At 62.3% G+C, this 461,373-nt stretch carries 344 protein-coding genes, 1 tRNA gene, 81 pseudogenes and 1 other annotated feature (2 of these 427 cut by a window edge); of the genes and pseudogenes, 250 read left to right on the plus strand and 176 right to left on the minus strand.

All coding sequences use genetic code 11. The features are described 5' to 3' along the window. On the minus strand, positions 1-137 hold the 5' portion of the coding sequence (locus tag BRAD285_RS04750; protein ID WP_006614954.1) for a hypothetical protein. It extends 166 nt beyond the left edge of the window; the window shows 137 of its 303 coding nt (coding positions 1-137); its start codon is at positions 135-137; its stop codon lies beyond the left edge, outside the window. A gap of 593 nt (positions 138-730) precedes the next feature. Here BRAD285_RS04750 and BRAD285_RS04755 point away from each other — a divergent pair. The 4 genes from BRAD285_RS04755 to BRAD285_RS04770 all read left to right on the plus strand — a co-directional run bounded on the left by BRAD285_RS04755 (position 731) and on the right by BRAD285_RS04770 (position 4,964). Next, complete coding sequence (locus BRAD285_RS04755) at positions 731-2,725, plus strand: multicopper oxidase domain-containing protein (protein WP_006614955.1); 1,995 nt, start codon at positions 731-733, stop codon at positions 2,723-2,725. A gap of 401 nt (positions 2,726-3,126) precedes the next feature. Further along, positions 3,127-3,585, plus strand: coding sequence for an FMN-binding protein (locus tag BRAD285_RS04760; RefSeq protein ID WP_006614956.1), 459 nt, complete (start codon positions 3,127-3,129; stop codon positions 3,583-3,585). Continuing rightward, positions 3,566-4,444: an FAD:protein FMN transferase gene (locus tag BRAD285_RS04765; RefSeq protein ID WP_006614957.1), complete on the plus strand. Its 879-nt coding sequence runs from the start codon at positions 3,566-3,568 to the stop codon at positions 4,442-4,444. Before BRAD285_RS04760 ends, BRAD285_RS04765 begins: the two co-directional genes overlap by 20 nt. Continuing rightward, positions 4,434-4,964 (plus strand): hypothetical protein, encoded by a 531-nt coding sequence (locus BRAD285_RS04770; RefSeq protein WP_006614958.1) that lies wholly within the window; start codon positions 4,434-4,436, stop codon positions 4,962-4,964. The genes BRAD285_RS04765 and BRAD285_RS04770 overlap by 11 nt, the downstream gene beginning before the upstream one ends. Before the next feature lie 106 nt (positions 4,965-5,070). On the opposite strand, the gene BRAD285_RS04775 is transcribed toward BRAD285_RS04770, so the two are convergent. From BRAD285_RS04775 to gspD, 4 genes are all read right to left on the minus strand, one after another. Further along, positions 5,071-6,186, minus strand: coding sequence for a hypothetical protein (locus BRAD285_RS04775; RefSeq protein ID WP_006614959.1), 1,116 nt, complete (start codon positions 6,184-6,186; stop codon positions 5,071-5,073). Between the two features lie 222 nt (positions 6,187-6,408). After that, the gene (locus BRAD285_RS04780) at positions 6,409-8,283 is read right to left on the minus strand and encodes an alkaline phosphatase family protein (protein WP_006614960.1); all 1,875 of its coding nucleotides are present in this window, start codon (positions 8,281-8,283) and stop codon (positions 6,409-6,411) included. 260 nt (positions 8,284-8,543) lie between these two features. Beyond that, positions 8,544-9,089, minus strand: a complete 546-nt coding sequence (locus BRAD285_RS04785) for a tetratricopeptide repeat protein (RefSeq protein WP_006614961.1) — start codon at positions 9,087-9,089, stop codon at positions 8,544-8,546. After that, on the minus strand, positions 9,061-11,370 hold the full coding sequence (gene gspD / locus BRAD285_RS04790; protein WP_006614962.1) for a type II secretion system secretin GspD: 2,310 nt from the start codon (positions 11,368-11,370) through the stop codon (positions 9,061-9,063). Before gspD ends, BRAD285_RS04785 begins: the two co-directional genes overlap by 29 nt. Positions 11,371-11,625: 255 nt before the next feature. On the opposite strand from gspD, the gene BRAD285_RS04795 reads away from it, so the two are divergent. The 10 genes from BRAD285_RS04795 to BRAD285_RS04840 are packed head-to-tail and all read left to right on the plus strand — an operon-like array spanning position 11,626 to position 19,746. Then, entirely contained in the window at positions 11,626-13,278 is a 1,653-nt protein-coding gene (locus tag BRAD285_RS04795) for a GspE/PulE family protein (RefSeq protein WP_006614963.1), read from the plus strand. A gap of 8 nt (positions 13,279-13,286) precedes the next feature. Next, the gene (locus BRAD285_RS04800) at positions 13,287-14,498 is read left to right on the plus strand and encodes a type II secretion system F family protein (RefSeq protein WP_006614964.1); all 1,212 of its coding nucleotides are present in this window, start codon (positions 13,287-13,289) and stop codon (positions 14,496-14,498) included. Between the two features lie 22 nt (positions 14,499-14,520). After that, a complete protein-coding gene (gspG, locus tag BRAD285_RS04805; RefSeq protein ID WP_006614965.1) occupies positions 14,521-14,997 on the plus strand; it encodes a type II secretion system major pseudopilin GspG in 477 nt (158 codons plus the stop codon). Further along, on the plus strand, positions 14,990-15,451 hold the full coding sequence (locus tag BRAD285_RS04810; RefSeq protein WP_006614966.1) for a prepilin-type N-terminal cleavage/methylation domain-containing protein: 462 nt from the start codon (positions 14,990-14,992) through the stop codon (positions 15,449-15,451). Before gspG ends, BRAD285_RS04810 begins: the two co-directional genes overlap by 8 nt. Continuing rightward, positions 15,444-15,851, plus strand: a complete 408-nt coding sequence (locus BRAD285_RS04815; protein WP_006614967.1) for a prepilin-type N-terminal cleavage/methylation domain-containing protein — start codon at positions 15,444-15,446, stop codon at positions 15,849-15,851. The genes BRAD285_RS04810 and BRAD285_RS04815 overlap by 8 nt, the downstream gene beginning before the upstream one ends. Continuing rightward, positions 15,848-16,570 carry a type II secretion system protein gene (locus tag BRAD285_RS04820; RefSeq protein WP_006614968.1) on the plus strand — a complete coding sequence of 241 codons (723 nt, stop codon included), beginning with the start codon at positions 15,848-15,850 and terminating at the stop codon, positions 16,568-16,570. Before BRAD285_RS04815 ends, BRAD285_RS04820 begins: the two co-directional genes overlap by 4 nt. Further along, on the plus strand, positions 16,570-17,514 hold the full coding sequence (locus BRAD285_RS04825) for a type II secretion system protein GspK (RefSeq protein WP_006614969.1): 945 nt from the start codon (positions 16,570-16,572) through the stop codon (positions 17,512-17,514). Before BRAD285_RS04820 ends, BRAD285_RS04825 begins: the two co-directional genes overlap by 1 nt. Then, positions 17,511-18,581, plus strand: coding sequence for a PilN domain-containing protein (locus tag BRAD285_RS04830; protein ID WP_006614970.1), 1,071 nt, complete (start codon positions 17,511-17,513; stop codon positions 18,579-18,581). Before BRAD285_RS04825 ends, BRAD285_RS04830 begins: the two co-directional genes overlap by 4 nt. Next, complete coding sequence (gspM, locus tag BRAD285_RS04835; RefSeq protein ID WP_006614971.1) at positions 18,578-19,135, plus strand: type II secretion system protein GspM; 558 nt, start codon at positions 18,578-18,580, stop codon at positions 19,133-19,135. The genes BRAD285_RS04830 and gspM overlap by 4 nt, the downstream gene beginning before the upstream one ends. Then, complete coding sequence (locus BRAD285_RS04840) at positions 19,135-19,746, plus strand: hypothetical protein (RefSeq protein ID WP_006614972.1); 612 nt, start codon at positions 19,135-19,137, stop codon at positions 19,744-19,746. The genes gspM and BRAD285_RS04840 overlap by 1 nt, the downstream gene beginning before the upstream one ends. A 14-nt stretch (positions 19,747-19,760) precedes the next feature. On the opposite strand, the gene BRAD285_RS04845 is transcribed toward BRAD285_RS04840, so the two are convergent. The 5 genes from BRAD285_RS04845 to BRAD285_RS04865 are packed head-to-tail and all read right to left on the minus strand — an operon-like array spanning position 19,761 to position 23,424. Then, positions 19,761-20,252, minus strand: coding sequence for an A24 family peptidase (locus tag BRAD285_RS04845; protein WP_006614973.1), 492 nt, complete (start codon positions 20,250-20,252; stop codon positions 19,761-19,763). 46 nt (positions 20,253-20,298) lie between these two features. Further along, positions 20,299-20,919, minus strand: coding sequence for a HupE/UreJ family protein (locus BRAD285_RS04850; RefSeq protein ID WP_006614974.1), 621 nt, complete (start codon positions 20,917-20,919; stop codon positions 20,299-20,301). Further along, entirely contained in the window at positions 20,916-21,527 is a 612-nt protein-coding gene (locus tag BRAD285_RS04855; RefSeq protein ID WP_006614975.1) for a HupE/UreJ family protein, read from the minus strand. The genes BRAD285_RS04850 and BRAD285_RS04855 overlap by 4 nt, the downstream gene beginning before the upstream one ends. Before the next feature lie 17 nt (positions 21,528-21,544). Beyond that, on the minus strand, positions 21,545-22,522 hold the full coding sequence (locus tag BRAD285_RS04860; RefSeq protein WP_006614976.1) for a HupE/UreJ family protein: 978 nt from the start codon (positions 22,520-22,522) through the stop codon (positions 21,545-21,547). Then, positions 22,519-23,424 (minus strand): peptidyl-prolyl cis-trans isomerase, encoded by a 906-nt coding sequence (locus BRAD285_RS04865; RefSeq protein ID WP_244422382.1) that lies wholly within the window; start codon positions 23,422-23,424, stop codon positions 22,519-22,521. The genes BRAD285_RS04860 and BRAD285_RS04865 overlap by 4 nt, the downstream gene beginning before the upstream one ends. A gap of 272 nt (positions 23,425-23,696) precedes the next feature. Between BRAD285_RS04865 and BRAD285_RS04870 the strand changes: the two genes are divergently transcribed. The 3 genes from BRAD285_RS04870 (at position 23,697) to BRAD285_RS04880 (ending at position 26,858) form a co-directional block, all read left to right on the plus strand. Further along, a complete protein-coding gene (locus BRAD285_RS04870) occupies positions 23,697-25,721 on the plus strand; it encodes a hypothetical protein (RefSeq protein ID WP_006614978.1) in 2,025 nt (674 codons plus the stop codon). Between the two features lie 107 nt (positions 25,722-25,828). Then, positions 25,829-26,158, plus strand: a complete 330-nt coding sequence (locus BRAD285_RS04875) for a hypothetical protein (protein WP_006614979.1) — start codon at positions 25,829-25,831, stop codon at positions 26,156-26,158. 76 nt (positions 26,159-26,234) lie between these two features. Beyond that, a complete protein-coding gene (locus tag BRAD285_RS04880; protein WP_035648570.1) occupies positions 26,235-26,858 on the plus strand; it encodes a 2OG-Fe(II) oxygenase family protein in 624 nt (207 codons plus the stop codon). Positions 26,859-26,866: 8 nt separating this feature from the next. Here the strand turns inward: BRAD285_RS04880 and BRAD285_RS04885 are convergent, their stop codons facing one another. Next, positions 26,867-29,380, minus strand: coding sequence for a spermidine synthase (locus BRAD285_RS04885; RefSeq protein ID WP_371507687.1), 2,514 nt, complete (start codon positions 29,378-29,380; stop codon positions 26,867-26,869). Positions 29,381-29,901: 521 nt separating this feature from the next. On the opposite strand from BRAD285_RS04885, the gene BRAD285_RS04890 reads away from it, so the two are divergent. From BRAD285_RS04890 to BRAD285_RS36065, 9 genes and pseudogenes are all read left to right on the plus strand, one after another. Further along, positions 29,902-32,487, plus strand: coding sequence for an ATP-binding protein (locus BRAD285_RS04890; protein WP_006614982.1), 2,586 nt, complete (start codon positions 29,902-29,904; stop codon positions 32,485-32,487). A 178-nt stretch (positions 32,488-32,665) separates the two neighbouring features. Further along, positions 32,666-34,024, plus strand: coding sequence for an NAD(P)H-dependent oxidoreductase (locus tag BRAD285_RS04895; protein ID WP_006614983.1), 1,359 nt, complete (start codon positions 32,666-32,668; stop codon positions 34,022-34,024). A gap of 207 nt (positions 34,025-34,231) precedes the next feature. Then, positions 34,232-35,692 (plus strand): aldehyde dehydrogenase family protein, encoded by a 1,461-nt coding sequence (locus BRAD285_RS04900; protein WP_006614984.1) that lies wholly within the window; start codon positions 34,232-34,234, stop codon positions 35,690-35,692. A 118-nt stretch (positions 35,693-35,810) separates the two neighbouring features. Beyond that, positions 35,811-36,215: a carboxymuconolactone decarboxylase family protein gene (locus BRAD285_RS04905; protein WP_006614985.1), complete on the plus strand. Its 405-nt coding sequence runs from the start codon at positions 35,811-35,813 to the stop codon at positions 36,213-36,215. After that, positions 36,212-37,129, plus strand: coding sequence for an NAD(P)-dependent oxidoreductase (locus BRAD285_RS04910; protein WP_006614986.1), 918 nt, complete (start codon positions 36,212-36,214; stop codon positions 37,127-37,129). The genes BRAD285_RS04905 and BRAD285_RS04910 overlap by 4 nt, the downstream gene beginning before the upstream one ends. 899 nt (positions 37,130-38,028) lie before the next feature. Next, entirely contained in the window at positions 38,029-39,720 is a 1,692-nt protein-coding gene (locus BRAD285_RS04915; RefSeq protein WP_035648556.1) for an amidohydrolase, read from the plus strand. Further along, positions 39,704-41,509 (plus strand): amidohydrolase, encoded by a 1,806-nt coding sequence (locus BRAD285_RS04920; protein WP_006614988.1) that lies wholly within the window; start codon positions 39,704-39,706, stop codon positions 41,507-41,509. The genes BRAD285_RS04915 and BRAD285_RS04920 overlap by 17 nt, the downstream gene beginning before the upstream one ends. A gap of 41 nt (positions 41,510-41,550) precedes the next feature. Continuing rightward, the gene (locus BRAD285_RS04925) at positions 41,551-43,053 is read left to right on the plus strand and encodes an MFS transporter (protein WP_006614989.1); all 1,503 of its coding nucleotides are present in this window, start codon (positions 41,551-41,553) and stop codon (positions 43,051-43,053) included. Positions 43,054-43,549: 496 nt separating this feature from the next. Continuing rightward, positions 43,550-43,943 (plus strand): annotated as a pseudogene (locus BRAD285_RS36065) (transposase); the annotation flags it as partial. Here the strand turns inward: BRAD285_RS36065 and BRAD285_RS36070 are convergent. Then, a pseudogene (locus BRAD285_RS36070) lies at positions 43,943-44,155 on the minus strand (integrase core domain-containing protein); the annotation flags it as partial. The pseudogenes BRAD285_RS36065 and BRAD285_RS36070 overlap by 1 nt on opposite strands. A gap of 6 nt (positions 44,156-44,161) precedes the next feature. Between BRAD285_RS36070 and BRAD285_RS36075 the strand changes: the two are divergent. Both BRAD285_RS36075 and BRAD285_RS04945 read left to right on the plus strand, forming a co-directional pair. Then, positions 44,162-44,314 (plus strand): annotated as a pseudogene (locus BRAD285_RS36075) (transposase); the annotation flags it as partial. Between the two features lie 479 nt (positions 44,315-44,793). Continuing rightward, entirely contained in the window at positions 44,794-48,555 is a 3,762-nt protein-coding gene (locus BRAD285_RS04945) for a Ulp1 family isopeptidase (RefSeq protein WP_244563579.1), read from the plus strand. A gap of 587 nt (positions 48,556-49,142) precedes the next feature. Here the strand turns inward: BRAD285_RS04945 and BRAD285_RS36080 are convergent. After that, positions 49,143-49,411 (minus strand): annotated as a pseudogene (locus BRAD285_RS36080) (IS701 family transposase); the annotation flags it as partial. Positions 49,412-49,462: 51 nt separating this feature from the next. Here BRAD285_RS36080 and BRAD285_RS04950 point away from each other — a divergent pair. The 5 genes and pseudogenes from BRAD285_RS04950 to BRAD285_RS35160 form a co-directional block, all read left to right on the plus strand. Continuing rightward, a pseudogene (locus BRAD285_RS04950) lies at positions 49,463-50,363 on the plus strand (IS3 family transposase); the annotation flags it as partial. Between the two features lie 92 nt (positions 50,364-50,455). Further along, the gene (locus BRAD285_RS04955) at positions 50,456-50,845 is read left to right on the plus strand and encodes a transposase (RefSeq protein WP_157681650.1); all 390 of its coding nucleotides are present in this window, start codon (positions 50,456-50,458) and stop codon (positions 50,843-50,845) included. After that, on the plus strand, positions 50,842-51,159 hold the full coding sequence (gene tnpB, locus BRAD285_RS04960) for an IS66 family insertion sequence element accessory protein TnpB (protein WP_087877579.1): 318 nt from the start codon (positions 50,842-50,844) through the stop codon (positions 51,157-51,159). The genes BRAD285_RS04955 and tnpB (BRAD285_RS04960) overlap by 4 nt, the downstream gene beginning before the upstream one ends. A 99-nt stretch (positions 51,160-51,258) precedes the next feature. After that, positions 51,259-52,910, plus strand: a protein-coding gene (locus BRAD285_RS04965) for an IS66 family transposase (RefSeq protein ID WP_157681657.1) whose coding sequence is annotated in 2 segments (ribosomal slippage) — positions 51,259-51,475 and positions 51,475-52,910 — 1,653 coding nt in all. Because the reading frame shifts where the segments join, the coding sequence is not laid out codon by codon here. Between the two features lie 140 nt (positions 52,911-53,050). Next, positions 53,051-53,152 (plus strand): annotated as a pseudogene (locus BRAD285_RS35160) (integrase core domain-containing protein); the annotation flags it as partial. A 26-nt stretch (positions 53,153-53,178) separates the two neighbouring features. Here BRAD285_RS35160 and BRAD285_RS36595 read toward each other — a convergent pair. After that, a pseudogene (locus tag BRAD285_RS36595) lies at positions 53,179-53,328 on the minus strand (IS701 family transposase); the annotation flags it as partial. A 1,560-nt stretch (positions 53,329-54,888) separates the two neighbouring features. On the opposite strand from BRAD285_RS36595, the gene BRAD285_RS04975 reads away from it, so the two are divergent. Continuing rightward, positions 54,889-56,694: a trehalose-6-phosphate synthase gene (locus BRAD285_RS04975; RefSeq protein ID WP_006612587.1), complete on the plus strand. Its 1,806-nt coding sequence runs from the start codon at positions 54,889-54,891 to the stop codon at positions 56,692-56,694. A 268-nt stretch (positions 56,695-56,962) separates the two neighbouring features. Further along, positions 56,963-58,292: pseudogene (gene istA, locus BRAD285_RS04980) on the plus strand (IS21 family transposase); the annotation flags it as partial. A gap of 19 nt (positions 58,293-58,311) precedes the next feature. Here the strand turns inward: istA (BRAD285_RS04980) and BRAD285_RS04985 are convergent. Continuing rightward, positions 58,312-59,494: pseudogene (locus BRAD285_RS04985) on the minus strand (IS3 family transposase); the annotation flags it as partial. 138 nt (positions 59,495-59,632) lie between these two features. On the opposite strand from BRAD285_RS04985, the pseudogene BRAD285_RS36085 reads away from it, so the two are divergent. Next, positions 59,633-60,042: pseudogene (locus BRAD285_RS36085) on the plus strand (IS3 family transposase); the annotation flags it as partial. A gap of 296 nt (positions 60,043-60,338) precedes the next feature. Here BRAD285_RS36085 and sctV read toward each other — a convergent pair. The 7 genes from sctV to BRAD285_RS05020 all read right to left on the minus strand — a co-directional run bounded on the left by sctV (position 60,339) and on the right by BRAD285_RS05020 (position 67,273). Continuing rightward, positions 60,339-62,438, minus strand: a complete 2,100-nt coding sequence (gene sctV / locus BRAD285_RS04990; RefSeq protein ID WP_006615054.1) for a type III secretion system export apparatus subunit SctV — start codon at positions 62,436-62,438, stop codon at positions 60,339-60,341. 15 nt (positions 62,439-62,453) lie between these two features. Continuing rightward, positions 62,454-62,876 carry a M48 family metallopeptidase gene (locus BRAD285_RS04995; RefSeq protein WP_035648614.1) on the minus strand — a complete coding sequence of 141 codons (423 nt, stop codon included), beginning with the start codon at positions 62,874-62,876 and terminating at the stop codon, positions 62,454-62,456. A gap of 2 nt (positions 62,877-62,878) precedes the next feature. Continuing rightward, positions 62,879-63,409: a hypothetical protein gene (locus BRAD285_RS05000; protein WP_006615056.1), complete on the minus strand. Its 531-nt coding sequence runs from the start codon at positions 63,407-63,409 to the stop codon at positions 62,879-62,881. A gap of 33 nt (positions 63,410-63,442) precedes the next feature. Then, positions 63,443-64,336: a hypothetical protein gene (locus BRAD285_RS05005; protein WP_035648617.1), complete on the minus strand. Its 894-nt coding sequence runs from the start codon at positions 64,334-64,336 to the stop codon at positions 63,443-63,445. Between the two features lie 116 nt (positions 64,337-64,452). After that, positions 64,453-64,644, minus strand: coding sequence for a hypothetical protein (locus tag BRAD285_RS05010; protein WP_006615058.1), 192 nt, complete (start codon positions 64,642-64,644; stop codon positions 64,453-64,455). A gap of 38 nt (positions 64,645-64,682) precedes the next feature. After that, complete coding sequence (locus BRAD285_RS05015; protein WP_006615059.1) at positions 64,683-64,991, minus strand: hypothetical protein; 309 nt, start codon at positions 64,989-64,991, stop codon at positions 64,683-64,685. Between the two features lie 1,082 nt (positions 64,992-66,073). Then, positions 66,074-67,273 carry an IS256 family transposase gene (locus tag BRAD285_RS05020; RefSeq protein WP_087877580.1) on the minus strand — a complete coding sequence of 400 codons (1,200 nt, stop codon included), beginning with the start codon at positions 67,271-67,273 and terminating at the stop codon, positions 66,074-66,076. 253 nt (positions 67,274-67,526) lie between these two features. Between BRAD285_RS05020 and BRAD285_RS36090 the strand changes: the two are divergent. From BRAD285_RS36090 to BRAD285_RS36095, 4 genes and pseudogenes are all read left to right on the plus strand, one after another. Further along, positions 67,527-67,878: pseudogene (locus BRAD285_RS36090) on the plus strand (IS5/IS1182 family transposase); the annotation flags it as partial. A 227-nt stretch (positions 67,879-68,105) separates the two neighbouring features. Next, positions 68,106-69,608 carry an IS21 family transposase gene (gene istA, locus BRAD285_RS05030; RefSeq protein ID WP_244563594.1) on the plus strand — a complete coding sequence of 501 codons (1,503 nt, stop codon included), beginning with the start codon at positions 68,106-68,108 and terminating at the stop codon, positions 69,606-69,608. After that, on the plus strand, positions 69,605-70,429 hold the full coding sequence (gene istB / locus BRAD285_RS05035; RefSeq protein ID WP_006611535.1) for an IS21-like element helper ATPase IstB: 825 nt from the start codon (positions 69,605-69,607) through the stop codon (positions 70,427-70,429). The genes istA (BRAD285_RS05030) and istB (BRAD285_RS05035) overlap by 4 nt, the downstream gene beginning before the upstream one ends. A gap of 153 nt (positions 70,430-70,582) precedes the next feature. Beyond that, positions 70,583-70,790, plus strand: a pseudogene (locus tag BRAD285_RS36095) (IS5/IS1182 family transposase); the annotation flags it as partial. Positions 70,791-71,016: 226 nt separating this feature from the next. Here the strand turns inward: BRAD285_RS36095 and BRAD285_RS36600 are convergent. The 9 genes and pseudogenes from BRAD285_RS36600 to BRAD285_RS36105 form a co-directional block, all read right to left on the minus strand. After that, positions 71,017-71,403: a transposase gene (locus tag BRAD285_RS36600; protein WP_006611429.1), complete on the minus strand. Its 387-nt coding sequence runs from the start codon at positions 71,401-71,403 to the stop codon at positions 71,017-71,019. 227 nt (positions 71,404-71,630) lie between these two features. After that, positions 71,631-71,951 (minus strand): hypothetical protein, encoded by a 321-nt coding sequence (locus tag BRAD285_RS05050; RefSeq protein WP_035646313.1) that lies wholly within the window; start codon positions 71,949-71,951, stop codon positions 71,631-71,633. An 850-nt stretch (positions 71,952-72,801) separates the two neighbouring features. Further along, positions 72,802-73,140, minus strand: a pseudogene (locus BRAD285_RS05060) (transposase); the annotation flags it as partial. Positions 73,141-73,202: 62 nt separating this feature from the next. Next, complete coding sequence (locus tag BRAD285_RS05065) at positions 73,203-73,424, minus strand: hypothetical protein (protein WP_087877584.1); 222 nt, start codon at positions 73,422-73,424, stop codon at positions 73,203-73,205. Further along, positions 73,421-75,072 (minus strand): IS66 family transposase gene (locus BRAD285_RS05070; RefSeq protein ID WP_157681658.1). Its coding sequence is split into 2 segments (ribosomal slippage): positions 73,421-74,856 and positions 74,856-75,072, totalling 1,653 coding nucleotides; the frame shifts between segments, so codons are not numbered across the junction. The genes BRAD285_RS05065 and BRAD285_RS05070 overlap by 4 nt, the downstream gene beginning before the upstream one ends. A 69-nt stretch (positions 75,073-75,141) precedes the next feature. Then, entirely contained in the window at positions 75,142-75,489 is a 348-nt protein-coding gene (tnpB, locus tag BRAD285_RS05075; protein WP_087877585.1) for an IS66 family insertion sequence element accessory protein TnpB, read from the minus strand. Beyond that, positions 75,486-75,875, minus strand: coding sequence for a transposase (locus BRAD285_RS05080; protein WP_157681659.1), 390 nt, complete (start codon positions 75,873-75,875; stop codon positions 75,486-75,488). Before BRAD285_RS05080 ends, tnpB (BRAD285_RS05075) begins: the two co-directional genes overlap by 4 nt. Positions 75,876-76,579: 704 nt before the next feature. Beyond that, the gene (locus BRAD285_RS05085) at positions 76,580-78,028 is read right to left on the minus strand and encodes a DUF1521 domain-containing protein (protein WP_006614046.1); all 1,449 of its coding nucleotides are present in this window, start codon (positions 78,026-78,028) and stop codon (positions 76,580-76,582) included. A gap of 435 nt (positions 78,029-78,463) precedes the next feature. Next, positions 78,464-79,205, minus strand: a pseudogene (locus BRAD285_RS36105) (IS5/IS1182 family transposase); the annotation flags it as partial. Between the two features lie 86 nt (positions 79,206-79,291). On the opposite strand from BRAD285_RS36105, the gene BRAD285_RS35170 reads away from it, so the two are divergent. Beyond that, positions 79,292-80,234 (plus strand): IS630 family transposase gene (locus tag BRAD285_RS35170; protein ID WP_087877595.1). Its coding sequence is split into 2 segments (ribosomal slippage): positions 79,292-79,627 and positions 79,629-80,234, totalling 942 coding nucleotides; the frame shifts between segments, so codons are not numbered across the junction. Here BRAD285_RS35170 and BRAD285_RS35175 read toward each other — a convergent pair. After that, positions 80,214-80,600, minus strand: coding sequence for a TIR domain-containing protein (locus tag BRAD285_RS35175; protein WP_157681660.1), 387 nt, complete (start codon positions 80,598-80,600; stop codon positions 80,214-80,216). The two genes, BRAD285_RS35170 and BRAD285_RS35175, sit on opposite strands and share 21 nt — an antisense overlap. Before the next feature lie 1,177 nt (positions 80,601-81,777). On the opposite strand from BRAD285_RS35175, the gene BRAD285_RS35985 reads away from it, so the two are divergent. Together BRAD285_RS35985 and BRAD285_RS35180 are read left to right on the plus strand one after the other, a co-directional pair. Then, on the plus strand, positions 81,778-82,152 hold the full coding sequence (locus BRAD285_RS35985; RefSeq protein ID WP_197696971.1) for a hypothetical protein: 375 nt from the start codon (positions 81,778-81,780) through the stop codon (positions 82,150-82,152). A 93-nt stretch (positions 82,153-82,245) separates the two neighbouring features. After that, a complete protein-coding gene (locus BRAD285_RS35180) occupies positions 82,246-82,428 on the plus strand; it encodes a hypothetical protein (RefSeq protein ID WP_157681661.1) in 183 nt (60 codons plus the stop codon). Positions 82,429-82,452: 24 nt separating this feature from the next. Here BRAD285_RS35180 and BRAD285_RS05125 read toward each other — a convergent pair whose 3' ends face one another. The 3 genes and pseudogenes from BRAD285_RS05125 to BRAD285_RS05130 form a co-directional block, all read right to left on the minus strand. Beyond that, positions 82,453-83,454 (minus strand): IS3 family transposase, encoded by a 1,002-nt coding sequence (locus tag BRAD285_RS05125; RefSeq protein WP_244563580.1) that lies wholly within the window; start codon positions 83,452-83,454, stop codon positions 82,453-82,455. Next, positions 83,421-83,510: pseudogene (locus tag BRAD285_RS36110) on the minus strand (transposase); the annotation flags it as partial. The pseudogene BRAD285_RS36110 and the gene BRAD285_RS05125, both read right to left, overlap by 34 nt. Before the next feature lie 105 nt (positions 83,511-83,615). Then, entirely contained in the window at positions 83,616-84,059 is a 444-nt protein-coding gene (locus BRAD285_RS05130; protein WP_087877591.1) for a helix-turn-helix domain-containing protein, read from the minus strand. 814 nt (positions 84,060-84,873) lie between these two features. On the opposite strand from BRAD285_RS05130, the gene BRAD285_RS05135 reads away from it, so the two are divergent. Next, positions 84,874-85,077: a hypothetical protein gene (locus tag BRAD285_RS05135; protein ID WP_035646282.1), complete on the plus strand. Its 204-nt coding sequence runs from the start codon at positions 84,874-84,876 to the stop codon at positions 85,075-85,077. Between the two features lie 169 nt (positions 85,078-85,246). On the opposite strand, the pseudogene BRAD285_RS05140 reads toward BRAD285_RS05135, so the two are convergent. Continuing rightward, positions 85,247-85,714 (minus strand): annotated as a pseudogene (locus BRAD285_RS05140) (integrase core domain-containing protein); the annotation flags it as partial. Positions 85,715-85,874: 160 nt separating this feature from the next. Here BRAD285_RS05140 and BRAD285_RS05145 point away from each other — a divergent pair. Further along, positions 85,875-87,074, plus strand: coding sequence for an IS256 family transposase (locus BRAD285_RS05145; RefSeq protein WP_087877558.1), 1,200 nt, complete (start codon positions 85,875-85,877; stop codon positions 87,072-87,074). A gap of 61 nt (positions 87,075-87,135) precedes the next feature. Here BRAD285_RS05145 and BRAD285_RS05150 read toward each other — a convergent pair. The 3 genes and pseudogenes from BRAD285_RS05150 to BRAD285_RS05160 all read right to left on the minus strand — a co-directional run. Next, positions 87,136-87,784 (minus strand): annotated as a pseudogene (locus tag BRAD285_RS05150) (transposase); the annotation flags it as partial. Between the two features lie 43 nt (positions 87,785-87,827). Next, positions 87,828-88,061, minus strand: coding sequence for a TolC family protein (locus BRAD285_RS36115; protein WP_244563581.1), 234 nt, complete (start codon positions 88,059-88,061; stop codon positions 87,828-87,830). Positions 88,062-88,663: 602 nt separating this feature from the next. Beyond that, a complete protein-coding gene (locus BRAD285_RS05160; protein WP_087877593.1) occupies positions 88,664-90,442 on the minus strand; it encodes an EAL domain-containing protein in 1,779 nt (592 codons plus the stop codon). Positions 90,443-90,721: 279 nt separating this feature from the next. Here BRAD285_RS05160 and BRAD285_RS05165 point away from each other — a divergent pair. Next, positions 90,722-91,204: pseudogene (locus BRAD285_RS05165) on the plus strand (DDE-type integrase/transposase/recombinase); the annotation flags it as partial. 107 nt (positions 91,205-91,311) lie between these two features. On the opposite strand, the pseudogene BRAD285_RS05170 reads toward BRAD285_RS05165, so the two are convergent. Further along, positions 91,312-92,212, minus strand: a pseudogene (locus BRAD285_RS05170) (integrase core domain-containing protein). A gap of 1,129 nt (positions 92,213-93,341) precedes the next feature. Here BRAD285_RS05170 and BRAD285_RS05185 point away from each other — a divergent pair. From BRAD285_RS05185 to BRAD285_RS05195, 4 genes and pseudogenes are all read left to right on the plus strand, one after another. Further along, the gene (locus tag BRAD285_RS05185; RefSeq protein WP_035647011.1) at positions 93,342-95,039 is read left to right on the plus strand and encodes a methyl-accepting chemotaxis protein; all 1,698 of its coding nucleotides are present in this window, start codon (positions 93,342-93,344) and stop codon (positions 95,037-95,039) included. A gap of 84 nt (positions 95,040-95,123) precedes the next feature. Then, entirely contained in the window at positions 95,124-95,444 is a 321-nt protein-coding gene (locus tag BRAD285_RS35190) for a hypothetical protein (protein ID WP_006612810.1), read from the plus strand. A gap of 366 nt (positions 95,445-95,810) precedes the next feature. Next, positions 95,811-97,009, plus strand: a protein-coding gene (locus tag BRAD285_RS05190) for an IS3 family transposase (RefSeq protein ID WP_371507534.1) whose coding sequence is annotated in 2 segments (ribosomal slippage) — positions 95,811-96,219 and positions 96,219-97,009 — 1,200 coding nt in all. Because the reading frame shifts where the segments join, the coding sequence is not laid out codon by codon here. Positions 97,010-97,052: 43 nt separating this feature from the next. Beyond that, positions 97,053-97,456, plus strand: a pseudogene (locus BRAD285_RS05195) (transposase); the annotation flags it as partial. 3 nt (positions 97,457-97,459) lie between these two features. On the opposite strand, the pseudogene BRAD285_RS36120 reads toward BRAD285_RS05195, so the two are convergent. Next, positions 97,460-97,597: pseudogene (locus BRAD285_RS36120) on the minus strand (IS21 family transposase); the annotation flags it as partial. 501 nt (positions 97,598-98,098) lie between these two features. Here BRAD285_RS36120 and BRAD285_RS05200 point away from each other — a divergent pair. Further along, on the plus strand, positions 98,099-98,974 hold the full coding sequence (locus BRAD285_RS05200; protein ID WP_172889740.1) for a DDE-type integrase/transposase/recombinase: 876 nt from the start codon (positions 98,099-98,101) through the stop codon (positions 98,972-98,974). 122 nt (positions 98,975-99,096) lie between these two features. Beyond that, positions 99,097-99,417: a hypothetical protein gene (locus BRAD285_RS05205; RefSeq protein ID WP_035646313.1), complete on the plus strand. Its 321-nt coding sequence runs from the start codon at positions 99,097-99,099 to the stop codon at positions 99,415-99,417. A 133-nt stretch (positions 99,418-99,550) separates the two neighbouring features. Here the strand turns inward: BRAD285_RS05205 and BRAD285_RS05210 are convergent, their stop codons facing one another. After that, the gene (locus tag BRAD285_RS05210; protein WP_006610111.1) at positions 99,551-100,006 is read right to left on the minus strand and encodes a hypothetical protein; all 456 of its coding nucleotides are present in this window, start codon (positions 100,004-100,006) and stop codon (positions 99,551-99,553) included. 370 nt (positions 100,007-100,376) lie between these two features. Here BRAD285_RS05210 and BRAD285_RS05215 point away from each other — a divergent pair, with 370 nt between their 5' ends. The 7 genes from BRAD285_RS05215 (at position 100,377) to BRAD285_RS05245 (ending at position 106,383) form a co-directional block, all read left to right on the plus strand. Continuing rightward, positions 100,377-101,162, plus strand: coding sequence for a DUF6875 domain-containing protein (locus BRAD285_RS05215; RefSeq protein WP_006610112.1), 786 nt, complete (start codon positions 100,377-100,379; stop codon positions 101,160-101,162). 12 nt (positions 101,163-101,174) lie between these two features. Further along, a complete protein-coding gene (locus BRAD285_RS05220) occupies positions 101,175-101,681 on the plus strand; it encodes an aminoacyl-tRNA deacylase (protein WP_006610113.1) in 507 nt (168 codons plus the stop codon). A 923-nt stretch (positions 101,682-102,604) separates the two neighbouring features. Next, the gene (locus tag BRAD285_RS05225; RefSeq protein WP_157681650.1) at positions 102,605-102,994 is read left to right on the plus strand and encodes a transposase; all 390 of its coding nucleotides are present in this window, start codon (positions 102,605-102,607) and stop codon (positions 102,992-102,994) included. Continuing rightward, positions 102,991-103,338, plus strand: coding sequence for an IS66 family insertion sequence element accessory protein TnpB (gene tnpB, locus BRAD285_RS05230; RefSeq protein WP_006613318.1), 348 nt, complete (start codon positions 102,991-102,993; stop codon positions 103,336-103,338). The genes BRAD285_RS05225 and tnpB (BRAD285_RS05230) overlap by 4 nt, the downstream gene beginning before the upstream one ends. 70 nt (positions 103,339-103,408) lie before the next feature. Beyond that, on the plus strand, positions 103,409-105,061 hold the full coding sequence (locus BRAD285_RS05235; RefSeq protein ID WP_157681662.1) for an IS66 family transposase: 1,653 nt from the start codon (positions 103,409-103,411) through the stop codon (positions 105,059-105,061). Beyond that, positions 105,058-105,279: a hypothetical protein gene (locus tag BRAD285_RS05240; protein ID WP_087877564.1), complete on the plus strand. Its 222-nt coding sequence runs from the start codon at positions 105,058-105,060 to the stop codon at positions 105,277-105,279. The genes BRAD285_RS05235 and BRAD285_RS05240 overlap by 4 nt, the downstream gene beginning before the upstream one ends. 162 nt (positions 105,280-105,441) lie before the next feature. Beyond that, positions 105,442-106,383: an IS630 family transposase gene (locus BRAD285_RS05245; RefSeq protein ID WP_087877595.1), complete on the plus strand. Its 942-nt coding sequence runs from the start codon at positions 105,442-105,444 to the stop codon at positions 106,381-106,383. A 71-nt stretch (positions 106,384-106,454) separates the two neighbouring features. On the opposite strand, the gene BRAD285_RS36125 is transcribed toward BRAD285_RS05245, so the two are convergent. The 6 genes and pseudogenes from BRAD285_RS36125 to BRAD285_RS36130 form a co-directional block, all read right to left on the minus strand. Beyond that, entirely contained in the window at positions 106,455-107,912 is a 1,458-nt protein-coding gene (locus BRAD285_RS36125) for a Ulp1 family isopeptidase (protein WP_244563582.1), read from the minus strand. A gap of 327 nt (positions 107,913-108,239) precedes the next feature. After that, positions 108,240-109,439, minus strand: coding sequence for an IS256 family transposase (locus tag BRAD285_RS05255; protein WP_087877558.1), 1,200 nt, complete (start codon positions 109,437-109,439; stop codon positions 108,240-108,242). Between the two features lie 83 nt (positions 109,440-109,522). After that, positions 109,523-111,283 (minus strand): hypothetical protein, encoded by a 1,761-nt coding sequence (locus tag BRAD285_RS05260; RefSeq protein ID WP_087877597.1) that lies wholly within the window; start codon positions 111,281-111,283, stop codon positions 109,523-109,525. 865 nt (positions 111,284-112,148) lie between these two features. Beyond that, positions 112,149-112,715, minus strand: a pseudogene (locus BRAD285_RS05265) (integrase core domain-containing protein); the annotation flags it as partial. A 43-nt stretch (positions 112,716-112,758) separates the two neighbouring features. Beyond that, positions 112,759-113,742, minus strand: coding sequence for an IS3 family transposase (locus tag BRAD285_RS05270; protein ID WP_244563583.1), 984 nt, complete (start codon positions 113,740-113,742; stop codon positions 112,759-112,761). Next, positions 113,709-113,798 (minus strand): annotated as a pseudogene (locus tag BRAD285_RS36130) (transposase); the annotation flags it as partial. The pseudogene BRAD285_RS36130 and the gene BRAD285_RS05270, both read right to left, overlap by 34 nt. 241 nt (positions 113,799-114,039) lie before the next feature. On the opposite strand from BRAD285_RS36130, the pseudogene BRAD285_RS05275 reads away from it, so the two are divergent. Further along, positions 114,040-115,195, plus strand: a pseudogene (locus BRAD285_RS05275) (IS256 family transposase). A 342-nt stretch (positions 115,196-115,537) separates the two neighbouring features. On the opposite strand, the pseudogene BRAD285_RS36135 reads toward BRAD285_RS05275, so the two are convergent. Further along, a pseudogene (locus tag BRAD285_RS36135) lies at positions 115,538-115,970 on the minus strand (transposase); the annotation flags it as partial. A 28-nt stretch (positions 115,971-115,998) separates the two neighbouring features. On the opposite strand from BRAD285_RS36135, the pseudogene BRAD285_RS05280 reads away from it, so the two are divergent. Together BRAD285_RS05280 and BRAD285_RS05285 are read left to right on the plus strand one after the other, a co-directional pair. Beyond that, positions 115,999-116,709, plus strand: a pseudogene (locus BRAD285_RS05280) (IS256 family transposase); the annotation flags it as partial. 57 nt (positions 116,710-116,766) lie between these two features. Next, a pseudogene (locus BRAD285_RS05285) lies at positions 116,767-117,330 on the plus strand (IS66 family transposase zinc-finger binding domain-containing protein); the annotation flags it as partial. Between the two features lie 139 nt (positions 117,331-117,469). Here the strand turns inward: BRAD285_RS05285 and istB (BRAD285_RS05290) are convergent. Further along, the gene (gene istB, locus BRAD285_RS05290) at positions 117,470-118,294 is read right to left on the minus strand and encodes an IS21-like element helper ATPase IstB (protein WP_006611535.1); all 825 of its coding nucleotides are present in this window, start codon (positions 118,292-118,294) and stop codon (positions 117,470-117,472) included. After that, a complete protein-coding gene (istA, locus tag BRAD285_RS05295; protein WP_244563594.1) occupies positions 118,291-119,793 on the minus strand; it encodes an IS21 family transposase in 1,503 nt (500 codons plus the stop codon). The genes istB (BRAD285_RS05290) and istA (BRAD285_RS05295) overlap by 4 nt, the downstream gene beginning before the upstream one ends. Positions 119,794-120,011: 218 nt before the next feature. On the opposite strand from istA (BRAD285_RS05295), the pseudogene BRAD285_RS05300 reads away from it, so the two are divergent. Continuing rightward, positions 120,012-121,022: pseudogene (locus tag BRAD285_RS05300) on the plus strand (IS66 family transposase); the annotation flags it as partial. 2 nt (positions 121,023-121,024) lie between these two features. Next, positions 121,025-121,268 (plus strand): annotated as a pseudogene (locus BRAD285_RS05305) (hypothetical protein). A gap of 29 nt (positions 121,269-121,297) precedes the next feature. On the opposite strand, the pseudogene BRAD285_RS36480 reads toward BRAD285_RS05305, so the two are convergent. Continuing rightward, positions 121,298-122,091 (minus strand): annotated as a pseudogene (locus BRAD285_RS36480) (transposase); the annotation flags it as partial. Positions 122,092-122,327: 236 nt separating this feature from the next. Here BRAD285_RS36480 and BRAD285_RS05315 point away from each other — a divergent pair. The 6 genes from BRAD285_RS05315 (at position 122,328) to BRAD285_RS05340 (ending at position 131,226) form a co-directional block, all read left to right on the plus strand. Further along, the gene (locus tag BRAD285_RS05315; RefSeq protein ID WP_006613087.1) at positions 122,328-124,421 is read left to right on the plus strand and encodes a methyl-accepting chemotaxis protein; all 2,094 of its coding nucleotides are present in this window, start codon (positions 122,328-122,330) and stop codon (positions 124,419-124,421) included. A gap of 422 nt (positions 124,422-124,843) precedes the next feature. Then, complete coding sequence (locus BRAD285_RS05320) at positions 124,844-126,622, plus strand: ATP-binding protein (protein ID WP_244563584.1); 1,779 nt, start codon at positions 124,844-124,846, stop codon at positions 126,620-126,622. Between the two features lie 2 nt (positions 126,623-126,624). After that, positions 126,625-127,986: a sigma-54 dependent transcriptional regulator gene (locus BRAD285_RS05325; protein ID WP_006613090.1), complete on the plus strand. Its 1,362-nt coding sequence runs from the start codon at positions 126,625-126,627 to the stop codon at positions 127,984-127,986. 943 nt (positions 127,987-128,929) lie between these two features. Continuing rightward, on the plus strand, positions 128,930-129,847 hold the full coding sequence (locus tag BRAD285_RS05330; protein ID WP_006613091.1) for a LysR family transcriptional regulator: 918 nt from the start codon (positions 128,930-128,932) through the stop codon (positions 129,845-129,847). A 357-nt stretch (positions 129,848-130,204) separates the two neighbouring features. After that, a complete protein-coding gene (locus BRAD285_RS05335) occupies positions 130,205-130,591 on the plus strand; it encodes a transposase (RefSeq protein ID WP_006611429.1) in 387 nt (128 codons plus the stop codon). 383 nt (positions 130,592-130,974) lie between these two features. Further along, on the plus strand, positions 130,975-131,226 hold the full coding sequence (locus BRAD285_RS05340; protein WP_006612545.1) for a hypothetical protein: 252 nt from the start codon (positions 130,975-130,977) through the stop codon (positions 131,224-131,226). A 36-nt stretch (positions 131,227-131,262) separates the two neighbouring features. On the opposite strand, the pseudogene BRAD285_RS05345 reads toward BRAD285_RS05340, so the two are convergent. Together BRAD285_RS05345 and BRAD285_RS05350 are read right to left on the minus strand one after the other, a co-directional pair. Next, positions 131,263-131,361, minus strand: a pseudogene (locus tag BRAD285_RS05345) (transposase); the annotation flags it as partial. Between the two features lie 190 nt (positions 131,362-131,551). Beyond that, entirely contained in the window at positions 131,552-133,051 is a 1,500-nt protein-coding gene (locus tag BRAD285_RS05350; RefSeq protein ID WP_157681663.1) for a hypothetical protein, read from the minus strand. 1,800 nt (positions 133,052-134,851) lie between these two features. Between BRAD285_RS05350 and BRAD285_RS05360 the strand changes: the two genes are divergently transcribed. The 5 genes and pseudogenes from BRAD285_RS05360 to istB (BRAD285_RS05370) form a co-directional block, all read left to right on the plus strand. Continuing rightward, complete coding sequence (locus BRAD285_RS05360; protein ID WP_244563585.1) at positions 134,852-138,550, plus strand: Ulp1 family isopeptidase; 3,699 nt, start codon at positions 134,852-134,854, stop codon at positions 138,548-138,550. Between the two features lie 428 nt (positions 138,551-138,978). After that, positions 138,979-139,299: a helix-turn-helix domain-containing protein gene (locus BRAD285_RS36605; protein ID WP_006610921.1), complete on the plus strand. Its 321-nt coding sequence runs from the start codon at positions 138,979-138,981 to the stop codon at positions 139,297-139,299. A gap of 68 nt (positions 139,300-139,367) precedes the next feature. Then, positions 139,368-139,961, plus strand: a complete 594-nt coding sequence (locus BRAD285_RS36610) for a transposase (protein ID WP_006610922.1) — start codon at positions 139,368-139,370, stop codon at positions 139,959-139,961. A gap of 8 nt (positions 139,962-139,969) precedes the next feature. Then, complete coding sequence (locus BRAD285_RS36615; RefSeq protein WP_371507538.1) at positions 139,970-140,290, plus strand: hypothetical protein; 321 nt, start codon at positions 139,970-139,972, stop codon at positions 140,288-140,290. 17 nt (positions 140,291-140,307) lie between these two features. Then, positions 140,308-141,072, plus strand: a pseudogene (istB, locus tag BRAD285_RS05370) (IS21-like element helper ATPase IstB); the annotation flags it as partial. A 307-nt stretch (positions 141,073-141,379) separates the two neighbouring features. Here the strand turns inward: istB (BRAD285_RS05370) and BRAD285_RS05375 are convergent. The 6 genes and pseudogenes from BRAD285_RS05375 to BRAD285_RS36620 form a co-directional block, all read right to left on the minus strand. Continuing rightward, positions 141,380-141,577, minus strand: coding sequence for a DUF4102 domain-containing protein (locus BRAD285_RS05375; protein WP_006610927.1), 198 nt, complete (start codon positions 141,575-141,577; stop codon positions 141,380-141,382). 629 nt (positions 141,578-142,206) lie between these two features. Next, positions 142,207-142,434, minus strand: coding sequence for a hypothetical protein (locus BRAD285_RS05380; RefSeq protein WP_006610928.1), 228 nt, complete (start codon positions 142,432-142,434; stop codon positions 142,207-142,209). A 901-nt stretch (positions 142,435-143,335) separates the two neighbouring features. After that, positions 143,336-143,579, minus strand: a pseudogene (locus BRAD285_RS36145) (hypothetical protein). 2 nt (positions 143,580-143,581) lie between these two features. Continuing rightward, positions 143,582-145,273, minus strand: a pseudogene (locus BRAD285_RS05390) (IS66 family transposase). Positions 145,274-145,342: 69 nt separating this feature from the next. After that, the gene (gene tnpB, locus BRAD285_RS05395; RefSeq protein WP_371507540.1) at positions 145,343-145,663 is read right to left on the minus strand and encodes an IS66 family insertion sequence element accessory protein TnpB; all 321 of its coding nucleotides are present in this window, start codon (positions 145,661-145,663) and stop codon (positions 145,343-145,345) included. Positions 145,664-145,686: 23 nt separating this feature from the next. Beyond that, complete coding sequence (locus tag BRAD285_RS36620) at positions 145,687-146,076, minus strand: transposase (RefSeq protein ID WP_087877602.1); 390 nt, start codon at positions 146,074-146,076, stop codon at positions 145,687-145,689. Between the two features lie 52 nt (positions 146,077-146,128). Here BRAD285_RS36620 and BRAD285_RS05405 point away from each other — a divergent pair. Continuing rightward, positions 146,129-146,475: pseudogene (locus BRAD285_RS05405) on the plus strand (transposase); the annotation flags it as partial. A 139-nt stretch (positions 146,476-146,614) separates the two neighbouring features. Here the strand turns inward: BRAD285_RS05405 and istB (BRAD285_RS05410) are convergent. Then, on the minus strand, positions 146,615-147,439 hold the full coding sequence (istB, locus tag BRAD285_RS05410; RefSeq protein ID WP_006611535.1) for an IS21-like element helper ATPase IstB: 825 nt from the start codon (positions 147,437-147,439) through the stop codon (positions 146,615-146,617). After that, a complete protein-coding gene (gene istA, locus BRAD285_RS05415) occupies positions 147,436-148,938 on the minus strand; it encodes an IS21 family transposase (RefSeq protein WP_244563594.1) in 1,503 nt (500 codons plus the stop codon). Before istA (BRAD285_RS05415) ends, istB (BRAD285_RS05410) begins: the two co-directional genes overlap by 4 nt. Positions 148,939-149,159: 221 nt before the next feature. Here istA (BRAD285_RS05415) and BRAD285_RS05420 point away from each other — a divergent pair. The 3 genes and pseudogenes from BRAD285_RS05420 to BRAD285_RS05430 all read left to right on the plus strand — a co-directional run. Beyond that, positions 149,160-149,868: pseudogene (locus tag BRAD285_RS05420) on the plus strand (IS3 family transposase); the annotation flags it as partial. Positions 149,869-150,171: 303 nt separating this feature from the next. Further along, on the plus strand, positions 150,172-153,594 hold the full coding sequence (locus tag BRAD285_RS05425) for a Ulp1 family isopeptidase (protein ID WP_087877603.1): 3,423 nt from the start codon (positions 150,172-150,174) through the stop codon (positions 153,592-153,594). 867 nt (positions 153,595-154,461) lie between these two features. Next, the gene (locus BRAD285_RS05430) at positions 154,462-157,743 is read left to right on the plus strand and encodes a Ulp1 family isopeptidase (protein ID WP_087877604.1); all 3,282 of its coding nucleotides are present in this window, start codon (positions 154,462-154,464) and stop codon (positions 157,741-157,743) included. A gap of 71 nt (positions 157,744-157,814) precedes the next feature. On the opposite strand, the gene BRAD285_RS35215 is transcribed toward BRAD285_RS05430, so the two are convergent. From BRAD285_RS35215 to BRAD285_RS05450, 3 genes are all read right to left on the minus strand, one after another. Next, positions 157,815-158,757, minus strand: a protein-coding gene (locus BRAD285_RS35215) for an IS630 family transposase (RefSeq protein ID WP_087877595.1) whose coding sequence is annotated in 2 segments (ribosomal slippage) — positions 157,815-158,420 and positions 158,422-158,757 — 942 coding nt in all. Because the reading frame shifts where the segments join, the coding sequence is not laid out codon by codon here. A gap of 227 nt (positions 158,758-158,984) precedes the next feature. Next, positions 158,985-159,305 (minus strand): hypothetical protein, encoded by a 321-nt coding sequence (locus BRAD285_RS05445; RefSeq protein WP_035646313.1) that lies wholly within the window; start codon positions 159,303-159,305, stop codon positions 158,985-158,987. Positions 159,306-159,427: 122 nt separating this feature from the next. Beyond that, positions 159,428-160,303 carry a DDE-type integrase/transposase/recombinase gene (locus BRAD285_RS05450; RefSeq protein WP_172889740.1) on the minus strand — a complete coding sequence of 292 codons (876 nt, stop codon included), beginning with the start codon at positions 160,301-160,303 and terminating at the stop codon, positions 159,428-159,430. A 504-nt stretch (positions 160,304-160,807) separates the two neighbouring features. On the opposite strand from BRAD285_RS05450, the pseudogene BRAD285_RS36155 reads away from it, so the two are divergent. Then, positions 160,808-160,945 (plus strand): annotated as a pseudogene (locus tag BRAD285_RS36155) (IS21 family transposase); the annotation flags it as partial. A 79-nt stretch (positions 160,946-161,024) separates the two neighbouring features. On the opposite strand, the pseudogene BRAD285_RS05455 reads toward BRAD285_RS36155, so the two are convergent. After that, positions 161,025-161,521, minus strand: a pseudogene (locus BRAD285_RS05455) (transposase); the annotation flags it as partial. Between the two features lie 770 nt (positions 161,522-162,291). On the opposite strand from BRAD285_RS05455, the gene BRAD285_RS36625 reads away from it, so the two are divergent. From BRAD285_RS36625 to BRAD285_RS05545, 17 genes are all read left to right on the plus strand, one after another. Then, a complete protein-coding gene (locus tag BRAD285_RS36625) occupies positions 162,292-162,429 on the plus strand; it encodes a hypothetical protein (protein ID WP_371507544.1) in 138 nt (45 codons plus the stop codon). A 560-nt stretch (positions 162,430-162,989) separates the two neighbouring features. Continuing rightward, entirely contained in the window at positions 162,990-163,379 is a 390-nt protein-coding gene (locus BRAD285_RS05465) for a transposase (protein ID WP_157681665.1), read from the plus strand. Then, positions 163,376-163,723: an IS66 family insertion sequence element accessory protein TnpB gene (gene tnpB, locus BRAD285_RS05470; protein ID WP_006613318.1), complete on the plus strand. Its 348-nt coding sequence runs from the start codon at positions 163,376-163,378 to the stop codon at positions 163,721-163,723. The genes BRAD285_RS05465 and tnpB (BRAD285_RS05470) overlap by 4 nt, the downstream gene beginning before the upstream one ends. Before the next feature lie 70 nt (positions 163,724-163,793). Continuing rightward, on the plus strand, positions 163,794-165,446 hold the full coding sequence (locus tag BRAD285_RS05475; protein WP_157681666.1) for an IS66 family transposase: 1,653 nt from the start codon (positions 163,794-163,796) through the stop codon (positions 165,444-165,446). Then, complete coding sequence (locus tag BRAD285_RS05480) at positions 165,443-165,640, plus strand: hypothetical protein (protein WP_087877606.1); 198 nt, start codon at positions 165,443-165,445, stop codon at positions 165,638-165,640. The genes BRAD285_RS05475 and BRAD285_RS05480 overlap by 4 nt, the downstream gene beginning before the upstream one ends. A 796-nt stretch (positions 165,641-166,436) precedes the next feature. Further along, on the plus strand, positions 166,437-166,937 hold the full coding sequence (locus BRAD285_RS35675; protein ID WP_172889742.1) for a nodulation protein NolB: 501 nt from the start codon (positions 166,437-166,439) through the stop codon (positions 166,935-166,937). Positions 166,938-166,953: 16 nt separating this feature from the next. Next, on the plus strand, positions 166,954-167,796 hold the full coding sequence (gene sctJ, locus BRAD285_RS05495) for a type III secretion system inner membrane ring lipoprotein SctJ (RefSeq protein ID WP_035646799.1): 843 nt from the start codon (positions 166,954-166,956) through the stop codon (positions 167,794-167,796). A gap of 16 nt (positions 167,797-167,812) precedes the next feature. After that, positions 167,813-168,433: a nodulation protein NolU gene (locus tag BRAD285_RS05500; protein WP_244422233.1), complete on the plus strand. Its 621-nt coding sequence runs from the start codon at positions 167,813-167,815 to the stop codon at positions 168,431-168,433. After that, entirely contained in the window at positions 168,430-169,050 is a 621-nt protein-coding gene (sctL, locus tag BRAD285_RS05505; RefSeq protein WP_006612528.1) for a type III secretion system stator protein SctL, read from the plus strand. The genes BRAD285_RS05500 and sctL overlap by 4 nt, the downstream gene beginning before the upstream one ends. Continuing rightward, a complete protein-coding gene (sctN, locus tag BRAD285_RS05510) occupies positions 169,047-170,402 on the plus strand; it encodes a type III secretion system ATPase SctN (RefSeq protein WP_006612529.1) in 1,356 nt (451 codons plus the stop codon). The genes sctL and sctN overlap by 4 nt, the downstream gene beginning before the upstream one ends. Then, positions 170,378-170,914, plus strand: a complete 537-nt coding sequence (locus BRAD285_RS05515) for a hypothetical protein (RefSeq protein WP_006612530.1) — start codon at positions 170,378-170,380, stop codon at positions 170,912-170,914. The genes sctN and BRAD285_RS05515 overlap by 25 nt, the downstream gene beginning before the upstream one ends. Continuing rightward, positions 170,911-171,999 carry a type III secretion system cytoplasmic ring protein SctQ gene (sctQ, locus tag BRAD285_RS05520; protein ID WP_006612531.1) on the plus strand — a complete coding sequence of 363 codons (1,089 nt, stop codon included), beginning with the start codon at positions 170,911-170,913 and terminating at the stop codon, positions 171,997-171,999. Before BRAD285_RS05515 ends, sctQ begins: the two co-directional genes overlap by 4 nt. Then, on the plus strand, positions 171,992-172,657 hold the full coding sequence (gene sctR / locus BRAD285_RS05525; RefSeq protein WP_006612532.1) for a type III secretion system export apparatus subunit SctR: 666 nt from the start codon (positions 171,992-171,994) through the stop codon (positions 172,655-172,657). Before sctQ ends, sctR begins: the two co-directional genes overlap by 8 nt. A gap of 3 nt (positions 172,658-172,660) precedes the next feature. Further along, entirely contained in the window at positions 172,661-172,936 is a 276-nt protein-coding gene (locus BRAD285_RS05530) for a flagellar biosynthetic protein FliQ (RefSeq protein WP_006612533.1), read from the plus strand. Between the two features lie 11 nt (positions 172,937-172,947). Beyond that, positions 172,948-173,769: a type III secretion system export apparatus subunit SctT gene (gene sctT / locus BRAD285_RS05535; RefSeq protein ID WP_006612534.1), complete on the plus strand. Its 822-nt coding sequence runs from the start codon at positions 172,948-172,950 to the stop codon at positions 173,767-173,769. Then, positions 173,766-174,803: an EscU/YscU/HrcU family type III secretion system export apparatus switch protein gene (locus BRAD285_RS05540; protein WP_006612535.1), complete on the plus strand. Its 1,038-nt coding sequence runs from the start codon at positions 173,766-173,768 to the stop codon at positions 174,801-174,803. The genes sctT and BRAD285_RS05540 overlap by 4 nt, the downstream gene beginning before the upstream one ends. A gap of 1,053 nt (positions 174,804-175,856) precedes the next feature. Further along, positions 175,857-176,297: a VirK family protein gene (locus tag BRAD285_RS05545; protein WP_006612536.1), complete on the plus strand. Its 441-nt coding sequence runs from the start codon at positions 175,857-175,859 to the stop codon at positions 176,295-176,297. Positions 176,298-176,522: 225 nt separating this feature from the next. Here BRAD285_RS05545 and BRAD285_RS35225 read toward each other — a convergent pair. Next, positions 176,523-176,691, minus strand: a pseudogene (locus tag BRAD285_RS35225) (integrase core domain-containing protein); the annotation flags it as partial. Here BRAD285_RS35225 and BRAD285_RS05555 point away from each other — a divergent pair. The 5 genes and pseudogenes from BRAD285_RS05555 (at position 176,682) to BRAD285_RS35230 (ending at position 183,408) form a co-directional block, all read left to right on the plus strand. After that, a pseudogene (locus tag BRAD285_RS05555) lies at positions 176,682-177,898 on the plus strand (IS3 family transposase). The pseudogenes BRAD285_RS35225 and BRAD285_RS05555 sit on opposite strands and share 10 nt — an antisense overlap. Positions 177,899-179,241: 1,343 nt before the next feature. Continuing rightward, a complete protein-coding gene (locus tag BRAD285_RS05560; RefSeq protein ID WP_244422034.1) occupies positions 179,242-180,582 on the plus strand; it encodes a type II and III secretion system protein family protein in 1,341 nt (446 codons plus the stop codon). A 10-nt stretch (positions 180,583-180,592) separates the two neighbouring features. Next, a complete protein-coding gene (locus BRAD285_RS05565) occupies positions 180,593-181,258 on the plus strand; it encodes a CpaD family pilus assembly lipoprotein (RefSeq protein ID WP_006609585.1) in 666 nt (221 codons plus the stop codon). A 167-nt stretch (positions 181,259-181,425) separates the two neighbouring features. After that, positions 181,426-182,625, plus strand: a complete 1,200-nt coding sequence (locus tag BRAD285_RS05570; RefSeq protein WP_087877558.1) for an IS256 family transposase — start codon at positions 181,426-181,428, stop codon at positions 182,623-182,625. A 438-nt stretch (positions 182,626-183,063) separates the two neighbouring features. Further along, positions 183,064-183,408, plus strand: coding sequence for a hypothetical protein (locus tag BRAD285_RS35230; protein ID WP_157681667.1), 345 nt, complete (start codon positions 183,064-183,066; stop codon positions 183,406-183,408). 29 nt (positions 183,409-183,437) lie between these two features. Here the strand turns inward: BRAD285_RS35230 and BRAD285_RS05580 are convergent, their stop codons facing one another. Beyond that, positions 183,438-184,313, minus strand: coding sequence for a DDE-type integrase/transposase/recombinase (locus BRAD285_RS05580; RefSeq protein WP_172889740.1), 876 nt, complete (start codon positions 184,311-184,313; stop codon positions 183,438-183,440). A gap of 504 nt (positions 184,314-184,817) precedes the next feature. Here BRAD285_RS05580 and BRAD285_RS36165 point away from each other — a divergent pair. Then, positions 184,818-184,955 (plus strand): annotated as a pseudogene (locus tag BRAD285_RS36165) (IS21 family transposase); the annotation flags it as partial. A 3-nt stretch (positions 184,956-184,958) separates the two neighbouring features. Here BRAD285_RS36165 and BRAD285_RS35240 read toward each other — a convergent pair. Then, positions 184,959-185,293, minus strand: a pseudogene (locus tag BRAD285_RS35240) (transposase); the annotation flags it as partial. Between the two features lie 223 nt (positions 185,294-185,516). Here BRAD285_RS35240 and istA (BRAD285_RS05590) point away from each other — a divergent pair. Together istA (BRAD285_RS05590) and istB (BRAD285_RS05595) are read left to right on the plus strand one after the other, a co-directional pair. Continuing rightward, positions 185,517-187,019, plus strand: a complete 1,503-nt coding sequence (gene istA / locus BRAD285_RS05590; protein WP_244563594.1) for an IS21 family transposase — start codon at positions 185,517-185,519, stop codon at positions 187,017-187,019. Then, positions 187,016-187,840 (plus strand): IS21-like element helper ATPase IstB, encoded by an 825-nt coding sequence (gene istB, locus BRAD285_RS05595; RefSeq protein WP_006611535.1) that lies wholly within the window; start codon positions 187,016-187,018, stop codon positions 187,838-187,840. The genes istA (BRAD285_RS05590) and istB (BRAD285_RS05595) overlap by 4 nt, the downstream gene beginning before the upstream one ends. A gap of 292 nt (positions 187,841-188,132) precedes the next feature. Here istB (BRAD285_RS05595) and BRAD285_RS05600 read toward each other — a convergent pair. Further along, positions 188,133-188,456: pseudogene (locus BRAD285_RS05600) on the minus strand (IS3 family transposase); the annotation flags it as partial. Between BRAD285_RS05600 and BRAD285_RS05605 the strand changes: the two are divergent. Then, positions 188,452-189,160: pseudogene (locus tag BRAD285_RS05605) on the plus strand (integrase core domain-containing protein); the annotation flags it as partial. The pseudogenes BRAD285_RS05600 and BRAD285_RS05605 sit on opposite strands and share 5 nt — an antisense overlap. A 128-nt stretch (positions 189,161-189,288) precedes the next feature. Here BRAD285_RS05605 and BRAD285_RS05610 read toward each other — a convergent pair. Together BRAD285_RS05610 and BRAD285_RS05615 are read right to left on the minus strand one after the other, a co-directional pair. Further along, on the minus strand, positions 189,289-191,727 hold the full coding sequence (locus BRAD285_RS05610; protein WP_006615064.1) for an NEL-type E3 ubiquitin ligase domain-containing protein: 2,439 nt from the start codon (positions 191,725-191,727) through the stop codon (positions 189,289-189,291). A 169-nt stretch (positions 191,728-191,896) separates the two neighbouring features. Continuing rightward, a pseudogene (locus tag BRAD285_RS05615) lies at positions 191,897-193,034 on the minus strand (IS3 family transposase); the annotation flags it as partial. A 63-nt stretch (positions 193,035-193,097) separates the two neighbouring features. Between BRAD285_RS05615 and BRAD285_RS35250 the strand changes: the two are divergent. From BRAD285_RS35250 to BRAD285_RS05630, 4 genes and pseudogenes are all read left to right on the plus strand, one after another. Beyond that, positions 193,098-193,358 (plus strand): hypothetical protein, encoded by a 261-nt coding sequence (locus tag BRAD285_RS35250; protein ID WP_006615138.1) that lies wholly within the window; start codon positions 193,098-193,100, stop codon positions 193,356-193,358. Between the two features lie 2,489 nt (positions 193,359-195,847). Then, on the plus strand, positions 195,848-196,213 hold the full coding sequence (locus BRAD285_RS05620) for a transposase (RefSeq protein WP_087877610.1): 366 nt from the start codon (positions 195,848-195,850) through the stop codon (positions 196,211-196,213). A gap of 53 nt (positions 196,214-196,266) precedes the next feature. After that, the gene (tnpB, locus tag BRAD285_RS05625; RefSeq protein WP_087877611.1) at positions 196,267-196,560 is read left to right on the plus strand and encodes an IS66 family insertion sequence element accessory protein TnpB; all 294 of its coding nucleotides are present in this window, start codon (positions 196,267-196,269) and stop codon (positions 196,558-196,560) included. Between the two features lie 59 nt (positions 196,561-196,619). Further along, positions 196,620-198,226 (plus strand): annotated as a pseudogene (locus tag BRAD285_RS05630) (IS66 family transposase). A gap of 1,426 nt (positions 198,227-199,652) precedes the next feature. Here BRAD285_RS05630 and BRAD285_RS05640 read toward each other — a convergent pair. Continuing rightward, entirely contained in the window at positions 199,653-200,852 is a 1,200-nt protein-coding gene (locus BRAD285_RS05640; protein ID WP_087877580.1) for an IS256 family transposase, read from the minus strand. A 201-nt stretch (positions 200,853-201,053) separates the two neighbouring features. On the opposite strand from BRAD285_RS05640, the pseudogene BRAD285_RS05645 reads away from it, so the two are divergent. From BRAD285_RS05645 to BRAD285_RS36170, 3 genes and pseudogenes are all read left to right on the plus strand, one after another. Next, positions 201,054-201,730, plus strand: a pseudogene (locus BRAD285_RS05645) (IS110 family transposase); the annotation flags it as partial. Positions 201,731-202,265: 535 nt separating this feature from the next. Further along, entirely contained in the window at positions 202,266-202,871 is a 606-nt protein-coding gene (locus BRAD285_RS05650; protein ID WP_006612316.1) for a transposase, read from the plus strand. A gap of 13 nt (positions 202,872-202,884) precedes the next feature. After that, positions 202,885-203,025, plus strand: a complete 141-nt coding sequence (locus BRAD285_RS36170) for a transposase (protein WP_244422214.1) — start codon at positions 202,885-202,887, stop codon at positions 203,023-203,025. On the opposite strand, the gene BRAD285_RS36175 is transcribed toward BRAD285_RS36170, so the two are convergent. The 4 genes from BRAD285_RS36175 to BRAD285_RS05665 all read right to left on the minus strand — a co-directional run bounded on the left by BRAD285_RS36175 (position 202,988) and on the right by BRAD285_RS05665 (position 205,644). After that, a complete protein-coding gene (locus BRAD285_RS36175) occupies positions 202,988-203,191 on the minus strand; it encodes a hypothetical protein (RefSeq protein WP_244563586.1) in 204 nt (67 codons plus the stop codon). The genes BRAD285_RS36170 and BRAD285_RS36175 overlap by 38 nt on opposite strands. Then, entirely contained in the window at positions 203,188-204,840 is a 1,653-nt protein-coding gene (locus BRAD285_RS05655; protein ID WP_157681655.1) for an IS66 family transposase, read from the minus strand. Before BRAD285_RS05655 ends, BRAD285_RS36175 begins: the two co-directional genes overlap by 4 nt. A 70-nt stretch (positions 204,841-204,910) precedes the next feature. Then, positions 204,911-205,258: an IS66 family insertion sequence element accessory protein TnpB gene (gene tnpB, locus BRAD285_RS05660; protein ID WP_006613318.1), complete on the minus strand. Its 348-nt coding sequence runs from the start codon at positions 205,256-205,258 to the stop codon at positions 204,911-204,913. Then, on the minus strand, positions 205,255-205,644 hold the full coding sequence (locus tag BRAD285_RS05665; protein WP_157681650.1) for a transposase: 390 nt from the start codon (positions 205,642-205,644) through the stop codon (positions 205,255-205,257). The genes tnpB (BRAD285_RS05660) and BRAD285_RS05665 overlap by 4 nt, the downstream gene beginning before the upstream one ends. A 114-nt stretch (positions 205,645-205,758) precedes the next feature. Between BRAD285_RS05665 and BRAD285_RS05670 the strand changes: the two are divergent. Together BRAD285_RS05670 and BRAD285_RS05675 are read left to right on the plus strand one after the other, a co-directional pair. Beyond that, positions 205,759-206,053: pseudogene (locus BRAD285_RS05670) on the plus strand (IS110 family transposase); the annotation flags it as partial. Positions 206,054-206,524: 471 nt separating this feature from the next. Next, a pseudogene (locus BRAD285_RS05675) lies at positions 206,525-207,601 on the plus strand (IS110 family transposase). A gap of 320 nt (positions 207,602-207,921) precedes the next feature. Here the strand turns inward: BRAD285_RS05675 and BRAD285_RS05680 are convergent. From BRAD285_RS05680 to BRAD285_RS35255, 4 genes and pseudogenes are all read right to left on the minus strand, one after another. Next, positions 207,922-209,447: pseudogene (locus tag BRAD285_RS05680) on the minus strand (IS66 family transposase). A gap of 69 nt (positions 209,448-209,516) precedes the next feature. After that, positions 209,517-209,870 (minus strand): IS66 family insertion sequence element accessory protein TnpB, encoded by a 354-nt coding sequence (gene tnpB / locus BRAD285_RS05685; protein ID WP_006615047.1) that lies wholly within the window; start codon positions 209,868-209,870, stop codon positions 209,517-209,519. Next, positions 209,867-210,760 (minus strand): transposase, encoded by an 894-nt coding sequence (locus BRAD285_RS05690; protein WP_006615046.1) that lies wholly within the window; start codon positions 210,758-210,760, stop codon positions 209,867-209,869. The genes tnpB (BRAD285_RS05685) and BRAD285_RS05690 overlap by 4 nt, the downstream gene beginning before the upstream one ends. Before the next feature lie 378 nt (positions 210,761-211,138). Beyond that, positions 211,139-212,081, minus strand: a protein-coding gene (locus BRAD285_RS35255; RefSeq protein WP_087877595.1) for an IS630 family transposase whose coding sequence is annotated in 2 segments (ribosomal slippage) — positions 211,139-211,744 and positions 211,746-212,081 — 942 coding nt in all. Because the reading frame shifts where the segments join, the coding sequence is not laid out codon by codon here. Positions 212,082-212,166: 85 nt separating this feature from the next. Here BRAD285_RS35255 and BRAD285_RS36180 point away from each other — a divergent pair. Next, positions 212,167-212,581, plus strand: a pseudogene (locus BRAD285_RS36180) (type VI secretion protein); the annotation flags it as partial. A gap of 136 nt (positions 212,582-212,717) precedes the next feature. Here BRAD285_RS36180 and istB (BRAD285_RS05710) read toward each other — a convergent pair. After that, a complete protein-coding gene (gene istB / locus BRAD285_RS05710; protein WP_006611535.1) occupies positions 212,718-213,542 on the minus strand; it encodes an IS21-like element helper ATPase IstB in 825 nt (274 codons plus the stop codon). Then, positions 213,539-215,041 (minus strand): IS21 family transposase, encoded by a 1,503-nt coding sequence (gene istA / locus BRAD285_RS05715; RefSeq protein WP_244563594.1) that lies wholly within the window; start codon positions 215,039-215,041, stop codon positions 213,539-213,541. The genes istB (BRAD285_RS05710) and istA (BRAD285_RS05715) overlap by 4 nt, the downstream gene beginning before the upstream one ends. A gap of 224 nt (positions 215,042-215,265) precedes the next feature. On the opposite strand from istA (BRAD285_RS05715), the pseudogene BRAD285_RS36630 reads away from it, so the two are divergent. Beyond that, positions 215,266-215,470, plus strand: a pseudogene (locus tag BRAD285_RS36630) (type VI secretion protein); the annotation flags it as partial. On the opposite strand, the pseudogene BRAD285_RS05725 reads toward BRAD285_RS36630, so the two are convergent. The 5 genes and pseudogenes from BRAD285_RS05725 to BRAD285_RS36195 form a co-directional block, all read right to left on the minus strand. Continuing rightward, positions 215,466-216,809 (minus strand): annotated as a pseudogene (locus BRAD285_RS05725) (IS66 family transposase); the annotation flags it as partial. The pseudogenes BRAD285_RS36630 and BRAD285_RS05725 sit on opposite strands and share 5 nt — an antisense overlap. Before the next feature lie 69 nt (positions 216,810-216,878). Further along, complete coding sequence (tnpB, locus tag BRAD285_RS05730; protein WP_371507540.1) at positions 216,879-217,199, minus strand: IS66 family insertion sequence element accessory protein TnpB; 321 nt, start codon at positions 217,197-217,199, stop codon at positions 216,879-216,881. A 23-nt stretch (positions 217,200-217,222) separates the two neighbouring features. Further along, positions 217,223-217,624, minus strand: coding sequence for a transposase (locus BRAD285_RS36635; RefSeq protein WP_087877612.1), 402 nt, complete (start codon positions 217,622-217,624; stop codon positions 217,223-217,225). 236 nt (positions 217,625-217,860) lie between these two features. Continuing rightward, complete coding sequence (locus BRAD285_RS05740; protein WP_006615130.1) at positions 217,861-218,787, minus strand: LysR family transcriptional regulator; 927 nt, start codon at positions 218,785-218,787, stop codon at positions 217,861-217,863. Between the two features lie 1,322 nt (positions 218,788-220,109). Then, positions 220,110-220,333: pseudogene (locus BRAD285_RS36195) on the minus strand (IS66 family transposase); the annotation flags it as partial. A 722-nt stretch (positions 220,334-221,055) separates the two neighbouring features. Here BRAD285_RS36195 and dctA point away from each other — a divergent pair. The 4 genes and pseudogenes from dctA (at position 221,056) to BRAD285_RS05760 (ending at position 227,485) form a co-directional block, all read left to right on the plus strand. Continuing rightward, entirely contained in the window at positions 221,056-222,360 is a 1,305-nt protein-coding gene (dctA, locus tag BRAD285_RS05745; RefSeq protein WP_035648664.1) for a C4-dicarboxylate transporter DctA, read from the plus strand. Positions 222,361-222,607: 247 nt separating this feature from the next. Continuing rightward, positions 222,608-223,345: a MerR family transcriptional regulator gene (locus tag BRAD285_RS05750; protein ID WP_139020718.1), complete on the plus strand. Its 738-nt coding sequence runs from the start codon at positions 222,608-222,610 to the stop codon at positions 223,343-223,345. Positions 223,346-224,268: 923 nt separating this feature from the next. Continuing rightward, a pseudogene (locus BRAD285_RS05755) lies at positions 224,269-225,423 on the plus strand (IS256 family transposase). Between the two features lie 1,372 nt (positions 225,424-226,795). After that, a complete protein-coding gene (locus BRAD285_RS05760) occupies positions 226,796-227,485 on the plus strand; it encodes a response regulator transcription factor (RefSeq protein WP_006610675.1) in 690 nt (229 codons plus the stop codon). 694 nt (positions 227,486-228,179) lie between these two features. Here BRAD285_RS05760 and BRAD285_RS05765 read toward each other — a convergent pair. The 21 genes and pseudogenes from BRAD285_RS05765 to BRAD285_RS35275 form a co-directional block, all read right to left on the minus strand. Next, positions 228,180-229,333, minus strand: a pseudogene (locus BRAD285_RS05765) (IS256 family transposase). A 1,520-nt stretch (positions 229,334-230,853) separates the two neighbouring features. Then, positions 230,854-231,297: an outer membrane protein gene (locus BRAD285_RS05770; RefSeq protein WP_006615135.1), complete on the minus strand. Its 444-nt coding sequence runs from the start codon at positions 231,295-231,297 to the stop codon at positions 230,854-230,856. A gap of 16 nt (positions 231,298-231,313) precedes the next feature. Continuing rightward, a complete protein-coding gene (locus BRAD285_RS35265) occupies positions 231,314-231,490 on the minus strand; it encodes a hypothetical protein (protein ID WP_157681669.1) in 177 nt (58 codons plus the stop codon). Between the two features lie 123 nt (positions 231,491-231,613). Beyond that, positions 231,614-231,756: pseudogene (locus tag BRAD285_RS36200) on the minus strand (IS3 family transposase); the annotation flags it as partial. An 87-nt stretch (positions 231,757-231,843) separates the two neighbouring features. After that, positions 231,844-231,960: a sequence feature (AL1L pseudoknot), on the minus strand. Beyond that, positions 231,881-233,389: an IS66 family transposase gene (locus BRAD285_RS05775; RefSeq protein WP_006615133.1), complete on the minus strand. Its 1,509-nt coding sequence runs from the start codon at positions 233,387-233,389 to the stop codon at positions 231,881-231,883. It overlaps the preceding feature by 80 nt. A gap of 59 nt (positions 233,390-233,448) precedes the next feature. After that, positions 233,449-233,799, minus strand: a complete 351-nt coding sequence (tnpB, locus tag BRAD285_RS05780; RefSeq protein WP_087877613.1) for an IS66 family insertion sequence element accessory protein TnpB — start codon at positions 233,797-233,799, stop codon at positions 233,449-233,451. Next, positions 233,796-234,167, minus strand: coding sequence for a transposase (locus tag BRAD285_RS05785; RefSeq protein WP_172889744.1), 372 nt, complete (start codon positions 234,165-234,167; stop codon positions 233,796-233,798). The genes tnpB (BRAD285_RS05780) and BRAD285_RS05785 overlap by 4 nt, the downstream gene beginning before the upstream one ends. Positions 234,168-234,171: 4 nt before the next feature. Then, positions 234,172-234,822, minus strand: a pseudogene (locus BRAD285_RS05790) (IS5 family transposase). Positions 234,823-235,164: 342 nt separating this feature from the next. After that, complete coding sequence (locus BRAD285_RS05795) at positions 235,165-236,142, minus strand: nodulation protein NodZ (RefSeq protein WP_006613267.1); 978 nt, start codon at positions 236,140-236,142, stop codon at positions 235,165-235,167. Positions 236,143-236,995: 853 nt separating this feature from the next. Continuing rightward, positions 236,996-237,388, minus strand: coding sequence for a hypothetical protein (locus BRAD285_RS05800; RefSeq protein WP_371507548.1), 393 nt, complete (start codon positions 237,386-237,388; stop codon positions 236,996-236,998). A gap of 53 nt (positions 237,389-237,441) precedes the next feature. Then, complete coding sequence (gene tnpB / locus BRAD285_RS36640) at positions 237,442-237,633, minus strand: IS66 family insertion sequence element accessory protein TnpB (RefSeq protein ID WP_349509741.1); 192 nt, start codon at positions 237,631-237,633, stop codon at positions 237,442-237,444. After that, entirely contained in the window at positions 237,630-238,148 is a 519-nt protein-coding gene (locus BRAD285_RS36645) for a hypothetical protein (protein ID WP_006613270.1), read from the minus strand. The genes tnpB (BRAD285_RS36640) and BRAD285_RS36645 overlap by 4 nt, the downstream gene beginning before the upstream one ends. 78 nt (positions 238,149-238,226) lie before the next feature. Next, positions 238,227-239,167: pseudogene (locus tag BRAD285_RS05810) on the minus strand (transposase); the annotation flags it as partial. A 111-nt stretch (positions 239,168-239,278) separates the two neighbouring features. Beyond that, positions 239,279-239,565 (minus strand): annotated as a pseudogene (locus tag BRAD285_RS05815) (transposase); the annotation flags it as partial. A 1,022-nt stretch (positions 239,566-240,587) separates the two neighbouring features. Continuing rightward, positions 240,588-241,334, minus strand: a complete 747-nt coding sequence (locus BRAD285_RS05820) for a response regulator transcription factor (protein ID WP_006613273.1) — start codon at positions 241,332-241,334, stop codon at positions 240,588-240,590. A 480-nt stretch (positions 241,335-241,814) separates the two neighbouring features. Further along, a pseudogene (locus BRAD285_RS36210) lies at positions 241,815-242,201 on the minus strand (hypothetical protein); the annotation flags it as partial. 488 nt (positions 242,202-242,689) lie between these two features. Next, a complete protein-coding gene (locus BRAD285_RS05830; protein ID WP_087877614.1) occupies positions 242,690-242,911 on the minus strand; it encodes a hypothetical protein in 222 nt (73 codons plus the stop codon). Continuing rightward, on the minus strand, positions 242,908-244,560 hold the full coding sequence (locus tag BRAD285_RS05835) for an IS66 family transposase (RefSeq protein ID WP_157681670.1): 1,653 nt from the start codon (positions 244,558-244,560) through the stop codon (positions 242,908-242,910). Before BRAD285_RS05835 ends, BRAD285_RS05830 begins: the two co-directional genes overlap by 4 nt. Positions 244,561-244,630: 70 nt before the next feature. After that, on the minus strand, positions 244,631-244,978 hold the full coding sequence (gene tnpB, locus BRAD285_RS05840; RefSeq protein ID WP_006613318.1) for an IS66 family insertion sequence element accessory protein TnpB: 348 nt from the start codon (positions 244,976-244,978) through the stop codon (positions 244,631-244,633). Next, positions 244,975-245,364, minus strand: a complete 390-nt coding sequence (locus tag BRAD285_RS05845; RefSeq protein WP_157681650.1) for a transposase — start codon at positions 245,362-245,364, stop codon at positions 244,975-244,977. The genes tnpB (BRAD285_RS05840) and BRAD285_RS05845 overlap by 4 nt, the downstream gene beginning before the upstream one ends. A 471-nt stretch (positions 245,365-245,835) precedes the next feature. Further along, positions 245,836-246,029: pseudogene (locus BRAD285_RS35275) on the minus strand (ISAs1 family transposase); the annotation flags it as partial. Positions 246,030-246,118: 89 nt separating this feature from the next. Between BRAD285_RS35275 and BRAD285_RS05850 the strand changes: the two are divergent. Both BRAD285_RS05850 and BRAD285_RS05855 read left to right on the plus strand, forming a co-directional pair. Then, positions 246,119-246,525, plus strand: a pseudogene (locus BRAD285_RS05850) (transposase); the annotation flags it as partial. Positions 246,526-246,598: 73 nt separating this feature from the next. Next, positions 246,599-247,701 (plus strand): IS3 family transposase gene (locus BRAD285_RS05855; protein ID WP_087877615.1). Its coding sequence is split into 2 segments (ribosomal slippage): positions 246,599-246,860 and positions 246,860-247,701, totalling 1,104 coding nucleotides; the frame shifts between segments, so codons are not numbered across the junction. A 471-nt stretch (positions 247,702-248,172) separates the two neighbouring features. Here BRAD285_RS05855 and BRAD285_RS05860 read toward each other — a convergent pair. Beyond that, a pseudogene (locus BRAD285_RS05860) lies at positions 248,173-249,123 on the minus strand (GDP-L-fucose synthase family protein). Then, positions 249,104-250,189, minus strand: a complete 1,086-nt coding sequence (gmd, locus tag BRAD285_RS05865; protein WP_085962747.1) for a GDP-mannose 4,6-dehydratase — start codon at positions 250,187-250,189, stop codon at positions 249,104-249,106. Before gmd ends, BRAD285_RS05860 begins: the two are co-directional and overlap by 20 nt. 462 nt (positions 250,190-250,651) lie before the next feature. On the opposite strand from gmd, the pseudogene BRAD285_RS05875 reads away from it, so the two are divergent. From BRAD285_RS05875 to BRAD285_RS36650, 4 genes and pseudogenes are all read left to right on the plus strand, one after another. Further along, a pseudogene (locus BRAD285_RS05875) lies at positions 250,652-251,770 on the plus strand (IS630 family transposase). 697 nt (positions 251,771-252,467) lie between these two features. Further along, complete coding sequence (locus BRAD285_RS05880) at positions 252,468-253,223, plus strand: outer membrane protein (protein WP_006609529.1); 756 nt, start codon at positions 252,468-252,470, stop codon at positions 253,221-253,223. Between the two features lie 1,661 nt (positions 253,224-254,884). Continuing rightward, positions 254,885-256,081: a hypothetical protein gene (locus BRAD285_RS05890; RefSeq protein ID WP_006609524.1), complete on the plus strand. Its 1,197-nt coding sequence runs from the start codon at positions 254,885-254,887 to the stop codon at positions 256,079-256,081. A 344-nt stretch (positions 256,082-256,425) separates the two neighbouring features. After that, on the plus strand, positions 256,426-256,524 hold the full coding sequence (locus BRAD285_RS36650; protein WP_371507549.1) for an integrase core domain-containing protein: 99 nt from the start codon (positions 256,426-256,428) through the stop codon (positions 256,522-256,524). A gap of 139 nt (positions 256,525-256,663) precedes the next feature. On the opposite strand, the pseudogene BRAD285_RS05895 reads toward BRAD285_RS36650, so the two are convergent. Next, positions 256,664-257,804, minus strand: a pseudogene (locus BRAD285_RS05895) (IS3 family transposase). Between the two features lie 1,046 nt (positions 257,805-258,850). On the opposite strand from BRAD285_RS05895, the pseudogene BRAD285_RS05900 reads away from it, so the two are divergent. Then, a pseudogene (locus BRAD285_RS05900) lies at positions 258,851-259,150 on the plus strand (transposase); the annotation flags it as partial. Between the two features lie 34 nt (positions 259,151-259,184). On the opposite strand, the pseudogene BRAD285_RS36655 reads toward BRAD285_RS05900, so the two are convergent. From BRAD285_RS36655 to BRAD285_RS05910, 3 genes and pseudogenes are all read right to left on the minus strand, one after another. Continuing rightward, positions 259,185-259,467, minus strand: a pseudogene (locus BRAD285_RS36655) (IS3 family transposase); the annotation flags it as partial. A gap of 121 nt (positions 259,468-259,588) precedes the next feature. Further along, a complete protein-coding gene (locus tag BRAD285_RS05905; RefSeq protein ID WP_087877617.1) occupies positions 259,589-261,658 on the minus strand; it encodes an NEL-type E3 ubiquitin ligase domain-containing protein in 2,070 nt (689 codons plus the stop codon). A gap of 376 nt (positions 261,659-262,034) precedes the next feature. Continuing rightward, positions 262,035-262,235 (minus strand): hypothetical protein, encoded by a 201-nt coding sequence (locus tag BRAD285_RS05910; protein ID WP_087877618.1) that lies wholly within the window; start codon positions 262,233-262,235, stop codon positions 262,035-262,037. Between the two features lie 277 nt (positions 262,236-262,512). Between BRAD285_RS05910 and BRAD285_RS05915 the strand changes: the two are divergent. From BRAD285_RS05915 to BRAD285_RS05935, 5 genes and pseudogenes are all read left to right on the plus strand, one after another. After that, positions 262,513-262,814 (plus strand): annotated as a pseudogene (locus tag BRAD285_RS05915) (transposase); the annotation flags it as partial. Between the two features lie 78 nt (positions 262,815-262,892). After that, positions 262,893-263,264 (plus strand): transposase, encoded by a 372-nt coding sequence (locus BRAD285_RS05920; RefSeq protein WP_157681671.1) that lies wholly within the window; start codon positions 262,893-262,895, stop codon positions 263,262-263,264. Next, positions 263,261-263,569 (plus strand): IS66 family insertion sequence element accessory protein TnpB, encoded by a 309-nt coding sequence (gene tnpB / locus BRAD285_RS05925; RefSeq protein WP_087877619.1) that lies wholly within the window; start codon positions 263,261-263,263, stop codon positions 263,567-263,569. The genes BRAD285_RS05920 and tnpB (BRAD285_RS05925) overlap by 4 nt, the downstream gene beginning before the upstream one ends. 25 nt (positions 263,570-263,594) lie before the next feature. Next, positions 263,595-263,960, plus strand: coding sequence for a hypothetical protein (locus BRAD285_RS05930; protein ID WP_006615129.1), 366 nt, complete (start codon positions 263,595-263,597; stop codon positions 263,958-263,960). A 3-nt stretch (positions 263,961-263,963) separates the two neighbouring features. After that, positions 263,964-265,697 (plus strand): recombinase family protein, encoded by a 1,734-nt coding sequence (locus BRAD285_RS05935; protein ID WP_006615128.1) that lies wholly within the window; start codon positions 263,964-263,966, stop codon positions 265,695-265,697. Positions 265,698-265,714: 17 nt separating this feature from the next. Here the strand turns inward: BRAD285_RS05935 and BRAD285_RS36230 are convergent, their stop codons facing one another. After that, positions 265,715-266,164 carry a hypothetical protein gene (locus BRAD285_RS36230; RefSeq protein WP_087877620.1) on the minus strand — a complete coding sequence of 150 codons (450 nt, stop codon included), beginning with the start codon at positions 266,162-266,164 and terminating at the stop codon, positions 265,715-265,717. A gap of 8 nt (positions 266,165-266,172) precedes the next feature. On the opposite strand from BRAD285_RS36230, the pseudogene BRAD285_RS05945 reads away from it, so the two are divergent. From BRAD285_RS05945 to BRAD285_RS05975, 7 genes and pseudogenes are all read left to right on the plus strand, one after another. Continuing rightward, positions 266,173-267,779: pseudogene (locus BRAD285_RS05945) on the plus strand (IS66 family transposase). Positions 267,780-267,783: 4 nt separating this feature from the next. Then, entirely contained in the window at positions 267,784-268,155 is a 372-nt protein-coding gene (locus BRAD285_RS05950) for an Imm1 family immunity protein (protein WP_006613285.1), read from the plus strand. A gap of 162 nt (positions 268,156-268,317) precedes the next feature. Then, positions 268,318-268,719 carry a transposase gene (locus BRAD285_RS36660; RefSeq protein WP_087877621.1) on the plus strand — a complete coding sequence of 134 codons (402 nt, stop codon included), beginning with the start codon at positions 268,318-268,320 and terminating at the stop codon, positions 268,717-268,719. Positions 268,720-268,742: 23 nt separating this feature from the next. Further along, the gene (tnpB, locus tag BRAD285_RS05960; protein ID WP_371507540.1) at positions 268,743-269,063 is read left to right on the plus strand and encodes an IS66 family insertion sequence element accessory protein TnpB; all 321 of its coding nucleotides are present in this window, start codon (positions 268,743-268,745) and stop codon (positions 269,061-269,063) included. 69 nt (positions 269,064-269,132) lie between these two features. Continuing rightward, positions 269,133-270,782: pseudogene (locus tag BRAD285_RS05965) on the plus strand (IS66 family transposase). Further along, the gene (locus BRAD285_RS05970; protein ID WP_087877624.1) at positions 270,779-270,970 is read left to right on the plus strand and encodes a hypothetical protein; all 192 of its coding nucleotides are present in this window, start codon (positions 270,779-270,781) and stop codon (positions 270,968-270,970) included. Before BRAD285_RS05965 ends, BRAD285_RS05970 begins: the two are co-directional and overlap by 4 nt. Next, a pseudogene (locus BRAD285_RS05975) lies at positions 270,912-271,539 on the plus strand (integrase core domain-containing protein); the annotation flags it as partial. The gene BRAD285_RS05970 and the pseudogene BRAD285_RS05975, both read left to right, overlap by 59 nt. Before the next feature lie 243 nt (positions 271,540-271,782). Here the strand turns inward: BRAD285_RS05975 and nolL are convergent. Further along, a complete protein-coding gene (gene nolL, locus BRAD285_RS05980; protein ID WP_006609590.1) occupies positions 271,783-272,913 on the minus strand; it encodes a nodulation factor fucose acetyltransferase NolL in 1,131 nt (376 codons plus the stop codon). Positions 272,914-273,234: 321 nt separating this feature from the next. On the opposite strand from nolL, the pseudogene BRAD285_RS05985 reads away from it, so the two are divergent. From BRAD285_RS05985 to BRAD285_RS06020, 8 genes and pseudogenes are all read left to right on the plus strand, one after another. Next, positions 273,235-274,374 (plus strand): annotated as a pseudogene (locus tag BRAD285_RS05985) (IS3 family transposase). Positions 274,375-275,058: 684 nt separating this feature from the next. Then, complete coding sequence (locus BRAD285_RS05990) at positions 275,059-275,652, plus strand: NodA family N-acyltransferase (RefSeq protein ID WP_006613025.1); 594 nt, start codon at positions 275,059-275,061, stop codon at positions 275,650-275,652. Then, positions 275,649-276,308, plus strand: coding sequence for a chitooligosaccharide deacetylase NodB (nodB, locus tag BRAD285_RS05995; RefSeq protein ID WP_006613024.1), 660 nt, complete (start codon positions 275,649-275,651; stop codon positions 276,306-276,308). Before BRAD285_RS05990 ends, nodB begins: the two co-directional genes overlap by 4 nt. Positions 276,309-276,320: 12 nt before the next feature. Continuing rightward, a complete protein-coding gene (gene nodC, locus BRAD285_RS06000) occupies positions 276,321-277,574 on the plus strand; it encodes a chitooligosaccharide synthase NodC (protein WP_006613023.1) in 1,254 nt (417 codons plus the stop codon). A gap of 101 nt (positions 277,575-277,675) precedes the next feature. Beyond that, positions 277,676-278,284, plus strand: coding sequence for an SAM-dependent methyltransferase (locus tag BRAD285_RS06005; RefSeq protein WP_006613022.1), 609 nt, complete (start codon positions 277,676-277,678; stop codon positions 278,282-278,284). A 27-nt stretch (positions 278,285-278,311) separates the two neighbouring features. Beyond that, entirely contained in the window at positions 278,312-280,042 is a 1,731-nt protein-coding gene (locus tag BRAD285_RS06010) for a carbamoyltransferase N-terminal domain-containing protein (RefSeq protein ID WP_083846421.1), read from the plus strand. Next, complete coding sequence (gene nodI, locus BRAD285_RS06015) at positions 280,030-280,944, plus strand: nodulation factor ABC transporter ATP-binding protein NodI (protein WP_006613020.1); 915 nt, start codon at positions 280,030-280,032, stop codon at positions 280,942-280,944. The genes BRAD285_RS06010 and nodI overlap by 13 nt, the downstream gene beginning before the upstream one ends. A gap of 3 nt (positions 280,945-280,947) precedes the next feature. Next, positions 280,948-281,733, plus strand: a complete 786-nt coding sequence (locus BRAD285_RS06020) for an ABC transporter permease (protein ID WP_006613019.1) — start codon at positions 280,948-280,950, stop codon at positions 281,731-281,733. Between the two features lie 223 nt (positions 281,734-281,956). Here BRAD285_RS06020 and BRAD285_RS06025 read toward each other — a convergent pair whose 3' ends face one another. Beyond that, on the minus strand, positions 281,957-282,256 hold the full coding sequence (locus BRAD285_RS06025; protein ID WP_006613018.1) for a LexA family transcriptional regulator: 300 nt from the start codon (positions 282,254-282,256) through the stop codon (positions 281,957-281,959). A 78-nt stretch (positions 282,257-282,334) separates the two neighbouring features. Between BRAD285_RS06025 and BRAD285_RS06030 the strand changes: the two are divergent. From BRAD285_RS06030 to BRAD285_RS36665, 12 genes and pseudogenes are all read left to right on the plus strand, one after another. Next, a pseudogene (locus tag BRAD285_RS06030) lies at positions 282,335-282,867 on the plus strand (transposase); the annotation flags it as partial. A gap of 59 nt (positions 282,868-282,926) precedes the next feature. Next, on the plus strand, positions 282,927-283,316 hold the full coding sequence (locus BRAD285_RS06035; RefSeq protein WP_087877727.1) for a transposase: 390 nt from the start codon (positions 282,927-282,929) through the stop codon (positions 283,314-283,316). A gap of 23 nt (positions 283,317-283,339) precedes the next feature. Beyond that, positions 283,340-283,615, plus strand: coding sequence for an IS66 family insertion sequence element accessory protein TnpB (gene tnpB, locus BRAD285_RS06040; RefSeq protein WP_244563587.1), 276 nt, complete (start codon positions 283,340-283,342; stop codon positions 283,613-283,615). A gap of 25 nt (positions 283,616-283,640) precedes the next feature. After that, a complete protein-coding gene (locus tag BRAD285_RS06045; protein ID WP_006615129.1) occupies positions 283,641-284,006 on the plus strand; it encodes a hypothetical protein in 366 nt (121 codons plus the stop codon). Positions 284,007-284,009: 3 nt separating this feature from the next. After that, positions 284,010-285,743 carry a recombinase family protein gene (locus tag BRAD285_RS06050; protein WP_006615128.1) on the plus strand — a complete coding sequence of 578 codons (1,734 nt, stop codon included), beginning with the start codon at positions 284,010-284,012 and terminating at the stop codon, positions 285,741-285,743. 485 nt (positions 285,744-286,228) lie between these two features. Then, positions 286,229-287,581: pseudogene (locus BRAD285_RS36485) on the plus strand (IS66 family transposase); the annotation flags it as partial. A gap of 212 nt (positions 287,582-287,793) precedes the next feature. Beyond that, a complete protein-coding gene (locus tag BRAD285_RS06065; RefSeq protein ID WP_087877558.1) occupies positions 287,794-288,993 on the plus strand; it encodes an IS256 family transposase in 1,200 nt (399 codons plus the stop codon). A 75-nt stretch (positions 288,994-289,068) separates the two neighbouring features. Then, a pseudogene (locus BRAD285_RS06070) lies at positions 289,069-289,359 on the plus strand (transposase domain-containing protein); the annotation flags it as partial. Then, positions 289,356-289,577 (plus strand): hypothetical protein, encoded by a 222-nt coding sequence (locus BRAD285_RS06075; RefSeq protein WP_087877584.1) that lies wholly within the window; start codon positions 289,356-289,358, stop codon positions 289,575-289,577. The pseudogene BRAD285_RS06070 and the gene BRAD285_RS06075, both read left to right, overlap by 4 nt. 232 nt (positions 289,578-289,809) lie before the next feature. Beyond that, positions 289,810-290,288, plus strand: a pseudogene (locus BRAD285_RS06080) (IS3 family transposase); the annotation flags it as partial. A 385-nt stretch (positions 290,289-290,673) separates the two neighbouring features. Further along, complete coding sequence (locus BRAD285_RS06085; protein ID WP_006613026.1) at positions 290,674-291,321, plus strand: FkbM family methyltransferase; 648 nt, start codon at positions 290,674-290,676, stop codon at positions 291,319-291,321. Between the two features lie 25 nt (positions 291,322-291,346). After that, positions 291,347-291,442, plus strand: a pseudogene (locus BRAD285_RS36665) (transposase); the annotation flags it as partial. 34 nt (positions 291,443-291,476) lie between these two features. Here BRAD285_RS36665 and BRAD285_RS06090 read toward each other — a convergent pair. The 9 genes and pseudogenes from BRAD285_RS06090 to istA (BRAD285_RS06130) form a co-directional block, all read right to left on the minus strand. Continuing rightward, a pseudogene (locus BRAD285_RS06090) lies at positions 291,477-291,720 on the minus strand (hypothetical protein). A 2-nt stretch (positions 291,721-291,722) separates the two neighbouring features. Continuing rightward, on the minus strand, positions 291,723-293,372 hold the full coding sequence (locus tag BRAD285_RS06095) for an IS66 family transposase (protein ID WP_157681673.1): 1,650 nt from the start codon (positions 293,370-293,372) through the stop codon (positions 291,723-291,725). Between the two features lie 69 nt (positions 293,373-293,441). Further along, entirely contained in the window at positions 293,442-293,789 is a 348-nt protein-coding gene (gene tnpB, locus BRAD285_RS06100; RefSeq protein WP_087877585.1) for an IS66 family insertion sequence element accessory protein TnpB, read from the minus strand. After that, positions 293,786-294,175 carry a transposase gene (locus BRAD285_RS06105; RefSeq protein ID WP_157681659.1) on the minus strand — a complete coding sequence of 130 codons (390 nt, stop codon included), beginning with the start codon at positions 294,173-294,175 and terminating at the stop codon, positions 293,786-293,788. Before BRAD285_RS06105 ends, tnpB (BRAD285_RS06100) begins: the two co-directional genes overlap by 4 nt. A gap of 56 nt (positions 294,176-294,231) precedes the next feature. Further along, positions 294,232-295,113, minus strand: coding sequence for an IS30 family transposase (locus BRAD285_RS06110; RefSeq protein WP_197696973.1), 882 nt, complete (start codon positions 295,111-295,113; stop codon positions 294,232-294,234). Between the two features lie 44 nt (positions 295,114-295,157). After that, positions 295,158-295,286: pseudogene (locus BRAD285_RS06115) on the minus strand (IS3 family transposase); the annotation flags it as partial. Positions 295,287-295,557: 271 nt separating this feature from the next. Continuing rightward, complete coding sequence (locus tag BRAD285_RS06120; RefSeq protein WP_172889748.1) at positions 295,558-297,627, minus strand: NEL-type E3 ubiquitin ligase domain-containing protein; 2,070 nt, start codon at positions 297,625-297,627, stop codon at positions 295,558-295,560. Positions 297,628-298,694: 1,067 nt separating this feature from the next. Further along, a complete protein-coding gene (gene istB / locus BRAD285_RS06125; RefSeq protein WP_006611535.1) occupies positions 298,695-299,519 on the minus strand; it encodes an IS21-like element helper ATPase IstB in 825 nt (274 codons plus the stop codon). Then, positions 299,516-301,018, minus strand: coding sequence for an IS21 family transposase (gene istA / locus BRAD285_RS06130; protein ID WP_244563594.1), 1,503 nt, complete (start codon positions 301,016-301,018; stop codon positions 299,516-299,518). The genes istB (BRAD285_RS06125) and istA (BRAD285_RS06130) overlap by 4 nt, the downstream gene beginning before the upstream one ends. A gap of 553 nt (positions 301,019-301,571) precedes the next feature. Here istA (BRAD285_RS06130) and BRAD285_RS06135 point away from each other — a divergent pair. The 3 genes and pseudogenes from BRAD285_RS06135 to BRAD285_RS06145 all read left to right on the plus strand — a co-directional run bounded on the left by BRAD285_RS06135 (position 301,572) and on the right by BRAD285_RS06145 (position 305,913). Continuing rightward, the gene (locus tag BRAD285_RS06135) at positions 301,572-302,771 is read left to right on the plus strand and encodes an IS256 family transposase (protein WP_035648604.1); all 1,200 of its coding nucleotides are present in this window, start codon (positions 301,572-301,574) and stop codon (positions 302,769-302,771) included. 184 nt (positions 302,772-302,955) lie between these two features. Next, positions 302,956-304,085, plus strand: a pseudogene (locus BRAD285_RS06140) (IS3 family transposase). Between the two features lie 607 nt (positions 304,086-304,692). Then, positions 304,693-305,913 carry a site-specific integrase gene (locus tag BRAD285_RS06145; protein WP_006614042.1) on the plus strand — a complete coding sequence of 407 codons (1,221 nt, stop codon included), beginning with the start codon at positions 304,693-304,695 and terminating at the stop codon, positions 305,911-305,913. 14 nt (positions 305,914-305,927) lie between these two features. Here the strand turns inward: BRAD285_RS06145 and BRAD285_RS06150 are convergent. The 5 genes from BRAD285_RS06150 to mobA all read right to left on the minus strand — a co-directional run bounded on the left by BRAD285_RS06150 (position 305,928) and on the right by mobA (position 309,852). Further along, positions 305,928-306,003: transfer RNA gene (locus tag BRAD285_RS06150), tRNA-Ile, on the minus strand. Between the two features lie 195 nt (positions 306,004-306,198). After that, complete coding sequence (locus tag BRAD285_RS06155; protein ID WP_006614041.1) at positions 306,199-307,164, minus strand: tripartite tricarboxylate transporter substrate binding protein; 966 nt, start codon at positions 307,162-307,164, stop codon at positions 306,199-306,201. A 70-nt stretch (positions 307,165-307,234) separates the two neighbouring features. Next, on the minus strand, positions 307,235-308,446 hold the full coding sequence (locus BRAD285_RS06160) for an ABC transporter substrate-binding protein (RefSeq protein WP_006614040.1): 1,212 nt from the start codon (positions 308,444-308,446) through the stop codon (positions 307,235-307,237). Between the two features lie 182 nt (positions 308,447-308,628). Then, on the minus strand, positions 308,629-309,219 hold the full coding sequence (locus tag BRAD285_RS06165) for a cation transporter (protein WP_006614039.1): 591 nt from the start codon (positions 309,217-309,219) through the stop codon (positions 308,629-308,631). A 9-nt stretch (positions 309,220-309,228) separates the two neighbouring features. After that, entirely contained in the window at positions 309,229-309,852 is a 624-nt protein-coding gene (gene mobA / locus BRAD285_RS06170; protein ID WP_035647980.1) for a molybdenum cofactor guanylyltransferase MobA, read from the minus strand. A gap of 196 nt (positions 309,853-310,048) precedes the next feature. Between mobA and mobB the strand changes: the two genes are divergently transcribed. The 3 genes from mobB to BRAD285_RS06185 all read left to right on the plus strand — a co-directional run bounded on the left by mobB (position 310,049) and on the right by BRAD285_RS06185 (position 313,328). Further along, on the plus strand, positions 310,049-310,594 hold the full coding sequence (mobB, locus tag BRAD285_RS06175) for a molybdopterin-guanine dinucleotide biosynthesis protein B (RefSeq protein WP_006614037.1): 546 nt from the start codon (positions 310,049-310,051) through the stop codon (positions 310,592-310,594). A gap of 112 nt (positions 310,595-310,706) precedes the next feature. Beyond that, on the plus strand, positions 310,707-310,946 hold the full coding sequence (locus tag BRAD285_RS06180; RefSeq protein ID WP_006614036.1) for a sulfurtransferase TusA family protein: 240 nt from the start codon (positions 310,707-310,709) through the stop codon (positions 310,944-310,946). A 726-nt stretch (positions 310,947-311,672) separates the two neighbouring features. Beyond that, a complete protein-coding gene (locus BRAD285_RS06185) occupies positions 311,673-313,328 on the plus strand; it encodes an OFA family MFS transporter (protein WP_006614035.1) in 1,656 nt (551 codons plus the stop codon). Positions 313,329-313,430: 102 nt separating this feature from the next. Here the strand turns inward: BRAD285_RS06185 and BRAD285_RS06190 are convergent, their stop codons facing one another. Continuing rightward, entirely contained in the window at positions 313,431-313,874 is a 444-nt protein-coding gene (locus BRAD285_RS06190) for a hypothetical protein (protein ID WP_006614034.1), read from the minus strand. A gap of 438 nt (positions 313,875-314,312) precedes the next feature. On the opposite strand from BRAD285_RS06190, the gene BRAD285_RS06195 reads away from it, so the two are divergent. The 7 genes from BRAD285_RS06195 (at position 314,313) to BRAD285_RS06225 (ending at position 323,018) form a co-directional block, all read left to right on the plus strand. After that, the gene (locus BRAD285_RS06195) at positions 314,313-314,402 is read left to right on the plus strand and encodes a K(+)-transporting ATPase subunit F (protein ID WP_006614032.1); all 90 of its coding nucleotides are present in this window, start codon (positions 314,313-314,315) and stop codon (positions 314,400-314,402) included. A 34-nt stretch (positions 314,403-314,436) separates the two neighbouring features. Next, positions 314,437-316,140 (plus strand): potassium-transporting ATPase subunit KdpA, encoded by a 1,704-nt coding sequence (gene kdpA, locus BRAD285_RS06200; RefSeq protein WP_006614031.1) that lies wholly within the window; start codon positions 314,437-314,439, stop codon positions 316,138-316,140. Positions 316,141-316,156: 16 nt separating this feature from the next. After that, positions 316,157-318,274 carry a potassium-transporting ATPase subunit KdpB gene (kdpB, locus tag BRAD285_RS06205; protein ID WP_006614030.1) on the plus strand — a complete coding sequence of 706 codons (2,118 nt, stop codon included), beginning with the start codon at positions 316,157-316,159 and terminating at the stop codon, positions 318,272-318,274. Positions 318,275-318,389: 115 nt separating this feature from the next. Continuing rightward, the gene (locus BRAD285_RS06210) at positions 318,390-318,998 is read left to right on the plus strand and encodes a K(+)-transporting ATPase subunit C (protein ID WP_006614029.1); all 609 of its coding nucleotides are present in this window, start codon (positions 318,390-318,392) and stop codon (positions 318,996-318,998) included. 77 nt (positions 318,999-319,075) lie between these two features. Next, positions 319,076-321,793: a sensor histidine kinase KdpD gene (locus BRAD285_RS06215; RefSeq protein WP_006614028.1), complete on the plus strand. Its 2,718-nt coding sequence runs from the start codon at positions 319,076-319,078 to the stop codon at positions 321,791-321,793. After that, entirely contained in the window at positions 321,790-322,479 is a 690-nt protein-coding gene (locus BRAD285_RS06220; RefSeq protein WP_006614027.1) for a response regulator, read from the plus strand. The genes BRAD285_RS06215 and BRAD285_RS06220 overlap by 4 nt, the downstream gene beginning before the upstream one ends. Positions 322,480-322,727: 248 nt before the next feature. Then, complete coding sequence (locus BRAD285_RS06225; protein ID WP_006614026.1) at positions 322,728-323,018, plus strand: DUF6496 domain-containing protein; 291 nt, start codon at positions 322,728-322,730, stop codon at positions 323,016-323,018. Positions 323,019-323,325: 307 nt separating this feature from the next. On the opposite strand, the gene BRAD285_RS06230 is transcribed toward BRAD285_RS06225, so the two are convergent. After that, complete coding sequence (locus BRAD285_RS06230) at positions 323,326-324,204, minus strand: Ku protein (protein ID WP_006614025.1); 879 nt, start codon at positions 324,202-324,204, stop codon at positions 323,326-323,328. Between the two features lie 821 nt (positions 324,205-325,025). Here BRAD285_RS06230 and ligD point away from each other — a divergent pair. After that, positions 325,026-327,749 (plus strand): DNA ligase D, encoded by a 2,724-nt coding sequence (gene ligD, locus BRAD285_RS06240; RefSeq protein WP_006614023.1) that lies wholly within the window; start codon positions 325,026-325,028, stop codon positions 327,747-327,749. Positions 327,750-327,817: 68 nt separating this feature from the next. Here the strand turns inward: ligD and BRAD285_RS06245 are convergent, their stop codons facing one another. Beyond that, complete coding sequence (locus BRAD285_RS06245) at positions 327,818-327,982, minus strand: DUF3309 family protein (RefSeq protein ID WP_006614022.1); 165 nt, start codon at positions 327,980-327,982, stop codon at positions 327,818-327,820. Positions 327,983-328,153: 171 nt separating this feature from the next. Here BRAD285_RS06245 and BRAD285_RS06250 point away from each other — a divergent pair, with 171 nt between their 5' ends. After that, complete coding sequence (locus BRAD285_RS06250; RefSeq protein WP_006614021.1) at positions 328,154-328,465, plus strand: polyhydroxyalkanoic acid system family protein; 312 nt, start codon at positions 328,154-328,156, stop codon at positions 328,463-328,465. On the opposite strand, the gene treY is transcribed toward BRAD285_RS06250, so the two are convergent. From treY to treS, 5 genes are read right to left on the minus strand one after another with little or no spacing between them, the layout of a single operon-like run. Then, entirely contained in the window at positions 328,466-331,270 is a 2,805-nt protein-coding gene (treY, locus tag BRAD285_RS06255; RefSeq protein WP_006614020.1) for a malto-oligosyltrehalose synthase, read from the minus strand. 2 nt (positions 331,271-331,272) lie between these two features. Further along, positions 331,273-333,039 carry a malto-oligosyltrehalose trehalohydrolase gene (treZ, locus tag BRAD285_RS06260; protein ID WP_006614019.1) on the minus strand — a complete coding sequence of 589 codons (1,767 nt, stop codon included), beginning with the start codon at positions 333,037-333,039 and terminating at the stop codon, positions 331,273-331,275. After that, on the minus strand, positions 333,036-335,111 hold the full coding sequence (gene glgX / locus BRAD285_RS06265; RefSeq protein ID WP_006614018.1) for a glycogen debranching protein GlgX: 2,076 nt from the start codon (positions 335,109-335,111) through the stop codon (positions 333,036-333,038). Before glgX ends, treZ begins: the two co-directional genes overlap by 4 nt. A gap of 4 nt (positions 335,112-335,115) precedes the next feature. Further along, positions 335,116-337,254, minus strand: a complete 2,139-nt coding sequence (gene glgB / locus BRAD285_RS06270) for a 1,4-alpha-glucan branching protein GlgB (protein WP_006614017.1) — start codon at positions 337,252-337,254, stop codon at positions 335,116-335,118. After that, entirely contained in the window at positions 337,251-340,556 is a 3,306-nt protein-coding gene (treS, locus tag BRAD285_RS06275) for a maltose alpha-D-glucosyltransferase (protein ID WP_006614016.1), read from the minus strand. Before treS ends, glgB begins: the two co-directional genes overlap by 4 nt. A gap of 343 nt (positions 340,557-340,899) precedes the next feature. Between treS and malQ the strand changes: the two genes are divergently transcribed. After that, the gene (gene malQ, locus BRAD285_RS06285; RefSeq protein ID WP_006614014.1) at positions 340,900-342,852 is read left to right on the plus strand and encodes a 4-alpha-glucanotransferase; all 1,953 of its coding nucleotides are present in this window, start codon (positions 340,900-340,902) and stop codon (positions 342,850-342,852) included. Between the two features lie 42 nt (positions 342,853-342,894). Beyond that, the gene (locus BRAD285_RS06290) at positions 342,895-344,706 is read left to right on the plus strand and encodes a glycoside hydrolase family 15 protein (protein WP_006614013.1); all 1,812 of its coding nucleotides are present in this window, start codon (positions 342,895-342,897) and stop codon (positions 344,704-344,706) included. Positions 344,707-344,951: 245 nt separating this feature from the next. Here BRAD285_RS06290 and BRAD285_RS06295 read toward each other — a convergent pair whose 3' ends face one another. The 7 genes from BRAD285_RS06295 to BRAD285_RS06325 form a co-directional block, all read right to left on the minus strand. Next, entirely contained in the window at positions 344,952-345,764 is an 813-nt protein-coding gene (locus tag BRAD285_RS06295) for a Cof-type HAD-IIB family hydrolase (RefSeq protein ID WP_006614012.1), read from the minus strand. Positions 345,765-345,782: 18 nt separating this feature from the next. Continuing rightward, positions 345,783-347,036, minus strand: a complete 1,254-nt coding sequence (gene pgl, locus BRAD285_RS06300; protein ID WP_006614011.1) for a 6-phosphogluconolactonase — start codon at positions 347,034-347,036, stop codon at positions 345,783-345,785. A 4-nt stretch (positions 347,037-347,040) separates the two neighbouring features. Beyond that, complete coding sequence (gene zwf / locus BRAD285_RS06305) at positions 347,041-348,561, minus strand: glucose-6-phosphate dehydrogenase (RefSeq protein ID WP_006614010.1); 1,521 nt, start codon at positions 348,559-348,561, stop codon at positions 347,041-347,043. Continuing rightward, positions 348,558-349,607, minus strand: a complete 1,050-nt coding sequence (gene gnd / locus BRAD285_RS06310; RefSeq protein ID WP_006614009.1) for a phosphogluconate dehydrogenase (NAD(+)-dependent, decarboxylating) — start codon at positions 349,605-349,607, stop codon at positions 348,558-348,560. Before gnd ends, zwf begins: the two co-directional genes overlap by 4 nt. Before the next feature lie 14 nt (positions 349,608-349,621). Continuing rightward, on the minus strand, positions 349,622-352,468 hold the full coding sequence (locus BRAD285_RS06315) for a bifunctional transaldolase/phosoglucose isomerase (protein ID WP_006614008.1): 2,847 nt from the start codon (positions 352,466-352,468) through the stop codon (positions 349,622-349,624). A gap of 175 nt (positions 352,469-352,643) precedes the next feature. Next, on the minus strand, positions 352,644-353,090 hold the full coding sequence (locus tag BRAD285_RS06320) for a DsrE family protein (protein ID WP_035647976.1): 447 nt from the start codon (positions 353,088-353,090) through the stop codon (positions 352,644-352,646). A gap of 52 nt (positions 353,091-353,142) precedes the next feature. Then, positions 353,143-353,748, minus strand: coding sequence for a hypothetical protein (locus BRAD285_RS06325; protein WP_035647973.1), 606 nt, complete (start codon positions 353,746-353,748; stop codon positions 353,143-353,145). Positions 353,749-354,195: 447 nt separating this feature from the next. Between BRAD285_RS06325 and BRAD285_RS06330 the strand changes: the two genes are divergently transcribed. The 4 genes from BRAD285_RS06330 to BRAD285_RS06345 all read left to right on the plus strand — a co-directional run bounded on the left by BRAD285_RS06330 (position 354,196) and on the right by BRAD285_RS06345 (position 360,923). Next, positions 354,196-356,139: a PrkA family serine protein kinase gene (locus BRAD285_RS06330; RefSeq protein ID WP_006614005.1), complete on the plus strand. Its 1,944-nt coding sequence runs from the start codon at positions 354,196-354,198 to the stop codon at positions 356,137-356,139. A 221-nt stretch (positions 356,140-356,360) separates the two neighbouring features. Further along, positions 356,361-357,638, plus strand: coding sequence for a YeaH/YhbH family protein (locus tag BRAD285_RS06335; protein ID WP_035647966.1), 1,278 nt, complete (start codon positions 356,361-356,363; stop codon positions 357,636-357,638). Then, on the plus strand, positions 357,635-359,173 hold the full coding sequence (locus BRAD285_RS06340; protein WP_006614003.1) for a SpoVR family protein: 1,539 nt from the start codon (positions 357,635-357,637) through the stop codon (positions 359,171-359,173). The genes BRAD285_RS06335 and BRAD285_RS06340 overlap by 4 nt, the downstream gene beginning before the upstream one ends. A 484-nt stretch (positions 359,174-359,657) precedes the next feature. Beyond that, on the plus strand, positions 359,658-360,923 hold the full coding sequence (locus BRAD285_RS06345) for a TMEM143 family protein (protein WP_006612264.1): 1,266 nt from the start codon (positions 359,658-359,660) through the stop codon (positions 360,921-360,923). 398 nt (positions 360,924-361,321) lie between these two features. Here BRAD285_RS06345 and BRAD285_RS06350 read toward each other — a convergent pair whose 3' ends face one another. The 10 genes from BRAD285_RS06350 to pqqA form a co-directional block, all read right to left on the minus strand. Continuing rightward, positions 361,322-362,377 (minus strand): 2-oxoacid:ferredoxin oxidoreductase subunit beta, encoded by a 1,056-nt coding sequence (locus BRAD285_RS06350; RefSeq protein WP_006612265.1) that lies wholly within the window; start codon positions 362,375-362,377, stop codon positions 361,322-361,324. A gap of 130 nt (positions 362,378-362,507) precedes the next feature. Continuing rightward, entirely contained in the window at positions 362,508-364,358 is a 1,851-nt protein-coding gene (locus tag BRAD285_RS06355) for a 2-oxoacid:acceptor oxidoreductase subunit alpha (protein WP_006612266.1), read from the minus strand. Then, positions 364,328-366,127, minus strand: coding sequence for an FAD-dependent oxidoreductase (locus BRAD285_RS06360; protein ID WP_006612267.1), 1,800 nt, complete (start codon positions 366,125-366,127; stop codon positions 364,328-364,330). The genes BRAD285_RS06355 and BRAD285_RS06360 overlap by 31 nt, the downstream gene beginning before the upstream one ends. Before the next feature lie 459 nt (positions 366,128-366,586). Then, complete coding sequence (locus BRAD285_RS06365) at positions 366,587-367,258, minus strand: DUF4286 family protein (RefSeq protein WP_006612268.1); 672 nt, start codon at positions 367,256-367,258, stop codon at positions 366,587-366,589. Between the two features lie 151 nt (positions 367,259-367,409). Then, positions 367,410-368,399 carry a prolyl aminopeptidase gene (pip, locus tag BRAD285_RS06370; protein ID WP_006612269.1) on the minus strand — a complete coding sequence of 330 codons (990 nt, stop codon included), beginning with the start codon at positions 368,397-368,399 and terminating at the stop codon, positions 367,410-367,412. After that, the gene (pqqE, locus tag BRAD285_RS06375) at positions 368,392-369,585 is read right to left on the minus strand and encodes a pyrroloquinoline quinone biosynthesis protein PqqE (RefSeq protein ID WP_006612270.1); all 1,194 of its coding nucleotides are present in this window, start codon (positions 369,583-369,585) and stop codon (positions 368,392-368,394) included. The genes pip and pqqE overlap by 8 nt, the downstream gene beginning before the upstream one ends. Then, complete coding sequence (pqqD, locus tag BRAD285_RS06380; protein ID WP_006612271.1) at positions 369,582-369,890, minus strand: pyrroloquinoline quinone biosynthesis peptide chaperone PqqD; 309 nt, start codon at positions 369,888-369,890, stop codon at positions 369,582-369,584. The genes pqqE and pqqD overlap by 4 nt, the downstream gene beginning before the upstream one ends. 227 nt (positions 369,891-370,117) lie before the next feature. Beyond that, positions 370,118-370,873 (minus strand): pyrroloquinoline-quinone synthase PqqC, encoded by a 756-nt coding sequence (gene pqqC, locus BRAD285_RS06385; RefSeq protein ID WP_371507690.1) that lies wholly within the window; start codon positions 370,871-370,873, stop codon positions 370,118-370,120. Positions 370,874-370,893: 20 nt separating this feature from the next. Next, positions 370,894-371,823 carry a pyrroloquinoline quinone biosynthesis protein PqqB gene (gene pqqB / locus BRAD285_RS06390; RefSeq protein ID WP_006614241.1) on the minus strand — a complete coding sequence of 310 codons (930 nt, stop codon included), beginning with the start codon at positions 371,821-371,823 and terminating at the stop codon, positions 370,894-370,896. Positions 371,824-372,043: 220 nt separating this feature from the next. Further along, positions 372,044-372,124 carry a pyrroloquinoline quinone precursor peptide PqqA gene (pqqA, locus tag BRAD285_RS06395; RefSeq protein ID WP_012029362.1) on the minus strand — a complete coding sequence of 27 codons (81 nt, stop codon included), beginning with the start codon at positions 372,122-372,124 and terminating at the stop codon, positions 372,044-372,046. A 305-nt stretch (positions 372,125-372,429) separates the two neighbouring features. Here pqqA and BRAD285_RS06400 point away from each other — a divergent pair, with 305 nt between their 5' ends. After that, the gene (locus BRAD285_RS06400; protein ID WP_006614239.1) at positions 372,430-372,687 is read left to right on the plus strand and encodes a hypothetical protein; all 258 of its coding nucleotides are present in this window, start codon (positions 372,430-372,432) and stop codon (positions 372,685-372,687) included. A 39-nt stretch (positions 372,688-372,726) separates the two neighbouring features. On the opposite strand, the gene BRAD285_RS06405 is transcribed toward BRAD285_RS06400, so the two are convergent. Further along, complete coding sequence (locus BRAD285_RS06405) at positions 372,727-373,161, minus strand: group III truncated hemoglobin (protein ID WP_006614238.1); 435 nt, start codon at positions 373,159-373,161, stop codon at positions 372,727-372,729. Between the two features lie 225 nt (positions 373,162-373,386). Beyond that, positions 373,387-374,490: a lactonase family protein gene (locus BRAD285_RS06410; protein ID WP_006614237.1), complete on the minus strand. Its 1,104-nt coding sequence runs from the start codon at positions 374,488-374,490 to the stop codon at positions 373,387-373,389. 393 nt (positions 374,491-374,883) lie between these two features. Between BRAD285_RS06410 and BRAD285_RS06415 the strand changes: the two genes are divergently transcribed. The 7 genes from BRAD285_RS06415 to BRAD285_RS06445 all read left to right on the plus strand — a co-directional run bounded on the left by BRAD285_RS06415 (position 374,884) and on the right by BRAD285_RS06445 (position 380,346). Further along, a complete protein-coding gene (locus BRAD285_RS06415; RefSeq protein WP_006614236.1) occupies positions 374,884-376,278 on the plus strand; it encodes an amidase family protein in 1,395 nt (464 codons plus the stop codon). After that, positions 376,278-376,754 (plus strand): glutathione peroxidase, encoded by a 477-nt coding sequence (locus tag BRAD285_RS06420; protein WP_006614235.1) that lies wholly within the window; start codon positions 376,278-376,280, stop codon positions 376,752-376,754. The genes BRAD285_RS06415 and BRAD285_RS06420 overlap by 1 nt, the downstream gene beginning before the upstream one ends. After that, entirely contained in the window at positions 376,751-376,999 is a 249-nt protein-coding gene (locus BRAD285_RS06425) for a DUF3297 family protein (RefSeq protein WP_006614234.1), read from the plus strand. Before BRAD285_RS06420 ends, BRAD285_RS06425 begins: the two co-directional genes overlap by 4 nt. 524 nt (positions 377,000-377,523) lie before the next feature. Next, positions 377,524-378,579: a hypothetical protein gene (locus tag BRAD285_RS06430; RefSeq protein WP_006614233.1), complete on the plus strand. Its 1,056-nt coding sequence runs from the start codon at positions 377,524-377,526 to the stop codon at positions 378,577-378,579. A gap of 165 nt (positions 378,580-378,744) precedes the next feature. Continuing rightward, positions 378,745-379,233 (plus strand): hypothetical protein, encoded by a 489-nt coding sequence (locus BRAD285_RS06435; RefSeq protein ID WP_006614232.1) that lies wholly within the window; start codon positions 378,745-378,747, stop codon positions 379,231-379,233. 219 nt (positions 379,234-379,452) lie between these two features. Then, positions 379,453-379,722: a DUF6678 family protein gene (locus BRAD285_RS36670; RefSeq protein ID WP_371507691.1), complete on the plus strand. Its 270-nt coding sequence runs from the start codon at positions 379,453-379,455 to the stop codon at positions 379,720-379,722. Between the two features lie 213 nt (positions 379,723-379,935). Then, entirely contained in the window at positions 379,936-380,346 is a 411-nt protein-coding gene (locus tag BRAD285_RS06445) for an SRPBCC family protein (RefSeq protein ID WP_006614230.1), read from the plus strand. Between the two features lie 975 nt (positions 380,347-381,321). On the opposite strand, the gene BRAD285_RS06450 is transcribed toward BRAD285_RS06445, so the two are convergent. After that, entirely contained in the window at positions 381,322-382,671 is a 1,350-nt protein-coding gene (locus tag BRAD285_RS06450) for a malonyl-CoA decarboxylase (RefSeq protein WP_006614229.1), read from the minus strand. A gap of 128 nt (positions 382,672-382,799) precedes the next feature. Beyond that, positions 382,800-383,603, minus strand: a complete 804-nt coding sequence (locus tag BRAD285_RS06455) for a helix-turn-helix domain-containing protein (RefSeq protein WP_006614228.1) — start codon at positions 383,601-383,603, stop codon at positions 382,800-382,802. A 62-nt stretch (positions 383,604-383,665) separates the two neighbouring features. Between BRAD285_RS06455 and BRAD285_RS06460 the strand changes: the two genes are divergently transcribed. From BRAD285_RS06460 to BRAD285_RS06475, 4 genes are all read left to right on the plus strand, one after another. Then, entirely contained in the window at positions 383,666-384,859 is a 1,194-nt protein-coding gene (locus BRAD285_RS06460; RefSeq protein ID WP_006614227.1) for an MFS transporter, read from the plus strand. A gap of 223 nt (positions 384,860-385,082) precedes the next feature. Next, a complete protein-coding gene (locus BRAD285_RS06465; protein ID WP_006614226.1) occupies positions 385,083-386,006 on the plus strand; it encodes a hypothetical protein in 924 nt (307 codons plus the stop codon). A 138-nt stretch (positions 386,007-386,144) separates the two neighbouring features. Then, a complete protein-coding gene (locus tag BRAD285_RS06470) occupies positions 386,145-386,384 on the plus strand; it encodes a hypothetical protein (protein ID WP_006614225.1) in 240 nt (79 codons plus the stop codon). A gap of 164 nt (positions 386,385-386,548) precedes the next feature. Further along, complete coding sequence (locus BRAD285_RS06475) at positions 386,549-387,346, plus strand: transporter substrate-binding domain-containing protein (RefSeq protein ID WP_006614224.1); 798 nt, start codon at positions 386,549-386,551, stop codon at positions 387,344-387,346. Positions 387,347-387,439: 93 nt separating this feature from the next. Here BRAD285_RS06475 and BRAD285_RS06480 read toward each other — a convergent pair whose 3' ends face one another. The 3 genes from BRAD285_RS06480 to BRAD285_RS06490 all read right to left on the minus strand — a co-directional run bounded on the left by BRAD285_RS06480 (position 387,440) and on the right by BRAD285_RS06490 (position 390,639). Then, a complete protein-coding gene (locus BRAD285_RS06480) occupies positions 387,440-388,234 on the minus strand; it encodes a substrate-binding domain-containing protein (RefSeq protein WP_006614223.1) in 795 nt (264 codons plus the stop codon). 195 nt (positions 388,235-388,429) lie between these two features. Next, positions 388,430-389,917 (minus strand): NAD(P)/FAD-dependent oxidoreductase, encoded by a 1,488-nt coding sequence (locus BRAD285_RS06485; protein ID WP_006614222.1) that lies wholly within the window; start codon positions 389,915-389,917, stop codon positions 388,430-388,432. A gap of 272 nt (positions 389,918-390,189) precedes the next feature. Next, the gene (locus BRAD285_RS06490) at positions 390,190-390,639 is read right to left on the minus strand and encodes a cupin domain-containing protein (protein WP_006614221.1); all 450 of its coding nucleotides are present in this window, start codon (positions 390,637-390,639) and stop codon (positions 390,190-390,192) included. Positions 390,640-390,772: 133 nt separating this feature from the next. Here BRAD285_RS06490 and BRAD285_RS06495 point away from each other — a divergent pair, with 133 nt between their 5' ends. Next, positions 390,773-391,816 carry an AraC family transcriptional regulator gene (locus BRAD285_RS06495; protein ID WP_006614220.1) on the plus strand — a complete coding sequence of 348 codons (1,044 nt, stop codon included), beginning with the start codon at positions 390,773-390,775 and terminating at the stop codon, positions 391,814-391,816. Here BRAD285_RS06495 and BRAD285_RS06500 read toward each other — a convergent pair. Continuing rightward, entirely contained in the window at positions 391,806-393,026 is a 1,221-nt protein-coding gene (locus tag BRAD285_RS06500) for a polyhydroxyalkanoate depolymerase (protein WP_006614219.1), read from the minus strand. The genes BRAD285_RS06495 and BRAD285_RS06500 overlap by 11 nt on opposite strands. A gap of 194 nt (positions 393,027-393,220) precedes the next feature. Between BRAD285_RS06500 and BRAD285_RS06505 the strand changes: the two genes are divergently transcribed. From BRAD285_RS06505 to BRAD285_RS06515, 3 genes are all read left to right on the plus strand, one after another. Then, positions 393,221-393,877: a glutathione S-transferase family protein gene (locus BRAD285_RS06505; protein ID WP_006614218.1), complete on the plus strand. Its 657-nt coding sequence runs from the start codon at positions 393,221-393,223 to the stop codon at positions 393,875-393,877. A 354-nt stretch (positions 393,878-394,231) separates the two neighbouring features. Next, positions 394,232-394,666, plus strand: a complete 435-nt coding sequence (locus BRAD285_RS06510) for a cupin domain-containing protein (protein WP_006614217.1) — start codon at positions 394,232-394,234, stop codon at positions 394,664-394,666. Positions 394,667-394,995: 329 nt separating this feature from the next. Next, entirely contained in the window at positions 394,996-395,472 is a 477-nt protein-coding gene (locus BRAD285_RS06515) for an HXXEE domain-containing protein (protein WP_006614216.1), read from the plus strand. 23 nt (positions 395,473-395,495) lie between these two features. Here the strand turns inward: BRAD285_RS06515 and BRAD285_RS06520 are convergent, their stop codons facing one another. Continuing rightward, the gene (locus tag BRAD285_RS06520; RefSeq protein ID WP_006614215.1) at positions 395,496-395,768 is read right to left on the minus strand and encodes a hypothetical protein; all 273 of its coding nucleotides are present in this window, start codon (positions 395,766-395,768) and stop codon (positions 395,496-395,498) included. Positions 395,769-395,903: 135 nt separating this feature from the next. Between BRAD285_RS06520 and BRAD285_RS06525 the strand changes: the two genes are divergently transcribed. From BRAD285_RS06525 to BRAD285_RS06540, 4 genes are all read left to right on the plus strand, one after another. Continuing rightward, on the plus strand, positions 395,904-396,263 hold the full coding sequence (locus tag BRAD285_RS06525) for a hypothetical protein (protein ID WP_085962859.1): 360 nt from the start codon (positions 395,904-395,906) through the stop codon (positions 396,261-396,263). Positions 396,264-396,466: 203 nt separating this feature from the next. Then, positions 396,467-397,393, plus strand: a complete 927-nt coding sequence (locus tag BRAD285_RS06530) for an SMP-30/gluconolactonase/LRE family protein (RefSeq protein WP_006614213.1) — start codon at positions 396,467-396,469, stop codon at positions 397,391-397,393. Between the two features lie 185 nt (positions 397,394-397,578). After that, positions 397,579-398,172 carry a GNAT family N-acetyltransferase gene (locus tag BRAD285_RS06535; RefSeq protein WP_006614212.1) on the plus strand — a complete coding sequence of 198 codons (594 nt, stop codon included), beginning with the start codon at positions 397,579-397,581 and terminating at the stop codon, positions 398,170-398,172. 63 nt (positions 398,173-398,235) lie between these two features. Then, a complete protein-coding gene (locus tag BRAD285_RS06540) occupies positions 398,236-399,870 on the plus strand; it encodes a GMC family oxidoreductase (RefSeq protein ID WP_006614211.1) in 1,635 nt (544 codons plus the stop codon). A 323-nt stretch (positions 399,871-400,193) separates the two neighbouring features. On the opposite strand, the gene BRAD285_RS06545 is transcribed toward BRAD285_RS06540, so the two are convergent. Beyond that, on the minus strand, positions 400,194-402,695 hold the full coding sequence (locus BRAD285_RS06545; RefSeq protein WP_050886939.1) for an LPS-assembly protein LptD: 2,502 nt from the start codon (positions 402,693-402,695) through the stop codon (positions 400,194-400,196). A 192-nt stretch (positions 402,696-402,887) separates the two neighbouring features. On the opposite strand from BRAD285_RS06545, the gene BRAD285_RS06550 reads away from it, so the two are divergent. The 30 genes from BRAD285_RS06550 to BRAD285_RS06700 all read left to right on the plus strand — a co-directional run bounded on the left by BRAD285_RS06550 (position 402,888) and on the right by BRAD285_RS06700 (position 432,430). Next, positions 402,888-403,481, plus strand: a complete 594-nt coding sequence (locus BRAD285_RS06550) for a DUF2975 domain-containing protein (RefSeq protein WP_035648075.1) — start codon at positions 402,888-402,890, stop codon at positions 403,479-403,481. 16 nt (positions 403,482-403,497) lie between these two features. After that, complete coding sequence (locus tag BRAD285_RS06555; RefSeq protein WP_006614171.1) at positions 403,498-403,734, plus strand: helix-turn-helix transcriptional regulator; 237 nt, start codon at positions 403,498-403,500, stop codon at positions 403,732-403,734. Between the two features lie 1,287 nt (positions 403,735-405,021). Then, positions 405,022-406,032, plus strand: a complete 1,011-nt coding sequence (gene pstS, locus BRAD285_RS06565; RefSeq protein WP_006614173.1) for a phosphate ABC transporter substrate-binding protein PstS — start codon at positions 405,022-405,024, stop codon at positions 406,030-406,032. A 91-nt stretch (positions 406,033-406,123) separates the two neighbouring features. Next, positions 406,124-407,122: a phosphate ABC transporter permease subunit PstC gene (gene pstC / locus BRAD285_RS06570; protein ID WP_035648080.1), complete on the plus strand. Its 999-nt coding sequence runs from the start codon at positions 406,124-406,126 to the stop codon at positions 407,120-407,122. 18 nt (positions 407,123-407,140) lie between these two features. Then, positions 407,141-408,031, plus strand: coding sequence for a phosphate ABC transporter permease PstA (gene pstA / locus BRAD285_RS06575; protein ID WP_006614175.1), 891 nt, complete (start codon positions 407,141-407,143; stop codon positions 408,029-408,031). Beyond that, on the plus strand, positions 408,028-408,849 hold the full coding sequence (gene pstB, locus BRAD285_RS06580) for a phosphate ABC transporter ATP-binding protein PstB (RefSeq protein WP_006614176.1): 822 nt from the start codon (positions 408,028-408,030) through the stop codon (positions 408,847-408,849). Before pstA ends, pstB begins: the two co-directional genes overlap by 4 nt. A gap of 28 nt (positions 408,850-408,877) precedes the next feature. After that, positions 408,878-409,594 carry a phosphate signaling complex protein PhoU gene (gene phoU / locus BRAD285_RS06585; protein ID WP_006614177.1) on the plus strand — a complete coding sequence of 239 codons (717 nt, stop codon included), beginning with the start codon at positions 408,878-408,880 and terminating at the stop codon, positions 409,592-409,594. A 16-nt stretch (positions 409,595-409,610) separates the two neighbouring features. After that, positions 409,611-410,318 (plus strand): phosphate regulon transcriptional regulator PhoB, encoded by a 708-nt coding sequence (phoB, locus tag BRAD285_RS06590; RefSeq protein ID WP_006614178.1) that lies wholly within the window; start codon positions 409,611-409,613, stop codon positions 410,316-410,318. 141 nt (positions 410,319-410,459) lie between these two features. Then, a complete protein-coding gene (locus BRAD285_RS06595) occupies positions 410,460-411,776 on the plus strand; it encodes a trypsin-like serine protease (protein ID WP_006614179.1) in 1,317 nt (438 codons plus the stop codon). 183 nt (positions 411,777-411,959) lie between these two features. Then, a complete protein-coding gene (locus tag BRAD285_RS06600; RefSeq protein WP_006614180.1) occupies positions 411,960-413,060 on the plus strand; it encodes a HoxN/HupN/NixA family nickel/cobalt transporter in 1,101 nt (366 codons plus the stop codon). 26 nt (positions 413,061-413,086) lie between these two features. Next, positions 413,087-414,103: an uptake hydrogenase accessory protein HupU gene (locus BRAD285_RS06605; RefSeq protein ID WP_006614181.1), complete on the plus strand. Its 1,017-nt coding sequence runs from the start codon at positions 413,087-413,089 to the stop codon at positions 414,101-414,103. After that, on the plus strand, positions 414,100-415,539 hold the full coding sequence (locus tag BRAD285_RS06610; protein ID WP_006614182.1) for a nickel-dependent hydrogenase large subunit: 1,440 nt from the start codon (positions 414,100-414,102) through the stop codon (positions 415,537-415,539). Before BRAD285_RS06605 ends, BRAD285_RS06610 begins: the two co-directional genes overlap by 4 nt. A 225-nt stretch (positions 415,540-415,764) precedes the next feature. After that, entirely contained in the window at positions 415,765-416,856 is a 1,092-nt protein-coding gene (locus BRAD285_RS06615) for a hydrogenase small subunit (RefSeq protein ID WP_006614183.1), read from the plus strand. Positions 416,857-416,877: 21 nt separating this feature from the next. Then, positions 416,878-418,668, plus strand: coding sequence for a nickel-dependent hydrogenase large subunit (locus BRAD285_RS06620; protein WP_006614184.1), 1,791 nt, complete (start codon positions 416,878-416,880; stop codon positions 418,666-418,668). A gap of 14 nt (positions 418,669-418,682) precedes the next feature. Next, positions 418,683-419,426 carry a Ni/Fe-hydrogenase, b-type cytochrome subunit gene (gene cybH, locus BRAD285_RS06625; protein ID WP_035648083.1) on the plus strand — a complete coding sequence of 248 codons (744 nt, stop codon included), beginning with the start codon at positions 418,683-418,685 and terminating at the stop codon, positions 419,424-419,426. Positions 419,427-419,436: 10 nt separating this feature from the next. Then, positions 419,437-420,021 (plus strand): HyaD/HybD family hydrogenase maturation endopeptidase, encoded by a 585-nt coding sequence (locus BRAD285_RS06630; RefSeq protein ID WP_006614186.1) that lies wholly within the window; start codon positions 419,437-419,439, stop codon positions 420,019-420,021. A 24-nt stretch (positions 420,022-420,045) separates the two neighbouring features. After that, positions 420,046-420,336 (plus strand): HypC/HybG/HupF family hydrogenase formation chaperone, encoded by a 291-nt coding sequence (locus tag BRAD285_RS06635; RefSeq protein ID WP_006614187.1) that lies wholly within the window; start codon positions 420,046-420,048, stop codon positions 420,334-420,336. 233 nt (positions 420,337-420,569) lie between these two features. Continuing rightward, on the plus strand, positions 420,570-421,016 hold the full coding sequence (locus tag BRAD285_RS06640; protein ID WP_006614188.1) for a hydrogenase accessory protein: 447 nt from the start codon (positions 420,570-420,572) through the stop codon (positions 421,014-421,016). Then, positions 421,013-421,876, plus strand: a complete 864-nt coding sequence (locus tag BRAD285_RS06645; RefSeq protein ID WP_006614189.1) for a hydrogenase expression/formation protein — start codon at positions 421,013-421,015, stop codon at positions 421,874-421,876. The genes BRAD285_RS06640 and BRAD285_RS06645 overlap by 4 nt, the downstream gene beginning before the upstream one ends. Next, positions 421,873-422,085 (plus strand): rubredoxin, encoded by a 213-nt coding sequence (locus BRAD285_RS06650; protein WP_006614190.1) that lies wholly within the window; start codon positions 421,873-421,875, stop codon positions 422,083-422,085. Before BRAD285_RS06645 ends, BRAD285_RS06650 begins: the two co-directional genes overlap by 4 nt. Further along, positions 422,082-422,582, plus strand: coding sequence for a [NiFe]-hydrogenase assembly chaperone HybE (gene hybE / locus BRAD285_RS06655; RefSeq protein WP_006614191.1), 501 nt, complete (start codon positions 422,082-422,084; stop codon positions 422,580-422,582). Before BRAD285_RS06650 ends, hybE begins: the two co-directional genes overlap by 4 nt. Further along, positions 422,579-423,676 (plus strand): nickel-dependent hydrogenase large subunit, encoded by a 1,098-nt coding sequence (locus tag BRAD285_RS06660; RefSeq protein ID WP_006614192.1) that lies wholly within the window; start codon positions 422,579-422,581, stop codon positions 423,674-423,676. Before hybE ends, BRAD285_RS06660 begins: the two co-directional genes overlap by 4 nt. Continuing rightward, positions 423,669-424,010 carry a hydrogenase maturation nickel metallochaperone HypA gene (gene hypA, locus BRAD285_RS06665; RefSeq protein ID WP_035648087.1) on the plus strand — a complete coding sequence of 114 codons (342 nt, stop codon included), beginning with the start codon at positions 423,669-423,671 and terminating at the stop codon, positions 424,008-424,010. Before BRAD285_RS06660 ends, hypA begins: the two co-directional genes overlap by 8 nt. Beyond that, complete coding sequence (gene hypB / locus BRAD285_RS06670; protein ID WP_035648090.1) at positions 424,010-424,978, plus strand: hydrogenase nickel incorporation protein HypB; 969 nt, start codon at positions 424,010-424,012, stop codon at positions 424,976-424,978. The genes hypA and hypB overlap by 1 nt, the downstream gene beginning before the upstream one ends. Then, positions 424,975-427,233 (plus strand): carbamoyltransferase HypF, encoded by a 2,259-nt coding sequence (hypF, locus tag BRAD285_RS06675; RefSeq protein WP_006614195.1) that lies wholly within the window; start codon positions 424,975-424,977, stop codon positions 427,231-427,233. The genes hypB and hypF overlap by 4 nt, the downstream gene beginning before the upstream one ends. Beyond that, positions 427,233-427,469: a HypC/HybG/HupF family hydrogenase formation chaperone gene (locus tag BRAD285_RS06680; protein WP_035648093.1), complete on the plus strand. Its 237-nt coding sequence runs from the start codon at positions 427,233-427,235 to the stop codon at positions 427,467-427,469. The genes hypF and BRAD285_RS06680 overlap by 1 nt, the downstream gene beginning before the upstream one ends. After that, entirely contained in the window at positions 427,466-428,593 is a 1,128-nt protein-coding gene (gene hypD, locus BRAD285_RS06685; protein ID WP_006614197.1) for a hydrogenase formation protein HypD, read from the plus strand. The genes BRAD285_RS06680 and hypD overlap by 4 nt, the downstream gene beginning before the upstream one ends. Continuing rightward, a complete protein-coding gene (gene hypE, locus BRAD285_RS06690) occupies positions 428,590-429,630 on the plus strand; it encodes a hydrogenase expression/formation protein HypE (protein ID WP_006614198.1) in 1,041 nt (346 codons plus the stop codon). The genes hypD and hypE overlap by 4 nt, the downstream gene beginning before the upstream one ends. A gap of 3 nt (positions 429,631-429,633) precedes the next feature. Beyond that, complete coding sequence (locus tag BRAD285_RS06695) at positions 429,634-431,091, plus strand: sigma-54 dependent transcriptional regulator (protein ID WP_006614199.1); 1,458 nt, start codon at positions 429,634-429,636, stop codon at positions 431,089-431,091. Beyond that, entirely contained in the window at positions 431,066-432,430 is a 1,365-nt protein-coding gene (locus BRAD285_RS06700; RefSeq protein ID WP_006614200.1) for a sensor histidine kinase, read from the plus strand. Before BRAD285_RS06695 ends, BRAD285_RS06700 begins: the two co-directional genes overlap by 26 nt. Before the next feature lie 18 nt (positions 432,431-432,448). On the opposite strand, the gene BRAD285_RS06705 is transcribed toward BRAD285_RS06700, so the two are convergent. The 3 genes from BRAD285_RS06705 to BRAD285_RS06715 all read right to left on the minus strand — a co-directional run bounded on the left by BRAD285_RS06705 (position 432,449) and on the right by BRAD285_RS06715 (position 434,884). Continuing rightward, positions 432,449-433,309 carry a formate/nitrite transporter family protein gene (locus BRAD285_RS06705; RefSeq protein ID WP_006614201.1) on the minus strand — a complete coding sequence of 287 codons (861 nt, stop codon included), beginning with the start codon at positions 433,307-433,309 and terminating at the stop codon, positions 432,449-432,451. Positions 433,310-433,440: 131 nt separating this feature from the next. Next, positions 433,441-434,127, minus strand: a complete 687-nt coding sequence (locus tag BRAD285_RS06710) for a GntR family transcriptional regulator (RefSeq protein WP_006614202.1) — start codon at positions 434,125-434,127, stop codon at positions 433,441-433,443. A gap of 43 nt (positions 434,128-434,170) precedes the next feature. Further along, complete coding sequence (locus BRAD285_RS06715; protein WP_006614203.1) at positions 434,171-434,884, minus strand: GntR family transcriptional regulator; 714 nt, start codon at positions 434,882-434,884, stop codon at positions 434,171-434,173. Positions 434,885-435,091: 207 nt separating this feature from the next. Here BRAD285_RS06715 and BRAD285_RS06720 point away from each other — a divergent pair, with 207 nt between their 5' ends. From BRAD285_RS06720 to BRAD285_RS06750, 7 genes are all read left to right on the plus strand, one after another. Continuing rightward, a complete protein-coding gene (locus BRAD285_RS06720) occupies positions 435,092-435,541 on the plus strand; it encodes a copper chaperone PCu(A)C (protein ID WP_035648098.1) in 450 nt (149 codons plus the stop codon). A gap of 83 nt (positions 435,542-435,624) precedes the next feature. Further along, a complete protein-coding gene (locus BRAD285_RS06725) occupies positions 435,625-437,403 on the plus strand; it encodes a PQQ-dependent dehydrogenase, methanol/ethanol family (RefSeq protein WP_006614205.1) in 1,779 nt (592 codons plus the stop codon). A gap of 98 nt (positions 437,404-437,501) precedes the next feature. Then, positions 437,502-437,999 carry a c-type cytochrome gene (locus BRAD285_RS06730; protein ID WP_006614206.1) on the plus strand — a complete coding sequence of 166 codons (498 nt, stop codon included), beginning with the start codon at positions 437,502-437,504 and terminating at the stop codon, positions 437,997-437,999. After that, positions 437,996-438,628: a hypothetical protein gene (locus tag BRAD285_RS06735; RefSeq protein ID WP_006614207.1), complete on the plus strand. Its 633-nt coding sequence runs from the start codon at positions 437,996-437,998 to the stop codon at positions 438,626-438,628. Before BRAD285_RS06730 ends, BRAD285_RS06735 begins: the two co-directional genes overlap by 4 nt. 93 nt (positions 438,629-438,721) lie before the next feature. Continuing rightward, positions 438,722-440,272, plus strand: coding sequence for an AMP-binding protein (locus BRAD285_RS06740; protein ID WP_006614208.1), 1,551 nt, complete (start codon positions 438,722-438,724; stop codon positions 440,270-440,272). Between the two features lie 42 nt (positions 440,273-440,314). After that, entirely contained in the window at positions 440,315-441,253 is a 939-nt protein-coding gene (locus BRAD285_RS06745) for an AEC family transporter (protein ID WP_006614209.1), read from the plus strand. Between the two features lie 28 nt (positions 441,254-441,281). Then, positions 441,282-442,994 carry a thiamine pyrophosphate-binding protein gene (locus tag BRAD285_RS06750; RefSeq protein WP_006614210.1) on the plus strand — a complete coding sequence of 571 codons (1,713 nt, stop codon included), beginning with the start codon at positions 441,282-441,284 and terminating at the stop codon, positions 442,992-442,994. A 237-nt stretch (positions 442,995-443,231) separates the two neighbouring features. On the opposite strand, the gene BRAD285_RS06755 is transcribed toward BRAD285_RS06750, so the two are convergent. Next, on the minus strand, positions 443,232-444,539 hold the full coding sequence (locus BRAD285_RS06755; RefSeq protein WP_006611373.1) for an MFS transporter: 1,308 nt from the start codon (positions 444,537-444,539) through the stop codon (positions 443,232-443,234). Positions 444,540-444,690: 151 nt separating this feature from the next. Here BRAD285_RS06755 and cyoA point away from each other — a divergent pair, with 151 nt between their 5' ends. The 7 genes from cyoA to BRAD285_RS06790 are packed head-to-tail and all read left to right on the plus strand — an operon-like array spanning position 444,691 to position 451,644. Continuing rightward, positions 444,691-445,866, plus strand: a complete 1,176-nt coding sequence (cyoA, locus tag BRAD285_RS06760) for a ubiquinol oxidase subunit II (protein ID WP_006611374.1) — start codon at positions 444,691-444,693, stop codon at positions 445,864-445,866. A gap of 25 nt (positions 445,867-445,891) precedes the next feature. Beyond that, entirely contained in the window at positions 445,892-447,901 is a 2,010-nt protein-coding gene (gene cyoB, locus BRAD285_RS06765; protein ID WP_006611375.1) for a cytochrome o ubiquinol oxidase subunit I, read from the plus strand. Continuing rightward, complete coding sequence (cyoC, locus tag BRAD285_RS06770; protein WP_006611376.1) at positions 447,898-448,527, plus strand: cytochrome o ubiquinol oxidase subunit III; 630 nt, start codon at positions 447,898-447,900, stop codon at positions 448,525-448,527. The genes cyoB and cyoC overlap by 4 nt, the downstream gene beginning before the upstream one ends. Then, complete coding sequence (gene cyoD, locus BRAD285_RS06775; protein WP_006611377.1) at positions 448,524-448,895, plus strand: cytochrome o ubiquinol oxidase subunit IV; 372 nt, start codon at positions 448,524-448,526, stop codon at positions 448,893-448,895. The genes cyoC and cyoD overlap by 4 nt, the downstream gene beginning before the upstream one ends. Next, positions 448,895-449,725 carry an SURF1 family protein gene (locus BRAD285_RS06780; RefSeq protein WP_006611378.1) on the plus strand — a complete coding sequence of 277 codons (831 nt, stop codon included), beginning with the start codon at positions 448,895-448,897 and terminating at the stop codon, positions 449,723-449,725. Before cyoD ends, BRAD285_RS06780 begins: the two co-directional genes overlap by 1 nt. A gap of 46 nt (positions 449,726-449,771) precedes the next feature. Then, on the plus strand, positions 449,772-451,121 hold the full coding sequence (locus BRAD285_RS06785) for an ATP-binding protein (RefSeq protein WP_006611379.1): 1,350 nt from the start codon (positions 449,772-449,774) through the stop codon (positions 451,119-451,121). Next, the gene (locus tag BRAD285_RS06790; RefSeq protein WP_006611380.1) at positions 451,111-451,644 is read left to right on the plus strand and encodes a response regulator transcription factor; all 534 of its coding nucleotides are present in this window, start codon (positions 451,111-451,113) and stop codon (positions 451,642-451,644) included. The genes BRAD285_RS06785 and BRAD285_RS06790 overlap by 11 nt, the downstream gene beginning before the upstream one ends. Positions 451,645-451,698: 54 nt before the next feature. Here the strand turns inward: BRAD285_RS06790 and BRAD285_RS06795 are convergent, their stop codons facing one another. The 4 genes from BRAD285_RS06795 to BRAD285_RS06810 form a co-directional block, all read right to left on the minus strand. Continuing rightward, positions 451,699-451,974, minus strand: a complete 276-nt coding sequence (locus tag BRAD285_RS06795; protein WP_006611381.1) for a GCG_CRPN prefix-to-repeats domain-containing protein — start codon at positions 451,972-451,974, stop codon at positions 451,699-451,701. 252 nt (positions 451,975-452,226) lie between these two features. Beyond that, positions 452,227-452,457, minus strand: coding sequence for a hypothetical protein (locus BRAD285_RS06800; RefSeq protein ID WP_006611382.1), 231 nt, complete (start codon positions 452,455-452,457; stop codon positions 452,227-452,229). A 135-nt stretch (positions 452,458-452,592) separates the two neighbouring features. Further along, positions 452,593-454,275 (minus strand): SulP family inorganic anion transporter, encoded by a 1,683-nt coding sequence (locus BRAD285_RS06805; RefSeq protein ID WP_006611383.1) that lies wholly within the window; start codon positions 454,273-454,275, stop codon positions 452,593-452,595. Positions 454,276-454,308: 33 nt separating this feature from the next. After that, the gene (locus tag BRAD285_RS06810) at positions 454,309-455,226 is read right to left on the minus strand and encodes a LysR family transcriptional regulator (protein ID WP_006611384.1); all 918 of its coding nucleotides are present in this window, start codon (positions 455,224-455,226) and stop codon (positions 454,309-454,311) included. A gap of 100 nt (positions 455,227-455,326) precedes the next feature. Here BRAD285_RS06810 and BRAD285_RS06815 point away from each other — a divergent pair, with 100 nt between their 5' ends. Both BRAD285_RS06815 and BRAD285_RS06820 read left to right on the plus strand, forming a co-directional pair. Then, positions 455,327-455,761 (plus strand): DoxX family protein, encoded by a 435-nt coding sequence (locus tag BRAD285_RS06815; RefSeq protein ID WP_035645910.1) that lies wholly within the window; start codon positions 455,327-455,329, stop codon positions 455,759-455,761. 284 nt (positions 455,762-456,045) lie between these two features. Then, positions 456,046-456,858, plus strand: a complete 813-nt coding sequence (locus tag BRAD285_RS06820; RefSeq protein ID WP_006611386.1) for a class III extradiol ring-cleavage dioxygenase — start codon at positions 456,046-456,048, stop codon at positions 456,856-456,858. Between the two features lie 63 nt (positions 456,859-456,921). Here the strand turns inward: BRAD285_RS06820 and BRAD285_RS06825 are convergent, their stop codons facing one another. After that, the gene (locus tag BRAD285_RS06825) at positions 456,922-457,542 is read right to left on the minus strand and encodes a hypothetical protein (protein WP_244422161.1); all 621 of its coding nucleotides are present in this window, start codon (positions 457,540-457,542) and stop codon (positions 456,922-456,924) included. A gap of 919 nt (positions 457,543-458,461) precedes the next feature. Between BRAD285_RS06825 and BRAD285_RS06835 the strand changes: the two genes are divergently transcribed. From BRAD285_RS06835 to BRAD285_RS06845, 3 genes are all read left to right on the plus strand, one after another. After that, positions 458,462-459,766, plus strand: coding sequence for an MFS transporter (locus BRAD285_RS06835; protein WP_006611388.1), 1,305 nt, complete (start codon positions 458,462-458,464; stop codon positions 459,764-459,766). Between the two features lie 67 nt (positions 459,767-459,833). After that, positions 459,834-461,066, plus strand: coding sequence for a cytochrome P450 (locus tag BRAD285_RS06840; RefSeq protein ID WP_006611389.1), 1,233 nt, complete (start codon positions 459,834-459,836; stop codon positions 461,064-461,066). A 174-nt stretch (positions 461,067-461,240) separates the two neighbouring features. Then, positions 461,241-461,373, plus strand: partial view of an AsmA-like C-terminal region-containing protein gene (locus BRAD285_RS06845; RefSeq protein ID WP_087877629.1) — the 5' portion only. The gene runs 3,647 nt beyond the window's last position; 133 of the gene's 3,780 nt are visible here — the first part of the coding sequence; the start codon lies at positions 461,241-461,243; its stop codon lies off the right edge, out of view.

The raw sequence follows: 461,373 nt of genomic DNA on the forward strand, positions 1-461,373 counted from the left end.
TTGAGGCCCTTGTCGTGCCGTACACCCGATGCCGGTGCTTCCTGCTCATAGGCTTTCTGAATGATCTCGGTGGTCGGTGCGCCGCAGGCCATGCCGGTTACATTGCAGGTCCATGCGAGAACAACAGCAAGCAGCATTCCCAGGTCTCCTTGAGGCGGATCATCGGCGGAGCGTCGATCGACGATCCCCGAGACGACACGCCATCCGCGATGGTCTGAAGGTCGTAGCTGACGAACTAAGCAGGCTGGTTGTCGTTTTTGTGTCGCGCGGTGTGCGGCGTGCGCACACAGCGGTTGTTTGTTCGTCTGATTAGATCGATTCTTGAACAGCGTGCCCAGAGTCTCACAAAGCGAAAGAAACGGTCACAAAGGAGACATCCGAGATCCATAGCCAAAAAGGGGAGGGTGCGAGGGCGCATTGCTGACGATTGGAGTCAGCGCTCGTGGAAGGCTGCGCCGAAGAAGCGGCAACGCTTCGCACCGATCTTAGTCTCGAAGCCAAATGGGGATCAGGCATGTTAGTCGGGTGTCTGCGGAAGCCAACGAAGAAAACATTGATATCAGCGGCCGCGCTACTGGCGGGCTTGTCCTTGGCAGGCGGCGCTGCGCGAGCCCATGACCTGGCCGAGCCGACGGTGTTCAGGAGCTGGCACGGAGTCCTGGACCTCCTGATGATCGCCAAGGCGAAGCCGATCTCGACGATCACCTATGCTCCGCCGGGCGGCTCGCCCATGAACCCGACCGGCTGGGTCTATGAGATCTGCCGGAGGCCCGCATCGGGTAACACCTGTCCCGCCGGCGCCGCGGTGGCGGAGTATGGCGGCGTACGCCTCGCGCTGCAAAAGGGCGACACGCTGAAGATCAGGCTGGTGAACCAGCTGCCGCAGCTCGACCCGGCTAAGGTCAATCACAACACCGACCCCGGTCAGGCCAATCTGTTTCGCAATCCCACGAACCTGCATACGCACGGGCTGATCGTGGAGCCGCGTGCGCCGACGCTGAACGATCCGACGTTCGGCGACTACGTGTTCGTCCAGATCTTCAACTCCGCCAACGGCATGCCGGTGCCGCAGACCACGCATCAGCACGGCTCGAACAAGATGGACTATGCGGATTTCCGCATCAACATCCCGCGGAATCATCCGTCCGGACAGTTCTGGTTTCACCCTCACATCCATGGCATCTCGCTCAATCAGGTCTCGCAAGGCTTGGCGGGGATCATCTCGGTCGGCGAAGTCTCGGACTATGCACATGGCGACGCGAGGGATACGCCGTTTCCTGAAGCGAGCGTGCGCCATCTGATCCTGAAGGATCTTCAGGTCGCTCCCGGCGGCGCCGTCAACTTCGACAGCGGCGCGGTCAACGTCCAACCGGGCGAAGTGATCAATCAGCAGGATCCGGGCTTCTGCGCCCAGTTCCCGGCGGACAGCTCCGAAGTGCGTGAAGGATCGTGCCCCGGGGTCGATGCGTCGGCCGATGGCGGCACGAATTTCAGCGGCGGCAAATGGTACTTCACGGTCAACGGCAGGACCTTCCCGAAGATCAAGGTGACCGATCCGGACGGTGAGGTCTGGCGGCTGACCAATGCCTCAGGAAGCCTGTCCTACAATCTCCAGCTGACCGACGACGAGACCCAGAAGCCGATGATCATGCAGCTCATCTCGGTCGACGGCGTCAGCGTGAACCTGCCGCAGGACACGACGATGGACACGATGGTCCATCTGGGGGGCGCCCGCTTCCGCGTGGTGGCTTGTCCGCCGTTGCCGACCTCGCGCTTCCACTCCAAGCCGGTCTGCGTCACCCAGATGGTGATGATGCCGAGCTCGCGCACCGAGGTCTTCGTCACCTATCGTGATCCTCAAACTGGAGCGATCGCGAGCTCTGGGCGTGGCGGGTCGGCGACGTTCAAGATGGCCGGATTGACCATGGGCAGCGGTGACCAATGGCCGGCCGTCGATCTCGCCAAGGTTCGCTTCCATCAGCATGGCTGGCGCAACCACATTGCCTATGCGATGGACATCAGAGGCGATGCATTGGCCACGATGCAGCCCTCCGGCATCCTCGATGCGAAGGTCCCGTATGCGAATGCCGCGCCGCTGCGCGACGGCTGTCGCCCGCTGCCCCCTGGACATCGGCGCCGGATCTTCTTCGGTCTGGCTGATCTCAACGACGACGGCACGTTCGGCCTCGGCTATGAGGAGGTCGATCAGAACGGCAACCCCGTGCCCGGAACGCAGCTTCCGGTGAGTCAGTTCGATCCTGCGCAGAACATCGTCTGCCTGCCGCTCGCCGCCGGACAGCGCCCGGTTCACGAGACCTGGGAGCTGGTGCAGCTCTCGACGGAGAACCACAACTTCCACATCCACCAGACGCGGTTCAGGACCATCAACAGCAAGGCCGGGGAGAACACGCCGCTTGCGGTCTCGTTCAACAAGAACATCGGCGGCGGCATGCTGCAGGACAACGTCCCGCTCGGGGTGGCGACTCCCAACGTGCCGGAGGTGATGGACGCTCAGAATGGCGTCTGCACCATCGAGCAGTGGCGCAACGGGCAATGCACCTCCAAGCCCGTGGTGGTGGATATCCCGTTCTCGCAGGTCGGCGAGTTCGTCTACCACTGCCACATCCTCGAACATGAGGACGGGGGCATGATGGCGAAGATCAAGGTGGTCCCGTCGCCCTATGGCGCCTCGCCATGGGAAGCGATGAACCAGATGCCCTGGTAGGCGCAGTCGCGCGGACCCCAGCTAAAGATGTCGGCGCCGCACTGGCGGCGCCGACGAGACTGACGACGATAGGACGCAGGCCTCTATTTGGCTCGGACGGACGCGTGCCGTACACCGCGGCGCTTGTGCGGTGAAAGCACGGTCAGCAACATCGTTATTCCTCAGCCGCTCCGGCAAATCGCCAATTTCGACGCGGCAATTCGCCGCAATCGGACCACTTACTAAGCCGGCACTGACAATCGGAATGGTTTGCAAGCGGCCGCGTGCTGCGTGGCGGCAAGCTGAAATAGACGGTCGCCGACAGCCGTCTTTTCGAAGCGAGAGTGGTCATTCGCTGTCGAAGAGACAGGCGCCGGTTGCAAGGGAGGATGTGACATGAAAACGGATTTGAGGGGGGCACGATGAGCAGCTGGTTGAAATGGACGGTGCCCGCGGCAGCCATCATGTCGGTCGCTTCGCCGGGCTACGCCATGCAGTATATGAGCGTCGAGGAGGCGCAGAAGGCTGCGTTTCCCGGCGCGAGCTTTACCGAGGTTCAAGCCGGTCGGGTCTGGAAGGCGAGCAATGGCGGCTACTTCTATTACGACCATGTCGTCGGCAAGCACCTTCTGATCGACTACACGGTAGCGATCGGACCGGACGGGCGCGTGCGCAAGGTCGAAATCCTGAACTACCGCGAATCCTATGGCGGCGAGGTGCATGATGCCAGCTGGCTCGGGCAATTCGTCGGAAAGAGCAGCCAGAACGAGGTTCGGATTAATTCCGATATTCGAAACATCTCGGGTGCGACGCTGTCATCGACCCATCTGACCGAGGGCGTGAAGAAGGTCCTGACCTATCATGCCAGCCACTTCCGCTAATCTGCGGCGCGCCAGGCCTCTGCTGGGAACATTCGTCGAGATCAGTCTCGACGAGGCGCCCGCGCACGACGTCGATGAGGTGATCGAGGCCGCGTTCTCTGCCGTCGCCGATGTGCATCGGCTGATGAGCTTCTTTGATCCGGACAGTGACGTCTCGCGTCTCAACCGCGACGCGTTCACACGCCCGGTGATGGTGCATCCCTGGACTTACGCCGTGCTGAAGACGGCCGTGGAGATGGCGCGTCTTTCGGACGGCGCTTTCGATATCGGTGTGGCCGGCCTGCCGCAACCCTCCGATGGCTCGCCTCCGAAGGCCGGCTCCGCCGTCGAGTTGCTGGCGGACCACCACGTCCGCTTTAACCACGCCGGGCTCAAGATCGATCTCGGCGGCATCGCCAAGGGGTTTGCGGTGGACTGTGCCGTGGAGGCGCTCCAGAGATGTGGGGTCCGCTCGGCCCTGGTGAATGCAGGCGGCGATCTCGCCGCCTTCGGTTCCCGTGTGCAAATCATCGATATCCGCGATCCGCGCGCGCCCGACAGGATCCTGTGTCAGCGGGCCGTGCGCAACACGGCCATGGCGTCATCGGCGCGCCGCTTCGATCCATTCAGCTCAGTGGATACGACTGAGACCGCGGTGGTCGATCCGGCGACGGGCCTGCCGGCCCGTGACATCCATGGCGCAACCGTCTGCGCGCCAACCTGCATCGTCGCCGATGCGCTGACAAAGATCGTCATGATCACGGGCGAGCGAGCTGACGGGCTGCTCGCACAATGTCAGGCAAGCGCCATGCTCGTTGCGGCGGACGGCGACATCCTCACGACACCGGACTGGCAAGGAGATCTGCAGCATGCGGCTTAAAGGTGCGTTTCGCTTCGCCCTCTATGCGATTTTCGGGCTTCTCTTCGTCAGCGGAGCATTATGGATCTATGCCGATCAGATGAAGACCCGCTCGGAGATGGATAGCGAGGTCTGGCAACAGGCCGCCGCGTTCCTGCTGAGCACACATGGCGGGGCCGCGATGGTGACGCTCCTGCTGCTCGGTGCGCTCGGTCCCATGCATGTCCAGCGCGCCTGGCGCGCCCGCAAGAACCGGGCGACGGGCGTTCTCAGCCTCGCGCTCTATGGTCTGCTGATCGCGACTGCGTTCGGGCTTTACTATGTAGGGTCGGAAGCACTGCGGCCCTGGATCAGCACCGTCCATATCGCCTTCGGTCTCGGCGTTCCCGTCGTCATCTCGGCCCATATCGTTGCTGGCCGTTGGAGCGTGACTGCGGCGCCGCAGCCCTTGCGCACGCAGCACGCGGCTGCCGCCACCTTGGTGCCCTCGGAGACGCCGGCTGATCCCGCACTGGTCAGTGTCATGAGCAAGGTGGGGTGACGCCGCGCGGCTGCTGGCAAACCGAGCCACTCTCGACAGCCCGCGACCAGCGCCAGTCGCGTCGGATCGTCCAGCAGGCTGGACGATCCGATTTGCGATAAGATCATCAGTTGCTGGTCGGAGCCGGAACGGCGGTGCGGTTCGCAGGCACGGTGACCGGCTGGTAGGAGAACACGTCGCGGCTGCGCGGATCGACCGTCACCTTCAGCCAGCGGACGTCGTTGTTGCCATTGGCCTGGTTGTCGCCGAACGTCTCGACCCGGACGAAGTTCTCCAGCCGCTGGCCAGCGCTGTTCAGGAAGGGCTGGTCGATGCGGAAGTAGTGCGAGTCGCCGTGAACGTAGGCGACCGGCTTGCGGAATGCCTCGACCTCGGTCCGCAGCGCCGTCAGGAAGCTGGCGAAGCCGTCAGGCTGCCCATCGGTTTCGGCGAGCGTCTTGGGATCGCGCTGCGGGGCCCGCGTGGGATCGGCGAGGTCCCAGCCCGGATTGCCCTGGCTGATGAAAATCACCGCCGCCGAGCGGCGCTTCTTGGCCTCTGCGAAGGTCTGCTGCATCCAGAGAATGACAGCGGCGTTGCGCGCGTTGTATTCGTCGGGATCGGGATTGGTGTCGCACAGATTGTTGCAGGAGCCCTGGACGTTCAGCGTTGCATAGGTGACACGACCGACGGTCCAGCGGCGGTTCTCGACGCAGCCGACCTTGGTTCCGTTGGCGCCGAGACACAGAGCGTCGGTCTGCACCTCCTGGCGCAGCTTGTGCTGTCCAAGCGAGAACGGCGTGGAGAAGAACACCTTGCGCTCATAGTCGAGCCGTTCACGCGAATTGTAGCCTCCGTTCGAGGGGCGGTCGCAGTCGACCCAGTCATTGTCGCCCGGCGTGAACATCGCCGGCGCCTCGAGGCTATTGAAGTAGGCGAGCGCCTGAGCGTAGAGGCCGGCATCGCAGGCCGAGTTCGAGCCCTGCTTCAGGTCGCCGTCATGGACGGTGAACTTCAGCCGGTGCGCATTCATGTCGGCGATCAGGTTCGGGACGCCGACCGTGGCCTGGAGCGTGGAGTACGGCAGGTCGCCCCACAGGCCGATGGTGTAGCTGTCGTCATCGTCGCGGTCGTGGTCATGCGCGAAGCTTGGCGCCGCGGCGGCGAATGAGAGCAGCGAGACCGTCACCGACAATGTGAGCAGCTCGCGACAGGCAGAATTGAGTGATGATCGGAATGACATTCGACAAGATCCCCCAAGACCTCGGTTACATCGTCCGCTTGAACGCAAGCGGTCATGCAACGATGCGGAGCGTCGATAACGGGGACGTGACGGTCGGCTGACAATCAGCTGACGCATCTGCGATGGTGGAGATCGATACCGTTCTGCTCGGTGATGATGCGAAAAGCCCGCCGCGTCGCGCGGCGGGCTCTCGCATCCGATGAACGTGCTCTCGCCTGGTCGTCAGCGATCGCGATCGTATCCGTCATCATCGTGGTCGTGGTGGTGCCATCCGCCGTGGTCGTGATCGCCGTCCTCGTCGGCGAACACGAACAGGTTCATCAGGTCGCCGATCGCCGGACGGTTCTTGGGCACGTAGCGGTTCTCGTCGCGATCGTGGATCGGATTCGGCAGCCGGTCACGGCTGACCGCGGAGATCGCCGGCAGCCGCCAGTTGCGCTCGATGAACTTCAGCAGCGAGACGTGGTCGTAATAGGTGTGGTCGACATGCCCCTTCTTGGCCAGCGGCGAGACCAGGATGAAGGGAATGCGGGTGCCGTCGCCGAGGAAGTCCACCGGCTGGACATAGCCGGAGTCGTAGTAGCCGCCGCCTTCGTCGGTGGTGATGAAGATCGCGGTCTTGGCCCAGAGTTGCGGGTTGGCCTTGACGCGGTTGATCAGCGCCTCGAGGAACTTCTCATACAGATCCGTGGTCGAGTCAGCGGGATGGCCGGCCAGCGCCTCGAACGGACGGACGAACGATACGGCGGGCAGCGTATTGTTCTGCACGTCCTTCACGAACGCGCCGTAGTTCTGCAGCTTGGCCTCTTCCGTCGGGTTCGACATCACCTTGATGAAGCCGGTCAGCGGATCGCAGATGCCGCAATAGGAGTGGAACAGCAGCGGCACGCCGTCCACGCTGGTCGCGAAGGTGGTGGCGTCGTCGCCGCGGTCAGCGCTGTAATATTTCCACGACACGCCCTTGGCCGTCATCACGTCGGCAATGGTGGGCGCGCTCTGCGGCGGCAGCACGAACTTGTCGGAGCCGAGCGCATTCGGCTTCGCGCTGCTCTGATTCCAGAACATGCTGTAATTGTTGACGAGATAATAGTGGTTCGGCGCGCAATTGTTGCGGAAGACGCCGTTCTTGAACAGCTGCTCGTTGATGGCGGCGACGCCGGGCGCGCTCGGATCCGAGCAATTGACGTAAGAGCCGCCGCTATAGCCGTCCTGCTTGTAGTAATTGTTGGTGCCGGGGACGGGATCGGGATTCTCGATCTGGTTGGCATAGGGCACGGCGGGCGCGCCGTTCAGCGTCTCGGGATTGGTGAAGAACGCCGCATGGCCGGTGACGAGCGACTGGAAGTTGGCGCCCGTGCCGCCCATGATCGCCTGGTGATAGTTGTCGCTGATGGCGTAGTCGTCGGCGAGCTGCTTGAAGAACGGCGCATCGCCCGGCTGCGCCTTGCCCGAGGCGTCGGTGAACGGATTCATGTTGTAGAAGCCCATCGAGATTGCGCCTTCCATCGGATTGAACCCGCCGGCGGGATAGGGCTTGCCGTTGGAGCCGGTGCCGATGGTCTGCTCGACCCACACGAACTTGTCGTGCTTGCCGCCGTCGATGTCCTGCCACATCTGGAAGAAGCGATGCACGGGGTCGCCGGTATAGGCGGCGTAGGTCACGTATTTGGAGATCTGATACGGCCCGTTCGGCAGATTCGCCGGGAAGCGGGTGTCGAGCACGTTCTGCGGCAGCCCGATGCCGTAGGTGGTGTAGGGCTGGGGCAGCGTCGCGTAGGCGCCGGTGGAGGCGGTCTCCGCCGTGTAGCGCACCTCGTCGCGCCCGATGCGCTGCTCGGCCTTCTTGAAATGCGGGCCCGGCGAGCCGTCCTCGTTGACGATGCCCTTGCTGAGCAGGTTGTCGATGCTCTGGCCGGCCTTCGGCTTGTAGGTGCCGAACAGATTGTCGAAGGTGTGGTTCTCGCCGACGATGATGATGACGTGCTCGATCGGCGTGCTGGTTGCCGGTTGGGCGAAGGCGGGGGCGATGCTAGTCGCCGTAAAGACGGCGGTGGTCGCAAGGGCAAGCGCCTTGGACCGGCTGACTGTTCTGGTCATGACGTCTCCGAACGGAAGGAGGGCTGGCGCGCGCTCGAGCCGAGGCAACGCCTGCGACAAAACATCGCAGCAACAAATTGCAATGCGGTGTCGGTCTTGCTTCGGATTTGTGAAATGCGCCTAAGCCGCCGGTCTCATCAGCAGCGACAAGCCGTGCGCACGCGTGCATCCGGTCTTGCAGGTGTCATGGCGCGCTCGACCTGCGATCAGTGCGTTGGAATGGCGTGTTACGGACGCTATCTGCCCAGCGACTATGCCGCTTACAGCTGACCCGGCATCCAGCTCAGCGCCAACGCCTGTCCCTGCGCGATCTGATCGGATGACATCTTCGAGGCAACGGCGTTGCGCAGGCGCAGGTAATAGCTGCGCTGCGCCGGCGAGGCATGGCCAGCGGCGAGGTTCAGCCATTTGTAGGCGAGCACCACGTCCTGGGGAACGCCGTGGCCCTTGTCGTACATCAGGCCGAGCATGGCTTGGCCGAACGGATTGCCGGCGGCGGCGGCCTGGCAGTAGAGATCGCTGGCGACGACATAGGCTTGCGGCGTGCCGAAGCCGTTTTCATACATGAAGCCGAGCATCGCCTGGGCCCGGGCGTCGCCACGCAACGCCAAAGGCATCAGCACGCGAACGGCGCGGACGAAATCGCCGCGCGCATAGGCGCTGCGTGCGGCCGCTACCGAATCGGCATGGCTTGGCGATGCGGCGGCGAGCAGCAGGCTTGCCGTGGCGATCGTCATCGCCATGCGGCGCATCAACGGGCGCACGACGCGTTTGATATCAGCGGGTGGTGCGGACACGCAGGTCATCCGTGATGCTGGCCCCGACCGATCCGCGGAGCTTGGAGCGGAGTTCCTCGGCCACCTGATGCGCATCGCTGCCGTCGCGAATGATCTGCGGCCGGATGAAGATGATCAGCTCGGTCCGCGTGCCCTTCTTGTCCTGATGCGAGAACGCGTCGCCGAGCACCGGGATCTCGTCGAAGCCGGGAATGCCGTTGCGGTTGCCGTTCTGCTGCTCGCTGATCAGGCCGGCCAGCAGCACGGTTTGACCATTGGCCACGGAAATGGCGCTCTTCACCTTGCGCTGTGACACCGTCGGCGTGAGGCTCGCGGCCGATTGCGCGGCGACGTTGCTGATCTCCTGCTCGACCTCGAGCCGCACGTTGCCGTTGGCGGCGATGCGCGGCACGACGCGCAAAATGATGCCGGTGTTGCGATAGTCGATGGTGTTGACGACCGTGTTGCTCGACGACAGCACGGTGGCGCTGCCGGTCGACACCGGAACGACGTCGCCGACCTGAAGCGTGGCGGTCTGGTTGTTGATCACGACCAGAGAGGGGTTCGACAGCACCTTCACGCTCGTCACGGTGTGGAGCGCATCGAGGATCATGTTGGGCGACGCCTCGCTTCCGATCAGGAAGTTGAAGCCGGGAAGCGCGCGGTTGATCAGGGCCGTGGTTGCCGCCGAGGTCGCCGCCGTCGCGACCGACGTGGCCTGGGTGCTGCTGATCGATCCCTTGTCGGCACCAAGGCCGAGGAACTTGCTCGAGAGATACGACTGCACGCCGTAGGACAGCTCGTTGGTCAGCGTGACCTCGGCGATCGTTGCGTCGATGCCGACCTGCAGCACCGGCTGGTCGAGCTGCTGCAGCGTGCTGGAGATGATGCGGTAGTTCTCGCGATCGGCGTAGATGAGCAGCGAGTTGTTCACGGTATCCGGCGTGATGCGTACATTCGGCATCAGGGACTGGCCACCGCCGCCACCGGCGGCGCGAGGTTCGAGCCCCGTCGAGGTGGAGGAGCTGCTCGATGAGGATGTGCTGGAGCCTTGCATGCCGGACAGACCCGCAGCGCCTTGCGCCCGGCCTGACGGATTGGCGCCGGAGCCCGATGATCCCGCCGCATTGGTGTTGAACGACAGCCGGTCGGCCACCGACGTCGTCGTGCCGTCCGAGCCCGGCGCGGTCTGGCCGTCGGTGCTATCGGTCGAGGACGACGAGCCGGCACCGCCGAACATGTCGGTCAGGACCTTCGCCAATTGGCGGGCATCGCCATAGCGGATCCGGTAGACGTGAACGCTGGTGCGGCCGGAGTCCGACTGATCGAGCCGTCGGATCCAGGTCGCCGCGACCTGCAGCAGCGCCGGCTTGCGCGTCACCACCATGATGGCGTTGAGCCGGTTGACCACCTGCAGCTTGACGAGGTTCTGGCTCATGCCGTTCTCGCCGCTGTCCATGATCTTTTCGAGCTCGGCGATGACAGGCTCGGGCGCGGAGTTGCTGACCGGGAAGATGCCGACCGACTGGCCGCGCATCCAGTCGACATCGAAGCTCAACGCGGTTTCGATCGCGGAGCGGCGCTCGGCACCGGTGCCCTGGATGAGGAGCAGGTTGCGTGTCGGATCGGCGCGCACGCTGCCGGCGCGCGTCGCAAAGCTGTCCATCAGCTTCAGGATCGTCTGCGCGCCGACATATTGCAGCGGCACCACCGAGACGCCGTAGCCGGGCTCCGCGCGGGCAGCCTCGGCATCGACCCGACCGCCGCCGATGGCGTCGCCGAGCGGCGTCAGCTTGTAGCCTCCGCCTTCGCGCAGCAGCACGACGCCCGACAGGCGAAGCGCGCTCTCGAGCACGAAGAGAATGTCCGATTTCGGCACCGGGCGCGCCGACACCAGGCTGACGCTGCCCTGCACCCGCGGATCAATGGAATAGCCGGCTCCGAGGATGTCGCCGATGACGACCTTCGCGACCGACGCAATCGGCGTGTTCTCGAAGTTGAGATCGTAGCCTTTGCCATCCGCGGCCGGGAGCGGCCTGGCCTCGGCAACCTCCTGGACCATCGTCCCCTGATAGGTCCGCGCGGTCGCTCGCTCGACCTCGGGACGTCCCTGGATCGAGGCGACCGGCGTATTGTCACGCGGCAGGATATCGATCGAGCGCACCTTGTCGATCACGTCGACATCCGCCGGCGCGCTGGCCTGGGAGTTGAGAGTGGCCATGTTGCACGACGCGAGCAGCACTGCGATCGCGAGCAACGAGACCTGACGGACAACCGCAGCGGACTGGCTTCGATTGCCGATACGAAACATGAACTTGCCGATCTACTCGTGTTGACCGGTCGAGTTGGGAGCGCGTCCCCTCTGGACCTTGGCGCCTGCATAGCGGTCCAATGTGACACTTATGTATATCCGCCCGAAGCTGCGCACCTTTGAATGAACTGTGTGTCGGAAATGTCGGCATCGCCCGCCTTCGTACAGCTGTCATGATCGCGATCGATAACGGCGGCAGCCAGTAGCGGGGTGCCGAGACGACGGGCCGGCGCGGGCGCTACCCCGGATCACGCCATGAGCGGTACGCTGTCGACCCAGTTCCAGGATTACTTGCGGCAGCGCCATCCTCAGGCGGGTGAGCGCGATGCTGCAGGCGAAGCCCAGGTCGCGCTTTGGGATCGGTTTGGGCTGAGCGCCGAGGTCTTTGCCGAGGAGGCCGCGCGCTTCACCGGTCTCGAACGCGTGTCGTTGCGCGAGCTGCTCGCGGCCGCGCCCGCCACCGCGCAATTCTCCGATCGCTTCCTGCGCGAGGTGCTCGGCTATCCCTATCAGGCGGCCGAAGGCATCGCCGTGTTTGCCGTCGCGGATCCGACCGATCAGGCCGTGCGCAGGGCGGCCGAGCTCGTGCTTGGACCGGCGACCGTCTTCAAGGTGGCGTCTCACGAAGATATTGCCGTCGTTCTCGGCCAGCGCCTTGGCGGGACCGAGGACGTCGAGGTCTCGGCGACGCAGGAGCTGCGCGACGACGACATCGAGAGTCTGCGCGATCTCGCCAGCGGTGCGCCGGTCGTGCGCGCCGTCAATGATCTGATCGAGAAGGCGGTGGAGATGCGCGCAAGCGATATCCACATCGAGCCGTTCTCGACCGGGCTCGTGGTCAGGCTGCGCGTCGACGGGCTGCTGCGTCCGATCGCGGCACCCACTGGCGTGCTGCCGCAGGCCGTGATCTCGCGCATCAAGATCGTCGCTGGCCTCAACATCGCGGAGCGGCGCTTGCCGCAGGATGGCGCGGCGCGGATTCGCGCGGGGCGCGCCGAGATCGACGTCCGCGTCGCGATCATGCCGACGCAGGCCGGCGAGTCCGCCGTCTTGCGCATCCTGCCCAAGGACCGCTCGCAGCTGGTGGCGAACCGCCTTGGCCTGTCCGCGCGCGACGATGCGGCGCTGCGGCGGCTGATGACGCTGCCGCATGGCATGATCGTGATCACCGGACCGACCGGCAGCGGCAAGACGACGACGCTCGCGACGATCCTGTCGATGCTCAACACGCCCGAACGCAAGATCCTCACCGTCGAGGATCCGGTCGAGTATGAGATCCCCGGCATCAACCAGTCGCAGATCAAGCCGGCGATCGGTCTGACCTTTGCCAGCGCGCTGCGCTCCTTCGTGCGTCAGGACCCCGACGTGATCATGGTCGGCGAAATCCGTGACAGCGAGACCGCGCATGTCGCCGTCCATGCCGCGCTGACCGGCCATCTCGTGCTGACCACGCTCCACACCGAGACGGCAGCGGCAGCGGTGCCGCGACTGCTGGATCTCGGAGTCGAAGGTTACCTGTTGCGATCGACCCTGCGCGCGGTGATCGCTCAGCGCCTCGCGCGTCAACTGTGCGAGCATTGCAAGACGGCCAGGCCGCTCGATGACGAAGCCTGTCGCAATGACCCGCGCCTTGGCCATCTCGGCCTCGTGCCCGGCGACGTCATCTGGCATCCGACCGGTTGCGAGCGATGCGGCCATAGCGGCTACCGCGGTCGCGTCGGTGTGTTCGAGCTGCTCGAGCTCACCAGCAGCCTCCGCGAGCTGATCGCCGACAGCGCCGACGGTCTCGCCATCGACCAGCGCGCCGTGCAGGAGGGGATGACGACGATGATGGACGACGGCGTCGCCAAGTGCCGCGCCGGCGTCACGTCGGCGTCCGAGCTGCTCCGTGTCCTCGTCGCGCGCTGAGGTGGACCGTGCCGAGCTATCGCTACCGCGCGCTGACGCAATCCGGTGAGGTCGTTGTCGGGTCCCTCGTCGCGCCGTCGCGCGGCGAGGTCGAGCGCCGCGTCTCCTATCTCCAGTTGCTGCTCATCGAAGCCGTCGAGGACAAGCGGGCGGGCGCGTCATCAGTGGCAGGACTCTCGTTCGGCGGTCCGTCCGCAGCCGAGGTCACCACGTTCACCCGCGATCTGGCGCTGCTGCTGAAGGCCGGCGCGCGGCTCGACGACGCGCTCGACCTGTTGTCGAGCGATTCCGACATCGGCCGGCTGCGTCCGGTCGTGGCGCGCCTGCGCGCGGCCATCATGGCCGGCGAGAGCTTCGCCGATGCCGCGGCCGCGCAACCGTCGCTGTTCTCGCCGATGTATGTCTCGCTGATGCGCGTGGGCGAGGCGTCAGGAACGCTCGATCACGTCCTGACGGCGCTCGCCGGCGAACGTGAGCGGTCCGAGGCGACCCGCCGCAAGCTCGCCGATGCGATGCAGTATCCCGCCTTCGTGTTCCTGGCGGCGATCGGCGTGATGCTGTTCTTCCTCGTTGCGGTGCTCCCGAACTTCTCCGCCGTGCTGCGCGATTTCGGCGGTGGAGCCGATACGACGCTGGGCTTCTTCATGTCCTTGTCGGACGTCGTGCGCGGCAATGCTGCGGCGATCTCGCTGGGTTGCGCCGCGCTGATCGCCGGCGGGTGGTGGTTGCTGCGCCAGGCCGCGGTGCGTGCCGCGCTGACCAGCGTGATCGCGGTGACGCCGGGGATCGGCGGCATTCTGATGTTCTATCGAACCAGCCTGTTCTGCCGCAATCTCGGCCTGCTGCTGGGGTGCGGCGTGACGCTGAGCGCGGCCCTGCGCATCCTCGTTGAGGTGATGGCGGTGACCTCGCAGCGCGCGCCGTGGTCGGCCGCTGCGGATCGTGTGCGTCACGGCGGCAAGCTGTCCCAGGCGCTGTCGGCCGACAACATGCTGCCGCCGATGGCGCTGCGCATGCTCAGACTCGGCGAGGAGACGGGACAGCTGCCGACGCTCTCGACCCGGATCGCCGAGTTCTACGAAGCCAAGTTGCAGCGTTCGCTCGACCGCATCGTCGGCATCGTCGGCCCCGCCGCGATCCTGCTGATCAGCGTCGTGGTCGGCGGCCTGATCGTCTCGATCATGACGGCGCTGCTGTCCGTCACGCAACTCGTCGGCTGAATTTGAGACCATGGAGACGGACATGACTTCGAGCACGAAAGCCAACCCCGCGAGCCGGGCGCGACGCGAGAATGAGCGCGGCTTCACGCTGGTCGAGATGCTGGTCGTGATCACCATCATCGGCCTGATCATGGGGCTGATCGGCCCGCGCGTCCTGAACTATCTCAGCGAGTCCAAGACCAAGGCGGCGCGAATCCAGCTGCAGAGCTTCTCGAGCGCGCTCGATCTGTTCTATCTCGACGTCGGCCGCTATCCCTCGACCTCCGAAGGGCTTGCGGCGCTGGCGCAGCGGCCGGCCGGGTTGAACGCGTGGAACGGTCCCTATCTGAAGGGCGGGGCGGTGCCGAAGGATCCGTGGAACACGGCCTATGTCTACCGCGCGCCGGGAGATCGCGGCCCCTACGACATCATGTCCTACGGCGCCGACGGCCAGGAGGGCGGCAGCGGCACGGCGGCCGATATCGTGCTGGGAACGCAGACGAGCGCGCGCGGTGAGTAACGAGCGGCAGCGCGGCTTCACTCTGCTCGAGATGGTCTGCGTGCTCGCGATCATCGCGCTGCTGACGTCGGTCGCGCTGCCTTATCTCCCACGCCAGACCTCGCGGCCGCGATTGCAGGCCTATGCCCTCCAGGCAGCCACGTTGCTGAAGACCGATCGCGCCGCGTCGATGCGCCAGGGGATGCGGGTCGATACTCAAATCGATACGTCGCAACGCGTGATCCGCGCCGGCACGGGTGCGGCGCTGAAACTGCCCGACGATGTCTCGTTTCAGGCGATGCTGCCGCGCAGCTGTCAGCAGCGGCCGGTGCTGGCGACGATCAGCTTCTTTCCCGACGGCCTGTCCTGCGGCGGCGCGATCACCCTGTCGCGTGCCGATCTCAGCCTGGAGATACGGGTGAACTGGTTGACCGGACGGATCGACATCGTCTCGCGCGGAGCAGCTCATGGTTGACCGCGGGAAGGCCTTCTGCAGCGAGGCGGGTTTTACGCTGATCGAGGTGCTCGTCGCGCTCGCTGTGGTCAGCGTGTCCCTCGTTGCGATCGGAGCGGTGGTTGCGCGCAATGCGAACGGCGTGCGCAAGCTCGAGCAGCACGTGACTCTGGTGGCCGATGCGCGGCTCGCGCTGGCGACGATGCTGTCGGAGCGCAGCCGCCTGCAGCCCGGCCGCAGCGATCAGCGTTCCGGCTCCGGCTCGGTGGCGGTGCAGATCAGTCCGCTCGGCGGTGATTGGAGCCAGCCGGCGGGGCAGCAGGGCTGGATTCCGGAAATGATCACGCTGCAGGTGAAAACCGGCTCCGGCGCGCTCGCCAACGTGCCGACGGTTCGTCTGGTGCAAGGACCACGCGAATGAGCGCTCGCGGGCCGAGATTCCAGGAGGCCGGCTTCGCGCTGATCGAGGCGCTCGGCGCGCTCGCCATCGCCGGCGTCGTGTTGTCGGCGCTGCTCGCCGTCACCTCGCAATGGCTGCCGGCCTGGAAGCGCGGACTCGATCGGGTGCAGCGGGCGGAAATGGTGGCGGCGGCCCTGCGCAGGGCCGGCGATGATTTCGCTGCCGCGCAGTTCGTCTCCCCCAATCGGGAGCAGAAAGGGCCGTTGTTCGTGGGCCAAGAGTTCTCGGCGATGTTCGTGCGCAGCGAGCTCGGACCGAATGCCGGACATGGTCTCGACGTCGTTCGCATCGGCGAGCAGGGGACTCGAAACGAGCGTGCCGTGCTGCGCTCGCGCGCGGCGTTCGCGCCGGTGCCGGTCGGCCAATCCGTGGCAGACCAGTTCCGGTTCAGCGATCCCGCGGTGCTGCTGTCGGCGCCGTTCCGAATGTCGTTCGCCTATGCCGATCGGTCCATGGTCTGGACGACGGAGTGGCGCGATGCCACCAAGCTGCCGTTTGCCGTGCGCATGACGATCTACGACGAGAGCAGGGGGCGAGAGCCCGTGCTCGTCAGCGCCGTCAGGATCGAGGTCGATTCGCCCGGTGGCGCCTCCGTCGATGGGATCGCCGCAGGCAATGCGAGCCGGCCCTCGGCGCCGGCTCAGCCATCGCAACCGTTTCAGAGTCAGCCGATCGACTGATGACGCCGCGTTGTCCAAGCCACGCCTCGGCTCAGGGGCGCTCGACGCAGGATGGCTTCATCCTGATCGCAGCCTTGTGGATGCTGGCGGCGCTGGCGGCCCTCGTCGTGATCGTCTCGCAGCAACTGGGCAGCTCGGCGCGGCTGCTTCGGCTCGAGGATGAGGCCGTCGAAGCCGAGGCGCTGATCTCGGCCGCGACGGAATTGTCCGCCTATCGCCTGCTGCTGTCGAAGGAGGAGGATCGGCCGAAGCAGGGAGCCTTCCGCCTCACCCTGGCCGGCAACGACATCGCAGTCAGCTATGTCAGCGAGGCGGCGCGGATCGATCTCAACGCCGCGTCGAAGGAGATGCTGGAAAATCTCTTCGTCGCCGTCGGCGCCGAACGGGATGCGGCGAAAGAGCATGCCGAGCGGGTCGTCGCCTGGCGCTCCAAGCCGGCAGACGCTGCGAAGGCGCAGGCGGAGGAAGCCCGCTATGCCTCGGCCGGGCTCCAGCGGATGCCGCGGCTCGCCCCGTTCGCCCATGTCGGCGAGCTCGCGCTCGTGCTTGACCTGCCGGCGGCGTTGATCGACCGCGTGCTCCCGCTGGTCACCATCTTCAACGGGTCGCCCGGGATCGACCCCTCGATCGCGCCGACGGAGGTCGTGGCGGCGTTGCCGGGCATGACGCCGCTGATCCTGAAGGACTTCGTCAACTCGCGCGGCTCGTCGTCACAGGATGCGGATAGCCTGGCCAAGATGTTGGGTCCGGCTGCGAAGGATGCGGCCAAGGGCAAGAGCAAGGCGGTGCGTCTGCACATCGTGGTGGGACCTGCGGGCGGACTGCATCATGCTGCGACTGTGGTCATCATCCCCGGTGAAGGCGAGCAGCCCTATCGGCTGCTGGCACGGCAGGACGAAGGACCGCAACCTAGGAGCGCGCGGCAGGCGCGATCGACGCGATGAAGGTGACGGAGAGCATCGAGCACGGACTGACGGCGTGGACGGCCAGCGTGGCTGCTGCGATCGAAGCCGTCGCGGATCGGCAGCTCAGGCGCCCGCAGGTTCGTGTCACCTATCAGGGGCCCGACAATGTGGCCCTGTGGGTGCAGGCGCCTACTGGGAAATCCGAGGTCCAGCGGATCGTCGTCAATCTGGCCAAGGGCGAGGCCCGGGCTGCGCTCTCGCCGGAATGGTCGCGGATCTTGCGCGGCTCGGCGATGGAAATCCATCTGTCCAGCACCAACGTGCTGGTGCGCCCGCTCGATTTTCCGAAGCAGGCCGAGCCGTTCCTCGACGGCATGATCCGGACGCAGATCGGCCGTTTCACGCCATGGACGCTCGATCAGGCGCTCTATGGCTTCAGCGCGCCGCGCACGGCCGACAATGAGCGGATCACGCTGACGCTCGCGGCCACGCCGCGCGCCCTCGTCCAACCGCTGCTCGCCTTTGCTGATGCTGCCGGTGCGGCGAAGATCGTCGTCTTTGCGGAAGACGTTTTGAACGGCGGTGCTCCCATCCAGATCTTCAAGGCCTCGCTGCGCTCGTCGCTGGCGGGCGGCCAAGATCTCGGGCGCCTGCTCAAACTTGGCTGGCTGGCGGTTGCCGCGGCGACTGCGGTGCTGCTGGTGGCGACGACGCTGATCGGCGGATATCTCGACGGGGAGCGCGATGATGCGCAGGCGCAGGTCGCGCGGCTGCGGGCCGCGCTGCGACCCGCGATCGGCGCCTCGGCCGCGGACGGGCTTCTCGCCAAACGCAAACAGTCCAGCCCCGCCAGCGTGATCGTGCTGGAGACGCTGTCGAAGATCCTGCCGGACGGCACTTACGTCATGGAGATGCATGTGGAGAACGATCGCCTGCAGATCTCCGGCCTCACGCAGGACGCGCCGGCGCTGATCCGGCTGATCGAGCAGTCGCCGCAATTCAGCTGCGCCACCTTCTACGCGCCGACGACGCGCACCGCCGGCGAAGCGGGCGAGCGCTTTCATATCGAGGCACGCATCAACGCCTACTTCGGAGACCGGGCATGAGCTGGCTGGCACCGCTGCGTCGCATCCTGCTCGGCTCGCCGGCGATTGCCGCGGCGCTCTACGTCGCGACATTGATTGCGCTGATCTGGGCGGGGGCTACAGCCCTGGCCGACATCATCGACAAGCGCGAGCAGCTCAATGACGCCAACGCGCAACTGGCGCAGTTCGCGGGGCGTAAACGGCCGGGCGTAACGGCTACGAGCGCAGCGACACCGGGCGGTTCGGTGTTCGTCGAGGGGCGGACGGTGACCATCGCTGGCGCCGCCCTGGTGCAGCGCCTGACGGACGCCGTGGCCAAGGTCGGCGGCAACGTGCTGTCGACGCAGGTCGAGCTGCCGGCCGCGAGCGCCAATGCCAGCATGATCAGCGTGGTTGCTAATTGTGAGCTGGAGCAGCCGGCGCTGCAGCAGCTGCTCTACGACATTGAGGCCGGATGGCCGTTCCTGTTCGTCGACCAGCTTCATGTCCAGCAATCGGTCGCCGAAGCGGCCGGTGGCGCCGGGCGCCTGCGGGTGCTGCTCACCATCTCCGGGCAGTGGCAAGGACAGACGTGATGCGCTCGTTCGTCAGCCGCCGCGCAATCGCGCCGGTCATCGCTTGCATGATCGTTAGCCTTCTCGATCCGGCCTGGGGCGAGGAGGCGGATGACCCGGTCGCGTCGCTCCAGCCTGCCAGGCCCGATCTCCCGCCGCCGTCGATCAGCGCGAAACCTCCCGCCGCCATGACACCAGCGGCCACCAGCGCCAATCCGCTGTGGGACGTTCCGATCACCGCGCTGTCGGCGACGCGTGATCGTCCGATCTTCTCGCCGTCGCGGCGCCCGCCACCGCCGGTCGCGGCCCCCGTCATGGTGATGCGCGCGCCGCCCCCGCCACCGCCGAAAGAGCCGGAGCGGCCGAACCTGCAGCTCGTCGGCACGGTGATTGGCGGCGAGGACAGTTTCGGCATCTTTCTCGATCCGTCGTCGCAGACCTCGTTGCGTGTGCGCCTGGGGTCATCGCATGACGGCTGGCTGCTGCGCTCCGTCGAGTCGCGCCAGGTGACGCTGGCGAAGGATGCCGACACCGTCACCTTGCCGATGCCGATGTTAGGCCAAGCCGGAGACGATACGGTTCAGGCGCCCCCGCCGGTGCCGCGCGAGCGGATGGCGCGGCGTTCGCGCTGAGCAGCTCCAGCCGCTTACGGCAGCATGATCCAATCAGCTCCCGCGCTCTGCAACGTGAACACCGCGAGCAGGCCGATGACGAGGAACGGCCCGAACGGCAACGCCGTCGCTCCGCTCATGCGCCGCCCCGCGATGTACAGGCCCGCCACCGCCAGCAGTGCCGTGGTCGTGGCCATGAGCAGCAGGATCGGCAGGCCGGACAAACCGGTCCAGAGCGTCGCCGCCATCAGGAATTTGACGTCACCCAGGCCCAGTCCCTGACGGCCGCGGGCCATCACATAGAGGCGGCGCAGCAGCAGCAGCGCGATGCCGACGGTTGCGGCCGCAGCCCCATCCCACAAGGCCTGCGCGACGTCGAAGAGTGCTACAGTCCGAGTAAAGCCGCTGATGGCCAACAGCGCATTCATCCAGTCCGGCAGCAGGCCGCTGCGCAGGTCCGACCAGACGAGGCCGGCGCAGGTCAGGATCAGGACGATGGCGCAGATGATGTTGATGCTGTCGGTCACGCAGTCCCGATAGTCGCAGCCGCCGAGGACTGCAACATCGGCATGCTCATGCCGCGAGCGATAGTCCCGCCATCATCAGGCCGATCGCAGCGACCCAGCCGCCGACCGCGCGCACCGCGATGCCGCGCCAGGTCGAGATCGGCGCCGTCTCGGGACGCCGGAAGGTCAGGGTCAGCGCCATCACCAGCGTGATCACCACATAACCGGCAGCGGCGAGACCGGCGGCGTAGAGCACATGGTCCGTCTGCGGCGTCAGCTCGCCGGCATTGACGACGCCGCGCATCAGCCCGATGGCCAGCGCGATGACGCACATCAGCATGACGGGAATGCGCAGGGCGGACGCCAGCAGCAGCCCGAGCACGAGGATGCTCAAGGCGTCGACGAGCGGTGACATCGGCGCGAGGCCTGTCCTCGCCGCGAGCGCAAGACCGATGCAGAGGCCGAGGGGAAACACCAGGACCAGCCATCGGCCGCTGGCCGCGCCGAGCGAGCCGGCGAGCAGGCCGAGCGCCGCCCAGGTGAGCACGTCCTGCAACGTGAGCAGGGGATGCAGGGCACCGGCATAGAAATCGCCGAGGCGCGCGGAGACGATGTGTGCGTCGGCGGTCCCGCTCTGCGCCAGCAGCAGCACAGCAGCCAGCAGCGTCCGTCTCAGGCGCGCGCTCATGCTGCGACTCCGAGGCTTGCGACCAGGAAGTAGCCGCCGAGCGCGGCGATCGCGGCGCCGACACCCTGGATGATGCGCTCCCCGCCCGGCCAGCGCGCGAGCGCGCCGATCGTGATGCCGCAGGCATGAAGCAGCCCGGTGGCAACGACGAAGCCGCAGCCATAGGCCAGGGGATTGGCCGAGGTCGGAAGCTCGGCGCCATGCGCATGGCCGTGGAAGATGGCGAAGACGGCGACGATCGCCGCCGCAGCAGCGAACGGCACGCGAAGGCGCAAGGCGACGGCGAGACCGAGGACGAGCGCCGACAGCGCGATCACCAGTTCCGGGACAGGCAGCCCGATCTTGAGAATGCCAAGCACCGCGCCGAACGCCATCACCAGCGGAAACACGACCGGCAGCACCCAGATCGCCACGCCGCCGAGTTGCGCGCCCCAGATGCCGACCGCGACCATCGCCACGAGATGATCGAGCCCGGTCAGCGGATGCAGCAGTCCGCTGGCCAGACCGCCGCCGACGCCCGCCTGCTCGTGCGCAAGCAAGGGACTCGCATTGAGAGCCGACAGCAGCGCGGCGCTCGCGACAATCTGCAGGATCTTGCGCCCGATCATGATCGCTCCCTTACTCGTCATGCAGCAACCAGGACGCGGGCGAGGCGGCCCAGGAACCAGAACATCGAGACCGAGCCGATCGCGTAGGCCGGCAGCTCCACGCCCCAGCGCGGCATGACGGCGCCGAGCCGGCGATGCGCCCAGATCAATGCGAGCACCAGCGCCACGAACAGGATCTGTCCGATCTCGACGCCGACATTGAAGAACAGCAGGGCCGCCGGCAGGATCCGCCGCTCCAGCCCGAGACCCGCCAGCGCGCTAGCGAAGCCGATGCCGTGAACGAGGCCGAAGCTGAAGGCGACCGCCCAGGGATAGCGGGCGGTGAGGCCGATCTCGCCGCGCTGCTGCTTGATGATCTCGACGCCTACGAACACGATGCTGAGCGCGATGCAGGCGTTGAGCGGCCCTTCGGGAACGCCGATCAGCCCGAACGCCGTGGCGGCGAGCGAAAAGCTGTGCCCGATCGTGAACGCCGTGATCGTCTTGAACAGCCGCCAGCCGCCCTGCACGATCCAGATCAGGCCGAGCACGAACAGCAGATGATCGGCGCCGAGCAGGATGTGGTCGATTCCGAGATTGACGTAGGTCTTGCCGAGCTCGAGCCAGGTATCCAGCGTCGGCGCACCGGTGCCGAGCACGGTGACGACCGGATTGGCGGCCGAGATCGTGTAGCTGTTGGTCTTGCCGTCGAGCGAGGTGACGCGGATGATCGCTGCCGACATGTCCTCGCCGAGATTGGCGATTGTCATCTGCCCGACCAGGCCCTTGTCGCCGCAATTGAGCTCCGGCAGGCGCAGGAAGCAATGCGCGGGCATCCTGAGCTCGATGCGATTCTCGCCGTCCTTCGGCAAGGTCGTCCACCGCCCGATATAGGCGCCCGGGCGCATCTCGCGGAATTCAAGCACGGCGAGCGTCGCCTGATGCGCCGCCACGGGGCGCGGGAGCAGCGGCGCTGCGAGCGCGAGCAGAACGATGAGCAGCGCGCGCAGGCTCACGGCTCGTACCTGATCGTGTAGTTGGCCTTGAGCCTGCTCACCGCCTCCCAGGCCTGCTTGCGCGTCTCATCGGTGTGCCAGATCTTGGCCGCCTCGGCGCGGATGTCCTCGAATTTTGCCGGCGCGCCGGGCTTGCGCGCGTCGAGCCGGACCACGTGCCAGCCGTCCTTCGATTGCAGCAGCGTCCATTCCTGCAGCGGCATCTTGAGGAGATTGTCGCGGAAGCTCTGACCGAAGCCGTCGGCAAGGCTCGGGACGGGGCGATCGAGAATGGCGCGGGTCTGGTCGCGCAACTCCTCGGATTCGCGTTGCGCCTGGATGTCGTCCAGATTGCGTCGCGCGGTCGCCTCGTCGCTCGGCGGCGTCATGAAGAAGCTGACGCGCTCGGGCTCGTCGAAGCGCTGATGGTTCTCGGCGAACCAGGCTTGCAGTTGCTCGTCGGTCGGCTGCGGCACCCGGACCTGATCGAAGATCAGATATTGCAGCTTGAAGGCGACGCGGTCGCGGATCATCTCGTCGCCCCGGTCGACCCCGAGCAGCTTGCCTTCTCTATAAAGAATCTCGCTGGCCACCCAGGCCTCGGTCATCTTCTGCAGTTCGGCCTCGCTCGGCACGCGCTGCTTGTCCTCGTCGAACGTGTCGATGAAGGATTGGCGCAGCGCCTTGGTCACGGTGATGACCTTCTCGTCCTTGGCCGGCGGATGCAGAATCGCGTCGGCTGCAAAAATGAGACCGCCGAGAACGAGGAAGTGCAGCAGCGGCTCCCTGAGGAGGCCGCGCAGAACGCCGGGGGGAGGCGGAGCATCGCTCCGGCCGTGCAGCTCGCGATGGCCATCTTGCGGGGGTGCGCTTGCGGAGGCGCTCTCGAAGGTCGCCGCGTTCGACATGACAGGAGCTGACATCAATTCTTTACAATCGGACCGCGCTCGTCGGCGCGGCGGGGTTATGCAACGCCGCCCTTGCCGTTGTCACCGGGCAATCCGCGCTGTCACAAAAATTTCGCAAGCGCCCCAGTGCGCTTCATCTCGCGAAGGTCGTGGAGCAACGTCCAGAAAAATAAATCCTTCAACAAACTGTCTCCGAGTTTTGGTTTGGTCGCCGCGCGACAAGACGGCGCATCACTCGCGTTGTCATCACGGTTTTGAACTCGACGAATTCCTTTAGGGGCGACGACATGGTTCCATCTGCCAAGAAAATCCTGCTGACAGCGGCGTCGGTGACGCTCGCCTTGTCGCAAAATGCCGGCGCGGACGAGCGTTGGGGCGAGACGAGGAAGAGCAATCCGTATGTCGCCGGCGACATGCACAACCACAACACCTGCACCGACGGCTCGGTCGCAGCCGGCTATTCGATCGATCGCTCTGTCGGCAAGGGCACGGCGGCTGCCGGCGGCAACAATTTCGATCTCGACTGGTTCACGCTGGGCAACCACGGCGGCTCCGGCAATCGCGACTGCCGCTTCAGCGATGCGAGCGCCAACATCCCGGGCGACAACACCACGACCTATTGGAGCCAGACGCTCGGCAAGACCATCGACGGCATCACCGTCACGAGCCTGAAGGGTACCCCGAACGGCACCGGCACGAGCGCTACGATGTGGCGCTGGCAGTCGATCCAGGAGATCGAGTATCCGACCATCGTCGCGCGCACGGCGACCTACAACAAGGTGCTGGTCGAAGGTCTGGAATGGATCGTTCCGGGGCACGAACACACCGACGTTGCGGTCATCGCCGGCCAGAATCCTCGCGGCACCGGCAATGCCGACAAGATGGCTGAGTTCGAATACCGCTACGATCGGGCCGACACCGACGCGATCGGTCCGGTCGATAGCAGCAACAACCCGATCTGGAGCGGCAAGGACAACGTCAACAACTCCGGTTCCGCCGGTCATGGCAAGGCGCTCGCCGGCATCACCTGGCTGCAGGCGAAGTATCCGCTGCAGTCCTACGCGATCCCGACCCACACCGAGCGTCAGGGGCCGTTCAATCCGAGCGGCACCGCCGGCTACAACATCGAGCACTTCCGCGACTTCAACAATGCCGGCCCGACCGTGGCGTTCGGCATCGAGGCTCCCGGCCACATGGCCGAAGGCGGCCTGACCGGCGGCTCCGGCTCGTACAAGTCGAACGCGGTCGGCGGCGGCACCTACGGCATGCATGGCATCTACACCGCCAAGGTCGGCGGTCTGTGGGACGGCCTGCTCGGCGAAGGCCGCAACTTCTTCGTGTTCCAGAGCTCCGACTGGCACAGCCGCGGCGTCTACGGTGCGCGCGATGCCAGCACGACGGCGGACTTCATTCCCGGCGAGTACACCCGCCTCTACGTTCCGAACGAGCGTCGTTTCGACCAGCAGTCGATCATCGACGGCATGCGCTCGGGCAACTCCTACTCCGTGAACGCCCAGATCATCGGCCCCGACATGGTGTTCCGTGCCAAGGGCGAGTGGGATGACGACTGGAAGACGATGGGCGAGACGCTGGTCGTGCGTCGCGGCGAGAAGATCGTGCTCGAGATGGAGGTGACCGTCCCGGCCTCCAACAACAGCCCGTACAGCTTCAACAACCCGCTGCTGCTGCCGGTCGGCATCAAGCAGCCGCTCAACAAGCCCTCTCTCGACCACGTCGATCTGATCACCGGTGACATCACCGGCCCGATCGCGCCGGGAGCTCCGGGCTATGCGGTCGCCAATGCCGGCGGTACCGCCGGTGCTGATATCGTCTACAATCCGTCGGCGAAGATCGCGAAGCAGATCCAGGCAACCAAGATGCAGAGCTACAAACTGCGCGATGGTTCGACCCGCCTCAGCTTCCGGACCACCTTCACCGCCGGCAGCACGCCGTTCTACATCCGCGCCCGCGGCACCAACATTCCGCCGGCGACCCCGAACGTGTCCGACAGCGCCGGCAACCCGCTGCTCGACCTCAACAACGTCAATGTCAGTTGCACCGACGCGGCGTGCCCGTCGCATCTCGGCGTGGTCAACGGCGTGAAGAAGGTCACCAACGACGTGCAGGCGTGGTCGAACACCTGGTTCTATGCGAACCCGATCTTCGTCCGTACCCATGGCACGCCCGAGCTGCTGGTGGAGAAGAACAAGGAGCTGGCGCGCAAGCTCGCTCATGAGCATCACCACTGGCACGATTGGGACCACTGGGGTCATTGGGGCCACTGGGGTCGCTGGGCCTTCAACCGCGACTGATTGATCTCCATCGATCCGGCGGGCGTCGTCCCGCCGGATCTGCCATCGGCGCCGGTTCGCGAACCGGCGCCTCGTCTTTGAGATAATGCCGTGTTCGGATGCTTTCGATGTTTCGCCTGCTCAGCCTGATCATCACTGCTCTTGCGCTGTCGATTGGCAGCGCGTCGGCGCATGACGAGGAGCCGACCAAGGAGAGCTGTGACGCCGCGGTGGCCGAAGCGCGTGCGCTCGCAGCAGGCCTGCCGGCTGACGACGTCGCGCGTTATTTCGCAGAGAGGCACATCCAGCAGGCGCTGGTCGAAGCCGGCAATGGGGAGTTCGACGATTGTGTCGAGAAGGCCGAGCAGGCGGTGTTCGAGGTACGCGAGCGGCCGCATAGCCTCAAGCCTGGCGAGCGTCTGAACATTCTGCGCGCCGACGAGATCCCGTCGCGCTGAGACCTTGCGTCATCGGTCTGTCATGCATTTCGGCACATTGTCCGCGCCGTTCCGACGCGTGCAAGGCAGTCAAGGCATGGACCAGATCGAAGCTCTCTTCCCGATACCGCTGATGCGTTCGCCGGCGCTGCTGAGCGCCGAGTTGAAAGATGCAGCCGTGGCGGCGATCCGCAGCGCGAAGATCGAGACCAATCTGCGCTCCGGGCAGTTGTTTCACACCGAGGTCGCCGACCCCCGCGCCAACAATCTGTTCCAGACCATCGCCGACCTCGCCGTGCCCAAGCTGGTCGATTTCGGCGAGTTGCTGTTCGGCGAGAAGCTGAACTGGACGGTCAAGGAAATGTGGACCAACATGCTGGAGACCGGCGGCAATCAGACCCTGCACGCCCACGCCAACAGCTTCATCTCCGGCATCTTCTATTTGACGCCGTCACATCCCGGCAGCCGCACGGTGTTCGTGCGTCCGCCCGGCGGTAGCGACTTCTCGTTCCGGCACCACACGCGCAGCGCGGCCGTGGGTCCGTTCAATGCGGGCAAATATGTGCTGCCGGAAGCCGAGCCGGGCGATCTCGTGCTATTTCCAAGCTATCTCTATCACGAGGTGCCGCGCAATCAGGGCGACCAGCGCATCACCATCGCGTTCAACGCGATTCCCGATCACCTGGATTGCTGGGGCTACCGCGTCAGCTTCGGCAGCTGATTACGCAGCTATCTTCCGAACTCCTTCGACAGCAGCTCGTGTGCCTCGCGGCGCGACGGCGCTGCCGCGTCCATCGCCTGCAGCAGATGTTCTGCCGCCGCGCGATCCGTTGCGAACAGTGATCGCGCCATGTTGATCAGCGGCGCGTAGGCCGGCTCGAACTCGGGGCTGAGACGGATGGCCTCGATCAGGCCAGGCGCGGCGGCCGCGATCAGCGCTGGTCCGCGCGGATCGCCGGTCAGCGCTGCGCCGGCTTGCAGAAAGCGGTTGCGGGCCTGCCAATAGGCCAGGAGGCGTTGATCCCATGCCGCGTGCATCGAGGGATCGATCAAGTCGGTCGCGTCGGTCTTCACCTGCGCCATGACGGTCAACAGCAGCTCCCAGGGCGGCGCGGTGAGTGCCGTGACATTGCGCCGGGCATCGAAGGTGACGAACGGAAAATCGTCGGTGTTGTCGGGTCCGGCACCGGCGAACCGCGCCAGCGAGTGCGCGCCGGCCACGTACTGGCCGAGCAGATCGAGCGGCTGGACGAAGCCGAGCGGGAGAAGAACAGGACGAAGCTGCGGAGCCGAGAGCCGGGCAGCGATCCGATCGGGATCGAGGGCATGCGGCCGGCGCGATCCGACCAGAGCCAGCATCGGTGTGCGTACGCTGTAATGGTTCAGCCAGGCGGCGCCGTCGGGGAAGACCGCGAGGAAGCTTCGGATGATGGCACGCAGCGACGGTGCATCCAGCTGATAGAGCGGCAGCCATTGGCAGAACACGCCGTCGTCGCTCAGACGGCTGCGGACCGCGCCGAAATGCTCGCGCGTATACAGCGCGCCGCTGCCGTCCAGCGCGGGATGGAACAGGTCGGCGACGATCACGTCGTAGCGTTTGTCGTCGGCGACGATGAAGCGTCGCGCATCGGCGACGGTGACGGGCGGCATCGCTGGCTTGGCCGCGCCCGTGTCGAACCAGGGCAGCAGCGCCACGACCTCCGCCGACAGCTCGACCGCGCGGACATCGAGGTCCGGCATCTGCGCACCGCCCAGCACCGTCGCTCCGGTCCCGACGCCGAGGAACAGCGCGTTGCGGGGCGACGGATGCAAGAGCAGCGGCAGCATCGCCTGACGGAAATCGGAGCGCACCGAGCTGGTGCCGCCCATGCGGAAGTGGCCGTTCACCTGGAGATAGCGCGCGCCCGATGCGTCATCGACGACGCTCGCCGTCGCCATCGGTCCCTCGCGCAACGCCAGCAGCTTGCCGCCGGGCGGCATCTTCACCATGCTCGGTGCGGGCATCCACAGCAGACCGAGCCCGAGCAGGCCAGGGACGAACGCCCAACGCAGAGCTGCGCGGCGAAGCGGTAGCAGCAGCAGGTAGCTAAGCGCAATCAGCACCAGCGCGGTCCAGCTGCCGAAGGCAGGAATCAACAGCTGCGCCGCCAGCAGCGGCGCGATGGCGGCGCCGAGGCTGTTGATGCCGACCGCCCAGCCGACCGATCCGCTGATGTCGCGCACCTCCTGGATCAGCTGGCCGAACAATGCGCCCATCGCCATCGACGGCAGCAGGAACAGGATCAACGCGAGGCCAAGCTCGCCGGCAACACCGAAGCCTGCGGCCTGATCTGCAATTCCGGCGATGAGAGGTGCCGAGGCGGCCGTGCCAAGACAGGCGAAGGCGGTGATCGCCAGCAGTCCGGTCTTGCCGAAGCTCGCCGCTGAGCCGATACGTTGCCAAAGCAGGCCGCCGGCCGCGGTCCCCAGCAGGTAGGCGGTTAACAGGCAGGCGAAGCTGTAGACGGTGTCCTGCATCATCTGCGCGGCGAGCCGGACGACCAGAACTTCGAAGGCGATGCCGATGAGACCGGTCAAGAACAGCGTGGCACTCACGCGCAGGCCGATGGCGCCTGTGGCCGTGCGCGGCTCGCGCGCGGGCCGTTCGGATCCCAGTGACGAACCCAGTCGGACGGCCGCGAGTGCGCAGGCCGCGTTGACGCCGGCCAGACAAAGAAGCGTCCTCGCCAATCCGAGCGTCGGGATCAGCACGAAGGTCGACAGCAGGGTGCCGGCGACCGCGCCGGCGGTGTTCGCGCCATACACTCCGGCACTGACGGTGCCGCTGCGGCGCGCGGCCGACATCATGCGCTCGAGCGCGGTGAGCGTGCCGCCCATCGCCACGGTGGCGGGAAACAGCACGAGGGTCGGCAGCAGAAAGCTCGCACTCCACAGCAGGACGGGTGATGGGGTGGTGCCGAGCAGCGGAGCAAGCGCGCGTGCGCTCGCCGGCAGCAGCCAGATCGCACACAGGCCCCAGGTGCCGATCACCAGCTCCAGACCGGCATAGACCAGGTGCGGCCTGGCGCTCCGGCGGATTCGTCCATCCAGGACGAAGGCCCCGAGCGCGAGGCCAGCGAAGAAGCCGGCGATGGCGCCGAGCACAGCCATCATCTCGGTGCCGAGCGCCAGCGCCAGCTGGCGCGTCCAGACGATTTCGTAACCGAGACCAGCCAGACCGGAGGCTGCGGTGAGCAGCTTCATGGCCAGCAGCGGATTCGCGCCGAAGTCGTCGAGGGCCGTGATGCCAGGAGATCCGACGGACTGCTTCTCAGCGCCGACATTCGCTTCGCGCGCATCTGCATCAAGGATTTCAGTCAAGGGTCGCAAACCTGGTTCTCAAGAATCGGTCTTCGCGCGATGCGGCGCAGGGATAGGCCCGTGCGCGCTACCGAGCTCCATTGCACCCCCGACGGCCTTGTTCTGTTTGCGTTTCGTGACGGTGGTTTGACAGCCGTCTGCATCCGAGCGGCCGCCCAGTTGATGTCGCGCCGGTCGCTCGCCGGCGAGGACGGCATGGCGGGCCGGCGTGCAGCGCCAGGGGATACCGTCGGCCATGACATTCCGCGCCGAGACGTGCTATTGGGGCATCATGATCGTTCGCGAGGCGTTGGCCCCGAGATGACGTGTTCTGCGAGGCTCCCGAAGCAGGGCTGACGGGAAATCGGCTGAATTCCCGCGGCGATCGATGGACCTGCTCGATCACCTCCTGACGTTCCGGCGGCATGTTGGACAACACCCAAACGACAACGGTCGATCCGCACGGTTCGCGGCAGCGAGGCATGCTCGGCGCACTGATCGGCACAGACCCGGGGTCCGGAATGGACCGGCGCTGGACGCCTCGGATCATCGTCCTCAGCGGGCTGATCCTGGCGCTGCTGTGCGATGCCTTCGTGGCGCACATGCTGTTCGTGAACTATCGGGAGACCTACCGGACGACCGAAGCCGCCAATGGCGATCTCGCCCGCGCCCTCGAAGAATACATGCTGCGCAACATCCAGGGCGTCGACGTGCTGCTGAGCACGACGATCGGCAATCTCATCCAGAATCCGTCTCTGCTCACGCCCGGCAATCCGGCCCTGATCGACGAGCTGAAGCATCGTATCGTGCCATATCCGATCGCGAGCGGCATCGTCGTGCTCGATGCGGCGGGAAATCTGCTGGCGGATAGCGCGGGCAACGGCGGGCCCGGGCGGGAAAACAACTTCTCCGACCGGGCCTATTTCAAGGTCCAGCGGGAGAATCCCGACCGGGGTCTCTTCATCGACGTGCCCTTGGCCGCGCGGGTTCACACCGGTCTCTTCATCGCAGTCAGCCGCGCGTTCAAGACGCCCGACGGACGTTTCGCCGGCGTGGTGTTGGTGCCGGTCGACTACGAAAATCTCCGCCAGTTCTTTCTGTCGCTGAACGTCGGCCAGCGCGGCACCGTCACCTTGTACCGTGACGACGGCACGATCCTGCTGCGGACGCCGAATGCGGACGAACTCGCCGGCCGCAACGTTCGATCGAATCGTCTGTTCAGCGTCTTTCTTCCGCAAGCACCGCATGGCAGCTTCGAAGGCAGTGGAATAACTGACGGGGTCTCGCGGAGCGTCAGCTATCGACGGGTCGCGGGCTTGCCGCTGGTGGTCACCGTGGCCCGCCATCCGGTCGAGTATCTGGCCGGCTGGAAGAACAATGCATTGTACTACAGCCTCATCGCCGCCGGGCTCAATCTGCTGATCGTGGGATTCGGCTTCAGCCTGGCCCGGCAATGGCAGCTGCGCGCGACCTCCGAGCAGGCGCTGCGCGACAATCTCGAGCAGCATCAGCTGGTCACCGAAAACGTGCCTGCGCTCATCGTTCATGTCGGCGCCGATGGCCACATCCGCTACGCCAACCGTGTCGCCCGCGAATGGTATGCCGAGCCGTCCACCGAGGCGATTCGCAATCGTAAGATCGACGAGTTCATCGATCCCCTGCCAATCGAGGAGGCGAGGCCAAAGATTCAGGCCGTACTGTCCGGCAGCACGGTCGCGAGCGAAGAGAAGGCAACCTTTCCCGATGGGTGCGAACGTTGGTGCGAGACCATCCGCGTGCCGGATTCCGGTCAAGACGGGACAGTGCGCGGCTATTTCGTGCTGTCGGTCGACATCACCGAGCGCAAGCGCATCGAGGACGAGCTGCGTCAGGCGCAGAAGATGGATGCGATCGGGCAATTGGCCGGAGGCATCGCGCACGATTCCAACAACATGCTCGCAGCAACGCTCGGCAATCTCGACCTGCTGCTCGATGAATTGCCGTCCACCGACGTCTCCTGCCGCGGCATCGTCGAACGCGCCATCGAGGCGGCGGAGCGGGTCGCCGATCTCAACCGGCGCCTGCTCGCCTTCGCCCGCAAGCAGACGCTGCAGCCGCAGATCACCGATGTGAACCAGCTCGTCAGCGGCATGACGACGATCCTGCAGCGGACGCTCGGCGAGACGATCGAGATCGAGCTGGCGCAGGATCCGCAGCTCTGGCACTGCCTGATCGATCCGACTCAATTGCAAAATGCGCTGCTCAACCTCGCGCTCAACGCACGGGATGCCATGCCCGGCGGCGGGTGCCTGACGATCACGACGGCGAACGCGGTGCTCGACGAGCCGCTCGATGATGGCGACGAGCGCATCGCGCTCGGTGACTACGTCACCATCGCGGTGTCGGACAGGGGAGACGGCATGTCGCCCGACGTCGCCCGTCGTGCCTTCGAGCCATTCTTCACGACCAAGGAGTTCGGCAAAGGCAGCGGGCTCGGCCTCAGCATGGTCTATGGCTTTGCGCGGCAGTCGGGCGGCACGGTGGTGATCTCGAGCCGCGTCGCCGAGGGGACGCGCGTCACGCTCTATCTGCCGAGCGCAGGACCTGGGCTCACCGATCCGCCACGCACCGGCATCGACAAATTGTCGCGGCCGGAGACCGGCGAGCGCATTCTGGTGGTGGAGGACAATGCGCTGGTCGGCGCGATGGCGTCGACCACGCTGTCTTCGTTGGGCTACAGTCCGGTCGTGGTCATCAATGCCGGCCTCGCAATCGCCGAGCTGGAGCGGTCGAACCCGGTATCGCTGCTGCTGACCGACATCATGCTGCCGGGCGGAATGACCGGCATCGACCTTGCACGGCAGGTGCGCCGCAGGTGGCCGGACCTGCCCATTCTCTTCATGTCCGGCTTCGCAGATCCCTCGCTGGTGCCGGAAGACTTCCGCGCTACCACGCAACTTCTCACCAAGCCGTTTCGCCTGGGTCAATTGTCGGAAGCGATCGCGTGCGCCCTCGGTGGCCGCAAGAACTGAACAGAAGAGCTGAAGCGAGGCAGGCAGCGATCATAGGCCGATCATGCGCCCGTGCAGCTCATCGCCGCGTGGCGCGACAAGCCTCATCGACGATGGCGCCTTGAAGTTCTCACGAACCACGCGCAAACAACCTGGAGGGAACTTCAGATTCGTTCTGCCACCTCAGGAGATGCCGCCCGTGAATCTCTACGCCAAGCTCCTGGAGCGTAACGCCGCGCGCAGGCCCATCAAGGTCGGCCTGATCGGCGCGGGCAAATTCGGCGCGATGTATCTGCATCAGGTGCTGCGCACGCCGGGCATCCATCTCGTGGGCATCGCCGATCTCTCCCCGGCGCGTGCGGTCGAGAACCTGAAGCGCGTCGGCTGGGACGAGCAGCGTTACGCCGCATCATCCCTGGACGACGCGCTGAAGCATGGCACGACGTTCGTCTCCGATGACTGGCAGGCACTGGTCGGATGCGATGCGATCGACGTCATCGCTGAATGCACCGGCAATCCGATCGCTGCGGTCGACCATTGTCTGGCGGCGTTCGCCGCCGGCAAGCCGATCATCAATGTCACCGTGGAGGCCGATGCGTTCTGCGGGCCGATCCTCGCGCACAAGGCCAAGCAGGCCGGTGTCATCTATAGTCTCGCCTATGGCGATCAGCCGGCGCTCGCCTGTGATCTCGTCGATTGGGCGCGCACCTGCGGCTTTCCGGTGGTTGCCGCCGGACGCGGCCATAAATGGCTGCCGCACTACCGGGAGTCCACGCCGGAGACGGTGTGGGACCATTGGGGCCTGACCGCGGAGCAGGCCGCGCGCGGCGGCATGAATCCCAAGATGTTCAACGCCTTTCTCGACGGCTCCAAGCCGGCGATCGAATCCGCTGCCTTCGCCAATGCGACCGGTCTCGAAGCGCCGTCGCAGGGGCTTGCATTCCCCCCGGGCTCGGTCGACGAGATTCCGACCTTGATGCGGCCGCGTGCGGAAGGCGGCGTGCTCGAGGCGAAAGGGCAGGTGGAGGTCGTGTCCTGCCTCACGGCGGATGGCCAGCCGATCGCCAACGACATTCGCAAGGGCGTCTGGGTCTGTTTCGAGGGCGACAGCGACTACGTCCGCAACTGCTTCGAGGAATACAAGGTCGTCACCGATCCGAGCGGCCGCTACATGTCGTCCTACAAGAAGTGGCATCTGATCGGCCTCGAGCTCGGCATCTCCGTCGCATCGGTTATCTTGCGCGGAGAGTCGACGGGCGCCGCGATCTGCTTCAATGCCGACGTCGCGGCGACGGCGAAACGGGATCTCAAGCCCGGCGATATGCTCGACGGCGAAGGCGGCTATACCGTCTATGGCAAGCTTGCGCCGGCCGAGGCCTCGTTGGCACAAGGCTATCTTCCGCTCGGGCTCGCTCATCAGGTGCGGCTGGTCCGGCCGGTCGCCAAGGACGCCTGCATCACCTGGTCCGACGTGGCCATGGACGAGACCTTGCCTGCCGTCCGTCTGCGCCGCGAGCAGGAGGCGCTTTATGCGCCGACCATGAGCCGGCATGCGTGACGGTGCCGCCGAGCGGGCGCGGTTGTCCGGCGGTGCCTGCAAATGCCGGTGATTGGCCGGGCCATGATGTGCAATCCGCGGCGTCTGATGCTAGAGCAGCCCTGGTCTATTTGAACGATCCAACGACCCGACCGCCACGGATGGAGGTCTCAGCGGCTGGCTGCGCCGGCCCGGGAGCGACGGAACGGAAGACGTGGGAGAGCTGCCATGAACGCCAATGTCAAACTGCCTGCCGCAAAGGGTGTCTTCATCGACAACAAGTGGCAGCCGGCGCAATCGGGCCGGACCATTGCAATGCTGGCGCCTGCGACCGGGCAGGTGATCGCCTCGATCGCGGCCGGCGACAAGGCCGACATCGATCTCGCGGTGGCCGCGGCGCGCCGCGCGCTCGAAGGTCCGTGGGGCTGCCTCGCGGCCGTGGAGCGCGGCCGCCTGTTGTCAAAGCTCGGCCGTCTCGTCGAGGACAATGCCGAGGAGCTGGCGAAGCTCGAGGCGGCCGATACCGGCAAGCCGATGAAGCAGGCCAGGGCCGACGTCGTCGCGGTCGCACGCTACTTCGAATATTACGGCGGCGCCGCCGACAAGGTGCATGGCGACACCATTCCGTTCCTCGACGGCTTCTTCGTCACGACCGTCTACGAGCCGCTCGGCGTCACCGCTCATATCATTCCCTGGAACTACCCTGGCCAGATGTTCGGGCGCACCGTTGCGCCGGCCCTCGCCATGGGCAATGCGACGGTGATCAAGCCGGCCGAGGAGGCCTGCCTGGTGCCGCTGCGCCTTGCGGAGCTTGCGGCGGAGGCCGGCTTCCCGGCGGGCGCGATCAACGTCGTGCCGGGTCTCGGCGAAGAGGCAGGCGCGGCGTTGTCCGCCCATGACGGCATCGACTTCCTCTCCTTCACCGGCAGCCCCGAAGTCGGAACGTTGGTGCAGACCGCGGCGGCGAAGAACCACATCGGATGCACGCTCGAGCTCGGCGGCAAGTCGCCGCAGATCGTGTTCGCCGATGCCGATCTCGACGCGGCGCTGACCTCGGTGGCGGCGGCGATCGTGCAGAATGCCGGGCAGACCTGCTCGGCCGGCTCGCGCGTGCTCGTCGAGCGCACGATGTGGGATCGCTTCCTGTCAGAGCTCAAGCTGCGCTTCGAGAAGATCACCGCAGGCACGCCGGAGATGGATCTCGATCTCGGCCCGGTCATCAGCGCGGTTCAGAAGAAGCGCATCGAGGGCATGCTGGCGCGCGCCGAGAGCGGCGGTGCCACGCGCGTCGCTACGGGCAAGATCGCCGAGGGCGTGCCGAGTGAAGGCTTCTATGTCGCGCCGGCGCTGTATCACCACGTCGACCGCAATTCCGAGTTGGCGCGCGAAGAGGTGTTCGGTCCGGTGCTGGCCGCGATGCCGTTCGATGACGAGGCTGACGCGATCAGGCTCGCCAACGGCACGGATTTCGGCCTGGTCGCCGGCGTGTGGTCGGGCGACGGCTCGCGGGCGATGCGCGTCGCGCGCAAGGTCAAGGTCGGCCAAATGTTCGTCAACGGCTACGGCGCGGGCGGCGGCATCGAGCTGCCGTTCGGCGGCATGAAGAAGTCCGGGCATGGCCGCGGGAAGGGCTTTGAGGCGCTATATGAGTTCGGGGCGATGAAGACCCTGATCGTCAAGCACGGCTAGACCGGCTGCGGCGAAGCTCCGATCGATTCCGCTGCGCGGGTGTCACCGGCAATGCCGCGCGTTGAAGCGCCAAGATGAGGCGCGACTAACAACGTTCAAGGGTGAAGGAGACGCTGGGATGAGCGACGAGAACGAACTGTTCGAGAAGGGCCTGAAGGTGCGCCGCGAGGTGCTCGGTGCCGGCTATGTCGATGGCAGCCTGGCCAAGGCCGACGACTTCATGATGGCGTTCCAGCACATCACCACCGAGATGTGCTGGGGCTATGCCTGGACGCGTCCAGGGCTCGATCGCCGCACCCGCAGCATCGTCAATCTCGCGATGCTGACCGCCTTGAGCAAGCCGAGCGAGCTCAAGCTTCACGTCAAGGGCGCGCTCACCAACGGCGTCACGGTGGATGAGATCAAGGAGATTCTGCTGCACGCCACCGTCTATTGCGGCATTCCCGCCGGCCTTGAGGCGTTCAAGGCCGCCCATGAGGTGCTCGTCGCGGAAGGCGCCATTCCGAAGAAGGACGGCGCATGAGCGCGCCGCAGAACGTTCTATTCGTCGGCATCGGCAACATGGGCTGGCCGATGGCCGCGCGTCTGCTCGGCGCCGGCTTTGCGGTCGCGGTCAATGATGCCGTGCCGGGCCGCGCGGCCGATTTCGTGCGCCAGGTCGGTGGTGCCGAGGCGGCGGATCTCGCGACGGCCGCACCGCAGGCGAATGTCGTCATCACCATGCTGCCGACCAGCAAGCATGTCGGCGAGGCCGTCGCCGCATTGCGCGCCGGCTTGAAGCAGGGTCAGATCCTGATCGACATGAGCTCCGGCGCGCCGGCGGCGACGCAGGCGATCGCGGCCGATCTCGCTCCGCTTGGCGTGACCATGCTCGACGCGCCGGTTTCCGGCGGCGTGCCGCGCGCGAAAACCGGCGAGCTCGCGATCATGGCCGGCGGCGATGCGGCCGCGCTCGACCGCGTCGAGCCGCTGCTGCGCGCGATGGGCACCACCATCCATCGCATCGGTGGCCTCGGCTCGGGGCAGGCGATGAAGGCGCTCAACAATCTGGTCTCGGCGGGCGGCTTCCTGATCGGCATCGAGGCCCTGCTGATCGGCCAGCAGTTCGGCATCGATCCCGCGTTGATGACCGACGTGCTCAACGCCTCCACCGGCATGAACAACTCGACGCAGAAGAAGTTCAAGCAGTTCGTTTTGTCGCGCCAGTTCAACAGCGGCTTCGGCCTCGACCTGATGGTGAAGGACCTCTCGATCGCACTCGAGATCGCACGCGCAGCCGGCGTCGCCGCGCCGTTCTCCAATCTCTGTCGCGAGCTGAGCGCGAGCGCGCAGGGCCTGCTCGGCCCAGGTCAGGATCACACCGCGCTCGCGAAGCTGAGCGAGGCGCTCGCGGGTGTCGAACTCGGCGGTGAACCAAGCTCACATTCGCAGAGCTGAGATCAGCCGATCGTAGCTCCTGGAGATCGGATGGAATTGGCGGCGAGCGATCGAAATCGCTGCTGGGTCGCGGGAAACCGGACGTCAGGCTGATGACCTGCAGGTCATAAATTTAAATCCTATCCCCGCAACCAACGAACGCCCGCAGCTTCGGTCGCGGGCGTTCTTGTTGGTGCGTGCTCGGGCGGGCGCCCGGCTAAGCCGTCAACTTCTGCCCACCGCACACGATCGCGCAGCGCGGCCCCCGGTCGCTCTGCGTCAGCGGCAGCCGACGCGATCCCGCGTAATAGTTCAAGCGCTTGTCTCCGCTGAACCTCGGCGTCATCGATCAATGAGTGGCGTGTATCGGCGCCAGTCGTTTGCAGTCGCGATATCGGCCGTAGTTGTACGGAGGTAAAAACACACGTTATGCGCAGGATATGTTTCGGTTCGACGGTAGTATTCGCGCGACGTGTCCCGCGGTCTGTTCTGCTGCCGGAAGCTCCGTCGAACTTGGGCCAGAAAGATCTTTAGCAGGTTTTAAGTCCAATTGATGGAGTGCGTCGCTTTCATTCGCGATGCGAATCCGACGGGGGAGAATGATCTTAGTGACATCGAAACCTGCGGGCAGCTGTGATGGTCCGTCCTAGGCCGTCGTCTGCTGACGTCGCGGCATTTGGAAAAGGAAGAACTGATCCATGTGTGTCGTATGCGAATGGGCGAGAGTGCTGGAGGATCCGAAAGCGTTTCCGCTCTCCCGCCGCAGGGTGATCGGAAACGCTGCCAAATTCGCGGCGGTCGCCGTTGCAGCGCCGATCGCTGCTGGAACGGACACTGCCTCTGCAACAGATGCTTGGACCTCATCGCGCGCGCCGCCGTCTGCAGCTGACGGAAAGGCGGACTGGCTATTTCAAAATGGAATGATCTACACGGTCAATTCCGCGCAGCCGACCGCGGAGGCCGTGGCAGTCCGCGCCAAGGAGATCGTCTATGTCGGGGACAAGGCCGGTGCTGCGGCATGGCGCGGACCGCACACGAGAGTGGTCGACCTTGCGGGGCGGATGTTGTTGCCCGGCTTCATCGACGGCCACAACCATCTCATCGCCTTGGCGGTCACCAAGCTGGGCGTGAACCTCCGCGACATCACCGGCAAGGACAAGGTCCTCGACGCCATCCGTCAGTACATCGCTACGCTGCCGCCCGGCGCGCCGCTGCGCGGCTACGGCTGGACGGGAGGCGTCTCGTTCGGCTCCGACCATTTTCCGCGACGCGAATGGCTCGACGAACTCACTGGCGATCGGCCGATGTTGATCTGGAACGCCGACATCCACGAGTCCTGGTTCAACACGGCGGCGATGAAGCTGGCGGGAATCGACAAGAACACCCCTGATCCTGAACCGGGCAAGCAGTATTTCAAGCGCGATCCCCAGGGCACGCCGACCGGCGTCGCGATCGAAGGTGCGACCATCCCTCTTGCGATCGCGACCGGCGTGTTTTCGCGGCAGACGATCCGGGAGTCGCAGCGCCTGACCATCGATCGGGCGCCGTCATGGGGTTTGACGGCCTACATGGATGCAGGCGTGTTGGCCGGCCGTTCTAGCGGCGGCAGCGAAGCCTTGTGGCGCGATATCATCGACCGGGACAATCGCGGTGAATTGCCGATCCGCATCGTCGGCACTGTCTGGACCCGCGCCGAGAACGACGATCCGCAAGCCATCGCTGCCGAACTCGTCGGGTGGAACAAGAAGCTGCGTTCGCCCCACGTGCAGATCTCGATCTGCAAGATGTGGACGGATGGCACCGCGATGGCCGGCACTGCGCTGCTGCTGGATCCCTTCGAAAACCAGCCCGGCAACAGAGGATCGGGCCTTCTGTCGCCGGCCCATATCAAGGCGCAGGTCGAGGCCGTGCACCGCGCCGGATTCGACATGCATATTCATGCCGATGCGGATGGGTCGGTTCGGGTCGTGATCGACGCCATCGAGGATGTGCAGAAGCGGCTCGGCCAGCAGGGGCGGCGCCACACCGTCTGTCACCTGTCGCTCGCGCATCCCGACGACGTCAAGCGCTTCAAACCCCTTGGTATCATCGCCAATGGCACCCCGGCCTGGGCTACCAATTACGATGGCGTCTATGTCGAGGAGTACAAGAAGCTGTTCGGCGAGAAGCGCGTCGAGGAGCGCGTGTACGCCTATGGCGATCTCGTGCGGTCCGGGGCGACCGTCACCTTCGGCGCCGACCTGGGCGGCGTTGATATCGACGAATGTCCGCCGCTCTATCAGCTCGAGGCGACCATCACGCGACAGCGCCCCGGTTTCCGCGACGATCCTCCGATGGTGCCGCGCCAGCGGATCAGCGTCGAGGAGGCGATCCGCTGTTTCACGCTCAACGGCGCCTATCAAATCCGACTCGAGCACCAGATCGGCTCGATCGAGGTCGGCAAGAAGGCGGATCTCGTCGTGCTCGGGGCAAATCTTCTCGAGATCGATCCGCACGACATCCACAAGGTCCCGGTGCTGCTGACCTTGATGGACGGCGAGGCTCGTCACGACAGGCTGCAGCCTGAGCGAGCTCGCAAGACGCGAGGGGGAAACCATGTGCATCGCTTGTAATTGGGGCCGATTCCGCGGCTTGCTCGAGCTCGACGGCCGGGCCGCATCCGAGTTCGATCCGTCGCGACGTCAGTTGCTGCAGGCAGGTGCGACGTTTGCTGCGACCGGCGTCGCAGCGGCCATGCCGATGCGGGCGGAGGCGGCTGCAGGCGGCAAGGCCGACATCGTGTTCCGCAACGGTCCCGTCTATACCGTCAACGGCGGCAGAGAATGGGCCCGGGCGGTTGCCGTTGCGCAAAAGCGGATCGTCTATGTCGGCGATGACACGCAGGTCAGCCGCTTCATCGGTCCCAAGACACGGGTCGTCGATCTCGCGGGCAGGATGCTGCTGCCGGGATTCATCGAAGGACACATTCACCCGATCTCAGGCGCCGCGATCACCAGCGGTATCGATCTTCAGTACGACACGCGTGACGACATGATCGGCGCGCTGACGGCGTATCGTGACAAGCTCGGCAAGGTCGAGGTCGTGCGCGGCTTCGGCTGGCGCTATCATGCATTCCCGTTCACCGGTCCGCGCAAGGAGGATCTCGACCAGATCTGGCCGGACACGCCCGTCTTCCTTGCGGCGATCGACGGCCATTGTGCCTGGATCAACTCCAAGGCGCTGGCGATGGCGAAGATCACCAAGGCCACAAAGGATCCGCTGCCCGGCTTCAGCTATTTTCAGCGTGATAAGGCGACCGGTGAGCCAACCGGCTACGTCGTCGAGGTGCCGGCGATGATGGTCGCGCTCAACGCCGCCGCGCCGTTCACCAGCAAATTCATCACGGAATCGCTCGAAGCGTGGCTGCCGAAGGCGTCCGCGGCGGGCATCACCACTGTCTTCGATGCAGGAATGCAGATCCTTCCGGAAGCCGCGGGCTTTCAGCTCTACCAGGACCTCGAAGGGCGCGGGAAGCTGTCCTTCCGCGTGATCGGGTCGACCTATCACAACAACCCCGCGGTCGATCCCGTCCCCATCATCAAGGCGTTGCGAAAGCAGTTTCATTCCGAACTGGTGCAGGCTTCCGTGCTCAAGCTGAACATCGACGGCGGCGAGGCGCAGCGCACGTCAGCGATGCTGGCCCCTTACGACGACGATCCCAAGACCAGCGGCGAGACGCTGCTGCCTCCGGACCTGTTCAAGGACATTATCCTTCGCGCCGACAGAGACGGATTCAACATCCACATCCATTGCTGCGGCGACCGCGGCGCCCGGCTGTGCCTCGATGCTTTCGAGGCGGCAATGAAGGCGAACCCGCCACGCGATCGCCGTCATACGGTCTGCCATCTGGTGGTCGTTGCCCCCGAGGATCTGCCGCGCTTTGCCGCGCTCGGCGTCACCGCGGAATTCTCGGCGCAATGGGCGGTGCCGGATCCATCCTGGCGCGACGTGGTGCGCACACGGCTCGGCGCGCGGGCCGATACGGTGTATCGCATCGGTTCGATCCTGCGCGATGGAGGCAACATCTCGTTCGGCACCGACTGGCCGGCGGCCGGCCACTACAGCACTTTCCGGCCGCTGGAGGCGATCGAGATCGCAACGACGCGGCGCGAGCTCAACCGGCCCGATCAGCCGCCGCTGGTGCCGCTCGCCGAGCGCATCAGCCTCGACCAGGCCTTGCGCGCCGCGACCATGGGCCCGGCCTATCAGCTCGGCCTGGACCGCAAGATCGGTTCGATCGAGGTCGGCAAGCTCGCCGATCTGGTTGTGCTGGAGAAGAACCTGTTCGAGGTCGCTCCGCACGACATTCACAAGACGAAGGTCGTCATGACGGTGATGAACGGCCAGATCCGGCACGAATGATCGGGCGGGGCGTCGAAGCGCATGCGAGGTTGTGAGCAGGAATGTCCAAACATGATCGCTGGCTGATCCTGTTGATCGTCTCCAGCGCGCTCGCGCTGATCGTCATCGACATGACGGTGCTGTACACGGCGCTACCGAGTCTCACCCATGAACTCGGCGCGACGGCGTCAGAGAAGCTGTGGATCGTGATGGCCTACGGACTCGTCGTGGCCGGACTGCTGCCCGGCTGCGGCGCACTCGGCGATCGGTTCGGCCATAAATCGACGTTCGTCAGCGGCCTCGTCGTGTTCGGAACGGCATCCCTCATCGCCGCCTATGCGCCAACGCCTGCCGTTCTGATCGGAGGACGGGTCGTGCTCGCCGTCGGCGCCGCGCTGATGATGCCGGCGACGCTGTCGATCATCCGGGTCACCTTTTCCGACCACCATGAGCGCGCGCTCGCCATCGGCATCTGGGGCGCCGTCGCATCCAGCGGCGCCGCGGTCGGCCCTCTCGTCGGCGGCGTGCTGCTGGAGTACTTCTGGTGGGGCTCGGTCTTTCTGATCAACGTGCCCCTGGTCGCGGTCGTGCTCCTCGTCGCGCTGCTGCTGATCCCTGGAGACGGCGAGCGCAACGGCCGGATGCTCGATGTGCTCGGCTCGGTGCAGGTCATGGCCGGACTCATCGGTTTTGCCTATATCGTCGAGGAGTGTGGCAGTCCACACCCTCACTACGGCATTTTGGCAGCCGTGGCGGTCGGCACGGTGATCATGCTGACCCTCTTCGTGCGCCGTCAGCTTCGGCTCGATCATGCGTTGATCGACTTCACGCTGTTCCGCGAGGCCGAGTTCGCGCTCGGTGTGGCGACTGCGATCGTCGCCGCGCTCGCGATCGCCGGCACCGAGCTTGCGATCAGCCAGCGTCTGCAACTCGTGCTCGGCTATTCGCCGTTGCAGGCGGCGCTGTATATCCTGCCGGCGCCGCTGGCGGCGTTCATCGGCGGGCCGCTGACGAGCCTGGCGCTTCGTCACATCGGACCAGCCAATGCCATGCGTGCTGCGCTCCTGCTCGCCGGTCTAGGGGCCGCGGGCTATCTCTTCTTCTTCACCGCGAGCCTTCCGCTGCAACTGACCTGTATCGCCGTCAATGGTTTCGGACTGGGCGTCGCCATGGCGGCCGCGTCCAATGCCATCATGAATCAGGCTCCGGTTGGCCGCGAAGGCATGGCGGCCTCGATCGAGGAGGTCTCCTTCGAGCTCGGCGGCGCGGTCGGGATCAGCATCTTCGGCAGCATCCTGTCCGGCGTCTACACCGCGGCGATGGTCGTGCCGGATAAGTCGGAAATTCCGCCGAGCGCGCGGGACAGCATCGATTCAGCCCTGATGATCGCGGAGCGACTACCCGCCGAGATCGCGGGCCTCGTCATCTCGCAAGCCCATCAGGCGTTCGACCGGGCGTTCATCTCGGTCGCTCTCGTCGCGACGATGCTGCTGCTGGGCGCCGCTCTTCTTTTCCGCGTGCGGAGAGGGCGGTACGCCGCCGAGGCGAGGCGACATGCTCATTGAGGCAGCCGAGAGGGGGCTCGAGATGAGAGTCGGGCGCGGACTTCGGTGGGAACGCGCAACGGGCGGGCTGGGTTGTTCCGGCCGACGCGTCTGGCTGCGTTGCGTGAAATCAGGGAGCAAACCTGAAACGATTGGTGGGCCCGGCAGGACTCGAACCTGCAACCAGACCGTTATGAGCGGCCAGATCGCTGGGGGGGGGCGGAGATTATTGATTTAGTTCGGGTCGCTATCTGACAAGCTTCACGTTTGTTCACGGTATATTGGTGGTCAATTGGTGGTTGGCGCCTTCAGGCCATCTAACCGATCATAACAATGATAGCTGGGTCGTGTCCCTGGGCGTGGTGCAGCACGGTAGAGCAAAGCCGTGCGCCCGCGCGCTCCCCCCATAATAGCGCCGTAGTGGGTGGACGGCTTTGTGGTGGTCACCGGCGATTGCCCGGTAGGGTTGGGTTGCTGACACCAACCTGATTCGAGGATACACCGATGAACCGACGAGATGGTCAAGTTTCGCGCGCTCGTGGAGAAGGCCCGGACGCCGATCTTCTGCGTGAGATGATCGGCTTTGCAGTCCAGCGGTCGATGGAGATGGAAGGTCGCCGGGCTGCGCAGAGCATCCTATGGCGAGAAGATCTCCGAGCGTCTGGCGCAGCGCAAAGGCTACTGTGAGCGGACCTAGGAGACTCGCGCCGGGGCGGTCGAGCTGCGCATCCCGAAGCTGCGCAAGGGAAGCGACTTGCCGGGCTTCCTGGAGCCGCGCCGGATGGCCGATAAGGCGCTGACGGCCGTCATTCAGGAGGCCGACGTCCTCGGTATCTCGACCCGATCGGTCGACGAACCTCGTGCAGGCGATGGAGATGAGCGGCATCTTGAAGAGCCAGGTGAGCCGGCTCTAGCTGTGGAGCCTCAAGAGGTTGTCCTCTGACAGACCGAGTCTGCTGATTGGCGTTTGAGACTTTATCCCGCCACGCGGGCGATGCCAGTTGTATCTGTGCAGTCAATGGGGGAGCTCCTCAGCGCGTCGGTCCGAGGTGGAGTAGGCCTGAGCATAGGCCCGCTCCCTGAGTGCCGTCTGTATGAAGCGTTCGGCCTTACCATTAATTTTTCCCATCCCATCGAGAGGGAGAATGGCGAGATCAAGCGCCGCACAGAGGTCGTCGGCATCTTCCCAAACGAAGACGCCATCGTCCGTCTCGTCCGCGCCATCCTGCTCGAACAGAACCACGAGTGGGCCGTCCAGCGCGCATGCTACATGACGCTGTAAACCATCGCGCCGTTGAGCGATGATCCCATCGTCGGCCTGCCCGCTGTGGCAGGCTGATCAGCTCGGCCCACACCGGAATCGCCCGGTGACCCACCATGCCAGCTACACCGCTCTGGGACACGATCCCTACTAGAGATGTCCACTCATTCGGAGGATGTTCGGGACGAACACTCGGGCAGCTGTCGCAGCTCAAGACGTCTGCGCGGCAAAATGAAGCTTGAATCCTACGTAACGTGAGGTTGTAAAGTCCGAGTCGTACCGCGTCACGCCTCGCGATCGGAAGTGGGGCTTCAATGTCCTTAAGGTCTCAGGTGAGTCGGGGGCGGCGACCACGGGCAGGTCGAAGTGACTGTGAGGATTTTAAACTGAATTCGAAGCGGCTGATTCCGAAAGTGACTTTCGGATTCTTGAATTCAAAGTTTCTTGGCGCTCCACCGGACGGTGGAGCTAGGAAAAGTTATCTCATCTAAGGAGGGGGCATGGAACCCGGCTATAACGACCCGAACTATTGGATGCGCTGGTACGCAGAGCAGCAGGAGCTGCTGCGTGCGCGGCAGGAGGCCGATCTCGAGCCGGTTGATCAGGCTGGCTTTGAGCAGCAGCTGGGCGAACTGCAGCTTCGATCCTCCAAGGAGAGTTCGCCTGAAGCCAGTTCGCCTGAGGCCAGTTCGCCTGACACTCCAGTCGCGCGGTGGGGCGACAATATGCAGCGCACGAACAATGGTGGTTCGATGCGAATGCCGCAAGGATATAATTTGCGGGACAGTTCGTTCAGCAGTGCGCGTTACAGCGTCGATGTTCCGCGCGCTCTTCTTGGATCGGGCGCAGACGGCTTGGGTGACGTCTCATCCAGCAGCATGCGTTACGCAGGGCCTTTGGAAGCGCAATCTACAGTTCGGACGAAAGAATACCGCAAGCCACGCGGATTTCTGTCCCGGGTCAAATCAGGACTAGGTAAAGTCTTGGGAGGAAGTCGCCGTGAGAAGTCGTCTGGCGACCCGGAGTATGTTGTTCTCCACTCCGAGCTTCGTGTCGACCGTGCAAAGCGCAGTCGCCCATCCGATGTAGACCACGAGCTGATCAAAGAGTTCGAGACGGCGTTGAGCGCTACGAACTATAACACCGCCACTATCAAGGACTACACTACAGCGCTTCGGTGGTTCAGTGAGCTCCTCCAGTCAAAAGGCCTCATTCTGAAGGACGTGCTTGGCGATCCTGACCTTCTGACGACTCTTAAAGATGAATTCAACAAGGACGTGAGCGTCGCTTACAGAAATAAGAAGTCTTTGAGTGGAGCTCTCCGTGTGCTTCAGGAATTTCAGGCTGGAAAGATTATTCAAGCTCCTAGTCGGGCCACACGCGTCGCACCCATGCGCCCTTCTGACGAGCAGATGATTAACCAGTTTGAGAAAGGAATCAGAGACTACAAAATTGAGACTGATGGTACCAGAGGCCGCGGGACTGGGATCGTTCCCTCCGCAACCATTCTCTCACATGTGAAAAGTCTGAGGCAGTTCGCGCGTTGGCTCCAAGCGAACGATAAGAGTTCATTGACTAGGTTGTACACGGAGCCAACGTCGTTGGCCGACGATGTGGACGAGTACCTCCAAGCTGTTGGCGACGATCAGGGCCGCCTCAGCGTAGCGCTGTCCCACTTGCGTAGATTTGGGACTGATGGGCAGCTCATAGGTATCGGCGCCGGCCCTCGCCTAATGGGACGCCAAACATTTGCTCCTTATCCGGAGGACGCCGTCGCTATCGACCGTGACATGATCAATGCGCTGTCCATGGGCGAGGAAAGAAGCGCCGTTGCATCGCAAGCCTCGCGACTGCGCGGTTTCAGTGACTGGCTTCAGAGGGAGGGCAGACCTGCCATTGTGGACCGGATTAACAGATCTTTTGAGCCGTTGGACTCTTTGAGGGCTGATCTCGCGGCGTATCGTAAAACTGGAAAGCAGGTGCCCCCGCTTGATCAAATTCGAGCATTCTTGGGCCTCGAAAGATTGCGCCGTTACGACATTGATAAGCAGCTCGTGGGTATCGGTGCCGGCCCCAGCCTGATGGGACGCCAAACATTTGCTCCTTATCGGGTGGACGCCCTCGCCATCGACAGTGGCGTGACCAATGCGCTGTCCTTGGGCGAGGAAAGAAGCGCCGCTTCGTCGCAAGCCTCGCGACTGCGCGGTTTCAGTGATTGGCTTCAGAGGGAGGGCAGACCTGCCATTGTGGACCGGATTGACGGAACTGTTGAACAGCTGGACTCGTTGAGGACTGATCACGCGGCGTACCGTAAAACGGGAAGGCAGGTGCCACCGCTTGATCAAATTCGAGCATTCTTTGGCCTCGAAAGATTGCGCCTTTACGACGAGGACGCCAGCCTCATCGAGGGCCTTGCTAACGAGGAGTTGAACAAGCCTAATCTTACTTCAAAGAAAAGCGCAGCAGCTCTAAGAACTGTTTCAGCACAGCGCGAGTTCGGCGCGTGGCTCCGAACAACCGGTAGAACGAGCATCGCAAGCCGCATCAATGGCAATGACGAGCAGCGAAGCTCGCTGGATCGAGACTACGAGGCTTTCCAGGAAGTTGGGGGGGACATCCCCGTGGCTTTGAGGAAGCTCAGGCAGTATGCACAGGTCGTCGATGCAAATAAGGCGCTCGGTCTGAACCTCCCGCAGCAGAGCGGCGAGCCGGACGCAAGCTCGACCTGGAGACGAACTTTGCCGCAGCCGCCGTCAGAAGCTGAGTGGACCCGGTCGCAGCCCGACCGGTTTGGGCAGGCGGGGTTGCAGACTTCGGCCGACTCAAGCTCGACCTCAACCTGGCTTCAAGACTTGCAATTGCCGGCCTTCTTCGACTTTCCCACGCCGGAGGGCGCGCCCGCTCACTCCTCAGAGATTTACCAAGGCCTTTCTTCGTTCGCGGACCTGCCGTCTACACCGCAGGCCGTGCGTGACGACGCCCAGTCGGCCTACTTCAATGTCTTTCCGGAAGACGCGCCAGTCCCATCCTCAGAGATTTACCAAGGTCTTTCTTCGTTCGCGGACCTGCCGTCCACACCGCAGGCCGTGCGTGACGACGCCCGGTCGGCCTATTTCAGTGTTTTTCCGGAAGATGCGCCAGTTCCGTCCTCAGAGATTTACCAAGGTCTTTCTTCGTTCACGGACCTGCCGTACACACCGCAGGCCTTGCGCGACGACGCCCAGTCGTCCTACTTCAATGCCTTGCCGGAGGGCGCGCCCGCCCGCTCCTCAGAGATTTACCAAGGTCTTTCTTCGTTCACGGATCTGCCGTCTATACCGCAGGACATGGGTGACGACGCCCAGTCAAGGCCGGCGCTCAGCCCAGCCGGCGCTCCGCCGTTCTTCATCGGCTCCTCAGGCGTTCTGCAGGAGCTCGAAGACATCGGACATCTCGTCGGTGAGGATTGGCGGCATGGCTCACAACCGGTGCCGGATTATCTGATCGATGTGCTGGACAACAAAATGCTGTTGCCGAGTTCGCGAATGGCTCCCCAGCCGGTGGCCATCAACGGAGAGACCTATTCCGTCACAATGGGACCGCGAGGTCGCCGTGACTCCCAATTCGTCCATCATCCCCGTCACCTCGCCGCCTGGGATGCCCAGGCCGGCACATCGGGTACCGCTGCTTCTTCCGGCGACCGCAGCGGACGTGTGCTGGGCTCCATGCAGTGGCTGGGTGACGAGCACATCCAACGAGACTACGAGCTTCTGTCGGAGGAGTTGCAGCAAAGCAATCCAGATCTCGCCGCTCGGACCCGGTTCGTGGATCCCCTAATGGCCTTTCAGCTGGCCCATAGCACAGGTGCCGATGCCCTAAGGGCGTTCCATATAATCGTGTCCGATCGGAATGAAAACGACACAGCCGACTTCCTGTTCCTGCCGGTGAACAATGCCAGTATCTCGGGCCTCTCTGCGCGAGGCACTCATTGGTCGTTGCTGCTGGTCGACCGTCGCAACCGCGACAGGCCAGTTGCCTACCACTACGACTCCGCTCAACAGTACGGCAATGCCGGACCAGCGGCAAGACTCGCAGCAGCAGTAGGGGCCAATCCGCAACATGCCCCAATAGCTCAGCAGAGCAACAGCTACGATTGCGGCGTCTTTGTCGTCGACGGTACGAGGGAGCTGGCACGAAGGCTTGCAGGAGGGCGCCAGGTAGATCTCAACCTCAGCAACCTCATCGTCGATCGGCAGGCACTTCAGAACCGGCTGAAGAGCTGATGTCGGCTTCAATAGCGTGCCTGATTGAAGCACAGCGTCTCGCCCATTGAGGGTCTAGGATCGGCGTGTCTGTAGAGCATGACGTGTAGCCGGCGTCAGGGCTGCTTTGCAAAATTGCAAGGCAGCCCCAACCGGCGCGATGTGGAATGAACGAACCAGAAGTGCGATCAGCAAGGTATTCCGAAACTTTCGAACTGGGGCTCCGACAAAACGCGCGGCCAAAGGCGCAGGCTCCTGCCTCGCCATCCAGTAGCTTTTAGACTCCTGGTGTGTTTACGCGAAGCAGCGCGGGTGGACGGATTTGCGTTGGTCACCGGCGCTTGCCTGGCAGGGTCGGGTTGATGACACCGACCTGATTCGAGAGATCACTAGCCGGTCGGCCAAGGGCCATTGCTCGAGATGAAGACGGCCTGTGGCGACGATTGAACGGGGTTTTGGCTTGCCAGGCGCGAGTCTATGTCGCCGAGAAAAACGAGATCTGCAGCATCCGGCGGCTCTTCCACTTCCGCAACCGCACCCAGTTCTGTTCGCTAGTCTCTTCGATGATTCGTTAGGAAGCTTGACCGAAGTCAATCGATCCGGAATAACATTGCCGCCTGCTCGGCGATGAGGAAGCCGTAAGTTGCGATGCACAGCGTGGCGTGGTGATGGAAGCCGCGGCAGCCCCTTCCTCATAGTGGCTGAGCCCGATCTGCTGCTTCAGCTCTTCATAGTCGCGCTCGACCGTCCGGCGCAGCTTGGTGAAGTCGACAAGCTTCCGGAATGGGGTTGTCGCAGGCAGCATCGAGAGCTAGTATCTGGTCAGCTCTTTTTCCTCTTTGGGCCATTGGATCGGCAGCCTCTCTGACCTTGCCCTAGGGCTTAATCCAGTTTGAAGTTCGTTCTGGCCCCTAGAGAGGATCAGAGCATGAAGCGCAGCCGCTTTGCGGAAGAGCAGATCACCGGGATTTTGAAGGAGCACGAGGCTGGCGTTGCGGTCGCCGATCTGTGCCGCAAGCATGGCGTGAGCGACGCCAGCATTTACAAGCGGAAGACCAAGTTCGGCGGAATGGACGTCTCGGAGGCCAAGCGGCTGAAGACGCTGGAGGACGAGAACACGCGGCTGAAGCGGCTGCTGGCGGACACCATGCTGGACAATGCCGCCCTGAAGGATCTCCTGGGAAAGAAGTGGTGACGCCCGCGGCGAAGCGGCAGGCTGTCGCACATCTCGTGGGCGTTCACGGGACGAGCGAACGGCGGGCGTGTAAAGCCATCGGCTGTTGCCGCATGACGGTCAGATACCAGACGAGCCGGGCCGATGATGCCGGGCTGCGGCAGCGCATGAGGGCGATAGCCCATGAGCGCCGCCGCTTCGGCTATCGTCGCCTGCACGTCCTGCTCAGGCGAGAGGGCTGCCTGGTCAATCACAAGAAGCTGTTCCGGCTGTACCGGGAGGAACGGCTCACGGTGCGCCGCAGAGGTGGCCGCAAGCGGGCCCTCGGCACACGTGCGCCGATGACGGTGCCGCTGCTCCCGAATGATCGCTGATCGCTCGACTTTGTGTCGGATCAGATGACCGACGGCCGGCGCTTTCGCATCCTGACCGTGGTCGACGACTGCGCCCGCGGGTGCCTGGCGCTGGTGGCCGACACCTCACTCTCGGGCGCCCGGGTCGCTCGGAGCTAGACCGGCTGGTCGCCGAGCGCGGCAAGCCCAGGATGGTGGTGAGCGACAACGGCAGCCAGCTCACCAGCAATGCCATCCTGACATGGGCTGATCAGAGCCGTGTCGCCTGGCACTACATCGCGCCGGGCAAACCCATGCAGAACGTATCGCTCCGGCGTAGGCCGCCTTGTTCGGCGTCACCGGCCGCCTAAGGATATGGCCTTAAGTCCAGCCTTGAGGTCATGCGGCGATGCAGATGGAAGTTTTGGGCGCCGAACGGCGGCGTCGATGGAGTTATGAGGATAAGGTTCGTCTGATCGAGGAGACGATGCAGTCCGGGCAGACCGTCTGCGGAGTTGCCCGGCGGCATGGGGTGGCTCAGAGCCTGCTGTTCACCTGGCGCCGGCAGGCGCGGCAGGGCCGGCTGGGTGCCGAGGCTGTGCCGGCTATCGTTCCTGTCGCCATCGTGTCGTCGCAGGCTGACGACTTGACGAGGGTGCCATCACCACCGTCGCCATCGCGTGCCGCACCGAGCATGCGGGCCGGAACGATCGAGATCGAACTGGACGACTGCTGCGTGCGCGTCGACCGCGACGTGGACACCGAGGCACTTCGGCGCATTCTCGACCTTTTGAGGCGGCGATGATTCCGATCCCGAGCGACGTCAAGGTCTGGATTGCGACCGGCCACACGGACATGCGCCGTGGTATGCAGAGCCTGGCCCTGATGGTCCAGGAGATTTTGAAGCGAGATCCCCACGCCGGCGATCTCTACATCTTCCGCGGCCGTCGCGGGGATCTGGTCAAGATCCTGTGGCATGACGGAATCGGCTTGTCGCTCTACGCCAAGCGCCTCGACCGAGGAAAGTTCATCTGGCCTTCGGTGTCCAATGGCGCGGTGTCGATCTCGGCCGCGCAGATGGCCTACATGCTTGAGGCGATCGATTGGAGGAATCCGTAGCTGACATGGCGGCCACAAAGCGCAGGCTGAGCAGAGATAGTTGCGGATTCCGGTATTTAGGGAGTTCCAACCGGCCTGATCTGTGATTCACTACGTCGCATGAAAGCTGATTGCGATGCTGGACCGGATGACGTCGTCGCCCTGAAACAGGCGCTGGGGGCCGAGCGCGCGAAGGGATTGGAGGTCGCTGCCGAGCTTGCGGCTGCCCGAGCCAAGGCATCGGAAGACGAAGCCCTGATCGCGTCCCAGAAGCTGCAGATCGCCAAGCTGAGGCATCAGATCTACGGGCAGCGGTCGGAGCGTTCATCACGCCTGCTCAACAACTGGCGCTGACGTTCGAAGAGCAGGAAGCTGGCGCCACCGAGGACGAGCTTGCGGCGGAACGCGCCGCGGTGAAGACCAGCACGGTCCGCGCCTTCACGCGCAAGCGCACCGAGCGACAAACCTTCCCCGAACATCTGCCCCGCGAGCGGGTGGTGATCGAGCCGCCGGCGGCTTGCGAATGCTGCGGCAGCCAGCGGCTGCGCAAGCTCGGCGAGGACGTGACGCGGACGCTGGAGGTGGTGCCGCGCCAATGGAAGGTGATCGAGACGGTGCGGGAGAAGTTCTCCTGCCGGGACTGCGAGAAGATCAGCCAGGCGCCGGCGCCGTTCCATGCCGTGGCGCGGGGATGGGCCGGGCCGAGCCTGCTGGCGATGATCATGTTCGAGAAGTTCGGTCAGCATCAGCCCTTGAACCGCCAGGCCGAGCGCTACGCGCTGGAGGGCGTGCCGATAGCGCTCTCGACCATGGCGGATGCCGTGGGGTCGGTCTGTGCGTCGCTGGACCCGCTGCTGCGCCTGGTTGAAGCGCATGTCATGACGGCCGAGCGCCTTCATGCCGACGATACGACCGTGCCGGTGCTGGCCAAGGGAAAGACTGACACGGGGCGGTGCTGGATCTATGTCCGGGACGACCGGCCGTTCGGTGGTGCGGACCCGCCGGCAGCGATGTTCTACTACTCGCGTGATCGCAAGGGCGAGCATCCGCAGGCGCATCTGGCGCGGTATACCGGCATCCTGCAGGCCGACGCCTATGACGGCTATAACCAGCTCTATCTGGCTGGACGCGGCCCTGGACCGATCCACGAGGCGTCGTGCTGGGCGCATGCGCCGCGCCCGTTCTTTGCCATGGCCGATCTGGAGGAGAATGCGCGCCGCAAGGCTGCGGGCAAGAAGGAGATCCCGCTTTCTCCGATCGCAATCGAGGTCGTGCGCCGGATCGATGCGTTGTTCGAGATCGAGCGTTCCATCAATGGCAAAAGCGCGCAGGAGCGTCTCGAAGCACGGCAGACGCTCAGTCGGCCTTTGACCGAAGACCTGCGGCTCTACATGCAAGAGCAACTCGCCAAGCTCGCCCGGGGGCACGACCTTGCCAAGGCATTCAACTACGTGCTGAAGCGATGGCCGAGCTTCACGCTGTTCCTCGATGACGGTCGTGTGTGCCTCTCCAACAATGCCGCCGAGCGCGGTCTGCGAGGCATCGCCCTTGGTCGAAAATCCTGGCTCTTCTGCGGGTCCGATCGCGGCGGCCGGCGCGCAGCTGCGATGTACAGCCTGATCGTCACCGCCAAAATGAACGGGATCGATCCGCAAGCCTGGCTGACCGATGTCATTGACCGGATTGCCGCTCACCCGTCCCAACGGCTCGACGAACTGCTGCCCTGGAACTGGACGCCTCAGGCCGCAGCGCTCTCCACCCGAGCAGCATGACCACGCACGTCAACAAAGTTCACCACGTCACCACCATCGCCAAGGTTGCCAAGGACCTCGGCGAAGATGAGGAATGGTTGCACGACGTCGCCAGCGAATTGGACATCGAGGATGGCGTCATCTGGGTCTATGGCGGATGCTTACTGCAGAACGCCTTCATCGAGAGCTTCAACGGCCGCCTGCGGGATGAGCTGCTGAATGAGACGCTGTTCACCTCGCTCGCCCAGGCCCGTGTCGCTCTCCGATGATTCTTGGTCGCCGCGCGCGCCGGCGCCGTCCTGGCCGCCATTGGCTCTATGCTCTTACACTGCCCGGGAAGAATCAGGCCTGTACAATGATCGTGAAGCGGTTTTACTCTGCCCGCGCTGCCCGATCTCGCTCGCGAGACCCTCGACCTAGGCTGAAGATCGACGCGCACTGTCTTCCTCAAGCTTGAGATCCATTCGACCCTCCCGCGCGTGAAAGTCTGAATCTCTACAAATACTCGAGTCTTACTTGGGGTATATCGTCGATTTTTAAGTCAGTAGTACTAAACAGCGTAGCGACCACTTGCAGGTCTGACATGACCGAACGGTCCGGATAGATATAAAGACTGTGGAACCGAAGTATGGACCGCTTCAAGCCGTGTGTAAACTCCAATCAATTTTAGAATTAGACGGACAAAATTCTCTAAGTCATTGAGGCGTCCCCGCGGCAACCCTGACAGCGCAGAGCAAAGTGGAAAGCCCATGGTTCAAACACGCCCGAACCTCCATCGTTGCCGCTCAATAACACAAGCACGCCAAGTGTCGGACACGACGTGGTCCGTTCGCCAGCCGCGCGAACGGCTGGACGGTCGGTCACCAGACCTTCAATACCGATACCGCAAACGATGCCCGCAAAACCAGCCCCGACGAAATGCCACCCCGGAAAACATGCATTCGGGCGGCAATGAGCAACCGGGTGCGACGTTGGAAATAGGACGGCGAACGATGCGACAGTTACGCGGCTATGTACCATCGGCGCAATTGCGGTCGCTGAGAGGACACCGTGGCAAGGCGCGTCACCGTCATCGCGAATTCGGGCCCATGATCACCCGTCCCCCGTTCTGTCAACCATCGCTCGTGCGAACGAAACGGCGAGGCGGCATGTCCGCAGCGTCACGGGCTCAGGTCTTTCGGGCGGATTGCCGAGTTTGGCGCAGCGGCTCGCCGGTGAGATCGAGCCGATGAGCGTTGTGGGCGAGGCGATCGAGCGTGGCGTCAGCATCGTTTGGATATCTATTGGGCACATGCCTCTGGTCCAGGAACTGTTGGGGACGATGATGGGAAGGTGACTGCAGGGATCTTCGGAAAAGTTGCAGGAGAGCTGACGGGCGCCGGCATCGGGCGGTTCCAGCCCCCAATCATGGAGGATCAGCAGATCGACACGGCGGGGTGCCGCGGAATAACGTATGGCGGCCGTCGCCGTGCGCGAGAGCTAGGTCATCGAACAGCGGCGGAACATGTTGATAAGAGCACTGATCGATTGTCACGGCGGACTTGTGGCCGAGCGTCGAGGCCAGCCAGCCAGCCAGCCAGCCAGCCAGCTCTTGCCGACGCCGAGCGGGCCCCAGATCAGCAGGTTGGCCTGGTCGTCTATCGAGCCTCCCGACAAGCTTGGTAACCAGTAGGCAGTCGAGGCCGCGCGGGATGCCGTCGTCAATGTCCTCGACGCACGCCTACTGGCGTAGCTTAGCCAGGTGAGTGGCAAGCCGTGCTTCATGCTGGCGTCGATGGTAGCGACCTCCAAGCTAAACAATGTTAGCACGGTGACCTACACCGCTCAACCGCCTGAGCCGATCATCGAGGGCCAGCCCCGAGCCAGGATCAACGATCTCATGCCTTGGCCACTCGTCAGTATCCCGTAAGATAGGTTTGCCATCCTAGTACTGTAGGATATCTCTCGATGCTAGTCCGCGACTTAATCGAACGCAAACATCGTCAAACGGAGTTTTGAGATGGCTCGAATTCACGACACGCTCGACACAGCAGCGTTGGCTTACGGCAGTACATCAGCTTCAGCTCCGCAAGATGAAGCTGCCTTTGACCGGCATCTCGACGAGAGACCGCAGGGGCAGAACGATCAAGACGATGCGGGTAATTCCGATCCTATTTTCTTGGCGGACGTAGATCGCGGCGATGCAGTCAACCAGCAGCCTGATTTGAGGCTTGTCGTCATTTCGAACCGCGTTGCGCCGTTTGACCCCAGCAAACCTCAGACGGGCGGGCTTGCCGCGGCGCTCGAGCCGGTTGTCCAACGTTCCGGCGCCATTTGGATTGGATCCTCTGAACACCGCGGCGACGGGAGCGAGCGTCCACTGCCACTGGTGCAGACCGGTGCAGGCGAGGTGGCCAGGCTCGATCTGCCAGCTAAGGATTATCCTGGCTATTATCGCGGCTTTTCCAATTCGACGCTGTGGCCGGCATTGCACTCCCTGTCTGGCCAGATGTCGGGCTCGGACGAGGATTATGAAGGCTATCGAAACATCAATGACTTTATTGCACGCGCGGCCTTGGGGGTCCGCGATCGTGACGCTTTCTGGGTGCATGATTATCATTTGCTCCCGCTTGGAGCCGCATTGCATGACTTTGGCATAGAGCGGCCAACCGGATTTTTTCTCCACACGCCGTGGCCTGCACCCGAAATGATCGAGCGCGTACCCCATCATCGCGAATTAATGAATTCAATGCTAAAATACGATTTGCTCGGCTTTCAGACGAACCGAGATCTGGAAAATTTCGTAGCCGGCTTGCGGGCGGTTTTTGGGCTCGAGAGCAAGGACGGTGTCGTGACCACAGAGCGCGGCCAGACGCGGCTTCAAAAATTTCCAATCGGTATCGATCCCAAGCAGTTCGCGGAGTATCTTGCAGCAGATCTTTCTCCGGCGGAGCAAGAAAAAGTGTCATCACTCCTTCAAAAATTCGAGGGTACCAAATTCGCGATCGGCGTAGACCGGCTCGATTACACGAAGGGTATCGACAAACGGGTCGAAGCGCTCAATCAGCATCTCAAGGCGGAGCCGCACAGTATCTCATTGTTGCAAATCGCGCCTTCCTCTCGCGCCGACGTCGAAGAATACCAGAAATACAAAGATTCCGTGGAGAACGCGATCAATCACGTCAACAACGAGCATGGCACGAACGAGTGGAGGCCGATCCACTACACGAATGACTCGTTCAGCCAGGCTGCACTCGCGCGTCTTTACCGCGCGGCCAAGATAGGAGTGGTGACGCCGTTGCGCGACGGTATGAACCTAGTAGCTAAAGAATATGTTGCTGCACAAGATCCGCAGGATCCCGGCGTGCTGATTCTATCCAAGTTTGCCGGTGCGGCTGAAGATTTCAGCGAGAATGAGGCGCTGTTGGTGGATCCGAATTACCCTGAAGAGATTGCAGCCGCTATTTCGAAGGCAGCCAACATGCCGCTTGATGAACGTGTCGCGCGTTGGCGGCCGATGATGAACAAAATCGAATCTTTTACAATCCACGATTGGGCGGCGGACAACGTTCGAGAGATCAACAAAAGCCGGATCACCGTTCCGGCCGATCAATTCCACCGTGTCGGTCTCGGCTGGACTAACGAGTTTCAACTGCCGCAGTTCGAAAGGCATGTTGAGGCACTGAAAGCCTATAACACGATCGACTCCGCGGATGTCGACAAAAAGGAAAGGGCCCATAAAGAGGTGGAAGAGACTCGTGAGGCGTTTAGGGCGACACTGGAACATACACAGGACCGACTGTGGGACCTGCCAGGGAAGTTGTAGCCGATGGAGGCCAGAGCGAGCGTTGGCAGCTTCTTCCTATCGAAGCCAGAGAAAGTCGTGCCCCATGCGGTGCTCGATCTTGAGATGCCGATGTCGGTCCTCCGGCAATCTTCGAGCTTAATCGTAAGCGTCACAGCTCTATTCTGTCCGAAGTGTTATCCGGCTTGCGAATTGTTCCCCCTAAGCTGGGGGACCGGCGTCCAAAGATGCCCCCCGATTGTTGGCCGTAGCAGGCCTCCGACTTCGGGTTGAGCGGGTGGTCAGGGGGATGCTGGTTGCAGAGACGGTTGCGCGGATCAGGCGCGAGCGCATCGTCAAGGGCAAGACGATCAAGGAGATTGCGCGAGACCTCAAGGTCTCGCGGAAGACCGTCCGCAAGGTGCTGCGGTCGGACGAGACATCATTCGAGTACGAGCGGGTGGTGCAGCCCCGGCGGAAGCTTGGGCAATGGACAAACGAGCTTGAGCGATTGTTGTCGGCCAACGCGCAGAAGGCGTCACGCGAACGGCTGGCGTTGATCCGGATCTTTGAGGAGCTGCGCAGCCAAGGCTATGACGGCAGCCATGATGCGGTGCGGCGCTACGCCAGGCGTTGGGGCAGGGAACACGGCGAGGCCACGGCGGCGGCCTATGTGCCGTTGAGCTTTGCGCCGGGTGACGCCTACCAGTTCGACTGTAGCGACGAGATCGTTTTGTTGAACGGGGTGACGGTGACCGCGAAGGTCGCCCAGGGTCGGCTCTGTCACAGCCGGATGCTGTTCGTCCGCGCCTATCCGCGCGAGTCGCAGGAGATGGTGTTCGACGCTTACGACCGGGCGTTCGCCTTGTTTAAGGGCGCCTGCCGTTGCGGCATCTACAACAACATGAAGACCGCGGTCGAGACGATCTTCGTCGGCAAGGACCGACAATACAATCGCCGCTTCCTGCAGAATTACAGCCATCATCTGGTCGAGCCGGTCGCCTGTACGCCCGCCTCGGGCTGGGAGGAAGGCCAGGTCGAGAACCAGGTCGGCCTAGTCCGCGAGCGCTTCTCCACGCATCGGCTGCGGTTCAGGAGTTACGAGGAGTTGAACGCCTGGCTGCTCGACAAGTGCATCGCCTACGCCAAGGCGCATCGCCATCTCGAACTGGCGGAGCAGACGATCTGGAGGTGTTCGAGGCCGAACGCCCCAAGCTCGTCCCCTATGCCGGCGGCTCGACGGCTTCCATGCGGTGCCGGCCTCGGTCTCGAAGACATGTCTGGTCCGCTTCTACAACAACAAGTACTCGGTGGCGGCGAACGCCGCTGGCCGCCCGGTCGAGGCCCATGCCTATGCGGACCGCATCATCATCCGCCAGGACGGTAGGATCGTCGCTGAGCACAAAGCGCGCGTTCGGCCGAGGCGAGACACTCTACGACCCCTGGCACTACGTGCCGGTGCGCGTCCGCAAGCCCGCGGCCCGGGGCACCGGCGCGCCCTTTAGGACTGGGGGCTGCCGGCCGCGATGGAGCGCGTGCGACGCAGGCTCGCCGGTGTCGACGATGGCGGCCGGCAGATGGTCGATATCCTCACCGCGGCGGAGTGGACGCCCTCGGCGATCGCCTGTGTACAGGCGGTGACCTTGCCCCCAAGCTTTATCCAGGTCTGAGTTCGTTCGGCGGTTGTATATGCCAATACGGGCGGTGGTAGCGGCGGGAGCTGGCGCGGAGCCTTCACAGCGCAGCGCCAGATCCCGACGCGGATGGCAGGTTGCGGCAAACTCGGATGGTGTCTTCCATCCGAGCTGGGAGTGCGGCCGAGCGTCATTATAGTCGGCCCGCCAGCATCGGAGAGCGACGCAGGCCTGGGCGAGCGAGGTGAACAGCGTCTCATTCAGCAGTTCATCCCGCAGGGGGGCGTTGAAGCTCTCGATGAAGGCGTTCTGCATGGGGTTGCCCCGTGCGATGTAGTGCCAGGCGACACGGCTCTGATCGGCCCATGTCAGGATGGCATTGCTGGTGAGCTGGCTGCCGTTGTCGCTCACCACCATCCTGGGCTTGCCGCGCTCGGCGACCAGCCGGTCTAGCTCCCGAGCGACCCGGGCGCCCGAGAGTGAGGTGTCGGCCACCAGCGCCAGGCACCCGCGGGCGCAGTCGTCGACCACGGTCAGGATGCGAAAGCGCCGGCCGTCGGTCATCTGATCCGACACAAAGTCGAGCGACCAGCGATCATTCGGGAGCAGCGGCACCGTCATCGGCGCACGTGTGCCGAGGGCCCGCTTGCGGCCACCTCTGCGGCGCACCGTGAGCCGTTCCTCCCGGTACAGCCGGAACAGCTTCTTGTGATTGACCAGGTAGCCCTGTCGCCTGAGCAGGACGTGCAGGCTTCGATAGCCGAAGCGGCGGCGCTCATGTGCTATCGCCCTCATGCGCTGCCGCAGCCCGGCATCATCGGCCCGGCTCGTCTGGTATCTGACCGTCATGCGGCAACAGCCGATGGCTTTACACGCCCGCCGTTCGCTCATCCCGTGAACGCCCACGAGATGTGCGACAGCCTTCCGCTTCGCCGCGGGCGTCACCACTTCTTTCCCAGGAGATCCTTCAGGGCGGCATTGTCCAGGATGGCGTCCGCCAGCAGCCGCTTGAGCCGCGTGTTCTCGTCCTCCAGCGTCTTCAGCCGCTTGGCCTCCGAGACGTCCATTCCGCCGAATTTGGCCTTCCACTTGTAAATGCTGGCGTCGCTCACGCCATGCTTGCGGCACAGATCGGCGACCGCAACGCCAGCCTCGTGCTCCTTCAAAATCCCGATGATCTGCTCTGCCGTAAAGCGGCTGCGCTCCATGCTCTGGTCCTCTCTAGGGGCCAGAACGAACTTCAAACTGGATTATGCCCGAGGGGCAAGGTCATAGCGATAGTCCATATCGTGATATAGGTGCAGTCGGAGTGCCAAAGCATGTTCGGTCGTGCCCTTGAACTTGCGGTTGACGCCCATGTCAGCAGGATAGCGGGCGCGTCCTCCACGGCGTAGGCGGGCTTCGTGCTGGATGCGCTGGAGCAGGCACTGCATTGATCGACAGCCGGTCCATCGCGGCGGACTCGTGCACTACAGCGAAGAGGCAGTCAATGCGTATTCATTGAGTACACCAACCGCGTGGCTGATGCTCGCGTCGAGCCGTCTGTCGGCAGTGTCAGAGAGTCTTACGACTATGCTCTCGCCAAAACCATTAACTGTCTTGACGAGGCCGAGTTAATCCATCGGCCGTGAACCACGGCGCAGCTTCGAAGCCGCCGAGCTCGCTTCCTTGGAATGGAAGGACTGGTTTGGTCAAACTCAGACTCCTGGAATCTATCGGAATAGTGCCGCCGGCGAAAGCCGATCAACGCTACTACGGCCGTGCCGGACCACTCGGTTATAGCCGTATAACTCAAACCATTTTGCCTCCGGCAAACCCGGGGCAGTTCATTATTCGCGGCGCGCCGATATGCGACGCAGCGCTTGAGGAGTAAAGTCGACCTGGAATTAGGCGAAAGGCTGTATTCACCAGAGAGCGCGTAGCCTGCGAGCAGCGCACAATAGCCAGCATCCCATGGAGAGCTCCCACAGTCTTATGTCGGTACAGCAAGAGTCTTGCCAGTACTTGTCTTCCGTCGAGTTTTTAGGCGTCACCAGAAATGACCACGGGTTCTTAGCTTGCAGCCGTTATGAGTCCGCTCGAAGAACGTGCCTTGGGAAGCTTAACAGATCCGATCGGTTGGACTGTGAAGTCCGCGGCTAGGTCTTGGTAAGACAGGACAGGCAGGTCGAGCCCGTTTCGCGTGAGAAAGCCGCGTACGAAGCGCCGGATGTCCATGGAACCGAGAACGACGGGCTGGCTCTTACTTTGCGCGATGGTCGTATGTATCTGACGAAATTGTGCGAGCAGCTTTTCACTCTGCCAATCATCTAAGACAAGGTAAGGGCCGACGGCTGTTTCTCTCACTGCTCCGCGGATGATTTCCTCGCTCTCGCGCTCAATGATAAACGCAACCACAACTCGATGCGCGTTAGCATACCTAAAGCAGATTTGCCGCTTTAGAGTTGCACGAACATATTCGGTGAGCAGTACAGCATTTTGCTCTCGCTCGCTCCATTCTGCTAGTGCCTCCAGAAGCAAGCGAGTATTCCGGATTGGAATGCCCTCGTCGAGCAAGCGCCGCAGAACCTCCGCTATCCGAGGGACGGTAGCCGTACGGAGCACCTCCTTCACCAGATCGGGATATTCCTGCTCCATTCGTGCGAGCAATTGCCGGGTTTCCTGGATGCCGACGAAGCGCTGTGCATAGCGAGTCAATGTAGAATGGAGACGCAAGGCAAGAACTTCGCTAGGTCGGAGAAAGCCGATTCCTGCGGTCTTGAGAGCCGTAGCATGCTTTTCTTCGATCCAAACGCGATTAGTCTCCGAGTCTTGCCGAAAGGGGATTCCGCTCAATTCGATGTTCGCCACATCATCGTTAAGCGCTAGGTGTCCTGGATTGATCACATCGCGCTCAACTGGCACACTGTCGACATCCAACCTGAATTGCGACGCGGACAAACTCTCACCGGTCTGGGCCGGAATGCGCGGAATTGTGATGCCAAGATCCGCAGACACCAGCGTTGAAATTCGTGCAATGCTCTCTTCCAGCTCGCCTCGGTCGATTGATTCCGTCAGGTTCGGTGCAAGAAACAAAGCTATGGGGAGCGCTTCCGCATGTACGGTCTGCTTCTGATTTGCTGAGGGAGCGGGCGCTGAATCGGCGGTCCGGGTTAGTGATTTGGCCTCAGCCTTGTCTCCCTTGTCGCCGATCTTGACGTAGCTTGCCGAGGCGAACAGCCCAGCCAGGACGACAAACGGTGCTAGTGGAAACCCGGGAATAAGACCCATGAACACCAAAACGCAGGCAGCTAGCCTGAGCGCCTGCGTACTTGCGGTAAGTTGGTGAACGATATCTGCGCCGAGCTTAAGCTTCGATGGCCCGTTGACGCGCGTGACAATCGTGGCGGCGGTAATGGAGAGCAGGAGTGCCGGAATCTGTGAAATGAGCGCATCACCGATTGTCAATAGCGTATAATGATGCATCGCTTCATCTAGCGACATGCCTTTGGAAAGTAGTCCGATGCTGATGCCACCCATCATGTTAATGCAGATGACGATCAGACCGGCGATTGCATCTCCCTTGACAAACTTCATAGCGCCATCCATCGCGCCATGCAGTTGACTCTCTTGCTCCAGCGCGGCACGCCGACGACGTGCTTCGTGTTGATCAATGTGGCTGTTGCGCAGTTCCGCGTCTATTGCCATCTGCTTGCCCGGCAGAGCGTCAAGCGTGAAGCGCGCCGACACCTCTGCGACACGTTCGGCCCCCTTGGCAAGAACCATGAACTGGACCATGGTCACGATCAAAAAGATTACGATCCCGACCGCGATGTTTCCGGAAATGACGAAGTCGCCAAAAGTGTGAATGATGCTGCCGGCGTCGCCCTCAGCAAGAATCAACCGCGTCGTCGCGATCGTTAGCGCTAGGCGAAACACTGTAGAGATCAGGATAACACCCGGCAAAGACGAAAAATCGAGCGGTGTGCTGAGATAGAGGGCGACCATCAGCAGCAATATTGCGAAGCCGAGATTAAAGCCGATCAGCATGTCGATGACGATAATCGGGATCGGCATGATCATCATGCCAATCGCCAGAAGCAGCATCAACGCAACCATGAAGTCTGGATGGGCCGGAGCGCGCGAGATGAAGTCACGCAAGATGTTCGCCATAATGAATTCCTGTTTTTACTTGATGACGACCGTGCTCGCGCGCAGCGAGATGTAGGTCTGGAAGACCTCGCGAGCCTCGGACATGCGCCCAGCTCGCCGTAGCGCGTGGCTACGCAGCAGCGTCATCGGAACGCGCGAAGAGGGGTGCGTATCAAGAGCCTCTAGGCGATCAAGTACATCAAGCGCTTCATCGCCAAGGTGCTCTGATATTAGTGTGTAGGCGAGAATTCGCAGCAAACCGATGTCGTCGGAGTGCTCGCGAGCTGCAATTCGCAACAGAGCCAGACTAGGAGCGCTCTGCCCGCACGCGAGGTAGACATAGGAAAGGGCGCAAAGCAGGTCGCGCTCCGGCCCGGAGATCGACCAAACCTCGCCGGACTTGGGGGCCTCTGAGCCAGCAGGAGGGGCGACCCGATGTAATCCATCGCGATTATTCATGGCTAGCCTTTGATCAAGTTGTTTTGGTTCTGTCGGAGCATGATAAATCGCTGTAGATCGTGTTGCAGAATATCCAAACACTCTCGCGCCGTCTCGTCGTCCGGCGTTACCTCTAGGGTACGAGTGAGACGTTCCAGAAGAACCGCGTGCTTCTCGGCGCGCAGGACGTCGGGGTGACGGAGGCGTGGAATGACAAAGGAGAGTAGACCGCGCGCCAGACTAGGACCATACAGCGAAGCCAAAATCGTGCGTGGATCGACGTCATTTGCTCCGGCCTCGCCTTCAAACAGAGCAATGCGCGAGATGGCGCCGATGTAACTAACCTCAATCGTAGGTTCAGGAGCTTCATCTATTGTGTAGTCATGCGAGGCGTTGTCCCGCCAGGACGCGCGCTTCGTGCCGCTATTCGCCTGGATGCCTCCGACCTCCAATCTCTGCGGAGAGGGTGAGGCAATGATCGGTGTGAGCTGGTCCGCGTCTAATCCCTGCGATGAAGTGGCGGGCCCTACGGGGTGCTGGGGCAGCCTAGCCATCGCATTTTCCTTTGTCCTTGCGGGGGAGAGATACTAGTAGGGTAATGTAGCAGATCGGCCGTTGCGTTTAAGTAAAACGCGACTCTCGTCAATTTTATCAATGGTCCATCCATTACTTAAGAGGGCGCCGACAAAGTACTTTTGGCCCGCAATAAGTAGATAAGGGTCGCGGCCGCGCCAAACGGCCTGAACGGCAATTGAGGAGGGTGTTTTTTCCTCTTTCACTATGACCGCATTGACAAGAACGGGAGTGCCGTTGGTCTGAAGATCGAACCATTTCTGGAGTTCCTTCCACTTCGCGACGAGGTTCGGGGGGATGGTGCCTTCCGCGGTTACTACACCGGTATCATGCCGAATGTGTAGTCCAGTAAGACCTGCTAAATCGACTTGTTTTCGTAGCGAGGCGGCGATCTCGTCAGCAATAACTGTTGCATCGAAATGATCGGCGGTTGACTTAGCTGCAGTCTCGATATGTGAGGCCTCAGCATTTGACGCTGTCGGCTGATCGTTGAGGGGCAGGTTAAACTGAACCAGGCCGCCAATAGTTGAGCTGAGCAACAGCAGGCAGAACGCCACAATTGATGCGCGAGAACGCGTGCTGGAAGCAGCCGTCTGGTTGCCCTCGGTTGACCAGCGCATCGACATCGCCCCGGCTTGAACCACCGAAGGCAGAGGAACACTCAAGCGCTCGCCTGCGATAATGCTTCTGCGTCCTTCCACGCTGACGGGGGCAGAGAGTGCCTCGATTTCGATTGAATCGCTTTTCTGAATGATACGAAAGTGATGGGGGGCGAGCTCTTGTTCAACGAATATAATATCGGCATCGAGGCCGCTGCCCACGATGCTGTTGAGGCCCGTCGCCTTGCCTCTGAGGCCAGCGTAGAGCCCGGAAAGCACCTCGAACTCCAATGAAATGGATTCGTCCACGGAAAATCTCCTGAACAACGAGATAAGCCGTACGGCAATGCCGCACGGCTCGTCGACAGTTCGTCATTCACAGCGAGGCGACAGCCATAGCGCGGTGAGTCAGCCGTCGTGGAAAATCACTGGACGCGCTCGTCTGCGACCTTCTTCTCAGAAGAGAGCTCTGTCGTAATCCTCCGCATCGAGACAGCCTGCGACTGAACCTTCTGGCTAACGCGCTCGAATTCAGCCATCTGGCTCTGGAAGCCAGAGTCTCCAGTCTGCTCGGCGCCCGCGGCGCCGCCATTGCCGCCAACATTATCGATTGCCATGTCTATCCACCTTTGTTCAGTACGTTGGGTACGGTTAGTTACGAGATGCGCGCCTGCGAAACGAACGCGGGAACACAAAGGAACATCGGCGCGCCACCGAGGGTGCTTTGGCCGATGTTGAGGTCCATGCTTTTGCAGGGGGTGTCAGGCTTAAGTTGTGCCTCGATCTTTTCGCCGAGGTCGCTATGGCCGGCTGCACTGCCATCGCCCTCGAGCTCGGGCACCAGGGCGTGGATCGCCTTGTCAAATACCTTGTCCACGGTTCCGCCCAGTACCGAACCAATTGCCGCTCCGGCTGGGCCGCCAAGGTATCCGCCGGCGGCGCCTCCGATCATTTCTCCGATCATCGCATTCTCCTGTCTTTGTTTCGCTCAATATCCGACTGCTCGCCGAGATTGAGTGAACTTAATGTATGGGCGGCAGCTTTCTAAAAGCTGACAAGTCTTACGTTAGGAAGAGGTGGTTGATCTTTGTGGTGGCATTAAATCGCGTAAGCTCGGGGCTGCGGCGCGCCTTGCGCCGGGAGCTGATGCGTGGTGAAGCCATAGGACTCGGTACTGTAGCCAGGTCTGTGGGCCAGACGTAAGTGGAAGTGATCCCGTCAAAGCTGCGGCGGTCTCATTGGTCGCGGGCGGCCAATGAGCGAGTCGTCGCTGTGGTGCTGCAGCCGGGCGCGACGATCCTGGGTGTGGCGCTTTCGGGGGGGGCATCCAGCCACTTGTTCGGCTGGTGCCAGCGGCCTTGCGGAAGGAGGCGACGCCGCTCGGCTTCGCCGCGGTGACGATCGCTGCCGATCTGCATGTGGCATTAGCCTGCATGCGTGGACTGATCGAAGTCCAGATTGGGGCAAAGTCCGGATCTGAGGCGCGGTGCATCCCTCGACGGTAACGGCGGGAGCGCGGCACTTCGGACGGGCTCGCGATCACGGTTCCGATCCGCTTCAACACCAAGGCCTGGCTCGCCGAGGTCTTTGTCAGGGTGCCCGATCATCCGGCCAGTAAGGTCGCCGATCTGGTTTCCTGGATCTGGCGGGCCACCCAGACCGCAGCCATTGGCTGATCAACAGCTGGGACCGTCCAGAGCAGTCGCTAGCCTGTGGTCTTCACCGGAAGCATGCGCGTCTTCGTGCAGGAGTCAACTTTTCTGGCGAAGGCTCTGCAGTGCGTTCGAGCGGTTGTGCAGCAATCGAAGACCCGCGCCGCTCAATAGTAAAAAGGTCGATCTTGTTGCGGTTAGCAGGCGTTCGGTGCGTCGTGGTCGCCAATCTGTGGGATCAGCGGGTGAGGTAACTATGAAAATGATTAGCGGACAAGCGGGAATGGTCGCATGAATCGGGACGTGGCCGTAAGAGTGAGTGTCGATCGTGTCCCATAGAGTGGTGTAGCTGGCATGGTGGATCACCGGGCGATTCCGGTGCGGGCCGAGCTCGTCAGCCTGCCACGGCGGGCAGGCCGGCAATGGGATCATCGCTCAAAGGCGCGATGGTTTCCAGCGTCATGTAGCGGGCGCGCTGGACGGCCCACTCGTCGTTCTGCTCGAGCAGGATCGCACCGACGAGACGGACGATTGCTTCCTCGTTTGGGAAGATGCCGACGACCTCGGTGCGGCGCTTGATCTCGCCATTGACCCTCTCGATTGGATTGGTCGAGTGCAGCTTGGCGCGGTGCTGTGCCGGGAAGCTCATATAGGCGAGCACGTCAGGCTCGGCCTCATCCATGAGGGCGGCGAGCTTGGGCACGTTGGGACGGATCTGGTCGGCGACCTTGCGCCATTGCGCCTTGGCTGCCTCGGCGTCGTCCTGGGCAAAGGCCGTGGCGATGAAGGCGGAGACCACGCGGCGCCCGCTCTTACCGGCATGAGCGAGAGCGTTGCGCATGAAGTGAACGCGACAACGCTGCCAGGTGGCATTGAGCACCTTGGCGACGGTGGCCTTGATGCCCTCGTGAGCATCCGAGATCACGAGCTTCACGCCACGCAGTCCACGGCGTGTGAGCTTGCGCAGGAACGCGGTCCAGAACGTCTCGGCCTCGGACGGGCCGACGTCCATGCCCAGCACCTCGCGCCTTCCGTCGCTGTTGACGCCGATCGCGACGATCACCGCGACCGAGACGATGCGCCCATTCTGGCGCACCTTCACGTAGGTGGCGTCGATCCACAGATACGGCCAGTCGCCTTCGATCGGACGGGCGAGAAAGGCCTTTACCTTGTCGTCGATCTCGCCACAGAGCCGGCTCACCTGGCTCTTGGAGATGCCGCTCATCCCCATCGCCTGCACGAGGTCGTCGACCGAACGGGTCGAGACGCCCTGCACGTAGGCTTCCTGGATCACGGCGGTCAGCGCCTTCTCGGCCATCCGGCGCGGCTCCAGGAAGCCCGGGAAGTAGCTTCCCTTGCGCAGCTTGGGAATGCGCAACTCGACCGCGCCGGCACGCGTTTCCCAGATCCGGTCACGGTAGCCGTTGCGCTGCGCCAGACGCTCGGAGCTCTTCTCGCCATAGGCCGCTCCGGTCAGCCCGGCGACTTCCATCTCCATCAACCGCTGGGCTGCAAAGCCGATCATCTCGCGCAGAAGATCCGCGTCCGGGGCCTTCTCCACGAGCGCGCGAAGGTTCATCATCTCGTCGGTCATCGGTGGTTCCTCGAATCAGGTTGGTGTCAGCAACCCGACCCTACCGGGCAATCGCCGGTGACCACCGCAAAGCCGTCCACCCACTACAGCGCTATGGGGGAGCGCGCGGGCGGACGGCTTTGCTCTACCGAGCTACACCACGCCCGGGGACACGACCAGAGTGGTGTCTGGCTCCTGAGAAGGCCTGAATCGTTCCAATAGAGGGAGTTGCCGGGTGGGTACCCGGTGTGATTCGCTGTCATCAGTAGCAGTGGTGCAGGCGAGGGCTGACGAGCATTTGTTCGAGAACTTGCCTGAGCAGGGTAAGTCGCAGCCCGGAGGGGGCATTTCGGTTCGACTGCGGGTGCCGGACCGTACCAGATCGTCATGCAGATAGCGGCACTGGATGAGCCGATTGCGGAGGATCATCCGGTGCGTCCGGTCTGGGCGTTCGTCGAGGCGCTGGACCTATCGCCTTTGTACGACCTTGTTAAAGCGACGGAAATCGCTGCGGACATCTTCCGGCGGCGCCGGAGTTGTTGGTTGCGCTTTGGCTGTGGGCGGCGGTTGAAGGTGTGGGCAGTGCCCGCCAGTTGGACCGGCTGTGCCGCGAACATCTGCACTACCTACCTGCGCGGCGACAATCAAGGTGAGAACCCAGCGACAATCAGGATGAGAGAGCGCCGGCGGGAGCGGGACTAAGGGAGGGCGTAGCCCGACCGGAGGACCGCTCCCGCCGGCGGCGCGCCTTATCAGGCCGTCTGGCGGCCGGGTGGGGTTGGCGCAAGCTGTTGATTCGTCTCGACAAGAGGGGATCGACGGCTTGCCTGGCCTCCACATCACCGACCACCAGATGAGGCTATACATGAGTTACCGACTGACGTTATCGGCGGAGGCCGCGGCGGCCAAAGCCGGGTTTTCGACGGCGAGCGCCTACCGGATCGAGGCCGATCCGCGGCTGCCCTCGCAGAAGCAGGCGCCACGTGGCCGGCGCCGGCCTGATCCCCTGGCGGCCTATTGGGACGCGGAGATCGAGCCGATCCTGAAGGCCGCGCCCGGGATCCGAGCGGTTGGCGTGCTGGAGGAACTGCGCCGGCGCCATCCCGACCTCAATCCCAACATCCGGCGCACGCTGGAGCGGCGCATCACGGCTTGGCGCGCGTTCAATGGCCCCGAGCGGGACGTCATCTTCCGCCAGGAGCATGAGCCCGGGCGGCTCGGCCTGTCGGACTTCACCGACGCCGGCGTGCTGGGCATCACCATCGCAGGCGCGTCCCTCGACCACCGGCTCTATCACTTCCGGTTGGCGTTCTCCGGCTTCGCGCACGCTCATGTCGTGCTCGGCGGCGAGAGCTTCGTCGCATTGGCCGAGGGCCTGCAGAACGCGCTGTGGGCGCTCGGCGGCGTCCCCAGAGAACATCGCAGCGACAGCCTGTCGGCGGCGTTCCGCAACCTCGCCATCGATGCGCGCGAGGACATCACGCAACGCTACGAGCAACTGATGCAGCATTACGGCATGGTGGCGACCCGCAACAATGCCGGCATCGCGCATGAGAACGGTTCGATCGAGAGCGCGCATGGCCATCTCAAGCAGGCACTGGAGGACGCGCTGCTGCTGCGGGGCACGCGCGACTTCGCCGATCTCGACGCCTACCGTGCCTTCGTCGACATGGTCGTCGGCCGGCGCAACGCCCATGTCGTCAAGCGGATCGCGATCGAGAAGGAGATGCTGGCACCGCTGCCGCGAGGTCGCACCAGCGACTTCGAGGAGAAGGTGATCCGCGTGACGTCGTCGGGCGGCTTCATCCTGCGCCGCGTTTTCTACACGATGCCCTCGAAGCTGATCGGCCATCGTCTGCGCGTGCGCATCTTCGATGATCGCCTCGAATGCTTCCTCGGCACCACGCAGGTCGCGATGCTCAGGCGAGGCCAGCCTGTGTCGGAAAGCCGGGGCGGACACGTCGTCGATTATCGTCACGTCATCCATGCCCTGCGCCGCAAGCCGATGGCACTTGCCAATCTCGTCTACCGCGATCAGCTGTTCCCGCGGGCAGCCTACCGACGCGCGTTCGAGACGCTGCAGGACAGATATGACGAGCGTCATGCCTGCAAGGTCACGGTCGAGCCCCTTGCTCTCGCTCACGAGCGGGCCTGCGAGGCCGAGCTCGCCGAGGCCATTGCCGCCGATCTCGATGCGGGACGGCTGCCGGATCTCGCCACGCTCCGCATCCGCTTCCGCCCCGAACAGGCATCAGTCCCCGACGTCGCCGTCGAGCTTGCTCCGCTCGCCGCCTACGACGAACTGGCGTCCCTGGGCTTTGCGCCGATGACCTCGAACACGGGAGATGCAGCATGACCAGCACGACGACACCCATTGATGCCGCGCGCGTCGAGTTGCTGCTCACCGAGCTGCGCCTGCCGAGCGTCAAGGCGATCTGGCCAAAGCTCGCCGCGCAATCTGACAAGGAGGGCTGGCCCGCCGCGCGCTTCCTCGCAGCACTCGCCGAGCACGAGGTCGCCGATCGTGGTCGCCGCCGGATCGAACGGCACATGCTCGAAGCGCGCCTGCCTGCCGGCAAAACGCTCGCGAGCTTCGACTTCGACAGCGTGCCGACGCTGTCCAAGGCGCAGGTGATGGCGCTCGCCGCGGGCGACGTCTGGCTCGAGTCTGGCGCCAACCTGCTGCTGTTCGGTCCGCCCGGCGGCGGCAAGAGCCATCTCAGCGCGGCCATTGGCCTGGCCCTCGTCGAGAACGGCTGGCGCGTGTTGTTCACGCGCACGACCGATCTCGTGCAGCGGCTGCAGACGGCGCGGCGAGAGCTGGCGCTGGAAGCGGCCATCGCCAAGCTCGACCGCTACGATCTGCTGATCCTCGACGACATCACCTACGTGTCGAAAGATCAGGCCGAGACCAGCGTGCTGTTCGAACTGATAGCCACCCGCTACGAGCGGCGCTCGCTGCTCATCACGGCCAATCAGCCGTTCGGCGAGTGGGGCCGCATCTTCCCCGATCAGGCCATGACGCTCGCCGCCGTCGACCGTCTCGTCCACCACGCCACGATCATCGAGATGAACGTCGAGAGCTACCGCCGCAAGGCCGCCCTCGGCCGCAAGCGCGGCGCCGGCCGACCGCCGGTTCACGCCACACCGAAGGAGGTCGAAAGCACGGCTGATTGACGCTGCGGCAATGCTGATTGTCGCCCAGCGTCAATCAGCCCTTGCCAAGCCGGGAGCCAGCGACAATGATCCGGCCACCCGGCTCCAATCTTCTCATCCAGATTGACGCCAAGTTCTCATCCTGATCGTCGCGCTATACCTACCGCTGGTTCTGGCGGCGTCTCGATGAACTATCACACCCTGTCGAGCTTCCGGATAGCACACCTAAAGGTTCTGGAGCGGCTTCTGGCGTAGGGCGTCGTCAGGATGGGGTCAGGCAAGTACTGGTGTCGCGCGACACTTTGGCTCAGGATAGCTTGCGTGTTCCTGGGGGGGGGCGAGTGCCGAATCGTTCCGGCGGCGTGAGCGGCTCTATAAGCTAGCTAATGGGACCGTCAATGACCCACGGCGCCGTGATCCGATCATGGCGCAGGGCCGCGATGAAGGTCATGGTCTTCCAGTGGCCGAAGGGAACGGACGCGTCCAGACGTTGTCCGCGTGGCCCCCAGCCGCGGAGCGGCGCCATGTTGGTCTTGATCCAAGTTTCGTCGATAAAGACCAGGCGGGAGACGTCAATCTTGTCCTGGTGAGCTTTCCAGCGCGTCCGCTTACGAGCGACGTCTGGGCGATCCTGTTCGGCTGCGCGGATCGTTTTTTTTATAGCTCAGCCCTTCAGCATGTACGAAGGTCCACACCGCGCGAACATCTGTTTTTATCCCGCGGGCCGCCAGCTCCTTTGTCAGTTGACGCAGCGTGAAAGGCCCCGAGCGGATGCGTTGACGCAACCAATCGGCGTTGTCTCCAGATAGAACTGGCTTCTTGTGACCGCCGATCTTGCCAGGTGTGATATTGCCGGTCTCCTGCCTCAGCTTCTTCCATTTCGGGATGCAGGACGGGCTGATCTGGAGACAGCTTGCAATCGAGCGCACGCTCTCGCCGGCATCTGCCCGCGCCAGAGCAACCTCACGGATATCTTCCGAATACGGTCGCGTCATCCATGCTGGCCTCCGCACCCCAGCATGAAGCTTGAATCAGAGATTGCCTCCCTTGGGAATCCGATTCTGAAGAAAAACAACGCGCTCTAGGATCGGCGTGTCTGTAGAGCATGACGTGTAGCCGGCGTCAGGGCTGCTTTGCAAAATTGCAAGGCCCCAACTGTCGACCGGCGTTCAAAAATGCCCCCGCGTATTGCCTCAGCGAGGAATGTTACCCGGACGAAGGTCTACGAACCGGCCCAGACCGGTCTCTGGCCGCGGCCAACTCGGTTTGGAGGGGGTGTGGGCGGGGCGGAGTGCTCATCACACGCAGCGCCGTCCACAGCCCCGGGCCGTATTTCGTCGACGGGCATGGATACGATGGCTGTCTCCGCCACTTTCCGCCGGAGGGACCGAAGCAAGCGCTGGACGATGGAATCCTGCTTGTCGCTGAACGTCAGGGGATCAATGGTGGTGAGCCGGCCCACGATGGTCAGTGCAGTGAGCTGCGGCTCGACGGCGAGCCAGCTCTCGATCGTCGCGAGATGGGGATCGAGCTTGGACGGCATGCGAACGCGCTTTTTGTATCGCCGTTTCGGCAGGCGGTGCGTAGCCCGCACCTCGGTGGTCTTTGCCGAGTTGCCAAGCGACCGGGCGAATGAGCGCGGGTCGACCGAAGATACCTTGGCAGCTATCGCAGACCGCGCTTGCCGATCCGTTCGCCGAGCTCTTCTTGTGCCGAACGGATCGTAGCAAGCAATTGCACGGGGGCGAGAGTCCGATATGTCTCGCGCAGACGGCGCTTGATCGCCGAGGGAAGTTTCGGGTGTTCGAGTGCACGTTCGTACGGTGTAGTGGGCGGATGATAGCGTTTGATGATCCTGGCACCCTCGCGTCGCTTCTCTTTAAGCTTGAATGACGGCTGGAAGAAGTTCACCAGCAGGCGTGCCGCCGCGGAGAGACGTGCCATCACCCGGGCCGTCTCGACCCCGTCGAAGCGTCCGTATCCGACAAGCCGCCTGACCACCGCGCCGTTCTTCTGCTCCACGAAAGCCTGATCGTTCTTCTTGTAGGCACGTGACCGCGTGACCTCGATCTTCTGTGCTCGGCACCATGGAACGACGACGTCGTTCATGAACGCGCTGTCGTTGTCGAAGTCGGCGCAACAGATTACCCAAGGGAACAGGCCCTGTGCTCGCGTCATCGCTTCCACGACGAGGCTGCCATCGCGTGTCACCAGAGGCAAGCATTCCGTCCATCCCGTTGCGATGTCGACCATGGTCAATGTCTGGATAAACGAGCCGGCGACGCTGGTTCCACCGTGCGCAACCATGTCGATCTCGCAAAAGCCCGGCGGCGGGTTTGCCCAGTCATTGAACCTGCGGATCGGCACCTCGCGTCGAAGCGCCGAGTAGAATCCGACCTGACAGATCTCCCTGATCCGTTGTTCGAGGGCGGCCTGGTCGGAGCGACGGGATCTGTAGTGGTAGGTCGACCTGTCGAACTCCAGGGCGCCGCAGGCCCTGCGGATCGACACCTGCCACTTGCCGCAGACCGCGTCGACGAGCTTGCGCTTCCGACCAGGCTTCACAGCTTTCGGCGGATCATGTCCTGCAGCATCTCCTTGTCGAGCGACAGATCGGCCACCAGCTTCCTCAGCTTGCCGTTCTCGTCCTCGAGTTGCTTCAGCCGCCGCATCTCGGTCGGCAGCAGCCCGTCGTACTTCTTCTTCCAACTGAAATAGGTCGCTGGGCTGATCTGTAAGCATCCGCCGTAGGCCGCAGGGGGTGCCGGTTTGCGGCGTCATCTGGAAAGAGATTTCAGAGCTGCCGACGCGCTTTGACAAGCTCGATCAGGTTGTCGATCCCGAAGTCGGTCAAGGCCATGACGCCATCGTCACCAGCGCCGTAGACCCAGATGACGCCATCCTCGATGTCCAATTCGCTGGCGACGTCGTGCAACCATTCCTCATCTTCGCCGAGGTCCTGGGCAACCTTGGCGATGGTGGTGACATGGTGAACTTTGTTGACGTGCGTGGTCATGCTGCTCGGGTGGAGAGCGCTGCGGCCTGAGGCGTCCAGTTCCAGGGCAGCAGTTCGTCGAGCTGTTGGGACGGGTGAGCGGCAATCCGGTCAATGACATCGGTCAGCCAGGCTTGCGGATCGATCCCGTTCATTTTGGCGGTGACGATCAGGCTGTACATCGCAGCTGCGCGCCGGCCGCCGCGATCGGACCCGCAGAAGAGCCAGGATTTTCGACCAAGGGCGATGCCTCGCAGACCGCGCTCGGCGGCATTGTTGGAGAGGCACACACGACCGTCATCGAGGAACAGCGTGAAGCTCGGCCATCGCTTCAGCACGTAGTTGAATGCCTTGGCAAGGTCGTGCCCCCGGGCGAGCTTGGCGAGTTGCTCTTGCATGTAGAGCCGCAGGTCTTCGGTCAAAGGCCGACTGAGCGTCTGCCGTGCTTCGAGACGCTCCTGCGCGCTTTTGCCATTGATGGAACGCTCGATCTCGAACAACGCATCGATCCGGCGCACGACCTCGATTGCGATCGGAGAAAGCGGGATCTCCTTCTTGCCCGCAGCCTTGCGGCGCGCATTCTCCTCCAGATCGGCCATGGCAAAGAACGGGCGCGGCGCATGCGCCCAGCACGACGCCTCGTGGATCGGTCCAGGGCCGCGTCCAGCCAGATAGAGCTGGTTATAGCCGTCATAGGCGTCGGCCTGCAGGATGCCGGTATACCGCGCCAGATGCGCCTGCGGATGCTCGCCCTTGCGATCACGCGAGTAGTAGAACATCGCTGCCGGCGGGTCCGCACCACCGAACGGCCGGTCGTCCCGGACATAGATCCAGCACCGCCCCGTGTCAGTCTTTCCCTTGGCCAGCACCGGCACGGTCGTATCGTCGGCATGAAGGCGCTCGGCCGTCATGACATGCGCTTCAACCAGGCGCAGCAGCGGGTCCAGCGACGCACAGACCGACCCCACGGCATCCGCCATGGTCGAGAGCGCTATCGGCACGCCCTCCAGCGCGTAGCGCTCGGCCTGGCGGTTCAAGGGCTGATGCTGACCGAACTTCTCGAACATGATCATCGCCAGCAGGCTCGGCCCGGCCCATCCCCGCGCCACGGCATGGAACGGCGCCGGCGCCTGGCTGATCTTCTCGCAGTCCCGGCAGGAGAACTTCTCCCGCACCGTCTCGATCACCTTCCATTGGCGCGGCACCACCTCCAGCGTCCGCGTCACGTCCTCGCCGAGCTTGCGCAGCCGCTGGCTGCCGCAGCATTCGCAAGCCGCCGGCGGCTCGATCACCACCCGCTCGCGGGGCAGATGTTCGGGGAAGGTTTGTCGCTCGGTGCGCTTGCGCGTGAAGGCGCGGACCGTGCTGGTCTTCACCGCGGCGCGTTCCGCCGCAAGCTCGTCCTCGGTGGCGCCAGCTTCCTGCTCTTCGAACGTCAGCGCCAGTTGTTGAGCAGGCGTGATGAACGCTCCGACCGCTGCCCGTAGATCTGATGCCTCAGCTTGGCGATCTGCAGCTTCTGGGACGCGATCAGGGCTTCGTCTTCCGATGCCTTGGCTCGGGCAGCCGCAAGCTCGGCAGCGACCTCCAATCCCTTCGCGCGCTCGGCCCCCAACGCCTGTTTCAGGGCGACGACGTCATCCGGTCCAGCATCGCAATCAGCTTTCATGCGACGTAGTGAATCACAGATCAGGCCGGTTGGAACTCCCTAAATACCGGAATCCGCAACTATCTCTGCTCAGCCTGCGCTTTGTGGCCGCCATGTCAGCTGCGGATTCCTCCAATCGATCGCCTCAAGCATGTAGGCCATCTGCGCGGCCGAGATCGACACCGCGCCATTGGACACCGAAGGCCAGATGAACTTTCCTCGGTCGAGGCGCTTGGCGTAGAGCGACAAGCCGATCCCGTCATGCCACAGGATCTTGACCAGATCCCCGCGACGGCCGCGGAAGATGTAGAGATCGCCGGCGTGGGGATCTCGCTTCAAAATCTCCTGGACCATCAGGGCCAGGCTCTGCATGCCACGGCGCATGTCCGTGTGGCCGGTCGCAATCCAGACCTTGACGCCGCTCGGGATCGGAATCATCGCGGCCTCAAAAGGTCGAGAATGCGCCGAAGTGCCTCGGTGTCTACGTCGCGGTCGACGCGCACGCAGCAGTCGTCCAGTTCGATCTCGATCTTTCCGGCCCGCATGCTCGGTGCGGCACGCGATGGCGACGGTGGTGATGGCACCCTCGTCAAGTCGTCAGCCTGCGACGACACGATGGCGACAGGAACGATAGCCGGCACAGCCTCGGCACCCAGCCGGCCCTGCCGCGCCTGCCGGCGCCAGGTGAACAGCAGGCTCTGAGCCACCCCATGCCGCCGGGCAACTCCGCAGACGGTCTGCCCGGACTGCATCGTCTCCTCGATCAGACGAACCTTATCCTTATAACTCCATCGACGCCGCCGTTCGGCGCCCAAAACTTCCATCTGCATCGCCGCATGACCTCAAGGCTGGACTTAAGGCCATATCCGTAGGGTGCCGGTCACGCCGAACAAGGCGGCCTACGCCGGAGCGATACGCTGATCTCGGCCTTGCGGCAGATGTCCGTGACCGGCACGCCGTCGTTGCCCTGCTTCAGATGAACGCCTTCTGGGCGTACGAAAACTTCGAGGCCTTCATCGTCTTCCGCTCTTCCCAGCCGGGGAATCGGCAGCGCAAGACTCTAGCCAAAAATGGTCCAGTTTCCCGGCCTCAGATCAGTTGCGTCGCCACGAGATCTACCATCACCTTTGCCGGAAGGAAGCCCAGTCCCGACCCGGCTTCACTCCGTTCAGCGTGGAACAGACGCAGCCACTTGAGAAGCAAAGAACGAGAGATGCCGTACCGCCGGGCTGTCGCCGAAACCTGCCGATTTCCCTACAGGCTCTCCATCACGATCCTGGGCTTCTCATCCTCAGACCAGCGCCGCCGCCCCATCTCGCCCGCTTCAAGCCGCCCGATCCGGGCTCTGTTCTTATCTCTGTCCATAAGGACAGTTCTCAGCAACCACGCCAAATTACCAAGGCGGTCTCACTAAGATTTTCGACTCATCTGCATGGGCACAAAATGAGAAGCGGGCGCTAGCGCCCGCTTCTCCCTTTACCAAACTAGGCAGAACCTCGTCCCTTAGCAGATTACGTTGCTGCCTCCGTCAATCATCCCATGATGAACCGGTGTTCTCGTTCCTGTCGATAATCGCCTGGTTGACACGACGTCCAGATCGATCCACCCAACCAGCGTCCGGCTGCTCATAAATTGTCTGCGCCCCGTCGGATGTGAGCTGGTCAAGTGTACGGCCTGCGTTTGACTGCTGAACCTTCAGATTGTTCTTGCCATCGAATCCGTCTGCAAGACCTTCTACGACAATCGCGTTGTCGCCATTCGTGATGGTTAGTTTCGACGCCATAGTCTTTCCATTTCCGATATCGACGGTGTCAATCGTGATCTTGGTGCCATCCTCGAGCTGAAAGGTCATGTCTTTCTTAAAGTCAAAATCGGCCTTGCCGTCACCATCGGTATCAACATGCGGGTCACCTTTTATCGTTGTGACTTTACCCGTCTCGTTGTTGCGAATTCGGACGGTTCCGTCCCTTTCGTTGACGGAAAGCGAATACTTGTCACCCAGCTTAATCTCAGCCCTTCCACCCCTGACCTCATGCGACCACACGGGAGTCGGCTGAGCAGCCGGCGCAGCCACATGGACAGCTGCAACGGGTAGCATTGCAAGCGATGGCGGCGGAGGCGGCACAAAGAAGACAGGGAGAGAAGGGGCCGCATTCGCATACTGATAGTTGCCCGGTCCGCGCCCCTGCTCGCCGGCCGTAATACTCTCCTGATTTACCGAGCGGCCCATTCCATCGACCCAGCCCTGCCCGCTTTCATGGATGGTTTGGGAGCCATCAGAAGTTAGCTCATCGAGACTCAGGCCTGCATTGGACTGCGTCACTCTCAGATTGTTTTTGCCATCCCTATCGTCGCCGAGCCCCTCGACAACGATCGAATTGTGGCCATTTGTAATGGTTAGCCTCGAGGAGATCGCCTGGCCATTACCATAGTCAACATTATTGACGGTAATCTTTGTACCGTCATCAAGCTGAAATGTCATATCTTTCTTGAAGTCAAAGTCATCACGACCGTCCCCATCGGCATCAACATGGGGATCACCATGAATGACGGTAACGTGACCAGTCTCGTTGTTTCGAACGGTCCAAGTACCATCCTTCTCATTGGCCGTAATAGTATACCTGTCGCCGAGACGGATCGTAGCCTCGCCATCCTTGACGTCATGCGTCCAGACAGGATCAACTGAAGACTCAGAATTCTGATTGAGCTGACTTGTCAGCATGATCGGCGGCGGAGGAGCCATCATGTATGCTTGCGCACCAACAACCGCCGGCGCCACCGCCACAGGAGCAACCCCCACAACACCAGAGCCAATCAGCCCCGGCGAAGCCACAGGAAGATATGGGTAGCTCGTCGGCGAATACTGCCCCAACAAAGCATTAAAGGAGGGAGCGACAAAAACGCCCTCCGGAACCACTCCACTCATCGAGTCGGACGATACCACCACAGGCGCACCGGCCACCGGAAGATACGGCATTAGTTAACTCCTATTTCGCACGAACGGCAAGACTGCAAGAACACACGTTCAATCGCTAAACACACCCGCTTCACCCGAAGGAGAAAGTGTCACCAACCTATCCGGCGAATAACGAGACCTTCGGTAAGGAGCGCGGCCCATCGCCACCCCCCCCTCCTATCGCCCACACTTGGGAACGACACGAGCACATCACACGAACCTAACTCTCGACCTATGTAACCCAACGACCTGTCGAAAAGCTGACGGTGATGAGAAGGAAACGCCGACACTCCTCCTTGCACCTCAAAGAGTGAGAATATTCGTCGTTTCCGACAAATCTTGCTGTCGATGGGTTGGGCTCGAGAAGCTGTCGCTCGAGTAAATGGGTAAGGAGCTTGCTTTGTGGCACGATGCGGTGAGATGCTTGGTCGGGGCGTTGGGCAACAGGCTTCGCCGTCATGCCCTGGCTTCAGCGCTCAACGCGAAGAGGCGAATCATGTTGCGGGCAAGCGCAAGCCCCCGCAGCTATATCCGAGCCTTGACCCGGCACACGGAGCGACAGCTGCCGCAGACCCATGTGGCGGGCCGGGGCGTTGTACAATCGTGTTGAGCACGCAGCCGGTAGAGCGCCTCGTCTGTCTTCCCTTGCTCGGTCTTCATACGTTCCCGCCAGTCAGCGACGCCGACACCACCACCCTTCTTTTGAGCATAAAGGGAGCCTCCGTGCTTGGTCTGCCCCGGCGGGCGCCACATCTTGATTCGTTGGCCTGGGCACACTCGATGCCATCGATCTTGCTGAAGCCCCCATCGACCAGGAAATTGCGGGAATTGTAACCCTTGGCCTGCACGGCCTCGATCCCGATCTGAACCGGTGGCATCGATGTCGAAGGCGATGACCACCCTATACGCGGGCGCCGATATGATTTCTATGTTGTAGGAAGGTGCGCCAGCCGCCATCTTGATGACCCGCGTCTCGGAGTCGGTGGTGGAAGCGCGAGGCTTCCTTCCGCTTGGCCAGTTCCTTCTTGTCGGTCTTTTCCCGCCGCTCCCGTTCGGCTTCCAGCTGCTTCATTCGTTGTTTGGCTGCTTTGATCTCCGCCTCGCGTTCGCGAGCACCTCGCTCCTTGGCTGCGCGCTGACGTCGATCGCCGGCAGCTGCACGCAGGCGTTCTACCCGCCTCTGTGCCACGGCGATTAGAGCGCGTTGTTTTTCTTCAGAATCGGATTCCCAAGGGAGGCAATCTCTGATTCAAGCTTCATGCTGGGGTGCGGAGGCCAGCATGGATGACGCGACCGTATTCGGAAGATATCCGTGAGGTTGCTCTGGCGCGGGCAGATGCCGGCGAGAGCGTGCGCTCGATTGCAAGCTGTCTCCAGATCAGCCCGTCCTGCATCCCGAAATGGAAGAAGCTGAGGCAGGAGACCGGCAATATCACACCTGGCAAGATCGGCGGTCACAAGAAGCCAGTTCTATCTGGAGACAACGCCGATTGGTTGCGTCAACGCATCCGCTCGGGGCCTTTCACGCTGCGTCAACTGACAAAGGAGCTGGCGGCCCGCGGGATAAAAACAGATGTTCGCGCGGTGTGGACCTTCGTACATGCTGAAGGGCTGAGCTATAAAAAAAACGATCCGCGCAGCCGAACAGGATCGCCCAGACGTCGCTCGTAAGCGGACGCGCTGGAAAGCTCACCAGGACAAGATTGACGTCTCCCGCCTGGTCTTTATCGACGAAACTTGGATCAAGACCAACATGGCGCCGCTCCGCGGCTGGGGGCCACGCGGACAACGTCTGGACGCGTCCGTTCCCTTCGGCCACTGGAAGACCATGACCTTCATCGCGGCCCTGCGCCATGATCGGATCACGGCGCCGTGGGTCATTGACGGTCCCATTAATGGCGAACTCTTCACACTCCATGTTGAGAATGAATTGGCTCCGACCTTAACCAAGGGAGACATCGTGATCCTCGACAATCTCGGAAGTCACAAAGGAAAGCGAGCTCGCGAAATCATCCGCGCCAGAGGAGCGCATTTGCTCTTCCTGCCGCCCTATAGCCCCGACCTCAATCCGATCGAGCAGGTCTTCGCCAAGCTCAAGCACCTCATGCGAGCTGCAGAACCGCGCACTATCGAGGAAACTTGGCGAAAGGCCGGAAGGCTCCTCGACCTCTTCTCCGCGGAGGAGTGTGCGAACTATCTCAAAAACTCAGGATATGTTTCCGTATAAAAACATCATGCTCTCTAGACCATGGTCATCGGCCGTCAGGCGCTGATGATGCCGCAGCCCGTTGATATGGACGGCCAGCAGGCCCTTTTTATAGATGACCGATCGCGCGATTTCATACCTGACCCAAGGTCGGTACCAGGTCTCGGTGCCGACAAGGACGCAGACGGTGGAAGCGTGAACCATGCCGGTTCGAATGAGATTCTTGAGCCCTTCGGGATTCTTGCGCTGTACCGATTCCCACAGACTGCGGTCGAAGAACTGGCGCTTGTCTTCGCGGCCGGGAGCGTGGATCTTCCAGGCGTTGCGAACGTTGTTGACGCGGATGATGTCGGCATAGTGGAAGGAGAAGAATCCTTTCCGCTTCACCGTGGCGGGAGCGTAGACCGGCGGCGGTTTGGTGGGCGGGGCGGGGCGGGCGAGGCGTTGAGGGCTGTCCGATGAGGCCGAACAATCCTGCCAAAGTATCTTGTGGCGCAGTTGCGGGGGCGGGTGGAGTCGCGAACAGGGAGCCCAATGCCCAGCCGAACTGTGATTCGGCTTTGGGCGGAGTCGAGTTGCCGAGCAACGCATTCGCCAGCGCATCTTTGTCATAAGAGCTTGTCATAGACCTGCCTTGCGATGACTACCGCCGTGATCGCTACGATCGCGAGCGGTACGTAAAATCCGGCGACCAGCTGAAGAACGCAGACCAGTATGACGAACCAGGGTCGGTCTTTTTGGCCATGTTGAAGCTCGGAGACCTATCCCAGCCTTCGGCAGCGACCGTATCGAAACTCTGCGGGAAGCGGCGCTCCAGCTGGAGATAGCGCGCATCAAGGAAAGTGAAGGCCGTGATCGGCACCAGGGTCAACAGCGCTACGACGGGACGCGAAGGGTAATGGCGAAGCCGGCGATGGCAACCGAGATGGTGACGCAGTAGTTTTTCAGGGTGGCGCATTAAGACGACATGCGACTCACCACCGCCTGGATCATTTCCAGGTGTTTCACCCTCAGATCCGCAACCTTTTCGGGAGACAGCTGCATAGTGTCAGGCTAGCCCGTACAGGGAACGCCGACAACGCGATTCCTGGAACAATCCCAGGTTTTCAATAGAAAAGGGCCCGGGAGCAAGCGCTCAACCGGAGCCTTGAAAGACTTGCCCCGAAGGTATGCAAGAGCACAGACCATGCGGGGCCTATAGTGATATATTAGGGCATAAGATCGATAAATTCAAGGGTTTTGAGAGGGCTATGCCAACTTTTACAGAGGCGATTTCAGCCGACCGATTCAGTACCTACCGGCTTTGGGCCGGCCAGGATGAAGACCTCGCCAAGCGCCTATGCACCTTTAACGTCCAGCCTTCCGAGTCTCTGTATGGGCCTTTACATATGCTTGAGGTGGCGCCGCGCGTTGCCGACCGCAAGCTGACCGCAAGCTGACCGCTGTCTACGGCGTGGATTGGTTGGACGACCCCCAAGCTCTCCGGCACCATTACCGGCCGTATTGCGTAACCAAGGCCCGCGACCAACTGACGCGCGATCGAGAGGCGGGAACCCACGGAGAGATGGTAGCCGAACTGAATTTCGGTTTCTGGAGTTCGCTTTTCGGCAGGCACAGCAATCACCTTTGGCAGCATCTGCGGCCGATCTTCCAGACCAGCGGCATTCAGCGGAAAGACATTGCCGTCCAGCTCGAAAATTTGCGGGCTTTGAGAAATCGCGTCGCGCACTATGAGCCGATACTGGCGCTTCCATTGGCGCAACGCTATGCGGACATCACCACCCTCACAGGCTGGTTGTCCCCCAGCGCCGCGGCTTGGACAAACGTGGCCTCCAAGTGGACTGGTCTATATCCTGGGGTTCCCATCCTTATCGTCGATCCGGCGACGAATTCGACACAGGTCTCCAACGGCGTTCTGCAGTTCCTGCCGGTGATATGATCCCTCATGTTTGGAGCGATCAGGCGATCCGAAAGGAAGCTAAACTTCTCATTTGTTTCATGAACCGTCGATCCTCCGCACAGAGGTTTGCCCGTGATTAAGTTCTCAATGGATGGCAAGGCGCTCGATCCCCGCAACCTTAAGGATGCCGTCATGGCATCGGCTTTAGAAAGCGTTGGCAAACAGATCCGCGAGAAGCTTGGGAATGTTCGCGATCCTGACCTGCCACCGAAGTTTCATCCAGCAGAATTTAGAGTCCGAGTGGGTTTGCAGTGAGGCCGAGCTTTGGACCACCCAGAACTAGAGTTTTGCGCTCTGATACGGTGGCGGGCTGGTTGCGCCATCGTGGTTTTGCAGCAGAATCGGCGGTTTGTTGCCGATCGCGCCGTGCGGCCGTTCTTCGTTGTAGGACCTGCGCCAAGTCTCCACTTTTTCCTCGGCATCCGCAAGCGTCAGGAACCAATGGGCATTGAGACATTCCTCCCGGAAGCGTCCGTTGAACGCCTCGATGAAAGCATTGTCCGTCGGCTTGCCGGCCCTGGAGAAGTCCAGCGTGACGCCGCGCTGATACGCCCAGACGTCGAGATCGCGCGACACGAACTCGGTGCCTTGATCGACACGGATCGTTGCCGGGAATTCCACTTCATTGCAGACTCCTTCCAGTATCTCCACGACATCGGTGCCGCGGAAAGTGAACCGAGGTGTCAGCGCTGGCGAGAATCGGGAGAAGATGTCGACGATCGTGAGCACCCGTAGCTTACGTCCGGTTGCCAACTGATAGTGGACGAAGTCCATCGCCCAGGTCTCGTTCGATCGCGTCGCCGGCCTGCGATCATCCCGCAACTTGGCCCTGACTCGACGCTTCGGCGCCTTGTTGCGTAATTGCAGGCCCAATTCGCGATAGACCCGCCGCGTCTTGTTCTGCCCGTGGCGCCATCCTTCGCGACGAAGCACGACGTGAATGCGGCGATAACCGTAGCGGACGCGAACCTGACAGATCTCCCTGATCCGTTGTTCGAGGGCGGCCTGGTCGGAGCGACGGGATCTGTAGTGGTAGGTCGACCTGTCGAACTCCAGGGCCTCGCAGGCCCTGCGGATCGACACCTGCCACTTGCCGCAGATCTCGTCGACGAGCTTGCGCTTCCGACTAGGCTTCACAGCTTTCGGCGGATCATGTCCTGCAGCATCTCCTTGTCGAGCGACAGATCGGCCACCAGCTTCCTCAGCTTGCCGTTCTCGTCCTCGAGCTGCTTCAGCCGCCGCATCTCGGTCGGCAGCAGCCCGTCGTACTTCTTCTTCCAACTGAAATAGGTCGCTGGGCTGATCTCGGCCTTGCGGCAGATGTCCGTGACCGGCACGCCGTCGTTGCCCTGCTTCAGATGAACGCCTTCTGGGCGTACGAAAACTTCGAGGCCTTCATCGTCTTCCGCTCTTCCCAGCCGGGGAATCGGCAGCGCAAGACTCTAGCCAAAAATGGTCCAGTTTCCCGGCCTCAGATCATGCGTGGCGTAGTTATCCATGACCAAGCGAACGTCGAGCTCAGACGTCACTCTCGCTTCAATCTCGTCGAGGAGCTTGTGGAACTCGGCTGCGCGCAGGCGCCCCTGGCATTTGCGAATCACTCGTGGTGAGACGTTGAGGCCTACGACATCGCGCACCCTGACCACGAAGTTCGGATCGGTCGAGAGCTTGAACGTCGCCATCCGGTGCGGCTGGAGGCCGAAGGCCCGCCAGATGCGTCGTACCGTCGATACGGATAGGCCGCTCGCCTTCGCCATGTCCCGAGGGCTGCAATGAGTGGCGTTCTCAGAGCAATTCTCCAGCGTTCTCACGATCACGGCTTCGATGCGGGCCTCGTCAATCGTGCGAGGCGCGCCGAAGCGCGGCTCATCATGCAGCCCGGCCACGCGCTGCTCCAAAACCCCCTCGCCACTTGCCTACTGTGTCCCGCTCCACGCTTAGCTTCGCCGCCCCATCCTTGTTCTGACCGCCTTCCGCGCCGGTCAGCACGATCGGGCTCTCAAAGCCAGCACCTGCGCCGTCTTCCGCCGCTTCGTCAGCGACGTCAGTTCGGCGCGATCGTCATCGCTCAATATCAGGAGGGGGCAAGGTGCTGAACCGCCACTGCAGCCTCCGTCGCTGTTTGCCTCAATTCTGGCACAGCGACGCAACTCCACTGCAAATCCATGAATGCAAACTTGTGACTCGTGACACCAAGGTTGTTCCATCAGGACATTTAATGAGCACACCACGAAATGTCACCGATGAGCAGAATTCAAGGCAAAGATCGACGGCCAAATGCGAACCGCGCGAATCTTCGTTATGGAAGCAGCAACGCAAGGCGAAGAACGACGCAGCCGTTGACGACAACTCTGACGTGCCCGGCGAGCCCAAAAGTGCGAGATGCTAAAATGTTTCGGAGATTTGTATGAAGGCGAGCCGGCAACCTCAAAAATCATAAACGGTAGCTATGCACGGAGCCACTTGCCACTTTCTCTTGAGCATTTAATCTCCTTCTGTCCATTTATAGCCGCTTATTGCTCTTTTCACCCGACGACCCTTCTCAGACGTCGATACGGTGCGCACCATCGCATGGCCGGCTTTTGCGGAACCACCCGCATTAGTCCGACATCATTATTCGTCAGCTTCTTGCAAGCTCCCCCTGTTAGCAGGACAGAAACACGTTGTCGCACAACGCCGCCGCTATATGGATTTAAGGGCATGGATGCAGGCCTAAACAATACCGCAGCAAAGCCGCCGGAAGCTGACGCAAATACTGATAGCGCTCTAGACGGTCACGAAAAATCGTCTACAATGTTATTGCAGCGGGCATTCGAGAAAGCCCTGGTATCAGCCGCCACCCAAGTGATAACCGATTGCCAGTCAGATATGGATGATGGCATGAGCGAGCTCGATGATGGGTGAACGCGAAACCTCCTGCTTCAGTGAGAAGGCTCGGCCTGTAAGCTGAGCATGGGTACTCGCTTCATTCTAACCTGCCACCGAAGTTTCATCCAGCAGAATTTAGAGTCCGAGTGGGTTTTGCAGTGAGGCCGAATTTTGGACCACCCAGAACTAGAGTTTTGCGCCCTGATCACGGTGGCGGACTGGTTGCGCCATCGTGGTTTTGCAGCAGAATCGGCGGTTTGTTGCCGATCGCGCCGTGCGGCCGTTCTTCGTTGTAGTACCTGCGCCAAGTCTCCACTTTTTCCTCGGCATCCGCAAGCGTCAGGAACCAATGGGCATTGAGACATTCCTCCCGGAAGCGTCCGTTGAACGCCTCGATGAAAGCATTGTCCGTCGGCTTGCCGGCCCTGGAGAAGTCCAGCGTGACGCCGCGCTGATACGCCCAGACGTCGAGATCGCGCGACACGAACTCGGTGCCTTGATCGACACGGATCGTTGCCGGGAATTCCACTTCATTGCAGACTCCTTCCAGTATCTCCACGACATCGGTGCCGCGGAAAGTGAACCGAGGTGTCAGCGCTGGCGAGAATCGGGAGAAGATGTCGACGATCGTGAGCACCCGTAGCTTACGTCCGGTTGCCAACTGATAGTGGACGAGGGTCGTGTCCCCGGGCGTGGTGTAACTCGGTAGAGCAAAGCCGTCCGCCCGCGCGCTCCCCCATAGCGCTGTAGCGGGTGGACGGCTTTGCGGTGGTCACCGGCGATTGCCCGGTAGGGTCGGGTTGCTGACACCAACCTGATTCGAGGAACCACCGATGACCGACGAGATGATGAACCTTCGCGCACTCGTGGAGAAGGCCCCGGACGCGGATCTTCTGCGCGAGATGATCGGCTTTGCAGCGCAGCGGTTGATGGAGATGGAAGTCGCCGGGCTGACCGGGGCGGCCTATGGCGAGAAGAGCTCCGAGCGTCTGGCGCAGCGCAACGGCTACCGTGACCGGACCTGGGAGACGCGGGCCGGTTCGGTCGAGCTGCGCGTTCCCAAGCTGCGCAAGGGAAGCTACTTCCCGGGCTTCCTGGAGCCGCGCCGGATGGCCGAGAAGGCGCTGACCGCCGTGATCCAGGAAGCCTACGTCCAGGGCGTCTCGACCCGTTCGGTCGACGACCTCGTGCAGGCGATGGGGATGAGCGGCATCTCCAAGAGCCAGGTGAGCCGGCTCTGTGGCGAGATCGACGACAAGGTGAAGGCCTTTCTCGCCCGTCCGATCGAAGGCGACTGGCCGTATCTGTGGATCGACGCCACCTACGTGAAGGTGCGCCAGAACGGGCGCATCGTCTCGGTCGCGGTTATCGTCGCGATCGGCGTCAACAGCGACGGCCGACGCGAGGTGCTGGGCATGGACGTCGGCCCGTCCGAGGCCGAGACGTTCTGGACCGCGTTCCTGCGCAAGCTCACACGCCGTGGACTGCGTGGCGTGCAGCTCGTGATCTCGGATGCTCACGAGGGCATCAAGGCCACCGTCGCCAAGGTGCTCAATGCCACCTGGCAGCGTTGTCGCGTTCACTTCATGCGCAACGCTCTCGCTCATGCCGGTAAGAGCGGGCGCCGCGTGGTCTCCGCCTTCATCGCCACGGCCTTTGCCCAGGACGACGCCGAGGCAGCCAAGGCGCAATGGCGCAAGGTCGCCGACCAGATCCGTCCCAACGTGCCCAAGCTCGCCGCCCTCATGGATGAGGCCGAGCCTGACGTGCTCGCCTATATGAGCTTCCCGGCACAGCACCGCGCCAAGCTGCACTCGACCAATCCAATCGAGAGGGTCAATGGCGAGATCAAGCGCCGCACCGAGGTCGTCGGCATCTTCCCAAACGAGGAAGCAATCGTCCGTCTCGTCGGTGCGATCCTGCTCGAGCAGAACGACGAGTGGGCCGTCCAGCGCGCCCGCTACATGACTCTGGAAACCATCGCGCCTTTGAGCGATGATCCCATTGCTGGCCTGCCCGCCGTGGCAGGCTGACCAGCTCGGCCCGCACCGGAATCGCCCGGTGATCCACCATGCCAGCTACACCACTCTATGGGACACGATCGTGGACGAAGTCCATCGCCCAGGTCTCGTTCGATCGCGTCGCCGGCCTGCGATCATCCCGCAACTTGGCCCTGACTCGACGCTTCGGCGCCTTGTTGCGTAATTGCAGGCCCAATTCGCGATAGACCCGCCGCGTCTTGTTCTGCCCGTGGCGCCATCCTTCGCGACGAAGCACGACGTGAATGCGGCGATAACCGTAGCGGACGCGAACCTGACAGATCTCCCTGATCCGTTGTTCGAGGGCGGCCTGGTCGGAGCGACGGGATCTGTAGTGGTAGGTCGACCTGTCGAACTCCAGGGCGTCGCAGGCCCTGCGGATCGACACCTGCCACTTGCCGCAGACCTCGTCGAAGAGCTTGCGCTTCCGACTAGGCTTCACAGCTTTCGGCGGATCATGTCCTGCAGCATCTCCTTGTCGAGCGACAGATCGGCCACCAGCTTCCTCAGCTTGCCGTTCTCGTCCTCGAGCTGCTTCAGCCGCCGCATCTCGGTCGGCAGCAGCCCGTCGTACTTCTTCTTCCAACTGAAATAGGTCGCTGGGCTGATCTCGGCCTTGCGGCAGATGTCCGTGACCGGCACGCCGTCGTTGCCCTGCTTCAGATGAACGCCTTCTGGGCGTACGAAAACTTCGAGGCCTTCATCGTCTTCCGCTCTTCCCAGCCGGGGAATCGGCAGCGCAAGACTCTAGCCAAAAATGGTCCAGTTTCCCGGCCTCAGATCACCAGCGGAGTTCGTCGACGTCGTGCTGAGCAGATCAGACGGCGACGCGCCGAACGATTGTGTCGTTCCGCCAGCGCCGATCTGCGGCAATCCGTCCGCACGCGCGATGGTGACATTTTGACGCGCGATCAGAAGACAGTCGACGGCCTTCTCGATATCGAGATTGTTGGATAGACCGCGATCGATCAGGTTCCGCAATTCCTTGTTGTCGACTTGACGCCACCAAGCCACGAACCGGGTGGGTACAGGTGTTGTCGATCCGGTCGTGAAACGATCCGGGAGGCCGATCGCTGGCGGAGGATGCCCTGTGGTCGTTTGGCAACCAACTAATGCGCACGCCGTCGCTAAGCAGAGCTTCTTAATAAGGCAGTTACAGACTGAACGCCACATTTGAGACTTCGTTAGCAAAGGTTGCAGGCCCGATCAGCATTTGCTTTTGGTGGTTAATATGAAGTTTCGAGACAAGCAGGATTTGTCCGGGCTCGATTCAGGACTCTGAGAAATACTGACTTTCAGCCACGCTGCAGCGAAGTTTCGCCAATTTGATGTGCCCCTGTCCGGGGTCGTACGGGGTTCTTGCTATGCATACTTAAGTGCAGAACCAGGGGGGATACAACGCCCTCGGAGGTGAGATGATATCGCCGATAGATCAAGATACGGCATTGACTATCAATCGTCCAGATAGCGAGGCCAAGCCTGGATCCGCGGCGCCTACCGCAATCGATCAGCTCTCAAAAGCTATAGGCCCAACCAACTCTGTCACAGCACGAAGGCCGCCCTATCATTCTGAAGCCGGATCATTATGAAGCAATTCGATGTGAAATCCCCTTGGGAGTGGATAGCCATCGCTCGAACTCCGCCGGCCCCATAGGCTTCGCGAATAGGTAGCCTTGTGCTTCATCACATCCAAGCTCACGTAGTAGCTCCGCGACATCAGCGGTCTCGACTCCTTCACCAACCACCCGATAACCGAGTTCATGCGACAGCGTGATCATGGAGTTAACCAACGACTTTGGTTTTCTGCCTGTCCCAAGCTCTTTGATAAAAGACCGGTCGATCTTCACGACATCAATGGGGAGCCGTTGAAGGTAGGACAAACTGCTATGTCCCGTCCCAAAATCGTCGATGGCGAGCCGTATGCCGGTGGAACGTAGAGCGCTCAGCTGCCACATGGCGCGCTCACCGTCTCGCATAACCGCGCTCTCGGTAAGCTCCAATTCGAGGAACTGCGGGCGAACGCGGTGCTTCAGCAACAGCAGCTGAACGCGCTGAACGAGATCTGACTCCTCGAGATTCGTCGCAGAAAGATTGACTGAAAGTGTCAGCTGTCGGCCGCTAGCGTGCCAATATCCGAGTTGCCGTATCGCGCTTTTGAGCACCCAATCGCTGGTTTCTCGGGCCAGCGTCGTCTGCTCAACGATCGGGATGAACTCACTCGGCGGGACCGGGCCCAATTGGGGATGGCTCCACCGCATGAGAGCCTCAGCGCCGGAACAGTCTCCGGTGTTCATGTCAATGCGGGGTTGAAACAAGAGGTGAAACTGATTCCCGCCCTCGTGCAGAGCCACCCCGAAGTCTTTCAAAATCGCGAAGCGTCGTACATGGACTTGATCTTCTTCAGGCGAATACTTCCTCACCGCATTCAGCGATCTGCGTGCCTCCAGCGCAGCGCTGTGCGCCATCCTCAGGATAGCCAAAGGCTCGGTCTCCCTCGGGCGGAATGGCGCAAGGCCGATAGAGGCCGTCTTCAGAAAGCTGCCAGTCGATCCTTTGGCTATTCTGTCGAGAAAGTCCTGTAAACGTGTCTGATACTCGGATGGGTCCACATCAGGAGGCGCGAGGAAGGCGAATTGCGTTGCACCGACGTGATAGGCTGTCCGACTTGAACCAAGCGCTTCGCGGACCAGTCGAGCAGCGACGCGAACAATATCATCTATGTAGCCAGCGCCCATGACGCGCGTGCCGCTACTGATTTGCTCATCCCTCGCCAGATCGACGAGAACAGCGATGTGTTGCGTATTGTTGTGGTCCCGTGCGAGATCCATCAGATCTTCGAAAAACTGGAGGCGGTTCGGGAGGCCGCTGACTGGGTCGATCCGGCCAAAGGCGTGTTGCAGCTCGATCTGTGCCATCACCATCTCGGCCATGTCTTTCAATGCCGTAAGCTCAGATTTTAATACTGCTCTAGGCTTTACACCGAGAACGCACAGGGCGCCCAGTCCATGGCCATCACGCGTGATAAGAGGCGCACCAGCGTAAAACCGGATTCCCTGTTCGGCCAATGGGCTTGTTGAATAGCGCGGGTGTTCCATCAGGTCGGGAACGACGACCACGCTAGCGGTCTCGGCAACTTCCGCGCAAGGCGCTTTGTCGCGCGGGATCGAGTCGTGTTGAACTCCGATTCGTGACTTGAACCACTGCCTATCGCTATCGGTCAGGGATACGGCGGCAATCGGGAGTTCGAAGAGCTTGCTGGCTGTACGCGTTATTCGATCGAACGTTTCGCTTGGTGGCGTATCGAGCAACCGGAGCCGCGTGAGAGCGTCGAGTCGTTGTGCTTCGTTATATTGCGCGGTCATAGTCGCTCCAGACGATGGTGTCCGGGCGAAATACGTACGCCAAATGTGAAAGGTCCAATGAAAATCGCGCGAAGCGTGCAACGGTGCCTCGCATCTATCGAATAGACCTAGTGATTGGTTAAGCAGCCGGACAGCCGCGATGGTGCTATGGCACGCTGAGTCTTGTCGGCGTGATGGTTTTTTGCCGTTTGCCAGTCTTCTGGCTAGATACTGCTCCATCTGGTCAACCGCCTTTACCAACGCAAGTCGGGGATGGTCGCCATAAAACTGTCGGTCGGCGAAAGCTACCTGGTCAATCACAAGAAGCTGTTCCGGCTGTACCGGGAGGAACGGCTCACGGTGCGCCGCAGAGGTGGCCGCAAGCGGGCCCTCGGCACACGTGCGCCGATGACGGTGCCGCTGCTCCCGAATGATCGCTGGTCGCTCGACTTTGTGTCGGATCAGATGACCGACGGCCGGCGCTTCCGTATCCTGACCGTGGTCGACGACTGCGCCCGCGAGTGCCTGGCGCTGGTGGCCGACACCTCACTCTCGGGCGCCCGGGTCGTTCGGGAGCTGGACCGGCTGGTCGCCGAGCTCGGCAAGCCCAGGATGGTGGTGAGCGACAACGGCAGCGAGCTCACCAGCAATGCCATCCTGACATAGGCCGATCAGAGCTGTGTCGCCTGGCACTACATCGAGCCGGGCAAACCCATGCAGAACGCCTTCATCGAGAGCTTCAACGACCGCCTGCGGGATGAACTTCTGAATGAGACGCTGTTCACCTTGACCTGCCCCTAAGAACTTCCTCCAGAAGGATTTAGAGTCCGCCCTGACGATGCAGTGAGGCCGAATTTTAGACCACCCAGAACTAGAGTTTTGCGCCCTGATCACGGTGGCGGGCCGGTTGCGCCATCGTGGTTTTGCAGCAGAATCGGCGGTTTGTTGCCGATCGCGCCGTGCGGCCGTTCTTCGTTGTAGTACCTGCGCCAAGTCTCCACTTTTTCCTCGGCATCCGCAAGCGTCAGGAACCAATGGGCATTGAGACATTCCTCCCGGAAGCGTCCGTTGAACGCCTTGATGAAAGCATTGTCCGTCGGCTTGCCGGCCCTGGAGAAGTCCAGCGTGACGCCGCGCTGATACGCCCAGACGTCGAGATCGCGCGACACGAACTCGGTGCCTTGATCGACACGGATCGTTGCCGGGAATCCCACTTCATCGCGGACCCCTTCCAGTATCTCCACGACATCGGTGCCGCGGAAAGTGAACCGCGGTGTCAGCGCTGGCGAGAATCGGGAGAAGATGTCGACGATCGTGAGCACCCGTAGCTTACGTCCGGTTGCCAGCTGATCGTGGACGAAGTCCATCGCCCAGGTCTCGTTTGTTTCGAGGGCTGCCTGGTCGGAGCGACGGGATCTGTAGTGGTAGGTCGACCTGTCGAACTCCAGGGCGTCGCAGGCCCTGCGGATCGACACCTGCCACTTGCCGCAGACCTCGTCGACGAGCTTGCGCTTCCGACCAGGCTTCACAGCTTTCGGCGGATCATGTCCTGCAGCATCTCCTTGTCGAGCGACAGATCGGCCACCAGCTTCCTCAGCTTGCCGTTCTCGTCCTCGAGCTGCTTCAGCCGCCGCATCTCGGTCGGCAGCAGCCCGTCGTACTTCTTCTTCCAACTGAAATAGGTCGCTGGGCTGATCTCGGCCTTGCGGCAGATGTCCGTGACCGGCACTCCGTCGTTGCCCTGCTTCAGATGAACGCCTTCTGGGCGTACGAAAACTTCGAGGCCTTCATCGTCTTCCGCTCTTCCCAGCCGGGGAATCGGCAGCGCAAGACTCTAGCCAAAAATGGTCCAGTTTCCCGGCCTCAGATCACCCCATCCCTAGTCGGCGTCGACACCAACGAATAAATAGACAAGATTGGCGAGCTATTGATCGTTTAACTTATCAACGACGACCTTAAGCTTTGTCGCGCTTTCAATTGCATCCTTCATAGCCCCAGGCTTTGTGCGAGGCGGGACCAGCAATAGTGCCCAGATGACTTCCGCCTCCATTGACCGAAGCGGCGCTCCGCGCCAAGGAAGCTCAGGGCGAAATTGATGACTACGCACAACTCCTCAAGGCGCGTCCTAGTGCTGCTTGCGTTCTCGCTCCTAGCGACTTCCCTGGCAGCTTGCCAGAGGACGGCGAGCGTTAGGCCATCGCCGAGCTTCACCATGTCGCACGAGTCGGCACTCGTGCTCGACGAAGTGCCCGCTCCAAGGATCAAGCCCTGCGACAACGCTCGCGTGGCTTGGCGTTGGCAGCTGGCCGCCCGGATCGAGGCCAATCATCGGCTTCGTGTCTCCCGCTCAAACGTGCGCGACGAGGGCCTCAAAGCATCGGCTATAGCCAAATGATCCCGATCCCTGAATGGCTCATTGGCATTCTTGGCACCGCGTAGGGGAAGGTCATCGGCCTTCTGATCTGCAGCGCGGTGTCGCTCACGAATAACGAGGCGTCGGCGAAGGCCGGACAGGCGATTGCCAACGAGGCAAAGGCGGCTGCCGCCGAAGCTCAACGGCTTGCCGCCGCGACCGATCGGGACCTTGCGCAATTCGCGAGAAGGTCGCGCAGGAATACGCCACGGCACAACTGATCGATCGGCTCGAAGAGCGGCTGGCGCGATCCTTAGATTGTATCAGCGAGCCGTTCGACAAATTCCTCGCGTAGATTGCTAGTCTGTGAACGCCCTGGACGGGTATAAGCATCTTAGGCCGCCTATGAAATTTCGGACACTCGCGGACGCGAGACAAATGTGCCTAAACTATAAGCTGTAATCCGCAGTTATACGGTTCCGCGTTTTGGGGCATCGTTAAGAGAAAGTTGTTTTACTCATTGAGAGTTGGGGTGAGATCTCGTCGAATTTGTGTGGAGCACAGGTAGTGAAGCTGTTAGAAAATATCAAGATCGTCTGGAAGGTGAGTCTTATTGTTGCTGTTCTCGGCGCCGCGCTTGTGGGCATCGTGATATACAGCACTGTGCAGCTAGGGCGGACGGTCGAGGACTTTTCTGGATTGATATCAGATCTGTCGGCAAATCTTGGCCTCGTCCGCGCTCAGCGTCGCGTCGAAACGTACCATGGGGCCCTTTACGCGTTGCTAACTGAAGTCACAGATGAAGCAAACGCTCGGCGCATGAAAATTGCGGTTGAGGCGCGCGACGGCACCGCTGGTTTGTTGGAAATGGCGGCAAAAGACAGTGCAGTTCAAGCGAGTGAGATCCGAAACTTTGCCTCGCGTTTTAAGGTGGTATTTGCTGCGTGTGATCCAAGCTTGGTCGCCGCGTCAAAGTCGACGACCGCTGAAGAGAATGCCAAAGTTGGAGACCGTGTTCGCAAAGATTGCGACCCCGTCGTTGACAACTTGCTCAATGATATTCGTGCATTTTCACTTGTGATGATCAATCGAGTAAACAAGCAACGTGAGGCTGCCAGGGGCGAGGTCGCTGCGACTATGCGCAACGTGATCATGGTCGGCGGACTAGCCCTTCTGCTCGGTGTTGTGGCTGCGTTGTTCATTGGCCTGAAGTCGATGTCGGGTCCGATCGTGCGGCTTAAGGCCGCGATGGAGCGGCTGGCCAACAATGATCTTACAACGGTCGTGCCGGATACGGCTCGCCGTGACGAGATCGGTGACATGGCTAAAACCGTAGAGGTGTTTAAGACTAACGGACTCGAAGTGGCCCGTCTGAAGCAGGCTCAAGAACAGGCCGAGCGGGCCGGGGTCGAACAGCGCCGCCGCGATATGCTCGAGCTCGCAAACCGGTTTGAGCAGGCCGTGGAAGGCATCGTCAATACCGTCTCATCGGCGTCGTCGCAGCTTGAGGCATCCGCTGGTAGTCTCAGCACGACGGCGGAGCGGTCTCGGGAGCTGTCGACCACGGTTTCCGCGGCTACCGAAGAAGCGTCGACCAACGTCCAGTCGGTGGCGTCCGCCACCGAGGAACTGTCGTCCTCCGTGACGGAGATTAGCCGCCAGGTTCAGGAGTCGGCCCGGATGGCAAACGACGCGGTCGGGCAGGCCCGCAAGACCAACGAGCAGGTGGCGGAGTTGTCGAAAGCAGCGGGCCGCATCGGTGATGTGGTCGAGCTCATCAACACGATCGCTGGGCAGACCAATCTACTTGCGCTGAACGCCACGATTGAGGCAGCGCGTGCCGGCGAGGCCGGCCGTGGTTTTGCCGTGGTTGCAACCGAGGTAAAGGCGCTGGCTGAGCAAACGGCGAAGGCGACCGGAGAGATCGGTCAGCAGATCGGCAGCATCCAGGCGGCTACCCATGAATCGGTCGATGCAATCAAGGCGATATCGACTACGATCGAGAAGCTCTCCGAGATCGCCTCGGCGATCGCTGCCGCCGTGGAACAACAGGGGGCTGCGACGCAGGAAATTTCCCGTAACGTCCAGCAGGCCGCTGCTGGTACGCATCAGGTTTCGGTGAACGTAAGTCAAGTGCAGCGCGGAGCTTCTGAGACCGGTTCCGCTTCCGGCCAGGTGCTGTCGGCGGCAAAATCATTGGCGCGGGACAGTGAAAGGCTGAAGGCCGAAATTGGAAGGTTCCTCTCGACCATCCGAGCAGCCTAAAACGACCCAAATGGGCGGGAGCCGAGGGTGGCCGGCTCCAGCGCGGCAGAACCTGCTCCGTCTTTGGAGCCGAGGTAACATAAGATGTACAATGTAGTGCGAGTTCCTATAAATCGTGCGAATGAACTCAAAAAGTACAAACTCCTCAATGAGTTGTCTTCGCTCTTGGCCGGCCGGGCATCGACGGCGCTTGGCGACCAATTCGATCAACTAGAGGCCCAGGTCGCCATATGTCGAATGGCGATCGAAAAGCTCGAACATCAGGTCGCAAAGGACCATAGTCAGCCGGCTGACCAATGGGCGAGGAGCTTCAGTTGCCTGAGCGACGAGCTAAAAATAGCAGAAGCGTTGATGTCGATCGCCCGCGAGCATCTTAGCAACGCTCGGTTGACCAGAGCGGCGTGATCGTACTCGACGGTTGACTACATTGGCCCGCGTTTTTCTCGCGCTCTTGTTCTGGTGCTCGCAAAAGGAGTTTGAACCACTCCTGCGACCGCATCGTGCTCTCGCTAGTGGCTTTCGTAGGTTGGAACAAATCGGTGTCACTCGTCTTTGAGAGATCGACTCTGGCCTCTCAGTAGAGTACGTTTTTAACAACATCCCGCTATTCCCCCTTCTTTGGCGTTCTTTGGCGGCATTAATGACCTTGCCCCTAGGGCTTAATCCAGTTTGAAGTTTGTTCTGGCCCCTTGAGAGGACCAGAGCATGTGACCTGCCCCTAAAAATTTCCTCCAGAAGGATTTAGAGTCCGCCCTGACGAAGGACGGACAGATGAAGCGGAAGCGGTTCACGGAAGAGCAGATCATCGCGGTTTTGAAAGAGCCCGAGGCCGGTGCGAAGACGGCCGATCTGGCTCGCAAGCACGGGATCTCGGAGGCGACGCTCTACAATTGGAAGGCCAAGTTCGGGGGCATGGACGTCTCCGAGGCCAAGCGGCTCAAGGCGCTCGAGGACGAGAATGCCAAGCTGAAGAAGCTGCTGGCCGAGCAGATGCTCGATGCGGCGGCGCTGCGGGAGCTGTTTTCAAAAAGAATGGTAGGGCCTGCCGCCAAGCGCGCCGCAGCGGCGCACCTGCAGGCCAAGCTCGGCCTGTCGGAACGGCGGGCCTGCTCGATCGTCGGGGCGGATCGGACGATGGTGCTCTACCAGTCTCGTCGCTCCTCGGACGCCGAGCTTCGTGCAGACTGCGCGAGCTTGCCAACGAACGGCGGCGGTTCGGCTATCGTCGGCTGTTCATCCTGCTGCGACGGGAGGGCGAACGATCCGGCATCAAGCGTATCCATCGGCTGTACCGCGATGAAGGGCTTACGGTGCGCAAGCGACGCGCTCGTCGAAAGGCGATCGGGATGCGGGCTCCGATCCCGGTGGAAGCGAGACCGAATGCGCGCTGGTCGCTGGACTTTGTCTCCGACCAGTTCGCCAACGGTCGGCGCTTCCGGATCCTCAACATCGTCGATGATGTCACCAAGGAGTGTCTGGGCGCGATCCCGGACACCTCGATCTCGGGCCGGCGGGTGGCACGAGAACTGACGGCCATCGTCGCTTGGCGCGGCAAACCGGGATCAATTGTGTCCGACAACGGCACCGACTTCACCTGCAATGCGATGCTGGCTTGGTGCCAGGACAACAGCATCGCCTGGCACTTCATCGCACCGGGCAAGCCGATCCAGAACGCCTTCGTCGAAAGCTTCAACGGCAGGATGCGCGACGAGCTGCTGAACGAGACGCTGTTCTTCGGCATCGCCGAGGCACGGAGCAAAATTGCTGCATGGGTCGCCGGCCACAATGGCGAGCGGCCTCACTCCTCGCTGCAATACCAGACCCCGGCGGCCTACGCTGCCACATTCACCGCAACGGGCGATCGATCGGCTGCGCAACCCCGACCAGCTCCGCCGCTCGCCCATTGCTCCACCCGCGCCAATCGGCGTAAAACTGATCTGAGGCCGGGAAACTGGACCATTTTTGGGTAGAGTCTTGCGCTGCGGATTCCCCGGCTGGGAGGAGCGGAAGACGATGAAGGCCTCGAAGTTTTCGGACGCCCAGAAGGCGTTCATTCTGAAGCAGGGCAACGACGGCGTGCCGGTCACGGACATCTGCCGCAAGGCCGGGATCAGCCCAGCGACCTATTTTAGTTGGAAGAAGAAGTACGACGGGCTGCTGCCGACCGAGATGCGGCGGCTGAAGCAGCTCGAGGACGAGAACGGCAAGCTGAGGAAGCTGGTGGCCGATCTGTCGCTCGACAAGGAGATGCTGCAGGACATGATCCGCCGAAAGCTGTGAAGCCTGGTCGGAAGCGCAAGCTGGTCGACGAGATCTGCGGCAAGTGGCAGGTGTCGATCCGCAGGGCCTGCGAGGCCCTGGAGTTCGACAGGTCGACCTACCACTACAGATCCCGTCGCTCCGACCAGGCCGCCCTCCTCGAATGATGTCTCGCCCGACCGCAGCACCTTGCGGACGGTGTTCCACGAGACCTTGAGGTCCCGGGCAATCTCCTTGATCGTCTTGCCCTTGACGAAGTGCTCGCGCCTGATCCGCGCAATCGTCTCCACAACCAGCATCCCCCTGACCCCCCGCTTCAACCCGAAGCGGGCAGCCTGCTACGGCCAACAATCGGGGGGTCAATTTTGGACGCCGATCCCCCGGCTTAGGGGGGCAAATTTGCACGCCGGATAACACGAAAATGTTACCGGACAATTCCGCCGATGACTGGGGCGGCGTTACCGAATCAGGTCGGTGGCGCCAATGGCGAGCGGGATCAGCATGGGCGCAAGGCGCGAGATGTTGGCCGCGGTGGCGGAGCGCTACCGTGCGGCTGGACGGGTTGAGAAGGGTAGGATCTTTGACGAGTTGACAGCAACGACGGTTTGGCACCGCAAGCACGCGGTGCGGGCACTGTCGGCTGGAAGCGACAGGCCCAGACCATCACTCGACGAAGGGACAACGGGCCGATCCGAACCAGCGACAAGTCGGCGGCGCAAATACGCCAGCGTGCGCGACGCTCTGGTCGCGCTGTGGGAGGCCTCCGATCGTGTCTGCGGTAACTTGTATCGATGATCCCAGTGCTGTTGCCCGCGCTGGAGCGGCATGGCCGGCTGAAGCCGACGAGCGCCGAGCGAGTGCTGCTGACAACTCTGAGCGCGGCAACGATTGATCGGATGTTGATCGACGTCAAAGTTGCGGCCGCTGGGGGACGCCGGCGGCGTGTCGGATTCTACTCGGCGCTTCGACGCGAGGTGCCGATCCGCAGGTTCAATGACTGGGCAAACCCGCCGCCGGGCTTTTGCGAGATCGACATGGTTGCGCACGGTGGAACCAGCGTCGCCGGCTCGTTTATCCAGACATTGACCATGGTCGACATCGCAACGGGATGGACGGAATGCTTGCCTCTGGTGACACGCGATGGCAGCCTCGTCGTGGAAGCGATGACGCGAGCACAGGGCCTGTTCCCTTGGGTAATCTGTTGCGCCGACTTCGACAACGACAGCGCGTTCATGAACGACGTCGTCGTTCCATGGTGCCGAGCACAGAAGATCGAGGTCACGCGGTCACGTGCCTACAAGAAGAACGATCAGGCTTTCGTGGAGCAGAAGAACGGCGCGGTGGTCAGGCGGCTTGTCGGATACGGACGCTTCGACGGGGTCGAGACGGCCCGGGTGATGGCACGTCTCTCCGCGGCGGCACGCCTGCTGGTGAACTTCTTCCAGCCGTCATTCAAGCTTAAAGAGAAGCGACGCGAGGGTGCCAGGATCATCAAACGCTATCATCCGCCCACTACACCGTACGAACGTGCACTCGAACACCCGAAACTTCCCTCGGCGATCAAGCGCCGTCTGCGCGAGACATATCGGACTCTCGCCCCCGTGCAATTGCTTGCTACGATCCGTTCGGCACAAGAAGAGCTCGGCGAACGGATCGGCAAGCGCGGTCTGCGATAGCTGCCAAGGTATCTTCGGTCGACCCGCGCTCATTCGCCCGGTCGCTTGGCAACTCGGCAAAGACCACCGAGGTGCGGGCTACGCACCGCCTGCCGAAACGGCGATACAAAAAGCGCGTTCGCATGCCGTCCAAGCTCGATCCCCATCTCGCGACGATCGAGAGCTGGCTCGCCGTCGAGCCGCAGCTCACTGCACTGACCATCGTGGGCCGGCTCACCACCATTGATCCCCTGACGTTCAGCGACAAGCAGGATTCCATCGTCCAGCGCTTGCTTCGGTCCCTCCGGCGGAAAGTGGCGGAGACAGCCATCGTATCCATGCCCGTCGACGAAATACGGCCCGGGGCTGTGGACGGCGCTGCGTGTGATGAGCACTCCGCCCCGCCCACACCCCCTCCAAACCGAGTTGGCCGCGGCCAGAGACCGGTCTGGGCCGGTTCGTAGACCTTCGTCCGGGTAACATTCCTCGCTGAGGCAATACGCGGGGGCATTTTTGAACGCCGGTCGACAGCCATGGTCTCCAATTGGGCACAGAAGCTCAAATGCGGCTATCGGTCGGCCGAATTGTACTTTCGTCTCACTTCGGATAAGCGGCGAGGGCCAGGTTGTCTCTTGGAAGCGGCTTAGCTTCGGCTACGCGCCCAATCAATTCGCGCGCCTCGTCGATCTGCCTTTCGACCTTTGCCCGTACGTAGGAGATCAAATCATCTGTAGGTACAACATTTAGACGCCGTGAATCTTTTTCGTCGGGAACGAATCTTATGAAGCCGCGCTTAGCGGCCTCCTCAACATACTTTTTGCACGTATTGGTGTGCCCGATCGGAATCAAGCGGTAAGCTTGCGTCTTGTTGATGTGCTTGCCGCGAAGATGGTGCTCGTAAATGACTACCAGCAGGTTGTCGATGTAGAAGTGAAACATCATGTCTCCCCGATGATCGGCGAGAACCTCGTGCATGAAGTCCGAGAACGCATTGCGGTGATTCGCAAGCGCGGCGGCAATATGTTCGTCGGCGTATTTGCTCGTTGCAGACATCGAGGCCCCTAATGATCACAGCTCGCGGAGGCAACGACGTAATCGCGTGCGTTCGCAAATCAGGTAACGTGCCCCCAGCCATTTGCCACAACGATCTTACTATTTTTTCTCACGAAATGGTGACTGATCTGCAACAATCTGGGGGTATTTTCTGGCCACCTCATTGTTCTATCAATGGAAAATAATGTACCACTATCTATAACTGATCTGGTACAGAGATTGGTGCAATATGCTAAAAAGGGCCTGGGCGTCGTAAGCGTCCAGACCCGACTTTCAGGTTAAACGTCATCAGGAAAATCGACGATTTTCTTGCAAGATGAAGGGCTTGTCAATACGGCGAGTTCTCGGGTCCTCACGTCAGGAGACCTCGATGTGGAGCGAAGTTGAACTGCCCGGCGAATGGCGAAGCTTCCAAAAGCCTTTCCGGATCTTCGGTCCTCTCATCCGCATTGACGAAATCGTTGCTGAGAGCCGCGAGGCGGGGTTCAGCTGGTACTCGGAAGCGTCTCAAACGGCCTTGAAGCAGGTCGCTGGGTACGTCTACGACTTCCTCGCCCAGCCGCATCCGAACTTGGGCCGTGATGGCAATGTTTGCCCCTTCGTGCCTCATGCACTGCAGCGAGGACTTTTCCGCGCGACTATCGTGGGAACGTCCGACCTTGAAAGCGTGGACGCCGCGATGCGGGAAATCATTCCCGTTTTCCAGGCAATGGCACCCGCCAGCCCGCCGAAAGGGCGCAACGCTGAAGGCGACCAAATCCTGAAGTCCATTATTGCGGTGTTTCCCCACGTCGGCGCCGATGCCGCGCCCGAGGTCATCGATGCGCTGCAACGCCGCCTCAAATCGGCGTACATTCGCGCCGGGATGATGGTCGGGCAATTCCACCCCGGTTGCCCCGAGCCGGGTTTGCATAACCCCGCGTTCCGGCCGCTTCAGGCGCCGCTGGCGTGCTTGGCGATCCGCCACATCACCAAATACGACGCGCCCTTCATGGATACCGACGAGTACCTCGACGGCTATCTCCACCTGTTCGGCCTAGAAGGTATGCGCCGCATCGATGCGATGCGCGTCAAAGGCGGCCAACCAAACCTGTCTGGTTCACTAACAACAACCCCGGGGCCGGCGCTACGCAGCGGTGTCGGCCCGGCACCATGAAGGAGTGTAAAGATGAATGTTCATCCGAAGATCGAAGCAGCCCTGGCAGAACAGAGGCCGATTCGGGTGGTTGCGCATGCCAGCCTCGCGCAGCCGATCCGATCGCCAGCCGATTTTGCGAAGGCTCTGGGTTATCCCATAGTTCGCATCGTCAAGACCGTCCTGCTGGCGAACGCCGGCGTGACATCTGATCAGCGCTCGCTATCACATGCGGGGCAATACGCGGCGGTGTCCGTACCCAGCAGCAGTCGGATCAACCTCGCGCGCGTGTCCGAACTTATGGGATGGCCGCGCGCCGAACTCTCGAGCAAAGGCGAGTTGCAGCGCCTGCTGGATTACCCCCCGGGGGGCGTCTCGCCGTTCGGTCTTGGTAATATCCCTCTGATCTTTGACGAAAGTCTGCTCGGATTTGACAGCATCCTCGTTGGTGCCGGTGTTGTTGGTGCAGAACTCGAGGTGCGGCCTCGGGCGCTGCTGGACGTGGCGCAAGGCCAGGTGGCGCAGATCGTGCTGACCTAGTGTCCAATCATGCGGCCCGGGACTTCGCATTCTGGGTAATGTACGGGTCAGTACGCTCGACCAGAAGACCGATCGGCAACTCGTCGGCATTGACCTGCACCGCACCTTAACTGACCACGCCTCCGGATGCTCACGGGGAAGGGGGGCGTGTTCAGTTCGTCAAGGAAAGCCTCGCGTTTACTGGGGAGGCCTCGCCATGTTCCAACTCCTTCTGAACGTCATGGGCGAGGCGTTCGTTGACGGTCGATCAGGTCGGGCAGCTGCTCGTCCCCGTCAGGGAAGGGGCTCTACTCGCTTCGCTCCCCAAGCCGCTTTGCGTCTCGGCCATACGGTGACGATCCTGCGCGCAAGGCATATGGAGCCCGTCGTCCCGGGCGCTCGGTACCGTTTCCCGCCTGGCGGCGGCGCCACCGCTATGCTGGCGCTCCTGCGGGTGCGTTTTCTCTTAGAGGGGAAGGGGGCGGATAGGCCGCCCCGGTACGGTGCGAACTGATACGTATCTATCTTGCGGCCAGGCGGACACGAAGTGGGTAGAGAAGCTCAGCGGCCTGCCCGCAATGCCGCATTGTCGATCCACGCGCCAATGTTCTTGTGGCCCTCCTGGGCAACATAGTCATAAACGGCAGTGACATCGGAAAGCGGCACAACAAAGCCAACCTGCGGTGGGTTCGACTGCATATATCTTGGCAGCGGTACGGGTGTGCTGTGCTTGCTGTATTTCTCCCAGATCCACTTCCATGTCAGCTGACCATCTTGCAGGACTTGCTGCCGGACGAGCTCGTATAAGTAATAACGCCCCCGCTCCGGCGAGCCACGGCCATGAAGTCGAGGGTATCGCTCCGGCGTAGGCCGCCTTGTTCGGCGTCACCGGCCGCCTAAGGATATGGCCTTAAGTCCAGCCTTGAGGTCATGCGGCGATGCAGATGGAAGTTTTGGGCGCCGAACGGCGGCGTCGATGGAGTTATGAGGATAAGGTTCGTCTGATCGAGGAGACGATGCAGTCCGGGCAGACCGTCTGCGGAGTTGCCCGGCGGCATGGGGTGGCTCAGAGCCTGCTGTTCACCTGGCGCCGGCAGGCGCGGCAGGGCCGGCTGGGTGCCGAGGCTGTGCCGGCTATCGTTCCTGTCGCCATCGTGTCGTCGCAGGCTGACGACTTGACGAGGGTGCCATCACCACCGTCGCCATCGCGTGCCGCACCGAGCATGCGGGCCGGAACGATCGAGATCGAACTGGACGACTGCTGCGTGCGCGTCGACCGCGACGTGGACACCGAGGCACTTCGGCGCATTCTCGACCTTTTGAGGCGGCGATGATTCCGATCCCGAGCGACGTCAAGGTCTGGATTGCGACCGGCCACACGGACATGCGCCGTGGTATGCAGAGCCTGGCCCTGATGGTCCAGGAGATTTTGAAGCGAGATCCCCACGCCGGCGATCTCTACATCTTCCGCGGCCGTCGCGGGGATCTGGTCAAGATCCTGTGGCATGACGGAATCGGCTTGTCGCTCTACGCCAAGCGCCTCGACCGAGGAAAGTTCATCTGGCCTTCGGTGTCCAATGGCGCGGTGTCGATCTCGGCCGCGCAGATGGCCTACATGCTTGAGGCGATCGATTGGAGGAATCCGCAGCTGACATGGCGGCCACAGAGCGCAGGCTGAGCAGAGATAGTTGCGGCTTTCCGGTATTTAGGGAGTTCCAACCGGCCTGATCTGTGATTCACTGCGTCGCATGAACGCCGATTGCGATGCTGGACCGGATGACGTCGTCGCCCTGAAACAGGCGTTGGGGGCCGAGCGCGCGAAGGGATTGGAGGTCGCTGCCGAGCTTGCGGCTGCCCGAGCCAAGGCATCGGAAGACGAAGCCCTGATCGCGTCCCAGAAGCTGCAGATCGCCAAGCTGAGGCATCAGATCTACGGGCAGCGGTCGGAGCGTTCATCACGCCTGCTCGAACAACTGGCGCTGACGTTCGAAGAGCAGGAAGCTGGCGCCACCGAGGACGAGCTTGCGGCGGAACGCGCCGCGGTGAAGACCAGCACGGTCCGCGCCTTCACGCGCAAGCGCACCGAGCGACAAACCTTCCCCGAACATCTGCCCCGCGAGTGGGTGGTGATCGAGCCGCCGGCGGCTTGCGAATGCTGCGGCAGCCAGCGGCTGCGCAAGCTCGGCGAGGACGTGACGCGGACGCTGGAGGTGGTGCCGCGCCAATGGAAGGTGATCGAGACGGTGCGGGAGAAGTTCTCCTGCCGGGACTGCGAGAAGATCAGCCAGGCGCCGGCGCCGTTCCATGCCGTGGCGCGGGGATGGGCCGGGCCGAGCCTGCTGGCGATGATCATGTTCGAGAAGTTCGGTCAGCATCAGCCCTTGAACCGCCAGGCCGAGCGCTACGCGCTGGAGGGCGTGCCGATAGCGCTCTCGACCATGGCGGATGCCGTGGGGTCGGTCTGTGCGTCGCTGGACCCGCTGCTGCGCCTGGTTGAAGCGCATGTCATGACGGCCGAGCGCCTTCATGCCGACGATACGACCGTGCCGGTGCTGGCCAAGGGAAAGACTGACACGGGGCGGTGCTGGATCTATGTCCGGGACGACCGGCCGTTCGGTGGTGCGGACCCGCCGGCAGCGATGTTCTACTACTCGCGTGATCGCAAGGGCGAGCATCCGCAGGCGCATCTGGCGCGGTATACCGGCATCCTGCAGGCCGACGCCTATGACGGCTATAACCAGCTCTATCTGGCTGGACGCGGCCCTGGACCGATCCGCGAGGCGTCGTGCTGGGCGCATGCGCGGCGCCCGTTCTTTGCCATGGCCGATCTGGAGGAGAATGCGCGCCGCAAGGCTGCGGGCAAGAAGGAGATCCCGCTTTCTCCGATCGCAATCGAGGTCGTGCGCCGGATCGACGCGTTGTTCGAGATCGAGCGTTCCATCAATGGCAAAAGCGCGCAGGAGCGTCTCGAAGCACGGCAGACGCTCAGTCGGCCTTTGACCGAAGACCTGCGGCTCTACATGCAAGAGCAACTCGCCAAGCTCGCCCGGGGGCACGACCTTGCCAAGGCATTCAATTACGTGCTGAAACGATGGCCGAGCTTCACGCTGTTCCTCGATGACGGTCGTGTGTGCCTCTCCAACAATGCCGCCGAGCGCGGTCTGCGAGGCATCGCCCTAGGTCGAAAATCCTGGCTCTTCTGCGGGTCTGATCGCGGCGGCCGGCGCGCAGCTGCGATGTACAGCCTGATCGTCACCGCCAAAATGAACGGGATCGATCCGCAAGCCTGGCTGACCGATGTCATTGACCGGATTGCCGCTCACCCGTCCCAACGGCTCGACGAACTGCTGCCCTGGAACTGGACGCCTCAGGCCGCAGCGCTCTCCACCCGAGCAGCATGACCACGCACGTCAACAAAGTTCACCACGTCACCACCATCGCCAAGGTTGCCAAGGACCTCGGCGAAGATGAGGAATGGTTGCACGACGTCGCCAGCGAATTGGACATCGAGGATGGCGTCATCTGGGTCTATGGCGCTGGTGACGATGGCGTCATGGCCTTGACCGACTTCGGGATCGACAACCTGATCGAACTCGTCAAAACACGTCGGCAGCTCTGAAATCTCTTCCCAGATGACGCCGCAAACCGGCTCCCCCCGCGGCCTACGGCGGATGCTTACGTCGAGGGGTTTTAGAGCGCGTTGATTTTTCTTCAGAATCGGATTCCCAAGGGAGGCAATCTCTGATTCAAGCTTCATGCTGGGGTGCGGAGGCCAGCATGGATGACGCGACCGTATTCGGAAGATATCCGTGAGGTTGCTCTGGCGCGGGCAGATGCCGGCGAGAGCGTGCGCTCGATTGCAAGCTGTCTCCAGATCAGCCCGTCCTGCATCCCGAAATGGAAGAAGCTGAGGCAGGAGACCGGCAATATCACACCTGGCAAGATCGGCGGTCACAAGAAGCCAGTTCTATCTGGAGACAACGCCGATTGGTTGCGTCAACGCATCCGCTCGGGGCCTTTCACGCTGCGTCAACTGACAAAGGAGCTGGCGGCCCGCGGGATAAAAACAGATGTTCGCGCGGTGTGGACCTTCGTACATGCTGAAGGGCTGAGCTATAAAAAAACGATCCGCGCAGCCGAACAGGATCGCCCAGACGTCGCTCGTAAGCGGACGCGCTGGAAAGCTCACCAGGACAAGATTGACGTCTCCCGCCTGGTCTTTATCGACGAAACTTGGATCAAGACCAACATGGCGCCGCTCCGCGGCTGGGGGCCACGCGGACAACGTCTGGACGCGTCCGTTCCCTTCGGCCACTGGAAGACCATGACCTTCATCGCGGCCCTGCGCCATGATCGGATCACGGCGCCGTGGGTCATTGACGGTCCCATTAATGGCGAACTCTTCACACTCCATGTTGAGAATGAATTGGCTCCGACCTTAACCAAGGGAGACATCGTGATCCTCGACAATCTCGGAAGTCACAAAGGAAAGCGAGCTCGCGAAATCATCCGCGCCAGAGGAGCGCATTTGCTCTTCCTGCCGCCCTATAGCCCCGACCTCAATCCGATCGAGCAGGTCTTCGCCAAGCTCAAGCACCTCATGCGAGCTGCAGAACCGCGCACTATCGAGGAAACTTGGCGAAAGGCCGGAAGGCTCCTCGACCTCTTCTCCGCGGAGGAGTGTGCGAACTATCTCAAAAACTCAGGATATGTTTCCGTATAAAAACATCATGCTCTAGACCCTCCAATGGGCGAGACGCTGTGCTTCAATCAGGCACGCTATTGAAGCCGACATCAGCTCTTCAGCCGGTTCTGAAGTGCCTGCCGATCGACGATGAGGTTGCTGAGGTTGAGATCTACCTGGCGCCCTCCTGCAAGCCTTCGTGCCAGCTCCCTCGTACCGTCGACGACAAAGACGCCGCAATCGTAGCTGTTGCTCTGCTGAGCTATTGGGGCATGTTGCGGATTGGCCCCTACTGCTGCTGCGAGTCTTGCCGCTGGTCCGGCATTGCCGTACTGTTGAGCGGAGTCGTAGTGGTAGGCAACTGGCCTGTCGCGGTTGCGACGGTCGACCAGCAGCAACGACCAATGAGTGCCTCGCGCAGAGAGGCCCGAGATACTGGCATTGTTCACCGGCAGGAACAGGAAGTCGGCTGTGTCGTTTTCATTCCGATCGGACACGATTATATGGAACGCCCTTAGGGCATCGGCACCTGTGCTATGGGCCAGCTGAAAGGCCATTAGGGGATCCACGAACCGGGTCCGAGCGGCGAGATCTGGATTGCTTTGCTGCAACTCCTCCGACAGAAGCTCGTAGTCTCGTTGGATGTGCTCGTCACCCAGCCACTGCATGGAGCCCAGCACACGTCCGCTGCGGTCGCCGGAAGAAGCAGCGGTACCCGATGTGCCGGCCTGGGCATCCCAGGCGGCGAGGTGACGGGGATGATGGACGAATTGGGAGTCACGGCGACCTCGCGGTCCCATTGTGACGGAATAGGTCTCTCCGTTGATGGCCACCGGCTGGGGAGCCATTCGCGAACTCGGCAACAGCATTTTGTTGTCCAGCACATCGATCAGATAATCCGGCACCGGTTGTGAGCCATGCCGCCAATCCTCACCGACGAGATGTCCGATGTCTTCGAGCTCCTGCAGAACGCCTGAGGAGCCGATGAAGAACGGCGGAGCGCCGGCTGGGCTGAGCGCCGGCCTTGACTGGGCGTCGTCACCCATGTCCTGCGGTATAGACGGCAGATCCGTGAACGAAGAAAGACCTTGGTAAATCTCTGAGGAGCGGGCGGGCGCGCCCTCCGGCAAGGCATTGAAGTAGGACGACTGGGCGTCGTCGCGCAAGGCCTGCGGTGTGTACGGCAGGTCCGTGAACGAAGAAAGACCTTGGTAAATCTCTGAGGACGGAACTGGCGCATCTTCCGGAAAAACACTGAAATAGGCCGACCGGGCGTCGTCACGCACGGCCTGCGGTGTGGACGGCAGGTCCGCGAACGAAGAAAGACCTTGGTAAATCTCTGAGGATGGGACTGGCGCGTCTTCCGGAAAGACATTGAAGTAGGCCGACTGGGCGTCGTCACGCACGGCCTGCGGTGTAGACGGCAGGTCCGCGAACGAAGAAAGGCCTTGGTAAATCTCTGAGGAGTGAGCGGGCGCGCCCTCCGGCGTGGGAAAGTCGAAGAAGGCCGGCAATTGCAAGTCTTGAAGCCAGGTTGAGGTCGAGCTTGAGTCGGCCGAAGTCTGCAACCCCGCCTGCCCAAACCGGTCGGGCTGCGACCGGGTCCACTCAGCTTCTGACGGCGGCTGCGGCAAAGTTCGTCTCCAGGCCGAGCTTGCGTCCGGCTCGCCTCTCTGCTGCGGGAGGTCCAGGCCGAGCGCCCTATTTGCATCGACGACCTGTGCGTACTGCCTCAGTTTCCTCAGAGACACCAGAACGTCCCCCCTTGCGTCATTGAAAGCCTCGCAGTCTTGATCCAGCGAGCTTCGCTGCTCGTCATTGCCATGATCGTGTCCCATAGAGTGGTGTAGCTGGCATGGTGGATCACCGGGCGATTCCGGTGCGGGCCGAGCTGGTCAGCCTGCCACGGCGGGCAGGCCAGCAATGGGATCATCGCTCAAAGGCGCGATGGTTTCCAGAGTCATGTAGCGGGCGCGCTGGACGGCCCACTCGTCGTTCTGCTCGAGCAGGATCGCACCGACGAGACGGACGATTGCTTCCTCGTTTGGGAAGATGCCGACGACCTCGGTGCGGCGCTTGATCTCGCCATTGACCCTCTCGATTGGATTGGTCGAGTGCAGCTTGGCGCGGTGCTGTGCCGGGAAGCTCATATAGGCGAGCACGTCAGGCTCGGCCTCATCCATGAGGGCGGCGAGCTTGGGCACGTTGGGACGGATCTGGTCGGCGACCTTGCGCCATTGCGCCTTGGCTGCCTCGGCGTCGTCCTGGGCAAAGGCCGTGGCGATGAAGGCGGAGACCACGCGGCGCCCGCTCTTACCGGCATGAGCGAGAGCGTTGCGCATGAAGTGAACGCGACAACGCTGCCAGGTGGCATTGAGCACCTTGGCGACGGTGGCCTTGATGCCCTCGTGAGCATCCGAGATCACGAGCTGCACGCCACGCAGTCCACGGCGTGTGAGCTTGCGCAGGAACGCGGTCCAGAACGTCTCGGCCTCGGACGGGCCGACGTCCATGCCCAGCACCTCGCGTCGGCCGTCGCTGTTGACGCCGATCGCGACGATAACCGCGACCGAGACGATGCGCCCGTTCTGGCGCACCTTCACGTAGGTGGCGTCGATCCACAGATACGGCCAGTCGCCTTCGATCGGACGGGCGAGAAAGGCCTTCACCTTGTCGTCGATCTCGCCACAGAGCCGGCTCACCTGGCTCTTGGAGATGCCGCTCATCCCCATCGCCTGCACGAGGTCGTCGACCGAACGGGTCGAGACGCCCTGGACGTAGGCTTCCTGGATCACGGCGGTCAGCGCCTTCTCGGCCATCCGGCGCGGCTCCAGGAAGCCCGGGAAGTAGCTTCCCTTGCGCAGCTTGGGAACGCGCAGCTCGACCGAACCGGCCCGCGTCTCCCAGGTCCGGTCACGGTAGCCGTTGCGCTGCGCCAGACGCTCGGAGCTCTTCTCGCCATAGGCCGCCCCGGTCAGCCCGGCGACTTCCATCTCCATCAACCGCTGCGCTGCAAAGCCGATCATCTCGCGCAGAAGATCCGCGTCCGGGGCCTTCTCCACGAGTGCGCGAAGGTTCATCATCTCGTCGGTCATCGGTGGTTCCTCGAATCAGGTTGGTGTCAGCAACCCGACCCTACCGGGCAATCGCCGGTGACCACCGCAAAGCCGTCCACCCGCTACAGCGCTATGGGGGAGCGCGCGGGCGGACGGCTTTGCTCTACCGAGTTACACCACGCCCGGGGACACGACCCATTGCCATTAATCCGGCTAGCGATGCCCCTTCTACCGGTGGCTCGGAGCCAATCGCCGAACTCGCGCTGCGATGAAGCAGTTCTTCGAACTGCTGCTCTCTTCTGACGGGAAAGAGGATTGGGCCTGTTCAACTCCTCGTTGGCGAGGCCCTCGATGAGGCCGGCATCCTCCTCGTAAGGCCGAATTCCTTCGAAACCTAAGAATTCTCGAACTTGATCAAGCGGGGGCACCTGCCTTCCGGTTTTCCGGTACGCCGCGCAATCAGCCCTCAACGACTCCAGCTGCTGATCAGTTCCGTCAATCCGGCTCACAATGCTAAGCTTGCCCTCGCTCTGAAGCCAATCACCGAAACTGCGCAGTCGCGAGGCTTGCGTCGCAACGGCGCTCCTTTCCTGGCCCATGGACAGCGCATTAGTCTTGCCATGGTCGATGGCAAGGGCGTCCTCCCGATAAGGAGCAAATAATTGGCGTCCCATCAGGCGGGGGCCGGCACCGATACCTACGAGCTGCCCATCAGGCCCTAGTCTACGCAGATAAGACAGCGCCATGCGAAGGCGGCCTTTATCGCCGCCAATATCTTCGAAGTACTTGTCCACGTCGTCGGCCAATGACGTTGGCTCAGTGTACAACCTGGCCAATGGATCCTTCTTGTGCGCTAGAAGCCAACGCGCAAACTGCCTGAGAATCCCCACATGCATGCGAATGGTTCCTGAGGGAACCGCACCAGTCCCGTGGCCTCTGGTACCATCAGGCTCAATTTTATACCCTCTGACAGCCTTATCAAATTGAGAGATCAACTGCTCGTCGGAAGGATGCATGGGGTGGCCGTGCGTATATACCCGCTTAGGGGCTTTAAGAGTCTTTCCAGCCTGAAAATCCTGAAGCGTACGGAGAGCTCCACTTAAAGACTTCCTGCCCGTGCTATGGGCGCTGGCCGCCTTTACAAACTCATCTTTATAAGCTGTCAGTAGATCAGGATCGCCAAGCACGTCCTTCAGAACGAGGCCTTTAGATTGGAGGAACCCACTGAACTGCCGAAGCGCCAACGCGTAGTCATTAACAGTAAAGGGGTTGAAGTTCGCGACCCTCAACACTTTCTTGAACTTGTCGATCAGCTCCTGGTCTGTATCGGACGGGCGAGGGCGCTTTGCACGGTCGATCTGAAGCGCGGAGTGGAGCACAACATACTCCAGGTCGCCAGACGACTTCTCACAACGGCGTCCTCTCAATACTTTACCTAGTCCTGATTTTACCCGGGAGAGCAGTCCAGGTGGCTTGCTGTATTCTTTCGTCCGGACTGTAAATTGCGCCTCCAGAGGCGCTTCGTATCGCATGCTGCTGGATGATGCCGAACCCAAGCCGTCTGCGCTCGATCCGGGGGAAGCGCGCGGAATATCGACACTGTTGAACAAACTGTCACGCAAGTCGTGCCCTTGTGGCATAAGCATGGAACCAGCATGGTTCGTGTGCTGAATATTGTCGCCCGACCGCCCGACTGGAGTGTCAGGCAAACTGGCCTCAGTCAAGCCATCCTTGGAGGATCGAGGCTCCAATTCGCCCAGCTGCTGCTCAAAGCCAGCCTGATCAACTGGCTCGAGATCGGCCTGCTGCCGCGCACGCAGCAGTTCCTGCTGCTCTGCGTACCAGCGGATCCAATGGTTCGGGTCGTTATAGCCGGGTTCCATGTTCCCCTCTTTGGATGTAATAGCTCTTCATAGCTGCACCGGAACAACAGCCCGGTGGAGCGCCCAGAACTTTGAAGTCAGAAGCCGAAAGTGGATTTCGGATTCAGCCGCTTCGAATTCAATTCGATGGTTTCACATCCCTTCGCCCGACCCGTGGCGACCGATTCCGACTCACCTGAGGCCTTGAGGAGATTACGGCTCCACTTCCTATCGTGGGACTTGACGCGGTACGTGATTCGGACCGTACGACCTGACGCTACGTAGGCTTCAAGCTTCATTTTACCAAGCACGGGGCATGTTGACTCACGACATCGTCTAGTGTTCGTCGCGATCGTTTTCCGAATGAGTGGACATCTGTAGCAGGCCCGAAAAGCATAAAGGTGCCGTTTGTTATTGCCTGCGATTGCGAAATGCTGTCACCCGGGCCTGAGCGAGCTCCGAAATCTGAGTATCCTGATAAGTAGAATGTTTGTCCGATGGCGAACAAGACTGACCGGAAAATCGGCAGTGGCGATGAGCAGATGAGCTCGCCGCAACCACACACCAGCCTTCAAAGTGAAGGCTGCTGCTTGCCGCCGCAGGGCGACCAAACGCTTGCTTAAATGTTGGAGAAGTTCGACGTCTGCTCAAATTAGATCGCGTCGCGGAAAGCGCAGCATGAAGTAGTTGCGACTATGAGTCTTGTCCGGGCGCCGAGCCGTTCGGTTGTCGATGGGCGCTTAGCATAGAGGGGTATGCATTGGGTGCGTTTTGACTGCGTGGAGAGCGGCGCGGCTGAGCTTGCGCGCAGTTGCCAACGATCCCGCCTCAGCGCGACTGGGCGGCTGCATCAGGGCGTATTTTCAAATGACCTTGCCCCCAAGTTTTATCCAGGTCTGAGTTCGTTCGGGCGGTTGGATATGCCCATACGGGCGGTGGTAGCGGCGGGAGCTGGCGCGGAGCCTTCACAGCGCAGCGCCAGATCCCGACGCGGATGGCAGGTTGCGGCAAACTCGGATGGTGTCTTTCATCCGAGCTGGGAGTGCGGCCGAGCGTCGTTATAGTCGGCCCGCCAGCATCGGAGAGCGACGCGGGCCTGGGCGAGCGAGGTGAACAGCGTCTCATTCAGCAGTTCATCCCGCCGGGGGGCGTTGAAGCTCTCGATGAAGGCGTTCTGCATGGGTTTGCCCGGCGCGATGTAGTGCCAGGCGACACGGCTCTGATCGGCCCATGTCAGGATGGCATTGCTGGTGAGCTGGCTGCCGTTGTCGCTCACCACCATCCTGGGCTTGCCGCGCTCGGCGACCAGCCGGTCTAGCTCCCGAGCGACCCGGGCGCCCGAGAGTGAGGTGTCGGCCACCAGCGCCAGGCACCCGCGGGCGCAGTCGTCGACCACGGTGAGGATCCGAAAGCGCCGGCCGTCGGTCATCTGATCCGACACAAAGTGCAGTGAGGCCGAATTTTGGACCACCCAGAACTAGAGTTTTGCGCCCTGATCACGGTGGCGGGCCGGTTGCGCCATCGTGGTTTTGCAGCAGAATCGGCGGTTTGTTGCCGATCGCGCCGTGCGGCCGTTCTTCGTTGTAGGACCTGCGCCAAGTCTCCACTTTTTCCTCGGCATCCGCAAGCGTCAGGAACCAATGGGCATTGAGACATTCCTCCCGGAAGCGTCCGTTGAACGCCTTGATGAAAGCATTGTCCGTCGGCTTGCCGGCCCTGGAGAAGTCCAGCGTGACGCCGCGCTGATACGCCCAGACGTCGAGATCGCGCGACACGAACTCGGTGCCTTGATCGACACGGATCGTTGCCGGGAATCCCACTTCATTGCAGACTCCTTCCAGTATCTCCACGACATCGGTGCCGCGGAAAGTGAACCGCGGTGTCAGCGCTGGCGAGAATCGGGAGAAGATGTCGACGATCGTGAGCACCCGTAGCTTACGTCCGGTTGCCAGCTGATCGTGGACGAAGTCCATCGCCCAGGTCTCGTTCGATCGCGTCGCCGGCCTGCGATCATCCCGCAACTTGGCCCTGACTCGACGCTTCGGCGCCTTGTTGCGTAATTGCAGGCCCAATTCGCGATAGACCCGCCGCGTCTTGTTCTGCCCGTGGCGCCATCCTTCGCGACGAAGCACGACGTGAATGCGGCGATAACCGTAGCGGACGCGAACCTGACAGATCTCCCTGATCCGTTGTTCGAGGGCGGCCTGGTCGGAGCGACGGGATCTGTAGTGGTAGGTCGACCTGTCGAACTCCAGGGCGTCGCAGGCCCTGCGGATCGACACCTGCCACTTGCCGCAGATCTCGTCGACGAGCTTGCGCTTCCGACCAGGCTTCACAGCTTTCGGCGGATCATGTCCTGCAGCATCTCCTTGTCGAGCGACAGATCGGCCACCAGCTTCCTCAGCTTGCCGTTCTCGTCCTCGAGCTGCTTCAGCCGCCGCATCTCGGTCGGCAGCAGCCCGTCGTACTTCTTCTTCCAACTGAAATAGGTCGCTGGGCTGATCTCGGCCTTGCGGCAGATGTCCGTGACCGGCACGCCGTCGTTGCCCTGCTTCAGATGAACGCCTTCTGGGCGTCCGAAAACTTCGAGGCCTTCATCGTCTTCCGCTCTTCCCAGCCGGGGAATCGGCAGCGCAAGACTCTAGCCAAAAATGGTCCAGTTTCCCGGCCTCAGATCACCCCATAGCGCTGTAGCGGGTGGACTACTTTGCGGTGGTCACCGGCGATTGCCCGGTAGGGTCGGGTTGTTGACACCAACTTGAATCGAGGAACCATCGATGACCGACGAGATGATGAACCTTCGCGCGCTCCTGCAGAAGGCTCCGGACGCGGATCGTCTGCGCGAGACGATCGGCTTTGCAGGCCCAGCGGTTGATGGAGATGGAAGTCGCCGGCTGAGCTGAGCATCCTATGGCGAGAAGAGCTCCGAGTGTCTGGCGCAGCGCAACGGTTACAGTGAGCGGACCAGGGAGACGCGCCGGCACGGTCGAGCTGCGCATCCCCAAGCTGCGCAAAAAGGGCCACTTCCCGGGCTCCTGGAGCCGCGCCGGATGGTTGAGAAGGCGCTGACAGGAGGCCTACGTCCAGGGCGTCTCGACCCGCCCGGTCGACGACCTCGTGCAGGCGATGGGGATGAGCGGCATCTCCAAGAGCCTGGTGAGCCGGCTCTGCGGCGAGATCGCCAACAAGAGCCTGCCCCCCCCCCGCGAAGGCTGGGGTGAAGGCCTTCCTCACTCGTCCGATCGAAGGCGACTGGCCGTATCCGTGGATCGACGCCACCTACGTGAAGGTGCGGCAGAACGGGCGCATTGTCTCGATCGCGGTGATCGTCCCGATTGGCGTCAACAGCGACGGCCGGCGCGAGGCGCTCGGCATGGACCTCGGCCCATCCGAGGCCGAGACGTTCTGGACCGCATCCCTGCGCAAGCTCGCCGCCGCGGTTTACGTGGCGCGAAGCACGTGATCTCGGATGCTCACCAGGGCATTAAGGCCACCGTCGCCTAGGTGCTCAATGCCATCTGGCAGCGTTGTCGCGTTCACTTCATGCGCAACGCTCTCGCTCATGCCGGTAAGAGCGGGCGCCGCGTGGTTTCCGCCGTCATCGCCACGGCTTTCGCCCCGGACGACGCCGAGGCAGCCAAGGCGCAATGGCGCAAGATCGCCGACCAGATCCGTCCCGACGTGCCCAAGCTCGCAGCCCTCATGGATGAGGTCGAGCCTGACGTGCTCGCCTATATGAGCTTCCCGGCACAGCCACGCGCCAAGCTGCACTCGACCAATCCAATCGAGAGGGGCAATAGCGAGATCAAGCGCCGCACCGAGGTCGTCGGCATCTTCCCAAACGAGAATGCAATCGTCCGTCTCGTCTGCGCCATCCTGCTCGAACAGAACGACGAGTGGGCCGTCCAGCGCGCCCGCTACATGACGCCGTAAACCATCGCGCCTTTGAGCGATGATCCCATTGCTGGTCTGCCCGCTATGGCAGGCTGACCAGCTCGGCCCGCACCGGACGCGTTCGGTGATCCACTATGCCAGCTACACCACTCCCTACGAGATGATCTCCCGCTGAAGCAAGATGCACGCCCGCCGACAGCAGAAGCCGCTCACTGGCGAGCTCACGCAAGTGCCCTCGAAGCTCGGTCAGATGGTCGCTGAGGTCGACTCTAAACCGTCTTGGGGAGAAGAGTAGAAATATAACGAGGGCCGGCCGCCCCTAAGTGTCCTGAAGCAGAAGTTCGCAACATCGGGCCTTGTTTTTCCCGGGGCATTATAACGACAGAAGCGCTCGATGGAAGCAAGGATGTCGTCGGCGGATTTGGTCGATCGGAACGGTTTCGGATCGGCGTTGTGTCGTTCGATGAATTAGGCGATGTCTGCCCTGAGGGCCGCCGCGCTGCGATAGACCCCGCGCCTGATCTTCTTATCGGTGAGGAGCGAGAAGAAGCGCTCCACCTGGTTGAGCCACGACGAACTGGTCGGGTCAGGTGGACTTGCCAGCGCGGCCGTTTTACCAGCCATCTTCAGATCAAGGGCGTTTTGAGCTTGGCGTAGTTATCCATGACCAAGTGAACGTCGAGCTCAGACGGCACTCTCGCTTCAATCTCGTCGAGGAACTTGTGGAACTCGGCTGTGCGATGGCGCCCGTGGCATTGCCAATCACTCGTCCGGCTGCGATATCGAGGGTCGTGTCCCCGGGCGTGGTGTAACTCGGTAGAGCAAAGCCGTCCGCCCGCGCCTACGTGAAGGTGCGCCAGAACGGGCGCATCGTCTCGGTCGCGGTTATCGTCGCGATCGGCGTCAACAGCGACGGCCGACGCGAGGTGCTGGGCATGGACGTCGGCCCGTCCGAGGCCGAGACGTTCTGGACCGCGTTCCTGCGCAAGCTCACACGCCGTGGACTGCGTGGCGTGCAGCTCGTGATCTCGGATGCTCACGAGGGCATCAAGGCCACCGTCGCCAAGGTGCTCAATGCCACCTGGCAGCGTTGTCGCGTTCACTTCATGCGCAACGCTCTCGCTCATGCCGGTAAGAGCGGGCGCCGCGTGGTCTCCGCCTTCATCGCCACGGCCTTTGCCCAGGACGACGCCGAGGCAGCCAAGGCGCAATGGCGCAAGGTCGCCGACCAGATCCGTCCCAACGTGCCCAAGCTCGCCGCCCTCATGGATGAGGCCGAGCCTGACGTGCTCGCCTATATGAGCTTCCCGGCACAGCACCGCGCCAAGCTGCACTCGACCAATCCAATCGAGAGGGTCAATGGCGAGATCAAGCGCCGCACCGAGGTCGTCGGCATCTTCCCAAACGAGGAAGCAATCGTCCGTCTCGTCGGTGCGATCCTGCTCGAGCAGAACGACGAGTGGGCCGTCCAGCGCGCCCGCTACATGACTCTGGAAACCATCGCGCCTTTGAGCGATGATCCCATTGCTGGCCTGCCCGCCGTGGCAGGCTGACCAGCTCGGCCCGCACCGGAATCGCCCGGTGATCCACCATGCCAGCTACACCACTCTATGGGACACGATCTGGCTGTCGCCCGCGCGAAAGCCTCGGAAGACAGCGCGCTGATCGCCCAGCAGAAGCTGCAGATCGCCAAGCTGCGGCATCAGATCTACGGACAACAGTCGGAGCGCTCGTCGCGGCTGATCGAGCAGTTGGCGCTGACCTTCGAGGAGCTGGCGGCCGACGCCACCGAGGACGAGCTGTCGGCAGAGCAAGCCGCGGCCAGGACGACGACCGTCCGCGGATTTACGCGCAAGCGTGCGGAGCGCCAGACCTTCCCGGAGCATCTGCCGCGCGAGCGGGTTGTGATAGATCCGCCGCCCGCGTGCGAGTGCTGCGGCGGCCATCGCCTGCGCAAGATCGGAGAGGACGTGACGCGGACGCTGGAGGCAGTGCCGCGGCAGTGGAAGGTGGTCGAGACGGTGCGGGAGAAGTTCTCCTGCCGCGACTGCGAGAAGATCAGCCAGGCGCCAACGCCGTTCCATGCCGTGGCGCGGGGATGGGCCGGTCCGAGCTTGTTGGCCATGATCATGTTCGAGAAGTTCGGCCAGCATCAGCCATTGAACCGCCAGGCCGTATAGCGCGACGATCAGGATGAGAACTTGGCGTCAATCTGGATGAGAAGATTGGAGCCGGGTGGCCGGATCATTGTCGCTGGCTCCCGGCTTGGCAAGGGCTGATTGACGCTGGGCGACAATCAGCATTGCCGCAGCGTCAATCAGCCGTGCTTTCGACCTCCTTCGGTGTGGCGTGAACCGGCGGTCGGCCGGCGCCGCGCTTGCGGCCGAGGGCGGCCTTGCGGCGGTAGCTCTCGACGTTCATCTCGATGATCGTGGCGTGGTGGACGAGACGGTCGACGGCGGCGAGCGTCATGGCCTGATCGGGGAAGATGCGGCCCCACTCGCCGAACGGCTGATTGGCCGTGATGAGCAGCGAGCGCCGCTCGTAGCGGGTGGCTATCAGTTCGAACAGCACGCTGGTCTCGGCCTGATCTTTCGACACGTAGGTGATGTCGTCGAGGATCAGCAGATCGTAGCGGTCGAGCTTGGCGATGGCCGCTTCCAGCGCCAGCTCTCGCCGCGCCGTCTGCAGCCGCTGCACGAGATCGGTCGTGCGCGTGAACAACACGCGCCAGCCGTTCTCGACGAGGGCCAGGCCAATGGCCGCGCTGAGATGGCTCTTGCCGCCGCCGGGCGGACCGAACAGCAGCAGGTTGGCGCCAGACTCGAGCCAGACGTCGCCCGCGGCGAGCGCCATCACCTGCGCCTTGGACAGCGTCGGCACGCTGTCGAAGTCGAAGCTCGCGAGCGTTTTGCCGGCAGGCAGGCGCGCTTCGAGCATGTGCCGTTCGATCCGGCGGCGACCACGATCGGCGACCTCGTGCTCGGCGAGTGCTGCGAGGAAGCGCGCGGCGGGCCAGCCCTCCTTGTCAGATTGCGCGGCGAGCTTTGGCCAGATCGCCTTGACGCTCGGCAGGCGCAGCTCGGTGAGCAGCAACTCGACGCGCGCGGCATCAATGGGTGTCGTCGTGCTGGTCATGCTGCATCTCCCGTGTTCGAGGTCATCGGCGCAAAGCCCAGGGACGCCAGTTCGTCGTAGGCGGCGAGCGGAGCAAGCTCGACGGCGACGTCGGGGACTGATGCCTGTTCGGGGCGGAAGCGGATGCGGAGCGTGGCGAGATCCGGCAGCCGTCCCGCATCGAGATCGGCGGCAATGGCCTCGGCGAGCTCGGCCTCGCAGGCCCGCTCGTGAGCGAGAGCAAGGGGCTCGACCGTGACCTTGCAGGCATGACGCTCGTCATATCTGTCCTGCAGCGTCTCGAACGCGCGTCGGTAGGCTGCCCGCGGGAACAGCTGATCGCGGTAGACGAGATTGGCAAGTGCCATCGGCTTGCGGCGCAGGGCATGGATGACGTGACGATAATCGACGACGTGTCCGCCCCGGCTTTCCGACACAGGCTGGCCTCGCCTGAGCATCGCGACCTGCGTGGTGCCGAGGAAGCATTCGAGGCGATCATCGAAGATGCGCACGCGCAGACGATGGCCGATCAGCTTCGAGGGCATCGTGTAGAAAACGCGGCGCAGGATGAAGCCGCCCGACGACGTCACGCGGATCACCTTCTCCTCGAAGTCGCTGGTGCGACCTCGCGGCAGCGGTGCCAGCATCTCCTTCTCGATCGCGATCCGCTTGACGACATGGGCGTTGCGCCGGCCGACGACCATGTCGACGAAGGCACGGTAGGCGTCGAGATCGGCGAAGTCGCGCGTGCCCCGCAGCAGCAGCGCGTCCTCCAGTGCCTGCTTGAGATGGCCATGCGCGCTCTCGATCGAACCGTTCTCATGCGCGATGCCGGCATTGTTGCGGGTCGCCACCATGCCGTAATGCTGCATCAGTTGCTCGTAGCGTTGCGTGATGTCCTCGCGCGCATCGATGGCGAGGTTGCGGAACGCCGCCGACAGGCTGTCGCTGCGATGTTCTCTGGGGACGCCGCCGAGCGCCCACAGCGCGTTCTGCAGGCCCTCGGCCAATGCGACGAAGCTCTCGCCGCCGAGCACGACATGAGCGTGCGCGAAGCCGGAGAACGCCAACCGGAAGTGATAGAGCCGGTGGTCGAGGGACGCGCCTGCGATGGTGATGCCCAGCACGCCGGCGTCGGTGAAGTCCGACAGGCCGAGCCGCCCGGGCTCATGCTCCTGGCGGAAGATGACGTCCCGCTCGGGGCCATTGAACGCGCGCCAAGCCGTGATGCGCCGCTCCAGCGTGCGCCGGATGTTGGGATTGAGGTCGGGATGGCGCCGGCGCAGTTCCTCCAGCACGCCAACCGCTCGGATCCCGGGCGCGGCCTTCAGGATCGGCTCGATCTCCGCGTCCCAATAGGCCGCCAGGGGATCAGGCCGGCGCCGGCCACGTGGCGCCTGCTTCTGCGAGGGCAGCCGCGGATCGGCCTCGATCCGGTAGGCGCTCGCCGTCGAAAACCCGGCTTTGGCCGCCGCGGCCTCCGCCGATAACGTCAGTCGGTAACTCATGTATAGCCTCATCTGGTGGTCGGTGATGTGGAGGCCAGGCAAGCCGTCGATCCCCTCTTGTCGAGACGAATCAACAGCTTGCGCCAACCCCACCCGGCCGCCAGACGGCCTGATAAGGCGCGCCGCCGGCGGGAGCGGTCCTCCGGTCGGGCTACGCCCTCCCTTAGTCCCGCTCCCGCCGGCGCTCTCTCATCCTGATTGTCGCTGGGTTCTCACCTTGATTGTCGCCGCGCAAGGCCGAGCGTTACGCCTTGGAAGGCGTGCCGATCGCGCTCTCGACCATGGCGGATGCCGTTGGATCGGTCTGTGCGTCGCTGGAACCTCTGCTACGCCTAGTCGAATCCCACGTTCTGGCGGCCGAGCGCCTTCATGCTGATGACACGACCGTGCCGGTGCTGGCCAAGGGCAAGACCGATACGGGGAGATGCTGGATCTACGTCCGGGACGATCGGCCGTTTGGCGGCGCCGACCCGCCGGCAGCGATGTTCTACTACTCCCGCGACCGCAGGGGCGAGCACCCGCAGAAGCATCTGGCAGGCTATGCCGGCATCCTGCAGGCCGATGCCTATGACGGGTATAACCAGCTCTATCTGGCGGAGCGCCAACCTGGAGCGATCCGCGAAGCGGCGTGTTGGGTACATGCCCGGCGCCCGTTCTTCGTCATGGCCGACATCGACGAGAACGCGCGACGCAAGGCTTCCGGCAAGAAGGACATTCCGCTGTCGCCGATCGCGGTCGAGATGGTGCGACGGATCGATGCATTGTTCGAGATCGAACGCTCCGTCAATGGTAGGAGCGCCGAGGAGCGCGTTCGGGTGCGGCAGGCGCTGAGCCAGCCTCTGGTCGAGGACCTGGAGGTCTATATGCGTGAGCAACTCGCCAAACTGTCCCGTGGCCACGACCTCGCCAAGGCGTTCAACTACATCCTCAAGCGCTGGCCGAGCTTCACCGCGTTCCTCGATGACGGGCGGATCTGCCTCTCGAACAATGCCGCCGAGCGCGGGCTGAGAGGCATCGCTCTCGGTCGAAAGTCCTGGCTGTTCTGCGGCTCCGATCGCGGAGGTCGGCGCGCGGCGGCCATGTACAGCCTGATCGTCACGGCCAAAATGAATGGTATCGATCCGCAGGCCTGGCTCGCCGATGTCCTCGCGCGCATCGCCTCTCACCCGGCTCACCGGCTGGACGAATTGCTGCCCTGGAAATGGACACCGGCATCAGCGCTCTCCGCTCGAGCGGCATAGCCATGCACGTCAACAAGGTTCATCACGTCACCACCCTCACCCAGGTCGCGAAACCTCGGGGAAGATGAAGGCTGGCTGATCGACGTGGCCAACGAGATGGAGATCGAGGACGGCGTGGTCTGGGTCTATGGCGTCGGAGAAGATGGCGTCCAGGCCTTCACCAACGCGGGCGTCGAAAATCTGATCGAACAAGTTCGAATGCACAAGGAGAACCAAGGATTGCTCAAACGCCGGCAATCCAGATAATATAGTCAGACTGCGGCCCGGATGCTTACGCTCTTACCGGCATGAGCGAGAGCGTTGCGCATGAAGTGAACGCGACAACGCTGCCAGGTGGCATGAGCACCTAGGCGACGGTGGCCTTAATGCCCTGGTGAGCATCCGAGATCACGTGCTTCGCGCCACGTAAACCGCGGCGGCGAGCTTGCGGAGGGATGCGGTCCAGAACGTCTCGGCCTCGGATGGGCCGAGGTCCATGCCGAGCGCCTCGCGCCGGCCGTCGCTGTTGACGCCAATCGGGACGATCACCGCGATCGAGACAATGCGCCCGTTCTGCCGCACCTTCACGTAGGTGGCGTCGATCCACGGATACGGCCAGTCGCCTTCGATCGGACGAGTGAGGAAGGCCTTCACCCCAGCCTTCGCGGGGGGGCAGGCTCTTGTTGGCGATCTCGCCGCAGAGCCGGCTCACCAGGCTCTTGGAGATGCCGCTCATCCCCATCGCCTGCACGAGGTCGTCGACCGGGCGGGTCGAGACGCCCTGGACGTAGGCCTCCTGTCAGCGCCTTCTCAACCATCCGGCGCGGCTCCAGGCGCCCGGGAAGTGGCCCTTTTTGCGCAGCTTGGGGATGCGCAGCTCGACCGTGCCGGCGCGTCTCCCTGGTCCGCTCACTGTAACCGTCGCGCTGCGCCAGACCCTCGGAGCTCTTCTCGCCATAGATGCTCAGCTCAGCCCGGCGACTTCCATCTCCATCAACCGCTGGGCTGCGAAGCCGATCATCTCGCGCAGACGATCCGCGTCCGGAGCCTTCTGCAAGAGCGCGCGAAGGTTCATCATCTCGTCGGTCATCGATGGTTCCTCGATTCAGGTTGGTGTCAACAACCCGACCCTACCGGGCAATCGCCGGTGACCACCGCAAGCCGTCCACCCGCTACGGCGCTATCCTTCAGCGGTCCGCTTTTTGATCGACATTGCTCGTGCATAGCGACAGCCGAATTATGGATTAACCCCGTAAATACGCGGGGGGCGAACATTACAAAGCGTTCATTTTTCTAAATTAATGCTAGGAAGACAGGAGAACAAACATGTTGAACCGTTTTACTATTTCGCAGTTGCTTACGGCCGGAATTGTAATGGCTGCTTTCGCGTTTCTGGCAGTTGTATCAGTGAGCGCCTGGGGCGCTTGGACAGTCTTGCAGACCGCCCATATCCTGACCACTACAGCGGACGCGTCATCCGAAATGTTCAAGGTTATGACGAGTGCGCGTGCAGACCGCGTAGGCTCCGCAAGATCGTTACAGAGCGAAGTACCCCTCGAAGCGGAGACAGAAAAATATTTGAAAGGCATCCGAGGAGCACTAGTCCCCGCAGCCGATAGGGCTATGAATTTGCTAGCCTCCAACAGCACTTTGTCGAAGCCGGCCAGCGTGGAGGACTTCCGGCGCCTGATGGAAGCGCTGAAGGTCCAGCAGCGCGAATTCTGGATCGAAATAGAGAAGCCGAAAGCGGTTAGGCGTGCTGCTTTAAGTAGCGAATATGTTGAGACAGAAAGCGCGCTCCTCGCAGTTGCGGAGGCAATATCTGACGATTTGAGGGCAAGAGTTCGACAGCAAAACTCGATACTGGATCAATTGCTAGCAATCAATCAATTTGCGTGGTTGCTACGCAAGACAGCGGGCGAGGCATCAGCGAAAGTAGGCGAAATGATGTTGGTTTCGGAGGTGAATCCGGCGGCTCGTTTAGTGTACGACAGACTAGTCGGCGGTACCGAGGTCGCTTGGAGCGCGCTGAAGCTTACGATGTCTGGTATGAGCATGTCACCAGCGCTAAGCGCTGCAATCAGCGAGACTGATGATGCCTATTTTGGCGACGCGTACTTGAGTGTTCGCGAAAAATTGGTGAATGCTGCGCTCAGAAATGAAAAAACAGAAATGAATGCAAGCCAATGGAGCGTGTATTCTGTCAATCGCTTAGCAGCTGCAACGAAGATCGCGGAGGCGGCGCTCGAAGATGCTAAAGAGTTCACTGGTAATGAAGAGAGAGGGGCGCTGAAGTCGCTGGTGGTACAGAGTGCGATGGTGGTGATTACGTTGCTTGTCGGCTGCGCTGCGATGATAATTTTGTCGAGGCGTGTGATTGGGCCACTGCACGAAATGCGTGACGCGATGCTCAAAGTGGCGTCGGGGGATCTCAGGGTGGAGAATGGCTTCAATGGTCGTCGAGATGAGATTGGAGCGTTAGCTTCAGCGCTCGAGACATTCAAGCGTCATGCGCTGGAAAAGATCGATATTGAAGCCCAAGAGCGGAAACGTAGCCTTGCAGCAGTGCGCCGACAAAAAGAGGTGGAAAGTCTAGTCGCGAGTTTTGAAGGTGTCGTGAGAAACTCGCTCAGTCAGCTGCGTAGTGCGTCAGAAGACATGCGAACAACTTCGCTTGATCTTACGAGCGTGTCGAATTTGAGCAATGATAGAGCGCGCAAAGCGGAGCGGGCGTCGAGTGATGCGTCCCTCAGCGTGCAAACAGTTGCGTCTGCGGCTGAACAATTAAATGCATCCATTACTGATATTAGCAGGCAGGCGGCTTTGGCTGCGGGTATCGCTAGTCGGGCAGTTGATCAGGCTCTCACGACAGATAGTACAGTACAAGGTCTCGCGAGCTCCGCCGGGCGGATTGGAGAGGTAGTAGTGCTGATAAACAACATCGCGTCGCAGACCAATCTTTTGGCGCTGAACGCGACCATCGAAGCGGCTCGGGCTGGAGAAGCTGGTCGCGGATTTGCCGTCGTGGCTTCAGAGGTCAAAATGCTTGCGAGTCAGACAGCTGGAGCAACTGAGGAGATATCGGAGCAGGTGTCCGGTATCCAGAAAGTCGCTGCTGACGCAGTTGAGGCGATTCAGCGTATAGGTGGTATTATCGCGCAGGTGAATGAGGTGGCAACCGCGATCGCTGCTGCAGTGCACCAGCAGGGCGCTGCGACCAAAGAGATATCACGAAGTACACAAATCGCGGCCGATGGAACGAGGCACGTGGCAAGTAGTATCTCGGGCGTTAAGTCCGATGCAGATACCTCCGCGGCTGCCGCCGATAACGTTAAGCGTACCTCGGAGGTTCTTGACGGGCAGTGTCGAAGTCTAAATGAACAAGTGACTGCGTTCTTGCGCAGCATTCAGGCTGCCTAGGAGCGAGAGTGCCGGGATGTCGGCAGACCTTGTCAACAAGGCGGGTGGGGTGTTGAGTCTGGCTTTGCGCGATTCCGGGCGATAGTATGCAAGATAGTGATTGTGGTGTTCTTGCGGATAGCAGGCGAAGACAGGCAAGGTCGTATCCCTTAAGTCAGCTGAGCCCTCTGGGAGAACGCGGCAGGATGGCTTCATCGCCATGCTGATCGTCCCGATCCCGAGCGGTGACGGAACCGGGAGTCTAGATGCTGGCACCTATTAGAGTGGCGCTTGAAAGCGTAGGGCCCATGGGACGTGCTATGTCCGACGCATTGGCCAGTAAAAAGTCTAAGCAGTCATTTCATATCCAAAAATTTGATGGTTTGTGGGCCGGCCAATATAGTCAAGCATTATCGGGTAAGTAGCTGAATCCCGGAGTGGAAATGCGTGCTATTCGTCTGCCTCTGCCTTCGACGCAGGTCGTTATGTTTGTGATCACCATAGTTGGGGCGGTATGGTGGCTAATATATACCCTGGCATGGAATGTCGGGCTGGTGCAGGTGGAGCGAGAGGCCAATGACCGACTCGCGCTCGTCGCTAGTACGTTTGATGCGACGGTCGCTCGTTATCGCTATTTACCGGCAGTGCTTTCCCTCGCAGATCCCATTCGCGATCTCTATCGAAAACCCGGAGATTCGGAGGTCGTTGCGGCCGCTAATCGGTATTTAAAATCGTTGAATGAAAGCGCTCGCTCGGCCGAGCTCTACGTCCTCGACAGCACAGGCCATGGTTTGGCGGCGAGCAATTTCGACAAGGAACCAAGCTTCGTCGGCGAGGAATATTCCTTTCGGACATATTTTAAAGACGCGATCAATGAAGGGGCAGGGGCCGACTACGCTGTCGGAACTACCACTGGGCTGCCTGGTTATTTCCTTTCACATCGAATTGTGGACGGCGGCAGTATCCTTGGGGTGGCGGTTGTCAAGATCGACCTTACGACGCTGGAGTCCAGCTGGAGCCGCGCAGGAGAGATGGTTGCCGTCCAGGACGAAGACGGAGTACTATTTCTTTCGAGCCGTCAAGATTGGAAGTATCGTCCCCTCCAGGCCATCTCCGCTCAGCAGATTAATGATCTGAACGTTAAACGCAAATTCGGTCAACCAATAAGCGCGACACCTGTGTTCTTGCGGGAGTCCCTCAGCCAAGGAGGTCAAATAGGTACCGCGCGCGGCCGCGACGGCTCTCAACGAGATCGGTTTCTTCTTAAGGCGCGTCCCCTCGAGCAGCGTTGGACCCTGCTTCTATTCTCGTCCGTTGAGGATGCGCGGTGGGAAGCTGCATTGATAGCGACGGTGTGCGGCTTCGGTCTGGTCGCGTCGTCGCTGGTCGTTCTGGTGGCTTACCAGCGCCGGCAGGCCATCAAAGCGAAACTTAGTTCGCATAACATTCTAGAGCAACGTGTCGCCGAACGGACCGACGAGCTAAGACGTACTCTTGATAGCCTTGCACAAAGTGCGAAGCTCGCGAGCCTCGGGCAGGCTCTTGCCGGGGTCGCTCACGAGATCAATCAGCCGCTCGCCGCAATGATAACCTATCTGGCGAGCAGTCGAGTGCTACTCCGTCGTAATCAGGTCGATCGTGCGACGGCCAATCTCGACATGATGTCGACGATAGCTGAACGCATGATGGCTCTGATCAATCACCTGCAGATGTTTGCACGCAATGAGCCGGGGGTGCGCGACATTGTTGACCTGCAGGAAGTGATTGAACACGCGCTTCGGCTGCTTCGGTATCGATTAACAAGTGAAGACGTCGAAATAAGGTACTCCGAACCTGTCACGTCGGTGCGCGTGCTTGCCAATCCTATCCGTATGGAGCAAGTGGTCGTCAATTTGATCTCAAATGCGTTGGATGCAATGCGAGAGAGCCGTCGCAGAGTACTCCAAGTCACGCTGTCACAGGTAGGAGATAGTGCCGTAGTCACCGTGAGCGATAACGGTGTTGGAATAGCTGAGGAGCATCTCGGAATGATTTTCGATCCATTTTTCACAACAAAGGGTGTTGGAGAGGGGCTTGGGCTCGGGCTCTCGATATCGTACGGGATTGTTCGTGAGTGTGGAGGAGAGATTTTGGTAAGCAGCACGCCGGGGCGGGGGGCGACATTCAAGGTAACGGTTCCTATCGCTCTGAGCGCGCCGCCGCAGCTTCTACGCGAGCTTTAGGTATGATCGGGTCAATACTTGTTGTTGACGACGAGGAAATCGTTCGCAATTCACTTCGCCAATGGCTTGAGCTTGGCGGCTTTGAGGTTTGGGTTGCAGGGGGGGCGCCAGAAGCTATCGAGGCGGTGCGTAAAGCCGCGCCAGACGTTGTGCTGACGGATTATCGTATGGCGCAGCGCTCGGGGCTTGACTTGATGCGTGATGTTTATCGCATTGACCCCGATATTCCGGTAGTGATGCTCACTGCGCATGGCGACGTGCCGTTAGCAGTTGCCGCAATGCGCGAGGGCGCGTACGATTTTCTTCAGAAGCCATATGATCCCGAGCTACTTTCGGCGGTAATGTCCCGGGCGACCGAGCGACGAAAATTAAAGCGGCAGTTGCGTCAACTCGCAAACCGGGTAGCAGCTCCGGACTCGATCAATGTGAGATTGATCGGTCTTTCAAAGAGTGTGGCGGCAATCCGCGCTAGCGTTTTGGAGTTGGCCGCTCATGACCGTAGTGTGATTATCTCGGGTGAGACTGGAACCGGTAAGGAGGTAGTGGCGCGGGCGCTGCATGACTACGGATCACGATCGAGCGCGCCATTTGTGGCGGTAAACTGTGCGGCAATTCCGGCAGAATTGTTCGAGAGTGAATTATTTGGTCATGAAGCGGGGGCGTTCACGAGCGCACGTGGCATCCGTATTGGAAAGTTCGAGCACGCCAGCAGCGGTACATTGTTGCTCGATGAGATCGAGAGCATGCCGCTTTCGTTTCAGGCCAAGATCCTGCGGGCCCTCCAGGAACGGGTTATCGAGCGAATAGGATCAAACAAGCTGATCCCCATCGATGTTCGCGTTATCGCCGCAGCGAAAGGGGATCTTGCTGCAGAAAGCCGTCATGGGCGTTTTCGGTCGGATCTGTATTTTCGACTTGCGGCGGCGGAAATTCATCTGCCTCCACTCCGTGAACGTGGCAACGATGTTTTGCTGCTGTTCGAGCACTTTGCAGATGCTGCCGCAAAGGCAGTCGGTCGTCCCCTGTCGCCGCTTCGAACGGATGATCTCGATGCGTTGCTTGCTCACGAATGGCCGGGCAACGTGCGAGAGCTGAAGAACGTTGCGGAAAGGTATGCGCTCGGAATAGCGGCTACGGGACGAACCGTAGGCGAAATCCTAAGACGTGGAGATAATGGGGACGTTGCGCATCGTTCCCTCGCAGATCGCGTGTCGGTCTATGAGCGGACTCTCATCGAAACTGCTCTACGCGACAGCGACTGGTCGATTACTGCCGTGACCGAGCAACTCAGGTTGCCGCGTCGAACCTTAAACGAGAAGATGGCAAAATATGGGCTGTCGCGATCGAGGCGGGAGGATCTTTAGGGGTGTGCGAAGTGCGGAATTTTGCCGATTGCGACCTTGGCGTCAGCGAGATTTCGCGTGTCACGGCGGAGAATGGGAGAGCGACGAGCGTGAATTGATGAGTTGCGTCGGTTTTCCCGCTGTTCTGGAGCAGTTAGGGTGGTTGGCATGGCTGTTGCTAGTGTGTTGCCAAGGCGTCCTATCGTTCAACGTGGAATCGAAGCGATGGTCATTCGAATTGGTCAATTCGTTAACGGACAATAGAGCTGAGTGGTTCTCAATGAGTCTATGGAATGAGTTTATCGAGAGTGACGCTGGACCGAGTTTAGCGGTATCGGGCGCAGTTGTGGCTGCCTCAATGCGCGGATCGCTCTAGTCTGCGTCTATAGGGTGCGGCTTGAGTTGCATCGTCAATGGCTTGATCAACAAGCTGGTTGGTCCTCGTACACGTCGAGTTGGAGTGGCGGGTTTACGGGAAATTGTAATTGAAGCGGAGTTGGCAGGTCCTTGTTTGCACTTGACTAAGATCTCAGGTGCGCGGACCAAGACGTTGTTGCTCTGCTCGTTCAGAGTTGAAGCTGGTGCGGAGTCGCTTTGTGGTCTGCTGATACGTTTACTTGGACGGAAGCGGCTTGGCGGCAGTCGAGGATTCAGTATGCGAGGAAGTGGGCCATCGGCGATCGGCGCTGTGTATTCTCTTAGCCCTTGGGGAAGTACGGCGATCTCTTGGTCGAGGGGCCGCTGGTCAGCTAGGAGGCGGAGGGGGGAGCGCGGAGGCGTTGAACGGTGCATTAGGTTGGCTCCTGCTGGCGCAGAGCGTAAGTGCGGCGGTTTGTAACCGTCATAACGTGTAGCGAAATTGACCCAATCGCGAATCGGGTATCCGGGCTGACGCAGAATGTCGTGCTGGTCGCATAAGGGCGATCGGGACTGAAGCTATAATATAGATAACGGATGATACGATATGCGTTTCAAGGGGCTTGATCTAAATCTACTTGTGGCGCTGGACGCGCTCATGAGTGAGGGTAGCCTCACTGCTGCGGCGCGCAAGATTCATCTTAGTCAGCCTGCTATGAGTGCTGCTTTGGGTAGACTGAGAGCGTACTTCAATGATGAGTTGTTTATCATGAAGGGGCGTGGGCTGCTTCCCACGCCTCTTGCGAGAGATCTGGCTGCGCCTACGCGAGAGGCGCTGCTGCACATACATCTCTCGATAGCGTCACGTAAGACCTTCGATCCGGCAAAGTCCGAGCGTTGCTTTCGTGTTGTTCTGTCGGATTTTGCAACATTGGTATTCTTCAGAAGCGTTCTTGCCCGGGTGGCGCGCGAGGCTCCGGGCATAAGAGTTGACCTGATTCAGTTTGATGATCAGCCTGATGAGCTGCTTCGTCGCGGCGAAGTGGATTTTCTCATATTTCCAGAAATGTATATGTCGACGGACAATCCAAGTGAACGATTGTTCGATGAAAGGCTGGTGTGCGTTGGATGTCAGTCAAATGAAAGGCTATCGAAGGAGTTAAGTATTGAGCAATTTTCCGAAATGAGGCATGTCGTAGTAAGATTTGGACGATCAAATAAGCCTGCAATCGATGAAGGGTTGTTGATGGAGTGCGGTCAGAAGCGTCGGATTGATATTGTTGCGTCGAGCTTCAGTATTATTCCGCCACTGTTGCTGGGGACTGACCGAATAGCCACCATGCATTCAAGGCTAGCGATGCACTTCGCGTCTTTCATGAGTTTGCGGATTGTGGAGTTGCCGTTGCCGCTTCCTGAGTTCACGGAGGCAGTTCAATGGCCAGAGCTTCAGGACAGTGATCCAGCCAGCATTTGGATGCGCCAGATAATGTTCGAAGAGGCGGAGCGTATGAGGTCATTATCGTAGGGCGGAGGCCGTTACGCTTGGGGGAGTGCGTCTGTGAAGGAGGCTCTGTATTCATCAGAATGGCTATACAACGCTGCCGTTGAATTGTGTTAAGCGGCTGGACGGTCGAGCGCGCCGGGCGGTGCGTCGTAAAAAGGGGCGCAGTGGACGGTCGATGCTGAGCTCTCACTAAAGCGCCATCGAGTATCGAAGGAAGTCTGCGTCGGTTTCACGTGGAGTGGCGCTCGCGAAGCAACGGCAATTCGTGGGGCTTCTCGGCGCGGGCTAGGGGAGCGCGTTGTTTTTCTTCAGAATCGGATTCCCAAGGGAGGCAATCTCTGATTCAAGCTTCATGCTGGGGTGCGGAGGCCAGCATGGATGACGCGACCGTATTCGGAAGATATCCGTGAGGTTGCTCTGGCGCGGGCAGATGCCGGCGAGAGCGTGCGCTCGATTGCAAGCTGTCTCCAGATCAGCCCGTCCTGCATCCCGAAATGGAAGAAGCTGAGGCAGGAGACCGGCAATATCACACCTGGCAAGATCGGCGGTCACAAGAAGCCAGTTCTATCTGGAGACAACGCCGATTGGTTGCGTCAACGCATCCGCTCGGGGCCTTTCACGCTGCGTCAACTGACAAAGGAGCTGGCGGCCCGCGGGATAAAAACAGATGTTCGCGCGGTGTGGACCTTCGTACATGCTGAAGGGCTGAGCTATAAAAAAAACGATCCGCGCAGCCGAACAGGATCGCCCAGACGTCGCTCGTAAGCGGACGCGCTGGAAAGCTCACCAGGACAAGATTGACGTCTCCCGCCTGGTCTTTATCGACGAAACTGGTCGTGTCCCCGGGCGTGGTGTAACTCGGTAGAGTAAGGCCGTCCGCCCGCGCGCTCCTCCCCATTGCGCCGTAGCGTTGGACAGCTTTGCGGTGGTCACCGGCGACTGATCGGTGGGGTAGGGTTGGGTTGCTGACATCAACCTTATTTGAGGAACCACCGATAACCGACGAGATGATGAACCTTCGCGCGCTCGTGGAGAAGGCCGCGGACGCGCATCTTCTGCGCGAGATGATCGGCTTTGCAGTCCAGCGGTTGATGGAGATGGAGTCGCCGGGCTGAGCTGATGACCTTGCCGCTCGGGCTTAATCCAGTTTGAAGTTCGTTCTGGCCCCTAGACTAGAGAGGACCACCCTCACCCAGGTCGCGAAAGACTTCGGGGAAGATGAAGGCTGGCTGATCGACGTGGCCAACGAGATGGAGATCCAGGACGGCGTGGTCTGGGTCTATGGCGTCGGAGAAGATGGCGTCCAGGCCTTCACCAACGCGGGCGTCGAAAATCTGATCGAACAAGTTCGAATGCACAAGGAGAACTCAGGATTGCTCAAACGCCGGCAATCCAGATAATATAGTCAGCCTGCGGCCTACGCCGGATGCTTACCTCACGCAATGCTTGCGGCACAGATCGGCGACCGGAACACCAGTCTCGTGCTCCTTCAAAATCCCGATGATCTGCTCTGCCGTAAAGCGGCTGCGCTTCATGCTCTGGTCCTCGTTGCGGGCCAGAACGAACTTCAAGCTGGATGAGGCTTGAGGGGCAAGGCACTCGGTTCGCGACCTCGGATCATCGCCGTCACCGCCGCTTCCTGCGCGACGCAGAGCCGCGCAGGGGGCTCTGCGTCGCGCAGGAAGCGGCGGTGACAACCCACCAATGATCGAATAGTGTCAGGGATCAGCTCGGTCGGTCCCGAAGCCCCGCTGAGTTGTGGAGTGGTAGCAAGGGCATAAGCTGATCGTCCAGTATCCGCCAGAGCTCATCCTGGTCGAAGCTTAACTCCGGCGATGTAACGGCTGGACCTGGCTGACTCACTCTGTCCGATGGATGACCGACACGTGAGCTGTCCGACACCAGCAGCGTCGCCGTGTTCAAAGTTTCAGCCCGCAACCAATCTAGCTCATTCGAGTTATCCGGAAGCCCCGCTGAGTTGTGGAGTGGTAGCAAGGGCATAGGCTGATCATCCAGTACCCGCCAGAGCTCATCCTGGTCGAAGCTTAACTCCGGCGATGTAACGGCTGGACCTGGCTGACTCACTCTGTCCGATGGATGACCGGCACGTGAGCTGTCCGACACCAGCAGCGTCGCCGTGTTCAAAGTTTCAGCCCGCAACCAATCTAGCTCATTCGAGTTATCCGGAAGCCCCGCTGAGTTGTGGAGTGGTAGCAAGGGCATAGGCTGATCCTCCAGTATCCGCCAGAGCTCATCCTGGTCGAAGCTTAACTCCGGCGATGTAACGGCTGGACCTGGCTGACTCACTCTGTCCGATGGATGACCGGCACGTGAGCTGTCCGACGCCAGCAGCGTTGCCGTGTTCAAAGTTTCAGCCCGCAACCAATCTAGCTCATTCGAGTTATCCGGAAGCCCCGCTGAGTTGTGGAGTGGTAGCAAGGGCATAGGCTGATCCTCCAGTATCCGCCAGAGCTCATCCTGGTCGAAGCTTAACTCCGGCGATGTATCGGTTGGACCTGGCTGACTCACTCTGTCCGACGGATGACCGACACGTGAGCTGTCCGACACCAGCAGCGGCGCCGTGTTCATAGTTTCAGCCCGCAGCCGATCCGGCTCATTCGAGGCATCCTCAAGCCCCACTGAGCTGTGGAGTGGTAGCGAGGGAACAGCTCGATCTTCCAGTATCCGCCAAAGCTCATTCGCGTCGAAACTTAACTCCGGCGACGCGACGGCCAGATCATCCCCCGCAGGCCAAGGCGCGCCGCTGCCGGAAGCGCTCTCCGCGTTACGATAATCGCGAATCATGCCCAGGCCGGCAATAATGCTCTTATTGCCGGGAAACAGCCCCTTTGCGAGTTTAACCAGCTCCGGATACTCAAAGTTGGTCATTCGTTGACCATTTGCGTTAAGCGTCCCAGCGAACCTAAGAAGATTTTTTACGTAAACGCCTACGGCCTTCTTAGAGCGCCCGCTCGCACCTGCAGCAGCCTCAATCAGTCGTTTGTCTTCGACAGCGGGAGGATGATCTTCACGAACTCGACGTGCAGGTCGGGTGTCATGCTCACGGTGCTCGCGAAGCACCATCAACGCGTCGTCCATTTCATTGTCACTGCCGAATGTCCTTTTCACGTGACCGACGAGCGAGTTGTGATCGAGCGCGGCGATCGTTTGTTTCTGAGACTCGAGAGACTTCGCTATTCTACGAAGAATACGGTCATATTTCATGACTGTGCTCGGTAACCATCCACGGCGTGCCGCAGCTGCTTGAATTGCTCCATCGATCAGACTCTTGTCTTCCGAAGGGGGAACATAATGTCTAGGTGCATCAGCCACCCTAGAGTCACGATGCTTACGAAGCGCCCCTACGGCGTGGCGCATTTGCTGGTCGGCAGGAAAGTAAAGCCACGCATGATCAAGCAGGGACGCGTGGTCGAGTCCGGAGATAGTCTTGCCTCGCGAGACAAGATGATTCCCAAGTTTTCGTAGAGAACAGGCATAGTTCCGAGCCGTTTGCTCTTGCACATTCCTCCGCACAGCGCTCGTTTTAACCGCCTCTATGAGGTTTTCATCTTCGCTAGACAGATGAGGATAGGCCGGGCGCGGGGTATCGCTAGCAATGCTGGCTTCAGCCGCCGCCTCACCTAGTCGCTGCTCAAAATCCGTTCGTGCACCTTCGTTCGCTCGCGCCGCCTGAGCTGCCTGTTGTCGCCCCAACAGATGAATGGAACCTCTGGATTCCGGGGGCAATCGATCGCAGGTGCTAGGGTCCATGGCAGCCTCGTACACGCTAGGGAACTCAAAAAGCAGAGATTACCTTCTATCCGTGACTGCTGATCAAAAGCTGACGGCCTGAAGTGTCTGACAACTTGCCCTTCTGCGGCGCTAGATAGTGCAACGGGCAATGTCATCGGCAAATGCAATTCCCGTCACCCGTGCGGCAAAGTTCCGTAAATTCGTCGATGACATCGAAGCCGCGGTCTCGATGTCCACTCTTCGTGGACAACTATGCCGCACACATGGCCTCCTAATGATCCGCAACCTGCTAGCCAAGCGGCCAGGTTCGCATATTCATCTCACGCCGACAAGTTTGTCCCGACGCACTCATGTGAGCGGTTCTTCGCTGTCACCCGACCAGAAGATCCGGGGGCGCATCTATCGCAGCGTCCAGTCCCTGCGCGCGGATATTCTGGACTTCATCTGTCATCAGAATGACGATTCAAGCCATTCGAGTTGATCAAGTCCGCAGATGACATCCCCACGTCCATCGAACGCTTCTGCCGATACGATACTCAAGCCAAGGTATCGCAATTGCAAATCTCTCGTTCAGGACCCTAGCATTCTGCTGTAGTATAGGCCTCCGTCGGCGGATTTCGTTGGTATCACGCTCCGGACGAGGTTTCGTTGTGGCGCAATGACCCCCCGTGCTTTGGTCTTGCATGGGCCCGGACACGGTTCAGAACCGTGACGAACGAAGAGACTGGCGTCGATCGAGTCTAGCGCCGTTGCGTTGCCCCACCCCCCGCGGTCAAATCAGCCAAAAACCCCACTTATTAGGGCCTACTCACAACATTCGGATCTAGCTCAAGCCCGGACTACATCATTCCGCAATGGCGGGCGATATCGACTGGAACCAACAGCCGACACCTGTATACTTGTCGGGTCTGCTACGTGTGTCCACTCATTCGGAGGCCGTTCGGAATGGACAGTCGATCGGGTGTCCGCAGCTCAATATGGCCGGCGCTTGTTAAAATCAGCTTGAAGCGTACGTAGCGTCAGATCGTACGGTCCGAATCGTACAGCGTCAAGTCCTACGGCCGGAAGTGAAGCCTCAATCACCTCAATGCCTCAGGTGAGTGGGGATCAGTCACCGCGGGTCGGTTGAGGTGAATGTGAGGCCATTGAACTAAGTTCGATCCGGCTGAATCCGAAAGTGACTTTCGGCTTCCGAATTCAGAATTCTTGATGCTCCACTAGGCTGTTGTTCCAGTGCAGCCATGACGAGCCATTTCATCCACGGAGAGGAATATGGAACCCGGCTATAGTGACCCAAACTATTGGATGCGCTGGTACGCAGAGCAGCAAGAGCTGCTGCGTGCGCGGCAGGAGGCAGATCTCGAGCCGGTTGATCAGGCTGGCTTTGATCAGCAGCTGAGCGAACTGCAGCTTCGATCCTCCGAGGAAAGTTCGCCTGAGGCCAGTTCGCCTGACACTCCAGTCGTGCGGTCGGACGGCAATATTCAGCGCGCGAGCAATGGTGGTTTAGTGCTTGTGCCACAAGGACAGGACTTGCGTGACAGTTTGTTCAACGGCGCGCATTACAGCGTAGATGTTCAGCGCGCTCATCCCGGATCGGGCGCTGGCGGCTTGGGTTTGCTGTCATCCGGGAGCCTGCGCTACGAAGCGCCGTTAGAGGCGCAATCTACAGTTCGGACGAAAGAATACAGCAAGCCACGTGGATTCTTTTCCCGGATGAAGTCAGGACTAGGTAAGGTCTTGGGAGGACGCCGTAGTGAGAAGTCGTCTGGCGATCCGGAATATGTTGTGCTGCACTCCGAGCTTCGTATCGACTGTGCAAAGCGCCATCGCCCGTCCGATGCAGATCAGGAACTGATTGAAGGCTTCAAGACAGCGTTAGTTACCGCGAACCGCAATCCAGAAACGATCAAGAATTACACGCTGGCCCTAGAGCAGTTTAGCGAGTTTCTCCAATCCAAAAGCCTCGTTCTGAAGGATGTGCTCGACAGTCCTGATCTGTTGGCAGCCAATAAAGATGAATTTATGCAAGGAGCGAGCGCCCATAGCAGGGGCCGGAGAAGTTTGAACGCAGCTCTCAATGCGCTTAATAGTTCTCTGGCTGGAGAATCGCCTGCAGCCCCTAGTCGGGGCTCGTCCGACCTGATCGAAGACTTCAGGACAGCGTTGAGAGCCGCGAACTTTCACCCCCGAACTGTTAGTGACTACGGGGTAGCACTTCGGCAGTTCAGTGAGCTCCTCCAATCCAAGGGCCTCACTCTGAAGGACGTGCTTGGCGATCCTGATCTGCTGACAGCTTCTAAAGATGAATTTATGAAGGGCGCGAGCGCCCATAGTACGGGCAGGAAGTCTTTGGGTGGAGCTCTACGTGTGCTTCAGGATTTTCAGGCCGGCAAGACTATCGAAGCCCATAGTCGAGTATATACGCATGGCCACCCCATGCATCCGTCTGACGAGCTGTTGATCTCTCAATTTGAGAAAGCTGTCAGAGAGTATAAAATTGAGCCTGATGGTACCAGAGGCCGCGGGACTGGAACGGTTCCCTCCGAGACCATTCTCAAGTCTGTGAGAGCGCTTACGGCGTTTGCGCGTTGGCTTCTAGCGCACAATAAGGATCCATTAGCCAGGTTGTACACGGAGCCAACGTCGTTGGCCGACGACGTGGACGAGTACCTGCTCGAAGGCGGCGGCGGCGATAGGGGCCGCCTCAGCGTGGCGCTGTCTCATCTCAGGAGATTAAGCTCTGACGGGCAGCTCGCAGCCATCGGTGCCGGCCCTCGCCTGATGGGACGCCAAACATTCGCTCCTCATCCGGAGGACGCCGTCGCTATCGACCGTGGCATGACCAATGCGCTGTCCATGGGCGAGGAAAGAAGCGCCGCTGGGGCGCAAGCCTCGCTACTGCGCGGTTTCAGTGATTGGCTTCAGAGGGAGGGCAGGCCGACCATTGTGGACCGGATTGACGGAACTGTTGACCAGCAGGCCTCGTTGAGGGCTGATCACGTGGCGTACCGTAAAACCGGAAAGCATGTGCCCGGGTTTGATCAAATTCGAGCGTTCTTGGGTCTCGGACCAGGATTTCGCCCTTACCACGAGGATGCCGGCCTCATCGAGGGCCTCGCCAACGAGGAGTTGAGCAAGCCCAATCCTCCTTCTCGACAGAAGAGAGCAGCAATTCGAGATACTACTTCAGCACAGCGCGAGTTCAGCGATTGGCTCCGCACGACCGGTAGAACGAGCATCGCGAGCCGAATCAATGGCAATGACGAGCAGCGCTGCTCGCTGGATCGAGACTACGAGGCATTCAAGGAAGTTAGGGGTAAGGCCCCCGTGGCTCTGAAGAAGCTGAGGCAGTACGCACAGGTCGTCGATGCAAATAGGGCGCTCGGCCTGGACCTCCCGCAACAGAGAGGCGAGCCGGACGCAAGCTCGGCCTGGAGACGAACTTTGCCGCAGCCGCCGTCCGAAGCTGAGTGGACCCGGTCGCAGCCCGACCGGTTTGGGCAGGCGGGGTTGCAGACTTCGGCCGACTCAAGCTCGACCTCAACCTGGCTTCAAGACTTGCAATTGCCGGCCTTCTTCGACTTTCCCACGCCGGAGGGCGCGCCCGCTCACTCATCAGAGATTTACCAGGGCCTTTCTTCGTTCGCGGACCTGCCGTCTACACCGCAGGCCGTGCGTGACGACGCCCAGTCGGCCTACTTCAATGTCTTTCCGGAAGACGCGCCAGTCCCATCCTCAGAGATTTACCAAGGCCTTTCTTCGTTCGCGGACCTGCCGTCTACACCGCAGGCCGTGCGTGACGACGCCCAGTCGGCCTACTTCAATGTCTTTCCGGAAGACGCGCCAGTCCCATCCTCAGAGATTTACCAAGGCCTTTCTTCGTTCACGGACCTGCCGTACACACCGCAGGCCGTGCGCGACGACGCCCAGTCGTCCTACTTCAATGCCTTGCCGGAGGGCGCGCCCGTCCGCTCCTCAGAGATTTACCAAGGTCTTTCTTCGTTCACGGATCTGCCGTCTACACCGCAGGACATGCGTGACGACGCCCAGTCAAGGCCGGCGCTCAGCCCAGCCGGCGCTCCGCCGTTCTTCATCGGCCCCTCAGGCGTTCTGCAGGAGCTCGAAGACATCGGACATCTCGTCGGTGAGGATTGGCGGCATGGCTCACAACCGGTGCCGGATTATCTGATCGATGTGCTGGACAACAAAATGCTGTTGCCGAGTTCGCGAATGGCTCCCCAGCCGGTGGCCATCAACGGAGAGACCTATTCCGTCACAATGGGACCGCGAGGTCGCCGTGACTCCCAATTCGTCCATCATCCCCGTCACCTCGCCGCCTGGGATGCCCAGGCCGGCACATCGGGTACCGCTGCTTCTTCCGGCGACCGCAGCGGACGTGTGCTGGGCTCCATGCAGTGGCTGGGTGACGAGCACATCCAACGAGACTACGAGCTTCTGTCGGAGGAGTTGCAGCAAAGCAATCCAGATCTCGCCGCTCGGACCCGGTTCGTGGATCCCCTAATGGCCTTTCAGCTGGCCCATAGCACAGGTGCCGATGCCCTAAGGGCGTTCCATATAATCGTGTCCGATCGGAATGAAAACGACACAGCCGACTTCCTGTTCCTGCCGGTGAACAATGCCAGTATCTCGGGCCTCTCTGCGCGAGGCACTCATTGGTCGTTGCTGCTGGTCGACCGTCGCAACCGCGACAGGCCAGTTGCCTACCACTACGACTCCGCTCAACAGTACGGCAATGCCGGACCAGCGGCAAGACTCGCAGCAGCAGTAGGGGCCAATCCGCAACATGCCCCAATAGCTCAGCAGAGCAACAGCTACGATTGCGGCGTCTTTGTCGTCGACGGTACGAGGGAGCTGGCACGAAGGCTTGCAGGAGGGCGCCAGGTAGATCTCAACCTCAGCAACCTCATCGTCGATCGGCAGGCACTTCAGAACCGGCTGAAGAGCTGATGTCGGCTTCAATAGCGTGCCTGATTGAAGCACAGCGTCTCGCCCATTGAGGGTCTAGGATCGGCGTGTCTGTAGAGCATGACGTGTAGCCGGCGTCATGGGCTGCTTTGCAAAATTGCAAGGCAGCCCCAACCGGCGCGATGTGGAATGAACGAACCAGAAGTGCGATCAGCAAGGTATTCCGAAACTTTCGAACTGGGGCTGCGACAAAACCCGCGGCCCAGCAACCTTTATGTTGAGGCGCAGGCTCCTGACCTGCCATCAAGTAGTTTTCACAATCCTATTGGTGTCTTACGCGAAGCAGCGCGGGTGGAGCAAAAAGCGATTGACGAAGCTGGTCGGCTTGCGCAGCCTGTCAGGCGTCATGGAAAATTGCCCCCTGGGCGTCACGAGGAATTGTTCCCTCCTGAGAGGCTAGCAGAGAGCGAATGAGCGAGGAGCGAATCACGGAAACCGGCTTGTGGAGTAATCCACGGGGGCAGGAGGTGAAGACGCCGGACGACGTGGCGGAGATGTTGCGGTTGAAGGCGTGCGGTTGGGGAGTGAAGCGGATCGCCCGGCAGCTGGGGCGCAGCCACCACGCGGTGAACGCCTATGTGGCGGCGCAGGGTGTGAAGCCGTTCAGGTCGCCGGGGCGACGCAGGCTGCTGGATAGTCACGAGGCGTGGTCGCGCGAGCGGTTTCTTCGCCATCCCGGCAATGCGGATGTGGTGCGACAGGATCTGGTGGCCGAGCTGGCTTGGCGGTGAGCGCGCGGACGCTGCAGCGGGCGGTGGCGCCGTATCGCTAGACGCTGAAGGCCGAGGCGCTGGCGACGGTGCGGTATGAGACGCCGCCTGGGCGGCAGCTGCAGATCGACTTCGGCGAGCGGCTGGTCGAGGTCGGCGGTGCCAAGCTGAAGGCCTTCGTGTCCATGGCGACGCTCGGGCATTCGCGGCGGCTGAATGTGCGGGCGTTCCGGGGCGAGGCGCAGGAGCACTGGTTCGCCGGGCTCGAGAGCGCGTTCACAAGCTTCGGCGGCGTGCCGGAGGAGGTCCTGATGAGCAATCCGCGAGCGCTCGTGGTGCGCCATGATGCGGTGAGCCGTCAGGTCTGGTTCAACGACAAGCTGATCGCGTTCGCCAAGTATTGGGGCTTCCCTCCGCGCGCCTGCGCGCCGTACCGGGCGCGTACGAAAGGCAAGGCCGAGAGCGGCGTCGGCTGTGTGAAGAAGAACGCGATCGCGGGGCACAGCATTGCGAGCTGGGAGGCGTTGGAGGCACATCTTGGCCCGCTGGGAGCGCGAGGTGGCGAACGCCCGCATCCACGGCACGACCGGCGAGGCGCCGAGCGTCCGGTTCGATCGCGACGTGGCGCACCGGCTGCAGCCGCTCCGCGACCGGCCGGCCGTTCGGAATGCTGCGCCAGCTGATGCGGATCGTGCGGAATGATTCCGCGGTCGAGGTCGACACCGACGGCTCCTCGGTGCCGGGGCGGCTGATCGCGGAGCGGGTGGCGGTGACGATCGCGGCCGGCGAGGATCGCATCCGGAATGGCGCGCAGGAGATCGCCATCTACAAGCAGGTCGAGGGCCGCCGTATGCGGATCGTCGGTTCCGTGCATTTCGATGGCGTCGCGGGCCGCAATGGCGCCGTCCGCCGCACGGAGGTCGTGACGCCCACGGAGGCTGTGAGGTTATCACCGCCATCGTTGTTGCGTCCGCCTGCCGACTACAAAGCCGCGATCGGAGGAAGCTTCTGATGGCCCACGCATAACGAATGCCCGAAGCATCGGCCGATCCGCTCGACGACATGCTGACGCGCTTGCAACTGACCGGGATCCGCGACCAGCTCGACAGCCTGCTCGACGAGGCGCCGCGTGCCAACCTGTCGGCGCGCGAGACGCTGCTAATGCTGTGCGAGCGGAAGATCGCGCGCAAGGATCATCGCCGCATCGAGATGGGGCTGAAGCTCGCGCACTTCCCCGCAGTGAAGGAGCTCGCCGGCTTCGACTTCGAGGCGCAGCCCTTTCTCGGTCCGAAGCAGCTCCGCAACCTCGCAGCCTCGCGCTGGATTGCCAATGGCGAGAACATGCTTCTGCACGGGCCGCCCGGCGTCGGCAAGACCCATCTGTCCACTGCGCTCGGGCGCGAGGCGATCCTGGCCGGCTACACGGTGCAGTTCACCACAGCGACGACGCTGGCCGCAGGGCTCGCCAAGGCGCACAGCGAGCGGCGCCTGGACGAGAAGCTGGCGCTGTCCAAGCCGAAGCTGCTCATCGTCGGCGAGCTCGGCTACCTGCCGCTTGAGCCGGATGCGGCGCGTCTGTTCTTCCAGCTGGTCAGTAGGCAATACGAGAGCGGCGCCATGCTGATCACCTCCAATCGCAGCGTCGCCGAATGGGGCGCCGTGTTCGCCGATCCGGTGGTCGCCACCGCGATTCTCGATCGCCTGCTCCACTAATGCCAGGTTCTGACCATCCGCGGCGACAGCTACCGCCTCCGCACCAAGCGCAAGACCGGCCCGATCCGTGCGCCCGCGTCTCTTTCGGCGCGCGATAGCCGTCCAGCACATTGTGCTCGACATAGCCTTCGCCGACGCACCGTTAAAGAGGTGTGCACGTGCTTACGGAAGTCCCTCGCGGCCTCACCCTTCCGGTCTGGGCGATCTTGTCTAAAGCCGCCATGATGTTTCGGCGCGCGAGATCCGTGGCACTACCCTCGACATGATCCTTTAGCCCATGTCTCAGTGCGGCCATGAACGGCCTCCAACTGACGACCTGCCGACCGGTCAACGATGCCTCTTAGGGCCCGTCTTGACCATCAGGTTTGCCAGAGTGATCCGCGGGTTCTCAGCAGCCTGCAGTTGCCCCTCGCTTGTCCTCGTTCGGGGCGACGCCGCGGATGACTTCGCCGGCGGCGATCGTCGACGCCTCGCGCGCGGCCTTCTTGTTGAACTTGGGCCACGCACCGAGCGTCTTGCGCTGCGTTCCGATCCCACTCGACTTGGTGAAGAGATACAACCAGGTTCGCGCGCCGGTGTCGCGCATGCGCAGGGCGCGGCAGGGGAGCTTTCTTTGTGAAGATAATGCTGAGCCCTGCCCGGCAACGAGGCGGTGCGAATTACAAAATCAGTGAGTGTCAGCTGGCCTGCTGCTTTGGCCATCAACCCTGTCCATTCCATGTCCCGCGTGTGCCCCGCGACGAGGCCGAAACAGCCCCAGAACAAACCGGGTCTGACACTCTCGCTCTTTTGTGTGCCTCCGGGCAAATCCGCCGGGGGCACATCAGGAGTACAAAATGCAGCAAGCGCGTTATCGCCTGCCGTAGTCAGAATTGACCAAAGCCATTGCTAATACGTACATTTTCCAGATTTCGACTGTAACAGGAATAGGCTGGCCGTTGACTAGGGATTGTGGTTCACACGTGAGAAATCGAAGGTTCGATCTCTTATGTGCCCACCTTTAGGTCGACGATTAGCTTCGCTTCTTCCATCCGGTCAGCGGTTGTAACGCATCGTGCGCCTTCGCCAAGGTCTTAAGCCACGCCGCAATGCGGTGAGGGACGTCTGCTTGATCAGATGCCACCGACGAATGAGTCGATCATCGCATTCGAGGATGGCGGCTAGGCCGCGGCGTCCGACGCAGCGAAGCCGGACATTCGGTCAGCCGTGCTCCGCTCATGGCGCGAGCAATTTCGCGAAGGCCGCGCCAGCACCGAACAAGGCGGCTCCGGCGGTCATCGCCGTGACGACCAGTTCCACGGCACGAGCGAAGCAACGCGCGTAAGCTTGCGGGGCCTCCACAGCGAGCCTGTTCTGCTCGGTGACGATCGTGCGCGTCCCTTTTTCAGCGCGTGCGAGGCTTGCGATCTGCTCTTGCTGATCCATTGTGACGGTTTCGATCATTCGAGGCTAACCTCTCCTTGGGCCGCGAATCGTCGCCCAGCCATATCCCCACTATGCGGACATAAGTATTATGTATCAGTACCAGAACCACCGCCGGCCCGCACGAGCTTGTCGGATACCGCCTCAATGTTACGTAACAATCTGCGTATGACAGAACAGATCGAACCGTTCCCATCTTTTGCCCTGACGTCGGCAATGTTGCTCCATCAGTTATTGCTCAATTCCGACCACGAAGGAGCTGACGGCGGCATGTCGCGGAAATTGTACTTCACAGAACGGTCAGAGCCGATCTCTCAAAATCTCGTCAAACCACGAAAACCACTTAACATGTGCACGATAGGCATCGGAGAATGGATTGCGGCTTCTCTTACGAGCACCAGAACAAGAGTAAAAGCAATGAGGCGACTGATTGATTCGCACGCGCCGTGCGATCACACTCTTCTGGTCGACCGAGCGTTCTAAGATGCGCGCAGGCGACCAACATCAATGCTTCGGCTTTTTTATTACGTCGATCAGGCAAATAAAGCACTTGGCCCATTGGCCAGTCGGCTGACTATGATTCTTCCTGACCTGATGCTCGAGTTTTTCGATCGCCATTCGACACATAGAGAGATTTGGTCCTCCAACTGAATCAATTGGTTACCAAGAGCCGACGATACCCGATCGGGTAAGATCAATTAAATCTCATTAAACAGTTTGTAATTATTGGGTTCGTTCATACGAACTGAAACAGAAGTCGCACAACATTATTCATCGGGTGTTACCTTGTCATAAAAGATGGAGCACGTTCTGTCGCGCCGGAACCGAGCCGCGCTAGGCTCTAGCCTATCTGCGTCACTTTAGGCAGCTCGGACGGTTGAGAGGAGCGTAAGCATCCGGCGTAGGCCGCAGTCTGACTATATTATCTGGATTGCCGGCGTTTGAGCAATCCTTGGTTCTCCTTGTGCATTCGAACTTGTTCGATCAGATTTTCGACGCCTTGGTCAGTGAAGGCCTGGACGCCATCTTCTCCGACGCCATAGACCCAGACCACGCCGTCCTCGATCTCCATCTCGTTGGCGACGTCGATCAGCCAGCCTTCATCTTCCCCGAGGTTTCGCGACCTGGGTGAGGGTGGTGACGTGATGAACCTTGTTGACGTGCATGGCTATGCCGCTCGAGCGGAGAGCGCTGATGCCGATGTCATTTCCAGGGCAGCAATTCGTCCAGCCGGTGAGCCGGATGAGCTGCGATGCGCGCGAGGACATCGGCGAGCCAGGCCTGCGGATCGATACCATTCATTTTGGCCGTGACGATCAGGCTGTACCCGGCCGCCGCGCGCCGACCTCCGCGATCGGAGCCGCAGAACAGCCAGGACTTTCGACCGAGAGCGATGCCTCTCAGCCCGCGCTCGGCGGCATTGTTCGAGAGGCAGATCCGCCCGTCATCGAGGAACGCGGTGAAGCGGAGCTTGTTGCGCTCGAGCTCGGTCCGAAGCCGGAGCGCGAGATCCGCAGCGCTTGAGGATGTAGTTGAACGCCTTGGCGAGGTCGTGGCCACGGGACAGTTTGGCGAGTTGCTCGCGCATATAGACCTGCAGGTCCTCGATCAGAGGCCGGCTCAGTGCCTGCCGCACCCGAACGCGCTCCTCGGCGCTCCTACCATTGACGGAGCGTTCGATCTCGAACAATGCATCGATCCGTCGCACCATCTCGACCGCGATCGGCGACAGCGGAATGTCCTTCTTGCCGGAAGCCTTGCGTCGCGCGTTCTCGTCGATGTCGGCCATGACGAAGAACGGGCGCCGGGCATGTACCCAACACGCCGCTTCGCGGATCGCTCCAGGTTGGCGCTCCGCCAGATAGAGCTGGTTATACCCGTCATAGGCATCGGCCTGCAGGATGCCGGCATAGCCTGCCAGATGCTTCTGCGGGTGCTCGCCCCTGCGGTCGCGGGAGTAGTAGAACATCGCTGCCGGCGGGTCGGCGCCGCCAAACGGCCGATCGTCCCGGACGTAGATCCAGCATCTCCCCGTATCGGTCTTGCCCTTGGCCAGCACCGGCACGGTCGTGTCATCAGCATGAAGGCGCTCGGCCGCCAGAACGTGGGATTCGACTAGGCGTAGCAGAGGTTCCAGCGACGCACAGACCGATCCAACGGCATCCGCCATGGTCGAGAGCGCGATCGGCACGCCTTCCAAGGCGTAACGCTCGGCCTGGCGGTTCAATGGCTGATGCTGGCCGAACTTCTCGAACATGATCATGGCCAACAAGCTCGGACCGGCCCATCCCCGCGCCACGGCATGGAACGGCGCTGGCGCCTGGCTGATCTTCTCGCAGTCGCGGCAGGAGAACTTCTCCCGCACCGTCTCGACCACCTTCCACTGCCGCGGCACTGCCTCCAGAGTCCGCGTCACGTCCTCTCCGATCTTGCGCAGGCGATTGCCGCCGCAGCACTCGCACGCGGGCGGCGGATCTATCACAACCCGCTCGCGCGGCAGATGCTCCGGGAAGGTCTGGCGCTCCGCACGCTTGCGCGTAAATCCGCGCACGGTCGTGGTCCTGGCCGCCGCCTGCTCGGCGGACAGTTCGTCCTCGGTGGCGTCGACTTCCAGTTCCTCGAAGGTCAGCGCCAACTGCTCGATCAGCCGCGACGAGCGCTCCGACTGTTGTCCGTAGATCTGATGCCGCAGCTTGGCGATCTGCAGCTTCTGCTGGGCGATCAGCGCGCTGTCTTCCGAGGCTTTCGCGCGGGCGACAGCCAGCTCCGCCGCAATTTCCAAACCCCTGGCGCGCTCGGCTGCCAGCGCCTCTTTCAAGGCCGCTATGTCATCGGGACCGGCGTCGCGCTCAGCATTCATACAGCGCAGTGAATCACAGATCGAAGGTATTGTGACTCCCCAAACGCCCAAAGCCGAAGGATTATTGGCTCAACCCGCGCTTTGCGGTCGCCAGCTTGCCTGCGGATGTCTCCAGTCGATGCCCTCGAGCATGTAAGCCATCTGCGCGGCCGAGATCGACACCGCGCCGTCCGACGCCGAAGGCCAGATGAACCTGCCGCGATCCAGGCGCTTGGCGTACAGCGACATACCCAACCCGTCATGCCAGAGAATCTTGACCAGATCGCCGCGACGGCCGCGGAAGATGTAGAGATCGCCGGCATGCGGGTCGCGCTTCAGGCTCTCCTGGACTCCAAGCGCCAGGCTCTGCATGCCACGGCGCATGTCGGTGTGGCCGGTCGCGATCCACACGCGTACCCCTGACGGAATTGGGATCATCGCGTTCGCCCGTCCGTCAACGCCGCGACGGCAGCCTTCAGCGTCGCCTCATCGACGACGCCGGTGATCCGCATTCTGGCTCCGGCTGCAAGCTCGATCTCAATCGCGCCGCCGCCGGTCGGCACGGCCGGCTCTGCGATCACAGTCGCCGGAACGAAGTCCAGTCGCGGCCCAGCTTCATTCTGTTCCGCGCGGAACAGCCGCCGCCACTTGAGAAGCAATGAACGTGAGATGCCGTACCGCCGGGCTGTTGCCGAAACCTGCCGGCTCCCCTGCAGGCTCTCCATCACGATCCTGAGCTTCTCGTCCTCAGACCAGCGTCGCCGCCGACCTGTCTCGACCACTTCAAGCCGCCCGATCCGGGCACTGTCCTTATCTCTGTCCATAAGGACAGTTCTCAGCACCTACGCCAGATTGCCAAGGCGGCCCTCGGCGGAGCGTTACGGCGTGAGCGACGCCAGCATTTACAAGTGGAAGGCCAAATTCGGCGGAATGGACGGCTCGGAGGTCAAGCGGCTGAAGACGCTGGAGGACGAGAACGCGGCTCAAGCGGCTGCTGGCGGATGCCATGCTGGACAATGCCGCCCTGAAGGATCTCCTGGGAAAGAAGTGGTGACGCCCGCGGCGAAGCGGAAGGCTGTCGTACATCTCGTGGCGTTCACGGGATGAGCGAACGGCGGGCGTGTAAAGCCGTCGGCTGTTGCCGCATGACGGTCAGATATCAGACGAGCCGGGCCAATGATGCCGGGCTGCGGCAGCGCATGAGGGCGATCGCCTACGAGCGCCTATAGCGCGACGATCAGGATGAGAACTTGGCGTCAATCTGGATGAGAAGATTGGAGCCGGGTGGCCGGATCATTGTCGCTGGCTCCCGGCTTGGCAAGGGCTGATTGACGCTGGGCGACAATCAGCATTGCCGCAGCGTCAATCAGCCGTGCTTTCGACCTCCTTCGGTGTGGCGTGAACCGGCGGTCGGCCGGCGCCGCGCTTGCGGCCGAGGGCGGCCTTGCGGCGGTAGCTCTCGACGTTCATCTCGATGATCGTGGCGTGGTGGACGAGACGGTCGACGGCGGCGAGCGTCATGGCCTGATCGGGGAAGATGCGGCCCCACTCGCCGAACGGCTGATTGGCCGTGATGAGCAGCGAGCGCCGCTCGTAGCGGGTGGCTATCAGTTCGAACAGCACGCTGGTCTCGGCCTGATCTTTCGACACGTAGGTGATGTCGTCGAGGATCAGCAGATCGTAGCGGTCGAGCTTGGCGATGGCCGCTTCCAGCGCCAGCTCTCGCCGCGCCGTCTGCAGCCGCTGCACGAGATCGGTCGTGCGCGTGAACAACACGCGCCAGCCGTTCTCGACGAGGGCCAGGCCAATGGCCGCGCTGAGATGGCTCTTGCCGCCGCCGGGCGGACCGAACAGCAGCAGGTTGGCGCCAGACTCGAGCCAGACGTCGCCCGCGGCGAGCGCCATCACCTGCGCCTTGGACAGCGTCGGCACGCTGTCGAAGTCGAAGCTCGCGAGCGTTTTGCCGGCAGGCAGGCGCGCTTCGAGCATGTGCCGTTCGATCCGGCGGCGACCACGATCGGCGACCTCGTGCTCGGCGAGTGCTGCGAGGAAGCGCGCGGCGGGCCAGCCCTCCTTGTCAGATTGCGCGGCGAGCTTTGGCCAGATCGCCTTGACGCTCGGCAGGCGCAGCTCGGTGAGCAGCAACTCGACGCGCGCGGCATCAATGGGTGTCGTCGTGCTGGTCATGCTGCATCTCCCGTGTTCGAGGTCATCGGCGCAAAGCCCAGGGACGCCAGTTCGTCGTAGGCGGCGAGCGGAGCAAGCTCGACGGCGACGTCGGGGACTGATGCCTGTTCGGGGCGGAAGCGGATGCGGAGCGTGGCGAGATCCGGCAGCCGTCCCGCATCGAGATCGGCGGCAATGGCCTCGGCGAGCTCGGCCTCGCAGGCCCGCTCGTGAGCGAGAGCAAGGGGCTCGACCGTGACCTTGCAGGCATGACGCTCGTCATATCTGTCCTGCAGCGTCTCGAACGCGCGTCGGTAGGCTGCCCGCGGGAACAGCTGATCGCGGTAGACGAGATTGGCAAGTGCCATCGGCTTGCGGCGCAGGGCATGGATGACGTGACGATAATCGACGACGTGTCCGCCCCGGCTTTCCGACACAGGCTGGCCTCGCCTGAGCATCGCGACCTGCGTGGTGCCGAGGAAGCATTCGAGGCGATCATCGAAGATGCGCACGCGCAGACGATGGCCGATCAGCTTCGAGGGCATCGTGTAGAAAACGCGGCGCAGGATGAAGCCGCCCGACGACGTCACGCGGATCACCTTCTCCTCGAAGTCGCTGGTGCGACCTCGCGGCAGCGGTGCCAGCATCTCCTTCTCGATCGCGATCCGCTTGACGACATGGGCGTTGCGCCGGCCGACGACCATGTCGACGAAGGCACGGTAGGCGTCGAGATCGGCGAAGTCGCGCGTGCCCCGCAGCAGCAGCGCGTCCTCCAGTGCCTGCTTGAGATGGCCATGCGCGCTCTCGATCGAACCGTTCTCATGCGCGATGCCGGCATTGTTGCGGGTCGCCACCATGCCGTAATGCTGCATCAGTTGCTCGTAGCGTTGCGTGATGTCCTCGCGCGCATCGATGGCGAGGTTGCGGAACGCCGCCGACAGGCTGTCGCTGCGATGTTCTCTGGGGACGCCGCCGAGCGCCCACAGCGCGTTCTGCAGGCCCTCGGCCAATGCGACGAAGCTCTCGCCGCCGAGCACGACATGAGCGTGCGCGAAGCCGGAGAACGCCAACCGGAAGTGATAGAGCCGGTGGTCGAGGGACGCGCCTGCGATGGTGATGCCCAGCACGCCGGCGTCGGTGAAGTCCGACAGGCCGAGCCGCCCGGGCTCATGCTCCTGGCGGAAGATGACGTCCCGCTCGGGGCCATTGAACGCGCGCCAAGCCGTGATGCGCCGCTCCAGCGTGCGCCGGATGTTGGGATTGAGGTCGGGATGGCGCCGGCGCAGTTCCTCCAGCACGCCAACCGCTCGGATCCCGGGCGCGGCCTTCAGGATCGGCTCGATCTCCGCGTCCCAATAGGCCGCCAGGGGATCAGGCCGGCGCCGGCCACGTGGCGCCTGCTTCTGCGAGGGCAGCCGCGGATCGGCCTCGATCCGGTAGGCGCTCGCCGTCGAAAACCCGGCTTTGGCCGCCGCGGCCTCCGCCGATAACGTCAGTCGGTAACTCATGTATAGCCTCATCTGGTGGTCGGTGATGTGGAGGCCAGGCAAGCCGTCGATCCCCTCTTGTCGAGACGAATCAACAGCTTGCGCCAACCCCACCCGGCCGCCAGACGGCCTGATAAGGCGCGCCGCCGGCGGGAGCGGTCCTCCGGTCGGGCTACGCCCTCCCTTAGTCCCGCTCCCGCCGGCGCTCTCTCATCCTGATTGTCGCTGGGTTCTCACCTTGATTGTCGCCGCGCAAGCGCCGCCGCTTCGGCTATCGTCGCCTGCACGTCCTGCTCAAGCGGGAGGCCTACTTGGTCAATCCCAAGAAGCGGTTCCGGCTGTACCGGGAGGAACGGCTCACGGTGCGCCGCAGAGGTTAGCGAATGATCGCTGGTCGCTCGACTTCATGTCGGATCAGATGACCGATGGCCGGCGCTTCCGCATCCTGACCGTGGTCGACGACTGCACCCGCGAGTGCCTGGCGCTGGTGGCCGACACTTCACTCTCGGGCACCCGGGTCGCTCGGTAGCAGGACCGGCTGGTCGCCGAGCGCGGCAAGCCCAGGATGGTGGTGAGCGACAATGGTAGCGAGCTCACCAGCAATACCATTCTGAGATGGACCGATCAGAGCCGTGTCGCCTAGCACTACATCGCGCCGGGCAAACCCATGCGGAACGCCTTCTTCGAGAGCTTCAACGGCCGCCTGCGGGATGAACTGCTGAACGAGACCCTTGTCACCTCGTTCGCCAGGTGCGCGTCGCGCTCCGATGCTGGCGGGCCGACTATAACGACGCTCGGCCGCACTCGCAGCTCGGGTGGAAGACGCCATCCGAGTTCGCTGCCACCTGCCATCCGCGTCGGGATCTGGCGCTGCGCTATGTCGAGAGCTCCGCTCCAGCTCCCGCCGCTACCACCGCCCATATGGGCACATCCAACCGTCCGAACGAACTCAGACCTGGATAAAACTTGGGGCAAGGTCAAGACGTCTGCGCGGCAAAATGAAGCTTGAATCCTACGTAACGTCAGGTCGTAAAGTCCGAGTCGTACCGGTCCCGCCTCGCGATCGGAAGTGGGGCTTCAATGTCCTTAAGGTCTCAGGTGAGTCGGGGGCGGCGACCACGGGCAGGTCGAAGTGACTGTGAGGATTTTAAACTGAATTCGAAGCGGCTGATTCCGAAAGTGACTTTCGGCTTCTTGAATTCAATGTTTCTTGGCGCTCCACCGGACGGTGGAGCTAGGAAAAGTTATCTCATCTAAGGAGGCGGCATGGAACCCGGCTATAACGACCCGAACTATTGGATGCGCTGGTACGCAGAGCAGCAGGAGCTGCTGCGTGCGCGGCAGGAGGCCGATCTCGAGCCGGTTGATCAGGCTGGCTTTGAGCAGCAGCTGGGCGAACTGCAGCTTCGATCCTCCAAGGAAAGTTCGCCTGAAGCCAGTTCGCCTGAAGCCAGTTCGCCTGAGGCCGGTTCGCCTGACACTCCAGTCGCGCGGTGGGGCGACAATATGCAGCGCACGAACAATGGTGGTTCGATGCGAATGCCGCAAGGATATAATTTGCGGGACAGTTCGTTCAGCAGTGCGCGTTACAGCGTCGATGTTCCGCGCGCTCTTCTTGGATCGGGCGCAGACGGCTTGGGTGAGGTGTCATCCAGCAGCATGCGTTACGCAGGGCCTTTGGAAGCGCAATCTACAGTTCGGACGAAAGAATACAGCAAGCCACGCGGATTTCTGTCCCGGGTCAAATCAGGACTAGGTAAAGTCTTGGGAGGAAGTCGCCGTGAGAAGTCGTCTGGCGACCCGGAGTATGTTGTGCTCCACTCCGAGCTTCGTATTGACTACGCAAAGCGTAGTCGCCCCTCCGATGCAGACAAAGAGCTGATCGACAAATTCAAGACAGCGTTGATGGCTTCGAACTTCAGCCCCTTTACTGTTAAGGACTACGCGTCGGCGCTTCGGCGGTTCAGTGAGTTCCTCCAATCCAAAGGCCTCATTCTGACGGACGTACTTGGCGATCCTGATCAGCTGGCAGCTTATAGAGATGAATTTGCCAAAGGAGCGAGCGCGCACAGCAAGGGCAGGAGGTGTCTGACCGGAGCTCTCCACGCGCTTCAGGAATTTCAGGATGGAGGATCTATGCCAGTCCCTATTCGGGGTTCGCGTGTAGGCCCCATGCATCCTTCCGACGAGCAGATGATTAACCAGTTTGAGAGGGCGGTCAGAGACTACAAAATTGAGCCTGATGGTACCAGAGGCCGCGGGACTGGCATGGTCCCCTCCGCAACCATTCACAAGCAGGTGAGTGCTCTCAAGCAGTTTGCTCGTTGGCTCCGAGAGCACGATAAGGGTTCATTGACTAGGTTGTACACGGAGCCACCGTCGTTGGCCGACGACGTGGACGAGTACCTCCAAGCTGGTGGCGACGATAAGGGCCGCCTCAGCGTGGCGCTGTCTCATTTGCGTAGATTTGGGACTGATGGGCAGCTCGTAGGTATCGGCGCCGGCCCTCGCCTGATGGGACGCCAAACATTGGGTGCTCATCCGGAGGACGCCGTCGCTATCGACAATGGCGTAACCATGTCCATGGGCGAGGAAAGAAGCGCCGCTGTGGCGCAAGCCTCGCGACTGCGCGGTTTCAGTGATTGGCTTCAGAGGGAGGGCAGGCCGAGCATCGTGGGCCGTGTTAACGGGACTGTTGACCAGCTGGCCTCGTTGAGGGCTGATCACGCGGCGTACCGTAAAACCGGAAAGCAGGTGCCCCCGCTTGATCAAATTCGAGCATTCTTTGGCCTCGAAAAGTTGCGCCTTTACGACGAGGACGCCAGCCTCATCGAGAGCCTTACTAACGAGGAGTTGAACAAGCCCAATCTTACTTCCAAACAAAGCGCCGCAGCTGTAAGAATTGCTTCAGCACAGCGCGAGTTCGGCGAGTGGCTCCGCACAACCGGTAGAACGAGCATCGCGAGCCGAATCAATGGCAATGACGAGCAGCGCCGCTCGCTGGATCGAGACTACGAGGATTTCAAGGAAATTAGGGGTAACGCCCCCGTAGCTCTGAGGAAGCTGAGGCAGTACGCACAGGTCGTCGATGCAAATAGGGCGCTCGGCCTGGACCTCCCGCAACAGAGAGGCGAGCCGGACGCAAGCTCGGCCTGGAGACGAACTTTGCCGCAGCCGCCGTCCGAAGCTGAGTGGACCCGGTCGCAGCCCGACCGGTTTGGGCAGGCGGGGTTGCAGACTTCGGCCGACTCAAGCTCGACCTCAACCTGGCTTCAAGACTTGCAATTGCCGGCCTTCTTCGACTTTCCCACGCCGGAGGGCGCGCCCGCTCACTCATCAGAGATTTACCAGGGCCTTTCTTCGTTCGCGGACCTGCCGTCTACACCGCAGGCCGTGCGTGACGACGCCCAGTCGGCCTACTTCAATGTCTTTCCGGAAGACGCGCCAGTCCCATCCTCAGAGATTTACCAAGGCCTTTCTTCGTTCGCGGACCTGCCGTCTACACCGCAGGCCGTGCGTGACGACGCCCAGTCGGCCTACTTCAATGTCTTTCCGGAAGACGCGCCAGTCCCATCCTCAGAGATTTACCAAGGCCTTTCTTCGTTCACGGACCTGCCGTACACACCGCAGGCCGTGCGCGACGACGCCCAGTCGTCCTACTTCAATGCCTTGCCGGAGGGCGCGCCCGTCCGCTCCTCAGAGATTTACCAAGGTCTTTCTTCGTTCACGGATCTGCCGTCTACACCGCAGGACATGCGTGACGACGCCCAGTCAAGGCCGGCGCTCAGCCCAGCCGGCGCTCCGCCGTTCTTCATCGGCCCCTCAGGCGTTCTGCAGGAGCTCGAAGACATCGGACATCTCGTCGGTGAGGATTGGCGGCATGGCTCACAACCGGTGCCGGATTATCTGATCGATGTGCTGGACAACAAAATGCTGTTGCCGAGTTCGCGAATGGCTCCCCAGCCGGTGGCCATCAACGGAGAGACCTATTCCGTCACAATGGGACCGCGAGGTCGCCGTGACTCCCAATTCGTCCATCATCCCCGTCACCTCGCCGCCTGGGATGCCCAGGCCGGCACATCGGGTACCGCTGCTTCTTCCGGCGACCGCAGCGGACGTGTGCTGGGCTCCATGCAGTGGCTGGGTGACGAGCACATCCAACGAGACTACGAGCTTCTGTCGGAGGAGTTGCAGCAAAGCAATCCAGATCTCGCCGCTCGGACCCGGTTCGTGGATCCGCTAATGGCCTTTCAGCTGGCCCATAGCACAGGTGCCGATGCCCTAAGGGCGTTCCATATAATCGTGTCCGATCGGAATGAAAACGACACAGCCGACTTCCTGTTCCTGCCGGTGAACAATGCCAGTATCTCGGGCCTCTCTGCGCGAGGCACTCATTGGTCGTTGCTGCTGGTCGACCGTCGCAACCGCGACAGGCCAGTTGCCTACCACTACGACTCCGCTCAACAGTACGGCAATGCCGGACCAGCGGCAAGACTCGCAGCAGCAGTAGGGGCCAATCCGCAACATGCCCCAATAGCTCAGCAGAGCAACAGCTACGATTGCGGCGTCTTTGTCGTCGACGGTACGAGGGAGCTGGCACGAAGGCTTGCAGGAGGGCGCCAGGTAGATCTCAACCTCAGCAACCTCATCGTCGATCGGCAGGCACTTCAGAACCGGCTGAAGAGCTGATGTCGGCTTCAATAGCGTGCCTGATTGAAGCACAGCGTCTCGCCCATTGAGGGTCTAGGATCGGCGTGTCTGTAGAGCATGACGTGTAGCCGGCGTCATGGGCTGCTTTGCAAAATTGCAAGGCAGCCCCAACCGGCGCGATGTGGAATGAACGAACCAGAAGTGCGATCAGCAAGGTATTCCGAAACTTTCGAACTGGGGCTGCGACAAAACCCGCGGCCCAGCAACCTTTATGTTGAGGCGCAGGCTCCTGACCTGCCATCAAGTAGTTTTCACAATCCTATTGGTGTCTTACGCGAAGCAGCGCGGGTGGACATGCGATCGTAGCGTAGCTCCCTTCGACCACATCAAGCCAGCACGAGCCAGGGTGCTTCGCAGCCACCCAGAGTACCATCGGAAGCAACCGAACAGAAAAGTGCGTTTGGATCGCAATCAGGCCTAGGGAAATGCGCCTTGCTTCAGCATTGAGTGAAATCAGCAGCCAACACCTCTAAGTCTCTTCGAGCCTACGACAGGTAACTACTCATTCCGAGAATGGTCGAGAACAACACTCGGTCGGCTGTCCCGGCTCAATAAGTCTGCGCTGCAAAATAGAGCTTGAATCCTACGTAACGTCAGGTCGTAAAGTCCGAGTCGTACAGTGTAAAGCCTTGCGATCGAAAGTGGGGCTCAGTTGTCCTGAAGGTCTTAGGTGAGTCGGGATCCGCGACCGCGGGTCGGTCGAAGTGAATGTGAGGATATTTAACTGAGTCGAAGCGGTAGCCTCCGAGGGTGACTCTCGGCCTCTTGACTTAAGAGTTCCTTATTCCTCCCTCGGGGCGCGGTTCCGGTGCAGCTATGAAGAATTATATCAGCTAGGGAGGGGACATGGAACCCAGCTATAACGACCCTAAAGGTTGGATGCACGGGCGCGCAGAGCAGCAGGATCTCCAGCGTGCGCGGCAGGAGGCCGATCACGAGCCAATTGATCTGGCTGGCTTTGAGCAGAAGCTGGGCGAACTTCAGACTCGATCTTCTAAGGAAAGCTTGCCGGAGGGCAGCTTGCCTGACACTCCAGTTGAGCGGTCGGACGACAATATGCAGCGCACGAACGTTGGGGGGGCGATGCGAATGCCGCAATTTGATAATTTGCGGGACAGTTCGTTCAGCAGTGCGCGCCAGAGCGTCGACATTCCGCACGCTCATCTTGGATCGGGCGCAGACGGCTTGGGTGAGGTGTCGTCCAGCAGCATGCGCTACGCAGCGCCTCTGGAGGCGCAATCTTCAGTTCGGACGAAAGAATACAGCAAGCCATGCGGATTTCTGTCCCGGGTCAAATCAGGACTAGGTAAAGTGCTTGGAGGAAGTCGCCATGAGAAGTCGTCTGGCGACCCGGAATATGTTGTGCTCCACTCCGAGCTTCGTGTCGGCCGTGCAAAGCGCAGTCGCCCGTGCGAGGCAGACCAGGAACTGATCGAAGGATTAAAGATAGCCTTGAGGGCCGCAAACTTTACGTCCACGACTGTTAATGACTACGTGTCGGCGCTTCGGCAGTTTAGTGAATTCCTTCAATCCAAAGGCCTCATTCTGACGGACGTGCCTGGCGAGTCTGATCTGCTGGCAGATTGTCGTGATGAATTCATCAGGGGAACGAGTTCTTTTAGCACAGGCAGGAGGTCTTTGAGTGGGGCCCTCTATACGCTTCAGGAATTTCGGGCTGGAAAGTCTATTCAAGCTCCTAATCGGGGTGTGCGTGGTCAACCCATGCGTCCTTCCGACGAGCAGATGATAAACCAGTTTGAGAAGGAGGTCAGAGAGTACAAAATTGAGCCTGATGGTACCAGGGGCCGCGGGACCGGAATGGTGCCCTCAGGAACCATTCGCATGCATGTGGGGGTTCTCAAAAAGTTTGCGCGTTGGCTCCTAGCGCACGACAAGGGGGCATTAGCTCGGGCGTTCACTGAGCCAACGTCGTTGGCTGATGACGTAAGCGAGTACCTCGAAGCTGGTGGCGACGATAGGGGCCGCCTCAGCGTAGCGCTGTCTCACCTGCGTAGGCTCGGGACTGATGGGCAGCTCATAGCTGTCGGCGCCGGCCCTCGCCTGATGGGGCAGCAAATATTGGCTCCTCATCCGGAGGACGCCGTCGCTATCGACCGTGGCATGACCAGTGCGCTGTCAATGGGCAAAGAAAAAACCGCCGTTGCGATGCTAGCCTGGCGACTACGCAGTTTCAGTGATTGGCTTCAGAGAGAGGACAAGCTTAGCATTCTGGACCGGATTGATGGGAGTTTTGAGCAGCAAGCCTCGTTGAGGGCTGATATCGCGGAGTTCCGGAAAGCTGGAAGGCAGGTGCCCGGGTTTGATCAAATTCGTGCATACCTGGGTGTCGAAGGAATTCGCCCTTACGACGAGGATGCCTACCTTGTAGAGGGCCTCGCCAGGGAGGAGTTGAACAAGACCAATTCTCCTTCCCAACAGAAGAGATCAGCAGTTCGAATAACTGCTTCATCGCAGCGCGAGTTCAGCGATTGGCTACGAACAACCGGTAGATTGAGCATCGCTAGCCGTATCAATAGCGATAGAGAGCAGCGACGCTCGCTGGATCGAGACTGCAAGGCTTTCAAGGAAGTTAGGGGGGACGTTCCAGTGTCTCTGAGGAAGCTGAGGCAGTACGCACAGGTCGTCGATGCAAATAGGGCGCTCGGCCTGGACCTCCCGCAACAGAGAGGCGAGCCGGACGCAAGCTCGGCCTGGAGACGAACTTTGCCGCAGCCGCCGTCCGAAGCTGAGTGGACCCGGTCGCAGCCCGACCGGTTTGGGCAGGCGGGGTTGCAGACTTCGGCCGACTCAAGCTCGACCTCAACCTGGCTTCAAGACTTGCAATTGCCGGCCTTCTTCGACTTTCCCACGCCGGAGGGCGCGCCCGCTCACTCATCAGAGATTTACCAAGGTCTTTCTTCGTTCGCGGACCTGCCGTCTACACCGCAGGCCGTGCGTGACGACGCCCAGTCGGCCTACTTCAATGTCTTTCCGGAAGACGCGCCAGTCCCATCCTCAGAGATTTACCAAGGCCTTTCTTCGTTCGCGGACCTGCCGTCTACACCGCAGGCCTTGCGTGACGACGCCCGGTCGTCCTACTTCAATGCCTTGCCGGAGGGCGCGCCCGTCCGCTCCTCAGAGATTTACCAAGGTCTTTCTTCGTTCACGGATCTGCCGTCTACACCGCAGGACATGCGTGATGACGCCCAGTCAAGGCCGGCGCTCAGCCCAGCCGGCGCTCCGCCGTTCTTCATCGGCATCTCAGGCGTTCTGCAGGAGCTCGAAGACATCGGACATCTCGTCGGTGAGGATTGGCGGCATGGCTCACAACCGGTGCCGGATTATCTGATCGATGTGCTGGACAACAAAATGCTGTTGCCGAGTTCGCGAATGGCTCCCCAGCCGGTGGCCATCAACGGAGAGACCTATTCCGTCACAATGGGACCGCGAGGTCGCCGTGACTCCCAATTCGTCCATCATCCCCGTCACCTCGCCGCCTGGGATGCCCAGGCCGGCACATCGGGTACCGCTGCTTCTTCCGGCGACCGCAGCGGACGTGTGCTGGGCTCCATGCAGTGGCTGGGTGACGAGCACATCCAACGAGACTACGAGCTTCTGTCGGAGGAGTTGCAGCAAAGCAATCCAGATCTCGCCGCTCGGACCCGGTTCGTGGATCCGCTAATGGCCTTTCAGCTGGCCCATAGCACAGGTGCCGATGCCCTAAGGGCGTTCCATATAATCGTGTCCGATCGGAATGAAAACGACACAGCCGACTTCCTGTTCCTGCCGGTGAACAATGCCAGTATCTCGGGCCTCTCTGCGCGAGGCACTCATTGGTCGTTGCTGCTGGTCGACCGTCGCAACCGCGACAGGCCAGTTGCCTACCACTACGACTCCGCTCAACAGTACGGCAATGCCGGACCAGCGGCAAGACTCGCAGCAGCAGTAGGGGCCAATCCGCAACATGCCCCAATAGCTCAGCAGAGCAACAGCTACGATTGCGGCGTCTTTGTCGTCGACGGTACGAGGGAGCTGGCACGAAGGCTTGCAGGAGGGCGCCAGGTAGATCTCAACCTCAGCAACCTCATCGTCGATCGGCAGGCACTTCAGAACCGGCTGAAGAGCTGATGTCGGCTTCAATAGCGTGCCTGATTGAAGCACAGCGTCTCGCCCATTGGAGGGTCTAGAGCATGATGTTTTTATACGGAAACATATCCTGAGTTTTTGAGATAGTTCGCACACTCCTCCGCGGAGAAGAGGTCGAGGAGCCTTCCGGCCTTTCGCCAAGTTTCCTCGATAGTGCGCGGTTCTGCAGCTCGCATGAGGTGCTTGAGCTTGGCGAAGACCTGCTCGATCGGATTGAGGTCGGGGCTATAGGGCGGCAGGAAGAGCAAATGCGCTCCTCTGGCGCGGATGATTTCGCGAGCTCGCTTTCCTTTGTGACTTCCGAGATTGTCGAGGATCACGATGTCTCCCTTGGTTAAGGTCGGAGCCAATTCATTCTCAACATGGAGTGTGAAGAGTTCGCCATTAATGGGACCGTCAATGACCCACGGCGCCGTGATCCGATCATGGCGCAGGGCCGCGATGAAGGTCATGGTCTTCCAGTGGCCGAAGGGAACGGACGCGTCCAGACGTTGTCCGCGTGGCCCCCAGCCGCGGAGCGGCGCCATGTTGGTCTTGATCCAAGTTTCGTCGATAAAGACCAGGCGGGAGACGTCAATCTTGTCCTGGTGAGCTTTCCAGCGCGTCCGCTTACGAGCGACGTCTGGGCGATCCTGTTCGGCTGCGCGGATCGTTTTTTTTATAGCTCAGCCCTTCAGCATGTACGAAGGTCCACACCGCGCGAACATCTGTTTTTATCCCGCGGGCCGCCAGCTCCTTTGTCAGTTGACGCAGCGTGAAAGGCCCCGAGCGGATGCGTTGACGCAACCAATCGGCGTTGTCTCCAGATAGAACTGGCTTCTTGTGACCGCCGATCTTGCCAGGTGTGATATTGCCGGTCTCCTGCCTCAGCTTCTTCCATTTCGGGATGCAGGACGGGCTGATCTGGAGACAGCTTGCAATCGAGCGCACGCTCTCGCCGGCATCTGCCCGCGCCAGAGCAACCTCACGGATATCTTCCGAATACGGTCGCGTCATCCATGCTGGCCTCCGCACCCCAGCATGAAGCTTGAATCAGAGATTGCCTCCCTTGGGAATCCGATTCTGAAGAAAAACAACGCGCTCTAGGATCGGCGTGTCTGTAGAGCATGACGTGTAGCCGGCGTCAGGGCTGCTTTGCAAAATTGCAAGGCCCCAACTGTCGACCGGCGTTCAAAAATGCCCCCGCGTATTGCCTCAGCGAGGAATGTTACCCGGACGAAGGTCTACGAACCGGCCCAGACCGGTCTCTGGCCGCGGCCAACTCGGTTTGGAGGGGGTGTGGGCGGGGCGGAGTGCTCATCACACGCAGCGCCGTCCACAGCCCCGGGCCGTATTTCGTCGACGGGCATGGATACGATGGCTGTCTCCGCCACTTTCCGCCGGAGGGACCGAAGCAAGCGCTGGACGATGGAATCCTGCTTGTCGCTGAACGTCAGGGGATCAATGGTGGTGAGCCGGCCCACGATGGTCAGTGCAGTGAGCTGCGGCTCGACGGCGAGCCAGCTCTCGATCGTCGCGAGATGGGGATCGAGCTTGGACGGCATGCGAACGCGCTTTTTGTATCGCCGTTTCGGCAGGCGGTGCGTAGCCCGCACCTCGGTGGTCTTTGCCGAGTTGCCAAGCGACCGGGCGAATGAGCGCGGGTCGACCGAAGATACCTTGGCAGCTATCGCAGACCGCGCTTGCCGATCCGTTCGCCGAGCTCTTCTTGTGCCGAACGGATCGTAGCAAGCAATTGCACGGGGGCGAGAGTCCGATATGTCTCGCGCAGACGGCGCTTGATCGCCGAGGGAAGTTTCGGGTGTTCGAGTGCACGTTCGTACGGTGTAGTGGGCGGATGATAGCGTTTGATGATCCTGGCACCCTCGCGTCGCTTCTCTTTAAGCTTGAATGACGGCTGGAAGAAGTTCACCAGCAGGCGTGCCGCCGCGGAGAGACGTGCCATCACCCGGGCCGTCTCGACCCCGTCGAAGCGTCCGTATCCGACAAGCCGCCTGACCACCGCGCCGTTCTTCTGCTCCACGAAAGCCTGATCGTTCTTCTTGTAGGCACGTGACCGCGTGACCTCGATCTTCTGTGCTCGGCACCATGGAACGACGACGTCGTTCATGAACGCGCTGTCGTTGTCGAAGTCGGCGCAACAGATTACCCAAGGGAACAGGCCCTGTGCTCGCGTCATCGCTTCCACGACGAGGCTGCCATCGCGTGTCACCAGAGGCAAGCATTCCGTCCATCCCGTTGCGATGTCGACCATGGTCAATGTCTGGATAAACGAGCCGGCGACGCTGGTTCCACCGTGCGCAACCATGTCGATCTCGCAAAAGCCCGGCGGCGGGTTTGCCCAGTCATTGAACCTGCGGATCGGCACCTCGCGTCGAAGCGCCGAGTAGAATCCGACACGCCGCCGGCGTCCCCCAGCGGCCGCAACTTTGACGTCGATCAACATCCGATCAATCGTTGCCGCGCTCAGAGTTGTCAGCAGCACTCGCTCGGCGCTCGTCGGCTTCAGCCGGCCATGCCGCTCCAGCGCGGGCAACAGCACTGGGATCATCGATACAAGTTACCGCAGACACGATCGGAGGCCTCCCACAGCGCGACCAGAGCGTCGCGCACGCTGGCGTATTTGCGCCGCCGACTTGTCGCTGGTTCGGATCGGCCCGTTGTCCCTTCGTCGAGTGATGGTCTGGGCCTGTCGCTTCCAGCAACCGACAGTGCCCGCACCGCGTGCTTGCGGTGCCAACCCGTCGTTGCTGTCAACTCGTCAAAGATCCTACCCTTCTCAACCCGTCCAGCCGCACGGTAGCGCTCCGCCACCGCGGCCAACATCTCGCGCCTTGCGCCCATGCTGATCCCGCTCGCCATTGGCGCCACCGACCTGATTCGGTAACGCCGCCCCAGTCATCGGCGGAATTGTCCGGTAACATTTTCGTGTTATCCGGCGTGCAAATTTGCCCCCCTAAGCCGGGGGATCGGCGTCCAAAATTGACCCCCCGATTGTTGGCCGTAGCAGGCTGCCCGCTTCGGGTTGAAGCGGGGGGTCAGGGGGATGCTGGTTGTGGAGACGATTGCGCGGATCAGGCGCGAGCACTTCGTCAAGGGCAAGACGATCAAGGAGATTGCCCGGGACCTCAAGGTCTCGTGGAACACCGTCCGCAAGGTGCTGCGGTCGGGCGAGACATCATTCGAGGAGGGCGGCCTAGATCGTGTCCCACAGAGTGGTGTAGCTGGCATGGTGGATCACCGGGGTCATTCCGGTGCCGGCTGCGCCCGTTCTGCCGCATCTTCACGTAGGTGGCGTCGATCCACAGATACGGCCAGTCGCCTTCGATCGGACGGGCGAGAAAGGCCTTCACCTTGTCGTCGATCTCGCCACAGAGCCGGCTCACCTGGCTCTTGGAGATGCCGCTCATCCCCATAGCCTGCACGAGGTCGTCGACTGAACGGGGCGGGACGCCCTGGACGTAGCTTCCTGGATCACGGCGGTCAGCGCCTTCTCGGCCATCCGGCGCGGCTCCAGGAGGCCCGGGAAGTAGCTTCGCTTGCGCAGCTTGGGGATGCGCAGCTCGACCGCGCCGGCGCGCGTCTCCCAGGCCCGCTCACGGTAACCGTTGCGCTGCGCCCGACGCTCGGAGCTCTTCTCGCCATGGATGCTCCGGTCAGCCCGGCGACCGCTGGACTGCAAAGCCGATCATCTCGCGCAGAAGATCGGCGTCCGTGCCTTCTCCACGAGCGCGCGAAGCTTGATCATCTCGTCGGTCATAGGTTGCCCCTCGAATCAGGTTGGTGTCAGCAACCCCGGCCCAGTCGGGCAATCACCGGTGACCACAACAAAGCCGTCCACCCGCTACGGCGCTATGGGGGAGTGCGCGGGCGGACGACCTTGCTCTACCGAGTTACCCCACGCCCGGGGACACGATCTGTTGCTGCCCCAAGTACGCGGTCGCGGCCCCGGTGCTTTGTCTTGTGCATCGTTCCGTGCTGCTTACCCCAGCCAAAGATACAACTCGATCATGGCTCGGCGCGTTTGGGGCATCCCATAGCCTGCGCGCGCCCGGGTCATGCGTCAATCGATGCACTCTGACGCTCGTTGGAATAGGTGCTGCTGTACTGGGCGAGGTAAGGGCAATCGTCGCCACAGCTTGGTGACGTGCTCGGCTGTCTTATAGGCGTGCACCAGCCGCGCTGAGCTTATCAGCAAGCTTTGTCCCGCGCAAGCTGGCCCGGCGTCCCGCAAAGTCGACTTCGAAAAAGGGATTTTGTTCCGCTTGATTGTCGATGCAGGTGATGGTCGCGGTGGCGCGGTCGATTACGGCGAGACGATCACGCGGGCCAGGAATTCTATCTAATAGCGGTTGCGAAGGCAAGTGTCTGGTTGTGACACGACGGCTTAACGGTTGCCCCTCGATATCCTCGCTGAGGACCCGCCCGTCGCGCCTCATTCGGATGCGCACCTCATCTTTGAGAGTACGCACCTGCGCATTAGTCCTGGCAACTGGCAGGACAAAGGTCTTCGGCATATGCGATCTCGACATGGACGGCCCCGAGCTGAGCAATGTCAGCTTGGTCGAACACGGCTCGCTGCCAGGCCCCGACGACCTCCAGACGAGCGCAATCTGTACTTCACGTCCGGCAAAACGCCTCAGGTCTTTGCCGACGAAGCGCGGCTGACCGGCAGCCCCGAAAGCCGCGCTGCGCGACGATCTGCTCTATAGTGTGCCTTCAAAAAGAAATTAGTTCCGTGCTTAAATTCTACGTGGCGCGGTAACAGAATCGAACATCTTCCTCCTTCCCGCTGATAAAGCGGTCAGCGCTCCGCAAAGCCGCCGCCTGCGGTCGGGCGAAAGTAAACTGTTGTAGGTTCATGTTGTTCTCTCGAGTGCTCCGCGCTCCAAGCAACGATGGCACTGTCCATGTGGTTGTCCTTGAGGGCCCGGTGTCTGATCCATCTACCGCAGCCGTATCTAACGAGCTGAAATGCAAAGCTCGCAGGCTCGTATTGGTAGCCGCCGGAGCTTTTGTAGATCTGACGATCGGGGAATATATCTTACGCTAAATAGGGCGACTTTACTCGGCGCAGTTTTGTACCTTCGAGGATCACCGTTGGCCTCGATTGTCCTTGGGCAGTGCGCTCTCATGGTATCGCTCCGGCGTAGGCCGCCTTGTTCGGCGTCACCGGCCGCCTAAGGATATGGCCTTAAGTCCAGCCTTGAGGTCATGCGGCGATGCAGATGGAAGTTTTGGGCGCCGAACGGCGGCGTCGATGGAGTTATAAGGATAAGGTTCGTCTGATCGAGGAGACGATGCAGTCCGGGCAGACCGTCTGCGGAGTTGCCCGGCGGCATGGGGTGGCTCAGAGCCTGCTGTTCACCTGGCGCCGGCAGGCGCGGCAGGGCCGGCTGGGTGCCGAGGCTGTGCCGGCTATCGTTCCTGTCGCCATCGTGTCGTCGCAGGCTGACGACTTGACGAGGGTGCCATCACCACCGTCGCCATCGCGTGCCGCACCGAGCATGCGGGCCGGAACGATCGAGATCGAACTGGACGACTGCTGCGTGCGCGTCGACCGCGACGTGGACACCGAGGCACTTCGGCGCATTCTCGACCTTTTGAGGCGGCGATGATTCCGATCCCGAGCGACGTCAAGGTCTGGATTGCGACCGGCCACACGGACATGCGCCGTGGTATGCAGAGCCTGGCCCTGATGGTCCAGGAGATTTTGAAGCGAGATCCCCACGCCGGCGATCTCTACATCTTCCGCGGCCGTCGCGGGGATCTGGTCAAGATCCTGTGGCATGACGGAATCGGCTTGTCGCTCTACGCCAAGCGCCTCGACCGAGGAAAGTTCATCTGGCCCTCGGTGTCCAATGGCGCGGTGTCGATCTCGGCCGCGCAGATGGCCTACATGCTTGAGGCGATCGATTGGAGGAATCCGCAGCTGACATGGCGGCCACAGAGCGCAGGCTGAGCAGAGATAGTTGCGGCTTTCCGGTATTTAGGGAGTTCCAACCGGCCTGATCTGTGATTCACTGCGTCGCATGAACGCCGATTGCGATGCTGGACCGGATGACGTCGTCGCCCTGAAACAGGCGTTGGGGGCCGAGCGCGCGAAGGGATTGGAGGTCGCTGCCGAGCTTGCGGCTGCCCGAGCCAAGGCATCGGAAGACGAAGCCCTGATCGCGTCCCAGAAGCTGCAGATCGCCAAGCTGAGGCATCAGATCTACGGGCAGCGGTCGGAGCGTTCATCACGCCTGCTCGAACAACTGGCGCTGACGTTCGAAGAGCAGGAAGCTGGCGCCACCGAGGACGAGCTTGCGGCGGAACGCGCCGCGGCGAAGACCAGCACGGTCCGCGCCTTCACGCGCAAGCGCACCGAGCGACAAACCTTCCCCGAACATCTGCCCCGCGAGCGGGTGGTGATCGAGCCGCCGACGGCTTGCGAATGCTGCGGCAGCAATCGCCTGCGCAAGCTCGGCGAGGACGTGACGCGGACGCTGGAGGTGGTGCCGCGCCAATGGAAGGTGATCGAGACGGGGCGGGAGAAGTTCTCCTGCCGGGACTGCGAGAAGATCAGCCAGGTGCCGGCGCCGTTCCATGCCGTGGCGCGAGGATGGGCCGGGCCGAGCCTGCTGGCGATGATCATGTTCGAGAAGTTCGGTCAGCATCAGCCCTTGAACCGCCAGGCCGAGCGCTATGCGCTGGAGGGCGTGCCGATAGCGCTCTCGACCATGGCGGATGCCGTGGGGTCGGTCTGTGCGTCGCTGGACCCGCTGCTGCGCCTGGTTGAAGCGCATGTCATGACGGCCGAGCGCCTTCATGCCGACGATACGACCGTGCCGGTGCTGGCCAAGGGAAAGACTGACACGGGGCGGTGCTGGATCTATGTCCGGGACGACCGGCCGTTCGGTGGTGCGGACCCGCCGGCAGCGATGTTCTACTACTCGCGCGATCGCAAGGGCGAGCATCCGCAGGCGCATCTGGCGCGGTATGCCGGCATCCTGCAGGCCGACGCCTATGACGGCTATAACCAGCTCTATCTGGCTGGACGCGGCCCTGGACCGATCCGCGAGGCGTCGTGCTGGGCGCATGCGCGGCGCCCGTTCTTTGCCATGGCCGATCTGGAGGAGAATGCGCGCCGCAAGGCTGCGGGCAAGAAGGAGATCCCGCTTTCTCCGATCGCAATCGAGGTCGTGCGCCGGATCGACGCGTTGTTCGAGATCGAGCGTTCCATCAATGGCAAAAGCGCGCAGGAGCGTCTCGAAGCACGGCAGACGCTCAGTCGGCCTTTGACCGAAGACCTGCGGCTCTACATGCAAGAGCAACTCGCCAAGCTCGCCCGGGGGCACGACCTTGCCAAGGCATTCAATTACGTGCTGAAGCGATGGCCGAGCTTCACGCTGTTCCTCGATGACGGTCGTGTGTGCCTCTCCAACAATGCCGCCGAGCGCGGTCTGCGAGGCATCGCCCTAGGTCGAAAATCCTGGCTCTTCTGCGGGTCTGATCGCGGCGGCCGGCGCGCAGCTGCGATGTACAGCCTGATCGTCACCGCCAAAATGAACGGGATCGATCCGCAAGCCTGGCTGACCGATGTCATTGACCGGATTGCCGCTCACCCGTCCCAACGGCTCGACGAACTGCTGCCCTGGAACTGGACGCCTCAGGCCGCAGCGCTCTCCACCCGAGCAGCATGACCACGCACGTCAACAAAGTTCACCACGTCACCACCATCGCCAAGGTTGCCAAGGACCTCGGCGAAGATGAGGAATGGTTGCACGACGTCGCCAGCGAATTGGACATCGAGGATGGCGTCATCTGGGTCTACGGCGGATGCTTACCTCTCATGGTGCGGCGTTTCAGGAGAACCTTCCAGCTGGCCATCCCGTAAAACCGTGCTTGATGAGCCGCGAAACAACATCAAAACCGACTCGCCTTGTATTCTTTCGGCCGAGACGGGACTACGCCGCACCTGCGCTGCTGCCACAAGGCCCTTGAGCGTCTGATCAACCAGCGCGACGAACCGGGGCGGCCCGGAAGCAAGGACGAGGCCATCTCCCGGTGCCGGCTTCACTATATAGCGCTGATCAGAGATGTTGAGCGCGTCAAGCGCTGACTTGAGCGCATCGAAGCCGATGGGGCCCAATGCGAGGAGCCGACTTTGCGTCTCGTGAGCAGCGGAAACGTAGAGGACAAGTCCGTCATAATACCAATGGAGATTGTATAAGGCAGTTAGGCGATCGAGAAAGTCTTGTGGGGGAAGGTCCGGCAGTCGACCTCGAACTCGCCCCTTGACCTCCGCACTAACGCTGATCCTGACATTGAGATTGTTCCCAAACTCCTGGAGTGTGGCGGAGAGATCTTGATCTAGAACGGTGTAGCTATAAGGGCCCGACGGCAGGGAGAGAGAGGCCCCGGACGAGCGTGTTACTCCGATACAGAAAAAAACGCTGAAGCAAATAAGTCTCATCGAACTGAATGCAATCGTGGATCGTGCGAGCATCTCAGGCGCCTTCCGCTCATCATGGAGTTGCAGTGTGGTCTAAGCTTGAACGTCAAACGTGATCTTAAGATGACGCGAGTGGCCCGATGTCGGTCAGGTTTTCGTCAGCTCGCCCGCGTATTGACTTTGGCTGTTCCTTCGTCACGCGCCTAGGGCTTATCAAGCGAGCACAATGATGCATCCCATGTTGTTGGCCGCCGCGCCGATCTCCCACAATTTAGCCGAATGTCTTCCTGTTGATTGCCTATCGGGGGCTGTCGGCGATCAGTCGCGCTTTGGGGCGTGCTTGGCTCGGGTGGCTTCAGGTTCAGGAGAGGCTTTTCCGCCTGCGGGCAAGATCGTCGCTTCTCCAGAAGTGTTGGAGGTTGAGCGTGCGAATGTTCTAGCCGATCCGCCTGGTGTTCGAGTCCTGCAGGCTCTTTCGAGTATGTACCGCGGTGTCGCTATTCCATCAGTGGCTGTGTCCGCTTCCGTGGCTGGTGTGCAGCCTGGGCCTGCTGCGCAACCAATCGTGTCGGCGGGGCGCGTTGATGAACGTGCGGGTGTCGAGTCTGGGGGCGAGGGGTTTGATGTGATGATGGCGAACTTGCGAGATGTTTACAGGGATGTCATTCAGGTTTCGCTGGTCTCAAAAACGACCAGTGCCGTCAGCTCATCGCTGAACAAGCTGCTATCGGCCGGCTGAGGGGCGGGGCTGCGTGATGAATGGGGGTGGGCGTGGTGACCGTAGATCGCTGCGACTAATTTTTGTGTGTCTTGCGCTTCCTGTTTTGCTGTCGCTGGTTGGCTGTAAGGCTGATCTCTACACCAAAATTCAGGAGCGTGAAGCTAATGAAATTTTGTCGCTTCTCCTTGGCAGGGGGGTTGATGCCACTCGTATTGTTGCCAAAGACGGATCCAGTACAATTCAGGTCGAGGAGAGGCAGCTCGCCTATTCTATTGATCTGCTCAATGTTGAAGGGCTGCCGAGGCAGAGCTTCAAGAATCTTGGCGATGTATTCAGGGGGGGTGGTCTCGTTGCCTCTCCAGTTGAAGAGCGGGCGCGTTACGTCTATGCTCTAAGCGAGGAATTGTCGCGCACGATCAGCGATATTGATGGTGTCCTTTCAGCGCGGGTCCATGTCGTGCTGCCGAAGAATGACCTGTTGAGGCAGGATGCGACCCCGTCATCAGCTTCGGTCTTCATTCGTCATGGCTCTAGCGCGAAGCTCTCGGCGTTGTTACCGCAGATCAAGATGCTTGTCGCAAACAGCATTGAGGGACTGTCCTACGACAAGGTTGCGGTTGTTTTTGTCCCGGTCGAGCGTGCTGCAATCGGGCAACTGGCTCCCCCGACGGTACAGGCAACAGGGGGCCCTTCGGCGCCGCTCCTCGCGCTTGCTGTGATTGGTGTCGGAGCAGTGTTCGGCATCCTAGCCTGGCTGTTGCTACGCTCTCGCTTACATCAGTTTCGTCGGTCATCGCGCAAGTTGAGCATGAGCGGAAAGGGCTTGCGTCTATCTGCTGAGCAAGGGGACGAAAAAGTGATTGATGATGCGACATAGTGTGGGGCCGATTTCAATGTCATCCACCAAACCAAGTTATTCGTCCATCCTCGACGACGACCGGCTCCACGAGCTTGTGGCGTCCGCAGACCTCAGTCGTTTGGCTAAGCATCTTGATCCGCGGCTTTCCAACTCTTTACTGGCTCGGCTACAGCAAAGTGCTAGGCTGCAGCCTAGGCTGGCTGCATTGCTGCTTGGGGAAGAAGTGGCGATAGGCGATACCGATTGGAGCGAGGATCTTCTTCTCGGCCATGATCCGCGCCGGGTTGCTCTGCTTGCGGGTAGCATATGGCATGCACGCTCCATTCTGAAAATGGTTGCGAGGCGCGATCTGTCTATTTTAGTGGAGTTGATTGGTTCCGACGCACATGCTTTCGCTATGCGACACTCATCCAAGGCAGTCGTGAAGGGGCCGATCGACGATCCACGGCAATTGTCAACACAGATAGAATATGACGGGCACGCTTGTCTCGGTGCTTGGCTCGAACAGGCGTCATGGCTTGATCGTATGCGCGTGTTTGTTCGTTTGCCGGTTGGAACGGCCGCGGACAATCCGTTGGCTGAACACCGAAGCGCCGCAGGCCCTCTGCTTTCTCAAGTCATTGCGTATTTGCGCGCGGAGGCTGATGGGGTATGACAGCCGACGCTCCAACAACACCCTTGGCGCCGCAAATTCGGCCTCTTGGACCGCTTATCCCTGCTGCGCAGCTTGATCTGTGGGCGGACGCTGTGCGCGCGCAGGCCGCTGCCGATCGATATCTGCAGCGAGTTCGCGGGTGGGCACGACAGGCCTATGAGCGGGAATGGGCGCGAGGCCGTGATGAAGGTTTGAGAGCCGGCTCGGAAGAAATGGCGAGACTAATCGCGCAAGCGACTTGTGAAGAAGCTCAGCGCAAGGCGGTTCTGGAGCGGGAATTGCCTCAACTCGTGTTCGAGATTGTTCGCGATCTGCTTGGAACGTTTGATCCGGGCGAGATACTGGTTAAGGGTGTCCGTCATGCTATCGAGCAAAGCTATAAAAATACAGAACTTTGCCTTCATGTGGCGCCAAGCCGAGTCGACCTACTGGCTGGTGAGTTCAGCGACTATGATGGTCTAGAGGGGCGGCCGAAGGTGAAAATTGAGGTCGATCCGGCGCTGAGTGCAGACCAATGTGTCCTGTGGAGCGAGTTTGGCAATGTCGACCTTGGACTTGCGGCGCAGCTCCGCGCTCTGCGTGTCGGGTTTGGCCTATCGCAGGAAACCGAAAAATGAGCATGAAACACGTCACACATAATGGCGAGGCGGTAGATAGGACTTTAAAGGTGGTCCTCTCGTCGTTGCGATCTTCAGCCAGAGACATTGATACCCGTGCCGTCCGCGGCCGAATCACCCGCGCGGTAGGTACGCTGCTGCATGCCGTCCTGCCAGAGGCTCGCGTCGGAGAACTTTGCCTACTGCAGGATCCTCGCAACGGCTGGTCGCTTGAGGCTGAGGTTATCGGTCTTTTGCCGGATGGAGTCTTACTCACTCCCAAAGGGGACATGGTAGGGCTCTCCAATCGTGCCGAGGTGGTTATGACAGGGCGAGTGCAGGAGGTGGCTGTAGGCCCCGATTTGCTTGGCCGCGTCATCGACAGCTTTGGTCGTCCGCTTGATGATAAAGGCCCGATAAGGCTAGAGTCGACCCGACCGCTGCGCGGCAAGGCGCCCAACCCTATGAAGAGGCGTGGGATTGAGAAGCCATTTCCGCTCGGTATCCGTGTCTTGGACGGCCTTCTCACATGTGGAGAAGGTCAGCGGATTGGAATTTATGGCGATGCCGGTTGCGGCAAGTCGACGCTAATGTCGCAGATAGTAAGAGGAGCGGCGGCCGACGTTACAATTGTTGCGCTAATCGGTGAGCGCGGCCGAGAGGTTCGGGAATTCATCGAGCGTCATCTCGGCGAGTCCCTTAGCCGCTCGGTTGTTGTGGTGGAGACCTCCGACCGCTCGGCCATGGAGCGAGCTCAATGTGCCCACATGGCAACGGCAATAGCCGAGTATTTTCGTGATGAGGGTCTCCGCGTGGTTCTAATGATGGACTCTTTGACACGATTTAGCCGAGCCATGCGTGAAATCGGGCTCGCTGCGGGAGAACCGCCGACCCGACGCGGCTTTCCACCATCCGTGTTCGCGTTGCTGCCCGGCCTGTTGGAGCGCGCCGGCATGGGCGAGCACGGCTCCATTACGGCATTCTATACGGTGCTTGTTGAAGGCGATGGCAACGGTGATCCAATAGCGGAAGAGTCCCGCGGGATTCTTGATGGTCACATCATTCTCTCTAGAGCGTTGGCATCGCGAGAGCACTTTCCGGCTATTGACGTGCTATCGAGCCGTAGCCGCGTTATGGATGCGATTGTGTCCGCGCCGCATAGAAGTGCTGCATCGGTATTTCGTGATCTGCTATCTCGCTTTGAGGAGGCCGAGTTCTTGGTCAAAGTTGGTGAATACAAGAAAGGCTCTGATCCCCTGACAGATCGGGCGATAACTTCGATCGAGAAGCTACGGGCGTTTTTACGGCAGGGCCAGGGCGAAGCATGCAGCTTTGAGGAGACAGTCGCATGGATGTCGCGCTTGGCCGCCTAAACCCTGGTCACGCCTCAAAGCTGCGTCTCGTAAAAGACAAGCAAGAACGAAGCGCCATTCGTGAATTATCCGCCATGGAAGCCAAGCACCACCTCGCAATGCGAGCGACCCAAGAAGCTTTTGAGCATCTGGCATACGCCCATGATCAACGTGCGAAAGTTGAGTTCGAACTATATCGGGAAATGCTAGCCGCCGATGCAATATCGGCGTGCGAGCTTCAGCGACGCCATCATCTCATAATCGGTCGGCTTACAGACAAGATCGAAGCGGCACAGCGCGGCGTTGAAGAGGCTCGCGCTGCTCAAGAGCAAGCGGAGGCCGCGGTTCGTGGGGCGCGCATCGTTTGGACAAGGTGTTCCGCAGCGAGCCAGAAATGGAGTGAGATCGACCGCGACGTTCAGACAAGGGCGAATGCCTATTTCGAGGCCGCCGCTGAAAAAGAATCCGATGATGAAATCTTGCCTCTCTACCGGCGAGGCACATCAGGTCATACCGGCGGCGACGCAGCATGATGACAATTCCTCCGGAAATCGTCTCATCTGGGGAGGCGGGGCCCGCTGCCTTCAAGCCGATACCGATGCTCTCGCACACCGTGGCTTCATGGCTCAACGAGATCGCGGAATTGCGTGCCTCAACACAGCACTTCTTAGGTGAGAAGCCCATATCCGCGCGCTTAAGCCGAATCGTCTTGCAGGGTGACTTGGCGGAGCTGCCGATGATCGATTGCGTCTTTGATGTCGAAGGTGAGATCTTAGTCCTGTCTTTCCCCCATATCCTTGCCGAAGCGCTGATTGGGACCGTGCAAGAAGGCCTTGCTCTGCCTTCCGAGCCGATACGTTCGCTCCTCCTTGAACTCGCACTCGAACCCTTGCTTTCTCCGCTGGAGAAAATAGTGAAGCGAAATCTGCAGCTTGTTCGCACCCAGGAGGCGTCCGCCACAATTCCCCATCTTGAATTTGATATTATCTATGGTGAGATGGCGAGCAAGGCCCGACTGCTTTTATTCACCCCCTTGGACGGTCCTGTTCCATCGCTGTTCCGAGTTGTCGGCGAGCTACTTTGTCGATTACCCCGGCAGCCGCCAAGGTTGCTCTCTGATCTACCGATCATAGTCGCTGGCCAGATCGCTTCGCTACGAGTGAGTATCGACATTCTCCGGCAGGCCAAACGTGGTGACGCGCTGCTCCCGGACGCAATACCTTTCGCACGAGGCCATATCATCCTCACTGCTGATCGTTTGTGGGCTTCTGCGGAAATTAGCGGCGATAAACTAGTGTTGCGGGGACCATTCCGCTTGCGATCCCATCCCTTACAGAGCGAAGATTTGATGACCCAGAGCCAAGTGCAACAGCAGACTCCGTCGGAGGCGGAAATCGACAGCATTGAGATCACGCTCGTATTCGAATGTGGCCGATGGCCGATTCCATTAGGAACGCTACGTTCCATCAACGAAGGCCACGTCTTTGAACTTGGTCGGTCGCTTGATTGCCCAATCGACATTCTCGCCAACGGCCGATGTATCGGCCGCGGGGACATTGTGCGGATCGGGGAAGAGCTGGCAATCAGATTGCGCGGCAGGTTGGGTCTCAATGACTGAGATTCAACCTAGCATCCTTGCGCTTCTTGCGATTACCCTCGGACTTGGCCTCCTGGCGTTTGCTATCGTCACAACAACTGCGTTCATCAAGGTCTCGGTTGTTCTCTTCCTGGTGCGTAATGCGCTCGGGACTCAATCGATACCGCCAAACATAGTTCTTTATGGCGCGGCACTGATCCTAACCGTTTTCATAAGCGCGCCGGTCTTCGAGCAGACCTATAACCGACTCACCGACCCGCAACTTCGCTACCAAAGCTTCGATGATTGGGTGGTGGCCGCGAAGGAGGGACAGGAGCCGCTGCGTGCGCATCTGAAGAAATTTACCAACGAAGAGCAGCGACGCTTCTTCTTGTCGTCAACAGAGCATGTCTGGTCGGAAGATATGCGCGGCAGCGTAACTTCGGACGATTTGGCAATTCTGGTGCCGTCGTTCTTGATTTCCGAACTAAAGCGGGGTTTTGAGATCGGCTTTCTTCTCTACCTTCCCTTCATCACCATTGATCTGATTGTCACCACAATTTTGATGGCCATGGGCATGTCGATGGTATCACCGACGGTGATATCTGTGCCTTTCAAGCTCTTTCTATTCGTCACTATCGATGGATGGTCACGTCTTATGCACGGGTTGGTATTGAGCTACACGACGCCAGGAGGTTGAGCCATGAATGAAACAGGTATCCTCACGCATCTAAGCCAATCGCTCATGCTCTTCATGATCTGGGTTCTGCCACCGCTGCTCGCTGCTCTCCTCTCTGGATTGATCATCGGGCTGATTCAGGCCGCAACGCAGCTACAGGATCAAACATTGCCGCTGACAGTCAAGCTTTTGGTCGTCGTCGTCGTTCTGGCGGGGTTTTCGCCAGTGCTTAGCGGCCCACTGATCGATCAGGCCGAGCAAATATTCAGTGAGTTTCCAGTACTCACCGCAAGATACTAACAGAGTTGCGTATGGGCATCATGGGACCCTTAGAGGGGCAAGCTCTTGTACAGAGCACCATTGAACTCGTTACCGCAGCAGGCCTTAGCGGCGCCCGCGCCCTGGGTGTCATGTTGGTGCTTCCTGTCTTCACCCGGCCGCGGATCAGCGGACTGATTCGAGGGAGCCTGACTATTGCGATCGGTCTGCCGTGCGTCACGCATATCAAGGTTGGTCTGCGAGCTCTAGATCCAAACACTCGCCTGGTCAGCGTCAGCGTGCTTGGCCTCAAGGAGGTGTTTGTCGGTCTTGTGCTTGGCATCCTGCTCAGTATTCCATTATGGAGCCTACAGGCAGTCGGCGATATAATCGATACGCAACGAGGAATTTCGAGCCAAGTTGCGGGGGAGGATCCCGCTACGCACGGCCAAGCGTCCGGAACAGGACTGTTTCTGGGTATTGCGGCGGTTACGATCTTCGTGCTGGTCGGCGGGCTTCAGACCATGGTGGGCGGCCTCTATGGCAGTTACCTCGTGTGGCCAGTCTATCAATTTCTACCTGCCGTGACGGCGCAAGCTGCAATGGAATGCCTAGCGCTTCTTGATCGTATCATGATAACAACTTTGTTGGTCGCCGGACCAGTGCTGTCTTTGTTGCTGCTGATAGACATCTCGGTCATGATGCTCGGTCGTTTGGCGCCTCAGCTCAAGATGAATGACCTCGCACCCATGATCAAAAACAGTGCCTTCGGGATCATTATGGTAAGCTACACGGCTTATCTTCTTGAATACGCTGGGGCCGAAATCATTAACTCTAACGAGGTGCTTCAGTACCTCAAAAAGCTTTTGAAATGAGCGGTACGAGCGAAGAGAAAAAGCTGCCTCCCACCCAAAAGAAGCTGCGAGATGCGCGCAAGAAAGGACAAAGCGCGCGAAGCTCCGATTTTGTCAGTGGCGTTGGCGTTTGTGCCGGTTTAGGCTGCCTTTGGTTGCGATCTAGTGCGGTGCAAGACAAGTGGCAAGAAACTGTCCGACTAGTAGATAAATTGCAAGAACAGCCATTCACGAGCGCGGTGCCTCGAGCGCTCAGCGGTTTACTAGAACTTTTTATTGCGACTGTCGCGCCCCTGCTCGCCGCCACCGTCCTAGCGGCCCTTTTGGCTAATATTCTCGCCAATGGCGGTTTTATTTTTGCCTTAGAGCCGCTCAAGCCAAAGCTCGATAAATTAGATCCTTTCAAAGGCTTAAAGCGGATTGCCTCAAAGCGTTCGGCCATAGAGCTTGGCAAAACGTGGATTAAAATAATTACGCTTGGTGCGATCTTCATTTTCTGCGTTGCAGCTAGCTGGAAGGCGATGGTCCATATTCCGGCCTGCGGCCTAGCCTGTTTTGGCTTTGCATTTTTTGAAATCAAAACAATGATCGGGATTGCAGCTGGAGCGTTTCTGGTGGGCGGATTGGGCGACCTACTGATCCAGCGTTGGCTGTTCATGCAGGACATGCGCATGACTGAAAGTGAAGCTAAGCGTGAGAGCAAGGAGCAGCAAGGCAGTCCACAGGTGAAGCGAGAGCATCGGCGTCTGCGACAGGAGTCGGCGAACGAGGCTCCCCTTGGCGTTCATCGCGCCACGTTGATACTGAAGGGCGCGACGGTGTTGATTGGGCTTCGTTATGTGCGAAACGAGACCGGCGTACCTGTCCTGGTCTGTGGTGGTGAAGGCGAAGCTGCCTCACAGCTGCTTCGCGAGGCGCGTGCGATGCATCTTTGCGTTGTTGAAGACGAACGTCTGACGCTTCAGTTGCTTCACAAAGCAAAGCTCGGCAATCCAATTCCTTCGCAGCATTTTGAATCAGTTGCCAAGGCGCTCTATGCCGCTGGGCTAGTCTAGGATCGGCAAAAAGAGACGTGCCAGAGAGGCTTATCAGCGATAATGAGAGAGCCTGCGTATAGGTGGCTGATGGAAACGCAGGCGTAGGTTCTTGCAAGGCGGGGTGGCGCCTGATTGCTCTTGTTGCCGCGATGGGCCACAGGAGCAACGCGGTGGATTATTGTCAGGAGTCAGCAGTATTGTGTGGATCGGGCCGTGCGAGGTGCGGTGCGATTATGTCCCAAATTTGCGGCCCCCGCGATACCGATGATCGCTTGAACCGCTGACCTTGCCCCTAAATGTCTTTCTCAGGCCGGAGCCGTTCGGGCAGGTGGATGTGCCATTTGGGCGGTGGTAGCTGCGGAACTCCTTAGTTACGGCCGCCTCCCTCCTGAACTGGACGGCAAAGGTCAGCCCGTGTTCAACGCGCGCTGCGGACGATCGCCTCTCGCATTGTTGAGTGACAAAGGCGCATTCTTGTGGATGTTCATCTGGCCGTTCTTTGGGACATTGACGCCTCGCAAGCTTAGCTTTCTCGGTTCAGGCCAGACGGATGAACGACCACAGCTAGTTCTCGAAGCCGATGTCGATCAGCGAACAACTATTCCTGCACTAACGCGGAGACAAAATTAGTCTCGCAGCCACTCAAGTGTCGACGGTTGCGGCAGTGCACCTTGAGCGTTCGACAAGTCTTTGCGGAACATCGTTGATTGCACTAATACAATTGCGCTTTGGCATTGTTAGGTAGGAGTCTGTCGCAGAAGCAGCTTTCGAGAATCTGACCATAGTCGTGTAATGCTTATTGTTAGTCGAGCTTTGGTTGGCATCAAACCGCACAGTACAGCAATTTGCGCTGTATTGCTCAACTGGCAATCTCAGGGCCTGAGACTGACTATTCAACGCGTAATGCTGATATTGCAGCGGTGGATTAGTCGCCACAGGACTTGCGTTCGGCTAAGGATGATTGTTTTATGAAAAGCGAAACGATACTTGACGCTGGCAAAGCGTCAAGACGCTCGATGCGTGTCCGACACGTCCCAGCCCCGCAATTGTATCTAGAGGAAGACGAGCCCCGTGAAATCAAATGTAAAGTCCATATTCATCCTGCTTATGATGTTTTCTGCAAGCGTTAAAAGCACGGTCGTAAGTGCGGATGACGCATCACCCAAATACATTGAGGTGCTCAATGCCCTTCAGGCGGGCAAGAACGTTAAATTGTTGCTCGACATGAGCCGCTGTAATCCCACCGAGGGCGGAAAGCCAAGCTCAGCTACACTTGCCGGGTTGGCTGTCAGCGCCTTTAGGGTAACCGTCCAGAATGGCATAAGCTTCTCTAACGCGCACCAAACGGTTGACAATTCGGGGCATGCCGTGACGGAATTTATTCGTCATAGTCTCAGTCGGGAGGGCAAACTGACTGTGCGGGCCTCCAAGCTCGTCGTTGGAAGCAATGAGCTAGTGAATCAAGGTGAATTCACTTGCGAAGTGCCGGACGGGGCACGGTTTATTTGGTAAGCTGCAGGATTACGTCGCGTTGGCCTTGACCGTTTTAACAGTAAGGCCGGTATCGTAAGCCCATAGATGCTGCTCTCGACAGGGGGTGACGGCCAAAATGATATTGGCCGTCGTTTTTGGACGCTGACCTGCCACCGATATGTCATCCAGCAGCATTTAGAGTCCGAATGGGTTTGCAGTGAGGCCGAGCTTTGGACCACCCAGAACTAGAGTTTTGCGCCCTGATCACGGTGGCGGGCTGGTTGCGCCATCGTGGTTTTGCAGCAGAATCGGCGGTTTGTTGCCGATTGCGCCGTGCGGCCGTTCTTCGTTGTAGTACCTGCGCCAAGTCTCCACTGTTTCCTCGGCATCCGCAAGCGTCAGGAAGCAATGGGCAATTGAGACATTCCTCCCGGGTTTAGCGAACAGCAGATCATCTGGATTTTTGAAGGAGCACGAGGCTGGCGTTGCGGTCGCCGATCTGTGCCGCAAGCATGGCGTGAGCGACGCCAGCATTTACAAGTGGAAGGCCAAGTTCGGCGAAACGGACGTCTCGGAGGCCAAGCGGCTGAAGACGCTGGAGGACGAGAATACACGGCTGAAGCGGCTGCTGGCGGACGCGATGCTGGACAATGCTGCCCTGAAGGATCTCCTGGGAAAGAAGTCGTGACGCCCGCGGCGAAGCGGAAAGCTGTCGTACATCTCGTGGCGTTCACGGGATGAGCGAACGGCGGGCGTGTAAAGCCGTCGGCTATTGCCGCATGACGGTCAGATATCAGACGAGCCGGGCCGATGATGCCGGGCTGCGGCAGCGCATGAGGGCGATCGCCTACGAGCGCCGCCGCTTCGGCTATCGTCGCCTGCACGTCCTGCTCAAGCGGGAGGCCTACCTGGTCAATCACAAGAAGCTGTTCCGGCTGTACCGGGAGGAACGGCTCACGGTGCGCCGCAGAGGTGGCCGCAAGCGGGCCCTCGGCACACGTGCGCCGATGACGGTGTCGCTGCTCCCGAATGATCGCTGGTCGCTCGACTTTGTGTCGGATCAGATGACCGACGGCCGGCGCTTTCGCATCCTGACCGTGGTCGACGACTGCGCCCGCGAGTGCCTGGCGCTGGTGGCCGACACCTCACTCTCGGGCGCCCGGGTCGCTCGGGAGCTGGACCGGCTGGTCGCCGAGCGCGGCCAGCCCAGGATGGTGGTGAGCGACAACGGCAGCGAGCTCACCAGCAATGCCATCCTGACCTGGGCCGATCAGAAGCGTGTCGCCTGGCACTACCTCGCGCCGGGCATACCCAAGCAGAACGCCTTCATCGAGAGCTTCAACGGCCGCCTGCGGGATGAACTGCTGAATGAGACGCTGTTCACCTCGCTCGCCCAGGCCCGCGTCGCTCTCCGATGCTGGCGCGCCGACTATAACGACGCTCGGCCCCCCCCCCCCCCCCCCCCCCCCCCCCCCCCCCCCCCCCCCCAGCTCGGATGGAAGACACCATCCGAGTTTGCCGCAACCTGCCATCCGCGTCGGGATCTGGCGCTGCGCTGTGAAGGCTCCGCGCCAGCTCCCGCCGCTACCACCGCCCATATGGGCATATCCAACCGCCCGAACGAACTCAGACCTGGATAAAACTTGGGGGCAAGGTCATCCTCATTGAAGTGCCGTCAAAAGGCGTCGAAGCGGCGTTGGTGATCTTCACACCCATTCATTGGCTCCAGTTCAAGCTAAGCCCGCTCCGGTGGCTTAATCCTAACGGCCGGCCGGGAAAACCAGCCCCCTCCCAGCTCAATGACCACACGCAAGCTGCGTCGCGCTCCCACCGGACTGCTTACAAAATCGTTAATGCAACGACCAAAGACGCTTGATCCTTCCCCGGCGTCAGATTGTAAGTCTTCTGGCAAGCCGCGACACTTCCAGTCGTGTTCAACCCTTTCTGACAGGTAGTGACCAGTGCGACCGTTTGCACCCCATAAATTCCACGACTGCGCCGCATCGCGCTACTGCGTTATTCTTCCAGTAGGACGATGCTCCACGTCGATGATTTGCGGAGCGGCGAACCCTAACCCACCATGTGTCACGAGGGCGCAAAATGCGTCACGAGGAGTTCGCTGGCGCTCGCCAGTGCTAGGTCCGCATCAGGAGTGTTTCGGGCTAGCAAAAAGTCCTCACTACGCGCGAGTCTATTGGGAGGCGCTATCGACGCCCGATAGCTGCATTGTTGAAGCACGGTGTGCATCTCAGCAGATCAGGGGGGCGAGTAGGTTGATCGCGGTTTTCTAATCATTGCATGGTCATGCTTGACTTGATGACTTCGGATATATGGGGGAAGGGGCGACTGAGGCAGTCGCGGTGCGACGGCTCCTCTATGAAGAGTGGCAATCGTCAAGCCCCCCTAGTCGGGGTATTGCGATCTTTGATGCGGGGGCGGAACAGCTTCTTCCCAGTCTCCGCTTCTAAGTGGCAATCATGCTCTCACTCGCGCTATTCAGCAACAGTCAGGACAGATGACAGCTCTACTGGCGACATTCGTTGAACAACAATTTCATCAAAACGAGAGGCGAGTTTTGATCGGCGCCGTGGTTCCGAGAATTTCGTCCTGCGTGATGTGTGTTCCTAATCATCCACTCAGTGGTGCCGGCCCAACATCGTCGCGAGCACATCGCCCGTGTATGCATTCAATGACGGGTCTCGACCATTGCGTGAAAGGTCGAGGATCATCTATTTCGCACGCATGCGGTCCAAACCGAACGCTCGGGATGAGCGCCGCGAGCGGTGTCAGCTAGATCCTGGCAGTTTCAGCTAGATCCCGGAAGTTATTGGCGCAACATCGGCTGGCTAGCCGATCGAACTCTGAAGGCAGCACTCACTTGAACTTCTTTAACAAAAAACACGTCGCTCACGACACGTTGATGGTCGCTGGCGCCTCTCGTCGCATCGCGGTGCGTCTCCGGAGCGCGCTGTTTGTAGCTTGTATGCTGGTTCCAGTCTCGGGCATGGCTCAAACATCGAGTAGCGGAGACCGGCCACATGCTGCGCTTGACAGCGACACTGGTACGCTCAACATCACCTCCTCACAGGGGAGGACAGTTCGTCTCAAATCGCCCGCAGCGAGCATCTTTGTTGCCGATCCTGCAATTGCGGATTACCAAGCCGCGTCGAACACTACGATTTTCGTGTTCGGTAAAAAGTCCGGCCGAACAAGCCTGTTTGCCCTCAATGACAAGGGGGAGGCTCTCGCCGAGCTGGCAGTCGTCGTCACCCAGCCGATTGAGGATCTCCGAGCCGCGCTGAAGGCCGAGGTCGGCGACTATCCAATTCAGGTTAGCTACACGCCGCGTGGCGCGATCCTTAGCGGTACGGCGCCCAGTGCAGATGTTATCGAGGCGGCTAGGAAGGTTACTGAGCAGTTTCTCGGAGCGGGCGCACTGGTTGTGAACAAAATCAAGGTCGCCGGCTCTCTGCAGGTGAATCTTAGCGTAAGAGTTGCAGAAGTCTCGCGTAGTGCTGTGAAAGATCTCAATATAAACTTCACCGCATCCGGCCCAAACGGCGCTTTCCTAGTGACCGGCAAAGGCGGTGGCTCTGGCGCAGCCGCCGGCGGTGGTACAATCGGGATCGGCTTTAGTGCTGGAAATGCAAATTTGAGCGCGGTTCTCGACGCCCTCGCAAGTGAGCACCTCGCCTCAATTCTGGCTGAGCCGAATTTGACCGCAATGTCAGGCGAATCCGCAAGCTTCCTTGCAGGAGGCGAATTTCCCATTCCGGTGATGCAGGATAACCGGCAGGTTTCTGTCCAGTTTCGTCAGTTCGGTGTAAGCCTCGACTTCGTTCCGACAGTTCTCAACAATAATCAGATCAATGTTCGAGTGAAGCCAGAAGTTAGCGAACTGTCGAGTGAGGGCGAAGTTAAGATCAATGGCATGTCGGTCCCCGCTCTTTCCACCCGACGGGCGAGCACGGTGGTCGAGCTCGCTAGCGGTCAGAGCTTTGCGATTGGCGGCCTCATCAGACGTAACTTTAACACTGATATCGGTGAATTCCCCTGGCTCGGTGATGTGCCGATCCTGGGTGTGCTTTTTCGCTCATCATCGTTTCAGAAACACGAAACCGAGCTGGTAATTATTGTCACGCCATACATCGTGCGGCCGGCATCGACCCCAAAGAAAATGAGTACGCCGAGCGAGCGCATCTCACCTCCCTCAGACGCTGGACGAATCCTGACGAATACGGTGGCCCGACCGCCTCGGGACCGCGATGCGCCTCGTACCAAGGCACCGGGATTGACCGGGAGTGCCGGCTCTATCCTCGAATGAGAACAGCCAAATGATCTTGCGACAAATCTGCCAATTGATCGGCGTTGCGGCAACATTGGTTGGCTGCGCAGATACAGCTCCCGACCATTACGGACCTGGCGAGCAATCGGTTAAGGTCGAGCAAAAGAGCCGCGTTTTGTTCTTAAAAAGCCTTCACCGCCCCGAAGCGCATCGGCTGCGGAGGTTCATTGCGACTGCCGGCGGGGGGCGGCCGGATGTACTGCATGTCGATGTCACCGGCTCGGAACGCCTCACGGCGCAAGTGGCGCACGAGGCCCTCGCTATGGGCATTGCTCCGTACAACATTCGGCTTTCTAACCTTCCTCCGGATCACTTCACTCATTCAATGGTGAGGATCGAGGTGACCACCTTCCAAGTCTATCCTCCGCCGTGTCCGTCGCTTTCTATCGTCGGCCCTACCGTGAACGACAATGCTTTCGACTCGACGCTTGGCTGCTCGACCAGAAACAATCTTGCAACGATGGTCAATGACCCGGTCGATTTGCTGGAGAATCGATCAATCATGCCGAGTAATGGCGAACGTGCTGCCAATCCTCTCGCCCGCGACGGTACCTTCAGACCGTCCAGCAGGATGAACGGAGAAGACGGCCCTCGCGACAAGCTAGCGCCGGAAGCTTCCGGCGCTACGGCGGGGGACGGCCGGCCAATTCGGTAGCGCAGCAGGTGGTCGTGTCCCCGGGCGTGGTGTAACTCGGTAGAGCAAAGCCGTCCGCCCGCGCGCTCCCCCATAGCGCTGTAGCGGGTGGACGGCTTTGCGGTGGTCACCGGCGATTGCCCGGTAGGGTCGGGTTGCTGACACCAACCTGATTCGAGGAACCACCGATGACCGACGAGATGATGAACCTTCGCGCACTCGTGGAGAAGGCCCCGGACGCGGATCTTCTGCGCGAGATGATCGGCTTTGCAGCGCAGCGGTTGATGGAGATGGAAGTCGCCGGGCTGACCGGGGCGGCCTATGGCGAGAAGAGCTCCGAGCGTCTGGCGCAGCGCAACGGCTACCGTGACCGGACCTGGGAGACGCGGGCCGGTTCGGTCGAGCTGCGCGTTCCCAAGCTGCGCAAGGGAAGCTACTTCCCGGGCTTCCTGGAGCCGCGCCGGATGGCCGAGAAGGCGCTGACCGCCGTGATCCAGGAAGCCTACGTCCAGGGCGTCTCGACCCGTTCGGTCGACGACCTCGTGCAGGCGATGGGGATGAGCGGCATCTCCAAGAGCCAGGTGAGCCGGCTCTGTGGCGAGATCGACGACAAGGTGAAGGCCTTTCTCGCCCGTCCGATCGAAGGCGACTGGCCGTATCTGTGGATCGACGCCACCTACGTGAAGGTGCGCCAGAACGGGCGCATCGTCTCGGTCGCGGTTATCGTCGCGATCGGCGTCAACAGCGACGGCCGACGCGAGGTGCTGGGCATGGACGTCGGCCCGTCCGAGGCCGAGACGTTCTGGACCGCGTTCCTGCGCAAGCTCACACGCCGTGGACTGCGTGGCGTGCAGCTCGTGATCTCGGATGCTCACGAGGGCATCAAGGCCACCGTCGCCAAGGTGCTCAATGCCACCTGGCAGCGTTGTCGCGTTCACTTCATGCGCAACGCTCTCGCTCATGCCGGTAAGAGCGGGCGCCGCGTGGTCTCCGCCTTCATCGCCACGGCCTTTGCCCAGGACGACGCCGAGGCAGCCAAGGCGCAATGGCGCAAGGTCGCCGACCAGATCCGTCCCAACGTGCCCAAGCTCGCCGCCCTCATGGATGAGGCCGAGCCTGACGTGCTCGCCTATATGAGCTTCCCGGCACAGCACCGCGCCAAGCTGCACTCGACCAATCCAATCGAGAGGGTCAATGGCGAGATCAAGCGCCGCACCGAGGTCGTCGGCATCTTCCCAAACGAGGAAGCAATCGTCCGTCTCGTCGGTGCGATCCTGCTCGAGCAGAACGACGAGTGGGCCGTCCAGCGCGCCCGCTACATGACTCTGGAAACCATCGCGCCTTTGAGCGATGATCCCATTGCTGGCCTGCCCGCCGTGGCAGGCTGACCAGCTCGGCCCGCACCGGAATCGCCCGGTGATCCACCATGCCAGCTACACCACTCTATGGGACACGATCCCGCAGGTTTGCAATGATACCGTAAGGCCTAAGCCGACTAGAGGTGCTAAATTGATCCTCAATGCATGGCACAGGCGGCATGGTTTCGATTGTCGTAGCGAGTTTGCAATAGGCCGGAGATTATTTGGAGCCGCGGTGAAATGTTTTACCTGTGGGCACTTCGTCGCTTGCAGACGTTTGTTCCTCGGTTAGAGCTCCCGCGTCACATTCGTAGCGGGTGACCTTGCCCCTAGTATCAACCGGCGTTCAAAATTGACCCCGCGTATTGCCTCAGCGAGGATGTTACCCGGACGAAGGTCTACGAACCGGCCCAGACCGGTCTCTGGCCGCGGCCAACTCGGTTTGGAAGGGGGTGTGGGCGGGGCGGAGTGCTCATCACACGCAGCGCCGTCCACAGCCCCGGGCCGTATTTCGTCGACGGGCATGGATACGATGGCTGTCTCCGCCACTTTCCGCCGGAGGGACCGAAGCAAGCGCTGGACGATGGAATCCTGCTTGTCGCTGAACGTCAGGGGATCAATGGTGGTGAGCCGGCCCACGATGGTCAGTGCAGTGAGCTGCGGCTCGACGGCGAGCCAGCTCTCGATCGTCGCGAGATGGGGATCGAGCTTGGACGGCATGCGAACGCGCTTTTTGTATCGCCGTTTCGGCAGGCGGTGCGTAGCCCGCACCTCGGTGGTCTTTGCCGAGTTGCCAAGCGACCGGGCGAATGAGCGCGGGTCGACCGAAGATACCTTGGCAGCTATCGCAGACCGCGCTTGCCGATCCGTTCGCCGAGCTCTTCTTGTGCCGAACGGATCGTAGCAAGCAATTGCACGGGGGCGAGAGTCCGATATGTCTCGCGCAGACGGCGCTTGATCGCCGAGGGAAGTTTCGGGTGTTCGAGTGCACGTTCGTACGGTGTAGTGGGCGGATGATAGCGTTTGATGATCCTGGCACCCTCGCGTCGCTTCTCTTTAAGCTTGAATGACGGCTGGAAGAAGTTCACCAGCAGGCGTGCCGCCGCGGAGAGACGTGCCATCACCCGGGCCGTCTCGACCCCGTCGAAGCGTCCGTATCCGACAAGCCGCCTGACCACCGCGCCGTTCTTCTGCTCCACGAAAGCCTGATCGTTCTTCTTGTAGGCACGTGACCGCGTGACCTCGATCTTCTGTGCTCGGCACCATGGAACGACGACGTCGTTCATGAACGCGCTGTCGTTGTCGAAGTCGGCGCAACAGATTACCCAAGGGAACAGGCCCTGTGCTCGCGTCATCGCTTCCACGACGAGGCTGCCATCGCGTGTCACCAGAGGCAAGCATTCCGTCCATCCCGTTGCGATGTCGACCATGGTCAATGTCTGGATAAACGAGCCGGCGACGCTGGTTCCACCGTGCGCAACCATGTCGATCTCGCAAAAGCCCGGCGGCGGGTTTGCCCAGTCATTGAACCTGCGGATCGGCACCTCGCGTCGAAGCGCCGAGTAGAATCCGACACGCCGCCGGCGTCCCCCAGCGGCCGCAACTTTGACGTCGATCAACATCCGATCAATCGTTGCCGCGCTCAGAGTTGTCAGCAGCACTCGCTCGGCGCTCGTCGGCTTCAGCCGGCCATGCCGCTCCAGCGCGGGCAACAGCACTGGGATCATCGATACAAGTTACCGCAGACACGATCGGAGGCCTCCCACAGCGCGACCAGAGCGTCGCGCACGCTGGCGTATTTGCGCCGCCGACTTGTCGCTGGTTCGGATCGGCCCGTTGTCCCTTCGTCGAGTGATGGTCTGGGCCTGTCGCTTCCAGCAACCGACAGTGCCCGCACCGCGTGCTTGCGGTGCCAACCCGTCGTTGCTGTCAACTCGTCAAAGATCCTACCCTTCTCAACCCGTCCAGCCGCACGGTAGCGCTCCGCCACCGCGGCCAACATCTCGCGCCTTGCGCCCATGCTGATCCCGCTCGCCATTGGCGCCACCGACCTGATTCGGTAACGCCGCCCCAGTCATCGGCGGAATTGTCCGGTAACATTTTCGTGTTATCCGGCGTGCAAATTTGCCCCCCTAAGCCGGGGGATCGGCGTCCAAAATTGACCCCCCGATTGTTGGCCGTAGCAGGCTGCCCGCTTCGGGTTGAAGCGGGGGGTCAGGGGGATGCTGGTTGTGGAGACGATTGCGCGGATCAGGCGCGAGCACTTCGTCAAGGGCAAGACGATCAAGGAGATTGCCCGGGACCTCAAGGTCTCGTGGAACACCGTCCGCAAGGTGCTGCGGTCGGGCGAGACATCATTCGAGGAGGGCGGCCTGGTCGGAGCGACGGGATCTGTAGTGGTAGGTCGACCTGTCGAACTCCAGGGCCTCGCAGGCCCTGCGGATCGACACCTGCCACTTGCCGCAGATCTCGTCGACCAGCTTGCGCTTCCGACCAGGCTTCACAGCTTTCGGCGGATCATGTCCTGCAGCATCTCCTTGTCGAGCGACAGATCGGCCACCAGCTTCCTCAGCTTGCCGTTCTCGTCCTCAAGCTGCTTCAGCCGCCGCATCTCGGTCGGCAGCAGCCCGTCGTACTTCTTCTTCCAACTAAAATAGGTCGCTGGGCTGATCCCGGCCTTGCGGCAGATGTCCGTGACCTGCGCGGCGACAATCAAGGTGAGAACCCAGCGACAATCAGGATGAGAGAGCGCCGGCGGGAGCGGGACTAAGGGAGGGCGTAGCCCGACCGGAGGACCGCTCCCGCCGGCGGCGCGCCTTATCAGGCCGTCTGGCGGCCGGGTGGGGTTGGCGCAAGCTGTTGATTCGTCTCGACAAGAGGGGATCGACGGCTTGCCTGGCCTCCACATCACCGACCACCAGATGAGGCTATACATGAGTTACCGACTGACGTTATCGGCGGAGGCCGCGGCGGCCAAAGCCGGGTTTTCGACGGCGAGCGCCTACCGGATCGAGGCCGATCCGCGGCTGCCCTCGCAGAAGCAGGCGCCACGTGGCCGGCGCCGGCCTGATCCCCTGGCGGCCTATTGGGACGCGGAGATCGAGCCGATCCTGAAGGCCGCGCCCGGGATCCGAGCGGTTGGCGTGCTGGAGGAACTGCGCCGGCGCCATCCCGACCTCAATCCCAACATCCGGCGCACGCTGGAGCGGCGCATCACGGCTTGGCGCGCGTTCAATGGCCCCGAGCGGGACGTCATCTTCCGCCAGGAGCATGAGCCCGGGCGGCTCGGCCTGTCGGACTTCACCGACGCCGGCGTGCTGGGCATCACCATCGCAGGCGCGTCCCTCGACCACCGGCTCTATCACTTCCGGTTGGCGTTCTCCGGCTTCGCGCACGCTCATGTCGTGCTCGGCGGCGAGAGCTTCGTCGCATTGGCCGAGGGCCTGCAGAACGCGCTGTGGGCGCTCGGCGGCGTCCCCAGAGAACATCGCAGCGACAGCCTGTCGGCGGCGTTCCGCAACCTCGCCATCGATGCGCGCGAGGACATCACGCAACGCTACGAGCAACTGATGCAGCATTACGGCATGGTGGCGACCCGCAACAATGCCGGCATCGCGCATGAGAACGGTTCGATCGAGAGCGCGCATGGCCATCTCAAGCAGGCACTGGAGGACGCGCTGCTGCTGCGGGGCACGCGCGACTTCGCCGATCTCGACGCCTACCGTGCCTTCGTCGACATGGTCGTCGGCCGGCGCAACGCCCATGTCGTCAAGCGGATCGCGATCGAGAAGGAGATGCTGGCACCGCTGCCGCGAGGTCGCACCAGCGACTTCGAGGAGAAGGTGATCCGCGTGACGTCGTCGGGCGGCTTCATCCTGCGCCGCGTTTTCTACACGATGCCCTCGAAGCTGATCGGCCATCGTCTGCGCGTGCGCATCTTCGATGATCGCCTCGAATGCTTCCTCGGCACCACGCAGGTCGCGATGCTCAGGCGAGGCCAGCCTGTGTCGGAAAGCCGGGGCGGACACGTCGTCGATTATCGTCACGTCATCCATGCCCTGCGCCGCAAGCCGATGGCACTTGCCAATCTCGTCTACCGCGATCAGCTGTTCCCGCGGGCAGCCTACCGACGCGCGTTCGAGACGCTGCAGGACAGATATGACGAGCGTCATGCCTGCAAGGTCACGGTCGAGCCCCTTGCTCTCGCTCACGAGCGGGCCTGCGAGGCCGAGCTCGCCGAGGCCATTGCCGCCGATCTCGATGCGGGACGGCTGCCGGATCTCGCCACGCTCCGCATCCGCTTCCGCCCCGAACAGGCATCAGTCCCCGACGTCGCCGTCGAGCTTGCTCCGCTCGCCGCCTACGACGAACTGGCGTCCCTGGGCTTTGCGCCGATGACCTCGAACACGGGAGATGCAGCATGACCAGCACGACGACACCCATTGATGCCGCGCGCGTCGAGTTGCTGCTCACCGAGCTGCGCCTGCCGAGCGTCAAGGCGATCTGGCCAAAGCTCGCCGCGCAATCTGACAAGGAGGGCTGGCCCGCCGCGCGCTTCCTCGCAGCACTCGCCGAGCACGAGGTCGCCGATCGTGGTCGCCGCCGGATCGAACGGCACATGCTCGAAGCGCGCCTGCCTGCCGGCAAAACGCTCGCGAGCTTCGACTTCGACAGCGTGCCGACGCTGTCCAAGGCGCAGGTGATGGCGCTCGCCGCGGGCGACGTCTGGCTCGAGTCTGGCGCCAACCTGCTGCTGTTCGGTCCGCCCGGCGGCGGCAAGAGCCATCTCAGCGCGGCCATTGGCCTGGCCCTCGTCGAGAACGGCTGGCGCGTGTTGTTCACGCGCACGACCGATCTCGTGCAGCGGCTGCAGACGGCGCGGCGAGAGCTGGCGCTGGAAGCGGCCATCGCCAAGCTCGACCGCTACGATCTGCTGATCCTCGACGACATCACCTACGTGTCGAAAGATCAGGCCGAGACCAGCGTGCTGTTCGAACTGATAGCCACCCGCTACGAGCGGCGCTCGCTGCTCATCACGGCCAATCAGCCGTTCGGCGAGTGGGGCCGCATCTTCCCCGATCAGGCCATGACGCTCGCCGCCGTCGACCGTCTCGTCCACCACGCCACGATCATCGAGATGAACGTCGAGAGCTACCGCCGCAAGGCCGCCCTCGGCCGCAAGCGCGGCGCCGGCCGACCGCCGGTTCACGCCACACCGAAGGAGGTCGAAAGCACGGCTGATTGACGCTGCGGCAATGCTGATTGTCGCCCAGCGTCAATCAGCCCTTGCCAAGCCGGGAGCCAGCGACAATGATCCGGCCACCCGGCTCCAATCTTCTCATCCAGATTGACGCCAAGTTCTCATCCTGATCGTCGCGCTATAGTGACCGGCACGCCGTCGTTGCCCTGCTTCAGAATGAACGCCTTCTGGGCGTCCGAAAACTTCGAGGCCTTCATCGTCTTCCGCTCCTCCCAGCCGGGGAATCGGCAACGCAAGACTCTACCCAAAAATGGTCCAGTTTCCCGGCCTCAGATCAACGGCCGTTGGCGAGCTGGTCGGAGACAAAGTCCAGCGACCAGCGCGCATTCGGTTTGCCTTCCACCGAGATCGGAGCCCGCATCCCGATAGCCTTTCGACGGGCGCGTCGCTTGCGCACCGTAGGCCTTTCTCCGCGGTACAGCCGACGGATACGATTGATGCCGGATCGCTCGCCCTCCCGTCGCAGCAGGATGAACAGCCGACGATAGCCGAACCGCCGCCCTTCGTTGGCAAGCTCGCGCAGTCTGGCCCGAAGCTCGGCGTCCGGAGGGCGACGAGACCGGTAGCGCACCATCGTCCGATCCGCCCCGCCGATCAAGCAGGGCTACCTGGTAAATCACAAGAAGCTGTTCCGGCTGTACCGGGAGGAACGGCTCACGGTGCGCCGCAGAGGTGGCCGCAAGCGCGCTATCGGGACGTGAGCGCCGATGAAGGTGCCGCTGCTAGCGAATGATCGCTGGTCGCTCGACTTCGTGTCGGATCGGATGACCGATGGCCGACGCTTCCGCATCCTGACCGTGGTCGAGGACTGCACCCGCGAGTGCCTGGCGCTGGTGGCCGACACCTCACTCTCGGCACCCGGGCCGCTCGGGAGCTGGACCGGCTGGTCGCCGAGCGCGGCAAGCCCGGGTGGGGGTGAATGAAAACGGCGGTGAGCTCACCAACAATGCCATCCTGACCTGGGCCGATCAGAGCCGCATCGCCTGGCACTACATCGCGCCGGGCAAGCCCACGCAAAACGCCTTCATCGAGAGCTTCAACGGCCGCCTGCGAGATGAACTGCTGAACGAGACCCTTGTCACCTCGCTCGCCCAGGCCCGCGTCGCTCTCCGATGCTGGCGGGCCTACTATAACGACGCTCGGCCGCACTCCCAGCTCGGATGGAAGACGCCATCCGAGTTTGCCGCAACCTGCCATCGGCGTCGGGATCTGGCGCTGCGCTGTGAAGGCTCCGCGCCAGCTCCCGCCGCTACCACCGCCCATATGGGCACATCCGACCGCCCCAACGAACTCAGACCTGGATAAAACTTGGGCAAGGTCACGAGGTTGTCCATCATGGCGTCCGCCAACAGCCGCTTGAGCAGCGTGTTCCCGTCCTCCGGAATCTTCAGCCGCTTAGCCGACGAAACGTCCATTTCGCGAAATTGGCCTTTTCATAGCTGAAGTGCGTGCTCCTCGAGAATCTGGCGTGTCAGAGCGCCCCTGATCTCACAGGCGATTTCGTCACGAATGATGGCGCCGAGTTGTAGCTCGGCATCGCTGTATCCGGTCAGTCCATTATCGGCCAGCCGTTGGTCAAGGCGCCTACGGAACTCCTCGTCGAGCGCCTCCGCTAGCCTGTCCTGCATCTTTACATGCTCTTCCGGGGCGATTCGCCTCATGACAGCGTCCCAAGGCTGCCAGCAAGTCGCCAAATAGTCGGCGAACCCCGCCGCCTCCTGACTCTTTACTTGCATCTCGGCTTCGGCGAGGTCATTCTCTGTGACGAAGGAGACATCATAAAACCGCATGTCCGGAGCGATGAGCTGTAGATCAAGCCGGTCACGTAGCTTTACCTGATAGGCGAGGTACACTTCGAGCTCGTCGACGCCCCTAAGCGAGGCAACCTTCTGGCGGGCAATCGGCTCAAGCGCGTCCAGACGGAACAGAACGCGGGCCTGCTGGATGAGTTCGCCGAGCCGCTGGTCATAGGCCCCATCCTCGACATCAGCGTTCAGACGCGCGGTTTGCATGCCGTTCCAGGTCAGAGTGATACGATCCTGGCAGGTCTCGCTCGCGTCCACGGCCAACTGAAAGTACTGCTCGCGCAACTTCGGCCTCATCGCTGCCTGTCGCAGTCCATCAGCCACGGCCTGCCGGAAATCGAGGTTGTCATAGTTTACGGTCTTTTTCAGCTTGCCTAGGAAGATTGCATATTCCGGAGCCCCCGCCTCTTCGGCGAAGCTATGCCAAGCGGTTATCACCTCCGGCTCGTCTTTAATCCATTCCGCCACCGCCTCGGGCAAAGATCTTTCCTGATCCTCCACCACTTCATCGTGCATTGAAAAGAATATCCTCGGGCCGGCGTAGCGCGGGGCATTAAGGTCTCCCGCCAAGTTCGTCAGTACCTGTTCGGGCAGCGGATTATTTTCCAAATAAACCATGCACTCAGAACACAACGCGGTTAGCAGCGTTTCCGGCAGGCTGGTCAGTCGATTGTGGCGTGCCTCAAGCATCTGGAGTGCGGCCGGCAGGCGCTCTGGCAAGCTGGTAAGCCTGTTCCCGCTGACGTGGAGTCTCTGGAGCTCAGGCGGAAGCGTCTCTGGCAGGCTAATCAGGAGGTTGTCGCGCGCAAATAGCAACCGGAGTTCGGTCGGGAGAGTGTCGGGCAGAGTGGCCAGCCGGTTGTCATCGGCTTCGAGCTCTTCGAGGTCGGACGGAAGGGTTTCAGGCAGGCTGGCGAGCCGATTGCTGCCGACAGCGAGCGATCGAAGTCCGCTAGGCAGCGCATCGGGCAGGCTGGTTAGCCGGTTGCCGCGTACATCAAGGTCTTGGAGACCGACCGGCAACGCGTCCGGAAGGCTGGTCAGCAAGTTGGTGGTGACGGTGAGTGTCCACAGATTCTCCGGAAGAGTCTCAGGCAGCGCAGCCAGCCTGTTGCTGCCAAGAGATAGTGATTGGAGTCCCTCCGGCAGGGTTTCAGGCAGACTGGTCAACAGATTGCAGCTGGCGTCAAGCGTCCGAAGTCCGGATGGGAGCTGGTCAGGCAGGTGCACAAGCTCGTTTTGGCTCACGTTTAGTGACTTGACCCCGGCCGGAAATGCATCGGGCAATGTCGTCAGGCTCAGGTTTGACAAATCCAACCTTGCGTAGACGTCGCCATCCTCGCCCCAAGCAAGGATTCGTCTTACCGCCTCTTGCCGATCCTCGCCTTCCGCTTGCCCGCTCTCGCAGGCCCAGGCGTCCAAGGTCTGTTCAAGCCGCGGTTGCCTGACGACGGGACCCTCAAGGTCTGTAGGACCGCCTTCGCAACTCTCCAACGCTTCGTTCCACTCCGCTCCGATCGAGGCGAGCCCACGCCCCAATCCTGAAGTATGATCAAAACTTGGCTGGGGATCACGACTGAGAACCGACGCCCCCACGCTTCGTTCCCAAGGATCAGCCGAAGCCGATGGCCAATCTGGCAGAATTTCGCCGGCATCCGTCCATGAATGCCCTTCCTGATCGAGATGCGCGGGCCAAGTTGAAGACGAATCGATGTCAGACCAACAATCCATCGGACCGAAGTTGCCGCCGGGCGACCACACAGCGTGATCCGCCGCAAAACGGATATGCGGATTGCCCCGCTGATCAGAGTAGACGGACGGATCAAAGGGCATCTGCGACGCCCCCTGCGCACCGAGATCGTCGCGCGACATTCCGAAAGACTCGACATCTCCGCTCGCCCCAATATCGGGAGCGCCTGAGCCGTCTGAATGGTGAGGCGGGAGTTCGTTCAGATTCAACTCGGTCAGGCGCAGCTGAAACCCCGATTGGTCCGCCTCTTGTTGTCCTCGCTCGCCCCGCTCGACATACGGGACCTCGAATGAGTTTAGGTCTTTGAGTGGGTCCACGCCATCCTCCCTTCACAGATCTGAGCAGCTAACGCCAGCCACTTATAATCACGCTCTTGCTAATAAGCTTAGCTTTCTGGAACCTGACCAAGTAGACGAACGATCGCAACCGCCATTGAGCTCTCTTTGGCATTCGAGCGTTATACCAAGTGACCTTGCCCAAGTTTTCTCCAGGTCTGAGTTCGTTGGGGCGGTCGGATGTGCCCATGTGGGGGCGGTGGTAGCGGCGGGAGCTGGAGCGGAGCTCTCGACATAGCGCAGCGCCAGATCCCGACGCGGATGGCAGGTGGCAGCGAACTCGGATGGCGTCTTCCACCCGAGCTGCGAGTGCGGCTGAGCGTCGTTATAGTCGGCCCGCCAGCATCGGTGCGCGACGCGGGCCTGGCAAACGAGGTGACAAGGGTCTCGTTCAGCAGTTCATCCCGCAGGCGGCCGTTGAAGCTCTCGATGAAGGCGTTTTGCGTGGGCTTGCCCGGCGCGATGTAGTGCCAGGCGACACGGCTCTGATCGGTCCATCTCAGAATGGTCTTGCTGGTGAGCTCGCTACCGTTGTCGCTCACCATCATCCTGGGCTTGCCGCGCTCGGCGACCAGCCGGTCCAGCTCCCGAGCGACCCGGGTGCCCGAGAGTGAGGTGTCGGCCACCAGCGCCAGGCACTCGCGGGTGCAGTCGTCGACCACGGTCAGGATGCGGAAGCGCCGGCCATCGGTCATCTGATCCGACATGAAGTCGAGCGACCAGCGATCATTCGCTAACCTCTGCGGCGCACCGTGAGCCGTTCCTCCCGGTACAGCCGGAACAGCTTCTTGTGATTGACCAGGTAGGCCTCCCGCTTGAGCAGGACGTGCAGGCGACGATAGCCGAAGCGGCGGCGCTCGTAGGCGATCGCCCTCATGCGCTGCCGCAGCCCGGCATCATCGGCCCGGCTCGTCTGATATCTGACCGTCATGCGGCAATAGCCGACGGCTTTACACGCCCGCCGTTCGCTCATCCCGTGAACGCCACGAGATGTACGACAGCTTTCCGCTTCGCCGCGGGCGTCACGACTTCTTTCCCAGGAGATCCTTCAGGGCAGCATTGTCCAGCATCGCGTCCGCCAGCAGCCGCTTCAGCCGTGTATTCTCGTCCTCCAGCGTCTTCAGCCGCTTGGCCTCCGAGACGTCCGTTTCGCCGAACTTGGCCTTCCACTTGTAAATGCTGGCGTCGCTCACGCCATGCTTGCGGCACAGATCGGCGACCGCAACGCCAGCCTCGTGCTCCTTGAAAATCCAGATGATCTGCTCTGCCGTAAAGCGGCTGCGCTTCATGCTCTGGTCCTCGTTGCGGGCCAGAACGAACTTCAAACTGGATTAAGCCCTAGGGGCAAGGTCATGACCATGGTCGAACACTACCACCGTGAGGGCCGCTGGCGGCCGACACCTCACTCTCCGACGCCGGCAGGCGCTCGGGAACCGGATTGGCTGGTCGCGAAGCACGGCAAGCTCGGGATGGTGGTCAGTGACAGCGGCAGAGAACTCACCGGCCACGCCATCCCAACATGGCCGATCAGAGCCGCATCGTTAGCACATCGCGCCGGGAAACCTCACGCTTTCATCGAGAGCTTCACAAGCGCCTGCGAGATGAACTATTGAACAATCCCCTGTTCACCTTGCTCACTCAGGTGCATGTCACGCTCCGATGTCAAAGTGGCGACCACGCGTGTAAAAATGTGAGTATAATAGATTTAGGTGCAGGTAACTTAAGTGTAGGTTGGGCAAATTGCCGACTCTATCCTTATAAATTCAGGACGAGCCGTGTCGAAATCGACAACCGCTGTCGCAGACACGAAGGATTAGCCGGCCTCGATGCTGGCCTGAGATGGGCCCTCGCCTTCAGCGGCTGAAGGCCTTGACCCCGTCCGCTCGTTGTCCTGTCGGTTCGATACGCGCTCGTTTGTTGACGGCGTGTGGCATGGCGCTCGATCAGCTCACCGCAACGCGTGGTGACTTATGATCCATTTTCTCCACGCGCGATCATCGTGTTTAGGATGATGATCAGCATGCGCATGCAGGCAAGGAGCGCAATTTTTAGCTCCTTCGCCTGAGGCTCTCGTAATAGGTTTTTGGCACGAAATTAGACTGGGGCGCTGCGCCGAAACAGGCAGGGTACAGGCATTTTTACCCAACCCTACCTCCCTTGATGTGGCGCTCGCCTCGGCGCTGCCGCTGTCATCGTCGAAAGAGGCGACTCTGATCGGGGCGGCGGTGATCTCGTCGCTCACCTTGCCGAGCGCCGGCGCTCCTGCAATGAGGATCACGGGGGGCGCGCCAGCAAGAATGATCTCGGTGCGCTTGGCAACTCCGGTGTCGCCTTGACCTAGAGGAGATCGCTGCCTCCAGCTTAGCAATCCGGCCTTCAATGCCTAGGATCGGCCTGTAGCGCCAATCCCGGCCCAACATGCTCGTTCTGGTTCCGCGAACGGGCTTCCAGATCCATCAGGTTATTTCATGCTCTCACCAGTCCCGCTAGTTCCTCACGCTTAGCATCGTTGGTCCGACTCGGCGCATCGCTGAAATTCTCAGCGAACCAGGCAATCATCTCCGCATCGATCGTGTCGGTCTTCGACTGGCCGACAGGGCGAAGCTACGGATCCGCTTGGAAGCGACGATTCTCACCTCTATGCCGGCCTAGCGCAGCAGGATACATCGATGCCGGCAACACCAATTGCGATTAGTGCATCATGCACGCCCTTACTTGCCTTGCATGGGCTCAAGGCTTTTCCAATTGTTCGGGTTCAAGAAAATCACCGCAGCTATTCATAGCTATAGTCAGGCTTTGCCGCGTTTGGGCTCTACGGCTCATATCTAGCGACGGGCAGTTTGCGAGAGCCGCGCGTTCGTGATTGTTGTTGAAAGTCCGAACACAAGGGGACCGCTTTGGTGAGGGCGAGGTGGCATTCATTGTTACGCGGCCAGATTCGACTCGTTGTTGCCTTCTCGCCTAGTGCGCTGGCTCGGCCATTACGGCGTTCTCGACTATTACAGCATTGGCGACATAGCTGAGTTCGAGGAACCTGGACGACCAGGTGAGGACTAGACACCAGACGGCATTGTTCTCGCTGGGGGGGTTGAACCTGACATTGCGTCAAGTTGTATGAAAATCACGCTGGCTTAATTCGATGATACGCGGATCGCGTCCTTATATTGAGCCAAACCAAACCTTCAAAGATTCAGGGGCCCGTGCTATGCTGTTCTTCTTCGCGCTGTCGATAGCTTTCGCTATCCTCGGTACGACATTCGCCATGAGCGCATGGCTGTCCCGCCAGCGCAGCCGCAACTTAATCGGCGTTCGTCCCACCCACATGTCTAAGCGGAGAGCGTTCTAAACTGAAAAGCAAGGTACCTTGTTGCCATCTTATCGATAGCTAACCGGCCATGAGCTGTCGCGAAACCTTGGTGACGGCGAGGCCGGTCAGACGCTGGCGGATATGGGCCAACGGTCGGTCGGCCTCGCGAGGACACCCAGCTCGTAATCGAATGTAATCAAAAACGAGCTTTTGCGACTGGTTGTGGCCGCCAAGACGGCCGCAGCCTTCCTGTATGACCTCGATCACTTTGAGCGTTATAGCAGGGCGGTGCCGTTCGACGGACAGCCATCGACTGGATGGTGCAGTGGCACACACTGCCTAAGTTCCTCTCGAGTCGTCGTCCGCAGACGCCTGCAGAGCTCGGCTAGTAGTTCGTAGACTGCAGCAGTATGTCTCGATTCCTGTTCAGGCAGTCGACAGCTGTCTGTAGACATTTCCACGAGCGTCTACAATGCGCTTATTGCAGAACGTGGATTATAGAAATCTTGTCGAGGGATGGGATAACGGTTGAGCTTTAGGCGGGGGAAATCGTCGTACTCGAACCTGGCGATAATGACGTGCGATGCGGCACTCGGCTTGCTTGGCGCAAACCCGGCCACTCTGATCTTTGTTCTGACCGGAGGATCCCATACTGGTGCGCAATCAACTGGCGCCGGAGCTCCGGGTCATCACGTTCGTCGACAAGCTGCCTGCTGTGTAAGCCCCCGGTGACGGCCGCCTTGCGCGGGAGCTGATGCCTGTTGAAGCCATAGTACTAGTCCACGCCCTAGTCCTATGGCCAGTACAGAAGTGGAAGTGATCACGTCGGAGCGGCGACGGCGGCATTGGTCGCGGGCTGAAAAGGAGCGCATCGTCGCTGCAGCGTTGCAGCCGGGTGCGACGATCCTGGGCGTGGCGCGCGCGTTTGGTGTGCATTCGAGCCAGGTGTTCCGCTGGCGCCAGCAGCTGTGCGGCGAGAAGGCTGCCGTGCCCGGCTTTGCCGCGGTGACGATCGCTGCCGATCCGCACCCGGCAACAGCCTGCATGCAGGGGTTTATCGAAGTCGAGATCGGGACCGAGACGAAGATCCGGATCAGCGGTACGGCGGATGTCGCGACGGTGACGGCAGAGATCGCGGCACTCCGGGCGGGCTCAGGATAACGATTCCGATCCCCTCCGGCACCCAGGTCTGGCTGGCGACGGGCCATACCGACATGCGCAAGGGCTTCGACGGTCTGGCGCTGCTGGTCCTGGAGACCTTGAAGCGCGATCCACATGGTGGCCATCTGTTCGTGTTCCGCGGCCGCAGCGGCAGCCTGATCAAGGTGCTGTGGCACGACGGCCAGGGCATGTGCCTGTTCGCCAAGCGGCTGGAGCGCGGCCGCTTCATCTGGCCACAGGCTGTGGACGGAGCCATGACGATCACGCCGGCCCAGCTCGGCTATCTGCTCGAAGGCATCGACTGGCGGCATCCGCAGCGGACGTGGCGCCCGGAAGCTGTGGGTTGAGCGCTCGAACGTAACGGCACTGATGCGTACCGGGCGGAGCTGTGATTCCATCTTCTGCGATGATCACAGCCGATTCGCTCCCTGATGATGTCGCGACGCTGAAGGCGCTGGTGCTCGCCGGCCAGGCGGCGCAGCTCGCAGCGGAGTCCAAGGCACGCAATCTCGAAGCCGAGGTCCGCGCCCGCACGCTGCTGATCGAGCAGATGAAGTTCACGATCGCCAAGCTCAAGCACGAGCAGTACGGGCCGTCGTCGGAGCGCGCCTCGGTGCTCGAACAGCTCGAGCTTGAACTCGCCGGTCTCGAGGAGGATGCCTCGGAGGCTGAAGCCGAGGCGCATCTGGCAGCCGAGCGGGCCAAGGCCGCGAAGATAGACGTGCAGCCATTCGAACGGCGGCGTCCGGCGCGGCGGCCGCTGCCCGAGCACCTGCCGCGGGAGCGCATCGTGCATCCTGCACCGGCCCATTGCTCGTGTTGCGGCGGCGACAGGCTGCGCAAGATCGGCGAGGACGTGACCGAGACGCTGGAGCTCGTACCGCGGCAGTGGAAGGTGATCGAGCATGTGCGCGAGAAGTTCTCCTGCCGCGCCTGCGAGGCGATCAGCCAGCCGCCGGCGCCGTTCCATCCGATCTCCCGCGGACGTGCGGGACCGCGTCTGCTTGCGCACATCCTGTTCGCCAAATACGGACTGCACCTGCCGCTCAACCGGCAGAGCACGACGTATGCGCATGAAGGTGTGATGTTGGACGTCTCCACGCTGGCCGACTGGGTCGGCGCGGCGGCGGCGACATTGATGCCGCTGGTCGAGGCGATCAAGGCGCATGTCCTCATTGCCGAGCGCATCCATGCCGACGACACCACGGTGCCGGTTCTGGCCAAGGGCAAGACGCGCACGGGGCGCGTCTGGACCTATGTGCGCGACGATCGGCCCTCGCCGGGCACGCGCCGCCGGCCGCCGTGTTCTTCTACTCGCCCGACCGCTCCGGCACCCATCCCGAGGCGCATCTTGCGACCTATGCCGGACCGATGCAGGCGGACGCCTATGCCGGCTTCAACAGGCTCTACGATCCATCGCGGAAGCCGGGCCCGATCATTGAGGTCGGTTGCTGGGCGCACGCACGGCGCAAGTTCTTCGAGATCGCACGGCTGAAGAAGGCGCCGATCGCGATCGAAGCGATCGCGAAGATCGACGCCCTGTTTGCGATCGAGCGCGAGATCAACGGTCTGCCGGCCCACGAGCGCAAAGCCGCGCGCCATGCGCGCAGCCGCCCGCTGGTCGATGAGCTTCATACCTTCCTGCACGAGCGCCGCGCCAAGATCTCCGGCAAGAGCGAGACTGCCAAGGCGATCGACTATAGCCTCAAGCGCTGGGAGGTGTTCACGCGCTTCATCGACGATGGCCGGCTGTGCATGACCAACAACGCGGCCGAACGCAAGCTGCGCGCCGTGGCCGTCGGCCGCAAGAACTGGACCTTCGCCGGCTCCGACGATGGCGGCCGCCGTGCCGCCGCCATCTACACCCTGATCCAGACCGCCAAACTCAAGGACGTCGATCCGTAGGCCTGGCTCGCCGACGTCCCTGCCAGGCTACCCGATCATTCGGCCAGCAAGGTCGCCGATCTGCTGCCCTGGACCTGGCAGGCAGCGCAGACGTCGGCCGCAGCCTGATCGAACCGTTCAGACCGGTTGCTCAGCCTGTGGTCTTCACCGGCTGCGTACCCTGCTGTTGAGATCGATTAGCGGCTGATGGCGTTCGTCGACGGCAGCGCCGACGTCCTCTTGCGACCACCCATCGTCAAAGCGGTCTCCATATCCCCCCCGGGCGAACGCCATCGTCATGGTGCGGTCTCTTTGCTCTCGATCTGCCCTCGCTCAGCGTCCGGATCGCTGCCGGCGGGAGCGAAGACACGTCGTCCATCGACGAGGTCGACGGCCACCATGCCCTCCGGTGGACGCACGAGATCGCGCAGGGCGCCCGCGGCGGGCACATCGTGGGGCGACACTGACACGGGCGAGCTTGGAGCCCTTCTTTTGCACGAAGCCGAACTGCGCGCGCCTGCGGAACAGCAGCCCGGTGGCGAGGCCGTGCTTGCGCGAGACGGCAGAAACCTTGGCGCCTGGTAGCTCGGTTTCCCTGGCTATCGCGAGCATTTCCCCGTCGCTGAAGAAGCGGCGAACGGGTGCCGGCGGCGTCGCCGGGTCGCCGATTTCGGCGGCTGTCATGCGGTGTTCGGGATGTGAGTTCCTAGCACTACTGCTAACGGCCGGACGGGCGGAGAGTTGAAGATGGGCGCGCCAGTCGATCGTGACCTCCCCAGTGGCCAATCGGTAGCGCCATTTGCGTAGCGAATGCGGCGACAGCTGCAGCGCCGCGGCATAGGCGCGGAGCTCCATTGCGCTCCGGTTCAGCGCCTCGACATGGATTTCTCAGAACGTCTGAAGCGACCGTGAACCTGCGCTGCTTCTGCTTTCGGAGCGCCTTTTCCCGCTCTTCCCGGGTGCGCTCGCGGCGCAATTCCGTCTGAAATTTCTCAAGCTTAAGCGCAGTCTCGTTGCCGGCCAACCGCTTCAGCCACCGCCGCAACGGGTTCTCGGTCAGACGGTGTTGCTGGCAGTATTTGCGGATCCCGAGACCGCTGCGACGCCACGCTTCGATGTGCAGCGACCACCATTCGGGTCGCGCCTTGTTCTCGAAACGTTTGGGTCCCACCGGAAGATTTTCCACAGTAGCAGAGACCGCGAAATGCAGCGACAATGTACTACCGGAAAGACGTGCAAGGTCCGGACGCTTACGACGCTCACAGGGCGACGTTTCAGTGCTGTCCGTAATCGGCCTGACCGTCCAGCTGCTGACGCACAGCGGCGGCCATGCAGAATTAGAGCTCTCACCAACACGGGAGGCGCGCCATGGAGTTCTTCTGCGGACTGGACGTCGGCATGGATCAGCCGCGATTTTTGTGGTCAACGACAAAGGAGAAGTGCTACTGGAGGTCGAGGCGATGAGCGACCCGGACGCGATCAAAGGATCGTGTCCCATAGAGTGGTGTAGCTGGCATGGTGGATCACCGGGCGATTCCGGTGCGGGCCGAGCTCGTCAGCCTGCCACGGCGGGCAGGCCGGCAATGGGATCATCGCTCAAAGGCGCGATGGTTTCCAGCGTCATGTAGCGGGCGCGCTGGACGGCCCACTCGTCGTTCTGCTCGAGCAGGATCGCACCGACGAGACGGACGATTGCTTCCTCGTTTGGGAAGATGCCGACGACCTCGGTGCGGCGCTTGATCTCGCCATTGACCCTCTCGATTGGATTGGTCGAGTGCAGCTTGGCGCGGTGCTGTGCCGGGAAGCTCATATAGGCGAGCACGTCAGGCTCGGCCTCATCCATGAGGGCGGCGAGCTTGGGCACGTTGGGACGGATCTGGTCGGCGACCTTGCGCCATTGCGCCTTGGCTGCCTCGGCGTCGTCCTGGGCAAAGGCCGTGGCGATGAAGGCGGAGACCACGCGGCGCCCGCTCTTACCGGCATGAGCGAGAGCGTTGCGCATGAAGTGAACGCGACAACGCTGCCAGGTGGCATTGAGCACCTTGGCGACGGTGGCCTTGATGCCCTCGTGAGCATCCGAGATCACGAGCTTCACGCCACGCAGTCCACGGCGTGTGAGCTTGCGCAGGAACGCGGTCCAGAACGTCTCGGCCTCGGACGGGCCGACGTCCATGCCCAGCACCTCGCGCCTTCCGTCGCTGTTGACGCCGATCGCGACGATCACCGCGACCGAGACGATGCGCCCATTCTGGCGCACCTTCACGTAGGTGGCGTCGATCCACAGATACGGCCAGTCGCCTTCGATCGGACGGGCGAGAAAGGCCTTTACCTTGTCGTCGATCTCGCCACAGAGCCGGCTCACCTGGCTCTTGGAGATGCCGCTCATCCCCATCGCCTGCACGAGGTCGTCGACCGAACGGGTCGAGACGCCCTGCACGTAGGCTTCCTGGATCACGGCGGTCAGCGCCTTCTCGGCCATCCGGCGCGGCTCCAGGAAGCCCGGGAAGTAGCTTCCCTTGCGCAGCTTGGGAATGCGCAACTCGACCGCGCCGGCACGCGTTTCCCAGATCCGGTCACGGTAGCCGTTGCGCTGCGCCAGACGCTCGGAGCTCTTCTCGCCATAGGCCGCTCCGGTCAGCCCGGCGACTTCCATCTCCATCAACCGCTGGGCTGCAAAGCCGATCATCTCGCGCAGAAGATCCGCGTCCGGGGCCTTCTCCACGAGCGCGCGAAGGTTCATCATCTCGTCGGTCATCGGTGGTTCCTCGAATCAGGTTGGTGTCAGCAACCCGACCCTACCGGGCAATCGCCGGTGACCACCGCAAAGCCGTCCACCCACTACAGCGCTATGGGGGAGCGCGCGGGCGGACGGCTTTGCTCTACCGAGCTACACCACGCCCGGGGACACGACCCGATCACAAAGGAGCACTGTCGCTGTATCTCGGCCGCTCCGCTGCTCGGCCACGAGGCCGGCGCGCTGTCGCCGTGGCTGCACCCAGAATTGCTCCCTCTCGGCCTGCCGGCGTTCTGCCTGGAGGACCCAGCATGTGCGCGCTGCGCTGAAGGCCCAGCGCAACAAGACCGACCGCGCCGACGCGCTCGGCATCGCGCAAATCATGCGCACCGACTGGTTCCGGCGCGCACATATCAGGACCGCGCCGTGCTACCGGCTGAGGCTGCTGCTGACGCATCGACGCAATCTCAAGCGCAGATGCCTCGATATCGAGAACGCGGCCCGGCATTCGCAGAAGGCGTTTGGCATCCGGCTGAGCCATGTCGGCCGCGGCGGTTTTGCGTAGGCGGTGCGCGACGCGGTGGCCGGCGATGTTCTGGTCAGCGAGCTGATCGACGCCATGCAAGGCGGGCGACGCCGATGTGCGGCGCGCGCTCTACGAGGCGGCGAGCGCGTTGCTGACGCGCTTCAAGCGCAAGGACAAGGTCAAGACCTGGGGCCTGGCGGTTGCCAAGCGCGCTGAACACCGCGAGGCGGTGGTCGCGGTGGCGCGCAAACTGGCGGTGATCATGCACGCGATGTGGTGCGACGGCACGGCGTATTGCGGCGATCGGGCCGTCAGCGCCGCCGATGCGGCCGCACAGGCCAAACGCATGGACCACAGGCTGCTGGAGCGCTAGCAGGAAGCCAAGCGGCATGAACCAGAGCAGCAATCCTGCAGCAACGAATAGGCCTCGCGGATGACGCGCGAAGTGATGGAGTTCCGCTGTCAGCGGATGAGGACCGGTGCAGATCCAAGACGACGGAACGCACGCTATCTTGCCTGCGACGCGGTGCCCGAACGGGCGGCGCGATCGCGCCAAATTGCCTGTGATATGGCTCCGTCAGACCGATAGAAGATTGCGCCGCAACGGCTATGCTGCTGCCATCGTGCGGCGGCGCGACGCCATCGATGAGCGCGGAAAGCTGCACGCGCACTGGAACTCCTCGCTGTCAACGAGCTGCAGATCAGGCTGGGCTGCAGGCGTGTGTTTGACAATGAAGACGGAGAGCTCCGATGGCGAAAGCGACGAAGACGATCGTGGCCGAGAGGCAGAACACCCGGCCGATTAAAGTGGCGGCATAATCGGGCGGGTGCGAGGTGAGACAGTCGCGGCAACAAAGGCGCAGCATGGCGGGGAATCAAAATTGATTCGCCGAAGAGGACGTCCGCCGATGAAACTCTCAGCAGCACTCGACACCTCCAGCACCAAGACCGCAATCTGCGTCGTGAACAGCCGCGACGGCGTATTCGTGTTCGAAGCCAGCGTGTTGACGGATCCTGCGATCATCTTCGAAGCGTTGGCACCGTACCTGCCACGGCTCGACAAGGTCGGCCATGAAGCGGGAAGTGTAGCGCCTTGGCTGCACCGTCAGCTCGTGTCTCTTGGCTTGCCCATGGTCCTGCTGGAAACGCGGCAGGCCGCGGCTGCGCTGGAAGTTCAGCGCAACAAGACCGACAAAAATGATGCGCGAGGATTGGCGCACCTGGCGCGTGCGGGTTGGTATCGACCCGTCCATGTCAAGAGTCAGGAGAGTCCCAAAATACGGCTTCTGCTGGGGACACCGGCGAACCCTGAAGCGCAAATTGCTCAACATAGAGAACGAGATCAGACAGTCGCTGAAGGTGTTCGGATCGATGGTCGGACCGCGGGTCCAGCGCGCGACTTTTGTAGCACGAGTGCACGAGTTGGTCGCTTGCGACCGGCTTATCACCGGCGTAACAGACTGCATGTTGAGAGCGTGGGAAGCACTGTGGGCCGAGTACAAAAGGCTGCATGATCTGCTGGTGCAGATGGTGGGCCGCGACGAGCTCTGCCGACGTTTTTGCGCCATTCCCGGCGTAGGCCCGGTAACGGCACTGACCTTCAAGGCGGCCATCGATGATCCGCATAGGTTCAGCAAGTCGAAGACCGTCGGCGCGCATTTCGACTGACGTCCCGGCGTATCCAGAGTAAGCATCCGCCGTAGACCCAGATGACGCCATCCTCGATGTCCAATTCGCTGGCGACGTCGTGCAACCATTCCTCATCTTCGCCGAGGTCCTTGGCAACCTTGGCGATGGTGGTGACGTGGTGAACTTTGTTGACGTGCGTGGTCATGCTGCTCGGGTGGAGAGCGCTGCGGCCTGAGGCGTCCAGTTCCAGGGCAGCAGTTCGTCGAGCCGTTGGGACGGGTGAGCGGCAATCCGGTCAATGACATCGGTCAGCCAGGCTTGCGGATCGATCCCGTTCATTTTGGCGGTGACGATCAGGCTGTACATCGCAGCTGCGCGCCGGCCGCCGCGATCAGACCCGCAGAAGAGCCAGGATTTTCGACCTAGGGCGATGCCTCGCAGACCGCGCTCGGCGGCATTGTTGGAGAGGCACACACGACCGTCATCGAGGAACAGCGTGAAGCTCGGCCATCGCTTCAGCACGTAATTGAATGCCTTGGCAAGGTCGTGCCCCCGGGCGAGCTTGGCGAGTTGCTCTTGCATGTAGAGCCGCAGGTCTTCGGTCAAAGGCCGACTGAGCGTCTGCCGTGCTTCGAGACGCTCCTGCGCGCTTTTGCCATTGATGGAACGCTCGATCTCGAACAACGCATCGATCCGGCGCACGACCTCGATTGCGATCGGAGAAAGCGGGATCTCCTTCTTGCCCGCAGCCTTGCGGCGCGCATTCTCCTCCAGATCGGCCATGGCAAAGAACGGGCGCCGCGCATGCGCCCAGCACGACGCCTCGCGGATCGGTCCAGGGCCGCGTCCAGCCAGATAGAGCTGGTTATAGCCGTCATAGGCGTCGGCCTGCAGGATGCCGGCATACCGCGCCAGATGCGCCTGCGGATGCTCGCCCTTGCGATCGCGCGAGTAGTAGAACATCGCTGCCGGCGGGTCCGCACCACCGAACGGCCGGTCGTCCCGGACATAGATCCAGCACCGCCCCGTGTCAGTCTTTCCCTTGGCCAGCACCGGCACGGTCGTATCGTCGGCATGAAGGCGCTCGGCCGTCATGACATGCGCTTCAACCAGGCGCAGCAGCGGGTCCAGCGACGCACAGACCGACCCCACGGCATCCGCCATGGTCGAGAGCGCTATCGGCACGCCCTCCAGCGCATAGCGCTCGGCCTGGCGGTTCAAGGGCTGATGCTGACCGAACTTCTCGAACATGATCATCGCCAGCAGGCTCGGCCCGGCCCATCCTCGCGCCACGGCATGGAACGGCGCCGGCACCTGGCTGATCTTCTCGCAGTCCCGGCAGGAGAACTTCTCCCGCACCGTCTCGATCACCTTCCATTGGCGCGGCACCACCTCCAGCGTCCGCGTCACGTCCTCGCCGAGCTTGCGCAGGCGATTGCTGCCGCAGCATTCGCAAGCCGTCGGCGGCTCGATCACCACCCGCTCGCGGGGCAGATGTTCGGGGAAGGTTTGTCGCTCGGTGCGCTTGCGCGTGAAGGCGCGGACCGTGCTGGTCTTCGCCGCGGCGCGTTCCGCCGCAAGCTCGTCCTCGGTGGCGCCAGCTTCCTGCTCTTCGAACGTCAGCGCCAGTTGTTCGAGCAGGCGTGATGAACGCTCCGACCGCTGCCCGTAGATCTGATGCCTCAGCTTGGCGATCTGCAGCTTCTGGGACGCGATCAGGGCTTCGTCTTCCGATGCCTTGGCTCGGGCAGCCGCAAGCTCGGCAGCGACCTCCAATCCCTTCGCGCGCTCGGCCGCCAGCGCCTGTTTCAGGGCGACGACGTCATCCGGTCCAGCATCGCAATCGGCGTTCATGCGACGCAGTGAATCACAGATCAGGCCGGTTGGAACTCCCTAAATACCGGAAAGCCGCAACTATCTCTGCTCAGCCTGCGCTCTGTGGCCGCCATGTCAGCTGCGGATTCCTCCAATCGATCGCCTCAAGCATGTAGGCCATCTGCGCGGCCGAGATCGACACCGCGCCATTGGACACCGAGGGCCAGATGAACTTTCCTCGGTCGAGGCGCTTGGCGTAGAGCGACAAGCCGATTCCGTCATGCCACAGGATCTTGACCAGATCCCCGCGACGGCCGCGGAAGATGTAGAGATCGCCGGCGTGGGGATCTCGCTTCAAAATCTCCTGGACCATCAGGGCCAGGCTCTGCATACCACGGCGCATGTCCGTGTGGCCGGTCGCAATCCAGACCTTGACGTCGCTCGGGATCGGAATCATCGCCGCCTCAAAAGGTCGAGAATGCGCCGAAGTGCCTCGGTGTCCACGTCGCGGTCGACGCGCACGCAGCAGTCGTCCAGTTCGATCTCGATCGTTCCGGCCCGCATGCTCGGTGCGGCACGCGATGGCGACGGTGGTGATGGCACCCTCGTCAAGTCGTCAGCCTGCGACGACACGATGGCGACAGGAACGATAGCCGGCACAGCCTCGGCACCCAGCCGGCCCTGCCGCGCCTGCCGGCGCCAGGTGAACAGCAGGCTCTGAGCCACCCCATGCCGCCGGGCAACTCCGCAGACGGTCTGCCCGGACTGCATCGTCTCCTCGATCAGACGAACCTTATCCTCATAACTCCATCGACGCCGCCGTTCGGCGCCCAAAACTTCCATCTGCATCGCCGCATGACCTCAAGGCTGGACTTAAGGCCATATCCTTAGGCGGCCGGTGACGCCGAACAAGGCGGCCTACGCCGGAGCGATACTATCCAGACGGGCACATCCATCGACATCGAAGGGCACATTCCGAAGTGCGGCGACGGGGAGGGTGCGTACCGTGCTCTACGAGGCGGCGAGTGCGATGCTGGTGCGCTCCAAGCAATGGTGCGGCATCAAGGCCTGGGGTGTCCGGATCGCAGCCAAACGTGGCCATAAGCGCGCGGTGGTGGCCGTTGCACGCAAGCTGGCAGTCGTCATGCACCGCATGTGGATCGACGGATCTGCGTTCCGGTTCGCAGCCGAAGATGAAAGCGCCGGTGAACCGAATTTTAGCAACCCGACGGCGCTCGCCGCCGCAATGTGAGAGCTCTGGGCGAGCGCCGTCTGGCAGACAGCTCGACGACAGAAGAATGGCTGAGTTTCCGCTGATCGGCGGAAAGGCATGTGGTGGATCGAAGCGGATGTGGAGAGCACGCTATCTTGCCGGCGACGACAGTTCGATCGAGGCTGCGAGCGCACGTGAGTGCCTGTGTTGCCCCGCGATCCTGACGACGACATGTGCGCCCGCACGGCGAGCGGGGCCGAGCACGGACTCCTGCATGGACCACCAGATGTTATCACCGCAAAATCACGATGAAAGCCGGACCATTGTCATGTTGTCGACCGCTCGGGTGCAGCCGCATAGTATGAAGCAGAGGATACGATCATGTCGAAGAAGAAGGCGGAGAGACGCCCGATTACTCCTGCCGTCCGTAATCGGCCTGACCGTCCAACTGCTGACGCGACAGCGGCGGCCATGCAGAATGAGCGCTCTCACCAACACAGGAGGCGCGCCATGGAGTTCTTCTGCGGACTGGATGTCGGCATGGATCAGACCGCGATTTGTGTGGTCGACGACAAGGGCGAAGTGCTGCTGGAGGTCGCGGTGATGACCGACCCGGACGCGATCAAGGGAGCAGTGTCGCCGTATCTCGGCCGGCTGCGGCGGGTCGGCCATGAGGCCGGCGCGCTGTCGCCGTGGCTGCACAGAATTGCTCCGTCGCGGCCTGCCGGCGATCTGTCTGGAGACGCAGCATGTGCGCGCCGCGCTGCATGCCCAGCGCAACAAGACCGACCGTGCGGACGCGCTCGGCATTGCACACATCATGCGGACCGGCTGGTTCTGGCGCGCGCACATCAAGACCGCGCCGTGCTATCGGCTGCGATTGCTGCTGACGCATCGCCGCAATCTCAAGCGCAATTGCTCGATCTCGAGAATGCGATCCGGCACTCGCTGAAGGCGTTCGGCATCCGGCTCAGCCGCGGCGGGTTTGCGCAGGCGGTGCGCGACGCGGTCGTCGGCGACGCGCTGATCAGCCAGCTGATTGATGCGATGCTGAATGCGCGCGCCGCGCTGTGGAAGGAGTACTGCCGGCTGCATGGCCTGGTCGTCAAGTTGGTCGACGGACACGAGCTGTGCCGGCGCTTCATGTAGATTCCAGGTGTCGGGCCGATCGCAGCGCTGAGCTTCATGACGGCGATTGACGATCCATCGCGATTTAAGCGTTAGCGCGACGTCGCGGCGTATTTTGGTTTGACGTCGCGGTGCTGGCAGTCGGTCACCTCGATCGATGTGCAGGGGCCGATCAGCAAGGCGGGCGACGCCGATGTGCGGCGCGCGCTCTACGAGGCGGCGAGCGCGTTGCTGACGCGCTTCAAGCGCAAGGACAAGGTCAAGACCTGGGGATTGGCGGTTGCCAAGCGCTCTGGACACCGCAAGGCGGTGGTCGCAGTGGCGCGCAAACTGGCCGTGATCATGCACGCGATGTGGTGCGACGGCACGGCGTATTGCGGCGATCCGGCCGTCAGCGCCACTGAGGCCGCCGCACATGCCAAATGTAAGGACCGCAGGCTGCTGGGAGCCCTGGCATGAAGCAAAGCAACAATCCTGCAGCAACGAATAGGCGTCGCGGACGACGCGCGAAGTGATGGAGCTCCGCTGTCAGCCGATGAGGACCGGTGCAGATCCAAGACGACGAACGCACGCTATCTTGCCTGCGACGCGGTGCCCGAAGGGGCGGCGCGATCGCGCCAAATTGCCTGTGACGTGGCTCCGTCAGACCGATGGAAAATTGCGCCGCGACGGCTATGCTGCTGCCATGCAGGCGTGTTGTTGATGATGAAGATGGAGAGCACCGATGGCGAAAACGAGGAAGAAGATCGCGGCGTAAGCGTCCGGCCGCTGCACATGCCTCAGGTCTTGACATGATCAGCCAGTTTCCAGTTCCACGGCAGCAGTTCATAGAGGCGGTTGACGGGATGTCCGTCGGTCATTCGCTGCAGGACATCCCGCAGATAGGCGTAAGGCTCGACGTCGTTCATCTTACACGTCGTGATCAGCGAGCTGACCACTGCCCATCGATGTCCGCCACCGTCGCTGCCGGCGAACAGGTGGTTCTTGCGGCCGAGGGTGACAGGGCGGATCGCGCGTTCGACCGGATTGGTGTCGAACTCGACGCGTCCATCGTTCAGGAAGCGTGTCAGACCGTGCCAGCGCGAGAGCGCATATCGGATTGCCTCGGCGAGCGTGCTGCGGCCGGAGACCAGGCGGAGCTGTGCATCGAACCAGACGTTCAGAGCGTCAACGATTGGCTTGGCGAACGTCCTGCGCTCGGCCAGGCGATAAGCAGGCGATTGGCCGCGGATACGCGCCTCGATCGCATAGAGTTCGCCGATCCGGCGCAGGGCTTCTGTCGCCACAGGATACGCCGTGGCTTCGGCCACATCGTAGAACTTGCGTCGCGAGTGGCTCCAACACGCTGCGAGCGTAATTGCGTCCTTGTCGGCCAGCTGCTCGAAGCCGGCATATCCGTCGACATGCAAGATGCCCTTGAAGGCGGCAAGATGTGCGACCGGTCGCTCCGCCTTGCGATCCGGAGCGAACAGATAGATTGCTGCCGGAGGTTCGGGGCCGCTCCACGGCCGTTGCTCGCGCGCGTACACCCAGAGCCGTACCGTCTTGGTTCGTCCGCGGCCAGGATCAAGCACCGGGATCGGCGTGTCATCGGCAAAGAGATGGTTGGAGGCGAACATGTTCTTGCACAGCCGTTTGTGCACGGCCTCGAGCCACCAGCATGCACCGCCAACCCAGCCAGCGACCGTCGAGCGGCAGAGAGCCACGCCGTGACGGTCGAAGATCTGCGACTGCCGATAGAGCGGAAGATGATCGCAGTATTTGCTGATCAACACGTGCGAGAGCAGCGCGGGTGTCGCCAAGCCACCGGCGATCGATCGTTCCGGCGCGCCGGCTTGCACCACGGTGTTGCAGGCGCGGCAGGCGTATTTCGGACGGGTCGTACGCACGACGCGAAGCTGGGCAGGCACCCAATCCAGCATCTCGCCGACGCTCTCGCCGATCAGATGAAGAGCACCGCCACAGCAGCTGCAGACTCGGTCCTGAACGTCAAGCAGAACGTCTTCGCGTGGCAGATGATCGGGCAGCGCACGACGCTCGGCGGAGATTTGGCTTCCGGTGTGACCTTCGGTTGCGCTTCTTCGACGCGGCCAATGTCGCTGTCGAGATCCTCCAGACCGAGTGCAAGCTGGTCGGGATCGATGCGCTCGGAGCTGCGGCCGAACTGCATCCGCTGCAGCTGCTTGATGATGGATTTGAGACGCTCGATCTCGGTGTCGCGATGATCAATCGCAGCAGCAATGTCGCGCACCAGGCGCTGCAGAAGTTCAGGATCGGAGGGCAGATTGGTGAGTTCGAGCCGCATGTCCGATGGTACTCGAGGACGCTGATTCGTAGAAGAATCGCAACTCAGTTGAGCACCAGTGTTTGCAAATCATCCTGCAATCGCAGGCTTCCATACGCGTTCCGGCGAGCGCCAGTCGATGCCTTCAATCAGCATTGCGAGCTGCGCAGGAGAGAGCGCCACGGTGCCTCCCGCATCGCTGACACGCGGCCATACGAAGCCACCTCGGTCAATTCGTTTGGTGAACAAGCAGAGCCCGTTGCCGTCCCAGAACAGGATCTTCAACATCGATGCCTGCTTACCGCGGAAGGCGAAGAGATGGCCCGAGAACGGATCCTTCTTCAGCGTGTCCTGGACCAGCATTGCAAGCCCGTCCATGCCCTTCCGCATGTCGGTGTAGCCGAGCGCCAGATGCACTTTCACGCCGGCGGGAACGATCATCATGATGCGGTCTCCTTGTTCTCGACATGCGCTCGGACCGTCGCAGGATCTGTGCCTGATGGTGCAAAAACGCGGAGTCCATCCGACAGCTCAACGGTCACCATGCCGTCTGGTGGTTGCAAGAGATCGTTCAATACGAGCTGTTCGGATGACCCTCCGGTGAGCGTCACCGCTGCAAAGGTCGGTTGCGATCGCTTGCCGAAGCCGAACTGGACTCGCCAGCGGAACAGCTTGCTGGTGACGATGCCGTGACGCCGACAGAGTTCGGCAGCGGACGTACCCGGAACGTCGGACTCACGCACGATCGCGAGCTTCTCATCGTCCGTGAACCGACGCCGGTTCGCGCGCCCATCACGTGGCTCATCTGTCAAGCTCGTTTCGCAGTCGGACTCCTTAGCAGCGCTGCTTACGACACTGCTAACGGCGGGACAGGCGGAGGGATGAAGATGGGCGCGCCAATCGATCGTGACCTCGCCAGCGTCCAGCCGGTCACGCCATTTGCGCAGCGAGTGCGGCGACAGCTGCATTGCGACAGCATAGGCGCGGAGCCCCATCCCGCTCCAGTTCAGCGCCTCGACATGCATCGCCCAGAACGCTTGGGACGCCCGATTACGTACATCCGAGCTGACCGTGAACCTGCGCTGCTTCTGGGTTCGGAGAGCCTGTTGCCGCTCCTCCCGGGCGCGCTCCCGGCGCAATTCCGTCTGTTGTTTCTCGAGTTTGAGCGCTGCCTCTTCGCCGGCCAGCCACTTGAGCCAACGCCGGAATGTGTTCTCGGTCAGGCGGTGTTGTCGGCAGTATTTGCGGATCCCGAGGCCACTTCGGCGCCAAGCTTCAATGTGCAGCGACCACCATTCGCGGCGGGCCTTGTTCTCGAAATGTTTGGGTCCCACCGGAGATTCTCCACAGCAGCAGAGAACCCGAAATGGAGCGACAATGTACTACCGAAAAGACGTGCAAGGTCCGGACGCTTACATTTGTCCGGAGTCGACGGCAAGATAAAAGCGGCTCACCGGTTGAACGCCAAGCCATTGACATGGCTTGTGTTCAACCACGCCGGTCGGTCGGAGCGCGTGCCGCGCTCTGCACTTTTAGTAGTGAGATCAATCTTGTTTTCGGCACTGTAGGTTTTCAAGCGGCCCCGGGGCGCCGCGCATGACCACGAGCGAGCGCGAGTTCCGTATCCGACCTGGGCGCATTCGTCAGAGGCGGAGCGCCAAGACGAAGAGCTTCATCAATCGCGTGCTGCGGGCGGCTAGAGCATGATGTTTTTATACGGAAACATATCCTGAGTTTTTGAGATAGTTCGCACACTCCTCCGCGGAGAAGAGGTCGAGGAGCCTTCCGGCCTTTCGCCAAGTTTCCTCGATAGTGCGCGGTTCTGCAGCTCGCATGAGGTGCTTGAGCTTGGCGAAGACCTGCTCGATCGGATTGAGGTCGGGGCTATAGGGCGGCAGGAAGAGCAAATGCGCTCCTCTGGCGCGGATGATTTCGCGAGCTCGCTTTCCTTTGTGACTTCCGAGATTGTCGAGGATCACGATGTCTCCCTTGGTTAAGGTCGGAGCCAATTCATTCTCAACATGGAGTGTGAAGAGTTCGCCATTAATGGGACCGTCAATGACCCACGGCGCCGTGATCCGATCATGGCGCAGGGCCGCGATGAAGGTCATGGTCTTCCAGTGGCCGAAGGGAACGGACGCGTCCAGACGTTGTCCGCGTGGCCCCCAGCCGCGGAGCGGCGCCATGTTGGTCTTGATCCAAGTTTCGTCGATAAAGACCAGGCGGGAGACGTCAATCTTGTCCTGGTGAGCTTTCCAGCGCGTCCGCTTACGAGCGACGTCTGGGCGATCCTGTTCGGCTGCGCGGATCGTTTTTTTTATAGCTCAGCCCTTCAGCATGTACGAAGGTCCACACCGCGCGAACATCTGTTTTTATCCCGCGGGCCGCCAGCTCCTTTGTCAGTTGACGCAGCGTGAAAGGCCCCGAGCGGATGCGTTGACGCAACCAATCGGCGTTGTCTCCAGATAGAACTGGCTTCTTGTGACCGCCGATCTTGCCAGGTGTGATATTGCCGGTCTCCTGCCTCAGCTTCTTCCATTTCGGGATGCAGGACGGGCTGATCTGGAGACAGCTTGCAATCGAGCGCACGCTCTCGCCGGCATCTGCCCGCGCCAGAGCAACCTCACGGATATCTTCCGAATACGGTCGCGTCATCCATGCTGGCCTCCGCACCCCAGCATGAAGCTTGAATCAGAGATTGCCTCCCTTGGGAATCCGATTCTGAAGAAAAACAACGCGCTCTAATGCAGCGGGGCACGTGCCGCCGGTGTCAGTCGTGAATGGACGCTACGCCGTACGGGCTCATTCGACCTTCGGGCGGGGCCGAGTGAGCTTCAGCCGAGAGCGGCTGTTCGCCCCGGTTCGGCGGGTTTCGGTCAAGGCGCGCATCGCGAGACACACGGGCCGCGCGTTTCGGTCAGCGCCTCTGGCGACGCATCTGGCCTACGTGAAGCGGGACGGCGTCACTCGCGATGGCCAGCCGGCCCGGATGTTCGATGCGACTGGCGATCAGGCCGATGAGATTGGCTTCGAGGCGCGGGGCAAAGGTGACCGGCATCATTTCCGGTTCATCGTCTCGCCGGAAGGATGCCGCCGACATGGTGGACCTCAGGGCCTTCACCCGCGACCTGATGCGGCAGAAGGAGGCAGATCTATAGCGCGACGATCAGGATGAGAACTTGGCGTCAATCTGGATGAGAAGATTGGAGCCGGGTGGCCGGATCATTGTCGCTGGCTCCCGGCTTGGCAAGGGCTGATTGACGCTGGGCGACAATCAGCATTGCCGCAGCGTCAATCAGCCGTGCTTTCGACCTCCTTCGGTGTGGCGTGAACCGGCGGTCGGCCGGCGCCGCGCTTGCGGCCGAGGGCGGCCTTGCGGCGGTAGCTCTCGACGTTCATCTCGATGATCGTGGCGTGGTGGACGAGACGGTCGACGGCGGCGAGCGTCATGGCCTGATCGGGGAAGATGCGGCCCCACTCGCCGAACGGCTGATTGGCCGTGATGAGCAGCGAGCGCCGCTCGTAGCGGGTGGCTATCAGTTCGAACAGCACGCTGGTCTCGGCCTGATCTTTCGACACGTAGGTGATGTCGTCGAGGATCAGCAGATCGTAGCGGTCGAGCTTGGCGATGGCCGCTTCCAGCGCCAGCTCTCGCCGCGCCGTCTGCAGCCGCTGCACGAGATCGGTCGTGCGCGTGAACAACACGCGCCAGCCGTTCTCGACGAGGGCCAGGCCAATGGCCGCGCTGAGATGGCTCTTGCCGCCGCCGGGCGGACCGAACAGCAGCAGGTTGGCGCCAGACTCGAGCCAGACGTCGCCCGCGGCGAGCGCCATCACCTGCGCCTTGGACAGCGTCGGCACGCTGTCGAAGTCGAAGCTCGCGAGCGTTTTGCCGGCAGGCAGGCGCGCTTCGAGCATGTGCCGTTCGATCCGGCGGCGACCACGATCGGCGACCTCGTGCTCGGCGAGTGCTGCGAGGAAGCGCGCGGCGGGCCAGCCCTCCTTGTCAGATTGCGCGGCGAGCTTTGGCCAGATCGCCTTGACGCTCGGCAGGCGCAGCTCGGTGAGCAGCAACTCGACGCGCGCGGCATCAATGGGTGTCGTCGTGCTGGTCATGCTGCATCTCCCGTGTTCGAGGTCATCGGCGCAAAGCCCAGGGACGCCAGTTCGTCGTAGGCGGCGAGCGGAGCAAGCTCGACGGCGACGTCGGGGACTGATGCCTGTTCGGGGCGGAAGCGGATGCGGAGCGTGGCGAGATCCGGCAGCCGTCCCGCATCGAGATCGGCGGCAATGGCCTCGGCGAGCTCGGCCTCGCAGGCCCGCTCGTGAGCGAGAGCAAGGGGCTCGACCGTGACCTTGCAGGCATGACGCTCGTCATATCTGTCCTGCAGCGTCTCGAACGCGCGTCGGTAGGCTGCCCGCGGGAACAGCTGATCGCGGTAGACGAGATTGGCAAGTGCCATCGGCTTGCGGCGCAGGGCATGGATGACGTGACGATAATCGACGACGTGTCCGCCCCGGCTTTCCGACACAGGCTGGCCTCGCCTGAGCATCGCGACCTGCGTGGTGCCGAGGAAGCATTCGAGGCGATCATCGAAGATGCGCACGCGCAGACGATGGCCGATCAGCTTCGAGGGCATCGTGTAGAAAACGCGGCGCAGGATGAAGCCGCCCGACGACGTCACGCGGATCACCTTCTCCTCGAAGTCGCTGGTGCGACCTCGCGGCAGCGGTGCCAGCATCTCCTTCTCGATCGCGATCCGCTTGACGACATGGGCGTTGCGCCGGCCGACGACCATGTCGACGAAGGCACGGTAGGCGTCGAGATCGGCGAAGTCGCGCGTGCCCCGCAGCAGCAGCGCGTCCTCCAGTGCCTGCTTGAGATGGCCATGCGCGCTCTCGATCGAACCGTTCTCATGCGCGATGCCGGCATTGTTGCGGGTCGCCACCATGCCGTAATGCTGCATCAGTTGCTCGTAGCGTTGCGTGATGTCCTCGCGCGCATCGATGGCGAGGTTGCGGAACGCCGCCGACAGGCTGTCGCTGCGATGTTCTCTGGGGACGCCGCCGAGCGCCCACAGCGCGTTCTGCAGGCCCTCGGCCAATGCGACGAAGCTCTCGCCGCCGAGCACGACATGAGCGTGCGCGAAGCCGGAGAACGCCAACCGGAAGTGATAGAGCCGGTGGTCGAGGGACGCGCCTGCGATGGTGATGCCCAGCACGCCGGCGTCGGTGAAGTCCGACAGGCCGAGCCGCCCGGGCTCATGCTCCTGGCGGAAGATGACGTCCCGCTCGGGGCCATTGAACGCGCGCCAAGCCGTGATGCGCCGCTCCAGCGTGCGCCGGATGTTGGGATTGAGGTCGGGATGGCGCCGGCGCAGTTCCTCCAGCACGCCAACCGCTCGGATCCCGGGCGCGGCCTTCAGGATCGGCTCGATCTCCGCGTCCCAATAGGCCGCCAGGGGATCAGGCCGGCGCCGGCCACGTGGCGCCTGCTTCTGCGAGGGCAGCCGCGGATCGGCCTCGATCCGGTAGGCGCTCGCCGTCGAAAACCCGGCTTTGGCCGCCGCGGCCTCCGCCGATAACGTCAGTCGGTAACTCATGTATAGCCTCATCTGGTGGTCGGTGATGTGGAGGCCAGGCAAGCCGTCGATCCCCTCTTGTCGAGACGAATCAACAGCTTGCGCCAACCCCACCCGGCCGCCAGACGGCCTGATAAGGCGCGCCGCCGGCGGGAGCGGTCCTCCGGTCGGGCTACGCCCTCCCTTAGTCCCGCTCCCGCCGGCGCTCTCTCATCCTGATTGTCGCTGGGTTCTCACCTTGATTGTCGCCGCGCACAGATCTCTCCACGCGGTTGGAGTGGATCGCTGTCGACCATTGGAACACGGACAATCCTCACATCCATGTGCTCGTCCGCGGCGTGGACGAGACAAGGGCCGATCTCGTGATCTCCCGGGATTACATCAGCCGTGGCCTGCGCGCTCGCGCCGAGGAGCTTGTTGCGCTCGCTCGGTCCGAAGCCGGCGCGCGAGATCCGCAGCGCTTGAGGATGTAGTTGAACGCCTTGGCGAGGTCGTGCCCACGGGACAGTTTGGCGAGTTGCTCACGCATATAGACCTCCAGGTCCTCGACCAGAGGCCGGCTCAGCGCCTGCCGCACCCGAACGCGCTCCTTGGCGCTCCTGCCATTGACGGAGCGTTCGATCTCGAACAATGCATCGATCCGTCGCACCATCTCGACCGCGATCGGCGACAGCGGAATGTCCTTCTTGCCGGAAGCCTTGCGTCGCGCGTTCTCGTCGATGTCGGCCATGACGAAGAACGGGCGCCGGGCATGTACCCAACACGCCGCTTCGCGGATCGCTCCAGGTTGGCGCTCCGCCAGATAGAGCTGGTTATACCCGTCATAGGCATCGGCCTGCAGGATGCCGGCATAGCCTGCCAGATGCTTCTGCGGGTGCTCGCCCCTGCGGTCGCGGGAGTAGTAGAACATCGCTGCCGGCGGGTCGGCGCCGCCAAACGGCCGATCGTCCCGGACGTAGATCCAGCATCTCCCCGTATCGGTCTTGCCCTTGGCCAGCACCGGCACGGTCGTGTCATCAGCATGAAGGCGCTCGGCCGCCAGAACGTGGGATTCGACTAGGCGTAGCAGAGGTTCCAGCGACGCACAGACCGATCCAACGGCATCCGCCATGGTCGAGAGCGCGATCGGCACGCCTTCCAAGGCGTAACGCTCGGCCTGGCGGTTCAATGGCTGATGCTGGCCGAACTTCTCGAACATGATCATGGCCAACAAGCTCGGACCGGCCCATCCCCGCGCCACGGCATGGAACGGCGCTGGCGCCTGGCTGATCTTCTCGCAGTCGCGGCAGGAGAACTTCTCCCGCACCGTCTCGACCACCTTCCACTGCCGCGGCACTGCCTCCAGAGTCCGCGTCACGTCCTCTCCGATCTTGCGCAGGCGATTGCCGCCGCAGCACTCGCACGCGGGCGGCGGATCTATCACAACCCGCTCGCGCGGCAGATGCTCCGGGAAGGTCTGGCGCTCCGCACGCTTGCGCGTAAATCCGCGCACGGTCGTGGTCCTGGCCGCCGCCTGCTCGGCGGACAGTTCGTCCTCGGTGGCGTCGACTTCCAGTTCCTCGAAGGTCAGCGCCAACTGCTCGATCAGCCGCGACGAGCGCTCCGACTGTTGTCCGTAGATCTGATGCCGCAGCTTGGCGATCTGCAGCTTCTGCTGGGCGATCAGCGCGCTGTCTTCCGAGGCTTTCGCGCGGGCGACAGCCAGCTCCGCCGCAATTTCCAAACCCCTGGCGCGCTCGGCTGCCAGCGCCTCTTTCAAGGCCGCTATGTCATCGGGACCGGCGTCGCGCTCAGCATTCATACAGCGCAGTGAATCACAGATCGAAGGTATTGTGACTCCCCAAACGCCCAAAGCCGAAGGATTATTGGCTCAACCCGCGCTTTGCGGTCGCCAGCTTGCCTGCGGATGTCTCCAGTCGATGCCCTCGAGCATGTAAGCCATCTGCGCGGCCGAGATCGACACCGCGCCGTCCGACGCCGAAGGCCAGATGAACCTGCCGCGATCCAGGCGCTTGGCGTACAGCGACATACCCAACCCGTCATGCCAGAGAATCTTGACCAGATCGCCGCGACGGCCGCGGAAGATGTAGAGATCGCCGGCATGCGGGTCGCGCTTCAGGCTCTCCTGGACTCCAAGCGCCAGGCTCTGCATGCCACGGCGCATGTCGGTGTGGCCGGTCGCGATCCACACGCGTACCCCTGACGGAATTGGGATCATCGCGTTCGCCCGTCCGTCAACGCCGCGACGGCAGCCTTCAGCGTCGCCTCATCGACTGCGCCCGTGATCCGCATCCTGGCTCCGGCCGCAAACTCGATCTCAATCGCACCACCGCCGGTCGGCTCGACTGGATCATGCGTCGCCAAGGGATCTGCCTTTGCAGGAACGAAGCCCAGTCCCGACCCGGCTTCATTCCGTTCAGCGCGGAACAGACGCCGCCACTTGAGAAGCAAAGAACGAGAGATGCCGTATCGCCGGGCTGTCGCCGAAACCTGCCGGCTCCCCTGCAGGCTCTCCATCACGAGCCTGAGCTTCTCATCCTCAGACCAGCGCCGCCGCCAACCCGTCTCAACCACTTCAAGCCGCTCGACCTGGGCTCTGTGCCTATCTCTGTCCATAAGGACAGTTCTCAGCACCTACGCCAGATTGCCAAGGCGGCCCTCGGCGGAGCGTTATGGTTGTGTTTAAGAACGTGTAGTACCGCGGCTAGCGAACTGCGAAGCGCACCTGCAGGCAAGGCTCGGCCTCTGGAACGGCGGGCTGCTCCATGGTCGAGGCGGACCGAACAATGGTGAGCTATGGGTTCCGTCGCTCTCCGACGCCTAGATAGCCGCAAAAGTTCCCCGTCGTCGGCTTAAGCTTGGGGCGCGTTTGATGCGATTAAACTGGCCTCCTGCAAAAAAATCTTTCGCATCCAGATGCTTCCTGGGTCACAGTTGTGAAGGTGAGGCCATTGGACTGCCTCAGTGAACGAAAGCAGCGGGATCGGTGGTTTGATTACCCGCAATGCAGGCTTCTCACCGTAATGGCGGACGAGCATTGAGGGCATATAGGCGATGCGGGGGGTACCTCGAAGCATTGCCGGGATCATGCTGAATCCTGGAACGGAAATCTCGATCCGTATTGACAGTCCGTGCTCGGTCAGGAGGCGTTCTTCAAACTGAGGCCGCAGCGAACGTGCGAACCTAGCGGCAACGTGGCCGAGAGACAAATATCGGTGCAAGGTAAGAGATTCTGGTAAGTTCTCGTTGGTCGGGCAACTGACGCAGACCAGTCGATCATCAAAGAGCGGTAGTCTTGGATGTGCATTTGACATAAACACCTCGGGATAAATGATGAAGTCGACTTCAGCTCGACGAAGCAGCTCATCAGGCCCATCTGCTGGCGGCAATAACTCGAGGCTTACCCCAGGAGCTTCGCGTTGAATTCGGTCGATGACTTTACGAACGAAGATCATTGTCATAAAATCAGATGTGATTACTTTGTAACGTCGCTGTGAAGCTGGCGGATTGAATCCCTTCGTGCTAATTATATTTAAGTTAATATGGGCGAGAGCGTCTCGCACAGGAGTCGCGAGCGCTAGCGCACGCGGAGTTGGAACGAGCTGTCGCCCTCTCATTGTAAATAGCTCATCTCCAAAATAGATCCTTAACCGTGCAATTGCAGCGCTCATAGCGGGCTGGCTCAGATTGATACTTCGTGCAGCAGTAGTTAGATTCTCTTGCGTCAACAGTGCATCGAGTGCAACGAGAAGGTTGAGGTCGAGTCCTTTGAAGCGCATTCTAGTTTGACTCGCAGTGAAATTACTCATCGAGCCGTTAGCGTCGATTGAGTCTCGGTGGAACGTGGTAGGCGATGTGTGTAGTAGATATTTTCAAATTCGCCAAATTGGATGGTGGATGTTCGAATTGGCGTTGTGCTAATCGCCAATAATTGTCCTGTTGTGTGATTGGGGTGGTGCCAAATTCCTTTTGAGTCCACTCCTTTTGAGTCCGTCCTATCCAGGCTCATTGTCGGTCGTCACATGCGCATTGCCGAAATGTAGTTTAGCTACAAAAATGAGACGTAGTCGGCTAGTTCTTTCCCTTCACTCTTGACTGTCAGATTTGACTGATTTTTTTTGGGGGGGGGGTAATTAGTTCGACGCGCCTGTGTCCATGCTAGTGGAAGCCGCAACTGAAGTGCGCAGGGGGGGGGGGCGTGATGGCGTCAATAAATTGCGGCCATAAGCGCGGGGGGGGGGGGGGCTGTTCTAAATAATAAAAGTCGTGAGCAGTATCGATTAGGGATAATTCGTGCATATGCCGCGAACGCAATATGGTCGCGTCACACTAATGTATGATAGTGGCGACATAGTTCCGCGGGGCGCGCGCCCGTAGGGGATGAGCGTGTCATCACGGGGGGGGGCAAATAGCTGTAGCATTGTTCGGGTTGGGCGTTGTCGTCGTAGATGTTTGCTAAAGTTACAGAACATGTTCTTCATTGTTGACTTTCACGTGCGCAAGAGCCGGGGTAGAAGTGTGGAGTTGCTGCTGCTGGTCTGATATTGCAGACTACAAATTACCTCGTACATCGCATCAATTTTGCCTGGATGGTCTCTGGTTCAAGTGGGGCACAAACCACGGAAATGTCGCGCCGATGTGTCCGACGAATAACCTTCGGATGCATGCCGCGATTGGCGCCGAAGCGGGCTGGGCGGTCTACCATTGCGAGGGGGGGCGTTAGTCACTTGTACAGTGGCTGCATGCACAGATTTGATTCATCAGCTTCGTCTCCTTTCGGCGAAATGGCCGGATATATCGCTGGCGCCGCGCAAGATCCGGACTTGCGTATATAGCCTAGCTGACCGCAACCTGACGGGAGCCCCTGCCGTTATTCCGACACGATGGCCCAGCATTTTGCGCGCGGGTATCACAGAGGTGCCGTTAGATGATCAGAGATTGCGGCTGATCGTGCCGCTCGTCCCGCTGCTTTGCAGCTAATCGATTTCGTTTTCTTTTTGAGTAAGCACTCGGCTTGAGCCGTATGCTGGTTGGATTATTTGAGATTGCCGGCGCAAGAACTGGATCTCTCTTTTGCCGGAAGCCTTGCGCCGCGCGTTCTCCTCGACGCTTGCAGGACATGGGCTTCGACCAGGCACTGCAGTGGTTCCAGTGACGCGCAGAGCGGTCCAATGCCATCCGCCATGGGTCGACAGGGGATCGGATTCCGTTCCAGGCGTAACAGTAGGCTTGCGGTTCAAGCGCTGGGTGCTGGCCGAACTTCTCGAGCATGATCATGGCCAGTAAGCTCGGACCCGTCCATCTCCGCGCCACGGCGTGGAACGGCGGGTGATCACCGCAAAGCAGTCCACCCGCTACAGCGCCATGGGGGAGCGCGCGGGCGGACGGCTTTACTCTACTCAGCTAAACCGCGCCCGGGGAAACGACCCGATCAGATCAATGCATCAATTCGGTTGACGCGGAGCTCAAATACGCTTGTCTCTTGCGTGGCCGAGCCCCGCCCAGGTGCTGAGCCATAGCCAGATTGCCGCCCGGGTTTGCGTCACGATCGTCCCGCCGTCACTCAAAGGGAACTTCATTTTACATATCCCGAGAGGGCAACATCTCCACACAGCGTCGCCCTTCCACGACTAGACACTGGTAAAAGTAGCTGCCTACTCGTCTGACCGACTCATGTCTCCACACCACACTTCCATCACTTCGATACCAACAATTTAAATTATCAATTTTACCATCGTGCGGTACTGTTGCATCTATCTCGGCAGCTGTCGCACTTGGATTCGGCCAGCCCTCCCGAGCTGATGATCCAAGTAGCCACGCCGATTGCCACCTGCGGACCAACAGCTTGCCTGCGAGCGGGTCCTCAGGGACCGCTGACCTCTGGCATCTAATTTGCCGACGAGGATAGCGCAATCAAAACGCCGTTCCTTTAAATGGCGTTCCGCTCTCGGAACTCTGTTCAATCGGTTACGGCTGAATCAGGCTGCTCACATTGCAATGCCGGATGCGCGATTGCCATTCGAGCACATTTGGGACACGCGCGACTCATGAACTCCACGGAATCAAGGGAGCCCGCATCAAGGGCTTGGTATACAATACTCTACGTTCAAGTGCTAATTGCGATAGTTTTGGGTGCGATGGTCGGCTGCCTATGGCCGTCCGTCGCGGCCAGCGACTGGGTAAAAGCACTCGGTGACGGTTTCATTAAGTTGATCAAGATGGTGATCGCACCTCTTGTGTTTTGCACAGTTACATCTGGTATTGCCAAAGTTCACGACGCGAAGAAAGTCGGGCGGATTGGCGTCAAAGCACTCGTTTACTTCGAGGTGGTCTCCAGCTTCGCTTTGCTGTTAGGCCTCGTTATGGGCAATCTAGTCAATGTAGGCCATGGTCTTTCGGTAAATCTCGACACCGAGGCCGCCAATCATGTGCTGCCTCAGGCGAACGCTTCAAAAGCGGTCGATTTCTTTCTGAACATTATTCCAGACACGATCGTCGGCGCTTTCTATCGTGGCGATCTGCTACAAGTTCTCCTGCTTGCGGTGCTATTCGGGTTTTCACTTCTCGCACTAGGAAAGCGTGGAGAGCTCATGCGCGTTATTATAGACGACACCGCGCACTCACTGTTCGGAGCGATCAACATCCTCATGAAGGCTGCGCCGATTGGCGCATTCGGCGCCATGTCGTTCACAATCGGGAAGTTCGGGCCGGCGGTTCTCGGTAGTTTAGTCGGCCTGATCGCGCTTTTTTACGTTACGGCTGCACTCTTTCTGATCATAGTCCTTGGACTCATTGCGAGACTCGCTGGATTTTCAATCGTTAGGTTCATTCTATACATCAAAGATGAACTCTTGCTGGTGCTCAGCACATCGTCATCCGAAAGCGCATTACCGCGCTTAATGGACAAACTCGAGCGTCTTGGCTGCTCGCGGCCCGTGATTGGCCTCGTAGTTCCGGCCGGCTACTCGTTCAACCTCGATGGCACCAACATTTACACGACGCTAACGACGATGTTTATCGCTCATTCACTGCGGGTTGATCTCACTTTTGATCAACAGCTCACTATCGTGCTGGCCGCAATGCTGACGTCGAAGGGCGCCAGCGGCGTAACCGGTGCGGGCTTCATTACGCTCACTGCAACGTTGTCGGCAATCAGCCCAGCGCTCGTACCAGGCGCAGCGATCGTGTTTTCGATTGACAAGTTCATGAGCGAGGCGCGTGCTCTGACTAACATCGTCGGCAACGGAGTTGCCGCTGTATTTGTATCCTGGTGGGAAGGCGAGCTTGATCAGGCAACTCTGCAAGCTGGCCTCAACCGGCCCATGACCGATGCTGGAGAACTCCCCCACTGACTATGAACCATGGCCGGTCTGCTCCGCTTCACGCTAGATGTGATACAAGCACGCGTTCTTATCGTGAAGCGATCCGAAAATTTTGCATGACACGCACTTTAATTGTCTAACGATTGAATCGCAGCTTTGCTGTCTGGCCATACACGCGAGGATGAGATCGCCGTTTTCGGTTCGAAAGTCGAGGTTTGTGGCGATACAAGGACTCGCCTCAACGTGAGATCAAGGTGCAGCCCCCAAAGTGACGATGATGTCTAAAACCTTCGGACGTACGCGACGGTGGCGTATCGGCGAACTTGCGCGCGCGACTGGAATCACAGTTCGATCGTTGCGGCACTATGAGCAAATGAATTTGTTAACGGTTTCAGAACGAACCGATGGCGGACATCGCTTATATGACAGCGACAGTCTTCAGCGCCTGTACCAAATCCGCGCGCTGCGTGATCTTGGCTTCTCCCTCCCGGAGATCCGGAGAGCAATCGAAGGAGCTTCTCTCATAGAACTGCTGCGGGCTAATCTGGAAAAAATGGATCGCCAAGTAACGCAGGCAACCGTAATGCGAGATTTGTTGCGCAATATTACCACACAAGAAACTGCGGACGTTACCGTCGATCAGATTCCCGCAAAATTAGGTGCGATGTCGCGTCAAGTTAAGCAGCGATCGTCGAATCGCTGCAACTGTGCTAATCGCGCTGAACGGGAGGAGAAATGGCGACAGGTTCGTGCGGACTTGCGTGCCTGCATGGAGCGCGGTGAGAGCACGCGCAGCCGTGCTACACAGGCTATAGCAAGGCGTGCACGGGCGCTGCTCACAGAGATTGGAGGGGTTGATACCACGGTCTCATTGATACTTCAGGTCCTCACACGTTTGAGTGAGCATCACAACCTTGCGGGATGGGATGAAAAACTTATTCGGTACCTCGACGGCGCACTGGATGCACTGGACATGGGGAATCATAAGGAGCAGAGTTCGCGCGCGGATGAGTGACTTTGCACTAGAGGAGGCTCGGATGAGTTGATGTGGCTGGATGCATTGCTCGTGCCGTTGTCGGCGGATGACGGACGTCGGATGAACGACGCTATGCACCTCGAATTTAGCATGTATCTAGCGCCGCGTCCGTTCGGGCGGTAGGATGCCCTGATGGAGCCCCGCGAGTCTCCTCGCGGATCCTTGTGATTGGCAGTACAGAATCCGGATTCGTAGATAAGTTGATCGGACAAAGGCTAGTCAGACAGATGCAACTTGCCGCTGGACCGCGCCTTCGCATCCTTTCCGGGAGATCCTCTAAATGCACCATCCTGCATGGCGTTCGCTAGCTGCTTGCTTGGCCGCAAGTTATCCGTCTTTTCACATCTTCCGCCGGTTGGCCTGCGTGACGTCTATCCCCACCGAACTTAGCTCTCGGCTTCTAATTTCCCACGACGCTCATACAGTTTCAGCAATGGAAGTAAGCAGCCGGAGCGCCAGCCTCATGACGTTTTGGACAGCAATTGGGGGGGGCGTTCCCGCATTGCGACTGCGCGCCCTCTTTTAGTCCTAATTGAGCGTCAGGGAGGTACTCCTACGCCGAGCGCCATCTTGGCATTTTGGTATTGGTGCTTCGAACTGTCGTTTATTTGACAGATTTAAGGAAAGTGCCCGGATCGGGCCAATTGAAGTGGTCGAGATAGGTCGGCGGCGTCGATGTTCTAAGGATGAGAAGCCCAAGATTCTACTCGCGACCCGGTAGGTTTTGGCAACAGCCAGGCAGTGCGGTCGTTTCCCGGGGCGTGGTTTAACTCGGTAGAGTAAAGCCGTCCGCCCGCGCGCTCCCTCATAGCGCTGTAGCGGGTGGACTGCTTTGCGGTGGTCACCGGCGATTGCCCGGTAGGGTCGGGTTGTTGACACCAACCTGAATCGAGGAACCACCGATGACCGACGAGATGATGAACCTTCGCGCGCTCGTGCAGAAGGCTCCGGACACGGATCGTCTGCGCGAGATGATCGGCTTTGCAGCCCAGCAGTTGATGGAGATGGAAGTCGCCGGGCTGAGCTGAGCATCCTATGGCGAGAAGAGCTCCGAGGGTCTGGCGCAGCGCAACGGTTACAGTGAGCGGACCAGAGAGACGCGCCGGCACGGTCGAGCTGCGCATCCCCAAGCTGCGCAAAAAAGGCCACTTCCCGGGCTCCTGGAGCCGCGCCGGATGGTTGAGAAGGCGCTGACAGGAGGCCTACGTCCAGGGCGTCTCGACCCGCCCGGTCGACGACCTCGTGCAGGCGATGGGGATGAGCGGCATCTCCAAGAGCCTGGTGAGCCGGCTCAGCGGCGAGATCGCCAACAAGAGCCTGCCCCCCCCCGCGAAGGCTGGGGTGAAGGCCTTCCTCACTCGTCCGATCGAAGGCGACTGGCCGTATCCGTGGTTCGACGCCACCTACGTGAAGGTGCGGCAGAACGGGCGCATTGTCTCGATCGCGGTGATCGTCCCGATTGGCGTCAACAGCGACGGCCGGCGCGAGGCGCTCGGCATGGACCTCGGCCCATCCGAGGCCGAGACGTTCTGGACCGCATCCCTGCGCAAGCTCGCCGCCGCGGTTTACGTGGCGCGAAGCACGTGATCTCGGATGCTCACCAGGGCATTAAGGCCACCGTCGCCTAGGTGCTCAATGCCACCTGGCAGCGTTGTCGCGTTCACTTCATGCGCAACGCTCTCGCTCATGCCGGTAAGAGCGGGCGCCGCGTGGTTTCCGCCGTCATCGCCACGGCCTTCGCCCCGCACGACGCCGAGGCAGCCAAGGCGCAATGGCGCAAGATCGCCGACCAGATCCGTCCCGACGTGCCCAAGCTCGCAGCCCTCATGGATGAGGTCGAGCCTGACGTGCTCGCCTATATGAGCTTCCCGGCACAGCCACGCGCCAAGCTGCACTCGACCAATCCAATCGAGAGGGGCAATGGCGAGATCAAGCGCCGCACCGCGGTCGTCGGCACCTTCCCAAACGAGGATGCAATCGTCCGTCTCGTCTGCGCCATCCTGCTCGAACAGAACGACGAGTGGGCCGTCCAGCGCGCCCGCTACATGACGCTGTAAACTATCGCGCCTTTGAGCGATGATATTATTGCCGGCCTGCCCACCGTGGCAGGCTGACCAGCTCGGCTCCGCACCGGAATGCCCCCCCGGTGACACACCATGCCAGCTACACTACTCCATGGGACACGATTCTCTAGGTGATGCGGCGCTGCAGAAGCAGGTCGGGTGCAATAAGAGCTATTGCGCAGCTTGAAGACGTGCAGATCTATTGCGCGGCCCGCGTCTCTCAACGTTGCCGCGCCCGTTTCACGCGCGACGTGCTGCCCGCTACAGCGACGGCGCATGTTGTCCGCCTTCGTCGCAACAGTCTTCTCATGACAACGCCGATTCTGCCACGGCGCGGTGGCCCGCGGTTGCCGCTCAGCGATGTTAAGGGCTGTCGAGCTGCAAGCCCTCCAGCATGAGATTAAGACCGACCTGCTGCGTCGCATGAGCTTCTCCACCGCGTCGTTCGACGCTGCATTTAATTAATCCGATCGAGCCCACCAACGTCGCCGGTTCGGTGCAATCCCTCTGGATAGAGGGAGTGTGAACCTCAGAAAGCCCCAACATTTCCCCTAGATGATGCCCCTCCGCGCTTGTCAATTACCAAATCTTGGCGTCATAGGCTTCCTCTCTTGGTAGCAATTATAGTGTTCGCCCTTCTTAGCCCACTTCAAACGGCGCGGCGACGCCGTCCAGTACACGCGGTATATTGGACGTCAAAGTACTTGAATCTTACATTGCGGCATATTGTAGGATCTCGGACGAGTTTCTGAGCACATGACCGTGCTTGCACCCGCACTTTGAAGGATCGCACGACTTGCAGTCGCAGTTCACGCGTAGTGTCCCTTCCGACGCGAATCGCATCTCTGGCCGGGAGATCGTCGTCGAGGTACGCAATGTACAGATCAATCAGATCACTCAGGATCATCGCGCGACGCCGCCGGCATCTACCCCGCCAGCAACGTTTCGCCGTTCCCAAAGCTTGCCCCCGTTCGCATAGCCGCGCCCCCACAACATGCGCAATCGGGGCATCAACCTCAATCACTAGTCCGCGCCGATTTCCTCGCTTACTGAGTGCTTGTCGCTCGCGAATTCGAGCACGTCTTCAGCCTGAATTCGCTGAGAGACCCCGGTCGGCTTTTTACTCTGACGAACTCTCTGACGACTCGCGAGGTCATACCGAGGTGATCTCTTGCTTTGCTCAGGCGCACCGATGGCACGCCTCGCCCGCAGACCTGTCCTCGGTAAATCACCGACTGCACTTACCAAATATCGCTGCTTCTGAGGTGCTCAAAACACACAACACATAACTGCTTTCCTACATCAGCTCAGCAAGTTCGCAGCCTATCGTAACGATCTTGGTACGGATGCATTAAAAGGTAACGCAATGCGGGTTCTTCTCATTGACAATCAGACCAGCTTCGCCGGCAAAGCACAAAGAGCGCTTTTGCACTGCGGATTTGCCGTGGATTTAGTGCCAACCTTGGATGACGCGGCGGCGGCACTCCCATGCGCTACCTACCACATTCTAATTATCGAATTGCTTCTGCCAGACGGAAACAGTCTTAACTGGATACGACATCTGCGAAGTGCATCTCTTTCGATGCCTATAATAGCAACGAGCACTGTCGGCGATATTGGCAAGAGGATTGAGACACTCAATGCGGGTGCGGATGACTTTTTGTCAAAGCCGTTTTCCACCGACGAACTAATCGCGCGTATGCGTGCCATTCTACGCAGATCAACACAGATAGCAGATCCTGTATTGAGTTATGGAAATCTACGTTTCGATCCAATAGCAAGACAGGTTTCAGTCGGCGGCCGTTGCCTGAGAATGGCACGACGAGAGGTTTGCATTTTGGAGCATTTACTTCAGCGGGCGGGTCGCACCGTACCTCGAAGCGCACTTGAGGACAGCATATACGCCTTCGATGATGAGGTCTCGACTAATGCGCTTGAGGTTGGGATCTATCGTTTGCGTGCGCATCTGACCCACGCTCGAGCAACGCTCAGAATTCGGACTGTTCGCGGTATCGGCTACACTCTTGAACTCTATGATGCAGCGTCCGCTTCCTAGACGATTACATTGAACGACCTCCTTGGCTGTCCAAATAAACGAATCTGCATTAATGGTAAGTAGAACCCTTTTAGGATCGTGCAGCGCCTTATCCGCGCACGGGTCGGGCAGGCCTTCGAAGCATTCCGAGAATCAATCCATCGGCAGCTCGTTTTATCTCAGGGGCCACCGTCAGAAACGATTTTTGCCGGATCACAATGTCTTACAGAGTAAGTTCACATACGAATCTCCTGCTCTCTGCTGGAGCTCTCAAGCGGCCGCTCTGTCCAATATTCCTCCTCATACCGCTCTCCGTGGGCACCCCAGACTCTCCCCGAGCCCCTCAACGCTCCCTCTGACAATTGCCCGCAGCATCTGCCTACGAGGATGCGTTCACGTTAGATAAACCCAGTCCGCTTACCTTTAAGGGAGTCCTAAACCGCGTTCAGACTCGGTGAGTACACGCTCCGTGCATAGCGAAAACTGGCGTAACAGCTGAAGCTACTGCGACGAGGAGGCATTGTCCGCCTCGTGGCATTTACAGCCGCAAGCGCGACATTTGTTTGCAAACGACACGATCAATAGATCGTGTCCCATGGAGTAGTGTAGCTGGCATGGTGTGTCACCGGGGGGGCATTCCGGTGCGGAGCCGAGCTGGTCAGCCTGCCACGGTGGGCAGGCCGGCAATAATATCATCGCTCAAAGGCGCGATAGTTTACAGCGTCATGTAGCGGGCGCGCTGGACGGCCCACTCGTCGTTCTGTTCGAGCAGGATGGCGCAGACGAGACGGACGATTGCATCCTCGTTTGGGAAGGTGCCGACGACCGCGGTGCGGCGCTTGATCTCGCCATTGCCCCTCTCGATTGGATTGGTCGAGTGCAGCTTGGCGCGTGGCTGTGCCGGGAAGCTCATATAGGCGAGCACGTCAGGCTCGACCTCATCCATGAGGGCTGCGAGCTTGGGCACGTCGGGACGGATCTGGTCGGCGATCTTGCGCCATTGCGCCTTGGCTGCCTCGGCGTCGTGCGGGGCGAAGGCCGTGGCGATGACGGCGGAAACCACGCGGCGCCCGCTCTTACCGGCATGAGCGAGAGCGTTGCGCATGAAGTGAACGCGACAACGCTGCCAGGTGGCATTGAGCACCTAGGCGACGGTGGCCTTAATGCCCTGGTGAGCATCCGAGATCACGTGCTTCGCGCCACGTAAACCGCGGCGGCGAGCTTGCGCAGGGATGCGGTCCAGAACGTCTCGGCCTCGGATGGGCCGAGGTCCATGCCGAGCGCCTCGCGCCGGCCGTCGCTGTTGACGCCAATCGGGACGATCACCGCGATCGAGACAATGCGCCCGTTCTGCCGCACCTTCACGTAGGTGGCGTCGAACCACGGATACGGCCAGTCGCCTTCGATCGGACGAGTGAGGAAGGCCTTCACCCCAGCCTTCGCGGGGGGGGCAGGCTCTTGTTGGCGATCTCGCCGCTGAGCCGGCTCACCAGGCTCTTGGAGATGCCGCTCATCCCCATCGCCTGCACGAGGTCGTCGACCGGGCGGGTCGAGACGCCCTGGACGTAGGCCTCCTGTCAGCGCCTTCTCAACCATCCGGCGCGGCTCCAGGAGCCCGGGAAGTGGCCTTTTTTGCGCAGCTTGGGGATGCGCAGCTCGACCGTGCCGGCGCGTCTCTCTGGTCCGCTCACTGTAACCGTTGCGCTGCGCCAGACCCTCGGAGCTCTTCTCGCCATAGGATGCTCAGCTCAGCCCGGCGACTTCCATCTCCATCAACTGCTGGGCTGCAAAGCCGATCATCTCGCGCAGACGATCCGTGTCCGGAGCCTTCTGCACGAGCGCGTGAAGGTTCATCATCTCGTCGGTCATCGGTGGTTCCTCGATTCAGGTTGGTGTCAACAACCCGACCCTACCGGGCAATCGCCGGTGACCACCGCAAAGCAGTCCACCCGCTACAGCGCTATGAGGGAGCGCGCGGGCGGACGGCTTTACTCTACCGAGTTAAACCACGCCCCGGGAAACGACCACCGAGAGGGCGCTCACCGCACTTGAGGCAACTCATGTCTAGGACGTCACGAACTTTGGGTCGGGGGCCTAATACGGGTAATGAGCATTATCGGCATCTTCAACAGCTAAGTTAGCCTGTAGCGCGGCGAGATATGCGACAAGGTCAAGTGTTCCTCAGCCGCCCAATCGAGGGGCGCGTCTGTGTATCGACGTCACCTGTATAAAGGTGCGTAGCAAGGGCGCATCGTCTCGCTCGGGGGGCATCGGCGTCGACGTCGGCAGCGACGGCCGGCCAACGCAGATCTTCAACATGGGTTGTGCCGACTGCTGACCAAATGGATGATAGAGACCCAAAAAATCCCGAACGTGCTTACTGGCTGGCCACGCAATCAATTCTCCACAGAGCGCGGAGATGGAGTTTTCGGTATCTGATGCTACAATTCCGGGTAGCAAAACTGTCAAGATGTTGCCCGCATGACAATGTTCTATTCTATTCAGATCGCCTCGATCAGTCTTCAACTGAGGACAATTTCAGTGGGCAGGTGTTGCAATGCAGGCGGATTTACTGAGAAGTCTGGAGAGCGCTCCATCAGGAGCGGATGGAAGATCTAGATTTTGCAGCTTCCATCGGCGAATCTTAAATGAGAAGACGGGTTATGCGACGTGATCTTCGCATACCAATATCGAGTTTTGGTTCTGCGGTGGTGTGATGATGGTTATCGTGTCGTCTATGGCCATGTTATGTGGACGGCGATTAATCGCGTCTTAGGGGAGAAAATTGACGGAGACTAACGTGCGTAGGGAGCCGGCCACCCCCGCTATCGGCCCGGTCTAGGCCACAGCATTGTCTTGTCATTGATGGTGGGTAAGAGCGTCAGCGCCTGTTATCGCATCAAGGACCTGCCGAGGCGCCCCGTCGAGGCATATGCGCGCGCTAGCTAATTGTGACCAGAGGCGTGGTGTCGCATCGATGTAACGCAGATGGAGTAACGGAATTGCAAGCGCGTTTAGTCTTCAGCATGAACTAAAACATTTTCAAGTGGCGTTTACCCCAGAGCATAACTTGGCGGACTAAGGCACGCCGACGCACTTTTCCAATTGTGGAAAGTGCGCCGGGGCCCTCCGAACACCATCAGTACATCCGTGATGATGTTAGAATAATGAATGCAGTCTAGCTTATGGTAACGTGGATCGAAGCGCGCGGAGCCGTTACTTTGGCGATCTCGGTCTGTGCAGCCGGGCGCCGATGGTTGTCCATGTTTTTGTGTTTTTATCGCGCGTGTGAATTACTCAGAGAGCGCAGGCTCAAGTTTGTAATTGATCGTACCATGAAGATATCGTGCCCCTGCTGGGTACGATCTGTGCGCGAGAGCGGTGGGAAGCTAACATTGCTGTTCTTCAAATAAGTGGTTATATTCGATACCAGCTGACCATTGCGGATTAAGGCGGAATTCTGCACCAGCCCCCAGCGCACTTCTCCAGCGTACGTCAAAGTCGTTGGCGTTCTCGGTGCCGGCAGACGCCGTATCCACGTAATAAGTGTTGTGGGTCACGGCGGCCCCCCCCTCCTTAGCATAAAGCAATACGGTATTGTACGCATAGACTATGTGGCCGGTAAGTAGACCGTACGAATCCGTGTTGGTGCCTATGCTGTCGTTTGGCATGCTGGCGCTGACATTGGACCCGCGAAAGTCCGCCCAGTTACCCTCAGCCTCTATACCGTAGGCCATTTGCGAGATATGCCAACGGTAGCCGAGCTGACCGCCTATAGTACCGGCAGTCGATTTATGACAGCCGTCGGGGCGAGAGACCGTGCCGGCATTCAAATCCCGGCAATTGCGGCTAGTGCCCCAACCGCCATTTGATACCTAAATAGTAGCCAGACCAGTCGACGATCTGAGTTGCCACCGGCCGGAAGGCCTTCATCTTGGCGAACTGCTCGATGATGTCTGCACCGAACGCAGGAGCGGTCACGATGATCGTGCCGCTGCTTGCGGCCAGAATCAAAAGTCTCTTCATCCGTAATGGTTCCTTTTGGTGCCATTTAGGCAGTTCATCTATCATTTCGATCGCAAATTGCTGTGACGTCGGCGCAACATGTTGGAAATGGGAGCGAGGAGAATCGCGTGTTGCGTCAGATTGTACGTATTGAATACTCCTCTCGCTGTAGTGCATGAGCCGGCCGCGATGAATCGGCGTCGATCATGCTGTGCCTGCTCCACCGCATCGAGCAAGAAGATCGCATACGCCGTGCGCGAGACCCGCCAGCCCACTATGCGGCGCGCGCCGAATTGTGATAGCCGCATCCTGCCGTGTGCGAGCCTACAGCTAGCCGGGAGGCGTCTCTTGTCCACATGGAAGTGGTGGCTCGAGAGAGCGAATGACAAGACCTTGCAAGTCTGCTTTATCCTATGCGTCCCATGGTGATCGTCGAAGAAGGCGATCATGGCTTGGATCGACGGTCGAGCTCAGCCATTGCGAAATATGCGCTCGTCTGCGCTTGATCTCGTTGCCCGGCTGAAGCTCAACGGTTCTTCCGTCCCAGGGGCACAGTCGGCCGTCGTCGATGAAGCGCGTGAACACCTCCCAGCGCTTGAGGCTATAGTCGATCGCCTTGGCAGTCTCGCTCTTGCCGGACAGCTTGGTACGGCGTTCACGCAGGAAGTCGTGGAGCTCGTTGACGAGCGGACGGCTGCGTGCGTTGCGTACGGCGTTGCGTTCGTGGGCCGGAAGCCCGTTGATCTCGCGTTCGATCGCAAACAGCGTGTCGATCTTCGCGATCGCTTCGATTGCGATCGGCGCCTTCTTCAGCCGCGCGATCTCGAAGAACTTGCGCCGCGCATGCGCCCAGCAGCCGACCTCGATGATCGGGCCCGGCTTGCGCGAGGCCTCGTAGAGCCGGTTGAAGCCGGCATAGGCGTCCGCCTGCATCGGTCCGGCATAGCCGGCGAGATGCGTCTCGGGATGCGCGCCGGTGCGGTCGGGCGAGTAGAAGAACAAGGCGGCTGGCGGCGCGTGCCCGGCAAAGGGACGGTCGTCGCGAACATACGTCCAGACGCGCCCCGTGCGCGTCTTGCCCTTGGCCAGAACCGGCACCGTGGTATCGTCGGCATGGATGCGCTCGGCAATGAGGACATGCGCCTTGATCGCCTCGACCAGCGGCATCAACGTCGCAGCCGCCGCACCGACCCAGTCGGCCAGCGTCGAGACGTCGAGCGCCACGCCCTCATGCGCGTAAGTTCCGCTCTGCCGAGTGAGCGGCAAATGCAATCCGTATTTGGCGAACAGGATGTGCGCGAGCAGACTCGGTCCGGCGCGCCCGCGTGAGATCGGATGGAATGGCGCGGGCGGCTGCGTGATCGCCTCGCAGGCGCGGCAGGAGAACTTCTCGCGCACATGCTGGATCACCTTCCACTGCCGTAGCACGAGCTCCAGCGTCTCCGTCACGTCCTCGCCGATCTTGCGCAGCCGATCGCCGCCGCAGCACGGGCAATGGGCCGGTGCAGGATGCACGATGCGCTCGTGAGGCAAGTGCTCGGGCAGCGGCCGCCGTGCCGGGCGCCGGCGCTCGAACTGCTTCACGTCGACCTTCTCTGCCTTGGCCCGCTCGGCTGCCATCTGTGCAGCAGCCTCAGCCTCGGCAGCATCTTCCTCGAGATCGGCGAGTTCGAGCTCGAGCTGATCGAGCACCGACGCGCGCTCCGACGACGGCCCGTACTGCTCGTGCTTGAGCCTGGCGATCGTGAACTTCATCTGCTCGATCAGCAGCGCGCGGGCGCGAACCTCGGCTTCGAGATTGCGCGCCTTGGCTTCTGCCGCGAGCTGGGCTGCCGTCGCTTCGGTGAGCGCGGCACGGCCGGCGCGAACCAACGCCTTCAGCGTCGCGACATCATCGGGGAGCGAATCGTCTGTGATCATCGCAGGAGATGGAATCACAGCTCCGCCCGGTACGCATCAGTGCCGTTACGTTCGAGCGCTCAACCCACAGCTTCCGGGCGCCACGTCCGCTGCGGATGCCGCCAGTCGATGCCTTCGAGCAGATAGCCGAGCTGGGCCGGCGTGATCGTCATGGCTCCGTCCACAGCCTGTGGCCAGATGAAGCGGTTGCGCTCCAGCCGCTTGGCGAACAGGCACATGCCCTGGCCGTCGTGCCACAGCACCTTGATCAGGCTGCCGCTGCGGCCGCGGAACACGAACAGATGGCCACCATGTGGATCGCGCTTCAAGGTCTCCAGGACCAGCAGCGCCAGACCGTCGAAGCCCTTGCGCATGTCGGTATGGCCCGTCGCCAGCCAGACCTGGGTGCCGGAGGGGATCGGGATCGTCATCGTGAGCCCGCCCGGAGTGCCGCGATCACCGCCGTCACCGTCGCGGCATCCACCGTGCCGCTGATCCGGATCTTCGTACCAGTCCCGATCTCGACCTCGATCAGCCCCTGAGGCGGAGCTGCCGCTGCGTGAAGATCGGGATCGGCTGCAATCGTCACAGCGGCGAAGCCGGGCACGGCAGCCTTCTCGCCGCACAGCTGCTGGCGCCAGCGGAACACCTGGCTCGAATGCACACCAAACGCGCGCGCCACGCCCAGGATCGTCGCACCCGGCTGCAACGCTGCAGCGACGATGCGCTCCTTTTCAGCCCGCGACCAATGCCGCCGTCGCCGCTCCGACGTGATCACTTCCACTTCTGTACTGGCCATAGGACTAGGGCGTGGACTCATAAGCCCTGGTCCAGAGGCGGGTTGAGCCGAGTGCGACTGCGCGAGAAAGTTGGGAGCGAGCTTGTCGAAGCGTGTCGCGATGCGCCTGAAATGCTTAAGCTTGCAGAATAAGCGTTCAACCAGATTGCGCTTGCGTAGATGCGGCGGCTGACGGAGCGTTCGACCACTCGCTGGCTGGTGGAAGGAATATGAGCCCTAGCTCCGCGGGCTCTGATCATGTGCAGGAGGGTATCGGCGTCGTAACCACGGTCGGCCACAACATCACGGCATTTGAGCCCTTGGAGCAGAAATGGCGCGGCACGCAGATCGTGGGCCTGCCCCGGGGGGTTAGCATCAGCCGGACCGGCAGTCCGTTCTCGTCGATCAGCGCCATCGACTGCGGCGAGCGAGCTGCCAACACCTCGCAAATCTGGACCCAAACGCCTGCCTTGGCCCAGCGGTTAAAGCGGTTATAAACCGTCGTGTAAGGGCCATAGCGTTCCGGAAGATCTCGCCAGGGCGAGCCTGTCCGCAGCACATAGAAGATGCCGTTGAGAACCCGCCGGTCGTCGACCCGACCGACACCGCGTGGCTTATTCGTCAGCAAGGGCTTGATCAAAGTCCATTCTCGATCGCTCAGGTCAAACCGCGCCATGTCCACCCCCAAATCACCTAAGGGGAGTGAATCACAGTTCGTCAGCTAACGGAATCCATTTATGAGTACAGAACCTAGTCGAGCGTTTCGGCAAGCTCGTCTGATATCTGCCAATTATGTGGAAACCACCAGTGGCGCTTCTTTCGCCGATCCAGTTAGCGACGCAAAATGCCGGCCAGCTTGCTGAATGATCCCACGCAAATCATCCTCGAGCGTCCTTAGCTTTAATCGAAACAAGGGTAAGAAGATAATTTCACATCGAAACAAATTCACCCTACGGCTGCGTGAAAACCACGCAACTCAGAATGCTGAGCAGAGACACGACTTTCAAGGCGCCACGAGCTACTGCGGGTCTTCTTCAATCAAAATCAATCGACCGGGATCGTCCAAATCGAATTCTATAATGCGTGGGACAAAGAGACGTGCATAGCGTGTGAAGGCACTCGTCGGCGGAAATCGAATCACGGTGTCACAACGCGCAAGGAGATACATCTCGATAAGGGCGGAAGAGCCTCCACCGAATCCGAGCGCGGAGTTATGCAAGGGGCCGGTCTGAGGCGCTTGGAAGCGCTTTGGAATGGTGTAAACATCGGGAAAAGTGCTCAAGACTTTTTCCAAAATGACCGGGCTGTCCGTGCATAGGAAAACCATAACTGGCCTTGCGTAAGCTAACCTCCTAGCGCTATCAATAGCACTACATACCTGCCTAAAAGCCCGCTCCGGGTCGACCCAGTAGGGAGCATGCCCCATGATATCCTCGCCATTTCCATGCCGGACATGTATACCGATTACGCTGTACGGCTCCAGCTGCGTACGAAAAATGGCGTCAATTTTTGCCTGAATCTCGATTCGTGGCTTTATGCTCCGAAAGATGATACGTTCGGCCTCTTGATCGCAGCGCCACATCAGACAAGCATCACACACTACCGTGCTAGCCTCTATATCCTGCTGACTTTGGAACAGCTGATCGAGCTGATCTCGCTCCTGAAAAATCTGCTCGTCCGGACGATAGACGCAATCTAAGGCCGGTTTATTCCACCATTCGGGAAAGAATGGCCCAGGAAACGAAAACTCAGCGATTGAGTCGTCGCAAATCACACGCACACCCGCGATTTCTTCGACCGGCTCAAAGAAGACTGAAAAGGCGTTAGTGAATGGTTCGTCGAGATAACAAGACCCTCGCCAATCAATCACCAACGTCCGCCCTGTCTGCTTTGCAAAACGCCAAGCTGCCGCTAGCGACCATAGGCAATCACCAAAGCCTGTACGCCGTCGGGAGACCACGAACCGATGATTTCTCGCGCTGCCAAGCAACTGCATTGCCTCTCTCTCTTCGGCCTCACTTTTGAACAAAAGACGTTATTCTTGAGGATTGACATAACATCTTTCCCGGCGCTCCCTCGCGCTGTATTTCTGAACAAGTGGGCAAGTTCATCACAAACGTCGGCAACAAGCAAGTTTGGCAATCTCTTAGCACTCTTCATGACATGCTCGATGACCCCGGAGTGATTGCGAGTGAGCGCTTCGAAACACATTCCATCTAGATATCTCCGACGGATTGTCGAGATTCTACCCCTCCGCGTCGGAGGCGCCTAACAAGAGCCGATGCGTAAGCGAAACGTGGCGACTGAGGACTGCGGTTCATTATGGCAACCGATTTTGCGCGCTTATTTATGTGAGTTAATGAATAGCACACGCTAGATTTTATCCATCCAGGATGGATCGGAAATCTGTCACGTCATGCAGCTGGCTCCACTGGCAAGCTGCGTGATTTCCAGCGAGCACAGCACGCATAATAGCCCTCGGTCCTCCGACATTCTTGGCATCGACGTGATGAATCTGCGAAGGTCTAGTTTAGTACACGATGAACCACTCAGGGTTGCCGGATGCTCCAACTCCTGAGAGGGCGTGAATCTTTTCAACATTAAGGATTACTCAGGGATGCCCGGTGTGATTCGCTGTCATTCCTAGCAATCGTGGTGGCTAGTACGCATCCGGTCAAGACCACAGGCTGCGCAACCGGTTTTGACGGCCTGAACGGTTCAGTCAGGCGGCGGCCTACGTCTGGGCGACCTGCCATCTCCAGGGCAGCAGATCGGCGACCTAGCTGGCCGGATGATTGGGCAGCTTGGCAAGGACGTCGGCGAGCCAGGCCTGCGGAACTGCGAGGCGATCAGTCAGCCGTCGGCGCCATTTCATCCGATCTCCCGCGGGCGCGCCGGACCGCGCCTGCTCGCGCGCCTCGCCGTGGCACGAGCTCCAGCGTCTCCGTGAGGCCCTCGCTGATCTTGCGCAGTCTGTCGCCGCCGCAGCACGGGCAATGGGCTGGTGCAGGATACACGATGCGCTCGCGCGGCAAGTGCTCGGGCCACGGCCCGTACTGCTCGTGCTTGAGCCTGGCGATCGTGAACTTCATCTGCTCGATCAGCAGCGTGCGGGCGCGGACCTCGGCTTCGAGATTGCGCGCCTTGGATTCTGCTGCAAGCTGCGCCGCCTGGCCGGCGAGCACCAGCGCCTTCAGCGTCGCGACATCATCGGGGAGCGAATCGGCTGTGATCATGGTCAAGGATGGAATCACAGCTCCGCCCGGCACGCATCAGTGCCGTTACGTTTTCTCGCTCAACCCACAGCTTCCGGGCGCCACGTCCGCTGCGGATGCCGCCAGTCGATGCCTTCGAGCAGATAGCCGAGCTGGGCCGACGTGATCGTCACAGCTCCGTCCACAGCCTGTGGCCAGATGAAGCGGCCGCGGTCCAGCCGCTTGGCGAACAAGCACATGCCCTGGCCGTCGTGCCACAACGCCTTGATCAAGCTGCCGCTGCGACCGCGGAACACAACAGATGGCCGCCATGCGAATCGCCCTTCAAGGTCTCCTGGGCTAGCAGCGCCGGACCATCGAAGCCCTTGTGAATGTCGGTATGGTCGGTCGCCAGCCAGACCTGGGTGCCGGAGGGGATCGGAATCGTTATCGTGAGCCCGCCCGGAGTGCCGCGATCGCTGCCGTCACCGTCGCGACATCCGCCGTACCGCTGATCCGGATCTTCGTCTCGGTCCCGATCTCGACTTCGATCAGCCCCTGCATGCAGGCTGCTGCCGCGCGCGGATCGGCGGCGATGGTCACGGCGGCAAAGCTGGGCGGCGTCTCCTTCCCGCACAGCTGCTAGCGCCAGCGGAACACCTGGCGAATGTACGCGGAGCGCTCGCGCCACTCCCAGGATCGTCGTGCCCGGCTGCAACGCCGCAGCGGCGACGCGCTCCTTGTCCGCCCGCGACCAATGCCGCCGTCGCCGCTCCGACGTGATCACTTCCACTTCTGTACTGGCCATAGGACTAGCTCCAGAGCAAGTCCTATCGCTTCAACAAGCATCAGCTCCGACGCAAGGCGGCCCTCACCGGAGGCTTACCTTGAGGATGTAGTTGAAAGCCTTGGTGAGGCCGTGACCGCGGGACAGTCTGGAGAGTTGGTCGCGCATGTAGACCTGCAGGCCCTCGATCAGGGGCCGGCTCAGCGCTTGCCGCATCTGAACGCGCCTCTCGGCGCTGCTGCCATTAATGGATCGTTCGATCCGAACAAAGCATCGATTCGTCGCACGATCCGATCGCGATCGGCAAGAGCTAGATCTCTCTTTTGCCGGAAGCCTTGCGTCGCGCGTTCTCCTCGACGCTGACAGAACATGGACTTCGACCAGGCGCTGCAGTGGTTCCTGTGACGCGCAGAGCGATCCGACGGCATCCGCCATGGGTCGACAGGGGATCGGGCCTTTCCAGGCGTAACAGTAGGCTTGGCGGTTCAAGGGCTGATGCTGGCCGAACTTCTCGAGCATGATCATGGCCAATAAGCTCGGGCCAGTCCATCCCCGCGCCACGGCGTGGAACGGCGCCGGCGCGTGGCTGATCTTCTCGCAGTCACGGCAGGAGAACTTTTCCCGCACTGTCTCGACAATCTTCCACTGCCCGCGGCACTGCCTCAAGCATCCGCGTCACGTCCTCGCCGATCTTACGCAGGCGATTGCCGCCGGAGCACTCGCGCGCTGACGGCGGATCGATCGCAACCCGCTCGCGCGGTAGATGCCTCGGGAACGTTTGGTGCTCGGCAGGCTTGCGCGTAAACCCGCGGACGGTCGTCGTACTGGCCGCGGCTGGCTTGGCGGACAGCTCGTCCCCGGTGGCGTCGGCCTCTAGCTCCCCGAAGGTCCGCGCCATGAGCACGCTGTCTTCATGGCCCTCGCAGCAGCGACTGCCAGTTCCGCCGCAATCTCTCCCTCCCCCCTTTAACGCGCTCGGCTACCACCTCCTCTTTCAAGCCCGCCATGTCATAGGGAACAGCGTCGCACTCAGCGTTCAGGCGAAGCAGTGAATCACAGGTCCGAGGCGTTGTGACGCCCGATCGTGTTCCCTAGAGTGGTGTAGCTGGCATGGAATGTCACCGGGTTTATTCCGGTGTGGGCCGAGCTGATCAGCCTGCCAAGGCGGGCAGGCCGACGATGGGATCGTCGCTCAACGGCGCGATGGGTTCCAGAGTCATGTAGCGGGCGCGCTGGACGGCACACTCGTCGTTCTGCTCGAGCAGGATCGCACCGACGAGAGGCCGATGACGTCTTCGTTTGAGAAGATGCCGACGACTTCGGTACGGCGCTTGATCTCGCCATTGACCCTCTGGATTGGATTGGTCGAGTGCAGCTTGGCGCGGTGCTGTGGCGGGAAGCTCATATAGGCGAGCACGTCAAGCTCTGCCTCACGCTGGGCTGCAAAGCCGATCATCTCGCGCAGAAGAGCCGCGTCCGGGGGCGTTCTCCACGAGCGAGCGAAGGTTCATCATCTCGTCGGTCGTCGGTCGTTCCTCGAATCAGGTTGGTGTCAGCAACCCGACCCTACCGGGCAATCGTCGGTGACCACCGCAAAGTCGTCCACCCGCTATAGCGCTAAGGGGGAGCGCGCGGGCGGACGGCTTTGCTCTACCGAGCTACACCATGCCCGGGTACACGACCGTACTGCCGGGCTGTTGCCGAAACCTGCCGGGTCTCGAGTACAATCCTGCGCTTCTCATCCTTAGAACAGCGACGCCGCCGACCTGTCTCGACCAGTTCAAGTCGCCCGATCCCCGATCGGGGCACTGTCCTTATATCTGTCCATAAACGACAGTCCGAACCACCAATACCAAATTGCGAAGATGGCGCTTGGCGGAGGGGTACGTTAAACTTTTTAGCTTTGTCGAATATGTTGAGTCGCACAATTGACTCCCTTTCGGTGTCGGAATGAGAGGGGAATATTCGGTTCGCTCGAACAACCAAGTTGCTTGTTACGTTTGACTTTTCCGAGTGTTTGCCTGCAGGTGCGCCACGCCCAATGCGCCCTTTCGGCAGACCTCACTATCTTCGTTTAGGTCGGATTCCGCGGCTCGGCGTAGTATCTATTTCTCTGATCAGCTTCATTAGCATAGCATTGTCTGCGTCCGCGAACGCACTCCGGCCGTACCGCACCAGAGTGCATGCGCCGTACTTGTCGGGTTCAATTGCGGGTCGCGGATGCGATGATCTCCTTTATCGATCCGGCTCGCTCGCCGTCGAGTTGGTCTCGAGCTTATTCCGAAAGTTGCATCTGTCAGCTCTCATAGGAGCGGCCTTCGTTTGGTTCATCTAACCGGTTTGTCTTATAAAATGCCGAAACTCGATTGGGAGGCGACGAAAGTGGAGGGATGTTATAAGCCACAAACGGATTGCGCCTGTGTGAACGACGGGCCAGGATGACATGCAACGAATAATTGCTCATTCATCATCGGGGTGTACAGGGGCATCGAGAATATATCCTGCATTGCGAATACTTTTGAGCATTGCCGCGACGCAGCTTCCGGATGCGTGAAGCTTCTGTCGAATGCGACTAATCTGCACGTCTATTGACCGATCAAACACGTTTGCGGCGCCGCCGCGGGTCCATTCAAGGAGTTTCTCGCGCGAGAGCTGGCGTTGCGGTCGCATAAAGAAGCAATGCAGCAAATCGTATTGCGAGCGCGATAGCTGGACCTGCTCGTAAGAGCCGCGAAGAGTTATTGCGCGAGCATCAAGATTTATGACTAGGTCGCCTATTAGTATCCTATGTCGCGATCTATAGACTTCATAGTTGGATGTTGCAATCGACCGGCGTAGTACGGCTCGAATTCGGGCGATCAGCACTCGTGGAGTAAAAGGCGTGCTGATACAATCATCGGCCCCAATCTCAAGGAACAATGCTTGATTTTCAAAATTATCTGTGGCGGGCAGCTTTGCGTCATTGTCGATTAGCGCTATGATCGGAGGAGCGTTCATCTGATGCAATCGTTGGCAGAGTGAAAGGGCGCTCTCCTTAGGAAGTGTGCTGTCGATGAGGATGATGTCGGGTGTGGCGTCGGTCGCAAGAACGCGATCGATCTCTGAACCGCAGGCGAAGCTAAGAACATGAAAGCCCTGGGCTCTCAGACAGTCGTCTAGTGTATAGCGTAGACTGCTTTTGGCGGTTATAATGGCAATGCTATCCAAAATACCGTACTCGCGAGTTGTTAGTGAAGCTTGAAGCGTGCCACGTTAGAGCTTCATCGGTCTATTTATGGGCGGAAAACGTGGCTGGAGTTATTGCGGGGACTTTGAGCTGATACTTCGGCAGTGAATGCGAATAGGGGCGGGTGAAGTCTTGGCGGAAGCAAGGAGACGGGCGATCGCTTTGTGACAGTCTCTGGTTGAGTCATGATCACTATTGTCGGCTTAGCGCTATCGGTGATTGTGAGCGGCCGATATGGGGCAGGGTCGGGATTGTGGTTATGGCTGCTCGGGCTGTACGGTGGTTTGGTTCCGCTTTACAAGCTGACGTAGCGTGTGGTTCAAATCACTCTTCTGTTATTGGATGGCGCGAACATATGAACGTTGAGCTATTAAGTTCTACGGCGCTTCGTGAATCGTCTGATGCGGTTCCGTCGTTGTGTTTTTTGACGGGGAATTCGGGAGCTATAGGATCGTCTTTTTCTAAGTCATCTGTAATTGTCGTCTCTGTTTGGTTAGGCGATGCTGCGAGAGGCATAGGGACAGTGTTTCGAGCATGTTCCATTGGTGGGTCGACCGGCGCCGATCAGAGTACGGAGCGTTGCAAGGTTGTCCGCGCCTTGTGAGTTGCGAAGGCTGCCGAATATCTTCTTTCGCAACCGCATCATGCGAGCATCGCGCTCTGGCTCGTCGTTGGCAGATGGCGCTGCGAAATTGTTTGGGAACAGCAGCAATTGCCTCTTTGTTCAGCTTGAGGGGTATTAGGAGATTATGGTCGCTACGCCGTCCGATGCGCCCGTGCTTCAGGTCGCACGGCAGCGTGGGAAGCGCCTCGTGCAAGGCGATGCCTGCGCGGATGATGCGTTCATATCGCTGCGATCCGTCGCGGTCCCCGTGCCAAGCTAGGTCGCCGGCACCGGTGCGCGCCTCCAGCAGCGATTGCGGAATGACAAGGTTCCCCTTGTTAGAGAATGTCGCGTAGGCCAGCGCGTGCTTGAGCACCGTAACATCGTTGGAGCCGATTGCTGTTGATTGCGTGTCCATTGGGGCCTTAATGCCGAAGCGGCGCGCGGTGTTGACGATCTTGTTGCGGTCGGCCTTCGGGCCGTCCTTGCCGCCAAGCGCGATCAACCCTATCCTGGAGCCGCGTTGGTCAAGCGCGTGATCGCCTGGGTCGGCGTCACCAAGACGGAATTTAAGTGGCCGAGATTCTACGGGCACCAGTTGCGAATGCATCCTGGCTCATCGACGATCGGGGTGCTTGGCTCGAAGCCGTTCGGCAATGCGGTGGTGTATACGTAATCATCCGCCGTAGGCCGCGGGGGGAGCCGGTTTGCGGCGTCATCTGGGAAGAGATTTCAGAGCTGCCGACGTGTTTTGACGAGTTCGATCAGGTTGTCGATCCCGAAGTCGGTCAAGGCCATGACGCCATCGTCACCAGCGCCATAGACCCAGATGACGCCATCCTCGATGTCCAATTCGCTGGCGACGTCGTGCAACCATTCGTCATCTTCGCCGAGGTCCTTGGCAACCTTGGCGATGGTGGTGACGTGGTGAACTTTGTTGACGTGCGTGGTCATGCTGCTCGGGTGGAGAGCGCTGCGGCCTGAGGCGTCCAGTTCCAGGGCAGCAGTTCGTCGAGCTGTTGGGACGGGTGAGCGGCAATCCGGTCAATGACATCGGTCAGCCAGGCCTGCGGATCGATGCCGTTCATTTTGGCGGTGACGATCAGGCTGTACATCGCAGCTGCGCGCCGGCCGCCGCGATCAGACCCGCAGAAGAGCCAGGATTTTCGACCAAGGGCGATGCCTCGCAGACCGCGCTCGGCGGCATTGTTGGAGAGGCACACACGACCGTCATCGAGGAACAGCGTGAAGCTCGGCCATCGCTTCAGCACGTAATTGAATGCCTTGGCAAGGTCGTGCCCCCGGGCGAGCTTGGCGAGTTGCTCTTGCATGTAGAGCCGCAGGTCTTCGGTCAAAGGCCGACTGAGCGTCTGCCGTGCTTCGAGACGCTCCTGCGCGCTTTTGCCATTGATGGAACGCTCGATCTCGAACAACGCATCGATCCGGCGCACGACCTCGATTGCGATCGGAGAAAGCGGGATCTCCTTCTTGCCCGCAGCCTTGCGGCGCGCATTCTCCTCCAGATCGGCCATGGCAAAGAACGGGCGCCGCGCATGCGCCCAGCACGACGCCTCGCGGATCGGTCCAGGGCCGCGTCCAGCCAGATAGAGCTGGTTATAGCCGTCATAGGCGTCGGCCTGCAGGATGCCGGCATACCGCGCCAGATGCGCCTGCGGATGCTCGCCCTTGCGATCGCGCGAGTAGTAGAACATCGCTGCCGGCGGGTCCGCACCACCGAACGGCCGGTCGTCCCGGACATAGATCCAGCACCGCCCCGTGTCAGTCTTTCCCTTGGCCAGCACCGGCACGGTCGTATCGTCGGCATGAAGGCGCTCGGCCGTCATGACATGCGCTTCAACCAGGCGCAGCAGCGGGTCCAGCGACGCACAGACCGACCCCACGGCATCCGCCATGGTCGAGAGCGCTATCGGCACGCCCTCCAGCGCATAGCGCTCGGCCTGGCGGTTCAAGGGCTGATGCTGACCGAACTTCTCGAACATGATCATCGCCAGCAGGCTCGGCCCGGCCCATCCTCGCGCCACGGCATGGAACGGCGCCGGCACCTGGCTGATCTTCTCGCAGTCCCGGCAGGAGAACTTCTCCCGCACCGTCTCGATCACCTTCCATTGGCGCGGCACCACCTCCAGCGTCCGCGTCACGTCCTCGCCGAGCTTGCGCAGGCGATTGCTGCCGCAGCATTCGCAAGCCGTCGGCGGCTCGATCACCACCCGCTCGCGGGGCAGATGTTCGGGGAAGGTTTGTCGCTCGGTGCGCTTGCGCGTGAAGGCGCGGACCGTGCTGGTCTTCGCCGCGGCGCGTTCCGCCGCAAGCTCGTCCTCGGTGGCGCCAGCTTCCTGCTCTTCGAACGTCAGCGCCAGTTGTTCGAGCAGGCGTGATGAACGCTCCGACCGCTGCCCGTAGATCTGATGCCTCAGCTTGGCGATCTGCAGCTTCTGGGACGCGATCAGGGCTTCGTCTTCCGATGCCTTGGCTCGGGCAGCCGCAAGCTCGGCAGCGACCTCCAATCCCTTCGCGCGCTCGGCCGCCAGCGCCTGTTTCAGGGCGACGACGTCATCCGGTCCAGCATCGCAATCGGCGTTCATGCGACGCAGTGAATCACAGATCAGGCCGGTTGGAACTCCCTAAATACCGGAAAGCCGCAACTATCTCTGCTCAGCCTGCGCTCTGTGGCCGCCATGTCAGCTGCGGATTCCTCCAATCGATCGCCTCAAGCATGTAGGCCATCTGCGCGGCCGAGATCGACACCGCGCCATTGGACACCGAGGGCCAGATGAACTTTCCTCGGTCGAGGCGCTTGGCGTAGAGCGACAAGCCGATTCCGTCATGCCACAGGATCTTGACCAGATCCCCGCGACGGCCGCGGAAGATGTAGAGATCGCCGGCGTGGGGATCTCGCTTCAAAATCTCCTGGACCATCAGGGCCAGGCTCTGCATACCACGGCGCATGTCCGTGTGGCCGGTCGCAATCCAGACCTTGACGTCGCTCGGGATCGGAATCATCGCCGCCTCAAAAGGTCGAGAATGCGCCGAAGTGCCTCGGTGTCCACGTCGCGGTCGACGCGCACGCAGCAGTCGTCCAGTTCGATCTCGATCGTTCCGGCCCGCATGCTCGGTGCGGCACGCGATGGCGACGGTGGTGATGGCACCCTCGTCAAGTCGTCAGCCTGCGACGACACGATGGCGACAGGAACGATAGCCGGCACAGCCTCGGCACCCAGCCGGCCCTGCCGCGCCTGCCGGCGCCAGGTGAACAGCAGGCTCTGAGCCACCCCATGCCGCCGGGCAACTCCGCAGACGGTCTGCCCGGACTGCATCGTCTCCTCGATCAGACGAACCTTATCCTCATAACTCCATCGACGCCGCCGTTCGGCGCCCAAAACTTCCATCTGCATCGCCGCATGACCTCAAGGCTGGACTTAAGGCCATATCCTTAGGCGGCCGGTGACGCCGAACAAGGCGGCCTACGCCGGAGCGATACGTGTATACGCACGGCTTGAACAAAGAGTCCGGCTGCCCGTACGCATCCGTGGGGCGGTTAAACCGTGCTGGCGACGTAGTCGGCGCCGCCGACCATGGCGTGAATACCGCCACCGAGATCGGAGACGACGGTCGTGGCCTGGGTAACGTGATAGTCGCTGCCGAATTGGCGCAGGTGGTTTGCAATTTGCGTTGTCAGTCGTGTGCTGCACCGTCGTGTCGATCGAGGTCCGCACAAAGAGCACGCGCTCGAAGGAGAAACGTTGGGAGCGTATCGATCAGCTTGTGCATCGCGACGAAGGCGTAGTCGAGGAGTTAGTTCGGAGAGCTCTCGTCGCGGGGCAGGGCAATCGCACGTGACTGCGGAGTTCGAAACAGGATTAATCGTTCCAGCCGGCGCGCTTGAGCTTGAGACGCAACGAGGCGACATCGAGCTGCCAGTGCAGGCGGTTTTCGATGCTCCGATGGGGGCGAACGGTGCGCAGAACCTCCGTGCGCTGAAGTTCTAGCTCATCAGAAAGTGACGCTCGACGGTTTTGTCCTTGCCGCGCTTGCTCTTGATCCGCGCGACAGCTTAAAGGTTTGGAAAGCTGTGCCTCTGACCTTGCCGCTCGGGCTTAATCCAGTTTGAAGTTCGTTCTGGCCCCTAGAGAGGACCAGAGCATGAAGCGCAGCCGCTTTAGGGAAGAGCAGATCATCGCGATTTTGAAGGAGCACGAGGCTGGCGTTGCGGTCGCCGATCTGTGCCGCAAGCATGGCGTGAGCGACGCTAGCATTTACAAGTGGAAGGCCAAATTCAGCGGAATGGACGTCTCGGAGGCCAAGCGGCTGAAGACGCTGGAGGACGAGAACACGCGGCTCAAGCGGCTGCTGGCGGATGCCATGCTGGACAATGCCGCCCTGAAGGATCTCCTGGGAAAGAAGTGGTTACGCCCGCGGCGAAGCGGAAGGCTGTTGTACATCTCGTGGGCGTTCACGGGATGAGCGAACGGCGGGCGTGTAAAGCCGTCGGCTGTTGCCGCATGACGGTCAGATATCAGACGAGCCGGGCCGATGATGTCGGGCTGCGGCGGCCGGGAAACTGGACCATTTTTGGCTAGAGTCTTGCGCTGCCGATTCCCCGGCTGTGAAGAGCGGAAGACGATGAAGGCCTCGAAGTTTTCGGACGCCCAGAAGGCGTTCATTCTGAAGCAGGGCAACGACGGCGTGCCGGTCACGGACATCTGCCGCAAGGCCGGGATCAGCCCAGCGACCTATTTCAGTTGGAAGAAGAAGTACGACGGGCTGCTGCCGACCGAGATGCGGCGGCTGAAGCAGCTTGAGGACGAGAACGGCAAGCTGAGGAAGCTGGTGGCCGATCTGTCGCTCGACAAGGAGATGCTGCAGGACATGATCCGCCGAAAGCTGTGAAGCCTGGTCGGAAGTGCAAGCTCGTCGACGAGATCTGCGGCAAGTGGCAGGTGTCGATCCGCAGGGCCTGCGAGGCCCTGGAGTTCGACAGGTCGACCTACCACTACAGATCCCGTCGCTCCGACCAGGCCGCCCTCGAACAACGGACCAGGGAGATCTGTCAGGTTCGCGTCCGCTACGGTTATCGCCGCATTCACGTCGTGCTTCGTCGCGAAGGATGGCGCCACGGGCAGAACAAGACGCGGCGGGTCTATCGCGAATTGGGCCTGCAATTACGCAACAAGGCGCCGAAGCGTCGAGTCAGGGCCAAGTTGCGGGATGATCGCAGGCCGGCGACGCGATCGAACGAGACCTGGGCGATGGACTTCGTCCACTATCAGTTGGCAACCGGACGTAAGCTACGGGTGCTCACGATCGTCGACATCTTCTCCCGATTCTCGCCAGCGCTGACACCGCGGTTCACTTTCCGCGGCACCGATGTCGTGGAGATACTGGAAGGGGTCCGCGATGAAGTGGGATTCCCGGCAACGATCCGTGTCGATCAAGGCACCGAGTTCGTGTCGCGCGATCTCGACGTCTGGGCGTATCAGCGCGGCGTCACGCTGGACTTCTCCAGGCCCGGCAAGCCGACGGACAATGCTTTCATCGAGGCGTTCAACGGACGCTTCCGGGAGGAATGTCTCAATGCCCATTGGTTCCTGACGCTTGCGGATGCCGAGGAAAAAGTGGAGACTTGGCGCAGGTCCTACAACGAAGAACGGCCGCACGGCGCGATCGGCAACAAACCGCCGATTCTGCTGCAAAACCACGATGGCGCAACCAGCCCGCCACCGTGATCAGGGCGCAAAACTCTAGTTCTGGGTGGTCCAAAGCTCGGCCTCACTACAGAGGGAGCGCGCGGGCGGACGGCTTTACTCTACCGAGTTAAACCACGCCCGGGAATACACCCCAGCGGAGGCAAGCCGTCCGAGATCCACCGGCTCTACCGCGGGCAGCGAATGAGCTCCAAAAGGGAGCTTTCGTTCCATCCGGCCCGTTTAATTTTGCGGCGTATCGACGACCTGTTTAGGAATGCCTGCACGAGGTTGAGAGCAAGTCTGGATTTGACGGTGAGGTTTTCGGAAAGGCATTGTCTTTTCGTGCCCGGCTGCTGCCTGCAGCGAAGTGCTCGTGGAGGATCCTAGACGCTTAGTCCCGGCGAAGGCCGGCACCGGTATCGCGTGATATCGGGAATGAGAGGCAGCGCGTTCCACGCGTCTCACCACGTCCCGCGCCTAGTCTGGCATACGCCGGACGACAGCGGAGAGTTAGGCGCCAGCCTGCCCAGTCTCCTGCAGGAAGGCCTGATAGGCCCTCGCGATTCCCTCCTCCACCGACGTCGTCGCGCGCCAGCCGAGCGCGGCGAGACATGTCGAGCAGTTTGCGCGGCGTACCATCCGGGCGCAACGTGTCGTAGGTGATGCGTCCCTCGAAACCCACGGTCGCGGCGACTACGCGGGCGAAATCCGCGATGCTGATGTCCTCTCCGGTGCCGATGTTGACCAGCTTCGCTTGCGAATAGGTCTGCATCAGGTGCACGCAGGCATCGGCCATGTCGACGACATAGAGAAGTTCGCGGCGCGGCGTACCGGTGCCTCAGACGGCGACTTCCGCTCCGCCCGCGGCCTTGGCTTCGTGGAAGCGCCGGATCAGCGCGGACACGACATGGCTGAACTCGGGATGATTGTTGTCGCCGGGACCGTAGAGGTTGGTGGCATTACGCTGATGAAGTTGTCGCCATACTGGCAGCGATAAGCCTCGACCATCTTGATGCCCGCAATCTTGGCGATCGCATAGGGGGCGTTGGTCGGCTCGAGCAGCCCCGTCAGCATGACGTCTTCGCGCAGCGGCTGCGGCGCCCGCTTCGAATAGATGCAGGACGAGCAGAGAAACATCAGCATCTCGGCGCCGTTCAGATGCGCGGCGTGGATGACGCTGGCTGCGATCGCAATATTGTCGTAAATGAACTCCGCCCGCCGCGTATTGTTGGCGACGATGCCGCCGACCGTGGCCGCAGCGAGGAACACCGCCTGCGGTCTGGTCGAAGCGAACCATTTGAACACGGCCGCCTAGTCGCGCAGATCGACCTCGCTCCGCGGCACCGTCAGCAGTTCCACGCCCTCCCGGGCGAGCCGCCGCAGCAGCGCGCTGCCGACTATGCCGCGATGGCCGGCCACGAAGACACGTTTTCCGGCCAGCTCAAAGCAAGTTGCCGCCACGGCCGGCCTCCTGCCGCACAGCGATGAGATCGCTTGCGACCATCTCCTTGACCAGCTGGGTGAAGCTCGTCTTCGGCGTCCAGCCGAGCTTGTCGCGCGCCTTGCCGGAGTCCCCGATCAGAAGATCGACCTCGGTCGGGCGGAAATAGGTTGGGTCGATTCGGACCACCGTCTTGCCTGAGTTGGCATCAATGCCGGCCTCGTCGACGCCCTCGCCGCGCCATTCGATGCGGCGCCCCACCTCGGCAAAGGCGAGCTCGACGAACTCGCGCACCGAACGGGTCTCACCGGTGGCTAGCACGAAATCGTCGGGCGTGTCGCATTGCAGGATGCGGTGCATGCCCTCGACGTAATCGCGCGCATGGCCCCAGTCGCGCTTAGCCTCGAGATTGCCGAGATAGATGGTGTCTTCCAGGCCGGTCTCGATCCGCGCGACGCCGCGGGTGATCTTGCGCGTCACGAAGGTCTCGCCACGGATTGGGCTTTCATGATTGAACAGGATGCCGTTGCTCGCGAACATCCCATAGGCCTCGCGGTAGTTCACCGTGATCCAGTAGCCATAGAGCTTGGCGCAGCCATAGGGCGAGCGCGGATAGAACGGCGTGGTCTCCCGCTGCGGGATCTCCTGGACCAGGCCATAGAGCTCGGAGGTGGAGGCCTGATAGAACCGCGCCTCCTTCTCCATACCGAGAATGCGAATGGCTTCCAACAGGCGCAGTACGCCAAGCGCGTCGGCATTGGCGGTATATTCGGGGCTCTCGAAGCTAACGCCGACATGGCTCTGCGCGGCGAGGTTGTAGATTTCGTCCGGGCGGATCTGCTGCACCAGCCGGATCAGGTTGGTGGAATCGGTCATATCGCCGTAATGCAGTAGGAACGGCACGTTATCTTCGTGCGGGTCCTTGTAGAGATGATCGACCCGGGCGGTATTGAACGATGACGAGCGGCGCTTGATGCCGTGGACGGTGTAGCCCAGGCCGAGCAGATATTCGGCCAGATAGGCGCCGTCCTGCCCGGTCACGCCCGTGATCAGGGCCACTCGCCCGTTGCAATTCCGCTCGGCCATCCCCGCTCCACATCGTCGCGGCGCTCACGGCCGCTGGTCTCCAGGACAGCCAGTCCATATCCGTCGCGGGCGGTCAAGCTCAACAGAGAAAAGCGGGCTATATATCTCTAATTTCGAATGCGCTATGGATCAGCTGCGGCTGGTGCTGGCGTATTGTTGAGGCACGCGCGGGCTGAGGTTGACGGCCGCATGGGCTGAGGCGATGGGGATTGCCTCATTGTCGAATGTCGCGCTGCTCAAGCGGCGACGCAATTCGGCGGATTGGCTCGAACGACTGGTTTGTGGGCTAGTACCTCGACACAGAGGTTTTGACCGGTTGATAGTGGTCCTGCAGGATCGGCAGGTCTCCGGGGGCGACGAGAACTTGGATGCTGCGTGAGGCGCCCGGAGTTCTGCAAATGGCCTTGTCGGACATTTTATTTCATCGGTCGATTCAGCTGGGCCTTCGGGACGGAGGCCACGATGAACGTACGCTATCATGTTGATCTGAGCAGCGCCGAGGGGGCGGAACTGGAACTCTTTTTGGCCGGCGGCAGCCAGGCGGTGCGCAAGCTCAAGCGGGCGCAGATCCTACTGGCAGCCGATGCCGGGATGAGCGACGCCGACATTGCCACCAACGTCGGCGTTGGTCATTCGACGGTGTACCGGACCGGACGTCGTATCGTCGAAGACAATCTGACTGCCGCCCTGAGCGAGGAGCCACGGGCCGGTGCGGAACGCAAGCTCACCGACAAGCAGGAAGCCCTGCTGGTGGCCACCGCCTGCTCGAGCCCGCCTGCGGGCCGGGGCGCGTTGGACGCTGGAGCTTCTGGCCGACGAGATAGTTAGGTTGACTCCCCAGGAGAGCCTGTCGCGTGAGACCATGCGGCGACGTCTGGCCGAGAACGATCTCAAACCATGGCGCAGGCGCATGTGGTGCGTGCCCAAGGTCGACGCGGAGTATGTCGCGCGCATGGCGGATGTGCTCGATCTGTACGCCGAGCCGGCCGATCCGCATCAGCCTGTGGTCTGCTTCGATGAGAGCCCTGTCCAGCTCATCTGCGAGACCCGGCCATCGATCTCGGCAAAGCCTGGACGGATCGAACGCTACGATTACGAGTATCGGCGCAATGGCACGGCCAATCTGTTCGTGCTCATCGACGTGAACCGTCCATGGCGCAAGGTGAAGGTCACCGAGCATCGCGCCGCCACCGACTTCGCCCATTGTATGCGCGAACTCGCCGACGTGCACTATCCCAAAGCCGTTCGAATTCGCGTGGTGCTCGACAATCTGTCCACCCATACGGCCGGCGCGCTCTATCAGGCGTTCCCTGCCGACCAAGCACGCTGGCTGCTCCGTCGCCTGGAGTTCCATCACACTCCGAAGCATGCCAGCTGGCTCAACATGTCGAGATCGAGATCAGCGTCCTCGTCCGCCAGTGCCTCGACCGGCGCATCGACGTTTACGCTCGCCTCGTCAAAGAGACCGCCGCATGGGAGAAACGTCGGAATGCTTAGCGAGCACGGATCAAATGGATGTTCATGACCGAACAGGCACGTGCCAAACTAGGCCGCGCGCCTATCCCAAAGTGGCCACTGTAGCAGCGAGAAAGAAAAGAGTCAAAACCTCTGTGTCGAGGTACTCGTGTTTGTCCGTTTGTTCTCCACAAACCTTCCTTGGATGGTTCATACTGCAGCGCTTGGCATTGTGCCAAGTAATCAGGTGGAGAAACGGGCGGTTGCGGAGCTGATTGGTAGTAATATGGTACGATCGATCGTTCGTTGCGGTGAGGTTGCGGCAAGCCCGCGGGGCTATGGTATATCAGCGAGCAGTACGGCCAGTTGTTGTTTTAGCCGGTAGGCTAGGGCAGTGAGGCTGCGCTTGGCATCGTCAAGGTCTAATAGAAGCTTTCGTTGAGAGCAGGATAGAGCGTCGACGGTTGTAGCTATCAAGAAGGGCGTCCTGAACTGGCTGCCGAGTTTGATATAGTGTCGCTCGGTTGCATGCCCGAGCTAGACCCGCATCGCGTCGCGTCAACTCTGTGCCGTCCGTTTATGAAAATTGATTCCGTCTTGCCTCGCGGGTCGATGATTGAGTTCTGCTCTCCCAGCCGATTACACATTTGATGCACCTCTTTCCGCCCGCCAATTTAGATAATGCTCGGAGATATCTCGCGTTACGTCAGATTCTTCAGGGCTGTGAGTGACCAATGTTGCGTTTCAACTACAGCATTTAAGTTTGTCTCGATTAATGATGCAGGGGGGTTGGGTTCTCCACTAAACAAAACGGTCTCTCGGAATGAATAAGTTCAAATTCGCGATTGTAAGCATCTTGTCGGTGGCAGCGTCGACGTCCGCCTTGGCAACAGATCTGGCCATTCAGCCTATCGAGTTCCCTGCATTCAGTCCGCCACGGCCTGCAGTGGCTACTATCTTTGACTGGAGTGGCTTTTACGCCGGCGTTAACGGTGGAGGGGGCTTCACTAGAGATGAGCGCAGTGCCTCACAGTTCGGCCCCGTCGGTAGCTATGATGCGGCGGGTGCGACGGGTGGCGGTCAGTTTGGCTACCGGTGGCAATCCGCTGGATGGGTTTTTGGTGTTGAAGCGCAGGGCAATTGGGCGAATCTTTCCGGTAGTACTCCTAATCTGGTTGATCCGCGCGCCATTGTTGCGTCGCGCACGGACGCTTTCGGACTGTTCACCGGCCAGGTCGGTTACACGGTAAGCAATGCTCTTCTTTACGTAAAGGGTGGCGCTGCGGTAACGGATCGCAATTATCGCTTCTTCTGGCCGAGTGGGCGATTGGCGAGTGAAACGGGCTATAATGTCCGGCTTGGTGCTGCAATCGGCGCTGGACTGGAGGTTTCGCTTAATCAGAACTGGTCTTTCGGGTTGGAGTACGATCGTGTCTTTGAGGGGGGGCATGATGCTACGTTTACGCCGCCGAATGGAGTTGGTGTCAGCGGCTTTGCGGCTGGTGGGGACGCTAATCTCGTCATGGGTCGTTTGAATTATCGCTTTGGTAATCCGCTTTCCGCGATCCGTTTTCCGTGATCCGCTGATGGCGGCCTGCTTCACAAGCCGTTTCCAGTAACGTTTTGCGTTTGGTCGGTTTGTGCGCCGAGTGGGGCGGTGAGGCGATGGTGAAGTTTCGTCGCTAATCGCCCCTCCCGGTAGCCCCCCGGGGGGGGGGGGTAGGGCAGCGGTTGCTGCGGCAAAGCTAGGAAAGCTCCGCCCTCCCCTGACTGGCGGCGTCGCGAGTCGGTCTTGCGCAAGACGGCAATCCGACCTTGTCAGTTTTTAGACAGGTCGCAGCCATAATGCATGAAGCGTGGTCGATGGTGCGCGGTTCGGCCGTGAGCGAGTTGGCGCTGATTGTTGTGGTGTACGAGCAGGCAAGTAAGGGGGGGCTGGTCTGTCCATTGTGCGGTTGTGACTCAGGATGCTTGGGCGCGTAACCTTGTGCTAAGTGCTGCCTGAGCGCCCTTGTTGCGAAAGGTCCGACTGGATGCTTCTGGCCGTGAGAGGCGATATTGAGCGCCCAGAATATATTGGCGCTGCAAGTCCGGTGCGCTGCCTAGTCGCCTCATCTCCCGACGGCGTTGGCTAGCTGAAGAAAGGATTGCTGGTAGGATCAGGTTGTTAGACTTGTCGCGAAACAATGGACGTCTGCGTATTAATAGGGATTGTCCCCAGAGGTGGAGGGTGCGTGTGAGAGCGAAAATAGCGGATAAATTGGAGGCGGGGCGCGTGAAGGACGGTCGCTTCGCTACTGCTCCAGGAACAGGTCCTGGCGGTCTGTTTGTTGTGATGGGGCCTTGCGGGTGTGAACTCAAGATAAGTGTATTTGTCCGTCCCGGCTGGGAGCATGTTGCTGTTTCAACCCCGCGGCGCTGTCCGAATTGGGTCGAGATGTGTCTTGTCAAAGACCTGTTGTGGGACGAAGAAGAGTGCGTCATGCAGTTGCATCCGCCTCAATCTCTGTATGTCAACAATAGCAGGTATTGCCTGCACTTATGGCGTCCAACATACCGAGAAATTCCGATGCCGTCTCCGAGCTATGTCGGAATTGTTGGACTAAGTCCGGGGGCGGCGGCGGAGTTGTTGTTCAACGGATGAGTTCAGCTACGTGACCTTGTCTCAAGATTGAGTCAGAGTAATGGTGAAGCCATAATATGCCCCAAACTAACGAGCGTGCGTTGGGTGTACGGCTGGATCAGCCGTCTACCGGAAGTGCCGCGGTTTAAAAAACGCCATCTTGCTAGGGTGGCGGCAGCCGCATGCTGGGCATATGTAGGTTGTGTGTCTCAGATCGAAGTCGCAAAATCATTGATAACGTACATTTGGAGGTCACGTAACGCAAGTATGTTGCGGCGGATAGGCGGCAGGTCTTTTGAGGACTAACCGGTCTCTGGTAAGTGCGGCTCTTGAATTATCTGTCAAATGAGTGGTGTCGAGAATGTGGATAACCGGTAGAGGTGCCAGAAGTTATATTCTACCACGTAGTCAGCTGATCGACAGTTCGATGCAACATCTTCGGAAGACTGTGCAAGTCGCACGCACTAGCGGATATAAAAAGCGATCTTAATAGTACGTGAGGCCATGTGCAATCGAAATAACGACCAGTTTACAGACGCTAACCCGATGAAGCAACGGGCTAAATTCGCTGTCCTTGGCCGAGTGCGGCGGTTATGCGCCGCCGTTGATGGAGACTGGTGCCTATCAATTTCATTTCGCCTAAACTCGATCTTCGGCTATATTTCTGCCCACGGTCCAGCACGTGCGTATTTCTTGTCGATATGACTGAAATCGGCGATGCAATTACGTGTGGCTCCCGGCTAATTCGCGCGTGTAAGGCGCTCAACGAATCGGCGCGCTTTGGCGAAGTGTCGGTCGGCTCCCTGCTTTTAAAGTGCGTCGTCGGACTATCGTTCTCGGTGCTAAGGACGGGGACGGCCTACGCTCATGTTAAATGGTTCTGTTCGTATGATGTCGCCGGCCAGCCGACGGGGCTGGAGAACGTCCTTTGCCAAGATTTCGAGGTTCTTCTAGGGGGGGCTCTTGTGGGGTTCGTTTCCGGCTGCGTCCTGGAGCGCACGTCTCTTGGCGAGGTGGTGACAGCATCGCTCGACTTTTTCACCGAAGCACTTCGTCATCGTACCGAACTCTTGATTCGCATGGTGTCCGGAATCTTTTTTGTCGCGCTTTGGTTCGTCGGAGGTCTGATTCTGACGCCCGAACTGAAAACTGCATCGCCGATGGTCGGCATTCTGCAGCTGGCTATTTCGGCCGGTCTACTATCACGGCGTACGATGCTATTTTCGGCGGCAGGTATCGTGCTTCTGTTCGGGGTCGCCGTTTGCAATTACGGCGTATTCCATTTGGCCGATTATCCAATTTTTCTGGGCATTGCCTCCTATTTCGCTCTTACAGGATTACAAAAGGATCTGTGCGGCAGGGCCCCGCTCGATGTGATGCGCTATGCAATAGCAGTCACATTGATGTGGGCGTCTGTGGAGAAGTGGGCCTATCCACAATGGAGTTATCCCCTGCTGCTCGAGCATCCAACCATTACATTTGGATTCGACAAGGAGTTCTATATGCGTGCCGCGGGCATGGTCGAGTTCACGCTTGCTTTCGCCCTGACCTGGACGCCCTTGGTTCGGCGTGTTTCGGCGATCGTACTGCTCGGAATATTCACCAGCGCATGCTTCCAATTCGGCATGCTTGATGTGATAGGACACTCGGTTATAATTGTCGCACTAGTAGCCATTTTTGCGGATGATCGCTCGGGAGGCGCCGAATATCGTACTCCTTGGTTAGCCCCAGCTTGGTTATGTGCGGCGCTCTCCCTGACCCTATTGACTTACTACATTGGTCACGCCGCGATCTTCCATACCGCGATCCTCTAGGGTGTGAGGTGTTAGACCGAAATGGATTAAACAGAGCGGACGAGTTTTGACGGACCTTTGTACCTGTAAGGCTCAGACCAGCGTGGGTGAGTCTGCCTTGTTTTTGAAACATTCGTGAGCGCGCCTTAGGCTAGCGAGCGGCGATTCGAGAGAAACTGTGCGTTTGTTGCAGTCGGACCGGAACTGGCTGGCACCTCACTCTCCGACGCCCCTCGGCGCTGGCGAGCCGGATTGGCTGGTAGCGAGGCAAGGCAAGCACGGCATCGTGGTGAGTGATAATACCAGCGAGCTCACCAGCAACGCGATCCAAACATGCGGATCGGAGCCGCATCGCTCGGCAATTCGTGCCGGGAGACCTCAGGCAGAACACTTTCATCGAGAGGTTCAACAAGCGCGTACGGGATGTACTACTGAACGAAACTCTGTTGACGTCGCTCACTTAGATCCATGTCACGCTCCGATGATGGCTAGTCTAATATAATGAAGCCGGCCGCACTCCCTGCTCGAATGAAGACACCCGACGAGTTCGCCGCGACCTGCAATCCGCATCTGCAGTGAGGCCGAACTTTGGACCACCCAGAACTAGAGTTTTGCGCTCTGATACGGTGGCGGGCTGGTTGCGCGATCGTGGTTTTGCAGCAGAATCGGCGGTTTGTTGCCGATCGCGCCGTGCGGCCGTTCTTCGTTGTAGTACCTGCGCCAAGTCTCCACTTTTTCCTCGGCATCCGCAAGCGTCAGGAACCAATGGGCAATTGAGACATTCCTGCCGGGAAGCGTCCGTTGAACGCTTCGATGAAAGTGAACGCCTCGATGAAAGCATTGTCCGTCGGCTTGCCGGGCCTGGAGAAGTCCAGCGTGATGCCGCGCTGATACGCCCAGACGTCGAGATCGCGCGACACGAACTCGGTGCCTTGATCGACACGGATCGTTGCCGGGAATCCCACTTCATCGCGGACCCCTTCCAGTATCTCCACGACATCGGTGCCGCGGAAAGTGAACCGCGGTGTCAGCGCTGGCGAGAATCGGGAGAAGATGTCGACGATCGTGAGCACCCGTAGCTTACGTCCGGTTGCCAACTGATCGTGGACGAAGTCCATCGCCCAGGTCTCGTTCGATCGCGTCGCCGGCCTGCGATCATCCCGCAACTTGGCCCTGACTCGACGCTTCGGCGCCTTATTGCGTAATTGCAGGCCCAATTCGGGATAGACCCGCCGCGTCTTGTTCTGCCCGTGGCGCCATCCTTCGCGACGAAGCACGACGTGAATGCGGCGATAACCGTAGCGGACGCGAACCTGACAGATCTCCCTGATCCGTTGTTCGAGGGCGGCCTGGTCGGAGCGACGGGATCTGTAGTGGTAGGTCGACCTGTCGAACTCCAGGGCCTCGCAGGCCCTGCGGATCGACACCTGCCACTTGCCGCAGATCTCGTCGACGAGCTTGCGCTTCCGACCAGGCTTCACAGCTTTCGGCGGATCATGTCCTGCAGTATCTCCTTGTCGAGCGACAGATCGGCCACCAGCTTGCTCAGCTTGCCGTTCTCGTCCTCAAGCTGCTTCAGCCGCCGCATCTCGGTCGGCAGCAGCCCGTCGTACTTCTTCTTCCAACTAAAATAGGTCGCTGGGCTGATCCCGGCCTTGCGGCAGATGTCCGTGACCGGCACGCCGTCGTTGCCCTGCTTCAGAATGAACGCCTTCTGGGCGTCCGAAAACTTCGAGGCCTTCATCGTCTTCCGCTCTTCCCAGCCGGGGAATCGGCAGCGCAAGACTCTAGCCAATAATGGTCCAGTTTCCCGGCCTCAGATTAGTTCACGGCCAAAAGTAATCGCAGCGCGTCAGCTATTGCAAACGCGCTTTCGCGTTGCCGCGGATCTTCCATTGCATATATTCGTGTGAAGCAAATCTCTCAATCGGCGAGAAGCCCTTCGCTTCAACGAAGAACACCTTGGCTCAAGTATGCAAACGGTCTACCCACTCGATCTGCGGACTGAAGTTGACTATTTTGCGGAGCCAATTGTCAAAAGAATCGCGTGAATTTCCGCGAGTTCCCGTTCATCTATTTTCGTTCGTGAAAGAACAATCTTTGCAATTTCGGTTCGGTTTGCCTGAGTACGCATCGTCTCTGGTAGAGCGGTCACCAGTCGATCGAAGATATCTCCCAATACCAGAAGCTCTTCCGGCTCATAAACGTAGTTTCTTACCTCAAGCACCTTCTTGGTCTTTCACTAGCTGAGCGCGCGGCCTTGATCTTCACGCTGGAATGGTCGTGCCCAAGACGCTATTTTGTCGTGCGCGCAACACCGTCCTCTACTGTCGAACAACTTTTGCGGTATGCTCGTGCTGCGCAGGTGAGAAGTCGGTAGCGGCATGTCTTTAGCGGAGTATATTTGCGACCGCAGAGACTCGTAAAATTGATTTTGTCGATGGCTGGCATTCAGAAGATGGATCTTCTTTAGTCACGAGAGGTAGGAATGCGATCTTACCCAGAGTGACTTGCGCTCAGAAGCTGTTCTAGCAAGAAGCCCTTTAATTTGATACCTCAAACACGGTTCCTTGAACTACCGGACAAGATTTCCATCGAGAGCCGTCCGGAACTGCGACCGCTTTAGAAACGCATATGAATTTGAGCGGTTCACAAGGAGCAGATCATCTGCGGCCATGAAGGAGCAAGAGGCCGGGACGAAGACGTCTGATCGGGCTCTCAAGCAGAGGATATTGCAAGCGCGGGGCGCATAGGCCAAGCTTGACATATCGGAGCGAGCCAGCCTGTTCAACCGGAGCATCCCAAGGCGAGAAGAGCTCCGAGCATCTGGCGCAGCGCAACGGCTATCGTGAGCGGACCTTGGAACCTCGCGCCGGCGCGGTCGAACTGCGCATCTCCAAGCTGCGCAAGCTACTTCACGGGCCTCTTGGAGCCCCGCCGAAGGCCGAGAAGGCGCTGACGGCTGTTGTCCAGCAGCCCTATGTACACGGCACCTCGACCGGCTCGGTCGACAACCTCGTGCAGGCGATGGGGATGAGCGACACCTTTAAAAGCCTGGTCAGCCAGCTCTGCGGCGAGATCGATGACAAGAGCCCGCCCCGCGAAAGCGGGCATGCGCCCCCGCAGTGATCGTCGATGAAGGCGATCATGGGCCCGGTGGTCGAGCTCCGCCATCGCAGAATACTCCCTTGCCTTGCGCAGTATGTCGTTGGCCTGCCGAAGCTTCGCGGCTTTCCCGTTCGAGGGTCTTCAGCTGCTCCGCTATGTCGGTCGGCGCGCCAGCCCGCTGCCGATCTTGGCCTTCTTGACCCAGTCATGCAGCGTCTGCGGCTCATTGCCAATCTTGGCGACAATTGGGGTCACTGCCGGCCAGCACGAAGGGGCTCGCTTGCGCGATCCGGAACCATCCGAACCGCTCGGGCCTGGACCTCGGGTGAGATCTTGCTCGTCGGCTTCTCCGTAGTCACTCCATCCTCTCAGAAGATGGAACGTGGGGGCGCTCAGCGTTCTCATAGCGCAAGGGCTTCTTCATAGGGTGAGGCCGTGCTCATTGAGAACCTTGTCTCTAAGAGCCCCCTTGATCTCGCGTGCGATCTCTTTGCGAATAGCGGGACCTAACTCGCGCTTGGCGTCTTCAACCAAGTCAGCTTCAGCCCCGGTCAGGCCTTGGTCAGCCAGCTGTTGCTGCAGCCGGTTATCGAACTCTGTTTCCATTGCAGCAATAAGCTGGTTCTGAGCCATAGCGTGGTCTTCGGGGGCGATGTGACTCACGACGTCATCCCAAGGTTGCCAGTCCAGCGCCAAATAGTCGGCGAATTCCGCCACTTCTCGGTCCCGCACGGTAGCTTCTGCGCTGTCAACGTCAGCGTCGGTCACGCCGGAAACCGCAAAAAAGCGCATGTTCGGTGCGACGTGTTGCAGCCCAAGTCGCTCGCGGAGCCTATTTTGATAGGCAAGGAAGACCTCGATAGCGTCAATATCTTGGACGCTGTCGACCGAGCCTAGTGAGTGAACCTTATCGCGCGCAATTCTCTCCAGCGCATCCAGGCGGAACATGACCCGGCCCAATTCAACCAGATCTGGAAAACGGTCATTGCTTTTATAGACGCCGTTTTTGACGTCGGCGATGAGGCGTGCGGTCTGCATGCCGTTCCAGGTCAAAGTCCTGCGATCCTCGCAGCTCTCGTTGGCGTCGAGGGCCAGCTCAAAGTAGCGCGTACGTAATTCCGGGTCTTTCGCCGCTTGGCGCAGATCATTGGCCACCGAAAGCCGGAATTCTTCGTTCTCAGCGTTCACGGAGTCGAACAGTCTGCCAAGGAAGAGCGCGTATTCCTGGGCGCCCGGCTCTTCAGCAACGTCCTTCCAAGCTGTCAGCACCTCTTCATCGCCCTCTTGTTGGTTGCCCCGGAGCCAATTTGAGACCGTTTCAATGAAATCATATTCCTGTTCATCGTCGGTCCCAGACAATTCACTTTCGTCATTGTACGAATAGTAGACGGTCGGACCGCCATAGCCTTCGGCTTGTAGGGCTGCCTGCAGGTCCCTGAGCACCTGTTCAGGCAGAGGATTATCGTCCAGAATTACACTGTCAGTATCGGAAAATTGCGTTAGCAGGTCGTCCGGTAGACTCGACAATTGGTTTTGGCCGACGTTGAGCTGCTCCAGCGAAGCGGGCAGATGCTGCGGCAGACGCGTTAGTTGGTTTTCGCTGGCGTCGAGCAGCTGGAGGTTGGAGGGCAGGGCCTCCGGTAGAGTTCTCAATTGATTGTGGCTGACGTTAAGAGTCTCCAGTGAGGCAGGGAGCACCTCAGGCAGTTCTTGCAACTCATTGTGGTGTAGGTCGAGAAACTCGAGCTCGGCAGGTATGACCGCCGGCAGGCTCCGCAGCCGGTTGGAGCTCGCGTCGAGGCATCTCAGCTCGGTGGGGAGTGCGGGCAGGGTTGTCAGCTGATTGCCCCTCACGTCGAGAAAGAAAAGTGAAGCAGGCAGATGCTGCGGCAGACGCGTCAGTTGGTTTCCGCTGGCGTTGAGGAGCTCGAGCGTGGCGGGAAGGGCTTCCGGAAGATTCGCTAATTGATTGTCGCTCACGCGAAGAGTCTCTAGTGAGGCAGGGAGCACCTCGGGCAGTTCCTGCAACTCATTGTGGTTGAGGTCGAGGAATGTCAGCTCGGTCGGGAGTGCGGGCAGGGTTGTCAGCTGATTGCCCCTGACGTCAAGACGCATTAGCGAAGCGGGCAGGCTATCGGGCAGAGTGGTCAGCCGGTTGAAGGGCACGTCAAGTTGAACGATCGCGCTCGGAAGTCTAGGCAGGCTAGTAAGGGACAGCGATTCAAGATTCAGCGAAAAGTTCTCGCCGAGAGCATTCACTCGGCGCACCGCTTCATACCGATCCTCAAGTGTCCCCACCTCCGGTTCAGCAGCCCAGTCTTCAAGCGCCTCGTTGTCGTCACCTGCGTCGGCGGAGGGCGCGCAGTTTGCGTGGCCTGTAACGACCGCGTTCCACTGCGCCGCCGCTCCGTTTTGTCCGCCCTCTTGTCCTGAAGACGCAGGAGGGATGCCTGCGCCGGGCTGTACCTGTCCTGTCTCGAATGGATTCATCTTACCTTCCTTTGCAAAACTAGCTAAACTCGGTCCCTGGTGACTTATTCTGGAACGTAATATACTCAGCTGTTGATAAGCTGACAGACCGTTGACCGTGGATCGCAACGATGCCGAGGTCGCGAAGATGTGGCAGGACGAGCGACGACGGCCACGCCGTTGATGGCGTCGGCGATGAAGTCGCCGACAGTTGATGCAGTTGGGGTATACGTGGACATCGTCCTTGTCGACGTGCTGGCGCGCCGATTCGCGGTGAAGTAGATCCAGCAGAGCCCCCAGCGGATCCCGGGGCTGATCTTTTCCTGAGCCCGGCGCACTAGGCTTCGTGCCTGATGAGCGTCGCGGCGACGGCGTCTGTTGTGAGGTTCGCCTTCAGTTAGGCAACGCATTTCTGGCATTGCTGGTGGGACGAGACGCTGTGGCGGGCGGCGTTCAGCTGCTGCCGGTCGAGTTCAAGAACGCTCTTGGCGCTGAAGACCTGATTGCTCTCCTGGACGAAGGCTCGCCGGACCTCATCGTTGCTGCCCTCACTGGGCGGCTTCTCCCGCTTGTCGATCCACCTCGGCTGCGCCGGCATTCTCATAAAGCTCAAGCAGACCAGGCCTAGCGTCCAGGCGACAGCTCCCTCGTCGGCAGGACGTCCTATGGTGGTTCCGCGTACCGCGTCTCGGCGTAGAGTTCGGCCGCCCGCTTGCGCGCGTCGGAGATCGAGAGGAAGTGGGAGGACGCGCCCGCAAATCGCCGAGAACACGCTTCGTCTTTAGAGTCCGCAACGAACATTTGGTGGTCCTGACCTTGCCCCTAGGGCTTAATCCAGTTTGAAGTTTGTTATGGCCCCTAGAGAGGACCAGAGCATGAAGCGCAGCCGCTTTAGGGAAGAGCAGATCATCGGGATTTTGAAGGAGCACGAGGCTGGCGTTGCGGTCGCCGATCTGTGCCGCAAGCATGGCGTGAGCGACGCCAGCATTTACAAGTGGAAGGCCAAATTCGGCGGAATGGACGTCTCGGAGGTCAAGCGGCTGAAGACGCTGGAGGACGAGAACACGCGGCTCAAGCGGCTGCTGGCGGATGCCATGCTGGACAATGCCGCCCTGAAGGATCTCCTGGGAACGAAGTGGTGACGCCCGCGGCGAAACGGAAGGCTGTCGCACATCTCGTAAGCCCCCGGTGACGGCCACCTTGCGTCGGCAGTGAGGCTTCGCGAAGCCATAGGACTAGTCCTGGAGTTAGTCCTATGGCCAAAGCGGAAGTAGAAGTGATCACGTCGGAGCGGCGACGGCGGCATTGGTCGCGGGCTGACAAGGAGCGCATCGTCGCTGCAGCGTTGCAGCCGGGTGCGACGATCCTGGGCGTGGCGCGCGCGTTTGGTGTGCATTCGAGCCAGGTGTTCCGCTGGCGCCAGCAGCTGTGCGGCGAGAAGGCTGCCGTGCCCGGCTTCGCCGCTGTGACGATTGCAGCCGATCCCGATCTTCACGCAGCGGCAGCTCCGCCTCAGGGGCTGATCGAGGTCGAGATCGGGACTGGTACGAAGATCCGGATCAGCGGCACGGTGGATGCCGCGACGGTGACGGCGGTGATCGCGGCACTCCGGGCGGGCTCACGATGACAATCCCGATCCCCTCCGGCACCCAGGTCTGGCTGGCGACGGGCCGCCATACCGACACGCGCAAGGGCTTCGACGGTCTGGCACTGCTGGTCCTGGAGACCTTGAAGCGCGATCCACATGGTGGCCATCTGTTCGTGTTCCGCGGCCGCAGCGGCAGCCTGATCAAGGCGTTGTGGCACGACGGCCAGGGCATGTGCTTGTTCGCCAAGCGGCTGGACCGCGGCCGCTTCATCTGGCCACAGGCTGTGGACGGAGCTGTGACGATCACGTCGGCGCAGCTCTGCTATCTGCTCGAGGGCAATTAAAGATACCCATAGGAGCCACGATGACGTGGCCGTTTGCGATGAGGTCGAGGTCGTCGACCCTCGCCATCCGCTCTACGGACGACGCTATCGCCTGATCTCGGTCGGCAAGGAATCGACCAAGCGCGGAGCGTGCAAGGAGCCTTTTGCGCGTGTACATTATCGATTCGGTCTCACGCTTCTTTTGCCGCTCGGGGTGACAAATCTTGAGCGGAATACCTTGTCGCGCGCCGCGCCGACCAAGCTGGACCTGGGCGCGCTGCAGGATCTCATCGCGTTGGCCGAAGAGAGCGAGGGCACATGCCCATCGAACCTCGACAGGTCTGGCGAAGCTTACCGGAAGCGCTCCGGCAAGCGATCGCGGAAGATCTCGGCCAAGTCATGCGGGAGGTGAGCGATGGGCTCCGAACTCGTCAAACCGGATCACTTGGACCGCAGAGCAGTGGTGTATGTCCGGCAATCGACGCCGCACCAGGTGATCACAAATCAAGAGAGCCTGAGGCTTCAATACGCTCTCTCACAGCGCGCCCGCGACCTCGGATGGCGCGAGGCCGACATCGATGTGATCGATAGTGATCTTGGACAGAGCGGCGCCGGGGCAGCTCACAGAAAGGGCTTCAATGATCTCGTCGCTCGCGTCACCCTTGGTGAGATCGGCCTCATTCTATCCGTCGACGTGACGCGCTTGGCGCGCAACTGTTCGGATTGGTACCCGTTACTCGACGTGTGCGGACATCGTCGCTGCCTGATCGCTGACCGTGATGGGATCTACGATCCCGGAACGCCGAATGGCCGTCTTCTGCTCGGATTGAAGGGCACGATCTCCGAGTTGGAGTTACACACGATCAGGAGCCGGATGACGACAGGGCTTCTGGCAAAAGCGGAACGCGGCGAATTGGCTTTGCAGCTGCCGGCGGGACTCGCGCGGGATCCGTCCGGCGTGGTCACAAAAGATCCGAACATCGAGGTGCAACAGCGCTTGCTGTTGCTCTTCGAGACGTTCCTGAAGGTACGAACGTCTGCGCAGGTTATGCGGGTCCTCGTAGGCCGCGGGCTGGCGCTGCCTCGTCGCGATCGCCATGGGGATCTGCGCTGGCAGCCCGCGACGGTATCGGCCGTGACGGCGATTCTCAGGAATCCGGCCTATGCAGGGGCCTTCGTCTATGGAAGGACTTGGCAGAAGCCGTCCAGGGTACCAGGGGAACGTCCACAGAAGTCTCCGCGTCGTGGGAAGGACTGGAGGATCATGGTGAAGGACAAGTACCCTGCCTATATCGATTGGGAGACCTTCGAGAAGATCCAGGCCATGCTGTGCGACAACCGTGCTGAGTACCAGCATATCAAGAGCCGCGGCATTCCACGGGATGGAGCTGCCCTCCTGCACGGCATCACCTATTGCGGCGAGTGCGGACACAAGATGGCCGTGCGCTACAAGGGCGGCAGTCAGTACGTCTGCAACCACCTGAAGATCCAGCGTGGTGCTCCGGAATGCCAGAATCTGCGTGCAGCTCCAATCGATATCCAGGTTGCTGCAGCATTCCTGGAAGCAGTGGCGCCGGCAGAGATCGACGCGTTATCGAAAGCCCGGAAAGCGCATCAACACTCTGAAAGAGCCCTCCGCCTTGCAGAAGAACAGCAGATCGAGAGGCTTCGGTATCAGGCATCCCTTGCGGAACGTCAGTTCAATCGTGCCGATCCCGACAATCGATTGGTGACCGGCGAATTGGAGCGACGCTGGGAATCGGCCTTGTTGGATTTGCGCCGAGCCGAGGATGGGTTCGCACAACGCAAGAGTCTCAAATCCAGCGAGCCAGCAGGTGTTCCTCCTGATCTTCGCGCCAAAGTCGTAGCCCTCGGAAATCGCCTTCCAGGGCTGTGGAACGATCCGGCGACGCGCAGAGACCAACGCAAAGCGCTTTTGCGGTGTCTCATCGATAAGGTTGTGTTGCGGCGATGCGAGCGCGACAAGGCTACGGTCCGTATCGTGTGGCGCGGCGGTGCAACGACAGAGCTCGTGGTGACGCTGCCCGTCAATGCTGTTACAGCCTTGCCCAGATATCGGGAAATGATCGAGCGCATCTGCACGCTTGCAACGAGGGGCGGTCCGACGATGAGATCGCGCTCATACTGACAACGGAAGGACATCACTCACCGTGGGAAACGGACAAAGTTATCCCGGCCACGGTGCAAGGCATTCGCCTCAAGAACCGTATAAAGATCCAGCGTCGCCAGACACGTTGGCCTGCGATCCCTGGTAGTCTCACCGTTACTAAATTGGCAGATCGCATGCATATTACTGCCAAGTGGATCTACGTCCAGCTTCGCTCTGGACGTATTGTGACCACGCGTGAACACTCCGGCCGCTTCCTGTTCCCGGACAGCACGAAAGCTCTGAAAGCGGTTCGTCAATTGCGAGACCACCGTGTCGAGAAGATCGATTTGAGGGAGCATCATCATGAAAAGTAGGGGCATCAACAACAGCCCTCGATCGAAGGCATCGACTGGCGGCATCCGCAGCGGACGTGGCGCCCGGAAGCTGTGGGTTGAGCGCTCGAACGTAACGGCACTGATGCGTACCGGGCGGAGCTGTGATTCCATCTTCTGCGATGATCACAGCCGATTCGCTCCCTGATGATGTCGCGACGCTGAAGGCGCTGGTGCTCGCCGGCCAGGCGGCGCAGCTCGCAGCGGAGTCCAAGGCACGCAATCTCGAAGCCGAGGTCCGCGCCCGCACGCTGCTGATCGAGCAGATGAAGTTCACGATCGCCAAGCTCAAGCACGAGCAGTACGGGCCGTCGTCGGAGCGCGCCTCGGTGCTCGAACAGCTCGAGCTTGAACTCGCCGGTCTCGAGGAGGATGCCTCGGAGGCTGAAGCCGAGGCGCATCTGGCAGCCGAGCGGGCCAAGGTTGCCAAGGTCGACGTACGTCCGTTCGCGCGCCGGCGCCCGGCACGGCGGCCGCTGCCCGAGCACTTGCCGCGCGAGCGCATCGTGCATCCTGCACCGGCCAATTGCCCCTGCTGCGGCGGCAACAGGCTGCGCAAGATCGGCGAGGACGTGACCGAGACGCTGGAGCTCGTCCCACGACAGTGGAAGGTGATCCAGCATGTGCGCGAGAAGGTCTCCAGCCGCGCCTGCGAGGCGATCACGCAGCCGCCGGCGCCATTCCATCCGATCGCGCGCGGACGCGCGGGACCGCGCCTGCTGGCGCACATCCTGTTCGCCAAATACGGGCTGCACCTGCCGCTCACCAGACAGAGCACGACCTATGGGCATGAGGGCGTGGCTCAACGTCTCGACGCTGGCCTACTGGGTTGGCGCAGCAGCTGCGACCTTGATGCCGCTGGTCGAGGCGATCAAGGCGCATGTCCTCATTGCCGAGCGCATCCATGCCGACGACACCACGGTGCCGGTTCTGGCCAAGGGCAAGACGCGCACGGGGCGCGTCTGGACCTATGTGCGCGACAATCGGCCCTTCGCCGGGCACGCGCCGCCGGCAGCCTTGTTCTTCTACTCGCCCGACCGCTCCGGCACCCATCCCGAGGCGCATCTTGCGACCTGTGCCGGACCGATGCAGGCGGACGCCTATGCCGGCTAACAGGCTCTACGATCCATCGCGGAAGCCGGGCCCGATCATTGAGGTCGGTTGCTGGGCGCATGCACGGCGCAAATTCTTCGAGATCGCACGGCTGAAGAAGGCGCCGATCGCGATCGAAGCGATCGCGAAGATCGACGCCCTGTTTGCGATTGAGCGCGAGATCAACGGTCTGCCGGCCCACGAGCGCAAAGCCGCGCGCCATGCGCGCAGCCGCCCGCTGGTCGATGAGCTTCATACCTTCCTGCACGAGCGCCGCGCCAAGATCTCCGGCAAGAGCGAGACCGCCAAGGCGATCGACTACAGCCTCAAGCGCTGGGAGGTGTTCACGCGCTTCATCGACGATGGCCGGCTGTGCATGACCAACAACGCGGCCGAACGCGAGCTGCGCGCCGCGGCCGTCGGCCGCAAGAACTGGACCTTCGCCGGCTTCGACGATGGCTGCCGCCGTGCCGCCGCCATCTACACCCTGATCCAGACCGCCAAACTCAAGGACGTCGATCCGCAGGCCTGGTTGACGGACGTGCTGCTGCGGATCAATGATCATCCGGCGTCGAGGCTCGACGAGCTGCTGCCGTGGAATTGGTCAAAACCCACACCCCTTGTCGCCGCTGCTTGATCAGATGAAGATCGCGTTTAACGGAACTGACTTGTCGATTGCCACTGTCGAGCATCTGAGCCTTGCTCTGGATCGCTTCGACAAGCAACCGCAGTTCGAACTCTGGATATCGGTACCGAACGGTCAGTCCTTAGCTATGCTGCGCAATGGTAGCCACGCTTGGCTTATGTATCTGCGGTTCAATGGTGATAGCGGCGTCGTGACAAAGGGTAACCCAGACCATCAGGGAACCAGCGCTTACACACTCTCCAACGGGCAGGTCGACGAGCATCCTCTATCCTGGTGCATAGATCTAGAAGAATGCTACAAAGCGATTGCGTACTTCTTCGTCAATGACGGAGCACGATACGATCACGTCGCGTGGCAAATCGCGTAGCAGATCTGCCGCGGTCTGGGCCGGATGGATACTCCGCGCGGGCTACTCCGCCCGTGGTCTTCACCGGATGCGTACCACATCTCGTGGGCGTTCACGGGATGAGCGTAACGCTCCGCCGAGGGGCGGCTTGGCAATCTGGCGTAGGTGCTGAGAACTGTCCTTATGGACAGAGATAAGCACAGAGCCCAGGTCGAGCGGCTTGAAGTGGTTGAGACGGGTTGGCGGCGGCGCTGGTCTGAGGATGAGAAGCTCAGGCTCGTGATGGAGAGCCTACAGGGGAGCCGGCAGGTTTCGGCGACAGCTCGGCGATACGGCATCTCTCGTTCTTTGCTTCTCAAGTGGCGGCGTCTGTTCCGCGCTGAACGGAATGAAGCCGGGTCGGGACGGGGCTTCGTTCCTGCAAAGGCAGATCCCTTGGCGACGCATGATCCAGTCGAGCCGACCGGCGGCGGTGCGATTGAGATCGAGTTTGCGGCCGGAGCCAGAATGCGGATCACCGGCGCAGTCGATGAGGCGACGCTGAAGGCTGCCGTCGCGGCGTTGACGGACGGGCGAACGCGATGATCCCAATTCCGTCAGGGATACGCGTGTGGATCGCGACCGGCCACACCGACATGCGCCGTGGCATGCAGAGCCTGGCGCTTGGAGTCCAGGAGAGCCTGAAGCGCGACCCGCATGCCGGCGATCTCTACATCTTCCGCGGCCGTCGCGGCGATCTGGTCAAGATTCTCTGGCATGACGGGTTGGGTATGTCGCTGTACGCCAAGCGCCTGGATCGCGGCAGGTTCATCTGGCCTTCGGCGTCGGACGGCGCGGTGTCGATCTCGGCCGCGCAGATGGCTTACATGCTCGAGGGCATCGACTGGAGACATCCGCAGGCAAGCTGGCGACCGCAAAGCGCGGGTTGAGCCAATAATCCTTCGGCTTTGGGCGTTTGGGGAGTCACAATACCTTCGATCTGTGATTCACTGCGCTGTATGAATGCTGAGCGCGACGCCGGTCCCGATGACATAGCGGCCTTGAAAGAGGCGCTGGCAGCCGAGCGCGCCAGGGGTTTGGAAATTGCGGCGGAGCTGGCTGTCGCCCGCGCGAAAGCCTCGGAAGACAGCGCGCTGATCGCCCAGCAGAAGCTGCAGATCGCCAAGCTGCGGCATCAGATCTACGGACAACAGTCGGAGCGCTCGTCGCGGCTGATCGAGCAGTTGGCGCTGACCTTCGAGGAACTGGAAGTCGACGCCACCGAGGACGAGCTGTCGGCAGAGCAAGCCGCGGCCAGGACGACGACCGTCCGCGTATTTACGCGCAAGCGTGCGGAGCGCCAGACCTTCCCGGAGCATCTGCCGCGCGAGCGGGTTGTGATCGATCCGCCACCCGCGTGCGAGTGCTGCGGCGGCCATCGCCTGCGCAAGATCGGCGAGGACGTGACGCGGACGCTGGAGGCTGTGCCGCGGCAGTGGAAGGTTGTCGAGACGGTGCGGGAGAAGTTCTCCTGCCGTGACTGCGAGAAGATCAGCCAGGCGCCTGCGCCGTTCTACGCCGTGGCGCGGGGATGGGCTGGTCTGAGCTTTGTTGGCCATGATCATGTTCGAGAAGTTCGGCCAGCATCAGCCATTGAACCGCCAGGCCGAGCGTTACGCCTTGGAAGGCGTGCCGATCGCGCTGTCGACCATGGCGGATGCCGTTGGATCGGTCTGTGCGTCGCTGGAACCTCTGCTACGCCTAGTCGAATCCCACGTTCTGGCGGCCGAGCGCCTTCATGCTGATGACACGACCGTGCCGGTGCTGGCCAAGGGCAAGACCGATACGGGGAGATGCTGGATCTACGTCCGGGACGATCGGCCGTTTGGCGGCGCCGACCCGCCGGCAGCGATGTTCTACTACTCCCGCGGCCGCAGGGGCGAGCACCCGCAGAAGCATCTGGCAGGCTATGCCGGCATCCTGCAGGCCGATGCCTATGACGGGTATAACCAGCTCTATCTGGCGGAGCGCCAACCTGGAGCGATCCGCGAAGCGGCGTGTTGGGTACATGCCCGGCGCCCGTTCTTCGTCATGGCCGACATCGACGAGAACGCGCGACGCAAGGCTTCCGGCAAGAAGGACATTCCGCTGTCGCCGATCGCGGTCGAGATGGTGCGACGGATCGATGCATTGTTCGAGATCGAACGTTCCATCAATGGCAGCAGCGCCGAGGAGCGCGTTCGGGTGCGGCAGGCACTGAGCCGGCCTCTGATCGAGGACCTGCAGGTCTACATGCGCGAGCAACTCGCCAGATTGTCCCGTGGCCACGACCTCGCCAAGGCATTCAACTACATCCTCAAGCGCTGGCCGAGCTTCACCGCGTTCCTCGATGACGGGCGGATCTGCCTCTCGAACAATGCCGCCGAGCGTGGGCTGAGAGGCATCGCTCTCGGTCGAAAGTCCTGGCTGTTCTGCGGCTCCGATTGCGGAGGTCGGCGCGCGGCGGCCATGTACAGCCTGATCGTCACGGCCAAAATGAATGGTATCGATCCGCAGGCCTGGCTCGCCGATGTCCTCGCGCGCATCGCAGCTCATCCGGCTCACCGGCTGGACGAATTGCTGCCCTGGAAATGACATCGGCATCAGCGCTCTCCGCTCGTGCGGCATGACCATGCACGTCAACAAGGTTCATCACGTCACCACCACCACCCAGGTAGCGAAAGACCTCGGGGAGGACGAAAGCTGGCTGAGCGACGTCGCCAACGAGATGGAGATCGAGGACGGCATGATCTGGGAGTGGCCTCAAGCGGGCCCTCGGCACACGTGCGCCGATGACGGTGCCGCTGCTCCCGAATGATCGCTGGTCGCTCGACTTTGTGTCGGGTCAGATGACCGACGGACGGCGCTTCCGCATCCTGACCGTGGTCGACGACTGCGCCGCGAGTGCCTGGCGCTGGTGGCCGACACCTCACTCTCGGGCGCCCGGGTCGCTCGGGAGCTGGACCGGCTGGTCGCCGCGGCAAGCCCAGGATGGTGGTGAGCGACCACGGCAGCGAGCTCACCAGCAATGCCATCCTGACATGGGCCGATGAGAGCCGCATCGCCTGGCACTACATCGCGCCGGGCAAACCCATGCAGAACGCCTTCATCGAGAGCTTCAACGCCCCCCTTGCGGGATGAACGGCTGAATGAGACGCTGTTCACCTCGCTCGCCCAGGCCCGCGTCGCTCTCCGGTGCTGGCGGCCGACTATAACGACGCTCGGCCGCCCTCGCAGCTCGGATGGAAGACGCCATCCGAGTTTGCCGCAACCTGCCATCCGCGTCGGGATCTGGCGCTGCGCTGTAAAGGCTCCGCGCCAGCTCCCGCCGCTACCACCGCCCATATGGGCACATCTAACCAACCGAACGAACTCAGGTCTGGATAAAACTCGGGGACAAGGTCACGGGTGGTGCTGTAGCCGACCACGATCATCGACCAGCGAGGTACGCCGAGTTCGATCGTTTTGGACGCCCAACCCGCGCCACTCGGCGTACAATCGACCAGGACTTTAAACGCTTCCCTATTCGTTAAGGCTGAAACGAGCGCTTCGAGAGCTAACGCTCCGGTGATCTGGAGGATTCCCGACCGGGCTTGAATCGCAGCTCTACTCATTCCGGAGCCAACCTGCTCAACGAAAGATACGGGGTGAAGCTCCCAGCAACAGCTGAGACAGAAAGGGATTCTCGCTTATCATTTTACGCACTAGAAGCGCGAACAGAACCAACGTACCGCCCAGAATTGCTCCGACGGCCAGCCCGGTTGCAAGATCCGGAGGTTCTGCGTACTGGATCGAATCCATAAGGCGAAACACTGTACCTTGGATCAAATACAATAACAGCGTGCTCTGTCCTATATCGATAGCAATAAAGCGGAAGACTCGAGTTGAGCGGCCCAGTCTCCAGCATCGCGAGAGAAACTCACTCATGATTGCTGAGGCGGCCGCAGAACCAAAGAGCATCAGAAGCACGCTCTTCGCCGAGATCAAATCCCGCACCAGTGCAAGATTGTTATAGACGTACGTGTCCCTATGCCAGACTAAGAATGACGCACATGCTGCAATATAGACAAACGCGATCAAGAGCAGCTTGTACCCCCCCCTCATCCGCGTCCAATGCGCTCTCGACTGCGAAAATGCGAAACCCAAGCAGAAAAATGGATAAGTGTATTTTATAAGTGGAACAATCGAGATTGTTAGCGGCGTGAGCTCGACTGCTACGACTGATAGGAGCAATAGCAAGGGCAACGAACGATCGAAGATCAAGAGCAATTTGACGAACAGAAAACAAATAAAAGCGGCCCAGACAAACCAGTACGTACCGACCACATCATACAATAATGCCAAACTGAAGCCCGTAGCGTCATGTGGGCTGGGAAATGCAGCCAATTTTACCGTCTCCAGGACAGCGCACCAAAACAGCATGGGCAGCAAGAGCTGTAACGCCCGATCCCAGACGGCACAAGCCAATGACTTTTGTAGCAGCGCACGGCAAGAAAGGTATCCACTTATTGCCATAAATAGAGGCATATGAAACATGTAGATCCATTTAAAGTATGGCGAACACCAGAAGCCGTCATCTCGGTAGATAATATACTGTATTAGGTGACCCACAATCACCAGAACGATGAGCACCCCTTTGGTAAAATCCAAAGATAAATCGCGATCGTTGGCTTCTGGCGTCTCAGCCGTCCCAACCCCAGTCAAGTTTTGCGAGTTTAAGTCGACGATTCTGCAACGGATATGATTCAAGATCGATCTCATCGATTATCGTTCACAGCATCCCACGTCGAAGCCGTACACAATAGCTCGCTAGCAGCCGATATTCAACTGCATGGCGCAGGTCTTACCTATATACGTAAGAGCAATAAGCATAAACGGTGATCTTACTCTCAATTTTATCTAGGTCCGAGTTTGGTCGGCCGGTTGGATGTTCCCATTCGGCCGGTGGTAACGGCAGAAGCTGACGCAGAGGTCTCGATATGGGCAGCACCAGATCTCGATGTGACCTGAGGCCGGGAAACTGGACCATTATTGGCTAGAGTCTTGCGCTGCCGATTCCCCGGCTGGGAAGAGCGGAAGACGATGAAGGCCTCGAAGTTTTCGGACGCCCAGAAGGCGTTCATTCTGAAGCAGGGCAAGGACGGCGTGCCGGTCACGGACATCTGCCGCAAGGCCGGGATCAGCCCAGCGACCTATTTTAGTTGGAAGAAGAAGTACGACGGGCTGCTGCCGACCGAGATGCGGCGGCTGAAGCAGCTTGAGGACGAGAACGGCAAGCTGAGGAAGCTGGTGGCCGATCTGTCGCTCGACAAGGAGATGCTGCAGGACATGATCCGCCGAAAGCTGTGAAGCCTGGTCGGAAGCGCAAGCTGGTCGACGAGATCTGCGGCAAGTGGCAGGTGTCGATCCGCAGGGCCTGCGAGGCCCTGGAGTTCGACAGGTCGACCTACCACTACAGATCCCGTCGCTCCGACCAGGCCGCCCTCGAACAACGGATCAGGGAGATCTGTCAGGTTCGCGTCCGCTACGGTTATCGCCGCATTCACGTCGTGCTTCGTCGCGAAGGATGGCGCCACGGGCAGAACAAGACGCGGCGGGTCTATCCCGAATTGGGCCTGCAATTACGCAATAAGGCGCCGAAGCGTCGAGTCAGGGCCAAGTTGCGGGATGATCGCAGGCCGGCGACGCGATCGAACGAGACCTGGGCGATGGACTTCGTCCACGATCAGTTGGCAACCGGACGTAAGCTACGGGTGCTCACGATCGTCGACATCTTCTTCCGATTCTCGCCAGCGCTGACACCGCGGTTCACTTTCCGCGGCACCGATGTCGTGGAGATACTGGAAGGGGTCCGCGATGAAGTGGGATTCCCGGCAACGATCCGTGTCGATCAAGGCACCGAGTTCGTGTCGCGCGATCTCGACGTCTGGGCGTATCAGCGCGGCATCACGCTGGACTTCTCCAGGCCCGGCAAGCCGACGGACAATGCTTTCATCGAGGCGTTCACTTTCATCGAGGCGTTCAACGGACGCTTCCCGGGAGGAATGTCTCAATGCCCATTGGTTCCTGACGCTTGCTGATGCCGAGGAAAAAGTGGAGACTTGGCGCAGGTACTACAACGAAGAACGGCCGCACGGCGCGATCGGCAACAAACCGCCGATTCTGCTGCAAAACCACGATGGCGCAACCAGCCCGCCACCGTATCAGAGCGCAAAACTCTAGTTCTGGGTGGTCCAAAGCTCGGCCTCACTGCAAACCCACTCGGACTCTAAATTCTGCTGGATGAAACTTCGGTGGCAGGTCAGAACCCGCCCGCCCTGCTGGGCGACGCGAGGGCGGCGATCGAGGCGGCGGCGCGAAGGGGCACAAAGCGGTTGCGACGACCGATGCGGACCACGGTGAAGCGCACTGCACTCGTGGTGCCTGAAGGACATGGCAGGCGAAGCACAACTTTCTAAGCCTCATAGCCGAGGCGCGGATCACCAGCAAGTGCGGCAAGGACAAAGCCGTAGAACGCCACTTTTGATAAGCCGGAACTTCAGCCGCACGGAGGTTCAGCGCACCGTTCGCACCATCGGAGCATCGAAAACGTCTAGCAGTTTAGTTTAGCAGATTGGTCTGCCGCCTTCTGGGATGTCCACATTGGATCGATATCCATTGATAAAATCGATTGTACGGCAGTGGTTCAGCCGGGTATGCAATAAATGTAACAAGCAGGGTGTCCAGAGTTAGTTAACATAGTGGATGCAACAAATGGGCTGATCTGCTCGTGGCGGAAACGGTTTCGTTACGCGCTATTCGAAACAATCAGGCGGGCCCACCGAGTACTGAAAATCGCGGATTTTTGGGCTGTAAGATAACTTCGTTGGTATGACCGTAGTGTTCAAATGAATGTGAGGGTTGTAGATGCGGTCGCAGCTTAGATGGAGTGTATGCTGGGAGAGTGATCTCGCTGTTTCGGATCATTTAGAGCTATCTGAGTTTTTTCAGATTGCATATGGTCTGACGGGATCGTCGAACGCGCTCCCGTTCATGTCGAATCGAAGCTGGGCAGGTGCAAGGCCGGAGCTGCGCGTAATTGGGTATGACAAAAGAGGAGTGGCTGCTCATCTTGCGGTGCTGCGGCGGTTTATTAAAGTAGAGAATATCGATGTGTTAGTTGCAGAGCTCGGCCTCTATGCAATTCGGCCGGATCTTGAGGGGCGCTGGCTCGCAAACTCGTTGCGAGTAATGCATCCCGCGCTTAAGCAGCTGAGTGTTCCGTTCGGTTTTGGAACAGTGAGAAGCGCGTTGGAGCGCCATGTAGGAAGACTCCTCGGCCGTCCGGGCCTCGCGACAATCTTGCATGGTGTCAAGGTGCGGTCCACGTTATCGGAAGTCTATCAAAATCTGTCCGCTACACGGGTCGACGAGCCGTTGGTGCTTGTATTTCCTATTGTAAGCCCGCTCAGCAAGTGGCCTCCAGGTGCAACGATTGAGAGGAATGGGCCTGAGTTGTGAGTGTCGGGGTGAAGTGTATAGGCATAAGAGATGCGGGCAACGAGTCTGTGGATGATCGATGTGTTTACCTGACATTTGACGATGGGCCCGATCGGCGCAACACATCGGAAATCCTTAGCGTTCTTTCGGAATATAACGTTCCTGCAACATTCTGCGTATTAGGCGTGTATGCGTTGAGGGAGCGGGATCTTATCCGAAGGATGGCTTCGGAGGGGCACGAAATCGTAAATCACAGTATGTCGCATGCCGACCTATCTAAGTGCGATATCGCAGAGTTGCAGTACCAAATTGATCAGGCGTGCTTCGCTATCAAATCGGTCTGTCCGGGGGGAGTAATCCGTTATTTTAGGGCACCCTACGGAAGATGGACCGATTCTGTGATCTACTGCGCGGCACAAAGAGGGATGTTGCCGCTTTATTGGTCGATAGATCCTCGGGACTGGTCGAGACCTGGGGTAGATAAGATTGTATCAGTGGTACTCGAGGCAGCGAGGCCTGGCTCCGTAATCCTATTACATGATGGCTGCCCGCCCAATGAACAAGGAGGCGGCAGCCGAAATTGCCGACGAGACGAGACAGTTTTGGCTGTTGCTCGGCTGATCCCAGCTCTTCATGGGCTGGGGCTAAAGATCGCCGCCCTTCCAAATCTCGAATAGTGGCTTGCCTCTATGACTAGTGTTACCATTGCCAGCACGCTTGCGATATTGTCCTACGCAGTTGTATCCTCAACGTATGAAGTAGTGCAGATGTGCAATTCCAAGGGGGCAGACCAAGGTCGAGCTAAGCTGTCTCAATGCGCCCATTTAGAGACCCCAAGTGTCGACGTGATCGTGCCGTGCTTCAATGAAGACCCGACGATCTTGTTGGCGTGCCTAGAGTCGATTGCGCAGCAAGATTATAGCGGTCAGATAACAGTATATGTAATCGATGACGGATCAGATAATCGAGAACAGCTGTCTATTGTTCATAGCTGTTTTAAGCTCGATTCGAGATTTAGCTTTATCACCTTGCCGCGGAACGTTGGTAAGAGAAAAGCGCAGATACAGGCCATTCGGCGATCCGTCGGCGAGCTAATATTGAACGTTGACTCAGATACGGTGTTGAATCCGGACGTTGTAAGAGAGTTAGCCGAAGCTATGCAGGATCGCGCAGTTGGAGCTGCGATGGGGCAACTTAGTGCCATAAACCGGAAATCCACGTGGCTTACGCGCTTGATAGACATGGAGTATTGGCTCGCCTGCAACGAAGAGAGGTCAGCGCAGGCGCGATTCGGGGCGGTCATGTGCTGCTGTGGGCCATGCGCTATGTATCGCCGTTCTGCGCTTTCGCCGCTTTTGGATCAATACGAGTCCCAATATTTTCTTGGTAAGCCAAGTGATTTTGGAGAAGACAGGCATCTGACTCTTTTGATGCTTAAGGCCGGATATAAAACGGCTTATGTATCGAGTGCAGTGGCAAATACAGTTGTTCCAGACCGCCTTGTGCCGTACCTTCGTCAGCAACTGAGATGGGCGCGGAGTACTTTGCGAGATACGTTATTGTCAATTGGTCTTTTGCCGCGCCTAAACCCATATATTACCCTTGATGTAATTGGTCAAAACATCGGACCGCTGCTTCTACTGCTTTCGTTGTTGATGGCTGCAGCGCAGGTGTTTTGGACAGACGAGGCGCCGTGGCTTACCGCGGAAATTATCGTCGCAATGACTCTTGTAAGGTGTTCTGTATTCGCGATTCGAGCTAGGCAGGCGCGGTTTCTAGCGTTTGTTTTGCATGCGCCGATCAATATCTTCTTGCTGGTTCCCGTCAAAGCGTATGCGCTATTGACGTTGCGAGAGAGTGATTGGTTGTCGCGCAAATCACCGTGTCAAAGTGGGGTGATCTCCGCTGTAGCATCGTCGAGGAGAAATGTCTCACTGGAGTAAGGATGAGCCGAAGTCAGTTTTTAGAAAGGGGCAGAGGGTTGTTGTAGGAGAGTGGATCTCCGATCCTGTAACTACGGAATAGTGGCTAGAAAGGACGGGCTATGCTTGGCATTCGGAGCCTTCTCGATCAAGAGCTCCAGCGCGACGATCCGTGGCGGCTTGGGAATAGCCCGTTTGAGGCGCGGCGATACGCTCACATGTTTCGTCTTTCGGCTTCAAGTGGCAGGATTGCAAAAGGGCTTGAGCTGGGGTGCGCCGCTGGTATTTTTACGGGCGAGCTAGCGCCTCGCTGCGAGCGGTTGACGGTCGTCGATATTATGCCAACTGCAATTGCTCGCGCAAAGAGCCGCACTATACATTTGTCGAACATTAGTTGGGTCGTGTCTGACGTCACGACGTTCTCGAGTGTTGATCAATTCGATTTGATCGTGCTCGCTGAAATTCTCTACTACCTTCAAGATCTTTTGGAGATGGAGCGCGCAATAGCAAATACTATCAAGTATCTTTCGCCGGGCGGTCGGCTAGTGTTCGGCTCGGCGCGAGATAACGTGTGCCGAAGATGGGGGAATGCAGCCGGCGCTGAAACGATGGCGGTTACGTTGGGCCGAATGATGATTGAGATTGAGCGAGTTGAATGCCGCGACCACTCTAAGGATGAGGATTGGTTATTGGTTTCGTTCGAAAGTCCGATGTCCGGTGCAGTAGCGTAGGTTGAGCAACGGGTTGGAGTGTACAATATGCGGATCTGCGGAATTAAGCTAACTCACGACGGATCGGTTGCAGTGGTGGACGACGGGCGTCTGGTCTTCTGTCAAGAGAGCGAGAAGCGAAATAACAACCCTCGTTACGAGCCGATCCATGATTTGGACGAGATCCGATGCGTGTTAGTTGAGCACGGGATCGTCCCCGAGCAGATTGACCGATTCGTGATTGACGGATGGGATGGTGCTAGTGACTCGCGTCTTAAAGTATCAAGTTCTGGTTCAGCGCGAGAGTTGATAGGGGCGCCCTATTTCGAAGGATTTGCAGACGGAGTACTATTGCCATATGAAGGGATGGGGCTTGAGCTTGGTGGTAAGGCGTACGGCTACAGCAGCTATCCTCATACTGCGGGCCACGTGTCTGCAGCGTACTGTACAAGTCCATTTTTGAAAGCCGATGAACCAGCGCTTTGTCTCGTTTGGGATGGGTGTATTTTCCCCCGATTGTATCACGTCGGGCCGAATGGAGCTCGCTTCCTTGAAAATTTGTTTCCGATTATCGGGCATGCTTACGCAGTCGGTTGGCGATACTTTGGCCCGAACAGCCGGTCCGACCAAGAAGAGTGGGATCTCGGGGCGGCCGGCAAACTGATGGCTTACATCGCTCTGGGGGAGCATAAAGATGAAATAACTGAGGAGTTCGAGAATCTTTATCGCGCGCATTTCGCTGGGCATACAAGTCGAGCGATTGACTTTCGGGTTAACTTCACTAAGTCCCAAGAGACGCTTCAGGCCACTCACCGTTTTTTTGAGGAGAGCAAATCGAGGTTGCGCGGAGAACGGTCGGAAGACGTACTCTCGTCTTTCCACGTGTTTATCGAGCGTTTGCTTGTCCAGGAAATCGCGCTTTGTTTGTTGCGGCGTAAGGGCATTTCGGGGTCGCGAAATCTTTGCGTGGCGGGTGGGTGCGGTCTGAACATCAAATGGAATAGTGCACTTCGATCGAGTGGCTTGTTCGACATGGTATGGGTTCCACCTTTCCCGAATGATAGTGGATCAGCAATTGGAGCTGCATGCGCGGAGAATGCTGCACGAAGCGGGTTTCGATCGCTCGAATGGTCGGTCTATTGCGGCCCTACATTAAAAAGGAGTCGCCCTTCGCGAGAATGGGAGTCGGTAGCCTGTAGCCTCGATGAGTTGGCGGCGATAATTGCGGGTGATCAGCCTGTTGTATTTCTCTCTGGCAGGGCGGAACTGGGGCCGCGGGCGCTCGGCGGCAGAAGTATTCTGGCCGCGGCGACGTCGCCAACGATGAAGCAATACCTCAACGAGATGAAATCTCGCGAAGAATTTCGGCCTGTCGCACCAATTTGCATAGAGGATCGTGCGTCAGAGATCTTCTCTCCTGGCACGCCTGACCCCTACATGCTCTTCGACCATCAGACGCGGGAGGAATGGCGGGCGAAAGTGCCGTCTATCGTACACTTGGATGGCTCTGCGCGGTTGCAGACGGTCGCCAGGACGTCTACCCATCACGTGGCCCAATTGCTTGTCGAGTATGAGAGGCTAACAGGCATACCGTTGCTTTGCAATACGAGCGCTAACTATCATGGTCGGGGCTTCTTTCCCGACGTTTCATCAGCCTGTGAGTGGGGACGAATAGATCACGTTTGGTCTGACGGTCAGCTCTGGCGCAAAAGGGTTCATACGAGATGTTCGGCAGAAAGTGAGCTTGAGCGCGTTGGGGCAGGTGCATGTCTCACATAGCCGTAGATGTCAGAAACGTAACAAAGGTGCGTGAGAGGAGGAAAGTGGTAGATCGGCTTCGCTTCAGTGTAAATAAAGGAGAGTGTTTCGGATTGTTGGGTCCGAACGGTTCTGGCAAAAGCACCATTTTGCGTATGTTGCTTGGACTGATCCGCGCGGATTCCGGAGATATTTCAGTTCTAGGCAGCCAAGTGCCGGATCAGTCTCGTTTGGTGCGGTCCCGCATCGGGGTTGTACCGCAGTCGGACAATTTAGAGAACGAGTTTACCGTACGCGAGAATTTGGCTTTATTCGGTCGCTATTTCGGGATGCGCCAAAACGAAATTCAGGCGTCAATTCCTTCACTGCTTGAGTTTTCATGCCTCGAAAATCGCGCGAGCTGGAAGGTGTCGGATCTGTCTGGTGGCATGAAGCGGCGGCTCGTCCTGGCGCGTGCAATGATCAATAACCCGGACCTGCTTATTATGGACGAGCCGACGACTGCGTTGGATCCGCCCGCGCGGCACATAATATGGGACAGACTGCGGGTATTGCTAGGAAAGGGAAAGACGATTTTGTTGAGTACGCATTTTATGGAGGAAGCAGAGCGTTTATGTGATCGGATCTGCGTGCTTGACGAGGGGCATATTATCGCACAGGGGAAGCCGGCTGACTTAATAGAGACGGTGGTTGGATGTGATGTACTGGAGATATATGGTGACGATCCCGGCAAGATTGCTAATCTGGTCAAAACGCACGCAACTCGTGTCGAGGTGAGCGGTGAGACCGTCTATTGCTACTCGTCGGATATTGCGCGAGTACGAGAACGATTGCAGGGTGGAGCAAGGCTGCGCTTAATGGAGCGATCGGCAAATCTAGAGGACGTATTCTTGCGGCTAACTGGACGTGAATTGGAGGCCTAGGCGATGTATCGGTACCGTGCGGTAATGCCGGCGAATTGTTGGAATTGGTCTGCAGTATGGCTACGCAATTACGTTGGTTGGCGTAAGGTTGCGGTTGGATCCCTCATCGGAATTCTTGCCGATCCGCTTACGAACTTGCTTGGGCTCGGTATCGGTCTTGGCATAATCATTGGGCCCGTTGGTGGTGTGTCGTACATAGAGTTTCTGGTGGGTGGAATTGTTGCGACCAGCGTTATGACAACTGCGACGTTTGAAATGATGTATGGTGCGTTCTGGCGAATGTCCTTTCACAGGACATGGGAAGCGATGATGTGCACGGAGCTGACGCTAGGGGACATCGTTCTCGGTGAGCTTGTATGGTCGTTAAGTAAGTCGACGTGCGCTGGTGTGGGGGTTGGCGTGGTTGCTGCAGTCCTTGGCTACGCTAACCTGCAATCAGTTGTGCTATCGGTTCCCGGAATGTTGCTCACGGGACTGGCTTTCGGAAGTCTAGCAATGGCGATCGTTTCAATGTCGCCAAGCCATGAGTATTTCGTATTTTATCAAACGCTTGTGCTAACACCAATGGTGTTCGTGTGCGGAACTGTGTTTCCAGTTGCGCAGCTTCCTGGACCATATCAAACGATAGCGGCGTTCCTGCCATTGGGACATTCAATCGAAATTATTCGCTCAAATATGCTAGGGTCGCCGGTTGGAAGCATTTGGAATCATATTGTGGCTCTCTTTGGATGTGCAATTGCCTCATTCGCGGTGGCGATTGTAGCCTTCGAGCGCCGTCTCACGATGTAAAGGAGGAATTCCGTTCAGTTCTGGTGCAACTAGATAGCTACCGAAGGAAATATGTGGCTGATGATTGCCGGAGTCTGCCAGCATTGATGCGCCGAAAAAATCATATTTCCGAGGAATGAAGGTCTTGGTGGCCAACCGGCTGAATTGTTTTGGAAGACGAGAACCTGCGTAAGCCTTCGGTGAGGGCCGCCTTGCGTCGGAGCTCACTCTTGAAGCGGTAGGATTAGTACCTCGACACAGAGGTTTTGACCGGTTGATAGTGGTCCTGCAGGATCGGCAGGTCTTCGGGGGCGACGAGGACTTGGATGCTGCGTGAGGCGCCCGGAGTTCTGCAAATGAAGCCGGCGCGCTCAAGTGTGAGGATCATCTGGTGCACGGTCGGCGGCGTGACGCCGAAATAATGCTTGATGTCGCGTTCGGCGGGCGGCCGCCGGTTGACGCGAGTGTAGGCGTCGATGAACGCCAGATACTGGCCCTGCTTGGGAGTGAAGCCGGGCGCGGCCTTGTCAGACATTTGATTCATCGGTCGATTCAGCTTGACCTTGCCCCTAGGGCTTAATCCAGTTTGAAGTTCGTTCTGGCCCCTAGAGAGGACCAGAGCATGAAGCGCAGCCGCTTTACGGAAGAGCAGATCACCGGGATTTTGAAGGAGCACGAGGCTGGCGTTGCGGTCGCCGACCTGTGCCGCAAGCATGGCGTGAGCGACGCCAGCATTTACAAGTGGAAGGCCAAGTTCGGCGGAATGGACGTCTCGGAGGCCAAGCGGCTGAAGACGCTGGAGGACGAGAACACGCGGCTCAAGCGGCTGCTGGCGGACGCCATGCTGGACAATGCCGCCCTGAAGGATCTCCTGGGAAAGAAGTGGTGACGCCCGCGGCGAAGCGGAAGGCTGTCGCACATCTCGTGGGCGTTCACGGGATGAGCGAACGGCGGGCGTGTAAAGCCATCGGCTGTTGCCGCATGACGGTCAGATACCAGACGAGCCGGGCCGATGATGCCGGGCTGCGGCAGCGCATGAGGGCGATAGCACATGAGCGCCGCCGCTTCGGCTATCGAAGCCTGCACGTCCTGCTCAGGCGACAGGGCTACCTGGTCAATCACAAGAAGCTGTTCCGGCTGTACCGGGAGGAACGGCGTAACCCTCCGCCGGGGGCCGCCTTGGCAATTTGGTGTTGATGCTGAGAACTGTCCTTATGGACAGAGATAAGGACAGTGCCCGGATCGGGCGGCTTGAAGTGGTTGAGACGGGTCGGCGGCGACGCTGGTCTGAGGACGAGAAGCTCAGGATCGTGATGGAGAGCCTGCAGGGGAGCCGGCAGGTTTCGGCAACAGCCTGGCGGTACGGCATCTCACGTTCATTGCTTCTGAAGTGGCGGCGGCTGTTCCGCGCGGAACAGAATGAAGCTGGGCCGCGACTGGACTTCGTTCCGGCGACTGTGATCGCAGAGCCGGCCGTGCCGACCGGCGGCGGCGCGATTGAGATCGAGCTTGCAGCCGGAGCCAGAATGCGGATCACCGGCGCAGTCGATGAGGCGACGCTGAAGGCTGCCGTCGCGGCGTTGACGGACGGGCGAACGCGATGATCCCAATTCCGTCAGGGATACGCGTGTGGATCGCGACCGGCCACACCGACATGCGCCGTGGCATGCAGAGCCTGGCGCTTGGAGTCCAGGAGAGCCTGAAGCGCGACCCGCATGCCGGCGATCTCTACATCTTCCGCGGCCGTCGCGGCGATCTGGTCAAGATTCTCTGGCATGACGGGTTGGGTATGTCGCTGTACGCCAAGCGCCTGGATCGCGGCAGGTTCATCTGGCCTTCGGCGTCGGACGGCGCGGTGTCGATCTCGGCCGCGCAGATGGCTTACATGCTCGAGGGCAATTAAAGATACCCATAGGAGCCACGATGACGTGGCCGTTTGCGATGAGGTCGAGGTCGTCGACCCTCGCCATCCGCTCTACGGACGACGCTATCGCCTGATCTCGGTCGGCAAGGAATCGACCAAGCGCGGAGCGTGCAAGGAGCCTTTTGCGCGTGTACATTATCGATTCGGTCTCACGCTTCTTTTGCCGCTCGGGGTGACAAATCTTGAGCGGAATACCTTGTCGCGCGCCGCGCCGACCAAGCTGGACCTGGGCGCGCTGCAGGATCTCATCGCGTTGGCCGAAGAGAGCGAGGGCACATGCCCATCGAACCTCGACAGGTCTGGCGAAGCTTACCGGAAGCGCTCCGGCAAGCGATCGCGGAAGATCTCGGCCAAGTCATGCGGGAGGTGAGCGATGGGCTCCGAACTCGTCAAACCGGATCACTTGGACCGCAGAGCAGTGGTGTATGTCCGGCAATCGACGCCGCACCAGGTGATCACAAATCAAGAGAGCCTGAGGCTTCAATACGCTCTCTCACAGCGCGCCCGCGACCTCGGATGGCGCGAGGCCGACATCGATGTGATCGATAGTGATCTTGGACAGAGCGGCGCCGGGGCAGCTCACAGAAAGGGCTTCAATGATCTCGTCGCTCGCGTCACCCTTGGTGAGATCGGCCTCATTCTATCCGTCGACGTGACGCGCTTGGCGCGCAACTGTTCGGATTGGTACCCGTTACTCGACGTGTGCGGACATCGTCGCTGCCTGATCGCTGACCGTGATGGGATCTACGATCCCGGAACGCCGAATGGCCGTCTTCTGCTCGGATTGAAGGGCACGATCTCCGAGTTGGAGTTACACACGATCAGGAGCCGGATGACGACAGGGCTTCTGGCAAAAGCGGAACGCGGCGAATTGGCTTTGCAGCTGCCGGCGGGACTCGCGCGGGATCCGTCCGGCGTGGTCACAAAAGATCCGAACATCGAGGTGCAACAGCGCTTGCTGTTGCTCTTCGAGACGTTCCTGAAGGTACGAACGTCTGCGCAGGTTATGCGGGTCCTCGTAGGCCGCGGGCTGGCGCTGCCTCGTCGCGATCGCCATGGGGATCTGCGCTGGCAGCCCGCGACGGTATCGGCCGTGACGGCGATTCTCAGGAATCCGGCCTATGCAGGGGCCTTCGTCTATGGAAGGACTTGGCAGAAGCCGTCCAGGGTACCAGGGGAACGTCCACAGAAGTCTCCGCGTCGTGGGAAGGACTGGAGGATCATGGTGAAGGACAAGTACCCTGCCTATATCGATTGGGAGACCTTCGAGAAGATCCAGGCCATGCTGTGCGACAACCGTGCTGAGTACCAGCATATCAAGAGCCGCGGCATTCCACGGGATGGAGCTGCCCTCCTGCACGGCATCACCTATTGCGGCGAGTGCGGACACAAGATGGCCGTGCGCTACAAGGGCGGCAGTCAGTACGTCTGCAACCACCTGAAGATCCAGCGTGGTGCTCCGGAATGCCAGAATCTGCGTGCAGCTCCAATCGATATCCAGGTTGCTGCAGCATTCCTGGAAGCAGTGGCGCCGGCAGAGATCGACGCGTTATCGAAAGCCCGGAAAGCGCATCAACACTCTGAAAGAGCCCTCCGCCTTGCAGAAGAACAGCAGATCGAGAGGCTTCGGTATCAGGCATCCCTTGCGGAACGTCAGTTCAATCGTGCCGATCCCGACAATCGATTGGTGACCGGCGAATTGGAGCGACGCTGGGAATCGGCCTTGTTGGATTTGCGCCGAGCCGAGGATGGGTTCGCACAACGCAAGAGTCTCAAATCCAGCGAGCCAGCAGGTGTTCCTCCTGATCTTCGCGCCAAAGTCGTAGCCCTCGGAAATCGCCTTCCAGGGCTGTGGAACGATCCGGCGACGCGCAGAGACCAACGCAAAGCGCTTTTGCGGTGTCTCATCGATAAGGTTGTGTTGCGGCGATGCGAGCGCGACAAGGCTACGGTCCGTATCGTGTGGCGCGGCGGTGCAACGACAGAGCTCGTGGTGACGCTGCCCGTCAATGCTGTTACAGCCTTGCCCAGATATCGGGAAATGATCGAGCGCATCTGCACGCTTGCAACGAGGGGCGGTCCGACGATGAGATCGCGCTCATACTGACAACGGAAGGACATCACTCACCGTGGGAAACGGACAAAGTTATCCCGGCCACGGTGCAAGGCATTCGCCTCAAGAACCGTATAAAGATCCAGCGTCGCCAGACACGTTGGCCTGCGATCCCTGGTAGTCTCACCGTTACTAAATTGGCAGATCGCATGCATATTACTGCCAAGTGGATCTACGTCCAGCTTCGCTCTGGACGTATTGTGACCACGCGTGAACACTCCGGCCGCTTCCTGTTCCCGGACAGCACGAAAGCTCTGAAAGCGGTTCGTCAATTGCGAGACCACCGTGTCGAGAAGATCGATTTGAGGGAGCATCATCATGAAAAGTAGGGGCATCAACAACAGCCCTCGATCGAGGGCATCGACTGGAGACATCCGCAGGCAAGCTGGCGACCGCAAAGCGCGGGTTGAGCCAATAATCCTTCGGCTTTGGGCGTTTGGGGAGTCACAATACCTTCGATCTGTGATTCACTGCGCTGTATGAATGCTGAGCGCGACGCCGGTCCCGATGACATAGCGGCCTTGAAAGAGGCGCTGGCAGCCGAGCGCGCCAGGGGTTTGGAAATTGCGGCGGAGCTGGCTGTCGCCCGCGCGAAAGCCTCGGAAGACAGCGCGCTGATCGCCCAGCAGAAGCTGCAGATCGCCAAGCTGCGGCATCAGATCTACGGACAACAGTCGGAGCGCTCGTCGCGGCTGATCGAGCAGTTGGCGCTGACCTTCGAGGAACTGGAAGTCGACGCCACCGAGGACGAGCTGTCGGCAGAGCAAGCCGCGGCCAGGACGACGACCGTCCGCGTATTTACGCGCAAGCGTGCGGAGCGCCAGACCTTCCCGGAGCATCTGCCGCGCGAGCGGGTTGTGATCGATCCGCCACCCGCGTGCGAGTGCTGCGGCGGCCATCGCCTGCGCAAGATCGGCGAGGACGTGACGCGGACGCTGGAGGCTGTGCCGCGGCAGTGGAAGGTTGTCGAGACGGTGCGGGAGAAGTTCTCCTGCCGTGACTGCGAGAAGATCAGCCAGGCGCCTGCGCCGTTCTACGCCGTGGCGCGGGGATGGGCTGGTCTGAGCTTTGTTGGCCATGATCATGTTCGAGAAGTTCGGCCAGCATCAGCCATTGAACCGCCAGGCCGAGCGTTACGCCTTGGAAGGCGTGCCGATCGCGCTGTCGACCATGGCGGATGCCGTTGGATCGGTCTGTGCGTCGCTGGAACCTCTGCTACGCCTAGTCGAATCCCACGTTCTGGCGGCCGAGCGCCTTCATGCCGATGACACGACCGTGCCGGTGCTGGCCAAGGGCAAGACCGATACGGGGAGATGCTGGATCTACGTCCGGGACGATCGGCCGTTTGGCGGCGCCGACCGCCGGCAGCGATGTTCTACTACTCCCGCGACCGCAGGGGCGAGCACCCGCAGACGCATCTGGCAGGCTATGCCGGCATCCTGCAGGCCGATGCCTATGACGGGTATAACCAGCTCTATCTGGCGGAGCGCCAACCTGGAGCGATCCGCGAAGCGGCGTGTTGGGTACATGCCCGGCGCCCGTTCTTCGTCATGGCCGACATCGACGAGAACGCGCGACGCAAGGCTTCCGGCAAGAAGGACATTCCGCTGTCGCCGATCGCGGTCGAGATGGTGCGACGGATCGATGCATTGTTCGAGATCGAACGCTCCGTCAATGGCAGGAGCGCCGAGGAGCGCGTTCGGGTGCGGCAGGCGCTGAGCCAGCCTCTGGTCGAGGACCTGGAGGTCTATATGCGTGAGCAACTCGCCAAACTGTCCCGTGGCCACGACCTCGCCAAGGCGTTCAACTACATCCTCAAGCGCTGCGGATCTCGCGCTCCGGCTTCGGACCGAGCTCGAGCGCAACAAGCTCCGCTTCACCGCGTTCGGTCGTGTCCCCGGGCGTGGTGTAACTCGGTAGAGCAAAGCCGTCCGCCCGCGCGCTCCCCCATAGCGCTGTAGCGGGTGGACGGCTTTGCGGTGGTCACCGGCGATTGCCCGGTAGGGTCGGGTTGCTGACACCAACCTGATTCGAGGAACCACCGATGACCGACGAGATGATGAACCTTCGCGCACTCGTGGAGAAGGCCCCGGACGCGGATCTTCTGCGCGAGATGATCGGCTTTGCAGCGCAGCGGTTGATGGAGATGGAAGTCGCCGGGCTGACCGGGGCGGCCTATGGCGAGAAGAGCTCCGAGCGTCTGGCGCAGCGCAACGGCTACCGTGACCGGACCTGGGAGACGCGGGCCGGTTCGGTCGAGCTGCGCGTTCCCAAGCTGCGCAAGGGAAGCTACTTCCCGGGCTTCCTGGAGCCGCGCCGGATGGCCGAGAAGGCGCTGACCGCCGTGATCCAGGAAGCCTACGTCCAGGGCGTCTCGACCCGTTCGGTCGACGACCTCGTGCAGGCGATGGGGATGAGCGGCATCTCCAAGAGCCAGGTGAGCCGGCTCTGTGGCGAGATCGACGACAAGGTGAAGGCCTTTCTCGCCCGTCCGATCGAAGGCGACTGGCCGTATCTGTGGATCGACGCCACCTACGTGAAGGTGCGCCAGAACGGGCGCATCGTCTCGGTCGCGGTTATCGTCGCGATCGGCGTCAACAGCGACGGCCGACGCGAGGTGCTGGGCATGGACGTCGGCCCGTCCGAGGCCGAGACGTTCTGGACCGCGTTCCTGCGCAAGCTCACACGCCGTGGACTGCGTGGCGTGCAGCTCGTGATCTCGGATGCTCACGAGGGCATCAAGGCCACCGTCGCCAAGGTGCTCAATGCCACCTGGCAGCGTTGTCGCGTTCACTTCATGCGCAACGCTCTCGCTCATGCCGGTAAGAGCGGGCGCCGCGTGGTCTCCGCCTTCATCGCCACGGCCTTTGCCCAGGACGACGCCGAGGCAGCCAAGGCGCAATGGCGCAAGGTCGCCGACCAGATCCGTCCCAACGTGCCCAAGCTCGCCGCCCTCATGGATGAGGCCGAGCCTGACGTGCTCGCCTATATGAGCTTCCCGGCACAGCACCGCGCCAAGCTGCACTCGACCAATCCAATCGAGAGGGTCAATGGCGAGATCAAGCGCCGCACCGAGGTCGTCGGCATCTTCCCAAACGAGGAAGCAATCGTCCGTCTCGTCGGTGCGATCCTGCTCGAGCAGAACGACGAGTGGGCCGTCCAGCGCGCCCGCTACATGACTCTGGAAACCATCGCGCCTTTGAGCGATGATCCCATTGCTGGCCTGCCCGCCGTGGCAGGCTGACCAGCTCGGCCCGCACCGGAATCGCCCGGTGATCCACCATGCCAGCTACACCACTCTATGGGACACGATCCCGCGTTCCTCGATGACGGGCGGATCTGCCTCTCGAACAATGCCGCGGAGCGCGGTCTGAGAGGCATCGCTCTCGGTCGAAAATCCTGGCTGTTCTGCGGCTCCGATCGCGGAGGTCGGCGCGCGGCGGCCATGTACAGCCTGATCGTCACGGCCAAAATGAACGGAATCGATCCGCAAGCCTGGCTGACCGATGTCATTGACCGGATTGCCGCTCACCCGTCCCAACAGCTCGACGAACTGCTGCTCTGGAACTGGACGCCTCAGGCCGCAGCGCTCTCCACCCGAGCGGCATGACCACGCACGTCAACAAAGTTCACCACGTCACCACCATCGCCAAGGTTGCCCAGGACCTCGGTGAAGATGAAGAATGGTTGCACGACGTCGCCAGCGAATTGGACATCGAGGATGGCGTCATCTGGGTCTACGGCGCTGGTGACGATGGCGTCATGGCCTTGACCGACTTCGGGATCGACAACCTGATCGAGCTTGTCAAAGCGCGTCGGCAGCTCTGAAATCTCTTTCCAGATGACGCCGCAAACCGGCACCCCCTGCGGCCTACGGCGGATGCTTACCTTGCGACGCTTCTTGCCACGAAAAACTGACCTCAAATCCATGACGCCAGCCGCCATCAGACAACGCGTCCACCGCCTCAACCATACCCCGCGCAAGTGTCTGGACTTCCAGACACCCGCCGAGGCATTCTCAAAACTCAAATCAACCGTTGCACTTCAAACGTGAGTCCATCAGGCCAAATTCGGCGGAATGGACGTCTCGGAGGTCAAGCGGCTGAAGACGCTGGAGGACGAGAACACGCGGCTCAAGCGGCTGCTGGCGGATGCCCTGCTGGACAATGCCGCCCTGAAGGATCTCCTGGGAAAGAAGTGGTGACGCCCGCGGCGAAGCGGAAGGCTGTCGTACATCTCGTGGGCGTTCACGGGATGAGCAATCGGCGGGCGTGTAAAGCCGTCGGCTGTTGCCGCATGACGGTCAGATATCAGACGAGCCGGGCCGATGATGCCGGGCTGCGGCAGCGCATGAGGGCGATCGCCCATGAGCGCCGCCGCTTCGGCTATCGTCGCCTGCACGTCCTACTCAGGCGGGAGGCCTACCTGGTCAATCACAAGATGCTGTTCCGGCTGTACCGGGAGGAACGGCTCACGGTGCGCCGCAGAGGTGGCCGCAAGCGGGCCCTCGGCACACGTGCGCCGATGACGGTGCCGCTGCCATACTCGGGCAAGACCCATTAGAAGCCATAGTTGATACGCTAGCTATTGGACGAAACTAGCATTGATTCTTCTCGCATCACATTTGCGGGCCGTCAGACCAAGCATGAACTACACAGTATTGGAACGTACTTTTATACCGCGCAGCATACCATGGCGCAGACCCCACTCCGAATGCCCGCCCGTAGAACACCGCCAAGGTTCAGCTTTAAGTCCAAGACAAAAGAGCGTACATATACTTCATTTGATGCAGACGCTGTCCAAATATTGCGAGCGGCCCTCAGATAAAAGGAACTTCTTATCGTCGATAATGCACCTTCCTACAAGCGGTATGATATGCATTTTTGGAAAGCCCCCCCCGCTCTGCACACTATGGAAAGCTCTCATGTCGTCAGTAGAAGTACATAAGGACATCCTATCCCTTCTGAAAAAGCCCAATCCGGTTATCCTAGATATCGGCTGCAATGACGGAACTGATACGCTCGCGTTCCTCGATTTGTGCCCGCAATGCAAGCTCTACTGTTTCGAGCCAGATCCCCGAGCGATCGCTCGCTTTAAAAGAAAGCTGGGCAAATCCCTCGATAAAGTGGAACTTTTTGAAGTCGCAATTAGCGACCGGAATGGGACAATCGACTTTCACCCCAGCAATGCGGACGGGGATGCGAAGAATTGGGATCTATCAGGTTCAATACGCCGTCCGAAGAACCATTTGATCGAATATGATTGGGTTCGGTTTGAACATCCCTTCTCGGTTAAAACGCGTCGGCTGGACGACTGGAGCCGCGAAGTCCAGCTAGGTGAAGTCGACTTGATCTGGATGGACGTTCAAGGAGCCGAAGCTGACGTCATCGCCGGCGGGATGCGGACCATGAGGTACTCGCGTTTCATCTACACCGAATATAGCGACCGCGAACTCTATGAAGGTCAGCCGACCCTGCAAGCCATTCTGGGGTTATTGCCATCATTTGAAGTAACGGTTAACTACCCCCGCACAGCAGAAGGTGACGTGTTGCTGAGGAACAGACAAATGTAGCATGCTGCCGATTTTGGCCGTCCAGGGCATCAAGGCCACCGTCGCCTAGGTGCTCAATGCCACCTGGCAGCGTTGTCGCGTTCACTTCATGCGCAACGCTCTCGCTCATGCCGGTAAGAGCGTAAGCACCCGGCGTAGGCCGCAGTCTGACTATATTATCTGGATTGCCGGCGTTTGAGCAATCCTTGGTTCTCCTTGTGCATTCGAACTTGTTCGATCAGATTTTCGACGCCCGCGTTGGTGAAGGCCTGGACGCCATCTTCTCCGACGCCATAGACCCAGACCACGCCGTCCTCGATCTCCATCTCGTTGGCCACGTCGATCAGCCAGCCTTCATCTTCCCCGAGGTTTCGCGACCTGGGTGAGGGTGGTGACGTGATGAACCTTGTTGACGTGCATGGCTATGCCGCTCGAGCGGAGAGCGCTGATGCCGGTGTCCATTTCCAGGGCAGCAATTCGTCCAGCCGGTGAGCCGGGTGAGAGGCGATGCGCGCGAGGACATCGGCGAGCCAGGCCTGCGGATCGATGCCGTTCATTTTGGCGGTGACGATCAGGCTGTACATCGCAGCTGCGCGCCGGCCGCCGCGATCAGACCCGCAGAAGAGCCAGGATTTTCGACCTAGGGCGATGCCTCGCAGACCGCGCTCGGCGGCATTGTTGGAGAGGCACACACGACCGTCATCGAGGAACAGCGTGAAGCTCGGCCATCGCTTCAGCACGTAATTGAATGCCTTGGCAAGGTCGTGCCCCCGGGCGAGCTTGGCGAGTTGCTCTTGCATGTAGAGCCGCAGGTCTTCGGTCAAAGGCCGACTGAGCGTCTGCCGTGCTTCGAGACGCTCCTGCGCGCTTTTGCCATTGATGGAACGCTCGATCTCGAACAACGCATCGATCCGGCGCACGACCTCGATTGCGATCGGAGAAAGCGGGATCTCCTTCTTGCCCGCAGCCTTGCGGCGCGCATTCTCCTCCAGATCGGCCATGGCAAAGAACGGGCGCCGCGCATGCGCCCAGCACGACGCCTCGTGGATCGGTCCAGGGCCGCGTCCAGCCAGATAGAGCTGGTTATAGCCGTCATAGGCGTCGGCCTGCAGGATGCCGGTATACCGCGCCAGATGCGCCTGCGGATGCTCGCCCTTGCGATCACGCGAGTAGTAGAACATCGCTGCCGGCGGGTCCGCACCACCGAACGGCCGGTCGTCCCGGACATAGATCCAGCACCGCCCCGTGTCAGTCTTTCCCTTGGCCAGCACCGGCACGGTCGTATCGTCGGCATGAAGGCGCTCGGCCGTCATGACATGCGCTTCAACCAGGCGCAGCAGCGGGTCCAGCGACGCACAGACCGACCCCACGGCATCCGCCATGGTCGAGAGCGCTATCGGCACGCCCTCCAGCGCGTAGCGCTCGGCCTGGCGGTTCAAGGGCTGATGCTGACCGAACTTCTCGAACATGATCATCGCCAGCAGGCTCGGCCCGGCCCATCCCCGCGCCACGGCATGGAACGGCGCCGGCGCCTGGCTGATCTTCTCGCAGTCCCGGCAGGAGAACTTCTCCCGCCCCGTCTCGATCACCTTCCATTGGCGCGGCACCACCTCCAGCGTCCGCGTCACGTCCTCGCCGAGCTTGCGCAGCCGCTGGCTGCCGCAGCATTCGCAAGCCGCCGGCGGCTCGATCACCACCCGCTCGCGGGGCAGATGTTCGGGGAAGGTTTGTCGCTCGGTGCGCTTGCGCGTGAAGGCGCGGACCGTGCTGGTCTTCGCCGCGGCGCGTTCCGCCGCAAGCTCGTCCTCGGTGGCGCCAGCTTCCAGCTCTTCGAACGTCAGCGCCAGTTGTTCGAGCAGGCGTGATGAACGCTCCGACCGCTGCCCGTAAATCTGATGCCTCAGCTTGGCGATCTGCAGCTTCTGGGACGCGATCAGGGCTTCGTCTTCCGATGCCTTGGCTCGGGCAGCCGCAAGCTCGGCAGCGACCTCCAATCCCTTCGCGCGCTCGGCCCCCAACGCCTGTTTCAGGGCGACGACGTCATCCGGTCCAGCATCGCAATCAGCTTTCATGCGACGTAGTGAATCACAGATCAGGCCGGTTGGAACTCCCTAAATACCGGAATCCGCAACTATCTCTGCTCAGCCTGCGCTTTGTGGCCGCCATGTCAGCTGCGGATTCCTCCAATCGATCGCCTCAAGCATGTAGGCCATCTGCGCGGCCGAGATCGACACCGCGCCATTGGACACCGAAGGCCAGATGAACTTTCCTCGGTCGAGGCGCTTGGCGTAGAGCGACAAGCCGATCCCGTCATGCCACAGGATCTTGACCAGATCCCCGCGACGGCCGCGGAAGATGTAGAGATCGCCGGCGTGGGGATCTCGCTTCAAAATCTCCTGGACCATCAGGGCCAGGCTCTGCATGCCACGGCGCATGTCCGTGTGGCCGGTCGCAATCCAGACCTTGACGCCGCTCGGGATCGGAATCATCGCGGCCTCAAAAGGTCGAGAATGCGCCGAAGTGCCTCGGTGTCTACGTCGCGGTCGACGCGCACGCAGCAGTCGTCCAGTTCGATCTCGATCTTTCCGGCCCGCATGCTCGGTGCGGCACGCGATGGCGACGGTGGTGATGGCACCCTCGTCAAGTCGTCAGCCTGCGACGACACGATGGCGACAGGAACGATAGCCGGCACAGCCTCGGCACCCAGCCGGCCCTGCCGCGCCTGCCGGCGCCAGGTGAACAGCAGGCTCTGAGCCACCCCATGCCGCCGGGCAACTCCGCAGACGGTCTGCCCGGACTGCATCGTCTCCTCGATCAGACGAACCTTATCCTTATAACTCCATCGACGCCGCCGTTCGGCGCCCAAAACTTCCATCTGCATCGCCGCATGACCTCAAGGCTGGACTTAAGGCCATATCCTTAGGGTGCCGGTCACGCCGAACAAGGCGGCCTACGCCGGAGCGATACGTCGCAAGCGACCGATCGAGTTTTCCGCGCCTCCCTTTTGCCAAGAGCTGTGTGGATCGCAGAAGAAGGTTGGAACGCCCAGTTTTTTGTGGAGCCTGTGATGCTCTGCGAACTCGGTTCCGTTGTCGAAGCTGACGGTTTTCGCATCACCTGAGGAAGCTTGCGGAGTTGTCGGGCGATCACTTGAGCGGTGAGGAGCGCCTTTCGGTCAGGAAGGTGCTGAACGATACTGAAGCGGGTTTGCCGTTCGTGCAGGACGAGCAGGCCCTGACCATAGCTGGCGAACAGCATGAAGTCGGCCTCCCAATGGCCCGGCTCCCGGCGGCTCTCCACCTCAGCAGGGCGCTCGCTGATGGGGCGGCGCTGCTTGATGAAGCTGGCGGGGCTCCCGCTTGGCCGCCTGCGACGTCCTCGCCTGAGCTTATGGCGTGGTAGCAGACGATGCCAATAATCCTTCTGAGCCGTCCGATGATAGATGAAGCGATAGATCGACTCATGGCTGATGATGACGCGACCATGCTCTCGCGCCAGCCGGCCAGCGACTTGCTCTGGCGAATGTCCCATCGCAAGGCTTTCGCCGACGAGCTTGCGCAGGTCCGGCTGGCGCGCCAATTTGAAGCGACCATCCCACTTGCGCCGACGCTCGGCCAATTGCTGAGCTCGGACAGGTTCATAGCCTCCCTTCCAAACCCTCGTGGATTGCGAGTTGCGGCGCAGTTCCCGACTGATCGTCGAACGCGCTCGGTCGAGCGCAAGCGCTATCTCGTTTTGAGATTTGCCGTCCGCATGCAGACGATAAATCTCGATACGCTCCCTAAGGCTGAGCTGGCCGTAACATTGTCCCATCGCCACAACACCCTAACAGGTGTTGCACTTGTGTCGTGAGCTTAGGCCTTCCACTTGTAAATGCTGGCGTCGCTCACGCCATGCTTGCGGCACAGATCGGCGACCGCAACGCCAGCCTCGTGCTCCTTCAAAATCCCGATGATCTGCTCTTCCCTAAAGCGGCTGCGCTTCATGCTCTGGTCCTCTCTAGGGGCCAGAACGAACTTCGAACTGGATTAAGCCCTAGGGGCAAGGTCACTTCTGCGGCTCATTGCCAATCTTGGCGACAATTGGGGTCACTGCCGGCCAGCACGAAGGGGCTCGCTTGCGCGATCCGGAACCATCCGAACCGCTCGGGCCTGGACCTCGGGTGAGATCTTGCTCGTCGGCTTCTCCGTAGTCACTCCATCCTCTCAGAAGATGGAACGTGGGGGCGCTCAGCGTTCTCATAGCGCAAGGGCTTCTTCATAGGGTGAGGCCGTGCTCATTGAGAACCTTGTCTCTAAGAGCCCCCTTGATCTCGCGTGCGATCTCTTTGCGAATAGCGGGACCTAACTCGCGCTTGGCGTCTTCAACCAAGTCAGCTTCAGCCCCGGTCAGGCCTTGGTCGGCCAGCTGTTGCTGCAGCCGGTTATCGAACTCTGTTTCCATTGCAGCAATAAGCTGGTTCTGAGCCATAGCGTGGTCTTCGGGGGCGATGTGACTCACGACGTCATCCCAAGGTTGCCAGTCCAGCGCCAAATAGTCGGCGAATTCCGCCACTTCTCGGTCCCGCACGGTAGCTTCTGCGCTGTCAACGTCAGCGTCGGTCACGCCGGAAACCGCAAAAAAGCGCATGTTCGGTGCGACGTGTTGCAGCCCAAGTCGCTCGCGGAGCCTATTTTGATAGGCAAGGAAGACCTCGATAGCGTCAATATCTTGGACGCTGTCGACCGAGCCTAGTGAGTGAACCTTATCGCGCGCAATTCTCTCCAGCGCATCCAGGCGGAACATGACCCGGCCCAATTCAACCAGATCTGGAAAACGGTCATTGCTTTTATAGACGCCGTTTTTGACGTCGGCGATGAGGCGTGCGGTCTGCATGCCGTTCCAGGTCAAAGTCCTGCGATCCTCGCAGCTCTCGTTGGCGTCGAGGGCCAGCTCAAAGTAGCGCGTACGTAATTCCGGGTCTTTCGCCGCTTGGCGCAGATCATTGGCCACCGAAAGCCGGAATTCTTCGTTCTCAGCGTTCACGGAGTCGAACAGTCTGCCAAGGAAGAGCGCGTATTCCTGGGCGCCCGGCTCTTCAGCAACGTCCTTCCAAGCTGTCAGCACCTCTTCATCGCCCTCTTGTTGGTTGCCCCGGAGCCAATTTGAGACCGTTTCAATGAAATCATATTCCTGTTCATCGTCGGTCCCAGACAATTCACTTTCGTCATTGTACGAATAGTAGACGGTCGGACCGCCATAGCCTTCGGCTTGTAGGGCTGCCTGCAGGTCCCTGAGCACCTGTTCAGGCAGAGGATTATCGTCCAGAATTACACTGTCATTATCGGAAAATTGCGTTAGCAGGTCGTCCGGTAGACTCGACAATTGGTTTTGGCCGACGTCGAGACGCACCAGCGAAGCAGGCAGTTGCTGCGGCAGACGTGTTAGTTGGTTTTCGCTGGCGTAGAGGAACTCGAGCATGGTGGGAAGGACCTCCGGTAGATTTGTCAATTGATTGTGGCTGACGTTAAGAGTCTCCAGTGAGGCAGGGAGCACCTCAGGCAGTTCTTGCAACTCATTGTGGTGTAGGTCGAGAAACTCGAGCTCGGCAGGTATGACCGCCGGCAGGCTCCGCAGCCGGTTGGAGCTCGCGTCGAGAAATCTCAGCTCGGTCGGGAGTACGGGCAGGGTTGTCAGCTGATTGCCCCTCACGTCGAGAACGGAAAGTGTAGCAGGCAGATGCTGCGGCAGACGCGTCAGTTGGTTTCCGCTGGCGTTGAGGAACTCGAGTGTGGTGGGAAGGGCTTCCGGTAGATTCGCTAATTGATTGTCGCTCACGCGAAGATACTGCAGTGAGGCAGGGAGCAACTCAGGCAGTTCCTGCAACTCATTGTGGTTGAGGTCGAGGAATGTCAGCTCGGTCGGGAGTGCGGGCAGGGTTGTCAGCTGATTGCCCCTGACGTCAAGACGCATTAGCGAAGCGGGCAGGCTATCGGGCAGAGTGGTCAGCCGATTGAAGGGCACGTCAAGTTGAACGATAGCGCTCGGAAGTCTAGGCAGGCTAGTAAGGAACAGCGATTCAAGATTCAGCCAAACGTTCTCGCCGAGAGCATTCACTCGGCGCACCGCTTCATCCCGATCCTCAAGTATGCCCGCCTCCGGTTCAGCAGCCCAGTCTTCAAGCGCCTCGTTGTTGGCACCTGCGTCGGCGGAGGGCGCGCAGTTTGCGTGGCCTGTAACGACCGCGTTCCACTGCGCCGCCGCTCCGTTTTGTCCGCCCTCTTGTCCTGAAGACTCAGGAGGGATGCCTGCGCCGGGCTGTACCTGTCCTGTCTCGAATGGATTCATCTTACCTTCCTTTGCAAAACTAGCTAAACTCGGTCCCTGGTGACTTATTCTGGAACGTAATATACTCAGCTGTTGATAAGCTGACAGACCGTTGACCGTGGATCGCAACGATGCCGAGGTCGCGAAGATGTGGCAGGACGAGCGACGACGGCCACGCCGTTGATGGCGTCGGCGATGAAGTCGCCGACAGTTGATGCAGTTGGGGTATACGTGGACATCGTCCTTGTCGACGTGCTGGCGCGCCGATTCGCGGTGAAGTAGATCCAGCAGAGCCCCCAGCGGATCCCGGGGCTGATCTTTTCCTGAGCCCGGCGCACTAGGCTTCGTGCCTGATGAGCGGCGGTGCTTCGCGCGGCGAGCTTCGATCTTCCGCATTGTGACCGGACCCGAGTTGCCTGCGCTCGACGCTCACACCACAAGTCGACGCCCTTGGTCAGGCCAGACTTTCGTCCGGGTACTTTCGGCTGTCGAGCTGAGGGCCGCCTTCAGTTAGGCAACGCATTTCTGGCATTGCTGGTGGGACGAGACGCTGTGGCGGGCGGCGTTCAGCTGCTGCCGGTCGAGTTCAAGAATGCTCTTCGCGCGAGGACCTGATTGCTCTCCTGGACGAAGGCTCGCCGGACCTCATCGTTGGTGCCCTCGCTCGGCGGCTTCTCGCGCTTGTTGATTTACCTCGGCCGCGCCCGCATTCGCATATAGCTTAAGCAGAAGCCGGCCTAGCGTCCAGGCGACAGCTCCCTCGTCGGCAGGACGTCCTCTGGTGCCTCCGCGTACCGCGTCTCGGCGTAGAGTTCGGCCGCCCGCTTGCGCGCGTCCGAGATCGAGAGGAACTGGGGACGATGCGCTCGCAAATCGCCGAGAACACGCTTCGTCTTAGAGACCGCAACGACCATTTGGTAGTCCCGTCTCGGACGCGGACGTCACATAACTATAGCGCGACGATCAGGATGAGAACTTGGCGTCAATCTGGATGAGAAGATTGGAGCCGGGTGGCCGGATCATTGTCGCTGGCTCCCGGCTTGGCAAGGGCTGATTGACGCTGGGCGACAATCAGCATTGCCGCAGCGTCAATCAGCCGTGCTTTCGACCTCCTTCGGTGTGGCGTGAACCGGCGGTCGGCCGGCGCCGCGCTTGCGGCCGAGGGCGGCCTTGCGGCGGTAGCTCTCGACGTTCATCTCGATGATCGTGGCGTGGTGGACGAGACGGTCGACGGCGGCGAGCGTCATGGCCTGATCGGGGAAGATGCGGCCCCACTCGCCGAACGGCTGATTGGCCGTGATGAGCAGCGAGCGCCGCTCGTAGCGGGTGGCTATCAGTTCGAACAGCACGCTGGTCTCGGCCTGATCTTTCGACACGTAGGTGATGTCGTCGAGGATCAGCAGATCGTAGCGGTCGAGCTTGGCGATGGCCGCTTCCAGCGCCAGCTCTCGCCGCGCCGTCTGCAGCCGCTGCACGAGATCGGTCGTGCGCGTGAACAACACGCGCCAGCCGTTCTCGACGAGGGCCAGGCCAATGGCCGCGCTGAGATGGCTCTTGCCGCCGCCGGGCGGACCGAACAGCAGCAGGTTGGCGCCAGACTCGAGCCAGACGTCGCCCGCGGCGAGCGCCATCACCTGCGCCTTGGACAGCGTCGGCACGCTGTCGAAGTCGAAGCTCGCGAGCGTTTTGCCGGCAGGCAGGCGCGCTTCGAGCATGTGCCGTTCGATCCGGCGGCGACCACGATCGGCGACCTCGTGCTCGGCGAGTGCTGCGAGGAAGCGCGCGGCGGGCCAGCCCTCCTTGTCAGATTGCGCGGCGAGCTTTGGCCAGATCGCCTTGACGCTCGGCAGGCGCAGCTCGGTGAGCAGCAACTCGACGCGCGCGGCATCAATGGGTGTCGTCGTGCTGGTCATGCTGCATCTCCCGTGTTCGAGGTCATCGGCGCAAAGCCCAGGGACGCCAGTTCGTCGTAGGCGGCGAGCGGAGCAAGCTCGACGGCGACGTCGGGGACTGATGCCTGTTCGGGGCGGAAGCGGATGCGGAGCGTGGCGAGATCCGGCAGCCGTCCCGCATCGAGATCGGCGGCAATGGCCTCGGCGAGCTCGGCCTCGCAGGCCCGCTCGTGAGCGAGAGCAAGGGGCTCGACCGTGACCTTGCAGGCATGACGCTCGTCATATCTGTCCTGCAGCGTCTCGAACGCGCGTCGGTAGGCTGCCCGCGGGAACAGCTGATCGCGGTAGACGAGATTGGCAAGTGCCATCGGCTTGCGGCGCAGGGCATGGATGACGTGACGATAATCGACGACGTGTCCGCCCCGGCTTTCCGACACAGGCTGGCCTCGCCTGAGCATCGCGACCTGCGTGGTGCCGAGGAAGCATTCGAGGCGATCATCGAAGATGCGCACGCGCAGACGATGGCCGATCAGCTTCGAGGGCATCGTGTAGAAAACGCGGCGCAGGATGAAGCCGCCCGACGACGTCACGCGGATCACCTTCTCCTCGAAGTCGCTGGTGCGACCTCGCGGCAGCGGTGCCAGCATCTCCTTCTCGATCGCGATCCGCTTGACGACATGGGCGTTGCGCCGGCCGACGACCATGTCGACGAAGGCACGGTAGGCGTCGAGATCGGCGAAGTCGCGCGTGCCCCGCAGCAGCAGCGCGTCCTCCAGTGCCTGCTTGAGATGGCCATGCGCGCTCTCGATCGAACCGTTCTCATGCGCGATGCCGGCATTGTTGCGGGTCGCCACCATGCCGTAATGCTGCATCAGTTGCTCGTAGCGTTGCGTGATGTCCTCGCGCGCATCGATGGCGAGGTTGCGGAACGCCGCCGACAGGCTGTCGCTGCGATGTTCTCTGGGGACGCCGCCGAGCGCCCACAGCGCGTTCTGCAGGCCCTCGGCCAATGCGACGAAGCTCTCGCCGCCGAGCACGACATGAGCGTGCGCGAAGCCGGAGAACGCCAACCGGAAGTGATAGAGCCGGTGGTCGAGGGACGCGCCTGCGATGGTGATGCCCAGCACGCCGGCGTCGGTGAAGTCCGACAGGCCGAGCCGCCCGGGCTCATGCTCCTGGCGGAAGATGACGTCCCGCTCGGGGCCATTGAACGCGCGCCAAGCCGTGATGCGCCGCTCCAGCGTGCGCCGGATGTTGGGATTGAGGTCGGGATGGCGCCGGCGCAGTTCCTCCAGCACGCCAACCGCTCGGATCCCGGGCGCGGCCTTCAGGATCGGCTCGATCTCCGCGTCCCAATAGGCCGCCAGGGGATCAGGCCGGCGCCGGCCACGTGGCGCCTGCTTCTGCGAGGGCAGCCGCGGATCGGCCTCGATCCGGTAGGCGCTCGCCGTCGAAAACCCGGCTTTGGCCGCCGCGGCCTCCGCCGATAACGTCAGTCGGTAACTCATGTATAGCCTCATCTGGTGGTCGGTGATGTGGAGGCCAGGCAAGCCGTCGATCCCCTCTTGTCGAGACGAATCAACAGCTTGCGCCAACCCCACCCGGCCGCCAGACGGCCTGATAAGGCGCGCCGCCGGCGGGAGCGGTCCTCCGGTCGGGCTACGCCCTCCCTTAGTCCCGCTCCCGCCGGCGCTCTCTCATCCTGATTGTCGCTGGGTTCTCACCTTGATTGTCGCCGCGCACATAACGGACCTGCGTGTCGGCGAAGACGTGCACTTCGTCAGCCTTGGCGACAGCTAGGCCGAGGGGCTCCTGGACGATCTTTCGGGAGGTCTCGACGCGCTGGAATGCTAAGGCGCCGGCTGGCGATTCCCTGACTTGAGTTCCCCTGTCGAAGGATGCCCGCCAGTTTCTGGGGTCGTGTCCCCGGTGGTGGTGTAGCTCGGTAGAGCAAAGCCGCCCGGACGCGCGCTGTCACGTAGCGCCGTAGCGGGCGGGCGGCTTTGCGGTGGTCATCGGCAGTTCTCCGGTAGGATCGGGTTGCGACACGCCAACGCAACCGAGGACCCACCGATGACCGACGACATGATGAACCTGCGAACACTCGTGGAGAAGACCCCTGATGCGGATTTGTTGCGCGAGATGATCGGCTTTGCCGCCCAGCGCCTGATGGAGCTGGAGGTCGAAAGCCAGACCGGAGCAGGCTACGGCGAGAAGACCCCCGAGCGTCTGGCCCAGCGCAACGGCTACCGCGACCGGACCTGGGAGACCCGGGCCGGTACGGTCGAACTGCGTATTCCCAAGCTGCGCAAGGGCTCCTATTTCCCGGGCTTCTTAGAGCCGCGCCGGATGGCCGAGAAGGCGCTCACCGCCGTGGTCCAGGAAGCCTATGTGCAAGGCGTTTCAACCCGCTCGGTGGATGACCTGGTGCAGGCCATGGGCATGACCGGCATCTCGAAGAGCCAAGTGAGCCGGCTGTGCGGTGAGATCGATGACAAGGTGAAGGCCTTCCTCGGCCGTCCGATCGAGGGCGACTGGCCGTATCTGTGGATCGACGCCACCTACGTGAAGGTGCGCCAGAACGGGCGCATCGTGTCGGTGGCGGTGATCGTCGCAGTCGGTGTCAACAGCGACGGCCGGCGCGAGGTTCTCGGCATGGACGTCGGCCCCTCCGAAGCCGAGACGTTCTGGACCGCGTTCTTGCGCAAGCTCGCCCGCCGCGGCCTGCGCGGCGTCAAGCTCGTCGTGTCCGACGCCCACGAGGGCATCAAGGCCACCGTCGCCAAGGTGCTCAACGCCAGCTGGCAGCGCTGCCGCGTCCACTTCATGCGCAACGCGCTGGCCCATGCCGGAAAGAGCGGGCGCCGCGTGGTCTCCGCTTTCATCGCCACCGCGTTCGCCCAGGACGATGCCGATGCCGCAAAAACGCAGTGGCGCAAGGTCGCCGATCAGCTCCGCCCCAAGCTGCCCAAGCTGGCCGGCTTCCTCGACGAGGCCGAGACCGACGTACTCGCCTACATGACGTTCCCGCCCCAGCACCGGACCAAGTTGCACTCCACCAATCCGATCGAGCGTCTCAACGGAGAGATCAAGCGGCGCACCGAGGTGGTCGGCATCTTCCCAAATGAGGATGCCATCGTCCGCCTCATCGGCGCGATCCTGCTCGAACAAAACGACGAATGGGCCGTCCAGCGAGCCCGCTATGTGACACTGGAAACCATCGCACCGATGAGCGATGATCCTACCGTCAGCCTTCAGGCTATCGCCAGCTGACCAGCCCGGCTCTCGCCGGCGAACGCGGTGACCCACCGCGAGCTACACCACGCCACGGGACACGATCGTTTCTGGCAAAACCACCGCCTCTTTTGCAGGACGACAAGGGGGCGGGAATCTGACCTTGCCCCCAAGGGCTTAATCCAGTTTGAAGTTCGTTCTGGCCCCTAGAGAGGACCAGAGCATGAAGCGCAGCCGCTTTAGGGAAGAGCAGATCATCGGGATTTTGAAGGAGCACGAGGCTGGCGTTGCGGTCGCCGATCTGTGCCGCAAGCATGGCGTGAGCGACGCCAGCATTTACAAGTGGAAGGCCAAATTCGGCGGAACGGACGTCTCGGAGGTCAAGCGGCTGAAGACGCTGGAGGACGAGAACACGCGGCTGCTGGCGGACGCGATGCTGGACAATGCAGCCCTGAAGGACCTCCTGGGACAGAAGTGGTGACGCCCGCGGCGAAGCGGAAGGCTGTCGTACATCTCGTGGCGTTCACGGGATGAGCGAACGGCGGGCGTGTAAAGCCGTCGGCTGTTGCCGCATGACGGTCAGATATCAGACGAGCCGGACCGATGATGCCGGGCTGCGGCAGCGCATGAGGGCGATCGCCTACGAGCGCCGCCGCTTCGGCTATCGTCGCCTGCACGTCCTGCTCAAGCGGGAGGCCTACCTGGTCAATCACAAGAGGCTGTTCCGGCTGTACCGGGAGGAACGGCTCACGGTGCGCCGCAGAGGTTAGCGAATGATCGCTGGTCGCTCGACTTCATGTCGGATCAGATGACCGATGGCCGGCGCTTCCGCATCCTGACCGTGGTCGACGACTGCACCCGCGAGTGCCTGGCGCTGGTGGCCGACACCTCACTCTCGGGCACCCGGGTCGCTCGGTAGCAGGACCGGCTGGTCGCCGAGCGCGGCAAGCCCAGGATGATGGTGAGCGACAACGGTAGCGAGCTCACCAGCAAGACCATTCTGAGATGGACCGATCAGAGCCGTGTCGCCTAGCACTACATCGCGCCGGGCAAACCCATGCAGAACGCCTTCTTCGAGAGCTTCAACGGCCGCCTGCGGGATGAACTGCTGAACGAGACCCTTGTCACCTCGTTCGCCAGGCCCGCGTCGCGCACCGATGCTGGCGGGCCGACTATAACGACGCTCAGCCGCACTCGCAACTCGGGTGGAAGACGCCATCCGAGTTGGCTGCCACCTGCCATCCGCGTCGGGATCTGGCGCTGCGCTATGTCGAGAGCTCCGCTCCAGCTCCCGCCGCTACTACCCCCCATATGGGCATATCCAACCGCCCGAACGAACTCAGGTCTGAATAAAACTTGAGGGCACGGTCAAATCGCGCTGCCTAGTATTGACGAGCAAAACTGCATCTTCCTACAGGGGGATGACAACGTGCGTCTGCTTACGGCCGAGTGGTGAAGAGAGCCCGATGCAATCCTAGGCCATTGGACATCGGATGAACTTCTCGACGACTCATTCAAAACACGCATGGAAATAGCAGCCTTCACCTTCAACAAGGAAAAGTTCATCCTTGGGTAGTGCTATTGGGGGCTCGCCTAGCGCAGGACGAGCACCGGAGCCTGACGCCTCTCTGCCTCGCGATACTGCACGTCTATTCAATTGTACGAGAAGATAGCCAATCCTGCGATCGAAGGTAGCGTAGCTTTACCTCTAAAGGGCCGCAGGCCACATGGTCAGGTCTTTATCGAAAGCACCCTTAGCGTTGATGACAAATCGAGCACATCCTGAAATTGCGCCGGATACTCCGCTGCGGCTTGCCGATGCCGTAAAGATCGTATTTCCTATGGGAGGGATGACGGTCTCAGGCCTGCGCAGGGAAATCCGCAGAAAAAGGCTCACCGTCGAGGTTATGGCCGGGAAGCAGTTCACGACGCTGGCCGCAATCGAGGAGATGCGACGGTTATGCCGCGTACATGCAAAGGACCTCGGCTCTGGAAGCGGCCAGTCCGCCGCAAAGATGGGAGGTTCGTTGCCGCCTCCGTCTGGATTATCAAGGACGGCGGCAAGCATATCGCCACGGGATGCCTTGCGGAGCCGTTTGGAAAAGGACCGCCGGCCGAAGCCGAGCGAGCTTTAGCGGCGTATATTTCCGACAAGTACAAGCCGCCTAGAAAGACGCGCGATGTGGACGTGATTGACATCGCCGACGTGTTGTCGATCTATCATCAGGACAGCCGCGGTCGGCAAGCTTCACCCGAAAAATTCGATGGGCGGATCGAACGGCTGAACGACTTCTTCGGCGGCAAAATATTGGGCGAGATCAATTCTGCGCTTTGCGCCGCTTATGTAAAGGCGCGCGGCAATTCCGGCGGCGCGCGGCGCGATCTAGAGGATTTGCGAGCGGCGATCGGGCATCATGCCCGTGAGAACCTTCACCATGCGATGATCCATGTGACGTTGCCGGAGAAGGGGGGACCGCGGGAGCGCTGGCTGACTCGCGAAGAAGCTGCGCGACTACTTTGGACCTGCTGGCGCGCCCGCGAGGCACAGACCATTCATCGCGGCCTTTTGAAGGGCCAGAAGATCGAGACGGACAAGCGGCCGCTACGTCATATCGCCCGTTTCCTTCTGATCGGCTTGTACACCGGTACACGCGCTGGGGCCATCGCGTCGGCTTCGCCCGAGCGCAAGGACGGCCGGTCATTTGTCGATTTAGATCGGGGGATCTTCTATCGCCTTGCCCAGGGAAAGCGAGCGACCAACAAGCGGCAGCCTCCGGTACCGATACCAGGACGACTTTTGGCGCACATGAGGCGCTGGGCACGAAGCGGCGGCGTACGTTCGCACTTCGTTGAATGGAACGGCCAGCCGGTAAAATCCGTCAAAACCGGATTTGCGACTGCGGTGCGGCTATCAGGGCTGTCGCTCAGGGACGGGAATATCTCGCCGCACACTCTGCGCCACACGGCAGCGACGTGGCTTATGCAGCGGCGCGCCGACCCCTGGCAGGCCTCTGGGTTTCTCGGAATGTCCGTTAAGGTGCTGCTCGACACATATGGCCATCACCATCCGGATTACATGCGCGAGGCCGCAGCTGCGATTACTTCAAAAGAAGCAAAGCAGAACTCATCGGTGGTTGAAACGGTGGTTGACCTAGAGAAGCATCTGGAGGTCAAGTCGTAAGTCACTGAAATCGCTGGTGGGCCCGGCAGGACTCGAACCTGCAACCAGACCGTTATGAGCGGCCGGCTCTAACCATTGAGCTACAGGCCCCGCGGCACGGAGGGATCTTTCGGGGCGGGCGGGACGGGCCTGCCCGCGGCGACCCGGGAGATCCAGCGGCGGTGCGGGCTTCGTTTACAGCCCTTGCGCCGATCCGGCAATGCCGCTGCTGGATCGATTTGCGGCGTTGGCGGGCTGCCGCCGGGCCGCGCCAGATCTGGGCGCGGCGGCTCGGACCGTTGCGCGCTAGTCCACCGAGACCCCGGCGAACTCGACCACCTTGCGCCACTTCTCGGTCTCGTCGGCGACGAGCTTGCCGAATTCGGCCGGCGTCATCGCGCGGGGGATGCCGCCTGTCTCGGTGAGTCGGGCCACCAGCTTGGGGTCCTTGAGCGCCTCGCCGACGGCCTTGTTGAGCAGCTCCACGATCTCGGGCGGCGTGCCCTTCGGCGCGGAGATGCCGTAGAAGCCGACCGATTCGTAGCCCGGCACGGTCTCGGCGATCGCCGGCACATCAGGCACCGTCGGCCAGCGCTGCGGCGAGGTCACGCCGAGCGCACGGACGCTGCCGCCGCGCGCCTGCTCCAGGGCCGTCGGCAGGTTGTCGAAGATCAGCTGCACCTTGTTGGAGATGATGTCGGGGAAGGCCAGCGCCGAGCCGCGATAGGGCACGTGCAGCATGTCGCACTTGGTCATCGCCTTGAACAGCTCGGCCGCCATGTGCACCGAGGTGCCGTTGCCGGACGAGGCGAAAGCGATCTTGCCGGGATTGGCCTGGCAGTAGTCGATGAACTCCTTCACCGTCTTCGCTGGAACATCGTTGCTGACCACCAGCATGTTGGTGAGCTGCATGATGCTGGCGACCGGCACCGTGTCGCGGATGAAATCATAAGGCAGCTTCTTGTACAGCGAGGTGCTGATCGCGTTGTTCGGCGCGACGAACAACAGCGTGTAGCCGTCAGGCGGCGCGTTGATCGCGGCGGCGGCGGCGATGTTGCCGCCCGAGCCGGTGCGGTTCTCGACCACCACCTGCTGGCCGAGACGGTCCGACAGCCATTGCGCCATGATGCGGGCGACGATGTCGACGGGGCCGCCCGGAGCGAAGCCGATCAGCCAGCGGATCGGGCGGTCCGGATAGGCGGCCGCGGCCGGCTGTGCCGCAAGTCCCGTGGCAACGATCAGTCCGAACAGCAATGCACGCGCCAGCTTCATGTCCGCTTTCCCCCGGGATGTGTTTCGTTGGCAGGCCGCGTGCGCGGGCCGCTGGTCGATCAGTGCGCCGTCACTTCTTGATCAGCGGGCAGGCGGGATCCGGCGGGCCGAACGCGTCCTCGCCTTTGATCGTCGCGAGGATCTTATAGTAGTCCCACGGATATTTGCTCTCCTCCGGTGACTTGACCTGCGCCAGCACGAGGTCGTGCACCATCAGATTGTCGGCGCGGAGCTTGCCGTTGCGGGCGAAGAAATCCTCGACCGGCGTCTCGCGCATCTTGGCGGCCACCGCGAGCGGATCGTCGCTTCCCGCGGCCTTGACGGCGTTGAGATAATGCGTGACGGCGGAGTAGACGCCGGCCTGCCACATCGTCGGCATCCGATTCATCTTGGCGAAATAGCGCTTCGACCATTCCCGCGTCTTGTCGTCCATGTCCCAGTAGAACGAGGTCGTCAGCAGCAGGCCCTGCGCGGCGGGCAGGCCGAGCGAATGGATGTCGGTGATCAGCGCGAGCAGCGCCGCCATCTGCTGGCCACCCTTGAGCAGGCCGAACTCGGCGGCCGTCTTGATCTCGTTCATGTTGTTGGGGGGACCGGCGGCAATGCCGATGATCTTGGCCTTGGAGGCCTGGGCCTGCAGGATGAAGGAGGAGAGATCCGGCGTCGCAAACGGCGGCCGGACCGCGCCAACCACCTTGCCGCCATTGGCGGTGACGACGCTCGAGGCGTCGCGCTCCAGCGAGTGGCCAAAGGCGTAGTCGTCGGTGATGAAGAACCAGCTGTCGCCGCCGCGCTTGACGACCTCCTTCGCCGTGCCGGTGGCCAGCGCCTTGGTGTCGAACACCCATTGCATCGCGTAGGGCGAGCAGAACTTGCCATGGAAATCGGCAGCACCCGTCGACTGGGTGATGAACAGCCTCTTCTTCTCGGTCGCGATGGTCTGCACCGCGAGGCCGACGGCAGAGACGGGGACATCGACGATGAGATCGACCTGCTCGGTGTCGTACCAGCGCCGTGCGATCGCGGCGCCAATGTCGGGCTTGAGCTGATGGTCGCCGACGATGACGCTGATCGGCTTGTCCAGCACCTTGCCGCCGAAATCATCCACCGCCATCTGCGCCGCGGTGACCGAGCCCTGTCCGGTCGGCGTCGAGGCCGGACCGTTCATGTCGCTGAGCACGCCGATCTTGACGACGTTGTCAGAGATCTCGGCCTGCGCGGCGGTGGTGACCAGCAGCGCTGCGGCCGCCCACGCGGCGGTCCTCAAGGAGCTCAGTTGCAATCCGTCCTCCACCGATGCCGGCATGACGCCGTTGTTCGTCGCGGCTCTGCCGGCCGCTCCGCCTATCTGCAATCAATCCGAGGCGGCCGTCAATCACGCCTCGCAGCGGAGCAGTGGAGCGATCACTTGCGCTGCACCGCCACAGGCGCCTCGCAGCGCGAGAGCGACGCAGGTGCCGCGGCTCAGGCCTTGGCCGCCTTGTGCTCTTCATGCGCGGCCTCCCACACCTCGCGCGCCGCGTCCGCATTCATCAGCGCGATGCCGACGCCGACGATCAGGTCCGGCCAGATCGAGCGCCAGACGAAGGCGGTCACGAGACCGGCCGCGATGATCGCGACGTTGGCGAAGGCGTCGTTGCGCGCCGAGAGGAACGCGGCCTTGGTGAGGCTGCCCTGATGATCCCTGACCCGAGCCAGGATCAGCGCGCAGCCGAGATTGACGACCAGCGCGCCGAGGCCGGTGATGGTGAGCGGCAGCGGCGCCGGCACGGCCGGCGTGAAGAACTTCTCGCCTGCGGTCCACAGCCCCGCGAGCGCCGGTGCGAGCAGGATCAGCGCCAGCACCTTGCCGAGCTGCGCGCGACGTGTCGGGCTCCAGCGCAGCGCCAGCGCGATCAGCAGATTGACCGAGGCATCCTCGAGGAAATCAACGCTGTCGGCGAACAGCGACACCGAGCCGATCGCCAAGGCCACCGCGAACTCGATGCCGAAATAGCCGAGATTGAGGGCTGCCACCGCAATGACCGCGCGGCGGACCGGGGCTGTCGTATCCATTACGCATCCTCACTCATCCAGCGCTGCCAGCCGTTCCGCCTCGGCGAGATCCTCGGCGGTGTTGGCGTTGAAGAACGGATCGAACGGGACGACCGGCCATGTCACGGTCGCGACCTTGTAACGCGCCGTGAAGCGGGTGACCTTCCGGATGTCCTCGCCCGTCAGGGCGCGGCGGAGGTCGTCGCGAAGGGCGACGGGCCAGAGGCCGGTCACGGGATGGGTCTGGCCGTCCGATGCCGCCAGCGCGAGCTCGGCCTGATCCGCCTCGCGCGCCTCGGCAAGCCGTGCCACCAGATCGCGCGGCAGAAACGGGCAATCGGTGGCGACGCTCAGCATCCACTGTGCCGACGGCCGATGCGCTGCAACCCAGTCGAGCCCGGCCAGGATGCCGGCCAGGGGACCTGGAAATCCCTCGACGGTGTCGGGCACGACAGTGAGGCCATAATCCGCGAACCGTGCGGGATCGCCATTGGCATTGAGGATCAGCGCGTCGCATTGCGGCTGCAGCCGCGCGATCACGCGCGACAGCAGCGTGCGGCCGCCGATCATCCGCATCGGCTTGTCCCCGCCACCGATGCGCCGGGCGAGGCCGCCGGCGAGGAGGACCCCTGGAATCGAAGTCGTGGCTGTCATCGTCGGTTGCGTTATCACGCATCGCAGCGTCGCGTCAGCGCATTCCCTGTGATGATCCACGATTTGGAGATGATCGCTGGAGAGGCTGGCGCGTCCCCCGCGGCTCCCTGAACGGTGGTCCATGCAGGCATGACATCTCCGTTCAGCCGTTATAGAGCAGTCGAAAATCGCTCGGTCGTTCGACCTGGAGACTGTGATGAAGATCATCGGCCTCGCCGGCTGGAGCGGCGCCGGCAAGACTACGCTGCTCACGCGGCTCATTCCGCACCTCAACGCGCAGGGGCTGCGCGTGTCCGTGATCAAGCACGCCCACCACCGGTTCGACGTCGATACCCCGGGCAAGGATTCCTGGCGGCACCGCGAGGCTGGAGCAGCCGAGGTCCTGGTCGCCTCCGGCACCCGCTGGGCCTTGATGCATGAATTGCGCGGCGCGCCGGAGCCTCCGCTGACCGATCTCCTCGCGCGGCTGTCGCCGGTCGATCTCGTCGTCATCGAAGGCTACAAGGCCGGCCCGCATCACAGGATCGAGGTGCATCGCGCGGCCAACGGCAAGCCGCTGCTCTTTCCTGCCGATCCCGGCATCATTGCGATCGCCAGTGACGTCCCAGTCGAGGGGGCTCTGCCGCGCGCCCATCTCGACGACATTCCCGCCATCGCTGCGTTGGCCCGCGAGCATGCCGTGCCGCTCGCGGAAATCGTGGCGCTGCAGGATCGGGCGGGAATCGAAAGATGGAACTCCTGAGAAAAGCACGGAACCGCCGGGAACCGGCGTCGTTCCCGATCTGGAACTCGGGCTCGGAGCCGGTCGAATTAACCGGGTTGACGTGCCCTGGCCACTTCGCCATGGTCCGCCCATGAGCATCACAAGGCTGGATCTGACGGGCTTGAAGTGTCCGCTGCCGGCACTGAAGACGCGCAAGGCGCTGCAGTCGCTGAGGCCGGGCGAGCGCCTGGAAGTCTGCTGCACCGATCCGCTGGCCGCGATCGACATTCCCAACTTGATTCGTGAAACCGGCGATCGAGTGGAGATCGTCGACCGCAGCGATCGCGCCATCTTGTTCTTGATCGAGAAGTCGGCGGCGCCGTTGGAATAACGATATCGATCGCGTGTTCATCACAGCACCAGGGTTGTCCAACTACGTAGTTCGTGCGCCGTCGTCAGCGCCCCCGGGGCTGTCAAGTGGCGTAACCGCTTCCTATCGTCGCATGCTCGCCGGAGGTCGCCCACAACAATGCCGCGTTCTCAGTCCAGGCTTGTGCTGATGTGCAAAGGCAAGGAGAGGTTGCTGCTGTCTTCACGATTTCGCGAGCATGTCGCGCCCCGCACGATATCAGTCGCGATGGTCAGCGCATCTCATTAGTTGATTCCGTGAGTGATGCTGAATCGTCCGAAGTAGTCGAGAACATCATGACTACAGCCGAGAGTGGCGGTGGCGTCGGTTGCACGTCGATTTTTCGTGTTTGTTAGCAACACATGCTCGCTGCAGTGCGATCAATCCACGAAGTTTGACTGATTATTACCATTTTACTATCGACATTTTGCCGTGCTTCTGCACCAATTGGGGCGCTTCCGCGGAGGTTGCGGAAGGTCAGTCATGCCCGCTGGGGAGCGGGCCAGGCGGAACCGCGGCACAAAGATGACACGGTGCATGAGACCCGGTGGGGGGTGGCATGCCCATGGAACCGTTCTTGGCGTTTGTGCGTCGCGAAAATGGTCTGGTACGTCGACAGCGGGCAGGGTGAGTAAGCGTATTGATTCTGATCAAGGGGACAGAACATGACGTCGTTGCGTTGGACGGGAGTCCGTAGGGGAGGAATGCATGGCAACCATTGAGAGCGCGGGCTCGCTCCCGACTGCGCAAGCGGGAATTTTCGATCGTGAACACACGGTGGCGAAAGCCGGGTTCAACCGTTGGCTGGTCCCGCCGGCTGCGCTGTGCATTCACCTGTGCATCGGCATGGCCTATGGCTTCTCGGTGTTCTGGCTGCCTCTGTCGCGCGCCATCGGCGTGACGCAGAGCCAGGTCTGCACCGATATGAGCCTGGTGCAGGAGCTGTTCACGACGAGCTGTGACTGGAAGGTCGCTAGCCTCGGCTGGATGTATACGCTGTTCTTCGTGCTGCTCGGCGGCTCGGCGGCGATTTGGGGCGGCTGGCTCGAGCGCGCCGGACCGCGCAAGGCCGGTGCCGTTGCAGCCTGCTGCTGGGGCGGTGGTCTCTTGATCGCAGCGCTCGGCATCTATGTGCACCAGCTCTGGATGATGTGGCTGGGCGCCGGCGTGATCGGCGGCATCGGCCTTGGCCTCGGCTATATCTCGCCAGTGTCCACGCTGGTGAAATGGTTCCCGGACCGTCGCGGCATGGCGACCGGCATGGCGATCATGGGCTTCGGCGGCGGCGCGATGATCGGTGCTCCGCTGGCCAACCTGCTGATGAACTATTTCAAGACCCCGACCTCGGTCGGCGTCTGGGAGACCTTCGTCACCATGGGCCTGATCTACTTCGTGTTCATGATGATCGGCGCTTTCGCCTATCGCGTCGCCCCGGTCGGCTGGCAGCCCGAAGGCTGGACGCCGCCGGCGGTGAAGAAGGCGATGATCTCGGAGCATCATGTGCATCTCGACAATGCGCATAAGACTCCGCAGTTCTGGCTGGTCTGGTCGGTGCTCTGCCTGAACGTGTCGGCGGGTATCGGCGTGATCGGCATGGCCTCGCCGATGCTGCAGGAGATCTTTGCCGGCAAGCTGATCGGCCTGCCGGACGTCAGCTTCAATCAGCTCGACGCGACGCAGAAGGCGGCGATCGCGGGCATCGCCGCGGGCTTCGCCGGCCTGTTGTCGCTGTTCAACATCGGCGGCCGGTTCTTCTGGGCCTCGCTCTCGGATCACATCGGCCGCAAGGCGACCTATTACTGCTTCTTCCTGATCGGCATCGTGCTCTACGCATTGGCGCCGACCTTCGCAGCCATGGGCTCCAAGCTGCTGTTCGTGGGCGCCTTCGCCATCATTCTCTCGATGTATGGCGGCGGCTTCGCCACGGTGCCGGCCTATCTCGCCGACCTGTTCGGCACCCAGTTCGTGGGCGCCATCCACGGCCGGTTGCTGACGGCCTGGGCGACTGCCGGCATCGTCGGTCCGGTCGTGGTCAACTACATCCGTGAGTTCCAGCTTGCCGCCGGCGTGCCGCGCGACCAGCTTTACAACACCACGATGTACATCCTCTGCGCCATGCTCCTGGCCGGCCTGATCTGCAACCTGCTGATCAAGCCTGTCGACGACAAGTGGAACATGAGCCCGGATGAGGTCGCGCAGTATCAGGCACAGCTCGCCAAGAACGAATCGGCGATCCAGCACGGCTCGTTCGGTATCGGCAAGGGCGGTCTCGACACCAAGGCTGCGCTGTTCTGGGCCTTCGTCGGCGTGCCGCTGGCCTGGGGCGTCTGGAAGACGCTGGAAAGCGCGGTCAAGATCTTCTGATCGCCTGGACATCAAAGCAAGCGGGAGGTGGATGCACTGCATCCACCTCTTTTTTTATGCAATCGCTGGGGACCCCGAGCCGCGTGACTGCGCTCTCGCAGCTCAGAAATTATCGCAGCAGATCAGTTCCGTGAGCATCGGCTCGGATAAGCGCTTTCCGGGTGAGGGCAGGGCGCTCTGCTCGAGACGCTCCGCCTCGACGGCAGCGTGGAGGATCGCGAGCGACAGATCGCTGTGCGTTGCCTCGGCGCACTGGTCGAGCCAGTCGGGCATGTCGCGCTGCTGTGACAGGGCGCAGTGCCATTCGCCATCATCATAGGCGAGGCGGCGCAGCGACCAGCGCGGCAGCCGCAAGGCGATCAGCTCGAGCGCGGCGTCGATCCGGGCTTCGGCACGCAGCATCTGGTCGATCCGCACCCGCCGCCGCGCGCGCGCCGACAGCGGCGACACATCATCGTCCTCGCCGAGAAGATCCGTGAGCAGCGCGGCGGCCTCCTGCGCGGCCTGTGGGGGCTGCGCGGCATCCTGGATGATCGTGAACGGCATGATGTTGCTCCGTCTCCGTGAGCGGCAACCCGACCGGGCTCGCGATCGGCAATCTGGCGGCGGAGGCCGTAGGAATGCGAGAGGGCGGGGGTGGGTAAGAAATAAGCGCCGCATAAACGCGCGGCGCCGCTGAGGCCGGCGCATAGGCGCGCAATGGCGGCGAGGGCGATCTGGGCCGCGAAAGCCGGCCGTCTTTATGGGATTCCTATAACTTTGCCGACCGCGAAGTCTCGAAAACCTATGAGGTCCGATGCCACCTGGGAGCGTGGAACGGACCGTGGCTGCCACTGCATGCTCCCGGCCGCTCCGTGGTTTGCGCGCATCTCGCGCATGAGGAGCACATCATGCTGGACCTATTGATGCTGGCGCTCGGCGCCGGCCTCTTCGCACTGGCGATCGGCTACACCTATGTCTGTGAGCGGCTGTAGGAGGCGCGCCATGATCGTCGACTATTCGCTCGCCGGCGCCGTGTCGCTCGGCCTCCTGATCTATCTCACCTACGCGCTGCTGCGGCCCGAGCGGTTCTGACCGCCCGCATCAGCAACTCCCAAGGACAATCCCCATGACCGTCATCGGCTGGATCCAGATCCTGCTTTTCTGCGCCGTCGTCGTCGCGCTCGCCAAGCCGCTCGGCTGGTACATGACGCGCGTCTTCAGCGGCGAACGTACGTTTCTCTCGCCCGTGCTGCGGCCGGTCGAATCCGCCATCTACTGGGTCGGCGGCGTCGACGAGCGTCGCGAGCAGCATTGGCTGACCTATACGGTCGCGATGCTGCTGTTTCATGTCGGCGGCTTCCTCATCATTTACGGCGTGATGCGGCTGCAGGCCGTGCTGCCGTTCAACCCCGCCGGCCAGTCCGCGGTCGCCGAGGATCTGTCGTTCAACACCGCGATCAGCTTCCTGACCAACACCAATTGGCAGAACTACGGCGGCGAGAGCACGCTTTCTTATCTCGTGCAGATGCTGGGCCTCACGCACCAGAACTTCCTGTCGGCCGCGACTGGCATCGTGCTCGCGATCGCGCTGATCCGCGGCTTCTCGCGGGCGTCCGCGCGCACCGTCGGCAATTTCTGGGTGGATGTGACACGCTGCACGCTCTACATCCTGCTGCCGCTGTGCATCGTCTACACGCTGTTCCTGGTCTGGCAGGGCATCCCGCAGACGCTCGGGCCCTATGTCGAGGCGACGACGCTGGAGGGCGCCAAGCAGACCATCGCGGTCGGGCCGGTGGCCTCGCAGGTCGCGATCAAGATGCTCGGCACCAATGGCGGCGGCTTCTTCAATGCCAACGCCGCGCATCCGTTCGAGAATCCGACAGCGCTGTCGAACTTCGTGCAGATGATCTCGATCTTCGCGCTCGGCGCCGCGCTCACCAACGTGTTTGGTCGCATGGTCGGCAACCAGCGCCAGGGCTGGGCGATCCTCGCCGTGATGGGTGTGCTGTTCATCGCCGGCGTCGCCGTGACCTATTGGGCGGAAGCGAGCGGCAGCAACGTGCTCAACGCGCTCGGGCTGACCGGCGGCAACATGGAGGGCAAGGAGGTCCGCTTCGGCATCGTCGCGTCGTCGCTGTTCGCCGTGATCACCACGGCGGCGTCCTGCGGCGCGGTCAACGCGATGCATGACAGCTTCACCGCGCTCGGCGGCATGATCCCGCTGATCAACATGCAGCTCGGCGAGATCATCATAGGCGGCGTCGGCGCCGGCCTCTACGGCATGCTGCTGTTCGTCGTGCTCGCGATCTTCGTCGCCGGCCTGATGGTCGGGCGCACGCCGGAATATGTCGGCAAGAAGATCGAGGCCCGCGAGGTCAAGATGGCGATGCTGGCGATTCTGATCCTGCCGCTGATGTATCTCGGCTGGACCGCGGTCGCCGTGGTGCTGCCGTCCGCCGTCGCCTCGATGGCCAATGCCGGTCCGCACGGCTTCACCGAGGTGCTCTACGCCTTCACCTCGGCGACCGCCAACAACGGCTCGGCTTTCGCAGGCCTCACCGGCAACACCTTCTTCTACAACCTGACGCTCGCAAGCTCGATGTTCGTCGGCCGCTTCTTCATGATCATCCCGGCGATGGCGATCGCAGGCTCGCTGGCCGAGAAGAAGTCGATCCCGCCGTCCGCCGGCACCTTGCCGACCACAGGCGGCCTGTTCGTCGGCCTGGTCGTCGGCGTCATCCTGATCATCGGCGGCCTCACCTTCTTCCCCGCTCTCGCCCTCGGTCCCATCGTCGAGCATCTCGCGATGACCGCCGGCACCGTGTTCTGATCTCGGAGCAACCTCCATGGATACCATCAAACTGCAGACGCGCTCGTCGATGTCGACGATGCTCGATGCCAAGATCGTGCTGCCGGCCATCAAGGCGGCCTTCGTCAAGCTCGATCCGCGGCTGATGATCAAGAACCCTGTGATGTTCGTGGTCGAAGTGGTCGCCGCGCTCACCACGGTCATCTTCCTGCGCGACGTCGTCACCGGCGGGGCGAATCTCGGCTTCACCTTCCAGATCATCCTCTGGCTATGGTTCACCGTGCTGTTCGCCAATTTCGCCGAGGCCGTCGCGGAAGGCCGCGGCAAGGCGCAGGCGGAGTCGCTGCGCAAGACCCGCACCGAGAGCCAGGCCAAGCTGCTGACCGGTTCTGATACGTCCGATCACAGCTACCAGCTGGTGGCCGGCACGACGCTCAAGGTCGGCGACATCGTGCTGGTCGAGGCGGGGGACACCATTCCCTCGGACGGCGAGGTGATCGAAGGCGTCGCGTCGGTCAACGAAGCCGCCATCACCGGCGAGTCCGCGCCGGTCATCCGCGAGTCCGGCGGCGACCGTTCGGCGGTGACCGGCGGCACGCAGGTGCTGTCGGACTGGATCCGCGTGCGCATCACCGCCGCGCAAGGCTCGACCTTCATCGATCGCATGATCAAGCTGGTCGAGGGCGCCGAGCGGCAGAAGACGCCGAACGAGATCGCGCTGAATATCCTGCTCGCCGGCCTCACCATCATCTTCGTGTTCGCGACCGTGACGATCCCGAGCTACGCGGCCTATGCCGGCGGCTCGATCTCGGTGGTGGTGCTGGTGGCGCTGTTCGTGACGTTGATCCCGACCACGATCGGCGCGCTGCTGTCGGCGATCGGCATCGCCGGCATGGACCGCCTGGTGCGCTTCAACGTGCTGGCGATGTCCGGCCGCGCCGTCGAGGCTGCCGGAGACGTCGACACGCTGCTGCTCGACAAGACCGGCACCATCACGCTCGGCAACCGCCAGGCGACCGCGTTCCGTCCTGTCAGGGGCGTGAGCGAGCAGGAGCTGGCCGACGCCGCGCAGCTCGCTTCTCTCGCCGATGAGACGCCGGAGGGCCGCTCGATCGTCGTGCTCGCCAAGGAGAAATACGGCATCCGCGGCCGCGACATGGCCGAGCTCGGCGCTACCTTCGTGCCGTTCACGGCGCAGACCCGCATGAGCGGCGTCGATGCCGGCGGCTCCTCGGTGCGCAAGGGCGCGGTCGACGCGATCCTCAATTACGTCAGTGGCGGCACGATGCAGGTCGCTTCGGGCAATACGATGCGCGCGATCCAGCCGATGGAGAGCGAGCTGGCCCGGGAGATCCGCGCGATTGCCGACGAGATCGCCAAGGCCGGCGGCACGCCGCTCGCGGTGGCCAAGGACGGCCGCCTGCTCGGCGTCATCCAGCTTAAGGACATCGTCAAGGGCGGCATCCGCGAGCGCTTCGCCGAGCTTCGCCGCATGGGCATCCGCACCGTCATGATCACCGGCGACAATCCGATGACTGCGGCTGCCATCGCCGCCGAGGCCGGCGTCGACGATTTCCTGGCGCAGGCGACGCCCGAGGACAAGCTCAGGCTGATCCGCGACGAGCAGGCCAAGGGCAAGCTGGTGGCGATGTGCGGCGACGGCACCAACGACGCGCCGGCGCTGGCGCAGGCCGATGTCGGCGTCGCCATGAACACCGGCACGCAGGCCGCCCGCGAGGCCGGCAACATGGTCGATCTCGACTCCAACCCGACCAAGCTGATCGAGGTGGTCGAGATCGGCAAGCAGCTCTTGATGACGCGCGGTGCGCTGACGACGTTCTCGATCGCCAACGACGTCGCAAAATACTTTGCCATCATCCCGGCGATGTTCCTGGCGTTCTACCCGCAGCTCAACGTGCTGAACGTGATGAACCTCGCCAGCCCTGAGAGTGCGATCCTGTCGGCGATCATCTTCAACGCGCTTGTCATCATCGCACTGATCCCGCTGGCGCTGAAGGGCGTCGCCTACCGCGCCATTGGCGCCGGCGCGCTGCTCGGCCGCAACCTGCTGATCTATGGCCTCGGCGGCATCATCATCCCCTTCATCGGCATCAAGGCGATCGACCTGCTCGTGACCGCCTTGCATCTGGCCTGATCACTTATCGGCGTCATTGCGAGCGAAGCGAAGCAATCCAGAGTCCCGCGCGCAGCCCTGGATTGCTTCGTCGCTTCGCTCCTCGCAATGACGGCAGACACATAGGAGACACACCATGCTCAAAGAAATCCGTCCCGCCATCTTCGTCCTGCTCGCCCTCACGCTCATCACGGGCCTGATCTATCCGCTCGGCATGACCGTCGTCGCCGGCACCATCTTCCCAGCTCAGGCCGAAGGCAGCCTGATCACGCGCAACGGCGAGGTGGTCGGCTCCGCGCTGATCGGTCAGGAGTTCAAGGACGACAAATATTTCCACGGCCGGCTCTCGGCGACGACAACCGCCGATCCGAACGACTCCACCAAGACCGTGCCGGCGCCCTACAACGCCGCCAACTCCTCCGGCTCCAATCTCGGCCCGACCAGCAAGGCGCTGGCCGATCGCGTCAAGGAGGACGTCGACAAGCTCAGGTCCGAGAACCCCGCGCAGGCCGTGCCGGTCGATCTGGTGACGACCTCGGCGAGTGGCCTCGATCCGGACATCTCGCCAGAGGCGGCGCTGTTCCAGGTCCCCCGCGTCGCCAAGGCGCGCGGCATTGCCGAGGATCGCGTGCAGGCGCTGGTGGCGAAAAACACCGATGGGCGGCTGATCGGCCTGCTCGGCGAACCCCGCGTTAACGTGCTTGCGCTCAATCTGGCGCTCGATGCCGCAACGGCAACCAAGTAACGGTCGAGTGAGGTCGCCCGGGTCCTCGTCTTGGTATCAAGATCTTGGCCTCGGGGGACCTCCGTCTATAATGCCGCATGGCCAGCCAACGCCGCGATCCTGACCAGCGTCCCTCGCCGGAAGCCCTGCTCGAAGCAGCCCGGCGGGAGGACAGTCCTGCCGGCAAGCTCAAGATCTTCGTCGGCGCCGCCCCTGGCGTCGGCAAGACCTATGAGATGCTGTCGAGCGCGCATGCCCGGATGAAGGCCGGCGTCGATGTGGTCATCGGCTTCGTCGAGACCCATGGCCGGATCGAGACCGAGGCATTGGTGCGTGGCCTCGAAGTCATTCCGCGCAAGCGCATCAGCTACAAGGACCAGGTCGTCGAGGAGATGGACCTGGACGCCGTGATCGCGCGCCGCCCGAAGCTCGCGATCGTCGACGAGCTCGCCCACACCAACGCCGCCGGCAGCCGGCATCCCAAGCGCTATCTCGACGTCGAGGAGCTGCTGTCGCACGGCATCGATGTCTACACGGCGGTCAACGTCCAGCACATCGAGAGTCTCAACGACGTCGTCGCCCAGATCACGCATGTGCGGGTGCGCGAGACCGTGCCGGATTCGATCCTCGATCGCGCCGATGCGATCGAACTGATCGACCTCACGCCCGACGATCTGATCCAGCGGCTGAAGGAGGGCAAGGTCTATGTGCCCAAGCAGGCCGAGCGCGCGCTGGAGCATTATTTCTCGCCCGGCAATCTGACCGCGCTGCGCGAGCTCGCGCTGCGCCGGACCGCCGAGCGCGTCGACGAGCAGCTGCTCAACCACATGCAGGCCAACGCCATCGCCGGCCCGTGGGCGGCCGGCGAGCGCATCCTGGTCTGCGTCTCCGACGATCCGCGCGCCGCGAGCCTCGTGCGTTACGCCAAGCGATTTGCCGATCGCGTCCATGCGCCGTGGACGGCGGTGACGATCGAGACGCGGCGCAATCTTCAGCTCAGCGACAAGCAGCGCGACCGGCTTGCCGATACGCTGCGGCTGGCGGAGACGCTGGGCGGCGAGGCGCTGACGATCCCCGGCGTCGGCCGGCGCATCGCCGACGACCTGATCGGCTTCGCGCAGGCTCACAATGTCACCCAGATCGTCATCGGCAAGTCGAGCCGCTCGCGCCTGTTCGAGATCCTCCGGGGCTCGGTGGTGCATGATCTCGTCCGTCGCGCCGGCAATATCAGCGTCCACGTCATCGCCGGCGACGAGCCGGCGGAGGCGGCGGCAGCCTCCGTGCAGACGCGGCCGCGCAGCGATCCGCTGCGGCCGAAACCCTATGCGATGGCGCTGCTGTTCTCGTCATTCGGTCTGGGCCTGGCCGAGCTGATCCAGCCGTTCTTCGGCATCGAGAACGTCGACCTCGTGTTCCTCACCGCTGTTGTCAGCGTCGCCGCGCGCTATGGGCTGGGGCCGTCACTGCTCGCCAGCGTCGTCTCGTCACTCTGCTACAATTTCTTCTTCCTGCCGCCGCTCTATACGTTCACGATCACCGATCCGACCAACATCGCCGCGTTCTTCTTCTTCATGCTGATCGCGATGCTGGTATCCAACGTCGCGGCCCGCGTGCGCGCGCAGGCGGATACCGCGACCTTGCGCATCCGCACCACCGAGCAGCTCTACGCCTTCAGCCGCAAGCTCGCAGGGACAGCCACGCTCGACGACGTGCTGTGGGCGACGGCCTATCAGGCCGCGCTGATGCTGAAAGTACGCGTCGTACTGCTGCTGCCGCAGGACGGCAAGCTCACCGTGATGGCCGGCTATCCGCCGGAGGATCAGCTGGATGACGCCGACCTCGCCGCCGCGAGCTGGGCCTTCGCCAATGATCGTGCCGCAGGCCGCGGCTCCGACACCTTGCCGGGCGCCAAGCGTCTGTTCCTGCCGATGCGCACCGGCCGCGGGCTGATCGGCGTCATCGGCATCGACGATGACCGCACCGGGCCGCTGCTGACACCCGACCAGCGCCGGCTGCTGGATGCGCTGGTCGACCAGGGTGCGCTGGCGATCGAGCGCGTGCTGCTGGTCGAGGACATGGACAAGGTCAAGCGCAGCATGGAGCAGGACCGGCTGCGCTCGGCGCTGCTGACCTCGATCTCGCACGATCTCAAGACGCCGCTGGCCTCCGTGCTCGGCGCGGCCTCGACGATGCGCGATCTCGCGACGCGGCTGTCGGATCGCGAGAAGCTCGAGCTTCTCGCGACCGTCATCGACGAGTCCGAGCGGCTGAACCGTTTCATCGCCAATCTGCTCGACATGACGAAACTCGAATCCGGCGCGATCAAGCCGAACAGCGCGCTGCACGATCTCGGCGAGATCGTCGGCAGCGCGCTGCGCCGCGCCGGCAAGATCCTCGCCAGTCACAAGGTGTCGCTCGAGCTGGCTTCCAACCTGCCGATGGTCGAAGTCGATGCGGTGCTGTTCGAGCAGGTGCTGTTCAACCTGCTCGACAATGCGGCCAAATACGCCCCGCCCGATACGTCGATCGCGATCCGCGGCTTCAGTGATGGCAACTGGATCGTGCTCGACGTCAGGGACGAGGGCGACGGCATCCCGGCCGCCGAGGTCGAGCACGTGTTCGACAAGTTCTACCGCGTGCAGAAGGGCGACCAGGTGCGGCCCGGCACCGGGCTGGGGCTCGCGATCTCGCGCGGCTTCATCGAGGCCATGCATGGCCGTATCGTCGCCGGCAACCGCACCGACCGGCGCGGCGCCGTCCTCACCATCCGCCTGCCGGTGCCGGCGCAGGCCAAACCGCTGGACACCGCCGCATGACAGGCGCTCCCATCAAGGTGCTCGCCATCGACGACGAGCCGCCGATCCGCAAACTGCTGCGGATGGGGCTGGCGACGCAGGGCTACGAGATGCTGGAGGCGCCGAGCGGCAAGGTCGCGCTCGAGAAGCTCGCCGAGGAGCCGTCGCTCATTATCCTCGATCTCGGCCTGCCCGACATCGACGGCCACGAGCTGCTGCGCACCATCCGCGCGCGCAACGAGAGCATTCCCATCGTCGTGCTGTCGAGCCGCGGCGACGAGGCGGGCAAGGTCAAGGCGCTCGATCTCGGCGCCGACGACTACATCACAAAGCCGTTCGGCATGGACGAGCTGCTGGCCCGCCTGCGCGCGGCGCTACGTCATCAGTTACAGGTGCAGGGCGAACGCCCGGTGTTCCGCACCGGCGATCTCTCGGTCGATCTCGTGCGGCGTATCGTCAAGCTGGGCGACCGCGAGATCAAGCTGTCGCCGAAGGAATACGACCTGCTGCGCGTCCTGGTGCAGCACGCCGGCAAGGTCCTGACGCATCGCTTCCTGTTGAAGGAGCTGTGGGACGAACTGACCGACGCGCAATACCTCCGCGTCTACGTCCGCCAACTCCGCCAGAAGATCGAGACCGACCCCGAGCGCCCGCAATTCGTTCTGACCGACACCGGCATCGGCTACCGCCTGCGCGCGCCGGATTAGTGCTTCTTCACGACGGCGAGCCGCGCCTTGTGATGGAGATGCGCCTTCCGACCGATGAATGCCGAACTACGTCAGCACGCACGCTGCGCTCCCTCTCCCCGTTCTTACGGGGAGAGGGTTGGGGTGAGGGGCAGCCGCACGGGCGGCGCAGGCCAACATGCGAGAGCTCTCCTATTGCATTAGTTCCTCCAAATCGGAACCTTCCTCTCCTCTCGTGATTGCCGTGCTGTCACAGGGAGACCATGTTGATGGCAAAGACAGCACGCAAATATTCGAAGGGCGCCTCCAAGGACGTCGAGCGCGCGATGAAGAAGCGCAAGGCCGGCACGCTGAAGAGCGGTGGCTCCGGCCGCAAGGTCAAGAGCCGCAAGCAGGCGATCGCGATCGGCCTCTCCGAGGCACGCCGCGAAGGCAAGAAGGTGCCTGCGAAGAAGAGCGCGAAGTCGTCGGCGAAGAAGACGGCCAAGAAGTCGGCGAAGAGTTCGAGCAAGAAGAGCACGAAGAAGACAGCGAAGAAGAAGTCGTCGAAGAAGAGCTGACAGGTGCGCTCATCCGCGCCACGCGCGTCGTGACGCGCAGTCGTCGCCCAGTCCTCCGCTGTCGTCCCGGCGAACGCCGGCACCCATAACCACAGGGAGAAGTAATTGGGCGGGATGTCCGCCAGTCTTGTCTCACCACAATCGCCGCGGAGTATGGATCCCGGCGTTCGCCGGGATGACGGCGGTGGGCGTGGGCGCACTCGCGTTAAAGCACCCTGTAGCCCGGATGAGCGGAGCGACATCCGGGTTCTCACGAACGATCTACGTGATCCCGGATGTCGCTGCCCTCATCCGAGCTACGGGGTCATCACCCCGCCTTGCGCTGTCGCGCCGCGGACCGATGCGCCTTCTTCGCCGGACGGCGATGCGGCGGCGCGCGCCGCGACGGTGCGGGTGACGCCTTCTTCCCACCCTTGCCCAGGCTCTGCTTCAGCGCGTCCATCAGGCTGACGACGTTGTCCGACTTCTCCTCCGGCTCCGGCAGCTTGATCGGTTTGCCCGAAGCCTTGCGCTTGACCAGCGCCTTCAGCGCGGTCTCGTACTGATCCTTGAACTCCGACGGCTTGAAGTGTGCGGCCTTGGTCTGCAGGATGTGACCGGCCAGCTCGACCATGTCCTTGGTGATCTTCGGCGACTTGATGTCGTCGAAGAACTCGGCCTCGTCGCGCAGCTCATAGGGGAAGCGCAGGGTGGTGCCGAGCATGCCCTTGCCCATCGGCTCGATCGCGATGATGTGCTCGCGATGCGTCAGCACGATGCGCGCCAGCGCGACCCGGTCCTGGTCCTTCATGGCATCTCGGATCACCGCAAAGGCGTCGATCGCTGCCTTCCCGTCGGGGGCGATATAATAGGGGTGGTTGAGATAGCGCTGGTCGATCTCGTCGCGCGGCACGAAGCTGTCGATGTCGATCGTATGGTTGCTCTCGATCTGGACCGCTTCCAGCTCCTCCGGCTCGATCTCGACATACTGCCCCTTGGCCAGCTCATAGCCGCGGCCCTTCTGATCGCCCTCGACGATGTCGCCGGTCTCGGCGTCGATCATCTGCTGCTTGAGCCGGTTGCCGGTCTCGCGGTTGATCAGGTGAAACCGCGTCTTCTCCACCGAGGTGGATGCCGGATAGAGCACGACAGGACAGCTGACGAGCGAGAGTTTAAGCGAGCCTTTCCAATAGGCGCGGGGGGCCATCCGTGATCTCCGTGGCGGTGAGGACGGCGTTGCAACGGATAAGTCGTCGTTGCGGTTCCTTGTGTTGGGGGTCTGGAAGTAGCGAGCACTGACGGTGGCTCCGGGGGGGGGCGCTCGTTTGTTACTCGTCATGGCCGGGCTCGTCCCGGCCATCCACGTCGTTCGGCGAACGCTGCTCGGCGTGGATGCCCGGGACAAGCCCGGGCATGACGACGGTGAGAGCGCGGGTCGCCACAGAATCGGTGCGGCGATGCACTTGTTGCCCGTCGGGTTACTATGTCGCACCAGCTCTCCCTTGCCACGTCGGGCAAATCAGACCGATCTTTCCGCGCATCCCGCCTCATGCAGAGGGCGTACGCGTCGTCACGATACGTGGAGTGTGGGAGGCGATGGACGAGACGGCAGCGTGCGCTTGATGCGCGGACGAGCGCTGACTCTCGGACGCGAAGTCGCGTGGTCCTGGCGCCCCGATGCTGGCGTCAAGCCTGTGCTGCTGACGAGGCGCACGGGCGACGGTGACTACAAGCCGGACACCGGGGAGAGCGCGAAGTAAGCGTTAACTCCATCGCGCAGGGAAGGCCGGTTGAGGGCCGTACCTGTGGTGACTGCCGCCTGCTTTTTGTCTGCAGGCGGGCCATGGGCCGCGGTCAGCACCCGGCCTTCCCTGCACCCTCTCGCTTGCGCAAGAGGGCCGACGGCAGCAACACCCGGGCTCGTCGAGCGCTGGGAACACGGAACTTTGCCCGGTGTTATCCTTCGGATCGGCCGGTTTCACCACTCCGCCGGCTTTGCTACGCTACCGCTGAACGCGAGGGATGACCGTGGCGCTCAAGAAGCTTTCCACCTACCGCAAGAAGCGCGATTTCGAAAAAACGGCAGAGCCGTCCGGCGATGCCAAGGTCGCGCCCGCAGCGCGGCCGCGCTTCGTGATCCACAAGCACGATGCGACACGACTGCACTACGATCTCAGGCTGGAATTCGGCGGCGTCTTCAAGTCGTGGGCGGTAACCAAGGGTCCGTCGCTCGATCCGCACGACAAGCGGCTCGCGGTCGAGGTCGAGGACCATCCGCTGGACTACGGCGATTTCGAAGGCACCATTCCCGAAGGCGAATATGGCGGCGGCACGGTGATGCTCTGGGACCGCGGCTATTGGGAGAGCGAAGATCCCGAACGCGGCTTCAAGAAGGGCGACCTGAAGTTCACGCTGGAAGGCGAGAAGCTGCATGGCAGCTGGGTGCTGGTGCGGATGCGCAACGACCGAACCGGCGGTAAGCGCACCAATTGGCTGCTGATCAAGCATCGCGACGAGTTCGCCAGGGAAGGCGAGGCCAACGACATCATCGAGGCCGACAAGTCGGTCGCGTCGGGACGCTCGATGGAGCAGATCGCGGCCGGCAAGGGCAAGGCCCCGAAGCCGTTCATGCTGGCCAAGACGCAGCGCATGGATGCCGACGCGGTGTGGCACTCGAACCGCAGCGAAGGTGAAGCGAAGTCGAAGGTTTCGACCAAGGCCTCATCGCCGAAGGCCGGGGCGGCAAAGGGGAGCGCTGCCAAGGGGAGCACTGCAAAGCCTCGCGCTACGAAGACGGCCGAGCCGAAGACCGTCGCGTCGCTGCCGGACTTCGTGCCGCCCGAGCTCTGCACCTCTGTCGCGGCGCCGCCGAGCGGCGAAGGCTGGGCGCACGAGATCAAGTTCGACGGCTATCGCGTGCAGATCCGAGTCGAGGACGGCCAGGCGACCTTGAAGACGCGCAAGGGTCTCGACTGGACCGCAAAGTTCGGCGCGATCGCGCAAGCCGCGGCCAAGCTGCCGGATGCGATCATCGATGGCGAGATCGTCGCGCTCGACAAGGACGGCAATCCGAACTTCTCCGCGCTGCAGGCCGCGATCTCGGCCGGCCAGACTGACGAGCTGGTGTTCTTTGCCTTCGACCTGATGTTCGTCGAGGAGTTCGACCTGCGTCGTCAGCCGCTTCGTGAGCGGAAGGCACGCCTTGCGAAGCTGCTGAAGGCGAACATCAAGGGCAAGACACCTCGCATCCGCTATGTCGAGCATTTCGAGAGCGATGGCGAGGCGGTGCTGGACTCGGCGCGCAAGCTGAACCTCGAAGGTATCGTCTCGAAGAAGCTGGATTCCGCCTATCATTCCGGACGCACCGAGAGCTGGACCAAGGCCAAGACAAGGCCCGGCCACGAGGTGGTCATTGGTGGCTGGAAGACCACCAACGGCAAATTCCGCTCGCTGATGGTCGGCGTCAACAAGGATGATCACCTCGCTTATGTTGGCATTGTCGGCACCGGCTTCGGCCAGGACACGGTGAAGGAGATCATGCCGGCGCTGAAGGCGGCGGCGGCCGAGAAGAGTCCGTTCAGCGGCAAGAACGCGCCGCGTGGGGCGCGCGAGGTGCATTGGCTCAAGCCTGAACTGGTGGCCGAGATCGAGTTCGCCGGCTTTACCGGAGACGGCAACGTCAGGCAGGCGTCGTTCAAGGGACTGCGTCAGGACAAGCCGGCGCGCGAGGTCGTCGCTGAGGAGCCGGTTGTCGAGGCCAAGGTGACGAAGCCGGTGGCGCGCGCCGCGGCCACGGTGGCGACCGGAGGGACGACGGTGCACAAGACACCGTCGCGATCCAAGAGTTCGGCGATGGTCATGGGCGTCGCGATCTCGAAGCCTGACAAGGCGCTGTGGCCGGACGCCGGCGACGGTGAGCCCGTGACCAAGCTCGACCTCGCCAACTATCTGGAAGCCGTCGGCGACTGGATGATCGATCATATCAAGGGGCGGCCGTGCTCGATCGTGCGTGCGCCGGACGGCATCGGCGGCGAGCGGTTTTTTCAGCGCCACGGCATGCAGGGCATGTCCGATCTGCTCGAACTGGTGAAGGTGTCCGGTGATCGGAAACCCTATCTGCAGATCGATCGCGTCGAGGGACTGATCGCAGTGGCGCAGGTCGCCGCGGTCGAGCTCCATCCGTGGAATTGCGCGCCCGATGCGTATGATGTGCCGGGACGCCTGGTGTTCGATCTCGATCCGGCGCCGAACGTCGCCTTCGAGGAGGTGATCGCTGCGGCCAAGGAGATGCGGCAGCGGCTGAAGACGCTTGGCTTGGAGAGCTTCTGCAAGACCACCGGAGGCAAGGGCCTGCACGTCGTGACGCCGCTACTGCATGGCGCGCGCGACAAGGTGACATGGCCGGAAGCGAAGGCGTTTGCGCAGGGGGTGTGCCAATGGATGGCCAATGACAGCCCCGACGACTACCTGCTCAACATGTCGAAGAAGCTGCGCAAGGGAAAGATCTTCCTCGACTATCTGCGCAACGACCGGATGTCGACCGCGGTCGCGGTGCTGTCGCCGCGGGCGCGTGAGGGCGCGACGGTGTCGATGCCAATCACCTGGGCGCAGGTGAAGAATGGGCTCGATCCCAAGCGCTACACGGTTCGCACCGTGCCGGGGCTGCTCGCGAAAACCAAGGCGTGGGACGGTTACGATGATGCGGCCGGAGCGATCAAGCCGGCGATCAAGAAGCTGACGGACAAACTGTAAGAGGTTGTTAGGACGTTCGGGCAGACATGGTTTGCGCCACGTCTGCCCGAAGAAGTCTCACAGGTGAATTAGATTCGTCCGAGCAGCACGAGGATCAGCACGATGACGATGATCAGGCCAAGGCCGCCGCCGCCGTAATAGCCCGTGCCGTAGAACGGGCCGCCGCCGATGCCGGAGAAGCCGCCGAGCAGGGCGATGATGAGAATGATGAGGATGATCGTTCCGATGGACATGTAATTCCCTCCAGAGCCCGGCAGCGGGGCGGTGCGTCACTCTGCCTTCGCCGAGGAAACTGGTCGGAACTTCGAAAGTTCCGGGAATGGATCAGGTAAAATCGGGTGTGTGGCTTTGCGGTCGTGATCCGCCGTGACTACATCAGGACGGTTGTTAGTCAGGAGATCGCGATGTCAAGACCGCTTGTCGTTTCCATTCCGCATCGCCTCGGCAAAGACGAGGCCGTGCGCCGGCTACAATCAGGCCTGAGCCGTGCGGCGAGCACGCTTCCCGTGCTCAGCGTCGATGAGGAGCGCTGGGAGGGCGACAAGATGTTTTTTCGCGTGCGTGCGCTCGGCCAGGCGGCGTCCGGGCACGTCGAGGTGGCCGAGGATCGGGTTCAGGTCGAGGTCACGCTGCCCTGGCTGCTGCAGCGCTTTGCCGAAGTCGCGCAGAACGCCATCCGCAGCCGCGGACAGCTGTTGCTGACGAAGAAGAGCTGATCAGCTCTGCGGCGCCAGGGCGGGAGCCTTCTGGACGCCGGGATTGGAGGAACTTTCCACGCGAGTTGGGAGCAGCGCGGCCGGAAGGTGAGTGAACAGCGCGGAGACGGGGAGACCGCCGTTCTGGATCGCGGGAGCGGAATAGCCCGGCAGGTGCACAGTCGCATCGAACGCATCCGCATGCGGCCAGACCCGGCCGCTGTCCGTGAACGGCGCCAGAGTGCGGGCGACAACCACAATCACCGCCTCGCGGCCGCGGCGGCGCGCAAAGGCAACGATGTGCTCGGCGTGTCTGCCAGTGACCTCGAGCGGCTCGTAGGAGCCGTCCGTGAACACCGCAGCCAGCTCGTTGCGCAGCTTGATGAGCTGTCGCGTCCAGGCGAGCTTGATGCGTCCGTCGGGCCAGTGGTCCGCGAGGGCAGCCCAGTCCGGCGCCTCGCTCTCGCGCAGCGCCTGCTCGCGCGCGGCAAAATCGACCGGGCGGCGATTGTCGGGATCGACCATCGAGAGATCCCAGAACTCGGTGCCCTGGTAGAAATCGGGCACCCCCGGCATGGTTGCCTTCAGCGTCAGCTGCGTCAGCGAGTTCAGCGCACCGAGCAGCGCCACGCGCTTGGCGACGGTCTCCAGGGACTGCAGGAACTCAGCCGAGCGCTCGCGATCGAGAATGCGTTCGATGAACGTCCGCAGGCCGTTCTCATACGCCTCGTTCGGATTGAGCCAGCTGGTCTCCTCCTTGCCCTCCCGCGCCGCCTTCAGTGCGTAGGCCTGCAGCCGTTCGGCAAGGCTCTCGTCGGGACCGCTCACCGGCCAGATGCCGACCAGGGTATGGTAGAGCATGTATTCGAACGTCGCCGAGGGCGCGCGCATGGTGCCGTCGGTGACGACATGCGGTGCGTTCATGGTCTTCCAGCGTGCCACTGCCGAGGTCCAGTCACTGGGCAGTTCGGTGAGCGACGCAAGGCGCGTGCGGGCATCCTCGCCGCGCTTGGTGTCGTGGGTGGCGGTCGCCGTCATGCCGTGCGGCCAGTGCTTGGCGCGAGCCTGCATCAGCTTGTGGAAGTCGCCGACGGCCATCGCATGCGCCGACGGATCGCCGCCGACCTCGTTGAGCGCGAGCAGCCGGTGGAAGCGGTAGAAGCCGGTGTCCTCCAGCGACTTCGCCATCATGGGACCGGTGAATTGTTGTACCTTGAGCGCGAAGCGGCGGACGCGCGGGACGGAATGCGTGGTGCTGCGGTCGCGCTTGATCAGATCCATGGTCAGCGCGTCGCGCAGGAAGTCGAAGATCGAGCCATCGGACGCGAACCATTCGGCCCGCGCGCCGGCGATGGCATGGTCGATCAGCTTGCGATCGGCCTCGGTCGGGCCCGCGTTTGTGAGATAGGTGCGATAGACCGGGAAGTGCAGTACGTAGAGTTCGAGCGCCTGGCGGAGGCTGTCCTCGGAATAGTCGCGCGTGGAGTAATGACCGTTGGCGATTCGCGCGAGCAGGCGCGTCAGAACGGTGAACTCGGAGGTCAGCAAGGTCTCCAGCACGCGCCGCTTGGCTTCCTTGATGACGGGCGCGAGCTTCGGCGGCTTGTTGCTGATCTGGCGCCAGATCTCGTCGAGCGGCTCCAGCCCCTTGCCGTCGATCAGGAGCTGGGTGATGACGTTCATCCACTCGTAGCCCGTGGTGCCGTGCACGCCGGCGAAGCTCGGCAGCTTCTCGTGCTCGCAGAGAATCTTCTCGATCACCACGTAGAACGGACCCACCGCCGGTCCGCGCGCGTCGCGAATGAGACGGCGCAGGCGCTGGAAGTATTGCGCGGGATCGCGCAAGCCGTCGATGTGGTCGAGCCGCAGCCCCTGCAGCTGGCCATCGGCGATCAGCTTCTTGACGAGTCGGTGGATCGCCTCGAACGTGCCGGCATCCTCGACGCGCAGGCCGGCGAGCGTATTGACGTCGAAGAAACGCCGATAATTGATGTCGCTCGACGCCAGCCGCCAGTGGCCCAATTTGTAGTGCTGCCGCTCCAGCAGATGGTGCAGGGCCAATGTCTGCGCGGGGCGGTCTTCGCCCGCTTTGTAGGCAGACAGGCCCTGGGCGATGACATCGGCCGCACCCGGGATGGCTTTGAGGGCTGCCTTGAAGCTGGGCGCTTCCTTGCGGTTGGGGCGGCGCAGGCCGGGGTAGCGCGAGGCGAGCTCCAGGATCGCCTTGCCGCTCTCGCTGCTCTCCTCGCCGGCCTCCTTGACGATGATGCGCAGCATCTCGCCATAGCGCTCCGGCGCGATCGGCAGGCGATGCTCGAAGTACCAGCAGGAGAACGAGCCTTCGTCCGGATCGTAGCGCAGCTCGATGTCGCCATGCTCCAGCGCGTGGCCGTAGGAGGTGCCGATGATCGGCAGCAGCACGCCGCCGCGCGCGCGATAGGGCAGCTGGTCCCAGTCGATGTCGAACGAGGCCGCGTGCGGCGAGGCCTGGCCCCATTCGAGCACGTCGAGCCACCACGGATTGTCGTCGAAATGCACGCCGACATGGTTGGGCACGAAATCGAGGATCAAGCCGAGGTCGTGCGCCTTCAGCGCCGCGCTCAGCTTGGTGAATCCGTCCTCGCCGCCGAGCTCGGGATTGAGCTTCGAATGATCGGTGATGTCGTAGCCATGCGTCGAGCCCTTGCGCGCCTTCATGAAAGGCGAGGCGTAGACATGGCTGATGCCGAGCGCCTTCAGATAGGGGACGACGCGCGCGGCCGCTTCAAAATTGAAATCGGCGGTGAGCTGCAGGCGATAGGTCGCGAGCGGAATGGCTGGAGGCATGGTTATCCTCCAACGCTCCAGAACACCGACCAGGCCGGCAGACGATCGCCCGGCGTGCCGCCCCAGATCGGCGTGCCCGCGCGCGCACTCGCGTCCCCCGCGATCTCCTTGTCGGAGACGTTGGCGAGCAGGCGGAGCATACTGCCGTCGCCCATCACCCAATGCGCGCTCAAGCGTCCGTCGTCGGTGACGTCGGCTTTGCCGAAGCTCGCGCCCGGCAGCCGGGGTGCCACGTGCTTGTGCCTGGTGGTGAGCAGATCGCGCACCAATGCGAGGCGCTCACGGCCGGGCGACTCGTTGCGGGCGTCCCAATCGATGATCGCGGACTTGAAGGTCTCGATGTCGAGAGGATCGGGCACATCGTCGCCGTACTTGGCGTACGCCCACTCATATTCCTTGCGGCGTCCCTTGCGCACGGCGTTTGCGAGGTCGCCCTGGAAGTCGCAGAAGAACGGGAAGGGTTGCTTCGAGCCCCACTCCTCGCCCATGTACAGCATCGGCACGGTCGGCGCGAGCAGGGTCACCGCGAGCGCGGCCGCGATGCCCTCCGGTGGTGCCAGCGCCTCGAGGCGGTCGCCGAACACGCGGTTGCCGATCTGGTCGTGGTTTTGCAGAAAATTGACGAACGCGCCGGGGGCCAGATGACCGCTCGGCTCACCGCGGGGATCGCCGCCCCAGAACGCCGCCGGTTCGCCCTGGTAGACGAAGCCGGAGGCGAGCGCACGCGCCAGTCCGCTGCGCGGCGATTGCTGGTAGTCGCCGTAATAGCCGCCCGTTTCGCCGGTCAGCATCACGTGCCAGACGTGGTGATAATCGTCGTTCCACTGCGCGCGAAACTTGCCGCGCGGCGGCTCTTCCGCGGAGTCCAGCATGCTGGCGCGATTGTCGCCATTCTCCAGCACGAGATGGATGTGCCGTCCGCTCTGCTCGACCAGCTTGCCGACGGCGGCGCTGAGATCGTGCAGCATCGGGATCTCACCCTCATTGGAGAGGATGTGGTTCACGGCGTCAAAGCGCAGACCGTCGAAGCGATAGTCGGTCAGCCAATGCAGCGCGTTCTCGATCGCGAAGGCGCGCACCTCCGGCTTGCGGTAGTCGATGGCGCTGCCCCATGGCGTGTGCGCATCGGTGAAGAACGTCGGCGCATAGCGGCCGATGTAGTTTCCTTCCGGCCCGAAGTGATTGTAGACAACATCGAGGAAGACCATCAGCCCGCGCAGATGCGCCTCGTCGATCAGCGTGCGCAAATCGTCGGGACGGCCATAGAGGCTGTCAGGCGCATACAGCAGCACGCCGTCGTAGCCCCAGTTGCGGGAGCCGGCGAAATCCGCCAGCGGCATCAGCTCGAGCGCGGTGATGCCGGTGTCGACGAGATGATCGAGCTTGTCGATCATAGCCCGATAGGTGCCGTCCCGGGTGAAGGTGCCGACATGGCTTTCGAGGAAGACCGCATCCTGCCACGGCCGCCCGCGCCAGGCGTTCGAGCGCCAGGCATAGGCGCTGTGATCGATCACTTCGCTCGGACCGGACACGTCCTCCGGCTGGAAGTCGGAACCGGGATCGGGAACGTCGAGCTCGTCGTCGATGCGGAACTTATAGCGTGCGCCCGCGCCCACGCCGGGCACATCCAGCGTGTACCAGCCGCCGTCGCGACGCTGCATCTCGTGCCGGCCGTCGAGCACCAGGTCGACCCGCTTGGCGGCGGGGGCCCAGAGACGAAAGGTCGTGCCGCTCGCGGTGATCTCCGGTCCGAACTGCCGTGCGCTCATGACAGGCCCGCATACGCCAGAACCGAGCGGGGCGGCGCCTTCAGGTCAGTCCCTGCTGCGAAGTCGGCCGGCTTCTGCTGGGCTTGGGTGGTGTCGAGAACCTGTTGCCAAATCTTGGTTTCGGCGAGCTTGGGCAATTTGAATCCGATCTCTTCGGGGGCCGCGTTCAGAACGATAAAGATCGGAGCCTGCTCCTGTTCCACCGGAGCGAGCACATAGGCGAGAAATCGTCCGTCGGGAAAGGTCCAGTCGGTTTGCGTCATCTCCTCTGCCGAAGGTGTCAGCCAGAGCACGCCGAAACTGCCATCCGAGCGGCGGCCGTCGAGCCAGCGGCGCGCGCGGATCTGGCCGAAGCGGCGGCGCAGCTCGGTCATGTGCGCGATGAATTCGATCAGATCATCGCCCTCGCGACCCATGCCGCTCCAGTCGACCCAGCCGACCTCGTTGTCCTGGCAATAGGCGTTGTTGTTGCCGGCTTGCGAGTTGCCGACCTCGTCGCCTGCGAGCAGCAGCGGCAGGCCTTGCGCGAGGAACAGACAGGCGAGCTGGTTCTTGCGCGACTGCCGGCGCCGCGCATTGATCGTGACGTCATCGGTCGGCCCTTCGTGGCCGAAATTGTTGCTGTGGTTGTCGTTGGAGCCGTCGCGATTGTCCTCGCCATTGGCTTCGTTGTGCTTGCTGTTGTAGGCGAAGAGATCGGCCAATGTGAAACCGTCGTGGACGGTGACGTGGTTGACGCTGGCGCGCTGGGTCCGGCCGTCATGGTTGAAGATGTCGGACGAGCCGGTCATGCGGCTCGAGACCTCGCCGATCAGGCTGCCTTCGCCGCTCCAATAGCGGCGCATGGCGCTGCGGTAGCGGTCGTTCCATTCCGACCATTGCGAGGGGAAGGCGCCGACCTGATAGCCGCCGAGACCGACGTCCCAGGGCTCGGCGACCAGCTTGACGCCGGACAGCACCGGGTCCTGGCGGATCGCGGTGAGAAACCCGCTGCGCCGGTCGAAACCGTGCTTCTCGCGCGCGAGCGTGGTGGCGAGGTCGAAGCGGAAGCCGTCGACATGGCAGACCTCGACCCAGTAACGCAGCGAGTCCATCACCATCTGCAGCACGCGCGGATGCGTGAGGTTCACCGACGAACCGCAGCCGGTGAAGTCGTCGTAGAAGCGGGGATTGTCCGGCTTCAGCCAGTAGTAGGACGCATTGTCGATGCCGCGATAGCACAAGGTCGGCCCGAGATGGTTGCCCTCGGCGGTGTGGTTGTAGACAACGTCGAGCATGACCTCGATGCCGGCATCGTGCAGCCGCGCCACCGTGGTCCTGAAGGCATCGAGCGGATTGTCCTGGGCGTAGCGTTGCTCCGGCGCGAAGAACGAGATCGTGTTGTAGCCCCAATAGTTGACCAGCTTCTTCTCGACCAGCATGCGGTCGTCGATGAAGGCGTGGATCGGCAGCAGCTCGATCGTGGTGACGCCGAGCCGCTTGAGATGCTTGATCATCGCCGGCGACGACAACCCGCCATAGGTCCCGCGTAGATTGGGAGGCACGTCGTCGCGCTTGTTGGTCAGGCCCTTGACGTGGGCCTCGTAGATGATCGTGTCCTCCCACGGGATCTGCGGCCGCATCTCGCGCCGGCCCCAATTGAAGGTCTCGTCGATGACGACAGCCTTGGGCATGCCGCGGGCATTGTCGCGGCGGTCGAAGGAGAGGTCCTCGCGCGGCGAGCCGGCGCGATAGGCGAAATGCGCATCGCTCCAGACCAGGCGCCCCGCGAGCCGCTTGGCGTAGGGATCGAGCAGCAGCTTGTTGGCGTTGAAGCGATGGCCGCGCTCCGGCTCGTAGGGGCCGTACACGCGATAGCCGTAGAGCTGGCCGGGGGAGACGTCGTTGAGGTAGCCGTGCCAGACATCCTCGGTGCGTTCGGGCAACTCGATCCGCTCGATCTCTCGGCGGCCCTGGCTGTCGAACAGACACAGCTCGACCTTCTCGGCATTGGCGGAGAACAAGGCAAAATTGGTCCCTCGCCCGTCCCAGGTGGCACCGAGGCGGGCGTGACTTCCTGCGGCCAGACGCATCGCATCAGGCTTCCGGGACGAGAAATACCGCTGCCATGGGCGGGAGGATGAGGTTGAGGTGCTGATCTTCAGAGGCATGGACCTGGCCGACATTGCCGACATTGCTGCCGCCATAATGCGAGGAGTCGGAGTTGAAGACTTCCCGCCATGTGCCGCCGAGCGGCGCGCGGACCCGGTAATTGTAATACACGTTGGGCGAAAAGTTCACGACCACGACGCAGCGGGCGCGGTCATCAAAGCCTTTTCTCACCCAAGCGAACACGTTGCGGTCAGAATCGTCGGTGATCAGCCACTCGAACCCTTCCGGCTCGCAATCGCGCTCGTGCAGGGCCGGCTGGTTGCGGTAGAGGTGGTTGAGGTCGCGGATCAGGGCCTGGATGCCGGCATATCGCTTGTCGCCGAGCAGATGCCAGTCGAGCGAGGTGTCGTGATTCCACTCCCGCTCCTGGGCGAGCTCGCAGCCCATGAACAGGAGCTTCTTGCCGGGATGGCCGAACATGAAGCTGTAATAGGCGCGCAGGTTCGCGAAGCGCTGCCAGTCGTCGCCGGGCATGCGGCCGAGGATCGAGCGCTTGCCGTGCACGACCTCGTCGTGCGACAGCGGCAGGATGAAGTTTTCCGAAAAGGCGTAGTGCAGCCCGAACAGGATCTCGCCGTGGTGATATTTGCGGTGGATCGGATCCTTGCTGACGTAGCGCAAGGTGTCGTGCATCCAGCCCATGTTCCACTTGTAGCCGAAGCCGAGACCGCCGGTGTCGACCGGGCGGGATACCTGCGGCCAGGCGGTGGATTCCTCGGCTGCGGTGGTGGCCTGCGGGAAGTGGCCGAACACGTCGATATTGGTCCGGCGCAGAAACTCGATGGCTTCGAGGTTTTCGCGGCCACCATATTTGTTCGGGATCCAGCCGCCGGATGGTCGGCTGTAGTCGAGATAGAGCATCGAGGCGACGGCATCGACGCGCAGGCCGTCGATGCCGTAGCGCTCGAGCCAGAACAGCGCATTCGAGCGCAGGAAATTGGCGACTTCGGTGCGGCCGAAATTATAGATCAGGGTGCCCCAGTCGAGGTGCCGGCCCTGCATCGGGTTGGCGTGCTCGTACAGCGCGGTGCCGTCGAAATGGCCGAGGCCGTGCGGATCGTCCGGGAAATGCCCGGGCACCCAATCCAGCCACACCGCCAGGCCCTCGCGATGGCACGCATCGATGAGCGCGCAGAAATCCTCAGGGCTGCCGAACCGGCTGGTGGGTGCGTACAGGCCCGTGGGCTGATAGCCCCAGGAGCCATCGAACGGGTGCTCGTTGATCGGCAGGAATTCGACGTGGGTGAAGCCCATGTCGCGCGCATAGGCCGGCAACTGCTCAGCGAGTTCGCGATAGGTCAGCCACTGATTGTTGTCCTTGCGCCGCCAGGAGCCGAGATGCACCTCGTAGATCGAGACCGGCTTGTTGAGCTTGTTGATGTCATGCGGCGCCGGGCGCGGCCGCGGCAGGCACGTTTCGTCGACCACGATCGAGGCCGTCTTCGGACGCATTTCGGCTGCGAACGCCATCGGATCGGATTTCAGCGGCAGATGCTCGCCCTGCGGGCCGATAATGTCGAACTTGTAGTGATCGCCAGCCCTCGCGCGCGGGATGAACAGCTCCCAATAGCCGTTGCCGCGCACCCGCATCGGATGCCGTCGTGCATTCCAGAAGTTGAAATCGCCGACGACGCTGACGCGCCGTGCATTGGGCGCAAGCACGACGAAGCCGACCCCGTCGACACCGTCGATCACCATGGGGTGCGCGCCGAGCTTGTCGTAGAGCCGCTCCTGATTGCCTTCGCCGAGGAGATGCAGGTCGAAATCGCTCAGGATGGGCAGGAAGCGATACGGGTCTTCCAAATCGGTGACGGCATCGCCGAACGTGGCGCGCAGCTTGTAGCGCTGCATGGACGACATCGTGCCGGTGAAAAGGCCCGCGTCATGGATGCGCGCCAGCGGCGCCACTTCGCCGTGCTCGCCCACGACCTCGACCCGGGAGGCCTCCGGCAGAAACGCGCGCACGACGGTCCTGCCGTCGACATTGTGCTGACCGAGATAGCGAAACGGGTCGGCATGCCGACCCTCGATGATCGCAAACGCCTCGGGAGAAAGATGGGTCATGAGGACTCGCTGGCAGGTGCTGACTCGGAGAGGACGCGAAGCAGATTGCCCAGCGCGACGCGCAACCAATCCGGCCGGTGGGCCAGATCATATTCGAGTGCTCCGAGCGCTTTTTCCAGCAGGAAAAAGTTAAGGAGCGCCTGCGCTGCGCGCGGATCGTTCGGCCACAGCGGCTCGGTGGCCCTGATGTCGCGATAACCAGACAGAAAAGCCGCGGTCGCCTGATCGCGCCACTCTGCGAGCGCCGCAGCAAGCCTGCCGTGATCATCCGGGGTGGCTCTCATGGCGCGGTCGAGCGCGACCCGAACGGAGCAGTCGATCGAGCGCAGGAAGCCGGCGATGTCCCGGGCCGGCGGCGCCTTCCGGCGGCGCTCCGCCAGCGGCTGCTCCTCGTCGCCATCGAAATCGATGATGACGATGTCGTCCTTGACGATCAGCATCTGCCCGAGATGGAAATCGCCATGCAGGCGAATGTCGCAGCCGGCGACACCGGGCGGGATCAGATGGCTGAGCCGTTCCGACAACTCGCCGCGCTTGGCGAGCACCTGGTCGGCCAGTCCCCGTTCGGGATCCTTGAGGTGATCGCGGCGCTCGCTCAGGCTGGCGAAGATGCGGCCGGCCTGAGCCTGGAGCCGGTCGATCCAATGGTCGAGGGCGTCCGTCGTGGTCGGCTCGGGAGCGAAGTCGGCGATGTCGCTGCGCGAGGCGAGCGCCGCATGCAGCTCGCCGGCCCGGCGGCCGGCCTGGGTCATGTAGCGCAGATAGGGCGGCAGCTCCTCGCTCTGCCGTTCGTCGCCGCTCGCGGCGAACACGCGCTGGTCGTCGATGTAGCGATCGAGATAGGCGGCGGTGACGGTCCAGCCGTCGCCCTGGTTTTCGACGAAGCCATGCACTGCGCCGACGGTGCGCCGCTCGTCGTCCTGGATCACCTCGACGCTGCCGAGCAGCGGCGGCACGTTGGAGAAGTGAACGATCTCGGTGAGGAAGCGGCCGACATCGATTTCGGGATGAGGGCCTGTCTCGAGCTCGCGATAGATCTTGATGAAGAATTCGTTGTTGACCACGGCCTTGCTGCTGCAGCGGTCGGTCTCGATGACACGCACCTGCTCGGACTCGCGGATTGGCTTGTCGGGAAAGCGCGAGGTCGGACGGAATTCGAGCCGTATCCCGTTCTCCTCGACCGTCAGCGACTGCGCGAGATTACGCAGCAGCAGCGCGAGGAAGATGGGATTGGTGGCCGCATCCAGCAGCGTGCCCTCGCGGGCACCCTGGCGGACGGCTGCGAAGGCCTGCGGATTGTAGCGCTCGCGGTCGAAGCGGACCCATTCGATCTGCATCGGCAGGAGGTAGCGCAGCTCGTCCTTGCGTTCGGCGGATTTGAAGAAGATCAGCCACGGCCGATTGTCGCCGATGTCGCAGAACGGGATCGCTGACGTCAGCGTCGGATGAATCGTCTCCGGCGCGCGTTCGGGGTACCAGCGCGTGCGCGCGAGGTGGCCGGGCAGCACGTCGCGCTCGAACAGGCTGCGGGTGCGCGCCAGCGATACCCAGGTCGAGCCGAGCGGCACGACCAGCGTCTCGAATTCCGGTACGGCGCGCTGAACGACCGGCTCGGACTTGTCGCGCTCCTTGAGCTGGAACCAGTAGAAGCCGTAAGGCGACAGCGTGATCATATAGGGAAGCTCGCCGATCGCGGGGAAGCGCGAGCGGCCGAGCATTTCGATCGGAATGCGATCCTTGAATGCGGAGAGATCGAGTTCGGTCGCCTGCGCCGAGCGCGACAGGTTGGCGACGCAGAGGATGACCTCGTCCTTGTACTGCCGCACATAGGCCAGCACCGAGCGGTTTGCCGGGCGGATGAAGGTCATGGTGCCGCGGCCGAAGGCAAGCGTCGACTTGCGCACCGAGATCAACTTCTTGGTGGCGTTGAGCAGCGACGACAGGCTGCGTGACTGCGCCTCGACGTTGACGGCCTCGTAGCCATAGACCGGGTCCATGATCATCGGCGCGTACAGCCGGGCCGGGTCGGCGCGCGAGAAGCCGCCATTGCGGTCGGGCGTCCACTGCATCGGCGTGCGGACGCCGTTGCGGTCGCCGAGATAGATGTTGTCGCCCATGCCGATTTCGTCGCCGTAATAGATAATCGGCGTGCCCGGGAACGACATCAGAAGCGAGTTCATCAGCTCGATCTTGCGCCGATCATTGTCCATCAGCGGCGCCAGCCGCCGGCGGATTCCGACATTGATGCGCGCGCGCGGATCGTTGGCATAGGTCGACCACAGATAATCGCGTTCGACATCCGTCACCATTTCGAGCGTCAGCTCGTCATGATTGCGCAGGAACAGCGCCCATTGGCAGCTCGAAGGGATATCCGGCGTCTGGCGCAGGATGTCGGTGATCGGGAAACGATCCTCCTGCGCGATCGCCATGTAGATGCGCGGCATCAGCGGGAAGTGATAGGCCATGTGGCATTCGTCGCCCTGGCCGAAATATTCCTGCACGTCCTCCGGCCACTGATTGGCTTCGGCCAGCAGCAGCTTGTCCTTGGCGTAATTATCGAGCTCGACGCGCAGGCGCTTGATGACGGCGTGCGTCTCGGGGAGATTCTCGTTGTTGGTGCCGTCGCGCTCGCAGAGATAGGGAATGGCGTCCAGCCGGAAGCCGTCGACGCCGGCATCAAGCCAGCGCTTCATCACCTGGATGATGGCGTTGACCACCCGCGGATTGTCGAAGTTCAGGTCCGGCTGGTGCGAGAAGAAGCGGTGCCAGTAGAACTGGCCGGCCTCGGGATCCCAGGTCCAGTTCGACTTCTCGGTGTCGGTGAAGATGATGCGTGTGCCCAGATATTTCTGGTCGGTGTCGCTCCAGACATACCAGTTGCGCGCGCTCGATCCGGGCGGGCTGCGGCGCGCGCGCTTGAACCAATGGTGCTGGTCCGAAGTGTGGTTGACCACGAGCTCGGTGATGACGCGCAGGCCGCGGCGCTGCGCTTCCTGGATGAAGCGCTTGAACTCCTTCATCGTCCCGAAATCGGGATTGATGCTGCCGTAATCGGCGATGTCGTAGCCGTCGTCACGGCCGGGCGAGGGATAGAACGGGAGCAGCCACAGCGCGGTGACGCCGAGGTCCTGCAGATAATCGAGCTTCTCGGTGAGGCCGGCGAAGTCGCCGATGCCATCATTGTTGCTGTCGGCGAACGCCTTGACGTGCAACTGGTAGATGATCGCGTCCTTGTACCAGAGGCCGTCGCCATCGGTCTCGGTCTGGAGGCTCGGGGCGTCCGGGGATGACATCACGTTCATGAAGCCCTCACACCGAAGAGAGAAGAAGAAGGGATCGGCTGTGGTCGGAGGCGCGCCGGCGCCGCCAGATGCGGCTCTCCTCAAAAGAGGGCAGAATAGGGGAGAAAGCGCCGCGGACGATGACGCTCTCGAACGTGTGCGGAAATTTGTTCACGGTGATGCCATTGACAAGAAAACAGTGTCCCGGTTCGCTAGGAACCGGAACCACCCGATACAAAGCCGCAGTCCCGGTTTTTGTTCCCCAAGGAACGAGGGCCAACGCGGCGCGTTAGGGGCCTATCCTCTTGCCGTCCCACAACATTTTCACGACGTGCGACCCTCGCGACGTCAGAACGCGTGCCGAATGGATCTCTACAGCCAAGCTCATAGTCTCGGAATCCTGACAGAATTCTACGACGGTCAGGGGAATCGCCGCGTCACCGACGAGGCGGCACTCGAGATCATCGTCGAGGCCTTCCCGAGGGCCACGCCGCACCAACTTCTGAACGGCGCGGTCGTGATTCGCTCCGGTCAGCCGGCGCGCAGCCGCCTCAACGAGGCGGCCAAGCTGCCGGTCGCATGGACGATCAGGCGCGGAGATGTCGCGGTTGCGCATGGTGAGGCGCAGGAGCTCTCCCTGGAATGGCCGGACGATCTCCCCATCGGCAGCTATCGCGTGGAGCTCGCCGACGCCTCGTCGTGCCGCGACGAACTGCCGCTGCTGGTGACGCCGGACAAGGCCTTTACCGGCGAATTCGATCGCGTCTGGGTGCTGGCCGTGCAGCTTTATGGCATCCGGTCACGCCGCAACTGGGGCATGGGCGATTTCACCGATCTTGCCGACCTGATCTCGCTGTGCGCCAAGCTCGGTGCCGATGGTGTCGGCCTCAACCCGTTGCACGCGCTGTTCGACGACCGGCCCGGCGATTTCAGCCCTTACGCGCCGAACAGCCGGCTGTTCCTCAATGCGCTCTATGTCGATGTCGAGCAGGCGCCGGGCTTTGCCAACGGGCCGGACAGCAAGAGTCTGGAGCCGCTGCGGCAGGCCGAGCTGGTGGATTACAAAGGCGTCGCGGCGTTGAAATGGCCTGCCTTGCGCGCGGCGTTCGATGCGTTCATGGCCGCGCCGAGCAGTGCCGACGCCGCCGAGTTCAAGGCCTATCGCGCCGAGCGCGGCGACCTCCTGGCGCGTTTCACCTGCTTCGAGGTGTTGCGCCATCGCTTCCAGAAGCCGTGGTGGGAATGGCCGGAGGAGTGGCGGCAGCCGGACGCGGCGCGCTGCGCGGCGCTGCTCAATGGTCCTGACAGCCGCGAGGCCGACTTCGTCGCCTATGTGCAATGGCTCGCCGAACGGCAGTTGCGCCATTGCAAGGACCTCGCGCATCGCCTCGGCATGAAGGTCGGGCTCTATCTCGACGTCGCAGTAGGCGTGCAATCCGACGGCTTCGATGCCTGGAACGAGCAAGGGTCGATCTCGCGCACGCTGTCGGTCGGCGCGCCGCCCGATCCATTGAACACCGTCGGGCAGAACTGGGGGCTTGCCGGCTTCAATGCACCCGGGCTCGAGTTGAAGAACTTCGAGCCGTTCCGCGAGATGATCCGGGCCTCGATGCGCCACGCCGGCGCGATCCGGCTCGATCATGTGCTCGGATTGAAGCGGCTCTATCTGGTCCCACATGGCTTTCCCGCCAAGCAGGGTGCCTATGTGCAGATGCCGTTCGATGCGCTGCTCGCCGCCACCGCAATGGAGAGCATCGCGAACCGGTGCATCGTCATTGGCGAGGATCTCGGCACGGTGCCCGAGGGGTTTCGCGAGCAGATGGCCGATTGGGGCCTTTGGTCCTACAAGGTGATGATCTTCGAGCGTGACGACAGCGGCCGCTTCCGCGACCTCGATTATTATCCGCCCAACGCCCTGGTCACGCTCAATACGCACGACCTTTCGACCTATGCCGGCTGGCGGTCCTTCGGCGATCTCAACACCAAGCGCGGCCTCGGCATCGATCCCGGCGAGACTGACCAGGATCGCTGGCGGGCGCTCGGCCTGTGGGACGAGGTGCTGCGCCAAAACGGCATCGCGACCAACGACGTTCTTGCCGCGATCGGCTTCCTGTCGCGGACGCGGTCGCGCCTGCTCGTGGTTTCGATCGAGGATCTGCTTGGGGTCGTCGACCAGCCGAACATCCCGGGCACGATCGACGAGCATCCGAACTGGCGCCGCAAGATCCCGGTCCCGATCGAGGACATCGCCGCGAGCACCAGTTTGGAGGCTTTACGGACCGCGACCGCCGAACGGATCAGCGCTGCCGGCGTTTAATATAGGAGGTGCGGGCGGGGGGCATTTGCACATGGATGTGGAATGTCCTGCAGGATCGAAGATTACGCGCTGATTGGTGATTGCGAGACGGCGGCGCTGGTGAGCCGCAACGGGTCGATCGACTGGCTGTGCTGGCCGGCGTTCGACTCGGACGCCTGCTTCGCGGCGCTGCTGGGCGATCACAGCAACGGCCGTTGGCTGATCGAGCCGCGCGACGAGGTGAATTCGAAGACCCGTCGCTATCGCGGCGACAGCCTGATCCTCGAAACGCGGTTTGAGACGGAAACGGGCACGGTCGAACTGATCGACTTCATGCCGCCGCGCGGCAGCGCCTCCGATGTCGTGCGGCTGGTGCGCGGCGTGTCGGGCAAGGTCGCGATGCGCATGGACATGATCATCCGCTTCGGCTTCGGCGTGGAGATCCCCTGGGTGAGGCGCTCCGAGGACCGCTCGGCGCTGCTCGCCGTGTGCGGGCCTGACATGGCGGTGCTGCATACGCCGGTCGCGACGCGCGGCAAGGACATGACAACCGTCGCGGAGTTCGAGGTCGCCGCCGGCGAGACCGTGCCGTTCGTGCTGACCTATGGCGCGTCGCATTTGCCTCCTCCCAGGCCGATCGACTACGAGCAGGCGCTTCGCGACACCGAGGCGTTCTGGTCGGACTGGTCGCGCCGCTGCACCTATCAGGGCGATCATCGTGATCTCGTGATGCGCTCGCTCGTCACGCTGAAGGCGCTGACCTACGGCCCGACCGGCGGCATCGTCGCTGCACCGACGACGTCGCTGCCGGAGAAGCTCGGCGGCTGGCGCAACTGGGACTATCGCTTCTGCTGGCTGCGCGATGCGACGTTCACGCTGCTGGCGCTGATGAACTCCGGCTATACCGAGGAAGCTCTGGCCTGGCACAATTGGCTGCTGCGGGCGGCCGCCGGCGCGCCGGCTCACATGCAGATCATGTACGGCATCATGGGCCAGCGCCGGCTCACCGAATGGGAGGCGGGATGGTTGCCGGGCTATCAGGGCTCTCAACCGGTGCGGATTGGCAACGCTGCTCACGCCCAATTGCAACTCGACGTCTATGGCGAGTTGATCGACGCGTTTCATCAGGCGCGCATGACCCGGCTGAAGCTGAACGACGGCACCTGGGCGCTCGAACGCGCGGTGATCGATCATCTCACCGATGTCTGGGACCAGCCCGATCACGGCATCTGGGAGCGCCGGGGCGACGGCCGGCACTACGTGTTCTCCAAGGTCATGACCTGGGTTGCCTTCGACCGCGCCATCAAGAGTGCCGAGCGCTTTGATTTGGAGGCGCCGCTGGAGCGCTGGCGGCGGCTGCGCGACACCATTCACAGTGACGTCTGCGAGAAGGGCTACGATGCCAGCCTGGGCAGCTTCGTCGAAGCGTACGGATCGCAGCTGCTCGATGCCAGCCTGCTGCTGCTGCCGGCAGTCGGCTTCCTGCCGTGCTCCGATCCGCGCATCCGCGGCACCATCGCGGCGATCGAGCAGCATCTGGTGCGCGACGGTTTTGTGCTGCGTCACGATCCACGCGAAGTGTCATCACAAGAGCAGCAGCCGATCGAGGGCGCTTTCCTTGCCTGCACCCTGTGGCTGGCGGATGCTCATGTGCTGTCCGGCGACGTCGCCAAGGCGGAGACGCTGTTCCAGCGCGTCGTCGACATCGCCAACGATGTCGGACTGCTCGCAGAGGAATACGACATCGATGCGCGCCGGCAGACCGGCAACTTTCCGCAGGCGCTGACGCATATCGCGCTGATCAACACGGCGCAGAATCTGAGCGGCGCCAGGACAAAGAGCGACAAGCCGGCCAAGCAGCGCTCGGACGCGTGAGCCGGCAACAGATCGAAACGTGAATTGTGAACAAGATTGGAGTGGGTGTTGCCTGCAGCCCTCCGCGGCCTCAGTCTCACCTCTCCCCATCGGGGAGAGGTCGGCGCGCAGCGCCGGGTGAGGGGGTCCATCCGCGCGATCACCCTCACTTGATCCCCTCACCCGGATGGCATCTTCGATGCCATCCGACCTCTCCCTTCGGGAGAGGTGAAGGAACGGCCTGCGCCAGGAAGTTTGCTGCGGCTTCAGCCCTGTGCGTTCTCGGCCAGGATCATCTCCATGGCATTGGCGAAGCCTTCGTCATGGTTGGAGGTCGTGACGCGCTTGGCCCTGCTCTTCACGTCGTCGCTGGCGTTGCCCATCGCGATCGAGAGGCCGCTGACCTCGAACATTGCGACGTCATTGTGCATGTCGCCGATGGTCGCGACTTGGTCGAGCGGAATGCCGAGGCGCTCAGCCATTGCCTTGACGAAGGTGCCCTTGTTGCGGCCGGGCGGGGTGATGTCGAGGTAGTAGCTCTGGGAGCGGACCGCGGTGGCCTCGCTGCCGAGCAGCTCGCGCATCTCGCTTTCGCAGCGGGCGAGCAGATCGAAGTCGCGGCTGGCGCCGACGATCTTGCAGGCGCTGGAGAGATAGGGCGCGAAATCGCTGATGATGGTGGGATCGGCGCGGATCGCGCGCTGCTCGTTCGGCACGTAGTCGCCGTCGGGATTGCGCGTCAGCCAGGCGTCGGCGGTGAACACCCAGATGTCGATTCCGCGCTGATGGAGAAGGTCGACGGAGCGCTGGGCCGCGTCCGCCGGGATCAGGCTTTGCTCGAGTGGCCGCATGTCAGGGCTGACGATTGAACTGCCATTGAACGGGCCGACGGGCAGGTCGATCTGCAGCGGCGCAATCAGAAAGCCCATGCCGATTGCCGGGCGGCTCGACGTGATCGTGAAGGCGATCCCGGCGTCGCGCAGCTCCCGGGCGGCCTTCGCCGCGCGCTCGGTCAGAACCTTGTCCTTGGTCAGCAACGTGCCGTCAACGTCGGACACGACGAGAGCGATGCGGGTCATGAGCCGTTCCATTCGCGGTCAGGCACGGTCCTGACCGATTGCAAGCTGCTTCAGGATGTCGTCGACGATGCTCTCGACCGGTTCGTCGACCGAGACCGTAACAGGATGCTCGTCCGCCCCGGGTGGTTCCAGGGTGGCGAACTGGCTGTCGAGCAGCCCGGGCGGCATGAAGTGGCCTTTGCGGTGGCCCATGCGGTCGCCGATCAGCTCGCGGTCACCCTCGAGATAGATGAGCCGGACGTCACGGGGATCGCCGACCAGGATCTTGCGATAGGTCTTCTTGAGCGCCGAGCACGCGATGATGATCGGCTCGCCCTTGGCGCGGCAGCGCGCGACCTCGTCCGCGATCGCCTGCAGCCAGGGCCACCGATCCTCGTCGGTGAGCGGCTGGCCCGCGCTCATCTTGGCGACGTTGGCCGGCGGATGAAAGCTGTCGCCGTCCTCGAACCGCCAGCCGAGGCGCCGGCCCAGCGCTTCGCCCACCGTGCTCTTGCCCGAGCTCGACACGCCCATGACGATCAGCGCGTGCGGGAGCTTCCCCGACTGCTCCGGCCAGGCCGAATCGTCGATGAGAAATGTCGTCGTCTCGTTCGACCGCGCGCGATTGGCGGGCAGGTCTTCGCCTGCGAGCACCCGCGCCAGGATCGGCCGCTTGTCGGTCCCTCCCACCTCGAACAGCATGGTGCGGCAGGATGCGAGCACCGGCAGCGTCAGGCTGACCCGCGGCACGAACGGGGCGACGTGCGCCTTGTCGACGCCGACCACCCAGCGATCCCTGACATCGACGGCCGGATAGCCTGGAAATAGCGAGGCAACGTGACCATCGGGGCCGATGCCGAGCAGCACGAGGTCGAACAGCGGTCGCGCAGGGTCGAGCGCGTCGGCGCCGTAGAACGCCATCAGCTCGCGCGCATAGGCGTTCGCGCTGCTCTCGGGAGAGTCGGTCTCCGTCGGAATGGCATGAATGTTGTCAGCGGGCGCGCAGGCGTCGAGGAAGGCGTGACGCGCCATCGTCATGTTGTGCAGCGGATCGCCAGGCGGCACAAAACGCTCGTCGCCGATGAACCAGTGCACGCGCGGCCAGGGAATGCGATCGCGATAAGACTGTGTCGCAAGCAGCTCGTAGAGTTGCTTCGGGCTGGATCCGCCGGTGAGGCAGATGGCGATGCGGCCGGAATTGGCCGCGATCCGCGTGAGCAGGAGATCGGCGGCCGCCTGCGCCATCGCCGCCTTGTCGGCGACGCGCACCAGCTCGGGAGACGGCGTGCCCATCGCGTCAGGCCAGCTTGCGCCAGCTGCGGCCGTCGCGCGCCAGCAGATCGGCAGCCGCCTTGGGTCCTTCGCTGCCGGCTTGATAGGTATGCAGGCCGTCGCGGCCGGCTTTCTTCCAGGCTTCGATGAACGGCTCGACCGCCTTCCAACCTGCCTCGACGCTGTCGGCGCGCTGGAACAGGATGTTGTCGCCGATCATGCAGTCGTAGATCAGGGTCTCATAGCCGGTGGCCGGCTCGGCCTGGAAATAGTCCTTGTAGTTGAACTTCATCTGCACGCCGTCGGTGCGGATCGTCGGCCCAGGGATCTTGGTGTTGAACTGCAGGGTGATGCTCTGGGTCGGCTCGATGCCGATGACGAGATAGTTCTCGGCCAGCGTGTCGATCGGTGTGCAGCTGAACATCGCGAACGGCGCCTGCCGGAACTTGATCGCGACTTCGGTGCGCTTGACGCCGAGCGCCTTGCCGGTGCGCAGATAGAACGGCACGCCGGCCCAGCGCCAATTGTCGATCGTCAGCTTCAGCGCCGCATAGGTCTCGGTCGCGCTGTCCGGATTGACATCCTTGGTCTCGCGGTAGGCCGTCAGCTCGGTATCGCCAACCATGCCGGCCTTGTATTGGCCGCGGACGGAATTCAGCAGCGCTTCCTCTTCGGTGAGCGGCTGGATGGCCGAGAGCACCTCGGCCTTCTCGGAACGCACGGTGTGCGCATCGAACCGCGCCGGCGGCTCCATCGCGACCAGCGAGAGCAGCTGGAACAGATGGTTGGGCACCATGTCGCGCAGCGCGCCGGTGGCGTCATAGAAGCTGCCGCGCGTGCCGACGCCGAGCTTCTCCTCGACGGTGATCTGCACGTGGTCGATGTGATGACGATTCCAGATCGGCTCGAACATGCCGTTGGCGAACCGCAGCACCAGGATGTTTTGTACCGTCTCCTTGCCGAGATAGTGATCGATCCGGTAGATCTGGTGCTCGGTCACGAGCTCCAGCAGCTGATCATTGAGCTTCTTGGCCGAGGCCAGATCGGTGCCAAACGGCTTCTCGACCACCAGCCGTCGCCACGCCTTGCCATCCTCCTTCAGGAGCCCGACGCGGCCGAGCTGTTGTGCGATCGGCGCGAACGCGGCGGGCGGCGTCGCCAGATAGAACAGCCGGTTGCCGTGCGTCTCCCGCGCCGCCTCGAGTTTCTCGAGCCGCTCCTTCAGCTCGTCAAAGCTGTCCGGCTCCTTCGGATCGGCCTCGATCGCGGTCACGCAATGCAGGAGGCGCTGGGCGACCTCGTCCTCAATCGGCCGCGTCGCGTATTTGCGCAGGCCTTCCATCAGATTGGTGCGGAGCTGCTCGCTCGACATGCCCTTGCGGGCAATGCCGACGATGCAGAAGCGATCCGGCAGCAGGTTGCCGGCCGCGAGATTGTAGAGCGACGGCAGCACCAGGCGGTGCGTCAGGTCGCCGGTCACGCCAAAGATGACGAAGGCGCAGGCGTCCGGCTTCTGGTGTGGCGGCTGATGAGGGTGAGGTGTCACGCGCGGTCAGCCTCGTCATTTTTCTTGGGCTTGACGATCTCAGGTGCGCTCTGGCGCGCCGGATCGGGATGCTGCTCGGGTTCCTTGTGGCCGCCGAAACCCTCGCGCATGGCGGAGAGGATTTTCTCCGCGAAGGTGTGCTCCTGGCGCGAGCGGAAGCGGGCGAACAGCGCCGCCGTCAGCACCTCGGCCGGCACGGCCTCGTCGATCGCGGCGTTGACGGTCCATCGTCCTTCACCGGAATCCTCGACAAAGCCGGAATATTTCTCTAGGCCCGGCTGGCGCGCCAGCGCGCTGGCGGTGAGATCCAACAGCCACGACGGAATGACGCTGCCGCGGCGCCAGACCTCGGCGATGTCAGCGAGGTCGAAGTCGAAGCGATGCGCTTCCGGAAGAACTTCGCTGTTCGCGTTGCGCAGGATGTCGAAGCCCTCGGCATAGGCCTGCATCAGACCGTATTCGATGCCGTTATGGATCATCTTGACGAAGTGGCCGGCACCGGTCGGCCCAGCATGGATGTAGCCCTGCTCGACGCGCGGGTCACGGCCGTCACGGCCTGAAGTGCGCGGAATGTCGCCGATACCGGGTGCCAGCGTCGAAAAGATCGGATCGAGCCGGTCGACGACCGCCTTGTCGCCGCCGATCATCATGCAATAGCCGCGCTCCAGACCCCAGACTCCGCCGGAGGTACCCACATCGACGTAATGCAGGCCGCGCTCGCGCAGCGCCTTGCCGCGCCGGACGTCGTCCTGCCAGAAGCTGTTGCCGCCATCGATGATCACGTCATCGGGTGACATCAGCTTGGTCAGTTGCTCGACCGTGGCTTCGGTGATCTTGCCGGCCGGCAGCATGATCCACGCGTGGCGGGGTGTAGCGAGCTTGCCGACGAACTCTTCGAGGCTCGAAGCTCCCGTCGCGCCCTCGGCGACCAGCGCGGCAACCGCCTTCGCATCACGATCATAAACCACGCACGAATGCCCCGCGCGCATCAGGCGGCGCACGATGTTGCCGCCCATCCGCCCGAGGCCGATCATTCCCAATTGCATTGACGCGGCCCTTTTCAGCTCAGCGCTTCGGACATGGCGCTGTCGAGCATCTTCAGGCCCGACTTCAGATTGCCCTTGATGTGCACGCGCAAGGCACGGCGGCCGCGCTCGGTGAGCACGTCGAAATCGCCGCGCGCCTGCGCTGCCTTGATGACGCCGAAGCTCGCCTTCTGGCCTGGGATCGGCAGATCCTGGGTGTCATCGGCGGTGATCTGTAGGAATACGCCGCTGTCGGGGCCGCCCTTGTAGGCTTGGCCGGTCGAGTGCAGGAAACGCGGCCCGAACTCGGCGCAGGTCGCCAGATGCTTGGTGTCGCGCAGCTTCAGCCGCATGCGCTGCAGCGCATCGGTGTTGGCATCGTTGTGCTCGATATAGCCGAGCAGCGCGATATAGTCGCCCTCGCCGGCACGGCCGAGATGCGCCTTCAGCCAGGAGGCGAGGGTGCCGTCGGCGCCATGCTCGCGCAGGCTCTCGACATTGTGGCTGTCGGTGTAGAGCTCGCAGCCCTTGATGGCGATGACCGGCGCTTCGGCGGGAAGCGATCCGGTGTCTTCGAACGCCGCGGTGAGCTCGCGCGTCTTGATCTTGGCGGATTCCACATCGGGCTGATCGAACGGGTTGATGCCGAGCACGGCCCCCGCGACAGCAGTGGCCATCTCGAACCGGAAGAACTCCTGCCCGAGCTGGTCGATCGAGGCCAACACGATGCGCACCACCGGATGACCGGCCTCTTCGAGCGCGGACAGTTTTTCGTCGTGTCCGTCGATGTCGTCGCCGTCCACCTTGATGTCGATGAAGAAGCGGTCGTCGCCGTAGACCTCGGGCGAAGCAACCGGCTCGCCGTCGATCGGGATCAGGCCCTTGCCTTCCTTGCCGGTGGACTCCGCGATCAGCTGTTCGGCCCAGGCGCCGAAATCCGCGATCTTGGGCGAGGCGAAGATCGTCACCTTGTCGCGGCCGTCGAGGCCCGCGAGGCCCATCGCCAGACCGAGCTGCACGCCGGAATTCTGCAGAGGCGGCACGTCCGGGCCGCACGAGCGCACCATCGACAAGGTATTGGTGATCAGCTTGCGCACGTCGATGCCGGCAGTGGCGGCCGGGACCAGGCCGAACGGCGACAGCACCGAGTAGCGGCCACCGATGGTCGGCTCGCCGTGGAAGATGCGCGCAAAGCCCTGCGCCTTGGCCGCCTTCTCCAGCGACGAGCCGGGGTCGGTGACGGCGATGAAGCGATGGCCGGCCTTCTTCGGCCCGATCGCCTCGCTGACGCGCGCGAAGAAGTAGTCCTTCATCGCGTTCGGCTCGGTGGTGCCGCCCGATTTCGAGGAGACGATGAACACCGTGCTCGCGACGTCGATCTTCTTCTCCATCGCGCGCACCTGCGCCGGATCGGTGGAGTCGAGCACGTGCAGCCGGGGGAAGCCCGCCTTGCGCGGGAAGGTCTTGGCAAGCACCTCCGGGCCGAGGCTGGAGCCGCCCATGCCAAGCACGACGGCGTCGGAGAACTTCTGCCCCTTCACCCGCTGGGCATAATCCTCGTAGTCGGCGATGTCGGCCTTCTCGGCGCTGGTCAGCCAGCCCAGCCATTTGTGCTCGTCCTTGCCGGTCCAGACCGACGCGTCCTTGTGCCAGAGCCGGCGGATCTTGGCGGACTTGCGCCAATCCTCGGTGGCGGCCTGCACCTTCTTGTCGAGATCAGCAGCCACCGCGATCGACTGCTGCCCGAGCGCTTCGCCGAGCACGACGGCGCGCTTATGCGCCACCGCGCCGTAGAGCTTATCGGCGGCATCGGCGAACTGCTTGACGCCGTCGATCACGAGATCGGCGGTGATGTCGTCGAGCGAGATGCCGGTCTTGGCCAGGTCTTCCAGCGCAGCCTCGGCCGCTTCCACATTCTCTTCAAGGCTGTCGCGCACCTCGCCATGGTCGCGGAAGGCGTCCAGCGTGGCCGGCGGCACGGTGTTGACGGTGTTGGGGCCGATCAGCTCCTCGACATAGAGGACGTCACGATAATCCTTGTTCTTGGTGCCGGTGGAAGCCCACAGCAGCCGTTGCGGCTTGGCGCCCTTGGCGGCCAAGCGCTCCCAGCGCTCGCCGGAGAACAGGCGCTTGTAATCCTGATACGCCATCTTGGCGTTGGCGATCGCGATCTTGCCCTTGAGCGCGGTGAGCCGCTCCTTCTCGGAGGGATCGTTGGCCTGGGCGATCTTCTCGTCGAGCTGCTTGTCGACGACGCTGTCGATGCGGCTGACGAAGAACGAGGCCACGCTCGCTACATGCGAGGGATCGCCGCCATCCGCGACATAGGCTTCGAGACCGGCGAGATAGGCCTCGGCGACCTGCCGATAAACCTCCTGCGAGAACAGCAGCGTGATGTTGACGCTGATGCCCTTGGAGATCAGGTGCTGGATCGCCGGCAGGCACGCATCGGTGGCCGGCACCTTGATCATCAGGTTGCGGCGATCGACCGCCTTCCATAGCTGCTCGGCTTCGGCAATCGTCCCCTTGGCATCCATCGCCAGATAGGGCGAGACCTCCAGGCTGACGAAGCCGTCATTGCCCTTGAACTGGTCATAGACCGGCCGCAGCACGTCGGCGGCATTCTGGATGTCCTCGACGGCGACCGCCTCGAACAGCTGGGTGGGCGACCGGTCGCCGTGCTTCAGCGCCTTGGCGATCGGGGCGTCATATTCGTCGGAGCTGCCGATCGCCTTCTCGAAGATCGCGGGATTGGAGGTGACGCCCTTGACGCCATCCTCGTCGATCAGCCGCTTCAGGTCGCCCTTGGCGACGAAGCCGCGTGCGAGGAAATCGAGCCAGACGGCCTGGCCGTGTTCTTCGAGAGCTTTGACCGGATTCATGATGCCTATCTATGTGCGTCGGCTTGCTTTTTTGGGTTCCCGTCGCGGCATCCTGCCAGACCGACATGGACCCAATATGAACAACTATGCGCCACCGATATGGATAACGCCATTCATATTGGATTGATCCCTTTGCGTTCCCAAGGGCCTCAGACGGATTTGGGAACGGCGGACGTCAGGGCCGGATATAGAGATAGCCGTGGGATTGCAGCTCCGCGATCCTGACGACGCCGCCTTTGTCCGCCACGACGAAGCCGGGCAGGAGATCGCCCGGCGCAATGTTCATGGCCTTCATCGTATTGCCGCAGGCGGCCAGCTCCAGGCCGGCTTTGGAAAAATGCCCGATGCGGCTCTTGATGTCCTGGGCCGCGTTGGAGCCGAAGGCGCGCAGGGCAGGGCCGTGCACCACCAGCGCGATCGTGACATGATCCGGGCCGCCAACGCCGTCGTAATGATTCTGAATGTTGCCGAGAACGAAGCCGACCTTGTCGACCTCGTTCAAATGGTAAACGACTTTTAATCTGCCGGATGCGGCGCTCTCGGTCGCCGCCTGCGCGCGCGAATTCGCGAACAGCGCGCCGAGGGCCGCGACGGCTGCGCTCAACATGTTGCGCCGATCCATCATCCGCCTCCTTGCAAAGCCAGCAACGCGCCACATCTGTTTGGTGATGCTATCATTTGTGCCGGATAGCCGCGAGCTCCTTGCGGTCGGTCACCAGGCCCGCGCAGTCGGCAACGTCGCTGCGGTCGATGCGGAAGATCTTGTCATCGGCGCCCGCGACCAGCGCGTCGCCAGCCTCGGCATCCGGCTTGTTGTCACGCTGCCAGACCGTGATGCGGGTGAGGCGCACGATCGCGGATCTGTCGTCCCTGGACATCGCGATATCGATTCCGCCACCTTCGCAGTCGACCGGGCAGTTGTAACGAATCTCGCTTCCTGCGTCGTTGACACGTGCGTGTTCGCACGATCCACTGGAGTCGAAATCACCGGGACGGTCGCGATAGTTCACGCCGAGACGGAACGAATAGGTCATCTCTCGTTCGCCCGGCGGAATCTCCGCAGTGACGAGCAATTGCATGGCCGAGACTTTTTGCTTGGGGTGACGCGCGAGGTGATCGGCATCGTAGCGACGCGTGAAACAGGCATAAGCCTTCTGTCCAGGCGCCTTGATGAAGACTCTTGTGTCAAAAATGCGGGCTTGTGTCTTGCTGACGATGCCGTCAGCGCGCGCCGCGGTGAGAAGCGCGAAGCTCGAGAGCACGAGAAGAATCCGTTTCATGAACGTCGCCACTTCAATCTGACTTGTTCGCGGATCGCGCCGCGGATGAATCGTTCCAATCCTTCGTCGCGGCGAGGAATATCTTCGTTCACCCGCGGTTCACGTCCGGCGCGACCATTCTCATCGGGTGTCGCATCTTCCGGTTCACAGGCTTTCACAACAGCTTGTGCGGCGCGGGGAGACTACGGTGCCGGGGTATTGCGGATGTTGCGAAGCAGAGACAATAGGGTACAAATGGAGCCGATGGGCGCGGTTTTGCCGAACTATTGAGCGAAGTGCATGTTGATAGGGCATATGCTGCATGCACTTTGCGTTGCGGAAGAGGACCAAGACGGTGCCCAATGAGGGCTAGCGCGCTTCACTCTGAGTCGGTTCGAGATCAGTAGGAACGTACTTAGATCTCGGCCCGTTGCAGCAAGTGCGGCGGAACCTACGTGGAGAGGGATCATGTACAACGATTCGTTGTTCAACGCGTTCGCGAGGTCGTTCGAGGCCCGAAGCCAGACCGACATGTCGATGCAGGAATATCTAGAATCGTGTCGAACCGACCCGATGCGATACGCGAACGCTGCTGAACGACTACTAGCTGCGATCGGCGAGCCTCAGATGATAGACACGGCCAAGGACCCACGCCTTGGCCGTATTTTTTTGAACCGGACGGTTCGCCTGTATCCGGCCTTCGCCGGCTTCTACGGCATGGAAGATACGATCGAGCGCATCGTCGGCTTCTTCCGCCATGCCGCGCAGGGTCTCGAAGAGCGCAAGCAGATTCTCTATCTGCTCGGCCCCGTCGGCGGCGGCAAGTCGTCGCTCGCCGAGCGGCTGAAGCAGTTGATGGAAACGCATCCGATCTACGTGCTCAAGGCCGGCGATGAATTGAGCCCGGTCTTCGAGTCGCCGCTCAGCCTGTTCGATCCGGACACGCTGGGCCCGATGCTCGAGGAGAAATACGGCATTCCGCGCCGCCGCCTCACCGGCCTGATGAGCCCGTGGTGCTACAAGCGGCTCGAAGCCTTCGGCGGCGACATCTCGCAATTCCGTGTCGCCAAGATCCAGCCGTCGCGGCTGCGTCAGATCGGCATCGCCAAGACCGAGCCCGGCGACGAGAACAACCAGGACATCTCCTCGCTGGTCGGCAAGGTCGACATCCGCAAGCTGGAGACCTTTGCGCAGAACGATCCCGACGCCTACAGCTATTCGGGCGGCCTCAATCGCGCCAATCAGGGCATTCTCGAATTCGTCGAGATGTTCAAGGCACCGATCAAGATGCTGCATCCGCTGCTCACCGCGACGCAGGAAGGCAACTACATCGGCACCGAGAACATCGGCGCGATCCCCTACAGCGGCGTGATCCTCGCCCACTCCAACGAAGCGGAGTGGCAGAGCTTCAAGACCAACAAGAACAACGAGGCTTTCATCGACCGCATCTGCGTCATCAAGGTGCCGTACTGCCTGCGCGTGACCGAAGAGCGCAAGATCTACGAGAAGCTGATCCAGGGCTCCGAGCTCGCCACCGCGCCCTGCGCGCCCGCGACCTTGGAAACGCTGGCCCGCTTCTCCGTGATGTCGCGGCTGCGCAAGCACGAGAACTCGACGCTTTACGCCAAGATGCGGATCTATGACGGCGAGAGCCTCAAGGAATCCGATCCGAAGGCGCGCAGCGTGCAGGAATATCGCGACGCCGCCGGCGTCGATGAGGGCATGGACGGCATCTCCACCCGTTTTGCCTTCAAGGTGCTGGCTGCGACCTACAACCACGATACGTCGGAAGTCTCGGCTGACGCCGTGCATCTGATGTACGTGCTGGAGCAGTCGATCAAGCGCGAGCAGCTGCCGGAGGAGATCGAAAAGCGTTATCTCGAATTCATCAAGGCGGATCTGGCGCCGCGTTACGCCGAATTCATCGGCCACGAGATCCAGAAGGCCTATCTGGAATCCTACTCCGATTACGGCCAGAACCTGTTCGACCGCTACGTGGATTACGCCGACGCCTGGATCGAGGATCAGGACTTCAAGGATCCCGATACGGGACAGCTGCTCAACCGCGAGCTCTTAAACCAGGAGCTGACCAAGATCGAGAAGCCGGCGGGGATCGCCAACCCGAAGGACTTCCGCAACGAGGTTGTCAAGTTCTCGCTGCGCTCGCGGGCCCAGAACGGCGGAAAAAATCCGTCCTGGACCTCCTACGAAAAGATCCGCGAAGTCATCGAAAAGAGGATATTCTCGCAGGTCGAGGATCTGCTTCCGGTCATTTCGTTCGGCAGCAAGAAGGACGGCGAGACCGAGAAGAAGCACGACGACTTCGTCGCGCGCATGGTCGAACGCGGCTACACCGAGCGGCAGGTCCGCCGGCTGGTCGAGTGGTACATGCGGGTGAAGCAGGCGGGTTGATCGTGGTCCGGCGCCGGTGTTCACTGCGTGTGCTGCAGGCCAACGGTTGGACGTCGGCGCCAGGGCTATGATCTGATGCGGAGCGTTCGACGCCAGGTTACGTTGAAGCGTCGAACAGGAATGATGCGGGTGCCGGGTCGATGTGACGCTGCACCGCGGCATCGCGGCGGGGGAGAGCAGGAGTCGAAGCCGCTGCAGTAGGAGGCGTGTGGAACGTGGTCATGCACATCATTGATCGGCGCCTGAATCCGGGCGGCAAAAGTCTGGAAAACCGCCAGCGATTTTTGCGCCGCGCCAAGGCCCTGGTTCAGGGAGCGGTCAAGAAGACCTCGCAGGACCGCGACATCAAGGACGTGCTGGAAGGCGGCGAGGTCTCGATCCCGCTGGACGGCATGGACGAGCCGCGCTTCCGCCGCGAGGGCGGCACTCGCGACATGGTGCTGCCCGGCAACAAGAAGTTCATCGAAGGCGACATCCTGCCGCGCTCCGGCGACGGCAGCGGCCGCAAGTCCGGCCCAGGGCAGGGCGACAGCGAGGACGCCTTCCGCTTCGTGCTGAGCAAGGAGGAGTTCGTCAATCTCTTCCTCGACGATCTCGAACTGCCTGATCTCGCCAAGCGCAAATTCGCGGAGGCCGAAAGCGAAGGTCTGGTGCGCGCGGGCTACTCTACCTCGGGCTCACCGGCCAACATCTCGATCAGCCGGACAGTCACAAGGGCTCTGGCGCGTCGCGTTGCGCTGCGCCGTCCCAGGCCGGAAGCGATCGCCGAGCTTGAGGAAAAGATCGAGCAGGAGACCGACGAGGACAAGAAGGCCGCGCTCGTAGCCGAGCTGGAGGCTTTGAAGGCCAAAGCCAAGCGCATCCCGTTCATCGACCCCATCGACATCCGCTATCGCCGCTTCGAGGCGGTGCCGAAGCCGATCGCGCAGGCCGTGATGTTCTGCCTGATGGACGTCTCCGGCTCGATGTCCGAGCACATGAAGGACCTCGCAAAACGGTTCTACATGCTGCTCTACGTGTTCCTGACGCGGCGCTACCGCCATGTCGAGATCGTGTTCATCCGTCATACCGATCGCGCCGAGGAGGTCGACGAGCAGACCTTCTTCTATGGCCCGGCCTCCGGCGGCACCTTGGTGTCCAGCGCGCTGCAATGCATGCACGACATCGTCCGCTCGCGTTTCCGTCCGTCCGACTGGAACATCTATGCGGCGCAGGCCTCGGACGGCGACAACGCCACCTCCGACTCGGAGAACGTCGCGCGGCTGTTGACCGACAACATCCTGCCGGTGTCGCAGTTCTTCGCCTATCTCGAGGTCGGCGAATCCGGCACCTATTCGTTCGAGATGCCGGACTCCGCACTGTGGTCGCTGTATGAGCGGCTGCGCGCCAACGGCGAGCCGCTGTCGATGCGCAAGGTGCGCGACCGCAGCGAGATCTTCCCCGTCTTCCACGACCTGTTTCAGCGTCGCGGCACCACGCAGGAGAGGGCGGCATCATGAGCGGATTGCTGTTCGAAGGCGCCGACTGGAATTTCCTCACTCTGCAGCGCATCCACGATGCCTGCGAGACCGTGGCGCAGAAGGAGCTCGGGCTCGACACCTATCCGAACCAGATCGAGGTCATCACCGCCGAGCAGATGCTCGACGCCTATTCCTCGGTCGGCATGCCCCTGTTCTACAAGCACTGGTCGTTCGGCAAGCACTTCGCCTATCACGAGGCCTCCTACCGCAAGGGCCTGATGGGTCTCGCCTATGAGATCGTGATCAACTCCTCGCCCTGCATCTCCTATCTGATGGAGGAGAACACGGCGACGATGCAGACGCTCGTCATCGCGCACGCCGCGTTCGGCCACAACCATTTCTTCAAGAACAACTATCTGTTCAAGCAGTGGACCGATGCCGACGGCATCCTCGACTATCTCGATTTCGCCCGCGGCTACATCGGGCAATGCGAGGAGCGGTTCGGCCGCATGGCGGTCGAGCACACGCTCGATGCCGCGCATGCGCTGATGTCGCATGGCGTCGACCGCTATCCCGGCAAGAAGAAGCTCGACTTCCGCGAGGAGGAGAAGCGCGCCGGCAAGCGCAGGCTCTACGAAGAGGAGCAGTTCAACGATCTCTGGCGCACGGTGCCGACGGGACCGGCCAAGACCAGCGCGGTCTTGAACGTCGAGCGTCGCCGCGCGCTGCTCGGCCTGCCGCAGGAAAATCTGCTCTACTTCCTGGAGAAATCAGCGCCGCGGCTGGCACCGTGGCAGCGCGAGCTGCTGCGCATCGTCCGCCACATCGCGCAATATTTCTATCCGCAGGGCCAGACCAAGGTCATGAACGAGGGCACGGCGACCTACGTGCACTATCGCATCATGAACCGCCTGCACAAGGACGGCCGTCTCACCGACGGCAACTTCCTCGAATTCCTGCAGTCGCACACCAACGTCGTGTTCCAGCCGGAGTTCGACGATCCCCGCTTCTCCGGCTTCAACCCTTACGCGCTCGGCTTTGCGATGATGCAGGACATCGAGCGCATCGTGAAGGATCCGACCGAGGAAGACCGGGAGTGGTTCCCGGACATTGCCGGCACCGGCGACGAGATGGCGGTGCTGCGCGACGTCTGGGCGAACTACCGCGACGAGAGCTTCATCAGCCAGTTCCTCAGCCCGGCGCTGATCCGGCAGCTTCGGCTGTTCCACCTGCATGACGATCCGGCCGAGCGCGCCGGCATTCTGGTCGACGCCATCCACGACGAGCGCGGCTACCGCCGCATCCGCCGCGAGCTGTCGAAGCAGTACGACGTCGGCTACATCGATCCGAACATCGAGGTCGTCGACGTCGACCTCGCCGGCGACCGCCGCCTGATGCTGCGGCATACCGTCGTCAAGGGCGCCCAGCTCAACGAGACCGATACCAAGCGGGTGCTGCAGCACCTCGCCGACCTCTGGAGCTACGACGTCCAGCTCACTGAGGTCGACGCCGCCACCGACAAAGTCCTGAAGGAGTATGTGCTCAATCCCCGGATACAACCGGCGGCCGCCTAACGCGGCCGCCAGGGGGTAGATAGATCAAGCTTTGGGTCGTTTGAGTCGAGCTCTCGCCACACGGGAGGTGCGCCCCCCTCCCCCTTGCGGGGAGGGGGCGGGGGTGGGGGTCCCCGGGCGCCGAACTCACTCGGGGCAAGTCCTATGGGTGTCCCTCCGTATCGCGATTGATAGCGTCAGGTGGCCCCGCCGCTCTCGACAGTCATATATGGCTTCTCATCTCCATCGCCTCATATCCAGCGGAGTTCGCGGACCCCCACCCCCGACCCCTCCCCGCAAGGGGGAGGGGAGCGCACCGCCATCGCCGCTGAAAGCTGTGCTTCAATCGGCGGGCTTCCTCAAGCCAGCGCGTCCTGTCCGGTTGAGCCGGGAAGAAACCTGACGAGTGGCGCGAGTCCCATGAGACCGCTATGGTGCGGGCGCGATCCGGCTCAAGCAGTTTGGATCGGCTGTCGTAGTGTCGATCGAAGTGGGCGTGCGTGACGTGGTTGGATCAGGCGAGGCGACGAGCCGGCGGGACCGGTTTATTCCGATACGCAAGTCCGACGTCCTCGACGCCGTGATCTCGCATGGCGGCCTGGATGACGCCCAGACGAGCGATCTGCGCCAACTGGCGCACATGCTCGGCGCCATCCTGCACCATGAGTATTTCGACGAGCTTGATCGCCTGCGTGATGCCTATTTCGACTTCGACCCCGAGGTGCCCCTTGGCCGCCATCGCTCGCCGGCAGAGAGCGACACCGCCTATCGCAACCTCACCGACGAGTTCGTCCGGGTGCTCGGCGAGGCCAATTTCATCGAGATCACCCATGACGAGATCGAGCGCGCCTTCGCCGAGCACGCGCTGGTGCGGGTCAAGCTGAAGGCGCCGCTCTCCGATTATCGCGCTGTCCGCATGTTCCGGCGCGGCATTCATCAGGAGACGATCGAAGTGCCCGCGCTCTACGGCCTGCGCCGCCGCAAGCAGGAGATCGAGGTCTATGACGACATCATCCTGATGGTCGCGACCAAGCCCGACGAGCCGGCGAAGACAAAGCGCAAGACCGCCGCCTGGCGCGGACGCAACAAGATCCGCGGCGGCGCCGTGCTGTTCAAATATTTCCGCCACATCGCGCGCTTCGATCTCGAAGCGCTGCTGCCGAACGTCCGGGTCGTGATGGGCCTGCGCGAGCAGCTCACGCTTGGCGTGCCGGCGCTGGTCGGCGGCGTGCCGATCCTGCTCAAGCTGGCCTCGACGCTCACGGTGCTGTTCATCGTCGCCGGCTTCTATCTCGGCCTCAGCGGAACGGTGCACGACAACGACACGGAGCAGGCACTCGCCGCGCTGTCCGGCCTATTCGCGCTCGGCGCCTTCATCCTGCGGCAATGGGGCAATTTCCACCGCCAGTCGCTGATCCACCAGAAGCAGGTCACCGACAACATCTACTTCCGCAACGTCAACAACAACTCCGGCATCTTCAACTATCTCATCGGCGAGGCCGAGGACCAGGACTGGAAGGAGGCGGTGCTGGCCTATGGCGGGCTCTTGCTGGCGTCGGTGCCGCTGAGCCGGGCGGCGCTGGGGAGCCATGTCGAGGAGTTGTTGCAACAGATGTTCGGGTTGGGGCGCGCGTTCAATATCGACGAAGCGCTGATCAGGCTGCGTGAGTTCGGGCTCGTCAGCGGTGATGACGACGCGCTGTCGGCGCTGCCGCTGCCGGAGGCAATCGCGCAGCTCGAACGCGTGTGGGCCAATGCGCTGCAGCCATAGTCGAGCTGACCACGAACAGCCAGCTGATGAAGAACCAGCGTACCGTCCTCGATCAACTTGCGACTCTTTCCGCAGCGAAAGCTCCCAACCCTCACCCTGAGGGCCCGCCGAAGGCGGGCGTCTCGAAGGGCGAGGCCCCAGCTCGGGCCTCGCGGTTCGAGACGCGTCGCAAGGGCGACGCTCCTCACCGTGAGGGTTAGCACCGAGGCCGAAGCGACACGTTGGTCATGATGATGGAGGGCTCATCAACCGTAGCCCGGACGAGCGGACGCCTGCGCCCGAAGGGCGGGGGCGGACGCGACATCCGGGGTCTCACGCGCTGTTGCGGTGAGCCGGGATGTCGCTATTGCCGACGCCAAAGCGGCGTCGGCTGGCGCTCATCCGGGCTACTAGGCGCGTCAGCGCAAGCTCGCGTTGATCTTGTCGAGCACGCTCTGCCCGGGGCAAAGATCGGCCGCCTCCAGCCGGTTCAGCGGCCGTTCCACCGTGTTGAGGTGGCTGTGCAGGTCATCTGCCTCGGGATCGACATAGAGCAGCCCGGTCACGATCTGTCCTTGCGCCGCATGCTTCTGCAAAAAGGTCATCGCGCCCAGCCGGTCGTGCGGATCGTAGTCGGCGTCGAGCTTGCGCAGCGCCAGCCGCGAGCCGTCGTGCTGCTCGACGATCTGCACCGTGCCGGGATCTTGGTCGATCTCGATCGGATCGCGGCCGGTCAGCACGTCCAGCCGGTTCACGGCATCGTTATGCTCGCGGACATAGTCGAAGCTCTTGGTCGAGCCGGCGTGATTGTTGAACGCGATGCACGGGCTGATGACGTCGATGAACGCCGCGCCCTTGTGCCGGATCGCGCCCTCGATGATCGGCACCAGCTGCTTCTTGTCGCCGGAGAACGAGCGCGCGACGTAGGTCGCGCCGAGCTGCAGCGCGATGCCGACGAGATCGATCGGGTTGTCGGTGTTGGTGACGCCCTTCTTCGACTTCGATCCGCGGTCGGCAGTCGCCGAGAACTGTCCCTTGGTCAGGCCGTAGACGCCATTGTTTTCGACGATATAGGTCATGTTGACGCCGCGGCGGATCGCATGCGCGAACTGGCCGAAGCCGATCGAGGCGGAATCGCCGTCGCCGGAAACGCCGAGATAGATCAGCTCGCGATTGGCGAGGTTGGCGCCGGTCAGCACCGAGGGCATGCGGCCGTGCACGGTGTTGAAGCCGTGCGAATTGCCGAGGAAATAGTCCGGCGTCTTCGACGAGCAGCCGATGCCGGAGATCTTCGCCACCCGATGCGGCTCGATCGACAGCTCGAAACAGGCCTCGATGATCGAGGCCGTGATCGAATCGTGGCCGCAGCCGGCGCACAAGGTCGAGATCTTGCCCTCGTAGTCGCGATGGCTGTAGCCGAGATCGTTCTTCTTGATGCCGGGATGCTGGAATTTCGGCTTTGCGATGTAGGTCATGAGAGCACCCTGTCACCCAGCGCCGTCATGGCCGGGCTTGACCCGGCCATCCACGTCGAGCCGGGAACGCGAAGGAGATGGATGCCCGGGTCAAGCCCGGGCATGACGGAGGAGAGAGTGGGGAGCACCATCACGACACCGCCTTGCGCAGCGGGGTCACTCGCATCTGGTCCTGATGCGTGCCGATTGCGTCCGCGATGAACCGCGCAGTGATCGGGGTGCCGTCATAGTGCAGGATCGGCACCAGCCGCACCGGGTCGATGCCGTTCTCGGTGACGATCAGCTGGCGCAACTGCGCGTCACGGTTCTGTTCGACCACATAGACGAAGTCGTGCTCGGCGATGAAGCTCGCCACGCTCGAATGGAACGGGAAGGCGCGGATACGCAGCCGGTCGAGCTGGTGGCCGCGCGCCTCCAAAAGTTCGATCGCCTCGTCCATCGCCGGCGCGGTCGAGCCGAAATAGATCACGCCATACTTCGTCGGCTTGGCTGCGTTGGCCTGCAGGGGACGCGGCACCATGTCCTGGGCGGTCTGGAACTTGCGCAGCAGGCGCTGCACGTTGTCGGCGTAGACGGCGCCTTCCTCCGAATAGCGTGCATAACGATCGCGCGACGTGCCGCGGGTGAAGTAGGATCCCTTGGTCGGATGCGTGCCGGGAAGGGTGCGGAACGGAATGCCGTCGCCGTCGACGTCGAGGTAGCGGCCGAAATCGCGGCCATCCTCGAGCATTTCGGCCGTCATCACCTTGCCGCGGTCGTACTGCCGGGCGTCGTCCCATTTCAGCGGCCGGCACAGCCGCTGATTCATGCCGATGTCGAGGTCGAGCATCAGGAAGACCGTGGTCTGCAGCCGTTCGGCGAGATCGAAGGACGCTGCCGCGAATTCGAACGCCTCCGCCGGGTCCTCGGGAAACAGCATGACGTGCTTGGTATCGCCGTGCGAGGCATAACCGCAGGCGATGAGATCGCATTGCTGCGTCCGGGTCGGCATGCCCGTGGAGGGGCCGGCGCGCTGCACGTTCATGATCACGGCCGGGATCTCGGCGAAGTAGGACAGGCCGATGAACTCGGTCATCAGCGATACGCCGGGGCCCGATGTCGTGGTGAAGGCGCGGGCGCCGTTCCAGGATGCACCCACCACCATGCCGATCGAGGCCAGCTCGTCCTCAGCCTGGACGATGGCGTATTTGGCCTGGCCCGTCTCCGGGTCATGCCGCAGCTTCTTGCAGTGATTGGTGAACGCCTCGGCCACCGAGGACGACGGCGTGATCGGATACCACGCGCAGACGGTGGCGCCGCCATAGACGGCGCCGAGCGCGGCGGCGTTGTTGCCTTCGAGGAAGATGCGGTCGCCGACCTTGTCGGCCTTCCTGATGCGCAGGCCGATCGGGCATTTCAGATTCTGCAGCGCCCAGTCGCGGCCGAGATGCAGCGCATGGACGTTGGAGGAGAGCAGCTTCTCCTTGCCCTTGTACTGCTCGCCGATCAGCTGCTCGATCAGCTTCGGGTCCATCTCGAGCAGCGCGGAGAGCGCGCCGAGATAGATGATGTTCTTGAACAGCTGGCGCTGCCGCGGGTCCGAGTAGGTCGAGTTGGTGATCGCGGTCAGCGGCACGCCGATGACGTTCACGTCGTCGCGAAACTTGGTCGACGGCATCGGCTTGGTCGAATCGTAGAACAGGTAGCCGCCCGGCACGATGCCGGCGACGTCCTTGTCCCAGGTCTGCGGGTTCATCGCCACCATCAGGTCGGTGCCGCCGCCGCGGGCGCCGAGATGGCCGGCCTCGGTGACCCGCACCTCGTACCAGGTCGGCAGCCCCTGGATGTTGGACGGGAAGATGTTGCGGGGGCTGACCGGCACGCCGTGGCGGAGCACGGCGCGCGCGAACAATTCGTTGGCGCTGGCCGAGCCGGAGCCGTTGACGTTGGCGAAGCGGACGACGAAGTCGTTTACGCTGCTGAGCGGCGCTTGCTGGGACATGCGTTACCTGCGTGAGTCGTCTCGATGAAATATTTCTGCATGTCCCACGCACCGGTGGGGCAGCGCTCGGCGCACAGGCCACAATGGAGGCAGACGTCCTCGTCCTTCACCATCACGCGCCCGGTCTTCAGATCCGATGACACGTAGAGGTCCTGGTCTGGGTGCAACGACGGCGCCCGCAGCCGCGCGCGCAGATCGGCCTCCTCGCCATTTTCCGTAAAGGTGATGCAGTCCATGGGACAGATGTCGGCGCAGGCGTCGCATTCGATGCATAGCGTGTTCGAAAACACCGTCTGCACGTCGCAGTTCAGGCAGCGGTGCGCCTCGCCGAGTGCGAGCTTGACGTCGTAGCCGAGCTCGACCTCGGCGCGGATGTCCTTCAGCGCCACCACCTTGTCACGGTGCGGCACCTTGAAGCGCTTCTCCGGCGAGACGTCGTTGTCGTAGCTCCATTCGTGGATGCCCATCTTCTGCGACGAGATATGCACCTCGGGCAACGGCCGCTCGGTGATGTCCTCGCCCGACAGCAGGCGATGGATCGACAGCGCCGCCTCGTGGCCCTGCGCGACCGCCCAGATGATGTTCTTCGGGCCGAACGCGGCATCGCCGCCGAAGAACACTTTTGGATTCGTCGAGACGAAGGTCTTGGGATCGACCACCGGCATATGCCATTTGTCGAATTCGATGCCGCAATCGGCCTCGATCCAGGGGAAGGCGTTCTCCTGGCCGACGGCAACGAGAACGTCGTCGCACTCATACGTTACGTCGGGCTCGCCCGAGGGCACCAGCGAGCGCCGGCCCTTGTCGTCATATTCCGCCTTCACCTTCTGGAAGGTGACGCCGGTCAGCTTGCCATTGTCGTGATTGAAGGCGACCGGCACGAGATAGTTGAGGATCGGAATATCCTCATGCAGCGCGTCTTCCTTCTCCCAGGGTGAGGCCTTCATCTCCTCGAAGCCGGAGCGGACGATGACCTTGACGTCCTCGCCGCCGAGGCGGCGCGCGGTGCGACAGCAATCCATCGCAGTGTTGCCGCCGCCCAGCACGATCACGCGCTTGCCGATCTTGTCGGTGTGGCCGAACGAGACGCTGGACAGCCAGTCGATGCCGAGATGGATATTCGCTGCGGCGTCCTTGCGGCCGGGAATGTTCAGCTCGCGGCCGCGCGGCGCGCCGGAGCCGATGAACACGGCATCGTAATTGTCGGCCAGCAGCGCCTTCAGGCTGTCGATGCGATGGCCAGCCTTGTAGTCGACGCCAAGGCTGAGCACATAGCCCGTCTCCTCGTCGATCACGCTGTCAGGCAGCCGGAATTTTGGAATCTGCGAGCGCATCATGCCGCCGGGCTTGGGATCGGCGTCGAACACGGTGCAGTGATAGCCGAGCGGCGCGAGATCGCGCGCGACGGTCAGCGATGCCGGACCGCCGCCGACCAGTGCGATGCGCCGGCCGTTCTTCGGGACAGGCCGCGGCATGCGCTGATGCACGTCGTCCTTGAAATCGGCCGCGACGCGCTTCAGCCGGCAGATCGCGACCGGGCTCTCCTCGACGCGTCCGCGCCGGCAGGCGGGTTCGCAAGGGCGATCGCAGGTGCGTCCGAGAATGCCGGGGAAGACGTTCGACTTCCAATTGATCATGTAGGCGTCGCTGTAGCGACCCTCGGCGATCAGGCGGATGTATTCGGGGACCGGCGTGTGTGCGGGACAAGCCCATTGGCAATCGACCACTTTGTGGAAGTAGTCGGGCGCCGAAATATCAGTCGCTCTCATTCCTACCCTGTCCGCGCGGCGAACCACGAGCGCGCGGCCTTCCTGACGTGAGGGCGACTGATGATCAGGTCAGCAGAGGATCGGTTGAGGTCCGGAGCAGGCCCTGGTCGTCGCCCTTCTGTTTTTTGAATGGCTCAATTGAATAGTCATATCAGACTAGAGCCATTCCAAGGCGCACACAAAGGCAAATTTGCAGAGCTGCTGCTCATACACAGTGTGCGGTGCCGCATTGCAGGCGCGATGTGGCCATGTGTTGCAATGCGAGATGGCGTGACGACGAGTTCGAATGGGCTGCGTTAATAGACGAGAGGCCAGTGAGTGGAGCACGCGCGCGGCCGCACACTCCGTCGTCATGCCCGGGCTTGACCCGGGCATCCACGCGCTTCCCAGGATGCCGAACGACGTGGATAGCCGGGACAAGCCCGGCCATGACGGTGTGGAGAGAGACGAGGCCGTCACTTAGTTCGTAGATGCGATATCAGCGCGGCTGAGGTCCCACATCAGGCGATAGATGCCTGCGGAGATCTGCGTCGCCAGCGGTCCGTCCACCGCAGCGAAGCGCGTCGTCATCAGCGTTGCGATCGCGTGGCTGTCGGTGCCGTCGATCAGGATGAACCAGTCGGCATCGCGTGAGGTTGCTGGGACATCAGCCGCGGGACCGGAGAGATCAGCATCGCCTTCAAGCAGGTGCATCGAGATCACGCCCCTGAGCTCGCGCGGATCGAGCTCGACCTGCAGCGCGTCACGCAAGCCGCCGTCCTGTCCCGGCTTCGGCCGCAACCGGATGATGCCGAGCACCGCACCGCGGCCGGCGCCTTTCGAGATCGTGATCCGCGCGACGCTGCGGATCATGTTCTTGAACCGCGCCATCACCGTCTTCGACCACTCCGTCGGCGCCTCCAGCCGTGCGCGATAGGGCGCGCTGTCGAGCACGTCGATCGTCTCGGTCGAATACAGGCAGAGATATTTGGGGCTGCCCTGCTCGGCGACATAGCGCCGCGCCTCGATGAAGCCGGGAATCGCGACGCGCTCCTCGAGATGCTCGCTGTCGTACCAGCGGTTGAAATCGGCTTCGTCAGCGGCATCGATGTTCATCGATGTCAAAAGCATGCCTGTCCCGGCGATGGGCATTTCGAGCCTCCTGGTGCGTGTGCCGATCCTCATCCTGAGGAGGCCGCCAAAGGCGGCCGTCTCGAAGGATGAGGCCCGGAACGATCACGGGCCTCATGCTTCGAGACGGCGCTGGCGCGCCTCCTCAGCATGAGGGGAATGAGTGATGTGTTTAAGGCGCGCTCGCGCGCGTCGCCATATCGCAGATGGCTTTCATGACCGCATCGCGGATGCCAGGGTCATAAAGATTGTGACCTGCGGCTTCGACGACACGGATTTCGGCCTCGCGCCACACTTCGGCGAGCCGCGCGGACGTCGATGGCGGGCAGAGCAGGTCGTAGCGGCCCTGCACGATGATGCCGGGAATGCCGGCGAGCTTTGTCGCATCGCGCAGCAGCTGATCCGGCGCCATGAAGCTGTCGTGCGAAAAGTAATGCGCCTCCATGAACGGCGTCGCCGGCAAGGCGCTGCCCGAACGGATCGCGAGGCGGTCGAGGTGGGGGCGTGCGGGCTTCACTTCCGACAGCGCCCGCTCGACGTCATGCCAGGCGCGTGCGGCCGGGCCGTGGATCGCGGGATCGGGATCGAGGATGCGGCGGAAATAGGCGTCGCAGGGATTGGCGCGCTCGGTCTCCGGCAGCATCTCGAGGAAGTCGCGATGCAGCGTGGGATGAAAGCGCGCCAGCGTCTCGCCGAACGCCATTTCCACCTCGGCGCGGGTGCCGAGAAAGGTCGCGCGCAGCACGAGGCCTGTGACGCGCTCTGGATGCGCCTGCGCATAGGCGAGTGCCAGTGTGGCGCCCCAGGAGCCGCCGATGACCATCCAGCGCTCGAAGTCGAACTTGGCGCGGATCGCCTCCATGTCGGCGATCAGGTCGGGCAGGGTGTTGTTGTCGCGGCTGCGGGCGGGACGCGAGCGGCCGGCGCCGCGCTGGTCGAACAGCACGGCGTGAAAGCGCTCGGGATCGAACAGGCGGCGGTGATCCGGCTGGCAGCCGGAGCCGGGGCCGCCATGCAGATAGACGGCGGGGATGCCGCCGGCCCGGCCGCTGCTCTCGACATAGATCTGGTGACCGCCGGAGACGTCGAGCCATTCCGAGGTCAGCGGCACGAACGGATCGTTGCGGCGCGCGGCGGCGCGGCCGGCTTCGGCGTCAGGCATCGGTGCTCTCGGGCGTGCCGCCGGCGAAGTTGCGATACAGGAAGCGGTCCTGGCCCGAGGCTGCATCGCGCTCGGCCTGCTTGAAGATGCTCTCGTGCAGGGGCGACAAGGTGCAGGCGGGATCGGTGTTGGCGGCATCGCCGGTCAGCGCGAAGGCCTGGCAGCGGCAGCCGCCGAAATCGATCTCGCGGAATTCGCAGGATTTGCACGGCTCCTTCATCCAGCCGGTGCCGCGATAGCGGTTGAAGGCCTCGGAGTTTTGCCAGATCCAGGCGATCGAGTTGTTCGAGCGCACCGACATGAAGTCGAGCCCGGTGATGCTCTCGGCGGCGTGGCAGGGCAGCACCTTGCCTGAGGGCGAGATGTTGAAGAACTGCCGGCCCCAGCCACCCATGCACTTTTTCGGCCGCAGCGCGTAGTAGTCCGGCACGACGTAGTCGATCGTGAGCGTGCCCTTCAGCCGCTCGCGCGCCTCTTCGACCAGTCGGTCGGTTTCTTCCAACTGCTCGTAGGTCGGCATCAGGCTGGCGCGGTTCTTCAGCGCCCAGCCGTAATATTGCACGTTGGCGACCTCGAGCCGGTCGGCATCGAGATCGACGGCCATCTGAATGATATCCGGCAACTGATGCAGGTTCTGCCGGTGCATGACGGCATTGACCGTCAGCGGCAGGTCGAGCTCGCGTGTCCAGCGCGCCACTTCCAGTTTCTTCGCGTGGCCGCCCTTGTAGCCGCCGACGCGGTCGGCGACGACGGGCTCATTGCCCTGGAAGCTGATCTGCACGTGGCACAGGCCGGCGTCGGCCAGCTCCTTCAGCCGCTCGCGCGTCAGCAGCACCGCCGAGGTGATGAGATTGGTGTAGAGTCCGACGTCATTGGCATGCTGCACCAGCTCGACGATGTCCTTGCGTGCGGTCGGCTCGCCGCCGGAGAAATGCACCTGCAGCACACCGATCTCGGCGAGCTCCGACAGCACCTTCTTCCACTCGGCCGTCGTCAGCTCCTGTCCGGCGCGATCGAGCTCCAGCGGGTTGGAGCAGTAGGGGCATTGCAATGGACAACGATGGGTGAGCTCGAGCAGCACGGCGAGCGGAATGCCGTAGGTCTCGGCGATGGAGCCGCGGCGCTCCAGCACGGCGAGGCTGTCATTGCTGTCGATCTGCGGAGTCGTCTCGGTGAGTTCGGTCATGATGTCGTCTCCCGAACCTCGGTGAGAAAGCCCTTGTCGGCGAGATCCTGCAGCATCGCGACCACGTCGGTTGCAATGACATCGCGCGGCGCGGCGTATTTCGCCGCGAGCTCGTCGATGATCTCGGCCACACTGCGCGCGCCGTCGCACAGCTTCAGCACCTCGACCGCGATCTCATCCGGCGCCAGCACGCGCTCGGGCGCGAGGATCACCCAGACCTGCCGCGTCTCGTCGTACTTCAACTTCGTATGCCGCGGCAGCACCACGCGGCTGGTTTCGGTGACCTGGATGTGACGCGGGGCCATGGCGGGGTCTCTAGGGCGTTTGATTTTGCAGGAGCACAGTGGCTGCGCAGCGCGCGGTGCAACTCCCCTCCCCCTTGCGGGGAGGGGTTGGGGGTGGGGGTCCCAGCAATGACTGCCCGTGTGGCCCCCCACCCCCGACCCCTCCCCGCCTAGCGAAGCTCCGCTTCGCGCGGGGGGAGGGGGGAGCACCGATCGCGGCGCGGGAGGGGTGGTCCAAACGGCGCACGTCATCCCTCCTTCGGCACAAACGCGCCCGGCGGGATGTGGCCCTCCACATACGCGTGATACAGCGCGTCGAGCTGCACCCACAGCACGTTGGTCTTGAAGATCAGCGCATTGCACACCGCGGCGCGCTGCTCCGGTGTCGTCGCATGCTCCTTGACGAAATGCAGCGCGAAGTTGGCGTCCCGCGGCGCCTGGGTGAGGCGGCGCTTGAAGTAGCTCATCGTGTCGTTGTTGACGAAATTGTAGTGCTCGAGCATCCCCGAGATGCGCTCTTCATGGATGCTGGGCGCAAACAGCTCGGTCAGCGACGAGGCGATCGCCTCCAGCGGCGAGCGGTCGCGGCAGAAATGCACATACGCCTCCACGGCAAAGCGCGTCGCCGGCAGAATGCCCTCGGTGGACTCCACATAGGCCGTGTCGAGGCCGAGGCCTTCGGTCAGCTTCAGCCAGCGCTCGATGCCGCCCTCGCTGCCGACATCGCCGTCATGATCCTCGATGCGGTGCCGCCATTCCAGCCGCGTGGCGCGGTCGCGGAAGCGGGTCATCACCATCGCGTCCTTCAGCGGGATCGTCGATTGGTAGTAGTAGCGGTTCAGCGCCCAGGCCTGCACCTGGCCCTTGTTGAGCTTGCCGCTGTGCAGGAGCTTATGGAACGGGTGGTGGTTGTGATAGCGCGTCGCGCCAATGTGGCGCAGCGCCGCTTCCAATTCGCTTGCAGTGTTCAGCGTCACGCCGCGTCCGATCGACAGCGCCGTCATTCCGCTCAGATTGACCTCACTCACAGTACGATCTCCATCCCTTCAGCGGGGATTTCCCATCCCTCGCGTTCCAACGTTTGCCGCTCGGGTGAGGCGTGCAGCCACGCCGGATTGGAGTTGTTGATGTGCAGGAAGATCTTCCTGCCGATCCCGAGGTCCGCCAGCTGCTTGATCGCGCCGCTTTCTCCGGACATCGCGATATGCCCCATGCTCTGCCCGGTCTTGTTGCCGAGTCCGGCCTGGATCATTTCGTCGTCGCGCCACACCGTGCCGTCAAACAGCACCAGCGGCGCGCCTTTCAATCTCGTTCTCAGCTCATGATCGACATCGGCGCAGGCGGCGATGACGTAGGCATATTGCCCGCTCTCGACGTCCTCGATCTTGAGGCCCAGCGTGTCGCCGGCCGAGGAACTGCCGCCGGGATGCTGCTTGTCGCGCAGATACCAGGCGCTGGTGCCGGACACCGCGAACGCCGTGATCTCCAGCCCCGACGGCGAGCCATCCTGCAGCAGCGGGCGGAACGGAACGTCGATCACGATCGGCACGCGCTTGACGTTCTCGTCCTTCAACACATCGAAGATGTTGTTCGATCTGAGGATCGCAAGCACTTTCGGATGCGCGTGGATCGAAAAAGACGAGCTCTCGCGCATCGACAGCAGGCCGGTGACGGCATCAATCTCGCCATTGGTCAGGATCACGCCGGCGATCGGGCTGTGGCGCAGCGCGCCGGGCTTGGGATGCAGCTGCGGCGTCGAGGTCACCTGCTGGCGCAGGTCGGGCGAGGCATTGATCAGGAACCAGTTGGCGCCATCGGCGCTGACCGCGACCGAGGCCTGGCTGTTCTGGATCTCGGGATGCGAGGTGCGCGCGGCGCGGCACACGGCGCAGCCGCAATTCCACTGCGGGACTCCGCCGCCCGCGGCGGCGCCCAGGACGACGAGGCGAAGCATGAGCCGTCTCCTGGAATTCAGCTGTGGTGGCGCACGCGATTACCGGCGGCAGGATGACCTGGGGTCAGGATGATCTGAGATCAGGATGACCGGAGGTCAGGACAGCGACGAGGGTGGGACATCGGACCCGCGTACGGGCTGGCACATACGCGATCACAGATCCCCACCCTCAAGCGTCGACGTCCCGATCCCGGCGGGACCTGGACGTCACACCCGCCAATTATTTGCGGGCGGCGCAGGCATACATGTTGATTTCCATGCCGACCGGCACTTCAACAATCTTCGGTGCTTTCCAGGCCATTGTCCTCTCCTTCAAGACGGGACGGTTATCGTCCTCAGCATTAAACTACCGTGCTACGAAAAGTTCGCCAGTGGAATCTTTTTGTTTGAGCGTCTCAGGCCCGCTTATTGCAGTGCGAAGTCGCAAACGCGAATTGCTATGGTTTTCGTCGGTTTGAGCCGCGAAAACAACGAATTCGTGATCGAAGGCTTCGCACCGCCGTCCTGTTCCGCCATTAGCTTGGGGCGCGCAGCGGGGCGGATAAAGCGGTTGTGAGAGGTTCGAGACTTCAAAATCCCAGCGTGTGACCCCATTGGAAACTGACGATGCCAAGATATTTCTTCAACACACGGATCGGCGAGGAACTGGTCTCCGACACCGACGGCGAAGTGCTGCGCAATCCGGACCGCGCGTGGGAAGTCGCGCGCGACATGATCAAGGAACTGCTGCGTACCGAAGGCGGCAATGCGGCGCTGATGACGGCCGTCATCGAGGTCACCGACGAGGATGGCGAGATCGTGCTGGAGTTTCCGTTCTCGGAAGCGATCTTCAACATGACCGCGCAATCCATGACGCGGCACTGAGCGGGACCGCGCCGCGTATCGCACGCAGACGGCGCGCGCTCAGACGGAATGACGGGGCCGTACCAGCTCGCCGCGGGTGCTGGCGATTCCCATCTCGAAACTGTCCGCAATGCGGCGGGCGCGGACGATGAAGAGTTTTCCGAGCTCCGGCGCGAACAGGTCCTTCGCGGTCGCCTCGAACAGCTGCAGCCAGCGGTCGAAATGCGGGCCGCGCAGCTCCAGGACCAGATGTGGCCGCATCGGCGCGCCGCTGTAGCGGCCGGTCTTCAGGAACATCGACGACCAGAAATCGCTGATCTTGCCGATGTGCTCGTCCCAATCCTCGACCGTGTGGTTGAAGATCGGTCCAATCAGCTCGTCCTCGCGCGCGCGGCCATAGAACGTCTCGACCAGCCGGCGGATCGCAGCGTCGTCGAGTTCCGGATTTTGAACCGCGAGGGGATGTCTTTCAGGCTGGGCGGCGGGCATGCTCATGGCGTTGTATATAGGGATTGAGTGCGGCGCAGGGAATGCCGCGCCGCGTTGGGCCTCATGGTTCGAGACGCGCCGAAGACGGCGCTCCTCACCATGAGGGTAAACAGTGTGCGGAGAGGAGTGCGGAGAACAATCCTCGCCGCATATTCCGCCCTCATCCTGAGGAGCGCGCCTCCGGCGCGCGTCTCGAAGGATGGCCACAAGTTCGCTCTCTCCACCCGCCGCTCACGGCAGGGTGACGAATTCCACCCAGTTCGGCTTCTTGCCGACAGCGTAGGACTTCACCTTCTCCGGTGCGCCGCTGGCCGCATCGATCTTGTACACCGTCATGCCGTTTGACACCTCGCCGACTGCGGCCAGATAGCGCCCGGTCGGATCGATGGCGAAGCCGCGCGGCTGGGTCTCGGTCGGCACGCTGCCGATCAGGCTCACGCGCCCGCTGGCCGCATCGATCTTGAACGCGGCCAATGTGTTGGAGCCGCGCTCCGACGTGTAGAGAAACTTGCCATCAGGCGTCGCATGAAGATCGGCCGCCCAGGGCTTGCCGGTGAAGCCCGGGGGCAGGGTGGTGATGCGCTGCTGCTCGGTCCACGTACCCTTCTCGGCGTCATAGGCATAAACCGCGAGATCGGCGTTGAGCTCGTGCAGGAGATAGATGAACTTGCCGTTCGGGTGGAAGATGAAGTGCCGCGGCCCTGATTTCTCCGGCGTCTTCACCGTCAGCTTGTCCTGCGCGGTCAGCGTGCCCGTGGCCGCATCGAAGGCGAAGCCGAGCACCTGGTCGGAGCCGAGATTGGTCGCGAACACGAAGCGGTTGTCAGGCGAGGGCAGGAACGCGTGGGCGTTCAGCCCGGTAGGGATCACCTGGCTCGGCGCTGCGACGACGCCGTTGGCCTGCACCGGATTCTCCGCCACCTTGTTGCCGCCATAGGAGGCGCTGAACAGCAGCTTGCCGGTGCGATCGAAGGCGATGTTGGCCATGCTGTCGGCGAGCGGGCCGTTGCCGATGTGCGTGAGCTGGCCGGTCTTGGCGTCGATCGCAAAGCTCTCCGCTTGAAAAGGTTGCGAACGGACGCCGGCAATCAGCAGCTTCTTGTCCGGACTGACCGCGAGCGGGGTCGACGAGCCCGGCTTCTCGACGCCGACGAAGGCGGCCGTCTGCACCGGGCTCATCTCGCCGGTCGCGGCATCGAACTTGAACACGCTGATGTCGTTGCTGTCGGCATTGCCGACATAGGCGTAGGTCTCGGCGTACCCTGCGCGCGGCGCCAGCGTTGCCGCGGCGGCCAGGACGAATGTTGCGGCCAGGATGGTGCCCGATCTGATCATGTGCTTCCCCCTTTGTGATGTTGTTGATTGAGGTCTTAAAGTCGTTTGTCAGGCTTGACCAAGCCTGTTTCCGGATCGATCGATGCAGGACGGGTATTGATCGCGGTGGGGGCCTCATGGTTCGAGACGCGCCGCGAGCGGCGCTCCTCACCATGAGGGGAAGCGGCGCGAAGTGCCGCGACCTATGCTCGTCACACCCTCAGCCCTCGTCCTGAGGAGCCCGCCGGAGGCGGGCGTCTCGAAGGACGGCCGCGGGCACCAGCGCTCCCGCGGTTCCACAACTTCACCGGTCCAGTCGAGGAGCCCGCGCCTCTGCATAGCCCGCTTCACAATGCGCGGCTTTCTCACTGCCACCCGCCGCGCTAAGAACGCCAGACCACCACGGAGCTCCCCATGACCGATCTCTGGCGCCTGCCGGCTGCCGCTCTTGCCGCCCTCATCAAGTCGAAACAGGTCTCCGCGCGCGATGCCGCGACCTCGGCACTGGCCCGGCTCGATGCGGTCAATCCCGCGATCAACGCCGTGATCGACCACCGCCCCGAGGACGTGCTGCAGCAGGCCGACGCCATCGACGCCAGGCTCGCGCGTGGCGAGGATCCGGGACCGCTTGCCGGCGTGCCCGTCACGATCAAGGTCAATGTCGACCAGGAAGGCTACGCCACCACCAACGGACTCAATCTGCAGAAGGACGCGATCGCGTCGGCGCATAACCCGGTCGTCAACAATTTCGTCAAGGCCGGCGCCGTGCTGCTCGGCCGCACCAACACGCCGGCGGTGTCCTATCGCTGGTTCACCAGCAACCTCATCCACGGCCACACCAAGAACCCGCGCGATCCCGGCATCACGCCCGGCGGCTCCTCCGGCGGCGCCGGCTCGGCCACCGCCGCCGGCATCGGCCATATCGGCCACGGCACCGACATCGCCGGCTCCGTCCGCTATCCCGCCTATGCCTGCGGCATCCACGGCCTGCGCCCGACGGTCGGCCGCATCCCCGCCTTCAACACCTGCCTGCCGGAGCGCCCCATTGGCCCGCAGATCAGCGCCGTCTCCGGCCCGCTCGCCCGCACGGTCAACGACGTCAGGATCGCGCTTGCCGCGATGTCTGCGCGCGACGTCCGCGACGTCTGGTGGATGCCGGTGCCGCTCGAAGGTCCTCCCTTGCCGAAGCGCGTCACGCTCTGCGTCAATCCCGACGGCCTGAACCCGGTGCCGGAAGTCGTCGCCGCGCTGCGCGACACCGCTAAGCGGCTGGAGGCCGCCGGCTGGACCGTCGAGGAGATCCAGGACACGCCGCCGATGCAGGAGGCCGCGCTGCTGCAGACCCGGCTCTGGCTCGGCGACGGCTACGAGGCGCAACTCGCGGCCGCTGAAAAGGAAGGCGACCCCGGCGCGCTCGCCTGCCTGCGCGGCAACCGTGACAAGGTGCATCCGTTCGATCTCTCGGCGACGCTCGCCCGCCGCGCCGCGCTGACCCGGCAATGGCTCCTGTTCATGGAGCAGCATCCGCTGCTGCTGATGCCCGTCTCCGGCATGCTGCCGTTCGCCGACCAGCTCGACCGCAAGGACGAAGACTCCTTCAAGCGGGTCTGGCACGCCCAGCTGACGCAGATCGCGATTCCGTTCTTTGGCCTGCCGGGCCTCGTCGTCTCGACCGGCATGGTTGGCCGCGTCCCCGTCGGCGTACAGCTCGTCGGCCAGCGCTTTCGCGAGGACATGTGCCTCGCCGCGGGCGAGGCCATCGAGGCCGGCGGCACGCCACCGTCGCCGATCGATCCGGTGCTTGGGTGATGGCCGGCATCTACGATTTCACCGCGGCCTCGCTCACGGGCGAGGAAGTGCCACTGAAGCGCTTCGAGGGCCAGGTGCTCTTGATCGTCAACACCGCCAGCGCCTGCGGCTTCACGCCGCAATATCGCGGCCTGGAGGCGCTGCACCGCGCCTACGCCGACAGGGGCTTTGCCGTGCTCGGTTTTCCCTGTAACCAGTTCGGCGCCCAGGAGCCCGGCACGGCCGAGGAGATCGGCGCGTTCTGCTCGACGAAGTACGATGTCACCTTCCCGCTGTTCGCGAAGATCGACGTCAACGGCACGGACGCGCACCCGCTCTACAAGTTCCTGAAGGGCGAGAAGACCGGCCTGCTGGGCTCGGCGATCAAATGGAATTTCACCAAATTCCTGGTCGATCGCTCGGGCCGCGTGGTGTCGCGCCATGCGCCGACCACCACGCCCGAGGCGTTGAAGAAAGAGATCGAGGCACTGCTGTGAGCGACAACGAGACCTTCACCTTCCCCGACCGTCTTTCGGTCGATCCGAAGAGCCCCTACTACAACGCGGAGATCCTGTCGCGCGACGTCGGCATCCGCTTCAAGGGCGCCGAGAAGACCAATGTCGAGGAATACTGCATCAGCGAAGGCTGGATCCGCGTCGCCGCCGGCACCGCCAAGGACCGCCACGGCAACCCGCTGACCATCAAGGTGCACGGGCCGGTGGAGCCGTATTTCAAGGATTGAGAGTAGGGGACGCTGCGCATGCCGGATGCGTCAGCGGTCTGCCACTCCGAGCTCTCCGTCATCGCGAGCGAAGCGACGCGATCCAGGGCCGAGCAAGGACTCTGGATTGCTTCGCTTCGCTCGCAATGACGTGGAGAGAGCGCGTCCACCCCGAGCTGTCATCGCCTGCGGCAGGGGGGATAGTCCCGCAACATTTACGATGGCTGTTGCGAACTCTGCCATATCGTCTCTACTGGTGTCGTCCCGGGCTTGACCCGGGACCCATACGCCGCGGCGGTCGTGGCGGCGCGCGGTCTCACGACGAGCCTGCCTCACACGTCTCCCTGTGGTTATGGATCCCGGCGTTCGCCGGGATGATTCGGCGAAGAGTTTGAGCGTTGCTCAAAATATTCCTTGAACGCCGCTCACGTTCCGCTACACTAACTCTCACTCGCCACGCCGGCGTCGGCCCGCGACGCGCAACGCGAACAGCGTTTGCGCGACCGGACCCGCATGCCTGCGGCGGACCACCTGAGGTAACGACCATGTCCTATTCCGAAACCGACCTCCGCGCCGCCGCCGGCGCGGGCGCCATCAGCCCCGACGAGCTGCAGCGCCTGCTGGCCTATCTCCACCAGCGCGCCCCCTCCACCGACACCCCCCGCGCCAAATTCGATGCCGCGCACCTCCTCTGGTACGCCGGCGCGCTGATCGTGATCGGGGCCATGGGCCTGTTCTCGACGGTGGCGTTCTCGCAAATGGGCGGCCGCGCCCTGACCGCCTGCGCGCTCGCTTATGCCGCGGCCTTCGGCTTCGCCGGCGACCACCTCTGGCGCCGCGGCCTGCGCGTCCCCGGTGGCCTCTTGATCGCCATCGCCGTGTCGATGGCGCCGCTCGCCGTCTACGGCATCCAGGCCGAGCTCGGCTGGTGGGGCAGGTTCGGCAAGCCCGGCACGGTCCAGGACTTCTACGTCTGGATCAAGGGCAGCTGGCTGTTCATGGAGCTCGCCACCGTCGCGGCGGGCGCGATCGCGCTGCGCTTTTACCGCGTGCCCTTCATCTATGCGGTCATCTCGGTGGCGCTGTGGTTCATGTCGATGGACCTCACGCCCTGGATCTTCCATGTCAGCCACATCGATTGGGAGATGCGTCGCATCGTCTCGATCTGGTTCGGCTTGGGCATGCTCAGCCTGGCCTGGATCGTCGACTATACCAACAACAACCGCGACTTCGGCTTCTGGCTGCATCTGTTCGGCCTGATGGCCTTCTGGGGCGGCATCAGCGCCACCGAAGGCGCCACCGAGTTCGGCAAGGCGATCTACTGCTTGATGAATGTCGGCCTGCTGATGATCGCTGTCATCATCGTCCGCCGCGCCTACGCCGTGTTCGGCGCTGTGGGCATCACGATGTATCTCGGCCATCTCGCCGATGTCGTCTTCAAGGACTCGCTGCTGTTCCCCTTCGCGCTGTCGCTGATCGGCGTCGCGGTGGTGGCCGCGGGGCTGGCGTATCATAGGAAGCAGAAGGTGATTGCGGAGTGGTTGGCCGCCAATCTGCCGCCGGCGGTGCTGCGGTTGCGGCCGCAGCAGGCTGCGGCCTAAGACGTTGCAGACCGTTGAGAGTGGGCTCCGGAATCCTGAGTTCACTCTCATGGTAAGCAGCGCCGCCGGCGCTAAGCCAACTAGTGTAACAGGTCCGGACGGCAGCGCGTCCCGACCATGAAACTTAAAAGAATCCAATTAGGCCAACAGCCACGGAGCACGGCAATGGGCGCGTGGAAGCAGGTAGTGCGCCTCTACCGGATCCTGCTCAGCCCATGGGAGGATCCTACGCTGATGGCCCTGTTCGGTTCGCGCCTCACGCTGGTTGCGAACGTCTGCGCGCTGCTGATCGTTCCGATGATGATCTATACGGCTGGCATCATCACTCAGCAATGCAGAGGCTACGAGCGACCGCAGGATGCTCCTCTGTATCTCCTGCCTGCCATCGTCATGATCGTTATCAGAAGACAGCTGTTTTCGTTCTGCTTTCTTCTCTTCTACATCTGGCAAATGACCGAGATGGCTCTTCAGGCAAGAAACCTCGGTCTCGGAATTCAGGATTGCGGAGACCGGTTGGGGGAGCCTCTTCAATATACCTTGGTCTTGTTGATCGTTTCCATTATCTGCCTCGCCATCTACATCGCCTATCTTGCCGTTGTAGCCGTCGTCTCTGTCGCAAAGTTCATCGCTTGGGCCATCAAAGACGAGGAGTGAGATGTTCTCTGCATCGCGTCGAAACTACGGTGCATCACATGACTCACGTGAAGAGACCTGTTGCCGCGCAGGCAGATTGCCGGATAAGGTTGCAGCGGTCGATGCTAGTGCGGAACGGGCGTCCTCGTTTCCGTCGACATGAGTAAAAGTTGTATGTTCGATCGATCGCGATATACGAGCTATGCCAACGACACAAAATGGTCAGAGCTTCAGCAGGCCATGGTGTCCTTGGGCGCGCGTGCTCCGCGTTTCAGGGTCAAGACACTCAACCTGCCGGAAGATTCGAATTCGGACAGTGAGTGGTATTATCACTTCAGGTCGGACTATGTCTGGAAAGAAATGGAGTGGGTCGATCTCGTACTCCGTCAAAGCCCAGACGCCGCCTCCTTGGATGAGGTCGCCTCAATCTGCCGGCGCGTCGGATTTGAGATCGAGAGCCATCACGATTTCGTTCGGGTGGTTGGCCATTACAAGCATGGGAGGACCTAGAGCTCCGCCATGGAAGGACAGGCGGCGCACGGAAGGTGCGACGGCTTATTGGTGCGTCGGCGATTTCAAGGTTCGATGCGAGGATCCGGCAGCGGCTTTCACAGGTAAGATTTCTCTCACCGGATGTCGGGACCAGACGGTCTCGACCGTCCTTCGAGCACAACTCCTGCACAGTCGCAGCGAGCCATCGAAACCGAACCTGGAGCCATTGTCATGCGCATCACCGTCGAAACCACCGTCGCAGCCCCGATCGACCAAGTCTGGCGCGCCTATACGACGCCGGCCGATATCGTCAAGTGGAACGCTGCGTCGGACGACTGGCATACGACCAAGGCCACGGTCGACCTGCGCGAAGGCGGAGACTTCTCGTCGCGGATGGAGGCCAAGGACGGCAGCATGGGGTTCGACTTCGCCGGGACCTACACCAAGCTCGTCGAGCACAAGCTGATCGCCTACGCCTTCGGCGACCGGAAAGCGGACGTTCATTTCGAGACCGGTCCGAACGGCGTTCTCGTTCGCGTTGTCTTCGATCCTGAAACGACGCACCCGGTCGAGATGCAACAGCAAGGCTGGCAGGCCATTCTCGACAGCTTCAAACGGCACGTGGAGGCGAAGGCGTCTTGAGCGCACCGGACGCGCGGCGCCCCGATGAGGGCGTCGTGAACGGCCTGAATCTTCGCCCTTGACAAATTCCGAAAATCAGCAATACTGCACCCATCCTGCCTCATCGCAGAGGGGCGTACGCGTCGTCACGAACGTCGGGGCAGGGATGCGGTGGCCGCAGCGGCGACGGTGGACGACCGGCGTCGTTGCGGACGGAGAAGTCGTGTGGTCCTGGCCTCTCGACGCTGAGGTCAAGTCTGCGGTCAGTTGCTTGACGGCACGCGCGGGCGATGGGGGCAAAAGAGCCCGATCCCCAGGGAGAGCACGAAGGACACCGTGAAAACCATCGCGCAGGGAAGGCCGGAATGCACCGGTCGTACCTGTGGTTCCTGCCCCGTGCATTTTTTCACGCACGGGGGCCATGGGTTGCGGCCAGCACCCGGTCTTCCCTGCGCCCTCTGTCCTTGATCGGAGGGACATGTCGATGCAGCACTCGGGTGTGACGCGCCGCGAGGCCATGGTCGCACGTCCCCAGGCTGTTTGAGATGTGAAAGCGATTCATCCTCACGGCGTCCACTGACGCGGCTGTTTACCTCCGCTGTCGTCCCGGACAAGCCGTGACGTGCGAAGCGCGTCGGGGCGCCGATCCGGGACCCATACGCCGCGGCGGATGTGGCCTGGCGAGGTCTCACGACGGGCCTGCCACAAACGAGGCCCTGTGGTTATGGATCCCGGCGTTCGCCGGGATGACGGCGGTGTTCGTTGTGAGAGCACACAAGCTCACCACGCGTCATTGCGAGCGAAGCGAAGCAATCCAGGGCGGCGCGTGGGGCTCTGGATTGCTTCGCTTCGCTCGCAATGACGGAGTTTGGAGTGGACGGCGTGACTCAAGCCAGGAGCTGTGGAGCCATGAGCTGTCGAGCCATGAACTCTCGAGCCTTAAGCTTCAAAACAGCACGACAAAATCGGACGCGATCGAACGCGTCCGCGCCATCCCTACGACGACAACCTCATGTCCAACAGCCGCCGGCCTTCGCCGCGCAGCAGCTTCTTCACCGCGCTCGACGCGACCACCTCGCCGTCATTGGCATACGCCTCGTGGTTCTTCTCGATGTCCTCGAGGCGATAGAGGTAGTTCACCATGACCGTCGCCGACTCGCGCTGGCCCTTGGCGGAGAGGTCGCCGAGCCAGTTGATGCGCTCGAGCCGGGCGCCGTTGCCGAGGTGGAAGCGGGCGACGGGGTCGATCAGCTTGCCCTTCGACGTGCGCGCCTTCAGGAAGTAGTGCGCGGCGAGCGGCTCGATCACGGTGCGCAATTCCGCCGTCATCTCGGCATCCTCGACCCAGCGCGGCTCGTTGAGGAGCTTGAGCACGTTGCGATCCTCCTCGGTCGCATCCTCCGTCGATTTCAGCCAGCCCATGAAGCCCGGCACCGGCGACAGCGTGACGAAGGTGTCGAGCTTCGGCAGCTCGCGGCGCAGCTCCTCGACCACCTGCTTGATCAGGAAGTTGCCGAACGAGATGCCGCCGAGGCCGCGCTGGGTGTTGGAGATCGAGTAGAACACCGCGGTGCGGGCGCGATCGGCGGCCACCGGCGCACGATCGACCGCGAGCAGCGGCGCGATCGCGCCGGGGATGGTCTCGGTCAGCGCGATCTCGACGAAGATCAAGGGCGCGTCGGGCATCGCCGGATGGAAGAAGGCGTAGCAGCGCCGATCGATCGGATCGATGCGGCGGCGCAGATCGTCCCAGTCGTGGATCTCGTGCACCGCCTCGTAGCGGATGATCTGCTCCAAGATATTGGCAGGCGTCGACCAGTCGATCCGGCGCAGCACGAGAAACCCCCTGTTGAACCACGAGCTCAAGAGATGCACGACGTCGCGATCGAGCGCGGCGAGTTCCGGATTCGACTTCAGCAGATCCAGCAGATCGGTGCGCATCGCGACCAGCTCGGGCGTGCCGCCCGGGGCGCGGTTGAGGCGGCGGATCAGCTCCTGGCGGCGCGGCTCGGAGGCGAAATGCAGCGCGCTGGCGCCTTCATCCGATGGCGCGGCGCGCCACGCCTCGATCGCCTTGGTGAGCCTGGCATTGTCAGGACCGAAATCGTGAACCAGCGCGGTGAAGAACGCCTTGCGGCCCTCGGCGTCGAGATCATGATAGCCGTCGAGCACGTCGCGGGCCATCGCGGTGCCCGAGGCCTCGCCGGCACCGGACACCAGCGCCTCGCACAATTCGGCAAGGCTCTTCGCATCGTGCTTGTCGACCGCCGGCGTGCCGCCGCGCAGCAATGTCCGGCCGCGCTCGGAAATGGTGGTGATCAGGTCAGTAAAAAAGGCGTTGGCCATCTGGTCTCAGTCGAATCCCCGAAAAGCGACAGGCTGTGATGTTACATGGATTTATGGCAAAGGTGGCGACATTCAAACATAACAAATCGTCAACGCCGCCGTCCCCGCCTGCATGCGCGGCGGAGCCGTCATTCACTCGCGCCGGCGAATTCGGTCGGTGTGCGGCCAGTCACCTGCCGGAAGGCGTGCGAGAATGCCGGCACGCTGGCGTAGCCGAGATCGGCGGCGAGCTGCTTGACCGAGAGCTGGCGGTCGGTCGAAAGACGCTCGATCGCGGCCGCAATGCGGGCACGCTGGCACCAGGCCTTGAAGCTCAGCCGCGTCTCCGCCGCGAACAGCCGCGACAGCGTGCGCGCGGAGCTGCCGACGGCGCTCGCGAGAGTCGCGAGATCCTGCTCGTTCGCGGGCGAGGCGAGCACGAGCAGCGCGGCGCGCCGCGCGCGCGGATCCCTCGGCAGCGGGATGAAGGTCGAGGAATCCTCGGCGCGGCGCAATTCGAGCAGCGCGAGCCGCACCAGCAGGGCGGTGCGCTCGGGCCCGCCGGTGGCATCGAACAGGGCGAGGATCGCCTGATGCAGCAGCGGCGACACGTGCACCACGAATTCGCGGTCGAGCCTGACACCGCGCGCCTCGCGCGCGAGCCAGTCCAGCTCGAAATACAACGTCCGCATCTGGCTGTCCGCCAGCATGTCGATGGCATGCGCATGCCGCGCCGGCACCCACACCGCGCGATCCGGCGGCACCAGCCAGCGGCCCTGCGGCGTCGTCACCTGCATGGTGCCGGCGGAGGCGTAGATCAGCTGCGACTCCCGGTGCATGTGCGGATCGAGCCGGGCGCCCTTGTGGTAGCTGCGCGCGATCAGGTGCACGCCAGGCTCGGTCGTCACCCGGTCGTCGCCGAGCGGCTTCAATGGCGTGTCCACGATGGTCATTGGCGGCTTCTCGTTGGGGCGAGCCAGTATAACCGAATTATCCGGGAATCGAGGATCCGCTCATGAACACTCCCCGCCGCGTCATCGGCTTCGTCAACGCGGCCCATTTCATCGACCATTATGCGATGCTGATCTTCGCGGCCGCGGTCATCATCATGGGCCCCGCGCTCGGCATGGCCTATGCCGACCTGCTGCCCTATGCGACGCCGGGCTTCATCGCCTTCGGCGCCGGCGCGCTGGTGACCGGCTGGCTCGGCGATCGCTGGAGCCGGCGACACATGATGCTGATCTTCTATCTCGGCATCGGGCTGTCGATGATCTCGGTCGGCCTGGTGCAGACGCCGTGGCAGCTCGGCGCAGCGCTGTTCGCGATCGGCCTGTTCGCCTCGATCTATCATCCGGTGGGAACCGCGATGCTGGTGTCCTATGCCGACCGGCTCGGCCGCGACATGGGGTTGAACGGCGTGTTCGGCAATCTCGGCGTCGCCTCGTCGGCGCTCGTCACCGGCGTCGTCGGGCAATATCTCGGCTGGCGCTTCGCCTTCATCGTGCCCGGGGTGATCACGATCGGCATCGGCGTGGTCTTCGCGATGCTGGTGGCGCATGAGGATCGCCGCGGCTCGAAGCAGGCGGCGGCGCAGGCCCGCGTCGCGCGCGAGCAGATGTGGCGCGTGGTGCTGGCGCTGCTGCTGGTGGTGATCGCGATCTCCACCACGTTCAACGCGATCACCGTTGCGCTGCCAAAGTTGTTTGCGGAGCGGCTGGCGGGACTGACGCAGAGCCCGGCGCTGCTCGGCGTGATCGTCGCTGGTGTCTACGTGTTCGGTGCGATGACGCAGTACACGATCGGACGCTTGCTCGATCGCCACACGCTGAAGGCGGTCGCGCTGCCGCTGTCACTGGTGCTGGCGCCGCTGCTCTATCTCGCGGCCGACGCGCGCGATTGGGCGCTGATCGCAGCCTCGATCGGCATTGTCATGGGCGCATTCGGGCAGGTCACGGTGAACGACGCCATGGTCGGCAAATACACCGCCGAGGAATGGCGCTCGCGCGCCTATGCCGTGCGCTATTTCGTCGGCTTCACCGCGGCCGGCGCCTCGGTCGGCCTCGTCGCCTGGCTTTACGAGCGCGGCGGTTTCGTCACCATGCTGCAGGCCTTCGCCGCGCTGGCGCTGGTCGCTGTTATCGCCGCGCTGATCCTGCCGCCGGAGCTTCCGGCAGCGCGGCCCGCGTTACGGGAGGCGCCGGCCGAATGACGAGCTCGGGAGACGACAACGATCAATCAGAAGGAGACGTCACGCACAGCCGAAGCCGAAAAAGGTTGCTTCAGCCAATCCACCCATTTTTTCCCAGTTGCCAAATCCTGATCGTCAGCGCAGCGTTTTGCGCGACGACATACTGACAATTTCAAATCGAGCGTCACGCGAAACGTTGCGTCGGCGACATGAATTCAAACCCAATGCCATTGAGGATCGACCCATGATCAATCGCTTCGGATGGATGCTCGCTTTAGGTCTGGCGGCGGCGACAGGATTCGCTGCGACGCAGGCGCTGGCGCAGACCGATGCGCAACGCAATGCGATCAAGTCGGCCTGCCGGTCGGACTACATGTCGAAATGCTCCAGCGTGACGCCGGGCGGCGCCGCGGCGTTCCAGTGTCTGCAGAAGAACATGGCGAGCCTGTCGTCATCGTGTCAGACAGCGGTGAAGGCGCTCGAGCCGGCTGCGGAGGCGAAGCCGGCTGCGGAGGCGAAGCCGGCGGCCCCACCGCCGCCCGCAGCGAGCAAGCCGGTCGCCGCCGAAGCAAGCCCGCCGGCCGAGCCGCCGAAGGCGGTCGCGCAGCCGGCACCGGCGGCTGCTCCGCCTCAGGCTGTCGCGGTCGCAAAACCTGAGCCGGCCAAGCCGGAGCCCATCAAGCCAGAGCCGGCCAAGCCGGCCGTGGCGGCGCCGGCCGCAAAGCCGAGCGAGGCGCAGGTCGCGGCGATCCGCAGCGCCTGTAGCGCGGACTATCGCAAGGTCTGCAGCAGCGTGCCGCCGGGCGGCTCGGCGGCGCTGCAATGTCTGGAGCAGAACAAGGCTAGGGTATCAGCATCCTGCGCTCAGGCGATTGCAGGCGGAGCTGCGACTCCAGCGGCAAAAAGCGCGGCCGTCGCGGCTGTGCCTGTGGCGCCCCCCGCGGCGACACCGGCCGCGGCGCCCGCGGCTCCTGCCATGGTGCTGCGTCCGCTGCGCCCCTTGGAGGAGCTGCGCATCGTCAGGGCCGCGTGCGGCGCAGATGCGCGCGCGTTCTGCAGCGGCGTCGACGCAGGCGGCGGCCGGATCGCGCAGTGCCTGGCGGCCAATGCGAGCGCGCTGTCGCCGAGCTGCAAGGGCATGCTGGCGGAGTTTGCCGTCAATCGGTAACGGGGTCTGCGCAAATGCGAACCGACGAAGCCGCAGCTTCAATCCACCCAAATTGTCACAGTTGCCAAGGTCAGGCGCGCTCGGCAGATTTCGAACAGGGTGGATATTTTACTAACGAATGATCATCAGGAGTTCGACATGCGCGCCATTCTTTCACGTATCGTTCTTTCCACCCTGTGCGGCCTTTTCGTCCTGGCCTTGATGCCCTTCGTATCAATCTCGGACGCCAATGCCGTCGTCTGCGCACGCGGTGTCGTCCGCGCTGGCTGTGCCGGCGCGGGCGGCGCCGTGGTCGTCCGCAAGCCGCCGGTGGCGGCTGCGACGGCCGCCTGCCGCACCGTGCTGGTGAACGGTGTGTGGGTGCGCCGCTGCGTTTAAGCTGCGCTTAATAAGTATTCGGTATCGCATTATTCGAATCGTTAATTGCGGCGCGAGAGTTTTACGCGCCGCATGCTGCTTTGCATAAGCAAGGTAAGCTGTATTTAACGGTGCTCCCGGCAAGGTGCGGTCTGTATCCACTTGCAATTCGATGGGAGAGGGCCATGGCGTTCTGGCGCTGGCTGCGTGATGCAGCCCTGGCAGCTGCGGTAGTCACGGTTATCGGCAACACGGCATTCGCAGCCGGCTTGAAGGAAGAGATCGCGTCGACCGGCAAGCTCCGCGTCGCCATCGCGGTTGGTCCGGCGGGCGGCGCATTCTGGTGCGTCAAGTCCGACAGCGGCTATGCCGGCGTGCCGGTCGAGCTCGGCAAGGCCATGGCCGCGCAGGTCGGCGTGCCCGTCGAGTTCGTCGAGCATCCGAATTCCAATGCGATCACGGATGAAGCCGGGAAGGGCACCTGGGATGTGGCGTTCATGCCGAAGGACGCGGAGCGCGAGACCAAGGTCTCGTTTGGACCCGTCTATGATTCGGTCGAGACCACCTTCATCATTCGCTCCGGTCTCGACGCTGCCAACATCGCGGCGCTCGATCAGGCGGGCCACGAGATCGGCGCCATCAACGACACGACGGTCATGCGGGGCGCAAAGGCGTTCCTCAAGAAGGCGACCATCACCGGCTTCAAATCCTATGAGGAGGTCTACGCGCTGCTGAGCGCCGGCGAGATCGATGCGGTGGCTTTGGCGCGCGATCAATTGAACCTCATCGCCAAGCAGATCCCCGGCACAAAGGTGCTCGCAGAGACCTTCAAGAAGACCGACACCGCGGTCGCGGTCCCGCTGAAGCATCCGCAGTCGCTGGCGTTTGTGACCAAGTTCATGACCGAGGCCAAGGCGAACGGCATGCTCAAGAAGGCCTACGGCGCCAACAATCTCAGCGAGTCGACGCTGCTCACGCAGTGAGGGTGTCGGCCTCCTTCAGTTAACTCCACGATTGAACTCTCCCCGCGTACCCGCGAGGGAGAGTCTTTCGTTCCAGACCTCGACGCACGCCAATTAGTTCGGCGACCTCCTGACGATCGGATCCAGCCCGCTCTCCGTAATCGTCTTGCGCGCATCCGGTGACTGCAGGAAATGGATCAGCGCCTTGCCGGCCTCCGGCTCCTTGGCGTTGGTGGCGATGCCTGCCGAGAACACGGTGATCTTCTGCAAGCCTGCCGGCAGCGGGCCGACGATGTCGATGCCGTGCACCGGCTTGAGTTCGCTGATCTGCTGGAAGCCGATCTCGGCCTCGCCCTGCGCCACGATCTCGCCGACCGGGGTTGCCGGAATCATCCGCGCCTTGCCCTTCATCTCCTCCCTGATGCCGAGCTTGTCGAACATCTCGGTCGAGACGTAGACGCCGCTGGCGCTGTCCGAATAGGCGATGGTCTTCGCGGCGATCAGCATGCGCTTCACCGCGTCGGCATTCGAGATATCGGGGTGGGGCGTTCCGGACTTGACGGCGACGCCGATCGGCGAGTTGGCGAGCTCGACATAGCTGTCGGGCATCACTTTACCCTTGGTGGTGAGATCGCTCAGTGCGTAGCCGACCATGATCAGCACGTCCGCGGGCTCGCCGCGCTCGAGGCGAACCGGAATCGCGTTCGCCGTCGTTCCCATCGATGGGCCATAGGCGATGCTGACCTTGTGGCCGGAGCGCCGCTCGAACTCCGGCACCAGGGATTTGAAGGCAGCGGTCATGCCGCCTGAGATCATCACATGGATGTCGGCGGCTTGAGCTGCAGTGGTGACGAGGATGGCGGCCGAGGCGGCAAGGCCAAGGGTGCGGAGACGGGTCGTGATTGTCATAGGCAGGCTCCGGGCGGACCGCTCAAAGCGGAGGGCGCCCTGGATAGCGCGGCCTTGCCGGGAAGACCAGCCTCGGACGCGCAGGGCCGCGCGACTGCGAGCTCCGCGGGGGCCCCGCTCTTGCCACCATCATTCGCCATGCTTGTGGCGTCGCCGTGTTTGCAGTGCGGCGAACGCGTCGACCGGTTCTGCCGATCAACTCGCCTGGTAGGACGGGGCCGACGCCAGGAAGTCGCCATAGGCGTCCGCGTCGGGAGGCGTGAACATTTCTGCCACGAGATTTCGCTTCCGCCGCTTCGCGCCGATGTCGGCCAGCAGCTCGTCGAAATGCTTGAAGTGATAAGGCGCAACGCAGAGTCCGCCATAGACGCCCGCGGCCGGACGTTCGACCCGCTTGAAGTGCAGCATCATCTCGATGTTGTCGCGCATCTCGCGCTCGCTCGGCTGATGCGCGAGCTGCTTGTCTGCGTAGCGCACCAGCCAATGCGCCGCCATATCGGCGCAGAGCACCGTGCAGAAACTGGAGTTGAAGCCGACGAAGCCCATGTCGGGCAGGTCCGGATTGGCGATCAGCCGGTACAGGCGATACTGCCCGTCGGGATCGACCAGCTTGGCGCGGTCGGCCTCGGAGAGGAAGGGGACGCCGAGCTTGTAGCCAATGGCGAGGACGGCGACATCGGCCGCAATGCGCTCGCCGTTGCTGGCGACGATCGTATTCGCCTCGTAGTGATCGAAGGTGCCCAGCACCGCCTTGATCCGGCCGTCGGCCACCATCGGGAAGAAGTCGGGCGTCGCGATCGGCACCGAGCAGTTGACCCCTTCCTCGATCCGCTCCTTGGGCACCATGTTGCATTGGGCGAGCTTGAGCTGTGCCTTGAGGAGGCTCTCCAGGCCACGCCAATTGGCCCACACCAGCGGCTTGGCGAGAAGGTGAGCGAGGCGGGAGAGCGGGCCGATGCCCCAACTCGCGAACATCTGCTCCTGCGCGCGAATGTAGAGGATGCGCTTGAAGTTGATGAGGCCGCCGATGAAATAGGGGATGCGCCACACCGGCTCGCGAAACACGATGGTCACCGAGCGTGCGCCGGAGCGCACGGCGTTGACTGCGATATCGGTGGCTGACTTCGAGCCGCCGAGCACGACGACATTGCGGCCCTTGGCAAAGCTGGGATCGTTGTATTTCGAAGAGTGCAGGATGGTGCCGCCAGCCGCCCTGAACTCATCCTCACCAGGAAGCGACAATGTCTGCGGCTCGTTGAACTGGCCGGTGCACACGGCGACGAAATCGAACTCTTCACGGCCGGTGTGATCGCCGGTCTTCAGATCGAGCGTCCAGCCTGGCTTGCCGTCGGCACGCCGTTGCATCGACAGCACCGTGGTGTTCAGCCGCATCAGTCGCGTCAGGTCGTGGCTCCTCGCGTAGTCAGCCAGGTAGGCGTAGACCTGCGGTCCCCTGGGCCACTGCGGATAGCTGTCGGGCATGGCCTTGTCGGTGTAGCGATAGAGCTCCTTGGGGCTCTGCGTCTGCACGTCAGGATAGGAGCGTGCCGGCTCCCAGACGCCGCCAAGGTCGGCGCTGCGCTCGATGATGGTGACATTGTGGCCGCGGGCGTTGAATGCCTTGGCTGCGGCGAGGCCGGAGACACCGGCGCCGATCACGCAGACGTTCTTTCGAGTGATCATGGGACCTCCTGTTGTCGAGCGAAGCCGCGTGCGGACAGCCTTGACCGGCCGCGCTGCAAGAGCTCGCTGAGAACGTGATGATGACGAAGGTCGCCCGGCGCGACCGCTGTATGCGACGATGGATAGGCCAGCGTCGGACGCGGCGAGACCGCTCTCGCCGGTCAGAAATCGTTCAAGCCAATCCCCCGCTCATTCGGCGAGGCGTGCAGCACCGATCGCACTCACGGCGCGCTACGCTGCAGTGATGAGCTTGTGGGGCCCGACGTCGTCGCCTAGTCGTTGGCCTCAGGCGGCAGGAAGTTGACCTCGTGCTCGGCGGAGATCCGCACGACTTCTGCGGGGTCTGCCAGATTGTCCAGCATGTTGAACAGCGCCTCGAGCTTCTGCATCGGCGACACCCAGAACAGCGCCTTCGCCGGCTTGTCCGACTTGTTGAAGTAGCCATGCGGAATGCCGCGCGGCATGCGCACGAGATCGCCGGCATGCGCCTTCACCCAGACGCCGTCGAGCTTGAGATCGAGCACGCCCTCCTGCACCAGGATGAACTCATCCTGGGTGGGATGGACGTGAACCGGGACGAACTGTCCGGGATCGCTGTTGGTCTCGAACGCGAAGGTGGAGTCGGTGACGGCCTTGGGGAAATAGAGCTGACCCAGGATGTTCCAGGTCTTGCCGGCATAGCCGGTGCCGGCGGGCGTGATGCCTTTTTCCAGTGTGGTCATGGCGGATCTCCTTGCTGCACACGCAGGGAGGATCGAGCAGATCGCGGCGCGGTGTCTATCCAGAAAACGAATCCCTCGACGCCAGTTGCTAATTATTATAGGTTTCAAACGATTTCGACAGACGATGTGAGCCATGACTGCCGACGCAGCCGCTGATCGTAGTTGGAAGGGAGCCGCCTTGCCGCGGCTCGCCGCCTATCGCCGTGTTGCAACGCACGATGTCGATGAGGCCGCTGAACAAATAGGCCGCATCTTCTGTCCGCATGGGCTGCAGCCCAAGGCAGAAACTGCGCGCGATTTCCTCGCGCTGCATAATTGCGCGGCATTTGACGGCTTCTCCATCAACTACGTCGAATATGGCGGCGTGGTCACGATTGATCCCGGCTGCCTCGATCGCTTCTTCCTGGTTCAACTGCCATTCGCAGGAGCAGCAAGCGTCCACACGGCTTCGCGCGAGGTGGCGACGGAGCCGAATAGCGCGGCCTCCTTGTTGTCGCCGACGATGCCGACGCGCATGGTGTGGGACAATTGCGCCCAGCTGATCCTGCTGCTCGATCGCCGGATGGTCGAGCAGCGCGCGGCGGCGCTCTCGGGCCGCTCGGTGCAGCCCATCGAGTTCGATCCCGCGATCGCTTTGTCTGCGGAGCGTGGTTCGCGGCTGCGGGCGCACATGCTCGCGCTCGCCGAGCTTGCAGAAAGCCTCGCGGGGGAGGGGAGGCTGTCGGCCGTCGCCGCCGCCGATTGGCGCGAGACGCTGTTGGACATCCTGTTCCAGCAGCCGAGCGGCGGGCTCTCGGAGGCGATCAGGCTCCATTCCGGAAAGAGCGACGCGCTGCCCAAGGCTGTTCGCCGCGCCCGCGATCTGCTCGCCGCGCAGGCCACGGAGCCGCTCGATCTCTCGGAGCTCGCAGCGGCCGCAGGTGTCGGCATCCGCGCGCTGCAGGGCGGCTTCCGCCGCCATTTCGGCATGTCGATCTCGGACATGCTGCTCGACATCCGGCTGGCCCGGCTGAATGCGCAGTTGCTGACGGCCTCTCCTGAGGCCCGCATCATCGACCTCGCCTTCGAGCTCGGCTTCACCCATCTCGGGCGGATGGCGGGCGCCTATCGTGACAAGTTCGGTGAGCCACCGTCAGCGACGCTGCAACGCGTGCAGCGCGGCCGCTTCACGAATTGACGTGGACGAAGTCGCGCAGCAGCGGATAGATCTCGTTATTCCACTTCTTGCCGCTGAAAACGCCGTAATGTCCGACGCCGGCCTGCATGTGATGGACGCGGCGATAGGCGCGCACATTGGTGCAGATGTCCTGTGCTGAGAGCGTCTGGCCGATCGAGCAGATATCGTCCCGCTCGCCTTCGACGGTCATGAGCCCGATGCGTCTGACGGCCTTGGGATCGACCGGATTGCCGCGATGCATGAGCTTGCCTTGCGGCAGCAGATGCTCCTGGAAGACGTCGCGCACGGTCTCGATGTAGAACTCCGCCGGGAGGTCCATGACGGCGAAGTATTCGTCATAGAACGTCTTGATGGTCTCGGCCTTGTCGACCTCGCCCTTGGCGAGATGATCGGCGAGATCCATGTGCTGCTTGACGTGGCGCTCGAGATTCATCGAGACGAAGGCCGTGAGCTGCACGAAGCCCGGATACACTTTCCGGAACGCACCCCTGCATTGGAAGGGCACGTAGTGGATCAGATTGTCTTCGAACCAGTCGATCGGCTTGCTCTTGGCGAACTCGTTGACTTTGGTCGGCTGTATCCGCGTGTCGATCGGTCCGGCCATTAAGGTCAGCGTCGCCGGTCGGGACGGGTGGTTGCCCTCGCACATCACGGCGGTCGCGGCCAAGGCCGAGACCGAGGGCTGGCAGATCGCGACCATGTGCGGCCGTGGTCCGAGCTGGCCGAGAAACGTGATGAGATGATCGGTATAATCTTCCAGTCCAAAGCGGCCCTGGTCACGGGGGATATCGCGGGGATTGTGCCAGTCCGTGATGTAGACGTCGTGGTCCTGCAGCAGCGTCTTCACCGTACCGCGCAACAGCGTGGCGAAGTGTCCGGACATCGGGGCGACCAGCAACACCTTGGGCTGGTCCGCAGCGCCGTCCTTCTTGAAGTGCAGGAGCGAGCCGAACGGGGTCTTGAACGTCACCTCCTCGGTGACACCGAGCTCGCGATTGCCGACCATCACGCTGTCGATGCCGTAGGCCGGCCGCGCATAGGTCAGGGCCGAGCGCGAGATCAGTTCGAATGCCGCCGACACGCGCCGCATGGCGCGGCTGGAGAGGCCTGACGGGATCAGGTTGAGATAGCGCATGGCGGCCGCTGCGCCCTGGCGCCAGGGCTCGGTCAAATCCATGTGGTTCTGATAGGCTTGGTAAAGCAGCGCCATCGGGTCCGATCCGTTACAGATATTGACCTATGCAATATCGGAGCCAGAGCGGCTGAGTCTTGCCTGAAAAACTGGCATGTCGCTTGCTGAATGAAATCAACTGAAATCACTGGAGTATCCGGCTCCGCGCGAGCTACCGCAGCCCATTGCGGCTGCGCGGACCCGAACGAGAGACGACAAAGGGGTAGGGCGAGATGAGCAAAGCGACGTTGACGATCAGCAGCAAGAATTACTCGTCATGGTCGCTGCGCGGCTGGCTGCTCGCCAGGTTCGCCGGGCTCGATTTCGACGAGGTGATCGTCGGCCCGGACGATGCCTCCGCGCGCGCCGAGATTCTGCTGCTGTCATCGTCGATCCTGGTGCCCTGCCTGCGGCACGACGGCGCGACGATCTGGGATACGCTGGCCATCGCGGAATACCTCAACGAGACCTTCCCGCAGGCCGGCCTGCTGCCGACGGACCGCATCGCGCGTGCACATTGCCGCTCGATATCAGGCGAAATCCATTCCGGCTTCGCCACCTTGCGCGCCTCGCTGCCGGTCAATCTCAAAGGTCGTTTCCCCGGCTTCAAGGTCTGGACCCGCGCGCAGGCCGACATCGACCGCATCTGGGCGATCTGGCGCGACTGCCTGGACAAGTCCGGCGGCCCGTTCCTGTTCGGCCAGCAACGCGGGATGGCGGATGCGATGTATGCGCCTGTCGTGACGCGCTTCGTCACCTATGACGTCAAGCTCGAGCCGCAGCTCAAGGCCTATGCCGACCTGATCATGGCGATGCCCGAGATGCAGGAATGGATCGCGGCGGCCAAGTCCGAGCCGGAGGAAATCGAGGAGCTCGAGGTCGAGTACTAACTGCGTCGCGAACTACGGCCGGAGGCTTTAGGCTAAGCTCCACGCTGTCCACCGGCATGAGAGCCGCTCACGACTCGGGCAAATGCTGCCCAATTTCAAGCCGGGTGAACGCCTTTGTCGCGCAAGATTTGGCGCGTCGTCACCGCACCGGCCGCCGATGCCCTTGTCGCAAAACCCACCTGTTATCAATTAGTTCGGCTTGGCGTGCCGCACCGAGCGATCGATTGCGCGCCGCGCTGCAAGGCGTGGCGTAGTTTTCGCATAGCACAACGGACTTTCGGGCTTGGTGGCCGGCGTGGCCAATCGATCGGCCGGGACGGTTGCCGAAGCCGCGATCAACCGGTGGAGGCCGTCATGAACCAGCATGCTGTGGTGACCAAGTTCTCGCACGTGAAGCCTGAAGACACCGACTACAAGGGCGGTGGCCTGCGCGACTTCTTCCTCTACCGCGATCTCGGAATTGCCGACGCCACCGGCGGCCAGGTGATCTGCCATCTCGTCAAAGCCAACCCGGATTGTCCGCCCGTCGACGGCACCGGCTGGCATCGCCACGACTGCGATTTCCAGATCGTGATCATGATGAAGGGCTGGGCCCGCTTCATGTATGAGGACAAGCCGACCCTGGTGAAGGCGGGCGACGTCGTGCACCAGCGGCCGGGGATCGTTCACTACCTCTACGATTATTCCCCTGACATGGAATATATGGAGATCGTCAGCCCGGCCGACTTCAAGACGGTCGAGATGCCGCCGGCGACCGACAAGGTGCCGCCGGTCACGCCCTGGACCTGACGAGCCCGCATCACATCACCCTGGCCGCCGTCAGTTAACGTTTGGCCTCCGGTCGCGCCCTGTGGTCGGATGCACCGTCTCATCATGTCGTGGGTTATGCAGCGGTGCGCCGACATCTAGGCGTGAACAGCTGTGGACATGGCGGCCCGTCCGATTCGGACGCGATTCGTTCAGGGCGCGTTCCAGAAATTAAGGCGGCGGCCGAGCGCCGTCGCGTTTTGACACACCACTGGAGTCGATCGCGGCAGGCGATTCCACATCAAACCGTCTCCCGGGCCTCTTTGCCGATTCATTCCGTGCCGCTACACCGCGCGCATGGGAGATCGATCATGACATTGACCACACTGGCCTGGCTGGCCCTGGCCGCCTATGGCGCGCACATTCTCGAGGAATACACCTTCGATTGGCGCAATTGGGCGCGGGCGGTGATGAAGCTGCCGGTCGAGTGGAGCGACTTCTATGTGACCAACGCGCTGGTCGTCGTGCTCGGTGCGGTGCAGGCGGAGCTGGCCGCGACGTGGCCGCTCGCACCGCTCGCCTATGCCGCGCTGATGATCATCAACGCGGTGTTCTTTCACGTGCTGCCGTTTCTGCGGAGCGGCGGCCGATTCTCGCCCGGACTCGCCACGGCCGTGATTCTGTTTTTTCCGGTGGCGATCGCGATGTGGTGGCGGGCTTGGAGTGACGGGGCGCTCGACGGCGGGACGGCTGCTGTGGCTGTTCTCGTCGGCGCCTTGCTGATGGCCTATCCCGTCGTCATGCTCAATTTGCGTTCGAAACCATATTTTCGGCAAGACCGGCCCTGAGTCGAACTCAGGGCCCGGTGGGATCAATAAGACGAAGCGCGATCGGCAACGAAGCTCGGCTGGGGACGGCGTCCACTGCGCTCGTCATAACGCGAGCGCGGAAAACGCCAGCCGATCACGGTGGCTTCGAGCGCGCCGCCGGATTCCTTGTTGTGCCATTTGCCATCAATGTAGAAACAGGGGAACGGCAACTGATAGGTGCCGCTGTGATCTTCGCACAGCACCTCGACGGTCTGTCCGGGCGGCGGCTCACCGCTGCCGTCGAATTGCGCCAGCCGTTTTTCGCGCGTAGCCATTCTGTCCATCTCCCTAAAAACGGGCCCCAGCCCGGAACATCAATGCGCGAATGAGGTCTCAGTATGGTATCGATCAGAAAACACCGTCAGTTCCATGCAAAATCATGTGTTTGGCAAGTCAATGAGAAAATTGTGATGCGAATTGTCGCGGTCGCGAGCGTGCTCGCAATATCGTTGTGCTCTGTCGTGCATGCGCAAGACATCCCTGGTCTCGAGATCTGCACGGCAGAAAAGGCCATGGATCGCCGGACGTCATGTCTGCAGAGCAACATTGATTTTCTGCAGAAGACGATCAGCAAGCAGTCGCTCGATCAGCAGCAGAAGCTCGACGCAGCGAATCGTCAGATCCAGGCTTTGAGGGCAGCGCTGATTGCGCAGCAGGGCGTCATCGACGAGCTCAAGGCGTCACAGGCGAAGCTCGCCGACGAGCTGAAGAAGAAAGCCGATGCGCCGGCCAGCAAGGACGCCGCGCCGGCCAAGCCGGGCGGCAAATAGTCCCGCTCGCAGCGCAAGAACGATCAGGTGATCCGCTGAGCCGCGCCCACTTGCGCCGACGCGCTGCAAGCATCTGTCGCAGCAGGGCTGCTCTGCGGTCGCGCACCGAGCCGCTTGCTTGGCAAGCGGGGCGGGCTTTGCGATAACAGCCCGCATAACAACAATGCGCCGCATCGCGGCGTGACAAGCGGGAGGTTCGTCCGATGTCCAACATGCGCGTGCTCGCCACCGATCTGGAATTCCCGGAAGGGCCGGTCGTGATGCCCGACGGCTCAGTGGTGCTGGTCGAGATCCGCGGTCGGCGCCTGACGCGGGTCCATCCCGACGGCCGCAAGGAGATCGTGGCGCAGATCCCGGGCGGGCCGAACGGTGCCGCGCTCGGGCCCGACGGCAAGATCTACATCTGCAACAATGGCGGCTTCTCCTGGATTCCGACCGGCAAGATGATCATGCCCGGCCCGCAGCCGGAGGATTATCAGGGCGGCTCGATCCAGCGGGTCGATCTGCAGAGCGGCAAGGTCGAGACCGTCGTCAGCCGTTGCGGCGAGCACGAGCTGCGCGGGCCGAACGACCTCGTGTTCGATCGCCATGGCGGCCTGTGGTTCTCCGACCTCGGCAAGCGCCGCGCCCGCGACATGGATGTCGGCGCGTTCTATTATCTCAAGCCCGGCATGAGCGACATCGTCGAGGCCGTGCATGGCATCCTGCCGGCCAACGGCATCGGCCTGTCGCCGGACGAGAAGACCGTCTACATCGCGGAGACGCCGACCGCGCGGCTATGGGCCTATGACGTGCCGGAGCCGGGCACGGTCAAGCCGCGCGACGTGATCTATCGCGGCGAACGCGGCCGGCCGATCTGCGGCCTCGGCGGCTACCAGATGTTCGATTCGCTCGCGGTCGAGGCCAACGGCAATGTCTGCGTCGCGACGCTCGTCTCCGGCTGCATCAGCGTCATCGCTCCGGATGGCTCCTTGGTCGAGCAGATCCCGACCGGCGACCGCGTCACCACCAACATCGCCTTCGGCGGCCCGGAATTGAAGACGGCGTACATCACGCTGTCCGGCAAGGGCGAACTGGTGGCGATGGACTGGCCGCGGCCGGGGCTGCCGCTGAATTTTCTGAACAAGTGAGTGCGGCTGGGCATCGTCATCAGGGCACGCCGGTGATAACCAGCTCGCTGAAATGCCCTCGAAACTGCTCCTCATGGTGAGGAGCGCCGCAGGCGCGTCTCGAACCATGAGGCCCCAGCACGGCCTCATCCTTCGAGACGCAGCGCTTGGGCGCTGCTCCTCAGGATGAGGGGAAGGAGCCTCTGATGCCCTTTCTCGAACCGGTCACCCTTCGCGGCACGCACGCCAGCCTCGTGCCGCTCTCGCCCGACCACCTCGACGCGCTGGTGGAGGCCGTCAGCGACGGCGAATTGTGGACTCTCTGGTACACCGCAGTTCCGAAACCCGAGACCATGGCCAAGGAGATCGAGCGCCGGCTCGGCCTGTTTGCCACAGGCCACATGCTGCCGTTCACGGTGCTCGATGCCGACGGCAAGGTGGCCGGCATGACCACCTACATGAACGTCGATGCCGCCAACCGTCGCGTCGAGATCGGCTCGACCTGGTATGCGAAGCGGGTGCAGCGCAGTGCGCTCAACACGCAGTGCAAGCGGCTGCTGCTGGCGCAGGCGTTCGAGGCGATGGACTGCATCGCGGTCGAGTTCCGCACGCATTTCTTCAACCACCAGAGCCGCCGCGCCATCGAGCGGCTCGGCGCCAAGCAGGACGGCATCCTGCGCAGCCACCAGATCGCGCCGAACGGCACCCTGCGGGATACCGTCGTCTACAGCATCACCGCGGCGGAATGGCCGACGGTCAAGGCGCATCTCGATTATCAACTGCATGACAAGGCGCGCTGATCGCGCTAAGGCCGCCGTGCCGCCTGGGGCGGCAGGCATGACGAGACCGGGACGACAGACGAGATGGATATTTTCGACTATGTGATCGTGGGCGCCGGCTCGGCCGGCTGCGTGATCGCCAACCGCCTCAGCGAGGACCCGTCGGTGACTGTGTGCGTCCTCGAGGCGGGGCCCCGCGACTGGCACCCCTACATCCATCTGCCGGCCGGCTTCATCAAGACCTTCTACATGAAGAGCATCAATTGGGGCTACCAGCAGGAGCCTGGCCCCTACACCAACGGCCGCAGCATCTATGCGCCGCGCGGCAAGACGCTCGGCGGCTCCTCGTCGATCAACGGCCATGTCTATAATCGTGGCCAGAGCCAGGATTTCGACACCTGGGCGCAGATGGGCAATCGCGGCTGGAGCTATTCCGACGTGCTGCCGCACTTCCGGCGCATGGAGAGGCGCATCGGCGCCGGCGACGAGCAATATCGCGGCCGCGACGGCAATCTCCATGTCACCACCATGGAGTGGAAGGACACGCTGTGCGAGGCCTTCATGGACGGCGCGGTCTCGCTCGGCATTCCGCGTAATCCCGACTACAACGGCGCCATCCAGGAGGGCGTGTCCTATGTCCAGCGCACCATCCAGAACGGCCGCCGCGTCTCCTCGGCGACAGCGTTCCTGAAGCCCGCCAGCAAGCGTCCGAACGTCGAGATCCGCACCAACGCCCACGCCACCAGCATCATGCTGGAAGGCAAGCGCGCGGTGGGCGTGCGCTACAGCCGTGGCGGGCGCGGCGGCGTGCCGGTCGAGGTGCGCGCGCGCAAGGAGGTGATCCTGTCCGGCGGCACCTACAACTCGCCGCAACTGCTGCAGCTCTCCGGCATCGGCGCGCCCGAGCTGTTGCAGGAGCACGGCATCGAGGTGCGTCACGCGCTCCGCAGCGTCGGCGAGGGCCTGCAGGATCACTACGCGCCGCGCACGGTGGCGCGCGTCAAGAACATCAAGACCATCAACGAGCTCGCGCGCGGCCTCAACCTCTGGGGCGAGGCGCTGAAATGGGCGATGACGCGCAAGGGCATCCTGTCGCTGTCGCCGACCATGGTCTATTGCTTCTGGCATTCCGGCGAGACCGCCGAGAGCTCCGACCTGCAGCTCACCTTCACGCCCGCGAGCTACAAGGAGGGCGTACAGGGCCAGCTCGAGGACGAGCCCGGCATGACGGTCGCCTCGTGGCAGCAGCGTCCGGAGAGCCGCGGTTATGTCCGCATCCGCTCCGCCGATCCGTTCGCCCAGCCGATCATCCAGACCAACTATCTCACCGCCGAGCTCGACCGCCGCGTCATCGTCGCCGGCATGAAGCTGGCTCGCCGGCTGCTGGCGTCAGCACCGCTCGCACCGTACTACGCGTATGAGGATTTCCCGGGCCCGAAGGTGAATAGCGACGACGAATTCCTCGCCGCCGCCATCCAGCGCGCCACGACGACGTTCCATCCCGGCTGCACCTGCCGCATGGGCCCGGCCGACTCCACCTGGGCCACCGTCGACGACCAGCTCCGCGTCCACGGCCTGCAAGGCCTCCGCGTCGCCGACGCCTCGATCATGCCGCGCATGATCTCGGCGAACCTGAATGCGGCGACGCTGATGATCGGCGACAAGGCCGCGGATTTGATCCTCGGCAAGGCCGCGACGACGGAGAGGCTGTCGGCGTAGGGGGACGCACTCAGCCGTGCAGCGTTTCTGTCTCGCGCGTTCCTGCCAGTTGAATTCGAGCTGTCGCGAAGCAGGCGGTGCGCTCCCTCTCCCCGTTCTTCACGGGGAGAGGGCTGGGGTGAGGGGCAGCCTCACGGGCGGTGCTGCTACTGCCCACGTGAATCGTCATGCGCGTCCGAGAGACCGATGCTCGGGTCGCTTATGTGCCATGCCCCTCACCCGGATTGCTGCGCAATCCGACCTCTCCCCGCAAAAGGCGGGGAGAGGTTATATCTTCCGCGGCGATAGAGGTTGCGCTGCCACGTGGAGATCGCGACAAATAACTAATTCACCGGCACCGGCAGCGACACATTGCCGATGGTTCGCAGGCCGAGTGTCAGCATCACGGTCTGGTTCACCTGCGGCGTGCTGCCGGCCACGGCGGTGTTCAGCGAGGTGACGTAGCTTGCGGCGAGGGTGAAGCAGTCGTCGACATAGCCGGCGCCGACGATGTACTGGTTCATCTTGTTGGCGACGAGGTCCCAGCGCGCGCCGCCGGACACCACCCAGTTCTGCGCCAGCTTGACCGAGCCGTTGCCGAGCAGGCCCTCGCGCCGGTTGAGGGCGCCGACCGCCGGCTGGGCTGCGTAGTTGCCGTAGGTCAAAGCGAGCGACCAGCGGTCGAAATTGGCTTTCCCTTCGGCCTCGAAGCGCTGGACGTTGAGACTCTGCTGGTCGAGCCGGCTGCGCATGCTGAAGGCGTAGGTGCGGTTCGGCGAATAATCGACCCGCGTCACGTAGTCCGACACGGTCTTGTCCAGGCCGGAGCCGATGCCGGAGTTGGTCATGTCCCGCACGTCGTAGGAGTTCAGTCCGAACAACTGCGTGGACTGGCCGAACAGCACATTGACCGTGCCGCCGCGGTCGAACTGCGTGGTGGCCTGCGCGCCCACATTGGCGCGGCCGCCGCCCTCGGTGCGGCTGCCACCGGAGAACTTGTCGACACTGAACAGGTTGCTCGCGTCGAACACCAGGCTCTGGGCGTCCTCGTTCGGCAGCCGGCCGGCAGAGGTCTCGTTCGGCCGGATAATGATTTGCGCGATCGGCTCGATCATGGTGGTGCCCCACGGCTGAACGTTGATGAGCGGATAGCGGTACTCCAGGCCGACGGTCGGCATCAGCCGCAGCGCCTGGGTGTCGCCGGTCGGCAGGAAGTTGCCGACGCCTTGTGTGTTGGCGACGCCGGGCTGTGCCGTCACGTTGGCATTGATCGCGTCGGCGCGCAGGATCGCGAATGGCGTCCAGATCTGGCCATAGGGATCGGTGAGCGACTTGCGCCACTGCGCCTGCGCGGACAGCCTGGTATAGGTGCCAGGCATGGCGCGCAGCAGGCACTGCGCCGGCAGCCGCGCCAGCGGATCAGCCGACGTCGTCGTGCACAGGCCGTTGGTGTTGGCCGTCGTCGTGATCGGGTCGAACGCCGCCTGTTCGCGGCTCAGATTGACGAAGTTGGCCTTGGTGCTGAACTCGCCGCCGAACACCGGAGTGTTGAGGACGTTCGAATAATCCAGCACCGGATAGACGATCGGCACCGTCTGCTGGTTGCCCGAGAAGCTCAGATAGTGCATCGCCCTGATATCGAAGAAGCTGCGGCTGCCGACACCGGTCAGGTATAGCTGCGAGATCGCCTCCGTCGGCAGGCTCATGAACGCGTTGAACGGATCGCGGTACTGCGCGAGCCGGTAGTCCGACGGGAGCATGTAGTCCGACAGCAGCATGCCGTCCCAGCCGGACACCCATTTGTCTGACAGTGCGAACTGGCCCTTGGTGTCGATGCCGCCGCGGAATGGGCGGTCGCCCGGCTGGCCGGCGAACGCGTTGCGGTTCAGCTGGTCGATGCCGTACAGCCGCACCTGATAGCTGCCATTGCTAAGCCGCTGGCGGAATTCGGTCTGCACCAGCACGCCCTGTTTGGAGGTGATGCGCGGCGTGAACGTCGCGTCAAAATCCCCGGCGATCGCCCAGTAGTAGGGCAGGTCGACGCCGATGCCGTAACCGTTCGCCTGCGAGAAGCCCGGCATCAGGAAGCCGCTCTTGCGCTTCACTGTCGGATCCGGCGTCGAGAAGTAGGGCACGTAGGCCAGGGGAACGCCGAAGAATTCGAGCTGCGCGTTCTCGAAATACAGCATCTTCTCGGTCTGGTCGTGGATGATGCGCGCGCCCTTGACCTGCCACAGCGGCGGCTTCTTCGGATTGTCCCTGCACGCGGCGCAGGCGGTGTAGACGCCGTTCTCGAACACGGTGGTCTTGCCGCCTGAGCGGTCGGCGCGCGTCGCTGCCATCCGCGTCTGGTCCTCGGTCTCGACGCGCAGCGAATCGACGAAGCCGTCGCGATAGTCGTCGGAGAGATCCAGGCTGTTGGCGTAGGTGATCTTGCCGTCGGCATCGGTCATGCGGATGTGGCCTTCCGCATGCAGCCGCTTGGTCGTCTGATCGTAGATCACCCGGTCGGCTTCGACCGAAGAGCCGTTGTAGAACAGCTGCACATTGCCGACCGCCGACACGCGCGCATTTTTGGTGTCGTATTCGACCGTGGTCGCCTGCACCAGCATCTGGTTGTCGTCGGGAATGCGCGGGCGCGGCGCCTTCGGTGCAGCGGCATTGTAGGTGAAGCCCTGTGCGGCGACGGGATGCGGCGCCAGGACACCCCAGGACGTGGCGACGCCCAGAGCAAGGGCGGCGCGGATGATCGCGCGCCTCACGCGGAGCGCACCAGCTGCCGTCCGGAAGCCAGCAAACGAGTTGACTTCAATTTGGCCGGCCCTCCCGATCGGTCGCTTCGACATGGATTCACGCAAACTCGGGATGAACAGCAGATGAGCGCAGCATGCCGAATCGTCGTTGGCTTTTCCGGCGTGCCTGTGCAATCTGCGCTGGCTGACTGACGCGATTGAATTATCGTTTTACGATAAAAATGTAAAGCAGCCCGTGGCCTCCTGACGGCCGTTCAGCGCGGGCCTGTGACCCGGGAGTCCACGATGAGCGTGATGACGGCAGCCGCGGAGTTCGACGACGTGCCTGCGGGGCAGACGGCGCTGCGCCGGCGGATCGCGTGGGTTTGCTGGGCGATCAGGCTGGCCGCGGTGCTGTGGGTCGCCTGGCTCGTGGTCGAGATGGCCTGGAGTTGGTCGGATACCGACAACGCCAAATTTGCCGAGGGCCTCGGGCGCGCCATGGGCGCCGATCTCACGGGTCTGTCACAGACCCAGATCGACTGGATGTTCGTGATGAACAGTAGCGTGCTGGTTTGCGACGCCGTCGTCGCTTACTGCATCTGGCGCCTGTTCGGCACTTATTTGCAGGGGCGGATCTTCACCGTCGACGCCGCGGTCTGGATGCATCGCGTCGGCATGGCTGGCCTGCTCGCCATGGCGTCGGGTGTCGTCTTCCGCAGGCTGGCGCTGTTGATTCTCACCAGCCATGCCCAGGTCTCGGCCACCACGTTGTGGAGCTTTCAAGCCGTGCTGCCGAGCGACCTGCTCTGGATCATCTTCTGCCTGTTCGTCATTGCCGTCGCCCAAATCTTCAAGGCCGCGGCCGAGCTGGCCGACGACCACGCCAAGATCATCTGAACGAGATCGTTGACCCATGCCGATCATCGTCAATCTCGATGTCATGCTCGCCAAGCGCAAGATGCGCTCGAAGGAGCTCGCCGAGCGCATCGGCATCACCGAGCAGAACGTCTCGCTGCTGAAATCCGGCAAGGTGCGCGGCGTCCGCTTCGATACGCTGGAGAAGATCTGCGAGGTGCTGCGCTGCCAGCCGGGCGACATCCTCGAATACAGGCCCGACGGCGCCGAGGAGCCGCAGCGGCTCGCCGGCTGACGTCAGGCTAACAGCGGCATGGTGGAAGTGTGAGCCAAGCTCTCCGCTGTCATCCCGGCCACTGCGACGGAAGGCGTCGACCAAGTCCTCCGCTGTCGTCCCGGCCTTGAGCCGGGACCCATAACCCCAGGAAGTTTTTTGGGGCACGCGTGTAGACCGATCTCACCTGGCCACATCAACCGGTGGAGAGGGGGCCCGGCTCAAGGCCGGGCGACAGCGGGGACGACAGCCGGGCGTGACGCGCTTGCGCTGGCCAATGAGGCGTCAGTCGCTCAGCCCGCTCATGCTTCCAGCGCAGTCACGATCATGTTTCGGCGTTCCGGCAAAAATAAATCTATTGCTGTTTTTCGGAATTTGTGCTTTTATCTCGGCAACCCGCCTCGAGCAGAGGGACGAACGCGTCGTCACGATCGTGGAGGTGGGCTGCGATGGCCGTGACGGCTGTGCCAGACGAGCACAGGCCGGCACGGACGGCGAAGTCGTGTGGTCCTGGCCTCTCGACGCTGAGGTCAAGTCCGTGGTCGTTGCTTGACGGCACGCGCGGGCGATGGGGGCAAGAACGCCGATCCCCAGGGAGAGCACGAAGGACACCGTAACTCCATTCGCGCGGGGAAGGCCGGGTCTGTCCGGCTGTACTCGTGGTACCTGCCGCCTGCATTCTTTTCAGCAGGCGGGCCACGGGCCTCAGCCGAGGTCCGGCCTTCTCCGCGCCCTCTCGTATTTCAGGAGGGACATCATCGATGCATCCCCCGGGCACGCCGTGCCGCGGGAACGCGAGGTCATATCTCGTGAGTTGCTGCCGCTGTAACCAAACCTCCGCTGTCGTCCCGGCCTCGAGCCGGGACCCATACCCCCGGGGAGATGTTCGAGGCACGCAGGTGGATGGATCTCTCCCGCCTACATCGGCCGGTGGCTATGGGTCCCGGCTCGAAGGCCGGGACGACACTGAATGTGAGGGGCGGGCGGGGGCACTGCAAATGCATCCGGAGAGCGGCTCGATCGAGCTTTGTTGCAGGGCCGCAAGGCCTGACCGCCGATCTCTCATCACCGCGCATCGGGCGTGAGCGCTGCTCGTTCAGCAACTGGGTGAAGTCACCTCAGGATACCACCTCTTCCACCGTAGAACCTCGGACGAAAATCGAAAAATCACGATTTATCAATGGCATGCGACTGTCATCCAGCTGTCATCGAACCTTTATAAAAGCCACACCGAGGCCCCTTAAAGCGGCCCGGGAAGCGCAATCGGGTGCATATGGCGCTTCGCTTCCCCAGGCATGGAGACCAGCTATGAATTTCGTCAAAGCACTCGTCGCTGCCGGCTTGGTCGCCGCATCGACGTCGGCATTTGCTGCCGACATCACCGGCGCGGGCGCGACGTTTCCGTTCCCGATCTATTCCAAGTGGGCTGACGCCTACAAGAAGGAGACCGGCAACGGTCTGAACTACCAGTCGATCGGTTCTGGCGGCGGCATCAAGCAGATCCAGGCCAAGACCGTGACCTTCGGCGCCACCGACGCGCCGCTCAAGGCCGAGCAGCTCGAGAAGGACGGCCTGGTGCAGTGGCCGATGGTGATGGGCGGCATCGTGCCGGTCGTCAACCTCGAGGGCGTGAAGCCGGGCGAGATGGTGCTGGACGGCGAGACCCTCGCCAACATCTATCTCGGCAAGATCACCAAGTGGGATGACGCCGCGATCAAGAAGCTGAACCCCAGCGTCAAGCTGCCCTCCGACGCGATCGCCGTCGTCCGCCGCTCCGACGGTTCAGGCACGACCTTCAACTTCACCTATTACCTCTCCGAGGCGAGCGCCGACTGGAAGAGCAAGGTTGGCTTCAACACCGCGGTCGAGTGGCCGGTCGGCGTCGGCGCCAAGGGCAATGAGGGCGTGTCGGGCAACATCAGCCAGACCAAGAACGCGATCGGCTATGTCGAGTACGCCTACGCCAAGCAGAACAAGCTGACCTACACCGGCATGGTCAACAAGGCCGGCAAGACCGTGCAGCCGACCGTCGAGGCCTTCCAGGCCGCCGCCGCGAATGCCGACTGGGCCAAGGCTCCCGGCTACTACGTGATCCTCGCCAACCAGCAGGGCGACAAGTCCTGGCCGATGACGGCCGCGACCTTCATCCTGATGCACAAGGAGCCGACCGACAAGGCGGCCTCCGCCGAGGCGATCAAGTTCTTCAAGTGGTCGTTCGAGAAGGGCGGCAAGATGGCCGAGGAGCTCGACTACATCCCGATGCCGGACAGCGTCGTGAAGCTGATCGAGAAGACCTGGTCGGCCGACATCAAGAGCTGATCTGAACACGTCCTGCCCTCTCCCGGAAACGGGAGAGGGTTCGTCCAAGGTGATGATGGTGTCAAAGAAGCAGGGGGCGGACTTGGCTGAGATGGCCGTTGAGAGCGAGGTCGGCGACATCGCCGCTGCCGCAGGGCCCTATGATCGCGCCCGCGCGCTGAGCGCGTTCAAGCTCGGCGATATCACCTTCTACTGGATCACCCGCCTGTCGGCGATCTCGGTGCTGCTGATCCTCGGCGGCATCATCATCTCGCTCGTCATCGGCGCCTGGCCGGCGATGAAGGAGTATGGCTTCCAGTTCCTCCTCACCAAGCGCTGGGCGCCTTCGGCCGATCCGCCGGTGCTCGGCGCGCTCGGCCCGATCTACGGCACGCTGGTGACCTCGTTCATCGCGATGCTGATCGCAATTCCCGTGGGACTCGGCATCGCGATCTTTCTCACTGAGCTGTGTCCGCAATGGCTGCGCCGCCCGATCGGCCTCGCCATCGAGCTGCTCGCCGGCATTCCCTCGATCATCTACGGCATGTGGGGCTTCTTCGTGCTGGGCCCGTTCCTGGCCACCACGTTCCAGCCGTTCATGATCAATCTCTGCGCCAACATCCCCGTGCTGCAGGACATCTTTGCCGGGCCGCCGTCCTATCTCAGCCTGTTCAACGCCTCGCTGATCCTGGCGATCATGGTGCTGCCCTTCATCACCTCGATCTCGGTCGACGTCTTCAAGACGGTGCCGCCGGTGCTCAAGGAAGCCGCCTACGGCGTCGGCTGCACCACCTGGGAGGTCGTGCGCAGCGTCGTCATCCCCTACACAAGGGTCGGCGTGATCGGCGGCGTCATGCTGGCGCTGGGCCGTGCGCTCGGCGAGACCATGGCGGTGACCTTCATCATCGGTAACTCGTTCCGGATCTCGTCCTCGATCTTCGCGCCGGGCACGACGATCTCGGCCGCGATCGCCTCTGAATTCCAGGAGAGCGACGGCCTGCACCAGTCCAGCCTGATCCTGCTCGGCCTGCTGCTGTTCGTCCTCACCTTCTTCGTGCTGGCGAGCGCCCGGCTGATGCTGGCGCGACTCGATGCCAAGGCCGGAAAGTAAAGGGCAGGAAAGTAAGTCATGTCGAGCGTCGACGCCTCCACATTCGACACGCCGGTCAATCCGGTGAATCCGATCTACGCCCGCCGCCGTCGCCGCGACCTCTTGATCCGCGGCCTGTGCATCGCCGCCGCGGCATTCGGCGTCACCTGGCTGGCGCTGATCCTGTTCACGCTGTTCTATAACGGCCTCGCCGGCCTCAGCCTGCAGGTCTTCACCGCCGATACGCCGCCGCCCGGCGCCAGTGAAGGCGGCCTGCGCAACGCCATCGTCGGCTCGATCATGATGACCGTGATCGGCGTCGGCATCGGCGCGCCGCTGGGCCTGTTCGCCGGCACCTACCTCGCCGAATATGGCCGCAACGACCGCCTCACCTCGGTGATCCGCTTCATCAACGACATCCTGCTGTCGGCGCCGTCGATCATCATCGGCCTGTTCATCTACGGCGCCGTCGTGGTGCCGATGGGCGGCTTCTCGGCGATCGCCGGTGCGCTGGCGCTGGCCGTCATCGTGATCCCCGTCGTGCTGCGCACCACCGAGGACATGCTGCTGCTGGTGCCCAACCCGCTGCGCGAGGCGGCCTCCGCGCTCGGCCTGCCGCGCTCGCTGGTGATCCGCCGCATCGCCTATCGCGCGGCGCGATCCGGCCTCATTACCGGCGTGCTGCTCGCGACCGCCCGCGTCGCCGGCGAGACCGCGCCGCTGTTGTTCACCGCGCTGTCGAACCAGTTCTGGAGCCTCAACCTCTCCAAGACGATGGCGAACCTGCCCGTCACCATCAACAATTTCGTCCAGAGCCCGTATGCGTATTGGAAGCAGCTGGCCTGGAGCGGAGCCCTTCTCATCACTCTGGCCGTGCTCGCCCTGAACGTCGGTGCACGCATTCTCGGCGCCGAGAGGAAAACGAAATGACCGAACTGTCCGTCTCCGTCAGTCAGCCCAATCACGCGCTTCACGGCCAGCCGCTCCCCGAGGCGCCGGCCAAGGTCACCGCGCGCAACCTGAACTTCTATTACGGCGATCACCACGCGCTGAAGAACATCAACCTGACGCTGGGCACCAACCGGGTCACGGCGTTCATCGGCCCGTCCGGCTGCGGCAAGTCCACCTTGCTGCGCATCTTCAACCGGATGTACGACCTCTATCCGGGCCAGCGCGCCACCGGCCAGCTGATGCTGGACAACACCAACATCCTCGACCCCAAGCTCGACCTCAACCTGCTGCGTGCGCGGGTCGGCATGGTGTTCCAGAAGCCGACCCCGTTCCCGATGACGATCTACGAGAACATTGCGTTCGGCATCCGGCTCTATGAGAAGATCTCGAAGTCCGAGATGGACGATCGGGTCGAGAAGGCGCTGCGCGGCGGCGCGCTGTGGAACGAGGTCAAGGACAAGCTCAACGCCTCCGGCCTGTCGCTGTCCGGCGGCCAGCAGCAGCGCCTGTGCATCGCCCGCACGGTCGCCGTCCGGCCCGAGGTGATCCTGTTCGACGAGCCTTGCTCGGCGCTCGACCCGATCTCCACCGCCAAGGTCGAGGAGCTGATCCAGGAGCTCGCGGAGAACTATACGATCGCGATCGTGACCCATAACATGCAGCAGGCGGCGCGCGTTTCCGACAAGACCGCCTTCATGTATCTCGGCGAGCTGATCGAGTTCGACGACACCAGCAAGATCTTCACCTCGCCGAGCGATCGGCGGACCCAGGACTACATCACCGGCCGGTTCGGCTGACGCCGACAGCATTCTTCAGGAGATCAACATGGCCAGTGAACATACCGCCAAGGCGTTCGACAGCGATCTGCAGGATCTCACCCGGCTGGTGTCGGAGATGGGCGGCCTCGCCGAGCGGCTGATCGTCGATTCCGTCGATGCGCTGGTGCGGCGCGACGTGGCCCTCGGCCAGAAGGTGGTCGCCGCCGACGCCGAGGTCGACAAGCTGCAGCGCATCATCGAGGAGCGCGCGGTGCTGACGATCGCCCGCCGTCAGCCGATGGCCGTCGATCTGCGCGAGATCGTCGGCGCCATGCGCGTCGCCACTGATCTGGAGCGGATCGGCGACCTCGCCAAGAACATCGGCAAGCGCGTTGCGGCGCTGGAGAGCGACTTCCATCCGCTCAAGCTGATCCGCGGCCTGGAGCACATGACCGACCTGGTGCAGTCGCAGGTCAAGACGGTGCTCGATGCCTATGCCGCGCATGATTTGCCGGCGGCGATGACGGTCTGGAAGGGCGACGAGGAGGTCGATGCGATCTGCACCTCGCTGTTCCGCGAGCTCCTGACCTACATGATGGAAGACCCGCGCAACATCTCGTTCTGCATCCACCTGATGTTCTGCGCCAAGAACATCGAGCGGATCGGCGACCACGCCACCAACATCGCCGAGACGGTGTTCTATATGATCGAGGGTCAGCAGATCATGGACAAGCGCCCGAAGGGCGACATGACCAGCTTCGCGACCACGATCCCCGGCAACTGAGAAAGACGATTTCGACATGGGTGCGCGAATTCTGGTGGTTGAGGACGAGGAGGCGCTGACGACGCTGCTGCGCTACAACCTCGAAGCCGAAGGCTACGAGGTCGAGACCGTGGCGCGCGGCGACGAGGCCGACACGCGGCTCAAGGAGCGCGTGCCCGATCTCGTCGTGCTCGACTGGATGCTGCCGGGGCTGTCCGGCATCGAGCTGTGCCGCCGCCTGCGGGCACGGACCGAGACCCGGCAGCTGCCGATCATCATGCTGACGGCACGCGGCGAGGAGAGCGAGCGCGTCCGAGGTCTCGCGACTGGTGCCGACGACTACATCGTCAAGCCGTTCTCGGTGCCGGAGCTCTTGGCGCGCGTGAAGGGCCTGCTGCGTCGCGCGAGCCCGGAGCGGCTGGCGACTGTGTTGTCCTATGGCGACATCGAGCTCGACCGCGAGAAGCGCCGCGTCGCGCGCTCGGGCCGGCCGATCGATCTCGGCCCGACCGAATATCGCCTGCTCGAGTTCTTCCTCGAGCATCCCGGCCGCGTGTTCAGCCGCGAGCAACTGCTCGACAGCGTCTGGGGTCGCGACATCTATATCGACGAGCGCACGGTGGACGTGCACATCGGCCGCCTGCGCAAGCTGCTCAATCCTGGCCGCGAGCAGGATCCGATCCGCACCGTGCGCGGCGCCGGCTATGCGCTGGACGACCGGTTCGTCAAGTCGGAGCAGGCCTGAGGGAGAAGCAGGCTTGAGGGTGGAGCGGGTGTGAGACGCGAGGGGGCCGGATTAAGGACATTGCGGTCCGCTTTCCGCCACGCCGCCGCCGTCTTGATCGTGCCTGCTGAGCAGCCGATGTTTCGGTCTCAGCGGACGCCCTTGATCAAGACCATCCTCATAAGTCTCGCCGTGCTGCTCGGCAGCATCGCGGGTGTCACGGCCGCCGAGCTCGAGGACGCCGTCACTGCTGCGTCGAATGGCCAGGCGGCGGTGGCGTTGCGCCGGCTGCAGCCGCTCGCCGCCAAGGGTGATGCGCGGGCGCAATTCGATCTCGGCTTCATGCAAGCCTTCGGCGTGGGCGTCGCGCGCAATCAGGCGGAGGCGCTGGTCTGGTACCGCAAGGCCGCGGATCAGGGACTCGCCATTGCCCAGCACTATCTGGGGATCGCCTATTTCAACGGCGAAGGCGCCGGCCGCGATCACGGCGAAGCCGCGCGCTGGTTCAACCGCGCCGCCGCACAGGGCTTTGCCCAGTCGCAATACATGCTCGGCCTGATGATGCTCGATGGCCAGGTCATGACCCGGGATGTCATCCAGGGGTATGCCTGGCTGGTGATGGCCGGACGCAACGGCGTCAGGTCTGCCGGCCGCGAGATTCAGCGCGTGAAGCTCAGCGAGGCGCAGCGGCGGCAGGCGGAGGAGACGATTGTGGCGTGGCGGGCGAAGCCGGAATCGGCCGATGCCGGCATTGCCAATCCGCGCGCCGAACAGCTGCTCGGGCTCGACCGGCATTTTGGCGATGTCGTCGATCCCACCTCCTGGCCGGCATCGTCGATCGGTGTCGTGACCGTGGCGCAATATAGCACGGGAGGCTCCTGCACCGGCACGCTGGTGGCGCCCCGCGTGGTGCTGACGGCGGCGCATTGCGTGTTCAACGGCCTCGCCCAGGTCAGCCCGGGCAATGTCCATTTCCTGGCAGGCATGAACAAGGGCACCCCTGCCGCGTCATCGGTCGCCGACAAGCTGATCGTGGCGCCCGACTTCATCCCGACCCAGCACGACCAATGGTCGACCGACCGCTCGCCGGCCGATTGGGCGCTGATCATCCTGAAGGACGCGCTGCCGTCGAAGCCGGTCGCGGTGAAGTCCGTGAGCCGCGACGAGCTCGCGGCTGCGACCAAGGCCGGCACCATTTCCGAGATCGGCTATGGCCAGGAGCGGCGCTATTCGCCGACCGGGCAGAGGAATTGCAGCGCCGGCATGACCAGGGACGCCCGTCTGCTGACCGTGCATTGCCTCGCCAATTTCGGCTATTCGGGCTCGCCGATCCTCGCCGAGATCAACGGCGTGCCGGCCGTTGTCGGCATCTTCTCGGCGTTCCACGAGGAGACCCGCCTGATGTTCGCCGCGCCCGCCAGCCAATTCGAGGCGGCGGTGCGGCGCGAGATCGCCGCGCAGAGCGCCTCGGCGCGGTGAGGGGAGACAGAGGAGAAGAGTTGGTCGTCGGCTGGTCAATGTTTGAGCTTGACCGGATAGCGCCTTGCCAAGGGAAGAGGTCAATCCAGGCTCGACGGGGCCGCGAGGATTGATTTGCACGGGATTTGCGCGTGGGAGCGCGAGCCTTGCCTTTTGGCGCGGGTCTTGCTCTCCTGTCCGAGTATGACGATTTTGCCAATTGATCATCCTCGGCCCCCCGCCGCGCTCGCCACCCCGCTCCGCACGGAGCGCGCGCGGACGATGGCGCTGCTGGCCAGCCTCGTGCTCGCCAACGCGCTCGCCTGGGCCTGGGCCTTCGCGCTCTACGCCGACCGTCCCGCCATCGTCGGCACCGCGCTGCTGGCCTGGCTGCTCGGCCTCCGCCACGCGGTTGATGCGGACCATATCGCCGCGATCGACAACGTCGTCCGCAAGCTGGTGCAGGACGGCGACAAGCCGCGCGCGGCCGGTCTCTACTTCGCGCTCGGCCATTCCAGCGTCGTCGTGATCGCCACGATCGTGGTGAGCCTGGTGGCCGGTGCCGATCTGTTGCGGGAGGACAGCGCCATCCGCGCGATCGGCGGCGCCATCGGCACGTCGGTCTCAGCCGGTTTCCTGCTGCTGATCGCGTTGGCGAATCTCGTTCTGTTCGTGAACCTCTGGCGCCGCTCACCACGCCCCGACCCTGAAGCTGCCCCCGGCAACGGCCTCCTCATCCGTCTGCTGCGGCCCGTCTTGCGTGTCGTGTCGCGTGCCTGGCACATGTATCCGCTCGGCTTTCTGTTTGGCCTCGGCTTCGACACCGCCAGCGAAATCGGCCTGCTCAGCCTGTCCGCCACCGAGGCTGCGCGCGGGGCGAGTCTGGCGCATGTGCTGGTGTTCCCGGCGCTGTTCGCCGCGGCGATGGCGACCGTCGACACCGCCGACGGCATGCTGATGGTCGGCGCCTACCGCTGGGCGCTGACCGACCCCGCGCGCAAGCGACGCTACAATCTGGTGATCACCGGCCTCTCGGTGGCGATTGCGCTGGTGATCGGCGGAGTCGAGGCCGCCACGCTGCTGGCGCCGCTGTTCGGTCTGACCGGAACCTGGGCGGAGTTTGCAGCCGCGCTCGGTGATGGAATTGCCGATCTTGGGATCGTCGCGGTCGGCCTGTTCGGACTGATCTGGGCCGGCGCCGTGTTCTTCAACCGCCGCCCGCGCGGTTCCCAAACCGACGCGGCGCTTGCCACCCTTCGTGCGGGGACGCTAAATCCCGCAGAGATACCAAACACGACAGCATAGAGCTGTGCTGACGGCGGGACCTCACGATGGCCGGCGCGGAGGGAATGACCAGGATGCTGTGGCTGCAGGGCGCGAGCTGCGGCGGCTGCACCATGTCGATCCTGGAAAGCGGCGCCTCCGGCTGGTTTGACGAGCTGCGCCAATCCGGCATCGATCTGATCTGGCACCCTTCCGTCAGCGAGGAAACCGGCGACGAAGTCGTCGAGCTCTTGGACGCGATCCGCGACGGCCGCGAGCGGCTCGATCTCCTGGTGCTCGAAGGTTCGGTCGCGCGCGGCCCCAATCTGAGCGGCCGCTTCAACATGCTCGCCGGTACCAACCGCTCGATCTATCACTGGCTGCTCGACCTCGCCCCGCTCGCCGACTACGTCATCGCCGTCGGCAGCTGCGCGGCGTATGGCGGTATTCCCGCGGCCGGGATCAACCCGACGGATGCGGTCGGATTGCAGTTCGAGGGCAGCGACGGCGGCGGCGCGCTCGGCACAGGCTTCCGCTCCAAGCGCGGACTGCCGGTGATCAACATCGCCGGCTGCGCGCCGCATCCCGGCTGGGTCATGGAAAGCTTGTTGGCGCTGACATCAGGCGACCTGACGAGCGGCGGCCTCGACGCCGTCGGACGTCCGACCTTCATCGCCAACCATCTCGCGCATCACGGCTGCTCGCGCAACGAGTTCTACGAGTTCAAGGCGAGCGCGGAAACGATGTCGGAGCGCGGCTGCCTGATGGAGCATCTCGGCTGCCGCGCCACGCAAGCCGTCGGCGACTGTAATCAGCGCTCCTGGAACGGCGGCGGCTCCTGCACCAAGGGCGGCTATGCCTGTATCGCCTGCACCTCGCCCGGCTTCGAGACCGCGCAGAACTATCTGCAGACCGCGAAGCTCGCCGGCATCCCTGTGGGCCTCCCCACCGACATGCCCAAGGCGTGGTTCGTCGCGCTGGCCGCGCTGTCGAAATCGGCGACGCCGCGCCGCGTGCGCGTCAATGCGACCGCCGACCACGTCGTGGTGCCGCCGAGCCGGTCGGGCGACAAGCGCAGCTCATGACGCGGATCACGGTCGGCCCGTTCAACCGCGTCGAGGGCGATCTCGAGGTCCGTCTCGATGTCGAGAGCGGCCGCGTCGCTCGCGCCGAAGTGACCGCGCCGCTCTACCGCGGCTTCGAGCAGATCCTGGAAGGGCGGCCGCCGCTGGACGCCCTGGTGATCGCACCGCGCATCTGCGGCATCTGCTCGGTGTCACAGTCGATCGCCGCCGCAGCCGCGCTGCGTCAGGCGATGGGCGTGCTGTCCGCGCCGAACGGCGTGCTCGCGACCAACATCGCGCACGCGGCAGAGAATGCCGCCGATCATCTCACGCACTTCTACATCTTCTTCATGCCCGACTTCGCCCGCGACTCCTACGCGTCTCACGCGTGGCACGCCGCGGCCGCCGAGCGCTTCACTGCGACGAAGGGCAATGCCGCGCGCGAGGCGCTGCCGGCGCGGGCGCGGCTGTTGGAGATCATGGGCGTGATCGCCGGAAAATGGCCGCACAGCCTGGCGTTCCAGCCCGGCGGTACGACGCGCGCCATCGAGCTCGGCGAGCGCATTCGGCTGAACGCGATTGCAGCTTCGTTTCGCGGCTTCCTCGAGCGCGTGGTGTTCGCCGATAAACTGGAGAACGTGCTGGCCTTGTCGAGTCCGGGGGAGCTCGACATTTGGCGGGAAGGGCGGGGTGGTGACTTCGCACATTTCCTTCGGCTGGCTGATGCGCTTGCGCTTGCGGGTCTCGGCAAGGGGCCGGGGCTGCTGATGAGCTTTGGCGCGTATCACGATGCTGACGGCGCCCGCTTCCGCGCTGGGCTTCGCACCAGCGACGGAATGGTCGAAGCCCTGCCGTCGGATCAGATCACAGAGGACGTGTCGCATGCGTGGATGCGCGAGACGTCACGCGATCCAGCCGAGAGCCGCACCGATCCTGATGCCGACAAGCCTGACGCCTATAGCTGGTGCAAGGCTCCGCGGCTTGCGGGTAAGCCGGTCGAGGTCGGCGCACTGGCGCGGCAAGCCATTGAGGGCCAGGCGCTGATCACGGCTTTGCTATCCGAGAGCGGCAGCAACGTCCGCAACCGCGTCATCGCGCGCCTGATCGAGACGGCGCAACTCGCAATCTCGATCGAAAGCTGGATCAAGGCGCTGCGTCTCAACGAACCGTTCTGCGAAACCAGCGGCGAGGCGGCCGATGGCAACTATGTCGGTCTTGTCGAAGCTGCCCGCGGCAGCCTCGGTCATTGGCTCGCGGTCCGCTCAGGCCGCATCGCGCGCTATCAGATCATCGCTCCGACCAGCTGGAACTTTTCGCCGCGCGATGCCGATGGCATCGCCGGCCCGCTCGAACAGGCGCTGGTCGGAACCGAGGTCGGCGACGCTGGCGCGCGTGCCGTCAGCATCCAGCATGTCGTGCGGTCGTTCGATCCCTGCATGGTCTGCACTGCGCATTGAGCGCGCTTCGATGGGGCGGAAACTAGCTTATCGGGTGCAAAGCGCGTGATTTCCGTTTCTCACCGGAGCGCCAGCTTTGAAGTCCGATTTGAACTCATGCTGCAGTTCCAACCATCTGGAATCATTATGATTCAAATCCAGCACTGATGCTGGCCCGCATCTTGCTGTCCCCTCTGGCCAGATCGCGATCGGATGATCGCCAACGCGATAGCAGGGGGAGGACTCATGGGCGCGACGACGGAAACTTTTTACAGCGTGATCCGGCGCCAGGGCATCACGCGGCGCAGCTTCCATAAGTTCTGCAGCCTGACGGCGACGAGCCTCGGCCTCGGTCCGCTGGCGGCGACGCGCATCGCCAATGCGCTGGAGACCAAGCCGCGCACGCCTGTGATCTGGATGCATGGCCTCGAATGCACCTGCTGCTCGGAGAGCTTCATCCGTTCGGCGCATCCGCTGGTGAAGGACGTCGTGCTGTCGATGATCTCGCTCGACTATGACGACACGATCATGGCGGCGGCCGGCCAGCAGGCCGAGGAGATCCTCGAAGAGACCCGCGCCAAGTACAAGGGGCAGTACATCCTCGCCGTCGAAGGCAACCCGCCGCTCAATGAAGGCGGCATGTTCTGCATCGACGGCGGCAAGCCGTTCGTCGAGAAGCTGAAGGTGATGGCCGAGGACGCGATGGCGATCATCGCCTGGGGCGCCTGCGCGTCCTGGGGCTGCGTGCAGGCGGCCAAGCCCAATCCGACGCAGGCAACCCCGATCGACAAGGTGATCACCAACAAGCCGATCATCAAGGTGCCCGGCTGCCCGCCGATCGCGGAGGTCATGACCGGCGTCGTCACCTTCATCACCACCTTCGGCAAATTGCCCGAGCTCGACCGGCAGGGCCGGCCGAAGATGTTCTACTCGCAGCGCATCCACGACAAATGCTATCGGCGGCCGCATTTCGACGCCGGCCAGTTCGTCGAGGAGTGGGACGACGAGGCCGCGCGCAAGGGCTACTGCCTCTACAAGATGGGCTGCAAGGGCCCGACCACCTACAACGCCTGTTCGACCGTGCGATGGAACGGTGGCGTGTCGTTCCCGATCCAGTCGGGCCATGGCTGCATCGGCTGCTCAGAGGACGGCTTCTGGGACAAGGGCTCGTTCTATGACCGGCTCACCACGATCAAGCAGTTCGGCATCGAGCGCAACGCCGACGAGGTCGGCATGGTCGCGGCGGGAACGGTGGGTGCTGCGGTCGCGGCGCATGCCGCGGTCACCGCGGTCAAGCGGCTCGCGACCAAGCGCGACGACGCCAAGCAAGATCATTAATTCAGTTCAGGGCAGGCAACGATGGGCATCCAGACTCCCAACGGCTTCAATCTCGACAATTCCGGCAAGCGCGTCGTGGTCGATCCGCTCACGCGGATCGAAGGCCATCTCCGCGTCGAGGTGAACGTCGACTCCAACAACGTGATCCGCAACGCGGTGTCGACCGGCACGATGTGGCGCGGCATCGAGACCATCCTGCGCAACCGTGATCCGCGCGACGCCTGGGCCTTCACCGAGCGGATCTGCGGCGTCTGCACCGGCACGCATGCGCTGACATCGGTACGCGCGGTCGAGAATGCGCTGGGGATCATGATCCCCGACAACGCCAACTCCATCCGCAACATCATGCAGCTCTGCCTGCAGGTGCACGACCATCTCGTCCACTTCTATCACCTGCATGCGCTCGACTGGGTCGACGTCGTCTCGGCGCTCAAGGCCGATCCGAAGGCGACCTCGGCGCTGGCGCAGTCGATCTCGGACTGGCCGCTATCGTCGCCGGGCTATTTCAAGGATCTGCAGATCCGGCTGACCAAGTTCGTCGAGTCAGGCCAGCTCGGCCCGTTCAAGAACGCCTATTGGGGCCATGCCGCCTACAAGCTGCCGCCGGAAGCGAACCTGATGGCGGTGGCGCATTATCTGGAAGCGCTCGACTTCCAGAAGGAGATCGTCAAAATCCACACCATCTATGGCGGCAAGAACCCGCATCCGAACTGGCTGGTCGGCGGCGTGCCCTGCGCGGTCAATGTCGATGGCACCGGTGCCGTCGGCGCCATCAACATGGAGCGGCTCAACCTCGTCTCCTCGATCATCGACCGCTCGATCGAGTTCGTGCAGAAGGTCTATCTGCCCGACGTGGTAGCGATCGGCTCGTTCTACAAGGACTGGCTCTATGGCGGCGGTCTCTCCGGCAAGAGCGTGATGTCGTATGGCGACATCCCGGAGAACGCCAACGACTATTCGGCCAAGAACCTCAAGTTGCCGCGCGGCGTGATCCTCAACGGCAATCTCAACGAAGTGCTGCCGATCGACCATGGCGATCCCGAGCAGATCCAGGAGTTCGTGACGCACTCCTGGTACAAATATCCCGACGAGAGCAAGGGCCTGCATCCCTGGGACGGCGTGACCGAGCCGAACTATCAGCTCGGCCCGAACGCCAAGGGCACCAAGACCGACATCAAGGAGCTCGACGAGGGCGGCAAGTACTCCTGGATCAAGGCGCCGCGCTGGCGCGGCAATGCGGTCGAGGTCGGGCCGCTGGCGCGCTACATCATCGGTTATGCGCAGAACAAGCCGGAGTTCAAGGAGCCGACCGACAAGCTCTTGAAGACGCTAAACCTGCCGGTCACCGCGCTGTTCTCGACGCTCGGCCGCACCGCCGCGCGTGCGCTGGAATGCGACTGGGCTGCGACGCAGATGCGCTACTTCCAGGACAAGCTGGTGGCGCGCATCAAGGCCGGCGATTCCTCGACCGCCAATGTCGAGAAGTGGAAGCCGGAGAGCTGGCCGAAGGAGGCCAAGGGCTACGGCTTCACCGAGGCGCCGCGCGGCGCGCTGGCGCACTGGATCAAGATCAAGGACACCAAAATCGACAACTATCAGTGCGTCGTGCCGACCACCTGGAACGGCTCGCCCAGGGATCCCAAGGGCAATATCGGCGCGTTCGAGGCGTCGCTGATGGATACGCCGATGGCGGATCCGGAGAAGCCGCTGGAGATCCTGCGGACGATCCATTCGTTCGATCCGTGCCTGGCGTGCTCGACGCACGTCATGAGCCCGGACGGCCAGGAAATGGCGACGGTCAAGGTCAGGTAGGGCGGAGAAGCAAGATGATGGATGCCATTACGCGTCCTGCGGAGGCCAAGTCGAACCTTGCCACGATCGCAGCGGATGCTGCCGGTGAGCACGCGATCGGTCGGCCTACCGTCTATGTCTATGAAGCGCCCGTGCGTATCTGCCATTGGGTGAATGCGCTCGCGATCGTCGTGCTGATGGTCACCGGCTACCTGATCGGGACGCCGCTGCCGAGCGTGCAGGGCGAGGCATCGGCGAGCTTCGTGATGGGCTACATCCGGTTCACGCATTTCGCGGCCGGCCAGGTGCTGGCGGTGTTCTTCCTCGCCCGCATCCTCTGGGCGTTCGTCGGCAATCACCACTCGCGGCAGATCTTCTACATACCCGTGCATCGCAAGCAGTTCTGGAAGGAAGTGCTGCACGAGATCCGCTGGTACGCGTTCCTGGAGCGTGAGCCGAAGATGTATGTCGGCCACAATCCGCTGGCGCAGACGGCGATGTTCACCGGCTTCACGGTGTTCGTCGCCTTCATGATCGTCACCGGCTTCGCGCTGTATTCGGAAGGCGAGGGGATCGACAGCTGGCAGTACAAACTGTTCGGCTGGGTGTTCTCGATCTGGCCGAACAGCCAGGACGTCCACACCTATCATCACCTCGGCATGTGGGCGCTGGTGATGTTCGTGATGGTGCACGTCTATGCCGCCATCCGCGAGGACATCATGTCCCGCCAGAGCATCATCTCCTCGATGATCTCCGGCGAGCGGCAGTTCCGCGAGTAGGAGCCGCGCGATGGCTGAAGCAAAGCTCGACCGCATCCTGGTGCTCGGCATCGGCAACATCCTGTGGGCTGACGAAGGTTTCGGCGTGCGCGTGGTGGAGGAATTCCACCGCCGTTACGCCGTGCCGGACAACGTCACGATCCTCGATGGCGGCACGCAGGGGCTCTATCTCGTCAACTATGTCGAGGAGGCCGATGGGCTGATCGTATTCGACGCCATCGACTATGGCCTCGCGCCGGGCGAGCTCAAGCTCGTTCGTGACGAGGAGGTGCCGCGCTTCACCGGCGCCAAGAAGATGAGCCTGCACCAGACCGGCTTCCAGGAAGTGCTCAGCGCCGCCGATCTGCTCGGTCGCTATCCGCAGCGGCTCGCGCTGATCGGCTGCCAACCGCTCGATCTTGAGGATTGGGGCGGCCCGCTGACGGCGCCGGTGCGCGCGCAGATCGAGCCTGCGATCGAACTGGCTTGTGCTGTCCTGGCGGAGTGGGGCGCCTCGGCCGTGTTGCGGCCCGAGCCGCTTGCCGGCGACGCGCGCCTGCTCGCCAACGACATCGATCATCATAGCTACGAGATGCGTGCGGACCCGGCCGAATAGCCGGGGATCGCGAGGGAGTTTGCCATGTGCCTGGGCCTGCCGATGACGATCGTGGAGACCGATGGCGTCTCGGCGCTGTGCAGCTTCGACGGCGAGGAGCGCCGCGTCTCGGTGCTGCTGCTGTCCAACCCGCCGGTCGGAGCAAAGGTCCTGGTCTATCTCGACAACGCGATGCGCCTGCTCGACGACGAAGAGGCGCGGCTGATCGGCGACGCCTTGCGCGGCTTGCAAGCCGCGATGAGCGGCGAGAATTGCGACGACTTCTTCGCCGACCTGATCGGTCGCGAGCCGGAGCTGCCCGAGCATTTGCGCTGAGGCTGCGCAGGGGCCTCTGTCCGGTAGCCGACAACAAGATATCCAGTCGGAAAGAAACTTGTCGGCGTCCATTTGCAAAGTAGCTTTGCAGAGATCTTACGCAACTCTGAACGCCGATAAATTATCAAGGATAATCATTGGCTTGAAGTGATCGCCGCGTCTGCGATCGTCTGGCACGTCGATTGCTATCCATTCAGAGGCCGACAACGAGAACTGGTCAGGAAGGAACATCCATGGAGAGGCTGCAGCGTGACGCCACGCGCACGCGAGGCGGGTTGGCGGAGGTGGATGCCGGCACTGTCGATGCGTTCCTGGACGACGTGAACCGCGCCGGCGGTATCGCCGTGCTGCTGTCGGCCGGCGATCCCGCGCGGTTTCCGGAGGCGCTGGACGTGGCCATCGTGTTGCCGGAGCTGATCACGGCGTTTCAGGGCCGGCTGCAGGGTGCGGTCATCGCGCGCGATGCCGAGGCCGAGCTTGGTGCGCGCTTCGGCGTGCGGGTGCAGCCGTCGCTGATCTTCTGTCGCGGCACCGAGACGCTCGGCGTGATCGCCAAGATCCAGGACTGGTCGGTCTATGTCGATCGCATCTCGCGACTGATCGACCGTCCCGTTGGGACCACAGCGACGGTCGTCGCCAGCATCGTTCCCGCGCATCAGCCGTCAGGAGATCACCGATGAAGCCCGGATTCTGGATTGCGCCCGAAGGTGCCGAGCAACCGGTCAGCGTGTTTCCCATCGGCGAGGAGGCACTCGATGTTCAATACAAGGGGCTGACCGCCTCCGGCGCCCTGGCCAAGCTCGCTACCCTCGACTCGGAGGAGCTGGCGCGGAGCTGTCCGCGCGCGGTCGAACTGTTATCGACGATTGCGTCGGCCATCGGATCGCAGACCGCCGATGCGCCAACCCAGTTGTTTCGGCTTGCCGGCCTCAACGATCTCGAACGTCGGCTGATCGACGACGTGCTCGGCGAGGGCGAGGTCGCCGGCGTGGTGGCGCTGCCAGACGGCTCGCTGGCGCAGATCCAGGAGTCGGTGTTGGCGGGCATCTGGCGTGTCCGGCTGGAGCGTGACGAGAGCCATGACTACATCGAGATCGGCGCGGTACCCGAGATCGTCGCGCGCGCCGCGATCGATCTGACGGCCGGCGACGTCGTGATTGGGCCGGCGCCGGAGGGCACGATGAATGCGCTGCCGGTGCTCGCCGAGATCCGCGAGCGCGCGCTCGCCTGGCGGCCGGGTCAGCGCTCGCAGACCATCAACTTCACGCTGCTGCCGATGAGCCCGGTGGACATGAGCTTCCTGCAGGAGACGCTCGGAAACGGCCCGATCCAGCTGATGTCGCGCGGCTACGGCACCTGCCGCGTGCTCGCGACCGGCGTGCGCCACGTCTGGTCGGTGCAGTTCTTCAACGCGATGGACACGATCATTCTCGACACGCTGGAAGTCGGCGGCGTGCCGGTGGTCGCGCTCGCCGCGCCCGAGGATTTCGAGGACTCGGCCGAACGCCTCAAGCAGATCATCGAGGCGTATTTCACATGAGTGCCGGCTTCGAGAATTTCGGTGTGCGCAGCGATCTCGCCGACGAGGTGACGCTGGAGTGCGGCATCTGCTGGACGCACTATGATCCGGCGGAGGGCGATGGTGTCGCGCAGATCGCGCCGGGCACGCCGTTCTCGGCCCTCCCTGAGGATTGGCATTGCCCGAACTGTGATGCGCCGAAGGCCAAGTTCATGGTGGTGGAGTCATGAACGCGATCGCGGCCGGGCAGGGGAGACATGAGCTCACGCCGGCCGCGTGGGGCGAGCGTCTTGCGGACGTCTATCGCGAGATCGGCGATCGGACGATGCGCGAGCTGCCGATCTATCACGATGCGCTCACCGTCGAGGCTATCGGCTTCACCGCGATCGACGGGCGGGCGATTGGGATCATCGTCACGCCCTGGTTCATGAACGTCATGACTCCGGCTGATGGCGACGTTGGGTCAGCTGTCGAGATTGCGCTGCCGGCCGGCCCGTTCGAATTCACGATTGGCGATATCGCTGGCGTCGGCCGGATCGCCAGTTGCTCGCTGTTCTCGCCGATGTCCGAGTTCGAGGACATGGCGGCGGCACGCGTTGCGGCCAACGCCGCGCTGGCAGCCTTGATGGCCCCATCCGAAGAAACCACTCCGACGCGTGCCGAGCCGGCATCGCGCATCGATCGCCGCGCCTTTCTGCGCGGAACGCTGTCGGAGAGCCGCGCATGACGCCGGCTTTCCGCAACCATCTCGACGTTGAGCTGTCGGTTGCCGATCGCGTCATCGTCGCTGTCGACATCCTCTCACGGACCAGGCCTCCGCTTGGCCGGCTGGCCGTGGGCAAGCCGGTCGAAGCGCTGCTTGCGGCGCTGCCCCGGCTGTTCTCGTTGTGCGCGACCGCGCACCAGGTTGCCTTGCTGTCGGCCGTCGAGGCCGCGCGTGGCGAGCAGGCCGGCGCGCTGACGCGCCACCGGCGGATCAAGGCGCTGATCTCCGAGCGCCTGGCCGAGCTGCTGCGCGGCCTCCTGCTCGCGCCGGCGGTGGCGCGCAGCGCCGTGCCGCTGGCGCAGCCGCTATTGCAGGCCGTCAATGCGCTGCAACGGCCGACGGATCGCGATCTGCCATTCCGTGTCGCAACCTTGTCACAGATCAAGACGGGGCTGGAGGCTTTGGGCATAGACTTGACGACGGAGTTCGTCCTGCCGGGAACTCCGCTCGCGATGATCATGATGGCGGCCGAGAAGGTCGCCAATGGGGAAGGATGGAGGCACATGCCATCAGCGCATGGCGTGCTGTCGGCCGCCGACGATCATGCGGTCGTCACCCGGCTGATGGACGACGGAGCCGCCTTCGCGGAGGCGCCTGATATCGATGGGCGCGTCCCGGAAACCGGCCTGTGGGCTCGGCGTACCGCGCGTGTCACATCTCCTCAAGCTGGACCAGTTGACCGGCTCGCCGCCAAGGTCGCGGAGATCGCGACGTTGCTGCGCTGGATCGAGGCCGGTGAGGCGGAGGATGAGTCGGCGGACGCCGACGTGCTCGCGAGCTATGCGCTCGGTCCGCGCCGTGGCGCGGCCGCGGTCGAATGCGCGCGCGGCCGGCTGCATCATGTGGTCGAGCTGGATGCTGATGGAGCGATCCAGCGCTTCGAGTTCCTGGCGCCGACAGAGTGGAACTTCCATGCACGCGGGCCAGTGGTGAACAGCCTGACCGGCGCGGTGCTGCGAGACGACGGCGACCGCGATGCAATCCATGCCATGATCGGCGCCTTTGATCCCTGCGTCGGCTACCGCCTCTCGGTGCGGGAGATGGCCGATGCATGAGATGGCGCTGTGCGAGGGCATCGTCGAGATCGTCGAGGCGGAGGCGCGCAAGGGCGCGTTCTCCAAGGTCAAGACCGTGTGGCTCGAGATCGGCGCGCTCAGCCATGTCGCGCCCGAGGCGCTGCGGTTCTGCTTCGAAGCCGTCACGGCCCACACGATCGCGCGCGGCGCGGCGCTGGAGATCATCGAACAGAAGGGCACGGCGTGGTGCCTCGGCTGCTCACGCAGCGTCGAGATCAGCCGGCGTTACAACGCCTGCCCCGAATGCGGCAGCCATCAGCTGCAGGTGACGGGCGGCGAGGACATGCGGGTCAAGGAGCTGGAGGTCGAGTGATGTGTACGGTGTGCGGCTGCGGCGACGGCAAATCCGCGATCGAAGCGGATGAGCATCACCATCATGATCACGGCGATCATCACCATCACCATCATGATGGCCATGGACATGATCACAGCCATGATCATGCCGGGCATCATCATCACCATGATCACGACCACGATCATGGCCACCACCATCACCACGATGATCATGCGCATCACCATCATCGCGGGCACGGCGCTGCCGATCATATCGACTGCGCGGCCAATCCGGCGGGCCAGGAGATCGCCGGGATGTCGAGCGGACGCATCATCCAGATCGAGCGCGATATTCTCGGTAAGAACAACCGCCTCGCTACCGAGAACCGCGCGCGCTTCGCGGCGCACGACGTGCTGGCGTTCAACTTCGTCTCCAGCCCCGGCGCGGGCAAGACCTCGCTGCTGGTTCGCGCCGTCTCCGAACTCAAGCAGAGCCGTCCCGTCGCGGTGATCGAGGGCGATCAGCAGACCTCGAACGACGCCGAGCGCATCCGCGCCACCGGCGTGCCGGCGATCCAGATCAACACCGGCAAGGGCTGCCATCTCGATGCGGCCATGGTCGGCGAGGCCTATGCCCGGCTGCCGTCGCTACGCGGTGGGCTCTTGTTCATCGAGAATGTCGGCAATCTCGTCTGCCCCGCGGCGTTCGATCTCGGCGAGGCCTGCAAGATCGTGGTGTTCTCGACCACCGAGGGCGAGGACAAGCCGCTCAAATATCCGGACATGTTCGCCGCGTCTGCGCTGATGCTGATCAACAAGATCGATCTGGCGCCGGTGCTGGATTTCGATCTGGCGCAGACGATCGAATATGCCCGCCGCGTCAATCCCAGGATCGAGGTGCTGACGATCTCCGCCAAGACGGGTGAAGGTTTTTCCGCCTTCTATGCCTGGATCAGGAAGCAGGCGGATCGTATGCGCGCGAGCGCGCCGGGCGCGGTGCAGGGATGAGCACGGCGGGCCCGGCATTGGCGGCGGAGCGCACGCGCCTCAGGCTCCGCGTTCGCGGCGCCGTGCAGGGCGTCGGCTTCCGTCCCTATGTCCATGGCCTCGCCACGCGCCATCGCCTCGGCGGCTTCGTCGCCAACGACGCCGAGGGCGTCGTGATCGAGGTCGAGGGCGAGAACGTCGTGTCGTTCGTCGAGGCCCTGCCGCGGCAGGCGCCGCCTTTGGCGCGCATCGACGACATCGCCGTGGAGACGATCGCAACTGAAGCCAGCGCGGATTTCCGCATCGGTGAGAGCGTCGGCGGCCGAGTGACCACCCGCATCGTGCCGGATGCCGCGACCTGTCCGGAATGTCTCGCTGAGCTGTTCGATCCAGATAGCCGCTTCCATCGCTATCCCTTCGTCAACTGCACCCATTGCGGCCCGCGCTTCACGATCGCCGAGCGATTGCCGTACGACCGCGCGACAACGGCGATGAAGCGGTTTCCGATGTGCCAGGCGTGCCGCGCGGACTATGATGATCCGCGCGGCCGCCGCTTCCATGCCGAGGCGATCTCCTGTCCGGACTGCGGGCCACGGCTCAGCCATGACGTTGATGAGATCGCAGCGGCGCTTGCGGCTGGAAAGATCGTCGCCATCAAGGGGCTCGGCGGCTATCAGTTGCTGTGTGATGCGCGCCACGAGCGCGTCGTCCAGCGGCTGCGCGCCCGCAAGCAGCGCGACGGCAAACCGTTCGCGGTGATGCTGTCCTCGGTCGAGGCTGCTGGCGAGATTGCTGATCTCGATGCCGCCGAGCGCGGATTGCTGGAGCAGGTGGCGCGGCCGATCGTTCTGCTGCGCTCGCGCGATCGTCTGGCGCTCTCGGTGGCTCCTGGCCTTACCAAAGTCGGCGTGATGCTGCCGGTCGCGCCGCTGCATCATCTGATCTTCGACGCGCTGCGCGGGCATGGCGGCAGCACCGCATGGGCACTGGTCTGCACCAGCGCCAATCCGAGCGGCGAGCCGCTGCTGACCGACAATGACCAGGCGCTGGCCGCTCTCGCTGATATCGCGGATCTGATCGTCACCCATGACCGCGACATCGTGATCCGTGCCGACGATTCCGTCGTCACCCTGATGGCAGGCGGACCACGGTTCATCCGTCGTGCACGCGGCTATGTTCCGGAGCCGATCCGTCTGCCGTGCGCCCTTCCGCCGCTGCTTGCGGTCGGTGCTCATCTCAAGTCGACGGTGACCGTGATCCGAGGCGACGAGGCGTTCGTCTCGCAGCATCTCGGCGATCTCGACACGGCCGCGGCGATCCGCTTCTTCGAGGAATCGATCGCGCATCTCACCTCCATCCTCGACGTAGCGCCGGTGGCGATCGCGCACGATTTGCATCCGGACATGGCCTCGACGCGCTTCGCGCAGGCGAAGGGCCTGCCGAGCTTCGCCGTGCAGCATCACCATGCGCACGCCGCGTCGGTCGTCGCTGAGCATGGTCTCCGGACGCCAGCGCTCGCGCTCGTCCTCGACGGCTATGGCTATGGCAGCGATGGTAGTGCCTGGGGCGGTGAGCTGCTGCTATGTGATGGAGCGAAGTTTCAGCGCCTCGGCCATCTCGCGCCGTTGAAGATGCCAGGCGGCGACCGCGCCGCGCGCGAGCCATGGCGCATGGCGTCCGCTGTGCTGCACGATCTCGGGCGCGACGCCGAAATCACCTTGCGTTTCGTTGATCAGCCGCAAGCGCGCCATCTGCCGATGTTGCTCGACCGCGCCGACACTGCTGCGACTACCAGCGCTGGCCGACTGTTCGATGCCGTGGCGGGATTGCTCGGCGTCAGTACCCGCCAGAGCTATGAAGGCGAAGCCGCGATGAAGCTCGAGGCGCTGGTTCGCACCACTGCGGTCCTCGAGCGGGGCTGGACGATCGCCGATGGCGTGCTGTCGCTACGTCCGCTGCTCGCCCAATTGATCGCCCGCGATGGAGACGTCGTCGAAGCTGCGGGCCTGTTTCACGGCACCTTAGCCGCAGCCTGCGTCGACTGGATCACGTCAGCATCGCGCGCAACCGGGGCGAACACCGTCGTACTGAGCGGCGGCTGCTTCCTCAATGCGCATCTCGCGGAGCTGATCGTCGGCGGCTGTCAGGCCGCTCGCATCGATGCGTGGCTGCCGCATCGGCTGCCGGCCAATGATGGTGGCCTGAGCTTGGGGCAGGCCTGGGTCGCCGGACTCCAAATGATAGAACAAGACAACACAGCTGGAGGGATCGTCTGATGTGCCTGGCCATTCCCGCCGAGGTGATCAAGCTGCTGCCTGAGGACATGGCGATCGTGTCGATCGACGGCGTCAGCAAGGAGGTCTCGGTCGCGCTGATCGAGGAGATCGCGGTCGGCGACTACGTCATCCTTCATGTCGGCCATGCGCTGACCAAGATCGACCCGGAGGAGGCGCGCGAGACGCTCGACCTGCTCCGGCAGATGGGCGCAGCGACGGCGGAGGTCGTATCATGAAATATGCCGACGAGTTTCGCGACAAGGAGCTGGCGCTCGGGCTGGCGCGCGCCATCCGCGCCAAGGCGGATCCTGCGCACGCCTATCGCTTCATGGAGTTCTGCGGCGGCCACACCCATGCGATCGCGCGCTACGGCCTGGAGGACATGCTGCCGGACAATGTCCGCATGATCCACGGCCCGGGCTGTCCAGTCTGCGTGCTGCCAGCCGGGCGCATCGACATGGCGATCGCGCTGGCCGAACGGCCCGAGGTGATCCTCTGCGTCTATGGCGATTTGATGCGCGTGCCGGGCTCGCGCGGCTCCTCGCTGCTCAAGGCGAAGGCGCGCGGCGCCGACATCCGCATGGTCTATTCGACGCTCGATGCCATCGCGCTGGCGGAGCAGAACCCGGGCCGCGAGGTCGTGTTCTTCGCCATCGGCTTCGAGACCACGACGCCGCCGACCGCGGTGATGATCCGCGCCGCCGAGAAGAAGCAGCTCGCGAACTTCAGCGTGTTCTGCAACCACGTGCTCACGCCGCCGGCGATGCGTGCGATCCTCGACAGCGAGACGCCGATCGAGATCGACGGCTTCGTCGGTCCTGCCCATGTCTCGACCGTGATCGGCACCGAGCCCTATGCGCCGTTCGCGCGTGACGATGGCAAGCCCGTCGTGATCGCCGGCTTCGAGCCGCTCGACATGATGCAGGCGATCCTGATGCTGATCGAGCAGGTCAATGACGGCCGTCACGAGGTCGAGAACCAGTATCGCCGCGCCGTCACCGGCAGCGGCAATCAGCGCGCGATCAGGGAAGTGGCCGAGATTTTCGAGCTGCGCGACCAGTTCGAGTGGCGCGGCCTCGGCAGCATCCCGTCCAGCGCCCTGAAGCTGCGGCCGGCGTTTGCACATCTCGACGCCGAACTCCGCTTCGGTATGGCCGAGCTGGTCGTTGCCGACAATCCGGCCTGCGAGTGCCCCGCCATTCTGCGCGGGCTGAAGAAGCCGGTCGACTGCAAGCTGTTCGGCACCGCCTGCACGCCGGAGACGCCGATCGGCTCCTGCATGGTGTCGTCGGAAGGCGCCTGTGCGGCACATTGGACCTATGGCCGCTTCCGCGACCATCAGCGGAGGCTCGCCTCATGAGCATGCATCAGCGCCGGCTGGACCTGAAGAACGGCTGTGTCGACCTCTCGCACGGCGCCGGCGGCCGCGCGATGGCGCAGCTGATTGCCGGGCTGTTCCATGAGGCGTTCGGCAACGAATGGCTCGCGCGCGGCAACGACCAGTCGGCGTTCGATGTCGCCGCCGGCCGCATGGTGATGACGACCGACGGTTACGTCGTCTCACCGTTGTTCTTTCCCGGCGGCAATATCGGCTCGCTCGCCGTGCACGGCACCGTCAACGACATCGCCATGGCCGGTGCCAAGCCGCTGTATCTGTCGGCGAGTTTCATCATCGAGGAAGGCTTTCGGTTCGACGACCTCAAGCGCATCGCCGACGCGATGGGCGCGGCCGCGCGTGAAGCGGGCATCGCCATCATCACTGGCGACACCAAGGTGGTCGAGCGCGGCAAGGCCGATGGCGTGTTCATCTCGACCGCAGGAGTCGGCGTGCTGCCGGAAGGCCTGGACCTCTCGGCTGATAAGGCAAAGCCCGGCGATCGCGTGCTGCTGTCCGGCAGCCTCGGCGACCATGGCGTCGCCATCATGTCGAAGCGGCAGAATTTGACCTTCGACACCGAGATCGTCTCCGATTCGGCGTCGCTGCATGGCCTAGTCGCCGACATGGTCGCCGCTGGCGGCCATGGCATCCGGCTGATGCGCGATCCCACGCGCGGGGGGCTTGCCGCCACGATGAACGAGATCGCCCAGCAGTCCAATCTCGGCTTCCGCCTGCAGGAAGAAGCCATTCCGGTGAAGCCGGCGGTCGCGGCAGCCTGCGAGCTGCTCGGCCTCGATCCGCTGCATGTCGCCAATGAAGGCAAGCTCGTCGCGGTGGTTGCTCCTGATGTTGCCGATGCCGTGCTCGCGGCGATGAAGGCGCATCCGCTGGCACGTGATGCTGCTGATATCGGCGAAGCCGTGGCTGATGATCATCGCTTCGTCCAGATGGCGACGAGTTTTGGCGGCGGCCGCATCGTCGACTGGTTGTCCGGCGAGCAATTGCCGCGGATCTGCTGAGACATGGGAATTCAGGGAACCATATTGGTCGTCGACGACGAGATCCGGTCGCAGGAGGCGCTGCGGCGCGTCCTCAACCAGGACTTCGAGGTCTTGTGTGCCGGCAACACCGCAGACGCGGAAAAGCTGCTCGAAGGCGAGATCGTCCATGCCGTCATCTGCGACCAGCGCATGCCGCAGGAATCCGGCGTCAGCTTCCTGAAGCGCGTCCGCGAGCTGTGGCCCGATCCTGTCAGGATGATCATCTCGGGCTATTCTGATTCCGAGGACATCATCGCCGGACTCAACGAAGCGGGCATCTATCAATACATCACCAAGCCCTGGCAGCCCGACCGCCTGATCGACATCGTGCGCGAGGCCGTGCAGCTGTACCGGCTGCAGAAGGAGACTGAGACCGCAGGCGTCGACGTCAAGGCGACGCCTGCGCATATCAAGCAGGTCGTCTCGGTCAAGCGCGGCGCGGCGAAGAAGCTGTACGATTTCGACCGCATCGTGCATTCGGCGGCGAGCCCGATGCGCAACGTCATTGAGCTCGGCCGCCGCGCCGCCGACTACGACATCTCGGTGCTGATCACCGGCGAGTCCGGCACCGGCAAGGAACTGCTCGCCCGCGCGATCCATTACGGTTCGGCGCGCGCCAACAAGGCGTTCGTGGTCGAGAACTGCGGCGCGCTCCCCGACGAGCTGCTGGAGAGCGAGCTGTTCGGCTGCAAGAAGGGCGCGTTCACCGGCGCCTATCAGGACCGCATCGGCCTGTTCGAAGTTGCCGATGGCGGCACCATCTTTCTCGACGAGATCGGCGAGACCTCGCCTGCGTTCCAGGTCAAGCTCTTGCGCGTGCTGCAGGAGAGCGAGATCCGGCCGCTCGGCGCGCAGCGCGTGCGCAAGGTCGATGTGCGCGTAGTCGCGGCGACAAATCGGGATCTCGAAGCGGAGGTCGAGGCCGGCCGCTTCCGTCGTGACCTGTACTATCGGCTGGCCGCATTCCCGGTGCACATGCCGTCCTTGCGCGAGCGCCCGATGGACATCCCGCTGATTGCCGAGGGCGTGCTGTCGGCGGTGAAGACCTCGTTCAACCGGCCGCATCTGCGCTTCGTGCCAGCTGCGCTGGAAGAGTTCTCGAAGTATCACTGGCCTGGCAACGTCCGCGAGCTTCAGAACGAGATCCAGCGTATGGCTGTGCTCGCCGATGCCGACGAGCTGCGCTGCCCGCCCTTCGCGGGCCGCCGCAGTGCCCGCCGCGCGGCGCCTGCCGCGGTCAACGGCAAGCTGAGCGGCAGCGGCAGTCTCAAGGACCGGGTCGAGGACCTCGAAAAGACGATCATTGTCAGCTGTCTCGAAAAATACGAGGGTAACATCAGCCGCGTGGCCAGCGAGCTCGGCCTGTCCCGGGTGGGCTTGCGCAACAAATTATCGAGATACGACCTGAAGAAAAATGGCAAAGGGCACGCACTCTCCTGAGTCCGGCGCTGACACGCTGCTCAAGCTGATTGCGAGCAGCAGCACGCTCGAATTCGACAGCGAGCGCGAGGGCGTGTGGATCGAAGTGATCCGCAAGATGGACGAGGTCTATTCCGACCTGTTGCGCTACGAGGTCGATCTCGAGCACAAGAATGCGGAGCTCGAGGAGGCCCAGGCCTTCGTCACCAACGTCATTGAGTCGGTCTCTGACATTCTCGTCGTCTGCGACGCCAAGGGGACGGTGCAGCAGGCCAACTCCGCGTTCCAGCGGACCTCGGGCCGCACGCTGGAGGAGATCGTTGGATGCAACATTGCCGAGATGATCGAGGTCGATCACCGCAGCAAGCTGGCGGCGCTCCTGAAGCCGCGCAGCAGTGCCGAGGTGGTCGACGGCGAGCTGCGCTTCGCGGCCGATGGCTCGAGTTCAGATCTGTTCGCGATCAACAGCTCGCCGCGGCACGACCATCGCGGCCGCTTCATCGGCGTGGTGCTCACCGGGCGTCCGATCGGCGAGCTGCGCCGCGCCTATGAAGCCCTGCACAAAGCGCATCAGGAGCTGCAGCGCGCGCAGCGGCAACTGGTCGAACAGGAGAAGATGGCGAGCCTCGGCCGCCTCGTGGCCGGCGTCGCGCATGAGCTCAACAATCCGATCAGCTTCGTCTACGGCAATGTTCACACCCTGATGCGCTACCGGACCGCTCTGGTCGGCTATCTCGACGCGGTGCATGAGCAGCCAGCGGCCGACGACGTCGCGACGTTGCGTAAGGACCTGCGGATCGACGCGATCCTGGAGGATTTCGGGCCGCTGATCGAGGGCACGCTGGAAGGCGCGGTGCGGATCAGCGAGATCGTCAAGAACCTGCGCCGGCTGTCGTTCTCCAAGCTCGGCGAGGTCGAGCGCGTCAATATCGAGCGGCTGATCAACACAGCCGTGCTGTGGGCCGGCCGTACCAAGCAGCATCGCGTCGACATCCAGATCGAGGTCGAGCCGGACCTTTGGATCTCCGGCAATGAAGGTCAGCTGCATCAGGTCATCGTCAATCTCGTCGAGAACGCGATCGATGCGATGCGTACGACCGAGCTGCCGCGTCTCGTCGTCGCGGCCTCACGTCAGGGCAGCGAGATCGCGTTCCGGATTACCGACAATGGTCCCGGCATCGACAAGGATCATCTCAGCCATATCTTCGAGCCGTTCTTCACCACCAAGCGCGTTGGCGAGGGTACAGGGCTGGGGCTGTGGATCAGCTACGGCATCGTTCGCGAGCATGGCGGCGAACTGTCCGCCCGCAACGAGCCCGATGGCGGCGCGACGTTCTCGTTCGCTCTGCCCGCGGCGTGACGGCCGGCTCGCGTTCGGTCAGTCGTCCTGGTCGAGCTCCGCCGCGACCTGTCCATAGTTGAGAATGGCGACCAGCGTCGTGCCGCCAACGATATTGCCGAGCAGGGTGGGCAGGAAGAACGCGCCGGCATAGTCGGCGAGCGAGACATCGCCCTTGAACACCAGGAATGCGCATTCGACCGAGCCGGCGACGACGTGCGCGAACTGCCCCAGCGCCACCAGATAGGTCATTACCACCACGATATGGGCGCGTGCCGCGCGCACCGCCGGCAGCAGCCAGGCCATCAGCGCGATCAGCCAGCCTGCGAAAACTGCACGCGCGAACGTCGTAGAGAACGGACCCTCGACCGTGTGCCGGCTGATCTCGGTGAAGGCATCGACGACCCGCGGCTCGAACACGTCGGTGTAAGCCAGCGCGGCGGCGGCCGCCCATGTGCCCGCGACGTTGGCTGTTAGCACCAGGCTCCACAGCCGCGCGACCTGTCCGAGCGTCTTGAGATCGCGATGGTGCAGTAGCGGCAGGATCGGCGTCAGCGTGTTCTCGGTGAACAATTGCTGCCGGCCGAGCACGACCACGAGGAAGCCGGCGGTATAGCCGAGCGGCGCGAACAGCCGCCGGGCCGCTTCGTCGGAGACGAAGGCGTGAAACTCGCCTTGCACGATCAGCGAGAGGCTGATCGACAAGCCCGCGGCGAGGCCCGACAGCAGGATCGCCCACCAGCGCCGCTCCAATTCGCTTTCGCCCTCGGCGCGGATCGTCTCGTGGATCAGCGCGGCGTTTGGCCGGCTCTGCGCCTTGATCTGCTGTCGCTGCTCATCCGAGACTCCCTCGACGTCGTCGGCTGGGCTGAAGGTCGGCGCGGTTGCCTTGCTGCTCACGTTGGATGATCCGTCGGCTGGCGTGGCGGTTGCCGACGCTGATCGGGAGGTCGCATTCTCCCGATGGCCTGAACGTCCGATGAGCGAGCAAAGTTCCTGGCCGGAGTGCGACAGATGGGTCGTCAGTGCCCTTACGATGGCGTCGCGACGGGCACGCGATCTCGCTGCTTGGAGAGCCGCGCCAACAGCACGGTGGCGGTCCGCGTGATGTGCTGACGCGCGAGATCCTCCGCCTTTTGCGCATCGCCCGCGATGACAGCGTTGAGGATGTCCTCATGCTGATCCCAGATCCGGCGCGGGGTCTCGTCGCGCATCAGCACCTCGCCCATCAGCCGGCGCAGATGCAGCCAATGCGGCTGGGTGGTGTCCTGGATGACGGAGTTGCCGGAGATCTGGTAGAGGAATTCGTGAAACCTGACGTCCGCCTCGATCAGCTTCTCGACCGAATGCTCGCGTTCGGCGCGGCGGCCTTCCGCGATCAGCTTCGGACCTTCCTCGGCCGCGCGTTCGGCCCCGCGGGTCGCCGCAAGTCCGCAGGCCAAACCTTCGGCCACGGAGCGGATCTCATAGAGGTCGCGGATGAAGTCGGTGTCGATCGGCGCGACTTCGAGACCGCGTCCTGGCGCGTCGCGGACGAAGCCCTGATTGCGCAACAGCAGCAGCGCCTGCTGCACCGGCTGCCGCGACACGCCGAGGTCGCGCGCCAGATCGTCCTGAATGAGGCGCGCGGATTCCGGCAGCTCTCCGCCGACGATGTCGGAGAGGATGCGCTGGTAGACTCGCTCGGTCAGGCTCGGCTCGGTCTTCAGCGGCGCCACGCGGCCTCCTGAAGCGCTGTGACAGGCGGGTGCGTCGCTGTTCTCATAGCGAGAACTTTCGCGTGGAGAGCGTGCGCCGTTGCTTCGGTCTGTCGTCCTGCTGGGCTTCGATGTGATGGATGAAAACGCCCGCGGCGCGCGAAACGTGATCGCGACTGAGCCGTTCGGCGTCGGCGGTGCGGCCTTCGATGATGGCTGCGAGAATGTCCTCGTGCTCATCCCAGACCGTCTTCGACATGCTCTGCTCCTTCTGCAGCACGTCGGACATCACGCGCTTCAGACAGGGCCAGTGCGGCGCCATCGTTTCGTCGATTAGCGCGTTTCCCGAGATCTCGCTGAGAAAGCGGTGGAAGGCGATATCGGTCTCGATCTTGCGGCTGACGAGCCCGCTTTTGACGGCCTCGTGTCCGGCCGCGATGTAGGCGGGACCTTCGCGCGCGGCGCGATCGCTGGCGCGCTGCGCCGCGAGCCGTGCGGCCAGGCCTTCGAGCACGGCGCGCATCTCATAGAGATCGCGCACGAAGTTCGGATCGAGCGGCGCGACGATCAGGCCGCGGCCGGGCGCGCTCTGCACCAAGCCACAGCCGCGCAACAGGATCAGGGCCTGCTGCACAGGCTGGCGCGAGACGCCGTAGGCCTGGGCGAGATCATCCTGAATCAGTCGCGATCCCGGCGCCAGCACGCCGCTGACGATCTCGTCAGTGATGGCTTCGACGACCTGGTCGACCAGAGATGGGGCAGAGGGCACGATTCGCATGGGTCATCACATCTTTGAGAACAATAGCACGCCGGGCGCGAAAATCCATTTGCGACGAATTCGTATTCAGAGTACGAATTCAGAAACAAGGAGCCAAGTCAAAAGGGCTTCATCATATCGGGGAGGGCGTCCGTGTCGGATCTACCGGCTCGTTCGAAGCGTGATGACGGCTGCTTGGCGTCCTTGGAGGGCAGCGCGCGCGCGATAATGCGGGCGCGGGTCTTGCGAAGTGTATCGGCTGCGTTTGCGGCGCTGATCGTCGCGACGACGTGTCAGATAGCGAAGGCTGGCGAAGGTCTCACCTTGTCCGACGCCTGGGTGCCTGCGGCCCCCGAAGTGGGCCGCGACATTCCCCTGTCTCTCACGATCAAGAACGACACGTCAGCGCCCGAAGCCTTGATGCGCGTGCGCTGCCCGATCGCGAATTTCTCCGAGCGCCACACCGTCGACCGCGGCGAGGGGGCGCCGGCGATGCGCTCCATTCCCAACATTCCGATCTCCGCCGGCAGCACGCTGGTGCTGCTGCCGACGGCCTATCACGTGATGCTGCTGCAGACGCGCGAGCCACTCGAGCCGGGCAAGCGCTTCACCTGCACCATCGTTTTCCAGAAAGCGGGATCCATCGAGACGGAGGTCGAGGTTCGCAAATCCCCCTGATGCCTGTTTGTCGCCTGCGGCCCTTCGCTGATCGGCGGAGCGGTTTTCGTTCGAACGAATAATCAAGATGGGAGAAGGAAACGATGAGGAAAAACGTCAGGACGACCCTTCGGGCGGTGCTGCTCGCCAGCGCGGCGTTTGCCTGCTTCAATCTCGCAGCGCCAGCCCAGGCTGCGGACGAGACGACGCCGGAGCGGCTGCTCAATGCCGACAAGGAAGCCGGCAATTGGCTGCATCATCACAAGAACTACTCGGGCACGCGCTTCTCGACGTTGAAGGAGATCAACAAGGACAACGTCAAGAACCTGAAGGTCGCCTGGACCATGCATCTCGGCGGCGTCGAGGGCGGCGGCATCTGGAGCCATGGCGGTCTCGAAGGCACGCCGATCGTCGAGAACGGCATGATCTACGTCACCGACGGCTGGGGCTCGGTCTACAAGATTGATGCGCGCGGCGGCAAAGGCCAATTGGTCTGGAAGATGGATCCGAAGACGGATCACGACTGGGCCGGCGCGATCGCCTGCTGCGGCGTCGACAATCGCGGCGTCGCGCTGTGGGGCGATCTCGTCGTCTCGCACACGCTCGATGGCCGCCTGATCGCAACCAACAAGGAGACCGGGCAGGTTGCCTGGCAGCGTCAGGTTGCGGATCCCGACAAGGGCGAGGTCATCACCGGTGCGCCGCTGATCGTGAAGAACATGGCGATCTCGGGTGTCGCCGGCGCCGAATACGGCATCCGCGGCTGGATCGCCGCGACCGATCTCGGCACGCAGAAGGAAGTCTGGCGCACGCACACCATTCCCGCGAAGGGCGAGCCCGGCAGCGAGACCTGGAAGGACAGCAACGACGCGGCCGCGGCCGGCGGCGGCTCGACCTGGGTGACCGGCACCTACGATCCGGCGACCGATACCATCATCTGGGGCGTCGGCAACCCCGGTCCCGACTGGGACAACGCCTATCGTCCGGGCGACAACCTCTACACCGACAGCTCGCTGGCGCTCGACGCCAACACCGGCAAGATCAAGTGGCACTATCAGCACACGCCGAACGATCCCTACGACTATGACAGCGTCGCCGAGAACGTCCTGGTCGACGTGCCCACGCCGAACGGACAGACCCAGAAGCTCGCCCTCGAGGCCGACCGCAACGGCTTCGCCTATGCGATCGACCGCACCAACGGCAAGTTCCTTTGGGGCCTGCCGTTCGTCAAGAAGGTGACCTGGACCAAGGGCCTCGATCCCGAGACCGGCAAGCCGATCGAGTACGATCCTAAGAACCCGGTGCAGCGCTACAATGCGTCGGTGACGCCGCATCGTGAGAACAAGGTCGCGGACATCTGCCCCGGCAACATGGGCGGCAAGAACTGGCCTCCGACCTCGTACAATCCGGACCTCAAGCTCTGGTACATCCCTGTCATCGAGAGCTGCAACCGGATCACCGTCGAAGAAGCGACAAAGGACAAGCTGAAGGCGCGCGAGTTCTGGACCGGCGGCGGACCGAGCCAGCCGTTCAAGATCACGGGCAGCGTGACCGCGATCGACGTCACCACCGGCAAGATCGCCGGCAAGATGGAAACGCCGTTCCCGAACCTCGGAGGCATGCTGTCGACGCCGGACTTGGTGTTCACCGGTCAGCCCTCGGGCGAGGTGATGGCGCTCGATGCCAAGACCCTGCAGAAGCTGTGGGAGTTCAACACCGGCGGCGGCGTCAACGCGCCTCCCGTGACCTTCACGGTCGACGGCAAGCAATATGTCGCGATCCTCGTCGGTCTCGGCGGCGCCTGGGACAAGTGGTTCATCGAATCGACGCCCGAGCTGAAGAAGATCCAGCCCGGCTCGATGCTCTACGTCTTCGCGCTGTGAGCAGATCAAGGAGCGGAGGCTTCGGCCTCCGCTCCTCCCATTTTGGCGTTTGAAAAGAAGATCAGATGAAATTCAGTGCGATGACGTCCGCCGCGGCGTTGGCTTTCCTTCTCATCTCCGGTTCGCTCGCTTCGGCTCAGTCTGCTGCCCCCACCGATCCGACCGAGGCCGGCAAGGCGGTTTTCAAGCGCGCCAACTGCGTCGGCTGCCACAAATGGCACGGCAATGGCGGCGGCGGTTATGGCGGCGACGCGCTGTCGCTGCGCAAGACCCAGCTCGACCGCCAGCACATCATCGAGACCGTCACCTGCGGACGCCCCGGAACGGGCATGCCGTATTTTGCGCGTGGCTCATACGACACCACGAAGTGCTACGAGATGAGCCGGCAGGATGTCGGCGAGCGCATGCCCCCGGAGGGCGGCACGTTCCTGCGTCCCAACGATATCGAGGCGGTCGCGGACTACGTGCTCGCGCATATCAAGGGCCGTGGCGAGCCGACCTATGACGAGTGCACCGCCTTCTTCGGCAACACCTCGCGCGTCTGCGACATCTACAAGGCCAACGCGACCAAGCCTGCAAGCGAGCCATCCAAATGAAACGCTCCACCTGCACTGCGATCTTCGCGACATTGCTGCTGACCTTCGTCATGCACTCCGCCTCTGCGCAGGCGGTGCCGAGCTACGATCTGCGCGACATCACTGTCGGCATGCCGATCGCGGATCTGCCGAACGAGGGCTATGTCAACCTCAGCTGCGCCGGGGCGCCTGACCGCAAGCTCGATGCATGGTCGCGGTGGCGCGACTGTCCGGCCGATGAGCAGGGGCGGCGCGCGGTCCGCTTCGAGTTCGATCCGGAGACCAGCCAGGACGGCACCAAGGTGGCCGGCCACCCGGTGCTGCTCACGGCTGTGATCGACGACAAGGCCACGGTGTTCGGACTCAACATCGAGACCGATCCGAAGGCGCGGCTCTACATCCGCAAGAAGGCGTTCCTGCTCGGCAACCAGGTGAAGTCGCGCTACGGCGCGGAGGGCTGGGACTGCAAAGAGCTGCAGCCGACGGCAGGCGAGCAGCCGGTTGGTGGCGTGTTCCTGCGCGAGATCTGCAAGAAGACGGTGCCGGGCCGGCTGCTGACGGTCGAGCGCGAGCTGTTCCGCAAGCCGGATCAGGACATCAAGAGCTTCGTCGATCAGACGCTGGTCCGGATCACCAAGCAGACGAACTAAGTCGACGAGTTCGGACCGCGCCTGTTGGCCGCGGCTGAGAGTGTCATGGCTGACCTTGCCGGATCGCGAGAGTTGCCGAAGGAGGAGGGGGCGATGAGGGATCTCCTGAACTTTGGCCAGATGCTCTCGGCGCACGCCCGGACGTCGCCGCAGCGCACCGGCGCCCGCGACCTCGAGCGCGCGATGAGTTTTGCGCTGTGGAACGAGCGCGCCTGCCGGCTTGCCAATGCGCTGCTCGGGCTTGGTCTCGCCAAGGGCGATCGCGTCGCAATCCTCGCCTACAACTGCGTGGAGTGGTGTGAGATCTACGCTGCCACCGCCAAGGCCGGCCTCGTCGCGCTGCCGATCAATTTCCGCCTCACCGCGCCGGAGGTGCAGTTCATCGTCCAGAACGCGGAGGCGGCTGCTTTCATCGTGCAGGATGAACTCGTCGGCCTCGTCGAGGAGACGCGCGGAGATCTCGGCATCGCCGACGATCTCTTCATCCACTTCGGCAGGAGGCCGCGCCCGGCGGGCTATCGCGGCTATGAGGACATCATCGCCGCGGCGTCATCCGGCGAGCCCGACCAGCAGGTCGCGCTGTCTGACCCCTGGACCCTGATGTACACCTCGGGCACGACCGGCAAGCCGAAGGGCGTGCTGCGCAGCCATCGCAGCGCCGTGCTGCTGTCGATGGTCACCGAGATCGAGCTGAAGCTCAGCCGGAACGACGGCGCGCTGCTGGTGATGCCCATGTGTCATGCCAACTCGCTGAATTTCTTCGGCGCGTTCGGCTATATCGGCGGCCTCAATTCGATCTATTCGCGTAAGAGCTTCGATCCCGAGCACGCGGTGACGACGCTCGCCGACGGCGGCTCGACCTTCACCTCTCTGGTGCCGACGCACTACATCATGATGCTCGACCTGCCGCGCGCGGTCCGCGCGCTGCATGATTTCAGCGCGATCACCAAGCTGATGATCTCCTCGGCGCCGGCGCGCCCGGAGACCAAGCGCGAGGTGATGGAGATGTTTCCGAAGTCGGGCCTCTACGAGCTCTACGGCGCCACCGAGACCGGCTGGGTGACGATGCTGCATCCGCATGAGCAGTTCACCAAGCTCGGCTCTGTCGGCCGCGAATGCGTCGGCGCCGCGCCGATCCGCATTCTCGACGACGCCGGAAACGAGTTGCCGGACGGCGAGGCGGGCGAGCTCTATTCGTCCAACGCGCACACCTTCGATTGTTACTGGCGCCTGCCGGACAAGACGAGAGAATCGTTCCGCGGCGACTACTGCTCCGTCGGCGACATGGCCCGCCGCGACGCCGACGGCTACATCCACCTCGCTGATCGCAAGAGCAACATGATCATCTCCGGCGGCGAGAACATCTATCCATCCGAGGTCGAGGCGCTGGTCGGCGCGCATCCTGGTGTGAAGGACATCGCCGTAATCGGCCTGCCCGACGACAAATGGGGCGAGCGCGTCCATGCGGTGATCGTGCCGCGCGACGGCATGACGGTGAAGGAGTGCGAACTGGCGGATTGGGCCAAGGAGCGTCTCGCCGGCTTCAAGCGGCCGCGCTCCTATGCCTTCATCACCGACGGCGAGATGCCGCGCAACGCGACCGGCAAGATCCTGCATCGCGAGCTGAAGAAGAGATTTTCGTGAGTTGGTCGCCGCGATGCGCTGCGCGTCTGATATGTAGCTGCGATGCAGGCCGTTCTCAATTCCGCTCTTCCCATCTTCGCGCTGATCCTCACCGGATTCCTGTGCGGACGCTTCGGTGTGTTCGATCGCACCGCGACCGACAATCTCAACCGCTTCGCGGTGTATCTGGCGCTGCCGGCGCTGATCTTCACGGCGATGTCCAAGATCGGCGTCGAGCAGGTCAGCCAGTTCGGCTTCATCGGCGCGTTCTGCGGCGGCATCGCCGCGACCTTCGCGACTGGCTTCGTGATCAGCCGCTTGCGCGGCCGTCGCGTCGCCAATGCCAGCATCGAGGGGCTGGACGCCGGCTACAGCAATGTCGGCTTCATGGGCATTCCGATGTGCCTGCTGGTGTTCGGGCCGGACAGTGCGCCGGCGTCGATCATCGCGACGCTCTTCACGGCCTGTGTGCTGTTCCTGTTCGCGATCGTCGTCGTCGAAATGGATCTGCAGAAGGGCGCGACACTCGGCGCCACCATCGCCAAGGTCGCGCGCTCGCTGCTGACGAGCCCATTGTTCATCGCGCCGGTCGCCGGGCTGGCGGTGGGGCTCAGCGGCTTTCCGCTGCCAGCGCCGTTCATGAGCTTCACGAGCCTGCTCGGTGGCGCGGCCTCGCCGGCGGCACTGGTCTGCATCGGTCTGTTCCTGGCACAGGAGCGCGTCGTCACGCACGATGCGACATCGATCGCCATCCTCGTCTCGCTGAAGCTCGTGATGCAGCCCGCGGTGACGGCGCTGCTCGCCTTTCACGTCTTTGCGATGCCGCCGCTGTGGTCGCATTCGGCCGTCATCCTGAGCGCGCTGCCAATCGGCTCGGGGCCGTTCACGATCGCCAAGCTCTACGGCCTCGAGGCCGGCGTCACCTCGGGCTCGATCCTGGTCTCGCACCTCTTCGCCGTGCTCACGGTCTCGCTGCTCGTGGCCTGGCTTGCGCCCGGCTGATCGCATCCTCATCCGCCGGAGTGATCCGATGAAAGTCTCTCCCGACAGTGCCGCCGACCTGATCGCCCGACTGCTGAAGCGCCGCGGCGTCAACCGCGTGTTCGCACTGTGCGGCGGCCACATCATGCCGATCTGGATGCGGCTCGATGCGGAGGGGATCCAGATCATCGACGTGCGCGACGAGCGCGCCGCCGTCCACATGGCGCAGGCACATGCGGAGCTCACCGGCGAGCTCGGCGTGGCGCTGGTCACGGCGGGACCCGGCATGACCAATGCGATCACCGGCATCGCCAACGCCCATGTCTCGCGCGCCCCGGTGTTGGTGATGTCGGGCGGCAATCCGCGGCCGCAGGAAAACCGAGGCGGTCTGCAGGACATGGATCACACCCAGCTGGTGCGCTCGATCACGCGCTATGCGCGCACGGTGCGCGAGCCGTCGCTGGTGCTGCAGGAGCTCGACGAGGCGATCGCGCGTGCGTTCGGCGATGGCGGCGAGCCCGGGCCGGTCTTCATCGACTTTCCTGTCGATACGCTGCGCGGGATCGTTCCGAAGGCGCTGCAGCTCGAAGAACATCTTGCGCCGAAACCGCGTGCGGTGACGAGCCCCGATCCCGCCGAGGTCGAGAAGGCCGTCGAGCTGCTGTGGTCGGCGCGCCGCGTGCTGGTCATCTCCGGCCGCGGCGCCCGCGGCGCGGGGCCCGAGCTGATCGGGCTGCTCGACCGTCTTGGCGCCGTCTATCTCGACACCGGCGAGAGCAGGGGACTCGTCCCCGACGATCATCCGTCCGTGGTCGGCGCGATGCGCGGTGCGGTGATGGGCGATGCCGATGTCGTGCTGACGGTCGGCCGCAAGCTCGATTTCCAGCTCGCCTATGGCTCGCCGGCCGTGTTCAAGGACGCCAAGTTCGTGCGCATCAGCGACACCGCGAGCGAGCTGCGCGACAATCGCCGCGGCGCGGCCGAGATCCTGGCGTCACCGGCTGAGACGCTCCGCGCGATCGTGGCGCTTGCGGGCAATCGCGAATCGGCCGTCGATCGGCAATGGGCCGCGAAGCTGCGCGCGAGTCATCAGGAGCGCGCCGCCAAGCTGAAGCAGAGCATGGCGACGGCGGCCCACGGCTCCGACGGACGCCTGCATCCGAACCGAGTGTTATCAGCATTGCAGGAGGCAATTGGCAACGACGCGGTGGTCATCACCGACGGCGGCGATTTCCTGTCCTTCGCTCGCGTCGGCTTGAGCGCGCCGTTGATGCTCGATCCCGGCCCGTTCGGCTGCATCGGCGTCGGCGTGCCCTATGGCATCGCTGCAAGCCTTGCTTATCCCGACAGACCGGTGGTGGTCGCGACCGGCGACGGTGCCTTCGGCTTCAACGCGGTCGAGGTCGATACCGCCGTGCGTCACAAGGCGCCGGTGCTGATCGTCGTCGCCAACAACGGCGCCTGGCAGATCGAGGTGCATGACCAGACCGTCACGCACGGCAAGGTCGTGGGGACAAAACTGCAATTCGCCGACCACGCGGCGATGGCCCGCGCCTTCGGCATGCATGCCGAGCGCGTCGAGACCGAGGCGCAGTTGGGGCCGGCGATCGAGCGCGCGCTCGCCAATCGCCCGGCGCTGCTCGACATGGTGGTGACGCCCGAGGCGGTGTCGTCGGATGCCAAGACGGGACTGGCGTGGGTGCCGGACCTGCAGCCACTGGCGGCGTGGGATGAGGCGGAGCGGAAGTGGCGGGCGAGCTAACTGAGGTCCGCACCGGGACCTCAGCAGCAGCTTGCGGTACTCGGTGTTCGATGCACCTCTCCCGAAGGGAGAGGTCGGATTGCATCGCAGATGCAATCCGGGTGAGGGACTTTGGTCTATCGAGACGCTGGCGCCCCCTCACCCGGCGCGGTGCGCCGACCTCTCCCCGGCGGGGAGAGGTGGACGGAGCTCGTGGTTGGCGGGGTCGTTCGATCGAAGCGTTCGAGGCGCTTGCACTCACGTCTGCTGCAGCTGCCGCGGCGCGCTGAGCCACAGGGCCAGCAGCGTGCACACTGCGCCCGACAGCAGATAGCCGCCGGCCGAGAGCAGGCCGAAATACGATGCCAGCAGCAGCGCGGCGAGTGGCGCAAATCCCGCGCCGAACAGCCACGCAAGGTCGGCCGTCAGTGCGGACGCCGTGTAGCGATAGGTGCGGGCGAAGTTGGCGGCGATCGCGCCCGAGGACTGGCCGAACGACAGGCCGAGCAGGATGAAGCCGAGCACCATGTAGACGGTCTCGCCGACCGGGCCGGCATCGAGCAGCTGCGGCGCGAAGCCGGAGAATACCGCGATCGCGATGGCCGAGCCGATCAGCAGCGACTTGCGGCCGATGCGGTCGGCGAGCATGCCGGAGGCGATGATCGCGATGACACCGAACACCGCGCCGATGGCCTCGATGATCAAAAAGCGCGCCGGCGTCTCCCTGGTGAACAGGAACACCCAGGACAGCGGAAACACCGTCACCATGTGGAAGAGCGCGAAGCTCGCCAGCGGCGCGAACGCGCCGATGACGATGTTGCGGCCCTCGTGGCGGATGGTGTTGGCCACGCTGGCGGGCTGCAGCTCGCGCGAATGAAACAGCTCGTCATATTCGGGCGTCACCACCATGCGCAGCCGCGCGAACAGCGCGACGACGTTGATGGCGAAGGCGACGAAGAACGGATAGCGCCAGCCCCAGTCGAAGAAATCAGCCGCCGAGAGATGGCCGACGAAGAAGGCGAACAGCGTGCTGGCGACGATCAGCCCGAGCGGCGCGCCGAGCTGCGGGATCATCGCGTACCAGCCGCGCTGATGCTCCGGCGCATTCATCGCGAGCAGGGAGGCGAGGCCGTCCCAGGCGCCGCCCCAGGCCAAGCCCTGGCCGATTCGCGCCAGCGCCAGCAGCCAGATCGCGCCGGCGCCGACGGTGTAGTAGCTCGGCAGGAAGGCGATCGCGACGGTCGATGTGCCCAGCAGGAATAGCGCAATGATCAGCTTGGCGCTCTTGCCGTAGCGGCGGTCGATCGCCATGAAGATCACGCTGCCGAACGGGCGGGCGATGAAGGCGAGCGCGAATAGCGCGAAGGAATACAGCGTCTGCGTCAGCTCGTCGGCGAACGGGAAGACCAGGCGCGGAAACACGATCACCGAGGCGATGGCGTAGACGAAGAAGTCGAAGAACTCCGACGTGCGGCCGATGATGACGCCGATCGCGATCTCGCCCGGATTCGCCTCATGCCTGCGGGAGAGATCGGTCTCGCCGTCCATGGCCGCTGCCTGTGTCATCGCTGCTCGCAGTCCTCTCGCACTCTATTTGAGCCCGTAAATGTCTGCCCAAGCGTCGCTCCGGTATTGGACAAATTGTCCAATGTTGGGCGTGACGTCCGGTCGCTACGTGAGGCCTCGTTCAGAGATCCGCGCTTCGACGAGGTTAATCGTGCGTTACTGGAAAACGTTGGCTCTGCTACCCCTGGGGCTCGCGCTCGGGGGCTGCAATCTGGTGGTGCTTTCGCCATCCGGTGACGTCGCCGCCCAGCAGCGCGATCTCGTGATCATCGCCACCGTGCTGATGCTGCTGATCGTGGTGCCGGTGATGGTGGCCACCGCCATGATCGCCTGGCGCTACCGCCAGTCCAACAAGGCCGCGACCTATACGCCGGACTGGGACCACTCGACCCAGCTCGAGCTTCTGATCTGGGCCGCGCCGCTGATGATCATCATCTGCTTGGGCGCCGTCACCTGGATGGGCACCCATCTGCTCGATCCCTACCGCACACTCGGCCGTATCTCGGCGGATCGCGCCGTGACCCCGCAGGACAAGCCGCTCGAGGTCAACGTCGTCGCGCTTGATTGGAAGTGGCTGTTCATCTATCCCGAATACGGCATCGCCAGCCTCAACGAGCTCGCCGCTCCCGTGAACCGGCCGCTCGATTTCCGGATCACCTCGTCCTCGGTGATGAACTCGTTCTATATTCCGGCACTCGCCGGCCAGATCTACGCGATGCCGGGTATGCAGAGCCGGCTGCACGCCGTCATCAACAAGCCGGGCGTCTATCGCGGCTTCTCGGCGAACTACAGCGGCGCCGGCTTCTCCGGCATGCGCTTCGCCTTCCACGGTCTGTCGGATGCGGAGTTCGCCAGCTGGGTCGAGAAGGCCAAGGCCAGCGGCAATCAGCTAGGCAAGCCCGAATATCTGACTCTGGAGCGTCCGAGCGCCAACGAGCCGGTGCGCTACTACGCTTCCGTCGACAACGATCTGTTCCGCGCCATCCTCAACATGTGCGTCGAAGCCGGCAAGATGTGCATGAGCGAGATGATGGCGATCGACGCCAGGGGCGGCATGGGCATGGCCGGTATCAGCAACACGCTGCCGCTCGCCTACGACAAGTTCGCCGGCCGCGGCGCGGTGTTCGGCGCCGAGCCGAGCTTTGTCGCCGGCGGCGTCTGCCTGCCGGGCGACCAGGTCACGCGCATGGCCGAGAATTCCTCGCCGACCGTCCTGGCGCCGCTCGACTGGACGCCGCTGCAGGGCCGCGGGCTGGAACGGCCCGGCCTGATGCGGCCGTCCAAGGCGTCGTTCATCCCGTTGCCGACCTCCAAGTCGAATTCCTGACGTTCGGATTCGTGAGGATCACATCATGTTCGACACTGCCAATCTCACCAAGCTCATCTTCGGCCGGCTGACCCTGGAGTCGCTGCCGCTGCACGAGCCGATCATCGTCGGCACCTTCGCGATGGTCGCGCTCGGGGGCCTCGCGCTGTTGGGCGCACTGACCTATTTCCGGCTCTGGGGCTACCTCTGGAAGGAGTGGTTCACCACCGTCGACCACAAGCGCATCGGCATCATGTACATGGTGCTCGGCATCGTCATGCTGCTGCGCGGCTTTGCCGATGCGCTGATGATGCGGCTGCAGCAGGCGATCGCCTTCAACGGCTCCGAGGGCTATCTCAACTCGCATCACTATGATCAGGTGTTCACGGCGCACGGCGTGATCATGATCTTCTTCGTGGCGATGCCGCTGGTCACCGGCCTGATGAACTACGTCGTGCCGCTGCAGATCGGCGCGCGCGACGTGTCGTTTCCGTTCCTGAACAATTTCAGCTTCTGGATGACGACAGCCGGCGCCATCCTGGTGATGTGCTCGCTGTTCGTCGGCGAGTTCGCGCGCACCGGCTGGCTCGCCTATCCACCGCTGTCGAACCTGTCGTACAGTCCTGATGTCGGCGTCGACTATTACATCTGGGCATTGCAGGTCGCCGGCGTCGGAACGCTGTTATCCGGCGTCAATTTGATCTGCACCATCGTCAAGATGCGCGCACCCGGCATGACCATGATGAAGATGCCGGTCTTCACCTGGACCTCGCTGTGCACCAACGTCCTGATCGTCGCCTCCTTCCCGGTGCTGACGGCGGTGCTCGCGCTGCTGTCGCTCGACCGCTATGTCGGCACCAACTTCTTCACCAATGATTTCGGCGGCGATCCGATGATGTATGTCAATCTCATCTGGATCTGGGGCCATCCGGAGGTCTACATCCTCATCCTCCCGGCGTTCGGCATCTTCTCCGAGGTCACCTCGACCTTCTCGGGCAAGCGGCTGTTCGGCTACACCTCGATGGTCTACGCCACCGTCGTCATCACCATCCTGTCCTACCTGGTCTGGCTGCACCATTTCTTCACGATGGGCTCCGGCGCCAGCGTGAACTCGTTCTTCGGCATCACGACGATGATCATCTCGATCCCGACGGGCGCGAAGATGTTCAACTGGCTGTTCACGATGTATCGCGGCCGCATCCGCTTCGAGCTGCCGATGATGTGGACGGTGGCCTTCATGCTGACCTTCGTGATCGGCGGCATGACGGGCGTGCTGCTCGCTGTGCCGCCGGCCGACTTCGTGCTGCACAACAGCCTGTTCCTGGTCGCGCACTTCCACAACGTCATCATCGGCGGCGTGCTGTTCGGCCTGTTCGCCGGCATCGCCTACTGGTTCCCGAAGGCGTTCGGCTTCAAGCTCGATCCGTTCTGGGGCAAGATGTCGTTCTGGTTCTGGACGGTGGGCTTCTACTTCGCGTTCATGCCGCTCTACGTCCTCGGCCTGATGGGCGTGACACGCCGCCTGCGCACCTTCGACGATCCGAGCCTGCAGATCTGGTTCGTGATCGCCGGCATTGGCGCGTTCATGATCCTGTTGGGCATCGCCAGCTTCCTGATCCAGATCGCCGTCAGCGTCCTGCGCCGCGAGCAGCTCGCCGACACCACCGGCGATCCCTGGGATGCGCGCACCCTGGAATGGGCGACCTCGTCGCCGCCGCCGGCCTACAACTTCGCCTTCACGCCCGTCATCCACGATAACGACGCGTGGTGGGACATGAAGCGCCGCGGCTACGCCCGTCCGCTCACCGGCTTCAAGGCGATCCACATGCCGAGCAACACCGGCACCGGCGTGATCCTCGCGGGCTTGAGCACGAGCATGGGGTTCGGCCTGATCTGGTACATGTGGTGGATGGCAGCCGGCAGCTTCGTCGCGCTGCTGGCGGTCGCGATCGGCCACACCTTCAACTATCACCGCAGCTTCCACATCCCCGCTGACGAGGTCGTCAGCGTCGAGCGCGCCCGCACCGAGCTGCTCGCGGCAGGAGCCAAGTCATGACGATCGCAGCAGGCACCCTGAAGGCCGGCGAGCCGGTCTTCTACGTCGTCGACGAGCACGACCATCCGGAAGGGAGCAGCACGATGCTCGGCTTCTGGATCTATCTGATGAGCGACTGTCTCATCTTTGCGATCCTGTTTGCCGTCTATGGCGTGCTCGGCACCAAATACGCCGCGGGCCCGGCGCCGAAGGACCTGTTCGATCTGTCGCTGGTCGCGCTCAACACCTCGTTCCTGCTGCTGTCCTCGCTCACCTACGGCTTCGCGATGTTGTCGATGCAGCAGAACCGCGTCGCCGCCATGCAGGGCTGGCTGGTGGTGACCGGCCTGTTCGGTCTGGCCTTCCTCGGCATCGAGCTGACCGAGTTCGTGCACATGATCCATGAGGGCGCGACGCCGCAGCGCAGCGCCTTCCTGTCGTCGTTCTTCACCCTGGTTGGAACCCACGGCCTGCACGTGACGTTCGGTCTCGTCTGGCTGGTCACCCTGATGGTGCAGGTCAAGCGCTTCGGCCTGATCGAGGCCAACAAGCGCCGGCTGGTCTGCCTCAGCATGTTCTGGCACTTCCTCGACGTGATCTGGATCGGGGTCTTCACCTTCGTCTATCTGATGGGAATGCTGCGATGAGCTCGGATGTCCACGCCCACGCGGACGCGCACCACTCGGCCGATGATCATGCCGGCACGCGCTCCGGCCAGTTGATCGGCTTCGGCCTTTCGGTCGTCCTGACCGCGATCCCGTTCCTGCTGGTCATGAACGGCTCGCTCGACAAGCAGGTGACGGCGCTGATCATCATGGCCTTCGCGGCCGTGCAGGTCGTCGTCCACATGATCTTTTTCCTGCACATGAACACCAAGGCCGAGGGCGGCTGGACCATGATGGCGCTGATCTTCACCATCATCATGGTGGTGATCGCGCTCTCCGGCTCGCTCTGGGTCATGCATCATCTCACCACCAACATGATGCCGGTGCACGAGATGGGTTCGACGCCGTGATGCCGGACCCTGCCAATGGGGCAGGGGGACGAGACGCGCCGGGCGCAGGGCGGCCGGCGACGCTCGCGATCGGCGCAGCATGGGTCGCCTGCGTTGCGGTCCTGCTGGCGCTCGGCGTCTGGCAGGTTGAGCGCCGCGCCTGGAAGCTCGATCTGATCGATCGAGTCGGTCGCCGCGTGCATGCTGCGCCGGTAGCCGCGCCTGACCCAGCACAGTGGCCGGCGATCAATCGCAGCGATGACGAGTACAAGCGGGTGACCTTGAGCGGCCGCTTCCTCAATGACCGTGAGACGCTGGTCCAGGCGCTGACGGTCGAGGGGCCGGGCTATTGGGTCGTGACGCCGCTGCAGACCGCTGACGGCCTGGTGCTGGTGAACCGCGGCTTCGTGCCGTCCGAACGCCGCGAGCCGGCGAGCCGCAGCGCCGGGAACCCGGATGGCGTCGTCAGCGTGACCGGCTTGCTGCGAATCTCCGAGCCCGGCGGCGGCTTCCTGCGCCACAACGATCCCCAGGCCAATCGCTGGTATTCACGTGACATCGCGGCCATCGCGGCGGCGCGCGGCCTGTCCGATGTCGCGCCGTTTTTTGTCGATGCCGATGCGACACCCAATCCGGGCGGCTATCCGGTCGGTGGCCTGACCGTGATCGCGTTTCCGAACAACCATCTGGTTTACGCGCTGACCTGGTTTACATTGGCCTTGATGCTGGCCGGCGCCGGCGTGCAGCGGCTCCGCCGCGCGCGTCGCGACGACGGCGCGGCGACAGCGCAGGACGCGGAATGGGATCGACGGCGGCAGAGCATGCGTGGACACGAGGCGTCGCCATCGTGAGCGGACGCGGCTTGCCGACATCAGCGCTGGCCTCGGACACCGCGGCATGAACGAAGCGCCAAACCTGCCGATCGGCGCCGTCGCGGCGATCGCCACGCCCGAGATCCACGCGCCCATCCCCACCAAGGACGCGACCAACCGCAAGAACATGGTGCTGCTGATTCAGCTGCGCTGGATCGCCGTGGTCGGCCAGATCGTCACCATCGCCTTCGTCACCTATTGGTTCGGCATCGCGCTCCCCGTCGTTCCGATGGCCGCGATCATCTGCGCGCTGGTGGTGCTCAATGTCGCGAGCCACGTCTGGCTGCGCCGGCGCGACGACGTCGGCAACCGGCATCTGCTGATCGCGCTGATGCTCGACGTCGTGGCGCTGACGTCGGAGCTCTATCTCACCGGCGGCGCGTCCAATCCGTTCACCTGTCTCTATCTGCTGCAGGTCACGCTGGGCGCAGTGCTGCTCGATGCGCGCTCGTCCTGGTCGCTCGTGGCGCTCACCGCGCTGAGCTTCGTCTGGCTGACCATTGAGTATCGGCCGCTGGATTTGCCGCAGCATCACGTCAGCGACGCCTTCACCTTGCACATCACCGGCATGTTCGTCGGCTTCGTGCTCGACGCCGTGCTGCTGGTCGTGTTCGTCACCCGCATCAACCGGAACTTGCGCGAGCGCGACGCCAAGCTGGCTGATCTGCGCCAGCATGCCGCCGAGCAGGATCACATCATCCGCATGGGTCTCTTGGCCTCCGGCGCCGCACACGAACTCGGCACGCCGCTCGCGTCGATCTCGGTCATCCTCAACGACTGGCGGCGCATGACGGCGATCTCGGCCGATCCCGCGCTGGCGGAAGATTTCACCGAAATGGAAGCGGCGGTGCAGCGCTGCAAGTCGATCGTCACCGATATTCTCGTGTCCGCCGGTCAGGCGCGCGGCGAGGGCTCGGCGCCGACGACCTTGAAGACGTTCCTGACGGCGCTGGTCGCCGAATGGACCGCGGCGCGCTCGGCGCGCAACCTGATGGTCCGCAACGAGTTCGGCTCCGATCCGACGATCGTCTCCGACGTTGCTCTCAAGCAGGCGATCGTCAACGTGCTCGACAACGCCTTCGAGGTGTCGCGCGAGTGGGTCGAGTTCGTCGTCGAACGCGATGGTGACATGCTGCTGCTCAGCGTCAGCGACCGCGGGCCGGGCTTCGATCCTGCCATGCTGGCGCAGCTCGGGCGTCCGTATCAGTCCAGCAAGGGCCGCCCGGGCCGTGGCCTCGGCCTGTTCCTGGTGGTCAATGTGATCCGCAAGCTCGGCGGCGGCGTTTCGGCCTGGAACCACCGGGGACGCGGGGCAACCGTGCGGCTGTCACTGCCGCTCTCGATGCTTGCGATTGGAGAGCCCAGTGGAGATTGAACGCTCTCTCCTGATTGTCGAGGACGACGACGGTTTCGCGCGCACCTTGAAGCGCTCATTCGAGCGGCGCGGCTACGAGGCCGTGATCGCAGCCTCGCTCGAGGAGGTCGATGAGATCATCAAGGACAAGACGTTCGGCTATGCCGTCGTCGACCTCAAGCTCGGCGGCGCCTCCGGCCTCGTCTGCGTCGAGAAGCTGCACGCCCATGATCCGGAGATGCTGATCGTGGTGCTCACTGGCTTCGCCAGCATCGCCACGGCCGTGGAGGCCATCAAGCTCGGCGCCTGCCACTATCTGGCAAAACCCTCCAACACCGATGACATCGAGGAAGCCTTCCGCAAGGCGCAGGGCAACGCGCAAGTCGCACTCGCCGAGCGCGCCACGTCGATCAAGACGCTGGAGTGGGAGCGCATCCACCAGACCCTGATCGACACCGACTTCAACATCTCCGAAGCGGCGCGCCGCCTCGGCATGCACCGGCGGACTTTGGCGAGGAAGCTCGAGAAGCGGCCCGTGAAGTAATTGAAAACGCCGCCGCAACTGAATGCGGCGGCGTGTCACGATCAGGTCGAGAGATCAGCGGCAGACGCGGCGCGGACCCCACGGAGTGGGACGGATCCAGCAAGTGCGCGGGCCATAGCCGTAGCCGCCGCCATAGCCGTAATAGGCGCGCGGGGCGGGACGGCAGCGGCCCCAGCGATCCGGGAACCAGCCCGGACCGCAGCCGCCGGCGACGCGCTCCACATTGCTGTCCGGAGCAGCCGGCTGGGACGGCAGCGTGAAGGCCTGCGCGGCTGACGCGCCCAGCGTGACGGTCGCGGCGAGCAGGGCGGAGGTGAACAGATTGCGCATGTGAGTTGCGGTCCTCTCGTTGGTTTTGAGTCGGTGCAGTCCTTAGACGTCGTCGGACACGGTTTGGTTTCGCAAATTTTTCGAGGAGTCGCGAAACGTCTCTCTCATACCATAATGCCCGGTGCGATGCCGATCATGCACTGCAGCTCTGCTGACCATGTGGTGCATCGCTGCGGTGCGTGGTGAACAGCAGAGTGCCGCAGGCAACATGAACGGCGGCTGAGTTGTCCGGCATCGCGACCTTCGACGGCATCATTTGCCGCCCTGTTGCGCCTTCGCATCCTTGATCGCGCTCCTGCAGCCGTCGGAGAGCTTGTCGAACTTCTCGATCATGCACTGCTTGATGCGGCCGCCGCCGGGCATGATTCCCGCGCATAGCGTGCGGACCTCGCTGCCGCAAGCCTGACGCACGGCGGTCGTCTCCTGAGCTTGTGCGGTGGCGATCGCGCCGACGATGAACAGCAACGGAAGCAGCTTGCGCATGAACGATGTCCTTCTCCTGCCTCGGCGACCGCGCCGGGCGTCATGAAGGGAGGACTTCTCGTCGCCGAACTTTGCCGGGATGTGTCGTGCCGCGCTGCACTTCGTAACGATTTGTATCAGCGCTGCCGATCGCGCTCAGCTCGGGCCCGTGAGCTTCTGCAGCGCGCGATCCACGCTGTGGAACACGCGGTCGCGTGGCAGCACGTCGTAGAGGCCGAAGCGCTCGAACGCCGCCTGCGCCCGCAGCGATTCCAGCCGCGCGACCGCGAACACGATGCCGTCCGCATTGCATTGCCTGATCACCTCGCGTAGCGCCTGCGCTGCGGTGAAGTCGATCTCGACCATTGCGCTGGCCTCGAGCACGAGCAGCCGCGGCTGGCGCCGCTGCAGCAAATGCTGCAGGTCGGCGCGGAAGGTCGCGGCGTTGAGGAAGCTCAGCGGCGCCTGGAAACCGACGACGGCGATCTCGGACAGCTCCTCGCCGCGAATGTGCGGGTGCGCCGGCCACCAGATCGTGGTGTCGGGCACGCGTTCGAAGGTAATGAGATGCGCCCGCGTCGTGCTCCAGATGCCGTGCAGCAGCGACAGCGCAATGCCGAGCGCGACACCCTGCTCGATCGGCAGTACGACGATGGCCGCCGCCGTCGCCACGATCAGCAGGAACTCGCCCTTGGAGGCATGATAGACCTGGACGATCTGCGTCACGCGGATGATGCGCAGAGCGACGAACAGCAGCACGCCGCCGAGGGCTGCGTCCGGCACATGCGCCAGGAGCCGCGCGCCGAACAGCACGAGCAGCAGCACGACGACCGCGGCCGAGAGGCCTGCGACCTGCGAGCGGCCGCCGGTCTCGACCACGATGCCGGTGCGCGGCGGGCTCGCATTCACCGGGAACGTGGCGAACAGGCCGGCCAGCAGGCTGCCGGCGCCCGCGCCGAGGAAGTCGCGGTCGACGTCGGCCGGACGATCCGGCTCAGAGGGGAACGAGCGTGTGGTGGCCGCGGTCTGCATCATCACGACGACGGCGATCAGGAACGCCAGCGGCACCAGCTTCACCCATTGCTCCGGCCCGATCAGCGGCATCGACGGCATCGGCAGATCGCCGGAAATCGCGCCGATGACCGGGACGCCGCGCGCCTCGAGGTGAGCCGCCATGACGAACAGCGTCGCTGCGACCAGCGCGATCAGCGCGCCGGGAATGCGGGCGCTGATCCGCTCGCAGACCGTGACGGTGAGCACGCCGAAGCCGATGATCAGCGTGTAGATGTTGGTCTTGCCGAGCTCGCCGGCCAAGGCCGCGATCCGCGCCAGGGTCGGTCCGCTCGGCGAGGGCAGGCCGAGCACGCTCGGCAACTGCGAGACGATGATGTGCACCGAGATGCCGGCGAGGAAGCCGACGGTGACCGGCACCGAGAGCAGATTGGCGATGCCGCCGAGCCGGAAGCCGCCGGCCAGCACCAGCATGACGCCGACCAGCAGCGCCAGCGCCGCGGCGAGGCTGCCATATTCGGGCGTCCCGCTGGCCGCGAGCAGCGCTAGGCCGCCGGCAAAGATTGGCGTGATGGTGGAATCGGCGCCGCAGGACAGGAAGCGGTTGGCGCCGAACAGCGCGAAGCCGAGCGATCCCGCCAGGAAAGCGAAGAATCCAGTCTCCGGCGTGAAGCCGCCGAGCTTGGCGGTCGCCATCTGCTCGGGGATCGCGATTGCCGCGAGCGTCAGCCCGGCGGTGAGATCGGCAGGCAGGGCGCTGAGTCGCCAGCCCCGCAGCGAGCGCAACATCGGCCAATGATGATTGCCGTCGTGAGTTTGCTCAGTCATGTCGATCTCTCAGAGCATGCGCTCGGCGTGTGGTCATGTGAGGCCGCGATCCCAAGGGGGCTCCGGCGCGAAGGCGGCGGCGAGGTAGTCGATGAAGGCGCGCACCTTGGCCGAGGGCGTGCGGTCCGGCAGGTAGACCGCATGCACTGCCAGCAGATCCGAGGACGGCACGTCGAGCGTCACCGCCACCAACCGTCCAGCGCGCAGCTCGTCGCCAACGATGAAGGTCGGCTGGTAGATCACGCCTTGCCCGGCCAGCGCAGCGGCCAGCAGCGCATCGCCATTGTTGGCGCGCAGATTGCCGCTCACGGTCACGTCGACGGCCACCTTGCCGCCCATGCGCCAGCGCGACGGACCGGCGGCGGCCAGGGTATAGCCGAGGCAGTTGTGCCCGGCGAGATCGGCCGTGGTGCGGGGCACGCCGCGCGCGGCGAGATAGGACGGCGCGGCGCAGATCATCATCCGGCACGGCGCCAGCCGCCGAGCCACCAGCGTCGAATCCTTGAGCGTGCCGATCCGGATCGCGAGATCCCAGCCCTCCTCGATCAGGTCGACCAGCCGGTCGTTGAGGCCGAGCTCGACGCTGACCCCGGGGTAGAGCGCGGCGAAGCCGGCGAGCAATGGCGCGATCTGGCGGGTGCCGAACGCGAGCGGGACGTTGAGGCGGAGCAGCCCGCGCGGCTCGACGCGATCGGCGGCGATCGCGCTTTCGGCGGCCTCGAAATCGCCGAGCACGCGCTCGGCGAGATCGAGATAGCGCCGGCCCGCCTCGGTGATCGTCAGCCGCCGCGTGGTGCGATGGAACAGCTTTGTCCCAAGCCGCGCCTCCAGCGCCGCGAGATGCTTGGTCACCATGGTCGGCGACATCCCGAGCACGCGCGCCGCCCCGGACAGGCTGCCGGAGCCTGCGACCTTGGAGAGAACTTCGAGACCAGTGAGGCGGTCGAGCAAGCGCTATCTCGCTCTGTAGGTGTGAACTGAATTTCCCTTGTACCGGATTATCGTCTGAGGGGAAATGATCCATATCCCGGGGGTCCCCACGGAGGTTTTGATGATCGATTCCCGCACCGCGCCCTATGCCGCGCTCCTGCTCCGCCTCACCCTCGGCGGCCTGTTCCTCACCCATGCCAGCCTGAAGCTGTTTGTCTTCACCCCGGCCGGTACCGCAAAGTTCTTCGCGAGCATCGGCCTGCTGCCTGAGCTCGCTTATGTCACCATCACCGCCGAGATCCTCGCCGGCATCGCTTTGATCCTCGGTGTCGCCACCCGCTGGGTCGCGCTCGCCGCCGTGCCGATCCTGCTCGGCGCCATCTTCACCGTGCACGGCTCCGCCGGATTCTTCTTCAACAACCCCAAGGGCGGCTGGGAATATCCGGCGTTCTGGGCCGTCACCCTGGTGGTCCAGGCCCTGCTCGGCGACGGCGCCTATGCGCTCGGCGCGCTCCGCGGCAACCTCGCCGGCGGCCAGCTGCGCAGCGCGCACTGATGTCCGCGTGAGGTGGCCGATCCGCCGCTGCACCCTCAGTGTCATCCCCGCGAACGCGGGGATCCATAACCACCGGCCGCACTGAGTTGAGCACGCTGGCCGACGCCCAGCGTGCCTCAAACTGAGATCACGCGGTATGGGTCCCTGCGTTCGCAGGGACGGCAGCGGTGCGGACGCCGGAGCGCGTCGCCTCACACTCGGTGTCATCCCGGCTCGAGGCCGGGACGACGGTTGTGGGCGAGGCGCGACCTGAGATATCCGGAGAGAGAACGAGGAGCCATGCCATGACCCTGCCCAGCATCTTCCTGTCGCACGGCTCGCCGATGCTGCCGCTGACGGCGTCGGCGGCGCGTGACTTCCTCTCGGGCCTCGGCAACAGCCTGCCGCGGCCGAAAGCCATCCTCGTGATCTCGGCGCATTGGGAGACCAACATCCCCGCCGTCAACGTCGTCGCGCAGAACGAGACGATCTATGATTTCTACGGCTTCCCGCGCGAGCTCTACCAGCTGCGCTATCCCGCACCGGGCGCGCCCGATCTCGCCCGCGCCGTTGCAGAGCGATTGCAGGCCGCCGGCTTTCCCGTCGGCGTCGACCGCGAGCGCGGCCTCGATCACGGCGCTTGGGTGCCGCTGCTGCTGATGTACCCGCAGGCCGACATTCCCGTCATGCAGCTCTCGATCCAGACCGAGCAAGGCCCTGCGCATCATCTCGCGCTCGGCCGCGCGCTGGCACCGCTCCGCGACGAGGGCGTGCTGATCATCGGCAGCGGCAGCTTCACCCACAATCTCGGCGAATTCCGCAAGCGCCGGCTCGACATCGACGATCCGGCGCCGTCCTGGGTCGTCGACTTCGCCGACTGGGTCCATCAGGCCGCGATCGAAGGCCGCGTCGACGATCTCGTCAACTACCGGACGCTGGCGCCGCATGCCCGCGACAACCATCCGACCGACGAGCACTTCCTGCCGCTGTTCGCAGCCCTCGGCGCCGCCGGCGAAGGCGCCCGTGTGGAGCGCCTGCACAACAGCGCCAACTACGGCGTGCTTCGCATGGACGTGTATGCGTTCCATGGCGCCGACGAGGCGAAGGCTGCGGCCTGAATCACAGGTCGCGCATGCGGAGGGCTGAAGCGACCGGCCGATGCAAATTGCCGGTGGGGCTCGCTACTCGTCGCTGGGCGGGGGCAGCCAAACAAATTTGCGTTGCTTGCTGTTCCACTTCAGCTTCTCGAAATTGTCGCAATCCATGCATGTCCAGGCGACGATCGTGTTGTCGTCCTGCAACGAAAGCGCTGCGTATTGATGCGGCGTCTTGACCGCCTCGAGCAGGCGGATGCGCGGCTTGCCTCCGGTGGGCAGGTCGAGGATCATGAGAAAGCGTCCCCTCGCGCCCTTGCAGTCCTCGTAGACGCCGACCAGCGCCACCTGCTTCATCGTTGACCCGTCGAAATGGCCCTCCAGAGCAAATGAACGCTGGCTCGCCTCCATCGCGTCTCCGCCGCCTTCGTAGAGGAATTGGCGCGGGATGAGGTCCTTGCGAAACTCGGTCGCCTTGCACCAGCCCTTCCGGATCTGGCCGACGGGAATGCCGCGGACCTCGGTCGTGAACGGATGAAACTCGGCGAGAACCCACCAAGCGGTGCTCCTGGTATCTCCTTCGACGGTCATGAAAGGCTGCTCGGCGCGGGCGACCACCGCGCTCGAGACCAGGATGCAGCACAGCGCAGCGATCAGTTGTTGTAGCTCGCGGATCAATTTGTGAAGAGCAGGCCGGTCATTCATCATGTCTGATGGTTCTGTTGTTTGCCGACGGAAGCTGTGTCAGCGTATGGGGCGCTGCTGCGCAGCGTCAACTCGTTTCGGTCGTCCAGTGCCTTGAAGCGGGATTGAAATCGCTTCGAGTTGGAACGAGAGAGGACGCCCGATCATGACGGCGAGCGCCGTTTGCCCGTCGGGTTAGTTTGTCGCAGCTGATTTCGCTTGCGTCGTCGGGCAAATCACCACGATCCTTCAGCGCATCCCGCCTCATCATGAAGGGGCGTTGCGCGCGATCGTCACGACACGCGGGGCGGGGAGCGGTGGCCGCGAGAGCTCGCAGCATGTCCTTTGCGATGTGCGGACGAACGATGCGCTTGCGGACGTGAAGTTGCAGGGTTCTGATACCTCGACGCTGGTATCACCGCGCAACGCGTGACACGCGTTCGCGTATGGCGGCCAACAAGCCGAGCGCCAGGAAGCCTGCATATAAGCGTGAAGACCATCGCGCAGGGAGGGCCGGGCGTTTCTCGGCCACACCTGTGGTACCTGCCGCCTGCATTTATTTGAGCAGGCGGGCCACGGGCGCGGCCAGCGCCCGGCCTTCCCTGCGCCCTTCTGTTTTTGGGGGGCGATTCAATTGCAGAGCTCGGACGCCGCTGGCGCCGCGAGGAGCGTGCAGCCATGACCCACGGAGCGCGCCACACATTCGCTGTCGTCCCGGCCTTGAGCCTGGACCCGTAACCACGCGCAACTGGCAGCTACGGTCCTCGCGAGATCACGCGGTATGGATCCCGGCGCGGAGGCCGGGACGACACCGAGGATGAGGACAGTGCGCCGCACACATGACCTCGGAGGTAACTGACATCGACATCGCGCGCGAAGAAAGTCCTTGACCCCTCCGCAGGCAAATGATGCGAAGGATGCACAGGGAGTGAAAACAACAACCATGCGCCTGCCGTTCTATTATGGTTGGGTCATCGTCGCCGTGACCTTCGTGACGATGGCGATCGGCGTCAATGCGCGCACCGCGTTCTCGCTGTTCTATCCACCCATCCTCGCCGAATTCGGCTGGGACCGCGGCGTCACCGCCGGTGCGTTCTCGTTCGGCTTCGTGGCCTCGGGCATCGTCAGTCCGCTGATCGGACGGCTGATGGATCGCACCGGCCCGCGTGCGGTGATGGAACTCGGCGTCTCGCTGATGGCGGGTGGACTGCTGCTCGCGCCGCTGACCTCGCAGCCCTGGCATCTCTACCTGACCATCGGCGTCATGGTCGGCGCCGGCAGCGTCTGCCTCGGCTATTCCGGACAATCGCTGTTCCTGCCGAACTGGTTCATCCGCCGCCGCGGCCTCGCCATCGGCATCGCATTCGCAGGCGTCGGCATCGGCTCGATGACCCTGCTGCCCTGGGTGCAGCACATGATCGCGCAGACCAACTGGCGCACGGCCTGCACTGCGATGGGCATCGTCGTGCTGGTCGTGCTCGCGCCGATCAATCTGCTGCTGCGCAAGAAGCCGGAGGAGATCGGCCTGCGGCCCGATGGCGATGCGGCGCCGCTCGCCAACGCCGCCAAGCCGATATCCAACGTCGTCGATCCGGTCTGGGCCGGCATCGACTGGACCTTATCCCGCGCGCTGCGCACCATCAGGTTCTGGTGGCTCGCGCTCGGCTATTTCTTCGGCCTCTATGTCTGGTACGCCGTGCAGGTGCATCAGACGAAGTACCTGCTCGAGATCGGTTTCAGCTCCAACGTCGCGGTGTGGGCGCTCGGCGCCGTCAGCCTGCTCGGCATTCCCGGCCAGATCGCGCTCGGCCATCTCTCCGATCGGCTCGGCCGCGAGGCCGTGTGGGGGCTCGGCTGCCTCGGCTTCGCGATCTGCTTCGCTGCGTTGATCGCGCTGAAAGCGTCGCCGTCGCTCGTGCTGGTCTATGTCATGGTGGCGACGCAGGGCGCACTCGGTTACGGCATCACGTCCGTGATGGGCGCGGTCGTGCTGGAAATCTTCCAGGGCGCGCATTTCGGCAGCATTTTCGGCACGCTGATGCTGATCGGCTTGTGCGGCGGTGCTGCAGGCCCCTGGGTCACCGGTGTGCTGTATGATCTCACCAACAGCTACACGCCGGGCTTTGCGATCGCGTTCGTTGGTGCCTTCGTCTCGGCAGCCGCGATCTGGATCGCGGCGCCGCGTCGGGTGCGCGTCGTCGCCGGACAGTTACATAGGTTGAAGACGGCAGCGGAGGCCGCGGCATGATGTGTGAGCTGGCTTGCCATGACGCTTCCGCCGTGAACCAATCAGGAAACTCTGGGAAAGGGACCACATGAACGAGCATGTCCAGGCTGCCAAAGCCGCGCCGCTGTTCAATCCGCTGTCGCCGGAGTTCATCCGCAATCCCTATCCGTTCTATCAGCAGCTCCGCGACAATGATCCGGTGCATGTCACGCCGTTCGGCTCGTTCCTCGCCAGCCGGCACGCGGAAGCGAGCCTCGTGCTGCGTGACAAGCGGTTCGGCAAGGATTTCGTCGCCCGCTCGATCCGCCGCTACGGCCCTGACATCATGAACGAGCCGATCTTCCGCAGCATGAGCCATTGGATGCTGCAGCAGGATCCGCCGGATCACACCCGCTTGCGCGGTCTCGTGGTGAAGGCCTTCACCGCGCGCCGCGTCGAGGACATGCGGCCGCGCATCCAGGCGATCGTCGATGCCACGCTCGACGAGATCATCCCGAACGGCAAGATGGACCTGATCGAGGACTTCGCCTTCAAGCTTCCGGTCACGGTGATTTGCGACATGCTCGGAATCCCCGAGGAGCATCGCGAGGCGTTCTACAAGAGCTCGCGCGAGGGCGGGCGGCTGCTCGAGCCGGTGCCGCTGTCGAAGGCGGAGATCGCCGAGGGCAATGCCGGCAACGCGGTCTCCCGAGCGTATTTCCAGCATCTGTTCGAGCTGCGCCGCAAGCAGCCGGGCGACGACCTGACCACGCAGCTGCTGCAGGCGGAAGAGGACGGCGCCAAGCTCTCCCACGAGGAGCTCACCGCCAACATCATCCTGCTGTTCGGCGCGGGACACGAGACCACGGTCAACCTGATCGGTAACGGCCTGCTGGCGCTGTATCGCAATCCCGAGCAGCTGGCGCTGTTGAAGGCGCGTCCCGAGCTGATCACCAATGCGATCGAGGAGTTCCTGCGCTACGATTCCTCGGTGCAGCTCACCGGGCGGGTGGCGCTCGAGGACATCGAGGATCTCGGCGGCCGCCGGATTCCCGCGGGCGAGACCGTGCTGTGCCTGCTCGGCTCGGCCAACCGCGATCCCGCTGTTTATCCGGACAATCCGGAGCAGCTCGACATCACCAGGGCGAACGTCAAGCCGCTGTCGTTCGGCGGCGGCATCCACCATTGCCTGGGCGCGCAGCTCGCCCGGATCGAGGCGGAAGTCGCGATCGGAACCCTGCTGCGGCGGCTGCCGGAGTTGAAGCTCGATGACGCGGACAACCCGGACTGGCGTCCGACCTTCGTGCTGCGCGGCCTGAAGCGGCTGCCGGCGCACTGGTAACCATTTCCGTTAACGGAGTTGTTGTGCAACGCCCCCGGAAAGAACGACAGCGCTGTGACTTCGCCATACTTAATCCTATATGATGCAGCGCTCCGGTATCGACGTCCGTGGGGCCGCGGCCGTGCGGGCTGAAGGCTTTGCGACGCCGGGGCGTTGTCCTTTGAGGGAGACCCCGTGCAGACGACCCTGCTCGGCTTGGCGATTGCCTTCATCCTTGCGCTCCTTGCTGCGCTGATCGGCCCGTACTTCGTCGACTGGAACCAGTTCCGGCCGCAGTTCGAGGCCGAGGCGGGCAAGATCATCGGCG

Source organism: Bradyrhizobium sp. ORS 285, assembly GCF_900176205.1.
In the GTDB taxonomy this organism is placed as follows: Bacteria; Pseudomonadota; Alphaproteobacteria; order Rhizobiales; family Xanthobacteraceae; genus Bradyrhizobium.

Bases quoted from the DNA above. Each gene is read 5' to 3' on its own strand.
- BRAD285_RS04755 (WP_006614955.1), top strand. From the start codon at position 731: ATGAACCCGACCGGCTGGGTCTATGAGATCTGCCGGAGGCCCGCATCG.
- BRAD285_RS04760 (WP_006614956.1), top strand. From the start codon at position 3,127: ATGAGCAGCTGGTTGAAATGGACGGTGCCCGCGGCAGCCATCATGTCG.
- BRAD285_RS04765 (WP_006614957.1), top strand. From the start codon at position 3,566: ATGCCAGCCACTTCCGCTAATCTGCGGCGCGCCAGGCCTCTGCTGGGA.
- BRAD285_RS04770 (WP_006614958.1), top strand. From the start codon at position 4,434: ATGCGGCTTAAAGGTGCGTTTCGCTTCGCCCTCTATGCGATTTTCGGG.
- BRAD285_RS04775 (WP_006614959.1), bottom strand. From the start codon at position 6,186: ATGTCATTCCGATCATCACTCAATTCTGCCTGTCGCGAGCTGCTCACA.
- BRAD285_RS04780 (WP_006614960.1), bottom strand. From the start codon at position 8,283: ATGACCAGAACAGTCAGCCGGTCCAAGGCGCTTGCCCTTGCGACCACC.
- BRAD285_RS04785 (WP_006614961.1), bottom strand. From the start codon at position 9,089: ATGACCTGCGTGTCCGCACCACCCGCTGATATCAAACGCGTCGTGCGC.
- gspD (WP_006614962.1), bottom strand. From the start codon at position 11,370: ATGTTTCGTATCGGCAATCGAAGCCAGTCCGCTGCGGTTGTCCGTCAG.
- BRAD285_RS04795 (WP_006614963.1), top strand. From the start codon at position 11,626: ATGAGCGGTACGCTGTCGACCCAGTTCCAGGATTACTTGCGGCAGCGC.
- gspG (WP_006614965.1), top strand. From the start codon at position 14,521: ATGACTTCGAGCACGAAAGCCAACCCCGCGAGCCGGGCGCGACGCGAG.
- BRAD285_RS04815 (WP_006614967.1), top strand. From the start codon at position 15,444: ATGGTTGACCGCGGGAAGGCCTTCTGCAGCGAGGCGGGTTTTACGCTG.
- BRAD285_RS04820 (WP_006614968.1), top strand. From the start codon at position 15,848: ATGAGCGCTCGCGGGCCGAGATTCCAGGAGGCCGGCTTCGCGCTGATC.
- BRAD285_RS04825 (WP_006614969.1), top strand. From the start codon at position 16,570: ATGACGCCGCGTTGTCCAAGCCACGCCTCGGCTCAGGGGCGCTCGACG.
- BRAD285_RS04830 (WP_006614970.1), top strand. From the start codon at position 17,511: ATGAAGGTGACGGAGAGCATCGAGCACGGACTGACGGCGTGGACGGCC.
- gspM (WP_006614971.1), top strand. From the start codon at position 18,578: ATGAGCTGGCTGGCACCGCTGCGTCGCATCCTGCTCGGCTCGCCGGCG.
- BRAD285_RS04840 (WP_006614972.1), top strand. From the start codon at position 19,135: ATGCGCTCGTTCGTCAGCCGCCGCGCAATCGCGCCGGTCATCGCTTGC.
- BRAD285_RS04850 (WP_006614974.1), bottom strand. From the start codon at position 20,919: ATGAGCGCGCGCCTGAGACGGACGCTGCTGGCTGCTGTGCTGCTGCTG.
- BRAD285_RS04855 (WP_006614975.1), bottom strand. From the start codon at position 21,527: ATGATCGGGCGCAAGATCCTGCAGATTGTCGCGAGCGCCGCGCTGCTG.
- BRAD285_RS04865 (WP_244422382.1), bottom strand. From the start codon at position 23,424: ATGTCAGCTCCTGTCATGTCGAACGCGGCGACCTTCGAGAGCGCCTCC.
- BRAD285_RS04870 (WP_006614978.1), top strand. From the start codon at position 23,697: ATGGTTCCATCTGCCAAGAAAATCCTGCTGACAGCGGCGTCGGTGACG.
- BRAD285_RS04875 (WP_006614979.1), top strand. From the start codon at position 25,829: ATGTTTCGCCTGCTCAGCCTGATCATCACTGCTCTTGCGCTGTCGATT.
- BRAD285_RS04880 (WP_035648570.1), top strand. From the start codon at position 26,235: ATGGACCAGATCGAAGCTCTCTTCCCGATACCGCTGATGCGTTCGCCG.
- BRAD285_RS04885 (WP_371507687.1), bottom strand. From the start codon at position 29,380: ATGAAGCTGCTCACCGCAGCCTCCGGTCTGGCTGGTCTCGGTTACGAA.
- BRAD285_RS04890 (WP_006614982.1), top strand. From the start codon at position 29,902: ATGTTGGACAACACCCAAACGACAACGGTCGATCCGCACGGTTCGCGG.
- BRAD285_RS04900 (WP_006614984.1), top strand. From the start codon at position 34,232: ATGAACGCCAATGTCAAACTGCCTGCCGCAAAGGGTGTCTTCATCGAC.
- BRAD285_RS04905 (WP_006614985.1), top strand. From the start codon at position 35,811: ATGAGCGACGAGAACGAACTGTTCGAGAAGGGCCTGAAGGTGCGCCGC.
- BRAD285_RS04910 (WP_006614986.1), top strand. From the start codon at position 36,212: ATGAGCGCGCCGCAGAACGTTCTATTCGTCGGCATCGGCAACATGGGC.
- BRAD285_RS04915 (WP_035648556.1), top strand. From the start codon at position 38,029: ATGATCTACACGGTCAATTCCGCGCAGCCGACCGCGGAGGCCGTGGCA.
- BRAD285_RS04920 (WP_006614988.1), top strand. From the start codon at position 39,704: ATGTGCATCGCTTGTAATTGGGGCCGATTCCGCGGCTTGCTCGAGCTC.
- BRAD285_RS04925 (WP_006614989.1), top strand. From the start codon at position 41,551: ATGTCCAAACATGATCGCTGGCTGATCCTGTTGATCGTCTCCAGCGCG.
- BRAD285_RS04945 (WP_244563579.1), top strand. From the start codon at position 44,794: ATGGAACCCGGCTATAACGACCCGAACTATTGGATGCGCTGGTACGCA.
- BRAD285_RS04955 (WP_157681650.1), top strand. From the start codon at position 50,456: ATGGAAGTTTTGGGCGCCGAACGGCGGCGTCGATGGAGTTATGAGGAT.
- tnpB (WP_087877579.1), top strand. From the start codon at position 50,842: ATGATTCCGATCCCGAGCGACGTCAAGGTCTGGATTGCGACCGGCCAC.
- BRAD285_RS04975 (WP_006612587.1), top strand. From the start codon at position 54,889: ATGGCTCGAATTCACGACACGCTCGACACAGCAGCGTTGGCTTACGGC.
- sctV (WP_006615054.1), bottom strand. From the start codon at position 62,438: ATGGCGAACATCTTGCGTGACTTCATCTCGCGCGCTCCGGCCCATCCA.
- BRAD285_RS04995 (WP_035648614.1), bottom strand. From the start codon at position 62,876: ATGAATAATCGCGATGGATTACATCGGGTCGCCCCTCCTGCTGGCTCA.
- BRAD285_RS05000 (WP_006615056.1), bottom strand. From the start codon at position 63,409: ATGGCTAGGCTGCCCCAGCACCCCGTAGGGCCCGCCACTTCATCGCAG.
- BRAD285_RS05010 (WP_006615058.1), bottom strand. From the start codon at position 64,644: ATGGCAATCGATAATGTTGGCGGCAATGGCGGCGCCGCGGGCGCCGAG.
- BRAD285_RS05015 (WP_006615059.1), bottom strand. From the start codon at position 64,991: ATGATCGGAGAAATGATCGGAGGCGCCGCCGGCGGATACCTTGGCGGC.
- BRAD285_RS05020 (WP_087877580.1), bottom strand. From the start codon at position 67,273: ATGACCGACGAGATGATGAACCTTCGCGCGCTCGTGGAGAAGGCCCCG.
- istA (WP_244563594.1), top strand. From the start codon at position 68,106: ATGAGGCTATACATGAGTTACCGACTGACGTTATCGGCGGAGGCCGCG.
- istB (WP_006611535.1), top strand. From the start codon at position 69,605: ATGACCAGCACGACGACACCCATTGATGCCGCGCGCGTCGAGTTGCTG.
- BRAD285_RS36600 (WP_006611429.1), bottom strand. From the start codon at position 71,403: ATGACGCGACCGTATTCGGAAGATATCCGTGAGGTTGCTCTGGCGCGG.
- BRAD285_RS05050 (WP_035646313.1), bottom strand. From the start codon at position 71,951: ATGCCGTCCAAGCTCGATCCCCATCTCGCGACGATCGAGAGCTGGCTC.
- BRAD285_RS05065 (WP_087877584.1), bottom strand. From the start codon at position 73,424: ATGACCACGCACGTCAACAAAGTTCACCATGTCACCACCATCGCCAAG.
- tnpB (WP_087877585.1), bottom strand. From the start codon at position 75,489: ATGATTCCGATCCCGAGCGGCGTCAAGGTCTGGATTGCGACCGGCCAC.
- BRAD285_RS05080 (WP_157681659.1), bottom strand. From the start codon at position 75,875: ATGGAAGTTTTGGGCGCCGAACGGCGGCGTCGATGGAGTTATAAGGAT.
- BRAD285_RS05085 (WP_006614046.1), bottom strand. From the start codon at position 78,028: ATGCCGTATCTTCCGGTGGCCGGTGCGCCTGTGGTGGTATCGTCCGAC.
- BRAD285_RS35985 (WP_197696971.1), top strand. From the start codon at position 81,778: ATGGTAGCCGAACTGAATTTCGGTTTCTGGAGTTCGCTTTTCGGCAGG.
- BRAD285_RS05135 (WP_035646282.1), top strand. From the start codon at position 84,874: ATGGATGCAGGCCTAAACAATACCGCAGCAAAGCCGCCGGAAGCTGAC.
- BRAD285_RS05145 (WP_087877558.1), top strand. From the start codon at position 85,875: ATGACCGACGAGATGATGAACCTTCGCGCACTCGTGGAGAAGGCCCCG.
- BRAD285_RS05160 (WP_087877593.1), bottom strand. From the start codon at position 90,442: ATGACCGCGCAATATAACGAAGCACAACGACTCGACGCTCTCACGCGG.
- BRAD285_RS35190 (WP_006612810.1), top strand. From the start codon at position 95,124: ATGTACAATGTAGTGCGAGTTCCTATAAATCGTGCGAATGAACTCAAA.
- BRAD285_RS05205 (WP_035646313.1), top strand. From the start codon at position 99,097: ATGCCGTCCAAGCTCGATCCCCATCTCGCGACGATCGAGAGCTGGCTC.
- BRAD285_RS05210 (WP_006610111.1), bottom strand. From the start codon at position 100,006: ATGTCTGCAACGAGCAAATACGCCGACGAACATATTGCCGCCGCGCTT.
- BRAD285_RS05215 (WP_006610112.1), top strand. From the start codon at position 100,377: ATGTGGAGCGAAGTTGAACTGCCCGGCGAATGGCGAAGCTTCCAAAAG.
- BRAD285_RS05220 (WP_006610113.1), top strand. From the start codon at position 101,175: ATGAATGTTCATCCGAAGATCGAAGCAGCCCTGGCAGAACAGAGGCCG.
- BRAD285_RS05225 (WP_157681650.1), top strand. From the start codon at position 102,605: ATGGAAGTTTTGGGCGCCGAACGGCGGCGTCGATGGAGTTATGAGGAT.
- tnpB (WP_006613318.1), top strand. From the start codon at position 102,991: ATGATTCCGATCCCGAGCGACGTCAAGGTCTGGATTGCGACCGGCCAC.
- BRAD285_RS05235 (WP_157681662.1), top strand. From the start codon at position 103,409: ATGAACGCCGATTGCGATGCTGGACCGGATGACGTCGTCGCCCTGAAA.
- BRAD285_RS05240 (WP_087877564.1), top strand. From the start codon at position 105,058: ATGACCACGCACGTCAACAAAGTTCACCACGTCACCACCATCGCCAAG.
- BRAD285_RS05245 (WP_087877595.1), top strand. From the start codon at position 105,442: ATGACGCGACCGTATTCGGAAGATATCCGTGAGGTTGCTCTGGCGCGG.
- BRAD285_RS05255 (WP_087877558.1), bottom strand. From the start codon at position 109,439: ATGACCGACGAGATGATGAACCTTCGCGCACTCGTGGAGAAGGCCCCG.
- BRAD285_RS05260 (WP_087877597.1), bottom strand. From the start codon at position 111,283: ATGGAACCCGGCTATAACGACCCGAACCATTGGATCCGCTGGTACGCA.
- istB (WP_006611535.1), bottom strand. From the start codon at position 118,294: ATGACCAGCACGACGACACCCATTGATGCCGCGCGCGTCGAGTTGCTG.
- istA (WP_244563594.1), bottom strand. From the start codon at position 119,793: ATGAGGCTATACATGAGTTACCGACTGACGTTATCGGCGGAGGCCGCG.
- BRAD285_RS05315 (WP_006613087.1), top strand. From the start codon at position 122,328: ATGTTGAACCGTTTTACTATTTCGCAGTTGCTTACGGCCGGAATTGTA.
- BRAD285_RS05320 (WP_244563584.1), top strand. From the start codon at position 124,844: ATGCGTGCTATTCGTCTGCCTCTGCCTTCGACGCAGGTCGTTATGTTT.
- BRAD285_RS05325 (WP_006613090.1), top strand. From the start codon at position 126,625: ATGATCGGGTCAATACTTGTTGTTGACGACGAGGAAATCGTTCGCAAT.
- BRAD285_RS05330 (WP_006613091.1), top strand. From the start codon at position 128,930: ATGCGTTTCAAGGGGCTTGATCTAAATCTACTTGTGGCGCTGGACGCG.
- BRAD285_RS05335 (WP_006611429.1), top strand. From the start codon at position 130,205: ATGACGCGACCGTATTCGGAAGATATCCGTGAGGTTGCTCTGGCGCGG.
- BRAD285_RS05350 (WP_157681663.1), bottom strand. From the start codon at position 133,051: ATGAAATATGACCGTATTCTTCGTAGAATAGCGAAGTCTCTCGAGTCT.
- BRAD285_RS05360 (WP_244563585.1), top strand. From the start codon at position 134,852: ATGGAACCCGGCTATAGTGACCCAAACTATTGGATGCGCTGGTACGCA.
- BRAD285_RS36605 (WP_006610921.1), top strand. From the start codon at position 138,979: ATGAGCGAGGAGCGAATCACGGAAACCGGCTTGTGGAGTAATCCACGG.
- BRAD285_RS05375 (WP_006610927.1), bottom strand. From the start codon at position 141,577: ATGCGCGACACCGGCGCGCGAACCTGGTTGTATCTCTTCACCAAGTCG.
- BRAD285_RS05380 (WP_006610928.1), bottom strand. From the start codon at position 142,434: ATGATCGAAACCGTCACAATGGATCAGCAAGAGCAGATCGCAAGCCTC.
- BRAD285_RS36620 (WP_087877602.1), bottom strand. From the start codon at position 146,076: ATGGACAGAGATAAGGACAGTGCCCGGATCGGGCGGCTTGAAGTGGTC.
- istB (WP_006611535.1), bottom strand. From the start codon at position 147,439: ATGACCAGCACGACGACACCCATTGATGCCGCGCGCGTCGAGTTGCTG.
- istA (WP_244563594.1), bottom strand. From the start codon at position 148,938: ATGAGGCTATACATGAGTTACCGACTGACGTTATCGGCGGAGGCCGCG.
- BRAD285_RS05425 (WP_087877603.1), top strand. From the start codon at position 150,172: ATGGAACCCGGCTATAACGACCCGAACTATTGGATGCGCTGGTACGCA.
- BRAD285_RS05430 (WP_087877604.1), top strand. From the start codon at position 154,462: ATGGAACCCAGCTATAACGACCCTAAAGGTTGGATGCACGGGCGCGCA.
- BRAD285_RS05445 (WP_035646313.1), bottom strand. From the start codon at position 159,305: ATGCCGTCCAAGCTCGATCCCCATCTCGCGACGATCGAGAGCTGGCTC.
- BRAD285_RS36625 (WP_371507544.1), top strand. From the start codon at position 162,292: ATGGACGGCCCCGAGCTGAGCAATGTCAGCTTGGTCGAACACGGCTCG.
- BRAD285_RS05465 (WP_157681665.1), top strand. From the start codon at position 162,990: ATGGAAGTTTTGGGCGCCGAACGGCGGCGTCGATGGAGTTATAAGGAT.
- tnpB (WP_006613318.1), top strand. From the start codon at position 163,376: ATGATTCCGATCCCGAGCGACGTCAAGGTCTGGATTGCGACCGGCCAC.
- BRAD285_RS05475 (WP_157681666.1), top strand. From the start codon at position 163,794: ATGAACGCCGATTGCGATGCTGGACCGGATGACGTCGTCGCCCTGAAA.
- BRAD285_RS05480 (WP_087877606.1), top strand. From the start codon at position 165,443: ATGACCACGCACGTCAACAAAGTTCACCACGTCACCACCATCGCCAAG.
- BRAD285_RS35675 (WP_172889742.1), top strand. From the start codon at position 166,437: ATGTTGTTGGCCGCCGCGCCGATCTCCCACAATTTAGCCGAATGTCTT.
- sctJ (WP_035646799.1), top strand. From the start codon at position 166,954: ATGAATGGGGGTGGGCGTGGTGACCGTAGATCGCTGCGACTAATTTTT.
- BRAD285_RS05500 (WP_244422233.1), top strand. From the start codon at position 167,813: ATGTCATCCACCAAACCAAGTTATTCGTCCATCCTCGACGACGACCGG.
- sctL (WP_006612528.1), top strand. From the start codon at position 168,430: ATGACAGCCGACGCTCCAACAACACCCTTGGCGCCGCAAATTCGGCCT.
- sctN (WP_006612529.1), top strand. From the start codon at position 169,047: ATGAGCATGAAACACGTCACACATAATGGCGAGGCGGTAGATAGGACT.
- BRAD285_RS05515 (WP_006612530.1), top strand. From the start codon at position 170,378: ATGGATGTCGCGCTTGGCCGCCTAAACCCTGGTCACGCCTCAAAGCTG.
- sctQ (WP_006612531.1), top strand. From the start codon at position 170,911: ATGATGACAATTCCTCCGGAAATCGTCTCATCTGGGGAGGCGGGGCCC.
- sctR (WP_006612532.1), top strand. From the start codon at position 171,992: ATGACTGAGATTCAACCTAGCATCCTTGCGCTTCTTGCGATTACCCTC.
- BRAD285_RS05530 (WP_006612533.1), top strand. From the start codon at position 172,661: ATGAATGAAACAGGTATCCTCACGCATCTAAGCCAATCGCTCATGCTC.
- sctT (WP_006612534.1), top strand. From the start codon at position 172,948: ATGGGCATCATGGGACCCTTAGAGGGGCAAGCTCTTGTACAGAGCACC.
- BRAD285_RS05540 (WP_006612535.1), top strand. From the start codon at position 173,766: ATGAGCGGTACGAGCGAAGAGAAAAAGCTGCCTCCCACCCAAAAGAAG.
- BRAD285_RS05560 (WP_244422034.1), top strand. From the start codon at position 179,242: ATGCTGGTTCCAGTCTCGGGCATGGCTCAAACATCGAGTAGCGGAGAC.
- BRAD285_RS05565 (WP_006609585.1), top strand. From the start codon at position 180,593: ATGATCTTGCGACAAATCTGCCAATTGATCGGCGTTGCGGCAACATTG.
- BRAD285_RS05570 (WP_087877558.1), top strand. From the start codon at position 181,426: ATGACCGACGAGATGATGAACCTTCGCGCACTCGTGGAGAAGGCCCCG.
- istA (WP_244563594.1), top strand. From the start codon at position 185,517: ATGAGGCTATACATGAGTTACCGACTGACGTTATCGGCGGAGGCCGCG.
- istB (WP_006611535.1), top strand. From the start codon at position 187,016: ATGACCAGCACGACGACACCCATTGATGCCGCGCGCGTCGAGTTGCTG.
- BRAD285_RS35250 (WP_006615138.1), top strand. From the start codon at position 193,098: ATGACCATGGTCGAACACTACCACCGTGAGGGCCGCTGGCGGCCGACA.
- BRAD285_RS05620 (WP_087877610.1), top strand. From the start codon at position 195,848: ATGGCCAGTACAGAAGTGGAAGTGATCACGTCGGAGCGGCGACGGCGG.
- tnpB (WP_087877611.1), top strand. From the start codon at position 196,267: ATGCGCAAGGGCTTCGACGGTCTGGCGCTGCTGGTCCTGGAGACCTTG.
- BRAD285_RS05640 (WP_087877580.1), bottom strand. From the start codon at position 200,852: ATGACCGACGAGATGATGAACCTTCGCGCGCTCGTGGAGAAGGCCCCG.
- BRAD285_RS05650 (WP_006612316.1), top strand. From the start codon at position 202,266: ATGAAACTCTCAGCAGCACTCGACACCTCCAGCACCAAGACCGCAATC.
- BRAD285_RS36170 (WP_244422214.1), top strand. From the start codon at position 202,885: ATGGTGGGCCGCGACGAGCTCTGCCGACGTTTTTGCGCCATTCCCGGC.
- BRAD285_RS36175 (WP_244563586.1), bottom strand. From the start codon at position 203,191: ATGACCACGCACGTCAACAAAGTTCACCACGTCACCACCATCGCCAAG.
- BRAD285_RS05655 (WP_157681655.1), bottom strand. From the start codon at position 204,840: ATGAACGCCGATTGCGATGCTGGACCGGATGACGTCGTCGCCCTGAAA.
- tnpB (WP_006613318.1), bottom strand. From the start codon at position 205,258: ATGATTCCGATCCCGAGCGACGTCAAGGTCTGGATTGCGACCGGCCAC.
- BRAD285_RS05665 (WP_157681650.1), bottom strand. From the start codon at position 205,644: ATGGAAGTTTTGGGCGCCGAACGGCGGCGTCGATGGAGTTATGAGGAT.
- tnpB (WP_006615047.1), bottom strand. From the start codon at position 209,870: ATGATGATCGTTCCCGCCGGCGTGAAAGTGCATCTGGCGCTCGGCTAC.
- istB (WP_006611535.1), bottom strand. From the start codon at position 213,542: ATGACCAGCACGACGACACCCATTGATGCCGCGCGCGTCGAGTTGCTG.
- istA (WP_244563594.1), bottom strand. From the start codon at position 215,041: ATGAGGCTATACATGAGTTACCGACTGACGTTATCGGCGGAGGCCGCG.
- BRAD285_RS36635 (WP_087877612.1), bottom strand. From the start codon at position 217,624: ATGGACAGAGATAGGCACAGAGCCCAGGTCGAGCGGCTTGAAGTGGTT.
- BRAD285_RS05740 (WP_006615130.1), bottom strand. From the start codon at position 218,787: ATGCGCTTCAAAGGACTCGACCTCAACCTTCTCGTTGCACTCGATGCA.
- dctA (WP_035648664.1), top strand. From the start codon at position 221,056: ATGAACTCCACGGAATCAAGGGAGCCCGCATCAAGGGCTTGGTATACA.
- BRAD285_RS05750 (WP_139020718.1), top strand. From the start codon at position 222,608: ATGTCTAAAACCTTCGGACGTACGCGACGGTGGCGTATCGGCGAACTT.
- BRAD285_RS05760 (WP_006610675.1), top strand. From the start codon at position 226,796: ATGCGGGTTCTTCTCATTGACAATCAGACCAGCTTCGCCGGCAAAGCA.
- BRAD285_RS35265 (WP_157681669.1), bottom strand. From the start codon at position 231,490: ATGAAGAGACTTTTGATTCTGGCCGCAAGCAGCGGCACGATCATCGTG.
- BRAD285_RS05775 (WP_006615133.1), bottom strand. From the start codon at position 233,389: ATGATCACAGACGATTCGCTCCCCGATGATGTCGCGACGCTGAAGGCG.
- tnpB (WP_087877613.1), bottom strand. From the start codon at position 233,799: ATGACGATCCCGATCCCCTCCGGCACCCAGGTCTGGCTGGCGACGGGC.
- BRAD285_RS05785 (WP_172889744.1), bottom strand. From the start codon at position 234,167: ATGGCCAGTACAGAAGTGGAAGTGATCACGTCGGAGCGGCGACGGCGG.
- BRAD285_RS05795 (WP_006613267.1), bottom strand. From the start codon at position 236,142: ATGCAGTTGCTTGGCAGCGCGAGAAATCATCGGTTCGTGGTCTCCCGA.
- BRAD285_RS36645 (WP_006613270.1), bottom strand. From the start codon at position 238,148: ATGGCCAGTACAGAAGTGGAAGTGATCACGTCGGAGCGGCGACGGCGG.
- BRAD285_RS05830 (WP_087877614.1), bottom strand. From the start codon at position 242,911: ATGACCACGCACGTCAACAAAGTTCACCACGTCACCACCATCGCCAAG.
- BRAD285_RS05835 (WP_157681670.1), bottom strand. From the start codon at position 244,560: ATGAACGCCGATTGCGATGCTGGACCGGATGACGTCGTCGCCCTGAAA.
- tnpB (WP_006613318.1), bottom strand. From the start codon at position 244,978: ATGATTCCGATCCCGAGCGACGTCAAGGTCTGGATTGCGACCGGCCAC.
- BRAD285_RS05845 (WP_157681650.1), bottom strand. From the start codon at position 245,364: ATGGAAGTTTTGGGCGCCGAACGGCGGCGTCGATGGAGTTATGAGGAT.
- gmd (WP_085962747.1), bottom strand. From the start codon at position 250,189: ATGGCCGAGCGGAATTGCAACGGGCGAGTGGCCCTGATCACGGGCGTG.
- BRAD285_RS05880 (WP_006609529.1), top strand. From the start codon at position 252,468: ATGAATAAGTTCAAATTCGCGATTGTAAGCATCTTGTCGGTGGCAGCG.
- BRAD285_RS05905 (WP_087877617.1), bottom strand. From the start codon at position 261,658: ATGAATCCATTCGAGACAGGACAGGTACAGCCCGGCGCAGGCATCCCT.
- BRAD285_RS05910 (WP_087877618.1), bottom strand. From the start codon at position 262,235: ATGCCGGCGCAGCCGAGGTGGATCGACAAGCGGGAGAAGCCGCCCAGT.
- BRAD285_RS05920 (WP_157681671.1), top strand. From the start codon at position 262,893: ATGGCCAAAGCGGAAGTAGAAGTGATCACGTCGGAGCGGCGACGGCGG.
- tnpB (WP_087877619.1), top strand. From the start codon at position 263,261: ATGACAATCCCGATCCCCTCCGGCACCCAGGTCTGGCTGGCGACGGGC.
- BRAD285_RS05935 (WP_006615128.1), top strand. From the start codon at position 263,964: ATGGGCTCCGAACTCGTCAAACCGGATCACTTGGACCGCAGAGCAGTG.
- BRAD285_RS36230 (WP_087877620.1), bottom strand. From the start codon at position 266,164: ATGGAATCACAGCTCCGCCCGGTACGCATCAGTGCCGTTACGTTCGAG.
- BRAD285_RS05950 (WP_006613285.1), top strand. From the start codon at position 267,784: ATGAAGATCGCGTTTAACGGAACTGACTTGTCGATTGCCACTGTCGAG.
- BRAD285_RS36660 (WP_087877621.1), top strand. From the start codon at position 268,318: ATGGACAGAGATAAGCACAGAGCCCAGGTCGAGCGGCTTGAAGTGGTT.
- BRAD285_RS05970 (WP_087877624.1), top strand. From the start codon at position 270,779: ATGACCATGCACGTCAACAAGGTTCATCACGTCACCACCACCACCCAG.
- nolL (WP_006609590.1), bottom strand. From the start codon at position 272,913: ATGAGATCGATCTTGAATCATATCCGTTGCAGAATCGTCGACTTAAAC.
- BRAD285_RS05990 (WP_006613025.1), top strand. From the start codon at position 275,059: ATGCGGTCGCAGCTTAGATGGAGTGTATGCTGGGAGAGTGATCTCGCT.
- nodC (WP_006613023.1), top strand. From the start codon at position 276,321: ATGACTAGTGTTACCATTGCCAGCACGCTTGCGATATTGTCCTACGCA.
- BRAD285_RS06005 (WP_006613022.1), top strand. From the start codon at position 277,676: ATGCTTGGCATTCGGAGCCTTCTCGATCAAGAGCTCCAGCGCGACGAT.
- BRAD285_RS06010 (WP_083846421.1), top strand. From the start codon at position 278,312: ATGCGGATCTGCGGAATTAAGCTAACTCACGACGGATCGGTTGCAGTG.
- nodI (WP_006613020.1), top strand. From the start codon at position 280,030: ATGTCTCACATAGCCGTAGATGTCAGAAACGTAACAAAGGTGCGTGAG.
- BRAD285_RS06020 (WP_006613019.1), top strand. From the start codon at position 280,948: ATGTATCGGTACCGTGCGGTAATGCCGGCGAATTGTTGGAATTGGTCT.
- BRAD285_RS06025 (WP_006613018.1), bottom strand. From the start codon at position 282,256: ATGAATCAAATGTCTGACAAGGCCGCGCCCGGCTTCACTCCCAAGCAG.
- BRAD285_RS06035 (WP_087877727.1), top strand. From the start codon at position 282,927: ATGGACAGAGATAAGGACAGTGCCCGGATCGGGCGGCTTGAAGTGGTT.
- BRAD285_RS06050 (WP_006615128.1), top strand. From the start codon at position 284,010: ATGGGCTCCGAACTCGTCAAACCGGATCACTTGGACCGCAGAGCAGTG.
- BRAD285_RS06065 (WP_087877558.1), top strand. From the start codon at position 287,794: ATGACCGACGAGATGATGAACCTTCGCGCACTCGTGGAGAAGGCCCCG.
- BRAD285_RS06075 (WP_087877584.1), top strand. From the start codon at position 289,356: ATGACCACGCACGTCAACAAAGTTCACCACGTCACCACCATCGCCAAG.
- BRAD285_RS06085 (WP_006613026.1), top strand. From the start codon at position 290,674: ATGTCGTCAGTAGAAGTACATAAGGACATCCTATCCCTTCTGAAAAAG.
- BRAD285_RS06095 (WP_157681673.1), bottom strand. From the start codon at position 293,372: ATGAAAGCTGATTGCGATGCTGGACCGGATGACGTCGTCGCCCTGAAA.
- tnpB (WP_087877585.1), bottom strand. From the start codon at position 293,789: ATGATTCCGATCCCGAGCGGCGTCAAGGTCTGGATTGCGACCGGCCAC.
- BRAD285_RS06105 (WP_157681659.1), bottom strand. From the start codon at position 294,175: ATGGAAGTTTTGGGCGCCGAACGGCGGCGTCGATGGAGTTATAAGGAT.
- BRAD285_RS06110 (WP_197696973.1), bottom strand. From the start codon at position 295,113: ATGGGACAATGTTACGGCCAGCTCAGCCTTAGGGAGCGTATCGAGATT.
- BRAD285_RS06120 (WP_172889748.1), bottom strand. From the start codon at position 297,627: ATGAATCCATTCGAGACAGGACAGGTACAGCCCGGCGCAGGCATCCCT.
- istB (WP_006611535.1), bottom strand. From the start codon at position 299,519: ATGACCAGCACGACGACACCCATTGATGCCGCGCGCGTCGAGTTGCTG.
- istA (WP_244563594.1), bottom strand. From the start codon at position 301,018: ATGAGGCTATACATGAGTTACCGACTGACGTTATCGGCGGAGGCCGCG.
- BRAD285_RS06135 (WP_035648604.1), top strand. From the start codon at position 301,572: ATGACCGACGACATGATGAACCTGCGAACACTCGTGGAGAAGACCCCT.
- BRAD285_RS06145 (WP_006614042.1), top strand. From the start codon at position 304,693: ATGCCGCGTACATGCAAAGGACCTCGGCTCTGGAAGCGGCCAGTCCGC.
- BRAD285_RS06155 (WP_006614041.1), bottom strand. From the start codon at position 307,164: ATGAAGCTGGCGCGTGCATTGCTGTTCGGACTGATCGTTGCCACGGGA.
- BRAD285_RS06165 (WP_006614039.1), bottom strand. From the start codon at position 309,219: ATGGATACGACAGCCCCGGTCCGCCGCGCGGTCATTGCGGTGGCAGCC.
- mobA (WP_035647980.1), bottom strand. From the start codon at position 309,852: ATGACAGCCACGACTTCGATTCCAGGGGTCCTCCTCGCCGGCGGCCTC.
- mobB (WP_006614037.1), top strand. From the start codon at position 310,049: ATGAAGATCATCGGCCTCGCCGGCTGGAGCGGCGCCGGCAAGACTACG.
- BRAD285_RS06180 (WP_006614036.1), top strand. From the start codon at position 310,707: ATGAGCATCACAAGGCTGGATCTGACGGGCTTGAAGTGTCCGCTGCCG.
- BRAD285_RS06185 (WP_006614035.1), top strand. From the start codon at position 311,673: ATGGCAACCATTGAGAGCGCGGGCTCGCTCCCGACTGCGCAAGCGGGA.
- BRAD285_RS06190 (WP_006614034.1), bottom strand. From the start codon at position 313,874: ATGCCGTTCACGATCATCCAGGATGCCGCGCAGCCCCCACAGGCCGCG.
- BRAD285_RS06195 (WP_006614032.1), top strand. From the start codon at position 314,313: ATGATCGTCGACTATTCGCTCGCCGGCGCCGTGTCGCTCGGCCTCCTG.
- kdpA (WP_006614031.1), top strand. From the start codon at position 314,437: ATGACCGTCATCGGCTGGATCCAGATCCTGCTTTTCTGCGCCGTCGTC.
- kdpB (WP_006614030.1), top strand. From the start codon at position 316,157: ATGGATACCATCAAACTGCAGACGCGCTCGTCGATGTCGACGATGCTC.
- BRAD285_RS06210 (WP_006614029.1), top strand. From the start codon at position 318,390: ATGCTCAAAGAAATCCGTCCCGCCATCTTCGTCCTGCTCGCCCTCACG.
- BRAD285_RS06215 (WP_006614028.1), top strand. From the start codon at position 319,076: ATGGCCAGCCAACGCCGCGATCCTGACCAGCGTCCCTCGCCGGAAGCC.
- BRAD285_RS06220 (WP_006614027.1), top strand. From the start codon at position 321,790: ATGACAGGCGCTCCCATCAAGGTGCTCGCCATCGACGACGAGCCGCCG.
- BRAD285_RS06225 (WP_006614026.1), top strand. From the start codon at position 322,728: ATGGCAAAGACAGCACGCAAATATTCGAAGGGCGCCTCCAAGGACGTC.
- BRAD285_RS06230 (WP_006614025.1), bottom strand. From the start codon at position 324,204: ATGGCCCCCCGCGCCTATTGGAAAGGCTCGCTTAAACTCTCGCTCGTC.
- BRAD285_RS06245 (WP_006614022.1), bottom strand. From the start codon at position 327,982: ATGTCCATCGGAACGATCATCCTCATCATTCTCATCATCGCCCTGCTC.
- BRAD285_RS06250 (WP_006614021.1), top strand. From the start codon at position 328,154: ATGTCAAGACCGCTTGTCGTTTCCATTCCGCATCGCCTCGGCAAAGAC.
- treY (WP_006614020.1), bottom strand. From the start codon at position 331,270: ATGCCTCCAGCCATTCCGCTCGCGACCTATCGCCTGCAGCTCACCGCC.
- treZ (WP_006614019.1), bottom strand. From the start codon at position 333,039: ATGAGCGCACGGCAGTTCGGACCGGAGATCACCGCGAGCGGCACGACC.
- glgX (WP_006614018.1), bottom strand. From the start codon at position 335,111: ATGCGTCTGGCCGCAGGAAGTCACGCCCGCCTCGGTGCCACCTGGGAC.
- glgB (WP_006614017.1), bottom strand. From the start codon at position 337,254: ATGACCCATCTTTCTCCCGAGGCGTTTGCGATCATCGAGGGTCGGCAT.
- treS (WP_006614016.1), bottom strand. From the start codon at position 340,556: ATGAACGTGATGTCATCCCCGGACGCCCCGAGCCTCCAGACCGAGACC.
- malQ (WP_006614014.1), top strand. From the start codon at position 340,900: ATGGATCTCTACAGCCAAGCTCATAGTCTCGGAATCCTGACAGAATTC.
- BRAD285_RS06290 (WP_006614013.1), top strand. From the start codon at position 342,895: ATGTCCTGCAGGATCGAAGATTACGCGCTGATTGGTGATTGCGAGACG.
- BRAD285_RS06295 (WP_006614012.1), bottom strand. From the start codon at position 345,764: ATGACCCGCATCGCTCTCGTCGTGTCCGACGTTGACGGCACGTTGCTG.
- pgl (WP_006614011.1), bottom strand. From the start codon at position 347,036: ATGGGCACGCCGTCTCCCGAGCTGGTGCGCGTCGCCGACAAGGCGGCG.
- gnd (WP_006614009.1), bottom strand. From the start codon at position 349,607: ATGCAATTGGGAATGATCGGCCTCGGGCGGATGGGCGGCAACATCGTG.
- BRAD285_RS06315 (WP_006614008.1), bottom strand. From the start codon at position 352,468: ATGAATCCGGTCAAAGCTCTCGAAGAACACGGCCAGGCCGTCTGGCTC.
- BRAD285_RS06320 (WP_035647976.1), bottom strand. From the start codon at position 353,090: ATGGATCGGCGCAACATGTTGAGCGCAGCCGTCGCGGCCCTCGGCGCG.
- BRAD285_RS06325 (WP_035647973.1), bottom strand. From the start codon at position 353,748: ATGAAACGGATTCTTCTCGTGCTCTCGAGCTTCGCGCTTCTCACCGCG.
- BRAD285_RS06330 (WP_006614005.1), top strand. From the start codon at position 354,196: ATGTACAACGATTCGTTGTTCAACGCGTTCGCGAGGTCGTTCGAGGCC.
- BRAD285_RS06335 (WP_035647966.1), top strand. From the start codon at position 356,361: ATGCACATCATTGATCGGCGCCTGAATCCGGGCGGCAAAAGTCTGGAA.
- BRAD285_RS06340 (WP_006614003.1), top strand. From the start codon at position 357,635: ATGAGCGGATTGCTGTTCGAAGGCGCCGACTGGAATTTCCTCACTCTG.
- BRAD285_RS06350 (WP_006612265.1), bottom strand. From the start codon at position 362,377: ATGACCTACATCGCAAAGCCGAAATTCCAGCATCCCGGCATCAAGAAG.
- BRAD285_RS06355 (WP_006612266.1), bottom strand. From the start codon at position 364,358: ATGTCCCAGCAAGCGCCGCTCAGCAGCGTAAACGACTTCGTCGTCCGC.
- BRAD285_RS06360 (WP_006612267.1), bottom strand. From the start codon at position 366,127: ATGAGAGCGACTGATATTTCGGCGCCCGACTACTTCCACAAAGTGGTC.
- BRAD285_RS06365 (WP_006612268.1), bottom strand. From the start codon at position 367,258: ATGCCCATCGCCGGGACAGGCATGCTTTTGACATCGATGAACATCGAT.
- pip (WP_006612269.1), bottom strand. From the start codon at position 368,399: ATGCCTGACGCCGAAGCCGGCCGCGCCGCCGCGCGCCGCAACGATCCG.
- pqqE (WP_006612270.1), bottom strand. From the start codon at position 369,585: ATGACCGAACTCACCGAGACGACTCCGCAGATCGACAGCAATGACAGC.
- pqqD (WP_006612271.1), bottom strand. From the start codon at position 369,890: ATGGCCCCGCGTCACATCCAGGTCACCGAAACCAGCCGCGTGGTGCTG.
- pqqC (WP_371507690.1), bottom strand. From the start codon at position 370,873: ATGACGGCGCTGTCGATCGGACGCGGCGTGACGCTGAACACTGCAAGC.
- pqqB (WP_006614241.1), bottom strand. From the start codon at position 371,823: ATGCTTCGCCTCGTCGTCCTGGGCGCCGCCGCGGGCGGCGGAGTCCCG.
- pqqA (WP_012029362.1), bottom strand. From the start codon at position 372,124: ATGGCCTGGAAAGCACCGAAGATTGTTGAAGTGCCGGTCGGCATGGAA.
- BRAD285_RS06400 (WP_006614239.1), top strand. From the start codon at position 372,430: ATGCCAAGATATTTCTTCAACACACGGATCGGCGAGGAACTGGTCTCC.
- BRAD285_RS06405 (WP_006614238.1), bottom strand. From the start codon at position 373,161: ATGAGCATGCCCGCCGCCCAGCCTGAAAGACATCCCCTCGCGGTTCAA.
- BRAD285_RS06410 (WP_006614237.1), bottom strand. From the start codon at position 374,490: ATGATCAGATCGGGCACCATCCTGGCCGCAACATTCGTCCTGGCCGCC.
- BRAD285_RS06415 (WP_006614236.1), top strand. From the start codon at position 374,884: ATGACCGATCTCTGGCGCCTGCCGGCTGCCGCTCTTGCCGCCCTCATC.
- BRAD285_RS06420 (WP_006614235.1), top strand. From the start codon at position 376,278: ATGGCCGGCATCTACGATTTCACCGCGGCCTCGCTCACGGGCGAGGAA.
- BRAD285_RS06430 (WP_006614233.1), top strand. From the start codon at position 377,524: ATGTCCTATTCCGAAACCGACCTCCGCGCCGCCGCCGGCGCGGGCGCC.
- BRAD285_RS06435 (WP_006614232.1), top strand. From the start codon at position 378,745: ATGGGCGCGTGGAAGCAGGTAGTGCGCCTCTACCGGATCCTGCTCAGC.
- BRAD285_RS36670 (WP_371507691.1), top strand. From the start codon at position 379,453: ATGGTGTCCTTGGGCGCGCGTGCTCCGCGTTTCAGGGTCAAGACACTC.
- BRAD285_RS06445 (WP_006614230.1), top strand. From the start codon at position 379,936: ATGCGCATCACCGTCGAAACCACCGTCGCAGCCCCGATCGACCAAGTC.
- BRAD285_RS06450 (WP_006614229.1), bottom strand. From the start codon at position 382,671: ATGGCCAACGCCTTTTTTACTGACCTGATCACCACCATTTCCGAGCGC.
- BRAD285_RS06455 (WP_006614228.1), bottom strand. From the start codon at position 383,603: ATGACCATCGTGGACACGCCATTGAAGCCGCTCGGCGACGACCGGGTG.
- BRAD285_RS06460 (WP_006614227.1), top strand. From the start codon at position 383,666: ATGAACACTCCCCGCCGCGTCATCGGCTTCGTCAACGCGGCCCATTTC.
- BRAD285_RS06465 (WP_006614226.1), top strand. From the start codon at position 385,083: ATGATCAATCGCTTCGGATGGATGCTCGCTTTAGGTCTGGCGGCGGCG.
- BRAD285_RS06470 (WP_006614225.1), top strand. From the start codon at position 386,145: ATGCGCGCCATTCTTTCACGTATCGTTCTTTCCACCCTGTGCGGCCTT.
- BRAD285_RS06475 (WP_006614224.1), top strand. From the start codon at position 386,549: ATGGCGTTCTGGCGCTGGCTGCGTGATGCAGCCCTGGCAGCTGCGGTA.
- BRAD285_RS06480 (WP_006614223.1), bottom strand. From the start codon at position 388,234: ATGACAATCACGACCCGTCTCCGCACCCTTGGCCTTGCCGCCTCGGCC.
- BRAD285_RS06485 (WP_006614222.1), bottom strand. From the start codon at position 389,917: ATGATCACTCGAAAGAACGTCTGCGTGATCGGCGCCGGTGTCTCCGGC.
- BRAD285_RS06490 (WP_006614221.1), bottom strand. From the start codon at position 390,639: ATGACCACACTGGAAAAAGGCATCACGCCCGCCGGCACCGGCTATGCC.
- BRAD285_RS06495 (WP_006614220.1), top strand. From the start codon at position 390,773: ATGACTGCCGACGCAGCCGCTGATCGTAGTTGGAAGGGAGCCGCCTTG.
- BRAD285_RS06500 (WP_006614219.1), bottom strand. From the start codon at position 393,026: ATGGCGCTGCTTTACCAAGCCTATCAGAACCACATGGATTTGACCGAG.
- BRAD285_RS06505 (WP_006614218.1), top strand. From the start codon at position 393,221: ATGAGCAAAGCGACGTTGACGATCAGCAGCAAGAATTACTCGTCATGG.
- BRAD285_RS06510 (WP_006614217.1), top strand. From the start codon at position 394,232: ATGAACCAGCATGCTGTGGTGACCAAGTTCTCGCACGTGAAGCCTGAA.
- BRAD285_RS06515 (WP_006614216.1), top strand. From the start codon at position 394,996: ATGACATTGACCACACTGGCCTGGCTGGCCCTGGCCGCCTATGGCGCG.
- BRAD285_RS06520 (WP_006614215.1), bottom strand. From the start codon at position 395,768: ATGGCTACGCGCGAAAAACGGCTGGCGCAATTCGACGGCAGCGGTGAG.
- BRAD285_RS06525 (WP_085962859.1), top strand. From the start codon at position 395,904: ATGCGAATTGTCGCGGTCGCGAGCGTGCTCGCAATATCGTTGTGCTCT.
- BRAD285_RS06530 (WP_006614213.1), top strand. From the start codon at position 396,467: ATGTCCAACATGCGCGTGCTCGCCACCGATCTGGAATTCCCGGAAGGG.
- BRAD285_RS06535 (WP_006614212.1), top strand. From the start codon at position 397,579: ATGCCCTTTCTCGAACCGGTCACCCTTCGCGGCACGCACGCCAGCCTC.
- BRAD285_RS06540 (WP_006614211.1), top strand. From the start codon at position 398,236: ATGGATATTTTCGACTATGTGATCGTGGGCGCCGGCTCGGCCGGCTGC.
- BRAD285_RS06545 (WP_050886939.1), bottom strand. From the start codon at position 402,695: ATGTCGAAGCGACCGATCGGGAGGGCCGGCCAAATTGAAGTCAACTCG.
- BRAD285_RS06550 (WP_035648075.1), top strand. From the start codon at position 402,888: ATGAGCGTGATGACGGCAGCCGCGGAGTTCGACGACGTGCCTGCGGGG.
- BRAD285_RS06555 (WP_006614171.1), top strand. From the start codon at position 403,498: ATGCCGATCATCGTCAATCTCGATGTCATGCTCGCCAAGCGCAAGATG.
- pstS (WP_006614173.1), top strand. From the start codon at position 405,022: ATGAATTTCGTCAAAGCACTCGTCGCTGCCGGCTTGGTCGCCGCATCG.
- pstC (WP_035648080.1), top strand. From the start codon at position 406,124: ATGGCCGTTGAGAGCGAGGTCGGCGACATCGCCGCTGCCGCAGGGCCC.
- pstA (WP_006614175.1), top strand. From the start codon at position 407,141: ATGTCGAGCGTCGACGCCTCCACATTCGACACGCCGGTCAATCCGGTG.
- pstB (WP_006614176.1), top strand. From the start codon at position 408,028: ATGACCGAACTGTCCGTCTCCGTCAGTCAGCCCAATCACGCGCTTCAC.
- phoU (WP_006614177.1), top strand. From the start codon at position 408,878: ATGGCCAGTGAACATACCGCCAAGGCGTTCGACAGCGATCTGCAGGAT.
- phoB (WP_006614178.1), top strand. From the start codon at position 409,611: ATGGGTGCGCGAATTCTGGTGGTTGAGGACGAGGAGGCGCTGACGACG.
- BRAD285_RS06600 (WP_006614180.1), top strand. From the start codon at position 411,960: ATGACGATTTTGCCAATTGATCATCCTCGGCCCCCCGCCGCGCTCGCC.
- BRAD285_RS06605 (WP_006614181.1), top strand. From the start codon at position 413,087: ATGGCCGGCGCGGAGGGAATGACCAGGATGCTGTGGCTGCAGGGCGCG.
- BRAD285_RS06610 (WP_006614182.1), top strand. From the start codon at position 414,100: ATGACGCGGATCACGGTCGGCCCGTTCAACCGCGTCGAGGGCGATCTC.
- BRAD285_RS06615 (WP_006614183.1), top strand. From the start codon at position 415,765: ATGGGCGCGACGACGGAAACTTTTTACAGCGTGATCCGGCGCCAGGGC.
- BRAD285_RS06620 (WP_006614184.1), top strand. From the start codon at position 416,878: ATGGGCATCCAGACTCCCAACGGCTTCAATCTCGACAATTCCGGCAAG.
- cybH (WP_035648083.1), top strand. From the start codon at position 418,683: ATGATGGATGCCATTACGCGTCCTGCGGAGGCCAAGTCGAACCTTGCC.
- BRAD285_RS06630 (WP_006614186.1), top strand. From the start codon at position 419,437: ATGGCTGAAGCAAAGCTCGACCGCATCCTGGTGCTCGGCATCGGCAAC.
- BRAD285_RS06635 (WP_006614187.1), top strand. From the start codon at position 420,046: ATGTGCCTGGGCCTGCCGATGACGATCGTGGAGACCGATGGCGTCTCG.
- BRAD285_RS06640 (WP_006614188.1), top strand. From the start codon at position 420,570: ATGGAGAGGCTGCAGCGTGACGCCACGCGCACGCGAGGCGGGTTGGCG.
- BRAD285_RS06645 (WP_006614189.1), top strand. From the start codon at position 421,013: ATGAAGCCCGGATTCTGGATTGCGCCCGAAGGTGCCGAGCAACCGGTC.
- BRAD285_RS06650 (WP_006614190.1), top strand. From the start codon at position 421,873: ATGAGTGCCGGCTTCGAGAATTTCGGTGTGCGCAGCGATCTCGCCGAC.
- hybE (WP_006614191.1), top strand. From the start codon at position 422,082: ATGAACGCGATCGCGGCCGGGCAGGGGAGACATGAGCTCACGCCGGCC.
- BRAD285_RS06660 (WP_006614192.1), top strand. From the start codon at position 422,579: ATGACGCCGGCTTTCCGCAACCATCTCGACGTTGAGCTGTCGGTTGCC.
- hypA (WP_035648087.1), top strand. From the start codon at position 423,669: ATGCATGAGATGGCGCTGTGCGAGGGCATCGTCGAGATCGTCGAGGCG.
- hypB (WP_035648090.1), top strand. From the start codon at position 424,010: ATGTGTACGGTGTGCGGCTGCGGCGACGGCAAATCCGCGATCGAAGCG.
- hypF (WP_006614195.1), top strand. From the start codon at position 424,975: ATGAGCACGGCGGGCCCGGCATTGGCGGCGGAGCGCACGCGCCTCAGG.
- BRAD285_RS06680 (WP_035648093.1), top strand. From the start codon at position 427,233: ATGTGCCTGGCCATTCCCGCCGAGGTGATCAAGCTGCTGCCTGAGGAC.
- hypD (WP_006614197.1), top strand. From the start codon at position 427,466: ATGAAATATGCCGACGAGTTTCGCGACAAGGAGCTGGCGCTCGGGCTG.
- hypE (WP_006614198.1), top strand. From the start codon at position 428,590: ATGAGCATGCATCAGCGCCGGCTGGACCTGAAGAACGGCTGTGTCGAC.
- BRAD285_RS06695 (WP_006614199.1), top strand. From the start codon at position 429,634: ATGGGAATTCAGGGAACCATATTGGTCGTCGACGACGAGATCCGGTCG.
- BRAD285_RS06700 (WP_006614200.1), top strand. From the start codon at position 431,066: ATGGCAAAGGGCACGCACTCTCCTGAGTCCGGCGCTGACACGCTGCTC.
- BRAD285_RS06715 (WP_006614203.1), bottom strand. From the start codon at position 434,884: ATGCGAATCGTGCCCTCTGCCCCATCTCTGGTCGACCAGGTCGTCGAA.
- BRAD285_RS06720 (WP_035648098.1), top strand. From the start codon at position 435,092: ATGCGGGCGCGGGTCTTGCGAAGTGTATCGGCTGCGTTTGCGGCGCTG.
- BRAD285_RS06725 (WP_006614205.1), top strand. From the start codon at position 435,625: ATGAGGAAAAACGTCAGGACGACCCTTCGGGCGGTGCTGCTCGCCAGC.
- BRAD285_RS06735 (WP_006614207.1), top strand. From the start codon at position 437,996: ATGAAACGCTCCACCTGCACTGCGATCTTCGCGACATTGCTGCTGACC.
- BRAD285_RS06740 (WP_006614208.1), top strand. From the start codon at position 438,722: ATGAGGGATCTCCTGAACTTTGGCCAGATGCTCTCGGCGCACGCCCGG.
- BRAD285_RS06745 (WP_006614209.1), top strand. From the start codon at position 440,315: ATGCAGGCCGTTCTCAATTCCGCTCTTCCCATCTTCGCGCTGATCCTC.
- BRAD285_RS06750 (WP_006614210.1), top strand. From the start codon at position 441,282: ATGAAAGTCTCTCCCGACAGTGCCGCCGACCTGATCGCCCGACTGCTG.
- BRAD285_RS06755 (WP_006611373.1), bottom strand. From the start codon at position 444,539: ATGACACAGGCAGCGGCCATGGACGGCGAGACCGATCTCTCCCGCAGG.
- cyoB (WP_006611375.1), top strand. From the start codon at position 445,892: ATGTTCGACACTGCCAATCTCACCAAGCTCATCTTCGGCCGGCTGACC.
- cyoC (WP_006611376.1), top strand. From the start codon at position 447,898: ATGACGATCGCAGCAGGCACCCTGAAGGCCGGCGAGCCGGTCTTCTAC.
- cyoD (WP_006611377.1), top strand. From the start codon at position 448,524: ATGAGCTCGGATGTCCACGCCCACGCGGACGCGCACCACTCGGCCGAT.
- BRAD285_RS06780 (WP_006611378.1), top strand. From the start codon at position 448,895: ATGCCGGACCCTGCCAATGGGGCAGGGGGACGAGACGCGCCGGGCGCA.
- BRAD285_RS06785 (WP_006611379.1), top strand. From the start codon at position 449,772: ATGAACGAAGCGCCAAACCTGCCGATCGGCGCCGTCGCGGCGATCGCC.
- BRAD285_RS06795 (WP_006611381.1), bottom strand. From the start codon at position 451,974: ATGCGCAATCTGTTCACCTCCGCCCTGCTCGCCGCGACCGTCACGCTG.
- BRAD285_RS06800 (WP_006611382.1), bottom strand. From the start codon at position 452,457: ATGCGCAAGCTGCTTCCGTTGCTGTTCATCGTCGGCGCGATCGCCACC.
- BRAD285_RS06805 (WP_006611383.1), bottom strand. From the start codon at position 454,275: ATGACTGAGCAAACTCACGACGGCAATCATCATTGGCCGATGTTGCGC.
- BRAD285_RS06815 (WP_035645910.1), top strand. From the start codon at position 455,327: ATGATCGATTCCCGCACCGCGCCCTATGCCGCGCTCCTGCTCCGCCTC.
- BRAD285_RS06820 (WP_006611386.1), top strand. From the start codon at position 456,046: ATGACCCTGCCCAGCATCTTCCTGTCGCACGGCTCGCCGATGCTGCCG.
- BRAD285_RS06825 (WP_244422161.1), bottom strand. From the start codon at position 457,542: ATGATGAATGACCGGCCTGCTCTTCACAAATTGATCCGCGAGCTACAA.
- BRAD285_RS06835 (WP_006611388.1), top strand. From the start codon at position 458,462: ATGCGCCTGCCGTTCTATTATGGTTGGGTCATCGTCGCCGTGACCTTC.
- BRAD285_RS06840 (WP_006611389.1), top strand. From the start codon at position 459,834: ATGAACGAGCATGTCCAGGCTGCCAAAGCCGCGCCGCTGTTCAATCCG.